418 protein-coding genes, 2 tRNA genes, 2 pseudogenes and 2 riboswitches (2 of these 424 only partly in view) are annotated in these 455,476 nt (G+C 61.3%); of the genes and pseudogenes, 217 read left to right on the top strand and 205 right to left on the bottom strand.

Annotated features, from left to right (window positions below; genetic code table 11):
* The 3 genes in view from J2Z75_RS09100 to J2Z75_RS09110 are tightly spaced (at most 22 nt apart) and all read left to right on the top strand, a layout consistent with a single transcriptional unit that may run on beyond the window.
* A protein-coding gene (locus J2Z75_RS09100; RefSeq protein ID WP_209850859.1) for an ABC transporter permease crosses the window boundary here: on the top strand, positions 1-680 show its 3' portion. It extends 349 nt beyond the left edge of the window; 680 of the gene's 1,029 nt are visible here — the last part of the coding sequence; its start codon lies beyond the left edge, outside the window; it ends in the stop codon at positions 678-680.
* A gap of 2 nt (positions 681-682) precedes the next feature.
* The gene (locus J2Z75_RS09105) at positions 683-1,681 is read left to right on the top strand and encodes an ABC transporter permease (RefSeq protein ID WP_209850862.1); all 999 of its coding nucleotides are present in this window, start codon (positions 683-685) and stop codon (positions 1,679-1,681) included.
* A 22-nt stretch (positions 1,682-1,703) separates the two neighbouring features.
* Positions 1,704-3,101, top strand: a complete 1,398-nt coding sequence (locus J2Z75_RS09110) for an LLM class flavin-dependent oxidoreductase (RefSeq protein ID WP_209850865.1) — start codon at positions 1,704-1,706, stop codon at positions 3,099-3,101.
* A 4-nt stretch (positions 3,102-3,105) separates the two neighbouring features.
* Here the strand turns inward: J2Z75_RS09110 and J2Z75_RS09115 are convergent, their stop codons facing one another.
* A complete protein-coding gene (locus J2Z75_RS09115) occupies positions 3,106-3,528 on the bottom strand; it encodes an META domain-containing protein (protein ID WP_209850868.1) in 423 nt (140 codons plus the stop codon).
* Positions 3,529-3,699: 171 nt separating this feature from the next.
* Here J2Z75_RS09115 and dxr point away from each other — a divergent pair, with 171 nt between their 5' ends.
* Positions 3,700-4,890: a 1-deoxy-D-xylulose-5-phosphate reductoisomerase gene (dxr, locus tag J2Z75_RS09120; RefSeq protein WP_209850871.1), complete on the top strand. Its 1,191-nt coding sequence runs from the start codon at positions 3,700-3,702 to the stop codon at positions 4,888-4,890.
* Positions 4,891-4,900: 10 nt separating this feature from the next.
* Here the strand turns inward: dxr and J2Z75_RS09125 are convergent, their stop codons facing one another.
* The 5 genes from J2Z75_RS09125 to J2Z75_RS09145 form a co-directional block, all read right to left on the bottom strand.
* On the bottom strand, positions 4,901-6,019 hold the full coding sequence (locus tag J2Z75_RS09125) for a serine hydrolase domain-containing protein (protein WP_209850874.1): 1,119 nt from the start codon (positions 6,017-6,019) through the stop codon (positions 4,901-4,903).
* Positions 6,020-6,110: 91 nt separating this feature from the next.
* On the bottom strand, positions 6,111-7,328 hold the full coding sequence (hemA, locus tag J2Z75_RS09130) for a 5-aminolevulinate synthase (protein ID WP_209850878.1): 1,218 nt from the start codon (positions 7,326-7,328) through the stop codon (positions 6,111-6,113).
* Positions 7,329-7,553: 225 nt separating this feature from the next.
* Entirely contained in the window at positions 7,554-8,351 is a 798-nt protein-coding gene (locus J2Z75_RS09135; protein ID WP_209850881.1) for an FAD binding domain-containing protein, read from the bottom strand.
* Positions 8,352-8,364: 13 nt separating this feature from the next.
* Positions 8,365-10,713 (bottom strand): xanthine dehydrogenase family protein molybdopterin-binding subunit, encoded by a 2,349-nt coding sequence (locus J2Z75_RS09140; protein WP_209850884.1) that lies wholly within the window; start codon positions 10,711-10,713, stop codon positions 8,365-8,367.
* A gap of 112 nt (positions 10,714-10,825) precedes the next feature.
* A complete protein-coding gene (locus tag J2Z75_RS09145) occupies positions 10,826-11,314 on the bottom strand; it encodes a (2Fe-2S)-binding protein (protein ID WP_209850887.1) in 489 nt (162 codons plus the stop codon).
* Positions 11,315-11,743: 429 nt separating this feature from the next.
* Between J2Z75_RS09145 and J2Z75_RS09150 the strand changes: the two genes are divergently transcribed.
* From J2Z75_RS09150 to J2Z75_RS09160, 3 genes are all read left to right on the top strand, one after another.
* On the top strand, positions 11,744-12,001 hold the full coding sequence (locus J2Z75_RS09150; protein ID WP_209850890.1) for a YMGG-like glycine zipper-containing protein: 258 nt from the start codon (positions 11,744-11,746) through the stop codon (positions 11,999-12,001).
* A gap of 259 nt (positions 12,002-12,260) precedes the next feature.
* On the top strand, positions 12,261-14,183 hold the full coding sequence (locus J2Z75_RS09155; RefSeq protein WP_456115035.1) for an autotransporter assembly complex protein TamA: 1,923 nt from the start codon (positions 12,261-12,263) through the stop codon (positions 14,181-14,183).
* 91 nt (positions 14,184-14,274) lie between these two features.
* Positions 14,275-19,986 carry a translocation/assembly module TamB domain-containing protein gene (locus J2Z75_RS09160; protein ID WP_209850896.1) on the top strand — a complete coding sequence of 1,904 codons (5,712 nt, stop codon included), beginning with the start codon at positions 14,275-14,277 and terminating at the stop codon, positions 19,984-19,986.
* Here J2Z75_RS09160 and J2Z75_RS09165 read toward each other — a convergent pair.
* Positions 19,983-20,288: a hypothetical protein gene (locus tag J2Z75_RS09165; RefSeq protein WP_209850899.1), complete on the bottom strand. Its 306-nt coding sequence runs from the start codon at positions 20,286-20,288 to the stop codon at positions 19,983-19,985. The two genes, J2Z75_RS09160 and J2Z75_RS09165, sit on opposite strands and share 4 nt — an antisense overlap.
* An 81-nt stretch (positions 20,289-20,369) precedes the next feature.
* The gene (locus J2Z75_RS09170) at positions 20,370-20,813 is read right to left on the bottom strand and encodes an Lrp/AsnC family transcriptional regulator (RefSeq protein WP_209850901.1); all 444 of its coding nucleotides are present in this window, start codon (positions 20,811-20,813) and stop codon (positions 20,370-20,372) included.
* A gap of 138 nt (positions 20,814-20,951) precedes the next feature.
* Here J2Z75_RS09170 and rocF point away from each other — a divergent pair, with 138 nt between their 5' ends.
* The 4 genes from rocF to J2Z75_RS09190 all read left to right on the top strand — a co-directional run bounded on the left by rocF (position 20,952) and on the right by J2Z75_RS09190 (position 24,484).
* Positions 20,952-21,887: an arginase gene (rocF, locus tag J2Z75_RS09175; RefSeq protein WP_209850904.1), complete on the top strand. Its 936-nt coding sequence runs from the start codon at positions 20,952-20,954 to the stop codon at positions 21,885-21,887.
* Between the two features lie 24 nt (positions 21,888-21,911).
* Positions 21,912-23,117 (top strand): ornithine--oxo-acid transaminase, encoded by a 1,206-nt coding sequence (rocD, locus tag J2Z75_RS09180; protein ID WP_209850906.1) that lies wholly within the window; start codon positions 21,912-21,914, stop codon positions 23,115-23,117.
* A gap of 278 nt (positions 23,118-23,395) precedes the next feature.
* Positions 23,396-23,875, top strand: coding sequence for a chemotaxis protein CheW (locus J2Z75_RS09185; protein WP_209850909.1), 480 nt, complete (start codon positions 23,396-23,398; stop codon positions 23,873-23,875).
* Positions 23,876-24,067: 192 nt separating this feature from the next.
* Positions 24,068-24,484 carry a hypothetical protein gene (locus J2Z75_RS09190; protein ID WP_209850911.1) on the top strand — a complete coding sequence of 139 codons (417 nt, stop codon included), beginning with the start codon at positions 24,068-24,070 and terminating at the stop codon, positions 24,482-24,484.
* Between the two features lie 54 nt (positions 24,485-24,538).
* Here J2Z75_RS09190 and J2Z75_RS09195 read toward each other — a convergent pair whose 3' ends face one another.
* Positions 24,539-25,918 (bottom strand): virulence factor family protein, encoded by a 1,380-nt coding sequence (locus J2Z75_RS09195; RefSeq protein WP_209850913.1) that lies wholly within the window; start codon positions 25,916-25,918, stop codon positions 24,539-24,541.
* Positions 25,915-28,515 carry a bifunctional lysylphosphatidylglycerol flippase/synthetase MprF gene (mprF, locus tag J2Z75_RS09200; RefSeq protein ID WP_209850915.1) on the bottom strand — a complete coding sequence of 867 codons (2,601 nt, stop codon included), beginning with the start codon at positions 28,513-28,515 and terminating at the stop codon, positions 25,915-25,917. The genes J2Z75_RS09195 and mprF overlap by 4 nt, the downstream gene beginning before the upstream one ends.
* A gap of 216 nt (positions 28,516-28,731) precedes the next feature.
* Here mprF and J2Z75_RS09205 point away from each other — a divergent pair, with 216 nt between their 5' ends.
* Complete coding sequence (locus tag J2Z75_RS09205) at positions 28,732-29,535, top strand: potassium channel family protein (RefSeq protein ID WP_209852186.1); 804 nt, start codon at positions 28,732-28,734, stop codon at positions 29,533-29,535.
* A gap of 123 nt (positions 29,536-29,658) precedes the next feature.
* A complete protein-coding gene (locus tag J2Z75_RS09210; RefSeq protein ID WP_209850916.1) occupies positions 29,659-30,060 on the top strand; it encodes a hypothetical protein in 402 nt (133 codons plus the stop codon).
* Positions 30,061-30,176: 116 nt separating this feature from the next.
* Here the strand turns inward: J2Z75_RS09210 and J2Z75_RS09215 are convergent, their stop codons facing one another.
* From J2Z75_RS09215 to J2Z75_RS09225, 3 genes are read right to left on the bottom strand one after another with little or no spacing between them, the layout of a single operon-like run.
* Positions 30,177-31,298, bottom strand: a complete 1,122-nt coding sequence (locus J2Z75_RS09215) for a mandelate racemase/muconate lactonizing enzyme family protein (RefSeq protein WP_209850917.1) — start codon at positions 31,296-31,298, stop codon at positions 30,177-30,179.
* A 14-nt stretch (positions 31,299-31,312) separates the two neighbouring features.
* Positions 31,313-32,812 (bottom strand): aldehyde dehydrogenase, encoded by a 1,500-nt coding sequence (locus J2Z75_RS09220; protein WP_209850918.1) that lies wholly within the window; start codon positions 32,810-32,812, stop codon positions 31,313-31,315.
* 2 nt (positions 32,813-32,814) lie between these two features.
* Positions 32,815-33,957 carry an iron-containing alcohol dehydrogenase gene (locus tag J2Z75_RS09225; protein ID WP_209850920.1) on the bottom strand — a complete coding sequence of 381 codons (1,143 nt, stop codon included), beginning with the start codon at positions 33,955-33,957 and terminating at the stop codon, positions 32,815-32,817.
* A gap of 113 nt (positions 33,958-34,070) precedes the next feature.
* Here J2Z75_RS09225 and J2Z75_RS09230 point away from each other — a divergent pair, with 113 nt between their 5' ends.
* The 4 genes from J2Z75_RS09230 (at position 34,071) to J2Z75_RS09245 (ending at position 37,453) form a co-directional block, all read left to right on the top strand.
* On the top strand, positions 34,071-34,979 hold the full coding sequence (locus tag J2Z75_RS09230; protein WP_209850922.1) for a LysR substrate-binding domain-containing protein: 909 nt from the start codon (positions 34,071-34,073) through the stop codon (positions 34,977-34,979).
* A 138-nt stretch (positions 34,980-35,117) separates the two neighbouring features.
* Positions 35,118-35,306 (top strand): hypothetical protein, encoded by a 189-nt coding sequence (locus J2Z75_RS09235; protein WP_209850925.1) that lies wholly within the window; start codon positions 35,118-35,120, stop codon positions 35,304-35,306.
* Between the two features lie 76 nt (positions 35,307-35,382).
* Positions 35,383-36,261: a DUF6030 family protein gene (locus tag J2Z75_RS09240; protein ID WP_209850928.1), complete on the top strand. Its 879-nt coding sequence runs from the start codon at positions 35,383-35,385 to the stop codon at positions 36,259-36,261.
* Positions 36,262-36,745: 484 nt separating this feature from the next.
* Positions 36,746-37,453 (top strand): sugar transferase, encoded by a 708-nt coding sequence (locus J2Z75_RS09245; protein WP_234937259.1) that lies wholly within the window; start codon positions 36,746-36,748, stop codon positions 37,451-37,453.
* 192 nt (positions 37,454-37,645) lie between these two features.
* On the opposite strand, the gene J2Z75_RS09250 is transcribed toward J2Z75_RS09245, so the two are convergent.
* From J2Z75_RS09250 to J2Z75_RS09290, 9 genes are all read right to left on the bottom strand, one after another.
* A complete protein-coding gene (locus J2Z75_RS09250) occupies positions 37,646-39,364 on the bottom strand; it encodes an ABC transporter substrate-binding protein (protein ID WP_209850931.1) in 1,719 nt (572 codons plus the stop codon).
* A gap of 74 nt (positions 39,365-39,438) precedes the next feature.
* Positions 39,439-39,858, bottom strand: a complete 420-nt coding sequence (locus J2Z75_RS09255) for a DUF2160 domain-containing protein (RefSeq protein WP_209850934.1) — start codon at positions 39,856-39,858, stop codon at positions 39,439-39,441.
* A complete protein-coding gene (locus J2Z75_RS09260) occupies positions 39,858-40,682 on the bottom strand; it encodes a carbohydrate ABC transporter permease (RefSeq protein ID WP_209850937.1) in 825 nt (274 codons plus the stop codon). Before J2Z75_RS09260 ends, J2Z75_RS09255 begins: the two co-directional genes overlap by 1 nt.
* 21 nt (positions 40,683-40,703) lie before the next feature.
* Positions 40,704-41,570: a carbohydrate ABC transporter permease gene (locus J2Z75_RS09265; RefSeq protein ID WP_209850939.1), complete on the bottom strand. Its 867-nt coding sequence runs from the start codon at positions 41,568-41,570 to the stop codon at positions 40,704-40,706.
* Positions 41,571-41,572: 2 nt separating this feature from the next.
* The gene (locus J2Z75_RS09270; RefSeq protein ID WP_209850941.1) at positions 41,573-42,661 is read right to left on the bottom strand and encodes an ABC transporter ATP-binding protein; all 1,089 of its coding nucleotides are present in this window, start codon (positions 42,659-42,661) and stop codon (positions 41,573-41,575) included.
* Positions 42,662-42,671: 10 nt separating this feature from the next.
* A complete protein-coding gene (locus J2Z75_RS09275; RefSeq protein WP_209850943.1) occupies positions 42,672-43,754 on the bottom strand; it encodes an ABC transporter ATP-binding protein in 1,083 nt (360 codons plus the stop codon).
* Positions 43,755-43,805: 51 nt separating this feature from the next.
* Positions 43,806-45,347 carry a glycerol-3-phosphate dehydrogenase gene (gene glpD, locus J2Z75_RS09280; protein WP_209850945.1) on the bottom strand — a complete coding sequence of 514 codons (1,542 nt, stop codon included), beginning with the start codon at positions 45,345-45,347 and terminating at the stop codon, positions 43,806-43,808.
* A gap of 105 nt (positions 45,348-45,452) precedes the next feature.
* Positions 45,453-46,217, bottom strand: a complete 765-nt coding sequence (locus tag J2Z75_RS09285; RefSeq protein ID WP_209850948.1) for a DeoR/GlpR family DNA-binding transcription regulator — start codon at positions 46,215-46,217, stop codon at positions 45,453-45,455.
* Entirely contained in the window at positions 46,183-46,347 is a 165-nt protein-coding gene (locus tag J2Z75_RS09290) for a hypothetical protein (protein ID WP_209850952.1), read from the bottom strand. The genes J2Z75_RS09285 and J2Z75_RS09290 overlap by 35 nt, the downstream gene beginning before the upstream one ends.
* Positions 46,348-46,383: 36 nt before the next feature.
* Between J2Z75_RS09290 and J2Z75_RS09295 the strand changes: the two genes are divergently transcribed.
* The 8 genes from J2Z75_RS09295 to J2Z75_RS09330 all read left to right on the top strand — a co-directional run bounded on the left by J2Z75_RS09295 (position 46,384) and on the right by J2Z75_RS09330 (position 55,744).
* Entirely contained in the window at positions 46,384-47,154 is a 771-nt protein-coding gene (locus J2Z75_RS09295) for an SDR family NAD(P)-dependent oxidoreductase (RefSeq protein WP_209850954.1), read from the top strand.
* A 34-nt stretch (positions 47,155-47,188) separates the two neighbouring features.
* A complete protein-coding gene (locus tag J2Z75_RS09300) occupies positions 47,189-48,082 on the top strand; it encodes a LysR family transcriptional regulator (protein ID WP_209850957.1) in 894 nt (297 codons plus the stop codon).
* Positions 48,083-48,349: 267 nt separating this feature from the next.
* Positions 48,350-48,769, top strand: coding sequence for a formate dehydrogenase subunit gamma (locus J2Z75_RS09305; protein WP_407692757.1), 420 nt, complete (start codon positions 48,350-48,352; stop codon positions 48,767-48,769).
* A complete protein-coding gene (locus J2Z75_RS09310) occupies positions 48,766-50,322 on the top strand; it encodes a formate dehydrogenase beta subunit (RefSeq protein WP_209850962.1) in 1,557 nt (518 codons plus the stop codon). The genes J2Z75_RS09305 and J2Z75_RS09310 overlap by 4 nt, the downstream gene beginning before the upstream one ends.
* Before the next feature lie 222 nt (positions 50,323-50,544).
* Positions 50,545-53,424 (top strand): formate dehydrogenase subunit alpha, encoded by a 2,880-nt coding sequence (gene fdhF / locus J2Z75_RS09315; protein WP_209850965.1) that lies wholly within the window; start codon positions 50,545-50,547, stop codon positions 53,422-53,424.
* A 294-nt stretch (positions 53,425-53,718) separates the two neighbouring features.
* A complete protein-coding gene (gene fdhD / locus J2Z75_RS09320; protein WP_209850968.1) occupies positions 53,719-54,546 on the top strand; it encodes a formate dehydrogenase accessory sulfurtransferase FdhD in 828 nt (275 codons plus the stop codon).
* Positions 54,536-54,832, top strand: a complete 297-nt coding sequence (locus tag J2Z75_RS09325; RefSeq protein WP_209850971.1) for a formate dehydrogenase subunit delta — start codon at positions 54,536-54,538, stop codon at positions 54,830-54,832. The genes fdhD and J2Z75_RS09325 overlap by 11 nt, the downstream gene beginning before the upstream one ends.
* 201 nt (positions 54,833-55,033) lie before the next feature.
* A complete protein-coding gene (locus J2Z75_RS09330; RefSeq protein WP_209850974.1) occupies positions 55,034-55,744 on the top strand; it encodes a pentapeptide repeat-containing protein in 711 nt (236 codons plus the stop codon).
* A gap of 35 nt (positions 55,745-55,779) precedes the next feature.
* On the opposite strand, the gene J2Z75_RS09335 is transcribed toward J2Z75_RS09330, so the two are convergent.
* Complete coding sequence (locus tag J2Z75_RS09335; protein WP_209850977.1) at positions 55,780-56,352, bottom strand: cupin domain-containing protein; 573 nt, start codon at positions 56,350-56,352, stop codon at positions 55,780-55,782.
* Between the two features lie 215 nt (positions 56,353-56,567).
* Between J2Z75_RS09335 and J2Z75_RS09340 the strand changes: the two genes are divergently transcribed.
* The 3 genes from J2Z75_RS09340 (at position 56,568) to J2Z75_RS09350 (ending at position 61,896) form a co-directional block, all read left to right on the top strand.
* Entirely contained in the window at positions 56,568-57,992 is a 1,425-nt protein-coding gene (locus J2Z75_RS09340; RefSeq protein WP_209850980.1) for a sigma-54-dependent transcriptional regulator, read from the top strand.
* Complete coding sequence (locus tag J2Z75_RS09345) at positions 57,985-59,994, top strand: sensor histidine kinase (protein ID WP_209850983.1); 2,010 nt, start codon at positions 57,985-57,987, stop codon at positions 59,992-59,994. Before J2Z75_RS09340 ends, J2Z75_RS09345 begins: the two co-directional genes overlap by 8 nt.
* A 249-nt stretch (positions 59,995-60,243) precedes the next feature.
* Complete coding sequence (locus J2Z75_RS09350; protein WP_209850986.1) at positions 60,244-61,896, top strand: OFA family MFS transporter; 1,653 nt, start codon at positions 60,244-60,246, stop codon at positions 61,894-61,896.
* Between the two features lie 64 nt (positions 61,897-61,960).
* Here the strand turns inward: J2Z75_RS09350 and J2Z75_RS09355 are convergent, their stop codons facing one another.
* Entirely contained in the window at positions 61,961-62,392 is a 432-nt protein-coding gene (locus J2Z75_RS09355; protein ID WP_209850989.1) for an Lrp/AsnC family transcriptional regulator, read from the bottom strand.
* Positions 62,393-62,515: 123 nt separating this feature from the next.
* On the opposite strand from J2Z75_RS09355, the gene J2Z75_RS09360 reads away from it, so the two are divergent.
* On the top strand, positions 62,516-63,619 hold the full coding sequence (locus J2Z75_RS09360) for a saccharopine dehydrogenase family protein (protein WP_209850991.1): 1,104 nt from the start codon (positions 62,516-62,518) through the stop codon (positions 63,617-63,619).
* A 280-nt stretch (positions 63,620-63,899) separates the two neighbouring features.
* On the opposite strand, the gene J2Z75_RS09365 is transcribed toward J2Z75_RS09360, so the two are convergent.
* The 10 genes from J2Z75_RS09365 to J2Z75_RS09410 all read right to left on the bottom strand — a co-directional run bounded on the left by J2Z75_RS09365 (position 63,900) and on the right by J2Z75_RS09410 (position 76,923).
* Positions 63,900-65,327, bottom strand: coding sequence for a mannose-1-phosphate guanylyltransferase/mannose-6-phosphate isomerase (locus J2Z75_RS09365; RefSeq protein ID WP_209850993.1), 1,428 nt, complete (start codon positions 65,325-65,327; stop codon positions 63,900-63,902).
* Positions 65,328-65,567: 240 nt separating this feature from the next.
* On the bottom strand, positions 65,568-65,975 hold the full coding sequence (locus tag J2Z75_RS09370; RefSeq protein WP_209850995.1) for a F0F1 ATP synthase subunit epsilon: 408 nt from the start codon (positions 65,973-65,975) through the stop codon (positions 65,568-65,570).
* 131 nt (positions 65,976-66,106) lie between these two features.
* A complete protein-coding gene (gene atpD / locus J2Z75_RS09375; protein WP_209850997.1) occupies positions 66,107-67,669 on the bottom strand; it encodes a F0F1 ATP synthase subunit beta in 1,563 nt (520 codons plus the stop codon).
* A gap of 24 nt (positions 67,670-67,693) precedes the next feature.
* Entirely contained in the window at positions 67,694-68,578 is an 885-nt protein-coding gene (locus tag J2Z75_RS09380; RefSeq protein WP_209851000.1) for a F0F1 ATP synthase subunit gamma, read from the bottom strand.
* Between the two features lie 26 nt (positions 68,579-68,604).
* Complete coding sequence (gene atpA / locus J2Z75_RS09385) at positions 68,605-70,134, bottom strand: F0F1 ATP synthase subunit alpha (RefSeq protein ID WP_209851002.1); 1,530 nt, start codon at positions 70,132-70,134, stop codon at positions 68,605-68,607.
* On the bottom strand, positions 70,134-70,700 hold the full coding sequence (locus J2Z75_RS09390; protein ID WP_209851005.1) for a F0F1 ATP synthase subunit delta: 567 nt from the start codon (positions 70,698-70,700) through the stop codon (positions 70,134-70,136). Before J2Z75_RS09390 ends, atpA begins: the two co-directional genes overlap by 1 nt.
* Before the next feature lie 265 nt (positions 70,701-70,965).
* The gene (locus J2Z75_RS09395; RefSeq protein ID WP_209851007.1) at positions 70,966-71,352 is read right to left on the bottom strand and encodes an AGROH133_08824 family phage infection protein; all 387 of its coding nucleotides are present in this window, start codon (positions 71,350-71,352) and stop codon (positions 70,966-70,968) included.
* A gap of 236 nt (positions 71,353-71,588) precedes the next feature.
* Entirely contained in the window at positions 71,589-73,526 is a 1,938-nt protein-coding gene (locus J2Z75_RS09400; RefSeq protein ID WP_209851010.1) for a calcium-binding protein, read from the bottom strand.
* Positions 73,527-73,758: 232 nt separating this feature from the next.
* Positions 73,759-74,481, bottom strand: a complete 723-nt coding sequence (locus J2Z75_RS09405) for a helix-turn-helix transcriptional regulator (RefSeq protein ID WP_209851013.1) — start codon at positions 74,479-74,481, stop codon at positions 73,759-73,761.
* Between the two features lie 237 nt (positions 74,482-74,718).
* A complete protein-coding gene (locus J2Z75_RS09410; RefSeq protein WP_209851017.1) occupies positions 74,719-76,923 on the bottom strand; it encodes a primosomal protein N' in 2,205 nt (734 codons plus the stop codon).
* Positions 76,924-77,018: 95 nt separating this feature from the next.
* Here J2Z75_RS09410 and fsa point away from each other — a divergent pair, with 95 nt between their 5' ends.
* A complete protein-coding gene (gene fsa / locus J2Z75_RS09415) occupies positions 77,019-77,672 on the top strand; it encodes a fructose-6-phosphate aldolase (RefSeq protein ID WP_209851020.1) in 654 nt (217 codons plus the stop codon).
* A 76-nt stretch (positions 77,673-77,748) separates the two neighbouring features.
* On the opposite strand, the gene J2Z75_RS09420 is transcribed toward fsa, so the two are convergent.
* The 4 genes from J2Z75_RS09420 to J2Z75_RS09435 all read right to left on the bottom strand — a co-directional run bounded on the left by J2Z75_RS09420 (position 77,749) and on the right by J2Z75_RS09435 (position 80,751).
* Entirely contained in the window at positions 77,749-78,168 is a 420-nt protein-coding gene (locus J2Z75_RS09420; RefSeq protein ID WP_209851022.1) for a hypothetical protein, read from the bottom strand.
* Between the two features lie 145 nt (positions 78,169-78,313).
* Positions 78,314-78,646 carry a ribonuclease E inhibitor RraB gene (locus tag J2Z75_RS09425; RefSeq protein ID WP_209851025.1) on the bottom strand — a complete coding sequence of 111 codons (333 nt, stop codon included), beginning with the start codon at positions 78,644-78,646 and terminating at the stop codon, positions 78,314-78,316.
* A gap of 38 nt (positions 78,647-78,684) precedes the next feature.
* Positions 78,685-79,815 (bottom strand): AAA family ATPase, encoded by a 1,131-nt coding sequence (locus tag J2Z75_RS09430; protein WP_209851029.1) that lies wholly within the window; start codon positions 79,813-79,815, stop codon positions 78,685-78,687.
* Between the two features lie 9 nt (positions 79,816-79,824).
* A complete protein-coding gene (locus J2Z75_RS09435; RefSeq protein ID WP_209851031.1) occupies positions 79,825-80,751 on the bottom strand; it encodes a GNAT family N-acetyltransferase in 927 nt (308 codons plus the stop codon).
* 128 nt (positions 80,752-80,879) lie between these two features.
* Here J2Z75_RS09435 and J2Z75_RS09440 point away from each other — a divergent pair, with 128 nt between their 5' ends.
* The 3 genes from J2Z75_RS09440 (at position 80,880) to J2Z75_RS09450 (ending at position 84,134) form a co-directional block, all read left to right on the top strand.
* Positions 80,880-81,821, top strand: coding sequence for a tyrosine recombinase XerC (locus J2Z75_RS09440; protein ID WP_209851034.1), 942 nt, complete (start codon positions 80,880-80,882; stop codon positions 81,819-81,821).
* 24 nt (positions 81,822-81,845) lie between these two features.
* On the top strand, positions 81,846-82,943 hold the full coding sequence (locus J2Z75_RS09445; RefSeq protein WP_209851037.1) for a TraB/GumN family protein: 1,098 nt from the start codon (positions 81,846-81,848) through the stop codon (positions 82,941-82,943).
* Positions 82,944-83,042: 99 nt separating this feature from the next.
* Entirely contained in the window at positions 83,043-84,134 is a 1,092-nt protein-coding gene (locus tag J2Z75_RS09450) for a TraB/GumN family protein (protein WP_209851040.1), read from the top strand.
* Positions 84,135-84,256: 122 nt separating this feature from the next.
* Here the strand turns inward: J2Z75_RS09450 and J2Z75_RS09455 are convergent, their stop codons facing one another.
* The gene (locus J2Z75_RS09455) at positions 84,257-85,270 is read right to left on the bottom strand and encodes an MBL fold metallo-hydrolase (protein ID WP_209851043.1); all 1,014 of its coding nucleotides are present in this window, start codon (positions 85,268-85,270) and stop codon (positions 84,257-84,259) included.
* A 731-nt stretch (positions 85,271-86,001) separates the two neighbouring features.
* On the opposite strand from J2Z75_RS09455, the gene J2Z75_RS09460 reads away from it, so the two are divergent.
* The 6 genes from J2Z75_RS09460 to trmD all read left to right on the top strand — a co-directional run bounded on the left by J2Z75_RS09460 (position 86,002) and on the right by trmD (position 90,386).
* Positions 86,002-86,424 carry a hypothetical protein gene (locus J2Z75_RS09460; protein ID WP_209851046.1) on the top strand — a complete coding sequence of 141 codons (423 nt, stop codon included), beginning with the start codon at positions 86,002-86,004 and terminating at the stop codon, positions 86,422-86,424.
* 253 nt (positions 86,425-86,677) lie between these two features.
* On the top strand, positions 86,678-88,252 hold the full coding sequence (ffh, locus tag J2Z75_RS09465; protein ID WP_209851049.1) for a signal recognition particle protein: 1,575 nt from the start codon (positions 86,678-86,680) through the stop codon (positions 88,250-88,252).
* A 13-nt stretch (positions 88,253-88,265) separates the two neighbouring features.
* Positions 88,266-88,568 carry a chorismate mutase gene (locus tag J2Z75_RS09470; RefSeq protein ID WP_209851052.1) on the top strand — a complete coding sequence of 101 codons (303 nt, stop codon included), beginning with the start codon at positions 88,266-88,268 and terminating at the stop codon, positions 88,566-88,568.
* A gap of 63 nt (positions 88,569-88,631) precedes the next feature.
* Positions 88,632-88,994 carry a 30S ribosomal protein S16 gene (rpsP, locus tag J2Z75_RS09475; protein ID WP_209851055.1) on the top strand — a complete coding sequence of 121 codons (363 nt, stop codon included), beginning with the start codon at positions 88,632-88,634 and terminating at the stop codon, positions 88,992-88,994.
* A 144-nt stretch (positions 88,995-89,138) separates the two neighbouring features.
* Positions 89,139-89,702 (top strand): ribosome maturation factor RimM, encoded by a 564-nt coding sequence (gene rimM / locus J2Z75_RS09480; RefSeq protein WP_209851058.1) that lies wholly within the window; start codon positions 89,139-89,141, stop codon positions 89,700-89,702.
* Positions 89,703-89,705: 3 nt separating this feature from the next.
* A complete protein-coding gene (gene trmD, locus J2Z75_RS09485) occupies positions 89,706-90,386 on the top strand; it encodes a tRNA (guanosine(37)-N1)-methyltransferase TrmD (protein ID WP_209851061.1) in 681 nt (226 codons plus the stop codon).
* Between the two features lie 64 nt (positions 90,387-90,450).
* Here the strand turns inward: trmD and J2Z75_RS09490 are convergent, their stop codons facing one another.
* Positions 90,451-91,674, bottom strand: coding sequence for an MFS transporter (locus J2Z75_RS09490; protein ID WP_209851064.1), 1,224 nt, complete (start codon positions 91,672-91,674; stop codon positions 90,451-90,453).
* Between the two features lie 141 nt (positions 91,675-91,815).
* Here J2Z75_RS09490 and J2Z75_RS09495 point away from each other — a divergent pair, with 141 nt between their 5' ends.
* Positions 91,816-92,409, top strand: coding sequence for a TetR/AcrR family transcriptional regulator (locus J2Z75_RS09495; protein ID WP_209851067.1), 594 nt, complete (start codon positions 91,816-91,818; stop codon positions 92,407-92,409).
* A 25-nt stretch (positions 92,410-92,434) separates the two neighbouring features.
* Here the strand turns inward: J2Z75_RS09495 and J2Z75_RS09500 are convergent, their stop codons facing one another.
* Positions 92,435-93,181, bottom strand: coding sequence for a sulfite exporter TauE/SafE family protein (locus J2Z75_RS09500; RefSeq protein ID WP_209851070.1), 747 nt, complete (start codon positions 93,179-93,181; stop codon positions 92,435-92,437).
* Between the two features lie 307 nt (positions 93,182-93,488).
* On the opposite strand from J2Z75_RS09500, the gene rplS reads away from it, so the two are divergent.
* Both rplS and J2Z75_RS09510 read left to right on the top strand, forming a co-directional pair.
* Positions 93,489-94,049: a 50S ribosomal protein L19 gene (rplS, locus tag J2Z75_RS09505; protein WP_209851073.1), complete on the top strand. Its 561-nt coding sequence runs from the start codon at positions 93,489-93,491 to the stop codon at positions 94,047-94,049.
* 80 nt (positions 94,050-94,129) lie between these two features.
* Complete coding sequence (locus tag J2Z75_RS09510; RefSeq protein WP_209851076.1) at positions 94,130-94,960, top strand: class I SAM-dependent methyltransferase; 831 nt, start codon at positions 94,130-94,132, stop codon at positions 94,958-94,960.
* Positions 94,961-95,011: 51 nt separating this feature from the next.
* Here J2Z75_RS09510 and J2Z75_RS09515 read toward each other — a convergent pair whose 3' ends face one another.
* Both J2Z75_RS09515 and J2Z75_RS09520 read right to left on the bottom strand, forming a co-directional pair.
* Positions 95,012-95,518, bottom strand: coding sequence for a nuclear transport factor 2 family protein (locus J2Z75_RS09515; protein ID WP_209851078.1), 507 nt, complete (start codon positions 95,516-95,518; stop codon positions 95,012-95,014).
* On the bottom strand, positions 95,515-95,799 hold the full coding sequence (locus J2Z75_RS09520) for a hypothetical protein (protein WP_209851080.1): 285 nt from the start codon (positions 95,797-95,799) through the stop codon (positions 95,515-95,517). The genes J2Z75_RS09515 and J2Z75_RS09520 overlap by 4 nt, the downstream gene beginning before the upstream one ends.
* Between J2Z75_RS09520 and J2Z75_RS09525 the strand changes: the two genes are divergently transcribed.
* The 3 genes from J2Z75_RS09525 to leuC all read left to right on the top strand — a co-directional run bounded on the left by J2Z75_RS09525 (position 95,798) and on the right by leuC (position 99,246).
* The gene (locus tag J2Z75_RS09525) at positions 95,798-96,595 is read left to right on the top strand and encodes a basic amino acid ABC transporter substrate-binding protein (RefSeq protein ID WP_209851082.1); all 798 of its coding nucleotides are present in this window, start codon (positions 95,798-95,800) and stop codon (positions 96,593-96,595) included. The genes J2Z75_RS09520 and J2Z75_RS09525 overlap by 2 nt on opposite strands.
* Before the next feature lie 10 nt (positions 96,596-96,605).
* A complete protein-coding gene (locus tag J2Z75_RS09530; protein WP_209851084.1) occupies positions 96,606-97,421 on the top strand; it encodes an amino acid ABC transporter permease in 816 nt (271 codons plus the stop codon).
* Between the two features lie 415 nt (positions 97,422-97,836).
* On the top strand, positions 97,837-99,246 hold the full coding sequence (gene leuC, locus J2Z75_RS09535) for a 3-isopropylmalate dehydratase large subunit (RefSeq protein WP_209851086.1): 1,410 nt from the start codon (positions 97,837-97,839) through the stop codon (positions 99,244-99,246).
* 306 nt (positions 99,247-99,552) lie between these two features.
* Here the strand turns inward: leuC and J2Z75_RS09540 are convergent, their stop codons facing one another.
* The gene (locus J2Z75_RS09540; protein ID WP_209851089.1) at positions 99,553-99,942 is read right to left on the bottom strand and encodes a hypothetical protein; all 390 of its coding nucleotides are present in this window, start codon (positions 99,940-99,942) and stop codon (positions 99,553-99,555) included.
* 139 nt (positions 99,943-100,081) lie between these two features.
* On the opposite strand from J2Z75_RS09540, the gene J2Z75_RS09545 reads away from it, so the two are divergent.
* Positions 100,082-100,618 (top strand): SixA phosphatase family protein, encoded by a 537-nt coding sequence (locus tag J2Z75_RS09545; protein WP_209851092.1) that lies wholly within the window; start codon positions 100,082-100,084, stop codon positions 100,616-100,618.
* A 41-nt stretch (positions 100,619-100,659) separates the two neighbouring features.
* Here the strand turns inward: J2Z75_RS09545 and J2Z75_RS09550 are convergent, their stop codons facing one another.
* Both J2Z75_RS09550 and J2Z75_RS09555 read right to left on the bottom strand, forming a co-directional pair.
* Positions 100,660-101,235 (bottom strand): hypothetical protein, encoded by a 576-nt coding sequence (locus tag J2Z75_RS09550; RefSeq protein WP_234937261.1) that lies wholly within the window; start codon positions 101,233-101,235, stop codon positions 100,660-100,662.
* Positions 101,232-101,783, bottom strand: coding sequence for a L,D-transpeptidase family protein (locus J2Z75_RS09555; protein ID WP_209851095.1), 552 nt, complete (start codon positions 101,781-101,783; stop codon positions 101,232-101,234). Before J2Z75_RS09555 ends, J2Z75_RS09550 begins: the two co-directional genes overlap by 4 nt.
* A gap of 145 nt (positions 101,784-101,928) precedes the next feature.
* Between J2Z75_RS09555 and J2Z75_RS09560 the strand changes: the two genes are divergently transcribed.
* A complete protein-coding gene (locus tag J2Z75_RS09560) occupies positions 101,929-102,612 on the top strand; it encodes a response regulator transcription factor (protein ID WP_209851098.1) in 684 nt (227 codons plus the stop codon).
* Between the two features lie 51 nt (positions 102,613-102,663).
* Complete coding sequence (locus J2Z75_RS09565; protein WP_209851101.1) at positions 102,664-103,119, top strand: cyclic nucleotide-binding domain-containing protein; 456 nt, start codon at positions 102,664-102,666, stop codon at positions 103,117-103,119.
* 30 nt (positions 103,120-103,149) lie between these two features.
* Here J2Z75_RS09565 and J2Z75_RS09570 read toward each other — a convergent pair whose 3' ends face one another.
* Both J2Z75_RS09570 and J2Z75_RS09575 read right to left on the bottom strand, forming a co-directional pair.
* Positions 103,150-105,294 carry a TonB-dependent siderophore receptor gene (locus J2Z75_RS09570; protein WP_209851104.1) on the bottom strand — a complete coding sequence of 715 codons (2,145 nt, stop codon included), beginning with the start codon at positions 105,292-105,294 and terminating at the stop codon, positions 103,150-103,152.
* A gap of 219 nt (positions 105,295-105,513) precedes the next feature.
* Positions 105,514-106,320: an exodeoxyribonuclease III gene (locus J2Z75_RS09575; RefSeq protein WP_209851107.1), complete on the bottom strand. Its 807-nt coding sequence runs from the start codon at positions 106,318-106,320 to the stop codon at positions 105,514-105,516.
* Between the two features lie 177 nt (positions 106,321-106,497).
* On the opposite strand from J2Z75_RS09575, the gene J2Z75_RS09580 reads away from it, so the two are divergent.
* Positions 106,498-107,004: a GNAT family N-acetyltransferase gene (locus tag J2Z75_RS09580; RefSeq protein ID WP_209851110.1), complete on the top strand. Its 507-nt coding sequence runs from the start codon at positions 106,498-106,500 to the stop codon at positions 107,002-107,004.
* A 51-nt stretch (positions 107,005-107,055) separates the two neighbouring features.
* On the opposite strand, the gene J2Z75_RS09585 is transcribed toward J2Z75_RS09580, so the two are convergent.
* From J2Z75_RS09585 to tesB, 5 genes are all read right to left on the bottom strand, one after another.
* Entirely contained in the window at positions 107,056-107,724 is a 669-nt protein-coding gene (locus tag J2Z75_RS09585) for an outer membrane lipoprotein carrier protein LolA (RefSeq protein ID WP_209851116.1), read from the bottom strand.
* Between the two features lie 139 nt (positions 107,725-107,863).
* Positions 107,864-110,539, bottom strand: coding sequence for a DNA translocase FtsK (locus J2Z75_RS09590; protein WP_209851120.1), 2,676 nt, complete (start codon positions 110,537-110,539; stop codon positions 107,864-107,866).
* A 278-nt stretch (positions 110,540-110,817) separates the two neighbouring features.
* Positions 110,818-112,248 carry an ammonium transporter gene (locus tag J2Z75_RS09595; RefSeq protein ID WP_209851124.1) on the bottom strand — a complete coding sequence of 477 codons (1,431 nt, stop codon included), beginning with the start codon at positions 112,246-112,248 and terminating at the stop codon, positions 110,818-110,820.
* Positions 112,249-112,277: 29 nt separating this feature from the next.
* Positions 112,278-112,628: a P-II family nitrogen regulator gene (locus J2Z75_RS09600; RefSeq protein ID WP_037162680.1), complete on the bottom strand. Its 351-nt coding sequence runs from the start codon at positions 112,626-112,628 to the stop codon at positions 112,278-112,280.
* A 223-nt stretch (positions 112,629-112,851) separates the two neighbouring features.
* On the bottom strand, positions 112,852-113,730 hold the full coding sequence (tesB, locus tag J2Z75_RS09605; RefSeq protein WP_209851127.1) for an acyl-CoA thioesterase II: 879 nt from the start codon (positions 113,728-113,730) through the stop codon (positions 112,852-112,854).
* A gap of 102 nt (positions 113,731-113,832) precedes the next feature.
* Here tesB and J2Z75_RS09610 point away from each other — a divergent pair, with 102 nt between their 5' ends.
* Positions 113,833-115,047: a ubiquinone biosynthesis hydroxylase gene (locus J2Z75_RS09610; RefSeq protein WP_234937262.1), complete on the top strand. Its 1,215-nt coding sequence runs from the start codon at positions 113,833-113,835 to the stop codon at positions 115,045-115,047.
* 217 nt (positions 115,048-115,264) lie between these two features.
* On the opposite strand, the gene J2Z75_RS09615 is transcribed toward J2Z75_RS09610, so the two are convergent.
* The 4 genes from J2Z75_RS09615 to J2Z75_RS09630 form a co-directional block, all read right to left on the bottom strand.
* Complete coding sequence (locus J2Z75_RS09615; protein ID WP_113247138.1) at positions 115,265-115,453, bottom strand: Trm112 family protein; 189 nt, start codon at positions 115,451-115,453, stop codon at positions 115,265-115,267.
* A 10-nt stretch (positions 115,454-115,463) separates the two neighbouring features.
* Complete coding sequence (locus J2Z75_RS09620; protein WP_209851132.1) at positions 115,464-116,147, bottom strand: LON peptidase substrate-binding domain-containing protein; 684 nt, start codon at positions 116,145-116,147, stop codon at positions 115,464-115,466.
* 135 nt (positions 116,148-116,282) lie between these two features.
* Positions 116,283-117,278, bottom strand: a complete 996-nt coding sequence (gene trxA / locus J2Z75_RS09625) for a thioredoxin (protein WP_209851136.1) — start codon at positions 117,276-117,278, stop codon at positions 116,283-116,285.
* 58 nt (positions 117,279-117,336) lie between these two features.
* On the bottom strand, positions 117,337-117,846 hold the full coding sequence (locus tag J2Z75_RS09630; protein ID WP_209851139.1) for a prolyl-tRNA synthetase associated domain-containing protein: 510 nt from the start codon (positions 117,844-117,846) through the stop codon (positions 117,337-117,339).
* Positions 117,847-118,099: 253 nt separating this feature from the next.
* Between J2Z75_RS09630 and J2Z75_RS09635 the strand changes: the two genes are divergently transcribed.
* Positions 118,100-118,174: transfer RNA gene (locus J2Z75_RS09635), tRNA-Gly, on the top strand.
* 501 nt (positions 118,175-118,675) lie between these two features.
* On the top strand, positions 118,676-119,860 hold the full coding sequence (locus tag J2Z75_RS09640) for a calcium-binding protein (RefSeq protein WP_209851141.1): 1,185 nt from the start codon (positions 118,676-118,678) through the stop codon (positions 119,858-119,860).
* Positions 119,861-120,102: 242 nt separating this feature from the next.
* Here the strand turns inward: J2Z75_RS09640 and J2Z75_RS09645 are convergent, their stop codons facing one another.
* The 6 genes from J2Z75_RS09645 to metA form a co-directional block, all read right to left on the bottom strand.
* Complete coding sequence (locus J2Z75_RS09645; RefSeq protein WP_209851143.1) at positions 120,103-120,870, bottom strand: SDR family oxidoreductase; 768 nt, start codon at positions 120,868-120,870, stop codon at positions 120,103-120,105.
* A 3-nt stretch (positions 120,871-120,873) separates the two neighbouring features.
* A complete protein-coding gene (gene denD / locus J2Z75_RS09650; RefSeq protein WP_209851145.1) occupies positions 120,874-121,857 on the bottom strand; it encodes a D-erythronate dehydrogenase in 984 nt (327 codons plus the stop codon).
* Between the two features lie 49 nt (positions 121,858-121,906).
* Positions 121,907-122,929 (bottom strand): aldose epimerase family protein, encoded by a 1,023-nt coding sequence (locus J2Z75_RS09655; RefSeq protein ID WP_234937289.1) that lies wholly within the window; start codon positions 122,927-122,929, stop codon positions 121,907-121,909.
* A gap of 98 nt (positions 122,930-123,027) precedes the next feature.
* Positions 123,028-123,483, bottom strand: coding sequence for a GNAT family N-acetyltransferase (locus J2Z75_RS09660; RefSeq protein ID WP_209851149.1), 456 nt, complete (start codon positions 123,481-123,483; stop codon positions 123,028-123,030).
* Positions 123,480-124,232 carry a hypothetical protein gene (locus J2Z75_RS09665; protein ID WP_209851151.1) on the bottom strand — a complete coding sequence of 251 codons (753 nt, stop codon included), beginning with the start codon at positions 124,230-124,232 and terminating at the stop codon, positions 123,480-123,482. Before J2Z75_RS09665 ends, J2Z75_RS09660 begins: the two co-directional genes overlap by 4 nt.
* Before the next feature lie 64 nt (positions 124,233-124,296).
* Entirely contained in the window at positions 124,297-125,220 is a 924-nt protein-coding gene (metA, locus tag J2Z75_RS09670; protein WP_209851153.1) for a homoserine O-acetyltransferase MetA, read from the bottom strand.
* Positions 125,221-125,312: 92 nt separating this feature from the next.
* A riboswitch (SAM riboswitch) is annotated at positions 125,313-125,390 on the bottom strand.
* A gap of 142 nt (positions 125,391-125,532) precedes the next feature.
* Here metA and J2Z75_RS09675 point away from each other — a divergent pair.
* Positions 125,533-125,964 carry a DUF4345 domain-containing protein gene (locus tag J2Z75_RS09675; RefSeq protein ID WP_209851157.1) on the top strand — a complete coding sequence of 144 codons (432 nt, stop codon included), beginning with the start codon at positions 125,533-125,535 and terminating at the stop codon, positions 125,962-125,964.
* A gap of 1,044 nt (positions 125,965-127,008) precedes the next feature.
* On the opposite strand, the gene J2Z75_RS09680 is transcribed toward J2Z75_RS09675, so the two are convergent.
* The 5 genes from J2Z75_RS09680 to J2Z75_RS09700 all read right to left on the bottom strand — a co-directional run bounded on the left by J2Z75_RS09680 (position 127,009) and on the right by J2Z75_RS09700 (position 134,106).
* On the bottom strand, positions 127,009-127,659 hold the full coding sequence (locus J2Z75_RS09680) for a hypothetical protein (protein ID WP_209851160.1): 651 nt from the start codon (positions 127,657-127,659) through the stop codon (positions 127,009-127,011).
* A complete protein-coding gene (locus J2Z75_RS09685; RefSeq protein ID WP_209851163.1) occupies positions 127,656-130,688 on the bottom strand; it encodes an N-6 DNA methylase in 3,033 nt (1,010 codons plus the stop codon). The genes J2Z75_RS09680 and J2Z75_RS09685 overlap by 4 nt, the downstream gene beginning before the upstream one ends.
* Positions 130,689-130,856: 168 nt before the next feature.
* A complete protein-coding gene (locus J2Z75_RS09690; RefSeq protein WP_209851166.1) occupies positions 130,857-132,677 on the bottom strand; it encodes an ABC-F family ATP-binding cassette domain-containing protein in 1,821 nt (606 codons plus the stop codon).
* A gap of 2 nt (positions 132,678-132,679) precedes the next feature.
* Positions 132,680-133,330, bottom strand: coding sequence for a thiamine diphosphokinase (locus J2Z75_RS09695; protein ID WP_209851170.1), 651 nt, complete (start codon positions 133,328-133,330; stop codon positions 132,680-132,682).
* 224 nt (positions 133,331-133,554) lie between these two features.
* Positions 133,555-134,106, bottom strand: coding sequence for a MarR family winged helix-turn-helix transcriptional regulator (locus J2Z75_RS09700; RefSeq protein ID WP_407692752.1), 552 nt, complete (start codon positions 134,104-134,106; stop codon positions 133,555-133,557).
* Positions 134,107-134,228: 122 nt separating this feature from the next.
* Here J2Z75_RS09700 and J2Z75_RS09705 point away from each other — a divergent pair, with 122 nt between their 5' ends.
* Complete coding sequence (locus J2Z75_RS09705) at positions 134,229-135,728, top strand: MDR family MFS transporter (protein WP_209851176.1); 1,500 nt, start codon at positions 134,229-134,231, stop codon at positions 135,726-135,728.
* Between the two features lie 313 nt (positions 135,729-136,041).
* Here J2Z75_RS09705 and J2Z75_RS09710 read toward each other — a convergent pair whose 3' ends face one another.
* Both J2Z75_RS09710 and J2Z75_RS09715 read right to left on the bottom strand, forming a co-directional pair.
* Positions 136,042-136,437 (bottom strand): VOC family protein, encoded by a 396-nt coding sequence (locus tag J2Z75_RS09710; RefSeq protein WP_209851179.1) that lies wholly within the window; start codon positions 136,435-136,437, stop codon positions 136,042-136,044.
* Between the two features lie 77 nt (positions 136,438-136,514).
* A complete protein-coding gene (locus J2Z75_RS09715) occupies positions 136,515-136,940 on the bottom strand; it encodes a tautomerase family protein (protein WP_209851183.1) in 426 nt (141 codons plus the stop codon).
* 120 nt (positions 136,941-137,060) lie between these two features.
* Between J2Z75_RS09715 and J2Z75_RS09720 the strand changes: the two genes are divergently transcribed.
* From J2Z75_RS09720 to J2Z75_RS09740, 5 genes are all read left to right on the top strand, one after another.
* On the top strand, positions 137,061-137,651 hold the full coding sequence (locus tag J2Z75_RS09720; RefSeq protein WP_209851187.1) for a TetR/AcrR family transcriptional regulator: 591 nt from the start codon (positions 137,061-137,063) through the stop codon (positions 137,649-137,651).
* A 242-nt stretch (positions 137,652-137,893) separates the two neighbouring features.
* Positions 137,894-138,010, top strand: a riboswitch (TPP riboswitch).
* A gap of 40 nt (positions 138,011-138,050) precedes the next feature.
* Positions 138,051-139,073 carry a thiamine ABC transporter substrate binding subunit gene (gene thiB, locus J2Z75_RS09725; RefSeq protein WP_209851190.1) on the top strand — a complete coding sequence of 341 codons (1,023 nt, stop codon included), beginning with the start codon at positions 138,051-138,053 and terminating at the stop codon, positions 139,071-139,073.
* Between the two features lie 218 nt (positions 139,074-139,291).
* A complete protein-coding gene (gene thiP, locus J2Z75_RS09730; protein WP_209851193.1) occupies positions 139,292-140,935 on the top strand; it encodes a thiamine/thiamine pyrophosphate ABC transporter permease ThiP in 1,644 nt (547 codons plus the stop codon).
* On the top strand, positions 140,922-141,644 hold the full coding sequence (locus J2Z75_RS09735) for a thiamine ABC transporter ATP-binding protein (RefSeq protein WP_209851196.1): 723 nt from the start codon (positions 140,922-140,924) through the stop codon (positions 141,642-141,644). The genes thiP and J2Z75_RS09735 overlap by 14 nt, the downstream gene beginning before the upstream one ends.
* 287 nt (positions 141,645-141,931) lie before the next feature.
* Positions 141,932-143,443: a M48 family metalloprotease gene (locus tag J2Z75_RS09740; RefSeq protein ID WP_209851199.1), complete on the top strand. Its 1,512-nt coding sequence runs from the start codon at positions 141,932-141,934 to the stop codon at positions 143,441-143,443.
* A gap of 66 nt (positions 143,444-143,509) precedes the next feature.
* On the opposite strand, the gene J2Z75_RS09745 is transcribed toward J2Z75_RS09740, so the two are convergent.
* Positions 143,510-143,695, bottom strand: coding sequence for a hypothetical protein (locus J2Z75_RS09745; protein WP_209851202.1), 186 nt, complete (start codon positions 143,693-143,695; stop codon positions 143,510-143,512).
* Between the two features lie 152 nt (positions 143,696-143,847).
* Here J2Z75_RS09745 and J2Z75_RS09750 point away from each other — a divergent pair, with 152 nt between their 5' ends.
* Positions 143,848-144,909 (top strand): LacI family DNA-binding transcriptional regulator, encoded by a 1,062-nt coding sequence (locus J2Z75_RS09750; RefSeq protein WP_209851205.1) that lies wholly within the window; start codon positions 143,848-143,850, stop codon positions 144,907-144,909.
* Between the two features lie 49 nt (positions 144,910-144,958).
* Here the strand turns inward: J2Z75_RS09750 and J2Z75_RS09755 are convergent, their stop codons facing one another.
* A complete protein-coding gene (locus J2Z75_RS09755; protein ID WP_209851208.1) occupies positions 144,959-145,822 on the bottom strand; it encodes an RNA polymerase factor sigma-32 in 864 nt (287 codons plus the stop codon).
* A 515-nt stretch (positions 145,823-146,337) separates the two neighbouring features.
* Between J2Z75_RS09755 and J2Z75_RS09760 the strand changes: the two genes are divergently transcribed.
* A complete protein-coding gene (locus J2Z75_RS09760) occupies positions 146,338-146,844 on the top strand; it encodes a GNAT family N-acetyltransferase (RefSeq protein ID WP_209851211.1) in 507 nt (168 codons plus the stop codon).
* Positions 146,845-146,850: 6 nt separating this feature from the next.
* Here J2Z75_RS09760 and J2Z75_RS09765 read toward each other — a convergent pair whose 3' ends face one another.
* A complete protein-coding gene (locus J2Z75_RS09765; protein WP_234937263.1) occupies positions 146,851-147,465 on the bottom strand; it encodes a hypothetical protein in 615 nt (204 codons plus the stop codon).
* Positions 147,466-147,617: 152 nt separating this feature from the next.
* On the opposite strand from J2Z75_RS09765, the gene ppa reads away from it, so the two are divergent.
* Positions 147,618-148,151: an inorganic diphosphatase gene (gene ppa, locus J2Z75_RS09770; protein WP_037162596.1), complete on the top strand. Its 534-nt coding sequence runs from the start codon at positions 147,618-147,620 to the stop codon at positions 148,149-148,151.
* Between the two features lie 347 nt (positions 148,152-148,498).
* Here the strand turns inward: ppa and J2Z75_RS09775 are convergent, their stop codons facing one another.
* On the bottom strand, positions 148,499-148,792 hold the full coding sequence (locus tag J2Z75_RS09775; RefSeq protein WP_209851214.1) for a YggT family protein: 294 nt from the start codon (positions 148,790-148,792) through the stop codon (positions 148,499-148,501).
* A 129-nt stretch (positions 148,793-148,921) separates the two neighbouring features.
* Between J2Z75_RS09775 and J2Z75_RS09780 the strand changes: the two genes are divergently transcribed.
* Positions 148,922-150,163, top strand: coding sequence for an MFS transporter (locus tag J2Z75_RS09780; protein ID WP_209851216.1), 1,242 nt, complete (start codon positions 148,922-148,924; stop codon positions 150,161-150,163).
* 3 nt (positions 150,164-150,166) lie between these two features.
* Here the strand turns inward: J2Z75_RS09780 and J2Z75_RS09785 are convergent, their stop codons facing one another.
* The 6 genes from J2Z75_RS09785 to hemC all read right to left on the bottom strand — a co-directional run bounded on the left by J2Z75_RS09785 (position 150,167) and on the right by hemC (position 156,160).
* Positions 150,167-150,910 (bottom strand): glutamine amidotransferase, encoded by a 744-nt coding sequence (locus J2Z75_RS09785; protein WP_209851219.1) that lies wholly within the window; start codon positions 150,908-150,910, stop codon positions 150,167-150,169.
* A 1-nt stretch (position 150,911) separates the two neighbouring features.
* Positions 150,912-151,394: a tellurite resistance TerB family protein gene (locus J2Z75_RS09790; protein WP_209851221.1), complete on the bottom strand. Its 483-nt coding sequence runs from the start codon at positions 151,392-151,394 to the stop codon at positions 150,912-150,914.
* 28 nt (positions 151,395-151,422) lie between these two features.
* Positions 151,423-153,072 (bottom strand): heme biosynthesis protein HemY, encoded by a 1,650-nt coding sequence (locus J2Z75_RS09795; protein WP_209851223.1) that lies wholly within the window; start codon positions 153,070-153,072, stop codon positions 151,423-151,425.
* 10 nt (positions 153,073-153,082) lie between these two features.
* Positions 153,083-154,369 carry a COG4223 family protein gene (locus J2Z75_RS09800; RefSeq protein WP_209851225.1) on the bottom strand — a complete coding sequence of 429 codons (1,287 nt, stop codon included), beginning with the start codon at positions 154,367-154,369 and terminating at the stop codon, positions 153,083-153,085.
* A gap of 134 nt (positions 154,370-154,503) precedes the next feature.
* Positions 154,504-155,226 carry a uroporphyrinogen-III synthase gene (locus J2Z75_RS09805; RefSeq protein ID WP_209851227.1) on the bottom strand — a complete coding sequence of 241 codons (723 nt, stop codon included), beginning with the start codon at positions 155,224-155,226 and terminating at the stop codon, positions 154,504-154,506.
* A gap of 4 nt (positions 155,227-155,230) precedes the next feature.
* Entirely contained in the window at positions 155,231-156,160 is a 930-nt protein-coding gene (gene hemC, locus J2Z75_RS09810; protein ID WP_209851229.1) for a hydroxymethylbilane synthase, read from the bottom strand.
* Between the two features lie 76 nt (positions 156,161-156,236).
* Here hemC and tsaD point away from each other — a divergent pair, with 76 nt between their 5' ends.
* The 5 genes from tsaD to J2Z75_RS09835 all read left to right on the top strand — a co-directional run bounded on the left by tsaD (position 156,237) and on the right by J2Z75_RS09835 (position 159,944).
* Positions 156,237-157,334, top strand: coding sequence for a tRNA (adenosine(37)-N6)-threonylcarbamoyltransferase complex transferase subunit TsaD (gene tsaD, locus J2Z75_RS09815; RefSeq protein WP_209851232.1), 1,098 nt, complete (start codon positions 156,237-156,239; stop codon positions 157,332-157,334).
* Complete coding sequence (locus J2Z75_RS09820; RefSeq protein ID WP_209851235.1) at positions 157,335-158,333, top strand: NAD(P)H-dependent glycerol-3-phosphate dehydrogenase; 999 nt, start codon at positions 157,335-157,337, stop codon at positions 158,331-158,333.
* 18 nt (positions 158,334-158,351) lie between these two features.
* Complete coding sequence (locus tag J2Z75_RS09825) at positions 158,352-158,645, top strand: YciI-like protein (protein WP_209851238.1); 294 nt, start codon at positions 158,352-158,354, stop codon at positions 158,643-158,645.
* 2 nt (positions 158,646-158,647) lie between these two features.
* Positions 158,648-159,079 carry an EVE domain-containing protein gene (locus J2Z75_RS09830; protein ID WP_209851241.1) on the top strand — a complete coding sequence of 144 codons (432 nt, stop codon included), beginning with the start codon at positions 158,648-158,650 and terminating at the stop codon, positions 159,077-159,079.
* A 199-nt stretch (positions 159,080-159,278) separates the two neighbouring features.
* Positions 159,279-159,944: a class I SAM-dependent methyltransferase gene (locus J2Z75_RS09835; RefSeq protein WP_209851244.1), complete on the top strand. Its 666-nt coding sequence runs from the start codon at positions 159,279-159,281 to the stop codon at positions 159,942-159,944.
* Here the strand turns inward: J2Z75_RS09835 and J2Z75_RS09840 are convergent.
* On the bottom strand, positions 159,931-160,503 hold the full coding sequence (locus J2Z75_RS09840) for a hypothetical protein (protein WP_209851247.1): 573 nt from the start codon (positions 160,501-160,503) through the stop codon (positions 159,931-159,933). The two genes, J2Z75_RS09835 and J2Z75_RS09840, sit on opposite strands and share 14 nt — an antisense overlap.
* Positions 160,504-160,806: 303 nt before the next feature.
* Here J2Z75_RS09840 and sdhC point away from each other — a divergent pair, with 303 nt between their 5' ends.
* From sdhC to J2Z75_RS09950, 22 genes are all read left to right on the top strand, one after another.
* The gene (sdhC, locus tag J2Z75_RS09845) at positions 160,807-161,199 is read left to right on the top strand and encodes a succinate dehydrogenase, cytochrome b556 subunit (RefSeq protein WP_209851250.1); all 393 of its coding nucleotides are present in this window, start codon (positions 160,807-160,809) and stop codon (positions 161,197-161,199) included.
* Positions 161,200-161,214: 15 nt separating this feature from the next.
* Positions 161,215-161,595, top strand: coding sequence for a succinate dehydrogenase, hydrophobic membrane anchor protein (sdhD, locus tag J2Z75_RS09850; protein ID WP_209851253.1), 381 nt, complete (start codon positions 161,215-161,217; stop codon positions 161,593-161,595).
* A gap of 6 nt (positions 161,596-161,601) precedes the next feature.
* Positions 161,602-163,446: a succinate dehydrogenase flavoprotein subunit gene (sdhA, locus tag J2Z75_RS09855; protein ID WP_209851256.1), complete on the top strand. Its 1,845-nt coding sequence runs from the start codon at positions 161,602-161,604 to the stop codon at positions 163,444-163,446.
* Positions 163,447-163,450: 4 nt separating this feature from the next.
* On the top strand, positions 163,451-163,738 hold the full coding sequence (locus J2Z75_RS29675) for a CPCC family cysteine-rich protein (RefSeq protein ID WP_209851259.1): 288 nt from the start codon (positions 163,451-163,453) through the stop codon (positions 163,736-163,738).
* Positions 163,739-164,215: a DUF3052 domain-containing protein gene (locus J2Z75_RS09865; protein WP_209851261.1), complete on the top strand. Its 477-nt coding sequence runs from the start codon at positions 163,739-163,741 to the stop codon at positions 164,213-164,215.
* The gene (locus J2Z75_RS09870) at positions 164,208-164,987 is read left to right on the top strand and encodes a succinate dehydrogenase iron-sulfur subunit (protein ID WP_060502745.1); all 780 of its coding nucleotides are present in this window, start codon (positions 164,208-164,210) and stop codon (positions 164,985-164,987) included. Before J2Z75_RS09865 ends, J2Z75_RS09870 begins: the two co-directional genes overlap by 8 nt.
* Positions 164,988-165,003: 16 nt before the next feature.
* Entirely contained in the window at positions 165,004-165,804 is an 801-nt protein-coding gene (locus J2Z75_RS09875) for a nucleotidyltransferase domain-containing protein (protein ID WP_209851264.1), read from the top strand.
* A gap of 187 nt (positions 165,805-165,991) precedes the next feature.
* A complete protein-coding gene (locus tag J2Z75_RS09880) occupies positions 165,992-166,534 on the top strand; it encodes a protease inhibitor Inh/omp19 family protein (RefSeq protein WP_209851267.1) in 543 nt (180 codons plus the stop codon).
* A 108-nt stretch (positions 166,535-166,642) separates the two neighbouring features.
* Complete coding sequence (zapE, locus tag J2Z75_RS09885) at positions 166,643-167,755, top strand: cell division protein ZapE (RefSeq protein ID WP_234937264.1); 1,113 nt, start codon at positions 166,643-166,645, stop codon at positions 167,753-167,755.
* A gap of 195 nt (positions 167,756-167,950) precedes the next feature.
* Positions 167,951-168,913 carry a malate dehydrogenase gene (gene mdh / locus J2Z75_RS09890; RefSeq protein WP_113550956.1) on the top strand — a complete coding sequence of 321 codons (963 nt, stop codon included), beginning with the start codon at positions 167,951-167,953 and terminating at the stop codon, positions 168,911-168,913.
* A gap of 45 nt (positions 168,914-168,958) precedes the next feature.
* Entirely contained in the window at positions 168,959-170,152 is a 1,194-nt protein-coding gene (sucC, locus tag J2Z75_RS09895) for an ADP-forming succinate--CoA ligase subunit beta (RefSeq protein ID WP_209851273.1), read from the top strand.
* A 5-nt stretch (positions 170,153-170,157) separates the two neighbouring features.
* Positions 170,158-170,649 (top strand): DUF1579 family protein, encoded by a 492-nt coding sequence (locus J2Z75_RS09900; RefSeq protein WP_209851278.1) that lies wholly within the window; start codon positions 170,158-170,160, stop codon positions 170,647-170,649.
* Between the two features lie 10 nt (positions 170,650-170,659).
* Entirely contained in the window at positions 170,660-171,562 is a 903-nt protein-coding gene (gene sucD, locus J2Z75_RS09905) for a succinate--CoA ligase subunit alpha (protein ID WP_209851280.1), read from the top strand.
* A 186-nt stretch (positions 171,563-171,748) separates the two neighbouring features.
* Positions 171,749-174,745, top strand: coding sequence for a 2-oxoglutarate dehydrogenase E1 component (locus J2Z75_RS09910; protein WP_209851283.1), 2,997 nt, complete (start codon positions 171,749-171,751; stop codon positions 174,743-174,745).
* A 76-nt stretch (positions 174,746-174,821) separates the two neighbouring features.
* The gene (gene odhB / locus J2Z75_RS09915) at positions 174,822-176,063 is read left to right on the top strand and encodes a 2-oxoglutarate dehydrogenase complex dihydrolipoyllysine-residue succinyltransferase (protein WP_209851286.1); all 1,242 of its coding nucleotides are present in this window, start codon (positions 174,822-174,824) and stop codon (positions 176,061-176,063) included.
* 212 nt (positions 176,064-176,275) lie between these two features.
* Entirely contained in the window at positions 176,276-176,689 is a 414-nt protein-coding gene (locus J2Z75_RS09920; RefSeq protein WP_209851290.1) for an MAPEG family protein, read from the top strand.
* Positions 176,690-176,726: 37 nt separating this feature from the next.
* Complete coding sequence (locus tag J2Z75_RS09925) at positions 176,727-177,368, top strand: LysE family translocator (RefSeq protein WP_209851293.1); 642 nt, start codon at positions 176,727-176,729, stop codon at positions 177,366-177,368.
* A 2-nt stretch (positions 177,369-177,370) separates the two neighbouring features.
* Complete coding sequence (locus tag J2Z75_RS09930; RefSeq protein WP_209851296.1) at positions 177,371-177,865, top strand: hypothetical protein; 495 nt, start codon at positions 177,371-177,373, stop codon at positions 177,863-177,865.
* Positions 177,862-178,620: an SDR family oxidoreductase gene (locus J2Z75_RS09935; RefSeq protein WP_407692753.1), complete on the top strand. Its 759-nt coding sequence runs from the start codon at positions 177,862-177,864 to the stop codon at positions 178,618-178,620. The genes J2Z75_RS09930 and J2Z75_RS09935 overlap by 4 nt, the downstream gene beginning before the upstream one ends.
* Before the next feature lie 23 nt (positions 178,621-178,643).
* Complete coding sequence (lpdA, locus tag J2Z75_RS09940) at positions 178,644-180,050, top strand: dihydrolipoyl dehydrogenase (protein ID WP_209851302.1); 1,407 nt, start codon at positions 178,644-178,646, stop codon at positions 180,048-180,050.
* Positions 180,051-180,138: 88 nt separating this feature from the next.
* A complete protein-coding gene (locus J2Z75_RS09945) occupies positions 180,139-180,636 on the top strand; it encodes a DUF2867 domain-containing protein (protein WP_209851305.1) in 498 nt (165 codons plus the stop codon).
* A 136-nt stretch (positions 180,637-180,772) separates the two neighbouring features.
* Complete coding sequence (locus J2Z75_RS09950; RefSeq protein WP_209851308.1) at positions 180,773-182,041, top strand: CHASE3 domain-containing protein; 1,269 nt, start codon at positions 180,773-180,775, stop codon at positions 182,039-182,041.
* A gap of 159 nt (positions 182,042-182,200) precedes the next feature.
* Here J2Z75_RS09950 and ftsZ read toward each other — a convergent pair whose 3' ends face one another.
* Positions 182,201-183,232: a cell division protein FtsZ gene (gene ftsZ / locus J2Z75_RS09955; RefSeq protein ID WP_209851311.1), complete on the bottom strand. Its 1,032-nt coding sequence runs from the start codon at positions 183,230-183,232 to the stop codon at positions 182,201-182,203.
* Between the two features lie 386 nt (positions 183,233-183,618).
* On the opposite strand from ftsZ, the gene speB reads away from it, so the two are divergent.
* From speB to J2Z75_RS09990, 7 genes are all read left to right on the top strand, one after another.
* The gene (gene speB / locus J2Z75_RS09960) at positions 183,619-184,584 is read left to right on the top strand and encodes an agmatinase (RefSeq protein WP_209851314.1); all 966 of its coding nucleotides are present in this window, start codon (positions 183,619-183,621) and stop codon (positions 184,582-184,584) included.
* Positions 184,539-184,823 carry a hypothetical protein gene (locus J2Z75_RS09965; RefSeq protein WP_209851317.1) on the top strand — a complete coding sequence of 95 codons (285 nt, stop codon included), beginning with the start codon at positions 184,539-184,541 and terminating at the stop codon, positions 184,821-184,823. The genes speB and J2Z75_RS09965 overlap by 46 nt, the downstream gene beginning before the upstream one ends.
* A 728-nt stretch (positions 184,824-185,551) precedes the next feature.
* Entirely contained in the window at positions 185,552-186,472 is a 921-nt protein-coding gene (gene dapF / locus J2Z75_RS09970) for a diaminopimelate epimerase (protein ID WP_209851321.1), read from the top strand.
* On the top strand, positions 186,469-187,743 hold the full coding sequence (mtaB, locus tag J2Z75_RS09975; protein ID WP_209851324.1) for a tRNA (N(6)-L-threonylcarbamoyladenosine(37)-C(2))-methylthiotransferase MtaB: 1,275 nt from the start codon (positions 186,469-186,471) through the stop codon (positions 187,741-187,743). Before dapF ends, mtaB begins: the two co-directional genes overlap by 4 nt.
* A 16-nt stretch (positions 187,744-187,759) precedes the next feature.
* Positions 187,760-189,430: a signal recognition particle-docking protein FtsY gene (ftsY, locus tag J2Z75_RS09980; protein WP_209851327.1), complete on the top strand. Its 1,671-nt coding sequence runs from the start codon at positions 187,760-187,762 to the stop codon at positions 189,428-189,430.
* A 263-nt stretch (positions 189,431-189,693) separates the two neighbouring features.
* Positions 189,694-190,326 carry a septation protein A gene (locus J2Z75_RS09985; protein WP_209851330.1) on the top strand — a complete coding sequence of 211 codons (633 nt, stop codon included), beginning with the start codon at positions 189,694-189,696 and terminating at the stop codon, positions 190,324-190,326.
* Positions 190,327-190,328: 2 nt separating this feature from the next.
* Complete coding sequence (locus J2Z75_RS09990; RefSeq protein WP_209852197.1) at positions 190,329-190,913, top strand: DUF2585 domain-containing protein; 585 nt, start codon at positions 190,329-190,331, stop codon at positions 190,911-190,913.
* 159 nt (positions 190,914-191,072) lie between these two features.
* Here the strand turns inward: J2Z75_RS09990 and J2Z75_RS09995 are convergent, their stop codons facing one another.
* From J2Z75_RS09995 to ccmA, 6 genes are all read right to left on the bottom strand, one after another.
* The gene (locus J2Z75_RS09995; RefSeq protein ID WP_209851333.1) at positions 191,073-191,678 is read right to left on the bottom strand and encodes a DsbE family thiol:disulfide interchange protein; all 606 of its coding nucleotides are present in this window, start codon (positions 191,676-191,678) and stop codon (positions 191,073-191,075) included.
* Complete coding sequence (gene ccmD, locus J2Z75_RS10000) at positions 191,675-191,845, bottom strand: heme exporter protein CcmD (protein ID WP_209851336.1); 171 nt, start codon at positions 191,843-191,845, stop codon at positions 191,675-191,677. The genes J2Z75_RS09995 and ccmD overlap by 4 nt, the downstream gene beginning before the upstream one ends.
* A gap of 4 nt (positions 191,846-191,849) precedes the next feature.
* The gene (locus J2Z75_RS10005; RefSeq protein ID WP_209851339.1) at positions 191,850-192,611 is read right to left on the bottom strand and encodes a heme ABC transporter permease; all 762 of its coding nucleotides are present in this window, start codon (positions 192,609-192,611) and stop codon (positions 191,850-191,852) included.
* A gap of 60 nt (positions 192,612-192,671) precedes the next feature.
* On the bottom strand, positions 192,672-193,331 hold the full coding sequence (gene ccmB / locus J2Z75_RS10010) for a heme exporter protein CcmB (RefSeq protein ID WP_209851342.1): 660 nt from the start codon (positions 193,329-193,331) through the stop codon (positions 192,672-192,674).
* 165 nt (positions 193,332-193,496) lie between these two features.
* The gene (locus tag J2Z75_RS10015; RefSeq protein ID WP_209851345.1) at positions 193,497-193,922 is read right to left on the bottom strand and encodes a hypothetical protein; all 426 of its coding nucleotides are present in this window, start codon (positions 193,920-193,922) and stop codon (positions 193,497-193,499) included.
* A gap of 34 nt (positions 193,923-193,956) precedes the next feature.
* Positions 193,957-194,598: a heme ABC exporter ATP-binding protein CcmA gene (gene ccmA, locus J2Z75_RS10020; protein WP_234937265.1), complete on the bottom strand. Its 642-nt coding sequence runs from the start codon at positions 194,596-194,598 to the stop codon at positions 193,957-193,959.
* Between the two features lie 262 nt (positions 194,599-194,860).
* On the opposite strand from ccmA, the gene acnA reads away from it, so the two are divergent.
* The 3 genes from acnA to J2Z75_RS10035 all read left to right on the top strand — a co-directional run bounded on the left by acnA (position 194,861) and on the right by J2Z75_RS10035 (position 199,278).
* Positions 194,861-197,551 carry an aconitate hydratase AcnA gene (acnA, locus tag J2Z75_RS10025; RefSeq protein ID WP_209851348.1) on the top strand — a complete coding sequence of 897 codons (2,691 nt, stop codon included), beginning with the start codon at positions 194,861-194,863 and terminating at the stop codon, positions 197,549-197,551.
* A gap of 173 nt (positions 197,552-197,724) precedes the next feature.
* The gene (locus tag J2Z75_RS10030) at positions 197,725-198,474 is read left to right on the top strand and encodes a DUF1223 domain-containing protein (protein WP_209851349.1); all 750 of its coding nucleotides are present in this window, start codon (positions 197,725-197,727) and stop codon (positions 198,472-198,474) included.
* 396 nt (positions 198,475-198,870) lie between these two features.
* The gene (locus J2Z75_RS10035) at positions 198,871-199,278 is read left to right on the top strand and encodes a DUF2794 domain-containing protein (protein WP_209851352.1); all 408 of its coding nucleotides are present in this window, start codon (positions 198,871-198,873) and stop codon (positions 199,276-199,278) included.
* A gap of 1 nt (position 199,279) precedes the next feature.
* Here the strand turns inward: J2Z75_RS10035 and J2Z75_RS10040 are convergent, their stop codons facing one another.
* From J2Z75_RS10040 to J2Z75_RS10055, 4 genes are all read right to left on the bottom strand, one after another.
* Positions 199,280-199,837, bottom strand: coding sequence for a GNAT family N-acetyltransferase (locus tag J2Z75_RS10040; protein ID WP_209851355.1), 558 nt, complete (start codon positions 199,835-199,837; stop codon positions 199,280-199,282).
* A 139-nt stretch (positions 199,838-199,976) separates the two neighbouring features.
* Positions 199,977-200,720, bottom strand: a complete 744-nt coding sequence (locus J2Z75_RS10045; RefSeq protein WP_209851358.1) for a Bax inhibitor-1/YccA family protein — start codon at positions 200,718-200,720, stop codon at positions 199,977-199,979.
* A 225-nt stretch (positions 200,721-200,945) separates the two neighbouring features.
* Complete coding sequence (locus J2Z75_RS10050; protein ID WP_209851361.1) at positions 200,946-203,498, bottom strand: ABC transporter permease; 2,553 nt, start codon at positions 203,496-203,498, stop codon at positions 200,946-200,948.
* The gene (locus J2Z75_RS10055) at positions 203,495-204,220 is read right to left on the bottom strand and encodes an ABC transporter ATP-binding protein (RefSeq protein ID WP_209851364.1); all 726 of its coding nucleotides are present in this window, start codon (positions 204,218-204,220) and stop codon (positions 203,495-203,497) included. The genes J2Z75_RS10050 and J2Z75_RS10055 overlap by 4 nt, the downstream gene beginning before the upstream one ends.
* A gap of 73 nt (positions 204,221-204,293) precedes the next feature.
* Between J2Z75_RS10055 and J2Z75_RS10060 the strand changes: the two genes are divergently transcribed.
* Positions 204,294-204,935 (top strand): arylesterase, encoded by a 642-nt coding sequence (locus tag J2Z75_RS10060; RefSeq protein WP_209851367.1) that lies wholly within the window; start codon positions 204,294-204,296, stop codon positions 204,933-204,935.
* A 142-nt stretch (positions 204,936-205,077) separates the two neighbouring features.
* Positions 205,078-205,665 carry an RNA 2',3'-cyclic phosphodiesterase gene (thpR, locus tag J2Z75_RS10065; protein ID WP_209851370.1) on the top strand — a complete coding sequence of 196 codons (588 nt, stop codon included), beginning with the start codon at positions 205,078-205,080 and terminating at the stop codon, positions 205,663-205,665.
* Here the strand turns inward: thpR and J2Z75_RS10070 are convergent.
* The gene (locus J2Z75_RS10070) at positions 205,605-206,066 is read right to left on the bottom strand and encodes a low molecular weight protein-tyrosine-phosphatase (protein WP_209851373.1); all 462 of its coding nucleotides are present in this window, start codon (positions 206,064-206,066) and stop codon (positions 205,605-205,607) included. The genes thpR and J2Z75_RS10070 overlap by 61 nt on opposite strands.
* 93 nt (positions 206,067-206,159) lie before the next feature.
* On the opposite strand from J2Z75_RS10070, the gene J2Z75_RS10075 reads away from it, so the two are divergent.
* Positions 206,160-206,486, top strand: a complete 327-nt coding sequence (locus tag J2Z75_RS10075) for a 4a-hydroxytetrahydrobiopterin dehydratase (protein WP_209851377.1) — start codon at positions 206,160-206,162, stop codon at positions 206,484-206,486.
* A 52-nt stretch (positions 206,487-206,538) separates the two neighbouring features.
* The gene (locus J2Z75_RS10080; protein ID WP_209851380.1) at positions 206,539-206,925 is read left to right on the top strand and encodes a YkvA family protein; all 387 of its coding nucleotides are present in this window, start codon (positions 206,539-206,541) and stop codon (positions 206,923-206,925) included.
* A gap of 11 nt (positions 206,926-206,936) precedes the next feature.
* Here the strand turns inward: J2Z75_RS10080 and J2Z75_RS10085 are convergent, their stop codons facing one another.
* Positions 206,937-207,509 (bottom strand): sigma-70 family RNA polymerase sigma factor, encoded by a 573-nt coding sequence (locus J2Z75_RS10085; RefSeq protein WP_209851383.1) that lies wholly within the window; start codon positions 207,507-207,509, stop codon positions 206,937-206,939.
* A gap of 442 nt (positions 207,510-207,951) precedes the next feature.
* On the opposite strand from J2Z75_RS10085, the gene J2Z75_RS10090 reads away from it, so the two are divergent.
* From J2Z75_RS10090 to J2Z75_RS10115, 6 genes are all read left to right on the top strand, one after another.
* The gene (locus J2Z75_RS10090; protein WP_209851387.1) at positions 207,952-208,455 is read left to right on the top strand and encodes an invasion associated locus B family protein; all 504 of its coding nucleotides are present in this window, start codon (positions 207,952-207,954) and stop codon (positions 208,453-208,455) included.
* A 345-nt stretch (positions 208,456-208,800) separates the two neighbouring features.
* Positions 208,801-209,973 carry a 23S rRNA (adenine(2503)-C(2))-methyltransferase RlmN gene (gene rlmN, locus J2Z75_RS10095; protein WP_407692758.1) on the top strand — a complete coding sequence of 391 codons (1,173 nt, stop codon included), beginning with the start codon at positions 208,801-208,803 and terminating at the stop codon, positions 209,971-209,973.
* Between the two features lie 94 nt (positions 209,974-210,067).
* Positions 210,068-211,021 carry an ABC transporter substrate-binding protein gene (locus J2Z75_RS10100; protein WP_209851393.1) on the top strand — a complete coding sequence of 318 codons (954 nt, stop codon included), beginning with the start codon at positions 210,068-210,070 and terminating at the stop codon, positions 211,019-211,021.
* Between the two features lie 145 nt (positions 211,022-211,166).
* Positions 211,167-212,045, top strand: a complete 879-nt coding sequence (locus J2Z75_RS10105; RefSeq protein ID WP_209851396.1) for an ABC transporter permease — start codon at positions 211,167-211,169, stop codon at positions 212,043-212,045.
* Positions 212,042-212,836: an ABC transporter ATP-binding protein gene (locus J2Z75_RS10110; protein WP_209851398.1), complete on the top strand. Its 795-nt coding sequence runs from the start codon at positions 212,042-212,044 to the stop codon at positions 212,834-212,836. The genes J2Z75_RS10105 and J2Z75_RS10110 overlap by 4 nt, the downstream gene beginning before the upstream one ends.
* A 66-nt stretch (positions 212,837-212,902) precedes the next feature.
* Complete coding sequence (locus J2Z75_RS10115; RefSeq protein WP_209851401.1) at positions 212,903-213,538, top strand: DUF1287 domain-containing protein; 636 nt, start codon at positions 212,903-212,905, stop codon at positions 213,536-213,538.
* Here the strand turns inward: J2Z75_RS10115 and J2Z75_RS10120 are convergent.
* On the bottom strand, positions 213,535-214,176 hold the full coding sequence (locus tag J2Z75_RS10120; RefSeq protein ID WP_209851404.1) for a LysE family translocator: 642 nt from the start codon (positions 214,174-214,176) through the stop codon (positions 213,535-213,537). The two genes, J2Z75_RS10115 and J2Z75_RS10120, sit on opposite strands and share 4 nt — an antisense overlap.
* 86 nt (positions 214,177-214,262) lie before the next feature.
* Between J2Z75_RS10120 and J2Z75_RS10125 the strand changes: the two genes are divergently transcribed.
* The 3 genes from J2Z75_RS10125 to J2Z75_RS10135 all read left to right on the top strand — a co-directional run bounded on the left by J2Z75_RS10125 (position 214,263) and on the right by J2Z75_RS10135 (position 216,139).
* A complete protein-coding gene (locus tag J2Z75_RS10125) occupies positions 214,263-214,511 on the top strand; it encodes a type II toxin-antitoxin system ParD family antitoxin (protein WP_209851407.1) in 249 nt (82 codons plus the stop codon).
* Positions 214,489-214,797, top strand: coding sequence for a type II toxin-antitoxin system RelE/ParE family toxin (locus tag J2Z75_RS10130; RefSeq protein ID WP_234937266.1), 309 nt, complete (start codon positions 214,489-214,491; stop codon positions 214,795-214,797). Before J2Z75_RS10125 ends, J2Z75_RS10130 begins: the two co-directional genes overlap by 23 nt.
* 124 nt (positions 214,798-214,921) lie before the next feature.
* Positions 214,922-216,139: an argininosuccinate synthase gene (locus J2Z75_RS10135; RefSeq protein ID WP_209851410.1), complete on the top strand. Its 1,218-nt coding sequence runs from the start codon at positions 214,922-214,924 to the stop codon at positions 216,137-216,139.
* Between the two features lie 57 nt (positions 216,140-216,196).
* Here the strand turns inward: J2Z75_RS10135 and J2Z75_RS10140 are convergent, their stop codons facing one another.
* Both J2Z75_RS10140 and J2Z75_RS10145 read right to left on the bottom strand, forming a co-directional pair.
* A complete protein-coding gene (locus tag J2Z75_RS10140) occupies positions 216,197-217,402 on the bottom strand; it encodes a multidrug effflux MFS transporter (RefSeq protein WP_234937267.1) in 1,206 nt (401 codons plus the stop codon).
* An 8-nt stretch (positions 217,403-217,410) separates the two neighbouring features.
* Positions 217,411-217,890, bottom strand: a complete 480-nt coding sequence (locus J2Z75_RS10145) for a MarR family winged helix-turn-helix transcriptional regulator (RefSeq protein WP_209851412.1) — start codon at positions 217,888-217,890, stop codon at positions 217,411-217,413.
* A gap of 237 nt (positions 217,891-218,127) precedes the next feature.
* On the opposite strand from J2Z75_RS10145, the gene J2Z75_RS10150 reads away from it, so the two are divergent.
* From J2Z75_RS10150 to J2Z75_RS10160, 3 genes are all read left to right on the top strand, one after another.
* On the top strand, positions 218,128-218,391 hold the full coding sequence (locus J2Z75_RS10150) for a hypothetical protein (protein WP_209851414.1): 264 nt from the start codon (positions 218,128-218,130) through the stop codon (positions 218,389-218,391).
* 100 nt (positions 218,392-218,491) lie between these two features.
* Positions 218,492-219,133 (top strand): LysE family translocator, encoded by a 642-nt coding sequence (locus J2Z75_RS10155; RefSeq protein ID WP_209851416.1) that lies wholly within the window; start codon positions 218,492-218,494, stop codon positions 219,131-219,133.
* Positions 219,134-219,247: 114 nt separating this feature from the next.
* Positions 219,248-221,338 (top strand): M3 family metallopeptidase, encoded by a 2,091-nt coding sequence (locus J2Z75_RS10160; RefSeq protein WP_209851418.1) that lies wholly within the window; start codon positions 219,248-219,250, stop codon positions 221,336-221,338.
* Position 221,339: 1 nt separating this feature from the next.
* Here the strand turns inward: J2Z75_RS10160 and J2Z75_RS10165 are convergent, their stop codons facing one another.
* Positions 221,340-221,696, bottom strand: coding sequence for a type II toxin-antitoxin system RelE/ParE family toxin (locus J2Z75_RS10165; protein ID WP_209851420.1), 357 nt, complete (start codon positions 221,694-221,696; stop codon positions 221,340-221,342).
* Between the two features lies 1 nt (position 221,697).
* Complete coding sequence (locus J2Z75_RS10170; RefSeq protein ID WP_209851422.1) at positions 221,698-221,949, bottom strand: ribbon-helix-helix domain-containing protein; 252 nt, start codon at positions 221,947-221,949, stop codon at positions 221,698-221,700.
* A gap of 197 nt (positions 221,950-222,146) precedes the next feature.
* Here J2Z75_RS10170 and J2Z75_RS10175 point away from each other — a divergent pair, with 197 nt between their 5' ends.
* Together J2Z75_RS10175 and typA are read left to right on the top strand one after the other, a co-directional pair.
* Positions 222,147-223,709, top strand: a complete 1,563-nt coding sequence (locus tag J2Z75_RS10175; RefSeq protein ID WP_209851425.1) for an alkaline phosphatase D family protein — start codon at positions 222,147-222,149, stop codon at positions 223,707-223,709.
* Between the two features lie 137 nt (positions 223,710-223,846).
* Positions 223,847-225,676 (top strand): translational GTPase TypA, encoded by a 1,830-nt coding sequence (gene typA, locus J2Z75_RS10180; protein WP_037162836.1) that lies wholly within the window; start codon positions 223,847-223,849, stop codon positions 225,674-225,676.
* Between the two features lie 70 nt (positions 225,677-225,746).
* On the opposite strand, the gene gfa is transcribed toward typA, so the two are convergent.
* The 8 genes from gfa to J2Z75_RS10220 form a co-directional block, all read right to left on the bottom strand.
* Complete coding sequence (gfa, locus tag J2Z75_RS10185) at positions 225,747-226,322, bottom strand: S-(hydroxymethyl)glutathione synthase (protein WP_209851427.1); 576 nt, start codon at positions 226,320-226,322, stop codon at positions 225,747-225,749.
* A gap of 168 nt (positions 226,323-226,490) precedes the next feature.
* Positions 226,491-227,126: a metallophosphoesterase family protein gene (locus J2Z75_RS10190; protein ID WP_209851429.1), complete on the bottom strand. Its 636-nt coding sequence runs from the start codon at positions 227,124-227,126 to the stop codon at positions 226,491-226,493.
* Positions 227,127-227,284: 158 nt separating this feature from the next.
* Positions 227,285-227,854 (bottom strand): CarD family transcriptional regulator, encoded by a 570-nt coding sequence (locus tag J2Z75_RS10195; RefSeq protein WP_209851432.1) that lies wholly within the window; start codon positions 227,852-227,854, stop codon positions 227,285-227,287.
* A 414-nt stretch (positions 227,855-228,268) separates the two neighbouring features.
* The gene (fdxA, locus tag J2Z75_RS10200) at positions 228,269-228,607 is read right to left on the bottom strand and encodes a ferredoxin FdxA (RefSeq protein ID WP_209852206.1); all 339 of its coding nucleotides are present in this window, start codon (positions 228,605-228,607) and stop codon (positions 228,269-228,271) included.
* 201 nt (positions 228,608-228,808) lie between these two features.
* Positions 228,809-229,222: an RNA-binding S4 domain-containing protein gene (locus J2Z75_RS10205; RefSeq protein ID WP_209851435.1), complete on the bottom strand. Its 414-nt coding sequence runs from the start codon at positions 229,220-229,222 to the stop codon at positions 228,809-228,811.
* A gap of 4 nt (positions 229,223-229,226) precedes the next feature.
* A complete protein-coding gene (locus J2Z75_RS10210) occupies positions 229,227-232,325 on the bottom strand; it encodes a helicase-related protein (RefSeq protein WP_209852208.1) in 3,099 nt (1,032 codons plus the stop codon).
* Positions 232,326-233,277: 952 nt separating this feature from the next.
* Entirely contained in the window at positions 233,278-234,003 is a 726-nt protein-coding gene (gene phbB, locus J2Z75_RS10215; RefSeq protein ID WP_209851438.1) for an acetoacetyl-CoA reductase, read from the bottom strand.
* Between the two features lie 127 nt (positions 234,004-234,130).
* Positions 234,131-235,312 carry an acetyl-CoA C-acetyltransferase gene (locus J2Z75_RS10220; RefSeq protein ID WP_209851442.1) on the bottom strand — a complete coding sequence of 394 codons (1,182 nt, stop codon included), beginning with the start codon at positions 235,310-235,312 and terminating at the stop codon, positions 234,131-234,133.
* Positions 235,313-235,540: 228 nt separating this feature from the next.
* Between J2Z75_RS10220 and phaR the strand changes: the two genes are divergently transcribed.
* Positions 235,541-236,122: a polyhydroxyalkanoate synthesis repressor PhaR gene (phaR, locus tag J2Z75_RS10225; RefSeq protein ID WP_209851447.1), complete on the top strand. Its 582-nt coding sequence runs from the start codon at positions 235,541-235,543 to the stop codon at positions 236,120-236,122.
* Between the two features lie 61 nt (positions 236,123-236,183).
* Here the strand turns inward: phaR and J2Z75_RS10230 are convergent, their stop codons facing one another.
* From J2Z75_RS10230 to mtgA, 4 genes are all read right to left on the bottom strand, one after another.
* Complete coding sequence (locus tag J2Z75_RS10230) at positions 236,184-236,591, bottom strand: hypothetical protein (protein WP_209851450.1); 408 nt, start codon at positions 236,589-236,591, stop codon at positions 236,184-236,186.
* Positions 236,592-236,827: 236 nt separating this feature from the next.
* Entirely contained in the window at positions 236,828-237,013 is a 186-nt protein-coding gene (gene rpmF, locus J2Z75_RS10235) for a 50S ribosomal protein L32 (RefSeq protein WP_037097119.1), read from the bottom strand.
* 160 nt (positions 237,014-237,173) lie between these two features.
* On the bottom strand, positions 237,174-237,821 hold the full coding sequence (locus J2Z75_RS10240) for a glutathione S-transferase family protein (protein WP_209851453.1): 648 nt from the start codon (positions 237,819-237,821) through the stop codon (positions 237,174-237,176).
* A gap of 78 nt (positions 237,822-237,899) precedes the next feature.
* Positions 237,900-238,661 carry a monofunctional biosynthetic peptidoglycan transglycosylase gene (gene mtgA, locus J2Z75_RS10245; RefSeq protein ID WP_407692754.1) on the bottom strand — a complete coding sequence of 254 codons (762 nt, stop codon included), beginning with the start codon at positions 238,659-238,661 and terminating at the stop codon, positions 237,900-237,902.
* 181 nt (positions 238,662-238,842) lie between these two features.
* Here mtgA and J2Z75_RS10250 point away from each other — a divergent pair, with 181 nt between their 5' ends.
* Entirely contained in the window at positions 238,843-239,751 is a 909-nt protein-coding gene (locus J2Z75_RS10250; protein ID WP_209851456.1) for a polyprenyl synthetase family protein, read from the top strand.
* A gap of 468 nt (positions 239,752-240,219) precedes the next feature.
* Positions 240,220-240,861: a LysE family translocator gene (locus tag J2Z75_RS10255; protein WP_209851460.1), complete on the top strand. Its 642-nt coding sequence runs from the start codon at positions 240,220-240,222 to the stop codon at positions 240,859-240,861.
* 1 nt (position 240,862) lies between these two features.
* Here the strand turns inward: J2Z75_RS10255 and ispG are convergent, their stop codons facing one another.
* From ispG to J2Z75_RS10275, 4 genes are all read right to left on the bottom strand, one after another.
* Complete coding sequence (gene ispG, locus J2Z75_RS10260; protein ID WP_209851463.1) at positions 240,863-242,116, bottom strand: flavodoxin-dependent (E)-4-hydroxy-3-methylbut-2-enyl-diphosphate synthase; 1,254 nt, start codon at positions 242,114-242,116, stop codon at positions 240,863-240,865.
* A 122-nt stretch (positions 242,117-242,238) separates the two neighbouring features.
* Positions 242,239-243,429 (bottom strand): MFS transporter, encoded by a 1,191-nt coding sequence (locus J2Z75_RS10265; protein WP_209851466.1) that lies wholly within the window; start codon positions 243,427-243,429, stop codon positions 242,239-242,241.
* A gap of 30 nt (positions 243,430-243,459) precedes the next feature.
* Positions 243,460-243,843 carry a VOC family protein gene (locus J2Z75_RS10270; protein ID WP_209851469.1) on the bottom strand — a complete coding sequence of 128 codons (384 nt, stop codon included), beginning with the start codon at positions 243,841-243,843 and terminating at the stop codon, positions 243,460-243,462.
* A complete protein-coding gene (locus J2Z75_RS10275; protein ID WP_209851473.1) occupies positions 243,840-244,622 on the bottom strand; it encodes a DeoR/GlpR family DNA-binding transcription regulator in 783 nt (260 codons plus the stop codon). The genes J2Z75_RS10270 and J2Z75_RS10275 overlap by 4 nt, the downstream gene beginning before the upstream one ends.
* 294 nt (positions 244,623-244,916) lie before the next feature.
* On the opposite strand from J2Z75_RS10275, the gene J2Z75_RS10280 reads away from it, so the two are divergent.
* The 3 genes from J2Z75_RS10280 to J2Z75_RS10290 all read left to right on the top strand — a co-directional run bounded on the left by J2Z75_RS10280 (position 244,917) and on the right by J2Z75_RS10290 (position 247,242).
* Complete coding sequence (locus J2Z75_RS10280; protein ID WP_209851475.1) at positions 244,917-245,693, top strand: amino acid ABC transporter substrate-binding protein; 777 nt, start codon at positions 244,917-244,919, stop codon at positions 245,691-245,693.
* A gap of 110 nt (positions 245,694-245,803) precedes the next feature.
* The gene (locus J2Z75_RS10285; protein ID WP_209851478.1) at positions 245,804-246,484 is read left to right on the top strand and encodes an amino acid ABC transporter permease; all 681 of its coding nucleotides are present in this window, start codon (positions 245,804-245,806) and stop codon (positions 246,482-246,484) included.
* Positions 246,481-247,242 (top strand): amino acid ABC transporter ATP-binding protein, encoded by a 762-nt coding sequence (locus tag J2Z75_RS10290; RefSeq protein ID WP_209851481.1) that lies wholly within the window; start codon positions 246,481-246,483, stop codon positions 247,240-247,242. The genes J2Z75_RS10285 and J2Z75_RS10290 overlap by 4 nt, the downstream gene beginning before the upstream one ends.
* A 42-nt stretch (positions 247,243-247,284) precedes the next feature.
* On the opposite strand, the gene J2Z75_RS10295 is transcribed toward J2Z75_RS10290, so the two are convergent.
* Positions 247,285-248,145 carry an NmrA family NAD(P)-binding protein gene (locus tag J2Z75_RS10295; RefSeq protein ID WP_209851484.1) on the bottom strand — a complete coding sequence of 287 codons (861 nt, stop codon included), beginning with the start codon at positions 248,143-248,145 and terminating at the stop codon, positions 247,285-247,287.
* A gap of 155 nt (positions 248,146-248,300) precedes the next feature.
* On the opposite strand from J2Z75_RS10295, the gene J2Z75_RS10300 reads away from it, so the two are divergent.
* Positions 248,301-249,236 carry a LysR family transcriptional regulator gene (locus tag J2Z75_RS10300; protein ID WP_209851487.1) on the top strand — a complete coding sequence of 312 codons (936 nt, stop codon included), beginning with the start codon at positions 248,301-248,303 and terminating at the stop codon, positions 249,234-249,236.
* Positions 249,237-249,296: 60 nt separating this feature from the next.
* Here J2Z75_RS10300 and pyc read toward each other — a convergent pair whose 3' ends face one another.
* Both pyc and J2Z75_RS10310 read right to left on the bottom strand, forming a co-directional pair.
* A complete protein-coding gene (pyc, locus tag J2Z75_RS10305; protein ID WP_209851489.1) occupies positions 249,297-252,755 on the bottom strand; it encodes a pyruvate carboxylase in 3,459 nt (1,152 codons plus the stop codon).
* Positions 252,756-252,869: 114 nt separating this feature from the next.
* The gene (locus tag J2Z75_RS10310; RefSeq protein WP_209851491.1) at positions 252,870-253,610 is read right to left on the bottom strand and encodes a LuxR family transcriptional regulator; all 741 of its coding nucleotides are present in this window, start codon (positions 253,608-253,610) and stop codon (positions 252,870-252,872) included.
* Positions 253,611-254,073: 463 nt separating this feature from the next.
* On the opposite strand from J2Z75_RS10310, the gene J2Z75_RS10315 reads away from it, so the two are divergent.
* Entirely contained in the window at positions 254,074-255,831 is a 1,758-nt protein-coding gene (locus J2Z75_RS10315; protein WP_209851494.1) for a glucan ABC transporter ATP-binding protein/ permease, read from the top strand.
* Between the two features lie 49 nt (positions 255,832-255,880).
* Here the strand turns inward: J2Z75_RS10315 and J2Z75_RS10320 are convergent, their stop codons facing one another.
* Together J2Z75_RS10320 and J2Z75_RS10325 are read right to left on the bottom strand one after the other, a co-directional pair.
* Entirely contained in the window at positions 255,881-257,044 is a 1,164-nt protein-coding gene (locus J2Z75_RS10320; protein ID WP_209851497.1) for an OpgC family protein, read from the bottom strand.
* A gap of 130 nt (positions 257,045-257,174) precedes the next feature.
* Positions 257,175-265,676, bottom strand: coding sequence for a GH36-type glycosyl hydrolase domain-containing protein (locus J2Z75_RS10325; protein ID WP_234937269.1), 8,502 nt, complete (start codon positions 265,674-265,676; stop codon positions 257,175-257,177).
* 167 nt (positions 265,677-265,843) lie between these two features.
* Here J2Z75_RS10325 and J2Z75_RS10330 point away from each other — a divergent pair, with 167 nt between their 5' ends.
* Entirely contained in the window at positions 265,844-266,152 is a 309-nt protein-coding gene (locus J2Z75_RS10330; RefSeq protein WP_209851500.1) for a hypothetical protein, read from the top strand.
* Here the strand turns inward: J2Z75_RS10330 and J2Z75_RS10335 are convergent.
* On the bottom strand, positions 266,149-267,042 hold the full coding sequence (locus J2Z75_RS10335) for a LysR family transcriptional regulator (RefSeq protein WP_209851503.1): 894 nt from the start codon (positions 267,040-267,042) through the stop codon (positions 266,149-266,151). The two genes, J2Z75_RS10330 and J2Z75_RS10335, sit on opposite strands and share 4 nt — an antisense overlap.
* Before the next feature lie 115 nt (positions 267,043-267,157).
* On the opposite strand from J2Z75_RS10335, the gene hglS reads away from it, so the two are divergent.
* The 6 genes from hglS (at position 267,158) to J2Z75_RS10365 (ending at position 275,389) form a co-directional block, all read left to right on the top strand.
* Complete coding sequence (gene hglS / locus J2Z75_RS10340; protein WP_209851505.1) at positions 267,158-268,558, top strand: 2-oxoadipate dioxygenase/decarboxylase HglS; 1,401 nt, start codon at positions 267,158-267,160, stop codon at positions 268,556-268,558.
* Positions 268,559-268,568: 10 nt separating this feature from the next.
* On the top strand, positions 268,569-269,990 hold the full coding sequence (locus tag J2Z75_RS10345; RefSeq protein WP_209851508.1) for an FAD-binding oxidoreductase: 1,422 nt from the start codon (positions 268,569-268,571) through the stop codon (positions 269,988-269,990).
* Between the two features lie 31 nt (positions 269,991-270,021).
* Positions 270,022-271,554, top strand: coding sequence for an L-piperidine-6-carboxylate dehydrogenase (gene amaB / locus J2Z75_RS10350; RefSeq protein WP_209851511.1), 1,533 nt, complete (start codon positions 270,022-270,024; stop codon positions 271,552-271,554).
* A 16-nt stretch (positions 271,555-271,570) separates the two neighbouring features.
* Entirely contained in the window at positions 271,571-272,803 is a 1,233-nt protein-coding gene (locus J2Z75_RS10355) for a pyridoxal phosphate-dependent aminotransferase (RefSeq protein WP_209851514.1), read from the top strand.
* A gap of 171 nt (positions 272,804-272,974) precedes the next feature.
* A complete protein-coding gene (locus J2Z75_RS10360) occupies positions 272,975-274,393 on the top strand; it encodes a cytochrome P450 (RefSeq protein WP_209851517.1) in 1,419 nt (472 codons plus the stop codon).
* Positions 274,394-274,396: 3 nt separating this feature from the next.
* Positions 274,397-275,389 carry a lysophospholipid acyltransferase family protein gene (locus tag J2Z75_RS10365; protein WP_209851520.1) on the top strand — a complete coding sequence of 331 codons (993 nt, stop codon included), beginning with the start codon at positions 274,397-274,399 and terminating at the stop codon, positions 275,387-275,389.
* A gap of 123 nt (positions 275,390-275,512) precedes the next feature.
* Here the strand turns inward: J2Z75_RS10365 and J2Z75_RS10370 are convergent, their stop codons facing one another.
* Together J2Z75_RS10370 and J2Z75_RS10375 are read right to left on the bottom strand one after the other, a co-directional pair.
* Positions 275,513-277,111, bottom strand: a complete 1,599-nt coding sequence (locus J2Z75_RS10370; RefSeq protein WP_209851523.1) for a M10 family metallopeptidase C-terminal domain-containing protein — start codon at positions 277,109-277,111, stop codon at positions 275,513-275,515.
* Between the two features lie 452 nt (positions 277,112-277,563).
* Complete coding sequence (locus tag J2Z75_RS10375) at positions 277,564-278,655, bottom strand: LacI family DNA-binding transcriptional regulator (RefSeq protein WP_209852214.1); 1,092 nt, start codon at positions 278,653-278,655, stop codon at positions 277,564-277,566.
* Between the two features lie 222 nt (positions 278,656-278,877).
* Here J2Z75_RS10375 and J2Z75_RS10380 point away from each other — a divergent pair, with 222 nt between their 5' ends.
* The 6 genes from J2Z75_RS10380 (at position 278,878) to J2Z75_RS10405 (ending at position 285,780) form a co-directional block, all read left to right on the top strand.
* The gene (locus J2Z75_RS10380) at positions 278,878-279,831 is read left to right on the top strand and encodes a sugar phosphate isomerase/epimerase family protein (RefSeq protein ID WP_209852217.1); all 954 of its coding nucleotides are present in this window, start codon (positions 278,878-278,880) and stop codon (positions 279,829-279,831) included.
* Positions 279,832-279,889: 58 nt separating this feature from the next.
* Positions 279,890-281,122: an ABC transporter substrate-binding protein gene (locus tag J2Z75_RS10385; RefSeq protein WP_209851526.1), complete on the top strand. Its 1,233-nt coding sequence runs from the start codon at positions 279,890-279,892 to the stop codon at positions 281,120-281,122.
* 112 nt (positions 281,123-281,234) lie between these two features.
* Positions 281,235-282,122, top strand: a complete 888-nt coding sequence (locus J2Z75_RS10390; protein WP_209851529.1) for a carbohydrate ABC transporter permease — start codon at positions 281,235-281,237, stop codon at positions 282,120-282,122.
* Complete coding sequence (locus J2Z75_RS10395; RefSeq protein WP_209851532.1) at positions 282,122-283,006, top strand: carbohydrate ABC transporter permease; 885 nt, start codon at positions 282,122-282,124, stop codon at positions 283,004-283,006. Before J2Z75_RS10390 ends, J2Z75_RS10395 begins: the two co-directional genes overlap by 1 nt.
* A gap of 6 nt (positions 283,007-283,012) precedes the next feature.
* Complete coding sequence (locus tag J2Z75_RS10400; RefSeq protein WP_209851534.1) at positions 283,013-284,095, top strand: ABC transporter ATP-binding protein; 1,083 nt, start codon at positions 283,013-283,015, stop codon at positions 284,093-284,095.
* A gap of 26 nt (positions 284,096-284,121) precedes the next feature.
* Positions 284,122-285,780, top strand: coding sequence for a GMC oxidoreductase (locus J2Z75_RS10405; protein ID WP_209851538.1), 1,659 nt, complete (start codon positions 284,122-284,124; stop codon positions 285,778-285,780).
* 111 nt (positions 285,781-285,891) lie between these two features.
* On the opposite strand, the gene phnN is transcribed toward J2Z75_RS10405, so the two are convergent.
* From phnN to phnG, 15 genes are all read right to left on the bottom strand, one after another.
* A complete protein-coding gene (gene phnN, locus J2Z75_RS10410) occupies positions 285,892-286,488 on the bottom strand; it encodes a phosphonate metabolism protein/1,5-bisphosphokinase (PRPP-forming) PhnN (RefSeq protein WP_209851541.1) in 597 nt (198 codons plus the stop codon).
* The gene (locus J2Z75_RS10415; protein ID WP_209851544.1) at positions 286,488-287,627 is read right to left on the bottom strand and encodes an alpha-D-ribose 1-methylphosphonate 5-triphosphate diphosphatase; all 1,140 of its coding nucleotides are present in this window, start codon (positions 287,625-287,627) and stop codon (positions 286,488-286,490) included. The genes phnN and J2Z75_RS10415 overlap by 1 nt, the downstream gene beginning before the upstream one ends.
* A 1-nt stretch (position 287,628) precedes the next feature.
* Positions 287,629-288,336, bottom strand: coding sequence for a DUF1045 domain-containing protein (locus J2Z75_RS10420; protein ID WP_209851547.1), 708 nt, complete (start codon positions 288,334-288,336; stop codon positions 287,629-287,631).
* Between the two features lie 116 nt (positions 288,337-288,452).
* Complete coding sequence (gene phnE, locus J2Z75_RS10425) at positions 288,453-289,961, bottom strand: phosphonate ABC transporter, permease protein PhnE (RefSeq protein WP_209851550.1); 1,509 nt, start codon at positions 289,959-289,961, stop codon at positions 288,453-288,455.
* Between the two features lie 9 nt (positions 289,962-289,970).
* Positions 289,971-290,933, bottom strand: coding sequence for a phosphonate ABC transporter, permease protein PhnE (gene phnE, locus J2Z75_RS10430; protein ID WP_209851553.1), 963 nt, complete (start codon positions 290,931-290,933; stop codon positions 289,971-289,973).
* Between the two features lie 110 nt (positions 290,934-291,043).
* Positions 291,044-291,949, bottom strand: a complete 906-nt coding sequence (phnD, locus tag J2Z75_RS10435) for a phosphonate ABC transporter substrate-binding protein (protein ID WP_209851556.1) — start codon at positions 291,947-291,949, stop codon at positions 291,044-291,046.
* A gap of 91 nt (positions 291,950-292,040) precedes the next feature.
* On the bottom strand, positions 292,041-292,877 hold the full coding sequence (gene phnC, locus J2Z75_RS10440; protein WP_209851559.1) for a phosphonate ABC transporter ATP-binding protein: 837 nt from the start codon (positions 292,875-292,877) through the stop codon (positions 292,041-292,043).
* Between the two features lie 141 nt (positions 292,878-293,018).
* The gene (locus J2Z75_RS10445; RefSeq protein ID WP_209851561.1) at positions 293,019-293,636 is read right to left on the bottom strand and encodes a DapH/DapD/GlmU-related protein; all 618 of its coding nucleotides are present in this window, start codon (positions 293,634-293,636) and stop codon (positions 293,019-293,021) included.
* Positions 293,633-294,340, bottom strand: coding sequence for a phosphonate C-P lyase system protein PhnL (phnL, locus tag J2Z75_RS10450; protein WP_209851564.1), 708 nt, complete (start codon positions 294,338-294,340; stop codon positions 293,633-293,635). Before phnL ends, J2Z75_RS10445 begins: the two co-directional genes overlap by 4 nt.
* Before the next feature lie 2 nt (positions 294,341-294,342).
* Positions 294,343-295,119: a phosphonate C-P lyase system protein PhnK gene (gene phnK / locus J2Z75_RS10455; RefSeq protein WP_209851567.1), complete on the bottom strand. Its 777-nt coding sequence runs from the start codon at positions 295,117-295,119 to the stop codon at positions 294,343-294,345.
* Positions 295,116-295,994: an alpha-D-ribose 1-methylphosphonate 5-phosphate C-P-lyase PhnJ gene (locus J2Z75_RS10460; RefSeq protein ID WP_209851572.1), complete on the bottom strand. Its 879-nt coding sequence runs from the start codon at positions 295,992-295,994 to the stop codon at positions 295,116-295,118. The genes phnK and J2Z75_RS10460 overlap by 4 nt, the downstream gene beginning before the upstream one ends.
* Positions 295,991-296,410 (bottom strand): FosX/FosE/FosI family fosfomycin resistance hydrolase, encoded by a 420-nt coding sequence (fosX, locus tag J2Z75_RS10465; RefSeq protein ID WP_209851574.1) that lies wholly within the window; start codon positions 296,408-296,410, stop codon positions 295,991-295,993. The genes J2Z75_RS10460 and fosX overlap by 4 nt, the downstream gene beginning before the upstream one ends.
* On the bottom strand, positions 296,407-297,534 hold the full coding sequence (locus tag J2Z75_RS10470; RefSeq protein ID WP_209851578.1) for a carbon-phosphorus lyase complex subunit PhnI: 1,128 nt from the start codon (positions 297,532-297,534) through the stop codon (positions 296,407-296,409). Before J2Z75_RS10470 ends, fosX begins: the two co-directional genes overlap by 4 nt.
* Positions 297,535-297,537: 3 nt before the next feature.
* Entirely contained in the window at positions 297,538-298,158 is a 621-nt protein-coding gene (gene phnH, locus J2Z75_RS10475) for a phosphonate C-P lyase system protein PhnH (protein ID WP_209851580.1), read from the bottom strand.
* Entirely contained in the window at positions 298,158-298,625 is a 468-nt protein-coding gene (gene phnG, locus J2Z75_RS10480) for a phosphonate C-P lyase system protein PhnG (RefSeq protein WP_209851583.1), read from the bottom strand. Before phnG ends, phnH begins: the two co-directional genes overlap by 1 nt.
* An 84-nt stretch (positions 298,626-298,709) precedes the next feature.
* Here phnG and phnF point away from each other — a divergent pair, with 84 nt between their 5' ends.
* Positions 298,710-299,447: a phosphonate metabolism transcriptional regulator PhnF gene (phnF, locus tag J2Z75_RS10485; protein WP_209851586.1), complete on the top strand. Its 738-nt coding sequence runs from the start codon at positions 298,710-298,712 to the stop codon at positions 299,445-299,447.
* A gap of 58 nt (positions 299,448-299,505) precedes the next feature.
* Here the strand turns inward: phnF and J2Z75_RS10490 are convergent, their stop codons facing one another.
* Complete coding sequence (locus J2Z75_RS10490; protein WP_209851589.1) at positions 299,506-300,345, bottom strand: fumarylacetoacetate hydrolase family protein; 840 nt, start codon at positions 300,343-300,345, stop codon at positions 299,506-299,508.
* A 235-nt stretch (positions 300,346-300,580) separates the two neighbouring features.
* Complete coding sequence (gene fba, locus J2Z75_RS10495) at positions 300,581-301,627, bottom strand: class II fructose-bisphosphate aldolase (RefSeq protein ID WP_209851593.1); 1,047 nt, start codon at positions 301,625-301,627, stop codon at positions 300,581-300,583.
* 646 nt (positions 301,628-302,273) lie between these two features.
* Between fba and J2Z75_RS10500 the strand changes: the two genes are divergently transcribed.
* The 5 genes and pseudogenes from J2Z75_RS10500 to J2Z75_RS29195 form a co-directional block, all read left to right on the top strand.
* A complete protein-coding gene (locus J2Z75_RS10500) occupies positions 302,274-303,872 on the top strand; it encodes a peptide ABC transporter substrate-binding protein (protein WP_209851596.1) in 1,599 nt (532 codons plus the stop codon).
* 59 nt (positions 303,873-303,931) lie between these two features.
* Positions 303,932-304,855 carry an oligopeptide ABC transporter permease OppB gene (gene oppB, locus J2Z75_RS10505; RefSeq protein ID WP_209851598.1) on the top strand — a complete coding sequence of 308 codons (924 nt, stop codon included), beginning with the start codon at positions 303,932-303,934 and terminating at the stop codon, positions 304,853-304,855.
* Complete coding sequence (locus J2Z75_RS10510; protein ID WP_209851601.1) at positions 304,848-305,975, top strand: ABC transporter permease; 1,128 nt, start codon at positions 304,848-304,850, stop codon at positions 305,973-305,975. The genes oppB and J2Z75_RS10510 overlap by 8 nt, the downstream gene beginning before the upstream one ends.
* A gap of 1 nt (position 305,976) precedes the next feature.
* Positions 305,977-307,578, top strand: a complete 1,602-nt coding sequence (locus J2Z75_RS10515) for an ABC transporter ATP-binding protein (RefSeq protein ID WP_209851604.1) — start codon at positions 305,977-305,979, stop codon at positions 307,576-307,578.
* A 117-nt stretch (positions 307,579-307,695) separates the two neighbouring features.
* A pseudogene (locus J2Z75_RS29195) lies at positions 307,696-307,827 on the top strand (SMP-30/gluconolactonase/LRE family protein); the annotation flags it as partial.
* A gap of 5 nt (positions 307,828-307,832) precedes the next feature.
* Here the strand turns inward: J2Z75_RS29195 and J2Z75_RS10520 are convergent.
* Positions 307,833-308,747, bottom strand: a complete 915-nt coding sequence (locus J2Z75_RS10520) for a DMT family transporter (RefSeq protein ID WP_234937272.1) — start codon at positions 308,745-308,747, stop codon at positions 307,833-307,835.
* Between the two features lie 270 nt (positions 308,748-309,017).
* Here J2Z75_RS10520 and J2Z75_RS10525 point away from each other — a divergent pair, with 270 nt between their 5' ends.
* The 3 genes from J2Z75_RS10525 to J2Z75_RS10535 all read left to right on the top strand — a co-directional run bounded on the left by J2Z75_RS10525 (position 309,018) and on the right by J2Z75_RS10535 (position 312,972).
* Positions 309,018-311,327, top strand: a complete 2,310-nt coding sequence (locus J2Z75_RS10525; RefSeq protein WP_209851610.1) for an FdhF/YdeP family oxidoreductase — start codon at positions 309,018-309,020, stop codon at positions 311,325-311,327.
* Positions 311,327-311,626 carry a hypothetical protein gene (locus J2Z75_RS10530; RefSeq protein WP_209851613.1) on the top strand — a complete coding sequence of 100 codons (300 nt, stop codon included), beginning with the start codon at positions 311,327-311,329 and terminating at the stop codon, positions 311,624-311,626. The genes J2Z75_RS10525 and J2Z75_RS10530 overlap by 1 nt, the downstream gene beginning before the upstream one ends.
* 263 nt (positions 311,627-311,889) lie before the next feature.
* Complete coding sequence (locus J2Z75_RS10535) at positions 311,890-312,972, top strand: DUF475 domain-containing protein (protein WP_209851616.1); 1,083 nt, start codon at positions 311,890-311,892, stop codon at positions 312,970-312,972.
* A 125-nt stretch (positions 312,973-313,097) separates the two neighbouring features.
* Here J2Z75_RS10535 and J2Z75_RS10540 read toward each other — a convergent pair whose 3' ends face one another.
* From J2Z75_RS10540 to J2Z75_RS10560, 5 genes are all read right to left on the bottom strand, one after another.
* A complete protein-coding gene (locus tag J2Z75_RS10540) occupies positions 313,098-313,265 on the bottom strand; it encodes a hypothetical protein (RefSeq protein ID WP_209851619.1) in 168 nt (55 codons plus the stop codon).
* A 223-nt stretch (positions 313,266-313,488) separates the two neighbouring features.
* Complete coding sequence (locus J2Z75_RS10545) at positions 313,489-315,006, bottom strand: tripartite tricarboxylate transporter permease (protein ID WP_209851622.1); 1,518 nt, start codon at positions 315,004-315,006, stop codon at positions 313,489-313,491.
* Positions 315,007-315,015: 9 nt separating this feature from the next.
* Positions 315,016-315,507: a tripartite tricarboxylate transporter TctB family protein gene (locus J2Z75_RS10550; RefSeq protein WP_209851623.1), complete on the bottom strand. Its 492-nt coding sequence runs from the start codon at positions 315,505-315,507 to the stop codon at positions 315,016-315,018.
* The gene (locus J2Z75_RS10555; protein ID WP_209851625.1) at positions 315,504-316,448 is read right to left on the bottom strand and encodes a Bug family tripartite tricarboxylate transporter substrate binding protein; all 945 of its coding nucleotides are present in this window, start codon (positions 316,446-316,448) and stop codon (positions 315,504-315,506) included. Before J2Z75_RS10555 ends, J2Z75_RS10550 begins: the two co-directional genes overlap by 4 nt.
* Positions 316,449-316,727: 279 nt before the next feature.
* Positions 316,728-317,795 carry an ABC transporter substrate-binding protein gene (locus J2Z75_RS10560; RefSeq protein ID WP_209851627.1) on the bottom strand — a complete coding sequence of 356 codons (1,068 nt, stop codon included), beginning with the start codon at positions 317,793-317,795 and terminating at the stop codon, positions 316,728-316,730.
* A 78-nt stretch (positions 317,796-317,873) separates the two neighbouring features.
* Here J2Z75_RS10560 and J2Z75_RS10565 point away from each other — a divergent pair, with 78 nt between their 5' ends.
* Together J2Z75_RS10565 and J2Z75_RS10570 are read left to right on the top strand one after the other, a co-directional pair.
* Entirely contained in the window at positions 317,874-318,548 is a 675-nt protein-coding gene (locus J2Z75_RS10565; RefSeq protein ID WP_209851629.1) for a response regulator, read from the top strand.
* Positions 318,548-319,939, top strand: coding sequence for a sensor histidine kinase (locus J2Z75_RS10570; RefSeq protein ID WP_209851631.1), 1,392 nt, complete (start codon positions 318,548-318,550; stop codon positions 319,937-319,939). The genes J2Z75_RS10565 and J2Z75_RS10570 overlap by 1 nt, the downstream gene beginning before the upstream one ends.
* On the opposite strand, the gene J2Z75_RS29510 is transcribed toward J2Z75_RS10570, so the two are convergent.
* Positions 319,936-320,058, bottom strand: a complete 123-nt coding sequence (locus J2Z75_RS29510) for a hypothetical protein (protein ID WP_268842072.1) — start codon at positions 320,056-320,058, stop codon at positions 319,936-319,938. The genes J2Z75_RS10570 and J2Z75_RS29510 overlap by 4 nt on opposite strands.
* A 367-nt stretch (positions 320,059-320,425) precedes the next feature.
* Here J2Z75_RS29510 and J2Z75_RS10575 point away from each other — a divergent pair, with 367 nt between their 5' ends.
* Entirely contained in the window at positions 320,426-321,421 is a 996-nt protein-coding gene (locus J2Z75_RS10575) for an MDR family oxidoreductase (protein ID WP_209851632.1), read from the top strand.
* 52 nt (positions 321,422-321,473) lie between these two features.
* Here J2Z75_RS10575 and J2Z75_RS10580 read toward each other — a convergent pair whose 3' ends face one another.
* From J2Z75_RS10580 to J2Z75_RS10590, 3 genes are all read right to left on the bottom strand, one after another.
* A complete protein-coding gene (locus tag J2Z75_RS10580) occupies positions 321,474-322,253 on the bottom strand; it encodes an ABC transporter substrate-binding protein (protein ID WP_209851635.1) in 780 nt (259 codons plus the stop codon).
* A 134-nt stretch (positions 322,254-322,387) separates the two neighbouring features.
* Positions 322,388-323,215, bottom strand: a complete 828-nt coding sequence (locus tag J2Z75_RS10585; RefSeq protein WP_209851638.1) for a MerR family transcriptional regulator — start codon at positions 323,213-323,215, stop codon at positions 322,388-322,390.
* Positions 323,216-323,242: 27 nt separating this feature from the next.
* Positions 323,243-323,488, bottom strand: coding sequence for a type II toxin-antitoxin system RelB/DinJ family antitoxin (locus J2Z75_RS10590; RefSeq protein ID WP_209851641.1), 246 nt, complete (start codon positions 323,486-323,488; stop codon positions 323,243-323,245).
* A 273-nt stretch (positions 323,489-323,761) separates the two neighbouring features.
* Here J2Z75_RS10590 and J2Z75_RS10595 point away from each other — a divergent pair, with 273 nt between their 5' ends.
* Positions 323,762-325,039, top strand: coding sequence for a 4-aminobutyrate--2-oxoglutarate transaminase (locus J2Z75_RS10595; RefSeq protein ID WP_209851644.1), 1,278 nt, complete (start codon positions 323,762-323,764; stop codon positions 325,037-325,039).
* Positions 325,040-325,189: 150 nt separating this feature from the next.
* A complete protein-coding gene (locus J2Z75_RS10600; RefSeq protein WP_209851647.1) occupies positions 325,190-326,647 on the top strand; it encodes an NAD-dependent succinate-semialdehyde dehydrogenase in 1,458 nt (485 codons plus the stop codon).
* Between the two features lie 7 nt (positions 326,648-326,654).
* On the opposite strand, the gene J2Z75_RS10605 is transcribed toward J2Z75_RS10600, so the two are convergent.
* From J2Z75_RS10605 to J2Z75_RS10620, 4 genes are read right to left on the bottom strand one after another with little or no spacing between them, the layout of a single operon-like run.
* Positions 326,655-327,029, bottom strand: coding sequence for a type II toxin-antitoxin system VapC family toxin (locus J2Z75_RS10605; RefSeq protein WP_209851650.1), 375 nt, complete (start codon positions 327,027-327,029; stop codon positions 326,655-326,657).
* Between the two features lie 3 nt (positions 327,030-327,032).
* Positions 327,033-327,230 carry a type II toxin-antitoxin system VapB family antitoxin gene (locus J2Z75_RS10610; RefSeq protein WP_209851653.1) on the bottom strand — a complete coding sequence of 66 codons (198 nt, stop codon included), beginning with the start codon at positions 327,228-327,230 and terminating at the stop codon, positions 327,033-327,035.
* A gap of 46 nt (positions 327,231-327,276) precedes the next feature.
* Positions 327,277-328,461 (bottom strand): CaiB/BaiF CoA transferase family protein, encoded by a 1,185-nt coding sequence (locus tag J2Z75_RS10615; protein ID WP_209851656.1) that lies wholly within the window; start codon positions 328,459-328,461, stop codon positions 327,277-327,279.
* Positions 328,462-328,469: 8 nt separating this feature from the next.
* The gene (locus J2Z75_RS10620) at positions 328,470-329,657 is read right to left on the bottom strand and encodes an acyl-CoA dehydrogenase (protein ID WP_209851659.1); all 1,188 of its coding nucleotides are present in this window, start codon (positions 329,655-329,657) and stop codon (positions 328,470-328,472) included.
* Positions 329,658-329,798: 141 nt separating this feature from the next.
* Between J2Z75_RS10620 and J2Z75_RS10625 the strand changes: the two genes are divergently transcribed.
* The 3 genes from J2Z75_RS10625 (at position 329,799) to J2Z75_RS10635 (ending at position 333,239) form a co-directional block, all read left to right on the top strand.
* Entirely contained in the window at positions 329,799-331,046 is a 1,248-nt protein-coding gene (locus J2Z75_RS10625) for a M24 family metallopeptidase (protein ID WP_209851662.1), read from the top strand.
* 12 nt (positions 331,047-331,058) lie between these two features.
* Positions 331,059-332,015, top strand: coding sequence for a LysR family transcriptional regulator (locus J2Z75_RS10630; protein WP_209851665.1), 957 nt, complete (start codon positions 331,059-331,061; stop codon positions 332,013-332,015).
* 96 nt (positions 332,016-332,111) lie between these two features.
* Positions 332,112-333,239: an NAD(P)/FAD-dependent oxidoreductase gene (locus J2Z75_RS10635; RefSeq protein ID WP_209851668.1), complete on the top strand. Its 1,128-nt coding sequence runs from the start codon at positions 332,112-332,114 to the stop codon at positions 333,237-333,239.
* On the opposite strand, the gene J2Z75_RS10640 is transcribed toward J2Z75_RS10635, so the two are convergent.
* Positions 333,236-333,784 carry a flavin reductase family protein gene (locus J2Z75_RS10640; RefSeq protein WP_209852219.1) on the bottom strand — a complete coding sequence of 183 codons (549 nt, stop codon included), beginning with the start codon at positions 333,782-333,784 and terminating at the stop codon, positions 333,236-333,238. The two genes, J2Z75_RS10635 and J2Z75_RS10640, sit on opposite strands and share 4 nt — an antisense overlap.
* Positions 333,785-334,083: 299 nt before the next feature.
* On the opposite strand from J2Z75_RS10640, the gene J2Z75_RS10645 reads away from it, so the two are divergent.
* Complete coding sequence (locus tag J2Z75_RS10645; protein WP_209851671.1) at positions 334,084-334,260, top strand: hypothetical protein; 177 nt, start codon at positions 334,084-334,086, stop codon at positions 334,258-334,260.
* Between the two features lie 18 nt (positions 334,261-334,278).
* On the opposite strand, the gene J2Z75_RS10650 is transcribed toward J2Z75_RS10645, so the two are convergent.
* Entirely contained in the window at positions 334,279-335,202 is a 924-nt protein-coding gene (locus J2Z75_RS10650) for an AraC family transcriptional regulator (RefSeq protein ID WP_209851674.1), read from the bottom strand.
* A 191-nt stretch (positions 335,203-335,393) separates the two neighbouring features.
* On the opposite strand from J2Z75_RS10650, the gene melA (J2Z75_RS10655) reads away from it, so the two are divergent.
* From melA (J2Z75_RS10655) to J2Z75_RS10685, 7 genes are all read left to right on the top strand, one after another.
* On the top strand, positions 335,394-336,866 hold the full coding sequence (gene melA / locus J2Z75_RS10655; protein ID WP_209851678.1) for an alpha-glucosidase/alpha-galactosidase: 1,473 nt from the start codon (positions 335,394-335,396) through the stop codon (positions 336,864-336,866).
* A gap of 178 nt (positions 336,867-337,044) precedes the next feature.
* The gene (locus tag J2Z75_RS10660; RefSeq protein ID WP_209851681.1) at positions 337,045-339,132 is read left to right on the top strand and encodes an ABC transporter substrate-binding protein; all 2,088 of its coding nucleotides are present in this window, start codon (positions 337,045-337,047) and stop codon (positions 339,130-339,132) included.
* A 72-nt stretch (positions 339,133-339,204) separates the two neighbouring features.
* A complete protein-coding gene (locus J2Z75_RS10665) occupies positions 339,205-340,218 on the top strand; it encodes an ABC transporter permease (protein ID WP_209851684.1) in 1,014 nt (337 codons plus the stop codon).
* The gene (locus J2Z75_RS10670; RefSeq protein ID WP_209851687.1) at positions 340,215-341,336 is read left to right on the top strand and encodes an ABC transporter permease; all 1,122 of its coding nucleotides are present in this window, start codon (positions 340,215-340,217) and stop codon (positions 341,334-341,336) included. The genes J2Z75_RS10665 and J2Z75_RS10670 overlap by 4 nt, the downstream gene beginning before the upstream one ends.
* Before the next feature lie 10 nt (positions 341,337-341,346).
* The gene (locus J2Z75_RS10675; protein WP_209851690.1) at positions 341,347-343,017 is read left to right on the top strand and encodes an ABC transporter ATP-binding protein; all 1,671 of its coding nucleotides are present in this window, start codon (positions 341,347-341,349) and stop codon (positions 343,015-343,017) included.
* 21 nt (positions 343,018-343,038) lie between these two features.
* Positions 343,039-344,409, top strand: a complete 1,371-nt coding sequence (gene melA, locus J2Z75_RS10680) for an alpha-glucosidase/alpha-galactosidase (protein WP_209851693.1) — start codon at positions 343,039-343,041, stop codon at positions 344,407-344,409.
* Positions 344,410-344,525: 116 nt separating this feature from the next.
* Complete coding sequence (locus J2Z75_RS10685; protein WP_209851696.1) at positions 344,526-345,287, top strand: hypothetical protein; 762 nt, start codon at positions 344,526-344,528, stop codon at positions 345,285-345,287.
* A gap of 27 nt (positions 345,288-345,314) precedes the next feature.
* Here J2Z75_RS10685 and J2Z75_RS10690 read toward each other — a convergent pair whose 3' ends face one another.
* From J2Z75_RS10690 to J2Z75_RS10705, 4 genes are all read right to left on the bottom strand, one after another.
* The gene (locus J2Z75_RS10690; protein WP_209851699.1) at positions 345,315-345,788 is read right to left on the bottom strand and encodes a VOC family protein; all 474 of its coding nucleotides are present in this window, start codon (positions 345,786-345,788) and stop codon (positions 345,315-345,317) included.
* Positions 345,789-346,756: 968 nt separating this feature from the next.
* A complete protein-coding gene (locus J2Z75_RS10695) occupies positions 346,757-347,443 on the bottom strand; it encodes a D-lyxose/D-mannose family sugar isomerase (protein ID WP_209852222.1) in 687 nt (228 codons plus the stop codon).
* Positions 347,444-347,465: 22 nt separating this feature from the next.
* On the bottom strand, positions 347,466-348,251 hold the full coding sequence (locus J2Z75_RS10700; protein WP_209851702.1) for an SDR family NAD(P)-dependent oxidoreductase: 786 nt from the start codon (positions 348,249-348,251) through the stop codon (positions 347,466-347,468).
* Positions 348,248-349,000, bottom strand: a complete 753-nt coding sequence (locus J2Z75_RS10705) for a FadR/GntR family transcriptional regulator (RefSeq protein ID WP_234937274.1) — start codon at positions 348,998-349,000, stop codon at positions 348,248-348,250. Before J2Z75_RS10705 ends, J2Z75_RS10700 begins: the two co-directional genes overlap by 4 nt.
* A 121-nt stretch (positions 349,001-349,121) precedes the next feature.
* Here J2Z75_RS10705 and uxuA point away from each other — a divergent pair, with 121 nt between their 5' ends.
* Complete coding sequence (uxuA, locus tag J2Z75_RS10710; RefSeq protein WP_209851705.1) at positions 349,122-350,297, top strand: mannonate dehydratase; 1,176 nt, start codon at positions 349,122-349,124, stop codon at positions 350,295-350,297.
* Here the strand turns inward: uxuA and J2Z75_RS10715 are convergent, their stop codons facing one another.
* The 6 genes from J2Z75_RS10715 to osmF form a co-directional block, all read right to left on the bottom strand.
* The gene (locus tag J2Z75_RS10715; RefSeq protein WP_209851708.1) at positions 350,298-351,389 is read right to left on the bottom strand and encodes a ligand-gated ion channel; all 1,092 of its coding nucleotides are present in this window, start codon (positions 351,387-351,389) and stop codon (positions 350,298-350,300) included.
* Positions 351,386-352,549, bottom strand: a complete 1,164-nt coding sequence (locus tag J2Z75_RS10720; RefSeq protein ID WP_209851711.1) for a cache domain-containing protein — start codon at positions 352,547-352,549, stop codon at positions 351,386-351,388. The genes J2Z75_RS10715 and J2Z75_RS10720 overlap by 4 nt, the downstream gene beginning before the upstream one ends.
* Before the next feature lie 137 nt (positions 352,550-352,686).
* Positions 352,687-353,433, bottom strand: a complete 747-nt coding sequence (locus J2Z75_RS10725) for an ABC transporter permease (protein WP_209851714.1) — start codon at positions 353,431-353,433, stop codon at positions 352,687-352,689.
* Complete coding sequence (locus J2Z75_RS10730) at positions 353,430-354,368, bottom strand: ABC transporter ATP-binding protein (protein ID WP_209851717.1); 939 nt, start codon at positions 354,366-354,368, stop codon at positions 353,430-353,432. Before J2Z75_RS10730 ends, J2Z75_RS10725 begins: the two co-directional genes overlap by 4 nt.
* Positions 354,365-355,531 carry an ABC transporter permease gene (locus tag J2Z75_RS10735; protein WP_209851720.1) on the bottom strand — a complete coding sequence of 389 codons (1,167 nt, stop codon included), beginning with the start codon at positions 355,529-355,531 and terminating at the stop codon, positions 354,365-354,367. Before J2Z75_RS10735 ends, J2Z75_RS10730 begins: the two co-directional genes overlap by 4 nt.
* A gap of 65 nt (positions 355,532-355,596) precedes the next feature.
* Positions 355,597-356,508 (bottom strand): glycine betaine ABC transporter substrate-binding protein OsmF, encoded by a 912-nt coding sequence (osmF, locus tag J2Z75_RS10740; RefSeq protein ID WP_209851723.1) that lies wholly within the window; start codon positions 356,506-356,508, stop codon positions 355,597-355,599.
* Between the two features lie 534 nt (positions 356,509-357,042).
* Here osmF and J2Z75_RS10745 point away from each other — a divergent pair.
* The 6 genes from J2Z75_RS10745 (at position 357,043) to J2Z75_RS10770 (ending at position 363,554) form a co-directional block, all read left to right on the top strand.
* Positions 357,043-357,324, top strand: a complete 282-nt coding sequence (locus J2Z75_RS10745) for a helix-turn-helix transcriptional regulator (RefSeq protein WP_209851725.1) — start codon at positions 357,043-357,045, stop codon at positions 357,322-357,324.
* Between the two features lie 201 nt (positions 357,325-357,525).
* Positions 357,526-360,816, top strand: a complete 3,291-nt coding sequence (locus J2Z75_RS10750; RefSeq protein ID WP_209851728.1) for a helicase-related protein — start codon at positions 357,526-357,528, stop codon at positions 360,814-360,816.
* Positions 360,813-361,565, top strand: coding sequence for a DUF4391 domain-containing protein (locus J2Z75_RS10755; RefSeq protein WP_209851733.1), 753 nt, complete (start codon positions 360,813-360,815; stop codon positions 361,563-361,565). The genes J2Z75_RS10750 and J2Z75_RS10755 overlap by 4 nt, the downstream gene beginning before the upstream one ends.
* Positions 361,549-361,827 (top strand): hypothetical protein, encoded by a 279-nt coding sequence (locus J2Z75_RS10760; protein WP_209851736.1) that lies wholly within the window; start codon positions 361,549-361,551, stop codon positions 361,825-361,827. The genes J2Z75_RS10755 and J2Z75_RS10760 overlap by 17 nt, the downstream gene beginning before the upstream one ends.
* A 3-nt stretch (positions 361,828-361,830) precedes the next feature.
* Positions 361,831-362,934, top strand: coding sequence for a hypothetical protein (locus J2Z75_RS29200; RefSeq protein WP_234937276.1), 1,104 nt, complete (start codon positions 361,831-361,833; stop codon positions 362,932-362,934).
* Complete coding sequence (locus tag J2Z75_RS10770; RefSeq protein WP_209851740.1) at positions 362,931-363,554, top strand: GTP pyrophosphokinase; 624 nt, start codon at positions 362,931-362,933, stop codon at positions 363,552-363,554. Before J2Z75_RS29200 ends, J2Z75_RS10770 begins: the two co-directional genes overlap by 4 nt.
* 228 nt (positions 363,555-363,782) lie before the next feature.
* On the opposite strand, the gene J2Z75_RS10775 is transcribed toward J2Z75_RS10770, so the two are convergent.
* Entirely contained in the window at positions 363,783-365,381 is a 1,599-nt protein-coding gene (locus J2Z75_RS10775) for a site-specific integrase (protein WP_209851743.1), read from the bottom strand.
* A 385-nt stretch (positions 365,382-365,766) separates the two neighbouring features.
* Positions 365,767-365,856, bottom strand: a tRNA-Ser gene (locus tag J2Z75_RS10780).
* Positions 365,857-366,142: 286 nt separating this feature from the next.
* On the opposite strand from J2Z75_RS10780, the pseudogene rplU reads away from it, so the two are divergent.
* The 4 genes and pseudogenes from rplU to J2Z75_RS10800 form a co-directional block, all read left to right on the top strand.
* Positions 366,143-366,451 (top strand): annotated as a pseudogene (gene rplU / locus J2Z75_RS10785) (50S ribosomal protein L21); the annotation flags it as partial.
* Positions 366,452-366,553: 102 nt separating this feature from the next.
* A complete protein-coding gene (gene rpmA / locus J2Z75_RS10790) occupies positions 366,554-366,823 on the top strand; it encodes a 50S ribosomal protein L27 (protein ID WP_037096930.1) in 270 nt (89 codons plus the stop codon).
* A gap of 127 nt (positions 366,824-366,950) precedes the next feature.
* Positions 366,951-367,607 carry a GNAT family N-acetyltransferase gene (locus tag J2Z75_RS10795; RefSeq protein ID WP_209851746.1) on the top strand — a complete coding sequence of 219 codons (657 nt, stop codon included), beginning with the start codon at positions 366,951-366,953 and terminating at the stop codon, positions 367,605-367,607.
* Positions 367,604-368,185 (top strand): GNAT family N-acetyltransferase, encoded by a 582-nt coding sequence (locus J2Z75_RS10800; RefSeq protein WP_209851749.1) that lies wholly within the window; start codon positions 367,604-367,606, stop codon positions 368,183-368,185. Before J2Z75_RS10795 ends, J2Z75_RS10800 begins: the two co-directional genes overlap by 4 nt.
* Positions 368,186-368,254: 69 nt before the next feature.
* Here the strand turns inward: J2Z75_RS10800 and J2Z75_RS10805 are convergent, their stop codons facing one another.
* The 5 genes from J2Z75_RS10805 to J2Z75_RS10825 form a co-directional block, all read right to left on the bottom strand.
* Positions 368,255-368,980, bottom strand: a complete 726-nt coding sequence (locus J2Z75_RS10805) for an amino acid ABC transporter ATP-binding protein (protein WP_209851752.1) — start codon at positions 368,978-368,980, stop codon at positions 368,255-368,257.
* On the bottom strand, positions 368,958-369,617 hold the full coding sequence (locus tag J2Z75_RS10810; protein ID WP_209851755.1) for an amino acid ABC transporter permease: 660 nt from the start codon (positions 369,615-369,617) through the stop codon (positions 368,958-368,960). Before J2Z75_RS10810 ends, J2Z75_RS10805 begins: the two co-directional genes overlap by 23 nt.
* Positions 369,614-370,285, bottom strand: coding sequence for an amino acid ABC transporter permease (locus tag J2Z75_RS10815; protein WP_209851759.1), 672 nt, complete (start codon positions 370,283-370,285; stop codon positions 369,614-369,616). The genes J2Z75_RS10810 and J2Z75_RS10815 overlap by 4 nt, the downstream gene beginning before the upstream one ends.
* An 82-nt stretch (positions 370,286-370,367) precedes the next feature.
* Entirely contained in the window at positions 370,368-371,153 is a 786-nt protein-coding gene (locus J2Z75_RS10820; RefSeq protein WP_209851762.1) for a transporter substrate-binding domain-containing protein, read from the bottom strand.
* A 5-nt stretch (positions 371,154-371,158) separates the two neighbouring features.
* Complete coding sequence (locus J2Z75_RS10825) at positions 371,159-371,908, bottom strand: GntR family transcriptional regulator (protein WP_209851765.1); 750 nt, start codon at positions 371,906-371,908, stop codon at positions 371,159-371,161.
* 409 nt (positions 371,909-372,317) lie between these two features.
* On the opposite strand from J2Z75_RS10825, the gene obgE reads away from it, so the two are divergent.
* The 10 genes from obgE to J2Z75_RS10875 all read left to right on the top strand — a co-directional run bounded on the left by obgE (position 372,318) and on the right by J2Z75_RS10875 (position 382,429).
* A complete protein-coding gene (obgE, locus tag J2Z75_RS10830) occupies positions 372,318-373,331 on the top strand; it encodes a GTPase ObgE (RefSeq protein ID WP_209851767.1) in 1,014 nt (337 codons plus the stop codon).
* A gap of 1 nt (position 373,332) precedes the next feature.
* The gene (proB, locus tag J2Z75_RS10835) at positions 373,333-374,502 is read left to right on the top strand and encodes a glutamate 5-kinase (RefSeq protein ID WP_209851770.1); all 1,170 of its coding nucleotides are present in this window, start codon (positions 373,333-373,335) and stop codon (positions 374,500-374,502) included.
* On the top strand, positions 374,495-375,775 hold the full coding sequence (locus J2Z75_RS10840) for a glutamate-5-semialdehyde dehydrogenase (protein ID WP_209851773.1): 1,281 nt from the start codon (positions 374,495-374,497) through the stop codon (positions 375,773-375,775). Before proB ends, J2Z75_RS10840 begins: the two co-directional genes overlap by 8 nt.
* Positions 375,776-375,812: 37 nt before the next feature.
* Positions 375,813-376,394, top strand: a complete 582-nt coding sequence (locus J2Z75_RS10845; protein ID WP_209852229.1) for a nicotinate-nucleotide adenylyltransferase — start codon at positions 375,813-375,815, stop codon at positions 376,392-376,394.
* Between the two features lie 106 nt (positions 376,395-376,500).
* Complete coding sequence (gene rsfS / locus J2Z75_RS10850) at positions 376,501-376,947, top strand: ribosome silencing factor (protein ID WP_407692755.1); 447 nt, start codon at positions 376,501-376,503, stop codon at positions 376,945-376,947.
* 202 nt (positions 376,948-377,149) lie between these two features.
* Positions 377,150-377,632 carry a 23S rRNA (pseudouridine(1915)-N(3))-methyltransferase RlmH gene (rlmH, locus tag J2Z75_RS10855; RefSeq protein WP_209851790.1) on the top strand — a complete coding sequence of 161 codons (483 nt, stop codon included), beginning with the start codon at positions 377,150-377,152 and terminating at the stop codon, positions 377,630-377,632.
* A gap of 116 nt (positions 377,633-377,748) precedes the next feature.
* Positions 377,749-379,188 carry a murein hydrolase activator EnvC family protein gene (locus J2Z75_RS10860; protein WP_209851803.1) on the top strand — a complete coding sequence of 480 codons (1,440 nt, stop codon included), beginning with the start codon at positions 377,749-377,751 and terminating at the stop codon, positions 379,186-379,188.
* Entirely contained in the window at positions 379,178-380,500 is a 1,323-nt protein-coding gene (locus tag J2Z75_RS10865) for a S41 family peptidase (RefSeq protein ID WP_209851805.1), read from the top strand. The genes J2Z75_RS10860 and J2Z75_RS10865 overlap by 11 nt, the downstream gene beginning before the upstream one ends.
* A 129-nt stretch (positions 380,501-380,629) precedes the next feature.
* Positions 380,630-381,826: a divergent polysaccharide deacetylase family protein gene (locus tag J2Z75_RS10870; protein WP_209851808.1), complete on the top strand. Its 1,197-nt coding sequence runs from the start codon at positions 380,630-380,632 to the stop codon at positions 381,824-381,826.
* 75 nt (positions 381,827-381,901) lie between these two features.
* The gene (locus J2Z75_RS10875; protein WP_209851811.1) at positions 381,902-382,429 is read left to right on the top strand and encodes an RNA pyrophosphohydrolase; all 528 of its coding nucleotides are present in this window, start codon (positions 381,902-381,904) and stop codon (positions 382,427-382,429) included.
* A 425-nt stretch (positions 382,430-382,854) separates the two neighbouring features.
* On the opposite strand, the gene J2Z75_RS10880 is transcribed toward J2Z75_RS10875, so the two are convergent.
* The 7 genes from J2Z75_RS10880 to J2Z75_RS10910 all read right to left on the bottom strand — a co-directional run bounded on the left by J2Z75_RS10880 (position 382,855) and on the right by J2Z75_RS10910 (position 393,937).
* Positions 382,855-383,127, bottom strand: coding sequence for a hypothetical protein (locus J2Z75_RS10880; protein ID WP_209851813.1), 273 nt, complete (start codon positions 383,125-383,127; stop codon positions 382,855-382,857).
* 210 nt (positions 383,128-383,337) lie between these two features.
* Positions 383,338-386,364: a calcium-binding protein gene (locus J2Z75_RS10885; protein WP_209851817.1), complete on the bottom strand. Its 3,027-nt coding sequence runs from the start codon at positions 386,362-386,364 to the stop codon at positions 383,338-383,340.
* Between the two features lie 645 nt (positions 386,365-387,009).
* Positions 387,010-387,495 (bottom strand): bacterioferritin, encoded by a 486-nt coding sequence (gene bfr, locus J2Z75_RS10890; protein WP_209851821.1) that lies wholly within the window; start codon positions 387,493-387,495, stop codon positions 387,010-387,012.
* Positions 387,461-387,772 carry a (2Fe-2S)-binding protein gene (locus J2Z75_RS10895; protein WP_209851824.1) on the bottom strand — a complete coding sequence of 104 codons (312 nt, stop codon included), beginning with the start codon at positions 387,770-387,772 and terminating at the stop codon, positions 387,461-387,463. Before J2Z75_RS10895 ends, bfr begins: the two co-directional genes overlap by 35 nt.
* Positions 387,773-388,090: 318 nt before the next feature.
* Positions 388,091-391,552, bottom strand: a complete 3,462-nt coding sequence (locus J2Z75_RS10900) for an error-prone DNA polymerase (protein ID WP_209851827.1) — start codon at positions 391,550-391,552, stop codon at positions 388,091-388,093.
* A complete protein-coding gene (locus J2Z75_RS10905; protein ID WP_209852232.1) occupies positions 391,549-393,126 on the bottom strand; it encodes a Y-family DNA polymerase in 1,578 nt (525 codons plus the stop codon). The genes J2Z75_RS10900 and J2Z75_RS10905 overlap by 4 nt, the downstream gene beginning before the upstream one ends.
* Positions 393,008-393,937 (bottom strand): ImuA family protein, encoded by a 930-nt coding sequence (locus tag J2Z75_RS10910; protein ID WP_209851830.1) that lies wholly within the window; start codon positions 393,935-393,937, stop codon positions 393,008-393,010. The genes J2Z75_RS10905 and J2Z75_RS10910 overlap by 119 nt, the downstream gene beginning before the upstream one ends.
* A gap of 170 nt (positions 393,938-394,107) precedes the next feature.
* On the opposite strand from J2Z75_RS10910, the gene J2Z75_RS10915 reads away from it, so the two are divergent.
* On the top strand, positions 394,108-394,542 hold the full coding sequence (locus J2Z75_RS10915) for a metallopeptidase family protein (RefSeq protein WP_209851832.1): 435 nt from the start codon (positions 394,108-394,110) through the stop codon (positions 394,540-394,542).
* 35 nt (positions 394,543-394,577) lie between these two features.
* Here J2Z75_RS10915 and J2Z75_RS10920 read toward each other — a convergent pair whose 3' ends face one another.
* Positions 394,578-394,784 (bottom strand): DUF1737 domain-containing protein, encoded by a 207-nt coding sequence (locus tag J2Z75_RS10920; protein WP_209851835.1) that lies wholly within the window; start codon positions 394,782-394,784, stop codon positions 394,578-394,580.
* Entirely contained in the window at positions 394,781-395,689 is a 909-nt protein-coding gene (locus tag J2Z75_RS10925; protein WP_209851838.1) for an HpcH/HpaI aldolase/citrate lyase family protein, read from the bottom strand. The genes J2Z75_RS10920 and J2Z75_RS10925 overlap by 4 nt, the downstream gene beginning before the upstream one ends.
* 114 nt (positions 395,690-395,803) lie before the next feature.
* Here J2Z75_RS10925 and J2Z75_RS10930 point away from each other — a divergent pair, with 114 nt between their 5' ends.
* The 3 genes from J2Z75_RS10930 to J2Z75_RS10940 all read left to right on the top strand — a co-directional run bounded on the left by J2Z75_RS10930 (position 395,804) and on the right by J2Z75_RS10940 (position 397,181).
* The gene (locus J2Z75_RS10930; RefSeq protein ID WP_209851841.1) at positions 395,804-396,064 is read left to right on the top strand and encodes a hypothetical protein; all 261 of its coding nucleotides are present in this window, start codon (positions 395,804-395,806) and stop codon (positions 396,062-396,064) included.
* 118 nt (positions 396,065-396,182) lie between these two features.
* Positions 396,183-396,788, top strand: a complete 606-nt coding sequence (gene leuD, locus J2Z75_RS10935; protein WP_209851844.1) for a 3-isopropylmalate dehydratase small subunit — start codon at positions 396,183-396,185, stop codon at positions 396,786-396,788.
* Positions 396,789-396,794: 6 nt separating this feature from the next.
* Positions 396,795-397,181 (top strand): RidA family protein, encoded by a 387-nt coding sequence (locus J2Z75_RS10940; protein ID WP_209851847.1) that lies wholly within the window; start codon positions 396,795-396,797, stop codon positions 397,179-397,181.
* 5 nt (positions 397,182-397,186) lie between these two features.
* Here the strand turns inward: J2Z75_RS10940 and J2Z75_RS10945 are convergent, their stop codons facing one another.
* A complete protein-coding gene (locus J2Z75_RS10945) occupies positions 397,187-397,378 on the bottom strand; it encodes a hypothetical protein (protein WP_209851850.1) in 192 nt (63 codons plus the stop codon).
* A 772-nt stretch (positions 397,379-398,150) separates the two neighbouring features.
* Here J2Z75_RS10945 and J2Z75_RS10950 point away from each other — a divergent pair.
* Entirely contained in the window at positions 398,151-398,603 is a 453-nt protein-coding gene (locus tag J2Z75_RS10950) for a DoxX family protein (RefSeq protein WP_209851853.1), read from the top strand.
* Positions 398,604-398,730: 127 nt separating this feature from the next.
* On the top strand, positions 398,731-399,561 hold the full coding sequence (locus J2Z75_RS10955) for an alpha/beta fold hydrolase (protein WP_209851856.1): 831 nt from the start codon (positions 398,731-398,733) through the stop codon (positions 399,559-399,561).
* A 456-nt stretch (positions 399,562-400,017) separates the two neighbouring features.
* Here the strand turns inward: J2Z75_RS10955 and J2Z75_RS10960 are convergent, their stop codons facing one another.
* Entirely contained in the window at positions 400,018-400,194 is a 177-nt protein-coding gene (locus tag J2Z75_RS10960) for a hypothetical protein (RefSeq protein WP_209851859.1), read from the bottom strand.
* A gap of 289 nt (positions 400,195-400,483) precedes the next feature.
* Here J2Z75_RS10960 and leuB point away from each other — a divergent pair, with 289 nt between their 5' ends.
* The 4 genes from leuB (at position 400,484) to J2Z75_RS10980 (ending at position 403,893) form a co-directional block, all read left to right on the top strand.
* Positions 400,484-401,596 (top strand): 3-isopropylmalate dehydrogenase, encoded by a 1,113-nt coding sequence (leuB, locus tag J2Z75_RS10965; RefSeq protein WP_209851862.1) that lies wholly within the window; start codon positions 400,484-400,486, stop codon positions 401,594-401,596.
* A gap of 281 nt (positions 401,597-401,877) precedes the next feature.
* Positions 401,878-402,552 (top strand): phosphatase PAP2 family protein, encoded by a 675-nt coding sequence (locus J2Z75_RS10970; RefSeq protein ID WP_209851865.1) that lies wholly within the window; start codon positions 401,878-401,880, stop codon positions 402,550-402,552.
* Positions 402,553-402,668: 116 nt separating this feature from the next.
* Positions 402,669-403,448, top strand: a complete 780-nt coding sequence (locus J2Z75_RS10975) for a phosphatase PAP2 family protein (protein WP_209851868.1) — start codon at positions 402,669-402,671, stop codon at positions 403,446-403,448.
* A 160-nt stretch (positions 403,449-403,608) separates the two neighbouring features.
* Positions 403,609-403,893, top strand: a complete 285-nt coding sequence (locus tag J2Z75_RS10980) for a hypothetical protein (protein ID WP_209851870.1) — start codon at positions 403,609-403,611, stop codon at positions 403,891-403,893.
* Positions 403,894-404,095: 202 nt separating this feature from the next.
* On the opposite strand, the gene J2Z75_RS10985 is transcribed toward J2Z75_RS10980, so the two are convergent.
* Positions 404,096-405,976, bottom strand: a complete 1,881-nt coding sequence (locus tag J2Z75_RS10985; RefSeq protein WP_234937304.1) for an MFS transporter — start codon at positions 405,974-405,976, stop codon at positions 404,096-404,098.
* A gap of 632 nt (positions 405,977-406,608) precedes the next feature.
* Here J2Z75_RS10985 and J2Z75_RS10990 point away from each other — a divergent pair.
* Both J2Z75_RS10990 and J2Z75_RS10995 read left to right on the top strand, forming a co-directional pair.
* Positions 406,609-407,643 carry an aspartate-semialdehyde dehydrogenase gene (locus J2Z75_RS10990; protein ID WP_209851876.1) on the top strand — a complete coding sequence of 345 codons (1,035 nt, stop codon included), beginning with the start codon at positions 406,609-406,611 and terminating at the stop codon, positions 407,641-407,643.
* 221 nt (positions 407,644-407,864) lie between these two features.
* Entirely contained in the window at positions 407,865-408,686 is an 822-nt protein-coding gene (locus J2Z75_RS10995) for a lytic murein transglycosylase (protein ID WP_209851879.1), read from the top strand.
* A 352-nt stretch (positions 408,687-409,038) separates the two neighbouring features.
* Here the strand turns inward: J2Z75_RS10995 and J2Z75_RS11000 are convergent, their stop codons facing one another.
* Both J2Z75_RS11000 and pdxY read right to left on the bottom strand, forming a co-directional pair.
* Positions 409,039-409,680 carry a carbonic anhydrase gene (locus tag J2Z75_RS11000; protein ID WP_209851882.1) on the bottom strand — a complete coding sequence of 214 codons (642 nt, stop codon included), beginning with the start codon at positions 409,678-409,680 and terminating at the stop codon, positions 409,039-409,041.
* A 218-nt stretch (positions 409,681-409,898) separates the two neighbouring features.
* Positions 409,899-410,774 carry a pyridoxal kinase PdxY gene (gene pdxY, locus J2Z75_RS11005; RefSeq protein ID WP_209851885.1) on the bottom strand — a complete coding sequence of 292 codons (876 nt, stop codon included), beginning with the start codon at positions 410,772-410,774 and terminating at the stop codon, positions 409,899-409,901.
* Positions 410,775-411,061: 287 nt separating this feature from the next.
* Between pdxY and J2Z75_RS11010 the strand changes: the two genes are divergently transcribed.
* Together J2Z75_RS11010 and J2Z75_RS11015 are read left to right on the top strand one after the other, a co-directional pair.
* Positions 411,062-415,849 (top strand): NAD-glutamate dehydrogenase, encoded by a 4,788-nt coding sequence (locus J2Z75_RS11010; protein ID WP_209851888.1) that lies wholly within the window; start codon positions 411,062-411,064, stop codon positions 415,847-415,849.
* Positions 415,850-415,892: 43 nt separating this feature from the next.
* Positions 415,893-417,284 carry an MFS transporter gene (locus J2Z75_RS11015; RefSeq protein ID WP_327791252.1) on the top strand — a complete coding sequence of 464 codons (1,392 nt, stop codon included), beginning with the start codon at positions 415,893-415,895 and terminating at the stop codon, positions 417,282-417,284.
* Between the two features lie 98 nt (positions 417,285-417,382).
* Here J2Z75_RS11015 and purH read toward each other — a convergent pair whose 3' ends face one another.
* The 4 genes from purH to htpX all read right to left on the bottom strand — a co-directional run bounded on the left by purH (position 417,383) and on the right by htpX (position 423,414).
* A complete protein-coding gene (gene purH, locus J2Z75_RS11020; RefSeq protein ID WP_209851891.1) occupies positions 417,383-418,996 on the bottom strand; it encodes a bifunctional phosphoribosylaminoimidazolecarboxamide formyltransferase/IMP cyclohydrolase in 1,614 nt (537 codons plus the stop codon).
* 126 nt (positions 418,997-419,122) lie between these two features.
* Complete coding sequence (locus J2Z75_RS11025; protein WP_209851894.1) at positions 419,123-420,808, bottom strand: heparinase II/III family protein; 1,686 nt, start codon at positions 420,806-420,808, stop codon at positions 419,123-419,125.
* 231 nt (positions 420,809-421,039) lie between these two features.
* The gene (locus J2Z75_RS11030) at positions 421,040-422,455 is read right to left on the bottom strand and encodes an RsmB/NOP family class I SAM-dependent RNA methyltransferase (RefSeq protein WP_209851897.1); all 1,416 of its coding nucleotides are present in this window, start codon (positions 422,453-422,455) and stop codon (positions 421,040-421,042) included.
* Positions 422,455-423,414, bottom strand: coding sequence for a zinc metalloprotease HtpX (gene htpX, locus J2Z75_RS11035; RefSeq protein ID WP_209851900.1), 960 nt, complete (start codon positions 423,412-423,414; stop codon positions 422,455-422,457). Before htpX ends, J2Z75_RS11030 begins: the two co-directional genes overlap by 1 nt.
* Before the next feature lie 68 nt (positions 423,415-423,482).
* On the opposite strand from htpX, the gene J2Z75_RS11040 reads away from it, so the two are divergent.
* The 3 genes from J2Z75_RS11040 (at position 423,483) to J2Z75_RS11050 (ending at position 424,887) form a co-directional block, all read left to right on the top strand.
* Positions 423,483-423,731, top strand: coding sequence for a DUF1674 domain-containing protein (locus J2Z75_RS11040; RefSeq protein WP_209852239.1), 249 nt, complete (start codon positions 423,483-423,485; stop codon positions 423,729-423,731).
* A gap of 213 nt (positions 423,732-423,944) precedes the next feature.
* On the top strand, positions 423,945-424,220 hold the full coding sequence (locus J2Z75_RS29205; protein ID WP_234937278.1) for a thermonuclease family protein: 276 nt from the start codon (positions 423,945-423,947) through the stop codon (positions 424,218-424,220).
* A 457-nt stretch (positions 424,221-424,677) separates the two neighbouring features.
* Complete coding sequence (locus J2Z75_RS11050; RefSeq protein WP_209851903.1) at positions 424,678-424,887, top strand: YegP family protein; 210 nt, start codon at positions 424,678-424,680, stop codon at positions 424,885-424,887.
* Positions 424,888-424,943: 56 nt separating this feature from the next.
* Here J2Z75_RS11050 and acs read toward each other — a convergent pair whose 3' ends face one another.
* Positions 424,944-426,899, bottom strand: coding sequence for an acetate--CoA ligase (gene acs / locus J2Z75_RS11055; protein ID WP_209851905.1), 1,956 nt, complete (start codon positions 426,897-426,899; stop codon positions 424,944-424,946).
* A gap of 234 nt (positions 426,900-427,133) precedes the next feature.
* Here acs and J2Z75_RS11060 point away from each other — a divergent pair, with 234 nt between their 5' ends.
* Positions 427,134-427,832 (top strand): DUF1013 domain-containing protein, encoded by a 699-nt coding sequence (locus J2Z75_RS11060; RefSeq protein WP_209851908.1) that lies wholly within the window; start codon positions 427,134-427,136, stop codon positions 427,830-427,832.
* Positions 427,833-427,907: 75 nt separating this feature from the next.
* On the opposite strand, the gene J2Z75_RS11065 is transcribed toward J2Z75_RS11060, so the two are convergent.
* Complete coding sequence (locus tag J2Z75_RS11065) at positions 427,908-428,294, bottom strand: ectoine synthase (protein WP_209851911.1); 387 nt, start codon at positions 428,292-428,294, stop codon at positions 427,908-427,910.
* 139 nt (positions 428,295-428,433) lie between these two features.
* Between J2Z75_RS11065 and J2Z75_RS11070 the strand changes: the two genes are divergently transcribed.
* Positions 428,434-429,315, top strand: coding sequence for a LysR substrate-binding domain-containing protein (locus J2Z75_RS11070; protein ID WP_209851913.1), 882 nt, complete (start codon positions 428,434-428,436; stop codon positions 429,313-429,315).
* Between the two features lie 17 nt (positions 429,316-429,332).
* Here J2Z75_RS11070 and J2Z75_RS11075 read toward each other — a convergent pair whose 3' ends face one another.
* Together J2Z75_RS11075 and J2Z75_RS11080 are read right to left on the bottom strand one after the other, a co-directional pair.
* Positions 429,333-431,240 carry a propionyl-CoA synthetase gene (locus tag J2Z75_RS11075; protein WP_209851916.1) on the bottom strand — a complete coding sequence of 636 codons (1,908 nt, stop codon included), beginning with the start codon at positions 431,238-431,240 and terminating at the stop codon, positions 429,333-429,335.
* Between the two features lie 98 nt (positions 431,241-431,338).
* The gene (locus J2Z75_RS11080; RefSeq protein ID WP_209851919.1) at positions 431,339-431,998 is read right to left on the bottom strand and encodes a YggS family pyridoxal phosphate-dependent enzyme; all 660 of its coding nucleotides are present in this window, start codon (positions 431,996-431,998) and stop codon (positions 431,339-431,341) included.
* A gap of 214 nt (positions 431,999-432,212) precedes the next feature.
* Between J2Z75_RS11080 and leuS the strand changes: the two genes are divergently transcribed.
* The 3 genes from leuS to holA are packed head-to-tail and all read left to right on the top strand — an operon-like array spanning position 432,213 to position 436,433.
* Positions 432,213-434,843, top strand: coding sequence for a leucine--tRNA ligase (gene leuS / locus J2Z75_RS11085; RefSeq protein ID WP_209851922.1), 2,631 nt, complete (start codon positions 432,213-432,215; stop codon positions 434,841-434,843).
* Positions 434,830-435,363, top strand: a complete 534-nt coding sequence (locus J2Z75_RS11090) for a hypothetical protein (protein WP_209851925.1) — start codon at positions 434,830-434,832, stop codon at positions 435,361-435,363. Before leuS ends, J2Z75_RS11090 begins: the two co-directional genes overlap by 14 nt.
* 35 nt (positions 435,364-435,398) lie before the next feature.
* The gene (gene holA / locus J2Z75_RS11095; RefSeq protein WP_209851928.1) at positions 435,399-436,433 is read left to right on the top strand and encodes a DNA polymerase III subunit delta; all 1,035 of its coding nucleotides are present in this window, start codon (positions 435,399-435,401) and stop codon (positions 436,431-436,433) included.
* A gap of 58 nt (positions 436,434-436,491) precedes the next feature.
* Here holA and J2Z75_RS11100 read toward each other — a convergent pair whose 3' ends face one another.
* From J2Z75_RS11100 to hemE, 8 genes are all read right to left on the bottom strand, one after another.
* Positions 436,492-437,379: a ParB/RepB/Spo0J family partition protein gene (locus J2Z75_RS11100; RefSeq protein WP_209851931.1), complete on the bottom strand. Its 888-nt coding sequence runs from the start codon at positions 437,377-437,379 to the stop codon at positions 436,492-436,494.
* A 45-nt stretch (positions 437,380-437,424) separates the two neighbouring features.
* The gene (locus tag J2Z75_RS11105; RefSeq protein WP_209851934.1) at positions 437,425-438,219 is read right to left on the bottom strand and encodes a ParA family protein; all 795 of its coding nucleotides are present in this window, start codon (positions 438,217-438,219) and stop codon (positions 437,425-437,427) included.
* Between the two features lie 14 nt (positions 438,220-438,233).
* Positions 438,234-438,872: a 16S rRNA (guanine(527)-N(7))-methyltransferase RsmG gene (gene rsmG, locus J2Z75_RS11110; protein WP_209851937.1), complete on the bottom strand. Its 639-nt coding sequence runs from the start codon at positions 438,870-438,872 to the stop codon at positions 438,234-438,236.
* Positions 438,869-440,752 carry a tRNA uridine-5-carboxymethylaminomethyl(34) synthesis enzyme MnmG gene (gene mnmG, locus J2Z75_RS11115; RefSeq protein WP_209851940.1) on the bottom strand — a complete coding sequence of 628 codons (1,884 nt, stop codon included), beginning with the start codon at positions 440,750-440,752 and terminating at the stop codon, positions 438,869-438,871. The genes rsmG and mnmG overlap by 4 nt, the downstream gene beginning before the upstream one ends.
* A 90-nt stretch (positions 440,753-440,842) precedes the next feature.
* Positions 440,843-442,168, bottom strand: coding sequence for a tRNA uridine-5-carboxymethylaminomethyl(34) synthesis GTPase MnmE (gene mnmE, locus J2Z75_RS11120; RefSeq protein ID WP_209852241.1), 1,326 nt, complete (start codon positions 442,166-442,168; stop codon positions 440,843-440,845).
* 168 nt (positions 442,169-442,336) lie between these two features.
* Positions 442,337-443,602: a transcription termination factor Rho gene (rho, locus tag J2Z75_RS11125; RefSeq protein ID WP_112408863.1), complete on the bottom strand. Its 1,266-nt coding sequence runs from the start codon at positions 443,600-443,602 to the stop codon at positions 442,337-442,339.
* A 193-nt stretch (positions 443,603-443,795) separates the two neighbouring features.
* Positions 443,796-444,335, bottom strand: coding sequence for a protoporphyrinogen oxidase HemJ (gene hemJ / locus J2Z75_RS11130; protein WP_209851944.1), 540 nt, complete (start codon positions 444,333-444,335; stop codon positions 443,796-443,798).
* Positions 444,332-445,366 (bottom strand): uroporphyrinogen decarboxylase, encoded by a 1,035-nt coding sequence (hemE, locus tag J2Z75_RS11135; protein ID WP_209851947.1) that lies wholly within the window; start codon positions 445,364-445,366, stop codon positions 444,332-444,334. The genes hemJ and hemE overlap by 4 nt, the downstream gene beginning before the upstream one ends.
* 404 nt (positions 445,367-445,770) lie before the next feature.
* Here hemE and J2Z75_RS11140 point away from each other — a divergent pair, with 404 nt between their 5' ends.
* The 5 genes from J2Z75_RS11140 to dnaQ are packed head-to-tail and all read left to right on the top strand — an operon-like array spanning position 445,771 to position 449,373.
* Positions 445,771-446,595 (top strand): pyruvate, water dikinase regulatory protein, encoded by an 825-nt coding sequence (locus J2Z75_RS11140; RefSeq protein ID WP_209851949.1) that lies wholly within the window; start codon positions 445,771-445,773, stop codon positions 446,593-446,595.
* Between the two features lie 31 nt (positions 446,596-446,626).
* Positions 446,627-447,226 (top strand): Maf-like protein, encoded by a 600-nt coding sequence (locus tag J2Z75_RS11145; protein WP_209851952.1) that lies wholly within the window; start codon positions 446,627-446,629, stop codon positions 447,224-447,226.
* Positions 447,219-448,079, top strand: a complete 861-nt coding sequence (locus J2Z75_RS11150; protein WP_209851955.1) for a shikimate dehydrogenase — start codon at positions 447,219-447,221, stop codon at positions 448,077-448,079. Before J2Z75_RS11145 ends, J2Z75_RS11150 begins: the two co-directional genes overlap by 8 nt.
* Positions 448,076-448,669, top strand: coding sequence for a dephospho-CoA kinase (gene coaE, locus J2Z75_RS11155; RefSeq protein ID WP_209851958.1), 594 nt, complete (start codon positions 448,076-448,078; stop codon positions 448,667-448,669). The genes J2Z75_RS11150 and coaE overlap by 4 nt, the downstream gene beginning before the upstream one ends.
* Entirely contained in the window at positions 448,669-449,373 is a 705-nt protein-coding gene (gene dnaQ, locus J2Z75_RS11160) for a DNA polymerase III subunit epsilon (protein ID WP_209852243.1), read from the top strand. The genes coaE and dnaQ overlap by 1 nt, the downstream gene beginning before the upstream one ends.
* Before the next feature lie 56 nt (positions 449,374-449,429).
* On the opposite strand, the gene secB is transcribed toward dnaQ, so the two are convergent.
* Both secB and J2Z75_RS11170 read right to left on the bottom strand, forming a co-directional pair.
* Positions 449,430-449,966 carry a protein-export chaperone SecB gene (gene secB / locus J2Z75_RS11165; protein WP_209852246.1) on the bottom strand — a complete coding sequence of 179 codons (537 nt, stop codon included), beginning with the start codon at positions 449,964-449,966 and terminating at the stop codon, positions 449,430-449,432.
* Between the two features lie 34 nt (positions 449,967-450,000).
* Positions 450,001-450,528, bottom strand: a complete 528-nt coding sequence (locus J2Z75_RS11170) for an FxsA family protein (RefSeq protein WP_209851960.1) — start codon at positions 450,526-450,528, stop codon at positions 450,001-450,003.
* Positions 450,529-450,666: 138 nt separating this feature from the next.
* Between J2Z75_RS11170 and J2Z75_RS11175 the strand changes: the two genes are divergently transcribed.
* The 5 genes from J2Z75_RS11175 to gyrB all read left to right on the top strand — a co-directional run.
* Entirely contained in the window at positions 450,667-451,365 is a 699-nt protein-coding gene (locus tag J2Z75_RS11175) for a Tim44/TimA family putative adaptor protein (RefSeq protein ID WP_209851963.1), read from the top strand.
* Positions 451,366-451,393: 28 nt separating this feature from the next.
* Positions 451,394-452,509: a murein transglycosylase A gene (gene mltA, locus J2Z75_RS11180; RefSeq protein WP_209851966.1), complete on the top strand. Its 1,116-nt coding sequence runs from the start codon at positions 451,394-451,396 to the stop codon at positions 452,507-452,509.
* Complete coding sequence (locus J2Z75_RS11185) at positions 452,496-453,059, top strand: Smr/MutS family protein (RefSeq protein ID WP_209851969.1); 564 nt, start codon at positions 452,496-452,498, stop codon at positions 453,057-453,059. The genes mltA and J2Z75_RS11185 overlap by 14 nt, the downstream gene beginning before the upstream one ends.
* Positions 453,056-453,430 carry a helix-turn-helix domain-containing protein gene (locus tag J2Z75_RS11190; RefSeq protein WP_209851972.1) on the top strand — a complete coding sequence of 125 codons (375 nt, stop codon included), beginning with the start codon at positions 453,056-453,058 and terminating at the stop codon, positions 453,428-453,430. Before J2Z75_RS11185 ends, J2Z75_RS11190 begins: the two co-directional genes overlap by 4 nt.
* A gap of 150 nt (positions 453,431-453,580) precedes the next feature.
* Positions 453,581-455,476, top strand: partial view of a DNA topoisomerase (ATP-hydrolyzing) subunit B gene (gene gyrB / locus J2Z75_RS11195; protein ID WP_209851975.1) — the 5' portion only. Its footprint extends 540 nt past the window's final position; only the first 1,896 of its 2,436 coding nucleotides appear in the window; its start codon is at positions 453,581-453,583; the stop codon falls past the right edge of the window.

Genomic DNA, 455,476 nt, shown 5'->3' on the forward strand with positions numbered 1-455,476 from the left:
ATGGCGACGCAACCGCCGTCGCGGCGGCCCTGCTCACCGGCGGGCTGATCGGCGCGGTCAACGCCTTCGCCGTCGTCGGCGCGGGCATCGTGCCGCTGCTGGCAACGCTTGCCGTGATGAACATCGTTGCCGGTCTCGAGCTGGTGCTGACGCAGAATACGGTCATCCCGGCCTCGACCCCGCTCCTGACGGCTCTTTCGTCGTCCGGCCCCTTCGGCATTCCGGCGCTCGCCTATGTGCTGCTTGCCTTCACGCTGATCGCCGCTGCGATCGTACAATATACCCCGACCGGGCTTCGGCTTTATGCGGTCGGCGAATTCCCCGATGCGGCGCGCGCCGCCGGCCTTCCCGTCCGCCGGCTCCTCGCCGGTGCTTTCGTCGCCAGCGGTCTCTGCGGTGGGTTTGCCGGCATTCTGTCGGTCTCCAATCTCAGCGGCAGCACCACCGGCTCCGGCGAAATGCTGCTGCCAGTGGTCGTCACCGCCCTGCTCGGCTCGGTCTTCTCGCGACGACTGGTGCCCACCGTGATCGGCACGCTGCTTTCCACCCTGTTCGTCGGCTTCCTCGTCAACGGCTTCCAGCTTCTCAACATTTCCAGCGTGCTGGTCAGCGGCGTTCAGGGTCTTCTCATCCTGCTGGTCGTCTCCGCCACGACGCTGCTGCGCAGGCAGGAGGCCTGATCATGAGCCTGCAGACCTCCCCGATCGAGGCGTCCGGCCTGCCGCGTGCCATCATCGGCGCGATCGTCAACAACGCGCTGGTGCTGGCGCTCATCGCGGTCTTTGCCGTCTTTTCCTTCGCGACACCGACATTCCTTACGATCGCCAACCTGCAGAGCATCCTCGTCAACAACTTCACGCTGCTGGCCATCGTCGCTATCGCCATGACCTTCGCCGTCTCCGTTGGCGGCATCGATCTGTCGGTCGGCACGGCCGTCGACTTTGCCAGCTTCGCCTTCGTGTCGCTGGTGCTTGCCGGACAGCCCGTCTTCATCGCGGCATTGGCAGGGTTGGGCGCGGGAGCAGCCGTCGGCGCGTTCAACGCCATCCTGATTTCCGGCATCGGCATTTCGCCTTTCCTCGGAACACTCGGCACGCTGTTCATCGGCCGCAGCATCCAGCAGCTTCTGACCAATGGCGGTAATCCCGTCTATCTGCCGCCAACCGGCGTGCCGGAGGCCTTCCGTTTCCTCGGCCGCGGCGCAATTGCCGGCATTCCCGTTCCACTCGTCATCGCCGCCGGCATCATCGTCGCCGCGACGATCATCCTCACCCGCGCCCGCTTCGGCCGCGTTGCACTCGCAATCGGCATCCAGCCGAGCGTCGTGCGTTACTCCGGCATCACGGCGCGCGCCCATGTCGCGGTCGCCTTCATTCTCGTCGGCCTGATTGCCGCCGTCGCGGGGCTGATCCTGTCGGCGACCGTTACCGTTTACATCCCCTCCTCCGGCAATGCCTTCCTGCTCAACGCCATCGGGGCCACCTTCATCGGCACGACCCTCTCCCGGCTCGGCCGTCCGAATGTTGCCGGCACCGTTCTCGGCGTGCTGCTGCTCAGCATCGTCGCCAACGGCCTGCTTTTGACCGGGCTGAACTTCTACTGGCAGCAGGTCGGCACCGGACTGCTGATCTTTGCCGTGCTTGCGCTGAGCTTCATCAACAGGCGCAAGGCCACTGCCTGACATCAAGACAAGGAAATAAGATATGAGCCGCGAAATCAGGCTGAACGCCTTCGACATGAACTGCGTCGGCCACCAGTCGCCGGGCCTATGGCGGCATCCGCGCGACCAATCGTGGAAATACAAGGATCTCGACTACTGGGTGCATCTGGCAAAGACGCTGGAGCGCGGCAAGTTCGACGGCCTGTTCATCGCCGACGTGCTCGGCGTCTACGACGTCTTGAACGGCAATGTCGATGCGGCGCTGCGCCATTCCACCCAGGTGCCGGTCAACGACCCCCTACAGCTGGTGCCGACCATGGCCTATGTGACCGAACATCTCGGCTTCGGGCTCACCGCATCGCTCTCCTTTGAGCATCCCTATACCTTCGCCCGCCGCATCTCGACGCTCGACCATCTGACCAAGGGCCGTGTCGGCTGGAACATCGTCACCTCGTACCTCAACAGCGGCGCGCAGAATATCGGTCAGGCAAGCCAGACCAAGCATGACGACCGCTACGATCTCGCCGAGGAATATCTGGACGTCTGCTACAAGCTCTGGGAGGGCAGCTGGGAGGAGGACGCGGTTGTGCGCGACCGCGACAGCGGCATCTTCACCCATCCGGAAAAGGTTCACCCGATCAACCACGCCGGCAAGCATTTCACCGTGCCAGGCATTCACCTGAGCGAACCCTCGCCGCAGCGCACGCCGGTTCTCTATCAGGCCGGCGCATCGAGCAGGGGCAAGGATTTCGCCGGCGCCCATGCCGAATGCATCTTCGTCGCAGCACCATCCAAGCCCGTGCTGAAGCGCTACGTCGCCAATGTCCGCGAAGCAGCCGAGAAAGCCGGCCGAAATCCGCGCAATATTCTCGCCTTCAACCTGCAGACCGTCATTCTCGGCGAGACCGATGCGGAGGCGAAGAAGAAGTTCGACGACTACCGCAAATATGTCTCCTACGAGGGCGCGCAGGCGCTGATCTCCGGCTGGACCGGCATCGACTTCGGCCAGTTCTCGCCCGACGAACCGCTGCGTCATCGCTACACCAACGCAGTGCAATCCGCCGTCGAAACCTTCACCACCATCGATCCCGACAAGGTCTGGACCGTGCGGGAAATGGCCGACTGGGTCGGCATCGGCGGCTTCGGCCCGGTCTTCGTCGGCTCACCGCAGACGGTCGCCGATCTCCTGCAGGAATGGGTTGAGGATACCGATGTCGACGGCTTCAACCTCGCTTACGCAGTGACGCCGGAAAGCTTCGAGGATGCGGTCGACCTGCTGGTACCGGAACTACAGAAACGCGGCGTCTACAAGAAGGACTACCGACAGGGCACACTGCGGGAAAAGCTGTTCGGCGAAGGCCCGCGTCTCATTGCTCCGCATCCGGGCGCCGGTTATCGCCACCTGACGGGAACGCCGGCAAAGCTGGTGGCACACGGCTAGACGGTCAACCGCCCTGCGCAGCAAGCCGCAGGGCGAGGCTCGAATCGGGCTTTGCCAGAACCAGCTTGGTGTCTTCGATCCTCCATAACAGCCCCGTCTTCAGGGCATCGAAGAACTTCGTCTCCTGGTCCATCACCGCCGGCACGCACATCTTGCGCGTGGCGCCGGCCGGACCGAAGGTGATGACATCGCCCTTCAGATTGAAAATACCGGTGTAGCTGTTGCAGCCCGCAAAACCCGAATAGGTGCCGTCGTCGTTGATTTCGATCGTCGTCTGCAGATCGTCGATGACGCCCCGGCCGCCAATATCCTCCGCCAGCCATGTGCCCACCAGCTCGGCCGGCACGGTGTCTGCCGCAACCATCGAGACCGAAGTCGCATCGATCAGCACGCAGGAGCATGAAAGAAACAGCACAAGCTTCAGCATCGGGAACATCCTTTCCGGCCAACGGCAGGCCCGGCCACTGGGCCGACCATTGGCAATGATTCGCCGTTCCTGCGACCCTATCGCCACAAGCTTGGCGGAGACTACCCTTGTTGACATCCGCTTTCACCTGTAGAGCCTTGCGTGAAACACGAAAAACAACGGGACTTGGCCATGACCTCCGGCGCAGCTGAAAAACGCCGCTTGACCATTCTGGGCTCGACGGGCTCGATCGGCACCAACACGCTCGACGTCATCCGCCAGCTGGGTGGCCGTGAGACATTCGAGGTCGCCGCCTTGACCGGCAATGGCAACATAGAGCTGCTCGCCGAACAGGCCAGGAGCGTCGGCGCCGGGCTCGCCGTGACTGCCAACGACGATCAGTACGAAAACCTGAAGTCCGCATTGGCGGGCACCGGCATCGAAGTCGCCGCCGGCCGCAGCGGCCTGATCGAAGCGGCCGAGCGCGATGCCGGCTGGGTCATGGCCGCCATCGTCGGCACGGCCGGGCTCGCCCCGACACTCGCCGCCGCAAAGCGCGGCGCCGATATCGCTCTTGCCAACAAGGAATGCCTCGTGTCGGCGGGCGATCTCTTCGTGCGTGCCGTCCAGGCGGGCGGCGGCAAGCTGCTGCCGGTCGATAGCGAACACAATGCCATCTATCAGGTGCTGGAAGAACACCAGCGCCATGCGGTCGAGCGCATCATCCTGACAGCCTCCGGCGGCCCTTTCCGTAATTCGAGTCTTACGGAAATGCGCGATGTCACCGCGGCGACGGCCCGCGCCCATCCCAACTGGTCGATGGGCCTGAAAATCTCGATCGACAGCGCCTCGATGTTCAACAAGGCGCTCGAGATGATCGAGGCGAAGCATCTTTTCGGCATGCGGCCGGACCAGATCGAGGTGATCGTCCATCCGCAATCGGTCATCCATTCGATGGTGGGCTACTCGGACGGCTCGGTGCTGGCCCAGCTCGGCTGCCCGGATATGCGCACTGCCATCGGCTATGCGCTGTCGCATCCGCTGCGGCCGTCGCTCGATGTCGAACGGCTGGATTTCGCCAAGCTGTCGCGGCTGGATTTCGAAGCGCCGGACGAAGAGCGGTTCCCGGCCCTGCGGCTGGCGCGTCTGGCAATGGAGCGTGGCGGCGTGCAGGGAGCGATCCTCAACGCAGCCAAGGAAGTGGCGCTCGAAGCCTTTATCGCAGGACGGACCGGATTCCTTCAGATGGCCGAGATCACCGAGACTGTTATGGACGCCATGTTCTCGATGCCGCCGGCATCCACCATGGACGACGTTTTTGCCGTGGACGAGGAAGCCCGGCGCATGGCGAGAGCCATCGTCGAACGGGCCGCCGCCGCTTGAGAACGGCGGATCATACCCCGTAGACTGCCTCTACGATCCTGTTCGGGAATTCGCCCATACAGCCTTCCACCGCATTGTTGGTCATGTTCAGCACCGTCAGTCCCCTGGCGGGATCGATGAACCAGTTGTGGCCATAGACGCCACCCCAGCGGATGGTTCCCGGCGATTGTGGCGTCATCGCCGCATGGGAATCCTCAACCACCGCGCCGAAATAGCCGAATTTGCAGCCGGGATCAGTGACGAGTTCGCCGATCCGATTGGAAAAGCCCGCCTGGATTGTCTCCGGCGTCAGCACGCCTTTGCCGCCGACGCGCAAAGCCTCCAGAAAGATCAGGATATCGTCCGCCGTTCCGGCCATGCCGGCGCCACCGGACTGGAAAGCCTTCGGATTGAAGATCCGCGATGGCGAAAAGCCCATCGTCCAGCCCGTGTCTTCCGCCGCGAAATAGGGATCCGTCATTCGGACGGGAACGGGGTGCGAATCGGCGTAGGGCACCGCAAGCCGCGCGACATCGGTGACATGAAAGCGGCTGTCGGCCATGCCAAGCGGACCGGCGATGTACGTCACGACCGCCTCTTCCAGAGACGCGCCTTGAACATTGGCGATCACCGCGCCCAGAATGTCGGTTGCGAAGGAATAGGCCCATTGCGTACCCGGCGCAAACGCCAGCTGCACGGCATTGTGGCGGCTGAAATTACCCGCGTAGTCGAGATCGGTATTCAGCAGACCGCAAGTGATGGCCCGGTCAGCGGGCAAAAGCTCCAGCGCCAGATCGTAGACCAGCCCCGATGTATGCGTCAGCAACTGATGGATCGTGATATCGGCAACCTTGCCGTCTTTCGTCTTCGGCCGGAACCACGGCAGATGATCGGCGACGCGGTCTGACAGAGCCATCAAGCCGCGATCGATCATGGCCAGGGCAGTGGCCGCGACGATGGGTTTTGTCACCGAGGCCAGCCGAAAGATCGTGTCGAATTTGACCGGCATACCGGCTTCCCGATCAGCAAAGCCGGCGGCGCGGCGGAAAATCGGCTCACCATGCTGATAGGCAAGCACGACGGCTCCGGTAACCCTCCCGGAATCGAGGAACCGGTCGATGACCCTATCAAGCCTGCGTTCGACGCTCATGACCTAAACTCCTGAAAACCTGCCGAGAATCAAAAATGCGGATCATCTTTCGACAATCCGCATTTCAATTTCAAGCCGTAGTAAAAAACGATCAGGCGACAGCCCTTGCCAGTGCACAGCGCGACCAGAGCTGATGCAGCGCGCCGACCAGATGATCGATATCCGCATCCGAATGCAGCGGCGTCGGCGTGATGCGCAGGCGTTCGGTCTTCTTCGGCACCGTCGGATAGTTGATCGGCTGGACGTAGATGCCGCAATTGTCGAGAAGCAGGTCGGAGATCCATTTGCACTTGGCCGCATCGCCGACGATCACCGGCACGATATGGCTTGGATTGTTCAGATGCGGAATGCCGTTCTTGTCGAGCAGGTTGCGCAGCCGGCGAACCCGCTCCTGATGGGCGAAGCGTTCGACCTGGCTTTCCTTGAGGTGGCGGATAGAGGCGACGGCACCGGCAGCAAGCGCCGGCGGCAGCGCTGTCGTGAAGATGAAACCCGAGGCAAACGAGCGAATGAAGTCGCAGAGCGCGGTGGAGGCTGCAATATAGCCGCCCATGACACCGAAAGCCTTGCCGAGCGTGCCTTCGATCACCGTCAGCCGGTGCATCAGGCCTTCGCGCTCGGCAATGCCGCCGCCGCGCGGACCGTACATGCCGACGGCGTGCACTTCATCGAGATAGGTCATCGCGCCGTACTTGTCGGCGAGGTCGCAGATTTCCCTGACCGGCGAGATATCGCCGTCCATCGAGTAGACCGATTCGAAAGCAATGATTTTTGGCGCACGCGGGTCCGCAGCCTTCAGCTTGGCTTCGAGGTCGGTCACGGAATTGTGCTTGAAGATCACCCGCTCGCACTTCGAATGGCGGATGCCTTCGATCATCGAGGCATGGTTGCCGGCGTCCGAAAAGACGATCACGCCGGGGATCTTCGAACAGAGCGTACCGAGCGCCGCCCAGTTGGACACATAGCCGGATGTAAACAGCAGCGCCGATTCCTTGCCGTGCAGATCGGCAAGCTCGCGCTCGAGAAGAACGTGGTAATGGTTGGTGCCCGAGATATTCCGGGTGCCTCCCGCACCCGCGCCACACTGGTCGATGGCGAGTTTCATCGCCTCGGTGACCTTGGGATGCTGGCCCATGCCGAGATAGTCGTTGGAACACCAGACAGTGACGTCCTGCTTTTCGCCGGCCGCATTGTAACGGGTCGCCTTGGGGAATTGTCCGCGCTGGCGCTCCAGATCGGCGAACACGCGGTAGCGGCCTTCCTGATGCAGGCCGTCCAGCTCGCCTTTGAAGAAACTCTCGAAATCCATCATCGTCTCCAGAACCTTGCCGTCTTTTTGAGCGAAAGTGGTCCTGCGTCAACCCTGGAGAGGATCGCTGCGGCCAAGTGCGGCAAAAGGCCCCTAATTTTGAACAGTTCCAAACTATCCATAATGGATTTCATTCCACTTAACCTTGATCTGAGTCAAGACCATGCGAAAAGGACGGGGCACCCCGTCCTTATATTCTGTTTCAAGAAAATCAGCGGCAATCCCTCACGCGGCGGCAACCGCGCGCTTGGCCATGACCTTCACGAGATTGGCGCGATACTCCGCGCCGGCATGGATATCCGACAGCAGACCTGACGGATCGACCGAGACGCCGGACAAGGCATCCGCTGACCAGTTGGCCGCAAGTGCCGCCTCCATGCCGGAGTGACGGAAGACCCCGTCGCCCCCCGCACCCGTCACCGCCACCCGCACATCGCCATTGTCGCGGCGGGCGACGAAGACGCCCGTCATCGCATAACGCGACGCCGGATTACGGAACTTGGCATAGGCAGCCCTTGCCGGTGCATCGAAGGTGATGGCGACGATCATCTCTCCGTCCTCCAGCGCCGTTTCGAACAGGCCGGTGAAGAAGGCCCCTGCCTTGATCTCGCGGACATTGGTGACGATGACAGCATCGAGCCCCAGAAGGGCGGCCGGATAGTCCGCTGCCGGATCGTTGTTGGCGACAGAACCGCCGATCGTGCCCATATGCCGGACATGCGGATCGCCGATCCCGTGCGCGAGAGCGCAGATCGCCGGACAGACGGCTTTCAGCTCCGCCGACGAGGCGACATCGTAATGCGTCGTCGCCGCCCCGATCCGGACGGATTTTCCGTTGACGGAAACGCCGTTGAGGTCCGGGATGTGCCGGAGATCGACGAGATCGCTGGGCGAGGCAAGCCGCTGCTTCATCGTCGCGATCAGCGTCATGCCGCCCGACAGGTACTTGCCTTCGTCGGCAGCGGATCTCATCTTGACGGCATCCTGAACCGAGGATGCGCGATGGTAGTTGGTCGCGTACATGGTTGCTCCTCTCTCAGTTGACGGCGTTGATCGCGGACCAGACCTTTTGCGGGGTCGCCGGCATCGTCAGGTTGTTGTTGCCGATTGCATCGGTGATGGCGTTGATCAGCGCCGGCGGCGAACCGATGGCACCCGCCTCGCCGCAGCCCTTGATGCCCAGCGGATTGGACGGGCAAGGCGTGTTCTGGTGCGACAGCTTGAACGACGGCAGATCGTCGGCGCGCGGCATGGCATAGTCCATGTAGCTCGCGGTGATCAGCTGGCCGTTCTGCGGGTCGTAGTGGACGTTTTCGAGCAGCGCCTGGCCGATCCCCTGCGCGATGCCGCCATGCACCTGCCCCTCGACGATCATCGGATTGATGATATTGCCGAAATCGTCGGCGGCGACGAACTGGACGATCTCGGTCGTGCCCGTTTCCGGGTCGATCTCGACTTCGCAGATGTAGCAACCGGCCGGGAAGGTGAAGTTGGACGGATCGTAGAATGCCCCCTCCTTCAATCCCGGCTCCATGCCCGGCGGCAGATTGTGAGCGGTGTAGGCGGCGAGCGCCACCTGGAACCAGGGCAGCACCTTGTCGGTACCCGCCACTTTCAGCTCACCGTTCTCGATGACGATGTCGCTCTCGTCCGCCTCCATCAGATGGGCAGCGATCTTCTTCGCCTTGGCCTCCACCTTGTCGAGCGCCTTGACCACCGCCGACATGCCGACGGCGCCGGAGCGCGAGCCATAGGTGCCCATGCCCATCTGCACCTTGTCGGTATCGCCATGGACGATGTTGACATTGTCGATCGGGATGCCGAAGCGGTCGGCGATCAGCTGGGCGAAGGTGGTCTCGTGCCCCTGGCCATGGCTGTGCGAGCCGGTCATCACCTCGATCGTGCCGACGGCATTGACGCGAACCTCGGCCGATTCCCACAGGCCGACACCGGCCCCGAGCGAGCCGACCGCCGCCGACGGCGCGATGCCGCAGGCCTCGATATAGCAGCTCATGCCGATGCCGCGCTTCATGCCGCGCCGGGCGGCTTCCGCCTTGCGGGCGGCAAAGCCGTTCCAGTCGGACGCTGCCATGGCAGCTTCGAGCGAAGCCTCGTAGTCTCCGGCATCGTAGGTCATGATGACAGGCGTCTGATAAGGAAAGGTCCGGATGAAGTTCTTCCGCCGGAGTTCGGCCGGGGAAACCCCAAGCTCGCGCGCCGCCGTTTCGATGGTCCGTTCAAGCAGATAGGTCGCCTCCGGACGTCCAGCACCCCGATAGGCGTCGACCGGCACGGTGTTGGTATAGACCGTGCGAACGTTAGCGTGGATCGCCGGAATGGCGTACTGGCCGGAGAGCAGCGTCGCATAAAGGTAAGTCGGCACCGCCGAGGAGAACAGCGACATATAGGCACCGAGATTGGCGATCGTATCGACCTTCAGCCCGGTGATGCGGTTGTCCTTGTCGAACGCCATCTTCACCGTCGAGACGTGGTCTCGGCCATGGGCGTCGGTCAGGAACGCCTCGGTGCGGTCGCACGTCCACTTGACCGGGACGCCGGTCTTCTTCGACGCCCAGAGACAGACGATCTCTTCCGGATAGATGTAGATCTTCGAGCCGAAGCCGCCGCCGACATCGGGCGCGATTACCCGCAGCTTGTTTTCCGGCGCGACATTGTAGAAGGCGCTCATCACCAGCCGCGCCACATGCGGGTTCTGGCTGGTCGTGTAGCAGGTATAGTGATCCTCGGCGCTGTCGTAGATGCCGAGCGTGGCGCGCGGCTCCATCGGGTTTGGCGCCAACCTGTTGTTGCGGATGGTCATCTCGGTCACATGCGCCGCTTCCGCGATCGCCTTGTCGGCCGCGTCGCCGTCGCCGAGCTGCCAGTCGAAGATGAGGTTGTTCGGGGCCTCCGGATGCAGCTGCGGCTGGCCCGCCTCCAGCGCCTTGACGGCCTCCGTCACGGCCGGCAGCACGTCATACTCGACGACCACCGCTTCGGCTGCGTCACGCGCCTCGCCCAGGCTGTCGGCGACGACAATGGCGACGGCATCGCCGACATAACGAACGGTTTCATGCGCCAAAGGCCGCCAGGCGCCCATCTTCATCGGCGAGCCATCCCTGGAATGGATCATCCAGCCGCAGATGATATTGCCGATGGCATCGGCCTGTAGCTGCTTGCCCTCGAGAATGCCGATGACGCCGGGCATGTCCTTGGCCGCCGACATGTCGATGCTCTTGATTTTCGCGTGGGCATAGGGGCTGCGCACGAAAAACGCATATTTCATGCCCGGGACGCTCATGTCGTCCGTGTACCGGCCCTTGCCGGTCAGGAAACGCTTGTCTTCCTTTCGCGCAACGCTTGCGCCAATGCCTTCAACACCCATGCGTCATCTCCTCCCGAGATCACATCTTTTTAGCGAATAGTTATTGGCCGGTAGGCAGTAGGCAGTAGCGAAATACGGATTTTCTATTTGCTAGTACCTATTGCCTATCGGCTCATTCCGCCGCCTGCTGGACGCCGCCCATCTCGGCGGCAGCGGCAAGGATCGATTTGACGATATTGTGATAGCCGGTGCATCGACAGATATTGCCGTCGAGTTCCGCGCGTACCGTCGCTTCGTCCAGATTGGCGCCATGCCGCCGGATCATGTCGACCGCCGTCATCACCATGCCGGGCGTGCAGAAGCCGCACTGAAGACCATGATTGGCCTTGAAGGCCGCCTGCACCGGATGCATTTCGCCGCCGCTTGCCAAACCTTCGATCGTCAGGATCGTCGATCCTGCCGCCTGGGCTGCAAGGATGGTACAGCTTTTCACCGATCGGCCGTCCATATGGACAACGCAGGCACCACATTGCGTGGTGTCGCAGCCGACATGGGTTCCGGTCAACGCCAGATTTTCGCGCAGGAAATGCACCAGAAGCGTGCGATCCTCGCACTCAGCACCGACCTGCCGGCCATTGACCGTCATTTTCACTTTTGCCATCTCGCTCCTCCGCGGTTGGGCTTGCCAACACGAGCGGCTGTCGGGCAGGTAAATTCGTTCCCGCGACAGAACCGCGTCAACTCTTTAGCCTTGGCCGCTGGCTTTCTCCTCAAAGCGCTACGGCATTTGCATCATTTGACTTTTTTCGGGCCGCCGCAACCGCTACTTTCAATTCGACAGAAAATTGTGGCTTTCAGGAAATTTTACCGGAACTGTCACGCGGGGAACAGCCTTCAGCTTCCGTTCAGGTTGAATGGCATTTCTTGCGCGGAGGGGATTTTGCAGGATATCTGTAGACTTTCACAGGCAGGCATTTATCTTTCGAAGGTGCAAGTTCGACCGGAGGGGGACCTTACCGTCCGTCTTCCATCCCTGGGGAGAAACGGACGGCCGAGAACGCGGTTCTCGCGTCCAGATTTGGAGAAAAAAATGAAGAAGGCCATCGTGCTTGTCCTGCTCGCTCTATCCGTCGCGAGTTGCACGCAGACTGAAAAGGGCGCCAGCATCGGCGCAGTTTCCGGCGCCATCATCGGCGGCGCGATCACCGGCAACGTTCGCGGCGCGGCCGTCGGCGCAGCCATCGGCGGCGTTTCGGGTGCCGTCATCGGCCACGTGTCCGAACAGCCCGGCCAGTGCTACTATCGCGACCGCTACGGCCGCCGCTATATCGACGATTGCCCGCGCTGATCGACGACCGGCGCAGCGAAAAACCGCGCAGGACGTCGTTTTCCGATTTGGAAAATACGCTCAGACCCCGGAGAAAATCCGGGGTCTTTTGTTTCCAATGCGTCACACAGCCGGCAGTTTTTCTTTAAATTTCGCCTCCGCGCCTTCATCAACCGGGTCTAGCTGTGTAGGGTCATCGTTAATGAAGGGGAAAACCCTGTCATGTAATGGTGCCTTGCCGTGACGGCGGGCGGATGTTGAGAGTGGCCTGAACAGCGGAATGCGGAAACGAATGCGTCTGCCGAACAAGAGTATCGCGTATCGGAAGGCTTGCACTGCAATGGCGGTCGCGGCTTTGGCTGCCTATGGGCCGCTTTCGACAACGGATGCTTACGCTTTCAAGATCTTCGGCATGCGTTTCTTCGAAAGCGACGCGGAAGCCACGGACGTCGTCGATCCCGTCAGCTACAGCCTGACTCTGAATGAAGGCTCGGGCGACGCGGACCTCAAGCAAGCGCTGGAAAGCAGCTCCCGCCTGTTTCAGGACAAGGAAAAGCCGGTCTCCGGCGATCTCGGCCTTGCAATCAAGGCGCGTGATGACCGTGACCGCCTTTTGGCCGCACTCTACGAACAGGCCCGATATGGCGGCGTCGTCAATGTGACCATCAACGGCCAGGATATCGACACGCTGCCGCCCGATCCCGTTTTTCCGGATGGAGCCCCGGTTCCCGTCGAAGTCACGGTAACCCCCGGCCCAGTCTTTACCCTGGGCGATGTCGTCCTCAAGGGGGACGCCATCGGTCGCAAACCGGACGAATACCTGAAACCCGGCGCAAGGGCGGATTCCACGCTGATCATCAAGGCCGGTGAAAAGGTCGTCGACGATCTCAAGGAAGAAGGACGGCCGCTTGCCAAATTGACCGAACGCAGCGTCGTTGCCGATCATGCGACCAACACGGTCGATGTCACCATCGCGGCCGAAGGCGGCCCTGTTGCACCTGTTGGCGCGGTCACCGTGACCGGCACCAAGACTGTCGATCCCACCTTCGTCGCCGACTATTCCCGGCTGAACGGCGGCAAGCCCTATTCGCCCGAAGCGTTGCGCAAGGCATCCGACCGGCTGCGGCAACTGGGGGTCTTTTCCAGCATCACCATCAAGCAGGCCAATGAGCTGGCACCGGATGGCACGATCCCGATGAGCATCGAGGTCTCGGAAGGCAAGCACCGCTATTTCGGCGCCGGCGCGCAATATTCGACAACCGACGGCTTCGGCATCCAGGGCTATTGGGGCCACCGCAATCTCTTCGGCCGGGCGGAATCGCTGCGTCTCGAAGGTTCGGTCAGCCGTATCGGCGAGACGACGGATGTGGGCAACCTCGATTATTCCGCGGGTCTGCTCTTTGCCAAGCCCGGCGCTTTCGGCCCGACCACGACCTTCAATGCCAGCCTCAAGGCGCAGCTGCTGGATCCGGATGCCTACAAGGCGACGATCTTCACCGGCGCCGCCGGTGTCACCGTCGAGCTCTCCGATACCGACACGATTTCCGCCGGCGGCGAATTGGCCTGGGCCGATGTCGAGGATGCCTTCGGCACCAACGAATATCTGACCGCGACGATCCCGATCGAATATGTCCGCGACACGCGCGACAACAAGCTGAACCCGACGGAAGGCTACCGCGCCTCGATCAACGCCAAGCCGAGCTACGAGATCGACGGCGCAACCTTCTTCAGCTCCTTCGAGGGTTCGGCTTCCGCCTATCTCGGCTTCGGCGAGGAAAACCGCTTCGTGCTCGCGGGCAGGCTTGGCGCGGGCGTGCTGGCAGGTGGCGACGGCCTGGCCTCCATTCCGGCCAACCGGCGGTTTTATCTCGGCGGCGGCGGCACGGTGCGCGGCTATTCCTACCAGGAGATCAGCCCGCGCAACGGCGACGACGAGATCCTCGGCGGCCGCTCCTATGTCAACGCCACGCTGGAAGCCCGCATCGGCATCACCGACAAGATCGGCCTTGTTCCCTTCATCGATGCCGGGACGGTATCGGCCAAGACCGCGCCGGACTTTTCCGATATCCGGGCCGGCGCCGGCATCGGACTGCGGTACAACACGCCGTTCGGGCCGATCCGGCTCGACGTCGCCGTGCCGCTGAATGCCTATCCGGGTGGCACCAAATACGGAATCTACGCCGGGATCGGCCAATCCTTCTGATTGCCGATGGCAGTCACCACGGCCTGAAGCCGAGCCCCGGTTTCAGGGAGAAGCAATTTCACCGCGACGCAACTTGCGCTATGGATGACCGATGAATCGTTTGCTCCGCTTTCTGAAGATCGCTTCGCGTTGGCTGGTTTACGGCCTCGGCTTTGGCCTTGTCGCCGTCGTGCTGCTTGCTCTCTTTGCCGGATTCACCGCACCTGGCGCGCGCTTTGTTGCAGCAATGATCGAGAAATACGCCTCGACACCGGACCAGATCGTCCGCATCAACGATCCGAGCGCATTGCTGACCGGTGATTTCACCGCCTCCAGCGTCACCCTGTTCGACAGCAAGGGCATCTACGCCGAAATCCGCGAAGTGGCGATCAACTGGTCGCCGACGGCGCTTTTCTCCAAGCGTTTCGATGCGGCAAAACTGTCCGCAGGGTCCGTGCGTCTCGAACGGTTGCCGATCCCCTCGCAGGAAACCCGCGAGGTCCGCCAGACCTTTGCTTTGCCGCTTGATGTGAAGATCGATGCCTTCGACCTGAAGGAAATTATCATCGGCAAGGATATTGCCGGGGTAGACCAGTTCCTCAGCGCGCAGGGCAAGCTGAACGCCACCAATGCCAGCATCGCCGCGGCCCTTGCCATCGCCCAGCGCGACCGGCCTGATGCCAAGGCCATTGCCGACATCGTCTTCAACCCCGCCGGTAACGAGCTGAAGCTGGAAACCACCATCACCGAGCCGAAGGGCGGTCTTCTCGCCAAGGCCATGCGCCTGCCCGGCGAACCCGCGGTCAGCATTTCCGTAACCGGCGACGGTCCGCTGACGAAATGGACCGGTGCGGCAACCGCGGCACTCGATGGCAATGAGGTGCTGAAGGTCGCTGGCGAGCACACGCTTGCCCCTGACGGTTTCCGCACCCTGTCGCTCAAGGGCGGCGGAACCTTCAGCAATCTCCTGCCGGCCGTTTTCAGGCCGCTTTTCGAAGGCACGACCGACATCGACCTGTCCGCAGCGCTCGACGGCACGACCATGCGTATTAATAGGGGTAATGTCTCGACCGGTGCTTTGACGTTCGCCGCCTCCGGCACCTACAGCACCGCGGGTCAAAACGACCTGCAGGCAAGCCTCACCGGCACGAATGGTCCGATTGACTTTCGTCTGCCGCTGGCAAAGGGCGAGGCGCAGCTTTCCATCAACAACGCCAGCGTTTCGCTGATCGGCGAGGCCCAGACGGCCGTCCTCGACATCGGCGCCGATATCGGCAAGGCGACGCTTCCACAGGGCGAAATCGACGCCATCAAGCTGCACGCCTATAGCGACGCCTTCAACCTCTCGACAAAAACGGGGCCGCTGAAAACCACGATCGAGACCGGCGCCACACGTTTCGTCAGCGCCGATATCGACCGGCTGATCAAGGGGCCGGTGAAGATCGACGGCACCGTTTCCGTCACCCCGGAAACGGTATCCTTCGATCCGGTCACGCTGGAAAGCGCCAGCGTCGGCGGCACATTGACCGGTTCCTATACGATTGCCGAAAACACGATTGCCACCGCCTTCAAGCTCTTTGCCGTTCCCGCCGTCCTGCCGCCGGCGCTGGCTGAAAAATTCGACACGACCATCTCCATGACCGGCAATCTGGGCACCGGCGCGAACGGCAACCTCACTGTCAGCGACCTGGTGCTAAAGTCCGGAACCATCGAGGCCACCGGATCGGCAGCACTCGAAACCGGAAACCTGACGGCGGCCATCAGCGGCACGGTTCCGGAAATCGGCAAATTCCTCGCCAACGCCAAGGGCGCCGCCAATTTCAAGGCGGATGTCAACGGACCGCTCGATGCCCTGGCCGTCAAGGCCGAGGTGACAGCGAACGGCGCAACGCTTGCCGGTCGCACCCTCAACGATCTTGCCGTCAACGCCGATGCGACAGTCGGCCAGAACGGGCCGAACGCAACGATCACCGCAACAGGTACGCTCGACGGGCAGGCAATCAACGCCAAGGCCGATATCGCCTCCGCCAAGGGCAGCACCAGTCTTCCGTCGATCGAAGCGGCGATCGGTGAGAATACGCTGAAGGGCTCGCTGGACCTGACGCAGGATTTCCAGCCGAACGGTTCCATTGCCTTCAATTTCCCGGACCTCGGCCTGCTGGCCGCAATGGCCGGCCAAACGGCCTCCGGCGACCTTGCGGGCAGCGCCAGCATCAAATCGGAAAATGGCATCACTTCCGTTGCCGTCAAGGCCAGCGGCGCCGGCATCACCCGTGGCGATCTGGTGATCAGCAAGCCGGCCGCGGACATCACCATAGCCGACCTGAAGGCTCTGGCGATCAAGGGCGCCGTAACGGTGGAAGAGGTCAGGCAGGGCGACAATCGCCTCGCCGGCCTCAAGCTTGGCTTCGAGCAGCAAGGCCCGAAAACCAATTTCGCGCTCGACGGCACCTATGACGCCGCCCCGCTCACGGCACGCGGCGACCTGCAAAGCGCTGGCGGCAAGACGACGATCAACCTCCAGTCCTTTGCCGCTGCGCCAAAGAAAATCCCGCTGCAACTCGCGAGCCCGACAACGATCACGATCGAGAACGGCACGGTCAATCTCCAGGAATTAGCGATCGCCGCTTCCGGCGGCACGGTAACGCTGAACGGCAGCGCCGGCGAGAAGCTCGACGTAACCGCCAAGTTCGCGGGAATCGACGCCCGCCTGCCGCTGAAAGACGGCGAGGTCCATGTGGTGCTCGATACGGGCACGGCGTCGATCAAAGGGGACATGCAATCCGCCGCCCTCGACGTGCAAGCCATCGTCGGCCAACTCGCCTTGCCGCAGGGCCGACTTGAGGCGATCAAGCTCACCGCACACAGCGACACCTTCAACCTGTCCACCCGCAGCGGCCTCGTGAAAACCAGGATCGAGACGGGAACTACGCAGCTCGCCAACGCCGATCTCGACAGGCTGGCCAAGGGACCGCTCAAGGTCGAAACCACGCTGGACGTGTCGCCGGAACGGATCGGTTTCGATCCCGTCACCGTCAAAAGCACCAATCTCGGCGGCACGCTTCAAGGCTCGTTCGACGTTGCCGCGAATGCCCTGAATGCCGGGTTCAACCTCTCCGTCCTTCCCGCCGGCCTGCCGACATCGCTTTCGCCCAAATTCGATACGCCGTTGACGCTTTCCGGCATGGTGACCACCGGCGCGGACGGCGCCGTCGATGTCACCAGGCTGGCCGTCGCCTCCGGAACCATTCAGGCGGCCGGTTCGGTCGGCCTCAAGGCTGGAAACCTGACGGCTGCGGTGACCGGGACATTGCCGGACCTCGGCAAGGTACTGGCCGACGCCAGCGGCATTGCGGACTTCAAGGTCGATGCTTCCGGTCCGCTCGACAATCTCGGCATCAAGGCCGAGGTCACCTCCAGCGGCGCGACGCTGGCCGGCCGCACGCTCAGCGACCTCCAGCTGACCGCCGATGCCACCGCCAATCCGAAAAACCCGCAGGCAAAAATCAAGGCCACCGGCGCCCTCGGTGGCCAGGCAATCAATGTCAACGCGGAACTCGTCTCGGAAGAAGGCCGCACCAGTGTCCCGGTTCTTCAGGTTCAGGTCGGCGACAACAAACTGAACGGCAAGATCCAGTTCACCACAGATTTCCTGCCGCAAGGGACGATCGATTTCACGTTCCCGGATGTCGGCCTGCTCGCCGCCATGGCCGGCGAAAAGGCCTCCGGCGACATGGCAGGCTCCGCATCGATCAACAGCGACGGCGGCACGACCTCGATTGCGCTGAAGGCCAGCGGCTCGGGCATCAAGCGCGGCGATCTCGTCATCACCAGACCGGTCGCCGACATTACCATCGCCGACCTGAAATCGCTGGCGGTCAAGGGCAATCTCTCCGTCGAGACCTTCGCGCAGGGGCAGAACCGCGTCAGTGGCCTGAAGCTCGATTTCGTCCAGCAGGCGGGCAAGACCAATGTCACGCTCGACGGCCGATATGACGGGGCACCGCTCAGCCTGCGCGCCGACATCCAGACGGCGGCCGGCAAGACCGTTGTCAACCTGGCGTCCTTCGCGGCAGCACCGAAAAAGATCCCGGTGAAGCTGTCGGCACCGACGGTGATTACCATCGAAAACGGCATTGTCAGCCTGCAGAAGCTGACGATCGCCGCCTCCGGCGGCACGATCGCGGTCACCGGCTCGGCCGGTGAAAAGCTGGACCTCGACGTCAATCTCAACGCTTTGCCAGCCAGCCTTGCCAATACCTTCGTCCCATCTCTGGGTGCGGACGGCGCCATCAGCGGCACTGTCGGCGTCAAGGGAACCTCCGCGGCACCGGTCGTGGCCTATGACCTGCGCTGGGCCAATGCAGCCATTGCACAAGCAAAGTCCGCCGGCGTCGGAGCGCTCGACATTGCCGCCAAGGGCCAGTTTGCCGACAACAGCGTGACGCTCGACACCACGATCAACGGCGCCGGTGGCCTCACCTTCAAGGGCGGCGGCAAGGTCGGTATTGCCGGCAACAGGCCGATCGATATGAAACTCTCCGGCAACCTGCCCTTCAGCCTCGCAGCCGGGCTTCTTGCGCAGCAGGGCTTTACGCTGACCGGCGCCGCCAATGTCGATGTGTCCATCAAGGGCGCAGCCACGGCACCGCAAATTAACGGCACGATCTCGACTTCCGGCGCGCGCCTTGTCGATGTCCGCCGCAATCTCGCAATCACCGACCTCACCGCCAACGTGTCCCTCGACGGCAAGCAGGCGGCTATCCAGAAGCTCTCCGGAAAGCTTGCCAGCGGCGGCTCGCTCGATGTCAGCGGTACGATCGGCATCACGCCCGGCTCCGGGTTTCCGGCTGATCTTTCCATCCGCCTCGACAACGCCACCTATGTCGATGGCAGCCTGTTCACGGCCAATGTCGATGGCGCCATGACCCTGAAGGGTTCGTTGACGGCAACGCCGGTGCTGGGTGGAAAGGTCACCATCCAGAAGGCCGCCATTACCATCCCGGAAAAACTGCCGGCATCGCTGTCGGAAATCAACATCAAGCACAAGAATGCCCCGGCCAAGGTCCGGCAGATGCAGGCGGACGTCCGCAACGACACGGTGAGCGGCGGCGGGCCCAAGAGCGGCGGCGTTGCCTTCGATCTTGCCGTCAGCGCGCCCGGAAAGCTCTTCGTTCGCGGACGCGGCATCGACGCGGAGCTGGGCGGCGACCTGACCATCCGGGGAACCGCAGCCGAACCGGCGGTTTCCGGCGCCTTCCAGATGCGGCGCGGCCGGCTGGAAATCCTCGGCAAGCGGCTGAATTTCGCCGACGGCACGATCAGCTTCGGTGGAAACCTGATCCCGACGCTCGACCTCGACGCCACGTCGACGGCCGGCTCGACGACGATCACCGTCAACGTCGCGGGCCTTGCCAACAATCCGACCATCACCTTCTCGTCGTCGCCCGCCCTGCCGCAGGACGAAATCCTGGCGCAGCTGATCTTCAACCGGTCGCTGTCCAACCTGTCGGCCCTGCAGATCGCGCAGCTTGCCAGCGCCGTCAGCGAACTGGCCGGCGGCGGTTCCAACTCGCTTCTGAGCGGCCTGCGCAACAAGCTCGGCGTCGACGATCTCGACGTTTCCACCGATGCCACTGGCGGCGCCACCGTGACCGCCGGCAAATATCTCAACGATCGCACCTATCTCGAACTTCAATCCGGTGCCGAGGCCGGCGGCGGCAAGGCGATCATCAACCTCGACGTCGGCCGCGGCGTCAAGCTGCGCGGCGAAGCAGGCAGTAGCGGCGCGGGTGGGGGGATTTTCTATGAGAAGGAATATTAAGGCGGAGTGGATCGAACCGGTGCGTCAGTCAATTCTTTCAGCCAATCGACAAAATCCTCTTCCCCATAGAGATAGGGTCTGTCCCCACCGTGCGCATCAGCGCCAGCCAACAGCGTAATCGCGTCCCACACAGGCCAGTCATGAATCCGGACGTCAACGCCGGGGGTCTGGTCCGCGAGTAGCCAATACAGCGCCCAGTTTGCGGTATCATCGGGCACAGATCTTCCTTCTGCGAGAGCTGTCAACTTCTCGATCACTTCAACTCGGCTCGGCAAGTCGACGTAAGTTACGGTGTCCTTCATTAAAAACTCCAACTCCATTTGATCACCAGTAAACGTTATCAGAAGGCCGAATTGTCTATTCCACTGCTCGTCTAATCTGGCCTAAAACGCCGCCGAGATCTTGCTCGTCTTCAGCAGGATATTCGTTTCCGTCAGATTGATCCCGTCGATCAGCCGTATCAGGCGCAGCGTCTCGTCGAAGGTGCCAAGGTCCTTGTCTTCCAGCTCGGCGATGAAGTCCCAGCGGCCGTTGGTGGAATGAAGGGCGCGCACCTGCGGCAGGCCGCGCAGCTGCGTCGCCACACGGTCGGCCATCTTTCCGTGGATCTCGATCATCACGATTGCCCGCACGCCGCTGCCGGAAAGTTCGGCCCCTGTGCGGATCGTGAAGGCGGCGATCGTACCGGATGCCACCAGCCTTTCGATACGCGCAGCGACCGTGGCCCGCGAGGCGCCGGTGGTGGCGGCAAGCGACGACACAGGCGTGCGGGCGTTGTGACGCAAGGCGCTGATCAGGGAATGGTCGAGATCGTCGAGGCTTATCATTTTGCCTATCCGTACTTATCATAGTGTCGATTATTGCCTTCTATTTGCCAGTTTTCCATCTATTTGCCAACGCTTAAACCCGTATACTCCGCACACAAGCCGGGCAAACCGGCATCACGCAAACCTGCGGGGAAAATCATGGCTGACCCTAAGAAGAAGATCACGCTGATCGGCGCACCGATCGAAGAAGGCTCCGGCCGCCGCGGTTGCGCCATGGGCCCGGCCGCCCTGCGCATTGCCTGCCTCGACACGACGCTGGCCGACCTTGGCCATACGGTCACCGACGACGGCGACCTGAAGCCGCTGCCGGCCCGCGATCTTCCCAACCACAAGGGCGCCAACAACCTGCAGATCGTTGCCGCCTTCACCCGTGCGCTCGATACCGCAGTCCACGATGTTGCCCGCGCCGGCGGCGTTCCGATCATCCTTGGCGGCGACCATGCTCTAGCCATGGGCTCCGTCTCCGGCATGGCCCGTCACGCCGCCGATGTCGGCCGGCCGCTCTTCGTTCTCTGGCTCGATGCCCATGCCGATTTCAATTCGCCGGCAACGACGCCCTCGGGCAACATGCACGGCATGCCGGTCGCCTTCTTTTGCGGCGAGGCCGAATTCGCGCCGATCCTCGACAAGGACCGCCCCTTCGTCGATCCGAAGAAGGTCTTCCAGGTCGGCATTCGCTCCGTCGACGAGCGCGAGCGCGAGGAAATCGCCAAGCATGGCGTCAACGTCTTCGACATGCGCGCCATCGACGAGACCGGCATGGCCCATATCATGCACGAGATCATCGCCACGGTGAAAGCCGCCAACGGCCTGCTGCATGTCAGCCTCGACGTCGATTTCCTCGATCCGGAATTCGCCCCCGGCGTTGGTACGACCGTTCCGGGCGGCGCGACGTTCCGCGAAGCGCACCTGATCATGGAGATGCTCTGTGACACGGGCCTCGTCTCCTCGCTCGATCTGGTCGAACTCAACCCCTTCCTCGACGATCGCGGCAAGAGCGCCCGCATCCTTGTCGAGCTGACGGCAAGCCTGTTCGGGCGCCGCATCCTCGATCGCCCCACCCGCAGCGCCTGAGCCCCAAAGCCTATGGAGAACCGCATGAACACGACCAATGCACTGATCGAAACCGAATACCGGCTGGGCGCACACAACTACAAGCCGATCGACGTGGTTCTGTCGCGCGGTGAAGGCGTCTATGTCTGGGACCTCGACGGCAACCGCTATCTCGATTGCCTGTCGGCCTATTCCGCCGTCAACCAGGGCCATTGCCACCCGAAGATCCTCGCCGCGATGGTGGAACAGGCAAGCAAGCTGACGCTGACCTCGCGCGCTTTCCGCAACGACCAGCTGGCGCATTTCTACGAGGAACTGGCAGCGCTCACCGGCAGCCACAAGATCCTGCCGATGAACTCCGGCGCCGAAGCCGTCGAAACCGCCGTCAAGGCGGTGCGCAAATGGGGCTACGAGGTCAAGGGTGTCGCGGAAAACAAGGCCGAGATCGTCGTCTGCTCCAACAATTTCCATGGCCGCACCATGGGCATCGTCGGCTTCTCGACCGACCCGGATGCCCGCAGCGGCTTCGGCCCCTTCGCGCCCGGCTTCAAGACCGTGCCATTCGGCGATATCGAAGCGTTTCGCGCGGCGATCAACGAGAACACCGTCGCCTTTCTGATCGAGCCGATCCAGGGCGAGGCCGGCGTGATGATCCCGCCGCAGGGCTATTTCCCCGAGGTCCGCGCTCTTTGCTCCAGGCACGGCATCACGCTGATCCTCGACGAGATCCAGACCGGTCTCGGCCGCACCGGCAAGCTGCTCGCCGAGGAGCATGAAGGCATCGAAGCCGACATGACGCTGATCGGCAAGGCGCTCTCCGGTGGCTTCTATCCGGTTTCCGCAGTGCTTTCAAACTCCGAGGTGCTTGGTGTGCTCAAGCCCGGCCAGCACGGCTCGACCTTCGGCGGCAATCCGCTGGCCTGCGCCATTGCCCGCGCGGCCTTGAAAGCGCTGACCGAGGAAGACATGATCGGCAACTCCGCCCGCATGGGCGACCGCTTCCAGAACGGCCTGAAGGACATCCGCTCCAACATCATCAAGGAAGTTCGCGGCCGCGGCCTGATGCTGGCTGTCGAGCTCGTGCCGGAAGCCGGAGGCGCCCGCAAATATTGCGAAGCGCTGAAGGAACGCGGCATCCTCGCCAAGGACACGCACGGCGACACCATCCGCATCGCCCCGCCACTGGTCATTACGCAAGACCAGGTCGACTGGGCGGTCGAGCAGTTCGCCGGTGTTCTGACGTCAAACTGAGGATGAGGAATGTGCATCGGCCGACGCCGATGCACATTCCTCTGGCACCAAAAAGCATCTCTTAACGATTTTTGATATAAGGTTCTTTTCAAGGCGCGAACGGCTATCAGGCCGTGCATGACGCATCGCCCCCGACCGGATGTAACCGGCATTCCAGACAATTTATCTGACGCAGCAAGCGCCAAGCGGAGGAATCCGCGAGCAACATGCAGCCGCAGACTGTCTTGAAGCTAGGCGCCAGAACGCCAGCCGAAAGCCGCAACGGGAAGGAACCGCAGATGACGAATGCATTGAAAATGGCAGGTTTCGACGGCGAAACGCTGGAGATCATCGCCTTCCGCCTTCACGATCAGGAATTCTGCGTGAAGACGACGACGATCCGCGAAATCCGCGGCTGGGCCCCCTCGACGCCGATCCCGCATTCGCCGGCCGACGTTCTCGGCGTCATGAACCTGCGCGGCACGGTCATTCCGATCATCGACCTTGCCCACAAGCTCGGCATGAAGAGCACCGTTGCCAACGAGCGCAGCGCCATCGTCGTCGCCGAAGTCCACAACATGGTCATCGGCCTTGTCGTCGACCGCGTTTCCGACATCCTGACCGTCCGCGGCGACCAGGTGCAGCCCGTCCCGGAAATCACCACGTCCTTCGACAAGAGCTATGCGGAAGGCATCATCGCCAACGAAACCGGCATGATCTGCTTCCTCAATCTCGCCCGCATGTTCAAGGAACGCGAACTGGACGACGTGGCGGCCTGATCGCTGCCTCTCCATTCTCCTGATGAAGAGCGGCTCCGGCCGCTCTTTTTCGTTTCAGGCGGTTGTGTCGCCCCCTCGCGTTCTTACCGCCACCGGAGACCCCGCCGCCATACTTGCGGATATGCCTGCCACGCGGAACAAAACCCATCCGGGACTGTTATCAACCGCAACTCATTCACGGAGGCAATTGCCATGCAAGTAATCGGCACGCAGGTCCACCCGCAAGTTTCATCCGGGTTCATGACCGTTGAATTCGTCGGCGAAGGCGGCGATGTCATCTCCGTTCAGATGCACAACGGCGAAAATGACGGTCTTAACCGCCTTAACGCGATCGAAAAAGCCAAGGCGATGATGCTGCAGGTGGCGACTTTCCATCAGCCGGACGATGAGGCGGCAGAAGACGACACCAAGCACCATGGCGCATCCGAAGGGGAATCCCCGGCAGTCATATCGCTGCGCAGCGCCAGGACCGCAAATGACACCGGCATGCTGGAAGAGCAGCTCGACGAGGGTCTGGAAGCATCCTTTCCGGCGAGCGACCCGGTTTCGGCAACCGTCAGCACCATATCGGGCGGCCGCACGGCTTCCGAAGAACCCAAGAAGCAATAACCCGCTTTCAGCTTCTCGTTCTGGAACCTAGGTACAATTGTCAGGTTCAATATTTCAAGGTTTGGCCTTTGCAGCCAGCCTGCGATCGTACCCATCAAGAAGGCGCTTGGCCAAGGCCGGATAGTCCTCATCGAAATGATGGCCGCCTTCGATGGGAATAACCTCTATGCCGGTTCCCTTCAGGGTCGGGCAGACATCGTCGTCGTCCTCTGTCCCGTAGATACATTGCACGAGAGCGGGGTTAATCTTGGCGATGTCATCCGCCGGATCACCGGCGCCGTCCGATCCGGTAGCGCCAAGCCAGCCAAGTACGGAGATCTTGTAATCCACCTGGTGGGACACCGCCATCAGGGATACCTGCGCAATCCTGTCGCGATCTGCCTGCGGCAGGAGATTGTAGGTCCGGGGCAGGATATCCGCGCCGAAGGAATAACCGATCAGCAGGATATGCTTCACATTCCAGCGCTTGCTGTAGAGCGCGATGATGCGATGCAGGTCGTCGGCGGTTTCCTGGGGCTGGCGCTCGGACCAGAAGTAGCGCAGCGAATCGACGCCGACCACCGGCATTCCCTGCTGCTGCAGGATATCGCCAACCTCCTTGTCGATATCGCGCCAGCCGCCGTCGCCGGAATAGACGATCGCCATCGTATCCCGCGTCGGCTTGGCATCGAGCACGGTCAATGGCAGGCCGAGCGGATTGTCGTCGCCTGCGGACGCAGAGACGAGAGCCGACAGTGCGTCGGAAAAAGCCTTCCACATGTCGTCATCCGTTTCCGTGATTTCGATATCGCTGTGTTTGGCGGTCAACTCGGCAACATGCGCGCGGCCGTCGGCTGGCGCCGCACCAGTGAAGAGCACCGTAATTGGATCGGGCAGCGCGCCGTCGGTGAGGCCATAGATCATATGGTCGCCCACCGTTTTCTTGTCGGCCGGCGTGCACAGCTCTTTGGTGAGGGCGATGCCGGCTTCGGGGTCTACTGCCAATGTCTGGCCGATTGTCGCCGCAGGCGTCTGCGCGGCAATTGCAAGGGCAAGCGCGCCGCCGGCACCGGCGCCCGCCACGATCGGCAGGTGATAGTCGGTGTTCTTCGCCGCACGCTGGACCTCCTGGCTCAGCGCCTCGATATCCGACACCATATAGACGCACTCACCGTCATCCTTTGCCAGAGAAGCCAGATAGCTCGGCAGATCGATGCCGATAACCAGCGCCCCGCCGCCGGTGAGGCTCTTGGCAAGTGCATCCTCCTTGTCCGACCAGCCGGTTTTATCCGAGATCAGGACGACGGCAGCGGCGACATCGCCGTCAGGCATCAGAATATGCGGCGACGGAATCATGCCCGTATCGAACGCGGCCGCGTCCTCGCAGCGGGCTCCGGATGCGGAGAAAAGCAGACCAGCGGCAAAAACGGCATGACGACAGGTTTTCCAGATCATTTCTTCACAATCCCCTTTACACCGCCGCCGATGAGAAATGTCGCATCCATGAGTGCCAGCACAGGATTGATACCACCACCCGCCGCCATATAGCGAGGCTGCCATTGCGGATGAAACTTGGACTTGAAAGCCTTCAATCCCTTGAAATTATAGAAGCGTTCGCCGTGTTCGAAAACCGTGCGACCGACCTTGTCCCAGACCGGCGACGAACGGCGCTCCGAGAGGCCGGCCAGAGGCGCCATGCCGAGATTGAAACGCTTGAAGCCCTTGCCGCGCAAATATTCCATCAGGGAGACGAAGAGAAAATCCATCGATCCCTTCGGCGCCTCCGGCAGGAAGCGCATGAGGTCGATCGTGCCTTCCTCGCAGACATCCGTCACCAGGATATTGGCAAACGCCACGATCCGGCCGTCAAGCCGCAGAATTCCGACCGGCTGGGCGACAATATAGTCCTTGTTGAACGCTCCCAGCGAAAAGCCCTTTTCCTTGGCGCGGTGATGCGCAAGCCATGCATCCGATACGGAGACCAGTTCGTCCATGATCGCCGGAATATCTTCGGGTTCGACGACCGAAAACTGCAGCCCGTCCCGTTGCGCCCGGCTGACGGTCTGCCGCAGGGTGGCCCACTTGCCGCCCTTCAGCTCGAAGGTGGTGAGGTCCGCTGTGGCCAGTTCGCCGAGGCGGAATGCACGCAACCCCGCATCCGCGTAATAGGAGAGCCCGGCGGGCGATACCTGATAGAATACCGGCCGGCAGCCGCAGGACCGCGCTTCCTCGATGAACCGCCAGATCAGATCCGGCCATGCATCACGCGGGCCGACCGGATCGAACAGAGCGATCCAGGAGCGGGCCTGCCGCCCATACATGATGAAAGCCCGGCCATCGGCCGAAAACATCAGGCTCTTGTCGCCCATCCGCACCAGATTGGCATCCGACATATCCTGCGCGCGGACAATGGCGATCGCTTTTTCCATCTCCTCTGCCGATGAAGCCTTGAAAGAGCCTTTTGCGGGCCGTAACAGGCTCCACAGCGCCGCCGCGCCGGAAAAGATCGTCAATCCCAGCACCGCACGAAGGCCGCGCGGCGCTTCCTCCGACAGTTCGAACTGCCACCAGAGCGTATTGCTGTATTCCACGTCGCGATAGACGAACAGCAGAACGATCACCGCGAAAGCACAGAGCGCCAGCATCGCCGTCAGCCACGGCACCGTCAGCCGTTCGTTCGACAGGTTCGCCGGCCTGTCGAACATGCGGTGCGTGGCAAGCAGGCTGACGATGAAAAATGCCAGCAGGCTCGCCTCGATCAGGGCAACGGCCTTGAGGAGAGAAAACAGCAGCGCGACGACGGCAACGACGAGCGCCGCCCACCAGGCGCTGTCCAGCTGCCGGGCAAGACCGCGGGCGATGATGACGAGGACGAGGCCGAGAAGGCTCGCCAGAAAATGTGCGCCTTCGATCACCGGCAGCGGCACATAGTCGGCAAGGAATGCCAGATTGTCGTCCGGTGTCGGGGTGACGCTCGAAAACACCAGCATGGCTGCCAGAATGAGAGCGAGTGTCGCCAGCAGAAGCGGCGTCAGCCTGGCCCCAACCCGGCGCAGGCTCGAAGCGACCGGCTTGTGATAGAGGCTGCGCAACTCGGCGCCGATGACGAAAATGACCGCCAGCAGAAGCGGCAGGACGTGGTAGATGAGGCGATAGAGGACCAGCGCGCCGAGGACCGTGTCGACATCGGCTGCCTGGCCGAGCGCAGCGACTATCACGGCCTCGAAGACGCCGAGCCCTGCCGGCACATGGCTGAGAACGCCCAGCCCGACGGCCACCGCATAAATGGCAAGGAATGCCGGCCAGCCGATGACCCCGTCGGGCAGGAGTACGTAGAGGACGGAGGCCGAGGCCGCGATGTCGAGCACGGTGATGAGGAACTGGCGCGACGCCGTGCGCGAATCGGGAATGCGCAGCGAAAAACGCCCCAGCTGCAAGGCCCGATTGTCACGCCCCGCCACCATCAGAGCTGCAAGAGCGGTCAGTATCAGCACGGCAATGGCGCGCAAGGCAGGCGAACTCACGCCGACGAGCGGCGCGACTTCCGGGGCGATCATCAAAAGGCTGAGGGAGGCGACGCTTGCAAGTCCGAGCCCGAAGGCAAGGGTGACGAACGCGATGACGCCGGCGATTTCCTCCGGCCTCAAGCCCAGACGGGAATAGGCGCGATAGCGGATGGCGCCGCCGCTCAACGGGCCGAAGCCTGCCGTATTGCCGACGGCATAGGCGGCAGAGGCTGTCAGCGCGACGTCGGCATAGGGCAGCTTGCGTTTGAGGTAGATCAACGCCCCGACATCGTAAAAGGTCAAGGCGAAGAAGCTCAAGGCGGTAAAGCCGATGGCAAGCGCGACCGACGCCGCGCTGGTCTCCCCGAGCGCGGACATCACGTCCTCGTAGCGGACTTCGCTCGTGAGGTGGAAGATCGCGTAGCCGGCGAGCGCCAGAATGAGAATCGTGGCTGCCGCCGCCAGCAGCCGGCCTTGCAGAAACACCCGCTGAATCACGGTTTGAGCCCCGTTGGACTCATCGTTTTTATCGATCGTATTGGACATGCGGCACCTGGCAAAGCATTTTAAACGGCAACATCGGCGACGATATACATCCCGGCCGGCCGCAAAATAAAGTGAACTTCCTGTAACATTCAGGTTCCGATTTTCAACCCTTGAGAACCCGCAAGAAAGGGGCATGGCGATATCTGGAAAAGAACTATGGCGGAACTGTGCGTGCTTGGCATTGACCGTTGCATCTCGCCGGCCTATCCCGTTTTCATGACAGAGCAGATCGATACAGAAATACCGGAAGGACCGATATTGAGCACTCTGCGCGCCCGCCTGCGCATGCTTTATCTCGGAACCAGCGCACGGGCGATCCAGTTCCAGATCACCATGGCGGTGGTCGATCTTGCCATCATCATTTTCTTTCTCCTCGGACCCTATTTCAGCGCCGGAAGAACTTACCTCATCATCGACTACGCGATCGCCGCCCTGATCGCCTTCGAACTCGGCGCGCGGGCGCTGATCGCCTCGAATCTCAAACGCTGGCTGACGCGGCCGATGACCTGGGTCGATATCGCTATCCTGGCGACGCTGCTGTTTCCGACCCAGTTTTCCAACTTCGCCTTCCTGCGCGCCTTCCGCATCTGGTCGCTCGGCCAAAGCAAGGTATTCACGCTTTTGATCAAGCGGGCGGGCTATGCCGAATGGGAAGACATCATCCGCGCCTGCATCAACTTCCTGACTTTCCTGTTCCTCGTCACCGGCTTCGTCTACACGGCATTTTTCTATCACGTGGCGGGCGCCGAAGGTTTCGTCGATGCGCTCTATTTCACCGTCGCCACCATAACGACGACCGGGTTCGGCGATATCACCCTGCCCGGCACGCTTGGCAAGCTCACCTCGATCGTCACGATGATCTTCGGCATCTCATTGTTCGTGCGGCTGGCACAGGCAATCGTACGACCCCACAAGGTGGTTTTCCCCTGCCCGCAATGCGGCCTGCAGCGCCATGACGCCAACGCCGTGCATTGCAAGGCCTGCGGGCACGTATTGAATATTCCGGATGAGGGGAATTGAAGTCTACCTGACTTGAACGAGGTATCGCTCGGCCTCAGCAAAGGAAACACCCAAATTTGTCCCTCTCTATACCTTGGCTTGAATGCTAATATTCACTCCGGGGCAACACTTGGGGGAATACAAATGCCGCGCGTCGCACAGCTCTACTTTCGCACCGCCATCATTTTCCTGATCGTCGGAATTTCGATGGGTCTCAACATGGTCATCTCGCAGGATCATAGCGCCATCGGCGCGCATGCCCACGCCAATCTGCTCGGCTGGGTGACGATGGCAATCTTCGGCGGATACCACGCTCTGAACCCGGCCAAGGCAGAACGGCGGATCGCCATGATCCAGTATTTTGTCTACACCACCGGCGTGGCGTTGATGGTCCCCGCGCTCTACCTCATGCTCACGGGCAATCCTTCCATGGAGCCCGTGGTCGCGGTCGCATCGCTGATCACGTTCGCCGGGGTGCTGTTGTTCGCGGTGATCATCTTCAGTAGCGGAACTGTCGAGACCCGCCCGACCGCCGTTGCGCGCTAAGAGACATCCGACTTTCAACCCCCGCTCTTCGTCTGCCACGTTCTGGAACACGTGGAGAACGGTCATCTGTTTGGCAATTGCGATCCGTCGATGTGTGACGCTGTGGACAATGACGCTTAAACCCGCGTCGCCTTCAGCCGCTCCTCGTCCAGCACAATACCCAGCCCCGGCGCCTCGCCCAGTTCCAGCCAACCGTCCTTGTGCTTCAGCGGCGAGACCATCGGATAGTCGCGGCGCTCCTCGCTCCATTCCGGATTGTCGTAGGGATATTCGAGGAACGGCGCATCGCCGGCACCGGCCGTCAGATGCGCGTTGGCCAGAACGCCGATGCCGTTGGTCCAGGAATGGGGCGTGAACATCACACCGGCTTCGCGGGCCTGATAGGCAAGACGCCGGCAACCGGTGATGCCGCCGACCAGCGCCACGTCGGGCTGGATGACGTCGAAGGCGCGCTCCTCGATGATATCGCGGAACTCATAGAGTTCGCGGGTCATCTCGCCGCCGGCGATGCGGACCGAAGTCGCATCCGAGAGCCGCCGCATGCCTTCGCGGTCTGAACGGAACAGCGGCTCTTCCATCCAGTAGATATCGAGCTTTTCCAGTTCCTTCGCAACAGTCAACGCATCCTTGAACGTCCAGGACAGCGTCGTGTCCCACGGCATGCGCCAGCCCTGATTACAATCGACCATCAGCTCGAGCTTGTCGCCGACGCGCGCGCGCACGGCCTCAAGCGCCTTGATATCCGCCTTCCAGCTGCCGCGACCGCCGGTCGAGGAGGAAAAGCGCACTTTCATGGCCGGGAAGCCTTCCTCGATATAGCGCTCGGCCTGATCGGCCATCGCCGACGGGTCGCGCAGCACACCGGAGGAGGCATAGAGTCTGACCTTGTCGGCGCGGCCGCCGAGCATGCGCCAGACGGGCTCGCCGGTAATCTTGCCCGATAGGTCCCACAGAGCGAGATCCATCGGCCAGCAGCGGCCATAGTGGAAGCTGATATGCGACAGCACCTCGTAATGCCGCTCCAGATGGCGCGGGTCCTGCCCGATAAACAGGTCCTCATGCCCCTCGAAGCCCTTCATCAGGTCGCCGGAGCCGATGCCCTCGCGGCCCTCGTCGTCCCGAACGCGAACGATGGTCGCATCGAAATGCTGGCGCGGACGGCCGTCCCAGCTTGCCTTGAAGGCCGGATCCAGCGGCAGGCGGTGATGGGTGATCTCGATGGAAACGATCTTGCTCATGGCTCTTGCTCCCCTCAGCCGAAATGCTGCCAGATGGTCTTGTAGTCGCAATATTTGTCGATCGCATGCACCGAGCGGTCGCGGCCGAAGCCGGACTGCTTGAAGCCGCCGAAGGGTGTCGCGAAATTCGCCATGTCGTAGGTGTTGATCCAGACCGTGCCGGCATGCAGGCTTTCGGAGAAGCGATGTGCACGGTTCATGTCCGTGGTGAAGACGGCGCCGGCGAGGCCGTAGATCGTGTCGTTGGCGATCCTCAGCGCTTCCTCCTCGGTTTCGAAGGGGATGGCGGCAAGCACGGGACCAAAGATTTCCTGACGCGCCAGGCTCATGTCGTTGGTCATGTCGACGAAGACGCCGGGGGAGACATAATAGCCGCCGGTTTCCGACAGCACCCGCTCGGCGCCGAAGGCCCGGCGCCCGCCTTCCTTCTCGCCGGCCGCGATCATGGAAAGCACCTTGTTCATATGCTCCTCCTCGATCAGCGCCCCGATCTGGGCGGACGGCTCAAAGGGATGGGCAAGCGCGATGTCGCTCCTGGTGACGGCTTCGATCTTGGCAATTAAAGCGTCCTGTACAGAACGCTGAACGATCAGCCGCGTCGAGGCATGGCAGGTCTCGCCGGAATTGTAGAAGCAGCCCCAGGCGACAGCCGACGCTGCCGCATCGAGATCGGCATCGGCAAAGACCACCAGCGGCGACTTGCCGCCGAGTTCGAGCGCCACGCGCTTGACGTTGGACTGCGCCGCATAGCCCATGATCAGCTTGCCGACCTCGGTGGAGCCGGTAAAGGCGATCATGTCGACATCCATGTGCAGCGCCAGCGGTTTGCCGGTCTCCTCGCCAAAGCCGGTGACGACATTGAGCACGCCGGCCGGAAGACCGGCCTCGAAGCCGAGTTGGGCAAGGCGGATCGCCGACAGCGAAGACTGTTCGGCGGGCTTCAGCACGACGGAATTTCCGGCAGCAATCGCCGGTCCGAGCTTCCAGGCGTCGATGATCATCGGATAGTTCCACGGCGTGATGGCGCCGATGACCCCGATCGGCACTTTGCGCACGATGGCGCGCTCCGAGGGCGGCGTCGGGGCAACCTCGTCATAGAGTTTGTCTATCATCTCACCGTAAAACTGGATGCCATCGGCGCAAAGGCGCACATCGACGGTGAGCGATGCCATCACCGGCTTGCCGACATCGAGCGTTTCCAGCATCGCCAGTTCGTCGCCATGGTCGCGGATCAATTGCGCCCATTTCAGCATGATCTTCTTCTTTTCCGCCGGATCCTTGTGGCGCCAGACGCCGCTGGCAAAGGCCGCCCGTCCCGCTGTCACCGCCCGGTCGATATCGGCAGCGTTGCCGCGGGCAAGAACGCCACCCGGCTTTCCATCCATCGGACGGATGCGCGTGAAGGTCTGGCCGGAGGAGGACGCAGACAGTTCGCCATCGATGAAATGACGGCCTTCCGGCTTCAGCGCAGAGAGGACGTTTTCCCAGTAGTCGCGGGTATATGGCTTGGTCATGATCAGGCTGCCTTCGGAAGGGACATGATGGAGGCGGCGAAACGGGCAATGTCCGCGTCGCTGATGTCGCGGATGGTCGAGCGGCGCATCGGCTGATTTTCCGGCGCCTTCATCTCAGTGGCGAGCATTTGTGCATCGATAGCCGCAAAGGCCTTCGGCAGGGCTCGAACGATACCGCAGCGATCCATCAGGCCGGAGACGAACGCCGGAAGTTCAGCCGCATCGACGAGACCGCAGGCTTTCGCGGCGGCATGGAGATCGGCGGTATCGGCCTCGACCAGCCAGGCAAGCGTCGCCTCGAAACCGAGCGCGGTGGCAAGCCCGTGATGCACGGGCGCAAGACCCGCCATGGCATGGCTGATATTGTGGGCGACGGCGGTGCCGCAATTGTCGATGGCGATGCCGGCGTAGCAGGAGCCGAGCAGCACCTTGCCGCGTGCCGCCATATTATCCGGTTCCTTGACCGCCGTTTCCAGCGCGCCGGTCAGGAGGCGCAAGGCTTCATGGGCATAGAACTTGCCGCCGGCATGGGCGTTGCGATTGGTGGCGGCCTCGAACGCATGGATGAAAGCATCCATACCGCACCAGGCGGTCAGGTTCGCCGGCAGCGTCGCCGTCAGCACCGGATCGAGCAGGACGAGATCGGCCTTGGTTTCCGCACCCCAGATCCACAGTTTCTTGCCCTCGGGACCGGCGAAAATGTTGGTGGCCGATGTCTCTGACCCGGTTCCCGCCGTCGTCGGCACCATGATCTTCTTCAACGGGTTCTTCGGCAGTGGATTGGCGGCCAGAGCATAATGCATGGCATCCTCGCCGGAGGCGGCGCAGCAGGCAGCGATCTTGGCGATATCCAGCGCCGACCCGCCGCCGATGCCGATGACCACCTCCGCACCCGTGACGACTTCGGTCGCGTGCCGCACATGGGCGATCTTCGGCTCGCCGGCGAAATCGGAGAACACACGCGCTTCGATGCCTTCGGCCTGCATCTGGGCGACAATTCTGCCAGCCAGCCCCGATTGCGCCAGGAAACCGTCGATGACGATGGCTGCCGTGTGAGCGCCAAATGCCTTGGCGGCGGAACCGATGGTTTCATGGAGGTTTTCGCCGAAACGGATTTCAGGAACGAAGGAGATGGAGAACGGCACGGGTTAATCCTGCGATGCGGGTTTGATGCTGCTTCCACCGTGCATCACAATCTGATATTTTCAAAGACGGGCATTTTTCAGCCATTTTGATAATCTGAAGTCATGGAGATGGCATGCTGGACCATATTCCGCTGGAGGCGTTCCGGGTGTTCGACGCCGCCTGCCGGCAGATGAACTTTTCACGGGCCGGGCGGGAATTGAATATTACCCAGGCCGCCGTCAGCCGCCGCATCAAGGGGCTGGAGGATCATCTGGGTGCTGCTCTGTTCATCCGGCGCGGCAAGAACCTGGAATTGACGCCGCAGGGCGAGCGGCTGTTCCAGCGGGTGCGCGCCACGCTGGAATATCTGGAGGAAAGCCTGGAGCCGTTCCGTCCCGGCACCGGCGGAACGATCGCAATTGCGGCCAGCGGCTCCGTATCGCATCTCTGGCTCGGAAGGCGTTTAAGGGATTTCGGCAAGGAGAACCCGGCCATCTCGCTACGGCTCTTGACCTCCGACACGCCGTCGGACCTCGCCTCGGAGAACAACGATCTGGTCATTCTCTATTCCACCGGCGAGCATCCGCGCTGGAACCTCACCCTGTTGATGCCGGAGCTGCTGGCACCGGTCGCCTCGCCGGACTATCTCGCAAGCCGCGGGCTCGACGGCGGCCAGCTGTCGGCCGACGATATCGCCGGTCTCGACCTGATCGACTATGAGCGCTTCAACGCCCACTGGATCTCGTTCCGCCAATGGTTCGGCCGGCTCTCAAGCCCGCCGCGAATGAGGTTGCAGAACCCGCGGTTTTCCTTCTCCACCTACATCATGGCGATCGACGCGGCACTGCGCGGCGACGGTATCGCGCTCGGCAGCCTGGGGCTGATCGACGAGCAGATTGCCGATGGGCGGCTGGTGCGGGTGGGAGCGGAATGCCTGGCGACCGGCTACGGCTACTATCTCGGCCTGCCGAAATACAAGACGGTGTCACCGGAGGCGATGCAGCTGCATATGCGTTTGCTTGAACCAAGAGCTGTATCCTGACATCTCCCGGACCGATTGTGCGTCACAATCGAATCATGCGAGGCTGCTGCCAGTCTTTGCCGTGGTGCTTCGTCAGCCACATAAAAGTTGCGTGTATCCCGAGTCTGTCTTCCTCCCGCACATTTCGGGTCCTGCACAATGGCATTCTTTCTTTCATTTTATACCTTGATATCTCTGTTTTTTCTCGACAATACCTATCGCGAGGGTGAGGCTGCGGGCAGCAGCTGGGATGGAATGCGCGTTCTCGGACTGGTTTTGTGCCTGATATGGCCGCTGCTCCTCGTTTACGTGATCGTCTCGGCCTACAGGAGCCGGCAGACCGGTTGACAGACGTCCACAATCCCGCCCGGAAAATGCGCCAGGATGGGCTTGGCACAGACGGGAAGCGCCGGATGGCCAAAGCATGAAAGAGGAGCGGAAAAGCCGGTCTGGAAAGGTTTTCTTTCTCGTCGCTGTCGGCTTGGTCTTTGCCGGCATCCTGGCGACCGTGCTGTTTGCCAACAACCACCGCAACCTTGATCTTCTGTTCGCTTATCTCGGTTATCCCGACCTGCTGGCAAAGTTTGAGCCCGCGCCGAAACAGGTCAAGATCACCCAAAGCAGGGGCGTTCGCCTGCCGCCGGCGCGCATGGTGCTGCCGGTCTATGCCTTCACCGATTTCAAGGCGCCGCAGCAGCATTTCATCCGGCTGATCCAGAGCGACCCGCGAACCTTGTGCGAACAGCTGAAAAGCGGCGGCTTCGGTGATCTCGACTGGACGGTCAGCAGCGCCACCAAGGACAATTGGGAATGTTCTTCCTCCGTCGATCTCCCGGCCAGAAGTTCCGAGGAGCCGGCTCAATCCTCTCTTTTCATCTTCATCAAAGGCGACGGTGAAAACCGCGTCACCTCCTTTCGCGTCAAGCTGAACATCGAAAACGCGGCCGATGCCATCAAGATCGCCGACCTTGCCGGGAGTGCCGCGAATATCTTCCTGCGCCAGGTTCGCTGGGGAAACCCGGACGAGATCATCGGCAAGATCCATGCGCTGGAGGCTTTCGACATCCGCAATTTCGGCAGCCGGATCCAGTTCAAGAGAGAGTTCGGCGAGACGCCGCGCTACAACTTCCTTGCCAACCAAATCGACAAGCCTGGCAATAAAACGCCGGGGGACCTGTTCTTCGACCGCGGAAAATGGTTTCCGCTGACAGGCAGCGACGGCCTGCCGATGATTGACGGGATGATGGCAGGCGAAAGTTCCGAAGGATTGACGCTGACTGCTCCGGAAAATACGGCGCAGTGAGCGAATTCATCCAGTCATAAAAATTTCAAACAGGCACAGCGCGCGCCGTGGCATTGCAACGGCAATGCAGCAAAACAATGCCGCTTTGCGGCAAGAGCTTGAACGGAAACCGTAATCAACCCAAAAATGATCCATTTCGGAGCGCCGCAAATTAACCACACATGCGAAGATTGCATCTGGGATGACTTGTCAAAGTCGATCATATTTAATAAATGATTAAAAAATGCAAATTGCTTTTGCAGACAAATAATTTTTAGGGTCGACAACATTCCACGGGCATACCGGACATAAGAACCTTGTCGAACTGGCAAGGAACCAATTTATTTTGAGAATAGAAAATCGACCGGCTTCTTCGGACAAATACAATTTGCAGCAAAGGCCAACCCGAGGCTCGTGCTGTCTGTCAAGAGTGCCAGGAGTATTTAAAGCCATGACAGAAAAAATGATGTTGCAACAATCGGCGGCTATCGGAGTGGAGGATAGCATGTTGAGCAGGACTATTTCTGGAGGGTATACCGTTCAGGGCAAGGAACGGCGCGCAGACGAAAGCAATTTCTACATCAATCCGGCCAGTGCACCGAACCTGCCCGTTCAACTGGCGCTCAAACGCGCGATCGATATCGTCGGCTCATTTTTCGGCCTTCTCGTTCTCTCGCCAGTCATTCTTTTCATTGCCCTACTCATCAAACTGGAAAGCAAAGGCCCGGTTTTCTTCAGGCAATTGCGGACAGGTCTCAATGAGGCTCCGTTCGAGATCCTGAAATTCCGTTCCATGTATACCGACCTCTGCGACTTGAGCGGCGTGCGCCAGACGGTCGACAATGACCCGCGCATTACGCCGCTCGGACGTGTTCTGCGCAAGACCAATCTCGACGAACTGCCGCAACTGTGGAACGTTCTTATCGGCGACATGTCGCTGGTTGGACCGCGTCCGCATGTTCCCGACATGCTGGCTGCCGGACGCAGCTATTCCGAACTGGTGCAGGGTTACGAGTATCGGCACCTGATGCGGCCAGGTCTCACCGGTCTCGCCCAGGCCCGCGGCCTGCGCGGCCCAACGGGACATCGCTGGATGGCAATCCGCCGGATCGTCTGCGACGTGGAATATGTCCGGAATTTCTCGCTGTTTCTGGACATGAAGATCATGATCCGGACGGTGATCAACGAGTTGAAGGGCGGCACCGGTCTCTAAGAGGCTTCAAACCGGACCCGGCGGGTGATCCCAAGCGCCCGCTGTCCAAGGCATTGACCCAATGAAAAGCCACCCGGAGATCGTCTCTCCGGGTGGCTTTTTCGTTTCCGAGCTTAACGGGACCGAGGCCAGTGCCGGACTTGGTCCAGGCATATCCGGCGCCGCGATGTCATGCGGCGCCGGGGTGTTTTCTTACTGCCAGCTCTTGACCAGTTCGTCGTAGTTGACGGTCTGCGGCTTTTCTTTTTCGTTCTCGATCTTCAACTGCGGCGCAAGATTGCCCTTCGAGACGGCATCCTTGTTCCAGAAGTCGAGATCATGCTCTTCGGCGAGCTTCGGGCCGATATCGCCCTGGATGCCGGAGCGCTCGATGCGTCCCATCACCTTTTCCTGCTCGGCGCACAGCGAGTCCATGGCTTCCTGAGCGGTTTTCGCGCCCGAGGATGCGTCGCCGATCGCCTGCCACCAGAGCTGTGCCAGCTTCGGATAGTCCGGAACGTTGGTACCGGTCGGCGACCACTGGATACGGGCCGGCGAACGATAGAACTCGACGAGACCGCCAAGATCCTTGGCGCGGTCCGTGAAGCTCTTGTCCTGGATCGTCGATTCGCGGGCGAAGGTCAGGCCAACCTGGCTCTTCTTCACGTCCACTGTCTTCGATGTCACGAACTGCGCATAGAGCCATGCGGCCTTGGCGCGGTCTTCAGGGGTAGATTTCATCAGCGTCCAGGAACCCACGTCCTGGTAACCGAGCTTCATGCCGTCCTTCCAGTAGACGCCGTGCGGGGACGGGGCCATGCGCCATTTCGGCGTACCGTCCTCGTTGACAACAGGCAGGCCAGGCTTGACCGAGTCGGCTGTAAACGCGGTGTACCAGAAGATCTGCTGGGCGACGTTGCCTTGTGCCGGAACCGGACCAGCTTCACCGAAGGTCATGCCCTGCGCTTCCGGCGGTGCATAGGCCTTCAACCAGTCGAGATACTTCTGGATCGAGTAAACAGCAGCCGGGCCGTTGGTGTCACCACCGCGGGCAACGCAGGAGCCGACCGGACGCGAATTCTCGTCGACCTTGATACCCCATTCGTCAACCGGAAGACCGTTCGGGATGCCCTTGTCGCCGTTGCCGGCCATCGAAAGCCAGGCGTCGGTGAAGCGCCAGCCGAGCGACGGATCCTTCTTGCCGTAGTCCATGTGACCATAGACCTTCTTGCCGTCGATTTCGCGACCGGTGAAGAATTCGGCAATGTCCTCATAAGCCGACCAGTTGACGGGAACGCCGAGGTCGTAGCCGTACTTCGCCTTGAAGTCGGCCTTGTTCTTCTCGTCGTTGAACCAGTCATACCGGAACCAGTAGAGGTTGGCGAACTGCTGGTCGGGAAGCTGGTAGAGCTTCTTGTCCGGCGCGGTGGTGAACGACGTGCCGATGAAGTCGGCAATGTCGAGGCCGGGGTTGGTGACGTCCTTGCCTTCGTTGGCCATCCAGTCGGTCAGGTTGCGAACCTGCTGGTAGCGCCAATGGGTGCCGATGAGGTCAGAGTCATTGACATAGGCGTCGTAGATGTTCTCGCCGGTCTGCATCTGGGTCTGCAGCTTTTCAACCACGTCGCCTTCGCCGATCAGGTCGTGGGTGACCTTGATGCCCGTGATCGCGGCAAATGCCGCGGCAAGCGTCTTGGACTCGTATTCATGCGTCGTCAGCGTTTCGGAAGCGACCTTGATTTCCATGCCGGCAAAGGGTTTTGCCGCATCGATGAACCATTGCATTTCGGCTTCCTGAGCGGCGCGATCCAGCGTCGATACGGTGCCGATTTCCTTATCCAGGAACGTCTTGGCCTCGTCCATGCCCGCGAATGCGGACCCGGTAAAGGCCAGCAGCATAACTGCTGTCGATGTCAATAAGTGCCGTCGCATAGTAGTCCTCCCTTAAAGGTTTGCGATTGCAGTTTCGGACTGCCTCCCCGGCAATCCGTTTCAGTAATCTTGCCTCAGACCAGCTTGAAGACGCCGACGGCGTACACGATGGAAAGCGCAAGAGCCCACCACACGTTGGGACCGACAAGTCCCAGCCATGCGAGATGAATGAAGGCGCTGCCGAGCAGCGAGACGAAGAGACGGTCGCCGCGCGTCGTCTCGAAGCGCAGGATGCCGACACGCGGGCTGCCGCCGGGCCGCGCGTATTCCCAGACCGCCATCAGCGACAGAAGCGCGAAAATGGTGAGGAAGAACATCGCGCCCGGGAAAGACCAGGCCATCCACCCGCCGCGTACCAGCGGAGCGAACCAGTCGCGCTGGCCATCCTTGATCGGCAGCGCCATGACGAGCAGCCCTGCGACGACGGCATAGACGACGAGAACGGCGGCCAGCGCCAGTGGCCAGCGGTTGGTTCGTTGAGACAAAGTGGCCATTAGACCCTCCCCAGGGCGAAGCCCTTGGCGATATAGTTGCGGACGAAATAGATGACGATCGCGCCCGGAATGATGGTGAGCACACCTGCGGCGGCAAGAACGCCCCAGTCCATGCCCGATGCCGAGACCGTGCGCGTCATGATGGCGGCGATCGGCTTGGCATCGGTCGTCGTCAGCGTCCGGGCGATCAGGAGTTCGACCCAGGAGAACATGAAGTTGAAGAACGCGGCGACCCCGATGCCCGATGCGATCAGCGGAATGTAGATGCGCAGGAAGAAGCGCGGGAAGGAATAACCGTCGATATAGGCGGTTTCATCGATCTCCTTGGGTACGCCGGACATAAAGCCTTCGAGGATCCAGACCGCCAGCGGCACGTTGAACAGGCAGTGCGCCAGGGCAACGGCGATATGCGTATCGATCAGGCCGAAAGCCGAATAGAGCTGGAAGAACGGCAGCGCGAAAACGGCCGGCGGCGCCATGCGGTTGGTGAGCAGCCAGAAGAACAGGTGCTTGTCGCCGAGGAACCGGTAGCGCGAAAAGGCATAGGCCGCCGGCAGCGCCACCGAGACGGAGATAACCGTATTCATCACCACATAGATGATCGAGTTGATATAGCCCTTGTACCAGGACGGATCTGTGAAGATCACGGCATAGTTCCTGAGCGTCGGCGAATGCGGATAGAGCGAGAAGGCGCCGGTGATCTCGGTGTTGGTCTTGAAGCTCATGTTGACGAGCCAGTAGATCGGCAAGAGCAGGAAGATGATGTAGATCGTGGGCACGAGCCATGAAAGGCTGCGGCCGGAAGTCTGTGTCGCGGTGGTCATTGTTTTTCCTCCCTCCGGCCGTCAGCTCTGCGCATCGCTGTTGGTCATCACGGTGTAGAAGATCCATGAGAGCAACAGAATGATCAGGAAGTAGATGAGCGAAAGTGCTGCTGCCGGACCGAGGTCGAACTGGCCGATGGCCGTCTTGACGAGATCGATCGACAGGAATGTGGTGGCGTTTCCGGGACCGCCGCCGGTGACGACGAAGGGCTCGGTATAGATCATGAAACTGTCCATGAAGCGCAGCAGGAAGGCGATCAGGAGCACGCGCTTCATCTTCGGCAGCTGGATGTAGCGGAACACGGCCCAGCGCGAGGCGCCGTCGATCTTGGCTGCCTGATAATAGGCATCCGGGATCGACACGAGGCCGGCATAGCAGAGCAGAACGACGAGGCTCGTCCAGTGCCAGATGTCCATGACGATCAGGGTGACCCAGGCATCGAAGACATTGTTGACGTAGTTATAGGGCACGCCGATCGCATCGAGCGTATAGCCGAGCAACCCGATATCGACGCGACCGAACACCTGCCAGATCGTACCGACCACGTTCCACGGGATGAGCAGCGGCAGCGACATCAGGACGAGGCAGACGGGAACGCCCAGCCCCTTCTTCGGCATGTTGAGCGCGATCAGGATGCCGAGCGGGATCTCGATCGCCAGGATGATGCCGGAGAAGATCAGGTTGCGGGTGAGCGCGTCCCAGAAACGGTCGGACTGCAGCACCTGGATGAACCAGTCGGTGCCCGCCCAGAAGAACTCGTTGTTGCCGAAGGTGTCCTGAACCGAATAGTTGACCACCGTCATCAGTGGGATGACCGCCGAGAAGGCGACCAGCACCAGCACCGGCAGGACCATGAACCAGGCCTTGTTGTTCCAGGTCTTTTCCATGATCAGGCCTCCCCCCCTACCAGCGAAGTATCTGGCACGCGCCAGGAATCGGCGTAGATATTGATGGCGGCCGGATCGAAGGTGACCTTCGGTTCCGCCGGAATCTCGCCGTCCTCATGCACGACGATGGCGATCGGCCGGTTGGCGAAGGACGCGCGAACGATCTTCTGGCGGCCGATATCCTCGACCTTGGAGATCGTCACCGGCATGCCCTCGCGGCCAAGCCGGATGAATTCCGGGCGGATGCCGAGTTCGGTCTTGGCCCCGGCGGAAAATTTCGGCGCAAAGGACAGCGCGATCTTCTGGCCATCGAGATCGACGGACGATCCATCGATCTTTGCCGGCAGCACGTTCATGCCCGGCGAGCCGATGAAATAACCGACGAACGTATGCTTCGGCTTTTCGAAAAGCTCGGCCGGCGTGCCGATCTGGACGATCTCGCCGTCATACATGACGACGACCTTGTCGGCGAAGGTCAGCGCCTCGGTCTGGTCATGGGTGACGTAGACCATGGTGAAGCCGAACTGCTTGTGCAGCCGCTTCAGCTGCGAGCGCAGGACCCATTTCATATGCGGGTCGATGACTGTCAGCGGCTCGTCGAACAGGATGGCGCTGACATCGGAGCGGACAAGACCGCGGCCGAGCGAGATCTTCTGCTTCTGGTCGGCGGTCAGCCCCTGTGCCTTTTTCCTGGCGCGGTCGGAAAGGCCGATCATTTCAAGGATTTCGGTGACGCGGCGATCGACTTCCGTTTCCGGAACATGACGGTTGCGCAACGGGAAGGCCAGATTGTCGTAGACGGTCATGGTGTCGTAGATGACCGGAAACTGGAACACCTGGGCGATGTTGCGGTCCTGCGTCGACAGGTTGGTGACGTCCTTGCCGTCGAACAGGATCTTGCCTTCGGACGGCTGCAGCAGGCCGGAAATGATATTGAGCAGCGTGGTCTTGCCGCAGCCGGATGGACCGAGCAGCGCATAGGCGCCGCCGTCGTTCCATTCGTGATGCACTTCCTTCAGCGAATAGTCCGAAGGCTTCTTCGGGTTCGGGCCGTAGGCGTGGCGGATATGATCGAGATTGATGCGTGCCATGGTTTTCTCCTCACGCTCCCCGAACGGCAGAGCCGCCGATCGCACGTCCATCCGGCCCGAAGGCCATCAGGTGGCGCGTATCGACGAAAAGCTCGATCGCCGTATCCGGCTCGATGTCGTGGATGCCATGCTCGAGCATGACCCAGCGCGATCCGGCGCAATCGACATGCATGAAGCTCTCTGAGCCGGCAATTTCGGAAATGATGATCCGCGCCTTCAGCGTCGCCGCCGTTTCATGTGGGCGGGTCAGCGACAGATGGTGCGGATGGAAGGCGATCGTGTAGGAGCCATCGGCAATAGCGGAAAGATGCGAAGGCACCGGCAGAACGGTGATGCCGTCGCGCTCGAAACCATTGCCCGACTTCACCAGATCGATGGTGTTGAGCGGCGGATCGGCGAAGGTCTTCGCCGTGACGATATCGGACGGCTTGCGGTAGACTGCAATCGTCGAACCGAACTGGCTGATGCGCCCCTGATGCATTGTCGCGGTATTGCCGCCAAGCAACAAGGCTTCGCCCGGCTCCGTCGTCGCATAGACGAAGATCGAGCCTGCGGCTGCAAACAACTTCGGCAACTCTTCGCGCAACTCTTCGCGCAGCTTGTAATCGAGGTTGGCGAGGGGCTCGTCGAGCAGCACCAGGCTGGCATTCTTGACGATGGCGCGGGCAAGCGCGGTGCGCTGCTGCTGGCCGCCGGACAGGTTGAGCGGCGTGCGCTCCAGATAGGGCGTCAGCTTCATCAACTCGGCCGCCTTGCGGACCTCGCGATCGATCGTCGCCGTATCCTTGCCGGAAATGCGCATCGGCGAGGCAATGTTCTCGTAGACGGTCATCGCCGGATAGTTGATGAACTGCTGGTAGACCATGGCGACGGAGCGATCCTGCACGCGCACACCGGTCACGTCCTTGCCGTCAAAGGTGATGGTGCCGGTCGTCGGCTTGTCGAGGCCTGCCATCAGCCGCATCAGCGATGTCTTGCCGGACAGCGTCGGCCCCAGCAGCACATTGAGCGAACCCCGCTCCAGCACAAGATCGGTCGGGTGGATATGCGTATCCGCCCCCACGACCTTGGTTATGTTTTTCAGTTCGAGCATTCGGTCGTCTTCCTCCCAGACACCGGCAGACTTAAAGGATCGGCATTGCCATCAGGCAGCGCTGCGAACCGTCTCCCGCATGTATTCCTCCAACCCGGCGGCTTCCGCCTGGGTCAATTTCAATCCCAGCTTGGTCCGGCGCCAGAGAACATCCTCGGCATGCCGCGCCCATTCCTGGCTAATCAGCCACTGCACCTCGACCGCATAGAGATCGGCGCCGAAATGCCGCCCCAGATCTTCCGCCTTGCTGGCGTTTCCAAGCAGGCTTGCTGCCAGCGTGCCATAAAGCCGGACCAGGCGGCGCGCGTGGCGCTCGGCCAGGAACGGATAGCGGCTCTTGAGCTTCAATACTTCGGCGTCATAGCCGGTCGCCGGAAAATCACCGCCCGGCAGCACGCTCTTCGCCGTCCACGGATTGCCCTTGGCACCGATCGCACCAGCGATCTTTTCGAGCGCATGCTCGCCAAGCCGGCGATAGGTCGTCAGCTTGCCGCCAAAGACATTGAGCAGCGGCGCCTCGCCGTTATCGCCGTCAATCTTCAAAACATAATCGCGCGTCGCTTCCTGCGCCTTCGAGGCGCCGTCATCGAACAGCGGCCGTACGCCGGAATAGGTCCAGACGACATCGGCCGGCTTGACAGCCTCAGAAAAATACTCGCTCGCCGCATTGCAGAGATAGTCGATCTCGCCCTCGGTGATCTGGATGGTCTTCGGATCGCCGGTGAAATCGTTGTCGGTCGTGCCGATCAGGGTGAAATCAGTCTCGTAGGGGATCGCGAAGATGATGCGGTTGTCCGGATTCTGGAAGAAATAGGCGCGCTGATCGTCGAACTTCTTCTTCACGACGATGTGGCTGCCCTGGACCAGCCGGACATTGTGGACATTGTTCTTGCGGACGGCATTCGACAGCACGACATCGACCCACGGGCCGGCGGCATTGACCAGCATGCGCGCCCGGAATGTGCTGACGGCACCGGTCGCGCCATCCTCGACATTGATGACCCACAGATTGCCGTCGCGCTGCGCCGAGATGACCCGGCTGCGGGTCATGATGCGCGCACCCTTGAGGGCGGCGTCCTTCGCGTTGAGAACGACGAGACGGGCGTCATCGACCCAGCCGTCGGAATATTCGAAAGCCTTGGTGAACAGCGCCTTCAGCGGCTTGGCAGCAGGATCGCGGCGCATGTCGAGCGTGCGGGTCGCCGGCAGCAGTTTGCGGCCACCGATATGATCGTAGAGAAAGAGACCGAGGCGGATGAGCCAGGCCGGGCGGATGCCGCCTTTATGGAACGGCAGGACGAACCGCATCGGCCAGATGATATGCGGGGCCATGGCCCAGAGCACTTCGCGCTCCATCAGTGATTCACGCACCAGCCTGAACTCGTAATGTTCAAGATAGCGCAGTCCGCCATGAATGAGCTTGGTGGCGCGCGAGGAAGTGCCGGAAGCGAAATCGTCCATTTCGGCCAGCGCAACCGAGTATCCACGGCCAACGGCATCCCTTGCGATGCCGCATCCATTGATGCCGCCACCGATCACGAAAATGTCGAGTACGTCCTGCGCAGGCACTGCTTCCCCTCCCACATTTCGCATTGCACAATTTTGAGCGCATGCGAAAGCAAAATCAGTTAAAGCGAAAATCTTACGAATGTCAAACGAATGTTCGTGGAAAATCCATTGCCGATAAAATCAGCGATTTCAGCGCGAGGTTTCGATCAAACGAACATCCTGTTCCTGGCAGATGTTCCGCACGTTTTCGACGGGACAGGTATCGGTGATGAAGGTGTGGACCTGGGTTATATGGCCGATCCGGACCGGCGCCGTGCGTTCGAACTTGGTCGAATCGGACACGAGGATAACGTGGCGGGCATTGGCGATGATCGCCTGCGCCACTTTCACTTCGCGATAATCGAAATCAAGCAGCGCGCCGTCATGATCGATCGCCGACGCGCCGATCACGGCATAATCCACCTTGAACTGGCGAATGAAATCGACCGCCGCCTCGCCGACGATGCCGCCATCGGCACCGCGCACGACGCCACCGGCAATCACCACTTCGATCGAGGGAAAAACCCGCAAGCGATTGGCAACGTTGATATTATTGGTGATGACCATCAGTTCCGTATGATCAAGCAGCGCCTCGCCGACGGCTTCGGTGGTGGTGCCTATATTGATGAAAAGCGAGGAATTGTTGGGGATCATCGCGGCGGCCGCCTGGCCGATCGCCTGCTTCTCGAGGGCCGCGATCGAGCGCCGTGCCTCGTATTTCACGTTCTCGTTGCCGCGCGGAAAAATCGCACCGCCATGAATGCGCGTCAGCACACGGCCGTCGCAGAGGTCGTTCAGGTCCTTGCGGATGGTTTGCGGGGTGACTGAAAAGCGCGCGGCGAGTTCATCGACGAGAACCCTGCCTTCCGTCTTGGCAAGCTCAAGGATTTCCGACTGGCGTCCCGTCAGATACATGGATATTCCCCTCCCCGTCGTTTTCGTTTTCTTTCATAATATGCAAAAACGAAAGCAGCGCAATTTCATAAACGCGGCGGGCGCTCGAAAATGAACCTGCACCGACCTGCTGCGTTGCAATTCCGGTCATGATGCGACAGCCTGTCCGTCGCGGGAGGTATTCAAGATGTTTCATCCATCGCTGTTCAAGGGCATGAACGTCGTCGTCACCGGCGCCGGGCGCGGCATCGGGCTGGAAGTGGCACGACAGTTTCTCGATTGCGGCGCCATCGTCTATCTGCACGGCGGCCGCATGGCGCGCGAACCGCTGCCGGATTTTCTCGACGCAGCGCTGACGGACGGCCGCGCCTTTCTCTCCTATGCCGATTTTTCGACAGGCGGCGGGATCGAATTGTTGGCCACCGGCATTGCGTCCCGCTTTCAGGCGATCGACGTACTGGTCAACAATGCCGGTACGATGGTCGGCCGGTTTCTCGCCGGCGAACTGACGGACCAGCAATATGAGACGGTCGTACAATTGAACCAGACCGCCGTGGTGCAGACCACCCGCGCTTTGCTGCCGCTTCTGCGGCGCGGCACGCATCCGGCCATCGTCAACACCGTGTCGATCTCGGCGCTGACCGGCGGCAGTGCCGGATCGGCGATCTATTCGGCGACCAAGGCCTTCGTCTCCACCTATTCCAAGGCGCTTGCCCGCGAACTGGCGCCCGAGGGCATCCGGGTCAATTGCGTCTCGCCGGGCACGATCACCACCGATTTCCACGAGCGCTATTCCTCGGCCGAGAAGCTGGAGGCCACCCGCAAGACGATCCCCTTGCAGCGGCTCGGTACCGCGGAGGATTGCGCGCCGGCCTATTTGTTCCTCGCCGCCAACGCACTGTCGGGTTACATCACCGGTCAGGTGTTGGAAGTGAACGGCGGACAGTTGATCTGCTGATGGCGGGCAACATGGCATTCGGGAGGGGCGGCGGTTGATCGACAAGCTGGAATTCTTCATCGCGCTCGCCCAGGAGCGGCATTTCGGCCGCGCCGCAGATCTCTGCGGCATCACCCAGCCGACGCTGTCGGCCGCGATCAAGCAGCTGGAAGAGCAACTCGGCGTCATGCTGGTCAATCGTGGCTCGCGCTATCAGAGCCTGACGCCGGAAGGCCAGCGGGTGCTGGAATGGGCCCGCCGGATCGTCGGTGATTCCCGCACCATGCACGAGGAGATGCGCGCAGCCCGGCGCGGGCTTGTCGGCCATATCCGGCTGGCGGCGGTACCCACCACCCTTGCCATGGTGCCGCGCATCACCGGCCCCTTTCAGGAAAAGCATCCGGAGGTGACCTTTTCCGTCCTTTCCACCACATCGCTGAAAATCCTCGGTCTTCTGGAAAATCTCGAGATCGACGCGGGGCTCACCTATCTGGAGAACGAACCGCTTGGACGGGTCACCAGCGTGCCGTTGCAGGTAGAACGCTATCACCTGGTGACGGCGGCAGGCACGGAGCTGGCGGATCGCGAAACCGTGACATGGAAGGAGGTTGGCGGCATTCGGCTTTGTCTATTGACCGCCGATATGCAGAACCGGCGCATCATCAACCAGCATTTCACGGAGGCCGGCGTGACGGTGTCGCCGACGCTCGAATCCAACTCGATGATCGTCCTGTTTTCCCATGTGCGCACCGGCCACTGGGCCAGCATCATGCCTTACAACGTCGCGAAATCGTTCGGGTTTCACGACGAAATCCGGCTCATACCGATCGTCGAACCGGACGCCCGGCATACGGTCGGGCTGGTCGCGACGCATCGCGAACCGTTCACCCCGCTTGTCTCTGCCCTGTTGCATGAAGCGCGCATTCTGGCCGACGCTCAAGCGCTTTGATAGAAAACATCTATCGCTTAACGGAACAGGCCTATTGACCGGCTAGCTGGCTGCTGACACCCTGCCTGTGCGTGGACTGCGAAAGCCGCGATCTCTTGCCTTTCAAGGCAGGGATCTGAATAAAACGATGTTCTGGAGGGCTTCGTTTTATTCAATGGGATCGCAGACCGCGACCGATTGTTCGTTTCAGTTCGGGAGGTCTGAACGTTGAACCTGCATCTATCAAGCCGCGATATCGATAGCCGGACGCTGAATATCGTCAGCGAGATGAAGTCGCTCGAAGGGCCGCTTCTGCCGATCCTGCATGAGATCCAGGCAGAGTTCGGCTATGTGCCGCAGGAAGCCCTGCCGATCATCGCCCGCGAACTCAACCTGTCGCGCGCCGAAGTCCACGGTGTCGTCACCTTCTATCACGATTATCGCGACCATCCGGCAGGCCGCCACGTGCTGAAGCTCTGTCGCGCCGAGGCCTGCCAGTCGATGGGCGGCGACGCGCTGGCCGAGCGTGTGAAGCTCCTGCTCGGTATAGATTTCCACCAGACGACGCTCGATGGGGCGGTGACGCTGGAACCCGTCTATTGTCTCGGGCTCTGTTCCACCGCACCCGCCGCGATGCTTGACGGCGAGGTGCACGGGCGGCTCGATGCGGATGCGGTGCGTGATCTCGTTGCGGAGGTGCGCGCATGACCGTCAAGATTTTCGTTCCCAGGGATGCAGCGGCATTGGCGCTCGGTGCCGAACGGGTCGCCAAGGCACTCGCCCGTGAAGTCGAGACGCGCGGGCTGGATGTCACGCTCGTGCGCAACGGCTCGCGCGGCCTGCACTGGCTGGAGCCGATGATCGAGGTCGAGACGGCACAGGGCCGGATCGCCTATGGCCCGGTGAAAGCCTCCGATATAGCGTCCCTGCTCGACGCCGGCCTCGCCACCGGCGGCAATCACGCCCTCTGTCTCGGGAAGACCGAGGAACTGCCGTTCCTGAAAAACCAGACGCGCCTGACCTTTGCCCGCTGCGGCATCGTCGATCCTTTGTCGCTTGCCGACTACCGGGCGCATGACGGGCTGAAGGGCCTGGAAAGAGCCGTGACCCTGTCACCGGCCGATATCGTCACCCACGTGACCGACAGCGGTCTTCGCGGCCGCGGCGGCGCGGGCTTCCCGACCGGCATCAAGTGGAAGACGGTTCTCGACACTCCCGGCGACCGCAAATACATCGTCTGCAATGCCGACGAAGGCGATTCAGGCACCTTCGCCGACCGCATGATCATGGAAGGCGACCCCTTCGTGCTGATCGAGGGCATGGCGATATCAGGCATCGCGACCGGCGCGACCAAGGGCTTCGTCTATATCCGCTCGGAATATCCCCACGCCATCGCAACGATGACGCAAGCTGTCGAGATCGCCCACAAGGCTGGCGTGCTGGGCAGCTCGGTGCTCGGCTCGGGCAAGGCTTTCGACATCGAAATCCGCACCGGCGCCGGCGCCTATGTCTGCGGCGAGGAAACAGCGCTGCTCAACAGCCTTGAAGGCAAGCGCGGCATCGTCCGCGCCAAGCCGCCGCTGCCCGCCCACAAGGGCCTGTTCGGCTGTCCGACCGTGATCAACAACGTCATCTCGCTCGCCTCGGTGCCCATCATCATGGACAAGGGGCCGGTGTTCTACAAGGATTTCGGCATGGGCCGCTCGCGCGGCACCATCCCGATCCAGATCGCCGGCAACGTCAAATATGGCGGACTCTACGAAGCAGCCTTCGGCCTGACGCTCGGCCAGATCGTCGACGAGATCGGCGGCGGCACCGCAACCGGACGGCCGGTCAAGGCCGTGCAGGTCGGCGGGCCGCTCGGCGCCTATTTCCCGCGCGCCCTATTCGATACGCCGTTCGACTACGAAGCCTTCGCAGCGAAAGACGGCCTGATCGGCCATGCCGGCATCACCGTCTTCGATGACACCGCCGACATGCTGAAGCAGGCCCGCTTCGCCATGGAATTCTGCGCCATTGAAAGCTGCGGCAAATGCACCCCCTGCCGCATCGGCTCCACCCGCGGCGTCGAAACCGCCGACAAGATCGCGCAAGGCATCGAGCCGGAAAAGAACCTCGCTTTGCTCGCCGACCTCTGCAACACGATGAAATTCGGCTCGCTCTGCGCACTCGGCGGTTTCACGCCCTATCCCGTCACCAGTGCGATGAACCATTTTCCGGACGATTTTCGGCCGGTGCCTTTGGTGGAGGCGGCGGAATGAGAGTTCGTCGCTTTACCCCCCTCTGTCACTTCGTGACATCTCCCCCTCAAGGGGGGAGATCGATCCTTTCCCATTCTTCTTTTCGTGGAAGCAGGCTTGGCTTTGAAATTCGAAGCTTGCCGCTTGTGATCTCCCCCCTTGAGGGGGAGATGCCCGACAGGGCAGAGGGGGGTAAAGCCTCCGCGAACTCATATCTGACGACATCCTCACAGGAGGCCCTCCATGCCCCTCGTCTCTGAAATCGACTTCGGCACCCCCGCCTCCCGCGCGGAAAAGATGGTGACGCTGACCATCGACGGCAACGAGATCACCGTGCCCGAGGGCACATCGATCATGCGGGCCTCGATGGAGGCCGGCATCAAGGTGCCGAAACTCTGCGCCACCGACATGGTCGATGCGTTCGGCTCCTGCCGCCTCTGTCTCGTGGAGATCGAGGGACGCAACGGCACGCCGGCCTCCTGCACCACGCCTGTCGCGCCTGGCATCACGGTGCATACCCAGACGAGCCGGCTGAAGGATATCCGCAAGGGCGTGATGGAGCTCTACATCTCCGACCACCCGCTCGACTGCCTGACCTGCGCGGCCAATGGCGATTGCGAATTGCAGGACATGGCGGGCGCCGTCGGCCTGCGCGACGTGCGCTACGGCTATGAAGGCGACAACCACGTCAAGTCCCGCAACAATGGCGACATCAACGCCAAGTGGATGCCGAAGGACGAATCCAATCCCTATTTCACCTATGACCCATCGAAATGCATCGTCTGTTCGCGCTGCGTGCGGGCCTGCGAGGAGGTTCAGGGCACGTTTGCGCTGACCATCGAAGGCCGTGGTTTCGGCAGCCGCGTTTCGCCCGGCATGCACGAGAATTTCCTGGAATCGGAATGCGTTTCCTGCGGCGCCTGCGTGCAGGCCTGCCCGACCGCGACGCTGACCGAAAAATCCGTCATTGCCATCGGCCAGCCGGAACATTCCGTCGTCACCACCTGCGCCTATTGCGGCGTTGGCTGCTCGTTCAAGGCCGAAATGCGCGGCGAGGAGCTGGTGCGCATGGTGCCCTGGAAGGACGGTCAGGCCAATCGCGGCCATTCCTGCGTCAAGGGGCGTTTTGCCTACGGCTATTCGACCCACAAGGAACGCATCCTCAACCCGATGATCCGCGAAAAGATCACCGATCCCTGGCGCGAAGTCAGCTGGGAAGAGGCGTTGGCTCATACGGCGGCCGAATTCCGCCGTATCCAGTATCAGTACGGCCGTGAATCGGTCGGCGGCATCACCTCGTCGCGCTGCACCAACGAGGAAACCTATCTCGTCCAGAAGCTGATCCGCGCCGGCTTCGGCAACAACAATGTCGATACCTGCGCCCGCGTCTGCCACTCGCCGACCGGCTACGGCCTCGGTGCCACCTTCGGCACATCGGCCGGTACGCAGAATTTCGATTCGGTCGAGCAGACCGACGTCGTCATCATCATCGGCGCCAACCCGACCGACGGCCATCCGGTCTTTGCCTCACGCCTGAAGAAGCGCCTGCGCCAGGGCGCCAAGCTGATCGTCGTCGATCCGCGCCGCACAGATATCGTCTCATCGCCGCACATCAAGGCATCGCATCACCTGCCGCTGCGTCCCGGCACCAATGTCGCCGTGGTCACGTCGCTGGCCCATGTCATCGTCACGGAAGGTCTCTACGACGAAAAATTCATCCGCGAGCGCTGCGACTGGTCGGAGTTCGAGGACTGGGCGGCTTTCGTCTCAGAGGAGCATCACAGCCCCGAGGCCGTCGAAAAGCTCTCCGGCGTTCCGGCCGAGGAAATCCGCGGTGCCGCCCGCCTGTTTGCCACCGGCGGCAACGGCTCGATCTATTACGGCCTCGGCGTTACCGAACACAGCCAGGGCTCGACGACGGTCATCGCCATCGCCAACCTCGCCATGGTCACCGGCAATATCGGCCGACCCGGCGTCGGCGTGAACCCGTTGCGCGGCCAGAACAACGTCCAGGGCGCTTGCGACATGGGCTCCTTCCCGCACGAGCTACCCGGTTATCGCCACGTCTCCGACGATGCGACGCGCGAGACCTTCGAGAAGCTCTGGGGTGTGACGATCTCCAACGAACCAGGCCTGCGCATCCCCAACATGCTGGACGCCGCCGTCGATGGCTCGTTCAAGGGCATCTACATCCAGGGCGAGGACATCCTCCAGTCCGATCCGGACACCAAGCATGTGCAGGCCGGCCTTGCCGCGATGGAATGCGTCGTCGTGCAGGACCTGTTCCTCAACGAGACCGCCAACTACGCCCATGTCTTCCTGCCGGGCTCGACCTTCCTCGAAAAGGACGGCACCTTCACCAATGCCGAACGCCGTATCAACCGCGTCCGCAAGGTGATGACGCCGCGCAACGGCTATGCCGACTGGGAAGTGACGCAGAAGCTGGCGCAAGCCATGGGGCTCGACTGGAACTACAGCCATCCGTCTGAGATCATGGACGAGATCGCCGCGACGACGCCGAGCTTTGCCATGGTGTCCTACGACTATCTGGAAAAGATAGGCTCAGTGCAGTGGCCCTGCAACGAGAAGGCCCCGCTTGGCTCGCCGATCATGCATATCGACGGCTTCGTGCGCGGCAAGGGCAAGTTCATCCGCACCGAATATGTGGCGACCGACGAAAAGACCGGTCCTCGCTTCCCGCTGCTGCTGACCACAGGCCGCATTCTCAGCCAGTACAATGTCGGCGCCCAGACGCGACGCACCGACAATGTCGTCTGGCACGAGGAAGACCGGCTGGAAATCCACCCGAACGACGCCGAGATGCGCGGCGTGCGCGACGGCGATTGGGTGAAGCTGCAAAGCCGCTCCGGCGATACGACGCTGCGGGCGCTGATTACCGAACGTGTGGCACCCGGCGTCGTCTACACCACCTTCCACCATCCGACGACGCAGGCCAACGTCATCACCACCGATTTCTCCGACTGGGCAACCAACTGTCCGGAATATAAGGTGACGGCCGTGCAGATATCGCCGTCGAACGGCCCGTCGCAGTGGCAGGTGGACTACGACGAACAGGCCCGCCACTCGCGCCGCATCGCCGGCAAGCTGGAGGCCGCGGAGTAAGGTTGGAATGATGCGTTTGTGGCAAATACCCCCCTCTGTCCCGTCGGGACATCTCCCCCGCAAGGGGGGAGATCGGTTGGGGCGTGCGCTGCGAGTTCCCTCTTCTCCCCTGCGGGGAGAAGGTGCCCGAAGGGCGGATGAGGGGGGAGCGCGGCACATTCCGTATGCACGGTTGACCGCAGTATTGCTTCCAAGACATCTTTCCGCCGGGGCCCGCCACAAAATGGCTTTGCCCCTCTCATCCGGCGCTGCGCGCCACCTTCTCCCCGGTGGGGAGAAGAGGGAGCCCGTGGCATGACCCCATTCAAACTCACCCAAACCGTCCCAGAGACCGCCCACCGCAACGGCACACTCTCCATCGGCTCCCGCGTGGTCCCCGAAGAAACGCCGATCGCCTTTTCCTATGGCGGCTCCACCCATGCGGTGATGATGGCGACGCCCGGCGATTTCGAGGATTTTGCTGTCGGCTTCAGCCTGACGGAAGGGATCATCACCAAATCGTCCGAGATTGAATCGATCGAGGCGGTCGCCGACGAAAAGGGCATTGACCTGCAGATCGTCCTCAAGGACGCGCAGAACGACGCGCTCACCGCCCGCCGTCGCCATATGGCAGGTCCGGTCGGCTGCGGCCTCTGCGGCATCGAATCGATCGAGCAGGCCGTGCGCAGGACGCCCTCGGTCACCACTTCGCCGCTGCGGCTGACACAACAGCAGATCGTCGAGGCCGTCGCCCTGCTCAACGGCCAGCAGCCGCTGCATTTCGAAACACGCGCTGTGCATGGCGCCGGCTTCTATGTCCCCGGCAAGGGGCTGATTGCCGTGCGCGAGGATGTCGGCCGGCACAATGCGCTGGACAAGCTTGTCGGCGCGGCAGCGCGGGCCGGATATGCCGGATCAACCGGCGCCGTCGTCGTCACCAGCCGCGTTTCCGTCGAGATGGTACAGAAAACCGCCATCATCGGCAGCCCCTTCATCATTGCCATATCGGCGCCGACGGCGCTGGCCATCCGCACGGCGGACGAGGCCGGCATGACGCTGATTGCGCTGGTGCGCGGCGCCGATTTCGAGATTTTCACCCATTCCGACCGCATTCAATCCGGAGCCATCGCCGATGTCGCTTGATAACACCAATGGTAAACTCGTGCGGATGGCCAACCAGATCGCCACCTTCTTCAAGTCGCAGCCCGAAGCCGAGCGCGTCCAGGGCGTGGCAACCCATATCAACAAGTTCTGGGAGCCGCGCATGCGCAAGGCGTTCTTCGAACTCATCGAGCAAGGCGACGCCGGCTTCGACCCGATCGTGATATCAGCCGCCGATATCATCAAGCGTCCCGGCAGCCCGTCGCAACCTTCCGGCGCATCCGAACACGTCGATCCGGCCATGCTGGAGGCCGGCTTCAGCGATTGATCCGCGTCGATAGTCACGTCTGCGTTGAAGCAGATCAGCATGTACGATATGCAGCGATACCGAAAAAGATGGGCCGGTTCCGGTCCCTGCGCTCAGCAGCTTATGGCCTTTGGGCTTCCACGGTACCAGTGTGATCGGCAGTGGTCAGCGAGGTACGTGGTCTTTCGACTGTTCCCTCGATGACGAAGAAGGAACATCGACATGGCGACTTCCCCGGACATATCCCCGATTTCACCGGCCAATACAATTGAGAACCGCGAGCTTGATCGCACAAGCATCCAAGCCCTCTCGAAAAGCGGGTTCGCGCACAAGCTCATAGGCTGCGTCCTCGAGGACGTCGATCTTTCGCGCCTCGTGCTGGACGGCTGGGTCTTCGAGGCCTGCAACGTCAAGCAAGCCAATTTCACCGGCGCAAAACTGAGCTCCAGCGTCTGGTCCGGCTGCAAGGGCGGACTTGCCGACTTTACCGGCTGTGATCTTTCCGAGAGCAGGCTTGAGGACTGCGACTTCAACAACAGCAGCTTCAGGGGCACGACGCTCACCGGCGCGCTGTTCGAGCGGTGCAAGCTGACGGGCGCAAATCTTTCGGAGGCGAAGACGTTGAACCTGTCTTTCAACGAAACGCGACTGGCCGACGCCCGGTTGCCCGGTCTGTCGTTTCGGAAATCACGGCTGAACGGCCTCGACTTTCAGATGGCGGACCTGAAAAAATGCGATTTCCGCGACGCCGTGTTTCAGGACTGCAGTCTGCGCGACGCCAATCTGGTCGATTGCCGGTTCGAAGGCGCCGATCTGCGCGGCGCCGACCTCGGCGGCATCCGCCTGTTGAATGCCAAGCAATTCAAGGGCGCAACCATTTCACGGGATCAGGCGGGGCAGTTGCTTGCAGAGCTGGGGCTGAAGGTTCGGTAGATACCAAGCTACGGTTTTCGACCCGACCGTGCCACTTAGTGCCGCTTTCGTGGTTTCACGGAAAGTCTGTAGCCTCTCAAGAATGCGACAGGCGCCAGGCAGGCGAAGAGCAGTTTCTGAAACCAGACAGGAATGCCATCCCCGTAAGCATGACCATAGAATGCATGCAGAGCCTGCGCCCGCAGGACCAATGAAGGCTCCCCGTTGTCGTCGTACCAGTCAGGATGGTTGGCCGTACCGAGCGACATGTTCAGGAATAGCCGCATGAAATTGTGAGCCGGCGAAAAGCGGGCTGTAAACAGCGTCTCCCCGTCATGACCGTTGCGAAACAGATGGGGGATGCCGCGCGGGACCAGCAGCCTGTCACCTGGTTCGAGAACATGCCATTGTCCATCCATCATGACCCTGAGAATGCCGCTCCGGACGTGAAACTCCTCGTCGGAATTGGGATGGAAGTGCTGTCGGCCAGTTCCTCTCAGCATGCCCCCGCGCTCCAGAAGGACGTCGAGCTCAAACGTCTCGGCATCCTCGTCAAGATGGGTGAAGATGAACGTCTCACCGTTGAAGGCGTTGCGAATGCGTGTTCCCGGAGGCGGAAGTTTCTCCATGACATGCCCTCCCCATGCCAATACCGCAGCAGGCCACGGCAAGGTGGGCTACGGATCGATTGTGCCTTAGTCAGCCGACGATGGGTAGCAATTTCGATTTTTGCACCATTGCCTGCCTCGACAATGGTTGTCGCCGCATCCTCAACTGCAAACGATTCCAGTCCTTTCACAGACACAAGCGGAAACTCTCTTTGTACCCACCCTCGAGCCTTGCTATGGTCGCAACGCCAAAGGCGAGGGAGAGACTTTTGCAGGGAGAAGCAGCGCGAAGAACGTCCGTGCCGGAGCGCGATCCGGAATTCGGTCCGTGGCTGGCGCAGGCCTCGATTCTCATCGTCGATGACGAGCCGGGCATGCGCAATTTTCTTGTCCGCACGCTCGGGCCGCGCTGCAGCCACATCGAGGAGGCGGCCGATACCGACGAGGCCTCGCGCAAGCTCGATGCCCATCACTTCGACGTCGTCATCCTCGACAATATCATGCCCGGCAAGAACGGCGTCGACTGGCTGGCCGAACAGCGCGCCATCGGCTTCTTCGCCGAGGCGATCCTGATCACCGCCTTTGCCGATCTCGAAACCGCCATCCAGGCGCTGCGCGCCGGCGCCGTCGATTTCGTGCTGAAACCCTTCCGCTCCAACCAGATCCTCAATTCCGTCGCCCGCTGCCTCGACCGCATGCGGCTGCAGCGCGAGAATTTCGTGCTGCGCTACGAGTTGAAGGCAACCTCCGATCATATTCTCCTGCGCGACAAGCTGATCGGGGCATCAAGGGTCATCGGCGAAGTCCGCGATACGATCGCGCGGGTTGCCCCGTTGCCGACCTCCGTTCTGCTGACCGGTGAATCGGGGACCGGCAAGGAGGTGGCTGCCCGCTCGCTGCACACGCTGTCCGACCGGGCGGAAAAACCCTTCGTGCCGGTCAATTGCGCCGCCATCCCCGCGGACATGATCGAGACGGAACTGTTCGGCCATATCAAGGGCGCGTTTACTGGCGCCGAAAACGGCCGCGAAGGCCTGTTCACCCATGCCCAGGGCGGCACGCTGTTTCTCGACGAAATCGGCGAGATGCCGCTGGCCACGCAAAGCAAGCTGCTTCGGGTGATCGAGGATCGCCGCGTCCGGCCGGTCGGCTCCGAGCGCGAGGTTCCCGTGGATCTGCGATTCGTCTTCGCCACCAATGCCGACCTGCAGAAGGAAGTGGGGAGTGGGCGTTTCCGAGCCGATCTGTTCTACCGCATCAACGTCATGCAAATCCATCTGCCGCCACTGCGCGACCGGGGCAACGACGTGCAGGAGCTGGCCGATCTGTTCATGCAGAAGCTGTCGCAGCAGCTCGGCATGCCAAAGGTACCGATCGATGCACCTGTGCGGGCGTCACTCGCCCGTTACCCCTGGCCGGGCAATGTCCGCGAGTTGCGCAATCTGATCGAACGATCGCTGATCCTCGGCAAGTTCCCGGACGATTTCCGCGGGCAGCGCGCCCCCCAGGCCAGTCTCGCCGGAGAGACGCTGGATGATGTCGAGCGGCGGCATATCCTGGCGGTGCTGGAGGAAACCGGCGGCAACCGCGACGAAGCGGCAAGACGTCTCGGTATTTCGCGCAAGACCATCGACCGCAAGTGCGCCGTCTGGAATGACTGAGGCAGGCCACTCAGGCGCGCCGGCGCGCCCTGCCCGCTCCATCCGCTTCCGGCTGCTGGCCATCGCGCTTCTGCCGACGCTGGTCATCCTGCCGCTTTTGCTCGGCATTACCATTGCCCGCTGGAACACGAAATTCGACGCGCTGCTGATCACCAAGGTCAATGGCGACCTGACGATCGCGCATCAATACCTCTCCCGCATTCTGGAAAACACCGGCGAGCATATCCAGGCGCTGGCGGTATCCGCCGCGTTTCGCGATGCCGCAGGCTCTTCAGACGCGATCAAGCTGCCGGCGCTGCTGGAAAAAAGCCGCCAAACGCTCGGGCTCGATTTTCTCATGCTTGTCGATGGCGCGGGCCAACCCGTTGACGCGACCGGACAAGCGCAGAGCGCCTGGCCGGTCGTCGCTTCAGCGCTTGGCGGCAAGTCCTCGACGGCGATCGACATCTTCTCCAACGAACAGTTGACGGCAGTTTCGCAGGCACTGGCAAAGCGTGCCCGCATCGATCTGGTCGAGACGGCCAATGCCGTACCGACGGACCGCAAAAGCGAGACGCGCGGCATGGTCGTGCATTCGGCAAGCCCTGTGACACTGGCAGATGGCCGGAAAGCAGCGCTGGTCGGCGGCATCCTGCTCAATCAGAACCTCATCTTCATCGACACGATCAACGATCTCGTCTACCGCGACGCCAGCCTGCCGGAGGGCAGCAAGGGGACGGCGACGCTGTTTCTCGACGATGTGCGCATCAGTACCAATGTGCGCCTCTTCGAGGATCGCCGAGCGCTGGGCACGCGCGTGTCGGGCGCGGTGCGGGCGGCAGTACTGGATGAAGGCCAGACCTGGCTCGACAGCGCCTTCGTCGTCAACGATTGGTACATCTCCGCTTACGAACCGATCGTCGACAGTTTCGGCAAGCGGGTCGGAATGCTCTATGTCGGCTTCCTGGAAACACCCTTCCGGCAGGCGAAATACACGACGCTGCTGACGATCGTACTCGCCTTTCTCATCGTGACAGCCATCAGTGTGCCGATCTTCCTGCGCTGGGCGCGGGCGATCTTCAAGCCGCTGGAACGCATGAGCGACACCATCGCCAAAGTCGAGAGCGGCAACATGGGCGCACGCACGGAGCTGAAAGCCGCGAGCGACGAAATCGGCCGCGTGGCGCTGCATCTCGATGGATTGCTGGACCAGTTGCAGCAGCGCGACCGGGAGCTCAGGCAATGGAACGAGGAGCTGAACGATCGCGTTGCCGCGCGGACGAGCGAACTGGAGCTTGCCAACCGCCAGATCGAGGCGACGACGAAGCAGCTGATCATGTCCGAAAAACTGGCCGCGATCGGCGAAATCACCGCCGGCGTCGCACACGAGATCAACAATCCGATCGCCGTCATCCAGGGCAATCTCGATGTGGTGCGCAGCGTGCTGGGGGCGCAGGCTGACGAGGCGAAGGTCGAGTTCCGGCTGATCGACGAGCAGATCCACCGCATCAGCCAGATCGTCACCAAGCTCTTGCAATTCGCCAAGCCGGAGGAATATGCCGGTTATGTCGAACGGCACGCGCCGGCCGAGGTGATCTCCGACTGCCTGCCGCTGGTGCAGCACCTGATGCACAAGGCCGAAATCAGGCTTGTCCGTGACGACCGTGCCACGCGACTGGTGCTGATGAACCGGACGGAGTTGCAGCAGGTGGCAGTCAACCTGATCGTCAATGCCCTTCATGCCATGCCGCGCGGCGGAACGCTGACAATCCGCACGCTGGATCAGGACTTTGAAGGAAAGCCCGGTGTTACGCTGGAAATCGCCGACACGGGCGTCGGGATGACGCCGGAATTGCTCGGCAAGATTTTCGACCCGTTCTTCACCACCAAGCGGCAGGAGGGAACCGGCCTCGGCCTGTCGATCAGCCAGCGGCTCATCGCCCGCCAGGGCGGCGGTATCTCCGTACAAAGCGCGCCCGGCAAGGGCACCCGCTTTTCGATCTGGCTGCCGGAAGCCAACTGACGCCGCCGCCGGACAAAATGTCCGTTCCTTGATAGACATTTTGTCTGAATATTCCTGATTGCCCCGCCTAACCTATTGAAAAATAGGTTCCCGCCATATGGCACACCGATTGCAACTCTAGCGCTATGGAGCGGCAAGGCGGGAAACATGCTTGAGGAGCGGGTAATCCGGATATTCCTTCGTCAATCCAGAAAAGACAGCAACGGATAGCGACTCGGTGGGACGTCGGGCGTACGGAGGACATATTTCATGGCAGCAACAACGGACACCTATGTCGGCGGAGGCTCGGTCGGGCTTCTCGACCGCGAACGCATCATCGCCAGGCCGGGCTTCAACCGCTGGCTCGTGCCGCCGGCAGCGCTGGCCATCCATCTCTGCATCGGCATGGCCTATGGCTTCAGCGTATTCTGGCTGCCGCTCTCCAAATCGATCGGCATCACCGCCGCCACCACCTGCGCCGACCTGACGCTCGGTTCCGCGCTCTTTACCACCAGCTGCGACTGGCGCGTCAGCGACCTCGGCTGGATCTATACCCTGTTCTTCGTGCTGCTCGGCTCGTCGGCTGCCATCTGGGGCGGCTGGCTGGAGCGCTCCGGCCCGCGCAAGGCCGGCTTCGTCTCGGCCTGCTGCTGGTGTGGCGGCATCCTCGTCGCCGCGCTCGGTGTCTTTACCCATCAGCTCTGGTTGATGTGGCTGGGCGCCGGCGTCATCGGCGGTATTGGCCTGGGTCTCGGTTATATCTCGCCGGTCTCGACGCTGATCAAATGGTTCCCCGACCGGCGCGGCATGGCCACCGGCATGGCCATCATGGGCTTTGGCGGCGGTGCCATGATCGGCGCACCGCTGGCAAACCTGCTGATGACCCACTTCCGCAGCGATACATCGATCGGCGTCTGGCAGACCTTCGTGGTCATGGCGCTCGTCTATTTCGTCTTCATGATGGGCGGCGCCTTCGGCTACCGCATCCCGCCCGCCGGCTGGCGTCCGGAGGGCTGGACAGCACCTGCCGCCAAGAGCGCGATGATCACCACCAAGCACGTGCATCTGCGCGATGCCCATAAGACCAAGCAGTTCTGGCTGATCTGGGCCGTACTCTGCCTCAACGTCTCGGCCGGCATCGGTGTCCTCGGCATGGCCTCGCCGATGCTGCAGGAAATCTTTGCGGGCACGTTGATCGGCCAGCCCGGCGTCGCCTTCGTCGACATGAACCCGCAACAGCTCGCAGCCATTGCCGCCATCGCCGCCGGTTTCGCCGGTCTTTTGTCACTGTTCAACATTGGCGGCCGTTTCTTCTGGGCCTCGCTGTCTGACAAGATCGGCCGCAAGAACACCTACTTCTGCTTCTTCACGCTCGGCATCGTGCTTTATTCGCTGGCCCCCTGGGCTGCGGGCATCCAGAGCAAGATCCTGTTCGTCGGCATGTTCTGCATCATCCTGTCGATGTATGGCGGCGGCTTTGCCACCATTCCCGCCTATCTCGCCGATATCTTCGGCACGCAGTTCGTCGGCGCCATCCATGGCCGTCTGCTGACGGCCTGGGCGACGGCCGGTATCATCGGCCCGGTGGTGGTGAATTATATCCGCGAAGCGCAGATCGCCGCCGGCGTGCCGCGCGACCAGGTCTATAACTTCACCATGTACATCCTCGCCGGCATGCTGGTACTGGGTCTCCTGGCCAACGCCCTCGTCAGGCCGCTCGCCGACAAGTGGTTCATGAAGGACGAAGAAGTCGCGGCCCTACAGGCGAAGACCGCGGCGGCGAATGCCGGCCCAAGCGGCTCCTTCGGCATCGGCAGGGGCGGCTTCGACGGCAAGGCGATGATCGCCTGGGCGCTGGTCGGCATACCGCTGCTCTGGGGCGTCTGGAATACGCTGAAGGCGACCTTCGCCCTGTTCGGGTGAACATAACTCCCAAGACGAAGAAGCCGCGTCGTGTGCATCACGACGCGGCTTTTTTTCTGTGGCGTCAGCGATTGATCCGCGTCGACAGGATGATCGACGACAGCGTCTTTTCCACCCCGTCGATCTCGCCGATCCGGTCGATCACCAGATCCAGCTCGCTGATCGAACTGGCGGCGACGATGGCGATCAGGTCGAAACTGCCGCTGACCGAATGCAGGGTCCGCACATCCTCGATATCATGCAGATCCTGCGTCACCCGCCCGAGCGCCTTGGCGGCCAGCGTGATCAGCACATGCGCCTTGACCAGCCCCTTCTCGAAATCATCAGACAATCGCACGCCATAGCCGGCGATAATGCCATCGCGCTCCAGTCGTTCAATCTTCGCCTGCACCGTCGTGCGGGAAAGGCCAAGCTTGCGCGCGAGCAGCGCGGTGGGCATGCGCGCGTTCTCGCTGAGGATGGACAGAAGCTGCCGGTCTTTCTCTGCCAACGTCATTGTGATCATCCTTATCGGCATTATGCCGAATATCGAACGGCAAATTTATCATATCAGCGCTTCATATCAACCGTCAAAAGGCGGACAATCGCCCTACAACAGATTCATTCCGGGGGACCCAACATGAAAAACATCGTCGTTATCGGAGCCGGCAAGATCGGCTCGACCATTGCCCGGCTTCTCGCCCATTCCGGCGATTACCAGGTGACCCTTGCCGATCGCAGCGCCGAACAGCTTGCCCTGGTCGAGAAGCACGAGGCCATCTCGGTCGCGGAGATCGACATTTCCGACGCAGCCGCCATGGTCGGCCTGCTCACCGGCAAGTTCGCCGTTCTCAGCGCCGCCCCCTATCATCTGACGATCGCCATCGCCGAAGCCGCCTCCAGGGCCGGCGTCCACTATCTCGACCTCACCGAAGACGTCGAATCCACCCGCCGGGTCAAGGCCATCGCCGAAACCGCCAACACCGCATTCATCCCGCAGTGCGGTCTCGCACCCGGCTTCATCTCGATCGTCGCCAACGACCTCGCCAGCCGCTTCGACACGCTCGACAGCGTCCGCATGCGCGTTGGCGCCCTGCCGCAGTATCCGTCCAATGCGCTGAACTATAACCTGACCTGGAGCACCGACGGCGTCATCAACGAATACATCGAGCCCTGCGAGGCCATCGTCGAAGGCCATCTGATCGAAGTGCCGGCGCTGGAAGAACGCGAGGAATTCTCGCTCGACGGCGTCACCTATGAAGCCTTCAATACGTCGGGCGGTCTCGGCACGCTGTGCGAAACGCTGAAGGGCAAGGTTCGCACGCTGAACTACCGCACCATCCGCTATCCCGGCCATGCCGCGATCATGAAGGCTTTGCTCAACGATCTCGGCCTGCGCCATCGCCGCGAAGTGCTGAAGGATATTTTTGAGAACGCCCTGCCCTCGACCCTGCAGGACGTCGTCATCATCTTCGTCACGGTAGCGGGCCGCAAGGAAGGCCGTCTGGTGCAGGAAACCTATGCCAACAAGGTCTACAGCGCCGTCGTCGCCGGCCGCATGATGAGCGCCATCCAGATCACCACGGCGTCCAGCATCTGCGCCGTGCTCGACATGCTGGCCAAGGGCGAACTGCCCTCGAAGGGCTTCATCCGCCAGGAAGAAATCGGCCTCGACGCCTTCCTCAAGAGCCGCTTCGGCCACCACTACGAACAGCGCGCATACGCGGACAAAATGGCAAGCTGACCTGCGGGGATAAGAAGACCATGGACCGCGACGCCCGGGATTGAAAAATCCCGGGCGTTTTTGTGTCAGCTTCTCTCCCGCATAATAGCCCGCCCCTCATCCGCCCTTCGGGCACCTTCTCCCCGTAAACGGGGAGAAGGAAGGCAAACAACCAGCCTCGGCCGGCTATCGCTGATTAGGAAAGAAGTATGAAGAGAATACGGAGGTACGGCATGGTCCTTCTCCTCCGCCTGCGGGGAGAAGGTGGCCGACAGGCCGGATGAGGGGCAATCCGAGCCCGTTACGTCCGCCCGAACTCATCATCCAGCCGAATAATATCGTCATCCTCGAGATACGACCCCGTCTGCACCTCGATCAGTTCCAGCGCGATCTTGCCGGGATTGGTCAGCCGGTGCACGACGCCCTGCGGGATATAAACGGACTCGTTTTCATGCAGCAGCCGCGTCTCGCCATCGATGGTGATCTCCGCCGTGCCGCGCACGACGATCCAGTGTTCGGAGCGATGGTGATGCTTCTGCAGCGAAATCTTGCGGCCCGGCGTGACATGCAGGCGCTTGACCTCGAACCGCTCGCCGCTGAGCACCGACGCTACGGCACCCCACGGGCGGTAGGAGGTCGGGTGATTTTCCGTCAGCCCCTTCGTCTTGGCCGAAAGCGCCAACTGCTTGACAATCTGGCCGACATTCTGGCTGTCTTCCAAGCGCCCGACATAAACGGCATCCTCGCTGGCGATGACGGCGACATCGTCCAGTCCCTGCACGGCGATATGGATATCGCGCGACAGCACCAGCGAATTGCGCGTGTCGTTGACGGTCGCCTTCTGGCCGACGACATTGCCGGCCTCGTCCTTCTCGCCGATCGCCCAGACACTGTCCCAGCTGCCGAGATCCGACCAGCTGAAGGAGGACGGGACGACCGCGGCATGCGGCGTATTCTCGAACACGGCATAGTCGACCGAGATATTCGGCGCCTGAGAAAACGTCGCCTCGTCCAGCCGGTCGAAATCGAGGTCGCGCTTGGCGCCTTGGATGGCCCGCTGCGCCGCGTCGTAGACGGCCGGCGCGTAGCGCAGGATTTCCGCCAGGAACTGGCCGACCGGCAGCATGAACATGCCGGAATTCCACAGATAGCGCCCGCTCGCCAGCAGTTCCTCGGCGCGCTCGCGGTCCGGTTTCTCAACGAAACGAGCAACGGTTTTTGCTCCCGTTGGGAGATCGTCACCCATTTCGATATAGCCGTAACCCGTCGCCGGTTCCGTCGGTTTGATGCCGAAGGTTACCAGTTTTCCGGCTTTGGCGGTCTCGCGTGCGATGCGGATGCAGTCGAAATAATGCGCGCCGGCATCGATCTCGTGGTCGGAGGCCAGCACCTGCATGATCGCCTCGTCGCCATGCTCGCGCAGCACCACGAAGGCGGCCGCGGCAAGCGCCGGCGCCGTGTTGCGGGCAATCGGCTCCAGAAGGATGCTCGACAGCGGCGCCTCCAGCGCCCGGGCCTGCTCGGCGACGATGAAGCGGAATTCGGCATTGGTGACGACGACAGCCGGCGTGTACCGCTCCTGATCGGAAACGCGCTCCAGCGTCTTCTGGAACAGCGAATGATCGCCGAGAAACTGGAGAAACTGCTTGGGCGCCGCCGAGCGCGACAGCGGCCACAGCCGCGTTCCCTTGCCGCCGGCCATGATGACCGGCACGATCCTGGAAGACATGCGCATCCTCTTATCTCTTGTCGGACCAGCGGTCCTAAAATCTCAAAACGTCTGCGACGAGCGCAGCCTAACGAAAAACGAGGGTATGTAAAATCATTTCGCAGATGCGAGAATTTATAAAATCAAAGCGTTAACGAGAGTATGAACGACGTCAACGTTGTGCATAGCCGCGCGGAATCAAAGTTCCGGACAATAAAAAACCCGCCGAAGCGGGTTTTGAAAATGATCTGGAAAGCCGGATCAGAACGCGACGACGATGCCGTTCAACTGCGTCAGTTCCGCGAGAAACTGCTCCAGCCGGGTCTTGTGTTCGTCGCTATGCGACCCGTCGTCGAGTTCCGACTTCGTCGCATCGATGCGCTTTTCAATCAGCTTTGCATCCATTTCACTGACCGGAACGGCGGATTCGGCAAGCAGCGTGCAACCGGTCGGCAGGATGTCGGCGAAACCGCCGAACACGACGTAGCGCGTGACCTTGCCGTCGACGGCCTTGACGGTGACGACACCCGGCTTGATCGTCGTCATCGTCGGCGCATGATTGGCCATGACGGTCATCTCGCCTTCCGTTGCCGGAATGACGACTTCGCTGACGCGCTCGGACAGCAGCAGGCGTTCCGGAGAGACGAGTTCGAAATTGAAATCAGCCATGATCATTCGCTTCTTTTGGAGCTACCGGCGAAACACCCCGGCAGAAAATCCCGTTCGGCGCGACCGGACTTTGCCAGCCGCAGCGATTGACGATCGGGGCGCGCGCCTTCACGCACCCCGATCGAAATTCATCAAGCGGCTTCGGCAGCCAGGCGCTTTGCCTTCTCGACAGCTTCCTCAATAGAGCCGACCATGTAGAAGGCGGCTTCCGGAAGATGATCGTACTCGCCGTTGACCAGGCCCTTGAAGCCCTTGATCGTGTCTTCGAGTGCAACGAGCTTGCCCGGCGCGCCGGTGAAGACTTCGGCCACGAAGAACGGCTGAGACAGGAAGCGCTCGATCTTGCGGGCGCGGGCAACGGCCACCTTGTCTTCTTCCGACAGTTCGTCCATGCCCAGGATGGCGATGATGTCCTGGAGCGACTTGTAGCGCTGCAGGGTCGTCTGGACGCGGCGCGACACTTCGTAGTGTTCTTCGCCGACAACCATCGGGTCGAGCATGCGCGACGTCGAGTCGAGCGGGTCAACGGCCGGGTAGATACCCTTTTCGGCGATCGAGCGCGACAGAACCGTCGTTGCGTCCAGGTGGGCGAACGAGGTTGCCGGCGCCGGGTCGGTCAAGTCGTCGGCCGGAACGTAAATGGCCTGAACCGAGGTGATCGAGCCCTTGGTCGTCGTGGTGATGCGTTCCTGCATCTGGCCCATGTCGGTGGCAAGCGTCGGCTGATAACCAACGGCCGAAGGAATACGGCCGAGAAGAGCCGACACTTCGGAACCTGCCTGGGTGAAGCGGAAGATGTTGTCCACGAAGAACAGAACGTCCTGACCTTCGTCGCGGAACTGTTCGGCGATCGTCAGACCCGTCAGAGCGACGCGGGCACGGGCACCCGGCGGTTCGTTCATCTGGCCGTAAACGAGCGCAGCCTTGGAGCCTTCGCCGCCACCGTGCTTGTTCACGCCGGATTCGATCATTTCGTGGTAAAGGTCGTTGCCTTCGCGGGTACGTTCACCCACGCCGGCGAATACCGAGTAACCACCGTGCGCCTTGGCGACGTTGTTGATCAGTTCCATGATGAGAACCGTCTTGCCGACGCCGGCGCCGCCGAACAGGCCGATCTTGCCGCCCTTGGCGTAAGGCGCGAGCAGGTCGACGACCTTGATGCCGGTGACGAGGATCTGTGCTTCCGTCGACTGCTCGACGTAGCTTGGGGCTTCCTGGTGGATCGAGCGCTTGCCCGAGGTGATCAGCGGACCGGCTTCATCAACCGGCTCGCCGATGACGTTCATGATGCGGCCGAGCGTTTCCAGACCGACCGGAACGGTGATCGGAGCGCCGGTGTCGGTCACGGGCTGACCGCGGACCAGACCTTCGGTCGAGTCCATGGCGATCGTGCGAACCGCGTTTTCGCCGAGATGCTGGGCAACTTCGAGAACCAGGCGGTTGCCGTTGTTGTCCGTTTCCAGAGCGTTGAGGATCAGCGGCAGCTGGCCTTCTTCGAACGTCACGTCGACGACGGCGCCGATGACCTGCGTCACGCGGCCGACTGCGCCGGTAGCCGTCACGGCCACCTTGGCTGCCGGTGCCTTCTTCGCTGCAACGGTCTTCGCTGCTGCTGCCGGCTTTTCCGCTGCTGCCTTCACTGCTGTCGGCTTCTTCGCCGCTGCTGTTGTACTGGGGGTAGCTGCCTTAGCCATAATCCTTACCCTCTTTCCGTAACCTTAGAGCGCTTCCGCGCCCGAAATGATTTCAATGAGTTCCTTGGTGATCTGAGCCTGACGCTGACGGTTGTAGGACAGCGTCAGCTTGTTGATCATTTCACCGGCATTGCGCGTGGCGTTGTCCATCGCGCTCATCTTGGCACCCATTTCACCCGCAACATTTTCGAGCAGAGCCCGGAAAACCTGCACCGAAATGTTGCGCGGAATGAGATCGCTGAGGATCTCGCCCGCATCTGGCTCGTATTCGTAGATTGCAGCGGCGGATGCTTCGTCCGTCTTGGCAACTGCGGGAGCAGCGGCCGGGATCAGCTGAAGCGCCGTCGGAACCTGGGAAATGACCGACTTGAACTCCGAATAGAACAGAGTGCAGACGTCGAATTCGCCCCTTTCGAACAGGCCGATGACCTTTTTGCCAATCTGATCGGCGTTTTCGAAACCGATCCGCTTGACTTCGCGCAGGTCGACACGATCGATGATCAGCGACGAGAACTCGCGACGAAGGATATCGAAGCCCTTCTTGCCGACGCAGATGATCTTCACCGTCTTGCCGTCGGCAAGCAGCTTGCGCACGTGATCGCGGGCAAAGCGGGCGATCTGGCTGTTGAAGCCGCCGCAAAGGCCGCGTTCCGCCGTGCAGACCACGAGCAGATGCGTCTGGTCGCGACCATTGCCTGTCATCAGGCGCGGCGCGCTGTCGTCCGTGCCCACAGCTTCGGCAATGTTCGCAAGAACGATCGCCATCCGCTGCGAATAGGGCCGGGCAGCCTCGGCCGCCTCCTGCGCACGCCGAAGCTTCGCCGCGGCGACCATTTTCATCGCCTTGGTGATCTTCTGCGTCGCCTTGACGGAGGCGATCCTGTTTTTCAGATCCTTAAGTGAAGGCATCCGTTATCGTCCTAACTGGTACCCGATCAGGCGAAGGATTTCGCAAACGTGTCGATGGCGGCCTTGAGCTTGCCCTTGACGTCGTCGCTGATTGCCTTGTCCTTGCGGATAGCCTCGAGAATGTCCTTGCCTTCGGAACGCATGTACGACAGCAGACCCTGCTCGAACGCGCCAACCTTGTTGACGGCGATCTTGTCGAGATAACCGTTCACGCCGGCGAAGATCACGGCGACCTGTTCTTCCGTCTTCAGCGGCGAGAACTGCGGCTGCTTCAGGAGTTCGGTCAGGCGTGCACCGCGGTTCAGCAGGCGCTGCGTCGCAGCGTCAAGGTCCGAACCGAACTGGGCGAACGCTGCCATTTCGCGATACTGGGCGAGTTCGCCCTTGATCGAGCCGGCAACCTGCTTCATCGCCTTGACCTGAGCGGCGGAACCGACGCGGGAAACCGACAGACCGACGTTCACCGCCGGGCGGATGCCCTGGTAGAACAGGTCCGTTTCAAGGAAGATCTGGCCGTCGGTGATCGAGATCACGTTGGTCGGGATGAACGCCGAAACGTCGTTGCCCTGGGTTTCGATAACCGGCAGAGCCGTCAGCGAGCCGGCGCCATTGGCGTCGGAAAGCTTTGCGGCGCGCTCGAGGAGACGCGAATGCAGGTAGAAAACGTCGCCCGGGTAGGCTTCGCGGCCTGGTGGGCGGCGCAGCAGCAGCGACATCTGGCGGTAGGACACAGCCTGCTTCGAAAGGTCGTCGTAACCGATCAGAGCATGCATGCCGTTGTCGCGGAAGTATTCGCCCATGGCGCAACCGGCGAACGGCGCGAGATACTGCATCGGAGCCGGATCGGATGCCGTCGCAGCCACGATGATCGAGTACTTCAGTGCGCCACGCTCTTCGAGAACCTTGACGAACTGGGCAACCGTCGAACGCTTCTGGCCGATAGCGACATAGACGCAATACAGCTTTTCGGCATCCGGACCATTGTCGTGAATGGCCTTCTGGTTGAGGATCGTGTCGAGAATGATGGCGGTCTTGCCGGTCTGGCGGTCGCCGATGACCAGCTCGCGCTGGCCGCGGCCGACCGGGATCAGAGCGTCGATGGCCTTGAGGCCAGTCGACATCGGCTCATGAACCGACTTGCGCGGGATGATGCCCGGAGCCTTGACGTCAACGCGCGAGCGCTGCTTGGCATTGATCGGGCCCTTGCCGTCGATCGGGTTGCCGAGCGCGTCAACGACGCGGCCGAGCAGTTCCGGACCAACCGGAACGTCGACGATGGCGCCGGTCCGCTTGACGGTGTCGCCTTCCTTGATGCCACGGTCGGCACCGAAGATAACCACACCGACATTGTCGGCTTCCAGGTTCAGTGCCATGCCGCGAATTCCACCCGGGAATTCAACCATCTCGCCGGCCTGGACGTTGTCCAGACCGTAGACGCGGGCAATACCGTCACCGACGGACAGCACCTGGCCGACTTCGGAGACTTCTGCCTCCTGGCCGAAGTTTTTGATTTGATCTTTGAGAATTGCGGAAATTTCCGCGGCGCGGATATCCATCAGCCGACCTCTTTCAGTGCAAGCTTAAGGCTAGAAAGCTTTGTGCGAAGGGAAGTGTCAATCTGGCGGGACCCGACCTTGACGATCAGACCACCGAGAAGAGAGGGTTCAACCGTGACGTTGAGCGTCACGTCTTTGCCGGTGACGCTCTTCAGCGCCGCCTTCAATTCAGTTTGCTGCGCTACGGAGAGCGCATGAGCCGAAGTCACTTCGGCGGAAACTTCGCCACGATGACGGGCGGCGGTTTCGCGATAGGATTTGACGATGCCGGGAACGGCAAAGAGGCGGCGATTGCGCGCAACGACCTTCAGGAAATTGCCGACCAGACCCGAGATACCAGCCTTTTCAATGATCGCGGAAATGGCCTTGAACTGGTCGTCGGCAGAAAAGATCGGGCTGACGATGAGGCGCTTCAAATCGGCGCTTTCGTTGATCAGCGACTGGAACGCATCCAGATCAGACCCAACGCTCTCCACCGATCCTGCTTCCCGCGCGAGATCGAAAAGCGAAGACGCGTATCTTTCTGCAACACCGGAAATAAGCTGGGATGTGTCTGCCACGGGCACAAGCTTCTCTCATTTTAATCCAAGGGCGATGTCTGCGGAGAACCGTAAACCCAACATCTTGAATTTGTTGCTATATTTTAAAGGTCACACAAGCCGGGCGGCCTGTTTCCCCCACAAGTCGCGGTTCGTCTAGCATAGGATATCTGGACTCGCAACACGCGAACAGCACGAATGCGCTTAAGATCGCCCGGTTTGGCCAAATTTTGACAAAAATGGGGTATGAACTGGTGAGGTCCACACTGTATGGGCCCTCCCTGGGTCAAATTCAGATGAAGCCGAAGACGTAGGCCAAGGGTAAGGCTGAAAGCACGATCTGGACGGCCAGATACAGCCAGTTCACCACCGTATTGCCGCTGTCCGACAGCATCGACAGGATGCGGCCGAAAGCAGCCAGCGCAAAGGCGGCACCGAGCGCCAGGAAATACGGTTTATCGATCAGAAGCGTCGCCGCGATCCCTAATCCAAGCGGAAGACCACCCATAGCCGAACGTGCTTCCGCATAACCGCCCTGCCGGCCTTCGCGAATGTCGAGTCCGAGAACACGGAAGGCTATGCGGGGAGCAAAGAAGAAGAAAAGACCCAAAAAACAGGCAGCAATGGCTGAGCAGAACGCCAGGAACTCTCCTGTCTCCGTCGGAATATATAACTCCATGGCATTTCCCCGCTTTGGCCTGATCGCATTGATCTAACGCAAGTGCGGCTGAAAGGGAATCGGCCCGGAAACGGAATTCGACGCAGCTTCACATGCTTGTCGCGCCGTCGCGAACGACCGGGCATCCTCTCCCTGCAGTCGCCACGAAAAAACACCCACGCGACTTTACCGTCGCGTGGGTGTCGAGAACTCACTCAGTGCCCCCCCAACGACTTCGCCGGAGCAGCGCCGCGCTGTCAGATGATATCGAAGTCCCGATAGGTCAGCGACAGGTTCGGATCCAGTCTGGCGATGAGTACCGAACCGCCCGCCTCGTTGCCGTTCGAATCGTAATAGAGTTCCCCGGTGTCCCGCTCATAGATGAGACGGTGCTTCGCGTCGGTCGCAAGGCCGGTACTGTTGCTGGCAAAGGCGGACGAGAGCAGAATACCGGCGGCGCCGACCGTCTTGAAGATCGCATTTTCGAGGATGATGCGGTCGTCGGTGACATTGAAATCTGCGATCGTGTCGACATTGGTGGAAGCACTCGGTGTCGTATTGAAGACGAAGTTGTCCTTGCCCGTGCCGCCCGTCAGCAAGTCGCTCCCCGCACCACCAGTAAGGGTATCATTGCCGGAACCACCGATCAGCTTGTCGTTGCCGCTGCCACCGCTGAGCTTGTCGTTGCCGGCACCACCGTCGAGCGTGTTGTTGCCGCTATTGCCGGTGATGGTATTGCCGCCGCCATTGCCCGTACCGTTGATGTTGCCGGAGCCCAGCAGCTTCAGATTTTCGATGCCGGTATAGCTGCCGAGCGACCGGGAGATCGTGGACGTGATTGTGTCCATGCCCGCGCTGTCGGTAACGCCGTCCGCGCCCGAGCCCAGCACATAGGTGTCGTTTCCGGAGCCGCCGATCAGCTTGTCCGTATTGGCCCCGCCGTCCAGGATATTGTTGCCGGCATTGCCGGTGATCGTGTTCTTGAGCCCGTTGCCGGTGGCGTTGATGTTGCCCGACCCCAGCAGCGTCAGGTTTTCGAAAGCGCCCCGGACATAGGAGGTCTCGGCAAGATTGAAACTCACCGAGGAGCGCACGGTGTCGACACCGCTGCCGCTGCGCTCGTCAATGACATCCGTCACCCGGTCGACCACATAGATATCATTGCCCGAGCCGCCGAGAAGCGTGTCGATGCCGGAACCGCCGTCCAGAATGTCGTTGCCCGCTCCCGTTTCGATGCGGTCATTGCCGCTGCCGCCGCCGACATTGTCGGCCCCGACATGGCCGCGATAAATGTCAGCACCGCCCTCCAGATCGATCCGTGGCGCACCAGTCTTGAAACGGCCAAGTCCCGTCAGGTCAAAGACATCCTTGCCCGTGGTGCCGGTCAGCAGAAAACCATTGGTATCGAGGACCTCGATACTCGCCGCCGCGGTGATCGTGAAGGTCTGGCGGTCGGTATCGTCGGTCAGCCGGATCGTGTCGCTGCCCTGGCCTCCCAGAAACGTGTCGGTGCCGATATCGCCGATCCAGAACGTATCGTCGCCGGCGCCGCCATCGAACAGGTCGCGGCCGGCATCGCCATAGAGCTGGTCGTTTCCGGCGCCACCGTACAATTTGTCATTGCCCGCGCCGCCGCGCACGATATCGATACCGGCGTGGCCGACATAGGTATCCTCGCCGCCGTGCAGATCGATTGCCGGACCGGTGTTGACGAGCTTGGTCAGGCCACTGAAATCATAGGTATCGCCGCCTTGCGTGCCCTGCATCGAAAACCCGCCGGTATTGAGCGCCTCGACGCCCGATGCGGCGTCAAGAATGATCTTCTGGCGAACCAGATTGCCGGAAAGGCGAACGGTATCGGTGCCTGAGCCGCCGACGAACGTGTCGATGCCGGCAATGTTGCCCTCGATCCAGAAAGTGTCGTTACCGGCGCCGCCGTCGAGCAGATCGTCGCCCGGTCCACCATAGAGTTGATCGTCGCCATCCTGGCCATAAAGGTAGTCGTTCCCCTCTTCGCCACGCAGCTGGTCATTGCCGCCGCCGCCAAAAATCCGGTCCCGGCCGTCGCCGCCGCGCAGGTCGTCGTTGCCGGTTTCAAGCGCGGGATCCGTCCCCTCGGCATAACCGTAGATATAGTCGGAGCTGATACCGCCCTGGCGAAAATCATTGCCTTTCGTGCCGAAAATACTGGCCATGCCAATCCTCCTTCAAACGCCGTCTGCCTCTGGCTTAGGGCCACACCGCAGCGAGCGACGGAGCAACCAACAGCTGAGTGCCACAATCAAGAGGGGGAAACAGGTATCGGAATTGAGTATTTTTCGACGCTAATGCATGTCGCCCGAAAGGGGACAGCAGTTTCGTGAAGACGATAAGCATCAAAACAAAGACCTCGAGCGCGTCGCGCGAATCCTTTTCACGTGACACGCTTCACGGAGCGATATGAGCCCGGTGCATCGCCACGGCGACGGCGCCGAGCGTACTCGACACGCCGTAAGTGCGGCGAATGTTCTGCAGATGCTTGCGCACTGTCGCCGTCGATATCCTCAGAATATCGGCGATCTCGTCGGCGGTTTTGTCCATGGCGGCCCAGGTAAGGATTTCCTGCTCGCGCGGGGTGAGTACGATCTCCAGCACATCGGGATGCCGCAGGTTCTCGACACACCGGACCGTCATCATGCTCATCAGGTTGACGGCCGTCAGCTCGCGCCGCGATAGGCGGAGTTGCCTGGCGGGAGACGCGAAAGAAACAAGCGCCTGCCAATGGCGGCGCGAATAGCTGGGAACGACATAGCCACTCATAAGCCCGAAATCCGTCGCCTCGTTCGCCACCAGTCTTGAACTTGCCGAGGCGCTCAAACGCTCAGGCACATCCTGCCAGTAGAAAGGCTGGATGGCGGTGCGACTATGGCGGCAGACACCGTCAACATCCGCATAGCGCCGTTCCACATAGCGCTGGAACCAGCCGTCCGGCCAGCCGTTGAGTTCCACCAGCGGTTCGAGCTCTTCGCTGCCCGCAGGCACACCGCTGACGATCAGATGTTCGAAACCCACTTTACGGACGGCATGAAGAAGATCAGCAAGCAAGGCGTCGGTCGTACGATGGGTTCGGCATCGCTCCACAAATTCAAAGGTTTCAACCTCGATGGTCATGCGCGTCCTGCCTCCCAAGCCTCAAGCAAGACTGTAATCAAACTTTGTAGAGAGGCAAGTATCTCCGCACCTGTCCTTGGCGTTCCCCATTCCGGACCTTCGCGCCGGACTATTTCCGAGCATGCCTGCTTGTGACTTCCTGGAAGCGGGTGAGGAATTCACGCGCGGTGCGAGAAAATTCTTGTCAGCATCGCAATGTGGCGCCCCGCATTGTTTCACCTGAGCGAGAACTCCAATTCAAAGAAAACTCTGCGGATCGATATCCAGCTGGACGCTGACCGAGCCGCGCATCTTCGGGCCGCTGGCCAGCATGGTCTTCACAAAGGCCTGCATGTCGCTGTTGCGGCGGCCGTGGACCAGCAGCCGGAAACGGTGGCGGCCGCGGATCAGCGCCAGCGGCGCCTCGGCCGGCCCCAGAATGCTGATGCCGCTGACCCGCGGTGCTGCCTGCCGCAGGCCGCGTGCATGGCCTTCGGCATCGGCGCGGGTATCCGCCGACACGATAATGGAGGCGAGACGTCCGAACGGCGGCAGCAGCGCTTTCTCCCGTTCGCCGATCTCGCGCTCATAGAACGCCTCCGAATCTCCTGAAACGATGGCCTGCATCACCGGATGCTGCGGCTGGTAGGTCTGGAGCAGACCCAGGCTCTTCAGACCCGTCCGCCCCGCCCGGCCCGTCACCTGGCTGAGCAGCTGGAATGTTCGCTCGGCAGCGCGTGGATCGCCATTGGCAAGGCCGATATCGGCATCGACGATACCGACAAAGGTCATCATCGGAAAGTTGTGTCCCTTGGCGACCAGCTGTGTGCCGACAACGATATCGGCTTCGCCCTTGGCGATCGCCTCCAGCTCCAGCCGCAGCCGCTTGACGCCCATCAGGTCGGAGGACAGCACGATGGTGCGCGCGTCGGGAAAATGCCGATCGACTTCCTCGGCGATCCGCTCGACGCCGGGCCCGCAGGCGACCAGATGGTCGAACGTGCCGCATTCGGGGCAGCTCTCCGGTGTGCGTTCGGCATAGCCGCAATGATGACACTGGATCTGGCCGCGAAACCGGTGCTCGACCAGCCAGGTCGAGCAATCCGGGCACTGGAAACGGTGGCCGCAGACCCGGCAGAGCGTCAGCGGCGCATAGCCCCGCCGGTTGAGGAACAGCAAGGCCTGCTCGCCGCGCTCCAAAGCCTTGCCGATATGGCGCAGCAGCACCGGCGACAGGAAACCACCGCGTTCGGGCGGATGCCGGCGCATGTCGACGAGACCGAGATCCGGGAGCGCGGCGTCGCCAAACCGCGTCGGCAGGTGGATCGGCTTGTAGCGGCCGAGATCGCCGTTCACCCGGCTTTCCACCGATGGCGTCGCCGAGACCAGCACGACCGGAAAATCGCCGATGCGGGCGCGCACCACCGCCATGTCGCGGGCGTTGTAGAAGACGCGGTCTTCCTGCTTGTAGGCGGGATCATGCTCTTCATCCACCACGATGAGACCGAGATTTTCGAACGGCAGGAACAGCGCCGAACGGGCGCCGGCGACGACACGGACACCACCCTCCGTCACCTGCCGCCAGACCTTTTCGCGGGTTCGCGGCGCAAGGTCGGAATGCCATTCGGCGGGTTTGGAGCCGAACCGATCCTGGAAACGCTCCATGAAGCTCGCCGTCAGGGCGATTTCCGGCAAAAGGATCAGCACCTGCTTGCCGGCCTTCAAGGTCGCGGCGATGGCCTCGAAATAGACCTCGGTCTTGCCCGAGCCGGTAATGCCGTCGATCAGCGAAACGGAAAACCCGCCGGCATCGACGCTTTCGAGCAGATCCAATGCTGCCTGCTTCTGCGGTCCTTCCAGCCGATGCTCGGCATAATCCGGATCGGGCGCGGCCACCACCGGCGGCGGCGGCATGAAGACGGTCTCGAACACGCCCTGCGCCGTCAGCCCGTCGATCACGCTTGAGGATGTGCCGGCCGCATGCGCAAGCCCCGACCGCGTCCAGGTGAATCCATTGTCGGCGGTTGCGATCACCCGTTCGCGCGCCGGCGTCATCCGTTCCGGCCGCGTATCGGTCAGCCGCAACCCCTCGATCATCGGCTCGGGATCGAAGGCGGCGGGCGCCCGCAGCGCCATGCGGGCGACAAGACCGGGCGGCGAGACGGTATAGGCGGCGACCCAATCGAGAAAAGTGCGCATGTCCCGCGACAACGGCGGACAATCGAAGACCTGGGTGATGGCCTTCAGCTTTTTCGGATCGACAGCGTCGTCCTGCACACCATCCCAGACGACACCCACCACCTGACGCGGCCCGAGCGGCACCTGCACGATCGAGCCTGGCGTAACAGCCATTCCCTCCGGCACGGCATAGGAGTATGCTTTCGGCGCGGGCATCGGCACCAGAACGGGCACGACGCGGCGGGCGAACAGGTCGTCAAACAAATCGGTCGAATCTTCGGTCATCGGCCGTGACCTTGCCTTCGGATTGCGTTAAAGAAAACCCCGAAACATCAAAAGCAGCCCGCGCAACGCCGCCGCGCGCCGAAAGGGAGAATTCCATGAAGTTTTTTGTCGATACAGCCGATGTCAATGAAATCCGTGAGTTGAACGACCTCGGTCTCGTTGACGGCGTGACGACCAATCCGTCGCTGATCCTCAAGTCGGGCCGCAACATCGTCGAAGTCACCAAGGAAATCTGCGGCATCGTCGACGGCCCGGTTTCGGCCGAAGTGGCTGCCACCGACTACGAGACGATCATGAAGGAAGCGGCCGTCATTTCGAAGATCGCCGACAATATCTGCATCAAGCTGCCGCTGACACTCGACGGCCTCAAGGCCTGCAAGAACCTGTCGTCCGACGGTCACCTGACCAATGTGACGCTGTGCTTCTCGGCCAACCAGGCGCTGCTCGCCGCCAAGGCCGGCGCGACCTTCGTCTCGCCCTTCGTCGGCCGCCTCGACGACATCGCCTTCGACGGCATGGAACTGATCCGCGAAATCCGCCAGATCTTCGACAATTACGGCTACGAGACCGAAATCCTCGCCGCCTCGATCCGCACGGTCAACCACGTCAAGGAAGCCGCCCTGATCGGCGCCGACGTCATCACCGCCCCGCCGGCAACCCTGAAGGCGCTGGTCAAGCACCCGCTGACCGATGCCGGCCTCGCAACCTTCCTCGCCGACTGGGCCAAGACCGGCCAGAAGATCGCCTGATTTTTTTCAGGAATGGAATGAACAAGGAGCCCCGCGAGACGATCGCGGGGCTTTTTTATGGGGAACAACTCTTCGATCACAAATTGAGGCGTGACCCCATAAACCGGCAGGATGCGTGACAATAAAAGCCACCCAATGGCGGATCAATCTCCACCAACCAACCTTTCGCAAGGCGTTTTCCCGATGATCCGCAGTTTCGTATGGAGATGGGGGGCACGTAACCCCATTGCTTTCGAGTGCCATCTGCGCACCGGACCTCAATCACGCCGTCCATCTGCGGAATTGTGTAGAAGAAGCCGTTCCAAAGCCGATGCAATTTTTGTTCGGCTCCACCGCTATTGGTGATAACGGCCGTTTGCACGCCCTGAGTTTCATCGACGACGATCGCCCATCCGGAAACCCAGAAGAAGCCCCAGACCGATACGAGAAGGATTGCGCCGATCAGCCACGGCAAAAGAGCAGAAAATGACTTGTACATCGAGACAACATCGAACATTCGCTGAATGTCTGCAACTGGGCGTTCAGCGAATTTGGGCTTTCAGTACATGAAGTAAAACCCGCGATCTAAGATTTAAGAATAGAAACTCATCTTTTGGCCTGAGTTGGGATCCACGATGCCAATCAGCAGTAGGGGGCAGCTTTCACGCCGAAAAACAACCCCAGCCATCGATATACCCGCCCCACGGATCCGCCTCTCGCTGCAGCAGGGTTTCCATCTCAACGATCTCGCCATAGCTCGGCAGCATCAGTCGCGTTGCCGTCACATCCCATTTCGTTTTTCCCGGCTCGCCGGTTTCATGGTACTCCACCGTGTGGAAATGCTGTTCTATCCGAGCGGCAAACGCCTTCGCTGAGACCTCATCGGGAAACATGATCGAGAAATCGATATCGCGCGGCATGGTCAAACTGTCGCCCCGCCCGTGCATTCTACGCAGGGCATCGCCGGTGGCGTCATCAGGAAAATCTTGCTTCATATCATCTCCACCAAACAGGGCTGCAAACTGCAGACTTCCTAATCATCCTCATCCATCATACCCGTCAGCCGCATCCCCTCGATCCATGTTGCCCCGTCATTGCGAATCACCCGTTTTGGACGCGTGCCGCAGCGCTTCTGGATTTCCGCTGCCAGGATTTCGGAATGGGTGACGATCCAGATCTGGCTGTCGCGGGAGGCACTGGCAATCATCGCCGCAAGGGCCGGTAGCATGTCGGGATGCAGGCTGGTTTCCGGCTCGTTGAGGGCGATGAAACGCGGCGTGCGGTAGGAGAGCAGCGCCCCGGCAAGGGCCAGGAACCGCATCTGGCCGTCGGAGAGTTCGCGCGGCGAAAACCGGCGTTGCGGGAAATCCGGAAAGACCAGCGAGAATTCGGCAAACTCTTCCGGCTCGGGAACCACCAGCCGGGCGCCGCCGAAGGCATCGGCAATGGCGCGGTCGAGATCGACCGTATCCTGCCGGGTGTGAAAGAGCGTTGCAAAGACGGCCGCAAGATTGGAGCCGTCCTCGTCCAGCAGCGGCGCGGTGACGGCAAGGCAGGGCGAGCGCAGCGGCGAATCGCGGTCGGTTCGAAACCCGTGAAAAAAGCGCCAGCCATCGACAGCCCGGCGAAACGTTCCGATTTCCGGATAGTGGCCTGCATCCCCCAGAAGCGCGATGGCCGTTTCCGATGTCAGCGCCTGCTCTGGATATTCCTCCATCCGGCCGGCACCGTTTCTGACAAAGACCCCCGGCCCGGCCCGCTTCATCACCGTGACTGGCCGGACGGCATCAACCTTGAGCTCCTCTTCCTTCACCTGCGGTTCGAAGACGAACCCGGCTGCGTCGATCGGCGGGCGCAGTCCGGCTTCGACCCTGTAATGGAAGCTCAATGCCCGCTCCTCGTCCAGCAACTCGACCTCAAGCTTGATGCGTACCGGGTCGCCGCTTCGGCGCTTGCCGCTCCACAGCGCCGACGCCATGCCGCCTTCGCGGGCGATCTCATGGGCAAGCCTGCCCCGGACTGCGGCCTGGACCAGTTGCAGGGCGCGATAGAGATTGGATTTTCCGACGCCGTTTTCGCCGATGAACAGGTTCACGCCGGCCATATCCATGCGGATGGATTTCAGCGAACGGTAATTGGCGGCGAACATCGAGCGAATCTGCATCACACAGATTTAGCCGATCGCCTCCGGCGACGAAACCACGGACCGGAACGCCGCGTCGCCGTCACGCGCAAGATCATGCACGGTGTGCCGCTCCAGCGCCCGCGTCACCTCCGTCGGATCGCCGTCCAGCGCGTCCGGCTGGATCAGATTGCCGATGGTGAAGTCGAACATGTCGCCCTTCTTGTTCAGAAGCTCGTGGAACACCGTCATGTCGCGCAGTTCGGTCGACCATTTGGCCAGCCAGTAGAACAGACCGGAATTGCGCGCCGACATGTGAACGGGAAGGATAGGCAGGTTGTATTTGCGGGCGAAGCTGACGGCGGAGGTCTTCCAGGGACGCTCGTTGAGCTTCCCGTTTGCCCAATAGGCGATGCGACCCGATGGAAAAAGCACGGTCGCCTTGCCTTCCGAGATCGACCGGTTGGTGATCTGCAGCGTCTCGCGCGCCTTCAGCTTGCTCTTGTGCTCGTCGCGCCATTCCACCGGGATGACCATCTCGACAAAACGCGGATTGACCCGGATGGCATCGCGATTGGCAAAGAACATCATGTCGGGACGGCAGTGTTTCAAAAGATCGAAGACCGCGATGCCATCGGCAATGCCCGTCGGGTGGTTGCTCACAAGCAGAAAGCCGCCTTCAGCCGGAATCCGCTGCGGCTGGCGCACACGGATATCCAGCGACAGGGTTTCGCTCAGATGCTCGAAGGCCTGGAACCCCGGCGCATTGGCAACGGCATCGGCAAATTCGATGGCCTTGCGATAATTCAGCAATGTATAGAGGAACGGCCGCATCACCGGCCAGAGCGGATGCTTGACGATGCGCTGGCCGCGCTCGGCAATCAATGTATCGACGATATGGCCGGGCTGGCCGTGCGATACCAGCGCGACCGTCTCTGCGAAGTACGTGAAACCGCTTGCCGAATCCCGCCGTGCCATGGTTTTTTCCGCTGTGCTTTCGCTGAGCTATCGCAGGTGAATATGATCCGAACATGACAAATTCCAAGAGCCGTTAGGAAAAACATAACGGCCTGACGCGCAGAGTCGTCGCTTGATTGTCGCGGAGTATGCCTGTGAACGAACTGCTGATCATTGGTCATCCCGAGCTGATGGCGGAGCGCCAGCGCTGGCTTTCGGGGCTCGGCGAAGAACGGCGCCTGTCGGACAAGACCGTCGAGGCCTACGAGCGCGACACGCGGCAATTCCTGCATTTCCTTACCGGGCATCTGAGCGGGCCGGCGCGGCTCAGCGACATCAGCGCGCTCCGGCCCGGCGACCTGCGCGGTTTTCTGGCTTCCCGCAGACGCGACGGTGCCGGCGCCCGCACGCTCGGCCGTGGCCTGGCCGGTCTGCGCTCGTTCCTGCGCCATCTGGAAAAGAAGGGCCTTGCCAACGCCGCCGGCGCCTCTGCGGTACGCTCGCCGAAACAGCCGAAATCGCTGCCGAAACCGCTGACATCAGTCGATGCCCTGATGGTCGTCACCAGCGAGGCGCAGCTTGCCGAAGAGCCCTGGATCGCCACCCGCAACGCCGCCGTGCTGACCCTGCTCTACGGCTGCGGCCTGCGCATCTCCGAGGCGCTGGACCTCACGCCCGATGATTTTGCCGGCACTCCGACGGCGCTGCGCATCCACGGCAAGGGCGGCAAGACCCGCGTCGTACCGCTGATCGCAGCCGCCGTCGATGCCGTGCGCGCCTACGAAAAACTCTGCCCCTATCATCTGGCGCAGGACGGTCCGCTGTTTCGCGGCGCCAAGGGCGGCAAACTACAGGCGGCGATCATCCAGCGCGAAATGCAGAAATTGCGCGGCGCGTTGGGCCTGCCGGACACTGCGACGCCGCATGCGCTGCGCCATTCCTTCGCCACCCATCTTCTGGCCGGCGGCGGCGACTTGCGAACCATCCAGGAACTGCTCGGCCATGCCAGCCTGTCGACCACGCAGGTCTACACCGGCGTCGATTCGGCACGGCTTCTGGAGATTTACGACCGGGCGCATCCGCGCGCTTGATGCCGGGGCCAAAACAACCCATAAGTGCAGCCGCTGTTTCAGATCGATTGCTTGCGAGTTGTGATGTATCCTTGTCTTTCCCATTTCCATGTCCGCGAATTCTCCAGAACCGCCCGCGGGCTTCTCGCCAACGTCGCCTGCATCCTCCTCATTCCGCTGGCATTCGTCCTTCCGGCACATGCCGACGAACCGCCAGTCTGCGCCGGTAAGAATCTGCTTGCCGAAATGGAACGCAGCGATCCGCAGGCTTTGGCCGACTTGCGCAAGCAGGCTGCTGAGACACCGAATGGAAAGGGCATATTCTGGAAGATCGAGCGCACAGGCGTTGAGCCCTCATATCTGCTTGGCACAATGCATATCACCGATCCTCGCGTCGTCCTCACACCGGAGGAAGCATGGGCTCCGTTTGACCATGCCGATACCATTGCTCTTGAACTGGAAAACCTGGAACCGATGGATATCGCACGGGCACTGCTTTCCCGTCCCGAACTGACGATGCTCACCGATGGCACTTCGGTGAAGACCTTGCTTAATTCCGAGGAGGTCAGCCGGCTGGAAATCGCACTGAAACAGCGCGGAATTCCTCTTTTTGCGGTTGCCAAGATGAAACCATGGATGCTGCTCATGCATATCAGCCTGCCCGCCTGCGAGAAGAGACGGGCAGCAGCCGGGTTGGCGCCTCTCGATCTTGCACTGATCCGCATCGCACAGGACTTGGACAAAACCGTCGTCGGCCTTGAAACAGCAGTTGAGCAGATGGAGGCAATGAATGCGGTTGATTCGGCGCCGCTGCTCCGCACCGTTCTTCAGCAGTTGGAGGCAGACGATAAGCTGGACGACATGTTCGCGACCATGACCGATATGTACCTTGATGGCGACACGGGGATGTTCATTCCACTGAGCTACCATGTCCTCGGCACGACAGCCTCGGAGGACGCCGGCTATGCTGATTTTATGAAATACATGATCACCGACCGCAACATCCGCATGGCGGAGCGCGCGGCCCCTCTCCTCGATGACGGCAATGCGTTCATCGCCGTCGGTGCGATGCACCTGATCGGAGAGCAGGGACTGGTCGAACTGTTCCGGAAGCAGGGTTATACCCTCACCCGTCTTCATTGATGCAAGTGGAGGTTTGCGAACAAGATTAGGCGGTTCATTAACCGATTGGGAAATCGGCCCCGTTATGGTTGCGGCAACGTCCGTGGAGAGCATGCCGATATGAACCGCCTTATCCGATCGATCCGTCTTTCCGTCGCCGATCGCCTCGGCGACAATATCCTCGCGCTGATCGCCACCCTGCATGTTCTGTTCGCGCTCAGCCTGATCGTCACCCTCTTCGCGGTGTCCCAGGCCCGCGCCGAAGATGCCTCCTGCGGCGGCAAGAATCTGATCGCCGACATGCGGACCTCCGATCCGGCCAGGCTTGCAGCGCTGGAAAAGGAAGCGGCGGCCGTTCCCAACGGCAAGGGCACGTTCTGGAAGATCGAAAAGGCCGGTATCGCGCCGTCCTACCTGCTCGGCACCATGCATGTCACCGATCCGCGCGTGCTGGCCATGCCGAAAGGCGCCGACGCAGCCTATCAGACGGCAAAAACCGTCATCGTCGAATCCGACGAGATCGTCGACGACCGCAAGGCGGCGGCGGCGATCATGATGCAGCCGGGACTGACCATGTTTGCCGACGGCAAGTCGATCAAGGATTTTCTCAAGCCCGAGGAAACGGAAAAACTGGCGGCCGGTCTGAAAGCCCGTGGCATACCGCTGACGCTGGTTGCCCGGATGAAACCCTGGATGATCGCCAGCTTCGTCGCCCTGCCCGCCTGCGAAATGAGCCGCAAGGCGGCCGGCGCCTCCTTCCTCGACAAGAAGCTGGCCGAAGACGCATTGAAGCAGGGCAAGACCCTGAAGGGGCTGGAAACGCTGGTCGAACAGCTGAAGGCGATGGATGCGCTGCCGGTCGAATTTCACCTGCAGGCGCTGATCGAGACGCTCGATCTCGGCGACACGGTTGCCGATGTCATGGAAACGACGACCGACTTGTATCTCACCGGCGATACCGGCCTGATCATGCCGATGATGAAGGCCGTCTCGGAGGAAAAATCCGCCGATAGCGATGCAGGCTATGCCGATTTCGAGCAGCGCATCATTACCGATCGCAACAGGACCATGGCGGCCCGCGCCAGGCCGATCCTCGACGGCGGCGCCGTGTTCATGGCCGTCGGTGCCCTGCACCTGCCGGGCAAAGACGGCGTGATCGAGCTGCTGCGCAGGCAAGGCTTCACGATATCGAACATGTCGGTGGCCAACTGACACGGTTTCTGTTGATCGGCTTGGCCGGATAAGCTCCCGTTGTGTCTGTGATCATTGGCGGCGCGTTCCTCTGACGGGCACAGGAACGGACGGATGAGAAAGCGCTTCTGAATGAGCTCTTTCTACACTCCGGGCACGTCGAACACCTCGCCCGCCCGCAACGCCCGAAACCGCTCCCGCGCGACGTCCTGTTCCTTCAGCGCCACCTCCAGTGCCCGGACCGGCTCCTCGATCCCCTCGTTGGTCAGCTGCACCGTCCCGAAATGATGCCCGGCGGCATGGGCGGCGTTGCAGAGTTGCATGCCCGTCACCGCCTCCTCCGGGTTCTGGTGCTGCGCCTTCATGAACCAGCGCGGCTCGTAGGCGCCAATCGGCAGGTTGGCGAGGCGGAAGGGGCCGTGCTTTTCCGCAGCGGCGCGGTAGTTGATACCGTCGTGGAAGCCGGTATCGCCGATATGGTAGATTCTTCCGGCCGGCGTCGAAATGACGAAGGCGGCCCAGAGCGCCATGCGACGATCGCGCGCGCCGCGGGCCGACCAGTGGTGGCAGGGTTCGCAGTCGATGGTGACGCCGTCCCAGAAGGAGATCTGCTCGCCCCAGTCCATATCGGACATCTTGGCGTCGGGGATGGCGCGGTGGATGATCGTGTCGTTGCCGAGCGGGGTGACGATGTGCGGGCCATGCTCCGCCTGCAGCCGCTTCAGGGTAGCAAGGTCGAGATGGTCGTAGTGATTGTGGGTGACCAGCACGATGTCGATCGGCGGCAGGTCGTCGAAGCGGATGCCCGGTTCGACCACGCGTCGCGGCCCGGCGAAGGAAAACGGGCTTGTGCGCGGCGACCAGACGGGATCGGTCAGGATATTGAGCCCGGCGACCTGGATCAGCAGCGTGGCATGGCCGACCATGGTGACACGCAGGCCATCGCCGTCGACGCGATCATCGGGCTTCGCCGGCGGAAAAGGGCTCGGCACCCGTTTCGGCCACGCGCTCCGGCCGCCACCGAACTGCCACCGCATCAGCTCGCGAAACCCGAGCGGTGCTTCACCTTCGGGGTTGAAGAAATAGGTGCCGTCGAAATGATCGGAGACGGGGCCGGTGTAATAGAGATTGCGTTTGCGGCCTGCGGTCGTTTCCATGGGGCCTTTCAATTCTGGCAGTTTCGGTGTTGACTGTAGTTGGTGAGCAAAGGTGTATTCCGGAAGATGTCGCCGAAAAATAACGCGGTGTCGGACCGCATGCATACCGCATGGAGGGCTTTGGCGATATTTGCCCTGCTGTCCCTCTATCCCGGATTCGCCTTTTCGACCGATCGCGAAAATCCGAATATTGTTCGATTTGAGGGTAAGCCCAGGAACCTTTAGTCTCTTCTGGGCGACGATTTCAAATCCTATATCGAATCCGTCGAGAAGAGGCACGGGAAAGACAGGCTTGGATTTATCGGAGGACTTCAGTCGAAACGATTCACGTGCAGATATTCTCCATCTGGGTCTGATTTCGAATGTGTCCGTTTTGGATGCAGGCGGGGTGTTTTGTTTTCGAGGTATCTGATGCAATGGAGCGTTTCTTCGCATCCCCTCAAGCCTGAAACATATATTGCCAACACCATCGGCTATCGGTTTGCCATGAGGTGCTACCCACCCGCGGATATCGAAAAAGCTCAGGAAGATTTTGTTTTTCGACAGAGGCCGTTGAAATAATAGCTCCTTGCCGGGCTCGACAGTGTGTTGCAACCACGGGTACTTTTGATTTTGCGTCTTGTTTTCCTCGTGGAAATGCACAACGTTTGGACATCGCGCGCATCCCTTACTCCCCTTATTCCACGCGAAGCCGGGAGAGTTGCGTCAATCCAGTTCGGTTCGAAGACGTCATGCTGCAGAAATTTGTTTATGATCAAATTGCCCGTATCACTTTGAACGGCATGGCACCTGCAGCCTTTTGCATCGTCGTCGTCTGGCAGATCCTGATGGTCGTACTGTATTTGAGAGGGGCCGTCGCCGCACCGGTTCTAGCGGTCGGTAGCGCAGTCGGCTTCAGCTATTGGGATTGGGCGCATACGGATTACGTCGCCTCGCTCACGCCTGGCAAGAGCAGATTCACGTCGCGCGATCGAGCGCAACTCTACATATCCAGCGCCGTGTTTGGCCTGCCCCTTCTGTGGATAGCTCTGCCGCGCAGTTCTGCCTTGTTGGGCGAACTCGATTTCGGCTGGGAGTGGAGTTTCAACCTGGCCGCAATGATCGCGATCTGTGTGTTATGCGTCGGAAGTTTCTTCAAGCACTTTCGCATATGATAAGATGGAGGGCTTTGTTCAATCGAGCAAAGCCTTGACTTTCCCGCCCATATCGTGTTTACCGCCCGCAATCTGCGACAAGAACAAGACTTGTAGCCGCCGACCCGGACCCATTGCGGAGATCCCGGAGGTCAACACCCGACAGCGCGTTGCGCCCTCGGGTGCTTTTTGGCTTTGCGTCTTGTTTTCGTCAAGGAAAAGCACAACGTTTCGGGCATCCGACCAGATGCCCTGAAACGACAAGGATGAAGCGATGTTTGAAAGTCTCCAGGACCGCCTTGGGTCAATCCTGAATGGATTGACCGGCCGTGGCGCGCTGTCGGAAGCCGATGTTTCGGCTGCCCTGCGCGAGGTTCGCCGTGCGCTCCTGGAAGCAGACGTCGCGCTCGAAGTCGTGCGCTCGTTCACCGACAAGGTGCGGGAAAAGGCCGTCGGCGCGGAAATCCTGAAGTCGATCAAGCCCGGCCAGATGGTCGTCAAGATCGTCCATGACGAGCTGATTGCCATGCTCGGCTCCGAAGGCGTGCCGATCGATCTCAACGCGCCGGCCCCGGTCGTCATCATGATGGTCGGTCTGCAGGGCTCCGGTAAAACCACGACGACGGGCAAGATCGCCCTTCGCATGAAGACGCGGGACAAGAAGAAGGTCCTGATGGCGTCGCTCGACACGCGCCGTCCGGCAGCCCAGGAGCAGCTTCGGCAGTTGGGCGTCCAGACCGGCGTCGATACGCTGGCGATCATTGCCGGCCAGTCGCCGACCGATATCGCCGCGCGCGCAGTCCAAGCCGCCAAGCTCGGCGGCCATGACATCGTCATTCTCGACACCGCCGGCCGCACGCATATCGACGAGCCGCTGATGCTCGAGATGGCCGAGATCAAGCGCCGCTCGAACCCGCATGAAATCCTGCTCGTCGCCGATGCGCTGACCGGCCAGGACGCCGTCAACCTTGCCCGCAATTTCGACGAGCGAGTCGGCATTACCGGCCTCGTGCTCACCCGCATGGATGGCGACGGACGCGGCGGTGCGGCTTTGTCGATGCGCGCCGTCACCGGCAAGCCGATCAAGCTGATCGGTGTCGGCGAAAAGATGTCGGAGCTGGAAGAGTTCCATCCGCGCCGCGTCGCCGACCGTATCCTCGGCATGGGCGACATCGTCTCGCTGGTCGAGAAGGCCGCCGAAAACATCGATGCCGAGAAGGCGGCGGCCATGGCCGCCAAGATGAAGACCGGCAAGTTCGACTTGAACGATCTCGCCGACCAACTCGGCCAGATGCAGAAGATGGGCGGCATGGGCGGCATCATGGGCATGATGCCCGGCATGGCCGGCATGAAAGACAAGATGGCCTCGGCCGGCCTCGACGACCGCATGTTCGGCCGCCAGCTCGCCATCATCTCCTCGATGACCAAGGCCGAGCGCGCCAATCCCGATATCCTCAAGCACTCCCGCAAGAAGCGCATCGCCGCCGGTTCCGGCACCGATGCGGCCGAAATCAACAAGCTGCTGAAAATGCACCGTTCCATGGCCGACATGATGAAAATGATGGGCGGCAAGGGCAAGGGCGGCATGATGAAGCAGATGATGGGCGGCCTTGCCGGCAAGATGGGTCTTGGCGGAATGGGCGGCGGCATGGGCGGCATGCCCGATCTGTCGAAGATGGACCCCAAGCAGCTGGAAGCCCTGCAGAAGCAGGCGGAAGCCGCCGGTCTCGGCAAGGGCGGCATGCCCGGCATGGGCGGTGGCGGTTTGCCGGGGTTGGGCGGCGGCATGAAGCTGCCCGGTCTCGGTGGCGGATTCCCGGGCCTGCCCGGTTTGCCGAAGAAGAAGTGAGGACTGGACCCGAATGATTGATCCGGCAGTCAAACAGGAACTCTCGGGCTACCGCCAGTCGATCGACAATATCGACGCGGCGCTCGTGCACATGCTGGCCGAACGCTTCCGCTGCACCAAGGCGGTGGGCGTGCTGAAAGCCAAGTACAATTTGCCGCCGGCGGACCCGGCGCGCGAGGAATACCAGATCGACCGCCTTCGGCGCCTCGCCAAGGAAGCCGATCTGGACCCGGATTTCGCGGAGAAGTTCCTGAACTTCATCATCCACGAAGTCATCCGGCATCATGAAGCCATCGCTGCCGATCTCAAGGATTGATCAGCTTTAACAATACACAAAAAGGCCGTCTCAGACGGTTTGATATCTCAAGGAGTACATGACATGGCACTGAAAATTCGTCTCGCCCGCGGTGGTTCCAAGAAGCGCCCGTTCTACCAGATCGTTATCGCCGACGTGCGTTCGCCGCGCGACGGCCGTTTCCTGGAAAAGGTCGGTTCCTGGAACCCGATGCTGAAGAAGGACGACGCAAAGCGCGTTGAACTGAACGTCGAGCGCATCCAGCATTGGATGTCGAACGGCGCGCTGCCGACCGACCGCGTCCTGCGCTTCCTCAACGAAGCCGGCGTTGCAACGCGCGAAACCCGCGTCAACCCGACCAAGGGCCTGCCGGGCAAGAAGGCGCTGGAACGTATCGCCGAAGCCAAGCAGAAGGCTGAAGACGCAGCCGCCGCTGCTGCTGAATAATACCAAGGATCGCCGGTAGGAACCCATAGGATCGGCTCGATCTTTGTTCCCGGCCAGGCGATAGCCTATTTTTGAAGCGGGCGGCGTTTTCATGCCGCCCGTTTTCGTTTATGCGAGTGGCACAATCTGGAGAGTGACCCGGCAATGAGCAAACTCAACAACCCTGTGCTGATGGGAACGATCGGCGGCGCTCAAGGGCTGCGCGGCGAAGTGCGCGTCAAATCCTTTGCCGAGGATCCGACGGCGATCGGCGACTACGGCCATCTCCATGCCGAGGACGGACGCACATTCGAGGTTCTGGAAGTGCGCGAGGCGAAGAACGTCGTCATCGTGCGGTTTCGCGGCGTCAACGACCGCAATGCCGCCGAGGCGCTGAACGGCCTGGAACTTTATGTCGAGCGCGACAACCTGCCCGACGACGATCTCGACGAGGACGAATTCTTCTATGCCGATCTCGAGGGTCTCGAAGCGCTCGATGCCGATGGCAAGAGCTACGGCACGGTCACCGGCGTGTTCGATTTCGGCGCGGGCGATCTTCTGGAGCTGAAAGGCCCCGGCAAGCGGCCGGTGCTGATCCCCTTTACCGAATGGTCGGTGCTGGAAATCGATCTGGAAGCCGGCACCATGCTGGTCGATCCGCTGGCGGCCGGCCTGACCGACGACAAGGACGAGGATCCGACCAGCCAGTTCAAGCCCAAGGCGAAGTGAGCCTTGTCCTTCCGCGCCACCATCCTGACGCTCTACCCGGACATGTTTCCGGGACATCTCGGCCAGTCTCTGTCCGGCAAGGCGCTGGAGCGCGGCCAGTGGTCGCTGGACACCGTCCAGATCCGCGATTTCGCCGAGGACAAGCACCGCACCGTCGATGACACGCCGGCCGGCGGCGGCGCCGGCATGGTGCTGCGGGCCGATATTCTGGCCAAGGCGATCGATCATGCGTCTGATGGCGGCGACCGCCCCCGGCTTTTGATGAGCCCGCGCGGCAAACCGCTGACGCAGGAGCGCGTGCGGGAATTGGCGGCAGGGCCCGGCGCCATCATCGTCTGCGGCCGTTTCGAGGGCGTCGATCAGCGGGTGATCGATAGCCGCCAGCTCGAAGAGGTTTCGATCGGCGACTACATTCTCTCCGGCGGCGAGCCGGCTGCGCTGATCCTGCTCGACGCCATCGTCCGCATCCTGCCCGGCGTGATGGGCAACGATCTTTCCGGCGTGCATGAAAGCTTCGAAGGCGGGCTCTTGGAGCATCCGCACTATACCCGGCCGCAGGTGTTCGAGGGGCAGGAAATTCCCGCCGTTCTCACGTCGGGCCATCACGGCGATATCGCCAAATGGCGCGAGGCAGAAGCGCGGCGGCTGACGGCGGAGCGGCGGCCGGACCTGCTGCGGAAGTAGGCTCAGTCGCTGCGTCACAGTCGGCATGGCACGCCACATCGGCATGCCATGCCCGTTTCGGGTTTTACTCCGCTGCTTGCGGCAGTGCGCTGGTGGCCAATTCCGGTCTGCCTCCGGAGAGCGTTCGCTGCCCCAGTGAAATGGTGAGCACAGCCGCCACGCCGGCCGCCACGGAGAGCCAGAAGCCATTCTGCGCACCAAAATTGTCCACGACCCAGCCCGCCAGAAACGCTCCGAGCGCCATGCCGATGCCGATGCCGGTCATGACCCAGGTGACGCCTTCCGTCAGCATCGATTCCGGGACCCGGCGCTCGATCAGCCCAAACGCGGTTATGAATGTCGGCGAGATGGCGATGCCGCTCAGAAAGACGGCCAAGGCCAAAAGGGGCACGGTGTCGGCAATCAGCAGAGGCAGGGCCGTGACGGCAAGAACGCTGACGGCGATCAGCAGCTGCTTGTGCAATGGCGTGCGCAGGTTCAGGGCGCCAAGCACCAGCCCGAGAACGAAGGATCCGACCGCGTAGACGCCGATCACAAGACTGGCAGCGCCCGGCTGTCCGAGTTCCTTGGTGATGGCAACGGTGGTGACCTCAGCCGTCGCGAACATGGAGCCGACAAACACCAGCGCCAGCGTTATGATCTGCACCGACCGCAAGCGAATGGCCGACGTCCGCGCTGTTCCGGCCTCTGCCGGACGCACTGCCGGCTCGGTCGATCGCTGCAGGGTGAAGGCCGCGGTTCCAACAGCCAGGAAAATCGTTGAGATCAGCATGCCGGCTTCCGGAAACAGAGAGACCGCCAAACCGACCGAGAGCGACGCCCCGGCGATGTAAACCAGCTCGTCGGCTGCGGATTCAAAGGCGAAGGCGGTGTTCAGCTCCGGGCGGTCCCGGAAGATTTCGCTCCAGCGTGCCCGCAGCATCGCAGGAATGCTGGGCATGGCAGCGGCCAGAAAGGCGGAGACGAACAATGTCCATTCCGGCCAGTCCCGGCTGGCTGACAGAATGAGGAAAACAAAGGCCATCACCGAGACAATCGTTGTCGGCACGATGACGGCACTTTGTCCGAACCGGTCGACCATGCGCGATATCTGCGGCGCGGCGAGCGCGTTGGTCAGCGCGAAGGTGGCCGAAACAGCGCCGGCAATCCAATATTCGCCGCGCGTCTGCGACAGCATGGCGACAATGCCGATCGGGGCCATGGCAATCGGCAGGCGGGCAAAAAACCCGGCGGCGGAAAAGCCCTTCGCCCCCGGCACACTGAATATTTCCTTGTAGGGATTGGACATCGGATGCTCCTGAAATCGTCTGGATGCACCACTTACATACGTGGCGTATGCCACAAGGTGATTGCATACGTCCCGTATGTCAATTAAAATACGCGACGTATGTAAAAATAAATACGCGACGTATGTGAATCAGGAGACCTCATGATCAAGCCGCGCCCCGAAATGATCGCCGAAACACGCGCCAAACTGGTCGCGGCTGCCCGGCATGCCTTCGGGACCGTTGGATACGCGCAATCCTCGATGGATGATTTCACCGCGACGGCGGGCCTGACCCGCGGTGCCCTCTACCACCATTTCGGCGACAAGAAGGGCTTGCTGCAGGCGGTCATCCAGCAGATCGACGCCGAGATGACGGCGCGATTGAACAGGGTTTCGGCCGGGGCCGCAACACGCTGGCAGGGGTTTGTGGATGAGTGTGCGACCTATATCGAGATGGCATTGGAGCCGGAAATCCAGAGGATCATGTTTCGCGATGGTCCCGCCGTCCTTGGCGATATATCGCAATGGCCAACCACCAGCGGCTGCATCGTCGCCCTCAAGAAAAGCCTCGGCCAGCTCAAGCAGGACGGTATGATTATCGACATCGACGAGGAAGTGACGGCACGCATGATCAATGGCGCCAGCAGCAATGCCGCCCTGTGGGTTGCCAATTCCGACAACCCGGAGGAAACCTCAAAAAGGGCAGTGCAGGGTTTTCGCACGCTGCTCGAAGGGCTGCGATCGAAACAGGTCTGATGGGGTTGCCGCGGCCGCTTCAGTCTCACCCCGTGACAAAGTAATAAACCGCCAGCAACAATCCAACCACGACCACCAGCCCCCTGATCAGCGCCTGCGGCACGCGGCGGGCGAGCCAGACGCCGGCATAGCCGCCGAGCGCGCCGCCGGGGATCATGACGGCGGCATGCAGCCAGCCGACGACATTGCCGCCGGCAAAGACGACGATGGCGACGGCGGCAATCACCATGGCGAGGAAATTCTTCAGCGCATTGACGCGGTGATAGTCGCCGCCGGTCGACAGCCCCAGCACGGCCAGCATCATGATGCCCATGCCGGCGCCGAAGAAACCGCCATAGATGGCGGTGACGAACTGGCCGGCCATGCCCAGCGGCCCGACCGGCGCGCCGTCCTCGGACGCCCTCGGGCGCAAGAGCGGGCCAAGCGCGAAGATCGCGGTGGCGGCGAGCAGCAGCCAGGGAACCATCGCCCGGAAGGACGGATTGGACAGCGACAGCAGGATCAGCGCGCCGGCAAGACCTCCGATCAGCGAGAGAATGCCAAGGACGATCACTTCGCGGCGATCGGCCCAGATCTCCTTGCGATACGCAAGCGCCGAGGTGACGTAGCCCGGAAACTGCACGATCGAGGAGGTGGCATTGGCGACGATCGGCGGCAGGCCGGCGAGCGTCATCGCACCGAAGGTCAGAAACGTGCCGCCGCCGGCAACGGCATTGACGGCACTCGACAGGAAGCCAGCGACAAACAGCATGATGGCAGTGGATATGGACATGACGCTCCTCCAGCGGTACAAAAGGACATAGCCCGCAGGTTGACCGGCGGCAAGACGCGGAAATCGTCCTCCGCCGGCTAGCGGCAGGGAGAATTTTTGTTGCCTGGGGATGACAAGCGCCGCGCTTTGGTGTATTCGCCCGACCGGTTCGGGAAAAATCCCGTCGCCTGAAAAACAAAGAATGGTGAATTCGCTCCTGTTCCTCACTTGGGAACAAAACCTGGCGGCGCCTCGTAAAGAGGATTGGTCCAAGAGGTACGGTCGAGCGCTCTGGCTGTTTCAGAAGAACTTGAGAAGGTTGAGACCCATGAACATCATCCAGCAGCTGGAAGCCGAACAGGCCGCCAAGATTGCCGCCAAGCGCACGCTTCCGGAATTTTCGGCAGGCGACACCGTCCGCGTCAACGTTCGCGTGACGGAAGGTACCCGTACCCGCATCCAGGCCTATGAAGGCGTTTGCATTGCCCGTTCCGGCGGCGGCATCAACGAAAGCTTCACGGTCCGCAAGATTTCCTACGGCGAAGGCGTCGAGCGCGTCTTCCCGGTTTACTCGCCGATGGTCGAAGGCGTCGAGATCGTTCGCCGCGGCAAGGTCCGTCGCGCCAAGCTCTATTACCTGCGCGATCGTCGCGGCAAGTCGGCGCGTATCGTTGAAGACACCGGCGTTCGCGCCCGCAAGCTGAACGACGCCGAGCGTCAGGCCGTTGCCGAAGAAAAGGCACGCCTGGAAGCTGAAAAGGTCGCAGCAGCACAGGCTCTGGCCGCCGAAAAGGCAGCAGCCGAAGCCGCCGCAGCAGAGGCAGCCGCAGCCAAGGCCGCTGAAGAAGCCGCCGCTGCCGCAGCAGCAGCCGAACCGGCAGCAGAATAAGTTTCAATCCATCGGGATTGTTGGACATTTTTGAGCAAGGCGGCCTTCGGGTCGCCTTTTTCTTTGGGGGCAAGAAAACAATGGACGACTATCTCAAGACCAATCTTCTGAACTGGGACGACCGGGCGGCGCTGCACGCGACCGATACCACCGGCAGCTACCGGATCGACCGGGTGCTATCAGGCGGCTCGTCGCTGCATGCGCTGGAGGCAGGCGAGATCGGCGAGATCGCCGGCAAGGACATCGTCCATCTGCAATGCCATATCGGGCTCGACACGCTGAGCCTCAAGCATCTGGGCGCACGCTCGGTCACCGGGCTCGATTTCTCGCCGGTCGCGATTGCCGCCGCGCGGGATTTTGCCGTGAAGGCCGGGACGCAGGCAACCTTCGTCGAGGCCTCGGTCTATGACGCGGCGACGGCGCTTGAGGGCCAGACCTATGACATGGTCTTCGTCACCTGGGGCGCCATCCACTGGCTGCCGGACATTTTTCGCTGGGCCGAGGTCGTCGCCAGCCTGCTGCGTCCCGGCGGCCGGCTCTACCTGCTCGATGGGCATCCGCAGATGTATCAATACGAAGGCGCTGAGAATGGCCGTCTGTCGCTCGCTTATGGCTGGCGCACGCCGGCCGATGCGCCGCTTCTGTTTGAGGAAACCCACACCTATACCGGCGACGAACGGCCGCTGACCCACCAGCGCATGTACGAATGGCTGCATCCGATCAGCCATACCGTCAACGCGCTCCTGAAGGCCGGGCTGACGCTCGATTTTCTCAACGAGCACGAGATCCTGGCCTGGCGGCATTATCCCGACATGATCGAGACCGGCGAGGACCAGTTCGAGCAGGCGCCGGGACAGCCGCGCATTCCGCTGTCGTTTTCGATCGGGGCGAGCAAGCCATTGTCACGATAGCGGCCTGCCTGCCATGTCACCCGAGGTGTCGGCGGACTTGCCGCCGGCCGATCATGGCTTGGTCGCGGGGTCCCAATGCTCGTCGGCCTTTCCGTCCTTGATCCGCCAGGTGTCGTACCAGGTCGTCGTATAGGTCTTGGCGGGATCCTTCTCGTCCTTGATCTCGCGGACATAGCCGACGGTGACGAGATCGCCTTCCGCCGTGACGAAGGCGACCGGTGTCTTGATCTTTTCCGGAATGGGCGACGGCTTCCTGTCGAGCACCTTGGTAAAGTATTGCACCACGCCGGCGCTGCCCGATGCGGCGTTGGGATTGTGCTGGAGGTAACGCTCGGTCAGATACTGGTCCGCCTTGTCCCAACGATTGGCTTCGAGCAGATCGCGGATGATGCCGTAGACCACCTGTTTGTTGGCGTTGAGCTTTGGGTCCGGGCTGGTGAACAGCGCTTCCGCATCGGATGCCGCGACCACCGCTTCCTGCGCTGATACAGGCGTGCCTGCCGCCATCAGTCCGGTCAGCGAAAGCGCAAAAGCGATAGGGGCCAGGGTTCGTTTCATCGGATGATTTTCCTTTTCAGTGATGCATGAGCGGCATCTGACAAGATATGGGGCGGCAAACGCGCCGCATCGGAACCTATGGACAAGCAGGCCTGCGCGAAAGGAGGCAGTTTTTCCGCTGAAGGTTCCAAAAAGATAACCAGGTTCCATGCGCCGTCGCCGATCTCTCTGCTATTTTCAGGATGTTGCCCGTGAAACCGACCGGCAAAGCCTCTCGTCTCTTGCCAGCCTGTCGGCTTCTGTGACAGGTTCCATTCGCCACAATTCAGGAGCCCATCCATGTTTTCCCGCCGCACCATTCTCGCCGGCCTGACCGCCCTTGTTCTTGCACCTTTGAGCGTTGCCGCCGCCGATCTGCCGGATCTGGCCGGGCGCACTGTCGTGGTCGTCACCGAGAATGCCTATCCGCCGCTGCAGTTCGTCGATCCGAAGAGCGGCAAGGCGATCGGCTGGGAATATGACGCGATGGAAGAGATCGCCAAGCGGCTGAACTTCAAGCTGGAAATCCAGAACACCTCCTGGGATGCGATGATCCAGGCCGTCTCCGACGGCCAGTACGACATCGGCATGACCGGCATCACCATCAAGGACGAACGCAAGACGCAGGTGGACTTCTCCGATCCCTATATGCGCTCGCAGCAGTTCATGCTGGTGCGCGGCGACGAGGCTCGTTTCACCGATGCAAAGACGTTCGGCGCATTCACGGATGGGCTTGTCGGCGCGCAGCCGGGAACCTCGCCCTTCTACACGGCGGTCTACGAGATCCTCGACGGCAACGAGCAGAACCCGCGGGTAAAACTGTTTGAAACCTTTGGTGCCACCGTGCAGGCCCTGAAGGCCGGCGACGTCGATGTCGTCTTGACCGACAGCGTCGCGGCCAAGGGCTACGTCGATTCCTCGGCCGGCGGGCTCAAGGTGATCGGCGGGCCGCTCGGCACCGAGGATTTCGGTTTCATCTTCAAGAAGGGCTCTGATCTTGTCGCGCCCGTCAACGCCGCGATCGCCGCGCTGAAAGCCGACGGCACGCTCGACAAGCTGAACCAGAAATGGTTCGTCGACTACAAGATGGGCGAATGATCGCCGCCCGATGACGCCTGCTTCTCCGCAATCTTCGAAGGGCGACTATCCCTGGTGGCTGGTCGCCCTTGCCGTGATCGCCGTGGCGCTGGCCGTGGTGATCGCGGCCAACGGCATCTACCGCCAGGTTTTCGGCATCGTCTCCGCCGGCATCGGCATCACCGTTCTCGTCACCCTGCTCGGCTTCTTCTTCGCCACGGCACTGGGGCTGGGTATCGCGCTGATGGCGCTGTCGGAGCGCAACGTGCTGCGCCAGATCGCCCGGTTCTATACCGAGGTCATCCGCGGCATCCCCATCCTCGTGCTTCTATTCTACATCGCCTTCGTCGGCGCCCCGGCGCTGGTGACGCTGATCAACGTCATCCTGTCGCCGCTGATTTCGGCCGGCTCGATGGAGCCGATGCTGGTGCGTGACCTGTCGCTGATGTGGCGCGCGGTCATTGCGCTCTCCATCGGCTATTCCGCCTTCATCGCCGAGGTGTTTCGCGCCGGTATTCTCTCGGTCGACAAGGGGCAGATCGAGGCGGCCAAGGCTCTGGGCCTGTCGCGTTATCAGCGCTTCCGCCTGGTGGTCTTCCCGCAGGCAATCCGCGTCATCCTGCCGCCGCTCGGCAATGATTTCGTGGCGATGGTAAAGGACAGTTCGCTCGTCTCGGTACTCGGCGTCGCCGACATCACCCAGATGGGCAAGATCTACGCATCCGGCTCGTTCCGGTTCTTCGAGACCTATTCGATCGTGGCGTATATCTATCTGATCCTGACGATCGGGCTGTCGCTCGGGTTGAGGCGGCTGGAGCAGAGATTGAGGCAGGGGCAGAGAGGGTAGGTTGATTGGGGCTTCCCTCTTCTCCCCAGCGGGGAGAAGGTGGCCCGAAGGGCCGGATGAGGGGGCGGCTCGACGGAGCTTGCCGCAAGTCCCCCTCATCGCCTCACTCCGTTCGGCACTTCTCCCCGCTGGGGAGAAGAGGGAGACCGCGGAGTCACGATCACTCCCATCACGGCAATTGCCGAACATTGAAAAAATTGCTATATCCCCGCCCATGGAATCCAAATTCGGATGTTTCGAGCAGAAAATCGTCGTGCTGCAGGACCACAAGCGTCTGCCGGCACGGTTTTTCGCGTGCGTTTCCGGCGCCCTCAGCAGCCGACTTATCTGACTGTCGGGGCCTGACCCCGACCGGCCGCCGGCGCCCTTTGCCGGAACTTTTCCTGACCTTCTTCTTCACAATGGATGCACAGCCATGAGCGCACCGCGTACTCTCTACGACAAGATCTGGGACGACCACCTGGTCGATCAACAGGATGACGGAACCTGTCTTCTCTATATCGATCGCCATCTCGTTCACGAAGTGACGAGCCCGCAGGCGTTCGAAGGCCTGCGCCTGACGAACCGTCAGGTGCGCGCTCCGCAGAAGACGCTTGCCGTCGTCGACCATAACGTTCCGACCTCGCCGGATCGCCATCTCGGCATCAAGAACGAGGAAAGCCGCATCCAGGTCGAGGCGCTCGCCCAGAACGCCGCCGATTTCGGCGTCGAGTATTATTCCGCCAGCGATATCCGCCAGGGCATCGTCCATATCGTCGGGCCGGAACAGGGCTTTACCCTGCCGGGCATGACCATCGTCTGCGGCGATAGCCACACCTCGACCCATGGTGCGTTCGGGGCCTTAGCGCATGGCATCGGCACCTCCGAGGTCGAGCATGTGCTTGCCACCCAGACGCTGATCCAGAAGAAGGCCAAGAACATGCTGGTGCGTGTCGATGGCATCCTGCCCGAACACGTCACCGCCAAGGATATCATCCTGGCCATCATCGGCGAGATCGGCACGGCCGGCGGCACCGGCCATGTCATCGAGTTTGCCGGCGAAGCCATCCGCGCCCTGTCGATGGAAGGCCGCATGACCGTCTGCAACATGACGATCGAAGGCGGCGCCCGCGCCGGCCTGATCGCGCCGGATGAAAAGACCTTCGAATATATCAAGGGCAAGCCGCGCGCGCCGAAGGGCGAAGACCTGGAAAAGGCGATCGCCTACTGGAAGACGCTGCAGACCGACGAAGGCGCGCATTATGACCGCGTCGTCGTGCTGAATGCCGCCGACCTGCCGCCAATCGTCTCCTGGGGTTCCTCGCCGGAAGATGTCATCTCCGTTCAGGGCATCGTGCCCAACCCGGATGAAATCGCCGACGAGAACAAGCGCACCTCCAAGTGGCGTGCGCTTGACTATATGGGCCTGAAGCCGGGCACGAAGATCACCGATATCAATATCGACCGCGTCTTCATCGGCTCCTGCACCAATGGCCGCATCGAGGACCTGCGCGAAGTCGCCAAGGTCGTTGAAGGCCGCACTGTCGCTTCGACCGTCTCGGCGATGATCGTGCCGGGCTCCGGCCTCGTCAAGGAACAGGCGGAAGCCGAAGGCCTCGACAAGATCTTCAAGGCGGCTGGCTTCGACTGGCGCGAGCCGGGTTGCTCGATGTGCCTTGCCATGAACGACGACCGCCTGAAGCCGGGCGAGCGCTGCGCCTCGACCTCCAACCGCAACTTCGAAGGCCGCCAGGGCTTCAAGGGCCGCACCCATCTGGTATCGCCGGCGATGGCCGCAGCCGCCGCCGTGTCTGGACACTTCGTCGATATCCGCGAGTGGAAGTAGGACCTCTACCCTCCCCTTGAGGGGGAGGGTCGGACCCCAGGTCCGGGGTGGGGTGATCCGCGCCATACACAATTGACTCTGGTTTTCACGGCTGTCACCCGCGACTGCGTCGCGACCTCCCCCCTCGAGGGGGAGGTGGGGCTCTCGATGCAGTGAGCCTGTTCTGCGCCGTCCGATGGTCTACGCTATCGGGCATTCCGGCATGACGTCGCACCGGTCAAAAACCGGGATTTGATCCAGCCGCTTTAGCTCGAAAATCTTCAAGGACAGCAACAAAACAGCCGTGCGGTGATGTACCGCAGGTTATTAAGTCCGGGCAGCACCCACCGTGCGGCCCGCGCTGTAGCGCCATGCTGCCAATACGCTCAAGGCATTCCAGATCATTGGAATTGCAAATTCCGTCATGATGGGTTCATAGCTCATGGTGGGTGCGTATTTCCCGAACCAATAGACGAGCCGCAAGACAAAAAAAGCGTCCGCAGCCAGTAGGATGGAAAGGCTGATAGCGATCAACCGCCGAAGCGGTTTTGAAAGCAGGTTCCCATCGAATGCGTAGAGGCAAACAACGCCTGTGGCGACAAATGACAAGAGATAGCTGACGATCAGCAGGAAATTGATTTCATCCAGCGTAGCGGCATTGTAGATTGTCAGGGGCGTAGCGAGCAGTCGCAGAATCGCAAACAGTTTCCAACCCACGAATGCCCCCGAAAAGTGCGCGCCCCATTGTTCATGCCATAGCGCAAGAGCACTCGTCCAGTAGCGGATTGGGACGGAGGCAGCCGATACGCGCCCAACGCGGTGGGCGCTTCGGGTGGGCGGAGGTGGGAGCGACAAAATGACAGGGAAACCCATGATGCCGAAACGCCGCCTCATCCTTCTGCGCCACGCCAAATCCGCCTGGCCTGAAGGCGTCGCCGACGAGGAGCGGCCGCTGGCGGAACGCGGCCGCAAGTCGGCACCCGTCATCGGCACCTATATGGCGCGTGAAAAACTGATCCCCGATCTCGCCATCATCTCGCCTGCCCGCCGGGCGCGGGAGACTTGGGAATTCGTGCGCGACGCCCTGTCGGAAAAGGTGCCGGAGCATGAGGCACCGGATATCTACGAGGTCGAGGCGGGGCGCATTCTGGAGGTGATCCGGACGGTCAAGCCCGGCATCCGCACCTTGCTGATGATCGGCCACAATCCCGGCATGGAGGAACTGGCGTCGCTGCTCATGCAAGACGGCGACCAGGATGCAATCGACCGGATGAAGGAAAAGTTCCCGACAGCCGGCCTTGCCGTCATCGATTTCGATGTCGAAGGGTGGGATGAAGTTGCTGCGGGCGCCGGCACTCTGGAGCGGTTTGTGACGCCGCGCTTGCTTGGGTAGGCGCCGGCAACTGACGACACGCCTTCCCTCAAAGGAGCGTTTTACGTGGAGTTCATTCGAAAAATAGCCCAGACATTGCAGTCCGCGTGACGCTCTTCCGGATGCAGCCTGCGGAGATCGTGCTGAATCTCCCTTGCCCTGCTATGATCTGTCAGCAGGCCCTTGGTTGAAAGTTCCGCATTATCGAAAACGTCCGGGAAGCCGCCGCAGTTGGTGAGCGCGCTGATGCTGTGATCTTGATCCAGCAGGTCATAGCCGACAAAATGAAAGCGATTGCCCAAACCCCGCTGCACCGCCTCCAGCGTGGGATTGCGCAAAACACCGAGGACATTGGCATGTTGAACAGCGCCGAGTTCATTCAGAAGGAAATCAAAGTCCGTGAAGAAATTCAGCATGTTGTCTTCGTTAACGATGTGATCCCAATAGCTGTCCTTTATTTCCTCAAGAACAAACGGGCAGATCATACCATCGAGCGAGACGACTTCGTCGAGTTGCGTCAATCCCGACCAGGCAACGTAGTCGTTCCATCCCTGTCCATCAGATGGGCTAAACTTTTCGACTGCAAGGTAGAGGGGCATCATCAAGGGTGCATCGGTTGTTTGGACGCTGCCAGTCATCCTGTCACCCTCACCACCGTCCCCCGCCGCATGAACCGCAACAGCCGCTTCATCGCCGGCAGGCTGACCGCCACGCAGCCCTCCGTCGGCTGATAACCGGGCTTGGCGAGATGGAAGAAAATGGCCGATCCACCGTTGCGTTTGCGGCTGCGCAGATTCCAGTCCATCACCAGGCAGATATCGTAGAGCCCGTCGTCGCGGCGCATCTTTTCGTGGCTGGGTTTGAAGGGTGCGCTGACCGGGCGATTGTAGAGGGCGTGGCGCGGCTCGTCGCACCAGAGCAGGTTCCTGGGCGTGAAGCGCAGCGGCAATGCGGTGGGCGGCAGCGTCACGCGGTCGTGGCGGATATAGCCGCCGACGAGGCGCATCGAAGCGATCGGCGTCGCGCCGTCGCCTTCGCGCTTGCGCGAGGTCGTGCCGCTCCGGCCGATGGCAGCCTCCTCGGTGCGTCCGGCGAAGGTCACCAGCGCCCTCGTACGGCGTCCGGGTTTGGGCCGGACAGTGATGGTGCTGGCGGAGTTTGCCGCCTTGCGGGGTTTCAGTCGCATTTTACTCACAGTTTTTTGCGTTGTCCGTGATCTGAAACATAACCATAGCACTACACAATATGTAACAAACGGGTGAAGGCTTCCGCTGCTTGCCAAAAGCACCGATTGAGCTAGTTTCAAACCGGAAGCAAGGAGGGATTTCAGCATGTCGGCCCGCACCATTCTTCTCGTCGATGATGACAACGACCTGCGCGAAACGTTGACCGAGCAGCTCTCCCTCTATGAGGAATTCACCATTCTTCAAGAGCCCACCGCAGCCAAGGGCATCCAGACTGCGCGCACGCAGCAGATCGCGCTTCTGGTGATGGATGTCGGCCTGCCCGACATGGATGGCCGCGAGGCCGTCAAGCTCCTGCGCAAGGGCGGCTTCAAGCCGCCGATCATCATGCTGACCGGCCACGACACGGACTCCGACACGATCCTCGGGCTCGAAGCCGGCGCCAACGACTATGTGACCAAGCCTTTCCGGTTTGCCGTGCTGCTTGCCCGCATCCGGGCGCAGCTGCGCCAGCACGAGCAGAGCGAGGACGCCACGTTCACGGTCGGCCCCTATACGTTCAAGCCGGGGCAGAAGCTTTTGACGCTGGAAAACGGCCAGAAGATCCGGCTCACCGAAAAGGAAGCGGCGATCATCCGCTATCTCTACCGCGCCGACCAGAAAGTGGTGACGCGCGACGTGCTGCTTGAGGAGGTCTGGGGCTACAATTCCGGCGTCACCACCCACACGCTCGAAACCCACGTCTACCGCCTGCGCCAGAAAATCGAGCGCGACCCTTCCAATGCGGAGATTTTGGTGACAGAGAATGGCGGCTACAAGATAGTTCCCTAACGACAAGGGGCGCGATGCCAGCCGATATCGCGCCCGCCCCGAGGTATCCCTTTGTCGCTGAATGACGATATCGCCCTTCTGTCCCTCGTGCCGCTGTTTGCGGATATCGATGACGACAAGCTGCGGCTGATCGCCTTCGGGGCAGAGCGCCGCCGGCTCGCCAGGGGCCAGCAGCTGTTTCGCGAGGGTGCGCCCGCCGATTGCGCCTTTGCCGTCGCCAGCGGCTCGTTCACTCTGACGCGCAACCTTGTCGATGGCAGCGTCGAGATGGTCGATACCGTCGGCCGCGGCACGCTGCTCTCGGAACTTGCGATGATCTCCTTCGTCGAACGCAAATTCACAGCAACGGCCGAGGAAGACAGCGAAGTGATCCGCATCAACCGGCCGCTGTTTCGCCGGATGCTGGAGGAATACCCGGAAGTGGCCGTTGTCGTCGAAGCCCGGATCAAGGACAATCTGCAGACGATGATCCGCAACATGCAGAAGCTGGCGCCGCGGTTCGGGTGAACGCGGAGCGCCAGCTTTTCAATTAAAGTATCACCACTTGTACTTCAGCGATCCCAGCACCGTGCGGCCCTGGCCGTAGTAGCAATACCCTTCCGTGCAGACGCGTTCGCGGCGGTCGGCAAGGTTGGTGGCGCTGATCGCGAGGCTCAAGCCGTCGAGTTGCGGCGTGCGCTTGCCGAAATCATAGGACAGGGACGCGTCGAGATAGGCGGCACCCGGATTGCGATCGGTGTTTTCGTCCGAAGTGTAGGATCCGCTGGTGACGCGGATGCCGGCGCCGAGGGCAAGACCCGCAAATTGGGTGTCTTCCTCGATGGCGTAGTTCACCCACAGCGATGTCGTGTGGCGCGGCGTGGTCGAAGGCGTGTTGCCGATCAGCGCCGGGTTCACATTGCCGGTGATTTCGGCGTCGCTGTAGGTGTAGGCGGCGATCAGGCTGATGCCGTTGTCGAACTCCGTCCGGCCTTCCAGCTCGAAGCCCTTATAGGTGTTTTCACCGGACGATTTGTAATAGTAGCCGGCCGGCAGTGAGTCATCGAACACATATTGCGGCTTGCCGGATTCCACGAGCCGGTAGACAGCGGCCGTCAGCGAATAGTGTTCGCCCTCCGGCTGGTATTTGACGCCGGCTTCGATCTGTTCGCCCTCCGTCGGATCGAGCACGGTGCCATCGGCTGATTGCTGCGTCGAGGGGACGAAAGACGTGCCGTAGCTGACATAGGGCGCAATGCCGCTGTCGAAGAGATAGAGAAGGCCGGCCTGGCCGGACAGCGCTCCATCGTCCTTCCGGTTCTCCGTACCGGCGTCCTTGTCCGTGGCCGTCTGGTCGACCCAGTCGTAGCGCAGCCCGCCGACCGCCCGCCAGTTGCCGAATTCGGCCTGCTCCTGGGCATAGACGCCGGTCTGGCGCAGGTCGCGGCCGCTGAAATCCGTCCGATCCGGCGTCGGCGCGCTGGAGAGGTCGGCGGGCGCCACGCTGCCGAAGCCGAGGCCGAAATCGGAGGTGATCCAGGTGTAGTCGAGGCCTGCAAGCAACGTATGGGAAACCGCGCCAGTGTCGAATTTCGCCTCGAGCTGATTGTCGATCTGGTAGGCACGCTGCGCTTCCGTGACAGCCGTGGTTGGATACGAGGTGGCCGCTGGAACGGCGAACCTGCCCGAGGTGTTTACATAACGGGCCTCAAGATCGACATCGCTGACGCGGGCGTTCTGACGGAAGGTCAGGCCGTTGTCGAATTCGTGGCTGAACTGATAGCCGATCTGATATTGGGTCACCTTCTGGTGGTCGTAGTCGGGATCGCTGTAGCGCAGCAGCTTGCCGTCATATTCGAACATGCGCGGGCTGGCATCGGTCTCGCCCTTCTGGGCAAGGCCGTAGATCGTCAGCGAGGTTGCCTCGTCCGGCTTCCAGGTGAACGAGGGCTGCAGCAGATAGCGGTCGTCGGCGATATCGTAATTGGTCTCGGCATCGCGGGCGAGGCCGACGACGCGGTAGAACATGCCGTCACTGACCGGGCCGCCGAAATCGAAGGCCGCCTGCGCCCGGCCGATCGTGCCGTATTGCAGCTCCACTTCGCGGTGGGTTTCTTCAAGCGGCATCTTCGAGATACGGTTGACGATGCCGGCAGCACTTGCTGCGCCGTACATCACCGAGACAGGCCCCTTGAGAATTTCGATGCGATCGAGCGTGTAGACCTCGGTCGAAAAGGTGCTGTAGTTCATGTAGGGCTGGCGCAGGCCATCGCGGAAATCGCTGTCGGTGGTGGTCGAGAGGCCGCGGATGTAGATCTGGTCGAAGCGTGGATCGTAGCCGAAGGCGCCGGTCGTGACACCCGCCGTGTAGCGCGTTGCCTGGATCATGTCCTGGACGCCGCGGTCTTCCAGCTCCTTGCGCGTGACGACAGAGACCGCGCGCGGCGTCTCGATCAGCGGCGTGTCGGTCTTCAGCGCCGAGATGTTGCGTGTCGGGACAACGGTGTCGTTGTCTTCGGCAATCGACGTGGCAGTGCCTTCGCTGCCGTTCACGACAAGCTTTTCGAGGCGCGTCGTCTTCTCGGCCGCTTCCTGTGCCTGCGCGGTGATCGGCAGCAGCGCTGCCGCCATGAGGCCGAAGAGGACTGTCGAGCTTCTCAGGACGTTTCGGTTGCGAATGGATGAAAGGTTTGGTGCGAGCATGGTTTGGCCCCTCTTGCAGGGCGCACGAAAACCCTCCGGCAAGAGCCGAAGCAAAGCGCCCGATCGACAATGGAAACAGCGGCCGCCGCCGCCGGAGACGGTATCCCCGCCGTCGGCGCAAGGAATATTCGGTTTGGATTCGGGCTTCAAGTTAAATATGACTAAAAGAGTCATATTATTATTTCGAAATGAACCGCCCGGAAAATGACGGTGTTTTGCCTACAGATCGAAATGGGCGATGACCGGCACGTGGTCCGACGGACGCTCCCAGCCGCGTGCTTCCTTCAGGATGTCGATGCGGGTCAGATGCGGGGAAAGGTCGGCGGAGGACCAGACATGATCGAGCCGGCGGCCCTTGTTGGCCCCTTCCCAGTCCTTTGCGCGGTAGCTCCACCACGTATAGAGCTTTTCCGGCGAGGGCGTGTGCTGGCGCATCAGATCGACCCAGGCGCCGCCGTTAAGCACCGCCGTCAGGCCTTCGGTTTCGATCGGCGTGTGGCTGACGATCTTCAGGAGCTGCTTGTGCGACCAGACATCGTGTTCCAGCGGCGCGATGTTGAGGTCGCCGACGAGGATCGACGAGATACCGGCTTCGCTTTCGGCATGCAGCAGCTTCATCTCCTCGATGAAATCGAGCTTGTGGCCGAATTTCGGGTTGATCGTCCGGTCCGGCTCGTCGCCGCCGGCCGGCACATAGAAATTGTGCAGGCGGATTTTCTTGGCCGACTTTTCGAACACGACCGAGAGATGGCGGGAATCGCCGACGCCGCAATAGTCGCGCCGGTCGGTGAGTTCATGCAGCGGCAGGCGGGAGATGGTGGCGACGCCGTGATAGCCCTTCTGGCCGTGGATGGCGATGTGCTCGTAGCCGAGCGCTTTCAGCGGCGCAAACGGGAAGAGATCGTTCGTCACCTTGGTTTCCTGCAGGCAGAGGATATCCGGCGACCAGGTTTTCAAAAGATGCTCGACCAGCGGCATGCGCAGCCGCACCGAGTTGATGTTCCAGGTGGCGATCGACAATGCCATGCGGGGTTTTTCCTTGGACGGTTGAGGCGGACGCCGCCCGTCCGCGCGTCATGTCATAGGGATTTTTTGCAGGCTTGGCCATTGGCTTTGCTGCTTGGAATGACAGTGATATTGCTCGCTATTCGAGTTTCCCGGCCGCGAAAGACGCGGTTTGGATTTTCCTGGAAAGGTCTCCATATGATCCGGCATCTCGGTCCAGAGGATATCGACATCTTCCGCCGGATCCGGCTTGAAGCCCTGCGCAGCGAACCCGCGGCCTTTGCCAGCAGCAGCGAGGACTGGGAAGGTTTGCCGGATGCCGAATGGCGCCGCCGCCTGACCGTCAATGCCGTCTTCGTCGATTTTCACGAAGGAGAGCCGGTCGCCATCATGGGGCTGATGCGGCAGAGCGCCAGCAAGATGGCGCACCGCGCAACCGTCATCATGGTCTATGTCCGCCGGGACCGGCGCGGTGGCGGTCACGCAAAAGCACTTCTCGATGTGCTTGTCCGCCATGCCCGCGTGGCCGGTATCCGGCAGCTGGAACTTGCCGTCAGCGCCGAAAACCCGACGGCCATCCGGTTTTACCGGCGTGAGGGATTTGCAGAGGTGGGCCGCATCCCCGGCGGTACGATCCACGAGGGTAGAGAGATCGACGAGATTTTGATGACGCGCCGGATAGATGGCGAGGCGTCATCGGCCTGATGCTGCTACCCTCCTCTGAAATGCGGGGGAAGAGCCGTCTCGGCTACCGCATCATTTGCCGCGATTGTTGATATCGTCATAGGGGATCTGGAAGACCTTGTCGTCCATGGCGACGCCGTTCTTGACGTTGAAGATCATCACCGAGGTGTCCTTCTTCTGCGCGTCGGTGATGGTCCACTGGCGCAGGTCGTAGGTCTTCGGGTCGAACATCAGCGTGATCGTCGCATCGCCGAAGACGCTGCGGTCGCCAAGCACGATGGTGATCAGATCGGCCTCTTCCTTGACGTCGCGCACCATCTTGCCGGTCAGGTCGATATCGTCGGAGAGCAGCAGCTTCAGCGGCGTCTTCGACAGCGGATAGATATCCCAGGTTTTCATTTTCTGGTTGCCGATGACGACCGACTTGCCGTCGGCAATCACCCGCATCGGCGATGGCGCTTCATAGTTGAAGCGGATCTTGCCGGGGCGGCTGATGAAGAACTTGCCGCCGGTCTGCTCGCCGCGCGGGCCGAACTGCACGAACTCGCCGCTCATGGTTTTGACGGACGCGAAATGATCGGCGATTTTCTGGGCAACGGCCGTCTGCGCCTGGGCGGGCTCGATGGGAAGGCCGATCAAGGACAGGGCAGCGAAAACGGCAAGACCGCCAACGAAAGCGCGGCGTGACAGCTGCGAAAACGCGCTTTTTTGATCTTTACCGCCGGTTTCGATGTCCGTCATCGCAATTCTCCTTCAATTACAGTCTCATGTGGAGCGCAAGTACGGCACCTTCAAGGCGTTTCGCGCGCATCTCCGTGCAATTGCCCGTGAGCCGCCGTGTCGGGCAGGCCCTTGAGCGTTCGGCGGGTCTATCGGCCGGTCAGTCGTTTTCCGTGGGCACCAGGATCTCGCGCTTGCCGGCGTGGTTGGCGGCGCCGATGATACCTTCCTGCTCCATGCGCTCGATCAGCGATGCGGCGCGGTTGTAACCGATGCCGAGCCGGCGCTGGACGTAGGAGGTCGAGGCCTTGCCGTCGCGCAGAACGATGGCGACAGCCTGGTCGTAGGGATCGTCCGATTCGGAAAGATTGGAGGTGCCGGCCGGGCCGCCGCCTTCGCCGTCCTCATCGTCGTCCTCGGTGATGGCATCGAGATATTGCGGCGAGCCTTGCGTCTTCAGAAATTTGACGACGTCCTCGACTTCGGTGTCGGAGACGAACGGCCCGTGAACGCGCTGGATGCGCCCGCCGCCCGCCATGTAGAGCATGTCGCCCATGCCGAGGAGCTGTTCGGCGCCCTGTTCGCCAAGGATGGTACGGCTGTCGATCTTCGAGGTCACCTGGAAGGAAATGCGGGTCGGGAAGTTGGCCTTGATCGTACCGGTAATGACATCGACGGACGGGCGCTGTGTCGCCATGATGACGTGGATACCGGCGGCACGCGCCATCTGGGCCAGCCGCTGGACGGCGCCTTCGATGTCCTTGCCGGCGACCATCATCAGGTCGGCCATTTCGTCGATGATGACGACGATATAGGGCATCGGCTGCAGATCGAATTCTTCCGTCTCGTAGACGGCCTCGCCGGTCTGGCGGTCGAAACCTGTCTGGACGGTGCGACTGATCTGTTCGCCCTTGGCCATGGCCTGCTCGACGCGCGAATTGAAGCCGTCGATGTTGCGCACGCCGATCTTCGACATCTTCTTGTAGCGCTCTTCCATCTCGCGCACGGTCCATTTCAGCGCGACGACGGCCTTCTTCGGATCGGTGACGACAGGCGAGAGCAGATGCGGAATGCCGTCATAGACGGAGAGTTCGAGCATCTTCGGGTCGATCATGATCAGGCGGCACTGTTCCGGCTTCAGCCGGTAGAGGATCGACAGGATCATCGTGTTGATGGCGACCGATTTACCCGAGCCGGTGGTGCCGGCGACCAGCAGGTGCGGCATCTTGGCGATATCGACGATGACAGGCTCGCCGCCGATCGTCTTGCCGAGCGCCATGGCAAGACGGGTCTTGCTGGTCTCGAAGTCGCGGGAGCCGATCAGTTCGCGCAGATAGACGGTCTCGCGGCGGTTGTTCGGCAGCTCGATGCCGATGGCGTTACGGCCGGGCACGACGGCGACGCGGGCGGCGATCGCCGACATCGAGCGGGCGATATCGTCGGCAAGACCGATGACGCGCGACGACTTGATGCCGGGCGCAGGCTCCAGCTCGTACATGGTGACGACCGGGCCGGGCCGGACATGGATGATCTCGCCCTTGACGCCGAAATCCTCCAGCACGCCTTCCAGCATACGGGCATTCTGTTCCAGCGCATCGGCAGACAGCGTCGCGTCGCGGGCAATGTTCTTCGGCTCGGCGAGGAAGTGCAGCGGCGGCAGGGTGAAGTCGTCATCGTCGGTGACCAGCGATGCCTGTGCCTCGCGCTCGATGCGCTGTCCGGTCTTTGGGCGGGGAGCTGGCGGAACGACGCGTGCGGCCACCGTTGACGGCGCCGGCGGCTGTTTGCGCGGTGCCGGAACCGGCGCCCAGTCGGCGGCGATGTCGATATCGTCGTCCTCGTCATCCTCGGGCATGATGCCGGCCGGCCGCTGGCCTGCGTCCAGAGCCGGGAAGTCGTCGTCCTTATCGTCGCCGACCGATATCGGCGGCGCCGAAACGACGCGGCGCTCACTGCGGTCGAGCGAGGGCTCGACCCGTTCCGAACGGGCGACGGCCTTCGGGCGAACCGGTTCGTTCAGCGTGCCGAATTCGTCGGTGTTGAAGTCGTAGGGCTCGTCGTAGTGGCGCGAAGCCGGCTTGCGCCGGCCGCTGAGACCGAAGAGACGCCGCAAACGGGCCTGCGCGGTAAAGCGCATATGGGTGAGCGCGCCGGCCATCACCATGATGATGCCTTCGGAATCGTCGTCTTCCGCCTCGTCGCTGACGGTGCGGGCCTTGCTGGGCGACGGCACCGGTATCGCGATATCGTCCTCCGGATCATCGACGCCGATCAGGCCGGCGCTGTAGATCAGGAAATAGGCGGCAGGCAGGGCAAACAGGACGGCAAGCACCGTGCCGAAGGTGCCGGTCGGATAGGCGCCGGTGAACAGTGCGGGAAATCGCAGGATCATGTCGCCGAAGACACCGCCGAGGCCGTTGGGCAGCGGCCAGGTGACGGGAGCCGGGATGCAGCTCAGGGCCGCCGAGGCCAGCACCGAACCGATGAACCAGGCGCCGGCGCGCTTGACGATGTGATCGAAAGGTTTGCCGGTGATCAGCACCAGACCCCAGGCGACCACTGGAAGCAGCGCCACGACACTGGCAATGCCGAAGAACTGCATGAAGATGTCGGAAAATGCAGCGCCGGTATAGCCGAGGATGTTGGTGGGCGCGTCCGCGGTCGCGTAGGAGAAGCTCGGGTCGGAGACGTTCCATGTCGACAATGCCGCCACCGCGAAGCCGAGGCCGACGAACAGCGCGAAGCCCGTCAGTGCGGCGATCTGCTTCCAGACGAAGGTGGAAAGCACAAACCGGTTGGAACGGTTGTCGAATACCGCCTGATTGTTTCTGCTCATGGTGACCTGCTTGCCCGTGATTCTCAAAAGCGCAATGCGCACAGGATCAGAAGGTAAGCAGAGGAGGGTTAAAGCCCTATTAACCTTGACGCTTCGTTTACGCGAAACGATGCCATCTCGTCCCGTTTTCCCCGACGGAGGTTTTTTGGCAACGGTGCACGACGCACGGGCACAAAAAAAGCCCGGACGAAATGTCCGGGCCAAATGCGGTCACGCGCAAACCACGAAACCGCGACGGGACTGAATACGGAGCCGGTTTGCCCGGCTCCGTAAATTGCTTAGGAGTGGTAAGCAGCTTCGCCGTGCGAGGAGAGGTCGAGACCTTCGCGTTCGGCTTCGACCGGGACGCGCAGGCCGACGATCATATCGACGATCTTGTAAAGGATCGCCGAGCCGATGCCCGACCACAGGAGCGTGACGATGACGCCCTTGAACTGTGCCCAGACCTGGGTTGCGGTGCCGGCGTAGCCAGCGGCGAAGTCGGCCGTCGAGTAATCGACGATGCCTGCGCCGCCGAGAGCCGGGTTGACGAACACGCCGGTGAGCAGTGCGCCCAGGATACCGCCGACGCAGTGAACGCCGAAGACATCAGCCGTGTCGTCGTAGCCGAACTTGTTCTTCACGGTGGAGACGAAGAAGTAGCAGATCGGGGAGACGACGAGACCCATGACGATCGCGCCCATCGGGCCGACGAAACCGGCGGCAGGGGTGATGACGACGAGACCGGCGACGGCACCCGAAGCAGCACCCAGCATGGAAGCCTTGCCGCGTGTAAAGGTTTCAACGAGCGACCAGGAGACGACCGCCGCTGCCGTGGCAACGAAGGTGTTGATCATGGCAAGCACTGCGTAGGCATTGGCTTCAAGGTTGGAACCGGCGTTGAAGCCGAACCAGCCGACCCACAGAAGCGAGGCGCCGATCATCGTCATGGTCATCGAATGCGGAGCCATCATGTCCTTGCCGAAGCCAGTGCGCTTGCCGACCATGATCGCGCCGACGAGGCCAGCGATACCGGCATTGATGTGAACGACCGTACCGCCTGCGAAGTCAATCGCGCCGAAGCCGAAGATCAGGCCGCTTGCGGCGGCATAGGCGCTCGGACCACCCCAGAACCAGACCATGTGGGCGATCGGGAAGTAGATGAAGGTCAGCCACAGGATGGTGAACAGGATCACGGCGGAGAACTTGATGCGTTCTGCAAAGGCACCGATGATCAGGCCGGGAGTAATGGCCGCAAAGGTCATCTGGAAGATGACGAAAACCAGCTCCGGAATGGCAACGCCCTTGGAGAAGCTTTCCGCCAAGGTCGAGACGTCGACACCGGACAGGAAAATCTTCGAGAAGCCGCCGACATAGCTGTTCAGCGAACCGCCGTCGGTGAAAGCAAGCGAGTAGCCGTAGGTGACCCAGACGATCATCGCGACCGCGGCAATCATCAGCACCTGCATCAGAACGGACAGCATGTTCTTGGTACGCACGAGGCCGCCGTAGAACAAAGCAAGGCCGGGTACGGTCATGAGCAGAACCAGGATGGAGGACACCATCATCCAGGTGGTGTCGCCTTTGTCGACCGTCATGGCCGGCGCCGCGGCAACAGCTTCAACGGCCGCGGGCGCCGTTTCCTGCGCAAACGCAATGGCCGGGGCGAGGAAGGCTGCGGCTGCAGCGCCCACGCGTCCGAGAGAGGTGGAAAGTTTGAATGAGGACATTGACATATAGCTCCCTGAACGGCCGTGACTTACAGCGCTTCTGTGTCGGTTTCGCCGGTACGAATGCGCACGGCATGGTCAATCGAATAGACGAAGATCTTGCCGTCGCCGATCTGGCCGGTCTTGGCCGACGATGCGATCGCCTCCACGGCCTTGTCGACGATCTCGGTGGCAACGGCGATTTCGATCTTCAGTTTCGGCAGGAAGCTCACGGCGTATTCCGTGCCGCGGTAGATTTCCGTATGTCCCTTCTGGCGCCCGTAACCCTTCACTTCGGTCACGGTCAGGCCTTGGATGCCAACGGCAGTGAGGGCTTCGCGAACCTCATCGAGCTTGAACGGCTTGATAATGGCCATCACAATTTTCATCTGGTTTCCCATCCTTGTTCATCTGCGGCTCGGGGCCGTCTCTCCTTGCCGCCGAGCATAATTCCCCAACGACCGCCCAATGCTATTCAAGGGGCGTGCCAGTTCGGGAGCGGCCGGTTAAGCCTATGAAAAGTCACGGAAATGCCACATTCCGCCGGTGGCATCCGCCGGAATGTCAAAAAATCGTCAATTTAAACGATGAAAAAATAAGCAAAAATAAAAAAATGGCGCTTTTTTATTCAGATGCCTTTTTCCGGATCAGGCCTTCCTGGGCGACGGACGCAATCAGGACACCGGAGCGGTCAAAAAGGCTGCCGCGCGTCATGCCGCGCGCTCCAAAAGCGCTTGGACTGTCTTGGGTATAGAGCAGCCAGTCGTCCATGCGGCAGGGCCGGTGGAACCACATGGCGTGATCGAGGCTCGCCACCTGCAGATCGCGGTCGAAGACCGAGGTGCCATGGGCGTAGAGCGCCGTGTCGAGCAGGGTCATGTCGGAGATATAGGCAAGCACGGCCGCCTGGATATGGCGCTCGTCGGGCACGGTACCGACCGCCTTGACCCAGACGTCCTGAACCGGTTCGAGCTTGTCGCGCGAGAAATAATGCTTGAGCGAGACGGGGCGGATCTCGATCGGCCGGGGACGCTCCCAGTAGCGCCGGATCGCCTCGGGCGCATTCACCAGGAACTTCTCCTTGATGTCCTGTTCGCCCATCAGCGTTTCCGGCGGCGCCACGTCCGGCATGGCGATCTGGTGGTCGAAGCCGTCCTCGTCGAACTGGAACGACGCCGACAGCGAAAAGATCGCCTTGCCGTGCTGGATGGCGACGACACGGCGGGTGGCGAAACTCGATCCGTCGCGGATGCGGTCGACGTCGTAGATGATCGGGACAGCGGGATCGCCCGGCCGCATGAAATAGGCATGCAGCGAATGCACGTAGCGGCCTTCGCTGACGGTGCGCTGCGCTGCCACCAGTGCCTGGCCGATCACCTGTCCGCCAAAGACCCGCTGCCAGCCGACCTGCGGCGAGCGCCCGCGAAACAGGTTCTCCTCCAGCTTCTCCAGATCCAGCGTCTGCAGCAGGACGTCCATCGGGGCGGGGTTGGGGCGCGACATTTCGGCAATCTCCTGAGGTCGAGCGCTCCAGCGGTAGGAAGGAGCGCATCAATGATCTATATAGGAGGCAGGCAATGCTCAAGAGCGACGGGAGAATGTGCGATGATCGATGTGCTGATTGCGGGCGGCGGTTATGTCGGCCTGTCGCTGGCCGTATCCATCAAGAAGGCTGCCCCTCACCTCGCCGTGAGCCTGATCGACGGCGCTCCGGGCGATGCCTGGAAGAAGGACGAACGCGCCTCGGCGATCATTGCGGCCGCCTCGCAGATGCTCGACGTGCTGGGAATATGGAGCGAGATCGAGCCGGAGGCCGAGCCGATCAGGCGCATGGTGATCACCGATTCGAAAACCGCCGATCCGGTCCGCCCGGTGTTCCTGACATTCGAGGACGAGGCCGTCGAGGGCCGGCCGTTCGCCCATATGGTGCCGAACGTCGCGCTGGTCGGCGCGCTGCGCAAGGCAGCGGACAATCTGGGCGTCGAGATCCGGCAATCGACCGCAGCTGCCGGTTTCAAGAGCGGCGCTCATTCTGTTTCCGTGGCTTTGGCCAATGGCGAGACGATCGAGGCGCGGCTGCTGGTCGCCTGCGACGGCGTGCGCTCGAAACTGCGCGATGCCGCCGGCATCAAGACGGTGGATTTCGACTACGGCCAGTCGGGCATCGTCACCACCGTCGAGCACGAGCGCCCGCATGACGGCACGGCGGAGGAGCACTTCCTGCCGGCCGGCCCGTTTGCGACGCTGCCGCTGAAAAACAATCGCTCCTCGCTGGTCTGGACGGAGCGCACGCGCGATGCCGACCGGCTGATCGCCAGCGACGACCTGGTGTTCGAGGAAGAACTGGAGCGCCGTTTCGGCCACAAGCTCGGCACGCTGAAGGTTGTCGGCGGCCGTCGGGCCTTTCCGCTCGGGCTGACGCTGGCCCGCGATTTCATCGCCCCACGCTTTGCCCTTGCCGGCGACGCCGCCCACGGCATCCATCCGATATCAGGCCAGGGACTCAACCTCGGCTTCAAGGATGTGGCGGCGCTGGCCGAAACCATCGTCGATGCCGACAGGCTGGGGCTGGATATCGGCTCGCTGGCGGTGCTGGAGCGCTACCAGAGCTGGCGGCGCTTCGATACGTTCCGCATGGGGCTGACGACAGACGTGCTGAACCGGCTGTTTTCCAACGACATCACCCCCGTCCGGGCGCTGCGCGATTTCGGCCTGGGGATCGTCGACCGCCTGCCGTCGGTCAAGTCGTTCTTTATCCGCCAGGCGTCAGGGCTCGGCGGGCAGAGTGAGCCGAAATTGCTGGGCGGCCAGCCGATCTGATTTAAGGGACTACCGCACGCATCGCGAACGACGTGCCTCCGTCATCCCTGTGCTCGTCACAGGGATCCAGCCGCCGCGCGTCTGCGCGGCGAGGGGACCGGCCACTCAAGCTTAGATGAAGAGGCTTCCACGCGACGGACGTCGCGTGACTGGATTCCTGTGACAAGCACAGGAATGACGGAGAGTTTGGGCGAGCCACCACCGATACTCGCCGCTCTCAATCCTCGATCTTCCTCGCCTCGGAAATCAGCATGATCGGAATTCCGTCGCGGATCGGATAGGCGAGCCTTGCCTTTTCCGAGATCAGCTCGTTGTCGGCAGCGCGGTAGCTCAGCCGCCCCTTGGTCAGCGGGCAGACGAGAAGTTCGAGCAGTTTGGGATCGACCCGGCTGGTCCTGTCTTCCATCGTTTCAGCCCTATTGCAGCATGGTTTCGATATCGCCGAAATTGCGGGCGAGTACGATCTCGGTGATGGCGATCAGCGTTTCGGCGCGGGTCTTGAGATCCGGCGCCTCCAGCAACGCCTGCTTTTCCGCAGGACCATAGGGTGACATCATCGCCATGGAATTGACCAGCGTCACATTGCTTGCCCGCTCGACGCTTTCCCAGTCCGCTTCCAGCTTGTTGGCGTCGAGATAGGCCTTGAAGGCGGCCAGCAGCGCTTCGCGGTCGACCTGGGCTTCATCGTCCGGCCCGGTCAGGTCGGTGGCGAAAGGCGCAATCTTGAAGGAGCGGTAGCCCTTTTTCCCCAGATGCACTTCCTCGAACAGCCGGAACCGGCAGATGCCGGTGAGCGACACCAGATATCGGCCGTCCTCCATTTCCGCAAACGAGGTGATCCGGCCGACACAGCCGACCTGGCAGAGCGCCTGCACATGCGCCTGGCCCGCCTCTTCGCGAATTTCGCCGAACGAGGGCTGGATCATGCCGATCAGGCGGTTTCCCGCCAGTGCGTCGTCGAACATCGACAGATAGCGCGGCTCGAAAATATTGAGCGGCAGCTGCGAGCCGGGAAGCAGGAGCACGCCCGTCAGCGGGAACACCGGAAGCGTCTCCGGCAAGTCCTGAGGCTTCAGATAACGTGCATTTCCAACTTGCATGGTCCACCACACCCCGTCGCCGTCAGGCGTTCCTCTTGGCAATCGCGGCGGCGCCGCGTCGCTTATCGACAAGAAATGGTGCGCTGTCCCGAAATCTCAAGGGAGACTGTCACAAAGCCGCAGGCAACGAGGGCGTTACGAGAACAGGATCGACGAAAGTTTCCGCCGCGCCGACAGCGTCGCCGGATCCATCGGGCCCCAGACATCGAAGAACTGCAAGAGCTCGCGCCGTGCGCCGTCGTCCTCGAACGTCCGGTCGCGCTTCATCACCTTCAGGAGGTGATCGGCCGCCGCCTCGCGGTCGCCTTCGACATTGCGGATCTTGGCCAGCTTGATGCGGGCGGCATGATCGTCGGGATCGGCGGCCAGTGCCTGCTCCAGGGCGTCGGGGTCGCCGAGCTTGCGGGCTTCCTCGATCTGGTCGAGCTTCTTCAGCACGGCAACGATGCCGGCGTCTTTCGCCAGTTCCTCCGAAAGCTCCGTCAAAAGTTCGCGGGCCTGTTGCGCGTCGCCGGCGGCGATCATGCAATTGGCAAGACCGGCCAGGGCCACGGCATTTTCAGGGTCGGCCTGCATGACGGCACCGAAGAGACCGGCCGCGCTCTGCACGTCGCCCCCATCGAAAAATGTCTTTGCCTCGGCCAGCGCCGCGTCGATCTCGGCCTGCTGGTCGTCGATCATCGGGCCGGCGATCTTGTCGATGAACTGGCGGATCTGGCTTTCGGGCACCGCGCCCATGAAACCGTCGACCGGCCGGCCGCCGACAAAGGCGATGACGGCCGGGATCGACTGGATGCCGAGCTGGCCGGCGACCGACGGATGATCGTCGATGTTCATCTTGACCAGCCGGACACGCCCCTGCGCTTCGGTGACGACCTTTTCGATCACCGGGGTCAGCTGCTTGCAGGGACCGCACCAGGGTGCCCAGAAATCGACGAGAACCGGCTGCTGGCGGGAGGCTTCCAGGACGTCGCGGGTGAAATTGGCTGTGGTGGTTTCCTTGATCAGATCGCCCGCCGGCGCTGCTGCCAGAGTTGCCGTTGTCGCCGGCGCGGGCGCCCCGCCATAGCTGGCTGTCGCCGTCATCTGGTTGCCGTAGGATGCCGCATAGGGATTGTCGTTGCCGCTCATCGTGTCTCCTCGCGGACATCCTCGTCCGTCTGACTGTCTTCCCGTCAAAGATCGTATGTCAGGACGTCACTTTCAAGACAAGCGCTTCGTGTCCCGTCGCCTCGATAAAGCGCAAAAGGTCCCTGGAAGCGATCGATGTCGTCGCGTCGTTGGCGAGCGGATGGCAGTTGACGATCTCGTCCTTCATCAGCTCCTCGTCGACGATGATCTTGACGTTCTGGCCGACGTCGTTGATCACGCCGAAGGCGGTGACGGCGCCGGGAATGACGCCGAGATATTCCATCAGCTTCTCCGGCCGGCCGAAGGAGACCTTGCTGGCGCCGCCGATCAGCGTGTGCACGGTCTTCAGGTCCACGGTGGCGTTTTCCTCGACGGTCAGGAGGAAATAATTGTCCTTCTTGTCCTTCACGAACAGGTTCTTCGTATGCCCGCCGGGAATCTCGTCGCGCAGCGCCACCGATTCGGCGACGGTGAAAACCGGTGCGTGCCGCTTGGTCTTGTGCGCGATGCCAAGGCTGTCCAGAAACTGGAACAGGTCGTCCTGCGTCTTCGGCTGCATTTCACTCATCACGGCTTCCTTCGGCTGAAAAATAACGGTCTTCCCTTACGGCGAAGGCCAAACAAGCGCAATCATTCACAGGATGCAGGCCGCAAAACGCCTTGTTTTCAGGGCCTTGCGACATTTCTTCCAAAATTTCTTGGATTGAGCGTCATTTCCCTGTTGCATTTGCAAAACGGCTGGGCCATATAGCGCCCGTCGCCGCAAACAACAACGCGGCGGCGCCACGGTCCACCGACTACCCCCGGACCTTGGATGATGAGCGGGTGTAGCTCAGGGGTAGAGCACAACCTTGCCAAGGTTGGGGTCGAGCGTTCGAATCGCTTCACCCGCTCCATTTCTTCCCAGCTTCAAAGCCTCGGTTTTCCGGGGCTTTTGTGTTTTTATCGTCCCGAAAATTGTCGAATGAAGACTTGGCAGTGTTGTGACGGTTCTGTCGCGTCAATGTGGTTCTCTTCAAGTCAAATGGTCGTTTCGGCATGTTCGGCGCGAGTCTTGCACAATACCCGAGGTGAGCCGGCTTTAGCGCATTACGGCGCAAAGGCCTGCCTGCAGACGATATTGACGGCTCCTTGCATATGCTCGGGAGCAACGTGCTATCGGGGCATAAGTATTGTTTGCGATGCAAAAACACCTCAGTTCCATTGCCAAAAAACAACAGTAATGCAAAGCATCTGACACCAGATTGGAAGGATTGATTTCCGATTTCCAGGGTGTAACATGACGTCAGCAAGGCATGTGGGCTGTGGAACATGTTTAATACTTAACAGAGCCATTTATCTCTATAAGACGGCATATTTTTACAACCTTTAATGAATCGATCGAGGGGAAACACCAAATGAGCACCATTACCAAAAACACGAGCGTCACGCTGAATGGCTCGACCAGCTTCAAGCTGGGCAGCGATACTTATACTTGGGACAATCACTTCCTCTTTGTGGTCGACTCCTGGGTTCCGGACGCCGATCCGATCCGGACGGTGACATACACGTTAAGTGGGAACAGTTGGGGCGCGGCGTTCGTGCACTTCGGCGGCAATACCAAGGCCATCATCAACGACACGACGACCGGCACGGAAGCCAACGGGAAGACGGTTTACATCGATTTCATCGCGTTCGCCAACGCCGGGCCAAATACCGTTACGCTGAAGAACGCCGAGGTTGGCGTCATAAACGGCTACAATAGTGTGGATACAGTCAGTATTGGCTATTATGCCAATGCCGTGCTTCTGGGTCGGGGCGACGACATCCTGACGCTCTCTGGGGCCGGCGAAGTGGGCAACGCCAATATGGGGCGCGGCGATGATACCCTGACGATCGGCAGCGGCTATCTGGGTTCGGCTGCTATGGGCCGGGGCAATGATACGGTAAAGGTCGGATCCGGTGGGTTCGACTTTATCAACCTCAGCCGGGACGCCGATATCATCAAGTTTTCCGCTAGTTCAAATGGCGGGATCGTTAACGCCGGCGAAGGCGTATCGGACGACCTGCCAGGGGCAAAGGATTTCGACACAGCCGATTTTTCTGCTTTCTCGGAGGCACTGACGATTGACCTGGGCGCCGGAACCGCGTCGTCGGGAGATAACGTCTTTTTCGAAATCCGTGCCTTCGAGAAGGCCATCGGCGGCAAGGGCAACGATACGCTTCGTGGCAGTGCCAGCGCCGACGTGCTAGACGGCGGGGCAGGCCTGGACAAGCTCTATGGCCTCGGGGGGGCCGATATCTTCGTTTTCGAAAAGGGCGATACCGGCAAGACACAGGCGACGGCGGATACGATCTACGACTTCACCAGTGCCGACAGCATCGACCTGAGCAACTGGGACGCCGATTCGAGCAAGACCGGCACGCAGGATTTCGCATTCGTCGGCACCAAGGCTTTTTCGGGAGACGCCGGCGAACTGCGCTATACCAAGACTGCTTCCGATACATGGATTGAGGGCGACACCAACGGCGACAAAGTGGCGGACTTTATCATCCATCTCGATGATGCTGTCGCACTGAAGGCAACCTATTTCGATTTCTAGGGCTGGGCCTGATAACAAGGCTCTTTAACCTGAAAATTGAACCACTCATGGCAGGCGTTCTGCCATGAGTGGTTTACATCTGCGGCGGCACCGGTTCCTCGATTAAAGGCACTTTTGTAGTTCGGCGGGAGGCTGTCGGTGCTCAAGGGCATCGTCGAGTTTCGAATGCGGTAGCGACCGTCAAATACAGAGTAATCTATTGCATATGCGTGCTCTATTTTCGGACTGGCGGGATCTTCCGGTTACCCCCGTCCCACATACGGCATCTGCGTCGCCATCACCGTCATCGTCAGCACGTTGGCGCTGAGCGGCAGGCCGGCCATGTAGATGACGGCGTCGGCGACGAGGTTGGCGGGGATGGTCGGTTCGCTCGCCACCTCTCCGTTGGCCTGCAGCACGCCGCCGCTCATCTTCGATGTCATTTCGGTGGAGGCGTTGCCGATGTCGATCTGGCCGCAGGCGATGTCGAAGGGGCGGCCGTCGAGCGCGGTGGATTTGGTCAGGCCGGCGATGGCGTGCTTGGTCGCCGTATAGGGGGCTGAGAGCGGCCGGGGCGTCGAGGCGGAGATCGAGCCGTTGTTGATGATGCGGCCGCCACGCGGCACCTGCGCCTTCATCAGCTTCATCGCCTGCTGGGTGCAGAGAAACGCACCGGTGAGGTTGGCGCTAACGATGGCGTTCCATTGCTCGAAGGTGATGTCTTCCATCGGTATGGCGGGCAAGCCCATGCCGGCATTGTTGACCAGAAGGTCGAGACGGCCGAAATCATGGGCGATGGTGGAAAACAGGGTGGCGACCGATTGCGGGTCGCCGACATCGGCGGCAAACGCCCGCGCCGTGCCGCCGGTCTGCGCGGCAAGCTCATGTGCCGCCGTCTGGAGAACGTCGAAGCGCCGGCCCGAGATGACGACGGTAAAGCCGCTTTTGAGCAGCGCTTCGGCGATGGCCCGGCCGATGCCGGTGCCGCCGCCGGTCACCAGAGCGATCTTTCGGTTTCCCTCTACTGTCATGGCTCAAATCCTCCCGTCCAGTTCATCGTCGATATGCGCTCTGATGAGTTCATCAAAACCGGTTTCGGCGCGAAAGCCCAGACTATTTGCCCGCCGCGTGTCGAAATCGGCCGGCCAGCCGGCGACGATTTTCGCGATGGCCGGATCGGGTTCGCGCCGGATGAGCCGGACGGCCTTTGCGCCGGCGATTCTGCCGAGCGCGGCGATTTCCTCGCCAACGGTGGCCGACAGGCCTGGCATCGACAGCGTGCGGCGGGGGCCAAGGCGCGCCAGGTCGAGCCGGGCTGCATGGATGAAGAAGCCGATGGCGGCGCGCGGGCTGGCAAACCAGTGGCGCACGCTGTCCTCGACCGGAAGGACCGCCTCTTCGCCGATCAGCGGTTCGCGCAGGATGTTGGAGAAGAAGCCGGAGGCGGCCTTGTTCGGCTTGCCGGGGCGAATGCAGATCGTCGGCAGCCGCAGGCCGATGCCGTCGAACAGGCCGCGACGGGAATAATCGGCGAGAAGCAGCTCGCCGATCGCCTTCTGCGTACCGTAGCTGGTCAGCGGCGCGGCGAGGAAGTCATCGCCGATCCTGTCCGGGAACGGCGCGCCGAACACGGCGATCGACGAGGTGAAGACGAGGCGTGGGCGATAGGGCTGCCGCAGGCCTTCCGCGCGGATGGCCTCGAACAGCAGCCGGGTGCCATCGAGATTGACGCGGTAGCCCTTGTCGAAATCCGCTTCCGCCTCGCCCGAGACGATCGCCGCCAGATGAAAGATCAGGTCCGGGCGGAGCGCAATCACCGTGTCGGCCGCTCCGTCCTCGCTGAGGTCCAGCGTCATCGTCCGGGCAACCGCGGAGAGCTCTGCCGGGACCGGCGGCTCGATCACGTCGACGAGGGTGACGCGGTCGATATCATCGCCGAACAGGCCGCTGTCGGAGGCGATCCGCTCGGTCAGCTTGCGGCCGAGCATGCCCGCCGCGCCGATCACAAGAACATGCATGTGCCATCAACCTCCCCATTGAACGGCAATCTCGTCCATGACCGGGGCGTCAGCTCCGGGTGAAGACGTAGTCGGTTTCCTGCCGCAGCGTCTCTCCCGGCCGCAGCACGGCTTGCGGGAAATTGGCATGGTTGACGGCGTCCGGCCAGATCTGGGTTTCGAGGCAGAAGCCGGCGAACGGGCCGTAGCGGCGGCCTTCAAGGCCCGGAACGGGCACGTTCATCTTGAAGCCGGTGTAGAACTGCACGCCGGGCTCGGTGGTGCGGACTTCCAGCGAGACGCCGGAATTGATGCTGCGCACCAGTGCGACCGACTGCTTGGGACCACGGGCATCCGACAGGCAGAAATTATGGTCGTAGCCGATCCTGTCGCCCTCCTGCTGGCGGCGCAGCGGCGTCATGGCGCGCAGGTCGAAAACGCTGCCCTCGACGGAGCGGATTTCGCCGGTCGGCACCTGCAACGGGTCTGTCGGCAGATAGGTATTGGCGGCGATCATCGCGTCATGGCCGAGCGCATCGGCGGTGCCGTCGAGATTGAAATAGCTGTGCTGGCAGATATTGCAGATCGTGGCGCGGTCGGTGGTGCTTTCGTAGAGAACATTGAGGACGCCGCCGTCGCTGACCGTATAGGTGCAGGTGACCGTGCAATTGCCGGGGTAACCGGCGCGGCCGTCGGGATCGACGATCTGAAGCACGACGCGGTTTTCCGTCGTCTCAAGGATCGTCCAGAGGCGCTTGGCAATGCCGTCGATGCCGCCGTGCAGGTGGGTGACGCCCTTTTCGTTGTTTTCCAGCTGGTAGGCCGTGCCGTCGATTTCAAAGCGGCCGCCGCCGATGCGGTTGGCGTTGCGGCCGGGCGTGGCGCCGAAATAGGGCGAATGCGCCAGATAATCGGGGAGATTTTCGAAGCCGAGCACCAGCGGGGCCGCATGGCCGTCGAGGCGCAGGTCCTGGATCACCGCGCCCCAGGTGAGGACATGCGCCGTCAGCCCGCCGCCCCTGATGACAACGCGGTGCACCGGTTCGCCGGATGGCATATGGCCGAACACTTCAATCTCTGTCTGCACGGCCATTCTTCCTCTGTTGTTCCCGGCGGCAAACTGCGTCATTTCGCCGATGGCGGCAACCGGAAAGTCATACAATTCACGCCCCCTTATGGGCCGCCGATATCTCAGAACGTCTTCTGGTAGACGATGAACGGCGTCTTGGCGGCGATCCGGTCGTAGAGCCTGCGGGCCGTAGTGTTGAATTCCTGGGTCATCCAGTAGACCTCCTCGGCCCGCTCCGCGTTGGCCCGCACATAAACCGCTTCGATCAGCGCCCGGCCGATCCCCTGCCCGCGTATATCCGGATCGGCGTAGAGGTCCTGCAGGTAGCAGATGGAATTTGCGTGCCAGCAGGACCGGTGGAAGAGGAAATGGGCAAGGCCGACCGGCTTGCCGTCGAGAACCGCGAGAAATCCCGCGTATTCGTTCGTTGCGCCGCTCAAGAGACGCGAGAAGGTCAACGCATAAATGTCTTCCGGCAGGCTGGTTTCGTAGAACGCGAGATAGGCTTTCCACAGGCGGCGCCATTCGGCCTCATCGGCGCGTTCGACCGGCCGGATTTCGAGTTGTTTGTGGGTCATTGACGCAGTTTCCTGATCAGTGGCGGAAGTTCCTTGAACCAGCTTTGTGCCTCATAGATCGGGAAGCCGATCAGATCCTGGCGCCCAATCGTCACTAGATGCGACCGGAAGTCGGGACTGTTCTTCCCGAACACATTGAACTTGTTCGCGAACTCCGCTGCCGTTTCATAGGTCAACTTACCAAGATCCGTGAGATTTTCACCCATTTCTCGAACCACAAACTCAATGCTTTTCACAGTTTCCTCAAATTGCTTCGATGCTTCAAGGACCATGCCAAAAGACGGGAATTCATGAAGGGCGTAGTCGAGATACCCTATCAAGCCGTTGAGGTGCGCGTATTGGTAGACGACATTCTTTTTGTCGAGAAGAAAGGCAGTTTCAAGACCGCCGAGCAATCCAAATCCGTAAAGCCAAGCCTCCGGGTCTCGCGGATGGCGCTCACGAAACTCCTGCCATATGGGTACAAGCAATCTGGCGGCGATGTTGCCGGGTATCAGCCAACTGTCACCGTAAGGCCAGTGTTCCCAATAAGGTTCGGTAACCCGAACGAGATGGAGCCCGATTGCAAAGCGGGCCTCGAACGGGTCGTTAGCGAAAGCATTGATGAACTTGTTTGCCGACGCCATGGCTTCTTTTCGCCGGCCAACGGCTCTCAATTTGAGATAGTTGATGTAGTCGCGATAAAGCTCTCCGTACCCGCTTTCTTCCAGTTGTCTGGAAATCACTTCCGCCCTGTCCGTCTCGCTCATTCGAAAATTGCCTGCCATAGCCGTTTGTCGGAATCTTTAAAGCTGTTTCAGGCCACGGCAAGGATCATCGATCCCTGCCGATATCCGCGACGTCATAGGGCGTCGTCTGGTAGATTTCGTTGATCCAGTTGCCGAACAAAAGGTGGGCGTGGCTGCGCCAGCGGTTCTGCGGCGTCAGCTCCGGGTCGTTGTGGGGGAAATGGTTGTGCGGCATCTTGATCGGCACGCCGGCATTCACGTCGCGGAAATATTCGTCCGACAGCGAGGTCGAATCATATTCGACATGGTTGAAGACATAGAGCCGGTTGCCGGCCTTCTCGTGCACGAAGCAGACGCCCATCTCGTCGGATTCCATCAGGATTTCCAGCTCCGGCACCTTTTCGATATCGGCGCGGCGCACCTCGGTCCAGCGCGAGACGGGAATCTGGAAATCGTCGGAGAAGCCGGACAGATAGGGCGAGGCGGGATTGAGATTGTGGTGGCGGTAGACGCCAAAGGCCTTTTCCTTCAGCGTGTGCTTCGGCACGCAGTGGAAATGGTAGATCGCCGCCATCGCGCCCCAGCAGATGTTGAGCGTCGAATGGACATTCGTATGCGTCCAGTCGAGGATCTCGCGCATCTCGTTCCAGTAGGTGACATCCTCGTAGTCGAGCGTCTCGACCGGGGCGCCGGTGATGATCAGGCCGTCGAACGTGCGGTGCTTCACCTCTTCGAAAGTCTCGTAGAAGGCGAGCAGATGCTCCTCCGGCGTGTTCTTGGCCTTGTGGCCGCCGAGCCGGATGAGGGTGAACTCGACCTGCAGCGGCGAGGCGCCGACGAGGCGCGCCATCTGCACCTCGGTCTTGATCTTGTTCGGCATGAGATTGAGCAGCCCGATCTGCAGCGGGCGGATGTCCTGCCGGATCGCCGCGGTTTCGGTCATCACCCGCACGCCCTCTTTGACGAGGGCCTCATAGGCGGGCAGCGTATCGGGTATCTTGATGGGCATGGGCAACACTCGGGGTCTGACGGACAGGTTGGCAACGAACCGGCCGGAAAAACAAAAACCGGCAACGACATGAATCGCTACCGGCCCCGCTTGCTTGCGCATGCACGGCCCTTTAGCGACTTATTTAACGTGGCTGCAAGCCGGCCGGCCAAATCACCACGAGAAGCTAAATAGCGCCACCGGCCGAGAAAATCAATGTCGTTGCGGCAGGACCTGTTCCGGTTTTCCGGGGCGTTCACGCCGATGTGTCCTCCCGCGCTGAAACTCGACAGCCGCGCCCGCCGTACACCTCATGTCTCTGGAGGAAAAGCGATGCCGAGTCTTGCCTATCAGATCAGCCCGACGGACTTTCGGCAGCGCCGCATGCTGCAGGTGGCCATCGCCGTCCTCGCCCTGCTTCCGGTCTTTGCCGGCGTCTGCGGCGTCGTCACCGGCGCCGGCTTTCTCGGTGTCGCGGCGGGGCCTGCCGATCTCGATAGCCATGTGCGGTTTCTCTCGGGCCTGTTCCTCGCCCTCGGCATCGGCTGGTACAGCTGCATCCCGGCGATCGAGACCAAGACGGAGCGCATCCGGCTCTTGGCCATCCTCACCTTCTGCGGCGGGCTGGCGCGGCTCCTGTCGCTGCTGATCGCCGGCACGCCATCCGCCGGCCATCTGCTGGGGCTGGGCATGGAGCTGCTGGTCGTGCCGTGCCTCGTCGTCTGGCATGGGCGGGTGGCTGCGCTCAGCCGGAGGCGGGTTTGAAGGCGGGTGGGGAAGGTTGTTCGGTGCCGGGACAAAAGGGGGTTATTTGCTTGAGCTTCGGCTCGGTACCCTCTTCTCCCCATCGGGGAGAAGGTGGCGCGCAGCGCCGGATGAGGGGGGCCGAAGGCCACCTCTTTCTGGCTCCGGCTTCGCCGAAGCCCCCCTCATCGCCTCGCTTCACTCGGCACTTCTCCCCGCTGGGGAGAAGAGGGAGATCGTCGCACGCCCTCGCAATCCAAATACGTTGCCCTGCCCTCAAGGGGAAGGAATGGGCGTCTCCATCAGGCATTCCAGTCTGAGGCGAGATTTGCCCCCTCAACGCCTTCCATCCACGCGCGAACAATTCGCCGTGGGTTTCAAAGAGCAAGTGGCCGGGGCACAACGTATGCCTCAATAGATAGTAGTAGGTGACACACGCCGTGCCCCGTTTCAGTGTCTTTTGCCGCGCTTCTCAGGTTCTTCTACGCTTTTGCCTCCTGTGAAGGAAAAAGCCTCCAATGCCCCGGCCCGGCCGCTTATCCGCCGAGCCTTTCAATAAGGCGGGGTTTAGCCCTGGACCCTTGGACGGCAAAGCCGTCCGGCGGGGTGAACCGCCCGTGGTGTGGCTACCCGGCACGCCCGGCCCGCTTTCACGAACCGGAGGAGAACCGCCTTTCACGCAGCCCCGGGGATTTGACGCGCGTTTCGCCAAACCGTCCGGGCACTGGCCCCGCCTCGCCGGTAACGCAATCCGGTGTATCCTCGGCGGAACGAAGTCATGATGGCATGGAACCAAAGGGCGGGGATGAACGGGGATGTGGTTTTTGGGTGGTAGTGCAATGAAAGATGGCTTCTGTCGAATAGTTTCCGTGGCATATTTGATGCCGATTCAGGATTTTCCTCGCCCCAAGTGTAAGCACCGCATAGCTTACAGGTAGGTTATCTGACATCTGCGCCGCAACTCGGGGACTACATGTATTGACCAAACCCTAGTCGTTTCAGCGGACTTGGGGTTCTGGATGGGTTAAGGGTTATCATTGGCGCTGTGGAAATCGAAAAATCAGATCAGCGTTCAAGTAACACATGACCGACTCGGATCATCCGAGCTAGACAAGCGGGCGGTCGACTGTGGCTCGTGTCGAAATCGAATCCACCATTGATCGCGGGATCATCACATCGTTGAAGCGACAGTGCCGCGACCGTTGCGGCGCGCCCGAGGTACCGGATGATCGAAGTCTTTTCGCGCGCCACTGCTCCGGTGACCATACCGACCATAATGCCGAAATCTGATTCCGGTGAGTATTGACCGCTAGAGAACCGCTTCACGCCGCTGTGGACGTACTCTCGTCGTAGGTGGCTGCTGTTGTCGAGCCGTTTGAACTCGAGGACCAGTTCCGGCCCGAAGTCGATCGCGTAAATGAATCGGATATCGGTCCGGCCGCTTTGCTTGGGCATGCCTTTGGCGTCCATGTAAATCTCAATGCCCTCAAGCACGAGATGGCCATAGCCGACCCCTGCCTGCATCAGTCGCTCGTCGTTCTTGAGTTCGCGGTAGAATGCGTTGACGAGGGTGGTTTCGCGCTTGTCGGCCCACCAGACCGGAGTCAATGCCTTTAGGTCTGCCCAGACAGCGCGGAGATATTCGATGAACTTTGTTATATGCTGGTCAGGGAAAAGGACGGGAGCGGCGTCCGGTATGTCCAGGATACGGATCAATGTTGAGACACTCCTGACGACTTCAGTTTCTTCGGGGAAAGGCACGTGACCATCTCGTCAGCGTCGCGAAGCGCGGCCGATTGCGTCCAAAAACGCATGCGTCGGGGCTTGATGATGTAGATGTCGTTACCGAGTACGAAAATTGAGTTCGGCATCGCAAAGAAGTCGATTGGCGACCCGGAGGATATGCGGTTCGATATTTCAATCAGAATGTTCCTCGCGTCTTGATCTCTGCGCATCCCAGTGGTCATGCCATGCCCTTCCGCGACAAGGGCAACATGTACAACGTCAAGTGGAGCACGGTCGCCTCTTGCAAGGATTTTGGCGCTGATCGTCCCCGCACCACTCATATTCTTCACGAACTGGTTCAGAGAGGCTGCCAGACGGTGCGCATAGGCCGCGACATCCGCAGGCCTGGGCGCCTTCTGGAGTGGCGTGAGCAGTTCTCCGTAGCTTGTAGGCTGGAGGCTTTCTCCACTTAGCTGGACCATATCGAGCACGATGGCACGCTCGTTTTCCGACAGCCCGAAAATGTCGAAGACGAGACCGTCAATCAATTCGCGCGTGCCCGTCACGGCCTTCCGATCCTCTCGCTCCACGGCACGTGCCAGCTCCGACAGGAGCGAGTCCAGCTCCGTCTCGGAGACATCCAGACGAGACAACGGCAGGGGCAATGCCTTGATGTCGCCCAATGTCACCCGCGCCCGCTCCGTCTGTGCCGTATACCCTGTCAGGATGAGCCAGTATTGCGCAAGGCTGGAACGAAGATAGCAGGTAAGGAACTTTGCAAGAGCTGCGTCTCCATCGTTCACCCTTATGCCTCCGACACCCGAGGGAAAGCAAAATCGGTCGGACGTATAGGCTGCCCGAATTCCCATCTGGACCGACGTTCCGTCCGACCAGAGAACCCTGTGCCCTTCGTAGAGAGCCAAGTTGCCGTGGCTTGCGACACCGCGGTTGACGGGCAGGTCTTGCAAAGCTCCGGTGTTGACTAGCGGGCTGTCGGAATTCAAGGCATCTGTCGCGAGATAACGATACTCTTGCAATACCGTCGGATCGGCTTTCTTGAGGCCATCTTTCATGTGATAGCCCTTCGCGATTAGCCAACCTCGCTCCTTGACGGTGTCGCCGAGAGACCGCAGATTGAGGAGTCGGTAGTACAGGCTGTTATCCCGGCGATTTCCCCAGAACCGACGCCGCAATTCGCCGTTTCCAGCAACCAAAGATTCTCGGCTCAACACCACACGGTCGTAGTCATGAAGGGTTAAGCGGTTGAAAGCGAAACTGATATCGGCTTTCGGCGTCCAGTATTCGAACGTTCCCTCGATCCTTTTGTCCCTGAGGCCAGGCTCGTTGCGGGCGCGCATGATCGTGCACGCGTGTTCTGCCTGGGCGAAGAGTATGCGTCTGAAATCCGAAAGGTTGACCAGTCTCTCCAACGACAGATGCACTGTAGCCTGCTTGAGAAAGACGTCATTGCTTGGAGCGGTGATTAACGATGTCGGCAGGATTACGACAATTCTCCCTCCGGGCTTGGCCGCCTCTGCGCATTTCATCGCATATGCTGCGGCGATCTGGCGATGCGGGAGGTGAACGCGCCTTGTCACAGACCAATCGATTGCGGCCGTCCCTTCGCCTTGCTTGAGTTCGCGCCAAGGGGGATTCGATATGATGATATCAAAGCTACGGCTGCTTGAGAACTTGTTTGCGGAAGCAAAGAAGTCACCTCCTTCTCGCCCGTGGACAATATTTGCTCCTATCAGCTGGGGCAGCTTGCAGTTCTCATCCTTCTGCAAGACCGCGAGGTCGGCGGGCGCTAACTTTTCCAACAAGCAGAGGTAGAGGCTGAAGGCGGTTACTCTGCAGGCAATCGGGTTTATGTCGCCCCCGAAGATGGTGGCTTGGAGGAGTGAAATACGCTCCTGGATAGTCAGGGTTCTCCGGCGGTCAGCCTCCTCGTAACTGACAACACGTCGGAAAGCCGTAGTCAGTAATATACCTGAACCACACGCTCCATCGAAGATGCGGAGGTGCTTTACGGATTCGTAGCCGTCGAATGCTTGCTGGATGGCGAGTTCTGCCAGAACCCTCGGCGTATAGAACGCTCCATCGGCATCACGGTCGCTCTCCAAGAATATCTCGTAAATGCCGGACAAGAGCTCGACCGGAATCTGGCTGAAATCGTAGTTCCAAAAATCTTGCTGGCCGGTTCTGAGATCAACCCGTGACAGGAACTTGTCGACGATGTCCAGCACCCCGAGGTTCAGCTCCGACCAGCGAACGTCGGCAGGCTCTAAGAAATCGCCGTTGAAGTCGTACTTCAGTTGCCTGATCAGGGCGTCGATCCCCGCTCCGTCCGATGAACGGATCAACTCGTGCAGGCTTCCCACGGAATGTACCTTGCGATAATCGTCGCCCACGACCCCCCGGTGCTCAAGATACGAGATGAACATCACCTGTGCCAGAAGCATCTTGGCCCCCATGTCTGAAGCCATAAGAGGTTTCTTGCCTCCTGAAAGCTTCAATACCGCGTCGGCCAACTGACGGAGCAAGCGTCTATCCACCCGGAGGTTAGGGTCGAACCATTCGCTGAGGCGTTGCTGGACCTGTGATGAACGAACATCGGGGACAGACCAAGGCCCATCGTCACGAACATCTGAAAATGCCAACGCATCTTGTTCAGGCACATCGCTCTGCTTGGGGATGGCGAAAGCAGTCAGCTTTTCCTCTGAGCAGACAAGAAGCGCGGAAACGAGGTTCTGGTTCCACAAGCGCTGGCGCACAGCGTCCACGTCGCGGCGAGCGGGCATTTGTTCGACGTCGGAAAAGCAGATTGTCGGTGTGTCCTCCACGACGAATACGGCAGCGCAGCGATACTCCCCTGTCGGATCGAGGAGGTCTCTCAGTTCCGTCGCATATGGCCTTCGTCCGATCTGATCCATCGACGTCAGCAACGCGTCGCCCGTGCCGCTATAGCCCAAGGCCGCCAGCCAAGTTCCGAGGAAGGGTTGTTGTGCGCCGATCGTCATTCAAAGCCTAAACTGATTTGGTGCCATAGAGGACCATTTTGTACCGCACAAGGCAACGGGTGTCAGTCAACTGTCGCCGGCGACGCTGGAGGTATACAGGCTAGATGGCGGATAGATTGCCTAAGGCTCCGGCGATTAATCTAGATATGAGGGGAGGCATTGCCCCCCCTACCCCTCAATCTCCTCCCGCAACATCTCCAGCTCCAGCCATTCCTCCTCCATCTTCGCAATCGCCCCCCGCAGCTTTTCCAGCTCCGCCGCCAGCGCCGAAAACCTTGCCGGGTTCTTGGCAAACAGCTTCGGGTCGGCCATTTCCATCTCGCGCTTGGCGATCTCGCCTTCTGCCTTTTCCATCTCCTTCGGCAGGTTTTCCAGCGCGAATTTCTGTTTGAAGGAGAGTTTGCCTTTGCCGGTTTTGGGGGCGGAGCCGCCGTTGTCGGCGGAGCGGGCTTTTTCGGCCTTGTCCGCCCGCTTCTTCTCGTCGGCCATGCCCTTGCGCTGGGCCATCATGTCGGAATAGCCGCCGGCATATTCGATCCAGCGGCCGTCGGGCGCGTCGGGGTTGGCGGGGGCGATGGTGGAGGTGACGGTGCGGTCGAGGAAGTCGCGATCGTGGGAGACGAGGATGACGGTGCCGGGGAAGCCGGCGACGATTTCCTGGAGCAGGTCCAGCGTCTCGATATCGAGATCGTTGGTCGGCTCATCGAGGATCAACAGGTTGGTCGGGCGCGACAGGATGCGCGCCAGCATCAGGCGGGCGCGCTCGCCGCCCGACAGGTTCTTGATCGGGGTGCGCGCCTGTTCGGGCTGGAACAGGAATTCCTTCATATAGCCGGTGACATGGCGCTGTTCGCCGTTGACGAGCAGGTTGTCGCCGCGGCCGTCGGTGAGGTAATGGGCCAGCGTATCCTCGAGGTTGAGGTCCTCGCGGCGCTGGTCGAGCGTGGCGATCTCAAGGTTTGTGCCGAGCTTGACCCAGCCGCTGTCGGGCTTGATCTGGCCGGTCAGCATCTTCAGGAGCGTCGTCTTGCCGGCGCCGTTGGGGCCGACGAGACCGATGCAATCGCTGCGATGGACGCGGATCGAGAAGGGGGCGACGATCAAGCGCTCGCCATAGGTCTTGGTGATCTGATCGGCCTCGATCACCAGCTTGCCGGATTCCCGCGCATCGGAAATCGTCGCCTGCACGGAGCCTTGCGGGCCGTTATGGCCGCGATGCTTGGCGCGCAGGTCCTGCAGCGCGCCCAGCCGGCGCATGTTGCGCTTGCGCCGCGCCGTCACGCCATAGCGCAGCCAGTGTTCCTCGCGCTCGATTTCCTTGCCGAGCTTGTGCTGCTCGATTTCTTCCTCTTCCAGCACCTTGTCGCGCCAGGCCTCGAAGAACGCAAAACCCTGGGACAGGCGGCGGGACTGGCCGCGATCGAGCCAGACGGTGGCGGTCGAGACCTTTTCGAGGAAGCGGCGGTCATGCGAGATGACGACGAGGGCCGAGCGACTTTTGATCAGCTCGCCTTCCAGCCATTCGATTGTGGGAAGGTCGAGATGGTTGGTCGGCTCGTCGAGCAGCAGGATATCCGGCTCCGGCGCCATGACGCGGGCGAGCGCCGCGCGGCGGGATTCGCCGCCGGACAGCTGCGTCGGGTCCTCGTCGCCCGTGAGACCCAGATGTTCGAGCAGGTAGGCGACGCGGTAGGGGTCGTCGCTGGGGCCAAGGCCGGCTTCGGCATAGGCGCGCACGGTGTCGAAACCCTCGAAGTCGGGGGCCTGGTTGAGATAGCGGATGGTGACGGACGGGTGGCGGAAGATTTCGCCGGTCTGCGGCTCGGCAAGGCCCGCCGCCATCTTCATCAGCGTCGACTTGCCCGAGCCGTTGCGGCCGACGAGGCAGATGCGGTCGCCGGGCTCGACCTGCAGGTTGGCGCCGGCCAAGAGCGGCGTGCCGCCGAAGGAGAGGAAGATATCGTCGAGTTTCAGAATGGGCGGCGCCATGGTCAGGCTCCCGAAAGGTCTTGCGGACGGGCAAGGATGAGCGCCCGGCCGGAGGAAAGGGTAAAGCGGACGGTGCCTTCGGCGACGTTGGAGACGGTGCGCGAGGAGCCGAACGGCAGATGGAAATCGTCGAGCGGATAGCGGGCGTTGGCGATCGAAAGCCCGGTCAGCGTATCGAGCCCGAGGATGGAAAACAGGCTGCCCTGCGGCAGGTCGATGTCTCGGCTGCCGGGGAGCAGCGGATACGCTTCCTCCTCGCCGGAGGTGAGCAGCACGTCGATGCCGTCTTCGGCAAGCTTTGCGGCATAGAGCAGGTGCATGAAGGCATGGTCGCTGCGTGTCCCACCCAGCGCGCCGGCCAGGATGAGTTTTGTCGCGCCGCGTTCAAGGGCTGCGGCCACGGCGATCTCGCCGTCGGTTTCGTTCTTGGCGGGCGGATAGGGTTCGCGGATGACATCCGGCCATTCGGCGATCAGCGTGTCGGGCGTGGAATCGAAATCGCCGACCCAGAGTTCGGGTTTGAGACCCAATGCCTGCGCATGGCGCATGCCGCCATCGGCCGCAATCACGCGGGCGCCGGCAAGGTGCGCACGCAGCCGCTCCGTCGGCACCAGCGCGCCGCCCATCAGGATAACAAAAGCCAGTTGTCTCATGGCGCAAGGCCATAGCGTAAACAGGGGGATCAGGGGAAGGGGCAGCGAAGCATTTGCGTCGGGGCCTGTCTGAAAGGTGCGGCAGACACCCTCTTCTCCCCCGCGGGGAGAAGTGTCGGGCAAAGCGAGACGATGAGGGGGTGCGTCCGCGACTTCCGAACCCGCCGCCCCCTCATCCGCCCTTCGGGCACCTTCTCCCCGCTGGGGAGAAGAGGAGGCGCGCCTTATGGCGCAGGCTGCGCGGCCCGGCGCTCGGCATTTTCCCGTTCGCGCGATTGATGCACCTGCTCGAAGGAGGTGACGAAGCGGTCGAACAGGCCGGCAAAGGCGGCGACGTCGTCTTCCGGCCAGTCGGCAAGGATGCTCTCGATCACCCCGCGCTTGACGGCCTTGACCTCGCGCATCAGCCTGTTGCCCAGATCGGTCATCACGACGATGATGCGGCGGGCGTCGGCCTGCGAGGCTTCGCGCCGCAGCGCGCCGCGCGCCACCATGTCGGCGACGATGCGGCTGGCCCGCGACGGATCGATCCGCATCATTTCGGCGATCGTGCCGACCGTCACCTCGCCTTCGGGCTCGGCACGCCAGACCGCGTCGAGCACGTCGAGATGGGTGATTTCGAGACCCGGGGCGACATTTTCGATGGCGAGGCGGGCCAGCACCCGCCGGCCGACCAGCAGCCGCCAGCGGCCCATCGAGCGGCCGATGGAGGCGCGGTTCGCCTCCATCTCGCTGCCATCGGTTTCGTCTTCGATCGGTGACATTGCATGTTCCATGGCCGGACAATAGCAAAGCGCGCGGCGTTCATAAAGCGGAAATATGCGATAGGCATAAATATGCCGTTGACAATTACATGCTAACAGCACATAAATTCCCGAAAGCAATTGGAATCCTCCCCATGGACATGCAGATCACGCCGGCGCCGCTCGTTTCGAGCCCCGCGCTTCGCCTCACGCTTTTCTTCTTCCTGATGACGGCGCTGTTCATGGCGACACTGGACAACCAGATCGTCGCCACCGCGCTGCCGACCATCGTCGGCGAGTTCGGGCAGATGGAGCGCTTCGGCTGGATCGGCTCGGCCTATCTGCTGGCCACCTGCGCGGTGATGCCGCTCTACGGCAAGCTCGGCGACCTGTTCGGCCGCAAATATGTGATGCTGACGGCGGTGACGATCTTCACGCTGGGCTCGATCGCCTGCGGCCTGGCGGTGTCGATGAACACGCTGATCGCCGCCCGCGTGCTGCAGGGGCTCGGCGGCGGCGGCATCATGGTGTCGATCTTCTCCATTACCGCCGATCTGTTCGAGCCGCGCGAGCGGGCCAAGTACCAGAGCTATTCCAGCCTGGTGCTGATGGCGTCGGGCGCCGTCGGCCCGGTGCTGGGCGGGGCGATGAGCGATCACTTCGGCTGGCGCTCGATCTTTCTGATCAACATCCCGATCGGCATCGCCGTGCTTGCCGGCCTGTTCTTCTTCCTGCCCTACCGCCGCCCGACGCGCCGGCCGACGATCGATTATGCCGGCGCGCTGCTCCTGGCCGGTGCCGTCACCATGATCGTGCTTCTCGGCGACAGCGCCGAACTGTTCGGCTCGCTGCTGTCGCTCGGAACGCTGGCGGTCATGGCCATCGGCGTGCTGTGCGCCGTGACCTGGGTGTTTGTCGAACGGCGGGCGCCGGAGCCGGTCGTGCCGCTGGCGCTGTTTGCCAATCCGACCTTCAGCCTGATGCTGGTGATTTCCGTTGCCAGCGGCGCCGTCGGCATCGGCATGGTCAATTATTTCGCGCTGTTCCTGCAGACCACGACGGGGCTCAGCCCCTCGCTCGCCGGGCTGCTGTTCATCATGCTGACCGGCGGCATCGTCTGCGGCTCGCTGACGGCGGGACGGCTGATTTCGCGGAGCGGCCGCTACAAGCCGTTTGCCATCGTCAGCGCCAGCCTGACGATGCTGTCGCTGCTGATCTTCTCGCAGATCCACCCCGGCACGCCGCTCTATGTGATCTGCGCCGTCATGGCCCTGCACGGCATCGGCATCGGCTTCGGCCAGCAGGTGCCGATCGTCGCCGTGCAGAACATCGCCGCGCGCGGCGATGTCGGGGCCGCCACCGGCGCCGTCACCCTGTCGCGCATGGGCGGCGCCTCGATCGCCATCTCCATCTACGGCGCCATCATCGCCAGCGGCCTGGCGCGCGGCACAAACGCGATCCCGGGCATCGAAGACATCGAAAAGCTGACGCCGCTGGTGCTATCGACCCTGCCGCAGGCAACGCGCCAGCTGGTCGCCGAAAGCTACACGGCCGCGTTTACGCCGCTGTTTTTGACGGCGGTCGGGATATCGCTGATCGCGCTGGTTTCGGCGGTGAGTTTGAAGGCGGTAAGGTTGCCGCAGAAGGTGGCGTGAGGGGGGGCCATCAGCTTTGGAGCAGGTGATGGTGGTCTGCTTTGCACCAATAGCAAATGTGCGGAACGGTGACCAATTTGGGGCCGGGAAGGGACTGTCGGCTTTCAGAGGCTAAGTGACGTAAACTGACGTTCAAAGACCTGTGGGGTCTATGGGTAATTTTCGGGTTACCTTGCCCCATTTTTCACGCTGTCCTTTACGTATTGCTGCGACTTTCGCCTTTCAGACCCGATGAGGCCACGCAACGTCCGCCCGATTCCCTTGCCCTTTTGGCGCAGTGCCGGACATGGATACGGGCGACTGCGGCTTTGTCTTATTCCAAACAGTCGAGCATCCATTGAACGCCGAATTTGTCGGTCAGCTTGCCGTAATATGTGCCCCATGGCTGAATCGCCAGAGGCGTGGTCACGCTGCCAGCCCGAGACAACTTCCCAAACAGGCTTTTAGTTTTGCGACGATCGTCCATAATGAGAATGTGAGACGAGCCGCGCATGGGTTCCGCGTCATGATTGTCCGACGCGAAGAACAGGACGCCCGGACCTTCAAAGCGTGCGTGCATCACCTTCCCAATCATGGTTTCGTTCACGGCTGGAATGCCATGGTCTCCGTGGCGCATCAACGTTGTTACCCGGCCAAGGCCACAGTCGGTATAGAAGGAAAGTGCGGCCTCGCATTCGGTGGTGAAGAATAGATAATTGGCAAGTTGCATGGAGTAGCCCTCTTCTCAGGACCAGGCAGTTCCGTGCCCGGCCCCGGATTTTCCGCGTTTATGCTAGCACGTCTGCCTTATGCGGCGGCGCTGGCTGCAATCGCTTGACCAAGATCTGCATTGCTATAGCTCTCACCTGCAATGCCCCAGCCTCCCTCTGGCGCATAGATGATGTTCGACCAGATATGCTCTCGCTTGAGCCGTCCGCCGGCAGCTTTTTCGACGATGTCGGTTGCCTTTCCCAAGAAGGCGCGCTTTGCCTCTGGTGTCGTTAAGGCGACCATTGGTAATTTCAGCTCGACGAATGCGGCATCGACCGGCTTACCGGCAGCAAGCACGTGTCCTTTCGGCAAATTGTGTATCGAGCCGACCACATTGGCGGTCATAAACGGATTTCCGCTCAGTTCCGAAACCTCAAGAAGTGCGTCAGTCAGTCCGGCAAACGCGTCTGCCTGGGCTTCGTCCGACAGCAGGCCTTCCGTGATAGTAAGTGTGATGGGCATGGTTCTCTCCTTGTTTGATGATCGGTGCAAATCATATATACTGATCGCTCTCTATCGATACACATCGATTGCTCTCTATGCAAGACATAAAGAGCACTCACTCTCAATAAGGATTCCAGCATGCGCTATAGCACCGAGCACAAAGAGCAGACGCGAGCAAAGGTCGTTCTGGCCGCCGGACAGGCATTTCGAAAAGAAGGCTATGGCGGAGCTGGTATCGATGCGCTGACGAAAGCGGCAGGCGTTACCAACGGCGCATTCTACGGCCACTTCAAATCCAAAGGAGAAGCTTTCCGTGCCGCGGTTGTTGCGGGAATGGAAGAACTCCGTCAGGGAATTGCAGCATTGAAGCTGGAACAACCGCGTGGCTGGCTCAAAGCCTTCGCTGGCTACTATCTCGGATACAAGCGCACTTGCGAACTTGGAGAGAGTTGCGCCTTGCCAACCCTCTCCCCCGATGTCATGCGAGCGGATGACGAGACGCGGCGTTGCTACACCGAAGAACTAAAGCGTCTGGCGACTGAAATCGCCTCCGGCTTGGAGGATGACGGCTCGCAGTACTCAACGGAAGACCGGGCATTGCTGTTGCTTGCACTGTTTGCCGGTGGTGCGACGCTGGCGCGCGCAGTGTCCGATCAGACTCTATCTGAAAAAATAGCCGGACTTGTAACCGCTGAGGCGCTGCGCAATGGATCGCCTTCGCAGAGTTAGCCGCGGACATATATTTGGCAAAACATTCCGCCTCACCTATTCGCCGAATGTCCGCTGTCGCGGCGGCGCTAGGCTGAGGTCTATGACCGAAACGAGAGCGCAAAGCCGCCATCTCGCAATTCAACTCCCGACTTCCGCAATGGGCCGAAAGCAGCCCATTGCCCTCGATAGGAGAAAGGCCCCGACCGAGCACGACTCCCCCCTCCCCCTTGCCAAGCCTATCCCTCACGTCTAAATCTCCTCCTGCTCTAACGGGGTGCCGTTCGTCGTTCTCGACGTCCGGCTGAGAGGCTTTCACCGGCCAACCCGAAGAACCTGATCCGGTTTGTACCGGCGGAGGGATTAGACGGCACGGTTCAGCGCCCTCTTCCCATTTTTTGGATTTATAAGGAGGCGCTGATGCGCAAGGCAATCATTCCATTTTTCGGGCCATTTCTGGTAGCAATCGCGGCACTGACGACCGCGTTTTCGGCATCGGCCGAAGACAAGGTGCTGACGGTCTATACCTATGAAAGCTTCACCAGCGAATGGGGTCCCGGCGCCAAGGTCGCCGAAGCGTTCGAGAAGACCTGCGGCTGCAAGGTTTCCTATGTCAGCGTCGCCGATGGCGTCGAGCTTCTGACCCGGCTGAAGCTGGAGGGGGCATCCTCCAAGGCCGATATCGTGCTTGGGCTCGACACCAATCTCGTCTCCGAGGCCAAGGCGACCGGGTTCTTTGCGCCGCATGGCATCGATACGGCGGCGGTCAAGGTGCCCGGCGGGTTTTCCGACGATACGTTCGTGCCCTATGACTACGGCCATTTCGCCGTGATCTACGACACGCAGGTGATGAAGGAACCGCCGAAGAGCCTGAAGGAGCTGGTGGAAGGCGATCCTGCCCAGAAGATCGTCATCGAGGACCCGCGCACCTCGACGCCGGGCCTCGGGCTCTTGCTCTGGGTGAAATCGGTCTATGGCGATCAGGCCGGTGCCGCCTGGGCCAAGCTTAGGGATCGTGTGCTGACCGTCACCCCCGGCTGGTCGGAAGCCTACGGCCTGTTCACCAAGGGCGAGGCGCCGATGGTGCTGTCCTACACGACCTCGCCGGCCTACCACATGATCGCCGAAAGCACCGACCGCTATCAGGCGGCGGCGTTCTCCGAGGGCCATTATATCCAGATCGAAGTGGCTGGCATGACCAAGGCCGCCAGGGACCCGGCGCTGGCGAGGGACTTCCTCGCCTTCGTCACCGGTCCCGAGTTCCAGTCGATCATCCCGACGACCAACTGGATGATGCCGGTTGCCGCCACCAAGGAGCCGCTGCCGGAGGCGTTCGGCAAGCTGGTCCATCCGGCAAAGACGTATCTGATGTCGTCCGACGAGGTTGCGGCGAACCGCAAGGCCTGGATCGACGAGTGGCTGGCTGCGATGAGCAAGAACTGATGGGGGACTGAATGACGGCTTTCAGAGATTGCCGGAGCCTACCCCCCTCTGTCGGCGACGCCGACATCTCCCCCACAAGGGGGGAGATCACCAGGGCCCCCTGAATTCGCCAGGGAAAAGAATACTCTCCCCCCTTGTGGGGGAGATGTCACGAAGTGACAGAGGGGGGTAAGTTTCGGCAATCTCCGAACTATAACCGCAAACAATACAAAGCCATCATGATCAACCGCACGGAACGACATTTCACGCTTGCCGCCGGCGCCCTCTGCCTTGGCGGCATCGTGCTGTTCGTCTGCATGGCCGCCTATGCGCTGCTGGCCTTCGACGCGCCGGGTACGCCCGGGGACGGCGCGGTGTTTGACGCCTATGTCTGGCGCGTGGCCCGTTTCACGCTGCTGCAGGCTTCGCTCTCGACGCTTCTTTCCATCCTCTTTGCCATCCCGGTCGCACGCGCCCTGGCGCGGCAGACGGGTTTTTTCGGCCGCGTCTGGATCATCCGGCTGATGACGCTGCCGCTCGGGCTGCCGGCGCTGGTCGCAGCGCTTGGCCTGATCGGCATCTGGGGGCGCCAGGGCGCGCTGAACACGGCGTTCGCCGCGCTGGGGCTGGATCAACCGATCAGCATCTACGGTCTTTCGGGCATCCTTCTCGCCCATGTGTTCTTCAACATGCCGCTGGCAGCAAGGCTGATGCTCGGCGGGCTGGAGCGGATTCCCGGCGAATACTGGCTGGTCGGCGCCAATCTCGGCATGCGGCCGCTGTCGATCTTCCGCTTCATCGAATGGCCAGCGATCCGGGGGCTAGTGCCGGGGATCGCGGGGCTGATCTTCATGCTCTGCGCCACCAGCTTCACGCTGGTGCTGATCCTCGGCGGCGGGCCGGCGGCCAGCACCATCGAGGTGGCGATCTACCAGGCGCTGCGCTTCGACTTCGATCCGCCGCGCGCCATCGCCCTGTCGCTGCTGCAGATTGCCGTGACATCGGCGCTGCTGGTTGCCATCCGCCTGCTGACGCCGAAGGCCGATGACGGTCATGGCGGCGGGCGCAAGGTGCGCCGGTTCGATGGCCGTCATGGGTTTGGCCGGATCGGCGACTGGCTGGTGATCGCGTTGGCGGTTCTGTTCATCGCCCTGCCGCTTGCCTCCGTCATATCCTCCGGCCTGCGCTCCGATCTCATCCGTTTGGCAGGCGACACGATGGTCCAGCGGGCGCTGGTGACGAGTATCGTCATCGCGGTGGTGTCGAGCCTGCTTTGTGTGGTGGCGACGGCGGTGATGATCCGCGCGCGACAGGCAGCAATGGCGCCACGGCATCCGCTGGCGCTCCATCGCGGCCTTGCTGCCGCCATTTCGGCCAGTTCGTCGCTGGTTCTGCTGGTGCCGCCGGTCGTTCTCGGCGCCGGCTGGTTCCTCCTGCTGCGGCCGCTCGGCGACGTCGCGGTGTTTACGCCGCTGCTGGTCGTCCTGATCAACATGCTGATGGCGCTACCCTTCGTCTACCGCGTGCTGGAGCCGGCGATGACGACCCATTCCGCCCGCACGGCAAGGCTTGCCGCCAGCCTCGGTCTTGGCGGCTGGAACCGGTTTCGCTTTATCGACTGGCCGGCTTTGAGAAAACCTGTGCTGATGGCGCTGTCCTTTGCCTGCGCGCTGTCGCTCGGCGATCTCGGGGCGGTGGCGCTGTTCGGCTCGCAGGACATGGTGACGCTGCCCTGGCTGCTGTACAGCCGCATGGCGAGCTACCGCTCCACCGATGCGGCCGGGCTGGCGCTGTTCCTCGGCCTCGTCTGCCTTGTGCTGACCATCGCCGGCACGCCATCGGCAACCAACAATGACAAGGGAAGACACGATGCCGCCGCTTGAAACGGATATCGCCATTCGCCTCAGCGACGTGCTGGTGCGGTTCGGCAAGACCGAGCTGCGGTTCGACGGCGCCATCGGCAAGGGCCAGATCGTGGCGGTCACCGGCGCGTCCGGCTCCGGCAAGTCCACCCTGCTCAACGTGATCGCCGGGTTCGAGACGCCGGATGCGGGAAGCGTCGAGATTCTCGGCGAAGATGTTGCCGGCCGCGATCCGGCGGAGCGGCCGGTCTCGGTGATCTTTCAGGAACACAACCTGTTCTCGCATCTGGATATCGGCACCAATATCGGCCTTGGCATCGATCCGTCGCTCCGGCTCGGCGTCAAGGAGCGGGCGCGGATTGCGGCGGCGCTCGGGCGGGTCGGGCTCGACGGGTTCGGCAAGCGCATGCCGCCGACGCTGTCGGGCGGCGAGCGCCAGCGGGTGGCGCTCGCCCGCGCGCTGGTGCGGCGCAAGCCCGTGCTGCTTCTCGACGAACCCTTCGCGGCGCTCGATCCCGGCCTGCGCGCCGGCATGAGCAGCCTGTTGCTCGATCTTCACCGGCAGGAGGGCAATACGATGCTGATCATCACGCATCACCCCGACGACGTGCGGGCGCTGGCCGACAGCGTGCTTTTCCTCGACGAGGGCCGCATCCTGCTGCACGAACCCACCGCGCAATTTCTCGACCGCGGCGATATTCCGGCCGTTACGCGCTTTCTCGGAAAGTGAGCATCGCCTGCGATGCTTTTGCCACAATTTGAACGACAGCCCGTGCGACGGCGCTTTCGATGCACCATTTTGATCACGTTGGCGTGTGCGTTGCCGGGATACCACGGAGCAAGTATTTCTGTGGGTGTATGCTAGGCACGCACGGCGCGAATGGGTTACAGCAGGTCCATTGCCGTCGCAGCCGCCCGACCTATTTATACGGCTGGAAAGAATACTGAATTTTACGTGCGTGCGGGCCAGGGAACTGTTTCAAGGGCTGGCCCGAAGACTGGAAACGAGCTGAGGCGATGAACAGAACGACGGCCACGGATCCGCAGGTTTCGGAAAAAAGCTCCGGCGTTTCCTTGCGCGCGCTAACGATGCTGCTTGGCGGCCTGCTTTTGTCCGGCTGCCAGTCGGTGATCGAGCAGACCTACGAGCCCAAGGTCTCGCCGTCCTCGAACCCGCAGATCGTCCAGGAAGTCCAGAAGAACGACCCGCGCGCCCAGGTCGGTGCCCGCGAGCATCCGCGCATCGTCGCAAGCTACGGCGGCGAGTATCAGGATGAAAAGACCGAACGCCTGGTGGCGCGGATCGCCGGCGCCTTGACGGTGGTGTCTGAAAATCCCAACCAGTCCTACCGCATCACCATTCTCAATTCCCCGGCGATCAACGCCTTTGCCCTGCCGGGCGGTTATCTCTATGTCACCCGCGGCCTGCTGGCGCTTGCCAACGATGCGTCCGAGGTGGCAGCCGTGCTTTCCCACGAGATGGGCCATGTCACCGCCAATCACGGCATCGAACGGCAGCAGCGCGAAGAGGCGGAAGTCATCGCCAGCCGCGTCGTCTCCGAGGTTCTGTCCAGCGATCTCGCCGGCAAGCAGGCGCTTGCGCGCGGCAAGCTGCGGCTGGCGGCCTTCTCGCGCAATCAGGAATTGCAGGCCGACGTGATTGGCGTGCGCATGCTCGGCGAAGCGGGTTACGACCCCTATGCGGCGGCGCGCTTCCTCGATTCGATGGCTGCCTACAGCCGTTTCTCCTCGGTCGATCCCGACAGCGACCAGAGCCTGGACTTCCTGTCGAGCCATCCAAGCGCCCCGCAGCGCGTCGATCTGGCCCGCCGCCACGCCCGCGCCTTCGGCGTCGAGGGGGAGGTCGGCGACCGCGGACGCGACTATTATCTGGCCGGGATCGACGGCCTGCTCTATGGCGACAGCCCGCAGGAGGGCTATGTCCGCGGCCAGACATTCCTGCATGGCAAGCTCGGCATCCGCTTCGACGTGCCCGAAGGCTTCCAGATCGACAACAAGGCGGAAGCGGTGCTGGCGACGGGACCGGGCGAGATCGCCATCCGTTTCGACGGCGTGGCCGATGCGCAGAAGCGCAGCCTGACAGACTATATCGCCAGCGGCTGGGTCACCGGCCTGCAGCCCGACACCATCCACGCCATCACCGTCAACGGCCTGGAGGCCGCGACCGCGCGTGCATCCGCCGAGCGCTGGGACTTCGACGTCACGGTCATCCGCATCGACACCCAGATCTACCGTTTCCTGACGGCCGTGCCTAAGGGCGCGCCGAGCCTGGAGCCGACGGCCGACGTCCTGCGCGCCTCCTTCCGCCGCATGACGCCGCAGGAAGCCGCGGCCCTGAAGCCGCTGCGCATCCGCGTCGTGGTCGCCAAGCCCGGCGATACGCTGGCGACGCTGTCGGCGCGGATGATGGGCACCGACCGCAAGCTCGATCTCTTCCGCCTGATCAACGCCATGCAGGTCACCTCGACGGTGAAGCCCGGCGACAAGGTGAAGATCATTTCGGAGTGAGGCGCGGCAAAAGTCGTAACCGGCCCGGCCGCGCCGAAATTTTGACCGTATCCTCGCATCGGTCGTCTACCGGAAGCGGCGGTCGATCGGGATGGTGAAGGACCAGGCGTTCGGGCGCTGCGCGCGATGGCGAAGCAATGTATCCGAAAAGATGGCCTGCCTCTCCGGCCGCGAATTTCCCTGTGCCGGATTGGCCGGAGCGCCCCAGCGGTCGTTATACAGGTCCTTGAAAAGATAGCGGGTCGGGATCATTGTTTCATCCTTTCTTGAATCGATTCAACCTAGCGTCGAAAGACCAGATTGAACCGATTCAATATTACTCCATCATGGAAGAACGTCAAGAGATTTGAATCGATACAATATTCTGCTAGGCTGACACTGGCTAACCCGCTGAAGGAGCAATCTTGATCAAGGGAAATGTAAAGCTTGCCGACGTTGCCAAGGCGGCCGGCGTGTCGCAGGGGACGGCGTCCAATGTCTTCAGCCGGCCGGAGGTGGTTCGGCAAGAGGTGCGCGAGCGTGTGTTGGGGATAGCCAGGGAGCTTGGCTACAACGGCCCAGATATCAAGGGGCGCTTGCTGCGGGCGGGGCGCGTCAACGCTATCGGCGTGGCGGCCATCGAACCGCTGGCCTATTTCTTCGAGGACCCCTGGGCGCGGGCGCTGATGACGGAGATCGCGGCAGTCTGCGACGCCACCGGCACGGGCATCGCGCTGGTCTCGGCGCAAAACCAGCAAAAACTGGCCTGGAACATCAACAGCGCACTTGTCGACGGCTTTATCCTGCTATGCGTCGAGGGTGGCGAAAAGCTGGTCGAGCTGACACGGCGGCGGCAGTTGCCGTTCATCGCCCTGGCGCTGGGCAGCGGAAACGCTTCGATCCCGGCGATCGGCATTGATAACATCGCCGGTGCCGCGACGGCGGCGCGGCATCTGGCGGACCTCGGACATCGGCGGTTTGCCATTCTGGCCATAGGACTGAACGACGACCGAGTGGGGGTGGTTACGCCCGAACAGGCCGTTCGATCGCTGAAATTTACGTCGCGCGACCGGGCGCTCGGCTATTGGCAGGCTTTGGCAGATTTCGGCATCGGTCGTGAAGATGTGCCGATGTATGGTACGCAAAACGACAGGCCGAGCGTCAATGCGGCGCTTGAAGCACTGTTTTCCACGGCCAAGCCGCCGAGGGCCATTCTGGCCATGTCCGACCGCATCGCTCTCCTTGCGATGCAATGGCTCGCCGGACGCGGCCTTGCGGTACCGGGCGATGTGTCGGTCATCGGCTTCGACGGAGTGCCGGAAGCGGCGACGGCCGCACCGGGGCTCACGACCATGGCGCAACCGCTTGAAGAGATCGCCCGCAGGGCAGTGGCGGCCATCCTCGATGAGGCGGTGCCTCCCCTGCAGGAAGCGCTTGAGGTAATGCTGGTCGTCCGGGGCAGTACGGCACCGCCACGGTCGGATTAGCTTTCGCGGGCGCGACCTCCGCCAAACCGGAATGTCGATTGCATGTCGCTCAATGCCGCATCGCCAGCACCGGTGCCTCGGCCACCAGCGCGATCTTCAGCTTTTCCAGAGCCCTCGTTTCGATCTGGCGGACGCGTTCCTTGGAGATGCCGAGAGCAGCGCCGAGTTCTTCGAGCGTGGCGCTGTCTTCCGACAGGCGGCGGGCACTGATGATCTTCATTTCCCGCTCGTTCAGCTGGCACAGCGCATGGCTCAGCCAGACGCGGCGGCGTTCGCTGTCGATCATCTCGGAGACCTGTTCGTCGGGAAGCGGCGCGTCGCAGGCGAGAAGATCGAGCCGTTCGCCGCTGTCGGCGTCGCCGGACGAAATCGGCGCCTGCAGCGAGGCGTCGTTGCCGGAGAGGCGCGCATCCATGGTCTGCACGTCGGCAAGGCTGACGCCCAGCGCCACGGCGATTTCCTCATGCACGGCACGGGCCGTCAGCTGGCGGTCGCCCTGGGCCAGCTTGGCGCGCAGGCGGCGCAGGTTGAAGAACAGGGCCTTCTGCGCCGAAGAGGTGCCGCCGCGCACGATCGACCAGTTGCGCAGCACGTAATCCTGCATCGAGGCGCGGATCCACCAGCTGGCATAGGTCGAAAAGCGAACCTCGCGGCTCGGCTCGAAACGGGCAGCGGCTTCCAGAAGGCCGATATGCCCCTCCTGCACCAGATCGCTCATCGGCAGGCCGAAATTGCGGAACTTGGAGGCCATGGAGATCACCAGCCGCATATGGGCCATGGCGATCTTGTTGCGGGCGTCCTGATCCTGGTGGTCCTTCCACGCCAGCGCCAGGGCCTGCTCCTCGTGTCTTTCGAGATAGGGGGCCGCCATGGCGATCTTGATCATGCGCCTGTCTGCTGAGAGATTTTTCATCGGCTACTCCATGACGGGCACACGGGCGTGCCGCTGAACGTTGAGTCGATCGGTGTTTCGGGATTTCCGCTGCCTGAAGCTTGACCGGCAGTCGAAGCGCCCTACTTCCTGAATGAGAGCCGAGGCCTGAAACAGAAGGCCACGGTGGCTGTCCCGACCTGCAAGAACATGTGCGCAGGTCCAGACGTGTTCAAACGCGCGACCTGCAAAAAGGTTCCATGCTGCGCTGCCGTATTTTGCGGCGGCGGGCGTTTTTTCGCGTTGGATATTTTCCGTGAAACTCCGGGGATAGCCGCTCTCGAGCCGAACGTCGCGTGGGCGCGCGAAGTGGGTCGCTCAAGCGCCCGAAGCCGCACGAAGCGCCATTTATTGTGCGCCGCGATTTTTGCCGCTTGCCGGAAAAGTTAAAAAAGCGTTAACTTTTGACGGTTGTCCCCATAAGTTGCCTGTGAGTTAGTTAAAGACAGGGCTTTGACGGGATTCCTGTTTGCAAGGCACCGGGCTAGAGTCGCGTTATGAAAACATTATCCATCGAGGTCAGGCCGGGCGAGCCGAGGGACGCCGCGTCCATATCGGACGTGCACCGCGTTTCCTGGCTTCAGGCCTATGGCGGGCTCATCCCGCACAAGCCGCTGATCCAGATGGTCAACCGGCGCGATCACGCCTGGTGGCGCAAGGCGACGCGCGGGCCGTCCACGCTGCTCATCGTCGAAGTGGCCGGCGTGATTGCCGGGTACGCGACGCTCGGCCTCAACCGCGCCCGCGCCCTGCCGCAGGAAGGCGAGGTCTATGAAATCTACCTGCGCCCGGAATACCAGGGTATCGGGCTCGGCCGCATCCTCTTCGGCGAAGCCAAAAGCCTTTTGAAATCGCTCGGCTGTCAGGGTCTCGTCGTCTGGTGCCTGGAAGACAGCCATCACGCCGACAGCTTCTTCCGCACGGCGGGCGGCCGCGACATCTGCGAAGGCATGGAAGATTTCGGCGAAAAGAACCTGAAGAAGATCGGCTATATCTGGGATTGAGCTGCCCTATTCGGGAAATGAATGGGTGTGGTCAGCCGCTCTCGGCCCACGCACCCCGGTAAAATCCGCCGTGTCCGTGCCGCAGACGAAGCCCTCGGCCTGCGTATCGGCGATCTGGCGGGCCATCGCATTGGGATCCGGGTTGGCGAGCGCGTCGACATAGCCGACGACACAGCCCTTTCCATCCTCGCCGGCAACCTTTGAAACGACCAGGACCTGGCCTTTGAGCGCCGGTGCCGGCTCGCCCGTCTCCGGATCGACATTGGAGATGAACCAGCGAAGGATTGTCGCCACCGGCTTTCCGCCGGCGCCAAGCCGCCATTCGATTTTCGGACCGGTATAGTTGAACGGCCCGAAGCTCTCGAAGGCGCCGTCGATATAGGCCGTGTTCAGGTGACCATAGAAAAGGCTTTGGCGCAGGTCACCTTCCTTGAAATAGACATCGTAGTCCTTGAACCCCTTGCATCGCAGCGAAATGCCGCCGCCTTCTTCGTCTTCCGGCGAAAGGGTCTTGCAATGATCCGTGTCGAGATCGGTATAGACGCTGTCGTTGGCGAGAACGACGGTGGGCGTCATCGACAGAAGGACGAGGAAGGCAATGGAGTATGCAAACGGCTTCATGAGCGCTCCTTGTCCCGGAAACGTCCCGGCGCCCGCGATTATTCACCTATATCTCGCATTTTTCCGGCTGCGACGAAAGCGGATGTTGCGCCGCGTCATGTTTCCCGTTATCGGACTGGCCATCCAAACATCTGGCCCTTGGGAGAAAACTCATGCGTATTGATGCTATTTCGATCGGGAAGAACCCACCGGAAGATATCAACGTGATCGTCGAGGTTCCGGTTGGCGGACACCCGATCAAGTATGAAATGGACAAGGAAGCCGGCACGCTGGTGGTCGATCGCTTCCTCTACACGCCGATGACCTATCCCGGCAATTACGGTTTCGTGCCGCACACCCTGTCGGATGACGGCGACCCGATCGACGTCCTGATCGCCTCGACCCGTCCGCTGGTTCCCGGCTGCGTCATCAATGTCCGCCCGATCGGCGTGATGATGATGGAAGACAATTCCGGCAAGGACGAAAAGATCATTGCCGTTCCGAGCTATCACCTCACCAAGCGTTACGACAAGGTGAAGGACTATACCGACCTGCCGGAGATCACGCTGCAGCAGATCGAACACTTCTTCGAGCACTACAAGGATCTGGAGCCCGGCAAATGGGTAAAGATCTTCGGCTGGAAGGACGTCACGGTCGCACAGCAGCTGATCGTCGAAGCCATCGAGCGCGCCAAGGCAGCCAAGTAACGCGGTTCCGCGTTTATCGCGGCAATATCCGAATATGTGGACGCTTTACCCCCCTCTGTCGGCGACGCCGACATCTCCCCCTCAAGGGGGGAGATTGGCCGCAGACTTTGTGCCCTGCTAGATGAAGGATCACAGGGGGAAATGAATGATCTCCCCCCTTGAGGGGGAGATGTCACGAGAGTGACAGAGGGGGTAAGCATCCACGATGTCTGCCCTCTCCGAAACGTTCATCGGGTGACGACCCGTCCCAAAAACATTGCCACTGCTTTATCAAATGAAAACCTCCGGATCATGCCGATCCGGAGGTTTTTTTATGCCCGCAGGGAACCGTTTGGTTTCAGCCGGCTTTAGCCGAGCAGGGCAGCGGCGATCGTCGTGTTGAGCAGGTACCAGATGAAATACAGGATCACCAGGACCACCAGCGGCGACAGGTCGACGCCGCCCATGTCCGGCAGGACGCGGCGGATCGGCCGGTAGAGCGGCTCGGTCAGCTGGTAGAGCGAGCGGCCGATCATGTTGATCGCGTTGTTGTTCACGTTGATGACGTTGAAAGCGTAGAGCCAGGAAAAAATCGCCGAAGCGATGACCAGGAACCACGCAATGTTGATGATGAAATTCAGGGTCGCAATGACAGCAAGCATGCCGGTCTCCAATTCGTTGTTGACAGACATGTAGACATTGACGACTAAACCGGCAAGTCCACGCTTCGCGATGGACTAAACATGTTTAATACGGCGGGCTGGCCTGCCGTTGTTCGGAAAGAATACCGCATGTCCGTCCTTCAGGGTGCAGACCGGTTCGCCGCGTTCCGGCATGTCTCCTACGCCCGTTTCTTCTTCGCCCGCTTCCTCGCTTCCTTCGCCATCCAGATCATCAGCGTCTCGGTGGGCTGGCAGATGTACGCGCAGACCCAGAACACGCTCTATCTCGGCCTCATCGGCCTCTTCCAGTTCCTGCCGTCGCTGCTGCTCATCCTGGTGACGGGATCGGTCGCCGACCGGCACTCGCGGCGGATGATCGTCTCGGTCTGCATGATCGTCAGCGCCTTTTGCGCGGCGGCGCTGCTCGGGCTGACGGTCGCCGATGCCTTTTCGCCGTGGCCCGTCTTCGCCATCCTGATCGTCTTCGGCATCGAGCGCGCCTTCATGGCGCCGGCGGTGCAATCGCTGGCGCCCAACCTCGTTCCGGCCCACGATCTGTCGAACGCGATCGCCTGGAATTCGTCCTCCTGGCAGACGGCCGCCATCCTCGGACCGGTCGCCGGCGGTCTGCTCTATGGCGTCAGCGCCATCGTCGCCTATTCCGTCGCGCTTGCCTTCCTCGTCCTGTCGGCCATTCTGGTCTTCATGATCGAGAAGCCGGCGCAGCACAGCCTCAGCGAGCCGCGCGACTGGACGTCCATTCTGGCCGGGTTCAAGTTCATCCGCACCGAAAAGGTGGTGCTGGGCGCCATTTCGCTCGATCTGTTCGCCGTGCTGCTCGGCGGCGCCGTTGCGCTGATGCCGGTCTTTGCCAGCGAAATCCTGGTGCTCGGCCCGCTCGGCCTCGGGCTGCTGCGGGCTGCCCCCGGCATCGGCGCCATCCTCGTCGCGGTGACGCTGGCCGCCTATCCGATCCGCCACAATGCCGGCACGCTGATGTTTGCCGGCGTGGCGCTGTTCGGCATCGGCACGGTGATCTTCGGCCTGTCGCAGGTCGCGTGGCTGTCGATCGCGGCATTGATGCTGATGGGCGCGTCGGACATGATCTCGGTCTATGTGCGCGAAACGCTGATTGCGCTCTGGACGCCGGATGCCGTGCGCGGCCGCGTCAATGCCGTCAACATGGTCTTCGTCGGTGCTTCCAACGAGCTTGGCGAATTCCGCGCCGGCACGATGGCGCATATCATCGGCGCCGTTCCGGCCGTCGTCATCGGCGGCGTCGGCACGCTCGCGGTCGCCGTCATCTGGGCGCTCGGCTTCCCGCAACTGCGCAAGATCGATTCGCTGGATGCACCGGAGCGCAAGGCCTGAAACTCAGGCAGTCACCTTCTCGCCCTGCCGCTGGAAGATGTGGGTGAGGAAGCGATCCATCCAGGCGCGCAGCGGCGCGTCGTGGTCCATGCGACCCTCAAGATGGGCCCGCCCCATCTGCGCGCCCGGCAGGTCGAACCGGTGGGCGCCGTGCACGACCCAGCGATGCATCATCACCCGTGTCAGTTCACCGTGGAACTGGATGCCCCAGGCGTTCTCGCCGTAGCGGAAGGCCTGATTGGGATAGGTGCTGCCGGAAGCGAGCAGTTCCGCGCCTGCCGGCAGATCGAAACCTTCGCGGTGGAACTGGTAGACCATCGACGGCCATTCCATCAGCGCCCGGCCTTTTTCCGTCGCCTCAAGCGGATACCAGCCGATTTCCGTCATGCCTTCGTGATGCGGCCCCACCACGCCGCCGAGATGGCGCACCAGCATTTGCGCGCCAAGACAGATACCGAGGAAGGGTTTGTTTTCAGACAACGGCACAGCCAGCCAGTCGATCTCGCGGCGGACATAGTCCTCGTCGTCATTGGCGCTCATCGGCCCGCCGAAGACGACGGCGCCGGCATGCTGTTCCAGCGTCGCAGGCAGGGGATCGCCGAGCACCGGACGACGGATGTCGAGGCTCAGCCCCTTTTCCAGCAGCAGATGTCCGACGCGGCCGGGGCTGGAATGTTCCTGATGCAGGATGATCAGGACCGGCTTGTCGGTATTGCGCCGGTAGAACGTGCGGTCGTCGAAAAGCATTTCACTTTTCCTGTTGCGCGGTGGTCTCCTCCACGACGTCCAGTTTGGCGGCCACCTCCTGCCGCTTGATGATCCTGTCCCTGCCGGAAATGCCCAGGAGATCGGCGATACGCCAGATCACATGGTCTTCCATTTCGCTGCGTTTGCCGTCGGCATAGACAATCTCCCACAGCATGCCGATCAGGTCTATCCGTTGCTCCTCGGAAAAATGCCGTTTGATATCGGAGGTGAAGCGGAAGAAATCGATGGCCTGGCTTTCGGCCGTTTCACCGGCGGCAATCAGCGCGTCGAGCGCGCCGTCGTCCAGCTGGTAGTGATCCTTGATCATGGAGCGAACCTTCCTGCGCTCCTTCTCGTGGATCTCGCCATCGGCCTCCATCACCTGGATGCAGAGCGCCATGATGGCGATGCGCGGGTCGCCGGCCTCGATCGAAGGCCCGTGGCCGGTCAGGCTGTCGAGGAAAGTCCGAAATCGGTCAAACATGATTTTCCGTTACGCTATGGGTTGCCGCTCAAAACAGGCGGAATGTGGTCTTTTCCAATGGCTTGTTGCTGTCGCGCACGCCCGGATCATCCGGCGGGCGCCCGAAGAAGGGCTCGACGGTGGTTTCATCGGTCTTTATCGGAGCCGGCTTCGGCTCGACCTTGACCGTTTGCGGCACGATCACCGATTCGCTCGGCGCGGGTACGGCAATGGTCTTGACCGCCACTTCCTCGGATTTCTCGGCGGCGTCGATGACGGGGCCTGGCTTGGCCGGCGTCGCGGCCCGCTCCGGCTGCGGTTCCGGGCGCTGATGGGCGATGGCCACCGGCGGTAGGCTGCGGATCGCCTCGTCGGCGACATCGACCGTGCCTTCCTCGACCGGGCCGGCAATCTGGGCGACCGGCTGCTTCCATTCGAAGGCATCGAGCCGGCCGCTGACCGGCGAGACCGGCAGCCATTCCGGCGCCGTGACGCCGTCCGCCGTCCAGGCCGGATCGCGCGGGCTTTTCAACGCCTGGTTCATCCAGTGGCGGATGCGGCCGTCGTCGCCCGTATCGGCTTCCTCGATATCGGCCAGAAGCAGGAAGATGCCCTCGCTCGGCTGCATGCGGGCAGCGGCTTCGGCCTTGGCGCGGGCAAGCGGCAGTTCGCGCGCTTCCAAAGCACTTTCGGCAACGGTGGCGAGCGCGACAGGATTGTTCGGGCGGAGCGCTTCCAGCTTGTTTGCCCGCTTCAGGCGATCGGAGGCCGAATCGCCGCTGCGCGCCCGGACGTAGAGCCTGGCGACTTCGGGATGCGGATCCTGCTTCCAGAGCTTTTCGAGGATGGAGGCGGCCTTGCGCAGATTGTCCTCGCGAAACAGCGCCTTGGCGGCGATCAGGCCGGCCGGCACCAGATCCTCGGCAAGCTTCAGCGCGGCCTGCGCGTCGTCGCGCGCGCCCTTCGGGTCGGCTTCGAGCTTTTCGGAAGCGCGGGCGGTCAGAAGCACCGCCTTCTTGCGGTCGGCCTCCTTGCGGTCGATGACGTGGGACGCGCGGCTCTGGTCGAGAAGGCGGATGGCCTCGTCCCACTGGCCGGTCTGGCTGCGATAGTCCAGTGCCGCCAGCGTCGCCCAGGGCAGATGCGGCGCCTTGTCGGCGGCGCGCTCGGCATATTGCCGCGCCGCCTCGTTGGCGCCCAGCCGCTTGGCTTCGAGATAGAGGCCGCGCAGGCCGAGTTCGCGGGTTTCCGGGTCGTCGGCCATCAGCTCGAATTTCTTGCGGGCGTCGTCGTACTTGCCCTCGATCAGCGCCGTCTGCGCTTCGAGCAGATGGATCAGCGGCTCCTGATCGGAACTGATCAGCCCGCGCGTGCGGGCCGTCATCTTGCGGGCCAGCGCCGAATCGCCGGCACCGGCGGCGATCAGGCCGGTCGACAGCGCCTGATAGCCGCGGTCGCGCTTGCGGGCGCGGAAATAGCGGGAGATCGAATGCGGCGAGAGCCAGACGACGCGAATGAACCAGACGACGATCAGGATCGCCGCAATCAGCGAGGCGAGCAGCGTTGCCGCCACCATCAGGCTCATTTCGATGCGTTGGCCCTGCCAGATCAGCGACAGTTCGCCGGGACGGTCGGCCAGCCAGGCGAAGCCTGCGCCGAGCGCCAGGACGATGAGGACATAGAACAGGATGCGGATCATGAATTCTTCCTTAGCCCTGGTTGGCCGTCATGGCGCCGGCAACGGCCGCGTCGATCAGTCCTTCGACACGGATGCGCTGGTCGAGCTTCGTCTTGAAATCGGCACCGGCCGTTTTCGCGGGCTCCGGCAAGGCAGCCCATTCCAGGCTTGCGCCCTTGAGATCGCCATTGGTGAGCTTGTCCTCGATGCGGGCAACGACCGCTTCCGGGCCTTCGCCCTCGACGCTGCCGACAGGGCGAACGCGGATGGCCGAGGACGCACTGTCCATCAGGCGGGAGAAGATGCCCTGGTCGGGATCGGTATGTTCGGCCGCCTCGAGCATGGCGTCGGCCACGGCCGGAAAGTCGCGCACCAGATCGGCGCGCGGGGCGACGCCCGTTGCCGCATCGCCCGAAAGGCCGGCGACGGCCGGATCGGCGGCGGCGATGCTTTTCAGCGCGTCGAGTTCGGCCAGGAACGGACCGCCGCGATCGATCGCCGTCTTCAGTGCCGTGACGGCGATGGCGCGGGCCAGCTGCACGTCGCTGGCCGGTTCGTCGATCTTCTTCTCGGCGGCGTCGATGCGGGTCGAAAGCTCGGTCTTTGCCGCCTCAGTGGATTGCTTGGCGTCGGCCAGCGCCGATTTCAGCGTGGCGATCTCGCCGGTCAGGTTGGCGATCTGGGCGTCAAGACCGGAAACGTCGACTGCCGCGCCGTTTCCGGCTCCAGTGGTCTTCTTCTCCAGCTCGGCAATGCGGGTTTCAAGCGGGGCGAGATCGGCGGTCGCCGATGGCGCTGGTGCTGCGGCAAGCTGCGCCTTGATCGCCTCGACGTCGCTGGCAAGGCCTTGCTCGACTGTCGTATCGCCACCCGGGCCGAGCGCCGGCAGGACACCCGCATATTGCAGGCCGCCCGCGCCGAGAAGCGCGATCAGGCCGCCGAGAATGCCGGCAGCGAGGGCACCGGAACTGGAGGCGCGGCGCGGTTGGGCATGGATTGGCTGTTCCGCCGCGGTGGCAGCCGAGGTCGGCTCTTCGGCGAAGGCCGCCGCAGCGGCGTCTGCACGGGCGTCTTCTTCATCCGATTCTCGCGGATCAGGGGTCCGTTCCGCAATGTCGGCCGGTTCGGCAATGTCGGCGCGCACGGTTTCATCGGCTTCGCCGGCGCGGATCTCCGCCGCCTCGTCGATAACTGCCTCGCGTTCAGCGGCGGCATCGCTTCCATTCGCGTCTTCCTGTGGCGCCGCGGTGGCTTCCAGGTCGATCGTCAACGGCTCCTGATCGGATTTCGAGCGGCGCGGAGGATTTTCCGGTCCCATGATGATCTCTTTCCGTTATCGCGTAAGGCACTGTCTTAAACCTAGACATGCGGCAGGCATAGGGAAAGCCCCCAAGCGACAATTCGTTGACCGGTTGCGGATCAAGGTGAGGCTGGCACACCGCAAATGCGGGGTCAAAGCAGCGCGAAGAGGCTGGCTTCATTGGGCGCGGCGGCAACGGAGACTTTTCCGATGCCGTACGGCACCGCCGCTGCCACGTGATCGCTGAGGCAAAGCAGGCGAATGTTCTGAAATTCCGCGATTTTCTTCGGGGCGACGAGATCGAAGAAATGCCTCGCGGTTTCATGGGAATAGAACAGAACCGTATCGGGCCTGCGCGATTCGAAAAGGTCTTCGATGGCCTCCGGCGCATGAGCGATCGGAGACATTCGATAGACGTCGGCGACGCGGCAGGCGATGCCGGCGTCCCGCAAGGCTGCCTCGAAAGCCGGAGTTCGCGGCAGGCCAGCCAGATAGGCAAGGCCTTGTCCAAGGCCGGTCGAGGTTTCCGCAATGAGATGAGCAAGGCCGCTGCCTGTCCCGGGGCCGGTGATCACCGATTGAAATCCCACTTGCCTTGCCGCGTCCGCCGTCGCGCGCCCAACGCAGAAGACCCGTGTCTGTAGATGCGGGGTCAGCCGATCCCCGATCATCGCCAGAGCGCGGATAGCCTCCGCGCTCGTAACTGCAATGTCCGAATGGGGAGAAGCCAGCGCTTCAATCGCTGCCTGCGGCTGGTGCACCGCCTCCATCATCGGCAGGACGATGGCTTCATGCCCGAGCGCTTCAAGCCTTGCCGCCGTTGCCGCTGCTGAAGGCTGTGGCCGGGTGACAAGGATGCGCAAGGGAACAGGCATGGACTCAGGTCCAGCTCGAGAAGAAGTCCGGCCCCGCATCGATGCGGATATCGTCGCCGGCCTTGGCGCCGAGCTGTTCGGCGTCGGTTGCCTTGCCCTCGGTGGCAACACGGAAATACTGGCTGCCGTCCGGGGTCAGGACCATGCCGGAAAAGCGGATCGTGTCGCCGTCCGACACGGCATAACCGGCAATCGGCGTGCGGCAGGAGCCGTCGAGCGTGGACAGGAAAGCCCGTTCGCAGGTCACGGCCTCGTGCGTCCGCGCGTCGTTGACCGCTTCCAGAAGGCTGTTGACGCGGTCGTCGCCGATGCGGCTTTCGATGCAGATGGCGCCTTGCGCCGGTGCCGGCGGGAAGGTTTCCGGATCGAGAAGTTCGGTCGGCACGTCGTCCTTGCCGAGCCGCTTCAGGCCGGCGAAGGCAAGCAGCGTCGCATCAACCTGACCTTCCGCCAGTTTCCTGAGCCGGGTATCGACCAGGCCGCGATAGGTGATGACGTTGATGTCCGGCCGCAGCCGCTTGATCAGCGCCTGGCGGCGCAGCGAGGAGGAACCGATGGTGGCGCCCTGCGGCAGGTCCATGAGTTTTTCGGCCGTGCGTCCGACGAAAGCGTCGCGGGCGTCTTCGCGCGGCAGGTAGGCGGACAGGAACAGGCCGTTCGGCAGCCTGGTCGGCATGTCCTTGGAGGAATGCACGGCGAAATCCAGTCCGCCGGAGATCAGCATATCCTCCAGTTCCTGGGTGAAAAGGCCCTTGCCGCCGATCTCGGACAGCGAGCGGTCGGTGATGCGGTCGCCCATGGTCGACAGCACGACGATCTCGAACATTTCGGACGGCAGGCCATGCGCTGCCATCAGGCGGTCGCGCGTTTCATGGGCCTGCGCCAGCGCCAGGGGACTGCCGCGCGTGCCGATCCGGAAAGGTTTTGTTTGCATCCACTGCGATCCGTTGTTACCGGAGTTCCGTGTATCCGCCTTTCCCTGCGACCGCAATATTCGAGTAAAACGGCCCATGTCCCCGCCCCTGCGCATCCTCGGTATCGAAACAAGCTGCGACGAAACCGCCGCTTCCGTCGTGCTGCGCGATGAAAGCGGCCGTGGCGAGATCCTCGGCGACGTGGTTCTGAGCCAACTCGAAGAGCACAGCCTCTACGGCGGCGTTGTGCCGGAGATCGCCGCGCGCGCCCATGTCGAGGCGCTGGATACGCTGATCGAGGAAGCCTTGATGCGGGCCGGCGTGACGCTCTCCGACATCGACGCGATTGCCGCCACCAGCGGCCCGGGCCTGATCGGCGGCCTGCTGGTTGGCCTGATGACCGGCAAGGCGATTGCGCGCGCTTCGGCCAAGCCGCTCTATGCCATCAACCATCTCGAAGGCCATGCGCTGACGGCGCGGCTGACGGACGGGCTGCCCTTTCCCTATCTGATGCTGCTGGTTTCCGGCGGCCATACGCAGCTTATTCTGGTGAAGGATGTCGGCGTCTACGAACGCTGGGGCACGACCATTGACGATGCGCTGGGCGAAGCCTTCGACAAGACGGCGAAGCTGCTCGGCCTGCCCTATCCGGGCGGTCCGGCGGTCGAACGTGCGGCAAAAAGCGGCAACCCGGATCGCTTTTCCTTTCCGCGCCCGCTGGTCGGCGAAGCGCGCCTCGATTTCTCGTTCTCGGGATTGAAGACCGCCGTGCGCCAGGCGGCGCAGTCGATCGCGCCGGTAACGGAGCAGGACATCGCCGATATCTGCGCCTCCTTCCAGAACGCGATTTCGCGCACGCTGAAGGACCGGATCGGCCGGGGGCTGGCGCGCTTCAAGGAACAGTTCGCGGGCACTGTCGAACATCCTGCGCTGGTCGTGGCCGGCGGCGTGGCGGCAAACCAGACGCTGCGGGCGACGCTGCAGGAACTCTGCGACAGGAACGGCTTCCGTTTCATCGCTCCGCCGTTGCAGCTTTGCACCGACAATGCGGCGATGATCGCCTGGGCCGGAGCCGAGCGCATGGCGGCGGGATTGCCGGCCGACGATCTCGATGTCGCGCCGCGCTCGCGCTGGCCGCTGGATGCGGATGCGAAGGCGCTGATCGGCTTCGGCAAACGGGGAGCGAAGGCTTAAATGGCAGAACCTGTACAGAAGGATCGCATCGTCGTCGTCGGCTCCGGCGCATTCGGAACGGCGCTGGCTGCCGTCGCCGCCGCATCGGGCAAGGTTCCGGTGACTCTGCTCACCCGCCGTGAAAGCATCGTCGAGGATTTCAGGGAAACCGGCCGCAACGACAGCGCCCTGCCCGGCATCGACCTGCCCGAAGCACTTGTTGTCTCTGACGATCCGACGGTGCTCGAGGGCGCCACCATCGTGCTTTTCGCCATGCCGTCGCAGGCGCAGCGGGAGGCGGGGCGATCATTACACGGCTTCATCGGCAAGGGCGCCGACGTCGTCATCTGCGCCAAGGGCATGGAGCGCGCCAGCGGCCGGTTGCTGACCGATGTCGTCGAGGAAGAATTGCATCTGCAGAATGTCGCCGTACTTTCGGGCCCGGGCTTTGCCACCGATATCGCCAGGGGCCTGCCGACGGCAATGGTGATTGCGGCAAACAGCATCGAGCGCGCGGGAACTCTCGCCGAGGCTTTATCCGGTGCGACCTTCCGCCTCTATCCCTCCGCGGACCGGATCGGCGTGCAGCTTGGCGGCGCGTTGAAGAATGTGCTGGCGATCGCCTGCGGCATCGTCGAAGGCGCGGGGCTCGGCGATTCGGCGCGCGCGGCACTGATTTCGCGCGGGCTTGCGGAAATGTCGCGCTTTGTTGCGGCGCGCGGCGGCGAGGCCGATACCGTGCGGGGACTCTCGGGTCTCGGCGACTTGGTGCTGACGGCGACCAGCCATCAGTCGCGCAATCTGCGCTACGGCATCGCGCTGGGTCAAAGCGGCAGCGCCATGGGGCATTCGGACGAGCTTGTCGAGGGCGCGTTCGCAGCCTCCGTCGCGGCCGATGTCGCCCGCAAGCTTGGCGTCGATATGCCGGTGACCGAGGCAGTGGCCGATATCATCGACGGAAAGATGGATGTGAAGACGGCGCTGGAGCAGCTGATGTCCCGCCCGATCACGCAGGAATAATCAATCAAGGAGAAGACCATGCTGTTTGCGGTTCTGTGCACGGACAAGCCGAATGCCCTGCAGGTGCGGATGGACACCCGTCCCGAGCACATCGAATTTCTGAACGATCTCAATGCCAAGGGCGGGCTGGCCTTCGCCGGTCCGTTCCTGGACGATGCCGGCAAGCCGAATGGCAGCCTGGTGGTCATCAAGGCGGAGACGATCGAGGACGCACGCGCCATCGCGGCCGCCGATCCCTATGCCAAGGCCGGTCTCTTTGCGACTGTCGATATCAAGCCCTGGAACTGGGTCTTCAACAAGCCGGAGGCCTGAGCGTGGGATACTGGCTTTACAAGTCCGAACCGTTCAAATGGTCCTGGGCCATGCAGAAAGATGCGGGCGCCAAGGGGACTGAGTGGACCGGCGTGCGCAACTATCTGGCGCGCAACAACATGCGGGCGATGCAGATCGGCGACAAGGGCTTCTTCTACCACTCGAACGAGGGGCTTGAGATCGTCGGCATTACCGAGGTCTGCGCGCTGTCGCATCCGGATTCGACCGCCGAGGGCGATCCCAAATGGGATTGCGTCGATATCCGGGCCGTCTGCGACCTGCCGAAACCGGTGTCGCTGAAGGACATCAAGGCCAATCCCAAATTCGAAAAGATGGCGCTGGTGACGTCGATGCGGCTGTCGGTGCAGCCGGTGACGGAGGAGGAATATCTGGAGATCTGCCGGCTGGGCGGGCTGGACAATCCGCCGCGGTGATTTTTTGTGTTGGCACGCGTGCGGCGGTCTCCCTCTTCTCCCCAGCGGGGAGAAGTGTCGAGCGTATGCGAGACGATGAGGGGATGGTGCCGCACATTTTTCAGGGTGTGGTTCCCCCTCATCCGGCCCTTCGGGCCACCTTCTCCCCGCAGGGGAGAAGAGGGAGCAAGCCGAAACTCAACCGGAACCCCCGTCACCCGTGAAAACCGATCCTGAAACCTTCATCCGCGCCAACACCGACATCATGTCGCCGCCGCATGTGCCGGAGATCGGGCTCTATCTGGCCAGCGAAGCGCATGATCTCTGGCTGAAGACGGAGGAGGAGCTGGAGGAAATCGGCCTGCCGCCGCCGTTCTGGGCTTTCGCCTGGGCGGGCGGCCAGGGGTTGGCGCGCCACATTCTCGATCATCCCGGACTGGTCGCGGGCAAGCGGGTCATCGATTTCGCCTCCGGTTCGGGTCTGGTGGCGATCGCGGCGATGAAGGCGGGCGCGGCTGCGGTGCTTGCCGTCGATATCGATCCATGGACGCAAACCGCAATCCGGCTGAACGCGGCGCTCAACGGCGTGGACGTCTCCTTCGCGGCTTCCGACATGATCGGCACCGAGCGTAGCGCCGAAATCTATCTCGCCGGCGATGTGTTCTACGACAAGACCTTTGCCGAGCGGCTCGTTCCGTGGTTCACTGCGCTTGCGCAACAGGGGGCCGACGTTCTGGTCGGCGACCCCGGCCGGGCCTATTGCCCGCGCGACCGGATGGAGATGCTGTCGACCTACCAGGTGCCGGTGACGCGCGCGCTGGAAGACAGCGAGGTCAAGAAGACCACGGTCTGGCGCTTCAGAAAGCCGGGCGTCAGCGGCGGATGACGCAGACGCCGGATTCCCACGAGCAGGCGCGGCCGACGGTCGACGGGTTTACGCGGATGATCTTTGCGCGCGGGCTGCGATAATCTTTGTCGGTGTCGCCGGGATAATAGCCGTAATCGTCGCGCTCGGAGCGGAAATAGGTGCCGTTGCCGGGATCGGTCCAGGCAGACAAGCCGCCGAAATAGGTGCCGCCCGTGGTCTTCGACGGAAAGCCGTCGCCGCCATAGGCGGGTTCCCAATAGTTGCCGTCGTTGCCGCGATGGTCGCGCACGACGATCCGGCGGTTCGGCCGCCGGTCATGGACATATCGCCGCTCCACGTGCCACCGCTCGGCATTGCGGCCGGACAGGCGCACATTCCGGTTGCGGCGGTGATGGCTATCCGCGTTGATGCCGGAGATGGCTTCCTGGCGGTCGTGTTGCGGGCGTTCGTGGTGACGGCGGATGAAATGGCCTTCGCCATTCCGGTCGCGCGCCTCAGCGAAACTGGCGAACGAGAGGATCAGGGCGAAGACCGCGACCAAGACTTTCGTCGCATTCGGCATGATATTTGGACGCATGTCGTGCGGCCCTCCGGATGACTCTTAACAAATCCTTAACGGGCAATGTGGGGCAGATGCCGGCAAAAGTCACGGATTGCGTTGAATTTTCACGCCTTATCGTTAACGCGGCGGCGATTCCGGTTCGACGTGCCGCCACATTTTCGTCTAATCGATTAAAATCATTTTGCAGTGCAAACACACTTGTCGTTAATCAATATGGTGATTAAACGTCGGCTGACTGAATTGTGCACAATCATGTGCAATACCGGATGAAAAGAGTCCAGTTTTTGGGCACGCATCCGGTTCTTCCGTGAGGTTCAGATGACGAATGTCACCAAAAGCCGGCCGCTCTCGCCGCACTTGCAAATCTACAAGCTCATTCCAACGATGGCGATGTCGATTGTGCACCGCATCACCGGCGGCGCACTCTACTTCGGCACGATCCTCGTCGCCTGGTGGCTGATCGCCGCTGCCAGCGGTCCGGAATATTATGACTGGGCCATGTGGGCCTTCGGCACGATCATCGGTCAGCTGATCCTGTTCGGCTATACCTGGGCGCTGGTGCATCACCTGTTCGGGGGCTTGCGCCATTTCGTCTGGGATCTGGGCTACGGTTACGAGAAGCATTTTGCGACCAAGCTTGCCATCGCCAATCTGATCGGTTCGGTTGCGGTCACGCTGCTGATCTGGATCGTCGGCTACGTGGTTCGCTGAGAGGACAAGAATTCCATGGATATGCGCACTCCCCTCGGCAAGGTTCGCGGCCTCGGTTCGGCCAAGGAAGGCACCGATCATTTCTGGCGCCAGCGGCTGACGGCGGTCGCCAACGTGCCGCTGATCATCTTCTTCGTGATCTTCCTGATCAAATATGCCGGCGCGCCCTATGCGGAGGTGATCGCCGCGCTGTCGAACCCCTTCGTCGCGGTTATCATGGGACTGGTGCTGATCTCCGGCATTATCCACATGAAGCTCGGCATGCAGGTCATCATCGAGGATTATGTCCATGGTGAAGGCGCCAAGATCGTCTTCGTCATGCTCAATACGTTTTTTGCGATCGCAGTTGGCGGGCTCTGTCTTTTCGCCATCCTGAAGATCGCGTTTGCAGGGTAATTCAAAATGGCACCCAATTCGTCGCTGAACATCAACGGCCGAGCCTACGAGTTCGTGGATCATTCCTATGACGTGATCGTCGTGGGCGCGGGAGGTGCCGGCCTGCGCGCCACGCTTGGCATGGCCGAGCAGGGCTTCAAGACCGCCTGCATCACCAAGGTCTTCCCGACGCGCTCCCACACGGTCGCAGCGCAGGGCGGTATCGCGGCATCTTTGCAGAACATGACGCCCGACTCGTGGCAGTGGCACCTCTACGATACCGTCAAGGGTTCCGACTGGCTCGGCGATGTCGATGCCATGCAGTATCTCGCCATGGAAGCGCCGAAGGCGGTCTATGAGCTGGAACATTACGGCGTACCCTTCTCGCGCAATGCCGAAGGCAAGATCTATCAGCGGCCGTTCGGCGGCCACATGCAGAATTACGGCGAAGGCCCGCCGGTGCAGCGCACCTGTGCCGCCGCCGACCGCACCGGCCACGCCATCCTGCACACGCTCTATGGCCAGTCGCTGAAGCACAATGCCGAATTCTTCATCGAGTATTTCGCGCTCGACCTCATCATGTCGGATGACGGCAGCCGCTGCACCGGCGTGGTTGCCTGGAACCTCGACGACGGCACGATCCACCGTTTCGCCGCCAAGATGGTGGTGCTGGCGACCGGCGGCTACGGCCGCGCCTATTTCTCGGCGACCTCGGCCCATACCTGCACCGGCGACGGCGGCGGCATGATCGCCCGTGCCGGGCTTCCCTTGCAGGACATGGAATTCGTCCAGTTCCACCCGACCGGCATCTACGGCGCCGGCTGTCTGATCACCGAAGGTGCGCGCGGCGAAGGCGGCTATCTCGTCAATTCCGAGGGCGAGCGCTTCATGGAGCGCTATGCGCCGTCGGCCAAGGACCTTGCCTCGCGCGACGTGGTGTCGCGCTGCATGACGCTGGAAATCCGCGAGGGCCGCGGCGTCGGCAAGAACAAGGACCATATCTTCCTGCATCTCGACCATCTCGATCCAGCCGTGCTGCACGAGCGCCTGCCCGGTATTTCCGAGAGCGCCAAGATCTTTGCCGGCGTCGACGTGACCCGCGAGCCGATCCCGGTCCTGCCGACCGTCCACTACAACATGGGCGGCATTCCGACCAACTACTGGGGCGAAGTGCTTGATGCCGACAGCGCCAATCCCGAGCGGATCATTCCCGGCCTGATGGCTGTGGGCGAAGCCGGCTGCGCCTCGGTGCACGGCGCCAACCGTCTCGGCTCCAACTCGCTGATCGACCTCGTGGTCTTCGGCCGCGCCGCCGCCATCCGCGCCGGCGAGGTGATCGACCGCAACTCTGCGATCCCGGCGATCAACGAGAAGGCGTCCGAAAAGATCATGACGCGCTTCGACAAGCTGCGTCATGCCAATGGCGGCACCCCGACGGCGATCCTGCGTGAAAAGATGCAGCGCACCATGCAGGACGACGCCGCCGTCTTCCGCACCCAGGAATCGCTGGAGAGCGGCTGCAAGCGCATGAGCGCGATCTGGTCGGAACTCGGCGATCTCAAGGTCACCGACCGCTCGATGATCTGGAATTCCGATCTGGTGGAAACGCTGGAACTGGAAAACCTGATGGCCAACGCCATCACCACGGTCGTCGGCGCCGAAGCCCGCAAGGAAAGCCGCGGCAGCCACGCCCGCGAAGACTATACCAGCGGTCCGTTCGGCGGCCGCGATGACGTCAACTGGCGCAAGCACACATTGTCCTGGGTCAACGAGGCGGGCGAGGTCAAGCTCGACTATCGTCCGGTGCATACCGAACTGCTGCAGCCGGGCATCGATCCGTACAAGATCGAGCCGAAGGCGCGGGTGTATTGATCAAATGACGAGCAGGGGCGAACAATATTTCGAACTCGCCGCGTCGGTGGAATCTCCACGTGTCGCAAAAGACGAGTTTTTTGCCTGCCCTTGCTGCAACGAATACACAATTGGCGAGGCCAGATGCTGGGAAATTTGCGACTGTGGCTGGGAAGATGATCCCGTTCAGGAAGCGAATCCAGATTTGGCCGGTGGCGCCAACAAAATAAGCTTGCTTCAGGCTCAAGAGAATTATCGTCTCACGGGCCGTGTTGAACCGATGGGGTCCAAACTCCTCGGGAAGCTGCCATAAATGGCGGCGGCGGACGCGGGATATTCCGGCACGCCGCTTCCAAGGAAGCTGGGTTTCAAACCTGGAATGACGGCGGCGTTCATCGCGTTGCCGGACAGTCTGGCGGAACTGGCTTCTTCAGTTGAATTTGCTGCCTGCGACCGGTTGCCCTCATGGGAGGCGATGCGGGCAGCGACCAAGGATTACGATGCGATCCATGCCTTCACGATCATGAGGGCGGAGATCGAAGACGAGCTTTCCGGCCTGCAGGACCGGATCGTGCCGGATGGCATGATCTGGGTCTCATGGCCGAAGAAAGCTTCGAAGGTTAAAACGGACGTGACCGAGGATGTCGTGCGCGCAGCGGCCCTCGATCTCGATCTGGTGGATGTCAAGGTGGCCGCGATCGACGCGATTTGGTCGGGGCTGAAGCTGGTCATTCGCCAAAATCGGCGCAAGGATCGGCGCAAGGAAAGAACGGACAGGTCGCATGGTTGAACTCGCTCTCCCCAAGAACTCGACGATGACCGAAGGCAAGGTCTGGCCGAAGCCGGCCGGGGCCACCAATACCCGCGAGTTCCGCATCTATCGCTGGAGCCCGGACGACGGCAAGAACCCGTCGATCGACACGTTCTATATCGATGTCGACGACTGCGGCCCGATGGTTCTCGACGCGCTGCTCTACATCAAGAACAAGATCGACCCGACGCTGACGCTCCGCCGCTCCTGCCGCGAGGGCATCTGCGGCTCCTGCGCCATGAACATCGACGGCACCAACACGCTGGCCTGCACCAAGGGCATGGACGAGGTAAAGGGCGCGGTGAAGGTCTATCCGCTGCCGCATATGCCCGTCGTCAAGGACCTGGTGCCGGATCTCACCAATTTCTACGCCCAGCACCGCTCGATCGAGCCCTGGCTGAAGACGGTTTCTCCGACGCCGGCCAAGGAATGGAAGCAGAGCCACGAGGACCGCCAGAAGCTCGACGGCCTCTACGAGTGCATTCTCTGCGCCTGCTGTTCCGCCTCCTGCCCGAGCTACTGGTGGAACGGCGACCGCTATCTCGGCCCGGCCGTGCTCTTGCAGGCCTATCGCTGGCTGATCGATAGCAGAGACGAAGCCAAGGGCGAGCGCCTCGACAACCTCGAAGACCCCTTCCGCCTCTATCGCTGCCACACGATCATGAACTGCGCCCAGACCTGTCCGAAGGGTCTGAACCCAGCCAAGGCGATCGGCGAGATCAAGAAGATGATGGTCGAGCGCCGCGTCTGATCCAAACGGAAAGTCGATGATGCTCGAAGGCTTCGCAGATGAGGCGGTGCGCGAGATTGCCGCACGCCTCGACACCGTGCGCGAAAGCGGCGTTCGCATCGGTTTTGCCATCGAAAGCGGCAGCCGCGCGTGGGGTTTTCCGTCTCCCGACAGCGATTATGACTGCCGTTTCGTCTATATCCGGCCTGTCCGCGATCATCTTGGACTGGTGCCGGTCCGTGATGTCATCGAATTCCCGATTGTCGGCGATATCGATACCGGGGGATGGGATCTGAAGAAGGCGCTGCTTCTCGCGCTCAAGGGCAATGCCGTCATCGTCGAATGGGTGAAGTCGCCCTTCGTCTACGAGGAAGAACCGGGCTTTCGCCAGAGGCTGGACACGGTTCTGGCGGCGATCATGGTTCCGGCAAAGGTTTGCGCCCATTATCACGGTCTGCTGCAGCGCTTTGGCCTGCGTGCGGCGGACGAGCCTGTCATCCTCAAGAAGCTGCTTTACGGCGTCCGGCCAGCCGTCGCCCTGGAATGGATGCGACAGCGGAACTACGCGTCGCTACCGCCAATGAACTTGCTTGAGGTTCTGGATCAGACGGATGTTCCAGGCGATGCGCGGGCAGCCATTCTGGAGCTTGTCGAGACCAAGAAGATCACCCGGGAGATGGGCGAAGGGATGCCGCCGCCGCCGCTTTTCGATTTCATGGCGCGTGTCGATGCGCGTTACCGGGATGCAGCCCCGGGAGATCACGGCCCTGTCTCCAGGCAGGCCGAGGAGATTGCCGCAGCCTATTACCGGGACGAAGTTGAACGGCAGGCGGAATAGGACGTTCGAAACGGTCGAAGAACACTCCGCTGCCGAGTGCAACCGGCATTGTCGGCCACTCAACCGTTCCAATCATGCCACAGGTCTCAAAGATTCCGCCGCATCTTGATTTTAAAGTTAGTTTTAAGCTAATTCCGCCTATATTCCCCTGGACAACGCGGTAGCAGACAAGATCGGGAGCTAAGACATGCGGACAATTCATGCGGCGGCAGGACTGGCAGTGATGCTGGCGCTGGCTGGATGTCAGAGGACGGCCATGACCGATTTCGGTGGAAACACCGTATCGCCGGCTCCGTTGCAGGCACAGCCCGTGCCGACCGTGTCGTCCGGCCAGCTTGCTGCTCCCGGCGATACCTCGCAGTTTCCGGCAGCGCCCGTCAGCGGCACGGCTGCGGTCGGCGGCGTGCAGACGCCGGCTGGCACCGACGTTGCAGCGGCCACCAATGCGCTCGATGTCACCAAGGAATCGATGGTGGGCAACTGGCGCGTCTCGAACGCCGGCAGTTCCTGCGACATGTTCCTGACGCTCACCAATCTCGGCAGCGGCTCGCGCGGCGGCACGCGTGGTTGCGCCGGCGAACTGACGGCCATGGGCTCCTGGGAAGTGGCCGGCAAGCAGGTCGTGCTGAAGGATCGCAACGGCAATCCGCTCGCCCGCCTGTTCAAGACTGCCGATGCGCGCTTTGATGGTTCGACCAATGGCGGCCAGCCGGTCAGCCTCAGCCGCTAATCATCAGCCCGGCATCAGCCGGGCTTTTTTCTTGCCGTCGTTCCCGACACCAGACCGGTCCAGCGCGTGCCAAATCCCGAAGATAGCATTTCGCGAAAACTCGAGGCCATGATTGCCGACGGCGCGCTTCGGCGCGATCCGGCCCAGCTCGGCATCGCCCGGCGCCTCGACCATCTTTCGACCGAGCTTGCCGGCAGCCGCGCCCAGCGCAAGTCGAATGCGCTCGGCTGGCTGTTTGCCTCGCGCAAGCAGGATCATCCGCCGCTGAAGGGGCTTTATCTCTACGGCGGCGTCGGCCGCGGCAAGACCATGCTGATGGACCTGTTTTTCGAAACGGTGCCGATCCAGCGCAAGCGACGGGCGCATTTCCATGAATTCATGGCCGACGTGCATGAGCGCATCTTCAAGCACCGGCAGAAGCTGAAGAACGGCGAGACGCGCCAGGCCGATCCGATGCCGCCGGTCGCCTCGGAGATCTTTGCCGAAGCGAGGCTTCTGTGCTTCGATGAGTTCTCCGTCACCGACATCGCCGATGCGATGATCCTGTCGCGGCTGTTTTCCGAGCTGTTCGCCAAGGGCTGCGTGCTGGTCGCCACCTCCAATGTCGAGCCGGTCAATCTCTATCGCGATGGTCTCAACCGCGAGCTGTTCCTGCCGTTTGTCGGCCTTTTGAAGACCTATGCCGATATCGTGCCGCTGGATGCCGGGACGGATTACCGGCTTGCCAAGATGGAGGGCCTGCCGGTCTGGCTGTCGCCGCCAGGGCCTGATGCCGATGCAGCACTCGACAATGCATGGGCGCTGGCGACATCGGGTCTGCATGCCGTGCATGCCGAAGTCGCCTTCAAGGGCCGCAAGATTCCGGTGCCGCTGGCAGCGGGAGATTGCGCCCGGTTTTCCTTTGCCGACCTGTGCCAGCGTCCGCTGGGGGCCGCCGATTATCTCGCCATTCTCTCGCATTACCGGACGATTTTCGTCGAGCATATCCCGCATCTCGGCCCCGAACGCCGCAACGAAACCAAGCGGTTCATCATGCTGGTGGATACGATCTACGATCACGGCGCCCGGCTGTTCGCCTCGGCGGCATCCGCGCCGATCGACCTTCTGACGGCGAAAAAAGGCACCGAAGGCTTCGAGTTCGATCGCACGGTTTCGCGCCTGATCGAGATGCAGAGCGCGGAATATGCTGCAAAGCATCATGCCGAATCTGCGGTTTTGTGACGGATTGACGACGCATTTTCTTACGTTTACGTAAGAATTTTATGATCTAACCGATTGAAATCGTTCCACCCAAAACTAGGTGTTGATATTTTAGATTTTGGCGTTTAATCCGTTGCGCCGAAAGGTTTGCCACAGCTCGCGTCTCAGGCGCCACGACAGGCCTTGTCAGATTTGGATCGCAAAGGAAGCACTTTCATGGCGCGCAACAAGATCGCACTTATTGGTTCTGGAATGATTGGTGGCACGCTGGCGCATCTTGCCGGCCTGAAGGAACTTGGCGACATCGTCCTGTTCGACATCGCAGACGGCATCCCGCAGGGCAAGGGCCTCGACATCGCCCAGTCCTCCCCCGTCGAAGGCTTCAACGCCAATCTGACCGGCGCCAGCGACTACTCGGCCATCGAAGGCGCCGATGTCTGCATCGTCACCGCCGGCGTTGCCCGCAAGCCCGGCATGAGCCGCGACGACCTGCTCGGCATCAACCTCAAGGTCATGGAACAGGTCGGCGCCGGCATCAAGAAATATGCCCCGAACGCCTTCGTCATCTGCATCACCAACCCGCTCGACGCGATGGTCTGGGCGCTGCAGAAGTTCTCCGGCCTGCCGAAGAACATGGTCGTCGGCATGGCCGGCGTACTCGACTCGTCGCGTTTCCGCCTGTTCCTGTCCCAGGAATTCAACGTCTCCGTCCAGGACGTGACCGCCTTCGTTCTCGGCGGTCATGGCGACACGATGGTGCCGCTCGCCCGTTACTCGACCGTCGGCGGCATTCCGCTGACCGATCTGGTCAAGATGGGCTGGGTCACCAAGGAGCGCCTCGAAGAAATCATCCAGCGCACCCGTGACGGCGGCGCCGAAATCGTCGGCCTGCTCAAGACCGGTTCGGCCTATTACGCACCGGCTGCCTCGGCGATCGAAATGGCCGAGAGCTTCCTCAAGGACAAGAAGCGCGTGCTGCCGGCCGCCGCCCATCTCTCCGGCCAGTATGGCGTGAAAGACATGTATGTGGGAGTTCCCACCATCATCGGTGCCGGCGGCATCGAGCGCATCATCGAGGTCGAGTTCAACAAGGCCGAGCAGGAAGCCTTCGAAAAGTCGGTCGCTTCGGTTGCCAGCCTTTGCGAAGCCTGCATCGCCATCGCCCCAAGCCTGAAGTAACGGGCCTGAAGTCATTCGCCCACCGGCTAAACAGGAAATCTCCCCATGAACATTCATGAATATCAGGCCAAGGCTCTGCTGAAGACCTTTGGCGCTCCGGTCGCGGAAGGTGTCGCCATCTTCTCGGCCGATGAAGCCGAAGCCGCTGCAAAGTCGCTTCCGGGTCCGCTCTACGTCGTCAAGAGCCAGATCCATGCCGGCGGCCGCGGCAAGGGCAAGTTCAAGGAACTCGGCCCGGATGCCAAGGGCGGCGTTCGCCTGGCCTTCTCGATCGACGAAGCCAAGGCGCATGCCAAGGAAATGATGGGCAACACGCTGGTCACCGCGCAGACCGGCGAAGCCGGCAAGCAGGTCAACCGCCTCTACATCGAAGACGGCGCCGACATCGCCCGCGAACTCTATTGCTCGCTGCTTGTCGACCGCTCGGTCGGCCGCGTTGCCTTCGTGGTTTCCACCGAAGGCGGCATGGACATCGAGGCTGTCGCCCATGACACGCCCGAGAAGATCCACACCATTGCCATCGATCCGGAAGCCGGCGTGACCGCTGCCGACGTTGCCGCGATCTCCAAGGCGCTGGAACTCTCCGGCGCTGCTGCCGAAGACGCCAAGTCGCTCTTCCCGCTGCTCTACAAGGCCTTCAACGAGAAGGACATGGCGCTGCTTGAGGTCAACCCGCTGATCGTCATGAAAAACGATCACCTGCGCGTTCTCGACGCCAAGATGTCGTTCGACGGCAACGCAATCTTCCGTCACGACGACGTCAAGGCGCTGCGCGACGAGACCGAGGAAGACGCCAAGGAAATCGAGGCCTCCAAGTGGGACCTCGCCTACGTGGCTCTCGACGGCAACATCGGCTGCATGGTCAACGGTGCCGGTCTCGCCATGGCGACGATGGACATCATCAAGCTCTATGGCAAGGAGCCGGCCAACTTCTGCGACGTCGGCGGCGGCGCCGGCAAGGAGAAGGTGGCCGCGGCCTTCAAGATCATCACCGCCGACCCCAAGGTCGAAGGCATCCTCGTCAACATCTTCGGCGGCATCATGAAATGTGACGTCATCGCCGAAGGCGTCGTCGCTGCCGTGCAGGAAGTCGGCCTCAAGGTTCCGCTCGTCGTCCGCCTCGAAGGCACCAATGTCGAGCTCGGCAAGAAGATCCTCAACGAATCGGGTCTCGCGATCACGGCGGCCGACGACTTGGACGACGCGGCCAAGAAGATCGTCGCGGCGATCAAGGGCTGACCGTCATGCCGCAGCTGCAGGTTCCATCATCCGCTCATCGTCGTCTCACGGCTTTTGCAGGCCGCTGGGAAGGGCAGGAGCGTGTGATGGCATCGGCCTGGGCGGCGGAAGGCACTGCGATCGCAAGCGTCGATGCCGAGAGCCTGTTCGACGGTTTCTTCGTCGAGCAGCGCTACTGCCAGACGCGTGACGGTGCGGTCAGCTTTCAGGCCCGCAACGTGTTCGGCTTCGATCCGGCCGATGAGAGCTACAAGCTCTACCAGTTCGATTCCGTCGGCTTCGCGCCGGCGGCGCCGGCATCCGGCCAGTGGCGGGGCGAGGAGCTTGCGCTCGTCAGAACCTCGCCCCGCGGCCGCCAGCGCACTGTTTATCAATTCGAGAATGAAGAGTGCTACCGCATGCGCGTCTCCTTCGCGCCCGCCGGCAGCGACATTTGGCAAGATGTGGTCAGCGGCCTCTATCGCCGCGCGCATTCCCTTTCACCCAATCACTCCTAAAGGCGTCCGCATGTCCATCCTGATCAACAAAGACACCAAGATCCTGGTTCAGGGTCTGACCGGCAAGACCGGCACCTTCCACACCGAGCAGGCGCTTGCCTATTACGGCACCCAGATGGTCGGCGGCATCCACCCGAAGAAGGGCGGAGAAACCTGGACCGGTTCGAAGGGCGAAAGCCTGCCGATCTTCGCAACTGTCGCCGAAGCCAAGGAACGCACCGGCGCCGACGCATCGGTGATCTACGTTCCGCCGGCGGGTGCTGCGGACGCGATCATCGAGGCGATCGAAGCCGAGATCCCGTTCATCACCTGCATCACCGAAGGCATTCCGGTCATGGACATGGTCCGCGTCAAGGCTCGCCTCGACCGCTCCAAGTCGCGCCTGCTTGGGCCGAACTGCCCGGGTATCCTGACGCCGGAAGAATGCAAGATCGGCATCATGCCGGGCTCGATCTTCCGCAAGGGTTCGGTCGGCATCGTGTCGCGCTCCGGCACGCTGACCTACGAAGCCGTGTTCCAGACGTCCAACGAGGGCCTCGGCCAGACGACGGCTGTCGGCATCGGCGGCGACCCGGTCAAGGGCACCGAGTTCATCGACGTCTTGGAAATGTTCCTCGCCGACGACGCCACGACGTCGATCATCATGATCGGCGAAATCGGCGGCGCGGCGGAAGAAGACGCAGCCCAGTTCCTGATCGACGAAGCTAGGAAGGGCCGCAAGAAGCCGATGGCCGGCTTCATCGCCGGTCGTACCGCGCCGAAGGGCCGTACCATGGGCCATGCGGGCGCCGTGGTTTCCGGTGGCAAGGGCGACGCGGAATCCAAGATCGCGGCCATGGAAGCGGCCGGTATCAGGGTGTCGCCGTCGCCGGCACGCCTTGGCACGACGCTGGTCGAAGTCCTCAAGGGCTGAAGCACCGATAAGTGACCGGGCCGGCCATTGCGGCCGGCCTTGTCCGCACCATTTGAAGGTTGGCCGAACATCCGGCCGATTTGATTGTTTGAAATGGCGCATTCGGCGCCGATGCACTGAACACCCGGCCGGGGCCAGCCCGGCACCCAACGAGTAGGAGGCGGACGGACAGGTCCGCGGAACACCATGGCAAGGCAAGAAGCCAACGAGCAATTCCAGCTGACATCGTTCCTGGATGGAGCGAATGCCGGTTATATCGATCAGCTCTATGCGCGATACGAAAGCGATCCGTCGTCGGTCTCCGGCGAATGGCAATCGTTCTTCAAGGCGCTGCAGGATTCCCCGGAAGACGTGATCAGGGCGGCCAAGGGCGCGTCCTGGAAGAAGCCGAACTGGCCGATCGCCGCCGGCGGCGACCTCGTCTCGGCGCTGGACGGCGACTGGGGCACGGTCGAGAAGGTCATCGAAAAGAAGGTGCAGGCCAAGGCCGAAGCTCAGGCCGCCGTTGCCGGTGTTGCCGCCAGCCCCGCCGACGTGCATCGGGCAACGCGCGACAGCGTTCGCGCCATCATGCTGATCCGCGCCTATCGCGCCCGTGGCCACCTGCATGCCAAGCTCGATCCGCTGGGTATCGCCGCGCCGGTCGAGGACTATCACGAGCTTTCCCCCTCCAACTACGGCTTCGGCCCCGAGGATCTGGATCGCAAGATCTTCCTCGACAATGTTCTCGGCCTTGAATACGCAACCCTGCGCGAGATCGTCGATCTCCTCGAGCGCACCTATTGCTCGACGCTGGGCGTCGAGTTCATGCATATCTCCGATCCGGAGATCAAGGGCTGGATCCAGGAGCGGATCGAAGGTCCCGACAAGGGCGTCGAATTCACCCCGGAAGGCAAGAAGGCCATCCTGCAGAAGCTGATCGAGGCGGAAGGCTTCGAGCAGTTCATCGACGTGCGCTACAAGGGCACCAAACGCTTCGGCCTCGATGGCGGCGAATCGCTGATCCCGGCGCTGGAGCAGATCATCAAGCGCGGCGGCCAGGAAGGCCTGAAGGAAATCATCCTCGGCATGGCCCATCGCGGCCGTCTGAACGTCCTGACCAACGTCATGGGCAAGCCGCACCGCGCCGTGTTCCACGAGTTCAAGGGCGGCTCGGCCGCTCCGGACGATGTCGAAGGTTCCGGCGACGTGAAGTACCATCTCGGTGCTTCGTCCGACCGCGAGTTCGATGGCAACAAGGTGCATCTGTCGCTGACGGCCAACCCGTCGCATCTTGAAATCGTCAACCCTGTCGTCATGGGCAAGGCCCGCGCCAAGCAGGACCAGATGGCCAAGGTTTTCGAAGGCGACGTCATTCCATTGTCCGAACGCGCCCAGGTGATGCCGCTCTTGCTGCATGGCGATGCCGCCTTTGCCGGCCAGGGCGTCACGGCTGAAATTCTCGGCCTGTCGGGCCTGCGCGGCCATCGCGTCGCCGGCACCGTGCATTTCATCATCAACAACCAGATCGGTTTCACCACCAATCCGGCCTTCTCGCGTTCGTCGCCCTATCCGTCCGACGTCGCCAAGATGATCGAGGCGCCGATCTTCCACGTCAACGGCGACGATCCGGAGGCGGTTGTCTACGCTGCCAAGATCGCCACCGAATTCCGCATGAAGTTCCACAAGCCCGTCGTCGTCGACATGTTCTGCTATCGCCGCTTCGGCCATAACGAAGGCGACGAGCCGTCGTTCACGCAGCCGAAGATGTACAAGGTCATCCGCGCCCACAAGACGGTCGTGCAGATCTATGGCGAACGACTGATCGGCGAAGGCTTGATCTCCGAAGGCGAACTGGAAAAGATGCGGGCCGACTGGCGCGCGCGTCTCGAGCAGGAGTTCGAGGCCGGGCAGTCCTACAAGCCGAACAAGGCCGACTGGCTGGACGGCGTCTGGTCGGGGCTCAGGGCTGCCGACAATCAGGACGAGCAGCGCCGCGGCAAGACCTCGGTGCCGATGAAGACGCTGAAGGACGTCGGCCGCAAGCTGTCGGAAGTGCCTGCAAGCTTCAACGCCCACAAGACCATCCAGCGCTTCATGGACGGCCGCGCCAACATGATCCAGACCGGCGAGGGCATCGACTGGGCGATGGCGGAAGCGCTCGCTTTCGGCACGCTCGCCGTCGAAGGCACCAAGATCCGCCTGTCGGGCCAGGATTGCGAACGCGGCACGTTCTCGCAGCGCCACACGGTTCTCTACGATCAGGAGACCGAGGAACGCTACATCCCGCTTGCCAACCTGTCGCCGACCCAGGCCCGTTACGAGGTCATCAACTCGATGCTCTCGGAAGAGGCCGTACTCGGCTTCGAATACGGCTATTCGCTGGCCCGCCCGAATGCGCTGACGCTCTGGGAAGCCCAGTTCGGCGATTTCGCCAACGGTGCGCAGGTCGTCTTCGACCAGTTCATCTCGTCGGGCGAACGCAAGTGGCTGCGCATGTCCGGCCTCGTCTGCCTGCTGCCGCATGGGTATGAAGGCCAGGGTCCGGAACATTCCTCGGCCCGCCTCGAGCGCTGGCTGCAGATGTGCGCCGAAGACAACATGCAGGTCGCCAACGTCACGACGCCGGCCAACTACTTCCACATCCTGCGCCGCCAGGTGAAGCGCGACTTCCGCAAGCCGCTGATCATCATGACGCCGAAGTCGCTGCTGCGCCACAAGCGCGCGGTGTCCTCGCTGTCGGAAATGGCTGGCGAGACCTCCTTCCACCGCCTGCTCTGGGACGATGCGGAGGTCATCAAGGACGGCCCGATCAAGCTGCAGAAGGACGCCAAGATCCGTCGCGTCGTGCTCTGCTCCGGCAAGGTCTATTACGATCTTCTGGAAGAGCGCGAGAAGCGCGGCATCGACGACATCTATCTGCTGCGCGTCGAGCAGCTCTATCCGTTCCCGGCCAAGGCGCTGATCAACGAGCTTTCGCGCTTCCGCCATGCGGAGATGGTCTGGTGCCAGGAAGAGCCAAAGAACATGGGCGCCTGGTCGTTCATCGACCCGTATCTCGAATGGGTGCTGGCCCATATCGACGCCAAGTACCAGCGCGTGCGCTACACCGGCCGTCCGGCCGCCGCCTCGCCGGCGACGGGCCTGATGTCCAAGCACCTCGCCCAGCTTGCCGCCTTCCTCGAAGACGCGCTCGGCGGTTGAAAATCGGGGGCTGATCCAGCCCCCGAACCTTTCCATTCATAGAAACAGACACCCGATCAACGGACGATAAAATATCATGGCCACAGAAATCCGCGTTCCCACTCTCGGCGAATCCGTCAGCGAAGCCACCGTCGGTACCTGGTTCAAGAAGGTCGGCGATACCATCAAAGCCGATGAACCCCTGCTCGAGCTCGAAACCGACAAGGTGACCATCGAAGTTCCGGCGCCCGCCGCCGGCGTTCTCTCCGAAATCGTCGCCGCCGCCGGCGAAACGGTCGGTCTCGGCGCATTGCTCGGCAACATCACCGCAGGTGCCGCCGGCGCTGCGGCTCCTGCCGCTGCCGAAAAGAAGGTCGCCGAGCCCGCCGCCGCCGCTCCGGCTGCTGCCGCCGCAACCCCCGCCGCCCCGCCGGTTGCCTCCGCCATGCCGGCAGCGCCTGCCGCCGCCAAGATGCTGGCTGAAAACAACCTGTCGGCCGAACAGGTCGATGGTTCCGGCAAGCGCGGCCAGGTGCTGAAGGGCGATGTCATCGCTGCTGTCGCCAAGGGCATTTCGACGCCTGCCGCTTCCGAGCCGGTCAAGGCCGTGTCGCGCGGTCCGTCGTCGGCCGAGGATGCGCCGCGCGAAGAGCGCGTCAAGATGACCCGCCTGCGCCAGACCATCGCCAAGCGCCTGAAGGACGCGCAGAACACGGCTGCCATGCTGACCACCTACAACGAGGTGGACATGAGCGCGGTGATGAGCCTGCGTACCAAGTACAAGGACATTTTCGAAAAGAAGCACGGCGTCAAGCTCGGCTTCATGGGCTTCTTCACCAAGGCGGTGACGCACGCGCTGAAGGAAATTCCCTCGGTCAATGCGGAGATTGACGGCACCGACATCATCTACAAGAACTTCTGCCATATCGGCATGGCCGTCGGCACCGACAAGGGTCTCGTCGTTCCGGTCATCCGCGATGCCGACCAGATGTCGATCGCCGAAGTCGAGAAGGACCTCGGCCGCCTCGCCAAGCTCGCCCGCGATGGCGCGCTCTCCATGGGCGACATGCAGGGCGGCACGTTCACGATCACCAATGGCGGCGTCTACGGTTCGCTGATGTCCTCGCCGATCCTGAACGCGCCGCAGTCGGGCATTCTCGGCATGCACAAGATCCAGGACCGTCCGGTTGTCGTCGGCGGCCAGATCGTCATCCGCCCGATGATGTATCTCGCGCTGTCCTACGACCACCGCATCGTCGACGGCAAGGAAGCGGTCACCTTCCTCGTCCGCGTCAAGGAAAGCCTCGAAGATCCGGAACGCCTGGTTCTCGATCTGTAGTCATCTCTGACGACTGGGATGGTGCGAGCCCCTCATCCGCCCTATCGGGCACCTTCTCCCCGTAAAAACGGGGAGAAGGACGAAGCGGCAAACTCCGTCATCCCCTCTCCCCGCCTGCGGGGAGAGGGCTAGGGTGAGGGGCAGTCTCCCAATGGGAGAGTGCCTTTTGGTCCGAGCCATTCGACCGGAAACCTCATGGGGAATAGTCTTCAATGGACACAGCAGTTCTGGCCGTATCGCCTTTCATCACGCTTCTCGCTTGGAGCGTGGTGCTGCTTGTCGTTCATATCGGGTTGCAGAGCATTCCCGCCACGCTGGAGCTGGGATCGGCATGGAACGCCGGCGCGCGCGACGATGGACAAAAGCCGGCTGGCGTCTTTGCCGGACGTGCGGAACGGGCGTTTGCCAATTTCCGGGAAACCTACCCGGCTTTCGTCGGGCTGGCTGTTTCGCTTGCCGTCACGGGGGATCTGAGCGGCTGGGGCCTGGTTGGTGCCTGGTTGTGGCTTGTCTGCCGGATCGTCTATATCCCGCTCTATCTGGCGGGCATTGCCTATGTCCGATCGCTCGTCTGGTGCGGCTCGCTGGCCGGCTTGCTCGTCATGGCGGCCGTGCTTATCTTCTGACGTATATCGGAACCCGTAAACGACCGGAGACACCGCCGTGCAGCCCTATCTGTTCGAACTTGCCTCGCTGATGGCGATCTTTGCCTTCGCCATCGTCTCCCCCGGTGCCGATCTCGCCATGGTCATGCGCCAGTCGCTGATGAACGGCCGCCGCTCCGCCATCATCACCTCGTTCGGCGTCGGCACCTCGCTGATGTTCCATGTCACCTACACGATCCTGGGGCTGGGCCTGATCATCTCGCAGTCGATCACCCTGTTCAACATCGTCAAATGGTGCGGCGTCGCCTACCTGCTCTATATCGGCATCAGGTCGCTGCGCGCCGGCAAGACGGATATGACGGTAGAGGCTGGGGGCGCCGATGCCGCCGGCAAGAAGCAGTCGGCGCTGAAGGCCTTCGGCCTCGGCTTCGCCGCCAATGCGCTCAACCCCAAGCCTGTGTTCTTCTTCCTGTCGATCTTCTCGACAGTGGTCGGCGCCCATACGCCGATCGCGGTGAAATTCGGCTATGGCCTTGTCATGGCCAGCTGCCTGATCCTGTGGTTTGTCGGCGTCAGCCTGTTCATGACGACGCCGAAGATGCGCGCCGCCTTCTCGCGCGCCAGCCTGTGGATCGACCGGGCCAGCGGCCTCGTCTTCATCGCGCTCGGCCTGAAGCTCGCCACCGAAAAGGCGGCCTGAGCATGCGTCTTTCCGTTCCCGCATCGATCCTGAGCGCTTTGCTGGCGGCCACGCCGGCATGGGCGGCGGATTGCCTGCAGGAACAGGCTGTCTACAGCGATACGGACGGCGCTTACGAGCTGCGTTTCGAGCCGGTGGGCTCGGCCAGCGCCGCCACCAGCAACCATTTCAAGGTCAAGGTCGCCAAGACGGATCTCGTGCTTGACGGCATCGTCATGCAGTCCGGCGACCCCGTGCGCGCCAATGGCATGATCATGAACAAATGCCCGGAAGGCGATGTGACCGGCGACGACATTGCCGCCTGCACCATCTGGGAAGGCGTGATCTATTCCGTCAGCGCCGACGGCAAGGTCGCCTCGCTGCCGGGGGAAGGCATGGAGGCGGCTCCGCAATTGCTGCTGCCGGATTTCGGCCCCGCCATCCGCAATTCGTCGATCTGGGGCAAGGCGACGGTCGCGCCATGGGATGTCCTGACCTTCAAGGAATGCGCCCAATGACATCAAGCGAAACCCCCGTTCTGCTGGTGACCGGCGGCAGCCGCGGCATCGGCGCGGCCATCTGCCTGTCGGCCGCCGCGCAAGGCTGGGCGGTTGCCGTCAACTATGCCTCGAACCGGCCGGCTGCCGATGCGGTCGTCGCCGTGATCGAGGCGGCCGGCGGCACGGCCATCGCGGTGGAAGGCGATGTCGGCAGCGAGACGGGCATCGCCGCGATCTTCGCCGCGGTGGACAAGGCCTTCGGCCGCCTCGACGGGCTGGTCAACAATGCCGGCATCGTCGGGCTTCCGGCGCGGATCGACGAGATCACGCCGGACCGGCTCGACCGCATGCTGCGCGTCAATGTCTCCGGATCGATCCTCTGCGCGGCAGCCGCCGTCCGGCGCATGTCGGTCCGACATGGCGGCAAGGGCGGGGTCATCGTCAATATCTCCTCGATGGCCGCCGTTCTCGGCTCGGCCGGGCAATATGTCGATTATGCCGCCTCCAAGGGCGCCATCGATACCTTCACCGTCGGCCTGTCGCGCGAGGTGGTCTCGGACGGCATCCGCGTCAACGCGGTGCGGCCGGGCGTCATCGATACCGACATCCACGCCTCGGGCGGTCTGCCGGATCGCGCCCGCGATCTCGGACCAACCATTCCGATGAAACGGCCGGGCACCGCCCAGGAGGTCGCCGATGCCGTTCTCTACCTGCTTTCCCCTTCGTCGTCCTATGTAACGGGCGCCATTCTCAACGTCAGCGGCGGACGCTAGCCGCTCTCAGGAAGGACTTTTTCATGGCTTATGATCTCATCGTTATCGGCACCGGCCCCGGCGGCTATGTCTGCGCCATCAAGGCGGCCCAGCTCGGCCTCAAGGTCGGCGTCATCGAGAAGCGTGCCACCTATGGCGGCACCTGCCTCAACATCGGCTGCATCCCCTCCAAGGCGCTGCTGCATGCCTCGGAAGTCTTCCACCAGACCGGCCACGGCATCGATGCGCTCGGCGTCGAGGTGTCCGCACCGAAGCTCAACCTCTCCAAGATGCTCGCCCACAAGGACGCGACGGTAAAGTCGAACGTCGATGGCGTCGCCTTCCTGTTCAAGAAGAACAAGATCGATGCCTTCCAGGGCACCGGCAAGGTTCTCGGCGAAGGCAAGGTCTCCGTCACCAATGACAAGGGCGAAGAGCAGGTCATCGAGACGAAGAATGTCGTCATCGCCACCGGTTCCGATGTCGCCGGCATCCCGGGCGTCGAGGTCGAGATTGACGAGACGGTCATCATCTCCTCCACCGGCGGCCTCGCACTTGAAAAGGTACCCGCCACCATGGTCGTCGTCGGCGGCGGCGTCATCGGGCTCGAGCTCGGCTCGGTCTGGTCGCGCCTCGGCGCCAAGGTCACGGTGGTCGAATATCTCGACACCATCCTCGGCGGCATGGACGGCGAGGTTTCCAAGCAGTTCCAGCGCATGCTGGCCAAGCAAGGCATCGACTTCAAGCTCGGCGCCAAGGTGACTGGCGTCGTCAAGTCGGGCAAGGGCGCCAAGGTAACCTATGAACCGGTCAAGGGCGGCGATGCCGCGACGATCGATGCCGACGTCGTGCTGATCGCCACCGGCCGCAAGCCGTTCACCGACGGTCTCGGCCTTGCCGAAGCCGGCGTCGTCATGGACAAGCGCGGCCGCGTCGAGATCGACGGTCACTTCCAGACCAGCGTTACCGGCATCTATGCGCTGGGTGACGTCGTGCGCGGCCCGATGCTGGCGCACAAGGCGGAAGACGAGGGTGTCGCCGTCGCCGAGATCATCGCCGGCCAGGCCGGCCACGTGAACTATGACGTCATTCCGAGCGTCGTCTATACCCAGCCGGAAGTCGCCTCCGTCGGCAAGACCGAGGAAGAGCTGAAGGCCGCTGGTATCGCCTACAAGGTCGGCAAGTTCCCGTTCACCGCCAACGGCCGTGCGCGGGCGATGCTGCAGACGGACGGTTTCGTCAAGATCCTTGCCGACAAGGACACCGACCGGGTTCTCGGCGGCCATATCGTCGGCTTCGGCGCCGGCGAAATGATCCACGAGATCACCGTGCTGATGGAATTCGGCGGCTCGTCGGAAGACCTCGGCCGCACCTGCCACGCCCATCCGACCATGTCGGAAGCGGTCAAGGAAGCGGCGCTCGCCACCTTCTTCAAGCCGATCCATATGTAAGACAACGCGCAAAGGGGCCGTGACAATCGGCCCCTTTGCGGCTCTCCGCCGGGCGGCCTATTCTTGCCGCATCGAGGGAGAACATGCCATGGCACAGCGCACGCACACAGTTCCGGTCACCCTGCCGCATCCGGCATTGCCCCTGGCCGACTGGGCGGATTGTTACGAACGTGTGATCCCGGGCCAACCGACGACCGCGATCTCCGCCGCCAGGCGTGCACTGGGTGATTTTGCGGCCTGGGTCCGGGCTCTGATGTGGCTGCGAAACGCCGCCGTCAGCCCGTTCGGCCTGAAGGGCTCGGGGCATGATCGCGACAGCAAGGCGGAAATGATCGGCTTTTTTCCCGTGATTTCCCGGTCGGGTGAACAGGCCGTGCTCGGCTTCGACGACACTCATCTCGATTTTCGCATCGTCATCGATGTCCGCCCGGCCGGCGAGCTGGCCCAGAGGATCAGCGTGACGACGCTGGTTCATCGCAAGATTTTGCTCGGCAAGGTCTACATCGCCGTCATCACGCCGTTTCATCGGCTGATCGTCAAAACCATGCTGCTGCGGCTTGCCCGTCCTGTTACGGCTATAAGCTGAGGCTTTCTCCGGTAGCCTGAAAGAGGCCGTGGGATATTTGACGGCCGTCGCTCGGCTCCGCCCTTGTAAAACCACGTTTCCGCACCAGTTTTTCCTATCGGCGCAACAGGTGCCGATCGCCCAATGGCAGGTACCCGTGGCATCCGATTACACTGCGCCCAAAATCACCACACCGATGGCATCGACGGTCATCCGGCGTATCGGCTACGAGGCGGGACAGAACCTGCGGCTGATCACGGCCGGCACGGTTATCTTCATCGTCCTGCTCCTGCTCGCATCCTTCTGGGTTTCCAAGAAGGGGCAGGAGGCCGACGAGGCGGTGGCGCATACCGTTCACAACGAGCGCCTCATTTCCGTCGTTCAATCCCAGCTTCAGGATGCGGAGATCGGGCAGCGCGGCTATCTGCTGACAGGCGATTCCTTCTACCTCGAGCCCTACGACAAGGCCATCAGCGCGATCAATGCCAGTGTAGAAGCGCTCGGCAACGGCGTTGCCGACAATCGCCGCCAGGACGGCAACATCGCGGTGCTGCGGTCGCTGACCACCCAGAAACTCTCCGAACTGCGCCAGACCGTCGAGCGGCGCCGTTCCGGCGACGAAGCGGCGGCGGTCTCGGTCCTGCGCGGCGGTCAGGGCAAGGTGCTGATGGACGGCGTGCGCGACGTTCTCGAGCGCATGCGCACCGAGGAGGAAAGCCTGATGACGGTGCGAGCCAATCAGGCACGCCGTGCCGGGTTCGTGCTGGAGATGATGGTCATCGGACTGGCGCTGCTGACCGCCCTGATGGGGGTGATCGCCGTGCGTGCGACGCTGCGCCGCGCCCGATCGGCGGAGGCGTCGCGCGATGAATTGCTACAGCATCTCGACCGCAAGCTTCTGGCCATCATGGCGGCCGATATCGTCGGCTACAGCCGGATGATGGAGGGGAACGAGGCCCGGACATTGTCGCGGCTCAAGGATGTTCGGGACCGCATCGATCCGATCATTGCCAGCCATGGCGGCAGCATCGTCACCACGGCCGGCGACAGCGTGCTCGTCGCCTTTGCCAGCGCCCTGTCGGCGATCGATTGCGCCGTGGAGATTCAAGGGTCGATGGCAACCGACAATGCCGAACTGCCGGAGGACCAGCACCTGATGTTCCGCATCGGCATCAATGTCGGCGATGTCATCGTCCAGGATGGCGACGTCTTTGGCGATACCGTGAATGTGGCGGCGCGGCTGGAGCCGATGGCGGACCCCGGCGGCATCTGCATCTCCCGCGCGGTGCGCGATCACATCCGCAAGCAGAGGCACCTGAGCTTCGACGACCTAGGTTTTCTGACAGTCAAGAACATCGCCCACCCCGTCAGCGCCTTCCGGGTACGCTTCGAGCCAGCGGTCCAGGTCGTGGAAGCATTGAGCTGACACATAGGATTTTTCCTGCAGTGTCTTATGCGGTTTCCGGCCGCTCGACCGGAGATCGAGGAGACCTACCCCCCTCTGTCACTTCGTGACATCTCCCCCTCAAGGGGGAGATTTCGGCGTCGCCGACAGAGGGGGGTCTGCCAACCCCGATCTCGAAATTTACTGCAGCGTCCGCGGCTGAATTTGTCCCGGCAGGTCGGCCGTAACATTTGCGCTGGCGCCGGGTGCCTGCGCATCAAGCCCCGTGGCCACGACCGAAACCCGGAAAACGCCGTCGAGGCTCTTGTCGAAGATCGCGCCGACGACGATGTCGGCATCCTCGTAGACTTCCTCGCGGATGCGGGTCGCGGCCTCGTCCACCTCGAACAGGGTCATGTCGGAGCCGCCGGAAATCGAGATCAGCACGCCCTTGGCACCCTTCATCGACACTTCGCTGAGCAGCGGATTGGCGATCGCCGCTTCGGCAGCCTTCGAGGCCCGGCCGTCGCCGCTCGCTTCGCCGGTGCCCATCATCGCCCGGCCCATGCCCTTCATCACCGATTTGACGTCGGCGAAGTCGAGATTGATCAGGCCTTCCTTGACGATCAGGTCGGTGATGCAGCCGACGCCGGAGTAAAGAACCCGGTCGGCGATGACGAAGGCATCGGCAAAGGTGGTCTTGGCATCGGCGATGCGGAAGAGGTTCTGGTTGGGGATGACGATGACGGTATCGGCGGCCTCGCGCAGCCGCTCGATGCCCTCTTCGGCCGACTGCATGCGGCGCTTGCCCTCGAAGCTGAACGGCTTGGTGACGACGGCGACCGTCAGGATGCCGGCATTGCGGGCGGCCTGCGCGATGACGGGGGCCGCCCCGGTGCCGGTGCCGCCGCCCATGCCGGCGGTGACGAAGCACATATGCGTGCCGCCGAGATGATCCATGATCTCGTCGATCGATTCTTCCGCCGCCGCGCGGCCGACTTCCGGCAGCGAACCGGCGCCGAGCCCTTCGGTCACCTGCGCACCGAGCTGGATCAGCCGTGTCGCCTTCGACATGGTCAGCGCCTGCGCATCCGTATTGGCGGCGACGAATTCGGCGCCCTGCAGGCCCTCGGTGATCATGTTGTTGATGGCATTGCCGCCGCCGCCGCCGACGCCGATGACGGTGATCTTCGGTCTCATTTCCGAAATCACCGGTTTCTTGATCTCTGTCATCTCGTCTCTCCTTGGACGTGCTGCGGCCCCGGCATGTGGAAGCGCGTTCCGGGAGCCGCAATCGAATGCGAAGCGGAGCGGGCGCGAATCAGGCCGCCGCAGGTTAGGTTGGCAAAAAGGCAGAGAGACGGCACGGGTGCAAGAGTCACAGCTGAATTTGGTTCGTCGGCGAACGTCCTGGCGGGTCGCCTTGGCTGGCTGGGTCGTCATTGGAGGAGGCAAAACCACTCTGCCGGACGAATTCGCCCCGGTTCCGGGCATCCCCCAAAAGCGGGAGACGTCTCGGGGTTTTTTCTCGATCATGGACAAAGCGACCCCCATCCGCATTGCCTCTCCTGCCCGCCTCCCCATAGGATGCACTTCCCCACCTCGCCCGGAGCCCTCCCGTGACCACGAATTTCCACCAGCCCGTCGATGCCGCCGAAGTGCCGCGTTTTGCCGGACACTCCACCTTCATGCGGCTGCCCGCCGTCACATCGGCCGCCGGTCTCGACATCGCGCTGGTCGGCATTCCGTGGGATGGCGGCACGACCAACCGGGCCGGCGCCCGCCATGGCCCGCGCGAAATGCGCAACCAGTCGAGCCTGATGCGCCGCGTCCATCATGTCTCCGGCACCGAACCGTTCAGCATCGCCAACGTCGCCGATGTCGGCGACCTCTCCGTCAATCCGATCGATCTCATGGACGGCCTGAAACGCATCGAGGACGGCATGCGGACGATCGTCGAGGCCCGCGCCATCCCGCTGTCGGCCGGCGGCGATCACCTGACGACGCTGCCGGTCCTCAGAGCAGTCGCTGCGGGGCGCCCCGTCGGCCTCATCCATTTCGATGCCCATTCCGACACCAACGACACCTATTTCGGCGGCAATCCCTATACCCACGGCACCCCCTTCCGCCGCGCCATCGAGGAAGGCCTTATCGATCCGAAGCGCATGGTGCAGATCGGCATCCGCGGCTCGATCTACGAGCCCGGCGAGCATGACTGGGCCCGTGCGCAGGGAATCCGCGTGATCTACATGGAGGAATTCATCCGTCGCGGGGCCGAAGACGTGATGGCGGAGGCCCGCGCCATTGCCGGCAGCGGCCCCACCTATGTCAGCTTCGACATCGACAGCATCGACCCTTCCATGGCGCCCGGAACCGGCACGCCCGAGATCGGCGGGTTTACCACGCGCGAGGCACAGGCGCTGGTGCGCCTGCTTGACGGCGTCGATATTGTCGGCGCCGACGTGGTCGAAGTCTCGCCGCCCTTCGATCTCGCCGGCATGACGGCGCTGGCCGGCGCCACCATGATGTTCGAGCTTTTGTGCGTGATGGCGACATCGGTGGCAAAACGGCGCGCCGGGAGCTGAGGCCCATCATCGACCGCGTATTCCACGCCGCCGCGCACGCAACGGCCGGTCAGCACAGCGGCGTTGCAGGAGAGGACACCGGACATTTTTTCGGTTTCGAGCGTTTGGGACACCATCCCGAATCCTGGATGCGCGGCACCTTTTCTGACAAATTTTCATCCCCGTTTTTCCCCGCCTCGAAAAACCGTGTCATCCTGACGTCGTTCCGCCAATGGATACGCTGCCAGGCGTGGCAGTGAGGCGGAGCCGGTGCCGGATGGGGGACAGACGTAAGCCTTCATCCGGTGGATTGGCAGAAAATGGTTTCCCTCTCGTCTGCAAAATGGCGGGGCGTGCCTGTGAGGCACACATGAGGACCGGTGACTGATAGCGCGAAAGCGATATCTTTCGTGGCGCGGCGATGACAATCGTGAGCGCCACCCTGGCAAAGGCCGCCGATCATCCGCGCAGAGAAACCGGAGTTGCCCGTCGACCAACACTGAACGGGGCGCTGGAAGGCGTCATATACATTACTTAGTCATCGGCACTTTCCAGCGCCCCGGCCAAGTAAACGAAGAGCAAACCCACGGCGGATTTTCCGGGCGTGGCTGAAAGTGTTTGAGGCCACCGCGCGCTCCCTCTTCTCCCCAGCGGGGAGAAGGTGGCCCGCAGGGCCGGATGAGGGGGCCACACGCTCCGAACGTACCGAACCACCCCCTCATCGCCTCGCCGTCGCTCGGCACTTCTCCCCGCCGGGGAGAAGAGGGAGTTCCACCTCCCCCTTGAGGGGGGAGGTCGCCGCAACGCGGCGGGTGGGGGTGACCACCGCGAACACGAGAGACAATCGAATATGCCGCGGATCACCCCACCCCGGCACGGCGTGCCGACCCTCCCCCTCGAGGGGAGGGTGAAGATGCACGGCCGCCCCACTGGTAATTTCCACGCATTTCCGCCATATACACGCCAACAAACACTGGAAATGGACGTCATGAACACTACGGTCGAATTCGCAAGGATGAACGGGCTTGGCAACAAGATCCTGGTCGTCGACATGCGCGGCCGCAAGGACAAGGTGACGCCGGAAGCGGCCATAGCGCTGAATGCGCATCCGGATACCCAGTTCGACCAGATCATGGCGATCCACGATCCAAAGGCCGAGGGCACCGACGCCTGGATCGACATCCTCAATTCCGATGGCTCCAAGGCACAGGCCTGCGGCAACGGCACGCGCTGCGTCGTCCAGGCGCTGGCGGCCGAAACGGGCCGCAAGGTCTTCACCTTCCAGACCGTGGCCGGCATCCTCAATGCGCAGGAACATGCGGATGGAACCATCTCCGTCGACATGGGCAAGCCGGTTTTCGAATGGGACAAGATCCCGCTGTCGGAAGAATTCTACGACACCAGCCGCATCGAGCTGCAGATCGGCCCGATCGACGATCCGATCCTGCATTCCCCCTCGGTGATGTCGATGGGCAATCCGCATGCGATCTTCTGGGTCGACCGCGACGTCATGTCGTTCGATCTCGAACGCTTCGGCCCGCTGCTCGAAAACCACCCGATGTTTCCCGAGCGCGCCAATATCACCCTGGCCCAGGTCACCTCGCCCTCCTCGGTCACGACGCGGACCTGGGAGCGCGGTGCCGGGCTGACGCTTGCCTGCGGTTCCGCCGCCTGTTCCGCCGCCGTCTCGGCCGCCCGCACCGGCAAGACCGGCCGCACCGTGGCAATCAGGGTTGCCAGCGCCACGCCACCCGGCATTCTCACCATCGAATGGCGGACAAGCGACGATCACGTCGTCATGACCGGCCCTGCCGAATGGGAATGGTCCGGCAGCGTCGATCCCGCAACCGGTCTCTGGTCGCGCGAACAGGAACCGGAAGCCCAGCACACGGGAAGCGCCGCGCTTTGAGCGGCGTCGACGTCATAACCTTCGGCTGTCGCCTCAACACCTACGAATCCGAAGTGATGCGCGCGCAGGCCGAGAAGGCGGGGCTGAACAACGCCATCCTCGTCAACACCTGCGCCGTCACGGCTGAGGCCGTGCGCCAGGCCCGCCAGGCGATCCGCCGCGCCCGCCGCGAAAACCCGCATGCCCGCATCATCGTCACCGGCTGCGCGGCCCAGACCGAAAAGCAGACCTTCGCCGACATGCCCGAGGTCGATGCCGTGCTGGGCAACGAGGAGAAGCTGAAAAGCGCCTCCTACCGGTCGCTGCCCGATTTCGGCATCTCGGCGGAAGAAAAGCTGCGCGTCAACGACATCATGAGCGTCCGCGAGACCGCACCGCAGATGGTCCGGCTGATCGAGGGCCATGTGCGCGCCTTCATCCAGGTGCAGAACGGCTGCGACCACCGCTGCACCTTCTGCATCATCCCCTATGGCCGCGGCAATTCGCGCTCGGTGCCGATGGGCGCCGTCGTCGATCAGGCGCGAAAACTGACTGAGGGCGGCTACCGCGAGATCGTGCTCACCGGCGTCGATGCGACGAGCTATGGCGCCGACCTGCCGGGAACGCCGAGCCTCGGCCTTCTGGCGAAAACACTGCTCAAGCAGGTGCCCGATATCCTGCGCCTGCGCCTCTCCTCGATCGACAGCATCGAGGCCGACAACCATCTGATGGACCTGATTGCCGGTGAGCCGCGCTTCATGCCGCACCTGCACCTGTCGCTGCAGCATGGCGACGACATGATCCTCAAGCGAATGAAGCGCCGGCATTCCCGCGCCGACGCGCTGCGTTTCATCGAAGACGTGCGCCGCCTGCGGCCGGAAACGAGCTTCGGCGCCGACATGATCGCCGGTTTCCCGACCGAGACCGAAGAGATGTTCGGCAATGCAATGAGCCTTGCCGAAGAGGCCGGCATTGCCCACCTGCACGTCTTCCCCTATTCGCCGCGCGAGGGAACGCCCGCCGCCCGCATGCCGCAGATCGACCGTGCCCTGGTGAAGGAACGCGCCGCCCGGCTGCGCGCCACTGGACATCAGCTGCATCAGGCCCATCTTGACAGCATGATCGGAACGCAGCAAAGCCTGCTCGTCGAGAACAACGGCCTGGCGCATACCGAAAATTTCACGCTTGCCGCTGTCCCCGGCCTCAAAGCCCGCGATATGGTTCAGGTAACGATCACCGGCCACAACGGCAAGCATCTCGACATGCAATTGATGGCCGCCGACGCGGCCTGAGTTTTACGGATACCCAATGGCGCTCAGCTTTCTGAAAAAGGTCTTCACGTTCGGCAAAGACAAGCCGGTGGAAGGCGAGCCTGCCGCAGCGCCCGCGGTCGACGCGGTCATGGACCAGGCGGAAGCGACGTTCAGCCCCGAGGAAACCCGGGCGATCGAAGCCGAGCTGGAGCCGCATTCGCGCACCGAAGACCTGCCTGTCGCGCCCGACCCGGTTCTGCCGCAGGAAATGGACACCGCCGGCGGTCCGTCCGCAGATGAGGTTGATGCGCCCGCGTTGGAGGCTGAGGAGGATGCCGCGCTTCTCCCGCCAACCGAACAGATCGGCGATCTCGGCCTGATCCCGTTGTCCCTGCTGGAGGCGGAAGCTGAAGCGTCCGAGGGTGAGGAAAGTGCGACACCCCCCTCTGTCCTTTCAGGACATCTCCCCCACAAGGGGGGAGATCATAAGGAGGCTGACGTCCCTTCAACGCAAACTGACGCGATTGACGAATCGCAGGCGCTTTCCGCAAGCCCAATCTCCCCCCCTGTGGGGGAGATGTCGGCGCAGCCGACAGAGGGGGGTAAACTTTCCGCGCTCTCGGAAACCGATGACCTCAACGAAAGCGCGACGCCAGCGATCTCCCCCCTTGAGGGGGAGATGCCCGACAGGGCAGAGGGGGGTGAAGCCTCCCCGACCGCTGAGCCACCGGCAGCAGCACCCATCCTCCCCAAGGGCTTCGCCACCGGCCGCACCCCCGAGCCCGAACCGGAAGCCCCGAAGCAGAAGCTCACCTGGTTCCAGCGGCTGCGCCAGGGCCTTGCCCGCACGTCGTCGCAACTCACCGGCCAGATCACCGCGCTGTTCACCAAGCGCAAGCTGGACGACGAGACGCTTCAGGACCTGGAAGACCTCTTGATCCAGGCCGATCTCGGCGTCGAGACGGCGCTGCGCGTCACCGACACGCTGGCCTCCGAGCGCTACGGCAAGGACGTCACCGGTGAGGACGTCAGCCGCATCATGGCAGCCGAGATCACCAGGGTGCTGGCCCCCGTCGCCAGACCGCTGCAGCTCGACCTCTCCCACAAGCCGCATGTCATCCTCGTCGTCGGCGTCAACGGCACCGGCAAGACCACCACCATCGGCAAGCTCGCGGCCAAGCTTTCCGGCGCCGGCCTCAAGGTCATGCTCGCCGCCGGCGACACGTTCCGGGCCGCCGCCATCGAACAGCTGAAGATCTGGGCCGAGCGCACCAAGTCCGACATCGTCTCCTCGAAACTCGGGGCGGATGCTGCGGGCCTTGCCTATGAGGCTTTCGAGCAAGCGAAACTGAAGAAGAGCGACGTGCTGATCATCGACACCGCCGGCCGCCTGCAGAACAAGGCCGAGCTGATGGCGGAACTCGAAAAGATCGTCCGCGTGCTGGGCAAGCTCGATCCCGACGCGCCGCACACGGTTCTCCAGACGCTCGACGCCACCACCGGCCAGAATGCGCTGAACCAGGTCGAGATTTTCCGCAATGTCGCCGGCGTCAACGGCCTGATCATGACCAAGCTCGACGGCACGGCGCGCGGCGGCATCCTCGTCGCCATCTCCGCCAAGCACAAGCTGCCGGTCTATTTCATCGGCGTCGGCGAAGGCGTCGACGATCTCGAACCCTTCGAGGCCAAGGATTTTGCCGAGGCAATTGCGGGAATTCCCCATTGACCCGGATATCATTTTGCCTTTTTGCTGATGTTATAGGGTTGCAAATGAACGGCTTCGACGCGGCCTTCCATTTTCTCCGTCATCCTCGCCCTTGTGGCGGGGATCCAGCAGCGGCGCGTCCGCGCCGCTGAAGAGCTCTTTCACGCGGCAGACGCCGCGTGACTGGATTCCTGTGACAAGCACAGGAATGACGGCGTGGGAACTGTCCACGCCCGCCGGACGTGTAATATTATCGCTCCATCGAGCACTTTAAGGACGCCACCATGTCATCGATCGAGGCGGTCAAGCCGCGCAAGGAAATCAGCCCGCTCCTGAAAATGGTGCTGGAGCTCGGACCGCTGGTGGTCTTCTTCTTCGCCAATTCGCGCGGCGAGTGGCTGGCGCGGGAATTTCCGGCGCTGACCGAGCTGGGTGGCCCGATCTTCATCGCCACCGGCCTGTTCATGGCGGCAACCGCCATCGCACTGACGGCGTCCTGGCTGCTCACGCGGACGCTGCCGATGATGCCGCTGATCTCCGGCGTCGTCGTCTTCGTCATGGGCGCATTTACGCTCTATCTGCAGAACGACACGTTCATCAAGATCAAGCCGACCATCATCAATTCGCTGTTCGGTCTCATCCTGCTCGGCGGCCTGCTGTTCGGAAAGTCGCTGCTCGGCTACGTCTTCCACACCGCCTTCAAGCTCGACGAGACCGGCTGGCGCAAGCTGACCATCCGCTGGGGCATCTTCTTCCTGTTCCTCGCAGTGCTGAACGAGATCGTCTGGCGCAATTTCTCGACTGATTTCTGGGTCGCCTTCAAGGTCTGGGGCACCATGCCGATCACCGTGCTGTTCACCCTGTCGCAGATGCCCGTCATCATGAAGCATTCGCTGGAACAGGATACGCCCGCGTGACCATGCTGGTTCCGGCGGAAAGCCGCACACCCCGCGCCGCCATCTGGCTTCTCGCCTGCGCCGCCGTCCTCATCCTGCAGGTCGTCGTCGAATACTGGGCCGGCCGCACGCCGATCTGCACCTGCGGCTACATCAAGCTGTTCGAGCCCGTTGCCAACGGTCCGGGCAATTCGCAGCACCTGGCCGACTGGTACACGCCGTCGCACATCATCCACGGCTTCCTGTTCTATGGCCTCGCCCATCTGACATTGCGCCGCAAGCCGCTGGCGGCAAAATTGCTTTTGGCGCTCGTCATCGAATCCGGTTGGGAAATCCTCGAGAATTCTCCGATCATCATCGACCGCTACCGCACGGCGACGATCTCGCTCGACTATTACGGCGACAGCATCCTGAACTCGGCGATGGACACGATCTTCATGGCGCTCGGCTTCTTTTTCGCCTGGCGCGCGCCTGTTGCCGTCACCGTCGCCATTGCGATCTTCTTCGAGATTTTCACCGGCTGGCTGATCCGTGATAATCTGACCTTGAACGTGCTGATGCTGGTCTATCCGCTGGAGGCGGTGAAGGCTTGGCAGGGTGGTCTTTGACAAGGAAGCGGTTCCCTCTTCTCCCCGGCGGGGAGAAGTGCCGAGCGACTGCGAGGCGATGAGGGGGTCTTTCCGCGAGTTCAAAATTTGCCGCCCCCTCATCCGGCGCTTCGCGCCACCTTCTCCCCGATGGGGAGAAGAGGGAGTAGGTCGAAACGCCTACTTCGCCACAGCCTTTTCGATCGCCGGAAAGAGCCCGTCCTTCAGGCTGCGCTCGTCGAACGGCCCGACGCGCTTGTAGACGATCGTCCCCGACGCATCGACCAGATAGGACTCCGGAATCCCATACACGCCCCAGTCGATCGCCGACTTGCCACGCGGATCGACGCCAATGGCTGAAAACGGGTTGCCGAGTTCACCGAGGAACCGCAGCGCGTTGTCGGTCTGGTCCTTGTAGTTGATGCCGACCACTGTGAGCCGCGGGTCCTTGGCAAGTTCGAGGATGATCGGGTTTTCCTCGCGGCAGGGCACGCACCAGGATGCCCAGACATTGACCAGCGTCAGCTTGCCCTTGATGACAGCGTCGGTCAGCGCCGGCATGGCGGCGCCCTTGAACGTCGCGCCTTCGAGCGGCGGCATGGCAAGCGCCGGCGCCTCGGTGCCGATCAGCGCGGAGGGAATTTCGCTGATATCACGGCCGGAATCGAGCTGGCTCCAGAAGATTGCCGCAAGCCCGGCGAAGATCACCAGGGGCAAGGCGGCAAAGACGATGCGCATCTTGCCCGGCCGGCTGCTGCCGGGCTCGACGGGGATCTCGGCGTTCATTGTGTCTCTCCTGCCTGCGCCGAGCGGCGGCGGATGCCGGCCGCGTCCAGCGCCTGCAGTTCGCGACGGCGGGCGCGTCCGTCCGTCCAGACCCAGAGAATGAGGGCGACCACGGTCAGCGCGGCGATACCATAGCTTGCGACGACATAGGCAGTGTGGCTCATCATCGTCTCACACCTCCCGGCCGGCGCTGCGGGCCGCCTGGCGGCGCATCGATGTCACCCGGCGGCGCCAGATCTCGTTGCGCATCGCAGCGATATGCAGGGTGAAGAACAGAAGCGTGAAGGCAACCGCCATCACCAGCAGCGGCCGCAGGAACTCCGGATCGATCGCCGAACCGCCGAGCCTGAGCACGCTTGCCGGCTGGTGCAGCGTGTTCCACCATTCGACCGAGAACTTGATGATCGGGATATTGACGAAGCCGACGAGGATCAGAACGGCGGAAACCTTGGCTGCCTTGCCGGGCTCGTCCATCGCCCGGTTGAGCGCGATCAGCCCGAGATACATCAGGAACAGCACGAAGACCGAGGTCAGCCGCGCATCCCAGACCCACCAGGTGCCCCACATCGGCTTGCCCCAGAGCGAACCGGTGACCAGCGCCAGAAAGGTGAAGCCGGCGCCGATCGGCGCCGCGGCCCGGGCGGCCACATCGGCCAGCGGATGCCGCCAGACCAGCGTGCCCAGCGCCGAAAGCGCCATGACCGTGTAGCACATCATCGACAGCCAGGCCGATGGCACGTGCACATACATGATGCGCACCGTCTCGCCCTGCTGGTAATCGCCTTCGGTGGTGAAACAGAGATAGAGCCCGATGGCAAACAGCACCGCCGTCAGGCCGGCGAGCCACGGCAGCACAAGCGCCGCCAGGCCCAGGAACCGGGTGGGATTGGCAAGGTCGCTGAATTTGCGGATGGCCAGGCTGTTTTCGCTCATGATGGTTCTTTAACGCCGAAGGGCTCTCTCTTCAATGTGTGTCGTCCGATCACATTTGCGTCAGTCCGACGCGGACCTGAGCGCCAAAGCCGCCGCCAGCGGCCCGATGACCGCGAAGAACAGCGTGATGGCGATCAATATCAGCAAAGGCGGCAAGAACGGGGCGGGATCCTCGACCGCCGCATAGGCGGCGCTGACCCCGAAGATCAGCACCGGGATCGCCAGCGGCAAGACCAGGATCGACACCAGCAGCCCGCCGCGCGGCAAGGTCACCGCGACGGCCGCCCCGACCGCTCCGATGAAGGTAATCGCCGGCGTCCCCACCAGCAGTGTCAGCATGGTCGCGCCGATGGCGACCTCGCTCATGTTCATGAACAGCCCGAGCAGCGGTGCGGCGATCACCAGCGGCAAGCCGGACGCCGTCCAGTGTGCCAGGCATTTCACCAGCACCGTCAGCACCAGCGGCGCCTCCTGCATCAGCATCAGATCCAGCGACCCGTCCTCGCGCTCGGCCTGGAACAGCCGATCGAGGCCCAGAAGCGATGCGAGAAGCGCGCCGATCCACAGGATGGCCGGACCGATGCGGGAGAGAAGATTGAGATCGGGCCCAACGGCAAAGGGCACGACGGCGACGACGGTCATGAAGAACAGCACGCCGATCAGCGCGCCGCCCCCGGCGCGGACGGAGAGTTTAATATCTCGGAGGAAGAGGGAGGTCATAATGCGGCTTCTTCCATAACAACTATTGACAAGATCAAAGAATTAAATCCCGCCCTCACCCGAGAACTTTTCAAGCACGAGGACAACCGTCCATATCGACCTGAAGCGCGCGTATCAGACTCGAGAAACTTTGATCCACACCGAGTTGGAATTTGGCCAGCAATCCTAGTCATAGTAGCCGCGAACAAAAACAATGACACTTTCGCAGGGTACCGTAGGTTCTTCCTCCGCGCTTGGGGCCCATCCCCCAACTCCCAAACTAAGTGAAGTGAACCCATCACTCTCAACAATAACCTCTGGATCAAGCTCCTTTATCTGACGGAGAAGATCTGCAAATCCCAAGCGCAGCATGTTGATGCCAATCAGTGTCGGCTCAGCGGGTTCCGCGAATTCCACAGCCTCAACGCGACCATTCGTGTCGTCATAGTAGACAAAACATTGAAGCCCGGTGAAATAGTCGCAGGGGTGGGTCTCCTCGGTGGTTCGCCTGAAACTCTTGAACTCTACGCCGAGCGTTGTACGAACTTCGTTTGGAGTCATACCAAACCGAATCGGCCCAACACCATCGTAAATGCGGATTTCAAAGTTCATTTGCTTTGTTCGCCTTCGATCCGAAGAAGCATAATCAAACCATTTCCCCCACACCCGCAAACCCCGTCATCCGCAACTCCCGCGCCTCCACCCCCAGCGGCTGATGCGTCGCCGCAACCACGATGCCGCCCGCGCCGAGGTGGCGCGACACCAGAGCGGCAAACAACCGGTCGGCACTCGCATCGAGCGCCGCCGTCGGTTCGTCGAGGATCCAGATCGGCCGATAGGCGACAAGCAGCTTGGCCATCGCCATCCGGCGCTGTTGACCGGCCGAGAGATAGCCGAACGGAAGGTGCGAAATTCCGCCGAGGCCGAGCGCCTCCGTCGCCTCTTCGAGGCCGATCCCGGAACCACCGTCCGAATCACCCATGAAGGATTTCCAGAAGGACAGATTTTCCGCGACGGTCAGCTCGCGCTTCATCGCGTTGCGGTGGCCGAGATAGTGGCAGAGCTCGCGCGGGTGACCGATTTCGAAGGAAATTCCGTCCAGCCGGACGCTGCCGTATTCGGCCGCCAGGAGACCCGCCAGAACACGCAGAAGCGTCGACTTGCCCGAACCGTTCGGACCCGTGACGACAAGGGCTTCGCCTGCGCTGACAACGAAGGAAATATCGTGGAAAATCAGGTCCTCGCCGCGTTTCGCACTGAGGTCCTCGACAACGAGGCTGATCGGCATTCACATTCCTTTTACGACGTTCGTCGCAGTGCAAAAAAATTGTCTCAAATTGAGGACGGATGGTCTGGCACGTTCCGGAGAAATTATCTATAACCGCCCCAACACGCCAGCGGTCGGCGTGAATTTCATCCTAGCGCCGAACTTGGAATGATTTCCACGTACGGACAGCGGAAATGGCCGTACCCGCATCCCAATTCGCGCATAAAATGCGCTCGGGCGTTCGTACGTCAGTTTTTGGCGATCAAACGGAACGGGGTAACCAGTGTCCAAGTCCCTTGACAGTTTTAATTGTCGTTCGACGCTTTCGGTGAATGGCGTAGACTATGTCTACTACAGCCTGCCGAAGGCCGAAGAAAACGGCCTCACCGGCGTTTCCAAGCTGCCCTATTCGATGAAGGTGCTCTTGGAAAACCTCCTGCGCAATGAAGACGACCGCTCGGTCAAGAAGCAGGACATCCTCAATATCGCTGCCTGGCTCACCGACAAGGGTACGGCTGAAAACGAAATCGCCTATCGCCCGGCCCGCGTGCTGATGCAGGACTTCACCGGCGTCCCCGCCGTGGTCGACCTTGCCGCCATGCGCGACGCCATGGTCAATCTCGGCGGCGATCCGGAAAAGATCAATCCGCTGGTCCCTGTCGACCTCGTCATCGACCACTCGGTCATTGTCGACGAATTCGGCACGCCGACCGCCTTTGCCCGCAATGTCGAACTCGAATACGAGCGCAACGGCGAGCGCTACCGCTTCCTGAAATGGGGCCAGCAGGCCTTCAAGAATTTCCGCGTCGTTCCTCCCGGCACAGGCATCTGTCATCAGGTCAACCTCGAATATCTCGGCCAGACCGTCTGGACCAAGGAAGAGAACGGCGAGATCACTGCCTATCCGGACACCTGCGTCGGCACCGACAGCCACACGACCATGATCAACGGTCTCGGCGTTCTCGGCTGGGGCGTCGGCGGCATCGAGGCGGAAGCGGCCATGCTCGGCCAGCCGGTCTCCATGCTCCTGCCTGAAGTCATCGGCTTCAAGCTGACCGGCAAGCTCAAGGAAGGCGTCACCGCGACCGACCTCGTGCTGATGGTCGTGCAGATGCTGCGCAAGAAGGGCGTGGTTTCCAAGTTCGTCGAGTTCTTCGGCTCCGGCCTCGACAACATGACGCTCGCCGACCGCGCGACGATCGGCAACATGGGCCCGGAATACGGCGCCACATGCGGCTTCTTCCCGGTCGATTCGGAAACCATCAACTACCTCACCATGTCCGGCCGCGAAGAGCAGCGCATCGCGCTGGTCGAAGCCTATTCGAAGGCTCAAGGCATGTGGCGCGACAATGACGGTGCCGACCTCGTCTTCACCGACACGCTGGAACTCGACCTCGGCCAGGTTGTCCCGGCCATGGCCGGCCCGAAGCGTCCGGAAGGCCGCATCCCGCTGGAAAACATCGCGTCCGGTTTCGCTGGCTCGCTTGAAAACGACTACAAGAAGCCGGGCCAGATCGACCTGCGCTATCCGGTCGAAGGCACGGACTACGATATCGGCCATGGCGATGTGGCGATTGCCGCCATCACGTCCTGCACCAACACGTCGAACCCGTCTGTGCTGATCGCCGCCGGCCTTCTCGCCCGCAACGCGGTTGCCAAGGGCCTGAAGTCGGCACCTTGGGTCAAGACCTCGCTGGCGCCGGGATCGCAGGTTGTCGGCGAATATCTCGCCAAGTCCGGCCTGCAGGATTCGCTCGACGCGCTCGGCTTCAACCTCGTCGGCTTCGGCTGCACCACCTGCATCGGCAATTCCGGTCCGCTGCCGGCGCCGATCTCGAAGACCATCAACGAGAAGGGCCTGATCATGTCCGGCGTTCTCTCGGGCAACCGCAACTTCGAAGGCCGCATCTCGCCGGACGTCCAGGCGAACTACCTCGCCTCGCCGCCTCTGGTCGTCGCTTACGCGCTGGCCGGCACCGTCCAGAAGGACCTGACCACCGAACCTCTCGGCATTGGCAGCGACGGACAGCCGGTGTTCCTCAAGGACATCTGGCCGACATCGCAGGAAATCCAGGAATTCATCCTGAAATACGTCACCCGCGCACTCTACGCATCGAAATATGCCGACGTGTTCAAGGGCGACGCCAACTGGCAGGCCGTCCAGATTCCGGCAGGCCAGACCTATGCCTGGGATGACAACTCGACCTATGTCCAGAACCCGCCCTACTTCGTCGGCATGGGCAAGACCGGTTCGGGCATCTCCGACATCAAGGGCGCCCGCGTGCTCGGCCTGTTCGGCGACAAGATCACCACCGACCACATCTCGCCGGCCGGTTCGATCAAGGCGGCGTCGCCGGCCGGTGCCTACCTTATCGGCCATGGCGTCGGCGTTGCCGACTTCAACCAGTACGGCACGCGCCGCGGCAACCATGAAGTGATGATGCGCGGCACATTTGCCAACATCCGCATCCGCAACCACATGATGGGACCGAACGGCAAGGAAGGCGGCTACACGATCCACTATCCTTCCAAGGAAGAGATGTCGATCTACGACGCCGCCATGCAGTACAAGGCCGAGGGCGTTCCGCTGGTCATCTTCGCCGGTGTCGAATACGGCAACGGTTCGTCGCGCGACTGGGCGGCCAAGGGCACCAACCTGCTTGGCGTCAAGGCCGTCATCGCCCAGTCCTTCGAGCGTATCCACCGCTCCAACCTCGTCGGCATGGGTATCGTGCCCTTCGTCTTTGAGGAAGGCACGACCTGGGAATCGCTTGGCCTGAAGGGCGACGAGAGCGTCACGATCGACAATCTCGGCAACGTCCAGCCGCGTGAAAAGCGCGTGGCCAAGATCACCTATGCCGACGGCACGGTGAAGGACGTTCCGCTCGTCTGCCGCATCGATACGCTCGATGAAGTCACCTACATGAACAATGGCGGCATCCTGCAGACGGTCTTACGTGATCTCGCCGCCTGATGCATCGTCGATACTGACATGACCGAAGCCGGGGCTTTCACGAGCCCCGGCTTTTTCGTGATCGCCAAAGCCGAAAGCCTCACTCCAACGTGACTTTCTGTTGAAAGGCGAGCGGCGTATGTAAGGTCATCGAATGACCGAACCCGCCCATGCCTATCGAAATGGAAATCCCGATGTCTGGATCAAGCACCGTTCGCCGCATCATGCTCGCCTGTGGCTTTGGCCTGATGGCGCTGCCGGTTGCTGCCGGTGAGCCGCAAGGGGTCGTGGAACTGTTTACCAGCCAGGGCTGTTCGTCCTGTCCGCCGGCCGATGCAGCGCTGAAAAGACTGATCGACGACGGCAAGGTCGTGGCGCTCTCCTACCATGTCGACTATTGGAACTACCTCGGCTGGGCCGATACGCTCGCCTCCAAGGACAATACCGCCCGGCAATATGCCTATGCCAAGATGCTCGGCCGTAACGGCGTCTACACGCCGCAGGCCGTCCTCAACGGCCGCGATCACATCAACGGCGCCGATCTCGACGGCATCAACCGGCGGCTCACAGAAATGAGCGACATGGGCAAGGGATTGGCCGTCCCGGTGAATGCGACCGTGCGGAAAGACGAGATCGACATCAAGGTCGGTGCAGGCGACGGCAAGGCGAATGTCGTCGTCGTCTATTTCAATCGCGAGCAGCAGGTCGACGTCAAGAAGGGCGAAAACAGCGGCAAGAAAATTTCCTACTGGCATGCCGTCCGCGATATCCAGACGATCGGCATGTGGGATGGCAAGCCGGCCAGTTTCGTGCTGCCCGCCTCGGTCCTCAACGAAGGCGACAATGGCGGCTGTGCCGTGCTGCTGCAAAAGATGAAGGACAACGAAACGCCCGGCGCGATCCTCGGCGCCACGACCGTGATGGCGGACAAGACCGCCAACTGACGGCTTTCCAGGTTTCTGGTTCGGCCCGGCAGCATCGAGGGGCTGGGGCTGAGGGTTCGAAGATGCCGGACCGAACCGGCCATACCCCACGACAGCAGTCGCTGCCGTGAAACATGGCGTTTGGAGTGACCGCGCCAGAACAGGCGCATTGGCAGACACTCCAACAGCACTCCGTTCGAAAACAAATCACACTGCTCGAACAAAGTTGCATGCCGGCGCAGGAAGGACACCCTGTGCCAGCGGGCGCGAGTGTCCTTTCGAAATGGGGCGCGGTTTGGGCTGAAATGCGGCACGCCGAAAAAAGTCTCCGGCCATCGGCTTCGGCTTGTGGCTTGCATTTCGGCGAAGGTCAGGCAAACTGTAACCGTCCTGTCACAATATAAGGTCGGAGTACCGATGACCGATCAGCCGGATTTGCCGCAAGGCGAGACCCGTTCCGAAAGGCAGCAAACGTCCAATGTGGTTGTCCACCTGCACGAATACCGCAGCAGCAGTCAGGACCCACTCCCCATCACCTTCCACCGCCGGGAACTCGACATGATCCTCAGGGTCTACGGCCGCATGGTCGGCGAGGGTGAGTGGCGCGACTATGCGATGGACCATCTGCGCGACAAGGCGGTCTTCTCGGTCTTCAAGCGCTCCGGCGAAATGCCGCTCTTTCGGATCGAGAAAAACCCGAAGCTGGCAGCCAAACAGGGCGCCTATAGCGTCGTCAACACGCATGGCACGATCCTCAAGCGCGGCCATGACCTGCAGCAGGTGCTGAAGGTTTTCGACAAGATGCTGAAGCTGATCGACACCTGAATCAGCCGCGGTAAAGCGTATCGGGATAGGCGCCCGGCTCCGGATCGCTCGTCAGGCCGTCGCCGAGCGGCAGCTGCATGATGATCGTATCGAGCCAGCGGCCGTGCTTGAAGCCGGTGCCCTTCATCAGTCCGCCATGCTCGAAGCCGGCAGCGCGATGCACCGCCACCGAAGCCGGATGCGCCCCGCCGATGACGGCGACCATCTGGCGGAAGCCGAGTTCCGTGCAGCGCCGGATGAGTTCGGCAAGCAGAGCCTTGCCGACACCCTGTCCCCGCGCCTCGGGCGCCAGATAGATCGAATCCTCGACCAGAAAACGATAGGCGGTGCGGGTGCGGAATGCCGACGCATAGGCGTAACCAAGCAGGACGCCATCCGCATCGACCGCGGCGATATAAGGATAGCCGTTACCGGTGATCGCCGAAAACCGCGATGACATTTCGGCCTCGCCGGGCGGCGTCATCTCGTAGGAGGCAACGCCGTTCAGAACGGATTCCCGATAGATGGCGGTGATGGCAGAAATGTCGGAGCGGGTCGCGTCGCGGAGGGTAAAGGACATCGAGAAAGCCTGAAAAGAAATAAACGTCGCTTGTCCTCTGTCACATCGGAGCGGCACGATCAAGCAGACATCAGCTCAGGAATCCAGACAACAAAAAAGGCGGCCGGAGCCGCCTTTTTCAGATGTATTCCGGTTCGGACTATTCGCGGTTTCCAAGGAAACGCAGCATGAACAGGAACAGGTTGATGAAGTCGAGGTAGAGCGTCAGCGCGCCCATGATGGCCTTGCGGCCGGCGACTTCGGCACCGTCTGCTTCGAAGTACATTTCCTTGATCTTCTGGGTATCGTAGGCGGTGAGGCCTGCGAAGATCAGAACGCCGATGGCCGAGATCGCAAAATCAAGCGCCGACGAGGCAAGGAAGATGTTGACGATCGAGGCGATGATCAGCCCGAACAGACCCATCATCAGGAACGAACCCATGCCGGACAGGCTACGCTTGGTGGTGTAGCCGTAGAGCGACAGAGCGCCGAACGAGGCCGCCGTGACGAAGAACGTCTGGGTGATGCTCTGACCGGTATAGATCAGGAAGATCGACGACAGGGAGAGACCCATCAGGCCGGCATAGACCCAGAAGGTCGTCTGCGCGGCGGACACGCTCATCGAGTTGATGCGGAAGCTCATGTAGAACACGAGAGCCAGCGGCGCGAGCATGACCACCCACTTCAGCGGGCTCACATAGATCGCCTGACCGAAGGCAGTCAGCTGTCCGTCTGCGAAGGCGAATTGAAATGCAGCATAGGCGGCAATACCGGTGATCGCCAGACCGAGGGCCATCAGGTTGTACACCTTGAGCATATAGGTGCGCAGACCTTCATCGATTACGGCCCCCGCCTGTGCGCCGGCAGGCGACATTCGGGTTTGGTAGTTTCTAAGATCAGCCATTGTTTCCTCTATATAAGCCCCGGTTGAGTTTACGGTGTCGGGCTGAAAGGGCGCATCCTTGTATGATGCCAGCCACTTTACCCAGGCGCCGCTGCGGGGCTCCAGCATGCCTGAAAAGAATATGATGTCGAAATATGACTTACACAAGACCGGCAGCCCTGCGAATCGCACGAAAACCCGCTGCAGGAGGCTTTCGCGCCGTAACGTTAACGGTTAACTGCCGGATCAAAGTTCCCGCAGGACGGGTGCGGCCTTCTGTCCGAGTACCCGCCAGGTGCCGGCAAGGCCGAAACCGACGGTGACAACAAGCGCGACCGCCATCGTAATCAAGGCGACATCCGGCAGGAAGGACGAGGGCAAGGTCATGATCCTGCTGACCACGAACCAGGCTGCGACCCCGCCGGCAAACAGGGCGAAGATGGCGGTCGAAAGACCCAGGATCGCATACTCGTAGCAGAAGGCGCGGATCAACGTCGATCGCGTCGCGCCGAGCGTTTTCAAGACGACGGCATCGTGCGTGCGCGCCCGGTTACCGGCGGCAAGCGCGCCGGCCAGGACCAGAACCGAGGCGACAAGCGCCACAGCAGCGGCCGCGCGAATGGCGGTCGCCAGCTGGCCGACAAGCACGTTGATGATGTCGAGCGCATCCTTGACCCGCACGCTGGTGATCGTCGGGTAGCTGTTGGTAACCGCTTTCAACACCGCGGCTTCCTCGACCGCCGTCGCCTGCGGATCGATGACCGTGGCGATCCAGGCGTGCGGAGCACCGGCGAAGGTATTGGGCGAGAACACCATGACGAAATTGATCGATAGCGATTCCCACTCCACCTTGCGGAAATTGGCGATACGGGCGGTGATGTTGCGGCCAAGGACGTTGACGGTGACGGTATCGCCGATCTTCAACCCGAGTTCGCCTGCCTCCTCGGACGAAAACGACACCAGCGGCTCGCCGGTATAGTCCGGGGCCCACCAGCTTCCCTCCGTCAGCGACGAATTTTCAGGCCGATTCCTGGCATAGGTGATGCCCCGGTCGCCGCGCAGAACCCATTGTCCGCCCGGCGGCACGTTCATTTTGGTGACGTCTTCGCCGTTGAAGGCAAGGATGCGGCCGCGCAGCATCGGCACTTCGATGATCTTGCCACCCGGCAGGCTCTTCTGCAGCAGTGCGCGGAAGCCCTCGACCTCGGCGCTTTGAATGTCGACAAAGAAGAAATTCGGCGCGCGCTCCGGCAGGTTGCCGGTGAGCTCGCGGCGCAGATTGCCGTCGATCAGCGCCAGTGTGACCAGAAGCGCAAGACCGAGGCCGAGCGACAGGACCACCGACGGCGTCAGCGCACCCGGGCGATGGATATTGCCGATCGCAAGACGCAATGCCGGCGAACTGACGCGCGGCGCCCGGCGGGCAAGCACCGCCACAAGGACGGCGACGCCGCGCAGCACGACGAAGGAAAAGGCGATGGCGCCAAGGAACGTCAGCGAAATCGTCCGGTCATAGGCCGTGAAGATTGCAAGGCCGGCAAGGCCGCCGAGGCAGAGTGCGGCGGCAATGAGGTAGGGCCAGGACGGCAGGCGTGAACGTTCAAAACTCTGTTCGCGGAAGAGCGCGGTCGCAGGCACTTCGCGGGCGTGGCCAAGCGGCAGGATGGCAAAGGCGAGCGAGGTCAACAAACCGAACACGGCAGCAAGGCCGAGCGCTGCGGGATAGAGCTGGAAGGCGGTGGAGACCGGCAGCATGCCTGCCAGGAACTGCGCCGCGACAAAGGGGATGAGCGCCCCGAGCACCAGCCCGATGGCAATGCCGATCAGCGCGATCAGCAGGATCTGGATGAGGTAGATGGTTGTCACCATCGAGGCGGGTGCGCCGACGCATTTGAACGTCGCGATGACGCCGCGCTTGGAATCAAGATAGGATCGGACAGCATTGGCAACGCCGACGCCGCCGACGATCAGCGCAGTCAGGCCCACGAGAGTGAGGAACTGCGAAAAGCGGGTAATATTGGCCGTCAGCGCCGGCGCCGCGTTCTGGCTGGTGCGGATCGACCATCCCGCCTGCGGAAATTTCTCCTCGGCCTGTCGGCGCAAGGCCGGCACGCTCGTCGGATCGGCGACCTTTACCTTGTAGACATGCTCGACCAGACTTCCCGTCTGCACCAGGCCGGACGCGGCAAGCGCATCCGCGGACATCAGAAGACGGGGTGCGAAGCCGAAACCGTCGGACAGGGCATCCGGCTCGCGCACGATAAGACCGGATATGCGAATGCGGGCATTGCCCAAAAGGATCTCGTCGCCGGTCTTGATGCCAAGCCGCTCCAGCAGCAGCGGCGCGGCAAGCGCGTGATAGGCGCCATTGGTTTCGGTCAGCATCTCGCCGAGCGGGACAACCGGCTCGCTTTCGAGTTTTCCATAGAGCGGATACGCACCATCGACGGCTTTCAGTTCGACCAGCGCCTGATTGGAGCCATCCGGCCGCCGGGCCATCGAGCGCAGGCCGGAGGATACCGCGACCACGCCCAAACTATCGATGAACGCCTTTTCCTCATCCGTCGCGACGCGATTGTTGAGCTCGAAGCGGATATCGCCGGCAAGCAGCTCCCGGCCCTGGCTGGCGATGGAGCCGGTGATCGACTGCGACAACGAATTGACACCGGCAATCGCCGCTGTTCCGAGCGCAACGCAGGCGAGGAAGATATAAAATCCTTTCAGGCCGCCCCGCATTTCGCGCAGCGCCAGACGGAAGGCAAGCCCGAGACGAAAGCCCTTGGCAGCATCCGCCCTCATGCGGAGAGAGCCTTGGACAGTGCCGCGGAAACCGCTGGCTCGTGACCGGAGCCCGAGACGATCTCGCCGGAGCGGACCCTGACCTGACGCGAGCAGCGGGCGGCAAGCGACGCATCGTGGGTCACAAGCACCAGCGTCATGTTGCGCTCGGCCTGCTTGGAAAAGATCAAGTCAGCGACCTGGCGGCCGGTTTCGGCATCGAGATTGCCGGTCGGCTCGTCGGCGATCAAGAGCTTTGGCGACGGGGCAAGCGCGCGGGCGATGGCCACGCGCTGCTGCTCGCCGCCGGAGAGCTGGCCGGGATAATGCGACAGGCGTTCGCCGAGGCCGACGGAGACGAGCTCCTGCCGGGCGATCTCGAAAGCGTCGCGGACATTGGCAAGTTCGAGCGGCACGGCGACGTTTTCCAGCGCCGTCATATTGGGGATCAGATGGAACGACTGGAAGACGATGCCGATGTTGCGGCCGCGAAATTCCGCCACGCGGTCTTCGCTGAGGCCATGCAGCGCCGTGCCGTCAATGGAGATTTCGCCGCTGTCGAGGCGCTCCAGACCGGCCAGAACCATCAGCAGCGTCGACTTGCCCGAGCCGGACGGACCGACGATGCCGACCGATTCCCCGGCATCGATGGTGAGATCCATGCCCTTCAGCACATGAACGGACGCAGCGGCCTGGCCGAGGGTCAGGTCCGCATTTTTCAGGTCGATCATGGTTTTTGCCAAAGGAAATTGCCCTATATGTATGAATATGAAAGTTGCCGGAGCGGCTGACGTTCACCGATTTAAGGGTGCAGGCATGCAAATAAAAGCTTTTCGTGCGTTTTTGTTCGCGATCACGGCAATTGTGATCATGCCGTTACCGGGGCTGGCGGCGACGCTGAGCCTCGTCGGCTTCGGCGACAGCCTGATGGCCGGCTACCAATTGCCGCCGGGGGATGCCTTTCCCGCCCGTCTGGAAAAGGCCCTGCGCGACAAGGGTTTCGACGTGACGATCAGCAATGCGGGCGTCTCCGGCGACACGACGTCCGGCGGCCTGGCGCGGATCGACTGGTCGGTGCCGGATGGCACAAAAGGCGTCATCCTCGAGCTTGGCGCCAATGACGCCCTGCGCGGCATTGCCCCCGAGGAAAGCCGCAAGAACCTCGTCGCCATGATCGAGAAGCTGAAATCGCGCGGCATCGCCGTCCTGCTGGTCGGCATGATGGCGCCGCCGAACATGGGCGGCGACTATGCCGGGCGGTTCAATCCGATCTATCCGGAGCTTGCCAAGACCTATGGCACAGAGCTCTATCCGTTCTTCCTCGACGGCGTGGTGGAGGATCCAAAACTGAAGATCGAGGACGGTATGCATCCGAACGGCGATGGCGTCGGCGTGATGGTCGAGCGGTTCCTGCCGGTCGCCGAGCGCTTCATCAATTCACTCTCGACCGGCGGCTGAAAATAGGAGAGAACAGAAAATGGGGCTCGTTCAGTCCCTGTTAATGCCATTGGACAAATATTGCAGGTGCGAAATTATAGTTGCTTACGGATGTCAGTCATGATTCGCTGACATAATCTGCAAGAGATTCGGGGAGCTCGTCATGCCGAGACTTTTCACCGCCCTCGAGATTCCGCGTAATGCCGCGATGAGCCTTTCATTGTTGCGTGGTGGACTTCCCGGTGCCCGTTGGATCGATGTGGAGAACTACCACATCACTCTTCGCTTCATCGGCGACGTCGACAACCGCACCGCCGACGAGATCGTCGACCGGCTCGACCGCATCGAACGGCCGGAATTCCAGCTGCAACTGACCGGCACCGGCGCCTTTGGCTCGAAGAAGCCGCATTCCGTCTGGGCCGGCGTCAGCAACCCGCCCGAGCTCTACGCCCTCCAGGCCGAAATCGAGCGCATCTGCCAGCGGCTCGGCCTGCCCGCAGACCCGCGCAAGTTCACACCGCATGTGACGCTCGGCCGGCTGCGCTCATCGCGGGTCGAGGATGTCGTCGGCTATCTTTCCGGACGCGGCGGCTTCTACACCAATCCCTTCACCGTCTCACGCTTCGTGCTTCTGTCGTCGCGCGATTCGATCGGCGGCGGTCCTTATGTCACCGAAGAGGTCTTTCCGCTCTACGAACGCTCCTCGAGCCTGCCGATGAGCGACGAGCAGCCCTCGAAGAGCATGCTGTAGACGGTTTCGAAGCCTTCCGGTCCCTCATAGTAGGGGTCGGGGACATCGCGCTCGACACCCAGCGCATAGTCCAGAAAGAGATGCGGCTTGTGCCGTGCCGCTGGCGGTGCCAGCGCGCGCAGGCTAGCGAGATTGCTCCGGTCCATCGCCAGTATCAGGTCGAAGGCCTCGAAATCGCGGCGATCGACCTTGCGTCCGCGCTGGCCGGCAATATCGATCCCGTGCCGCCTGGCAACGGCGATGGAACGGTGATCCGGCGGATCGCCGACATGCCAGCCGCCCGTACCCGCCGAATCGACATCCACCGGAAAATCACCTGAAACGTGGCGTAAAATGCCCTCGGCCAATGGCGAGCGGCAGATATTGCCGAGACAGACGAAGAGAATTCTGACAGGTTTCATGCTATCCAACAGGCCGGAGAAAAGATTGAACCTATCCCCGGTTGCCGCGTTGTGAAACCGGAATGTCGCCGCCATCGAAAGGGAGGGATCGTCATGAAACAGGAAAAACTCACAGCCGAAGCCGTTGCCGAGAACCTGCACAAGATGGAGGGCTGGGTGCTTTCGGAGGATCATGCGTCGATCTGGAAGGCGTTTCGCTTCAAGAGCTTCGTCGAGGCCTTCGGCTTCATGAGCGAAAGTGCGCTGGCGGCCGAAAAGCTCGGTCACCACCCCGAATGGTTCAATGTCTACAACAAGGTGGACGTGACGCTCACCACCCATGATTCGCAAGGGTTGACCGAACTGGACTTCAAGCTTGCCGCGAAAATGGACCGGGCCGCCGCCGGGCGGATGCCCGATCACATGAAGCAAGCCATTTGAAATAGCTGCGGCGCTCACCATATGATTTTCCATGACGGACGGGACAGACAAGATGGATGACATCAAGATCGGCGAGATTTTGCTGCCTGGCGAGGAAAGCGAGCAGGAGGCAAAGGCCCGCAAGGTGCAGCGCCGCTTCTGGCCGACCCTGAAGCGGGCGATGCGGCAGGTGCCGTTCAGCCGCGACGTCGTTGCCGCCTATTATTGTGCGATGGACCCGACGACACCGATGCGCACGCGCGGCATCCTGCTCGGCGCGCTCGCCTATTTCGTCATGCCGTTCGATTTCATTCCCGACGTTCTGGCGATGGTCGGCTTTTCCGACGATATCGCCGTGCTGACCGCGGCCTTTGCGGCCATCAGCGGCCAGATCAAGGAAAAGCACTACATCAAGGCGGACGAGACGCTGCGCGGCGAAATCCCGGATGGCGCAAACTAAAACCTTGTACCCTAAATGGAGCTATCGACGCCGCCTTCTTCCAGCAGCGTCCGCAGCTTGCCGAAGGCAAGGCGGATACGCGACTTGACCGTTCCAAGCGGCAGGCCGGTGGCCGCCGAAATTTCCGAATGCGACTGGCCGAAGAAAAACGCCATCTTGATCAGCGTTACCTGTTCCACCGGTAATTTCGCCAGCGCAGTCCGCACGATCTGCTCGCGATCCTCGCTTTCAACCAGATCATCAGGCGCCGGCGGCGCTGCCGGCAAAAGCAGCGGCTCGTATGCGTCGAGCGCACCAGCGCGCTGCCGCCGTGCCACATCGATACGGCGGTTACGGGCAATGCGGAAAAGCCACGTCGAAAGCGAGGATTTTTCCGCATTGTAGAGATGGGCTTTCTGCCAGAGGATGACCATCACCTCCTGCACGACCTCTTCGGCCTCCGCCACGCCGGCGTTCTGTCTCATCAGGAAGGATTTGAGCCGCGGCGCGAAAAAGTCGAAGAGTTCCGCAAAAGCGGTCTGGTCACGATTTTGTGCGACGGCCAGAGCAAGCGCGGCGAAATGCTGTCTTGAATCAACATTCATTCCGCTTTTGATGGCCTCCCTGCCCGGTTTTCGCACTATTTCACAACAGGTACAGCGCTTTTGTCAAAGGTCAAACTCTTGCCTGATTCTTTGTGACATAAAACGGATGCCGGGCACGCGTCGGCTGATGGGGCAGTTTCTCAGCAAGCGAAACGTGCAGGGCAGGCGGAATTTGGCATTTTCCAGCCGGTGCCGTTCTCTGGGTTTTCGCACACCACGGTTCAGACAAAGCTTGCAGAAGTTCGGGCGCGTAGCCGCCAGCCTGAAACTTCAGCGGGGTTTGCTTCGCAATCTGTTCCGTATTAAAGCGGGTGGGCATTAAATTCAGGGAATGTTGACGGTTTGGTAACCTGAATTAAGTCAAAATAAATGAAATCGTGACCATGCGTTGCCCGGCTGATGCTGATCGGGCTTTGGGCGCTCAAGAAACCGGCAGGACAAGATGTTTGTAAGAAAGCTCAACCTCGCAATCGCACTCGTGCTGGCATTTGCCGGCGTTGCTTCGGCCCAGTCGCCGACCCGCATTCAGCAGTTCAATGCCTGGGGCGCCTATTCCTATCAGGCCGGCGCCGGCAAGGTCTGCTATGTCCTGTCTGTGCCGAAGGAAAAGAGCCCGGCAAACGTCGATCACGGCGATATCTTCTTCCTGGTGTCGCAGCGCCCCGGCCAGAACATCTCCTACGAGCCGCAGGCGATGATGGGCTATCCGCTGCAGGAAAACTCCAAGGTCACCGTCACCATCGACGCCAAGAACTTCGTGATGTTTACCAAGGGCAATTCCGCATGGGTGGAGAACGCCGCCGAAGAACCGGCGCTCGTCGCCGCGATGAAGACCGGCAAGGCGATGTCTGTGGCCGCCAAGTCGCGCAAGGGCACGCCGACGGCCTATTCCTACTCGCTCTCGGGCATTTCGGCAGCGCTGAAGCAGATCGAGACCTGCAAGTAAGCCGCGGCCCACTCTACAGTTTTTCAAAAGGCCGGTTTGTCCGGCCTTTTGGCGTTAAGGTCTTCGTCTTTTTGCAGATCTGCCCTGACGCGCCGGAGGGTGACGGCGAGTGAAAACCGTGCTAAAGGCCGCGCAACGATGGCTGCGCGGATCGTTCAACGGTCCCGGGATCGCTGGCGATCCCGATGCGCGGCAGACGAACTCTGATCTCAGCATTATACGCATCGGCGGCAAGCAAAAGCGCTTGAACGGACCTTGCGTATCGCACAATGGGAAATGGCGAGCATGGCCGCGACTGAAGCACTCAATCTGGACCGCCCGGTCAAGGCACCCGTCCGCCCGGCGATGTCAGCGGAAAAGCCGACGCTGATCGGTCTTTCGCGCGAGGACATGGGCAAGGCACTGGCTGAGATCGGTGTGCCGGTCAAGCAGGTGAAGATGCGGTCGAGCCAGCTCTGGCACTGGCTCTATGTGCGCGGCGTTTCCGATTTCGATCACATGACCAATGTGTCGAAGGATATGCGCGAGATGCTGAAGCAGCATTTCACCATTGCGCGGCCTGAAATCGTCGAGGAGCAGATCTCGACCGACGGCACCCGCAAATGGCTGCTGCGCTTTCCGCCGCGGGGTGCCGGTCGCCCCGTCGAGATCGAGACCGTCTATATCCCCGAGGAAGGCCGCGGCACGCTCTGCGTTTCCAGCCAGGTCGGATGCACGCTCACCTGTTCCTTCTGTCATACCGGCACCCAGAAGCTGGTGCGCAACCTGACGGCCGAGGAAATCCTGTCGCAGCTGCTGCTGGCCCGCGACCGTCTGGGCGATTTCCCGGACCGCGACACGCCGGCCGGCGCCATCGTGCCGAACGAAGGCCGCAAGGTCACCAACATGGTGATGATGGGCATGGGGGAGCCGCTCTACAATTTCGAGAACGTCAAGACGGCGCTGCTGATCGCCACCGACGGCGATGGCCTGTCGCTGTCGAAGCGCCGCGTCACGCTGTCGACCTCGGGCATCGTTCCGGAAATCTTCCGCACCGGCGAGGAAATCGGCGTCATGCTGGCGATCTCGCTGCATGCGGTGAAGGACGACCTGCGCGACATGCTGGTGCCGATCAACAAGAAATATCCGCTGAAGGACCTGCTCGACGCCTGCCGCAACTATCCCGGCCTTTCGAATGCCCGCCGCATCACCTTCGAATATGTGATGCTCGAAGGCGTCAACGATACGCTGGAAGACGCCAAGGAACTGGTGCGCCTGCTGAAGGGCATTCCGGCCAAGATCAACCTGATCCCGTTCAACCCCTGGCCGGGCACGAACTATCAGTGTTCGAAATGGGAAGAGATCGAGAAATTCGCCGATTTCATCAACGCGGCCGGTTACGCATCGCCGATCCGCACGCCGCGCGGCCGCGACATTCTCGCCGCCTGCGGCCAGCTGAAATCGGATTCCGAGCGCATGCGCAAGGTCGATCGCATGGCATTCGAGGCGATGATGATCGCCAATCATGGCGAGGATTGATCAGCAAATTTGATGAATGCTGGTCTCCAATTCGATTGATTTAAGCTTCCGCCCTTCCTAAGACTGCCCAAAAATCAGTCTTTGGAGGACACCCATGCGCTCACTTCTCGTTGCTCTCGCGGCAACCGTCGCCCTCACGCTGCCCGCGCGGGCGGAAGACGTCACGGTTGCGGTCACAGCCATCGTCGAACATCCGGCGCTCGATGCCGTGCGCGACGGCGTCAAGGAAGCGCTGGCCGCCGCAGGCTACAAGGAAGGCGAGAACCTCACGTTCCTCTACGAATCCGCGCAGGGCAACCCGGCAACCGCAGGCCAGATCGCCCGCCAGTTCGCCGGCGAAGCTCCGAATGTGATCGTTCCGATCTCGACGCCGTCGGCACAGGCCGTGGTCTCCTCGACACGCGACATCCCGGTTGTCTTCACCGCCGTTTCCGATCCGCTCGGCGCGCAGCTGATCAAGGACATGGACAAGCCGGGCGGCAACGTCACCGGCCTTTCCGACCTGTCGCCGGTCGCCGAACATGTGGCGCTGATCAAGGAAATCCTGCCGAACGTGAAGTCGGTCGGCTATCTCTACAATTCCGGCGAGGCAAACTCCGTATCGCTGCTCGCCGTCTTGAAGACGGAAGCCGAGAAGGCCGGCCTGACGGTGGTCGAATCCGCCGCGACGAAGTCCGCTGAAGTACAGGGCGCGGCTCGCGCCCTCGTCGGCCGCGCCGACGTCATCTATATCCCGACCGACAACACGATCATCTCGGCGCTCGAAGGTGCTGTCGCCGTCGCCGAGGAGGCCAAGCTGCCGCTCTTCACGGCCGACACGGACTCCGTTTCGCGCGGCGCGGTCGCTGCTCTCGGCTTCAACTACCATGATGTCGGCAAGCAGACCGGCGACATCGTCGTGCGTGTGCTGAAGGGTGAAAATCCCGGCGATATCGCCGTGAAAATCGCAGCCGGCACCGATCTGGTCATCAACAAGTCGGCCGCGACAAAGATGGGCGTCACCTTTCCGGAAAGCGTTCTTGGCCGCGCCACCCGCGTCATCGAATAATCACGAAGCGTTTTCGACTGGGCAATCCGATTGATTTTGAACCGTCACCGCACCATACGGGGGCGGTTCATCTGTAAAACAGGCCCGTTTCACCTGCCGATATGGCCGGAACGAGCTTGAAGACCAAGGAAGAGGACCGACAGCGGTGAGCCAAATTGCCTTCTGGGGAGCGGTGGAACTGGGGCTCGTCTATGCCTTCGTCGCCATCGGCGTGTTCCTTGCCTTCCGCGTGCTCGATTTTCCCGATCTGACCGTCGACGGCTCGTTTCCGCTCGGCGCTGCCGTTGCCGCGGTGCTGATCATCGCCGGTATCAATCCGTGGCTTGCTTCGGGCGTCGCCATGATCGCCGGGGCTGCCGCCGGCATCGTCACCGCCATCCTCAATGTCCGCTTCCGCATCCTTAACCTGCTCGCATCCATTTTGACGATGATCGCGCTGTTCTCCGTCAATCTGCGCGTCATGGGCAAACCGAATGTGGCGTTGATCAATGCCGACACGATGCTGTCGCCGTTCTATGGCCTGGGCCTGCGGGATTTTTACGTTCGCCCACTGTTCGTCGGGCTTCTGGTCCTCGTCGCCGTTCTCGCCGTCTGGCGCTTTCTTGAAAGTGACGCCGGTCTTGCGATGCGGGCAACCGGCGCCAATGCGCGCATGGCAAGGGCGCAAGGGGTTGAAACCAGCCGCCAGATCTATCTCGGCATGGCGTTGTCCAACGCGCTGGTCGCGCTTGGCGGCGCGCTGTTTGCCCAGACCAACGGCTTTGCCGACGTCACCTCCGGCGTCGGCACCATCGTCGTCGGTCTCGCCGCCGTCATCATCGGCGAAACCCTGCTCGGCAGCCGCGGCATCCTGATCGCGCTGCTCGGCTGCGTGCTCGGCTCGATCCTCTACCGCATCGCCATCCAGCTGGCGCTCTCGACCGATATCCTCGGGCTGCAGGCGTCCGACCTCAATTTCGTCACGGCAGCGCTCGTCACCGTCGCCCTCGTTCTTCCCCGCCTGCGCCGCGGAGGTGCCGCATGATCAAGCTCGACACTATCCAGGTCATTTTCGGCAAGGGAACGCCGCTGCAGAAGCAGGCGCTGAACGGCGTCAGCCTGACCATCGAACAAGGCACCTTCGTCACCGTCATCGGTTCGAACGGCGCCGGCAAATCGACGGTGCTCGGCGTGCTCGCCGGCGACGTCATCCCGACGGCAGGCACGGTGACGATCGGCAGGACCGACGTCACCCGCAAGGGTACCGCAGCCCGCGCCGGTCTTGTCGCCCGCGTCTTCCAGGATCCGCTGGCAGGCAGCTGCGGGGCCTTGTCGATCGAGGAAAACCTGGCGCTTGCTGCACGGCGCGGCGAAAGCCGGGGACTGACGCCCGCACTCGGCCCGAAGCGCCGCGAACATTTTCGCCAACGCATCGCCGAACTCAACCTTGGCCTTGAAAACCGCATGAAGGACCGGATGGACCTCCTCTCGGGCGGCCAACGGCAGGCGGTTTCTCTGGTCATGGCGACGCTCGCTGGCTCAGAGGTGCTGCTGCTCGACGAGCATACGGCCGCACTCGACCCAGGCATGGCCGAATTCATCATGAACCTCACCCAGAAGATCGTTTCCGAGCGCAAGCTGACGGCGCTGATGGTCACGCACTCGATGCGCCAGGCGCTCGATTTCGGTCACCGCACCATCATGTTGCATGCCGGCGAAGTTGTCCTCGACGTCTCCGGCGACAGCCGCAAGACGCTGCAGGTCGAGGACCTCATCGCCATGTTCCGCAAGATTCGCGGCCAGACGCTGGATGACGATGCGCTGCTGATCGGGTAATAACGGCCGCCGTCAATTTGCTCCGATCGACCGTCAAGCATGTCGTGTCATTGATGGAGGTATATGATGTTCTCACGCCGCGTTCTGATCGCCGGTGGACTGTGCGCCGGCGCCGCTGGCCTGATGTTTCCCGTCTTGCGCCCTCGCGCCGAAAGCGGGACTTCTGCTGAAGAATGGGCGGAAAATCTGGTGACGGCGGCCCGGTCCCAGATCGGCGTCACGCTGGTCTACGATCCCTCCTATTCGAAGATCGCTTTCCCGGGCGGCGACGTGCCTCGTTTCAAAGGGGTTTGCACGGATGTTATCGTTCGGGCCTATCGGGACGGCTTGAACCTCGATCTCCAGGCCCTGGTGCACGCCGACATGCGCAGCGCTTTCGGCGCATATCCCAAGAACTGGGGCTTGAAGACCACCGACAGCAACATTGACCACCGGCGCGTGCCGAACCTGCAGACGTTTCTCAAGCGGCAGAATGCAGAACAGCCCATCGGCACGGACGGGCTTTCCTATCTGGCAGGTGACGTGATCACGCAGATGCTGCCTGGCAACAAGCCGCATATCGCCATCGTCAGCGACATGCTGAACGACGACGGGTCGCGGCCGCTGCTGATCCACAATATCGGATGGGGAACGAGGATGGAGGATATCCTCTTTACCTTTTCAATTACCGGGCACTACCGCTATAGCGGCCAGACCGCCTAGCGCGTCTGCGTGAACAGGATCTTTACCGCAAAGATCGAGAACACGCCGGCGAACGTATAGTCGATGCCGCGCATGACGCTTTTGTGGCGCTGCAGCCAGGCAGACAGCCAGTCGGCCGTCAGGATGACCAGCACATTGACCGGCATCGCCGCGACGATGAAGAAGAAGCCGAGGAACAAAAGCTTCTGGGTCACGGCCGGATCGTTGGCGGTGACGAACTGCGGCAGGAAGGTCATGAAGAAGATGATGACCTTGGGGTTGAGCAGATTGACCCAGAGCCCGGTCGAGATATTGGCCAGCGCCGAAGCGCCAGTGTCGTCGACATTCTTGACCGTCAGGGTCGATCCATAACGGATCGCCTGCACCGCCAGCCAGAACAGATAGGCGGCGCCACCGGTTTTCAGGATCATGAAGGCGGTCGGCGAAGCGGTGATCAGCGCCGAGATGCCGAAGGCGACCAGAAGCGTGTGCACGACGCAGCCAAGGCTCGTTCCGACCACTATGAAAAACGCAGCGGCCTTGCCCTGCGACAGCGCCCGGCTGATCGACAGCGTCATGTCAGGGCCTGGCGTCGCCGCCAGAAGCAGCGTCGCGGCGGTGAAAGCCAGGAGGGTCGGCAGGCTGGGCAGGAAATCCATGGTCGGGTCTTTCAGGCAGAATGGAATTCTTGTCTCGATATCACAGCCCATGCTAGATTGCAGCCACGCAATCGGCAGGAATTCCCATGGCATGGAACGCACAGATTGTTTTGGACGACGAACTCGGCGCTTTTATTGACCGTCAGGTTCGCGAGGGGAACTATGCCTCCGCGAATGAAGTCGTGCAGGCCGGGCTACGCCTTCTTCGTGACGATGACGCCAAGCTCGAAGCACTCAGGGCCGCGCTGATCGAGGGCGAGGAATCGGGCGAGCCCGAGGAATTCGATTTCGACGACTTCCTGAAACAGATGCATGGAAAGTATGCCGCCAGATAAGGGCTACAGACTTCTGCCCGCCGCCCGGCTGGATCTGGAAAATATCTGGCGCTACAGTTTCGAAACCTGGTCCTTGCAGCAGGCGGACGATTACCAGCGCCAGTTGGTGGATGCTTTCTCCGCCTTGGCCAACGGCCGGAAAAGAGGCCGAGACTTGCAGGCGATCAGGCCCGGTTATTTCTCAGCAGTCTGTAACTCCCACTGCATTTTCTATCGCAAGACCGAAACCGGAATCCTCGTCGTTCGCATCCTGCATCCGCGAATGGATCCAATGCGACACCTTTGAAACGATCGAAGCGCCATTTCCTGACGCTGCGAGGCTTGCACGCCCCGGCAATCTCGCTAAAAGTGCCGCAGAATTTTTCCTGGGCGCGACCCCGCGTCTTCTTAGACAAGACGGACAGACAAACATGGCAAAGCAAGTGAAAAAGGTCGTTCTCGCCTATTCCGGCGGTCTCGACACATCGATCATTCTCAAGTGGCTGCAGACCGAACTCGGTGCCGAAGTCGTCACCTTCACCGCCGATCTCGGCCAGGGCGAAGAACTTGAGCCGGCCCGCAAGAAGGCCGAGTTGATGGGCATCAAGGATATCTATATCCGCGATGTGCGCGAAGAGTTCGTCAAGGACTTCGTCTTCCCGATGTTCCGCGCCAACGCCGTCTATGAGGGCGTCTACCTGCTCGGGACCTCGATCGCCCGTCCGCTGATTTCCAAGCACCTGATCGACATCGCCCGCGAAACCGGCGCCGATGCGATTGCGCATGGCGCCACCGGCAAGGGCAACGACCAGGTCCGTTTCGAGCTTTCGGCTTACGCGCTGAACCCCGACATCAAGATCATCGCCCCCTGGCGCGACTGGTCGTTCAAGAGCCGTACCGACCTGCTCGCCTTCGCCGAGCAGCACCAGATTCCGGTTGCCAAGGACAAGATGGGCGAAGCGCCGTTCTCGGTCGACGCCAACCTTCTGCACTCGTCGTCCGAGGGCAAGGTTCTCGAAGATCCGGCTGTCGAAGCCCCGAACTACGTCTACATGCGCACCATCTCGCCGGAAGAAGCTCCGGATGTGGCGACCACTGTCAAGATCGGCTTCCGCAAGGGTGACGCCGTTTCGATCGACGGCAAGGAGATGAGCCCGGCCTCGATCCTGACGGCGCTGAACGCACTCGGCCGGGACAACGGCATCGGCCGTCTTGATCTCGTCGAGAACCGCTTCGTCGGCATGAAGTCGCGCGGCGTCTACGAGACCCCCGGCGGCACGATTCTGTTGACCGCCCACCGCGCCATCGAATCGATCACGCTCGACCGGGGTGCGGCCCACCTCAAGGACGACATCATGCCGCGCTACGCGGAGCTGATCTATTACGGCTTCTGGTTCTCGCCGGAGCGCGAAATGCTGCAGGCATTGATCGACAAGAGCCAGGAGCATGTCGAAGGCGAAGTGACGCTGAAGCTCTATAAGGGCAATGTCATGGTCACCGGACGCGAAAGCGAAAAGTCGCTCTACTCCGACAAGCTGGTGACCTTCGAGGACGACCAGGGCGCCTACGACCAGAAGGACGCCGCCGGCTTCATCAAGCTCAACGCACTGCGCCTGCGCACGCTGGCCGCCCGCAACCGCGACAAGTAAAAGCTGCCTGAGCCTCGCTTCGAAAGCCCGTTTCCGCAAGGAGGCGGGCTTTTTCGTCTATTCGCCTGGAGCTTTGGCGACATCCAGCACCAGACGGCGCGTCAGGGAAGCAAACCGGATGTAGCTCAAGACTGAGATGAACAGCATCGTCGGGATGATCAGGCCGAAGGCGATGAAGGGCGTGCCGAGAAGCGCTGCCGCCAGACCGCCGAGAAAGCCGCCGGCCATCTGGATGAAGCCCATCATCGCCGATGCGGAACCGGCGATGTGCGGGAAGGATTGCAGCGCCGCCGTCGTCATATGCGGTGTCAGGACGGCGATGCCGAAGCTGGAAAAGGCGACCGGCAGCATCACCGAAAGATAGGTCGGCTCGACGAAAAGGACGGACAGCGCAATCAGCACCCCACCGATGGCGCAAAGGGCAAGCCCGACGCGAACGGAGCCTTCGCCGCCGAGTTTTGCCGCCGTCAGCCTGAGACAGACCGAGCCCGAAAAATAGGAACCGCTCTGCATCAGCATGCCGAGCCCGAAGGCGGTTGGTGTCATGCCGACCTTGTCGATCAGGATGAAGGACAGCATGGTGGATTGTGCATAGAGAGCGCCGACGGAACCACCGAGAACGATGGCGGCGGCAACGAACCGCGGATCGCAGATGAGTTCGCCATAGGCGGCAAGAAGCGGACCCGGCCGGGCGCGGCGGCGGTCCGGCGTCGCGGTCTCACGCATGAAAACGAGAACGGCGAAGATGGCGATTAGTCCGAACCCGACCAGCAGGAAAAAGATCGCCTGCCATCCGAAGGCCGCGAGCGCCAGCCCGCCGAGCGTCGGCGCCATGGCCGGGCCGATGGCCAGCATGATGCCGATCAGGTTCATGATGCGCGACGCTTCGGCACCGGTGAACTGATCGCGAACGATGGCGCGCGCGACGGTAATGCCGACGGACGCGCCGATCCCCTGGATCAGCCGTCCGGCGAGCAGCCATTCGACCGATGGCGCAAGGGCGCAGATAAGACTGCCGAGGAGATTGATGCCGACGAAGGCGAGCGTCGCCTTCTTGCGGCCGAATGCATCGGACATCGGCCCTGCGATGAGCTGTGCAATGGAAAAGCCACCGAAATAGACCGACAGCGTCAGCTTGATCATCGATTCGGTGGTGGCAAATGCCTGTACCAGTTCCGGCATGGCCGGCGTATAAATCGACATCGAGATCGGCCCGAGGGTCGCCAGCAGTGCACCGAGCATGCTGGTGCGGCGTTCGCTCATGCGCAAGCTCATTCGGCGACACTCTTCCTGTCGGGGGAAACGCAGCGATCCAGCTGATGAAGATTTTCGCGCAAACCCTTGAGGCTCGCCCGCAACGCCTCGCGGCCGTCGGCATCGAGGCCGAGCGTCACCTGGTCCATCAGTTCGCGCACCTGTTTCCGAAGATCGAGAAGGAGCGGATCGGCCTTGTCGGTCACGACCACATTCTTTGCCCGGCGGTCGCAGGGATCGGGAACCCGTTCCACAAGCCCAAGTCCCTCGAGACGATCGAGATAGGTGGACAGCGTCATCGGCTCGATGCCCATTTTCACGGCGATGTCCGCTTGCTTGATTCCTTCGGTGGCAGCGACCTGGATCAGCGCCCGGGCTTCGCCCGGGGTCACTCCCAGGCCGGAAGCGCTGATGCGGCGGTCGAAAGCGCCTCGCAGCAGCCGCGACACATCGGTCAGCAGCATGCCGATCGTATCGGTTTCAAGTCTGATGGGCATGAGAACTCACGGCGCCGTTTATCGTAAGCTTTACTTAGCACCCTGCGTCTAACGCGACAAGTTTGGCTGACCGTCAACCAAAAGAACATCTAATAAACTGATCACGAAAATATCACATGCAAGCACACGCGATGACAACGCCGTGCATCGCGGACGCGTGAATTGAACGTGTTCGCGCGGCAGGTGCAGAGTTCGTCCCGGGGGCAATCACGCTCCCTGTTCACTGGGAGACAGAAAATGTTCAAGACAATTCTTGCCGCCACGGCTCTGGTTTCCGTTCTGTCGGCTCCGGCCTTTGCCGCCGGCATGATGGCCTGCGACGACGCTTCGATCATGAAGACCGAGGCAATGGCAAAAGGCATGACCGATCCGATGAAGAAGGACGCCATGATGATGGCGATGCAGGAAGTCGACAGCGCCAAGATGGCGATGAAGGACGGCAAGACCGACGACTGCGCCATGCATCTCGACAATGCCATAAAGGCGACCGAAGCGAAGTAACCTCGACACCCCGCGCGACAGGGCTTTAACTGGCCCTGTCCGCATCTTGACGGAATCACCTGCGCAAGGTCGAATGGCTCTTTACGCGCAAGGAGTTCCCATGACGCAGACCCTGCTTTTTGGCGCCTTTCTGGCTGCCCTCCTCTACGTCCTCATTCCGGGGCCTGCCTTTCTTGCCCTTCTCGGTATCGGCGCCGGCCAGGGTCGCAAGGCAGGCGCGCTGTTCATGGGCGGGCATCTGGCCGGCGACCTGCTCTGGTCAACTTTGGCTCTGGTCGCGATCGTCGGGGCAAAGACGATCGGCAGCACGGTCTTCGATATTCTCGGCCTTCTCTGCGGCTTCTATCTCGCCTGGATCGGCTGGACGGCGCTGCGGGCAAAGCCGCGCGGCGAAAACCAGCCCCTGTTGAGCGTCGAGCGGCCGTATCGCCGTGGCCTGATCTTCGGCCTGACCAATCCAAAGGGCTACCCGGTGGCGCTGGCAACGTTCACTGCGCTTCTCGCCGGCTCGTCGAATGCGCTGGATTTCCATGCCCTGCCGGCATTGCTGGCCGTCTCCTTCCTCGGGTTCCTCGCCGCAGACGTCATTCTCATCGGCATCATCGGCGCCTCCGTGGTGCGGCGTTTCTACCGCAAGCACGAACTCGCTATCGTCCGGCTTTCCGGCGTGCTGTTCATGGGTTTTGCCGTTCAGGCGATCTGGCATGCTGCGCCGGGCTTGCTGGGTATGAGAAAGCCTTGACGCAAGGTCCGCAAACGCCCACCTGACAATCTTGATATCTCCACAATCGCTGCCGACAACGGGAGGCAGCACCCGCGCTCTGCGGGACTGATCGGAATGCGAAAGGACTGCCTCATGACGTCGAGCCCCGCTCTGAACCCAGCCGTTACAAACTGGAACGGCCCGGATGGGTTGCCCCGCTTCGAGGCGGTCAGCGACGGCGACTTTGCGGCGTCCTTCGAGGCCGCCCTTGCCGAGCACGAGGCGGAGATCGAGACGATCGCCAACAATCCTGCGGCACCGACCTTCCAGAATACCGTCGTCGCACTGGAGATCGCCGGCGATACACTGTCGCGCGTCTCCTCGCTGTTCTGGAACCGTGCCGGCGCCCATACCAACGACGTCATCCAGGCCCTGGAACGCGACATCGCCCCAAAGATGTCGCGGCACTATTCGAAGATCGGCATGAACGCGGAACTGTTCGCCCGCATTGACGCCCTGTGGGAAGGACGCGAAAAGCTCGGGCTTGATCTGGAGCAAACCCGCGTGCTGGAGCGGCACTGGAAGGGCTTCGTCAAATCCGGGGCGAAGCTGCCAAAGGCCGAGCAGGAGCGACTGGCTGCGATCAACGAAACGCTCGCAAGCCTCGGTGCCCAGTTCGGCCAGAACGTGCTGGCCGACGAAAAGAGCTGGGCGCTTATCCTCGACAAGGAAGACGATCTTGCAGGCCTGCCGCAGTTCCTGAAGGATTCCATGGCGTCCGCCGCCCGCGACCGCGGCGAGGCCGGCAAATATGCCGTCACCCTGTCGCGTTCGATCATCGAGCCGTTTCTGACCTTCTCCGAAAATCGCGACCTGCGCGAACAGGCCTTCAAGGCCTGGGTTGCCCGTGGTGCAAACGGCGGCGAAACGGACAACCGCGACACGATCCGCCAGACGCTGGCACTGCGCGCCGAAAAGGCAAAGCTGCTCGGCTACGAAAACTACGCCGCGCTGAAGCTTGACAATACCATGGCGAAGACGCCGGAAGCGGTGAACGGGCTCTTGACCCAGGTCTGGGAAAAAGCCGTCGTTCGGGCGCGGGAGGAAGAGGCCGATCTCGCCAGGCTGATTGCCGCCGAGGGCCGAAACCATCCGGTCATGCCCTGGGACTGGCGCCACTACGCCGAAAAGCTGCGCGCGCAGAAATTCAATTTTTCCGAAAGCGAGCTGAAACCCTACCTGCAACTCGAAAAGATCATCGACGCCTGCTTCGATGTCGCGCATCGCCTGTTCGGCATCACGGCGACCGAAAAGAAGGGTGTTGCCGGCTATCATCCGGACGTGCGCGTCTTCGATATCCGCGATAGCAACGGAAAGCTGGTTGCGCTTTTCCTCGGTGACTATTTCGCCCGCGCCTCAAAGCGCTCCGGCGCCTGGATGAGCGCGTTCCAGTCGCAGCACCGGCTGCCGCTGAAGAACGGCACGGTCGGCGAATTGCCGATCATCTACAATGTCTGCAATTTCGCCAAGCAGGCAGAGGGGAAACCGGCTCTGCTCTCGCTCGACGACGCCCGCACCCTGTTCCACGAATTCGGCCACGCGCTGCATGGCATGCTGTCCGATGTCACCTATCCATCGGTCTCCGGCACCAGTGTCTCGCGCGACTTCGTCGAACTGCCGTCGCAGCTCTACGAACATTGGCTGACGGTGCCTGCGATCCTGAAGAAATACGCCGTACACGAGGCAACCGGCGAGCCGATGCCGCAGGCGCTGCTCGACAAGGTGCTGGCCGCCCGCACGTTCAATTCCGGTTTCAATACCGTCGAATTCACATCCTCCGCGCTGGTGGACATGGCATTCCACACACGCGGCGCAGTGAACGACCCGATGGCGGTGCAGGCTGAGGTCCTGACGAAAATCGGCATGCCGGCCTCGATCGTCATGCGCCACGCGACCCCGCACTTCCAGCACGTGTTCTCGGGTGATGGCTATTCGGCCGGATACTATTCCTACATGTGGTCGGAAGTGCTTGATGCCGACGCCTTCGCCGCCTTCGAGGAAACCGGTGACGCCTTCAATCCGACGACGGCGAAAAAGCTGAAGGACAATATCTATTCCGTCGGCGGCTCGATCGATCCGGAAGACGCCTACAAGGCCTTCCGCGGCAAGCTGCCAAGCCCCAATGCAATGCTGGCCAAGAAGGGGCTGGCGATCACGGAGGAACTGGCTGGATCGGACGCCTGATTTACGCGTCGTTGAGCTTGTCAGCGAGACCGATGAGATCCTCGTGTAGCCGCACGGGGATATCCATCCGGTCATGCAAGATGGCCATGACGCCGATCTTGCCGCTCGGGAGTTCCCGAAAGAACAGATAGTGGCGTTCGCAGCGGCTGAAGAAGGCCTGGACTTTCAGATCGGCTGGAACCGCAAGATTGCCCGGCAACCTGCGCCAGAGAGCTTTGGTAGCCGACAGCTTTTGCAGATGCGCGTGAAGGCCGGTGATATAGGTGACAGCCTGCGCTTCGCCCCACTGATCGACAGTCTCTTTCCAGATGCGATCCTGCGCGGCATCTGCCGGCGGATAGAACAGATAGCCGGTCATCCTATCGGCTTGTGTTACGGCGAATGACGTCTTCGGCGGAGAGAGCGACAAACTCGCTCTCGTCAGCCCTCAGGCCAGGTTCCAGTTTCTTCTGAAGCCATTCCCAGGCTTCCGTCCGGCTGTGAAGGTCACGGCGGATCAGAGCGCGGATATATTCGCTGGCATTCTCATAGAGGCCGTCCCGGCCGATCTGTTGCTGGACATGGTCCTGCAACGGGCCTGTGACCCGGACATGAATGCTTTCCGACGCCATGCTGATCTCCTCATCACAGCTACAAAATGAGCCGTGTGATGAATATTGTCAATAAACAGCACAAAGGAGTAGCGAGTCACGGAACTGTCGCCAAACCGTTGGAATAGATTCATCCAACTGTAAACGAACTGACATCCGCTTCGCCAAAGGTCCGCCTCGGGAATCACATCGTTCCCGAGATGGTACCGGAGGCAGATTTGGCCGATATTCAGGATACGTTGACCCGCCGCTCCTTTCTGCTGTCGGCAGGTGCCGCCGGCTTTGCGGCCACATCCGTTCTTGCCACGCCGTTTTACGCCCGAAGCTTCGGCCGCCCCTCCTTCACGCATGGCGTCCAATCCGGTGACGTCGACACCAAATCCGGGATGATCTGGACCCGCGCCGACCGCCCGTCGCGCATCGCGATCGAATATTCGACGACCGAGAGCTTTTCGTCGCCTGTCCGGCTACCCTCGATCGATGCCCTGCCCGGCAGCGATTTCACGGTGAAATGCGCGCTGGATCACCTGCTGCCCGACCAGGACATCTTCTATCGCTTCACCGCCACCGATCTCTACGACAGCAACAGCGTCTCCGAACCCATCATTGGCCGGTTCCGTACAGCACCTTTGCGCCGGCGCTCGGTGCGCTTCGTCTGGTCGGGGGATACCGCCGGTCAAGGTTGGGGCATCGACGATGTCGGCATGAAGACATATTCAACCATGCAACTGCACGAGCCGGACTTCTTCATCCACTCCGGCGATACGATCTATGCCGACAACCCGATCCCCGACGAGATCACGCTCAGGGATGGAACGATCTGGAAGAACCGCATCGTTACGCCGGAAAAGCGCGAGGTGGCGCGAACGCTCGACGAATATCGCGGTCAGTGGAAATACAATCTGCTGGACGATCATGTCCGTGCGCTGAACGCCACGTGTCCGACCTTCTACCAGTGGGACGACCATGAGGTCCTGAACAACTGGTCGGCCTCCACCGACCTCAGCGACGATCCGCGCTATCCGGAGAAGGACGTCTCGGTCTATGCGGCGCGCGCCATGCGGGCCTTTCAGGAGATGACGCCGATCCGCGCCATTGCCGCCCAGCCCGGCCGTATTTTCCGCAAGATACCCTATGGCCGGCTGCTCGATGTCTTCTTCGTCGATCTGCGATCCTATCGCGATGCCAACCAGGGTGGCGGCGACGAACTGTTCGGATGGCGGCAGGCGGACTGGCTGAAACGCGAACTGGCAGCCTCCAAGGCCACCTGGAAAGTGATCGCCTGCGACATGCCGATCGGCCTCGTGGTCTGGGATGATTTTGCGCATAAACGCGGCTCCGATGCGATCGCCAACGGTGACAACGGCCAGCCGACCGGCCGCGAAAAGGAATTCGCCGATCTCCTGCGCTTCATCCGCGACAATGCCATTGAAAACATCGTCTGGCTGACGGCCGACGTGCACTATACCGCTGCCCACCACTACGACCCGGCCCGCGCCGCCTTCAAGGACTTCCTGCCGTTCTGGGAGTTCGTCTCCGGCCCCTTGCATTCCGGAACCTATGGCCCGAAGGAGCTGGACATGACCTTCGGCCCGGACGTGCGCTTCATCAAGGCATCCGGCGGTGGCATCGACCAGAACCTGCCGCCGTCGGCCGGCCTGCAGTTCTTCGGCCTCGTCGATATCAACGGCCAGACCGAGCAGATGACCGTTCGCCTGATGGATCGGGACGACCGCGAACTCTGGCAGATCACGCTCGATCCCGCCGGAAATTCGGTATGAGGCGATCAGTGGATTCACCGTCTTGCAAGACTTTGCGGCCTGCCCCCCTTTCGCAAATGCAAAAAAACCTGTATGAGCCGCGCAATTGAAGATGCGGCGTTCATCACATACGCCCCGAAACCTCCGAGTATTCACACATGAAAATGCGCAACATCGCGATCATCGCACACGTTGACCATGGGAAAACCACGCTTGTCGACGAACTTCTGAAGCAGTCGGGTTCTTTCCGCGACAACCAGCGCACGACCGAGCGCATGATGGACAGCAACGACCTCGAAAAAGAGCGCGGCATCACCATTCTGGCCAAGGCCACCTCGATCGAGTGGAAGGGCGTGCGCATCAACATCGTCGATACCCCCGGCCACGCCGACTTCGGCGGTGAAGTCGAGCGTATTCTGTCGATGGTGGATGGCGCGATCGTTCTGGTCGACTCTTCCGAAGGTCCGATGCCGCAGACCAAGTTCGTGGTTTCCAAGGCGCTGAAGGTCGGCCTTCGCCCGATCGTCGCGATCAACAAGATCGACCGTCCGGACGGCCGCCATGAAGAAGTCATCAACGAAGTCTTCGACCTCTTCGCCAATCTCGACGCGACCGACGAACAGCTCGACTTCCCGATCCTCTACGGTTCGGGCCGTAACGGCTGGATGAACGTCAATCCGGAAGGTCCGAAGGAAGAGGGCCTCGCGCCGCTTCTCGACCTCGTTCTCAAGCACGTTCCGGAGCCGAGCGTCGGCGACGAGGACGGCGCGTTCCGCATGATCGGCACGATCCTGGAAGCCAACCCCTTCCTCGGCCGCATCATTACCGGCCGCATCCATTCCGGCTCCATCAAGCCGAACCAGGCCGTCAAGGTTATCGGCCAGGACGGCAAGCTGATCGAAAATGGCCGTATCTCGAAGATTCTCGCCTTCCGCGGCATCGAGCGTACGCCGATCGAAGAAGCCCATGCGGGCGACATCGTCGCCATCGCCGGCCTGTCCAAGGGCACGGTCGCCGATACCTTCTGCGATCCTTCGGTCACCGAGGCGCTGCATGCCCAGCCGATCGACCCGCCGACCGTCACCATGTCCTTCATCGTCAACGACAGCCCGCTTGCCGGCACCGAAGGCGACAAGGTCACCAGCCGTGTCATTCGTGACCGCCTGCTCAAGGAAGCCGAAGGCAACGTCGCGCTGAAGATTGAAGAAGCCGAAGGCAAGGATTCGTTCTACGTCTCCGGCCGTGGCGAATTGCAGCTGGCCGTTCTGATCGAAACCATGCGCCGCGAAGGCTTCGAGCTTGCCGTATCGCGTCCGCGCGTCGTCATGCACAAGGATGAGGCAACCGGCCAGATGCTGGAGCCGGTCGAAGAAGTCGTCATCGACGTCGATGAGGAATATTCCGGCGTCGTCGTCCAGAAGATGTCCGAGCGCAAGGCTGAAATGGCCGAGCTGCGTCCGTCCGGCGGCAACCGCGTTCGCCTGAAGTTCTTCGCACCGACCCGCGGCCTGATCGGCTACCAGTCGGAACTGATGACCGACACGCGCGGCACGGCGATCATGAACCGCCTGTTCCACGAATATCAGCCTTACAAGGGCGATATCGGCGGCCGTGTTCAGGGCGTTCTGCTCTCCAACGATGCCGGCGAATCCGTTGCCTACGCCATGTTCAACCTGGAAGACCGCGGCCCGATGATCATCGATGTCGGCGAGAAGGTCTATGCCGGCATGATCATCGGCATCCACACGCGCGACAACGATCTGGAAGTGAACGTTCTGAAGGGCAAGAAGCTCACCAACATGCGCGCCTCCGGCAAGGACGAAGCCGTCAAGCTGACCCCGCCGATCCGCATGACGCTCGACCGCGCGCTCTCCTGGATCCAGGACGACGAACTGGTCGAAGTGACGCCGAAGAACATCCGCCTGCGCAAGATGTACCTCGACAGCAACGACCGCAAGCGTTTCGAAAAGTCGCGCGGCGCCGCATAAGCGGCCGCTTCGGACGGAATGAAGACAAGGGCGCAGCGGTATCGATCGCTGCGCCTTTTTCGTTTGCGGATCAGGATTTGAGCACACCGCTCTTCTTCGCCGTCCACGTGGCGATATAATCCATCAAGGCGTTGTTCAGGCAATCGGAGGGGGTAAGACCCAGTTCGGCCAGCCGCCCGCGGATGGCGGGCATATCCGCGGGATCGGTGCCGGACTCGATGATGGACGAGACGAAGGCAGCAAAACCGGGCGGCGTCCAGCCGTCCTTGTCGAAGCGTTCCGGATGAATGAAGTCCAGCCCCTGGAAGGGATGCTCCCGCTCCACCGGGCCGTACATGTGCACCCCACAGCCCTTGCAGGCATGGCGCTGGATCAGCGCCGCCTCGTCGACGACCGCGAGCTTGTCGCCGTTTTCAAGCACCGTAATCTTGTCATGCGGGACGACCGCGACGATCGAAAACGTCGCTCCGGCGGGTTTCCAGCATTTTGTGCAGCCGCAGGCATGGTTATGGGCGACGTCGCCATCGACCTTGACCCTCACAGGCCTGTCGGCGCATTCGCAGACCAGGACGCCGCCGGTGAAGCCCGGCGCAGCCTTGGGCATGCCCTTGTCGAGGAATGGATGTAGAGAAACGGAAGCTGGCATTTTCTCCTCCCAGTGCCGGTTATAATATCGCCCTGCCGCGCCGGCAGACCGCGGCAAGACACCTCGGTCGGCAGCATATCACGATGGGGCGAAGAGTCTTCCGGCGTCATGAAAGCGATGGGTGTCGAAACAAAGGCTCGTCAGTCGAGCCTGCGAGAATGTCGCTGCTTATTCCGCCTGCATGAACTCAAGCGGGCCGCCGGCAATATCGTCATCGAACACCGCGCACGACAGCTTGCCGCCGAAGACGCAGGCGCTGTCGACATTCGTTCTGTTGCCGGTGGTGAGAGGATTAGACTTCGAGGCCGTATGCCCGTGGCAGAGGTGCTTGCCCCAATAGTCCGCCGAATGGTGGGTACGCAGCCACAGCAGGTCATGAGGCGTCTGCTTGTCGAGCGGAAACTCCGGAACGACGCCAGCATGGACATAGATGCGATGCCTGTCGACATGCATCAAAGGCAGCCGGTCCGCCCATTCCAGATCCTCCGTCGGCACCCTTCCATCATAGGAGAACTCGGTTTCAAGCCCGCCATTGTCGATCCACCAATTGCGCTCACAGCGCCCGGCATAGGCTCCGGCCATCATGTCCTCATGGTTGCCCTTGAGCGTGATCCAGTGCCAATCCGGTTTCGCCGGCCCGGCGCGCACCAGATCGATCACGCCCTTGCTATCAGGCCCGCGATCGATGTAGTCGCCGAGGAAGACGATCGTGCCCGCACTTCGGCTCGCTTCGATCATCGCCAGAAGCTTTCGCAAAGGCTCCAGGCACCCATGGATGTCGCCAATGGCGAACGTATAACTCATGAGATTCATAGCTCCGGGATGCAGCCTGGCTGCCTAGGCTGCCTTTCGCGCACGCCAGACAACATACGTAACCATAGCTTTGCAAACGAGTACATGACGAAAAAAGCCCCGTCATCGCTGACGGGGCTTTTGGTATGCAAGCGCCGTTTGACCGGTGCTTACGCAGCTTCTTCCTGCGCTTCGTCTTCTTCGACGGCCTTGCCGCGCTTCGGACCCTTGTTCAGGTTGGCTTCGACGAGACGGACAGCTTCCGTTTCCGACATCTTGTTGACGGCTGCGATCTCGCGCGCCATGCGGTCAAGCGCAGCTTCGTAAAGCTGACGTTCGGAATAGGACTGTTCCGGCTGGTTTTCAGCGCGGTAAAGGTCGCGAACGACCTCGGCGATCGAGATCAGGTCACCGGAATTGATCTTGGCATCATATTCCTGCGCACGGCGGGACCACATGGTCCGCTTGACGCGTGCCCTGCCCTGGACGACCTTCAATGCACGTTCGACGAAATCGGTCTCGGACAGCTTGCGCATACCGATGGAGACGGCCTTTGCTACCGGCACCTTGAGACGCATCTTGTCCTTTTCGAAATCGATCACAAACAGTTCGAGCGACATGCCCGCAACCACCTGATCTTCGATTGCAACGATTTGTCCAACGCCATGTGCCGGATAAACGATCGATTCACCGGTCTTGAATCCATGGCGTGTTGAAGATTTTTTCTGCTGGGTCGTCATTCGTTTCAAAAACTCCCTGTTACGCTCCCGGCAGAAAGCCGGGGCCGGGTCAGTCAGGCCCGGGATGGACGGGGGCACCGTCGGGTGACTCCATGCTGATCCGTTCCAACGGTCATCAAATCAATCTTCTGCGGAGCGATCACACACAAGCAACAGACGTTGCGTATTTGGGGTCAGCCGCGCCGTGGGACTCTTTTGCTTTCGTGATGGTTTTCGGGCACACGCAAGTGCCACTATGTGGATCAGTATTTTGACCCTATCATAAAAAACTGCGGAAATCAATAATTTGCTTTACAACGGCCATCAAGGCCAACCAGTCCGTCACGAACATGGTAAAGCCACAATTCCCCAAATTTCGCCATTTTTCGCAGCCGGGAAAACAAACTCGTAACCGGCCGCCCGAAGCCCTGTGGCTCAGTCGCCCTGACCCGGCTTCGGCGAAAAGTATTTCTCGAACTTGCCTTCCTCGCCGTCCATTTCCTTGGCTTCGGGCATCTCGTCACGCTTGACGGTGATGTTGGGCCATTGTGTGGCGAATTCGGCATTGACCTTCAGCCACTTGTCCAGGCCCGGCTCGGTATCCGGGCTGATGGCGCCTGCCGGACATTCCGGCTCGCAGACACCGCAGTCGATACATTCGTCGGGATGGATGACCAGAAAATTTTCACCTTCGTAGAAGCAGTCCACCGGGCACACTTCCACGCAATCGGTATATTTGCAGCGTATGCAATTGTCGGTCACGACATACGTCATGAGGTACTCCAGCAATTTCTTGCGTTTGAAAGCAGACAGTAACCAGAGCGAGGCCCACTTGTCCGCATCCGTTCGGTATGTCAGCCTGCCATCGCCTTCGCGGCGCAACCTGGCTGCTCATTTAACCCGTGAGGTAAAGGCTTTGCAGGGCCTTTGCAAGAGTAATCCATGCGCCAAACCAGCGGTTGGCGGGACAGTTTTCTAATCCTCCTGCCAGCCCGGCCTGAGCCTGTCCACCTCGCGGCGCTCCTTCTTGGTCGGCCGGCCGCTGCCGCGCTCGCGCGTTGCCTGCTCGAAACTGTTTGGCTTTTCTCCGGGAACAACCGCTGGCGTCAGATCTTCGTAGAGAAGGCGCGCTTCCTCGTAAGGGCCACGCCGGACGCCGGGGAGCAGAACCCGCACGGTCACATCGCGGCGATCGAGGGAAACAACAAGGATGTCGCCGGCTTTCAATGCATGCGACGGCTGGGTGATACGGGTATCATTGACCCGGACATCGCCGGACTCGACCGCCTTCTGGGCGATCGAGCGGGATTTTTGCAGCCGCGCGAAGAACAGCCATTTGTCGAGACGCTGGCGGAGAACCGGCAGGGACTGAGGCTGCTTTTGACCCATGGCGCTATTTCTTCATCTGCTCCTTAAGCGCAGCGAGCTTGGCGAAGGGCGAATCCGGATCCAGCGGCTTTTCCTTGCGCGGCGGACGCGCCTCGAACTTGACAGCCTGCGGCTTTCCGCCGCGGTCGTTGCGATCCGGACGATCCTGGCGGTCACCCTTTTCAGGACGCTGGCCACCCTGCGGCTTTCCACCGTCGCGGCCACGATTGCGGTCCGGCCTGCCGCCACCGCCCGGCTTGCGATTATCATCGCGACCTTCGCGACGGCCTTCGCCCTCGCGGCGCGGTTCGCCGCCTTCACGGCGGGCCTCACCCTGCGGTGGACGATTGTTGGCACCGCGGCGGTCGCCCTGCGGACGGCCACCTGCGCGCTGGTTGTCGTTGCGGCTGCCGGGGCGCCAGAGAAGAACCGGCTTGGTTTCGACCGGCTCCGCAGGCTCTGCCGCAGCCTGTTCGGAAACAGTCACCTCGGCGTCTGCAACAGCGGCAACAGCATCTGCTGCCTGTTCCGGCGCCTGCTCGGCAGCCGGAGATGCCTGCTCTGTCGCCTGTTCTTCGCCGGATGCATCCGCATCGTCGTGATCGGCTGTCTCGGCCGATGTGTCGGAAACCGTGGTCTCCGCTGCCGGTGCGGCAGATCCGGCCTGCGTGGCCAGGAACGCAGCAGCCTCTTCAGGCTTCACGGCGTCGGCGCGATAGCCGAGACCCTTGAGGATCTCTTCCATATCGTCCGGCGTCGCGCCAAGGATGGAAAGCATGGCCGTCGTCGCGGTGAAGCGGCGGCCGTCATAGGCGCCGTCCGGACGCGCCGTCGTGCCCGGCTTCCACTGCAGGAGCGGACGGATCAGGTCGGCGAGGCGCTCGAGGATATCGATACGGACGGCACGCTTGCCGAGAAAGCGAAAGCCGGCCAGCTTGTAGAAGGTGCGCTCGAACGTCGGATCGGTGACGACCGAGGTGCGGCCCGCTGCCAGCACCGGGATCAGATCGCCGTAGCCGGGCTTTTCCAGCCCGTCGTTCTTCAGCGCCCAGAGCAACGTGATCAGTTCCGCCGGAGCGGGCTTCAACAGCGCCGGCATGAAGATGTGATAGGCGCCGAAGCGGATGCCGTGGCGGCGGATGGAGGCGCGCGCCTCCTGATCCAGCGACTTGACGTCGTCGGCGACATCGCGGCGAAACATCACGCCGAGATTTTCGACAAGCTGGAAAGCCAGACCCTTGGCAAGACCTTCGAGGTCTTCCGCGCGCGACAGATCGTCGAGCGGCTTGAGCACCGTCGAGATGTGATGATTGACGAAGCGCTCGATACGGGCGAGCACATGCTCGCGGGCATTGCTCTGAAGCTGTTCGTCGGCGAGCAGCAGTACGCGCGGACGCATGACGTGGTCGCTGGCCGACAGCCGCGCCACGGGATCGCCGAGCCAGCGCACCAGGCCGTCGGACGCCAATGCGAGATCCGCATTCCCCGCCGCATGCAGCCTTGCAGCCCGCGCTTCGAATTCGAGTGCCAGCGCCTTTTGCGCAGCACCCTGAGCTGCGCGCGCGTCAAGACCATCGCCCACTGTCGCCAGCGTGAAACGGAACCCGGCCAATTGTCCCACATGATGACCTTCAACGAAGACATCGCCATTTACACTGATTTCAGCTTCCAACATCGCATTCTCTCTCAGGCGCTTCATGAGCACAGATGTCCTGCGATCAACAAAGCGTTTCGTCAACCTTTCATGTAACGCGTCAGACAATCGATCTTCGATTTCCCGCGTCTTTTCTTGCCAGTGTGTCGGATCGGCAAGCCATCCCGGACGGTTGGACACGTAGGTCCATGTCCTGATTTGTGCAATTCTCGCGGACAATGTGTCGATTTCACCATCCGTATGATCCGCGCGGCGAACCTGTTCGGCCATGAAATCTTCGTTCACTGTGCCACGCCGGACGAGATCGGCATAGATCGTCGAAATCAGATCGGCGTGTTGCGCCGGCGTTATACGACGATAGTCGGGAAGCGCACAGGCCTCCCAGAGTTTTTCTACACGCTCCGGTGTGGTCGCGACACTGGTAACTTCCGGATAGCGTGAAAGATAGTCCAAAGCCTGCTGATCGACGGCCGGCAATGCCCGTGTCAGCCCGTTGACGGCAGGGGCTGCATCCAGGCTTTTCTTCAGCGCCTGCAGGGAAGCATAGTTGAGCGACTTCGATCGCCACTGCAGGACGCGGACCGGATCGAACTGATGTGATTCGATGCGGTGAACCAGTTCGTTGTCGAACGGCTCGACCCGCGAGGTGACGCCGAAGGTGCCGTCGCGCAGGTGACGCCCGGCACGTCCGGCGATCTGCGCCAGCTCGCCGGGATTGAGATTGCGGAACTGGTAGCCGTCATATTTCCGGTCCTGCGCGAAGGCGACATGATCGACGTCGAGGTTGAGCCCCATGCCGATCGCGTCCGTCGCCACCAGATATTCGACATCGCCGGCCTGATAAAGCGCGACCTGCGCATTGCGCGTGCGGGGCGACAGGGCGCCAAGGACGACGGCAGCACCGCCCCGCTGGCGGCGGATCAGTTCGGCGATCGCATAGACCTCTTCGGCCGAGAAAGCGACGATCGCGGTTCGCTGCGGCAGGCGGGTGATCTTCTTGGAGCCGGCATAGAGAAGCTGCGACAGGCGAGGACGCTCGACGACGGTAATGCCGGGTAAAAGATGTTCGAGGATCGGCCGCATGGTCGCGGCACCGAGCAGCAGCGTCTCGACGCGGCCGCGCAGGTGCATCAGGCGATCGGTGAAGATATGGCCGCGCTCCAGGTCGCCGGCAAGCTGGACCTCGTCGATCGCCACGAAGGCGGCCTTGGTCTCGCGCGGCATGGCCTCGACGGTGCAGACGGAGAAGCGCGCCATATGTGGCGTGATCTTTTCCTCGCCAGTGATCAGCGCGACATTATGGGCGCCGACCTTTTCGACGACACGGGTATAGACCTCGCGCGCCAAAAGCCGCAGCGGCAGTCCGATGACGCCACTTTCGTGCGCGACCATGCGCTCGATCGCATAATGCGTCTTGCCGGTGTTGGTGGGGCCGAGGACCGCGATCACGCCGCGGCCACTCAAGATCATCGGTTGGTCAGGCACTGTATCGATCCTGCGCACTTTCGGTCTGCGAAGGCCATTCGCGGCGTTTCAAGCCGTTCAACCGGCAGAGCCACACATGCCCACGCGAAAGGGGAAACGCAAGGGCGGGCGAACATGAAACGTACAATTGGCACATCCGACCTGCATATCCACCCCTCCCGGCGGAATCGGAACAGCGGCGGAACGAATCAGCGACGAATCGCTGACTCCTGTGATTCAGGTTTTGTTCACCGCTAGATGTTGATTTCCTGAGCCGGATTCGCACCAGATGCTGAATCTGGTATTCTTGCTCGAAATCTCGTCGAACAATCCTGCAACCCGTTGCATCGGGAATACGAGATTCAGAATCCAAATACCTGATTATTCAGAAAAAATTAACCATTCCCCTTAAGTCGACGGGCTCGTCAGGAATATGAGGGACAGCGTAGGTCAAAGGCAGAACGAATCGGCGACGAATCGCGATGTCGCCGCTTTCCCTGTTTGTTCTCCACTATATATGGTAGGAAAAACGGAAATCGCCCCATAGGAATGAGCGGCCTTTCGCCAGATTCGGATCTGGGTCGATGCGGAAAATTTACCCTTGCAAAGCCGCTGCAAAACCTTCCGGGACGAACGACCCGAACCTTGGGAAGGTCAAGCCGCAGACGAGGGCGTGGGCAGACACGACGAGTGTGCAGCCAACAGCGGTTTTAAACCAATTTTTTGCACCCCCATTAACATTTCAATCAAAGCGGGAACGAATCGGAGACGAATCGCAGACATAGTGAGTTTCACTGTTTGTTCACCGCGACATATTGTGTAAAATCAAATTGTTAACCATAGGAAACAGTGGATAAACCCGAATCGGACGCGACAGGAAGACCGGCGCGTTAACCTTCTCCGAAATGCAAAACGGCGCCCGCAAAGGCGCCGCTGGCAATGCGGATGATCGGACTGATCAGACGAAGAACTGACCGCCATTCGCCGAGATCGTCGATCCCGTGATGAAGCCGGCGTCGTCGGACGCCAGGAACACCGCGATACGGGCGATTTCGTCGGGTTCGCCGAGACGGCCGACCGGGATCTGCGGAATGATGCGTTCGGTCAGCACCTTCTCCGGGATCGCCCGAACCATCTCCGTACCGATATAACCGGGGCAGATGGCGTTGACGGTGATGCCCTTGGCGGCCCCTTCCTGGGCGAGTGCCTTGGTAAAGCCGAGGTCCCCCGCCTTGGAGGCAGAATAGTTGACCTGGCCCATCTGGCCCTTCTGACCGTTGATCGAGGAAATATTGATCACCCGGCCGAAGTTGCGGTCGCGCATGCCGGTCCAGATGGGATGGGTCATGTTGAACAGGCCGGAAAGGTTGGTGTCGATGACGGCCTTCCAATTCTCCGGCGTCATCTTGTGGAACATGGCGTCGCGGGTGATGCCAGCATTGTTGACCAGCACTTCCACCGGGCCCAGATCATCCACGACCCGGGAAATCCCCTTGGTGCATTCGGCGTAATCCGAAACATCCCATTTGTAGGTCGGAATGCCGGTGGCTTCGGTGAAGGCCTGCGCCTTCTCGTCATTACCGGCATAATTTGCCGCGACCTTGTATCCCGCCGCTTTCAACGCGATAGATATCGCCGCGCCGATGCCGCGTGACCCGCCGGTGACCAATGCTACCCTGCTCATCCGTCTCTCCCCTGTTTACCATTCTTGTTTCGATGCCTGCGCCGGAAGCGCAACGCCGTTCTTCCGGCTCTTGCCGTGAAGTCTGCTCCGGCCGACCGGGCCGGAGCGATTGACTAGCGGGTGGTTGTCACAACCGTTCGACACACATGGCGACACCCATGCCGCCGCCGATGCAAAGGGTCGCAAGGCCCTTGGAAACGCCGCGGCGCTTCATTTCGAACAGCAGCGTATTCAGCACACGGGCGCCGGAGGCACCGATCGGATGGCCGATGGCGATGGCGCCGCCATTGACGTTGACGATTGAGGTATCCCAGCCGAGATCCTTGTTGACGGCGCACGCCTGCGCCGCGAAGGCCTCATTGGCTTCAACGAGCTCGACATCGCCGACAGACCAGCCGGCCTTTTCCAGCGCCTTGCGCGAGGCAGGAATAGGTCCTGTGCCCATGATCTGCGGATCGACGCCGGCCGTCGCCCAGGAGACGATACGCGCCAGCGGCTGGATGCCACGGCGCCCGGCTTCAGCTTCTGTCATCAGCAGCGTTGCGGCGGCGCCGTCATTGAGCCCGGAAGCGTTGGCGGCGGTGACCGTGCCTTCCTTGTCGAAGGCAGGACGCAGCTTCGTCATCGATTCCAGTGTCGCGCCATGGCGGATATACTCGTCCTGATCGACAGTGACGTCGCCCTTGCGGCCCTTGACGATGAAGGGGATGATTTCGTCGGCGAAGCGGCCTGCCTTCTGGGCGGCCTCCGCCTTGTTCTGCGAACCGAGTGCGAACACGTCCTGGTCCTCGCGCGTCAGCTGCCACTTCTTGGCGACGTTTTCCGCCGTCGTACCCATGTGATAGCCGTAGAAGGCGTCGGTCAGGCCGTCCTTGATCATGGTATCGACCATCTTCAAGTCGCCCATCTTCACGCCGCCGCGCAGATGCGCGCAGTGCGGCGCCATCGACATCGATTCCATGCCGCCGGCAACGATGATCTTCGCATCACCGGTTGCAATCTGCTGCATGCCGAGCGCGACCGCACGCAGGCCGGAGCCGCAAAGCTGATTCATGCCCCAGGCGGTGGCTTCCTGCGGAATGCCGGCCTTCATTGCCGCCTGGCGAGCCGGGTTCTGGCCTTCGCCTGCAGACAGCACCTGGCCGAGGATCACCTCATCGACTTCGGCGGCGTCGACACCGGCGCGCTCCAGCACGCCTTTGATGACGGCCGCACCAAGTTCATGGGCAAGGGTATTGGCGAAGGAGCCGTTGAACGACCCAACTGCGGTACGGCCCGCGCTGGCGATGACGATGGAGGGAGTGCTCATCAGATGTTTCCTCGTTCTTCTTTTTCGCAATTACTAAAGACTGGCAAAGCTGATCGCGCAAGTCAAACGCCATGATGCGAACACTCTCGCCGTTTCGCTCCACAATCCCGGCGCGAGACGAAATTTCGCACCTGCGTCGCCGCATTGCACAAAGAGATTGTCAGAACACGTTTTTTACGGGTAATCTAAAAAACTCAATAAAGACGGGAGCATGGGGAGGAGACCCAGATGGCTAAACACGACGGTCAGATCGTTATAAAGAAATACGCCAACCGGAGGCTCTATAATACCGGGACGAGCACATATGTCACACTCGACGATCTCGCGGTAATGGTGAAAAAGGGAGAGGAATTCACCGTCCAGGACGCGAAATCAGGCGAGGACATTACCCATTCGGTGCTGACGCAGATCATTTTCGAGCAGGAATCCAAGACCGGCAACACGCTTTTGCCGATTTCCTTCCTGCGCCAGCTGATCTCGTTCTACGGCGACCAGATGCAGCTGGTAGTGCCGAGCTATCTCGAGCATTCGATGCAGGCCTTTACCGACCAGCAGGTGCAGATGCGCGAGCAGATCAACAAGGCGTTCGGCGACACGCCGCTCGGCAAGAATCTTTCTGTCCCGCTGCAACTGGTGGAAGAACAGGTCAAACGCAACACCGACCTCTTCCATCAGGCCATGCAGATGTTTTCGCCCTTCATGGCGGCAACGCCAGCGGCCAAGGAACCGCGCAAGGCCGAGGCCAAGGACATCGATGAACTGAAGGAACAGCTTCGCGCGTTGCAGACGAAGCTGGAAAATCTGGGGTGACAAGCCGCGTGCCGCGCTGCCGTTTCACACGGCCCGCGGCACTCTCGCCTGAGGGGCTCCATCAAAGCCCGATGGAAACATCCCGTCCGGCCGTGCGCATCGACACGGAGAAGCCCGCGATCACGTCGATGAAGCTGATCGTCATCAAAATGAAGAAGACGTGCGTCGCGGCGTTGGCGACCAGCAGGAATTCCACCAGGAAAACGATGAACAGCACCATCGACAAAAGGTGATCCATCAGCGCCTTGGAACTGACGCGCGTCGCCTTGAGAATTTCAACGAAAAGCAGGGCGAGCGCGATGACGATCAGCAGATCGCCGACGCTCATGGTCCAGACAGCGCCGGACAGCATCGTGAGTGACGTGACGGTGTTTTCGAAAACCGCGACACCGCCGCTTCCCAGCACGCCCATCATTCCGAGATTGTAGAGAATGAACGGCAGGATCAGTAACGGAATGGCGGCAATCATCGGCAGGAGCTCCCAGTTTCGCGTCCCGGCCTCCCCGGCCGGGCATATATCGATCTTTGCTTACCGCAGCGATGCGGTCAAGAAAATGACCGCGCAGCGCACATAGAGCGCAGATTGGCGGAAACCATTGAAAAGATTCGATCGGGCAAGATTATTTCGCCGGTGAAACACCGACAACAGAAAAAGGGCCGGCGCAAGCCAGCCCTTTTAAATATAAAGCCTGACGGCTCCGCTGATTAAGCGGATGCCTTCGGGGTCAGAACCTGACGGCCGCGGTACATGCCTGTCTTCAGGTCGATGTGGTGCGGGCGGCGCAGTTCGCCGGAGTTCTTGTCTTCGATGTAGGTCGGGGTCTTCAGCGCATCAGCGGAGCGGCGCATGCCACGCTTGGACGGGCTTGTTTTTCTTTTCGGTACAGCCATTTCATACTCCACTTATCGGGCAAAACTCTGTTTCGCGGCCAGACCGTTGGCCGGGAAAAACAGATGTCAATCTTTCGAATTTGCCGGGCTTATACATGCCCCACAGGCGTTTGACCAGTCCCTTCAGCCATTTTTTCGCGATGGCCGGCGGAGAATTGGGTCAGGCTTCGTCTTCCACCACGATCCAGGTTTCCTTGAGCGCAGCCTCCTGCCATTTCTGAAAGGCCGGATGCGTCTTGACCGCGTCCATATAGGCGAGCGAACCGGGATTACGGGTGAGGTCGTAGACCTCGAACCGATTGACCACCGGCGCGAACATGGCGTCGGCTGCGGTAAAGCGGCCAAACAGGAAAGGACCGCCGGAGCGGGCCACCGCCTCGCGCCAGATCGTCTCGATCCGCTCGACGTTGGCCATCACCCCTTCAGGCAGATCGATCGCGCGCTTTTCCCGGCGGATGTTCATCGGGCAGGCGCCACGCAAGGCCCCGAAGCCGGAGAGCATTTCCATCGAGTAGCTGCGGGCGACGGCCCGATCAGCGGGATCTTCCGGCCAGAGCCCTGCCTGCGGAAAAAGCTCCGCGGCATATTCGATGATGGCCAGCGATTCCCAGACGCGGATATCGCCATGATGCAGGACGGGGACGCGGCCGGTCGGCGAAATTTCCTTGAATTTCGGGTGTCCGTTGGCAAAATCGAATGGGATAACGACATCCTCGAACGGAATGCCGCAGGCTTCGAGAGCCAGCCACGGCCGCAGCGACCAGGAAGAATAGTTCTTGTTGCCGACATAGAGCGTAAGCTTGGTCACCGGTCTTCTCCGATCCTCGTGAATGAGGCTCTGCTATAAGGCGAAAACTGCCATCGGGGCCAATGAAAAGGCCTGATCTCACTCATAAAGGCATTTGATGTATTCGCCCGACCGGCCGGCGCGGCGCTCGATCAGCGAGGCGAGCCGCTTGAGGCCGCGACCGGGTTTGCCGGCGTTGCGGTCGATGGGATTGGGCAGCGATACGGCCAGAAGGGCCGCCTGCCGGCGCGACAGTTTCGCGGCTGAAACGCCGAAATGGTGCTTCGCCGCGGCTTCGGCGCCGTAGATACCCGGCCCCCATTCGGCAACGTTGAGATAAAGCTCCATCATCCGCCGCTTGCTCCAGACAAAATCGGAAGCCAGCGCCAGAGGCAGCTCCATGCCCTTGCGCAGGAAAGAACGGCCGTTCCAGAGAAACAGGTTCTTGGCTGTTTGCATCGGGATCGTCGAGGCGCCGCGTGTGGATTCGCCTTCCAGCGCATCATTGACGACGCCGCGCATCTGCACCCAGTCGACACCGTCATGGATGCAGAACTGGCCGTCTTCCGACATCATCACCGATTGCACGAGATTGGGCGAAATATCGTCGAAGGAAACCCATTGGCGATCATAACCGCGCAAAAGCACGAGATCGCGCAGCATCAGCGTCGAAACCGGGTGAATGAAGCTCGGCGCATAAAGGATGATCAGAACATAGGGCAGGACAACAACGGCGATTGCCGCCATGACCAACGTTCGCCAGCGCTTTTTCAACGCCTGCATCCATTCCCGTGAACGGCTGCCACGCGAGCCGATAGATGGCACGTCGTCCTCCCCACGAGTTTCCGGTACGATGTCCACCCTTTAAAAACGCCCGCCTGATGATCCCAGATTTCTCTTAGAGCAAGAGCGGGAAAAATTGAACGCTTTTCTCGAATTGCCCCCACCCGGACGGGCCATGATCCCCGGGCAGCCGATCGGTCTCTCTTTCCGGCAAAAATCCAATTGCCAGCGGCAGCGCAGTCATGCCAAAGAGCGCCGCATGAGCGAGACATCCTTCGAAACCCGCCTGAAGGCCAGCGCCGCGGCCGTCGAGAGCTGCCTTGGCAGTATTCTTGGCGAACAGGCGCAAGCCGATGAAATCGCCCGGCCGGCCCCTCTGCTTGCCGCCATGCGCCACGGCGTTTTGAACGGCGGCAAGCGCCTGCGGCCGTTCCTGGTGATGGAGAGCGCCGCTTTTCTCGGCGGCGACCACCAAGCCGCCCTGCGCATCGGCGCAGCGCTCGAATGTGTTCACAGCTATTCGCTGGTTCATGACGATCTTCCGGCCATGGACGACGATGACGTCAGGCGCGGCCAGCCGACGGTGCACATCGCCTATGGCGAGGCGAACGCCATCCTTGCCGGCGACAGCCTGCTGACTTTGGCCTTCGACATCATTGCAGCACCCGAAACGAACCTGCCCGACCGGCAGAAGACCGAGCTGGTGCTGGCGCTGGCACGCGCCTCCGGTATCGGCGGCATGGCCGGCGGGCAGGCGCTGGATCTGGCGGCGGAGACTTCGGCACCGGATGAGGAGGCCATCGTCACACTGCAGGCGATGAAGACCGGCGCGCTGATCCGCTTTGCCTGCGAGGCGGGCGCGATCATCGCCGGCAGCGGCGCGGACGAACGACGCCTGATGCGAACCTATGGCGAGACGATCGGCCTGGCTTTCCAGCTTGCCGACGATCTGCTCGACCTGACGGCCGATGCCGAGACGATGGGCAAGGCGACCGGCAAGGATGCGGCCCGAGGCAAGGGCACGCTGGTTTCGCTGCGCGGACAGGATTGGGCGGAAGCGGAGTTGGCACGCCTTGTTGCCGAGGCAGAGGCGCTGCTTGAGCCGTTCGGCGCGCGCGCGGATATTCTCAACGAAACGGCTCGTTTCGTGGCCCATCGAAGCCATTGAAACTGCCCGGCAACCTATTCCCTGCCCTCGTTCCGGGTTCTACCGTCGAAATGCAGAGAAGAGCCGTTAAATCTGGGTTATTCGATTGGGCCGAAGAAAAAGCTCACCGCGGCTAGAATGCCGAGTATTAGGAGGAGCGCAGTGAAAAATATCACAAACCGCCTTTTCCAGCTTAGGTTCTTTCGCCGCCTCGTTGGCAATCGGCTGCCAACACTCCTATCATCGCCTCCGGGCGAACCCCGGCAGTTCTCAAAACGCCCGGCACGAGAAGCTCGCAGGAACTTGAAGAACAATCAAGGAATTCCGGCAACGCAACACCAGGCTCGGCTGCAGCCGCATCTGGCAACATACGGCCGGCTCCTAAAGCCAAAATTGTCACCGCAACAAGATTGCGCATTCTCTTTCAGCGCTCTCTTGTCATGATGACGCCCTGGCGCACGTAACGACGCGCGCATCGGAGATTTGCGCATGTCCTCGCTACTGCCCTACCTTCCCCAGCTACTGGTCGCCTGGGGTGCCTATCTGATCGCCACCGCCTCGCCCGGACCGGCAGTACTCGCCATCATCGGCACGTCCATCAGCCGCGGGCGCAGCTCCGGCATGGCGCTGGCGCTGGGCGTGCTGACAGGTTCCTACATCTGGGCGATGCTGACGGCAGCGGGGCTTTCCGCGCTGATCGGCTCCTACGGCCAGGCGTTGGTCATCCTGAAGATCGCCGGCGGCCTCTATCTGCTGTGGCTGGCGTTCAACGCGCTGCGGGCGGCACTTCGAAAAGAGCCACCGAAAGACATCGCGGAGAATGAGGTTGCGCCCTCCCTGCACCGGCTCTACCTCAAGGGATTGGGTATCCACCTGACGAACCCGAAGGCCATTTTCAACTGGATCATGCTTGTCTCGCTGGGCATGCCGAAGGACGCGCCGGTCGGTGTCACCGCAGCATTCATCGCCGGCTGTATGGTGCTCGGCGTCGCAGTGTTCACCGGCTTCGCGCTTCTGTTTTCACTCGGCGCGGTGAACCGGGTCTACCGCAAGGCGCGCCGCGGGATCGAAGGCGCGATGGCCGGTTTCTTCGCCTTTGCCGGATTGCGGTTGCTGACGGCCAAACTGTAGCCTATTCGGCGGCCGCCTGCCCCCGGCCGAAGCGCTTTTCGATATAGTCGGAAACCAACGCCTCGAAATCGCCCGCAATGTTGGTGCCGCGGATCGTCATCGCCTTCTTGCCGTCGATATAGACGGGGGCTGCCGGAAGCTCGCCGGTGCCGGGCAGCGAGATGCCGATGTCGGCATGCTTGCTTTCGCCGGGGCCGTTGACGATGCAGCCCATGACCGCGACCTTGAGGCCCTCGACGCCCGGATATTTCTCACGCCAGACCGGCATGTTGCGGCGGATATCGCCCTCGATCTTCTGGGCCAGTTCCTGGAACACCGTCGAGGTGGTGCGGCCGCAGCCCGGACAGGCGGCAACGACCGGAATGAACTGGCGGAAGCCCATGACCTGCAACAATTCCTGCGCGACCTGCACCTCGCGTGTGCGGTCGCCGCCGGGCTCGGGTGTCAGCGAAATGCGGATCGTATCGCCGATGCCCTGCTGCATCAGAATGCCGAGCGAGGCGGCGGACGAGACGATGCCCTTCGAGCCCATGCCGGCTTCGGTCAGGCCCAGATGCAGGGCATGGTTGGAGCGGGAAGACAGCATCGAATAGCAGGCGATCAGATCCTGCACGTTGGAAACCTTGGCCGAGAGGATGATCCGGTTGCGCGGCAGGCCGGCTTCTTCGGCAAGCTCGGCCGAAATCAGCGCCGACTGGACGATGGTTTCGCGCATCACCTGCTGCGCGGTCAGCGGAAAGCCCTTGGCCTGGTTGTCATCCATCAGGCGGGTCAAAAGTTCCTGATCGAGCGAGCCCCAGTTGACGCCGATGCGCACCGGCTTGTCGAACTGGATGGCCCGTTCGATGATCTCGACGAACTGCTTGTCCTTCTTGGCCTTGAAGCCGACATTGCCGGGGTTGATGCGGTATTTCGCCAGGGCCTCGGCGCAGGCCGGGTGATCGGCGAGCAGCTTGTGGCCGATATAGTGGAAATCGCCGATCAGCGGCACGTCGAGGCCGAGCCGCTCGAGGCGCTCACGGATCTTCGGCACGGCGGCAGCGCTCTCGTCGCGATCGACGGTGATGCGCACCAGTTCGGAGCCCGCCCGATGAAGGGCGGCAACCTGTGCGACCGTCGCATCGACATCGGCCGTATCGGTATTGGTCATCGACTGGACGACCACGGGCGCCGATCCTCCGACGATCACCCCACCAACATCGACGGCAACGGAGGCCCTGCGGGGTTGCGGTTCGTAATCGAAGGCGGAAGACATGAAAGCCCCTTGCACGTGCTGTTGCGGCGACTTTCCCTGAGGTGGATGAGGAAAGCCGCCTTGTCAACGGCAACATTCATGGATTGACGGCGAATTGATGTCGCCACCGCCCAGTCGTGAGCTCAGTCATGCCCCTTTGGGTCGGCATGCACGGCATGGTGCGACAGAGCGAGAACGACGAGGAACAGGATCGGCACGCAGGTGAAGATGATGGCAAAGCCGGTATGTTCGCCGATGAAGCCGATCAGCGACGGTGCAAACAGCATGCCGGAATAACCCATGAAGGTGGCGACCGACAGCCCGATGCCCGGCGCCAGCCCCGGCATGTTGCCGGCGGCCGAAAAGGCGATCGGCACCATGTTGGCGATGCCGATGCCCGCGAGAGCAAAACCAAGCATCGCCAGGACCGCGTTGGGCGCCAGACCAGCAAGGATCATGCCGACAAGCGCGATCAGGGTGGAGCCGCGCAGGGTTCTGACGCCCCCGAACCGGTCGCGCACGTGATCGCCGGCAAAACGCATGATCGCCATGGTCGCAGAGAAGGCGGCAAAGCCGAAGCCGGACATGGCGACGGACGCACCCAGTTCGTTGCGCAGGTAGAGCGCGCCCCAATCGAGAACCGTCCCTTCCGGCACCATCGAGAACAGGGCGATGATGCCAATCAGCCAGGGCAGCGGCGTCATCGGCAGGCTGAGTTTTTCCTTGACCGCGTCCGGATGCGGCTGATCGGCAAGGATCATCGGCCAGGCGACGGCCAGCACCGCAAGGCAGAACAGGGTAACCAGAATGGCATGCACGTAGACGCCGAAATGCGCCATGATCAGGCCGCCGCTGGCAGCACCGATCAGGCCGCCGAGGCTCCAATAGGCGTGGCAGGACGACATGATCGCCCGGCGCATCGATTTTTCGACCTCGACCGCATTGGCATTCATCGCCACGTCCATGGCGCCGACGAACCCGCCGAGCAGGAACATGCCGATGACGGCCGTCCAGACATTCGGCAGCAGTGTCAGGAGCAGAAGCAGCGGCGACAGCAGGACAGCCGTCACCTTCACAACCTTCTGCGATCCCATCCGGGCGATGAAGCCACCGGCGATCGGCATCAGCACCAGCGAGCCGATGCCGAAGCAGAGGATCAGCAGGCCGAGCACGCTTTCGCCGATGCCGAGCCTGTCCTTGAACTCCGGGATCTTCGGCGCCCAACTGCCGGTGACGAAGCCGTTCATCAGGAACAGCAGCGAGACGGCAAGCCGGATCTTCGGCATATAGCCCGAGCGAGCGGCCGGCGGCTGGATGATTGTGTGCTGGTCCATGGTCTTTTCCTGTGCGATCCGGTGACGGATTCAAACCGTGATTTCGATAGGGTTACCGTCGGGGTCCTTGAGAACAGCTTCATAGAAGCCGTCGCCTGTCATGCGCGCCGGCGAAACGAGAGTGCCCGCCTCCGCCGCCTGCGCGGCCATCGCATCGACGGCTTCGCGACTGCCGAGCGACAGTGCGAGATGGGCATAACCCTGGCGCTCTCCCTGCTCGCCCTGCGGCGCGATCCAGGAGCCTTGCATCACTTCGATCGAGGGGCCGTCCTTCAGGTATAGAAATCGCGAGGAAAAGCCCGGGCGGCGGGCGCTTTCATAGAGGTCGCCGACGATCGCGCCGAATGTTTCGGCCCAGAAGCGGCAGAGGCGATCAAGGTCCGTGGTCCAGAGCGCAATATGGGTTACTCTCATGTCCTGGCCTCCCTCGCATGCACAACCGCAATGCCCGCCTCGACAAAGATTCGAGTGGCACTTGCAGCCGCGTCATGTTCGACGACAAGCGTCGCGCATTCCCGCGCAGCAATGACCTTGTGCGGCGCGGATGTGCCGAGCTTGTCGTTGGTCGCGGCCGCCAGAACGGAGGCGCTGTTGCGCACGACGAGTCGCTTGAACTCGGCATCCTCGTACTCGAAGGCTGTCAGCCCGGCATCGATATCGACACCGCAGGCCCCGAGGATGCACAGATCGGGCCTCAGCACCTCGACATCGCGCTGCGCCTTGGCGCCGATCGCGGCACCGACCTGCCGGTCGATCTTGCCGCCGATCAGGATGAGATTGACGTCAGGCTTTTCCATCAGCGCGGCTGCGATTAGCGGCGTGTTCGTCACCGCCGTCAGCTCGTGTTCGGCTGGAAGTGCCCGCGCGATCGCAAGATTGGTCGAGCCGGCATCGAAGAAGACGGTCATGCCCGGCTTGATGAAGGAAAGAGCCGCCGCGGCCAGCGCGGCCTTGCGTTCGGGCGCTTCCGTGATGCGGCGGGTAAGCGTCGTGCCGCCCGGCGCAACGGGGAGGGCACCGCCATAGACCCGCTCGCAGAGCCCTGCGGCGGCAAGCTCGCGAAGATCCCTGCGGATCGTATCCTCGGAGACATTGAACTCCTGCGCCAGATCGATTGCCAGCACGCGGCCGGACAGCCGGAGGCGGTCCTGAATGAGCGCTTGTCTCTGTCGTAAAAGGAGGTCGGCTTGCATGGTATACTCAATCGTGCACAAATAAGCTTAATTCGGCATAAACATGCATAGCGATTCTTTTGCAGAATTCAATCGATTTATCCGGGATGAGGGAAAAATATGCCGCAAAAATCGGCACCTCGCCTCGATTTTAGACGGAGCGGGCCAAATTTGCGTCGAAACGGCCCGAAATTGAGAAAAACCTTCGCCCATGCGCCGCACAATTGTAGTTTTGTGCGCTGCCACGCATCGGGCCGTATGCGATTGTCCCTTCACACCGGCAGACGGGCCGGACCAAAAAGATGGAAAAAGACAATGAAATGGGTTCCCACACTTCTCGCCGCTGCCGCCTTTGCGCAGCTGGTTTCGTTCAGCGCGGCTTTTGCCGGTGACAACCTTGCGGCCGTCAAATCGGCCGGCGCGCTGAAGATCGGCACGGAGGGCACTTACGCACCGTTCACCTATCATGACGAAACCGGCAAGCTCGTCGGCTTCGACGTGGAGATCGGCGAGGCCGTTGCCAACAAGCTGGGCGTCAAGGCCGAGTTTCTCGAAGGCAAGTGGGATGGCCTGATCGCCGGCCTCGACGCCAACCGCTACGACACGGTGATCAACCAGGTCGGCATCACCGAAGAGCGCAAGAAGAAGTATGATTTCTCCGAGCCCTATATCGCCTCGAAGGCCGTGCTGATCGTCAAGACGGACAATGCCGACATCAAGGATTTCCCCGACCTCAAGGGCAAGAAATCGGCACAGTCGCTGACGAGCAACTTCGGCAAGCTGGCAGAGGCTTCGGGCGCCGAACTGGTAGGCACCGACGGCTTCGACCAGTCGATCCAGCTCGTGCTCACCGGCCGCGCCGACGCGACGATCAATGACAGCCTGTCCTTCCTCGACTTCAAGAAGAAGAAGCCGGACGCGCCGGTCAAGATCGCTGCCGAACAGGCCAATGCCGACTATTCCGGCATCATCGTGCGCAAGGGCGAGCCGGAGCTTCTCGAAGCCATCAACAAAGCGCTGACCGAGATCAAGGCCGACGGCACCTATGATGCGATCTCGCAGAAATATTTTGGTGCCGACGTTTCGAAGTAATCTTTCGATGGCGCGCTGCCGGACCGGTTTCGTCGCGTCCTCGTCTGAACTATAAGTCATGATCCGTTCCGGGCGTCTGGAGCGGATCATGCCGTTTGAAAGGCCCGCCCGTGCCCCCTTGGCTTCAACTCATGCTCGATTCGCTTCTGCCGCTCCTGCGGGCCGGGCTGATCTTCACCATTCCGCTGACGCTGCTCTCCTTCGCGCTGGGATTGGCGCTTGGCCTCTTGACCGCCGTCACGCGGCTGTTCGGTCCGAAGCCGCTGGTGGCCGTGGCGCGGTTCTATGTCTGGGTCATTCGCGGTACACCGCTCCTGGTGCAGCTCTTCGTCATCTTCTACGGCCTGCCGAGCCTCGGCATCCTGCTCGATGCCTTCCCGGCCGCCCTGATCGGCTTCACATTGAACATCGGCGCCTATACCTCCGAGATCATCCGAGCCGTCATCTCTTCTGTACCGCGCGGCCAGTGGGAAGCCGCCTATTCGATCGGCATGAGCTGGGGTCAGGCGATGCGCCGCACCATCCTGCCGCAGGCAGCGCGCGTTGCCGTGCCGCCGTTGTCGAATACGTTCATTTCGCTGGTGAAGGACACGTCGCTTGCGGCCGCCATCACCGTGCCGGAGCTGTTCCAGACGGCACAACGCATCGTTGCCACCACCTACGAGCCGCTGATCCTCTATATCGAGGCGGCGCTGCTCTATCTGGCGCTGAGTTCGGTTCTTTCGTCGCTGCAGGTGCGGCTGGAGAAACGCTTCGCCCGCTATGGCGGCTTCCTGGAGGCCCGCACGTGATCGAGCTTACCCATATCGAAAAACGCTTCGGCGACAATGTCGTCCTGAAGGACATCAGCGTCACCATCGCCGAAGGCACGGTGACCGCGCTGGTCGGCCCCTCCGGCGGCGGCAAGAGCACGCTCTTGCGCTGCGTCAACCTGCTCGAAATTCCCACAGCCGGCACGATCAGGCTTGGCGAGGAGCAGATCGTCTTTGCGCCCGGCAAGAAGACCGGCTGGGACGCCATCCAGCGCCTGCGCCGCCAGACCGGCATGGTCTTCCAGAACTTTCAGCTGTTTCCGCACCAGACGGCGATCGAGAACGTCATGGAAGGACTGGTGACGGTCCTGAAATGGCCGAAGGCGAAAGCGAAGGAACGGGCACTCGAACTGCTCGAAAAAGTCGGCATGTCGCACAAGGCGGATGCCTGGCCGGCCACCCTCTCCGGTGGCCAGCAGCAGCGCGTCGCCATCGCCCGCGCGTTGGCACCATCGCCCCGCGTCCTTCTCTGCGACGAACCGACCTCGGCGCTGGACCCGGAGCTGGCGGAGGAAGTTGTCGAAGTGCTGAACCGGCTTGCTGCCGAAGGTACGACGATGATCATGGCGACGCATGACCTGCGGCTTGCCTCGAAAGTCGCTGATCAGGTCCTGTTCCTCGACGGCGGCCTGATCGTCGAAAGCGGTGCGCCGAAAAACATTTTCCAGACGCCGGAGCGGGAGCGGACGAAGAAGTTCATTTCGTCGCTGAGTGCGGGGAATAATTACGATATCTGAGAAAGAGGAGGGGAGGGCGTTCCCATCCTTCGCCATTCCGCTTCAGCCGCGGACGATTTCGTCGATCGCCTGCTGAAGGCCAATGCTGCCTTTCAGCGCATGGGCTCCCGCATCGGCAAACTCGATCCAGCCTTCGTTGAAACCATCGAGCATCCTGATCCGCGGCCCGGGGTTTTCAGAACCCTGGGCGCGGAACAAGGCTTCCCATTGCTCCCGCGCAATTGCCTCGGCATGCACATCCCGACCCAGAGCTCGTGCAAAGGCCGTAGCAAGGTCGTTCGGCGAAACCCGGCTCGGGCCTTCCAATTCGACGATGCGCGTTCCCGACCATTCTTCCTGCATCAGGCGGGCGGCGGCCCGGCCGACATCCTGTGTCGCCACCATCGGAAACCGTTTGTCGAGCGGGAAAAGCAAGCTGCGGATCACACCTTCGTCGCGGGCGGAGACAAGGTCCCACTGGGCATTCTCGATGAACCAGCCGGGGCGAAGAAACGTCACCGGCATGAAAAGCACAGAAAACGCAGCCTCCATCAGCGTACGCTGGGTGAGAAGATTGTCGTGGGGGGCATCGGCGCCGATCGTCGACAGGCACACCACCTTTGCCGGCCGGGATGCGGCGAGGGCCGCTACCACCGCGTCGATCACCCGGCGCGCCTCAGGATAGCCGGGTTTCGGGTCGAACTCGGATGGCGGCAGAATGAAGACTGCTTCTGCGCCGGCAAAGGCCGAAGCAAGCGACCCGGCATCTTCCATATTCGCCACGGCGACTTCGCAACCGCGCTCGACCCAGATGGCTGCCTTGCTCCTGTCGCGCACAACCGCCCGCACGGCTTTGCCCGCCGCCAGCAGTTCCTCGGCCAGAGCGCCGCCGACTTTGCCGGTAATCCCTGTGATTGCGTACATTCTTCTCTCCTTGTCTTGAACACTTCGATCCGTGCGGTGCCGCCGCGACAAATCGATTGTTTCGTCCAGGGACTTTCTAAATGCCTGACATCAATGATTGGAGCGCATAAAGATCATTGCTAAGATGATTACAAATCACCGATCGGAGAAACCGCATGACTTTTGATGCGCGTCTGCTGACTGGCGTCGGCGTGCTTGCCGCCGTCTGCGAGGCGGGAAACTTTGCTCGGGCGTCCGAGGCGCTCGGCCTCACACCATCCGGTGTCAGCCGGGCGGTGGCGCGGCTTGAGACGCGGGTTGGAGTTCGCCTGTTCGACCGCACGCCCCGAACGGTGACGCTGACCGAAGAGGGCCAGCGGTTTTATGCGCAAGTGATGCCCCTGCTTTCGGGCATCGAGGAAGCCGTGACGGAGGCCGCGGGCGCGGCGGCCATAGTCGGCGGACGCTTGCGCGTGAACGTGGACCCGTGGTTTGCGCGCATGGTGCTGGCCCCGCACCTGCCGGACCTGCTTTCAGCCTATCCCGCCATGTCGGTCGAACTGATCGTCAGCAACCATCGGGAAGACATGATGAAGGGCGTCGACATCGCCGTGCGGTTCGGACCAGCGGCCGGAGATGCGCTCGTGGTGCGCAAACTCCTGGAGACGCGTGTTTTGACCTGCGCCTCACCCGCCTATCTTGAGCAACACGGCATCCCGACAAAGCCGGACGACCTGTCCAGCCACGATGCCATATTCTTTCGCGATCCCCTGACGGGGCGGCCATTTCCTTGGGAATTTTTCCGCGGCGCCGAACGGTACGAGGCCCATGTCCGCGGCCGCATCACCACCGACGACCCCTCGACTGCCATTGAGGCATGCGTGGCGGGCTACGGGCTGTTCCAGAGCCTTGAACTCGGGCTCGGTCCTTGGCTCTCTCGCGGAGATCTGGTCCAGGTCCTGCCGGACTGGTCGGACGAGATGTTTCCGCTTTACGCCTATTACCCTTCGCGCCACCTGCCACCTGCGAAAGTGCGCGCCTTCATGGATTTCGTGGCAAGCATTGCCAACCCGCCTTCTCTTTGGAAGGCTGGCGAAAAGCCGGATATTTGAGGAGTTTATTCTGGGAAACATGCAAGGACGCTGAAACCAGCACCCTTGCATCATCGATATTTACCCGCCGTAGACGATCAACAGGTCCTTGGTGTCGATCTGGTCGCCGGTCTTGACGAGGACTTCGGCGATCGTGCCATCCTTTTCCGCGTGCAGCGCCGTTTCCATCTTCATCGCTTCGATGGAGAGCAGCACGTCGCCGGACTTCACCGTCTGGCCGGCGGTGACCGTGACCGTCGAGATGACACCCGGCATCGGTGCACCGAGATGGGCGGCATTGGTGAGATCGGCCTTGCGGCGGGCCGTACTGGAGGCTGCGCGGTTGCGATCCGGAACCTTGATCAGGCGCGGCTGACCATTGATCTCGAAGAATACCTTGACCATCGCCTGCTCGTCCGGCTCGCTCATGGCCTGATGCTGGACCACCAGCGAGACGCCCTTTTCAAGCTCCGGCAACAGTTCCTCACCGGCCGAAAGCCCATAGAAATAGGCCGGCGTCGGCAGCACACTGACCGGGCCATAGGTATCGGCGGCCAGTGCGTAGTCGGTGAACACCTTCGGATACATCAGGTACGAAGCAAACTCGAAATCGCTGACCGGGCGCTCAAGCTTGGTCTCGATCGCCTTGCGCTCGGCATCAAGGTCGGCATCGGCGAGCAGTGAACCCGGGCGCTCCGTATAGGGCTTTTCGCCCTTGAGCGCCTTTTCCTGAAGCGCCTTCGGCCATCCGCCCGGAGGCTGGCCGAGATCGCCCTTCAGCATGGACACGACCGATTCCGGAAAGGAGACATCCTTGGCCGGGTTTTTGACATCGGCAACCGTCAGGTCCTGCGACACCATCATCAGTGCCATGTCACCGACAACCTTGGAGGACGGTGTTACCTTGACGATATCGCCGAACATCTGGTTGGCATCGGCATAGGCCTGCGCCACCTGGTGCCAACGGGTTTCGAGACCAAGCGAGCGGGCCTGTTCCTTGAGGTTGGTAAACTGGCCGCCCGGCATTTCATGCAGGTAAACTTCGGAGGCCGGCCCCTTGAGGTCACTTTCGAAGGCGGCGTACTGATTGCGCACCGCCTCCCAGTAGAACGAGATGCGGCGGATCCATTCCGGATCGAGGCCCGGATCGCGCTCGGAACCGCGCAGCGCCTCGACGATCGAGCCGAGGCAAGGCTGCGAGGTGTTGCCGGAGAATGCGTCCATTGCCGCATCGACGACATCGACACCGGCATCCACGGCAGCAAGGACGGTCGCGGCGGAAATGCCGGACGTGTCATGCGTGTGGAAATGGATCGGCAGGTCGGTTGCCTCGCGCAGCGCCTTGAACAGAACCGTCGCGGCGGCCGGCTTCAGGAGGCCGGCCATATCCTTCAGCGCGATCATGTGCGCGCCCGCCTTTTCAAGCTCCGCGGCAAGGGCGGTGTAGTATTTCAGGTCGTATTTCGGGCGGGCGGAGTTAAGGATATCGCCGGTGTAGCAGATCGCCGCCTCGCAGATCTTGTTCTCTTCCGCCACCGCGTCCATCGAGACGCGCATGTTTTCGACCCAGTTCAGGCAGTCGAACACGCGGAAAACGTCGATGCCGCCCTTTGCCGCCTGGCGGACGAAGTATTTGACGACATTGTCGGGGTAGTTCTTGTAGCCGACGCCGTTGGCACCGCGCAGAAGCATCTGCAAGAGCAGGTTCGGCGCATCCTCGCGCACCTTGGCGAGGCGCTCCCACGGGTCTTCCGTCAGAAAGCGCATCGAAACGTCGAAGGTGGCACCGCCCCAGCATTCGAGCGAGAACAGGTTCGGCAGCGCGCGGGCATAGGTTCCGGCGATGCGGGCGATATCATAGGTTCGCACGCGGGTGGCGAGCAGCGACTGGTGACCGTCGCGCATGGTCGTATCGGTCAGAAGCACCCGCTTTTCGGCGCGGACCCATTCGGCGAATTTCTTCGGTCCGAGCGTATCGAGCTTCTGCTTGGTGCCATCGACGATCTCTCCCTGAATGCGGGGAATGACCGGCTTTGCGGCATCGGCGCTCGGCTTCGGCCGGCCCTTGGCTTCCGGATGGCCGTTGACGGTGACGTCGGCGAGATAGGTGAGCAGCTTGGTGGCGCGATCCTGGCGCTTGACCTGCTGGAACAGTTCCGGCGTCGTGTCGATGAACCGGGTCGTATAGGTATTATCCTTGAATTTCGGATGGGTGATGATCGCTTCGAGGAAAGTCAGGTTGGTGGCGACGCCGCGGATACGGAACTCGCGCAGCGCGCGGTCCATGCGCGCAATCGTCTCCTGCGGGCTCGGCGACCAGGCCGTAACCTTCACCAGCAGCGGATCGTAATAGCGGGTGATGACGGCGCCCGGATAGGCGGTTCCCCCGTCCAGACGGATGCCGAAGCCCGACGCGGAACGATAGCCGGTGATGCGGCCGTAGTCCGGAATGAAGTTCTGTTCCGGGTCTTCCGTGGTGATGCGGCATTGCAGCGCGTGGCCGTTGAGGCGAATGTCTTCCTGCTTGGGCACGCCCGATTCCGGCGTGCCGATGGCAAAGCCGTCGAGGATGTGGATCTGCGCCTTGACGATATCGATACCGGTGACAACCTCGGTGACCGTGTGCTCGACCTGGATGCGCGGATTGACCTCGATGAAGTAGAATTTGCCACTGTCCATATCCATCAGATATTCGACAGTGCCGGCGCCGATATAGTTTGTCGCCTTGGCAATGCGGGTGGAATAGCTGGCCAACTCCTGGCGCTGGTCTTCCGTCAGATACGGTGCCGGCGCGCGTTCGACGACCTTCTGGTTGCGGCGCTGAACCGAACAGTCGCGCTCGAACAGGTGAACGACATTGCCATGCGTATCGCCGAGAACCTGGCTTTCGACGTGACGGGCGCGCTCGACCAGTTTTTCCAGATAGACCTCGTCCTTGCCGAAGGCAGCCATCGCCTCGCGCTTGGCTTCCGTCACTTCGCGCGCCAGATCCTTCGGATCGCGGATCGCCCGCATGCCGCGGCCACCGCCGCCCCACGAAGCCTTGAGCATGATCGGATAGCCGATCTCCTCGGCCATCTTTGCCACCACGGCCATGTCGTCCGGTAGCGGATCGGTCGCCGGAACGACGGGTACGCCGATTTCGATGGCGAGATTGCGGGCGGCGACCTTGTTGCCGAGGCGCCGCATCGTATCGCCGGTCGGGCCGATGAAGATGATCCCCGCAGCCTTGCAGGCATCGACGAACTCGGGGCTTTCAGACAGAAGGCCGTAGCCGGGATGGATGGCATCGGCTCCTGACAGCTTGGCGACCCGGATTATTTCCTCGATCGACAGATAACTCTCGATCGGCCCCATGTCGCGGGCAAGATGCGGCCCGCGACCGACCTGGTAACTCTCGTCCGCCTTGAACCGGTGCAGCGCCAGCTTGTCCTCCTCCGCCCATATCGCAACCGTTTTTATTCCCAGTTCGTTTGCGGCGCGAAAAACGCGGATTGCAATTTCGGAACGGTTGGCGACAAGGATTTTTGAGATGGGCAAGTCGGACTCCTCAAGACTTGAAACGCGGTAATGCTGCACCGCGAAAAGAATTATTAGCGTTTCATGACTTGAAGTTCAATTTCAGAGTCACGCTTGAGCGAAATTCATTTCCAATCAGGAAATCAGCCCAAGACGGAACGACAGCGCCACGGCATGATGACGGTTTTTCGCCTTCAGCTTGTCCTGGATTCCGTTCATGTACCAATCGACAGTGTGGGTCGAGATATCGAGAATCTTGCTGATCTCGTTCGACGTCATCCCGTCGGCCAGGTAGTTCAAGGCTTCCATCTCGCGCCGCGTCATCTGGACATCGACGCTGGACACCATCTCGGCAAGCACCTTTGGATCGGTCAGCTCCAGCAAACGCCAGAATATCTTCTTGGCGATGCCGTCGAACAGGCTCATTTCCACCGGGCTGAGATCGACGACACGGCCGCCGAGCGTCATGTTGCCAAGCAATCCACGGCGCCCGTGGACGGGGAAAATATAGCCGTCATAGAGGCCGTGGCCCCGCGCATCGACCATCATGCGCTCCATGCGCTTGCGATGCGGGTCAGAACGGAAGGCAACCAGGGTATCGCGCCAGCGGAAGCCGCGCTGCGCATGGCCGAGATAGCGGATCGTCGGATCGATAACGACATATTTTTTCTTGATGTAGATCTGCGGCCAACCGTTCGGCCAGCGTCCGGCAAGCAGCAGGCTCAATGGATTTTCATCGGGCTTCGGCTGGCGAACGAGCCCATAGTAGTCGAAGCCATAACGGTCCAGAAGGCGTTCGAATTCCCGAACGATCTCGTCCCTGCTCCTCATCTCGTCTATGAGCGCCAAAAATTGCACCAGCAATGTGATATTCATAAATGCCCCTTCAAGAAATCGGTTTCAGTCTCTGACTGCATTTATCGCACCGCAGCATGAATGCGCTGTTCAGCACCCATTCATGTTGCAATCGCAATAATCCCCAACATCAGTCATGGAGCCACCTAACACCGCATCACCGTCGAACCGCAAGGCGCGAAAAATAGCAAGCTATGAATGATCAACTTAGGGGCGTCAGGAATCTCCAATCGCCTTGAAGGTCTATCATAACCAAGTTTGCTCGGCGAAGCCAAAAGATGATTTTCTGTGACAGTGCTTCAAAAAGAATATGACGGAAGGATAAGGAAGATCAGTTTTGGAATTTTCGTTCCATCAACTCCAGATGACAGAACGAATACTTTTTCCGAGCAAGTCTTTCCTTTTTCAACCGTTTCTCCGCGATGCAAATGCCCTGTTGCTTTTTCATTGCACCGCAAACCAACTGCCCAAGAGGGATAAGACAGTGTCATTGTTCCAGGTCTATGCAAGAGCGCTTCAGTATCTTGCCGTACACAAGCTCCGCGTTTCCGCGATCGTTATCGCCAATGTCGTCCTGGCGGTCATCACGATTGCGGAGCCCATTCTGTTCGGCCGCATCATCGACGCCATCTCCTCCAAGCAAACCGTCACGCCCATGCTTTTGATGTGGGCAGGTCTCGGCGTATTTAATACGGTCGCCTTCGTGCTTGTCGCCCGTGAGGCAGACCGGTTGGCGCATACGCGCCGTTCGACGCTCATCACCGAAGCCTTCGGCCGGATCATTTCCATGCCCTTGTCGTGGCACACCCAGCGGGGCACCTCCAACGCTCTGCACACGCTGCTGCGTGCCTGCGAAACGCTGTTCGGCCTCTGGCTCGAATTCATGCGCCAGCATCTTGCGACCGCTGTTGCGCTGACGCTCCTGGTTCCCACGGCCTTTGCCATGGATGTCCGCCTGTCGCTAGTTCTCGTCGTACTCGGCGTACTCTATGTCGTCGTCGGCAAGTTCGTCATGACGCGGACAAAGGAAGGTCAGGCCTCCGTCGAGGACCACTATCACACGGTTTTCTCGCACGTCTCCGACTCGATCAGCAACGTTTCGGTCGTACACAGCTACAACCGCATCGAGGCCGAAACCCGCGAACTGAAGAATTTCACCCAGAAGCTGATCTCCGCCCAGCTGCCGGTCCTCGACTGGTGGGCGCTTGCCAGCGCGCTGAACCGCATGGCCTCGACCATCTCGATGATGGCCATCCTCGTCATCGGCACCTTCCTGGTCCAGAAGGGCGAACTCGGTATCGGCGACGTCATCGCCTTCATCGGCTTTGCCGGCCTTCTCATCGGCCGCCTCGACCAGATGAAAGCCTTCGTGACGCAGATTTTCGAAGCCCGTGCCAAGCTTGAGGACTTCTTCGTCCTGGAAGATTCGGTCCGTGAACGCGAGGAACCTGCCGATGCAGGCGAGTTGAACAATGTCCGCGGCGAAGTCGAATTCCGGGACGTGTCCTTCAACTTCGCCAATTCGAGCGAAGGCCTGCGCGATGTCTCCTTCACCGCCAAGGCCGGCCAGACGATCGCTATCGTCGGCCCGACCGGTGCTGGCAAGACGACGCTGGTCAACCTGTTGCAGCGTGTCCACGAACCTGCCGGCGGCAAGATCCTGATCGATGGCGTCGACATTTCGACGGTGACCCGCAAGTCGCTGCGCCGCTCGATCGCCACCGTTTTCCAGGATGCAGGCCTGCTCAACCGGTCGATTTGTGAGAACATCCGCCTTGGCCGCGAAGACGCCTCCCTCATCGAAGTGATGAAGGCAGCCGAAGCCGCTGCGGCCGCTGACTTCATCGAAGGCCGCCAGGGCGGTTACGACACCCGCGTCGGCGAACGTGGCAACAGGCTTTCCGGCGGCGAGCGCCAGCGTATCGCCATTGCCCGGGCAATCCTGAAGAACGCCCCGATCCTCGTGCTCGACGAAGCGACCAGCGCGCTCGACGTCGAGACCGAGAACCGCGTAAAGGCTGCGATCGACAACCTGCGCAAGGATCGCACCACCTTCATCATCGCCCATCGCCTGTCGACGGTGCGTGAGGCCGATCTGGTGATCTTCATGGATCATGGCCGGATCGTCGAGATGGGCGGCTTCAACGAGCTGAGCCAAAGCAACGGCCGATTTGCATCCCTGCTCCGGGCCAGCGGCATCCTCACGGACGAAGACGTCCGCAAGAGCCACGCGGCGGCCTGACACAGGGCTTACCGTCCAAATATAAAAAGGCCCCGCACCGGGGCCTTTTTCATGTCTTGGCGACTTGAGGCCGGGACAGATCGCTGATCCAGTCGAGATAGCGGGCATAGGCAAAATGTAGACCTATGCCGCCAAGCACGAACAGCGAGCCCCAGAGCGGATCACGTCCGGTCACAAACAGCAGCACCTGACCGACCATGGCGAGGATCGTCCCGAAGATGAACACCGGCAGCGAATGCCGGCCGATCAGGACGAGTGGATGATCGATGCGCAGCCGCGCCATCCGGCTGAAGACCGGAAAGACGGCCAGCAGATAGGCAAGAGCCAGAACGTGCAGCAGGCGCGTGAGCGACAGGAAGGTCTTGTCAAAGCCCGTCAGGACGGCAGGCAGGCCGTAGGAAAAATCAAGGTTCCACCAGGACAAAGACACCCAGAAGCACGACAGCATCACGTAGCCTGCGGAGAGTGCTATCAGCAGCGGATGGCGCGGCAGCTGTTTGCCTGAGCGCGATCGCATCATACAGATCACTCCAATGACGAACAGGAACTGCCAGGACCATGGATTGAGGAACCAATAGCCTTCGTCGAGGAAATTGATGGGCACGATCGTGAAGATGCCGGCCGCGAGCCAAAGCGCGGCGGACGCCATGAACAGCAGGAACGGACTGCGCCCGTGGAGCCAGAGCATGCCGGGCAAAAGCAGGAAGACAACGGCATACATCGACAGGATGTTGTTATAGCCCAGCTGATGCCCCAGCAGCACCATGGCGACGAAACCCTGCTCGGTATGATCGACGAGAGGACGGATGTTGATCTCGCTGATCAGGTCCTGCCGGCCGAAATAGAGCGCACCGCCGGCAAAGATCGCCAGCGTGATGATGCTGGTCATGATATGCGCGACATAGAGCGTAAACGCCCGGCGCCAGATTTTCAGGCTGAGCGCGAGGCGATTGCCGACATCGAACTTCCGGCCATAGGCAAGCCCGGCCGAAAGCCCCGAGATCAGCACAAAGGCTTCGGCGGAGTCCGAGAAGCCGAAATTCTTCGTGGTCAGGTATTCGAGATATTGTCCCGGTACGTGATTGATGAAGATGGTGATGAGGCAAAGCGCCCGATACACGTCGAGGCGCGTGTCGCGCTGGGGAGATATGGAAGGGCTCTCCGCCGTCTGCCTACTATCGGCAGGCGGTTCGAATTGCAGTTTTTGAAGCATCCAGAATGTTCTCGTCCGAGTTCAGTGCCCCTGCCCCCTTGACGTGATGTGACTGCTGGCGATCAGAACGAAACCGGCTTTGCGCCTTCTGGTGCAAAGCCGGTTACCACTCTTGAGCAAGCGCCGGCAGCTACAACAAAACGCCTTCATGCGCGTTTTTTGTGACAGTATTATTGACGCTGACGATCGGCTCGCCGCTTTCCCCATTTTTGGTCACGGAAATCGTATGCGCCTTGCCGTTGATCGTCAGCGTTGCCGAGAACCCGTCCCAATCCTTCGGCAGGACCGGCCGGATGATCAGCATCTCTCCCTGTCTGCGAATGCCCAGGATACCTTCGACCGCGGCGCGATAGAGCCAGGCCGCCGAACCCGTGTACCAGGTCCAGCCTCCGCGTCCCGTCAGGTCACCGTCGCCGTAGATATCGGCGGCGACCACGTAAGGTTCGACCCGATAGTGATCGGCACCGTCGCGGTCCCTCGAATGATTGATCGGATTGAGCATCTCGAAGGCGCGCCATGCGTCTTCCGTTCGGTTCTGCGCCGCAAGTGCCAGCACCACCCATGTCGCCGCATGGGTGTACTGCCCACCATTTTCGCGCACACCCGGTGGATAGGCCTTGATGTAGCCCGGGTCTTGCGCGGTTCCGGAGAGCGGCGGCGTGAACAGGCGGATGATCTGATGATCAGCATCCGCCAACTCCGAAAGGACGGCGTCCATGGCCTGCGCTGACCGGGCGGCATCGCCCTCGCCGGACAGAACGCTCCAGGACTGGGCGATGGAATCGATCCGGCATTCGCTGCTATTGGCAGAGCCGAGCGGCGTTCCATCGTCGTAGTAGCCACGGCGGTAGTGGCCGCCATCCCAGCCGGCCGTTTCAAGCGCCTGCTTGAGGCCGGCAAGATGCGCTTCCCAGGCGGAAATCCGCTTGGCATCGCCGCGCTCGCGCGCGATGACGAGGAAGGAGCGCAAGGTGGCGGCGAGGAACCAGCCGAGCCAGACGCTGGTACCGCGCCCCTCGATGCCGACACGATTCATGCCGTCGTTCCAGTCGCCGCCAAGGATCAGCGGCAGGCCGTTCTCGCCCTTGCGGGCAATGGCCAGATCAAGCGCCAGCGCGCAATGCTCGTAGAGGCTCGCGCGCCGCTCGGACACGGCAGGCTGGAAGAAGCTGTCATGCTGGCCGGGCTCAAGGGCCGCACCCTCGATGAAGGCGATCTGCTCGTCGAGAATATCCTTGGTTCCCGTCACAGCGCAGTAATGCTGGACGGCATGGCCGAGCCAGACGACGTCGTCGGAGATCAGGGTACGCACGCCCGAGCCGTTGCCCGGCAGCCACCAGTGAAGGACGTCACCCTCGACAAACTGGCGCGCGGCGGCGTTGAGGATCTGTGCCCTTGCCAGTTCCGGCCGGTGCACGATGAAGGCGAGCGTATCCTGCAGCTGGTCGCGGAAGCCGAAGGCGCCGCTGGCCTGATAGAAGGCCGAGCGCGCCAGAATACGGCAACCAAGGCTCTGATAGGGCAGCCAGGCATTGACCATGTTGTTGAACGCCTTGTCCGGCGTTTCGACCTGAAGAACTCCCGTAAAATCCTGCCAATAGCTGTTGGATGTTTCAAGAACCGCTTCGAACGTGCTCTGCCGCGCCTCTGCGAGATGCTCGAGCGCTTGTTGGGCATTGTCCGAATCGCCGATATAGAACGTCAGGTCCCGGCTCTCGCCGGCCTTCAGCGTCACATCGACAACGATCGCGGCACAGGGATCGCCATCAGCTTCGACGGCCCCCGACAGCACGCCGCCATCAAGCACGGCCTGCGGCGCATAGATGCTGCCGGCGCGCCCGAGGAACTCGCGCCGGCTGCTCGTAAAGCCGGCAGGCTTCTCGCTGGCCGCAAGGAAGGCGGTGCGGCCCGAATAGTCGATGCTGTACGGATTGGTCGCCAGTACCGCGCCGCTTGCCTCGTCGTGATGCGAGAGAATGAACGGCGCTGTCTTTGCCCGGTTGTTGCCGAGCACCCATTCGGCATAGCCATAGACCTTGAGGCTTCGCGCTTCACCGGACGTGTTGTTCAGCCGCAACCGCAGATATTTCACCGGTGCCGTGCGGTGAACGGTCTGGCTGACCTCGATCTCCAGCTCGTCCTGCACGCTTTTGAACACCGAATATCCGAGCCCATGCCGGGTCTCGAACAGGACGGACTTGCGGCGCGACAGGGCGGCATGGGGCGACAGGACGGTGCCGTTATCCATGTCCCTGATGAAGATCGCTTCGCCCGGGCGGTTGATCACCGGATCGTTGGTCCAGGGCGTCAGCTGATAGTCGCGCGAATTGCGGCCCCAGGTAAACGCAGCGCCCTCGGCTGCCACGTGGAAACCGAAGGCTTCATTGGAAATCACGTTGATCCACGGCTGCGGCGTGGCTTCGCCACCGCGCAGTCGCGTCACGTATTCGCGGCCATCCGGGGAAAAGCCGCCATAACCGTTCCAGAACTCGAGGCCATCGCCGTTGACGTCGATGCTTTCAACACCGCTGTCTTCAGCCACGACCGCCAGCAGCGGACCAGCTGCGGCTTCCTTCTTCGCGGAAGGTTTCGAGAGCAGGTTTTCCGCCCGCGAAATCTGGTCCGAGATCTTGCCGTTGCGGGCGTGGAAGACGGCCCGGGACGCAGACAGGAGCGCCGACCAGGTCTGCGGCTCCATGATGTCGCGGCGAACCGCAAAGATATGCTGGCGCGGACCGTCTGACAGGCCGCGCAGGCGCAGGTTTTCGGCCATGGCATCCAGAGTGTGCTGCATGTCCTGTGCATAGGATGCGGCACGCTCGTTGATGATCACCAGATCCGCGGTGACGCCGCGTGAGCGCAGATATTCCTGCGCCTTCAAGGCTTCGCGCGCGATACCAAGATCGATATCATCGTTGATGCGGACGGCAAAGATGGGGAAATCACCCGAAATCGACAGCGGCCAGAGCGCCGACTGCGGTGCGAGGCCAGCCTGAACCGTCGCGGTATCTGCCCGCAACTGCATGTCCGGATAGACGAGGTAGCGGCCGAGCATCTGGAAGCTCGCCGCTTCCTGCGAGGTGACGCCGACATGGCGCATCTGCACCTGGGATCGGGTCCAGGCATGGATGAGTTCATGATTGAAGCTGTCGGGGTGACGATAGCGATCAACCGCCTTGTCGATCGCTTCGCGGTCGGGAGCGGCGATGGTCCAGAAGATCACGCTGACCTTCTTGCCGGCCGGCACCCGCACGACGCGGCGCAACGAGACGATCGGATCGAGCGTATAGCCGTCGGTGCCCGAAAGCTTGGCATCGGTATCGAAAGCCTGCGCCTCGGCCAGCGTGCGGCCCGTGCCGATGAACCGGCGCCTGTCCGTTTCTGCTTCGGTATGGCGGGTGCTGGCGGCGTTGTCGACAATCAGGTGCGCCACCTGCATATCCGGCTCGCCGGGACTGCGCTTGTTGCGCGTGACACGGATGACATCGCCCTTGGGATCGACTTCCGTGCGCAGGAACATCTTGGCAAAGAGCGGATGGGCACTGTCGGTATCGTCGGTCGTCAGAACCGGCTCGGCATAGGATGTCACCTCGATGAAGCGGTCCTCCGTTCCGGTATTGAGCAGGATCACCCGGCGGCCTTCGGCGTCGTGTTCCGTCGCGACGATGCATTCAACTTCGCTGGTGAGGTCGCCGACGGTCTTGATGAACTCGGCCTTGTCGTCGCCAAAGCGGGCCGTCGTTTTCTCGCCTTCGGCGCGGCGCGGTTCGGCCGTCGCCGACCACCAGTCTCCGGTGGTCGTGTCGCGCAGGAAGATGAAGGTGCCCGAACGGTCCTCGGTCGGATCGGCCTTCCAGCGGGCAACGGTCTGGCCGTTCCAGCGGGAATAGCCGGCACCGGTCGCGGTCAGCATCACGGCATAGTGGCCGTTCGACAGGAAAACCGTCTCGCGGTCCTTGGTCAGCGGATTGGTGATCACGCGCACTTCGGGGCGCAGCAGATCTTCCTGCCCCTTGCCGAGCGATTCCGGCTCTTTCTTGGTATTGATGATCGGAATATCGCGCGGGGCCTTTTCCTGCAGCAGCAGTTCGGCGGCTTCGATGACCGGATCGGCGTGGAACCACTCGCGCAGGCGCCCGTTGAAGACGACGTTGGCAACCGCGGCGATCGACATGCCGTGATGGTGCGCATAGTAGTTGCGCACCACGGCGCAGGTCTTGCCTTCCGGCACGCGTGTCGGCGTGTAATCGACGGAATCGTGGAAACCGTAGACGCCGAGCGCGCCAACGGCGCGCAACCGCTCGAGATTGGCAAGCGCCGCCTTTGGAAAATACATGCTGGCGAGAATCGAGGCATAAGGCGCGATGACGGCATTCTGGCCGAGACCACGCTTCAGGCCGAGCGTCGGCACGCCGAAGTTGGTGTATTGATAGGTCAGTTCGTGGTCGCGGGCATTGAAGGCCGCTTCCGAAATGCCCCACGGCGTGCCGAGACGGCGGCCGTGGTTCATCTGCTCCTGGACGATCAGGTTGTTGGTCTGGTTGAGAATACCGCCCTGACGCTCCTGCATGACCAGCGGCGGCATGAGATATTCGAACATCGAACCGGACCAGGACACCAGCGCACCGCGCGCGCCGATCGGCACGATCGGACGGCCGAGCTTGTACCAGTGTTCCGTCGGCAAATCGCCCTTGGCGATGGCAAACAGGCTGGTCAGTCGTGCTTCGGAGGCGAGCAGGTCGTAGCAGGCTTCGTCGAGTTCGTTCGCATTGACGCGGTAGCCGATCGACAGCAGCCGCCTTTCCGGCCGGAAGAGGAAACTGAAATCCATCGTAAACGCGATATCGCGGGCACGGTCGCGCACGACGATCAGACGCTGGCGCAGCGCTTCGATGGCGCCGAGATCGAAGACACCGTCGGCGATGTGGGCTTCGCAGGTGTTGACGAGCATGGTCGCCCACTTCGTCACTTCACCGCTCTGGGCGTTTTTGACCTCATGGTCGAGGTTGACGGTGAGCTTGTGGATGTCGCGCGCCAGTACCGCAAGGTTGATGACGCGGATGGAGGCGAATTCGTGCTCGCGCTTGACCGCGGCCAAGGCATTCTGGAAGCCGGTGATCCTCTCTTCCATCAGGCGGCGCAGCGGCCGCACGGTCTTGCGGTCATCCGGCAGATCGGCCAGCACCTCGGACAGGATGGAGGCAACATCGCCGATGCCGTCGAGATTGCCCTGGACATGGGCGGAAGGCGCCTCGGCCCAATCGCGGCACATCGAAGACACCGCGATCAGGTGGCCGGCAAGATTGCCGCTATCGACGGCGGAGACATATTTCGGCTCCATCGTTTCCAGCGTATCGGTCTTGTACCAGTTGTAGAGATGGCCGCGGAATTTCGGCATGCGGTCGATCGTGGCAACCGTTTCCTCGAGGCGACGGACGGTTTCCTCGAAACCGATCCAGCCGAAATCGCGCGCCGACATCACCGACAACAGATAAACGCCGATATTCGTCGGCGAGGTCCGCTCGGCGAGGATAGGATGCGGGATTTCCTGGAAATTGTCCGGCGGCAGGAAATGCTGCTCGGCGGTAACGAACTGCTCGAAATAGAGCCATGTGCGCCGCGCGATCTTGCGCAGTTCCTCGACCACGTTTTCCGGCACGACCAGCTGATCTTCCGTCTCGGCCGACTGGCTGACGAACCAGGCAATGGCGGGAGATAGCGCCCAGACCACGGCAAACGGAATGCCGATGAAGGGCAGACCCGTGTCGGAGACCGCCGCCAGCGCCAGCGAAAGCACCGACAGGAGCGGTACGATCCACATCGAACGGTAGTAGTCCCAGACGGCGCCACCGGCGGAACTCTGGACCTGTGCGGCCGTACGCCATTCGAGCATGAGCTTGCCGCTGACGAACGTACGGTAGATCGAGCGGACGATGGCGTCGGCCATCATGGCCGCCGAATGCGCGATGAAGACGATGCGAAGCACGACCTGCGCATTCGCGGCCTGAATTTCGGATAGAACCGCATGAAGATGCGCCCGCGCGACGATATCGTTGCGGCGCGGCATCAGGCCCGAAATCAGAGACATGGTCGGAGCGACGAACAGGCTGAAGATCAGTACGAACTGCCAGATCAGCGCCTGTGTCGGTTCCATATAGTACCAGCCCATCACCGAGGCGATCAGCCAGGCAACGGGGATCAGTGAGCGTCGCAGGTTGTCGTACATCTTCCAGCGGCCGAGCATGCTAACGCCGTTGGAAAGGTTGAACATATAGGGCAGGAGCTGCCAGTCGCCGCGTGCCCAGCGATGCTGGCGCGACATTTCGACTTCGTAACGGATCGGGAAATCCTCGACCAGCTCGACGTCGCTGACAAGAGCGCAATGCGCCAGTGAGCCTTCGAGCAGATCGTGGCTGAGAACCGCGTTCTCCTCGACCTTGCCTTTCAGGGCCGCTTCGAAGGCGTCGACGTGATAGAGGCCCTTGCCGGTGAACGTCCCTTCGCCGGCAATGTCCTGATAGACGTCAGAAACGGTGAAGACATAGGGATCGATGCCGCGATTGACGGAAAAGATGCGCTGGAACATCGAGGCATCGCTGCCCGTCGTCAACGACGGTGTGACGCGCGGCTGAAGGATGCCGTAGCCGGCCGTCACCTTCTGGGTGACCGGATCGACCACCGGGCGGTTGATCGGATGGTAGAGCTTGCCGACCAGCTTGGTTACCGCGTCGCGCATCAGGCGCGTGTCGGAATCGAGCGTCATCACGTACTGGACATTTTCCGGCACTGTGTTGGCGCCGGCAAGAAAGCTCGTATCGCTGTCGCCGCGAAGCAGAAGGTTCAGCTCGTGCAGCTTGCCGCGCTTGCGCTCCCAGCCCATCCAGACGCCTTCGGCCTCGTTGTAGAGCCTGCGGCGATGCAGCAGATAAAAGCGCGTACGGTCGTCATGAGCATAACGGGCACTGAGCGTTTCGATCTCGTGCTTGGCATAGTCGAGCACGTCGAGATCGGCGGCGGTTTCTTCGGTCTTGCTGTCGATCCAGTCGCTCACGAGCGCGAAGTAGATTTCGCCCTTCGGGTTGGCGAGGTAGTGGACTTCGAGGTTGCGCACGAGTTCATCGACATGATCGCGCTTGGAGATCAGACAGGGGACGACGACAAGGGTCCGCGCATCCTCCGGAATCCCGTCAAGGAACTCGTATCCGACAAGGCGCGACGGCGTGACGAACAGCGTCACCAGCGTATTGAAGAGGCCGGCGGCACCTTCCGAGGCCGGAAGCGCAAACAGCAGCAGCATGATCAGCTTGGCGCCCGTCGGGATTTCCATCGGGCTGACGAAAAAGTAGACCGCGATCATCGCAAGGATCGTCAGCAGGATGTTCGGGCCGGCGATCGCAAGCCAATCCAGTTTCCGGCCAAGCCGGATGATGGTCTGGAGGACGGAAGGGCGATACCCGATCTTTGCTTCCAGCAACCGGCGCTGCTTGCCGACCAGAAACCCGCCGACATTCGGCTCGTGGAGCACGCCGGTCGCGCTGGCGTCAACGCGCGCCTGGTCCTTGACCATGTCGAGCGCGATTTGCGTGACTTCGAGTTCGCTATAGCCCGAGCGCCGCGCCAGTTTCTCGATCGTGTTGCGGTATTTGTTGCGCGACCCAAAATCGAGCGCGGAATAATCCGATCCTTCGCGCAGCGCGTCATCCAGCTTGCTCACGCTTTCGAACCAGACGGCCCAGTCGTTGTCGTCGATCTCGCGCAGGCTGCGGATGATGTTGCTCATCGTCGCATTGCCGGAGGACAGCCGGTTCTGCTCGGCGACCAGAGCCTCCTCGACGTCGCTGCCGCGCTTCTCGAGCTGTTCTTCCAGCCAGGTGATGACGTATCCCGAGGTCTGCGATCCGTCCCTCAGCCGGTAGAGGAGCTGCGCGACAAATGTGTTGTCCGCGCAAAGCGCCTCGGCTTCCGACAGGATCGTCTTGAACTTCCCGGGCTCGCCAAGGCGGACGATCTGATCGGCGACGTCATTTGCCTTGTTGCGCATGTTGCGCGAACGATCGACGCGAATCGCGATACGCCGCAGGTTTTCGATCAACACGAAACGAAGAATGGACGGAAGCGCCCACAATTCGCCGATCTTGAAGGTTTCGTGGTCCTGGAAGCCGGCGACCATCGCGGTCAGGCTTTCGCGCGATACCGTGCTGTGCGTGTGGGCGACATAAAGCCATGCGAGCGCCATGGTGCGCGGGATCGTCGTCCCGGCAACCGAAAGGGTTGGCAGCTGGCGATAGAATTTGCGCGGAAAGTCGCGGCGAACCTCCTGAATGGACTCTTCGACCAGATAGTGGTTGTCGAGCAGCCATTCGGCGGCAGGCGTGATCGAAGCCCCGGCTTCGACATCCGTGGCCGTGACCTTGTAGACCCTGAAGATCTCGTTTTCGTTTTCACGATGGCGCGGACGGAACTCGAACGGAAAGAAGCCCGGAAGGCTCGAAACGCCATCGCGGGCGAGCGCTGCACCGCATTCATGAAGCTCATCGATGGTGAAATAGGTCGAGCGGATCGAATCGTTATAGTCGATCGGCTTGATCTCAGCTTCGCGCGGAGGCGTGGACGGCGTGTTATGAAGGGGCATGGGTACGGGTTCTGGATCCAAGCGGTGTTGAAGGGTCCGGCTGGCGTGGTCGTGCCGGATGGGCTGTTGCCCTGATTTTTTAGCTCTGTGCCGCCACGCCCCCTTAAGTGTCCGTCTGCATTCTGCCCAGAGCCGTCAGGTCGCGCGCGGGCGGGAAACCGTATGGCTTGGCACTGCCCGGACGGGCTTTTGAAGGTGTGAAGACGGCAATCGCTTCGCTATCAGAGCTGCGTGGTGCAAGAAATTGGCATTTTTTAGCCGTAGAGCCAATATGTTGCAAGAAGCGGGACCTGCGTTCAGAGAGAATTCGGCTCCGCCGCGAAAAAGAAAGCCGGAGATTACCGTTTTCCTTGCCTGCGAATGCCGGGAAACTGTTCGAAGCTGTGTTTTTGATGCTGCTCATCCGGACCGGAACGCGCCTGGATTGGAAAGGTTCCGCTTTCGATGCTGCATTGCAGAAGAATACGTCCTCCTAGCCGACCTGCTTGACGATCCAGGCCCGGAAAGCCTGGCTGACCGGATTTTCCAGCTTTCCCTCCGGCACCACCAGATAGTAATTGTTCTCCGTCTGCATCGGCCGATCGAAGACGACGCGCAGCCGGTCGGCGACAAGCTCCTGCTCGATCAGGTACCGCGGCACCAGTGCAAAGCCAAGCCCGGCAACCGCCGCCTCTATGACCATGGAAAACTGGTCGAAGCGATTGCCGCGATAGGCGGACTTCATCTCGCCGCCATTGCTTTCGAACCACTGCGCCCACATTTTCGGGCGGGTGGCGAGATGCAAGAGCGGCTTGTGCTCCAGCTCTCCCGGTTCCTGCATCGGATTGAGCGCAAGAAGTGCCGGGCTCGCCACGGGCACGATGATCTCGCTGCAGAGATAGCTGCAGGTGGCATGCGCCCAGACCGGCTGGCCGTAGTGAATGGCGAGATCGAAATTCTGCTCCTCGAAATCGAAAGGTTGGGAGCGGGAAGCGATATTGATCACGGTGCCCGGATGTTCTTTCAGGAAATCCGGCAGACGCGGCGTCAGCCAGCGGCTGCCGAAGGTCGGCAGCGACGCAATGGAGAGTGTCGATTCCGAACGGGCGGAGGCCATGGCGCGAACCATCAGCTCTTCGGATTGCGTCAGTAGCCGGCGCACTTCGGGCAGGAATTTTTGACCTGCATCGGAAAGAATGACCCGCTGGCGGACGCGCTCGAACAACAGCACGCCGATCTGGCTTTCGAGATCCTTGATCTGGCGGCTGACGGCACTCTGGGTGAGGTTCAGTTCGGCCGCCGCCTGCGTGAAGCTGCCGTGACGCGCAGCACACTCGAACGCCTGCAGCGTGGTGACGTCGGGGACCAGTCTTCTGCTCAACTTCATTCCAGCCTCGCATGATCATAGTCGGAACTGTCGCAATCAATGCCCGTTCGACCCACATATGATACGAAATGAGAATGATCACCGTTATCCCTTCCATACTGCGAGGCGCGCTGCCGTGAAAGAGAATAGTTTCGTATCCACCGACGATATCCGTATCGCCTTTTCCGGCGCGATGTCGGCCATGTACCGCGCGGAAGTGCCTGCCTACGGCACGCTGATGGAGCTGGTGGGCAAGGTGAACGCAGAAACGCTCGCCGCCGATCCGGATCTGCAGGCTCGCCTTGAAGACACGGATTCTTTGGAGCGCATCTCCGAGGAACGCCATGGTGCGATTCGGCTCGGCACGCCTGCCGAACTGTCGATGATGCGCCGGGTCTTTGCGGTCATGGGCATGCTGCCGGTCGGCTACTACGACCTGTCGACCGCCGGCGTTCCGGTTCATTCAACCGCGTTTCGCCCGGTCGGCGATGCCAGCCTGAAGAAGAACCCCTTTCGCGTCTTTACCTCGCTGCTGCGGCTCGACCTGATCGCCGACGAGACCCTGCGCACCGAGGCCGAGCAGATCCTGTCGAAGCGCCAGATCTTTACCGATGGCGCCATCGCGCTGACGGAAAAGGCGGAAAGGCAGGGCGGCCTCGACAAGGCCGATGCCGAGCGCTTCGTTGCCGAGGCGCTGGAAACCTTCCGCTGGCACGACAAGGCCAATGTCAGCCCGGACATGTACCATCGCCTGCATGAGGCCCATCGGCTGATCGCCGATGTCGTCTCGTTCAAAGGCCCGCACATCAACCACCTGACGCCGCGCACGCTGGATATCGATGCCGTCCAGGCCCGCATGCCCGATTACGGCATCTCCCCGAAGGCAACCATCGAGGGCCCGCCGACCCGCAGATGCGCCATCCTCCTGCGCCAGACCTCGTTCAAGGCGCTCGAAGAGCCTGTCTCCTTCCAGTCTGAAGATGGCGGTTGGCATGAGGGCTCCCACACCGCCCGCTTCGGCGAGATCGAACAGCGCGGCATCGCCCTGACCCCGAAGGGACGCGCGCTTTACGACGAATTGCTGAATGCATCCCGCAAGGTGGTTCGTCCGGCAGCTGACGGCTCGAACACCGCCGAGTATGAAAAGGCACTTTCCGACGCCTTTATCCCCTTCCCCGACACCTGGGCCGGCATTCGCGCCGAAGGCCTTGGCTATTTCGCCTATTCGCTGACCGCCGAAGGCCGCAAGACAACGGCCGATGGGTCCAGGAGCCTCGACAGCCTGATCGCTGAGGGTCTCGTGCAGTTCGACCCGATCGTCTACGAGGACTTCCTGCCGGTCAGCGCCGCCGGCATCTTCCAGTCCAACCTCGGTGACGAGGCCGCCCAGGATTTTGTCGCAAGCCCGAACCAGCAGCGCTTCGAGCTCGATCTCGGTGCCAGGGTACTGAACGAGTTCGATCACTATGCCGGTATCGAACAGGTATCGATCGCCGATATCAGACAGATGCTTTCGTCTGCGCAAGCGGCGGAGTAAAGCTGAAGCGATGATCGAGCAGAACCACGTCGCAGCACTCACCACACTCCTCGGTGACAAGGGTATTGTCACCGAAGGCAATGACGTGGCCGCCTACCAGACCGGCGCACGCTACGACCAGGGCCGCGCCGCAATCGTCCTGCGCCCGCAGACGACCGAAGAGGTTTCGGCAGCTGTTGCCTACTGCGTGAAAAACGGCATCGTTCTCATCCCGCAATCCGGCAATACCGGTCTTGTTTCAGGCTCCACGCCGGATTCCACCGGCGCGCAGGCTGTGCTCAGCCTCGATCGCATGACCCAGCGTTTCGATCTCGACCTCGACAACCGCTCGCTGCGCGCCGATGCCGGTCTCCGCCTTTCGGACATCAATCAAAAGCTCGAAAAACACGGCCTGTTCTTCCCGATCGACCTGGGCGCCGATCCACGTCTCGGCGGCATGCTCGCCACCAATACCGGTGGTTCGCGCTTCCTGAAATATGGCGACGTGCGTCGCAACACGCTGGGTATCAAGGTCGTTCTGGCCGATGAAGAGGGCACGGTCCTCGACCTGACCTCGGAGCTGCGCAAGAACAATACCGGCATCGACTGGAAACAGGTTTTCATCGGCACCTCCGGTTCCTTCGGCATCATCACCGAATGCGTTGTGAACCTCGAGCCCCTGCCGAAACAGGTGGCGACCGCCTATCTGGTCCCGGCCAGCGGCGCCCATGTCATGCCGCTATTGCGGGCTATGGAAGACAGGCTCGGGGCTTATCTCTCGGCTTTCGAGGGCATCTCGAAGAACTCGGTCACGGCGGCGCTCGATCATGTGCCATCGCTGAAGAATCCGTTTCAGGGCGGCAACGTGCCCGATTATGTGATCCTTGCCGAAATCTCCCGTACCTGGGAACCGCGCGAGGGAGAGCAATCGCTGGATGCGGTGCTGGAAGCGGTCCTTGCCGAGATCTGGGAAACGGATGAAGCGCCGCTCGCCGATGCCTTCGTCGGTCCCGCCCATGAAATGTGGGCGTTGCGGCATGCCCTGTCGGAAGGCGTAAAGCATTCCGGAAAGTTGATCGCCTTCGATCTTTCCTTTCGCAGAGGTGATATCATGGCCTTCTGCGACCGCATGAAGGCCGATATGCCGCAAGCCTTTCCGGAGGTGACGATCTGCGACTTCGGCCATATCGGCGACGGCGGCGTGCATTTCAATCTGGTGGTGCCGAAGGACAGCGCTTCGGCGTCGGACACGGATTTCGAACGGCGGCTGCGCGACTGGGTGTTTGCCATCGCCGTCCAGGATTTCAACGGCAGCTTCAGTGCCGAACATGCCATCGGCCGCAAGAACCAAGCCTATTACGACCTCTATACGCAACAGAAGATCAAGGACATGGCCCAGGGCCTCAAAGCCATCACCTCGCCGGGAGATCTCGGTGCGGTGCGCTTTGGATAATCCACCAGCCAAAAACGGGAGTTTGCTCATCATGAACATTGCAACGAAGACGGTGAATGTCGTTCAGGAAACGGCAGCACTTCTGGAGAAGCTCGGCGTCTCCAGGGATCTCTACACGGGCGGCGACATGGCCTCCTTCTCGCCGGTCACGGGCGAACAGATTGCCAGCCTGAAGACGGTAACGGCCGCTGAAGCCGCCGCCAGGATCGAAAAGGCCGATGCAGCATTTCGCGCCTGGCGTCTGGTCCCGGCACCCAAGCGCGGCGAACTGATCCGCCTGCTCGGCGAGGAACTGCGCGCCAGCAAGGCCGATCTCGGCCGTTTGGTTTCGATCGAAGCCGGCAAGATCACCTCGGAGGGCCTCGGCGAAGTTCAGGAAATGATCGACATCTGCGATTTCGCCGTCGGTCTTTCCCGCCAGCTCTATGGTCTGACCATTGCTACCGAGCGCCCCGGCCACCGCATGATGGAAACGTGGCATCCGCTCGGCGTCATCGGCGTCATCTCCGCCTTCAACTTCCCGGTCGCCGTCTGGGCCTGGAACTCGGCGCTTGCTCTGGTCTGCGGCAATGCCGTCGTCTGGAAGCCATCGGAAAAGACCCCGCTCACGGCACTTGCATCGCAGGCTATCCTTGATCGTGCCATTGCCCGCTTCGGCGATGCGCCGGAAGGCCTGACCCAGGTTCTGATCGGCGACCGCACCATCGGCGAAGTGATGGTCGATCATCCGAAGGTGCCGCTGGTTTCGGCCACGGGTTCCACCCGCATGGGCCGCGATGTCGGTCCCCGCCTTGCCAAGCGTTTTGCCCGCGCCATTCTCGAACTCGGCGGCAACAATGGCGGTATCGTCTGCCCGTCGGCCGATCTCGACATGGCGCTGCGCGCAATTGCTTTTGGTGCGATGGGCACGGCCGGCCAGCGCTGCACGACGCTGCGCCGCCTGTTCGTCCATGAAAGCGTCTACGACCAGCTCGTTCCGCGCCTGAAAAAGGCCTATTCGAGCGTTTCGGTCGGCAACCCGCTGGAATCCACCGCCCTCGTCGGCCCCTTGGTCGACAAGCCGGCTTACGACAACATGCAGAAGGCGCTTGCCGAAGCCAAAGCCCACGGCGGCTCCATCACCGGCGGCGAACGCGTCGATCTCGGCCATGCCAACAGCTATTATGTCAAGCCGGCCCTGGTCGAAATGCCGAAGCAAGACGGCCCGGTCACCGAAGAAACCTTCGCGCCGATCCTCTACGTCATGAAGTACAGCGACTTTGACGCTGCCGTTGCCGATCACAACGCGGTCGGCGCCGGCCTCTCTTCGTCGATCTTCACGCTCGACCTGCAGGAAGCCGAGCGCTTCCTCTCGCCTGACGGTTCCGACTGCGGCATCGCCAATGTCAATATCGGTACATCCGGTGCTGAAATCGGCGGCGCGTTCGGCGGCGAAAAGGAAACCGGCGGCGGCCGCGAATCAGGCTCCGACGCATGGCGCGCCTACATGCGCCGCGCCACCAACACGATCAACTATTCGAAGGCCCTGCCGCTGGCACAGGGCGTCTCGTTCGACATCGAATAATCGAGCAGGATCGGTCATGACCATCAACACCAAGGTTGAGGAGGCGGGCTTTGCGCCCGCCTCGCGGATTTCCACGATCGGCGTCTCGCAGATCCTGAAGATCGGCGCGCGGGCGCAAGCCATGAAGCGTGACGGCAAGCCGGTGATCATTCTCGGTGCCGGCGAGCCCGATTTCGACACGCCGGATCACGTCAAGCAGGCGGCCTGCGATGCCATCCAGAGCGGCAAGACCAAATATACCGCGCTCGACGGCACGCCTGAGCTGAAGCAGGCGATCCGGGACAAGTTCGCCCGCGAAAACGGCGTTTCCTACGCGCTTGACGAAATCACGGTCGCCACCGGCGCCAAGCAGATCCTCTTCAACGCCATGATGGCGACGCTGAACCCCGGCGACGAAGTGATTATCCCGACGCCCTACTGGACCTCCTATTCCGACATCGTCGAGATCGCCGAGGGCAAGCCTGTGCTGATCGCCTGTGATGCCGAAGCGGGTTTCCGGCTGAAGGCCCAGCAACTCGAAAAGGCGATCACCCCCAAGACCCGCTGGGTCATGCTGAACTCGCCGTCGAACCCGTCGGGTGCCGCCTACAGCGCGGAAGACTATCGCCCGCTGCTCGACGTGCTGTTGAAGCATCCGCATGTCTGGCTGCTGGTCGACGACATGTACGAGCATATTGTCTATGACGGTTTCAAGTTCGTCACCCCCGCAGCGCTTGAGCCGGCCCTCAAGAGCCGGACGCTGACCGTTAACGGCGTCTCCAAGGCCTATGCCATGACCGGCTGGCGCATCGGCTATGCCGGCGGCCCGCGCGACCTGATCAAGGCGATGGCCGTGGTGCAGAGCCAGGCGACCTCGTGCCCATCCTCGATCAGCCAGGCCGCCTCGGTCGCCGCGCTGAATGGCCCGCAGGATTTCCTGAAAGAACGCACCGCCAGCTTCCAGCGCCGCCGCGATCTGGTCGTCTCGGCGCTCAATGCCATCGACGGTCTCGATTGCCGCACGCCGGAAGGTGCCTTCTACACCTTCTCCGGATGCGCCGGCATGCTCGGCAAGACCACACCCGGCGGCAAGCGGATCGAGACGGATACCGATTTCTGCGCCTACCTGCTCGATGACGCCCATGTCGCCGTCGTGCCGGGCTCGGCCTTCGGCCTGTCGCCGTTCTTCCGCATCTCCTATGCAACCTCGGAAGCGGAACTGCGCGAGGCGCTGGAGCGGATTGCCAAGGCCTGCGCCGCTTTGCGGTAAGACCCTCGACCCCTCCGCTACAATCAGAAAGAAGTTCAACCCTGCAGTTCCCAACGGCAGGGTTTTGTCTGCCGAAAGAATTTTGCGCCGCTCGAAATTGCTGCTATCCGGTAATTGCAACCATCAGGACTCACAGTGCCGTCACCGGACACAGACAGGGGCAGCCGGAGCATGTTCTCCAGTTTACGGCAATCGACCGATATCATTGAAAATATCCGGAAGAATTCGTTCGAGCCCGCCCATGCCGACTATTACAAGGGCAAGCCGGGCCGCCCGCTCAATCTCATTCTCAAGGCGCGCCACGATTTTCTATCGGTCTGGCGCAAAGCCGACTATGCCGACCGTGTCAACGTCACGAAAATCTTCGGCCGGCAGATCGTCGTCGTCAATTCCCCCGACGCGATCCGCTATGTCGTCGCCAAGCGCCACGAAAATTTTGAACGCAAGACGCCGCAGATGCGGCGCGCACTGGAATTCCTGCTCGGCGACGGATTGTTTATTTCCGATGGCGAGACCTGGAAGCAGCGCCGCCCGCTGGTCAACGATATCGTTCACAAGAACCGCCTGCCGACCTTCGGCAAGATCATGGAAAAAACCGCGAGCGAACTCGTGGAACGCTGGAGTGCCATGCCCGACGGCGCGCCGGTCAACGCGCTTTTTGAGATGGCCGGATTGACCGCGGAGATCATCGCCCGCAGCGTCTTCGGCAATGACCTTGGCGAGGAGGCGGCCAACGCTGTCACCGAAGGTTTTGAAAGCTATCAGTCGCTGATCGACTCCATCAATATCGGCTACTTCCTTGGCTTCGACGAGGGCCTGCCGGTGCTGCGGACGCCGAAGCTGCGCCGCTCCGTCTCGCGCATCCACCAGATCATCGACAAGGTGGTCGAGGATCATCTGGCGGGCCATGGAGACGACAATTCCATGGTCGAGCTTCTGGTGCGGCGACAGAAGCGCAATCCGGAACTGAAGCTAGACGTGGTGGCGCTGCGCAACGAGGCGGCAACAATCTTCATGGCCGGCCACGAGACGACGGCGGCGACGCTGACCTGGGCCTGGTACCTGCTGTCGCGGGCGCACTGGGTCGAGAAATCTCTGCACGAGGAAATCGCCCGCGTCTGCGGCAACCGCGTGCCGGCGCTCGACGACATCCCGCAGCTGGAATGGTGCCGCGCCATTATCGAGGAAACGCTCAGGCTCTATCCGCCCGTACCCATCCTCGCCCGCCAGGCAAAGGAAGCCGACCGAATCGGCGATATCGACATCAAGCCGGCCTCGCTGGTCCTCATCGTGCCGTGGACGCTGCACAGGACGGAAGCCTTCTTCAAGGATGCGAACCTCTTCAAGCCGGAGCGTTTCCTGAACGGGCAGAAGCCCATCCCGTACAGCTACATCCCCTTCGCCAGCGGACCCCGCGTCTGCCCGGGCCTGCAATTTGGCCTCAACGAGGCGATCCTGTGCCTGGCGATCCTGGCCCAGCGTTTCAAGGTACGGGTGGCGGAGAATGCCAAGGTCGAGCCGCAATGCCGCCTGACGCTGCGGCCGCGCGGCGGCCTGCCGGTGACGCTGCATCGGCGCGAAGGAATATAAGCCATGGCCGAATCACAGAAGAAAACTGGACCGACAAAACGGCAGGCCTGGGTTTATGAGCGGCCTCCATCCCCGCCGATCCTCGATCTTTTTGCCGGGGCGGAACGCAGAAAGGCAGCCTTTCGCTATCACATCCGCGGCAACATCCAGAATACCCTCGATCTTGCCGTCCATTTCGGATTGAAGGCGTTGCCGACCGATATGTGTTCGGGGATTGGTGCCTGGCTTGGCACGTTCGCCATTCCGCGCTGGCATCAGGGTGCCGTCAAGAAGGCGAGAAAAAACCTGACGCGCCTGCTGCCCGACGCGACAGAAGAGGAACGAGAGGCCATTCTCAGGCGCAACTGGCAGAACCAGGGCCGCGTGATGACCGAGTTCTCGATCATCGGGCGATTGGCCAAACCTTCCAGGCGGGTTGTCTGGCACAATCTCGAGAGAATCATCGAGGCGAAGAAAAAGGGCCCGGTCATCATGGTCGGGCTGCATCTTGGAAACTGGGAGATTCTCGGTCCGAAACTCGTGGAACTGGGATTCGAGCCATCCGCCAACTACACGCCGCCGACCGGACGCGCCCGCGCCTGGATCGCAGACCGCCTACGCGTGAAGCTCGGATATCGCCTGATGCCGCCAGGCAAGGACGGGATTCGGCCGGCGATCAAAATCCTCAAGAACGGTGGCGTCATTTCGATCTTCTGCGACGAGGGATTTGCCGGCAAGATTCGCGGTCCCTTGCTGGGTCGCGCACCGCATCTGGAAGGCAATCTCGCCATCGTCGTCCGGCTCGCCAGGATGACCGGGGCGACGATCTGCCCGGGATATATCCTGCGCAAAGAGGGGGCGAATTTCGAGGCTTTCGCGCTGCCATCAATCGTTCTTCCGACCGAAGGGGCCTCCGGTGACCGTCTGATTGATGATATCGTTCTTCTGAACTCGGTCATCGAGCCGGTCATTCGCAAGCATCTGGACCAATGGTATTTTCTCGACAACGCCCTTTGACGCAGATTGCTGGAACACATCGGAAAATCGTCGTCTCTCTCCAATGCACGCATTCGGGAATGGCGCGATGCGGGGCCGCGGGAAAGCCGGCTGCATCGCGTATTAAACTGACAGGCCGTCGGCTCAAAGGATGAAATACTCTTTCGACAGCGAGATGGCATCATCCAGATGAATGGCAAAGTCGACCTTCTTGTCGCCGTTCGTGTCACCATAGACGTAGGTGTCGGAGGCCCGCTCGATGTAGCGCAGTTCGCCCGCGTTGCCCGTGAAGACTGCCGTGCCGAGATAGGTGAAAGCCTGATTGCCTGATGTCATCGCATTGGCGTCGATGGCCGACAGGTCTATGTGGTCACCACCCATGCCCGAGAAATCGTAGATCGTGTCACGCCCGGCCATGGCGACGGTGCTGTCGGCCAGCGTCCTGAAGACGAAGGTATCGCCACCCGCGCCGCCGGTCAGATCATCAGCGCCAAGGCCGCCGAGGAGAGTATCGCTGCCATTGCCGCCATTGAGGAGATCGTCGTCGGAGCCACCGGTGAGCAGATTGGTGCCGGTATTGCCATAGAGCTTGTCCGCATGGCTCGAACCCGTCAGCCTCTCGATCGAGACGTAGGTATCACCCTTGGCCTCGCCGGTGTTGGCGGCCGCATTGGCAAGGTTGGCCGTGACGCCAGCCGTGGCGTTGGAATAGGAGGCGGTATCGGTCCCTGCCCCGCCGTCGAGTTTGTCCGCCCCCGCACCGCCGTTCAGCGTGTCGTTGCCGTTGCGTCCCGACAGGACATTGGCCGCGGCGTTGCCGATCAGGATGTCGGTGGCGTTGCCGCCCGCCGCGTTCTCGATCACCACGCCGTTGGCGATGGTGTATCCCCCCGTCAGCGTTTCGGATGTCGAAATCCAGCCGCCGCCGCCGATCTCTGCCTTGAGGCTGGCGGCACGCAGGTCGATCTTCGCCCGGCTTTCGCCGACATAGTCGATGGTATCCACGCCGCCGGTATCCCAGATGGTCGTATAGCCGTGATTGAAGTCCACATCATCGCTGAACGTGTAGGAATCGTTTCCGGTGTTGTGGGCGCGCGCTCCGTACATGTGCTGCAGCGCGGCGATGTCGATCGCGCCATACGAGCCGGGCTGTGCGTTCACTTCGGTGCCGATGTCCACGGCCGTCGTGAACGGATTATCCTCTCCGAGGAAGGGAGAGGTATATCCCATGACGGTGTAGAGCTGAGAATTGAGATAACCGGTGCCTTTGTCCGCCGGGCCATCGACGCCGGGCAGTTTGGGACCGAGTGAAACGTCATGCGGGTGCTTCAGTCCGAGAGCATGTCCCGTCTCATGGAACCATGTCAGGGAAAACGTCCCGAGCTTGACGGCATCGGCCGAACCGGCGACGTCGCTATTGATGCCGACAATGGAGTCGATCGTGGTCGCGCCCGGTCCCGGAACGCCGGATTCGCCGCCGCCGCCCTCCGCGAGCTTGAAGTTGATGTTACCCGCCGTGGCGACTTCCTTGAAGTTCAGCTGGGTGAAGGCCTCGATATTGTCGATGATCTCCCGGTAGAAATCCTTCCAGTCGCCTTCGTTGAAATCGGCAATGCCGTTGCTGTTGATGTCGCCGGCAGCAAAACTGTAGGTGACGCTCGGCCCCTTCCAGGATCCTCCGTCGATCAAGCCGTTGAGGACGGCATTGTTGGAGAGAATGACGGGCTTGTATGCATCTGCCATGAGGTTTCGCTTCTATTTGGCTCTGAGTGCGACATACGGGATCACTGGAATTTTGAGGACGTGATCAATCCAGGGCCTCATCCCCGATTTGATGGCTATTGCGCCGGGCCGAAGAACCAAGCCTCGATCCAGCGTCTCGCCGGGATACTGCGAACGCATCAGCACGGGATCAAGCCGCAACAATTCCGATCGCCCCAATAGGGTGGAATGCTTCGAGAAAACAGCGCCTTGCGGGGGCGTTTTTGTTAAACTCACGCACTGTTTCCACTATTGTGCGCGTCGCGGATACTCGTCGCGCTGAACGGACACCACGCTTCCCCCTCGCATGGGTGATGGATGTCCTGCGGTGTCAAGCCACATGGCAGCCTCCCGGAAGCCATTTGATCCCGGGCAATCAGAGCAGGATCAAAGCAAAGGTCACAGCGAGAGCCTGGCCGCCTTGCGCTGACTGTTCATGATCGAAGGATGTTCAGGCCCGGCTTTGCGGCGGCCATGCTCTCTCGACGGATCAGCCGGCTCGGCACGACGATGCGCGTGGCGGTTCTGATATGTGCCTGCTCGATCCGTTCAATCAAAAGGGCCACCGCCGCCTGCCCCATTTCCTCCACGGGCTGCTCGATGGTCGAAAGTGGCGGGGTGCTGAACTCGCACACCGGTGAGCCGTCGAACGAGACCAGGGACAGGTCGGTCGGAATGTTCCAGCCCATGCGCTGTACGCGGCTCATGAACGAGATTGCCATGTCGTCGCTGGTCGCGATCACCGCCGTCGGTTTCACCTCAAGGCGTGCGAAGTCATCCGCCGCCTCGACACCGGTCCGGAAGCCGAGTTGGTAGCTGTGCGCGCCTCCCGATCTCACCACATGCTGTTCGGAAAGCCCGGCTTCGCGCAATGCTTCAAGCGCGCCGCCGTAACGCTCCACGTCATGGTAGTTTCCGGTCGGGCCGGCAATATAGAGAAAGCGGGTGTGGCCCAGCTCTATCAGTTCCTGTGTCGCCTGCCGCACCGCCTGCCGATCATTGGTCACGACACTGGGAAGCGAGGATTCACTCATGTCGAGCAACAACGAGACGATCGGCAGGGCTGTGTCGGCGAGCGAGCGGTTGCCGTCGACGGGAAGTTGCGACGAGAAAATGATCACGCCCCGGACGGTGCCACCGAACGCGAGGTCCAGGATGTGCTGCTCCGAGGTCTCGTCGCGGTCGAGGTTGGCGATCATCAGGTGGTAGCCGTGCTGGCTCAATGAACGATTGATGCCCTGCAAGATCTGCGGGATGATCTGCGATGCTCCATAATGCAGAGAGCCCGGCAGAATGATCATGATGATGTTCGATTTGCCGACCCTCAGCCCCCGCGCCATGGCATTCGGTGTGTAGCCGAGCTGCTTGGCCGCGGCACTGATCTTGGCACGCGTCTTCTCGTTCACGCGGCCCGGATTGGCGAGTGCGCGGCTGACGGTCGAGATCGCCACGCCTGCAAGCCGCGCCACATCGGCCATCAACGGGCCAGAGTGCTCCTCCGCGGGCACGTCTTTGTTTTTTTTCACGTTTCTGTCTTTCGTCTGAATGCCTGCCGCTTCGAATCCTAAGGCAATCGACGCCATTTAGCAAACGTTTGCCAAAAACCACTTGCATAAAAAAGCGACTTGGCTATTATCTAGCCACGGCAAACGATTGCCACTTTCTAATGCATTGAAAAATTTACGGATTATCCGATGTGGAATGACACTTCCGCAAACGATTTTCCATGCACAGGAACTGGATTGACCATGACTTCCAGCGACAAGCTCCGCTTCGGCGTCGACCTCGTGACCTTCTTCCATCCCGGCTTCTGGGGCGTGGACGGCTATGACGGAATCATCGCGCATTCCCGCGCCCAGCCACGGGCCTTCTGGGACAAGATCCTCGACAGCGTCCAGGCCTCGGGCGTTACCGGTGTCGAACTCACCTTCTCACCGTTCAACTGGCAGGACGCGATCAAGACCTATGGCTCCGTCGAGGCCTTCGCAGCACAATTGTCCAGTCGCGGTCTGCAGCTTGCCAGCGGTTTCTTCGCCGAACTGGAGGCGGCAGGCGATTTCACCAAACCGAGCGCGCAGACTGCCATCATCGACAAGGCGGAACGATACGCCGACTTTCTGACGGCCTGCGGCAGCGATGTGATGGTCATCGGGGCGCCGCTGCGCCAGACGCTCGGCGCCCGGCCGGTCCGCTTCCACGATTTCGAGCAGGCCCGCAAGATCGCCGATTTCCTCAACCGTCTCGGTGCCGTTCTTCATGCGAAAGGCGTCAGGCTTGCCCTGCACACCGAGGCCCACTCGATTTTCGCCGCGGCGCGCGACGTCGATCTGATGATGCTGCTCACCGATCCGGCCTACGTGCACATGTGCCCGGATACGGCGCACATCATCGTTGCCGGTTCCGATCCGATCCAGCTCGTCGATCGCCATCATGAGAGGATGATCATCGCCCACTGGAAGGACGCCCTTGGGCCGATGCCGGCCGATACCCCGATCGACGAGCATATCCACGACCGTCATCGCCCCTATTTCTGCGGCTTCGGCCTCGGCCGGGTCGATTGGCCGGCCTGGATCCGCCTACTGCGGGATCGGGGTTATCAAGGCTGGGCCATTCTCGAACTCGACGCCGCTGCCGACCCGGTCCACGACATTGCAAACGGGCTGACGCTCGTCAGGCAGGCACTGCTGCCGATCTATCGCTGAATTTCGAAGCCAACGACCAACGGCCCCGCCAAGAGGGCCATTTTGAAGAGGTGGAACAATGAAGACTATGATGAAACTGTTTCTGGCCGGTGTGGCGCTCGTCGCCGTCCTCGGCCCGGCCCGCGCCGAGGACAAACCGACGATCGAGATCATGTCGTCCTGGACCTCGGGTGGCGAAGCTGCCGCCCTGAATGTCATCAGGACGGAGTTTGAAAAGCGGGGCGGCGTGTGGAAGGACTCCTCCATCGCCGGCTTCGGTGCAGCCGACGCGGCCTTCCAGAACCGCATCGTGGCCGGCGATGCACCGGGGGCCAAGCAGGGCGTCATCGGCCTTGCGGCAGCCGATTTCGTCAATCAGGGCCTCATGAACCCCATCGACGACGTGGCGACGGCCGGCAAATGGGCGGACACCCTGCCGAAATCGATCCACGCTCTCATTTCCTACAACGGCCAGGTCTATCTCTCGCCGACCGGCGCGCATGGCGAAAGCTGGGTCTTCTATTCGAAGGAAGCCTTTGCCAAGGTCGGCATCACCGAGGAACCGAAAAGCTGGGACGCGTTCTTCTCAGCGCTCGACAAGCTGAAGGCTGCCGGAATCGTGCCGGTCGCCTGGGGCGGCCAGGCCTGGCAGCAGACCAAGGTCTTCAACATGGTCCTGCTCTCCCAGGTCGGGATCGACGGCTTTCTGAAGATCTATGTCGACAAGGACAAGAGCGAGGCTTCCGTCGAAGGGGTGAAGAAAACCCTCGACATCCTCGGCAAGCTACGCGCCTATGTCGACGAAGGTTCGCCGGGCCGCAACTGGAACGACGCGACCGCCATGGTCATCACCGGCAAGGCCGGCGTGCAGTTCATGGGCGACTGGGCCAAGGGCGAATTTACCGTCGCCGGCAAGCAACCCGGCAAGGATTACGGCTGCATGATCGCGCCGGAATCCGAGGGCATGGTCTACGTCGCCGACGCCCTGTGGTTCCCGAAGACCGGCAATGCCGAGACCGACAAAGCCCAGAAGCTGCTCGCCGAAGTCGTCATGGATCCGGCGGTGCAGGTGGAGTTCTCCCTGAAGAAGGGGTCTATTCCCATGCGCGGCGACGTCGACAAGTCCAGGCTGGACGCCTGCGCGCAAAAAGGTCTCGAACTGATGAGCGCCGGCAAGATCGTGCCCGATCAGGCTATCGTCCTGACGCCGCAGCAGGTCGGCGCACTCGATGACTTCGTCGACGAATTCTGGAGCGATGCGTCCGCAGACGCGGCCACCAGCGCCAAGGCGTTCTTCGAGATCTTCGAATAGGATATTGTGCACGGCGCCGGCCTTGAACCGGCGCCGCAGCGCTGAGCCTGCCTGCGTGCTGCCCTTCGCGGCCGCGTGCTTTGTTGCCGCCCGCCCACAAAAGAGTTCGCCGATGCACCCAAAACGCAAGCGCAACCTTGCTGCGACCGTAGCGCTTCTGCCGACATGGTTTGCGGCCATCGTCGTCTACATCGGCACCATGGTCTGGTCCATTCGTCTGTCCTTTACGGATTCGACGCTTTTTCCTTCATCGAACTACGTCGGCTTCGCCCAGTATGCAAAACTCTTTTCCTCTTCCAAGTGGATCGCCTCGCTTCAGAACGTGCTGGTCTTCGGCGTGCTCTACGTGGCCGGCTGCCTCGCGCTCGGTTTCCTGCTGGCGGCCGCGCTCGACCGGAAGGTCCGCTTCGAAAGCGCCTTCAGGACGATCTTCCTCTATCCCTACGCCATGTCCTTCGTCGTCACCGGTCTGATCTGGCAATGGATGCTCAATCCCACATTCGGCATTCAGGCGAGCATTCGCTCGCTCGGCTGGGAGAGCTTCGTCTTCGACTGGGTCGTAAACCGCGACATGGCGATCTACGCGCTGGTGCTCGCGGGTGTCTGGCAGGGCGCGGGGCTGGTGATGGTCATTGCGCTCGCCGGCATGCGCGGCATCGAAGGCGAGCAATGGAAAGCAGCCCAGATCGACGGCATCCCGGTCTGGCGCATCTATGTCTCGATCATCCTGCCCCAACTCGGCCCGGCGCTTGCCGCCGCCGGCATGCTGCTCGCCATGGGTGTGATCAAGACCTATGACATCGTCGTGGCCATGACCAATGGCGGCCCCGGCTCTTCGACCGAAGTTCCAGCCAAGTTCATCATGGACAATCTGTTCGGGCGCCAGAACCTGGGGCTTGCGACGGCCGGCGCCACGGTCCTCGTGCTGGGCGTCATCGCCGCGGTCGCCCCGTTCCGCTACGCAATGCACATGCGCAACAGACCGAGAGGAGCAGCGTGATGGCAAGTCCGCATCCGAACGGCCCCAGGCCGGCCCGCCTGACGGCGGGGAGCATCGGGCTTTACGCCTTCCTCGTCGTTGCGGCGCTGTTTTTCCTGCTGCCGCTCTACACCATGGTCGTCACGTCGCTGAAGACCATGGATGAGATACGGCTGGGGCAGATCTTCGCCCTGCCCGCGACGCTCGATTTCTCGGCCTGGGCAACCGCATGGTCCGGCGCCTGCATGGGCACTGTCTGTGTCGGCATACGCGCCGGCTTCTGGAATTCGGTAGCGATCACGGTGCCATCCGTTGCCCTTTCCGTGTTCATCGGCGCGATCAACGGCTATGCCCTTTCCCTCTGGCGGCCACGAGGCTCCAGCCTGCTGTTCGGCCTTCTCATGGCCGGCGGCCTGATCCCCTACCAGATTTTTCTCTATCCGATGGTCCGGGCGATGGCGAACATCAACCTCTACAATTCGGTGCCGGGCATCGTGCTTGTCCATGTCATCTTCGGCCTGCCATTGGTGACGCTGCTGTTCCGGAATTACTTCGTCAGCGTGCCGGAGGAGCTCTGCAAGGCGGCACGCGTCGATGGCGCCGGCTTCTGGCGGATCTTCTTCGAGATCATGCTGCCCATGGCCGTGCCGATGGTCGTCGTGGTCTCGATGCTACAGTTCACCGGCATCTGGAACGACTTCCTGCTCGGCCTGGTCTTTGCCGGACGCGACAACCTGCCGATGACGGTTCAGCTGAACAACATCGTCAACACCACGATGGGCGAGCGCACCTACAATGTGAACATGGCGGCAACCATTCTGACCGCCCTCGTCCCGCTCGCCATCTATTTCCTGTCCGGCCGCTGGTTCGTGCGCGGCATCGCCGCCGGCGCAGTCAAGGGGTAACGCTTCATGCAATCCGCCGTTTCCGTCAAGGACCTCAAGATCGCCTATGGCGACCACACCGTGATCGAAAAACTGTCGATCGACATCGCTCCCCGCGAGTTCCTGGTCCTGCTCGGCCCATCCGGCTGCGGCAAGTCCACGCTTCTGAATGCCATTGCCGGTCTTCAGGACATCACGTCAGGCGAGGTCTGGATTTCCGGCAAGAACGTCACCTGGGAGGAGCCGAAGGATCGCGGCATCGGCATGGTCTTCCAGTCCTATGCGCTTTATCCGCGCATGACGGTACGGAAAAACCTGTCCTTCGGCCTGCGCGTCGCCGGCCTGCCAAAGGCCGAGATCGAGGCCCGTATCGGGCGTACTGCGGCCCTTCTTCAGCTCGACAAGCTCTTGGACCGGCGCCCCGCCGAGCTGTCGGGCGGCCAGCGCCAGCGTGTGGCCATCGGCCGGGCGCTCGTCCGCCAGGTGGATGTCTTCCTGTTCGACGAGCCCCTCTCCAATCTCGACGCCAAGCTGCGCAACGAGTTGCGCGTCGAGATCAAGAAACTGCACCAGAGCCTCGGCAACACCATGATCTACGTAACCCACGACCAGGTCGAGGCGCTGACGCTGGCCGACCGCATCGCGATCATGAAGGACGGCGTGATCCAGCAATTGGCCTCGCCATCGGAGATCTATCACCGCCCGGCCAGTCTCTTCGTCGCCGGCTTCATCGGCGCACCGGCGATGAATTTTATCGAGGGAAGCATCGAACTGAAGGATGACGGCCCCGCTTTCGTCAGCAAGGGGCTGAACGTCGATCTCGCCGGCTATGCCTTTCAGGCTCCACCGCGGGGCGGGCCGGCGACCCTTGGCTTTCGACCCGAACACATCGCCCTCGATGGCGCGGCCAAGGGGTTACCGACTCTGATCGGGCGGGTGTCGGTCGTCGAACCCATGGGAGCGGATGCCGTCGTCTGGTTCGATTGGGCGGACAGGAGCCTGTCGCTCAGGGTGATGGGGGACGTTGCCTTGCAGCCGAACGAAGACATCGCGCCGGGGCTCGATATCGCGAAGGCGTCGCTGTTTGGCGCCGATGGATTGCGTCTGTGACGCGCTAAGACAGGATTCAGAAATACATGTCTCACATTCTTTATGACGCGCTGGTGATCGGCTCCGGCGCCGCGGGATCTTTTGCGGTCAAGGAGCTGACCGCGCAAGGATTGTCCGTCCTGCTTCTGGAGGCCGGCCCCGAGATCGGGCCGAAGGATTTCGATCCCTCGCGCAAGAAGGAACCGGCAAGCAGTATCAACATCTGGGAACGGGCGCGGGCGACGCTTAAAGGCCAGCCAATCCAGGCGCGCGCCGCATTCTTTACGGAGCGCTTCAGCCGCTTCTTCGTCAACGATCGCAAGAACCCCTACACCACGCCGGCCGACGCGCCGTTTCTCTGGATCAGGGGGCGTCAGGGCGGCGGCCGCCTGCACAGTTTCGGCCGGGTGCTGCTGCGCTGGACCGATGACGACTTCAAGATCAGGTCGCTGACCGGCAAGGGCGAGGACTGGCCGGTCTCCTATGACGAACTGGCTCCTTTCTACGCCGAAGTGGAATCCTATCTCGGGCTGCACGGCAACGAGGACCATGTCTCCACCCTGCCGGATGGTGTCTATGCCAAGCCGGCGAACCTCTCGCCGGCCGAAGAGGTCTTCAAGCAAACGGTCGAGAGCCGCTGGCCGGAGAGACACGTCGTCTCCTGGCGCTATATCGCCCCGGATGCGGAGCGGGTCCCGCGTCCGCTGCGGGATGCGCAAGCAACCGGACGGCTGACCATTCGATATAATGCGGTCGTGCGCCGCATCACGGTGGACGAGCACACGGGCCGCGCCACCGGCGCGGAATTCGTCGATCGTGCGACGGGCATGGTGGAAACGGTCCTGGCCGCAACGGTGGTGCTTTGCGCATCGCCGATCGAGAGTGTTCGCCTGCTATTGAACTCGGCATCGGCAGCCCATACCGGGGGTCTTGGAAACAGCTCCGGCACGCTCGGGCGCTACTTCATGGACCAGCTTCCCTGCCTGGCTTTCGGTTCCTTTGCGAAGGTCAAAGGCTGGGCCCCGGACAAGTCCGCGCCCGAGGATCCGTTCTACAATCCCTCCGGCGGCATTTTCATCCCCCGTTTCGAGCAGGTCGCGGGCGCTGCGCCGCGCGGCGACTTCAACTACCAGGGCAGCGTCGGCCGCGCGCCGGTATCCGACGACACCCCGGCCCGGCTCGCCTTCTTCGGCTTCGGCCGGATGCTGCCCTATGCCGACAACCGCATCACGCTTGACCCCAGGCGAAAGGATGCCTGGAACATACCGGTTCCGCACATCCGCTGCGCCATGCACCAGGAAGAGCATGAACTCTTGCATCGACAGGAACAGACGCTGGTCGACATGGTGCGGGATGCAGGAGGCGACCTGGAATTCATCGGCTCGCCCCATGGGCTCAAGGAAATGGGACAAGGGGCCTTCCCCGACGCCGATATCTTCAGCCGCTTCCTGTTCCGCAAATGGTTCAAAAAGACGATGTGCATGGGCGCTGCGATCCACGAAAGCGGCGGGGCCAGAATGGGCGTGTCGAGCCAAACCTCCGTTCTCAACCCCTGGAACCGGAGCTGGGACGTGCCCAATCTTATCGTCACCGACGCCAGCGCCTTCCCCGGCAGCGGTATTGCGGGCACCACTCTGACCGTCATGGCGCTCACCATCCGCGCTTGCCGCAAACTGGCTCGGGATTATCGCGGCGGCCTGATTTAGAGTTCAAGGCGAGCGCCACTCCGACACCCTCGACCTTCACCAGTCTGATTTTCATGGGATGTTCGGAGATCATGGCCTGCCACGGGATGAACACCGATAGCCCTGTCCGATTCATTTGGACGGGAAATTGGCCGAACTTCCGGGGCCGTGCAGTTGCGCGACGAGGGCAGCAAATTGCGAGCCGGCGATATCGAGAGGGCCGCTATTGTCGATTGTGGTTACATCCGGCTCGTCGAAAATATCCGGCACCTGCCGTTGCAGCCGGCTCAGGATATCCTGCTCACTCTCCCGGCCGCGTGCAACGAGACGGCTTGCGAGAACCTGTGGCGATGCGGTGATGTTGACGACCGCAACCCGTGGAAAGGCCTGCCGGAACTGGCCGAGCGCCGCACGGCTGCCATTGGCGATCAGGATTCTTCCAGCACGCACCCGCTCAAGCGCCTGCTTGGGGATGCCGTATTTCAATCCGTGCGCCTGCCAGGCGACGGCGAATTCGCCGGCCGATAGCCGGCTGTCGAAGACCTCGCCGGAAATGCTCTCGTGATCCTCGCCGCCGGCATCGGACGGCCGGGTGATGACGCGACGGACGAAATCGATATCCTCGCGGCCGGCAAAATGCTGCGCCACGAAACCGATGACGCTGTCCTTGCCGGCACCGCTGGGGCCGACCACGACGACGATCGCACCGGTCTGAACGTGCCCGTGCATCAGGCGACCCGCTTGCCTTCGCGCCAGACCGAGCGGACGACCGGGATACCGTCATGGCGCTGGACCCGGACGATATCGGCGCGCAGGCCGGTGGCGATCCGGCCGCGATCGGTGAGGCCGACCGTGCGGGCGGGCGTGGCCGTAACCATGGCGAGCGCCTGCGGCAGGCTGACGCTTTCCACCTCATCCGACAGGACGAAGGGCGCATGGATCAGGCTGAATGGCACGTAATCGGAGGACAGCACGTCAAGCACGCCGCGTTCGGCAAGGTCGCGGGCGGCGATATTGCCGGAATGCGATTTGCCGCGCACGATGTTCGGCGCCCCCATGAGCACGCTCAAACCGGCCGCATGCGACGCTTCCGCCGCCTCGAAGCTGGTCGGGAATTCGGCAAGGCGAATACCGAAGCCGACAGATTCCTCGACATGGGCGATGGTAGCATCGTCGTGGCTGGCGATGGCGATGCCGCGCTCGGCGCAAGCCTTGGCGATCTCGGTGCGATGCGGGCCGGCATACTTGGCCGAAAGCGCCTGCTGGCGGGCGCAGAACGCGGCGAAGGCCTCGTCGGATAGACCGCGCTTGTTCTTGTAGTAGAGCGTGTACTGATCCATCGTCTGGAACTGGCGCTGACCCGGCGCATGGTCCATCAGCGATACGAGGCCGACCTGCGGATCGTTTTCGAATTCCAGGAAGTGATCGAGCACGTTGTCGGTCGAGACCTCGCAGCGCAGGTGGATGCGGTGGTCAGCGCGAAGGCGGTTTTCCTTTGCGGCCTGCGCCAGGGCATCCGCCATGTCGCGCATCTCGCCCTGTTCGAAGCCGCCGTCCTCGTCGGAGCCCATGCGCAGGCAGTCGAACACCGTGGTGATGCCGGATGTGACGACCTGCGCGTCATGCGCCTGGATCGCCGCCATCTTCAGCCAGCGCACGCCGGGACGCGGCGAATAATGGGCTTCCAGGTGATCGGTGTGCAGCTCGACCAGGCCGGCGATCAGGTAATCGCCCTCGAAATCCTCACCGGTGCGGCTGGCACCTTCCGAGATGTCGGCGATCTTGCCGTCACGGATCAGGACGGAGCCATCGAGGATCCGGTCTTCGAGGACGATGCGGGCATTGGAGAGAACGATTTCAGCTGTCATGTCAGGCCATCTTTCGTTTGGACGTGCCGCCCAGCGGCAAAAGCGAGTGAACGGTAAACGGAGCGCCGCGCTCGGGCTCGATAAACAGGGCAAGCGAGGCCACGGTCAGCGGCTTGCCGATGAAGGGCGCGAAGCTCTGCTCCAGCAGGCGTTTCATTGAGGCCTGCCGCTCCGCCGGCACCGGACCGGTCAGCGTCATGTGGAAACGGAAGCTCTCGAAGACGTAGGGGTATCCCCATTCGAGGAGGTTTCTCCGCATCACGTCACTGAGCTGTTCCGGTTTGCGGCGCGCCATATCGGCCTCCGACAACGATGCCCGGAATGGAGAGAATCGCCGGACAGTTTCATTCGCGAGGCCCTGCAATTCGGGACAATTTCCGGCGGGCACCAGTGCAAAGAACGGCCCCAGTTGACCGAGAACCATCTTCGGAATCTCGAAGGGAACACACTCGCCGGCAAATGCATCGAACACGTCAAGAAGCTGCGATTCGCTGGTGCCTGGAGCCAGTTCAAAAGGCGCCTTCAGCGTTCCGTGAAAACCGTAGCGGCGCGGGTCGGCAGTCAACGCAGTCAGCTCGGCCGCATCGAAATCGCCGGCAGCCTGAAGTGCGTGGGTTTCGCCGGTAAACGGATTGCCACCCAGCCACCGCTCCGCGGCAGCGCTCAGCGGGTCGTCTTCATCGGGCGAGATATAGAATGCGTAGCGCACTGGTCATTCCCTGCAAAGATGTCACGGAAGCAGTGATCGGACGGGCCGATTTGACCCCGTCGCTACGCGCTATTCGTGACATTATCGTGATGAGTGGCAATGATCCGCCACTCTATTCAGTGTGTTTTCTGGCCCATGAGACGCGAGCGCAGCAGATTGGAGACGCTGTCGAAGATGAAAACGACGATGAGAATCAGGATAACCATGTAGCAGACGTTTTCCCAGTCGGAATTCGTTCGCATCGCTTCCCAGAGTTTCAGGCCGATGCCCCCCGCACCGACAGCACCGATGATCGTTGCCGAGCGTGTATTGGATTCCCAGAAATACAGCGCCTGGCTGGCAAAGACCGGCAGCACCTGCGGCAGGACGCCGAAACGCTGCACGGCGAGCGGTGCGGCACCGACCGATTTCACGCCTTCACGCTGCTTGTCGTCGATATTTTCCAACGCTTCCGAATAGAGTTTTCCGAGCGTGCCGGTATCGGTAAAAAAGATCGCCGACATGCCGGCGAGTGGTCCGGGGCCGAAGGCGCGGGTGAAGAACAGCGCCCAGATCAGCATGTCCACCGAGCGCAGGAAATCGAAGAAGCGCTTGGTCACCTGATTCAGCACGCCATTGCGGGTGATGTTGCGCGCAGCAAGGAAACAGAGCGGGAAGGCGATGATCGAGGCAAACAGCGTGCCGACGAAAGCCATGACGATGGTCTGGAGCAGCTTGGTCCAGACATCGAGATGCTGCCATTCGGAATTGTAGAGAATGTTGTTCCAGGCCAGTGACAGGTTCGATCGGCTCGGATCGAGACGCTCGCCGCTGACGATCAGGTTCGTCACTTCGCCGAAGGACTTGTTGAAGAACGGCGAGTTGGTGTCGAAGATGAAGTTGGCCCAGCCGGGAAACCGATTGTGGATGCTGATCTTTTCCACGTCGACATCGGCCCACCCGGTCATCCCGAAAGCGACCGTGATCTTTTCGCCCGGCCGTTTCTGCGTCGCCCATTCGGGCAACGCGCCTTCCGGCTTGACGCCGGTGGCCCGGTCGAGATCGATCAGCAACGTTTCGCCGTTATGTGTCGCGGCAACCTTGCCGTCAGCCACGTCGATGCTCGTCGTGCTGTTGAAATTGATCGTCGCGCGGCTGACGACCTCCTCAGTTCTGGTTTCCGTGCGGGCACCAGCCTCGGCATTGCTGCCGACAGCCGAGTTCGGCGCCATGAAGCTGAAGCTCGAGCCCTTCTTCGGCACGTCCTGCTGCGTTACGGCAGGGACATCGATAGTCCGGTCCACCCTCTTCGTCTCGATCCTGACCCATTCCGGCTTGGCATTCGGCCCGAGCGGCGAATAACGCGGATAAACCACCTGCATCGTTCCATCGGTGGCGATCTTGATATCGGGGCGAACCTCGTAGGAAACCCAGTCGGCCAGATAGGTGCCGGCAATGCCCCAGTTGGCGTTGACGAGAACCTGGCCGATCGAAAAGAACCACCAGCTGTAGATCATGTAGAGCGCGATACCGGCAAAGATCAGAGCGGTGCGGATACTCTTGCTCGACGAGCCCTTGAGGAGATGCGGGTGGCGCGCGGCGATCGCTTCCATCTGCGCGGCATTCATCATGGTGCTGGCGGTCATGGTCCGCTCCTATTGCGCAAGCTGGAAGGCCTGGTCGCCGACAAGACGGCGGCGCAGCCACGCGGAAAACTGATCGACGGCGATGATCGTGGAAAACAGCAGGATAACGATGGCCAGCGTCTTGGCCTCATGGCCCTGGCTGATGGAAAGCCGCAGCGGCTCGCCGATACCGCCGCCGCCGACCGCACCGATGATCGTCGAGGCGCGCACGTTGATTTCAAGGCGCAGCAGGAAATAGCTCATGAAATTCGGCAGCACCTGCGGCACGATGCCGAACCAGACCCGCTCGAACCAGTTGCCGCCGGCGGCCCTCAGCCCCTCGTCCGGCTTCATATCGGCATTCTCGACAACCTCGAAGAACAACTTGCCCAGCGCCCCGACCGTATGGATCGACACCGCGATCATCGCCGGGATGGGCCCAAGCGACAGGATGGCCAGGAAAAAGCCGGCGATCACCACTTCCGGAAAGGCACGCAGGATTTCCATGAAGCGCCGCGCCAGACCGCGAACCCACGGGTTCGGCATCAGGTTGCGCGCCGCGAAGAAGCAGAGAATGAAACCGAAGAACATGCCGAATATGGTGGAGAAAATGGCGATGTTCACCGTTTCCAGCATCTTGTAGAAATATTCGGGCACATAGAACGTATCCGTCAGGTACATGCGGCCTTCGGGATAATTGTATTTCAGGCTGCCATCGTCATAGGGCGAGGGCAGATCGAACATGGCGCGGCCGATCTCGGCGCCGTCGCGCGGCACGAGATCGCCGACGAAATCGAAGAAATAGGGCAGCCGGTCGAAGAATTTGCCGGCATTGGTCGCGTTGGCAAACCACAGCGAACCGGACAGGGCCATGGCAAGCAGCGCGAGACCGAGAAAAGTATAGGTCCGGCGGCGGAGATTGAGCTCCTGCCAATGGCGTTCGACCAGAGCGCCATTGTCGCTCAAGGTTGCTGAAAGCGCTGACGTGGCCATGAAGTCTCCGGCAAAACGATAGACCTCGCCGGACATCATGTCCGTGAAGCCTGGTCAGACAAGGAAACGCTGGCCGGAAGGACCGGCCAGCGCTTTGGTTTCAAGGAATATCAGCCGCCGATGGTCGACTTGCGGGCGTCGATGATCGGCTTGTAGAAGTCGGAATTGACTTCGACGAAGCCCTTGAAGTCGCCGCCTTCGATGGCAGCGAAGCATGCTGCATCGGTCTTCGGCAGATCGAGCATGAACTGCTTGAACTTGGCCTTCATGTCGTCGTTGAGCGACGAGCGAACGACGATCGGGCCGTTCGGGATCAGCGGCGAGCGCCACAGTTCGACCAGGTCGTTCATGTCGAGAACGCCCTTTTCGACCATCTTGCGCAGATTGCCGGAGGTGTAGCCGTCCTTGAATTCGCCGATGCCCGAACCGAAGGTCGTGCCGGCATCGAAGGTGCCCTTGAGCACTTCGAGAACGAGGTTTTCATGGCCGCCGCCGAAACCGGTGGAACCGAAGAATTCCTTGACGGGCATGCCGATCGTTTCCGGCAGCGTGACGCTCGGGATGAGATAGCCCGAGGTCGAGTCCGGATCGGCAAAGCCGAGCTTCTTGCCCTTCAGGTCGGTGACCTTGGTGAAACCGCTGTCCTTGCGGGCAACCATGATCGAGTAGTAACCGGTCGAACCGTCGGTCTGTTCGGTCGTCAGGATCGGCTCGACGGCGTCAGCCTTGGCAAGGAAGATCTTGGCATAGCCGGAAGCGCCGAGCTCTGCATAATCGAGCGTACCGCCGAGCAGGCCCTGGATAACGCCGTCATAATCGGCAGCCGGGAAGAACGAGACCTTCTCGACGCCAATTGCCTTCGGCAGCGATTCCGACAGGCACTGGAAGTTGCGCAGGCGGTCGGCTTCGTTCTCGCCGCCGAGGATGCCGACGCGGAATTCCTTGAGGTCTTCAGCCTGAACGTGGCCGACGAGGGCAAAGAGCGCAACGGCGCTAAAGAGTGCTTTCTTCAACATAAGGGTCTTCTCCTGTTTTCCCGGCGGCGCCGGTTCACATTCGGTTGCAAAGGTCGTGCCCTTGACGCGGGCTTTCGATCCTGTCGGACGGCTATAGTCCGGCCAGTGCCAGCGGCTTGACGCCGGCGGATTTCGTATTGTCCTGCGCGGCAGGAAAATTGATGCTCGTGGAGGTCATCGATTCCTCGATCTCGCCGCCGCTTCCGTAGATTTCCGCGACGGCTGCCGCCGTCAGATCCTGCGGCTGGCCGTCGAAAACGACTCTGCCATGTGCCATGCCGATGATGCGCTCGCAGTAATTGCGCGCCGTATCCAGCGTGTGCAGATTGGTGACGACGGTGATGCCGTCGCGCTCGTTGATATCGCGCAGCGCATCCATGACGATCTTGGCGTTCAGCGGATCGAGCGAGGCGATCGGTTCGTCGGCAAGCAGCATCTTCGGCTGCTGCATCAGGGCACGGGCGATGGCGACGCGCTGCTGCTGGCCGCCGGACAACGTGCCGGCCGGCTGCAAAGCAGTCTGCTCGATTCCAAGCCTCTCCAATGCGCCGATCGCCATGATCCGCTCTTCGCGGGTGAACATGTTGAGGATGCTGAGAACGGTGGAACGATGATTGAGGCGGCCGAGCAGCACATTGGTCAGAACGTCGAGACGCGGCACAAGGTTGAACTGCTGGAAGATCATGGCGCAATCGCGCTGCCAGTTTCGAAGGGCGCTACCCCGCAGCGACGACACTTCCAGATCACCGAAATGGATGGAGCCGGACGAAACGTCGTTCAGGCGGTTGATCATCCTGAGCAGCGTCGACTTGCCCGCGCCGGACCGGCCGATAATGCCGACCATCTGGCCCTGCGGGATGTCGAACGTAACCGAGTTGACGGCGATTTTCTTGCCGAACTGACGGGTTACATTCTTCAGCTGAAACATGGGCACTCATCCTTTGGCAGTGGTACCGGTCGTCGGTATCCCCTTGCCATAGCGGCGCTTGATGAAGGGGGAATGTCAGATTGATGTAGCTTTTGTTACAGTCCACAATCCCCGCGCAGACGGGGGTTGCAGCGTAAAAAATCAGGCATTGTGACGGGCGAGGAACGCGTCCGCGTCGAGCATCCGGAAGTCGTTCAGGGCATCGCGCAACTTCGCGTGATCCCAGTCCCACCAGGCAAGTTTCTCGAAACGCCCGGCGATGTCCTCGCCGAAACGTTCGCGGATCAATTTTGCCGGAACACCGCCGACGATGGTGTAGGGCGCGACGTCCTTGGAGACCACGGCCCCCGCGCCGATCACCGCGCCATTGCCGACCTTGACGCCGGGCAACACAGTCGCGCCGTGGCCGATCCAGACGTCATGGCCGATGACGACGCGGTTTTCGCGACGCCAGGCGAAGAAATCCTGGTCCATGTCCGCATCCGGCCAATAATCCTTAGCCCGGTAAGTAAAATGATGCAGCGTCGCCCGCCAGACCGGATGATTGGTGGCGTTGATGCGCACGGAGGAGGCGATATTGGCGAACTTGCCGATTACAGCGCACCAGACCGAGCCGTCCTCCATGATGTAGGAATAATCGCCGATTTCCGTTTCAGAAATGCGGCAGCGCTCGGCGATTTCGGTATAACGGCCTATCGTGCAGTCAGTAACCCGCGCCGTCTCATGGATGAGCGGCGTTTCCGAAAGCTTGATCGTCATGCGGCGGCCTTTCGCGGCGAAAAGGCGGAGACGTCGAGGATACGATCAGCGACGGCGTCGCGCACTTCCTCGTCATGGAAGATACCAAGGAGAGCAACGCCCTCAGCCTTCTTGGCGGCAATCATCTCGACGACGACACGCCTGTTTTTCGCATCCAGAGAGGCCGTTGGCTCGTCGAGCAGGAGGATGACATGATCGGTGATGAAGCCGCGGGCGATGTTGACGCGCTGCTGCTCGCCGCCGGAAAAGGTGGCAGGCGGCAATTGCCAGAGTTCGCGCGGCAGATTGAGTTTTGCCAGCAGCTCGGACGCCTTTGCTCGCGCCTCGTCCTGCGCCACGCCACGCGCCAGAAGCGGCTCGGCGACGACGTCGAGTGCTGATACGCGCGGAACGACACGCAGGAACTGGCTGACGTAGCCGAGCGTATCGCGCCGAACTTCCAGGACAGCGCGGGGAACCGCGGTGGCGAGGTCCACGAGGTGTCCCTGATGTTCGATCAGGATCTGCCCGGCATCGACGGCATAATTGCCGTAGAGCATCTTCAGGATCGAGCTTTTGCCGACACCCGACGGACCGCCGAGCACGACGCATTCGCCCTTCTTCACCGAAAAGGAAACGCCGGAGACGACCGGCAGGGTGATGCCGTCACGCAGATGCATAGTGAAGCTCTTGGCGACTTCGGAAACAACGAGGGGAGTGGCCATGGTCACACCTGCAGAATGGAGGAAACGAGAAGCTGGGTGTAGGGCTCGCGCGGATCGTCAAGCACCCGGTCGGTGAGGCCCTGCTCGATCACCAGCCCGTCCTTCATCACCATCATGCGGTGCGAGAGAAGCCGCGCAACGGCGAGGTCATGGGTGACGATGATCGCCGACAGGCCCAGGTCATGGACCAGGCCGCGCACCAGGTCGAGCAGGCGCGCCTGCACCGAGACATCGAGACCGCCGGTCGGCTCGTCCATGAAGACGAGGCGCGGCGACGTGACCAGATTGCGGGCAATCTGCAGACGCTGGCGCATGCCGCCGGAAAAGGCGCGCGGCTGGTCGTCGATCCGGTCCTCTTCGATCTCGACACGCCGCAGCCAGTCGGCCGCGGTTGCGCGGATATTGCCGTAATGCCGGTCGCCGACCGCCATCAGCCGCTCGCCGACATTGGCGCCGGCCGAAACCGTCATCCGCAATCCGTCGGCCGGATTCTGGTGCACGAAGCCCCAGTCCGTGCGCATCAGGAAGCGCCGCTCGGCCTCACCCATGCGGGCGAGATCGCGATACTGGCCATCGCGCATATGGTATTCGACGACGCCGGAGGTCGGCATCAGCCGCGTGGAAAGACAGGAAAGCAGCGTCGTCTTGCCCGAACCGGATTCGCCGACGATCGCCAGGACCTCGCCCGGCCATAGCTCGAAGGAGACGTTGCGGCACCCGATGCGGCTGCCGTAGAATTTCGAGACGTCGTTGACTTTGAGAAGCGGGACGGCACTCATTCGGCGGCCTCCTGTTGAGCAAGAAGATGACCGGCGTGACCATGCGCGCGGCGGTCCTCGCAATGGTCGGTATCCGAGCAGACGAACATCCGCCCGCCCTTGTCGTCGAGAATGACTTCATCGAGATAGACCTGCTCGGCGCCGCACAGCGCGCAGGGCTTGTCGAAATGCTGGATCTCGAACGGATGATCCTCGAAATCGAGGCTGACGACCTCCGTATAGGGCGGCACCGCGTAGATGCGCTTTTCGCGACCTGCACCGAACAGCTGCAGCGCTTCCGACATGTGCATTTTCGGATTGTCGAACTTCGGCGTCGGCGAGGGGTCCATGACGTAGCGGCCTTCGACCTTGACCGGATAGGCATAGGTCGTGGCAATATGGCCGTTGCGGGCAATGTCCTCGTAGAGCTTCACATGCATGAGGCCGTATTCCTCCAGTGCATGCATCTTGCGGGTCTCGGTCTCGCGCGGCTCGAGAAAGCGCAGTGGTTCGGGGATCGGCACCTGATAGACCAGCGTCTGGCCGGCGGTCAGCGTCTCCTCCGGAATGCGGTGGCGCGTCTGGATGATCGTCGCCTCGCGGGTCTTTGTCGTCACCGCGACATTGGCGACCTTCTGGAAGAAGGCGCGGATGGACACCGCGTTCGTCGTGTCGTCGGCCCCCTGGTCGATGACCTTCAGCACGTCATCCGGCCCGAGGATCGCCGCCGTCACCTGCACGCCGCCGGTACCCCAGCCGTAGGGCATGGGCATTTCGCGCGACGCGAAGGGAACCTGATAGCCGGGTATCGAAATCGCCTTGAGGATCGCCCGGCGGATCATCCGCTTGGTCTGTTCGTCGAGATAGGCGAAGTTGTATGTGGCAAGATCAGTCATTCGGCTGCCTCCTTCAAACGGGAATAGGTCTCCAGCCGCCCGGCAAGCGTACCGGTGTGAAGCTCGAACAGATGGTTGTCGGCATCGTGGAAATAGATCGAACGGCCCTCGCCTTCGACACGCGGGCGCGGCGGCATGACGTCGAGGCCGAGCGAGCGGATGCGCTCCAGATAGATGTCGATGTCCTCGTCCCGGATCTTGAAGGCGACGTGGTTGTAGGTCCGCTCGCTCAAGCTTTTGCCCTGCATGATCGCGATCCAGAGGTCGCCGATGGTGAAGAACTTTTCCGGTGCAAGCGAAAATGGCTTCTCGCCACCCGCATAGACTTCCCTGGCACCGAAGACCGTTTCGAGAATTTCACTCATCCGGTCGAGATCGCTGACGATGAAGGTGATGTGGGAAATATCCTCGATCATTCTGCTGCTTCCCGAACGCCGTTGTCCTTCCCCGCGCCGTCCTCCCCGGCGCCGGACTTTGCGTCGTATTCGGCGCGCATGCGGCGGACGAGATCGAGTTCGGCCTGGAAATCGACGTAATGCGGCAGTTTCAGGTGCTCGACGAAACCGGTCGCCTGGACATTGTCGGAATGCGAGATGACGAATTCCTCGTCCTGCGCCGGCGCCACGACATCCTCGCCAAACTCCTGCGCACGCAGCGCCCGATCGACCAGCGACATGGCCATGGCCTTGCGCTCGCTCTGGCCAAATACCAGGCCGTAGCCGCGGGTGAACTGCGGCGGGTTTTTCGCCGAGCCCTGGAACTGGTTGACCATCTGGCATTCGGTCACCTGGATCGGGCCGAGCGAGACGGCAAAGCCAAGCTCGGGAATATCCAGATCGACCTCGACCTCGCCGATACGGACCTCGCCGACGAAGGGATGGGTGCGGGCATAGCCGCGCTGGGTGGAATAGGCGAGTGCCAAAAGGAAGCCCTCGTCGCCGCGCGCCAACGCTTGCAGGCGCAGATCGCGGTTGAGCGGAAATTCCAGCGGTTCACGCGTCAGGTCGCCCGGCACATGATCTTCCGGCATCTTTCCATCGCCTTCGATCAGGCCTTCGCCGGCAAGAATGTCGGAGACCCGCATCATCGCGCTTTCGTCCGCCGTCCTGCGCGTGGGTTCGGCAACCGGCCCGTCGGTCAAAAGCGATGGGTCGAGCAGGCGGTGGGTATAGTCGAAGGTCGGCCCCAGAAGCTGACCACCGGGCAGGTCCTTGTAGGTGGCCGAGACACGGCGCTCGATCTTCATTTTCGCAGTATCGACCGGCACCGACATGCCGAAGCGCGGCAGTGTCGTGCGGTAGGCGCGCAGGATGAAGATCGCCTCGATCATGTCGCCGCGCGCCTGCCGGACGGCAAGGGCTGCGAGTTCACGATCATAGAGCGAGGCTTCCGCCATGACCCGGTCGACGGCAAGGCCAAGCTGGGCGACGATCTGCTCAATCGAGATGGCCGGCAGAGACCGATCGCCGCGGCGGCGGTCGGCCAGAAGCTGGTGCGCATTGGCGATGGCGGCTTCGCCACCTTTGACGGCAACATACATGGATCAGACCTCCCGACGACGAAGTTTGGTGGTGCGCGGCAAACACAGGACATCCGTGCCGGCAACGAGGATCAGATCGACGCCCCTCGGAAACAGCGCCCGGTTTTCCGCCCAGAGGGTGAGGAAAATCTCCGGAAGCCCGAGGGGTGCAATGATGGTCTCGCTCTTTATGCCGGGGCCGGCGGCGACGAATTCGGGGCCGCCATGGAGCGAGGCGAGTTCGAGTACCAGCGTTGCCGAGCGGTCGGGATATTCCTGCGTGCCCAGCGCGAACTGGTCGAAACCGGGCACAAGCCCGCCGGCTTCGATAAAGACGAAACGGGCCTCCGGCTTGAGGTTCGTCAAAGGCGCACTTGTGTGGAAGGACAGCCAGGCGGGAACGGAGGATTGGACGAGGGCATTCGTCAGCCAGACGGGCGTGCCGTCGTCGCACAGGGTAAGCGCAATCGCCCCGGCTCCGGCACCGAGCGGCGCGGGCGGCATTGCCGCAGCGCCCAGCGGCACGATCGTGCCCGGACGCGCCATGGCGTCCATCAATGCCCGGAACACCGATTGCGACTGAAAAACCGGATCGGTGAAGGCACCGGCATAGGCGCTGGCGTGGATTTCGGTTTGAACGCCCATCAATTGTCTCCCCGGACCATGGTGAAGAAGTCGACCCGTGTCGCGGCGGTCTCTTCCGCCTGCCTGCGGTCTTCCGCATCGATGCGGCTTTCCACCGCATCGATCAGCTGCCCGACCACCTGCGAATATTCGGACCGCTGATGGAGCGCGTCGAAAATGGCGGCGAGACGTGCCTTTTCCCGGTCGTTGCCAAGCAGCTGGCCATGACCGATCTCGCCGGAACCGAGCCGCACTGTGGCGCGGCTCACCGTCGCTTCGCCGAGATTGAACGGGTCGCCGCCACCGCCGATACGGCCGCGCACCATGACGAGGCCGCTTTCCGGGCCGCGCACGGGGTGAACCTCCGGCTTCGGCTCGATGGCCTGCCAGGCCGTCTGCAATTCCACAGCCGAAGCGCGCGCCAGGAGACCCATCGCTCGTTTGCGGCCGTCGGCCGCAGCGCCGATATTTTGTTTGATCGCGTCCATTGCTTCCGTCCAAAATGTCTATTAACCTAGACAACCGTACATCTGATGATTTTTTGTAGAACCGGAACATGACGGGCTTGTGACATGAATGCGAAAAAGGCGGTGGAACGGCAAACCGGCGTCGCCCTCTGGCGACAGATCGCCGACCTGATCCGGTTATCGATCAGCAATGGCGATTACGACCAGATGGGCATGGTACCGCCGGAAACCGTGCTGGCAGGGCAGTTCGGCGTCAACCGCCACACCGTTCGCAGTGCCTTGGCCGCTCTTGCCGACGAGGGTCTGGTTCACGCTATCCAAGGCCGCGGCACGATGATCCAGCGAAAGGAGCGGCTGAGTTTTCCGATTTCGAGACGCACCCGCTTTTCGCAAGGTCTTGGCGATCAGGCGCGTGAAACGGAAGCCCGGCTGCTGGCCCATGCCACATTGCCGGCGGCCGGAGAGGTCGCGACGGGATTGAAGATTGCGCCTGGACGCACCTGCATCCGAATGGAACTGGTCAGCAGCGCCGATGGACGGCCGGTGTCCTGTTCCACCAGCTATTTCCCAATGGATCGCTTTCCGCATATGGCCGAGCAGTTCGAAGGGCTGGGCTCGATCACCAAGGCCTTTGCGGCGCAAGGCCTGGCGGATTATGTGCGGGTTTCGACGGAGCTTGTCGCACGCCACGCCAATGCCGACGAACTGATGTTGCTCCGGCTATCGCCCGGCGCCATCGTCATCGAAGCGACTGCCATCAATGCCGATCCGGGCGGGGTCCCCGTTCAATTCTCCCGCACCCGCTTTGCCGCCGATCGCGTCAAGCTGAAGATCGAAACCTGACGCATAAAAAAGGGCGCGATACCGAAGCATCGCGCCCTCTTCCAATCTATCGAAGCAGTCAAACGTCGGCGATGAAAGTCTGCTTCTGCGTGCCCAGACCCTCGATGCCGAGCTCGACGACATCGCCGGCCTTGAGATACTGCGGCGGCTTGAAACCCATGCCGACACCGGGCGGCGTGCCGGTCGAAATGATGTCGCCGGGATGCAGCGTCATGAACTGGCTCAGGTAGCTGACGACATGCGCAACGCCGTAGACCATGGTCTTCGACGATCCGTTCTGCTTGCTTTCGCCATTGACCGTCAGCCACATCTTCAGCTTCTGCGGATCGGCAACTTCGTCCTTTGTGACAAGCCAGGGGCCGGTCGGGCCGAACGTGTCGCAGGATTTGCCCTTGGTCCATTGTCCGGAACGTTTGGTCTGGAAGTCACGCTCCGAGACGTCGTTGATGACGCAGTAACCCGCGACATGCTCCAGCGCATCGGCCTCGGACACATATTTCGCCTTTTTGCCGATCACGACGCCGAGCTCGACTTCCCAGTCGGTGGCTTCCGATCCGCGCGGGATGATGACGTCGTCGTTCGGACCGACGATCGCCGAAGTCGCCTTCATGAAGATCACGGGTTCAGGCGGCACGGTGGCGCCGGTTTCGGCGGCATGATCGGCGTAGTTGAGGCCGATACAAATGAATTTTCCGGTTCCGGAGACGCAGGCGCCAAGGCGCGGACTGCCCCCGACAACCGGCAGGCCGTCGATATCGAGGCTCTTCGCCCAGCCCATATCGCTGATCGCATCGCCGCCGACGTCGGCGATGATGCCGCTCAGGTCCCTGATCTGGCCGTCCTTGTCGAGAACGCCCGGCTTTTCCGAACCCAGGGGGCCGTACCGCAAAAGTTTCATCTTTCCTCTTCCCTTAAAACACAGATTATCGTGCCGCATGACAAATCAAAGGCGGGCAGCGTTGTAAAGCGCTTTTGCCGGTGAGATCGTATCGGTCGTCGGATAAATCTTGCGGTCCGGCAGAGGTTCTATTGCGGATTGCCTCTGCCGGCTGAGCACACCCTCTGAACGGAAAGATCGGGCTGAACGGGGAGATCGGGGCCGTGGCGGGATCGGCTCCCGCCACAATGCGTCTTTACGCAGCCCTGGAATAGGCCTTTGCCATATCGGGCAGGCGCATGACACGGATTTTCGAGGCCTGGCCGGCCGCGTTGAAAGCGATGAAGCGCTCCTTGCAGACCTCGACCATCCGCGCTGTCGCCGGCTTCAGATAGTTGCGCGGGTCGAAATTGTCCGGATGCTGCAGATGATGCTTGCGGATCTCGCCGGTAAACGCCAGGCGAAGGTCGGTGTCGATATTGACCTTGCGGACGCCGAGCGGAATCGCCTTCTGGATTTCATGGACGGGAACACCCCAGGTCTGCTTCATCTTGCCGCCGAATTCATTGAACAGATCCTGCAGGTCCTGCGGCACCGACGATGACCCGTGCATGACCATATGGGTGTTGGGCAGGCGCTTGTGGATCTTGGCGATCGTGTCGATCGAGAGGATTTCACCGTCCGGCGCACGGGTGAACTTGTAGGCACCATGGCTGGTGCCGATCGCAACGGCAAGCGCATCGACGCCGGTCTTTTCGACAAAATCAAACGCCTGTTCCGGATCGGTCAGCAGTTCCTCGCGCGACAGCTTGCCTTCGAAGCCATGGCCGTCTTCCTTCTCGCCGGCACCCGTTTCCAGGTTGCCGAGACAGCCAAGTTCGCCTTCGACCGAAACACCGGCCGCGTGGGCGATCTTCACCACTTCGGCCGTAACGCCGACATTGTATTCATAGGTCGCGATCGACTTGCCGTCGGCGAGCAGCGATCCGTCCATCATGACCGATGTAAAGCCGTTGGTGATCGCCGAAATGCAGGTCGACGGCTGGTCGCCGTGATCGAGATGCAGGCAGACCGGAATATGCGGATATTCTTCGGTGGCCCCAAGGATCAGATGACGCAGGAAGGCGTCGCCCGCATAGGCGCGGGCACCGCGGCTTGCCTGCAGAATGACCGGAGAATCCGTGGCATCGGCGGCGCGCATGACGGCCTGGATATATTCCAGATTGTTCACGTTGAAGGCCGGCAGCGCGTAATTATGTTCAGCGGCGTGGTCCAGCAACTGCCGCAAGGTGATCAATGCCATTCAAAAAGTCTCCCGTTATCTCCGCGCCATCATGTCTGATCACGATGACGCTCATCTTATTCTCCGCCTGAGCAGAAGTGCTCCCCACAAAGCCAACTGGTATCGCGACCAGGCCTCCTGGCGAATTTGGGGCGGATTTGCCTGGCACCATAATTGATGATCCGGGTTTGGCAACCGCCGCCACGCCGGAAATAAAGACCATCCCTGAACGGAAACGTTGCAGATGAGGCTCTGTGGACAAAATATCCCGCATTTTTTGTCGGATTGACCGAAGCAATCTATGATTGAGTCTTGATCGATATGCGCGGGACACTCCCCGGCACGGCTCGACGACCGGCTTTTGATGTCAATCGAGGCGAACGTATGATCCTTTCGGAGAAAGACCATCCTGCGAATGCATATTACGTAAACTGCCGGGAATAATACTCAAACTTGCGCGGAGCGCGCCGGGCAATTCACGCGATCGTATTTCAGCTGGCGCAAATATGCAGGAAAACGGCGCGATTGAAATGCAACCGAAGCGCTATAGATACCTGTCCGTCAGCGACATTGCGGCGTCTGAACTACGACAAATGGCCTTGCCTTTGCGAAAAAATTGGCATTCTCTCGCCGCTTCGAAAACCAAAAAAGGGGAAGGATAACAAAAATGACATTGGCAAAAATCAACCTCCGTACAGCGATGCTGCTGGGATCGATTCTCATCGGCGCGAGCCCTGCGCTCGCGGAAACGGTCCTGCACCGGGGCAATGCCGGCGAGCCGCAGACGCTCGACCAGGCGCACACCTCGATCAATATCGAAGAATTCATTCTGAAGGACCTCTATGAAGGCCTGACGATCTATGACGCAGCCGGCAAGGTCGTTCCGGGTGCTGCCGAAACATGGGACCTCTCCGACGATGGCCTGGTCTATACCTTCAAGCTGCGCGCCGACGCCAAATGGTCGGACGGCTCTCCGGTCACCGCCGAGGACTTCGTCTTCTCGCTCCAGCGCGTCGAAGACCCGAAGACCGCGGCCGGCTACGCCAACATCCTTTTCCCGATCAAGAACGCCGAAAAGGTCAACAAGGGCGAAGTGCCCGTCGATCAGCTTGGCGTGAAGGCCGTTGACGACAAGACTTTGGAAATCACCCTCGAGCGTCCGACGCCCTTCTTCCTGGAACTGCTGGCGCACCAGACCGCTCTGCCGGTCTCCAAGGCCAGCGTCGAAAAGAACGGCGCCGATTTCGTCAAGCCGGGCGTGATGGTGTCGAACGGCGCCTACAAGCTCGTCGCCCACACGCCGAACGACAGCCTGACCACCGAGAAGAACCCGTCCTACTGGGACGCGGCCAACGTCAAGATCGACAAGGTGATCTTCTACCCGATCGACGACCAGGCAGCCTCCGTCCGCCGGTTCGAGGCCAAGGAAATGGACCTTGCCTACAACTTCTCGGCCGACCAGCTGGACCGGCTGCGCAAGTCCTATGGCGAGCAGGTCCATGTTTCTCCGACGCTCGCGACCTATTATTACGCCTTCGACACCCGCCAGGAGCCCTATAGCGACGTCCGCGTTCGCCGTGCACTCTCCATGGCCGTCGACCGCGACTTCCTCGCCAAGGAAATCTACTCCGGCTCGCAGCTGCCGTCCTACTCGATGGTGCCTCCAGGCATGGCAAGTTACGGCGATCCGGCAAAGGCCGATTTCGCTGACAAGTCGCAACTCGACCGCGAAGATGAGGCGCTCAAGCTGATGAAGGAAGCCGGTTACGGCGAAGGTGGCAAGCCGCTGGATATCGAGATCCGCTACAACACCAACCCGAACCACGAGCGTGTGGCGACCGCAGTCGCCGACATGTGGAAGAACACGTTCGGCGCCAAGGTGTCGCTGGTCAATCTCGACGTTTCCTCGCATTACGCCTACCTGCAGGAAGGCGGCAAGTTCAACGTCGCCCGCGCCGGCTGGGTGGCCGACTATGCCGACGCCGAGAACTTCCTGGCGCTCAGCCTCTCTTCGAACAAGACCTTCAACTATGGCCACTTCGAGAACCCCGAGTTCGACGCCCTGATGAAGAAGTCCTACGAGGAGATCGATCCGACCGTCCGCTCCAAGACGCTTCACGAAGCCGAAGCGTTGCTGATGAAGGAGCAGCCAATCGCGCCGTTCCTGACCCAGGCCGATCTCTGGCTGGTGTCCGACAAGGTGAAGGGTTGGCAGGATAACGCTGTTAACGCGCATCTGAGCCGCTTCCTGAGCGTTTCCGAATAACGGATTTTTGACGCACGGCAGTCGTTGGCTGCCGTGCGTCACGGTCAGAGAGCAAAACCATGATCTCCTTTGTCCTGCGCCGCCTCGCGAGCGCCGTGCCGACGCTGTTCATCGTCGTCACGATTTCCTTCTTCCTGATGCGGTTCGCTCCCGGCGGCCCCTTCAACCTTGAGCGTCCGCTGCCGCCGCAGACCATGGCAAACCTGATGGCGACCTACCATCTCGACCAGCCGCTCTGGAACCAGTACCTCACCTATATCGGCAATGCGGTCACCGGCGATTTCGGACCCAGCTATATCTACAAGGACAACACCGTCGCCGAGCTGATCGGCAAGGGCCTGCCCTATTCGATGGAACTCGGTTTCTACGCCCTCCTTCTGGCCCTGGTCGGCGGCGTGCTGGCCGGCACCATCGCAGCGCTCCGGCAAAATAGCGCTCTCGATTTCCTGATCATGTCGGTCTCGACCGTCGGCGTCACGGTGCCGAACTTCGTCGTCGGCCCGGTATTGACCCTTGTCTTCGCCATCACGCTCGCTTGGCTTCCGGCCGGCAGCTGGGGCGACGGCTCGTTGCGCTTCCTGATCCTGCCGATGATCGCGCTTGCCTTGCCGCAGTTGGCGGTGTTCGCCCGGCTGACGCGCGGCTCGATGATCGAGGCGCTGCACACCGACCATATCCGCACGGCCCGCGCCTACGGCCTGCCGTCGCGCACGGTGGTCATCACCCATGCGATGCGCGCCGCCATGCTGCCGGTCGTTTCCTATCTTGCGCCCGCCGCAGCAGCGCTGCTTACCGGCTCGGCGGTCGTCGAGACGATCTTCACCATTCCCGGCGTCGGCCGCTATTTCGTGCTCGGCGCCATCAACCGCGATTACACGCTGGTGATGGGAACCGTGGTGCTGATCGCCATCTTCGTCATCGTCTTCAATCTTCTGGTCGATATTCTCTACGGCCTTCTCGATCCGAGGGTTCGCCATGACTGATATCCTCACCACCCCGCTGCCGCCTGAAACAACCAGCAGGAGCCTTTTCCAGCTTGCCACCATGCGCTTCCGCCGCAACCGCGCCGCCATGGCCGGCTGCGTCACGCTGGTGCTGATCACGCTGTTTTCCTTCCTCGGCCCCTATTTCATCAGCCACACCTACGACCAGGTCTTTCCGTCCTACGTCTCGATCCCGCCGAGCTTCGAGCCTCGACCGGACGCGTCGAGCCTGCAGGAAGTCATGGAAGGCGTCGCAGGACGGGCACGCGTCGACCTGAAGGAGTTCGCCGTCGAAGGCCAGACCTTCACGGCCACCGTGACCTCCGACGCGCCGATCGATCCGCGCACGACCCGCTATTTCGACCGCGCCAACGAATTCGACAGCACCCAGGTCGTGGCAACCGAGGACGACGGCAAAACGCTGAAGCTCACCGGCAGCGTCTCGCGGGAATATTTCCTGTTCGGCACGGATTCGAACGGCCGCGACCTGATGGCCCGCGTCATGCTCGGCGGCCAGATCTCGATCGCCGTCGGCCTGCTGGCGAGCCTCGTCTCGCTTTCGATCGGCGTTCTCTACGGCGCCACGTCAGGCTATATCGGCGGCCGCATCGACAATGTCATGATGCGCTTCGTCGAAATCCTTTATTCCCTGCCTTTCGTCTTTCTCGTTGTCGTGCTCGTCGTCTTCTTCGGGCGTTCGTTCATCCTGATCTTCCTCGTCATCGGCGCGGTGGAATGGCTGGACATGGCCCGTATCGTCCGCGGCCAGACCCTGGCTCTGAAGCGGCGTGAATTCATCGGTGCGGCGCAGGCGCTGGGGCTCACCGACTGGCAGATCATCCGTCGCCACATCATTCCCAATACCATCGGGCCTGTGGTGGTCTTCGTGACCGTCGTGGTGCCGAAGGTGATTCTGCTCGAAAGCTTCCTCTCCTTCCTCGGGCTCGGCGTCCAGGCGCCATTGACGAGCTGGGGCGCGCTGATCGCCGAAGGCGCCAACAACATCCAGTCGGCGCCGTGGCTGCTGATCTTCCCGGCGATCTTCTTCGTCCTCACCCTGTTCTCGTTGAACTTCGCCGGCGACGGCCTGCGCGATGCGCTCGACCCGAAGGACCGCTGACATGACTGATAAACGGGAAACAATTCTCACCGTGCGCAACCTCAAGGTCACGTTCACGACGCCGGACGGCAACGTGGAAGCGGTCAAGGGCATCGATCTCGACGTCAAGGCCGGCGAAACGATTGCGGTGGTCGGCGAATCCGGCTCCGGCAAGAGCCAGACCATGATGGGCATCATGGGGCTGCTTGCCGGCAACGGCCAAGTCACCGGCTCGGCAAAATACCGTGGCCAGGAGCTGGTGGGCCTTCCGCTCAAGGCGCTGAACACGGTGCGTGGCGCCAAGATCACCATGATCTTCCAGGAGCCGATGACCTCGCTCGATCCGCTCTACACCATCGGCCGGCAGATCGCCGAACCGATCGTCCACCATCGCGGCGGCAGCTTCAAGCAGGCACGCACCCGCGTGCTCGAACTGCTCGAACTGGTCGGCATCCCCGACGCGAAAAGGCGGATCGACAGCTATCCGCACGAGATGTCCGGCGGCCAGCGCCAGCGCGTGATGATCGCCATGGCGCTGGCCAACGATCCGGACATCCTGATCGCCGACGAACCGACGACGGCGCTCGACGTCACCATCCAGGCGCAGATCCTCGATCTGCTCAATAAGCTGCAGGCCAAGTTCGGCATGGCGGTCGTGCTGATCACCCACGATCTTGGCATCGTCCGCCATTTCGCCAACCGCGTCGCGGTCATGCGTCGCGGCGAAGTGGTCGAGACGGGAACCACGGCTGACATCTTCGAGCGGCCACAGGCCGACTATACCAAGATGCTGCTGGCCGCCGAGCCGCATGGTCGAAAGCTTTCTCCCGGCGACAAGGCGCCCATCATTCTCGAAGGCGCGAATGTCGCCGTCGACTATGCCACCGGCGGCGGCCTGTTCGGCAGTTCGGCAGGTGTCTTCCGCGCCGTCGATGGCGTCAGCATCCGGCTGAAGGAAGGTCAGACCATCGGCATCGTCGGCGAATCCGGATCGGGCAAATCGACGCTCGGCCGCGCTCTCCTGCGACTGGTACCGAGCAGCGGCCGCTACCAGTTCGGTGCAACCAACATTTCCGACTTCGGCCGCTCCGCCATGCGGCCGCTGCGCCGGCAGCTGCAACTCGTCTTCCAGGACCCCTACGGATCGCTATCACCACGCCAGACGGTCGGCGAGATCATCACCGAGGGCCTTTATGTCCACGAGCCGCAGCTCAGCCGTGCCGAGCGCGACAAACGGGCCATCGAAGCCCTCAAGGAAGTCCGTCTCGACCCGGCGGCCCGCAACCGCTATCCGCACGAATTCTCCGGCGGCCAGCGCCAGCGTATCGCCATTGCCCGCGCCATCATCCTGAAACCCAAGGTCGTCATTCTCGACGAGCCGACCTCGGCGCTCGATCGTTCGGTGCAGGGACAGGTGATCGACCTCCTGCGCGATCTGCAGAAGGCGCACGGGCTTTCCTATATCTTCATCAGCCACGATCTATCGGTGATCAAGGCGATGTCGGATTATGTGGTTGTCATGAAGAACGGGAAGATCGTCGAGGAGGGCGATACCGACGCAATCTTCGAGTCGCCGCGTGAAAGCTACACGCAAACCCTGATGAGCGCCGCCTTCACGGCCTGACCAAAGATATGTCGGGGATCGACAGCCCCGGCATCGCAATCGCCCTTGCCTATTCTTGTCGTCTCAATCCAGGCTCCCTAATCTTGTTCCGGGAGCCATCGGCGTTGGAGCGAACATATCGGCAAGATCCGGATACCGCTGGGCGTCTCCAACCTCACCTTCGGCGGGCCGCGCAGCAACCGGCTGTTCATCACTGCGACCCAATCGGTCTATTCGATCTATGTGACCGCGACCGGTGTCCAGCAGCCGTTAGATTATTCCTTGGTATCGCCCCGGTGCTTCAACTGCTGCTCGCGGAAGAAGATGAACAGGCCGGAGGCGACGATCAATCCAGCGCCAATGATCACGGTCCAGCGCGGCGTATCGTCGAAGAAGATCCAGCCAAAGACAACAGCCCAGAACAGCAGCGTATATTGCAGCGGCACGACGGTGGCCGCATCCGCCAGCTTGAGCGATCGGCTGACCAGCAGATGGGCCATCATCGCGACGATACCGAGCAGGCACAGCGCAAACAGCGCCTGCATATCCATCGGTGCCCAGCCGGCGGTATTGGCACCGACGCCCACCAGCGAAAAGATCAGTGCGCCGCTCAACTGCCAGAAGATCAGCGTCGTATCCGGCGTCGAGCGCAAGGTCCGCCCGAGAAGCAGCGCGAAGGCAAAGGCAGCGCTGCCGACCAGGGCAATCAGTGCCGGCAGCGAAAAGCTGTCGCGCGACGGCTCCAGCGCAATCAGCACGCCGGCAAAGCCGATCAGGATCGCCGTCCACCGCCGCCAGCCCACATGCTCTCCCAAAAGGAACGGCGAGGCCGCGGCAACGTAGATTGGCGCCGCCAGCCAATAGGTCATCGTGTCTGCAAGAGGCATATAGGCAACGGCGAAATAAAAGGCTGACGCATCGACCGCGAACAGCAACGATCGCAACGCATGCAGCCAGGGCCGATCAACCTGGATCAGGCTGCGCCAGCCGCGCTTGATGAAAAACGGCGTGAGCACGATCAGCGCCGCGACGCTGCGGATCGTCATCAACTGGCTGACGGAATAGGTCGAGACCAGCCATTTTCCCATGACGTCGTTGAGCGAAAACATCAGCATGCCGAGCAGCATGATCAGCACGCCGTTGCGGGCGGCGTTCGGTGTGTGGATGATGGACGCTGTTTCGGCAGTCATGGCGCGGATTCCGGGAAAGATGTCCGCCACTCGCATATTCCCACGCCTCAATCCATCCCCGAAAAAGGATGGTTCGATCAACAATCGGAATGCAAGCCGCGTCCGGCGCGCCTATCCCTTTGATTTTGCAGTGCAGCATGATAGAAATTCCCTATCGACACATGCAAAGGAGGCCATTGAAAGAACAACGAAATTCGGTCAAAAGCCAGTGCAAGGCAATATTTTGATCATGTTTCTTCTATCGGCTAGACGCCAAGGGTTGCTGCGTTCATGGGCAAGACTGTTTTCATCGGCAAACGCTCCAATGCGGCGGGCGGCTGGGGCGCGCTGAAGAGCTGCGGCAAGCGGCTTCTGGAAAGCGGCTCCCCGATTTCGGGCGCTCGCGCCCTCATGAAGGCCAACCAGCCGGATGGCTTCGACTGCCCGGGTTGCGCCTGGGGCGATCCGGAACATGGATCCTCGTTCGAATTCTGCGAAAACGGTGTCAAGGCCGTTGCCTGGGAAGCGACCGACAAGCGCACGCCACCTGATTTCTTCGCCGCCCATACCGTGACGTCCCTCCAATCGTGGAGCGATTACGAACTGGAGCAGCAGGGCCGGCTCACCCATCCCATGCGCTACGACCCAGCGACCGACACCTATGTCCGTACCAGCTGGGACGCAGCCTTTGCCGAGATCGGCGAAATCCTCAACGGCTTCGACACGCCGGACCGGGCGGAATTCTACACCTCCGGCCGCGCCTCCAACGAAGCCGCCTTCCTCTACCAGCTGTTCGTCCGCCTCTACGGCACCAATAATTTTCCTGACTGCTCCAACATGTGCCATGAGGCCAGCGGTGTCGCCATGAAACAGGCGATAGGCGTCGGCAAGGGCACGGTGCTGCTGGAGGATTTCGAAAAGGCCGACGCGATCTTCGTCATCGGCCAGAACCCCGGCACCAACCATCCGCGCATGCTCGGCGACCTGCGCCGCGCCGCCCAACGCGGCGCGAAGATCGTGGTCTTTAATCCGGTGCGCGAGCGTGGGCTTGAACGCTTCGCCGACCCGCAGGACAAGCTGGAAATGCTGCGCGGCGGCTCCACCGAGATCGCCAGCGACTATCTCCAGCCACGTCTCGGTGGCGACATGGCGGCCGTGCGCGGCATGGCCAAGGCCGTTTTCGCAGCCGACGACGCGGCCCTTGCGGTCGGACAGCCCTCCGTTCTCGATCGCGCATTCCTGGCCCGGCATACGGCGGATTTCCAAGCCTATCGCGCCGCCGTCGATGCCACGACCTGGGCCGAGATCGAGGACCAATCCGGCCTGACGCGGCTCGAAATCGAGCGGGCGGCCGACACCTATCTCAGCGCCGAACGGGTAATCTGCACCTGGGCGATGGGCGTGACACAGCACCGGCATTCGGTGATCACCATCCGCGAGATCGCCAACTTCATGATGCTGCGCGGCAATATCGGCAAACCGGGCGCCGGCCTCTGCCCGGTGCGTGGCCATTCCAACGTGCAGGGCGACCGCACGGTTGGTATCAACGAGAAAGCGCCGGCAGCCTTCCTTGATGCGCTGGAAAAGGAATTCGATTTCAAGGCACCGCGCAAGGAGGGCCACAATGTGCTCGCCGCGATCGGTGCCATGCTGGACGGCTCGGCCCGAGCTTTTATCGGCCTTGGCGGCAATTTCGCACGCGCGACGCCCGACAGCCCGATCATCGCCAAGGCGCTCGCCCGGCAGAAGCTGACGGTCAATATCGCCACCAAGCTCAATCATTCGCATCTGATGCCCGGCGAAGTCAGCTTCATCCTGCCCTGCCTCGGCCGTACCGAAATCGACCGGAATTCAAAAGGCGTCAGCCAGATCGTCACCGTCGAGGATTCGATGAGCATGGTCCACGGCTCCGGCGGCATCAACAAGCCGGCATCGCCCGAACTGCGCTCCGAAGTCGCCATCGTCGCCGGCATCGCGGCTGCGACCGTCGGCTCGGCAAAGGTCGACTGGCAAGCACTTGCCGACGACTACGACCGGATCCGCGATCATATCGCCAATGTCATTCCGGGCTTCGAGAACTATAACGAGCGCGTCCGCAAGCCGCGCGGCTTCCACCTTCGCAATTCTGCTGCCAACCGCGAATGGGAAACACCGAAAGGCCGTGCCACATTCTGGACCGGACCGCTGCCTGCCGCCGTGGAACATCAGGTCGCCCGCGGCCAGGACGGCGTCTTCGTGCTGCAGACCTTCCGCTCGCACGATCAGTACAACACCACCATCTACGGCATGGACGACCGCTATCGCGGCGTCTATGGCGGACGCAACGTCGTCTTCATCAACCCGGCCGATCTTGCCGAACTCGGCGCCGAGGCGGGTGATCGCTCCGATGTGATTGGCCGGAGCAGCGACGGCATCTCCCGTATTGCCAGCGACTTCCGCTTCGTCCCCTATGACATTCCGCGCGGCTGCGTCGCCGGCTATTATCCGGAGCTCAACGTGCTGGTGCCGCTGTCGAGCGCCGGGGACGAAAGCGACACGCCGACCTCGAAATCGGTGCTCGTGTCGTTCCGCACGAAAGCCGCGACGGCAGCCGCGGCCTGATGGCGGACGATGTTTGGCAAGCCGATTTCCTTGCTTTCGTCGAGGCGATCCGCGCGCGGGACACGACGCTTTCACCGCTCGCAGCAGGGATCGTCGCTGCCGTTTTCCAAGGCATCTCCGCCGACAGCCGCTCCTTTGCCAAACTGTTCGGTATCGCCCATGCGCTCGTCCTGCGCGAGATCAACATGCTTTCCGGGCCGGATGCACCCCTCGAAATCATCCGCCGCGAGACCCGCACACAGAGAACGCACATCAAACTTACGGTAAAAGGCGAGGCTCTTTGTCGCCTCATCCCTTGACCTCAGCCAAAGGATCGCTAAATAAACACCAACTTCGCGGTGCAGGGCATTCTAATACGCCTGCGGAGTGAACCTGATACCGGGCCCCTCTGGCGAGAATTTACGGCGCTCTCGTGATGTCGGTATCACCCCGCAAATAAGCCGGCGGACTATAAGCAAATGACACTCAACCTCATGCGTTCCTCGCATGCCGTCCATGGCATGCGGGATTTTTCCATCCATTCGGCCCGTTTCTCCAGCCTTACCGGATCGGAGGTGCGGCCATGACAACCGCTCCCCAGACATCGACGCTTGGCTATTTCAAATGGTCCTTCATCCTCACCGCCGTGGGCCTTGCGCTCGGCGCATGGCTCGGCTGGACCACCACCGGCACACTGGGCGGCATGGCCACCGTCTTCTTCGTCTGCACGGTGCTTGCCGTACTGGAAATCTCCCTCTCCTTCGACAACGCCATCGTCAACGCCAACAAGCTCAAGGAAATGACGCCGGTCTGGCAACAGCGGTTCCTGACCTGGGGCATTCTCATCGCCGTTTTCGGCATGCGTATCGTTTTCCCGCTGCTCATCGTCGTCATCGCCGCCAATATCGGGCCGATCGACGCGCTTGTGCTGGCCGCCTCGCGCCCGGAAGAATATGCCCGCATCATGAACGAGGCACATCTGCCGATCGCCGCGTTCGGCGGAACCTTCCTGATGATGGTCGGCCTGAAATTCTTCTTCGACCATGAGAAGGACGTCCACTGGATCAAGGCGCTGGAACGCGGCATGTCGCGGTTTGCGACGATCAAGGGCGTGGAAATCGCTTTTGTACTTGCGCTGATCCTGGTGTTCTCGTCCTTTCTTGAAGGCGAGGAAGCCACGACCTTTGTCTACTGCTCGATCTACGGCCTCCTGACCTTCCTTGCGGTCGAGATGATCGGCGGGTTGCTGGACGCATCGCAGCAGACGATGAGTGCCGCGGCAAAGGGCGGCGTCGGCGCATTCATCTACCTGGAAGTGCTGGATGCCAGCTTCTCCTTCGACGGCGTGATCGGCGCCTTCGCCTTGACGCAGAATCTCTTCGTCATCGCCATCGGCCTCGGCATCGGCGCCATGTATGTGCGCTCGATGACCATCATGCTGGTGGAAAAGGGAACGCTTGCCGAATACCGCTACCTGGAACACGGCGCCTTCTACGCGATCCTGATCCTCTCGGTGATCATGTATTGCCAGACGCTGGTGCATATTCCGGAAGTGATCACCGGTCTTGGCGGCGCTGCCCTGATCGGCATCTCGCTCTGGTCGTCGATCCGCTACAACAGGCGCGAAGACACTGCACACAGCGAACAGACCCGCGCCGAAGCATAGTAGCACTTCGGATCTGACCAAAAAAAGCCCGCCAATCATGCGATTGGCGGGCTTTTTACATGGATTAAACCAATGTCGGCCAACGGAAGCCCGTGGCGCGCAACAGAGCGCGCCGGGGTCCGGAATTAGCCGCGCTTGACGGAATTGAAGTTCTTCGGATCGATACCGAGCGTGTAGAGGTCGCGGTCCAGCGGACGGCGGTGACCCTCGACTGCTGCGGCAGCGGCCGTGGCCGCGCCAAAGATGGCGATGGCATTACCGAAAAAGCCTCGGGCAGATTTACGGGCACTCATCTCTTTACTCACTTTCCTAAGTTGTTCATCGTGTTGTTCGATGACAGGAATATGAGACTTGGCACCCTTCTTTACAACGCACAGGAATTCATCCCAGCCATGCAAATAGAAAGGGCCCGGTTAACCCGTGAACTGATCTCCGATCGTTGGCGTCCAACTTTTGGAGATCAGTTCACTTGAGCCAACCAGGCCCTTTCCGTGCGACGTCTTGGGAGGAGCGTCGTTAGTCTTCGCTTGCCGCAAGCTGCGAAAGCACTTCACCACGTCCTCGCGCCCGCAGGATCAGCGGCACGATGAGAGCTGCGGCGGCAATCACCAGCAGCACGGCTGCGACGGGCGATGTAAACAGTACCGTGACATCGCCCTGGCTGATAGCCAGTGCGCGGCGAAGCTGCTGCTCGGCCAGCGGCCCGAGAATCAGGCCGACGACGACAGGCGCGATCGGATAGCCGAAAATGCGCATGACGTAGCCGAGCAGACCGAAGGCGAGCAGCATGCCGAGCTCGAACACCGACGGATTGGCACCGATGGTGCCAAGCGTCGCAAACAGCAGGATGCCGGCATAGAGCCAAGGCTTCGGGATGGTCAGGAGCTTCACCCAGAGGCCAACCAGCGGCAGGTTCAGCACCAGCAGCATGAAGTTGGCAATGAGCAGGCTGGCGATCAGGCCCCAGACCAGCTGCGGATTGGTCGCAAACAGCAGCGGACCGGGCTGAAGACCATATTGCTGGAAGCCGGCCAGCATGATGGCCGCGGTCGCCGTGGTCGGCAGGCCGAGCGTCAGCAACGGCACCAGCGTGCCGGCAGCCGAGGCATTGTTGGCGGCTTCCGGGCCGGCGACGCCTTCGATGGCGCCATTGCCGAACTCTTCCGGATATTTGGTCAGCCGCTTTTCCGTGGCGTAGGAGAGGAACGTGCCGATTTCGGCGCCGCCCGCCGGCATCGCGCCGATCGGGAAACCGATCGCCGTTCCGCGCAGCCACGCCTTCCACGAACGCGCCCAATCCTGCCTGTTCATCCAGACGGATCCCTTGACCGCTTCGACCTTGTCCGGGCCGAGGTCGCCTTGTGCCGCGATATAGAGCGATTCGCCGATGGCGAACATCGCGACCGCCAGTGTCGTCACCTCGATTCCGTCGAGCAGATCCGGAATGCCGAAGCTCATCCGCGCCTGGCCGGTCAGCTGGTCGATGCCGATGATGGCCAGCGCAAAGCCGATGAACAGCGAGGTCAATCCGCGCAGCGTTGAATCGCCGAAAGCCGACGAGACGGTGACGAAGGCAAGCACCATCAGCGCGAAATATTCGCGCGGGCCGAAAACCAGCGCCAGCTTGACGACGAAGGGCGCGATGAAGGCGAGCGCCAGCGTCGCGATCAGGCCTGCCACGAACGAACCGATGGCAGCGGTGGCAAGCGCTGGCCCGCCCCGTCCGGCCCGAGCCATCTTGTTGCCCTCGAGCGCCGTGACAATGGACGAGCTTTCCCCGGGCGTGTTCAGAAGGATGGACGTGGTCGAGCCGCCGTACATGCCGCCATAGTAAATCCCGGCGAACATGATCAGAGAACCGCCCGGATCGAGCTTGTATGTCACCGGCAGCAGCAGCGCCACGGTCAGCGCCGGGCCGATGCCCGGCAGAACGCCGACGGCAGTGCCGAGCGTCACGCCGATCAGCGCGTACAGAAGGTTCATCGGCTGGGCTGCAATAACGATGCCCTGCAGCAGAAATTCGAATGTACTCATGTCAGGGCCCTACCAAAACAGATGTTCGAGCGGACCGGCGGGCAGCGAAAGCTGCAACAGGCCAGCAAAGATCAGCCAGACCCCGAGACAGATCGCGATGCCGATCGGGATCGTGAACCACAGCTTGCGCTTGCCGAAGCCGGCGGCGGTGGCTGCGAAGAGCAGGCCCGTCGCGATCGAGAAGCCCAACGGCTTCAGCAGCAGCATCTGCGCGGCGAGACCGCCGATGATCCAGATGACCGGACCGACCTCCTGGCGTTCACGCACCGGAAAATCGCCCCGAAGCGCCTCGAAGACGGTCCATGCGGCAAGCAGCAGCAGACCGCTGGCGATCACGAAGGGAATGGTGGCCGGCCCGACGCCGGAATAGCCGCCCGCGCCCGCCAGCCGGGACGTATCCCAGAAGATCAGACCGCCAAGCGCGGCGAGGAATACGGCGATGAAAAGCGCCGCCCGATCGGGGCGGCGTTTCTCCGTCGAAGGGGCGTGACCCTTGCTCATTGAACCAGACCAATGTCCTTGAGGACGGTTTCGGTTGCCGATACGTCCTTGGCCAGCTGTTCCTTGAAGGCGTCACCGGCGAGATAGGTATCCTGCCAGCCCTTGGTCTTCAGGGTTTCCTGCCAGCCGGCGGACTTTGCCAGCTTTTCGATATCAGCCGAAACGGCAGCCTTCTGCTCGTCGGTCAGGCCCGGAGCAGCGGCAACCATGCGCCAGTTCTGGACGACGACGTCAAGACCGCTTTCCTTGATGGTCGGCGCATCGACGCCGGCGATACGTTCGGCGCTGGAAACGGCCAGCAAACGAAGCGTGCCCGATTTCACCTGGCTTTCGAACTCGCCGTAACCCGAGATACCGGCCGTCACCTGGCTACCGAGAATGGCGGCCAGTGCTTCGCCTCCGCCGGAGAACGCGATGTAGTTGATCTTGGTCGGATCGACGCCGGCCGCCTTGGCAATCAGGCCAACCGCGATATGGTCGGTGCCGCCGGCAGAGCCGCCGCCCCAGGAGACTGCGCCCGGATCCTTCTTCAGGGCCTCGACGAGGTCGCCCATGGTCTTCAGCGGCGAATCCGCCGGAACGACGATCGCTTCGTATTCGCCGGTCAGGCGGGCGATCGGGGTGACGTCATTGAGCGTCACCGGCGATTTGTTGGTGAGGATTGCACCGACCATGACGTAGCCGCCGACGATCAGGGCGTTGGCATTGCCGGCCGACTGGCTGGCGAACTGCGCAAGGCCGATCGTGCCGCCGGCGCCGGGCACGTTCTGTACCTGAACGTTACCGGAAATGCCTTCGGACTGCATCACCGACTGGATCGAGCGGGCCGTCTGGTCCCAGCCGCCGCCCGGATTGGCCGGCGCGATGATGGTGTAGTCGGCAGCAACGGCCGGCAGGGCGAGAGCGCCGGCGAGAATGGATGCCAGAAAAAACTGTTTCAAGATTAGTCCTCCGTCAGGCGCGCTCGTGTTTGGCGCGCAGTGTTCATCTTTGCGGACGGGAATGGCTCACCAACAAAATCAGGCGCGGCTAACCTCAAAGGCTCGCCATTGCGCCGGGTCTGATGAAACTCCTCCCATACGCCTCGATCATCCGCCTCCACGGACGATGAAGAACTGCAAGGCACCACACCAAGCTGTCATTTACCTGACATCGCGCGGAACCCTGCCCGAATAATCTCCGCTAATTTTTGCGCCCCGTCCAGCGGAGCGTTAAAACTTCTACTGGAGCCGCAAAACTTCATTCCAGCGGGCAATCAGCCGCGCCCGCTTGACCTGATCGAGATAGACCATCAGTCCGGGACTGACGGGAACCGGCCGCAACTGCGCGCCGAGCATCTCGCGCATGGTGTTGGCGGTGTTTGCGCCCGCCACGTCCGGGCTGACGGCAGGGATCTGCAACTCGCGCGCCATGATCGTCTGGCCTTCCTTCGACATGAAGAACTCCAAGTAACGCCGGCCGAGATCTGGCGAGGCGGCGGCCTGCGGCACCAGCCCGATGCGCGACATGACGACGGTATAATCCCGCGGCAGCACGATGCCGACATCCGGATGGCGCGAGGCCCAGTCGGCGGCATAGGAGCCGAGAATATTGTAGCCGAGCACGAAGCGACCGTCGGAGACCCGCTCGAGGATGGCCGAACTGGTCGAATAGAGCTTCACCCCGGCCGCACCCATCGTCTGGATCACCGACCAGATATCGCCGAACTGCTCCTGGTCGCGCGCCATGAACAGGAAACCGACACCGGACCGCTCGATATCGTAGGTGCCGATCTTGCCGAAGACGGCGCTGCCCTGGCGTTTCAGATAATCGACGAACTCGGCTCGCGTCGAGGGCGGCTTTTCCTTGATGAAACTCGGCTTGTGGTAGACGAAGACCGCCGGCTCGAAGGTCAGCGCATAGGCGGTGTTGCGCCAGTTGGCCCAGGCCGGCCAACGGCCGCTCATCGGTAGGTCGCTGCGCTGCGCGTAGCCATCATTGCTAAGCTTGACCTGCAGGTCCATCGCCGAGGAAAAGGCGAAATCCGCAGTCTTTTCACCGGCATCGGTCTCCTTGACGATCCGGTCGTAGATTTCGCCGGTCAGCATGTCCTCGTAGCGCACGGCGACATCCGGATTGGCCGCCTGGAAGCCGACGATCATCGGCCTCGCCAGAGGCTCGTCGAGCGAGGAATAGACGATGACGGTCGGCGCCGCCGCATCGCCCGAAAGCGCCGGAAACAGAACCGGCTGGGCGGCGGCGGACGACGCGAACAGTGAGAGAAGACAGAGACCGGCAAGGAAACGCATAAAACGATATTGCCGCAGCCTCCGCCCGTTCACAAGCGCAAGCACGCCCGATAGAGTGGCATCAGGGAGACAGCGGATTTGCGGATACTACTGGTCGAGGACAATAAGGCGCTTTCGGAAGGGCTTTTCGCCATCCTTCGCGGCAGCGGCTATGCGGTCGATGTCGTTCACGACGGTGCTTCGGCCGATGCGGTGACATCAACCGAAACCTTCGATCTCGTCATCCTCGATCTCAACCTGCCGGAAATGGACGGTCTCGACGTGCTGCGCTCGATGCGGGCGCGGCAGAACAAGGCGGCGGTGCTGATCCTGACGGCACGGGGAACGCAGGAAGAAAAGATCAAGGGGCTCGATCTCGGCGCCGATGACTACATGATCAAACCCTTCGACATCAGCGAATTCGAGGCGCGTGTCCGGGTTCTTCTGCGTCGGCAGGCCGGACTTCGCTCGTCGCTGGTCAGCTACGGCAAAATTTCGTTCGACCTCAATTCCCGAACGTTTTCCGCCGATGGGATCACCGTCGATATTCCCGCCCGCGAACTCGGCCTGCTCGAAATCCTGTTCATGCGTGCCGGAAAGGTGGTTGGCAAGGAGGCCATCATCCAGTCGCTGACGGCCTTTGACGACGATCTCAGCGCCAACGCCATCGAGCAATATGTCAGCCGATTGCGCAAGCGCCTGGCGCCGCATGGGCTGACGGTTCGCACGGCGCGCGGTATCGGCTACTATCTCGACAAGATGGCGGACGCGTGATGGCGCGGGCCACCTATTCGCTCCGTCGTCGGCTGCTTGCCTGGCTGCTGATCTCGACCGCCGTCATCGGCGCGCTTGCCCTAACCGACACCTATCGGGAAGCCGTCAACACGGCGAATGTCGTCTCCGACCGCGTGCTCGCCGGCTCGGCTCTGGCGATCGCCGAACGGGTCGTGGTCGCCGAAGACGGTTCGCTTGAGGTCGACATCCCCTATGTCGCGCTGGAGATGCTGACCTCGGCGGCGCAGGACCGGGTCTTCTACCGCGTCGACGGCCCGCCCGGACACTTCATCACCGGCTATCAGAACCTTCCCTCGGTCGCCGACATGAACGGCCAATCGGCGGTATACGCCGATGCGCAGTTCCGCGGCGAACCGATCCGGGTCGCCGCCCTTGAGCGCTCCGCCTCCACGGGCATCAACTCGGTGCCTTTCGTCGTCACCGTTGCCGAAACGACGATCGCCCGGCGTCAACTGACGCAGGCCATTCTCTTGCGTTCGGCGCTGCGCCTGATGATGATGATCCTCGGCGCCGCGGCCATCGTCTGGATTGCGGTGACCTTTTCGCTGCGGCCGCTCTACCGCCTCGGCGACGCGATTGCCGAACGCAGCCCCGACGACCTGCATCCGATCGATCAATCGGTGCCGAGTGAAGTCGAGGGGCTGGTTGAGACGGTCAACTCCTTCATGGTGCGGCTGCAATCGGCGCTCGATGCGCTCCGGCATTTCTCCGGCAATGCCAGCCACCAGCTGCGCACGCCGCTGGCGATCATCCGCACCCAGTTGGCGCTGTCCACCCGCGCCACGACTTTGGAGGAAGCGCAGGCCGCCGCCCGCAAGGGAGATGAGGCCGTTGCCCACGCCGAGCGTATTTTGGCGCAACTGCTGCTGATGGCAAAGATCGACGCAGCCGGATCGACACAGCCGCAGCCTGTCGAGATCATCGACCTGATGCCGCTCGCCCAGCAGATCACCGGCGATCGCGTCCCCGGCGCCAGCGTAGCCGGTATAGACCTCGGTTTCGAGGGTGATGGCAGCGCACCGATCCGGGCGGAACCTCTCCTGATCGGAGAGCTTCTGCGAAACCTGATCGAAAACGCCATCGCCTATGCCGGTAAGGGGGCGGAGGTGACGGTTCGTGTTGGCGCGCAGGACGGCACGATCCGGCTCGACGTCGAAGACAACGGCCCCGGCATCCCGCCGGAAAGCCGGCAGGTCGCGCGCCAGCGTTTCGCGCGCGGCGGACGCGGCGAAGCACCGGGGATGGGATTGGGTCTGCCGATCGTCGAAGAAATCGCCGGTCTGTTCGGCGGACATCTCACGCTTGGGGAAGGGCCGGATGGCAGAGGGCTGAAAGCCTCGGTGACATTTCCGGCCGCAGATTGCCCCTAGCGGTGGCGACCTGTCATAAGCGAGGTCGTTTCACGGGTCTGAACGAGAAGGATCGCGTTCCAGATCATCTGGACAAAACCGCGATCAGACGGGCTCGACAGCTTGCGCTGCGAAAACATGATATGCTCCATTGGCTTGTTGCGAGGGTGAGATAGCACTCCGCCATGTATTTCTCCAGAGGGAGAAAAGCAAATCTGCCCTGCGCGGCAAGCATGGCAGATAAATCTAAAAATCGTTCATGCGAAATACGCAACTCTACAAGTAAATCCGCACGATATATAATTATGCTTTCATCGATAATTGCCTGATGAATCAATGTCTTGCTTCCGAACGGCAAAACGGCGCCATCGACAGGTTTCTTGACACTTTTTTGGGGCTCGAAAGACCGGTTTCGCGTGCCGCCCGTGGATGGCAGCGTACCTTTCGTCGAAATGGCTTTTGGTTTTTTCCCGTGCCATGCTGCGGCAAAGCAGACGGGAGAAAACCATGACGGAACATTTCAGGGCACTCGTGATCGACGACAGCGACGGCAAACCGGTGGCCGGTTTCCGGGACCTGACGCTTGCTGATCTTCCGAATCACGACGTGCTGGTCGAGGTTCTGTTTTCGACGCTCAACTACAAGGATGGTCTTGCTGTCTCCGGCAAGGGCCGCATCGCCCGCCGCCTGCCGATGGTGGCCGGGGTCGATCTCGCCGGCATCGTCGTCGAATCGCGTAACCCGGACTGGAAACCGGATGACAAGGTGGTGGTCAACGGCTGGGGCATGTCGGAAACCGAATGGGGCGGCTATACCCGTTTCCAGCGACTGAAGCCCGAATGGCTGACACGCCTGCCGGAGACTTTCACCCTGGAAGAAAGCATGGCGATCGGCACCGCCGGATACACGGCCGCCCTTGCGATCGAAGCGCTCGAAGCGTGGGGCAAGATCAAGTCGGATAAGCGCGAGATTCTGGTCACCGGCGCCGCGGGCGGCGTCGGCTCGGTGGCGATCAGCCTGCTCGCGGCGCGCGGCTACAAGGTCACCGCATCGACGGGACGCCCGGAAACGCTCACCTATCTTTCAGGCCTTGGCGCCACAGGCTTTGTCGATCGCGCCGAACTGGCGGCAAAAGGCGGTGCACTGCAGAAGGAGCGCTGGGTTGGAGCCATTGATTCCGTCGGCTCGACCACTCTTGCCAACGTATTGGCGCAGACTTTCCAGAGCGGCGCGGTCGCCGCCTGCGGTCTCGCCGGCGGCGCCGACCTGCCGGCGACCGTCATGCCGCATATCCTGCGCGGTGTGGCTCTTCTCGGCATCAATTCGGTAACCGCGCCGCATGCCGAGCGCGACAGGGCCTGGGCCATCCTTGCAGAAAGCCTCGATCGCCAGCGCCTGGCGGCGATGACGACGATCGAGCCGCTATCCAACCTGCCGCAACTGGCGGAAGATATCGTCGCCGGAAAGATCCGCGGCCGCGTCGTCGTCGACGTGACGAAATAGACCGACGGTTTCCATGCGACGGCCGCGCTCAGGGTGAACGCGGCCGCGTCGCTTACCTCATCGTATAGACGTCAACCGTGAAATACTTGTCGTTGATCGCCTTGTAGGTTCCGTCGGCGCGGATATCGACAAGCGCCTTGTTCAGCTTTTCGCGAAGATCGTTATCCTCCTGGCGCACCGCGATGCCGACGCCGTCGCCGACGAATTTCTTGTCGGTGATCGGCTCGCCGATCAGTTCGCAGCACTTGCCGTCATTGTTCTTGGTGACCCAGTCGAGCATAGGAAGCATGTCGCCGACTTCCATGTCGAGGCGGCCATTGGCCATGTCGAGATTGGCTTCGTCCTGCGTCGGATAGAGCTTGATCTCGGCATCCGGATAGACGGCAGCGATATACTCGGCCTGCGTCGTGCCCGACTGCGCGCCGATCACCTTGCCCTTCAGCGCCTCGTTGGTGAACGACGTAATGCCGGCACCCTTTGCGGCAACATGGGTCATGGCGGCGAGATAATAGGGATCGGTAAAGGCGACCTGCTTCTTGCGCTCCTCGGTGATGAACATCGAGGCAATGATGAGATCGTATTTCTTGGCGATCAGGCCGGGAATGATACCGTCCCAATCCTGCGCCACGACCTCGCATTCAACCTGCATCTTGGCGCAGAGCGCCAGGCCTATATCGACGTCGAAGCCGCCGATCTTGCCGGCGGAATCGATGAAATTGAAGGGAGGATAGGCGCCTTCCGTGCCGATCCTCAGCTTTTCGGCGGCACCGGCCGATGTCGTGGCGAAGATGCCGGCACAGGCCAGGGCCAGTGCGATGATCTGTTTTCTCATGCGTTCAATTCCCCTTGTTGCGCATCGTTTGCCGATGCTTCAGGGAAACTTTAGGCCCGAAACCCACATAAACGAAATAGATAGGGACAATAGCGGGTATAAACCAGGTTGATCACGAGACCATCAAGGCAGCGCTAGAATGTCGGCGGCGTGTTGATCCACAACAGCACGGTCTGGCCATCGTGCCGGTTCGACCAGGCATGATGACGGCGGCTTTCGAAATAGAGGGAATCACCGGGGTTCAGATCGTGGAACTGATCGGAATCAAGCACGAATTCCACCCGGCCGGACAGCACATAGACGAACTCCTCGCCTTCGTGCTTGTAGGCGCCCTCGCTGGAGGCGCCCGGCTCCAGCACGAAGCGATGGCAATCCATCTGGTTTCGGCCCTCGGCCAGCAGCTGCACGGTGACGCCCGGCGTCGTACGCGGCCAGGCACGCCACTCGCCGGAACGGACCAGAGCCCGCACCTCCGGTTCGTCTTCGCCGGAAAGACTGGACACCGTCGTTCCGAAATATTCCGCGAGGTTATGCAGCACCGCGACGGAGACGCCCTGCGAGGTGCGCTCCAGCGTCGAGAGAACCGAAGCCGCGATGCCGATATCACCGGCCACCTGCTCCAGTGTCTTGCCGGCCGCATGCCGCAGGCTCCTCAGTTTACGGCCGACCTGCGATTGCGGTATTGCATCGCCAGCAGCGGGCAGACCGGTATCGTCGAGTTCGTTCGCTTCGGCCTCGAGCGCTTCGCGAATGGCAGCCGGGTTGAGACCGCGCTCGGCGCGGAACCAGGAGATGCGCTTCAGCTGGGCGACATCGCCTTCGCTATATTGGCGGTGACCGGTGACCGAGCGCCCCGGCACCACAAGACCTTGCGTCTCCCAGAGCCGCAGTGTCGAGGCGGAAACGCCGGCAAGCCTTGCCGCCTCCGCAACCTTGTATCGAACTGTCATGGCATCGCTCATAGGCCGCCACACGAAAAGGTCATGCGATCAATGTTCCAGATCGCGAAACAGATCTTCGCCGCTGTCGACACGACGCGAACCTCGATCGGTAGCCGGCACATCTTCACGGTCTGGCACCTTCAGCTCGAAGGGCAGGCGCTTTTCTTCGGCGATGCGCAGCATCAGCAGGCGAATGGCGTCGGAAACCGAAAGCCCCATGGCGTCCAGCGCCGCAATGGCCTTTTGTTTTGTTGCGGAATCGATGCGGGCACGGATAATGGCATCTGCTGTCATGGCATCATTCTCCTGATTGCTACACGCTACAATAATGCGCCCTGAAAACCTTTGCCGGGCATTGGCCGCGAAATTTCTACGTGTTTCCAAATTTTTACGTGTTTGAAGTGTCAGAAAATATCCATTCAATGCTTAATGCATCAATGTAGCCACACATGAACGCGAGTGACAAGAAAAAGCATCACAAATGCTGCATTTCCGATCACTATAATTAATTTGCAAACCTACAGAAAAAATATAGGATTTACGAAATCCCTTCCCTCGCTCATCAGGATGATAGCCGTGACCAGTTTGACCGATCGCAAGAATGCAGCCATTTCCCGCGGTGTGGGCATGACCACGCAGATCTATGCGGACCGGGCGGAAAATTCCGAAATCTGGGACAAGGAAGGCAATCGCTACATCGATTTCGCCGCAGGCATCGCCGTGGTCAACACCGGTCACCGCCATCCGCGCGTCATCGAGGCCGTCAAGGCGCAGCTCGATCGCTTTACCCACACCTGCGCGCAGGTCGTTCCCTACGAAAGCTACGTGCATCTGGCCGAGCGCCTGAACGCGATCACGCCCGGAGACTTCGCCAAGAAGACGGTCTTCGTGACCACCGGCGCCGAAGCCGTTGAAAATGCCGTCAAGATCGCCCGCGCCGCCACCGGCCGCTCTGCCGTCATCGCCTTCAGCGGCGGCTTCCACGGCCGCACCTTCATGGGCATGGCGCTGACCGGCAAGGTCGTTCCCTACAAGGTCGGCTTCGGCGCCATGCCGGGCGACGTCTTCCACGTGCCCTTCCCGATCGAGCTTCACGGCGTCAATGTCGAGCAGTCGCTCGCCGCGCTGAAGAAACTCTTTGCCGCCGATGTCGATCCGGCGCGCGTCGCCGCGATCATCCTCGAGCCGGTGCAGGGCGAAGGTGGCTTCTATCCCGCCCCGGCAGCTCTGATGCGGGCGCTGCGCGACATCTGCGACCAGCACGGCATCCTGTTGATCGCCGACGAGGTACAGACGGGCTTTGCCCGTACCGGCAAGATGTTTGCGATGGAACATTACGACGTGGTGCCGGACCTGATGACCATGGCGAAGAGCCTCGCCGGCGGCTTCCCGCTCGCAGCGGTCACCGGCCGCGCCGAGATCATGGATGGACCCGGCCCCGGCGGCCTTGGCGGCACCTATGGCGGCAGCCCGATGGGTATTGCCGCGGCCCATGCCGTGCTCGATGTCATCAAGGACGAAAACCTCTGCGAACGGGCCGAGCAACTGGGCGGTCGGCTGAAGCAACGCCTTGCCGCCATTGCCGAACAGGCTCCGGAAATCGTCGATATCCGCGGTCCGGGCTTCATGAACGCGGTCGAATTCAACGATGTGAAGACCAATCTGCCGAGCGCCGATTTCGCCAACCGCGTCCGCCTGATCGCGCTTGAGAAGGGCCTGATCCTGCTCACCTGCGGCGTGCATGGCAACGTCATCCGCTTCCTCGCGCCGATCACCATCCAGGACGAAGTCTTCGCCGAGGCGATGGACATTCTGGAAGCCTCGATCCTGGAAGCCCGCGCCTAACGGCGGCACCAGCTTCATGACATCTGCCATCGGGCAGCAGCGTCCTGCTGCCCGATGGACCAGGCTGTGTTTATCGGCTATCGGCATTGTCCCCGCGACCGGATATTGCCGCCCTGCGCTGCCTGCGCGGACCGCCAGAAAGGATCTCCGATGATCTTTACCGACACATTGATCGCCCATGTCAGAGATCCGCATCTGCTCGGACTGGTGAATGCGCCGGCCGCGCCTTCGGCAAAGACCTTCGACGTCCATAACCCATCGAACGGCGTCCTGCTCGCCACCCTGCCCGATATGGGCGTCGTGGAAACCCGCACCGCGATCGATGACGCCTACGCCGCGCAATTTCCCTGGGCCGAGCGTCCGGCCGGCGAGCGCAGCACGATCCTGCGCCGCTGGCATGACCTCGTCATCGCCCATATCGATGATCTCGCAGCAATCCTGACGGCCGAAATGGGCAAGCCGCTCAGCGAAGCCCGGTCCGAAGTACAGCACGCGGCCGCCTATATCGAATGGTATGCGGAAGAGGCCAAGCGCGTCTACGGCGAAACCATTCCCGCGCCCTCGACGGACCGCCGCATGATGGTGATCAAGCAGCCGGTCGGCGTCGTCGGCACGATCACACCCTGGAACTTCCCGGCATCGATGGTCGCACGAAAAATTTCGCCGGCGCTGGCGGTCGGCTGCACGGTCATCCTGAAGCCCGCCGAACAGACGCCGCTGGTGGCGCTGGCCATGCATGCGCTGGCCCTCCGTGCCGGCTTTCCAAAGGGCGTCTTCAATCTCATCCTCGCCTCGGAAGGCGACGCGATCGGCCGCGAACTCTGCACCAATTCCAGAGTACGCAAGATCAGCTTCACCGGCTCGACCGAAGTCGGCCGCATCCTGATGCGGCAATGTTCCGAGCAGATCAAGAAAGTCAGCCTCGAACTCGGCGGCAGCGCGCCCTTCATCGTCTTCGACGACGCCGATATCGACGCAGCCGTCGATGGCGCCATCCAGGCGAAGTTCCGCAATGCCGGCCAGACCTGCACCTCGGCCAACCGAATCTATGTCCAAAGCCGCGTTCACGACGAATTCGCCCGCAAACTGGCGGCCGAAGTGGCAAAGCTGAAGGTCGGCGACGGCTTTTCCAAAGGCGTCACCATCGGCCCGCTGATCGATGCTCGGGCGATCGAAAAGGTCGAAACGCATGTCAATGACGCGATCGACAAGGGCGCGACGCTTCTCTGCGGCGGCAAACGCGTCTCCGGCGCCTTCTTCGAGCCGACCGTGCTTGCCAATGTCGGCAAGGGCATGCTGGTCGCCTGCGACGAAACCTTCGGGCCTGTCGCCCCGATCATCCGTTTCGAGACGATGGAAGACGTCATCCTGCAGGCCAACGACACGATCTACGGTCTCGCCGCCTATTTCTACGCGACGGAGCTGAAAAAGGTCTGGCGCGTGGCGGAGGCGCTGGAATACGGCATGATCGGCATCAATACCGGCCGCATGTCCTCCGAAGCCGCCCCTTTCGGTGGCCTCAAGCAATCCGGCATCGGCCGCGAAGGCTCCCGCCACGGCGCCGAGGACTATCTGGAGATGAAATATCTCTGCATGGGGAATATATGAGGCGAAGTCAGTGCATTGCAATCGTAACGGCCACACCTGCGGCAACTGCCGCAGCATGAAGTCGCCGATCGCGTGTCCACAGCTGACCACCCGCAGTCAGGCGAAGCGATGTTAAAAGATGCGCATCAACATATCCGATGCCCGATCCAACGAGCTTTTGCCGCTCGATCAACTCCAGCACTTCTGCATCGCGTGCTGGCACGACATGCGGAAGCCTTTGCAGCCTGCGGAGAATGACATGTCGATCTTTAACCCCGCCCACCGCCAATTCCCCGACGATGAATGGATGACAAAGAACCTTGTTTTGCATTAGCAGATCGACAAGCATCTCGGTGCCATGCCGAAAATGCTCAATCCAAACTGACGTATCGACGAGAACCATTATTTAATCCAGCCACGGTCGGCGCCGTGGGATATCCTCGAGATCCGGCTGGCTTCCGCCGAGCAATGCCAAGCGCCGCGCACTTTCCCGCTGGATAAGTGCCGTCAACGCCTCCCGCATCAAAGCGCTCTTTTCCTTTATTTCCGTCAGTTCCTGCGCTTCTTCAAGCAACTCATCGTCCAGAACGATCGTGGTGCGCATCACATGGCTCCCCTATATGCGCATCAAATATGTCATCGATTGATGCTTATTTCAATGCCTCCGGACGCATCCCTATCTCGGCCAGCACCTCATGCGTATGCTCCCCAAGCCTTGGCGCACCGCGATCCAGCGCAAGTTCAGAGTCGGAAAACTGAATGGGCGTGCGCACCCCCGGTGCCGTTCCCGATGCAGAACCGGTATGCGGCGTGTCAATCCGCATGCCCCGATGGAGAATCTGCGGATCGGCGAAGACGTCGGCCACCGTATTGATCGGCCCGCCGGGCACGCCGGCCGCTTCCAGCATGCCGAGCAGGGTATCGCGATCAAAAGTCTGCGTTCGCGCCGCCAGTTGCGGCGTCAGCGTGTCGCGATGTTTGACCCGCTCGGCATTGGTCAGATAACGCGGATCCGTCGCAAGGTGGTCGAGATCGAGCAGCGTGCAGAACTTGACGAACTGCCGGTCGTTGCCGACGGCGACGATCAGATGGCCGTCAGAGACCGGAAAGACCTGATACGGCGCGATGTTGGGATGCGCATTGCCGAGGCGGCGCGGTGATTGTCCGGAGACGAGGAAATTCAGCGCCTGATTGGCCAAAACCCCGGTCATGCTGTCGAACAGCGCCATGTCGACCTGCTGGCCGACGCCGGTGCGCTCGCGCATGTGAAGTGCTGCCTGAATGGCGATGACGCCGTAAAGACCGGTGAAAATATCGGCGAAGGCAACGCCGATCTTCTGCGGTTCGCCTTCCGGATCGCCGGTCAGGTCCATGATGCCGCTCATGCCCTGGATGATATAGTCGTAGCCGGCGCGATGGGCATAAGGCCCGTCCTGGCCGAAGCCGGTGACCGAACAATAGATCAGACGCGGATTGATCTTTTTCAGGCTTTCATAGTCGAGCCCGTATTTTGCCAGTCCGCCGACCTTGAAGTTTTCCAGCAGAACGTCCGACTGTGCCGCCAGCCGCCGCACCGCCTCCTGCCCGTCTTCCGTGGTGAAATCGAGCACTACCGAGCGCTTGCCGCGATTGCAGGCATGAAAATAGGCGGCATCCAGATGCCCGCCACCTTCGCCCTCGATGAAGGGCGGCCCCCAGGTGCGCGTATCGTCGCCGGCCGGACTTTCCACCTTGATGACGTCGGCGCCGAGATCGGCCAGCGTCTGGCCGATCCAGGGGCCGGCAAGAATCCGGGCGAGCTCGAGAACCTTCAGGCCCTTCAACGGCGTTTCCATGCCCGCGCTCAGAAAAAGGCCTGCAGCCCGGTCTGGGCGCGGCCGAGGATCAGGGCATGCACATCATGGGTGCCTTCATAGGTGTTGACCGTTTCGAGGTTCACCATATGGCGCATCACCTGATAATCCTCGGAAATGCCGTTGCCGCCATGCATGTCGCGGGCGGCACGGGCGATATCCAGTGCCTTGCCGCAATTGTTGCGCTTGACGATCGAGATCATTTCCGGGGCCATGCGGCCCGCATCCATCAGCTGGCCGACCCTAAGCGAGGCTTGCAGCCCGAGTGTGATTTCCGTCTGCATGTCGGCGAGCTTCTTCTGGAAAAGCTGCGTCTGCGCCAGTGGCCTTCCGAACTGCTTGCGGTCGAGCCCGTATTGCCGGGCCGCATGCCAGCAGAATTCCGCCGAGCCGAGCACGCCCCAGGAAATGCCGTAGCGGGCACGGTTGAGGCAGCCGAACGGCCCCTTGAGCCCCTCGACATTCGGCAGCAACGCGTCTTCGCCAACCTCGACATTATCGAGTACGATTTCGCCGGTGATCGAGGCGCGCAAGGACAGCTTGCCGCCGATCTTGGGAGCCGAAAGGCCCTTCATGCCCTTTTCCAGCACGAAGCCGCGGATGGCATTGCCATGCGCCTCGGATTTCGCCCAGACGACGAAGACGTCGGCGATCGGCGCATTGGAAATCCACATCTTCGAGCCGGTGAGCCTATAGCCGCCTTCGGTCTTCACCGCCCGCGTCTTCATGCCGCCGGGGTCGGAGCCTGCATCCGGCTCGGTCAGGCCGAAACAGCCGATAAACTCACCGCTGATCAGTTTTGGCAGATACTTCTGGCGCTGCTCTTCCGAGCCATAGGCATGGATCGGGTAGATGACGAGGGAAGACTGGACGCTCATCATCGAACGATAGCCGCTGTCAACACGCTCGACTTCACGGGCAACCAGACCATAAGCCACGTAGGATGCCCCGACGCCGCCGTAGGTATCCGGCACAGTGACGCCGAGCAGGCCGAGGTCGCCCATTTCGCGGAAGATCGAGGGATCGGTCGTTTCGTTGCGATAGGCGTCGATCACGCGCGGCTGCAACTTGTCCTGCGCATAGGCGCGGGCGGTATCGCGGATCATCCGCTCGTCCTCGGAAAGCTGATCGTCCAGCAGAAACGGATCGTCCCACTGGAATTCCTGTCTTGCAGCCATGTCGTCCTCCCGTCACTTTCCTTCTTCTATCCGTTATGGCAAGCCGGGCAGGGCGATACAAACGAAAATGCGGCACTGGCTCATGCGCTGCGGGAATGGCGGCCTGCGAAGACGTGCAAGCGATTTTGACGGGAAAAGAACATGGCTCACCTCGATAGAACGCGCGCGACGCGATTGATGGAGATTGCAGGACTCGATGCCCTGCTCCTGCTGTCGCCCGAAAGCTTCACTTATGCGACGGGCGCACCGGCCGGCGTCGCAACGATGTGGCGGCGCGCGGGTGCCGTGGCTGCGATCATTCCTGCCAATCCGGCTTTGACCGAGAGTGCCGTCGTTACAGACCTTTTCGAGGCCGCCTTCCGCGCCTCCAGTGCCATCACCGATATCCGCACCAATCCGATCTGGGTCGAGACCGGTGATATCAGGGGCATGGATGCGGGAGCGCTTTCGCCGGAAGAGCTGATAGAATCCGCCTGGGCAAAACAGGGGCGACCCGCCGGCTTTCAGCGCCCGGAGACATTTGACGCCGCCCGTGGTTTCGGCTTGGCCCGTGCGCTTCTCGCAGAGAAGCGACTGGACAAAGGCCGGATCGGCGTCGAGTTCGACGGGCTGTCTGTAATCGATTTCCACCTGCTTTCGGAGGCGTTGCCCGGTGCCGAGCTCGTCGATGCTTCGGACCTCGTCCGCCGATTGAAGATGATCAAGTCTCCCATCGAGATCGGCCATCTGCGCACGGCCGTCGAACTTGCCGAAGCCGGTATCGCCACCCTGCGCGAGACAATCGACGTCGGCGTCAGCCGCGATGCGCTTGCCGCAGCGTGGGAAAAAGGCGTTCGGGCAGAAGCGGCGCGGCGCAATGTCCAGAACCTGACCGGGCTTTGGGAATATGTCTCCGTCGGCGAGAACCCGTGGACCAGGGGCGGCGTGATCCAGCGCGGAGATCTCGTAAAGGTCGATGTCGGCTGTTTGATCGCCGGCTATACATCCGATACCGGCCGCACCTTCGTCTGCGGAATGCCTTCGCCCCTTCAGGCCCGGCTGTTCGACGCCCTGCAGACCGCCTACGATGCAGGTCTCCCGCTTCTGAGGCCCGGTATCGCCATGAGCGAGGTGCACGGGATCACGACCGAGGCGATGGCGAAGGCTGGTTTTCCAAGTTATACACGCGGCCATTTCGGCCATGGGCTGGGCGCCGGCCTCGGCAGCGAGGAATGGCCGTTCCTGTCGCGGCAATCGGATGTGATCATCGAGCCGGGCATGGTGCTCGCCTTCGAGACCCCGTGGTACGTGGATTGTGTCGGCGGCATGATCATCGAAAACCAGTTGCTGATCACCGCGGATGGTCACGAGATCATGAACCGGCTACCCTCCGGCCTCGTCTCCCTCTGATCGCGGTTTCCCATGCCCGACAATCGCCTTGAACGCTTCGCGCACAATCTCGACTGGAACCTGCTGCGTACCTTCGTCGTCCTGGTCGAGGAAGGGAGCATCACGGCGGCGGCCAACCGGCTGCTGTTGCAGCAGCCTGCCGTCAGCATGGCGCTGAAGCGGCTGGAACTGACTGTCGGCCAGAAACTGATCGACCGCCGGCCGGGCCGCTTCGACCTGACGGAAGCCGGCGAAAAGCTGCACCGCCAGTGCCGCGACATCTTCGCCGCGGTCGTGCGGCTGCCGAATGCGCTGGAGACCGCCGGCGAAGACGTCACCGGCCATGTCAGTATTCATTCGGTCAGCCACGCGCACAATCCCGCCTGGGACCGCAAGCTCGAAAGCTTCTTCCGCCTGCATCCGAAGGTGACGATCAGCATCACGGTCGAAACCACCGTCAGCGTCATCAGCGCGGTCGAACGCAACATCGCCACCATGGGGCTTTGCGACGGCAATATCCCCGATACCCTGACCAGGGTGCTTCATATCCGCGAACGGTACGGGCTCTATTGCGGCCGCGGCCACCGGCTGTTCGGTGTCAGGGGCGCCGCGCTGAACGACCTGCGCGGCGATCCCTATATCGCCTTCATCGCCGATGTTCTGGGCGGCCAGCATATGAACGCCATCACCGCGGTGCGCGCCATGGGCTCCTTCGGCCAGCAGGTGCGCGCCGTCTCCTGCAATGTCGAGGAAGTGCTTCGGCTGATCGCTGCGAATATCGGCATCGGCATGGTGCCCGATCATCTGGCGGCACCGGGCCTTGCGGCAGGCGACCTCTGGCAGTTGCCGCCCTATGATCTCCTGCCGACGACGGATGTCTTTCGCATTGCCAACCCGAACGCGATCCTCAACCCTGCGGAAGCCGCCTTCCTCAAGCATATCAAGGATACCGAACCGCTGGACCACAGCATGGAGCATCAATTTGCCTGATAGCCACCTTCGAGACTATAAATTTGAACATTGAGGCGTCGGCCTCTAGGGTCCGGCTGCGCGAAGGGAGATCGCGCCTACCGTGAAGGGCTGGACATGCAGACATTCGACGTGGCGATCATTGGCGGCGGCATCGCCGGCCTGTCGCTCGCCTATTTTCTCAGCCCCCATCGCTCGATCGTCGTGCTGGAACGGGAAACGGCGCTCGGCTACCACAGCACCGGCCGCTCCGCCGCCGAATTCGTGCTGCGCTACAATGCGCCAGAGGTCTGCCGGCTCGCAGCCGTCGCCAAGGATTTCTTCGACAGCCCGCCCGGCGGATTTTCGGATATCCCGCTTCTGAAGCAGCGCGGCGGCGTGATGATCGCCAGCACGGAAAAGGCTGCGCGGCTGGACGCGGTGTTCCGGTCAGAACTTGCTTTCACGCCGGAACTTGAACCGCTCGACGAGGAAGAATTGCTGGCCCGCGTGCCGATCCTGAAACCGGGCTATGCCGCCGCCGCCTTTTACGATCCCAACTTCTGGGACATCGAGGTCGAAAGCCTGTTGCAGGGTTACGTGAAGGGAGCGCGTCGCAACGGTGCGGAGATCCGCGAGCGCCATGGGGTCCTGTCCGCAACCCATGACGGCGAGGCCTGGACCATCGAAACATCCGCCGGAACGGTTCGCGCCAAAACAGTGGTCAACGCCTCCGGCGGCTGGGCCGATCCAACCGCAGTTCTCTTCGGTGTTAAGCCGCTCGGTATCGTTCCACATCGCCGCACGGCTATCACCGTTGATTTGCCCGAAGGAATCGACGTATCGGCGATGCCGGAGATCAATGAGATCGACGAGGATTTCTACATGAAGCCCGATGCCGGGCGGCTCTTGGCCTGCCCGGCCGACGCAACCCCTTGCGAACCGGGCGACGTGCAGCCGGAGGAGCTCGATATCGCCTGGGCAGCGCACTACGTCGAGGAGGCGACCACTGTTCCCGTCCGCCGCGTCGCCAAAAGCTGGGCCGGCATGCGCAGCTTTTCACCAGACAGGCTGCCAGTGATCGGTGCAGCACCCGACCATCCGGATGTCTTCTGGCTGGCGGGCCAGGGCGGTTACGGCATCCTGACCTCGCCGTCACTTGGCGCGTTGGCGGCAAGCCTTTTGACAAACGCTCCTCAGCCGGAGGGCTTCGAGGCCCAGGCGCTCGATCCGCAAAAGTTCAGCCCCTTGCGCTTCCAGGCCTAAAGCGAAAAACGACCGTATCGACCGTTGCTGTAGACGAGCGAGTGGCCGTCGCCGGCAACGATGGAAACCACGCGGCCGAGAATGATCGCATGGCTGTGCCGCTCGATCACTTCATCCACTTCGCAATCGATACCGGCCAGCGCCCCGCGCAGCACCGAAGCGCCGCTCGCCAGCGTGAACCATTCGGCGCCGTCATAACGCTCGACGCCCTTCAATCCGCCCTTTCCGGCAAACCGGTCGGCGACATCCTGCTGGTCGGCGCTGAGGATATTGACGCAGAAATGCCCGTAGCGGCTGATCACCGGCCAGCTGGACGAACTGCGATTGATATTGACGATCATCGTCGGCGGATCGACGGAGAGCGCGGTGGCCGAGGTCACCGTCGCGCCGGTGCGCTCGTCGCCGACACCGGCGGTAATGACCGACACGCCGCCCGACATCCGCCGCATGGCCGATTTCAAGGCGTCCTCGTCGGCCACATGCGGAAAGGAATGCTCCCGTTGCGGGGCAAGCCGGTCGATCGAATTTCTCAAAGCGACATTCATGCGGGTCCACTCTTTTGCCGTGTCATTCATGGTGCCGGATTTACGCATGGAAGACATACCTGTCTCAAGCAAAGAACACCCGCCAGCACGGGCGAAGCTGGATCGATTTTTCAATCATCATAAAATTTATAGATTATATTATTTTCCTTAAAACGGCGGGGTTTGCGACAGTTAAACGCTACCGAACGGCGGCGGATCGCAATAAGTCATAATTTTCGTGGACTATTGACAGCCTCATCAATTGTGTCAGGATTGTGTTAACGACCGTTAATAAATCCAAGGGAACAGCGGAGAACTGAATGTTTTATCACGGTGGAATGACCCTCGGTTACCTGACGCCTCCGGCGAAGAAGGAAAAAGCCATCCGAGTTGAAATGCCCGTGAAACAGGCCCGCGAGGAACAGACCGAAACCGAACAGGAACGCAATCAGGAACTGAGCCGCGCCTTCCTGACCCCTTGGCATCTGTTTTATTAGGTCCTGATCGTAACGGGTCTACCCGGCATCCGGCGATGGCGTTGCAGACCGGCCGTTGCTGGCGATGCTGGAATACATGCCCGTCGTGCGGAACTCCGTCGGGCTGGCGCCGAAATAGCGGCGAAACACCTTGGCGAAATAGTTCGGATCCTCGAAGCCGGACATGATCGCCACTTCCTTTACCGACAGATGCGCCGCCTTGGTGAGCAACTTGGTCGCTCTTTGCAGCCTCTTGCGCAGCACGAATTCGGCTGGCGGCATGCCTTCGCTGGCCGCAAAGACCCGCGAAAAATGCGCCCGGCTGAGACCGGAAACCTCGGCAAGCGCCTCGACCGAAAGCGAATGCTCCAGATTGGCGGCGATATGATCGATGACGTGCTGCATCGTCCGGTATTCCTGGCTAAGCACAGGATGCGAGCCGAAAACATCGTCGTAGAGCACCATGGCCGACTCGTACGCGATGGCAGAGGCGCTGCCCGGCGCATCGGCACCGCCTGAAATAAGCCGCAGACTGCAATCGGCGAGACGCTCTATGGTCTCCGGCTTGAGGGTGAGGATCGGCCCGGTCGTTGCGAGAATGGCCTTGTGGATGCGCAGCGCCTCCTCGCCGTTCATCGATATCCAGAAAAACTCCCAGCGGCCGTTCTGCTCCAGCCAGTAGCGATGATTGTGCGGCACCAGCACCAGCAGCGTCTCGCCCTCGCGAACCCGGTAGGTGCGGTTTTCGTAACGGAGGTTGCCGGCACCCGCGATCGTGTGCTGCAGCACCGTGAACGGCGTCTGACCGCGCTTGCGGCCGTCCCAGTCGTAACTCATATCCGTGCGGATTTCGTAGCCCGTGCTGGTCGGCATGGTGTGCAGGCTGTGACGCCCACGCGGCAGTGAAACTGTCCGCATGACAGGCCCATTCTCGATCAGTCGTTTCAGCATAGAATTACCCATGAAAGCACAATACCTCTCTGGCGGTGCCAAACATTATACGCATAATGCCCCTCGACAAAGCAAGATGACCGGGTTGGAGCGGCATCGGCAGGGAGGACTGGGAGGTTAAAAGCGCCAAGGCGCTTCATTTCCCGCGCATTGATTTTACCCTGTCCGTTTTTCCCGGCACAATGATCAGCGACGAGGACAGCATGAGTAGCTTCAAGATAGCCATTATCGGCGCCGGCAGTGTCGGCTTCACCAAGAAACTCTTCACCGACATTCTCAGCGTGCCGGAGTTCCGTAACGTCGAGTTCGCGATCACCGATCTGAGCGAGCACAATCTCGGCATGATCAAGTCGATCCTCGACAAGATCGTCGAATCCAACAACCTTCCCGCCAGGGTGACGGCATCGACCGACCGCCGCGAAGCGATCGCCGGTGCGCGCTACATCATCTCCTGCGTGCGCGTCGGCGGCCTCGCGGCCTATGCCGACGACATCCGCATCCCCTTGAAATATGGCGTCGACCAGTGCGTCGGCGATACGATCTGCGCCGGCGGCATTCTCTATGGCCAGCGCAATATCCCGGTCATCCTCGATTTCTGCAAGGATATCCGCGAACTGGCCGAGCCCGGCGCGAAATTCCTGAATTACGCGAACCCGATGGCAATGAACACGTGGGCCGCGATCGAATATGGCAAGGTCGATACGATCGGCCTTTGCCACGGCGTCCAGCACGGCGCCGAACAGATCGCCGAAATCCTCGGCGCCAAGGATGGCGAACTGGATTACGTCTGCTCCGGCATCAATCACCAGACCTGGTTTACCGATGTCCGCGTCAAGGGCCGCAGAATAGGCAAGGACGAACTGGTCGCAGCCTTCGAGGCGCACCCTGTCTTCTCGCAGCAGGAAAAGCTGCGCATCGACGTCCTGAAGCGCTTCGGTGTCTATTCCACCGAGAGCAACGGCCACCTGTCGGAATACCTGCCGTGGTACCGCAAGCGGCCGGAGGAAATTACCCGCTGGATCGATATGTCCGACTGGATCCATGGCGAGACCGGCGGTTACCTGCGCTATTCGACCGAGACCCGCAACTGGTTCGAAACCGAGTTCCCGCAGTTCCTCAAGGACGCCGAAAAGCCGATCGATCCGGCCCGCCGCTCCAACGAGCATGCCAGCCATATCCTGGAAGCGCTGGAAACCGGACGGGTCTATCGCGGCCACTTCAACGTCAAGAACAATGGCGTCATCACCAATCTTCCATCGGACGCGATCATAGAATCGCCCGGCTTCGTCGATCGCTTCGGCATCAACATGGTCGCCGGCATCACGCTGCCGGAAGCCTGCGCCGCCACCTGCATCTCCTCGATCAACGTCCAGCGCATGTCGGTTCACGCAGCAATTTCGGGCGATATCGATCTCCTGAAGCTCGCCGTCCTGCACGATCCGCTGGTCGGCGCCATCTGCACGCCGGAGGAGGTCTGGCAGATGGTCGACGAGATGGTCGTCGCCCAGGCCGAGTGGCTGCCGCAATACGCCCATGCCATTCCCGCCGCCAAGGAACGTTTGAGCAAGGGCACCGTCAAGACCCGCGACTGGAAGGGCGTTGCCCGCCGCGAGGTTCGCTCGATCGACGAACTGCGCGCCGAGAAGGAAGCGACGAAACTGAAGGCAGCCAGCTAGACGCCTGGTCTGCGGACTATGCGAGGCCTGTTTTCCGGAGGAGGAGGCAGGTCTGGGAGTGGGCGATCCGTCGCCCGCTCTGTTCCGGCAGACGGCATGATGCCGTCCCGCCGGGTGCTTTTAGGAGGAGAGCCGCCCATACCGGGCCGGCCTGAAGCATGAGGGAGAACCAACGACAATGAACAGCTTTTTCCACCCCAAGAAAACCGCCGCCCTGCTTTTGGGCGTTTCGGCGTTCGCGGTAACGGCCTGGGCCTCCGAGCCCACAGTCGTGCCGGAGGCGCAGCCATTTCCGGGCCAGGGCAAGATCACCTATGTGCCGCGCAATTCGATCGAGGAATTCAAGGCGCTGCCCCAGTATAGCGAACCGGAATGGGTCACGAAGAATTTCGTGGACACCGGCAAGCTGCCGCCTCTCGCCGAGCGTCTTCCGAAGGAGCCCCTGGTCTTCAAAACCGGAAATATGCCCGACGGCATCGGTGTCTATGGCGATACGCTGCGCCATGTCATCGGCGGACGGCCGGAAGGCTGGAATTATTCCGCCGGCCAGACGCAAGGCTGGGGCGGCATCGATATCGCGATGTCCGAATGCCTGACGCGGACCGCACCGCTCTATCAGGTGGAAGCGACCGACGTCGAGCCGCTGCCCAACCTTGCCAAGAGCTGGGACTGGTCGGCAGATGGCCACAAGCTCACCATGCATTTGGTCGAAGGCGCAAAGTGGTCGGACGGGGTCGACTTCACCTCCGATGACCTGATGTTCTACTGGAACGACAATGTCGTCGATCCCAATGTGTCGCCGCTCAACGGCGCGACGCCGGAAACCTTCGGTGAAGGCACGACGCTGAAGGCCATCGACAAGTACACGGTCGAATGGACCTTCAAGGAAGCATTTCCCCGCCAGTACCTGTTCGCCATGTCCTATGGGACATTCTGCCCCGGCCCCGCGCATATCCTGAAGACCAAGCATCCGAAATACAACAAGGACTTCACCTACGACCAGTACAAGAACGGCTTCCCTGCCGAGTACATGAACATTCCGGTGATGGGTGCTTGGACGCCGGTTTCCTACCGGCCGGACGACATCATCGTACTGCGTCGCAATCCCTACTACTGGAAGGTCGACGAGAACGGTCAGCAGCTGCCCTATCTCAACGAGATGCACTACAAGCTCTCGACATGGGCAGACCGCGATGTTCAGGCGATCGCCGGTTCGGGTGACTTTTCCAACCTCGAGCAACCGGAAAACTTCGTTGAATCGCTGAAGCGCGCAGCACAGGAAACGGCACCGGCCCGGCTCGCCTTTGGCGCCCGCCTGATCGGTTACAATCTGCGCATGAACCTTTCCGCCAACGGTTGGGGCGAACCTGACCAGCGCGGCCAGGCGGTCCGGGAATTGAACCGCAACGCAGACTTCCGCAAGGCCGTCACAATGGCGCTCGATCGCAAGAAAATCGGCGAATCGCTGGTCAAGGGTCCGTTCACGACAATCTATCCGGGCGGTCTATCCTCCGGCACGAGCTTCTACGACCGTCAGTCGACGGTCTATTATCCCTTCGATCTCGAAGGCGCAAAGGCGCTTCTCGAAAAGGTCGGCCTGAAGGACACGGACGGCAACGGTTTCGTGAACTTCCCAGCAGGAACGGAAGGCGGTCAGGATGTTCAGATCGTGCTGCTGGGCACCTCCGACTACAACACCGACAAGAACCTCGCCGAAGGCGTGATCGGCCAGATGGAACAGCTCGGCCTGAAGGTAACGCTCAACACGCTCGACGGCGTCAAGAAGGATAATGCGCATTATGCCGGCAAGTTCGACTGGACGATCCGCCGCAACGATCCGGAGCTGACATCCGTGGTGCAGAACACCACCCAGCTTGCTCCGACAGGCCCCCGCACCAGCTGGCATCATCGTGCCGGCACGGACGGCACGGTCGATCTTCTGCCCTATGAGAAAGACCTTGTGGGCATCGTCAACAAGTTCATCGCCACGAACGACAATGGCGAGCGCTCGGAGCTGATGAAGCAGTACCAGAAGATCGCAACGGAGAATGTCGATACGGTCGGCCTCACCGAATATCCGGGCGCGCTGATCATCAACAAGCGCTTCTCGAACGTTCCGGTCGGCGCACCGATCTTCATGTTCAACTGGGCGGAAGACACGGTGATCCGCGAGCGGATGTTCGTCGCAGCAGACAAGCAGGGGGACTACGAACTCTTCCCGCAGCAACTGCCGGGCAAGCCGGGCGAAAACGGCCCGATCAACTGATCCTTCGTTGAGCCTGCTCCGGCCGCTCGCGGCCGGAGGAGATCCCTGACCACACAAGAGAACCTAACAGCCATGTTCCGATTTCTGCTTGTGCGTATCGCATCCGCAATCCCCGTGCTCTTCGTGCTGAGCGTCGTCACCTTCGCGATCATCCAGGCGCCACCGGGCGACTACAGCGACTATATCCGCTCGCAAATGATCAACCAGGGCGGCGCATCCTTCGAGGAAGCCGACGCCCAGGCACAGGCCTACAAGGTCGCCAACGGTCTCGATAAGCCCTTGGTCGTCCAGTACGTCAACTGGATCACCGGCATCGTCACGCGCGGCGATTTCGGCCACAGCCTGTTCTACAACAAGCCCGTTTCCGAAGTCGTCGGCGAGCGCCTGCCGCGCACGCTGGCCCTGGCGCTGGTCTGCCATATCCTCGCGTCCATCATCGGCATCACCTTCGGCATTCTCGCCGCCACAAGGCAGTATTCCTGGGTGGACAGCCTGCTATCCGGCATTTCCTTCCTCGGCATGACGGTGCCGCGCTTCCTGATGGCGCTGATCATCGTCTATATCCTGGTGTTCCATTTCAACGTCACCGAGATAAACAGCTTCCACTCTGCCAAATACGGCGGCGCGCCCTGGTCCTGGGACAAGTTCGTCGATCTTTTGAAACATGTCTGGCCGGTCATCGCCATCGCCACCTTCGGCGGGCTGGCCTACAACATGCGGGTCATGCGCGGCAATCTGCTCGATACGCTGAACGCGCAATATGTCGAAACCGCGCGGGCCAAGGGCCTGAGCGAAAGCGCGGTCATCCTGCGCCATGCGGTGCCGAACGCCCTGCATCCGCTGATCATGTATCAGGGCGTCGTCCTGCCCTACATGCTGACCGGCGAGATCGAGACCGCGATCATCTTCGCCCTGCCGACCGTCGGGCCTGCCATCGTCGGCTCCATGTGGGTGGGTGACGTCTATGTCACCGCCACCTTCATGCTCGTCCTGTCGGCAACGCTGATCGTCGGCAACATCATCGCCGACATGCTTCTGGCGATGCTCGACCCCCGCGTCCGTCTTGGCGGAGGAGCTCACGCATGAAAGCCGACGTACAAACAGCCGTCATCGTACCGGTACCGCCGGCAAGCCACGGCAACGAGACTTATCTGGCGCTCGTCTGGCGCCGCCTGAAACATTCCTGGACCGGCATGGCGGGTCTCATCCTCGTCTGCCTACTGATGCTCATGACGATCTTTGCGGAGTTCTTTTCCCCCGTCGATCCGAAGCTGACCGGCGTCGGCTTCGCCCCGCCGCAGACGATCAGCATCACCGACCAGGAGGGCAGCCTCGTCTGGCCGCGCACCTACCAGGTCGGCGAGGGCACCGAACTCGACCCGATCACCTTCCAGCCGATCGTCGGCCCGGATTACGCTAATCCGCTCGACCTCGGCTTCTTCGTCAAGGGCTTCAAGTACCGGCTTTTCGGCCTGATCCCGACCGACCGCCATTTCTTCGGCGCCACCAACGGCACGCCGGTCAACTTCCTCGGCACCGACAAGTTCGGCCGCGATGTGCTGTCGCGCATCTTCTACGGCTCGCGCGTCTCGCTGATGATCGCGCTGACGGTGGTGTTCATCATCACCGTCGTCGGCACCACGGTCGGCATGGTGTCCGGCTATTTCGGCGGCCGCTTCGACGCCTGGATGCAGCGCTTCGTCGAACTGGTTCTCGCCTTCCCGCAACTGCCGCTCTATCTGGCGCTGACATCGCTGATCCCGGTAACGGCGCCGACCAACGTCTTTCTCGCCTTCGTCATCTTCGTGATGTCGGCGCTCGGCTGGGCGCAGATGTCGCGCGAAGTGCGCGGCAAGACGCTGGCGCTCGCCCGCATCGACTATGTCCGCGCGGCGATGGCGATCGGCGCCACCGACCGGCGCATCATCTTCCAGCATATCTTTCCCAACGTCATGAGCCATGTCATCGTCGCCGTGACGCTGGCGATCCCGAATGTCGTGCTGCTCGAATCCTTCCTCGGCTTCCTCGGTTTCGCGGTGAAGCCGCCGCTGATGTCCTGGGGATTGATGCTGCAGGATACCTCGACCTATTCCGTCATCGGGTCCTATCCGTGGATCCTTTCCCCCGTGGCCTTCGTGCTGATCACCGTCTTTGCGTTCAATGCGCTCGGCGATGGCCTGCGCGACGCCGTCGACCCATACTGAGGAGACGACCATGGCACTCGTGGACATCAGCACACTCGCTCCCGAACAACGGCACGACCATGCAGCCGCCGTCGGCTCACCGATCATCGACGCCCGCCATGTGGCGGTGAAATTCAAGGTCGAGAGCGGAACGGTCGATGCCGTCAAGGACGTCTCCTTCCAGCTCTATCGCGGCGAGACCATCGCGGTGGTGGGCGAATCCGGCTCAGGAAAGTCGGTCACGGCCCGCACCGTCATGGGCCTGCTCACCAAGCGCGCCACCGTCTCGGACCGTTCCAGCATCGCCTATGACGGCAAGAACGTCCTGAAGTTCTCCGACCGGCAGCGCCGGGCGCTGCGCGGCAACCGCATCTCGATGATCTTCCAGGAACCGATGAGTTCGCTCAACCCGGTCTATACGATCGGCGCCCAGATCATCGAGGCGATCCGAGTCCACCAGAAGATGAGCCGCAGCCAAGCGATGGAGCGGACGCTCGAGCTTCTGCGCCAGGTGCAGATCCCCGATCCGGAAGCCCGCATCAACCAGTATCCGCACCAGCTGTCCGGCGGCCAGCGGCAGCGCATCATGATTGCAATGGCGCTCGCCAACAGCCCGGACGTACTGATCGCCGACGAGCCGACGACGGCGCTCGACGTCACCGTGCAGGCACAGATCCTCAACCTCATCCGCGACCTGCAGAAGACGCTCGGCATGGCGGTGATCCTCATCACCCACGACCTTACCGTCGTGCGCCAGTTTTCCGACTATGTCTACGTCATGCAGAACGGCGAGGTGAAGGAACACAACACCACCACGACGCTGTTCCAGAACCCGCAGCACCCCTATACGCGCCACCTGCTCAATTCCGAGCCGAAGGGAATGGCCAACCCGATGCCGGTCGATTCCGCGTCCATCCTCGAAGGTCGCAACGTCCGCGTTTCCTTCATGCTCAAGGCGGGCGGCTTCTTCAAGCCGCAGCTGAAGGAGCTGGTCGCGGTCGACAGCCTCTCGATCAAGCTCCACCGTCACGAGACACTGGGTCTCGTCGGCGAATCCGGCTCGGGCAAGACCACCTTCGGCCAGGCGCTCGTCAAGCTGCTGCGGGCGGACGGCGGCGAAATCCTGTTCGACGGCCAGTCGATCGAAAACAAGACCCGTGACGAGATGCGGCCCCTGCGCTCGCGTATGCAGGTCGTTTTCCAGGACCCCTTCTCCTCGCTCAACCCGCGCATGTCGGTCGGCCAGATCATCGAGGAAGGGCTTGTTGTCAACAAGCTCGGCGCGACGCGCAACGAGCGGCTGGAGCGGGTGCGCGAAGCGCTGAACAGCGCCGGCCTGCCCAACAACATCCTGTCGCGCTTCCCGCACGAGTTTTCCGGCGGCCAGCGCCAGCGCATCGCCATTGCCCGCGCCGTGGCCCTCGAGCCCGAATTCATCCTGCTCGACGAGCCGACCTCTGCGCTCGATCTGTCGGTGCAGGCGCAAATCATCGAACTGCTGCGCAAGCTGCAGGACGAGAAAGGACTGAGCTACCTCTTCATCTCCCACGATCTGAAAGTCGTGCGCGCGCTCTGCCACCGGGTGGTGGTGATGCAGCACGGCAAGATCGTTGAAGAGGGCCCGGTCGAAGACGTTCTTACCCATCCCAAGACCGCCTACACCGAGCGGCTCGTCAGAGCCGCGTTCGAAGTAGCCGCGTAACCGTAGAAAGAGGCATATTTCATGACCAGACAACCCAAGATCACCTTCATCGGCGCCGGCTCGACCGTCTTCATGAAGAATATCATCGGCGACGTTCTGCAGCGCCCGGCGCTGTCGGGCGCCAAGATCGCGCTGATGGACATCAACCCGCAGCGGCTGGAGGAAAGCGAAGTCGTCGTCAGCAAGCTGATCTCGACGCTTGGCGCCAAGGCCACCATCGAGCTGCATTCCAACCAGAAAAAGGCACTCGAAGGTGCCAATTTTGTCGTCGTCGCCTTCCAGATCGGCGGCTACGAGCCCTGCACGGTCACCGATTTCGAAGTGCCGAAGAAATACGGCCTGCGGCAGACCATCGCCGATACGCTCGGCGTTGGCGGCATCATGCGCGGCCTGCGCACCGTGCCGCATCTCTGGTCGATCTGCGAGGACATGATGCAGGTCTGCCCGGAGGCGATCCTGCTGCAATACGTCAACCCGATGGCGATCAATACCTGGGCGATCGCCGAGAAATATCCTGACATCAAGCAGGTCGGCCTCTGCCACTCGGTTCAGGGCACGGCGATGGAGCTGGCCGAAGATCTGGAGATTCCGTACGAGGAAATCCGTTATCGCTCCGCCGGTATCAACCACATGGCCTTCTTCCTCAAGTTCGAGCATCGCCAGCCGGACGGTTCCTACCGCGATCTTTATCCGGATCTCCTGCGCGGCTACCGTGAAGGACGCGCGCCCAAGCCCACCTGGAACCCGCGCTGCCCCAACAAGGTGCGCTACGAAATGCTGACCCGTCTCGGCTATTTCGTCACCGAAAGCTCGGAGCACTTCGCCGAATACACGCCCTATTTCATCAAGGACGGCCGGCCCGACCTGATCGAGAAATTCGGCATTCCGCTGGATGAATATCCCAAGCGCTGCATCGAACAGGTCGAGAAATGGAAGGGTCAGGCCGCAGCCTATCGCTCGGCCGATAAGATCGAAGTCGCACAGTCGAAGGAATATGCCTCCTCGATCATGAACTCGGTCTGGACCGGCGAGCCCTCGGTCATCTACGGCAACCTGCGCAACAATGGCTGCATCACCTCGCTGCCGGACAATTGCGCCGCCGAAGTGCCCTGCCTGGTCGATGAAAACGGCATCCAGCCGACCTTCATCGGCGCCCTGCCGCCACAGCTGACCGCGCTGATCCGCACCAATATCAACGTGCAGGAACTGACGGTCGCGGCGATGATGACGCAGAACCGCGAGCATCTCTACCATGCCGCAATGATGGACCCGCATACGGCCGCAGAACTCGATCTCGACCAGATCTGGTCGCTCACCGACGACCTGCTCGCCGCCCACGGTACCTGGATCCCGGAATGGGCCCGCGTGTCCAAGAAAGTTCAGGCCGCGTAACGTCCCTCCCCGTTACGTGACAAGGAAACCCCGGAACCACAATTCCGGGGTTTTCCTTTTGGGCCGAGTGTGATCGAAAGGAACGGCGCACCGCCGATTTATGCGAGGAGACAGACATGCCCGCCAGTTCCGCCACGACCACGCTCGCCCGCCAGCTGTCGGAGGCCGACAATACGGGCATTCGCCTGGCCTCGGCCAGCCTTGCAGAACCGGGAATCCCGGCGGAAGCGTTCGCGGTCCAGAAAGAAACCCTTGCCTTGAACGGCTGGCTGACAGCCGGCTACAAGGTGGCGATCCGCCCGGACGGCAGCTCCGTTTCAGCGCCGATGGCCCATATCACCCATGCCAGCGAATCCGGCACCGCCGGCTTCCAGCGCCCCGCCGTCGATGCGCTGGAGGTGGAAATCTGCTTCGTGCTCGGCAAGGACCTGCCCGCCCCCGGCAGCACGCCCTACACCCGCGAAACGCTGCTCGACCATGTCGCCGCCATCTCGTCCGGCGTCGAATTCCTGGGTCATCGCCTGGACGATGGCAGCAAGTCACCGGCCTTGCTGTTCCTCGCCGACCGGCTCGGCAATGCCGGCTACATATTGGGCGAAGAACTGCCGGCCACGATGATCGAGCCCGGCCAGGCCTATCCGCTGACCGTCACCATCAACGGCGACACCGTCTTTGCCGGCCCGGGAAAGCACCCCAACGACGACCCCGTCGCCGCCTTCCTGCTCTTTGCCAACACCCTGACCGAGCCCGTCGCCCAAGGCCGTATCATCACCACCGGCAGCCTCTGCGGCGCCATCCCGATGCCCGCCCGCGCGGCCATCGCCATCAGCGGGTTCACGACGTTGACGGTTACGGCGGCATCGACGCGCGAGGTTTGACGGGCATTTACCCGGCGTGATCGTTTTTCAACCGCGCCGGGCCGCTTCGATCACGCCGACGTCGATCTTCTTCATGGTCATCATCGCGTCAAAGGCACGCTTTGCTTCGGCACCACCGGCCGCCATCGCCTCCATCAGGACGCGCGGCGTTATCTGCCACGATATGCCCCACTTGTCCTTGCACCAGCCGCACTCACTTTCCTGGCCGCCATTGCCGACAATGGCGTTCCAGTATCGATCGGTTTCCTCCTGATCGTCGGTTGCGATCTGAAATGAGAAAGCTTCGTTGTGCTTGAAGGCGGGGCCGCCGTTCAGGCCGATGCAGGAAACACCCGCAACCGTGAACTCGACAACCAGCACATCTCCCTGCTGACCGTCCGGATAGTCGCCAGGCGCAAGAAGAATGTCGCCCACGGCACTGTCGGGAAATGTCTCGGCGTAGAAGCGGGCGGCGGCCTCAGCGTCCTTGTCGTACCAAAGGCAGATCGTGTTCTTTGCCATTGCACTGTCCTTTCGCTCTTCATTTTTTCGTCTCTCCTTTGAAATAGGAGTCGAACCGAACTTCTCCAGCCCGGGTGCGCCATTTCACGCGGGCCAGATAGCCAGGCGCCGCCCAACAGCCGATGCACTGGACTGCAAGGGTACCATCGCAAGCCCACTTATGGGGAGGTAGAGAAGGGGCTTTGCGGCAAGCACAGGAGAAACCATTCCCCGCCTCAAAAAAATCATCCCCGCTCATCCCCGCCTAGAAAACGCGGCGCATACTGCTTCTGTTTCCACCGCCGGAGTGTTTCGCGAGACGGTCGCGGGCAGGTGGGAGCCGGCGCCCTGCGCGTTTGGCCGTAACGTGCGGCCGATGTCAGGGTGATGCGTGCCGGGTGGTTCGTGAATGAACCTCCTCAGATGTCTCCCCCGGGCTGCCAGGTCCGGTTTGGTCGAGCCATGCAAGCAGGAGAATTCTCTTCTGTGCAGCGAGACAGTGCATGCATTTCAAGGGGCCGGAAGCCCCGAAAAACGCCGAAGGCCACGCAAATGCGGAGCCACTTATTATAAACTAACCGAGGTTCCGCATTTGCGTGCGCCCTCCAACTGATGATTTCAACCGTGCCGGGGTTCTCCTGTGCGGGCGCGACCGCGTGTTCTTTGATATTTTGGTGACGAACCAATCAGCGGCTTGTGACGACGCCCCTCCAAGGGGCCAGTTCTATTTGCCCGCAAGGCCTTTGCCTGGCTCCATCCTTCAGAGAATCTAAAGCCCGTTGTTTGACCCCAGCGCTTCCCCCACCTCCGTCTTCCTCGCCCTTGTGGCGGGGATCCAGCCACCGCGCGTCCGCGCGGTGAGAAAACTGGCCAACCCCAAAGAAAGGCCCCCCTAGCGCCGCAGACGCGGCGCGCTGGATCCCGGAACAAGTCCGGAATGACGGGGAAACTGGGAGCGTCATCCCAAACAAAAACGTCCGCCCCCGTGCCTACCGCAACCACACCGCATAATCCGGCACCAGCAGATGCAGCGGCGCCTCGTCCTCCTCGATGCCGGAAAACCGCGTCACCGCCGGGTCTTCGAAGATATTGTCGGTATTGTCGTCATTGACGGTCGAGACCTCGGCGACGAAGACATCGGCACCCTCGCCCCAGAAGGCATGCCAGTCGCCCGGCATCAGCGTCACGCTTTCTCCGGGCGAAAGCTTGAGCTTGTGGCCGGGTGCGAAATCACGCTGGATACCGTCGGTCGCCACCCGTGTCCCCTTGCCCCGATCGCATCGCCCATCGGTATCGCCGAACAACTCGACCACCAGCGTGCCGCCGCCGCGATTGATGATGTCCTCGGCCTTCAGCAGATGCCGGTGCATCGGCGTCACCTGGTCCTTGCGCGCGATCATCGCCTTTTCCGCATAGAGCATGCCCCGGCCACGCTGCAGATCGGCAAAACGACCGTTGCGGACGGTGAAGAGAAACAGCCCGGTCTTGTCGAAATCGCCAAGGCCGAAATCGGTGATATCCCAGCCGAGCGCAGCTCCGGTGATCCCGTCGATCTCGCCCTTGTGCGCCCGCATCTCGTCCGGTGACCAGCGCGAAAACGGCGGCAGGATGAAGCCGAACGAGCGCATGAAGGCCTCACTCTCCCGCATGATGGCATTGATGGCGCTGCGTTTCATCGGAATGGTCATGCTCTCCCCCTCAGCGAACGCCGATGCCGGCCGTCAGGCCGCCGTCGATCCGGTGATCCGACCCCGTGATGAAGGCCGCCCTGTCGGAGGCAAGGAAGGCCGCAAGCGCTGCCACCTCCTCCGGCTCGCCGATCCGCCCCAGCGGATGCGCCGCGCCGAACCGTTCGAAAACCGATTCGATATCGGCATCGTCGCCCTCGAATTCCCGCGCAGCAAGCGCCAGGATCGGCGTCCGCACCGAGCCGGGGCTGATCGACACGACGCGGATACGGTCGGGCGCGAAGTCGAGCGCCATCGCCCGCGTCAGCGCATGGATCGCCCCCTTGGAGGCGACATAGGCCGAGACGCCGCTTTGGCAGGCATGCCCCTGCACGCTGGAGAGATTGACGATGACACCGCCGCCGCGCTTGCGCATTTCCGGCACGCCGAATTCCGCCGTCAGGTGGATCGACCCGACATTGACGGCCATGCAGCGCATGAAGGTCTCGAACGGCGTCGTCTCCGCCGTGCCATAGGGATGGACGGCAGCGGAATTGACGATGATGTCGATACCGCCCAGGTGTGCGACAGCCGCCGTCATGGCAAAGTGAACGTCGTCGGGTACCGACACGTCGGCATGAAAGACGGAGAGAAACAGGTTCTCTGCCGCTGCCATTTCCTCCAGCTCGGCATTCGCCGCCAGATCGATCCCGATCGACGCCACGGCCGCACCTTCCCGCGCCAGATGCAATGCCACCGCCCGGCCGATCCCCGTCGTTCCGGTCACCACCGCGGCCTTTCCAGCAAACTCATTCATGAATTGTCTCCCTCCCCGCCGTTCTTTTTTGTCGCTGCCTCGATGCTGCCTGGCGTACCGGCAGCCGGAATGAACTCCAGCCCGGCATCCAGATGCCGGTTCATGTGATAGGCAAACGCAATCCGGTCCCGTTCGCGCAGCGCCTGAATGATATCGGCATGTTCGGCGGCAACGGTCTCAAGCACGGGGCGCTGGGACTTGCCCGCCAGCATCAGCCGCCGGATCACCGGTTTCAGCATGCCGTAGGTTTCCGACAGCGTCCGGTTTCCCGCCGCGTCCACCATCAGCTTGTGGAATTGATAGTCGAGGTCCGACGCCTCCTCGGGCGTGATGGATTCGCGAATGCGCCGGTTGAGCGCTTCCATCTCCTCAAGGGTCTCGGGGCTTATCCGGCCGGCGAGCAGATCGAACAGGTTCATCTCGGTCAGCCGCCGGTAGCCCTGGATATCGCGAAATGCGTCGACGGAAATGTCCATGGCGAAGGAAAAGAGGTCGCGCATGGCCAATTGATGCTGATCGGTCAGCACCGCGCCGACCTTCTGGCGCGATTCGGCCACGCCATAGGCCTTCAGCGTCCGGAAAGCCTCGCGCACCGTGTTGCGGCTGGCGTCGAACATGACTGCGAGTTCGCCTTCGCTCGGCAGCACGTCGCCGACAGTCAGCCCGCGTTCGCGGATAAGGCCGCGAATATGCTGGACCATGCCATCAACGGCGGAAGCCCGCGCACCGTCCTCCATGCCATTCCTCATTGTCAGCTCCACCGTCCGATCGACACTATATGTCCGACATAATATCGCAATCAACTCTCATATCTTGCATTTTCAGCGTTCATCCTTTTAATTGTCCAACATTATAACGGGAGGCACTGACATGCTCGAAAGCTGGCGCTGGTTCGGACCGCAGGATCCGGTCACCCTGTCGGATGCGCGCCAGGCCGGCGCCCATGGCGTCGTCACGGCCCTCCACCACATCTATGACGGCCGCATCTGGACGCCGGACGACATTGCCGAGCGCATGGCCCTGATCAGGAAGGCCGGCATGACATGGGCCGTCTGCGAATCCATTCCTGTCAACTCGGCGATCAAGCGTCGCGACGGCGAATGGCGTCGCTATCTCGATGCCTGGAAACAATGCCTTGCCAACCTGGGCAAGGCCGGCGTTCCCGTCGTCTGCTACAATTTCATGCCGGTGGTCGATTGGACACGCACCAATTTGATGTATCCCACCGAGGCTGGCGGCTATGCGCTGCGCTTCGACATGATCGACTTCGTCGCCTACGACGTCTTCGTCCTGAAGCGGCGCGCAGCCGAAGAGAGTTACGACGCGTCGGTGGTCGAGGCAGCGCGGAAGCGGCTGGCGACAAAAAGCGAAGACGAGATCCTGACGCTCGAGAAGAACATCATCGCCGGTCTTCCCGGCGGCGAAGACAGCCACACGCGCGAAACCATCCGCGGCCACATCGCCGCCTTCGACGGCACCTCGTCGGACGACATGCGCGCCAGCCTGATCGAGTTCCTGAAGGAAGTCGTGCCGGTCGCGGCGGAAAACGGCGTACGGCTCGCCATCCATCCCGACGACCCGCCTTTTTCGCTGTTCGGCCTGCCACGCGTCGTCTCGACGGCCGACGACGTGCAAACGATCCTCAGCGCCATCGATGCGCCGGAAAACGGCATAACACTCTGCGCCGGATCCTATGGCTCGCGCTCCGGCAACGACGTGGTCGAGATGGCCGGGCGCTTCGCCGACCGCATCCACTTCGCCCATCTGCGCAACGTCGCCAGGGAACCGGACGGTTCATTCATCGAATCCGAACATCTGGCCGGCGACGTCAACATGGTGTCGCTGATCTCGGTGCTGCGCGCCGAGGAGCGCCGGCGTAAGAGGGATGGCCGCGGCGACTGTATCATCCCGATGCGACCGGATCACGGACACCTCTTGATCGACGACCAGAAGAAGAAGGTCAATCCCGGCTATTCCTGCATCGGCCGCCTCAAGGGCCTCGCCGAGCTGCGCGGCGTCATCGCTGCCGTCGATCAGCTGACCTAATCAAACATAGGCTACCAGCATGAAGGCCGTGGCGAGGGCGAGGATCAGGCACGGTACCGTCCACATGATCGTCACATAGGCCTGCTCCTGCACATAGGGGCCGAACAGCCGGCCGACGACGTTGAAGCGGGCAAACAGGATATTGACGAACAGCGCAGAGGCAAGCGTCAGATAATTGAGCGCGAACAGCCGGTTGACCGTATTGTCGCCGCTCGAGAGCACGGCATAGCTGCTATAGACGGTGAAGTTCAGCGCGATGACCGCAAACAGCCCGCCGATGATGATGTTGACCATCTCGTAGGTATCGACCTGGAAGACGCCATCCTCCATGCGGTTCAGCCAGATCGCCAGGAGCGGAATGAGCAGCGAGGCAAACAACGGAATGAAGATGGACGCAACCACGACGCCGGGCTGGCGGGCAATGTCGAGCGAGGCGGAGACCCGCGCATGCGTGCCGTTGTACCAGCCGGGTTGCGGCGCATTCTTCAGATCGACAAGACCGACGCTCCAGCCGGGAAGGATGGCATTTGCGGAAGGACGGCTGAAGTCGATATCCGACTGGTCGAACCGCAGCGCCACCTCGGCGATCGTCAGCCCGCTGACGGCCATGTCGACGACAAGGTTCTGCCGGTCGAAGGGAAACCGCGCCACATCGACACCGACGCTGAAATCGGCTGTGACGCGTCGCAGCAGTTCGACGCGTCCGGTCGGATAGATGCGCAACCCATAATCCGACAGCGCCGTCTCGTCGTTCTGGTTCGAAAGAACAACCGGCGGCACCCAGATCTCGCGCATCCGCGCTGCCGCCGCGCTGTCTCGCAGCGTCTCGGGTGGCGCTCCCATGTCGGGGCCTGGCCTTGCCAGACGCGAATCCGTCCAGCGCAGGCGCACATCGACGGTCGCGCGGAAGGTGCCGGCATTTTCGTCGAAACTTTCGAGCGTCAGGAAGGAGGCGGCGGCCTGGACGATCACCGGCAGGCCATTGCCCCGGGGCAGGTCAGTCGCGGCGAAAGCAGGATTGGCAAGCGCCGCCAGAATGACGGTTGCCAGCAGGCGGAGCGCAGCGCGAATACCCGTTGGAATGGCTCTCATGGTGCCTTGTCCGCCTCGCTGCGACGGGACCGGATCTTGTCATAAAGCGCCACGAAGGGCTGCATTTCGCGCGGAAAGGTTTCGGAGCCGACGATCGGCGCCAAAGGTTCGCCGGCACTGACTGTATCGAAGCGCTGCCCCAGAACCTGCAGCGGCCGCAGCACGAAGCCGCGCAGCACGATCAGCACGAAACCGGACAGAAAGACGATGGCGATCAGCGTGATCACCGCCTGCCAGATCAGCGATCGATTGACGGCAGCGCGCGAGGCACTGAAATCCGATGTGGCGGCGATGACGCCGAGCGGCGTTCCGGAGCTGCTGTTGACCGGCAGCAGCAGAACGCCGCGCACCAGCCCCTGCGCATCGCGGACATAGCGCACCGGCTCATTGACCACGGCGACATCTTCCGCGCCGGCAAGCTCGGCCATCAACTGGGCATTGGTGGATTCGAAGCGAATGTAGCGGCCGACCCTGTTCTGCTCGCCCATACGCTCCGGATCGACGCCCTGGGCATATTGCTTGAGCGATGCCTCCTCGATGAACAAGGCCAGATCGATGCCGTAGGCGGTCTTCAGGCCCGCCAGCAGCGGCCCGTAATCGATACCGATCTCGACGCTGCCCAGATGCTTTCCGCCCTGATCGAAGACCGGAGCAACACCGAAGATCGCCGGGCCGCTGCGCGCCACCGCCGCCCCTTTCAGCGGCACGCGGTCGCGATTGACCGCGACGACCATCGGCCGGAAGGCGGAAAGATCGTCGCCGAAGGTCTTCGGATCATGTAGCCTCAGAAAAGACGTCGCCGGCGGTATATGGAATTGCGCCTGATCGACGCCATGCCGGGCCTTTTGGTTGGCGAACATCCTGGCGAGTTCCGCTTCAAGCCCCGTCCGGTCCCCGGCCGCCAGAAGCTTCTGCACCGACGGCAGATCGGCCAGCAGTTCGGCGCGGGCGAGCGCCTTGTTTTCCGCGTCCCGTATCGCCGTCTCGACGATCGCGCCCATCAGACGGAACTGATCCGCCTCGACCGCATCGGTCATACCGGAAAACAGCCGGCTCGAAATGAAAGCGGAACCAGCAATGATGATGACGATCGCGAGAATGATTGCGATGGGTGCATTGCGCCGGAATTTCATCGACAACCTGTAAATTGGGAAAACCACTGAAATGTTCTACAATGCTTGATTTCCAGTCGACAGAGGCAGGACAGGGAATATTTTTGGGGCAATCATCACGCCGCCAAGGGCCGTGCGCGGGACGCGCGTGTCCACCAGCGGAACCTGCTCTTGATCGCACAAAACTAGGAGAACAGTCCCGCACGCCGGGCAAGAACCCGCTCGATCGCCGACAATCCGTCATAGATCAGCACGGCCAGCGCCCCGACGATCAGACCGCCCTGCAGCACGAAGGCGATGTTGTTGGATTGCAGGCCGGCGATAATGACTTCGCCCAGCGTCTTTGCAGCGACCGTCGAGCCGATCGTCGCGGTCGCAAGACTGATGACCACCGACAGCCGGATGCCGGCAAGGATCACCGGCATGGCCAGCGGCAATTCTACCTTGAAGAGACGCTGGCGCTCCGTCATGCCGGAACCGCGCGCCGCCTCCATCACGGAGACAGGCAAGGTCGTCAGGCCGGTCAACGTATTTTCGAAGATCGGCAGCAACCCATAGAGAAACAACGCGACCAGCGTCGGCTTCTCGCCGAAGCCGAGCGCGGGCACTGCGAGCGCCAGCACCGCCACGGGCGGAAACGTCTGGCCGACATTGACGAGACTGCGCGACAGCGGCAGGAATTCCGCACCAAAGGGCCGTGTGACCAGAATGGCCAGCGTTACGGCGACGACAATGGCGCCCGCGGTGGCAATGGCAACGATGCGCAGATGCAAAAGCGTCAGCGTCAGCAGGCTGCCCTGATTGTAGATCGCCGGCGCATTGTCCTGCACCAGAGGTTTCAAAAGCGGAGAAAACCAGCCGGGCGAAACCAGAAAGGCAATGAGGACCGCCAGCAGCACCGCCCGCAGGATAGGGGGGACCCACGCCCTCATTGCGGCTTTGCCGCCCGTCGGGTCAGCCCCTCCAGCGTCACCCTGCCAAGGATCCTGCCATCGGCGGCGGCCACCGGCAGCGCATGGCGTCCGGTCCAGAGCATTTCGGACAGCGCATCCCGCTGGCTTGTTGCCTCCGGCAGGGGCTTGCCGTCTGCCGTGCCCGGCTCGACCGCTTCTCCGGCCGTCTCGATCGACAGCAGCCGGAATGGCCTCTCGCTGGCCCCGATGAGCGTCTCAACGAACTCCGTCGCCGGATTTTTGACCAGCTCGGCAGGCGCGCCGTACTGAACAAGTTCACCCTTGTCCATGACCGCGATCTTGTCGGCGAGATGAAACGCCTCGTCCATATCGTGCGTCACCAACACGATCGTCGTTTTCAAGAGCCTCTGGATGTCGAGAAGATCGGCCTGCGCCTTGGCGCGGATGATCGGATCGAGCGCGCCGAACGGCTCGTCCATCAACAGCACGTTCGGCTCCGCCGCCAGCGCCCGCGCAACCCCGACACGCTGCTGCTGGCCGCCGGAAAGCTCGTGTGGAAAGCGTGCGGCAAACAGGGTGGGATCGAGCTGGAACAGCGCCAGAAGCTCCGCCACCTTGGCATCGATCCGCGCCCTGTCCCAGCCGAGCAGCACCGGCACCGTGGCGATGTTCTGCGCGACGGTGCGATGCGGGAAAAGACCATGGCCCTGGATGGCATAGCCGATGCGACGGCGCAGTTCGTAGCCAGGCATGGTGTGATTGTCCTCGCCGTCGAGGCGGATCGTCCCCGAGGTCGGCTCGACCAGCCGGTTGATCATCCGCAGAAGCGTCGTCTTGCCGGACCCCGACGTTCCGACGATGACCGTCACCGTGCGCGGCTCGATCGTCATCGTCACGTTGTTGACGACCGTATTGTCGTCATAGCGCTTGGTGATCCCGTCGATTTCGATCATGCGGTCCTGCCTCGTTCTCGCCGGGGTACGTTCATTTCAATCAGGGAGTCGAGTACGATGGCTGCGGCAAAGGCCAGCACCACCGTCGGCACAGCACCGAGAAGCACCAGATCCATCGCCGTCTGGCCGATGCCCTGGAAGACGAAGACGCCGAAACCGCCGCCGCCGATCAGCGCCGCGATCGTCGCAAGGCCGATGTTCTGGACGAGCACGATGCGGATGCCGGTCAAAATGACCGGCATGGCAAGCGGCAGCTCGATGCCGAAAAGCCTCTGCCGATCCGTCATGCCGATGCCGCGCGCCGCCTCATTCGCCTCGCGCGGCACGCCTGCGAGCCCCACCACGGTATTCGCCACCACCGGCAGCAGCGAGTAGAGAAACAGCGCCACGAAGGCGGGCGCGGCGCCGATGCCGCGAATGCCGATGGCGGCCGCCCCCGGCACGTTGACGGCTATCCAGCCGAGCGGCGCAATGAGAATGCCGAACAAGGCAATGGATGGAATCGTCTGGATCAGATTCAGCGTGTTCAACACGCCGTCGCGCAAGGGCTCGACGCGGTGGCAGAGAATGCCGAGCGGCAGGCCGACGATGACGGATGCGGCCAATGACCCGAGCGCCAGCGTCACGTGCCTGCCCGCCTCGAGCCAGAACACGTCGGCGCGACCGGCATATTCCTTGAGGATCGACAGGCCATCCCAAAGCCCCGACATCAGGATTACCGCCGCGCCGCCAAGCGTCACCAGCAGCAGCAGGACGCGGACGACCGGTCGCGGTTTCAGCCGCGTGATCGAATCGGCCGCCAGCAGCGCAAAGGCAAACAGCAATATCCAGAAACCGGACGCCGGCGAGACGCGGGCATAGGCGTTCTCCGGCGGCGCCAGATGGGTCGCGGCCATGCCGATGAAAAGAGCGATGGCAACCAGAGAGGCCGCAGCGGCGGCAAGCCGGAGGAAAGTCGGTGTTTTCAGGAGAATGACGACCGTAGCGGCAACCATCACCCCCAGCAAAGCCGCGCCCGCGCCTGCGGGCAGGGCCTCGAGGATCGTTTTCGCGTCACCCGGAACGATCCGATTGGCGCGAAAGGTCGCAAACGGCGCGGCAAGCGCGCCATAGGCAACCAGAAGAGCGATCACCACGCCCAGCTTATCGAAGCGAATGCTCAAGCCGCCATCCCCGTCGTCGCGCTTGGGCCGGCTTCCTTTCGGCGGAGCCGGCCGTTCGCGGCCGCTTATTTCAGAAAGCCGTTCTTCTTCAAAAAGTCTTCGGCAACCGCCTTGGCGGGTTCGCCGCCGACCTGGACGCGCCCGTTCAGGTCCTGCAGCGTTACGAGGTCGAGCTTTTCGAACACCGGCTTCAGCAGCGTTTCGATTTCCGGATGCTCCTTGAGCACCGCCTCGCGGATGATCGGCGCCGGCTGGTAGACGGGCTGCACCGACTTGTCGTCTTCCAGGACGACGAGACCGGACGGCGCAATGCCGCCATCCGTGCCGTAGACCATGGCGGCATTGGCGCCGTTCGTCTGGTTGGCCGCCGCCGCGATCGTCGCCGCGGTGTCGCCGCCCGACAGCGTGATCAGCTGGTCGGATTTCAGCGTGAACCCATAGGTCGTCTGGAACGCCGGCAGTGCCGCCGCCGAATTGACGAATTCCGAAGAGGCCGCCAGCACGATCGTGCCGCCGCCGGAGACGTATTTGCCGAAGTCGCTGAATGTCTTGATGCTGTTGGCATCGGCCAGATCCTTGCGGACGGCGACGGCCCAGGTGTTGTTGGCCGGTGACGGCGTCAGCCAGACGATCTTGTTGGCATCGTAGTCGAGCTTTTTTGCCTCTTCATAGCCCTTGGCCGCATCCTTCCAGACCGGATCGTCGGCCTTCTCGAAGAAGAAGCCGGCATTGCCGGTATATTCAGGATAGATATCGATTTCGCCGGCCGCGATCGCCTTGCGCACGACGGGCGTCGCCCCGAGTTGGACGCGATCGGTCGCCTCGATATTGTTGGCCTTGAGCACCGCCAGGATGATATTGCCGAGCACCCCGCCCTCGGTGTCGATCTTCGAAGACACCACGACCTGGGCATTGGCAGCGGCAGCGGAAACGAGCACTGCGAAAGCAGCCCCGATGAGTTTTGTGTTAAGTCCCACGATACTTCTCCCTTGAAACCGTTCGCAATTTCTCCCACGGTCGCCCGCATTCGTCGGGGCATAAACTGCCATATGTGGCGAGGTTCGGAGAAAAATAGAGCGCTTGGGAGAGATTTCGCGCAGACGGCACCCGGCAGAATATTGAGCCCGCGTGATTGTCGCCGGGAACCTGAGCCCAACAGACCACCGCTTGATGCCGCCCATCAATCGAAAGCTGTTGGGATTGCCGAATCCAAGAGGGATTAAAGTAAATTGGCGGAGAGGGTGGGACTCTCCGCCAATTAGGCCCGCGACACCTGAGAAACCTAGGATTTCCGTAAACCCCTGCCCGCATTCGGGAAATTGCGATACCCGTAAGTGTACCACGAGCGATACCAGGATCTCAAGGACCAGTTTCTCGATCAAACTCAGAGGCGAAAAAACTTCCCGATCAGGTGGTTTTCATGATCACAGGCCCGGACTTCCCGTACGGTAAGGATCGCATTGATTTTGGAGAAATCTTCCTGTACGGCAAGCCACTTCGGGAGATACTAAATGTTCAGGTCAGCACGGGATTTCGGTGCCGCCATCCGCGAGAAGCGCAAGGCCATCGGCTGGACCCAGACACAGCTTGCCGCACGTTCTGGCACAGGAGAGCGATTCATTGTCGATCTCGAATCCGGTAAGCCGAGTTGCCAGCTTGATAAGTCCTTGATCGTTGCCCGCACTGTCGGCATCGAGACCGGCGATCTCAGGGCAGTCCAACCTGCTCCGTTATCTCCGGATGATGATGACCTCGGCTTCCTGCCAACCTTCGGTGACGGCCGGTCATCCTGAGATCTCTCGTCTCACTTTGCTGACAAGGCGTTTATTGACACGGAAATAATTTCCGCGTGTGAACGAACGACAAGCCGGATCTATGCCGCAATGCAGCGTTGCACTGCGCTTGTCTCACGATCGTACTCAAGGCATACATCTCACATCTGTTTCGTTTTCATGGAGGATGATTCATCCCCATCCAAGGTATGTCGCAACCGCATGAAGATCATCGACAACACCTCTCAACTGCTTGGCGATGATCTTAAGGAAGCGCTTGTCCGTGGCTCGCGGGTGAAAATCGCGGCGTCGTGCTTCTCAATCTACGCTTTCGAAGCCCTGAAAGCCGAGTTGTCCAAGATCGATAGCCTGCAGTTCATCTTCACTACCCCGACCTTTGTACCGACCGAAGCGACTGACCGGCTCAGCAAGGAGCGACGGGAGTTCTTCATTCCCAAGGCCGGCCGGGAGGGCAGTCTTTACGGCACCGAGTTTGAGATCAAGCTCCGCAACAAGCTGACGCAGCGTGCCATCGCCCGAGAATGCGCGGAATGGATCCGGAAGAAGGCGCGGTTCAGGTCGAATGCGACGCAAGCTGCCATGCAGCCTTTCGCTCATGTGGATACTGGCGCGGCAGCCGTTGCCTATATGCCCATCAGCGGGTTCACAGCCGTCGATCTCGGCTATCAGAAGGGCAACGCGGTCTCAAATTTTGTGACGCGGATGGATGAGCCGGCCCATTCCGGGATCTATCTCCAACTCTTCAATCAAATCTGGAACGACGCCGACAAGCTGCGGGATGTGACAGACGCCGTCTGCGACCACATCGAATCCGTCTACCAGGAGAATGCTCCCGAACGGGTCTACTTCCTGATGCTCTACAACATATTCCGCGAGTTCCTGGAGGACATCAGTGAGGACGTGCTCCCGAACGACCTCACGGGCTATCAGGAGAGCATCGTCTGGAACAAATTGTTCAACTATCAGCGGGACGCGGCGACCGGGATCATCAACAAGCTCGAGACCTATAACGGCTGCATCCTCGCGGATTCGGTCGGCCTGGGCAAAACCTTCACCGCCCTTGCAGTCGTCAAATATTACGAGCTTCGCAACAAGTCGGTGCTGGTGCTTTGCCCGAAGAAGCTCGCCGACAACTGGCGGAACTATAACAGCAACCTCACCACCAATATTTTCTCAAAGGATCGCTTCAATTATGACGTGCTCTGCCACACCGATCTGTCGCGCACGTCGGGTGAGTCGTTCGGCATTCCGCTGAACCGGGTGAACTGGGGCAATTACGATCTCGTGGTGATCGATGAATCCCACAATTTCCGCAACAACGACGTCTTCAAGGATCGTGAGACCCGTTATCAAAAGCTGATGAACAAGGTCATCCGCGCGGGCGTGAAGACGAAGGTTCTGATGTTGTCGGCGACCCCGGTAAACAACCGCTTCAACGACCTGCGCAATCAGCTTGCCCTCGCCTATGAAGGGCAATCTGAAGCACTCAGCAAGAGCTTGAAATCGCAGACCAGCATCGAGGAGATTTTCCGGCGCGCCCAGAAGGCCTTTAACGAATGGTCGGCGCTGCCGCCGGACGAGCGGACGGCTGCAACCATCCTGAAGACGCTGGACTTCGACTTTTTCGAGCTGCTGGACGCCGTTACCATTGCTCGGTCACGAAAACACATTGAAACCTTCTATGACACGAAGGACATCGGCAAATTCCCCCAACGCCGCAAGCCGCTGTCGTACCACTGCCCGATCACCCAGCGACCTGACGTGATGGGCCTGAACGAGATCTTCGGCCAGTTGTCGGTGCTGAAGCTCGCGGTCTATGCCCCGATCAGCTACATCCTGCCTAGCCGGCTCAGGAAGTACGAGGAGATCTACGATACCCAGGTCGAAGGCGGCCGCGGAAAACTTCGGCAAGCCGACCGCGAGCGCAGCCTTCAGGCGCTGATGACCACGAACCTGCTCAAGCGCCTCGAAAGCTCGGTTGCAGCCTTCCGCCTGACCTTGCGCGCTCTGGGCGGCAACATCACGCGGGCGCTCGATGCCATTGCCGAGTATGAGAGAACCGGGCGTGGTCAAAGCATTAGCGACCATCTGGAGGACATGAGCGATTTCGACCCGGAAGACGATGACCTCTCCGGGCTCGACGAGTTTACCGTCGGCAAGAAGATGCAGATCAGCCTCAGCGACATGGACCTGCCGTCGTGGAAGCACGATCTCGCAGGGGATCTTGCCCTGATTGATGCCTTGATCGCGTCGATGGACAATGTGGCACCGGCAGACGATGCCAAGCTTCAGCACCTGCTTTCATTGCTCAAGCAAAAAATCGAGAACCCGCTCAACCCAGGCAACCGGAAGGTCATTGTTTTCACGGCCTTTGCCGACACCGCGAACTACCTCTATGAAAATCTGGCGCCATTTGCCCATGGCCTGGGCCTTCATGTAGGCCAGGTTACTGGCTCGAGCTCCCCGAAAACGACACTTAAAAAGTCCTACGACTTCCAGAGCGTGCTGACGCTATTCTCACCCCGCTCGAAGGAAAAGTCGGTCGTGCTGCCTCATGAAACAGCCGAACTGGATATCCTGATCGGCACGGATTGTATCTCGGAAGGCCAGAACCTGCAGGACTGCGATTTCCTGGTCAATTACGACATCCACTGGAACCCTGTCCGGATCATCCAGCGCTTCGGTCGTATCGACCGTATAGGCTCACCCAATGATCAGATCCAGCTTGTGAACTATTGGCCGGATATCACGCTGGACGAATATATCAATCTCAAGGAGCGCGTTGAAAACCGCATGGTGATCGCCGACGTGACGGCGACCGGCGATGACAATGTGCTGACCGCCAAGTCCAGCGACATCGCCTACCGCAAGGAACAGCTCAAACGGATGCAGGAAGAGGTGATCGAGCTGGAAGACGTAAAGGCCGGGATTTCGATTACCGACCTTGGCCTCAACGACTTTCGCATGGACCTGCTCAATTATGTCAAGGAACATGGCGATCTGGAGAACGCGCCGTTCGGCATGCACGCCGTCGTGCCGGCGGCCGAAGAGGTGGGGCTGCGGCCCGGCGTGATCTTTGCGCTAAAGAACGTGCATCACAGCGTCAACATCAACCAGCAGAACAGGCTCCATCCCTTCTACCTGGTTTATATCGACGACGATGGCGAGATCGTTGCAGACCATACCGAGGTAAAACGGCTGCTTGACCTGATCCGCAGCAGTTGCAAGGGGCGCGCGGAGCCGATCCCGGATGTCTGCCGCCTGTTCAACGAGCGGACGGAGGACGGCCGCCAGATGGGGCGCTATTCCGATCTGCTGAACCAGGCGATCCGCTCGATGATCGAGGTGAAGGAAGAGAAGGACATCGACAGCCTATTCAGCGGTGGCCGCACGACCGCGCTGACTCACACGATCAAGGGCCTGGATGATTTCGAGCTGATCGCTTTCCTTCGCGTCGAAGGAGGCCCGCGCATCGAAGGGAGCGTGTCGTGACGCTTTACGACTGGCCCCGCGCCAGTGCCTTCGGACGGGTCATCCCCAAGAACAAGATCTATGATCATGCGGGCGCCAACACCGCGCTCAAGGATCTGTTCGTTCGGGAGGTCGATCAGATTACCTGGTCGCACAAGCTGGCGCCGGAGACGATCAATCTGCCCGCGACGAAGTCTGTGGCTGAAATCCAGGTGTTTCGGATCACGCAACGGGAAAAAGCCCTCAGCACTGACGTGCTGCGTGCCATTGATCGTGCTATCCCGTTTCCATTGCTGTTTGAGCTGGTGCATAGCGGCAGGGTCAAGCTAGCCGCAGCCTATAAGCGGCCAAGCGAAGCCGACAGCACAAAATGGGTGCTGGGCGACTATTTCGAGAGCGCGTTTTTGTCAGAGGACGGGCACCGGTCGGCGCTGCCCGTGGCGTTGACCATGGGCGCGCTTTACGAGCAGCTCCTCACCCCGTTGGTCGAGGCGCAGAACACCCGGTTGATTCCGGGCGCGCCAACCGGCTTTGCGGAGGCCCCGCAGTCGTCTTTTATGGCGGCACCTGATATGCAGCCGCTTTCGCTGGAGGCCAGGATTGCCGTCGCCGAGGCGATCAAGGCCACGACCCGCGAGGTCGAACGGATCAAGGCGCGACTCGGCCGCGAGAGACAGTTCAACAAACGCGTGGCGATCAATGCCGAGCTGCGCGCTGCCAGGGAAGAGTTGAAAAGATTGAGCGGAGACAGGGATGGCGAAGCCGAATGAATCGTATCAGTTGGTTTTGGTCGAGAGTTATCGCCCAAACAGCACATCTGGTCTGCACGGAGGCGTCCATGTTCGTCCTCGCCATGGACAGGGTTTTCCGAGCACGATGCATGTCGAATGTTCGAAGAGCCTAAGCCGCAATTATCCTGTAGGCACTGTATTCAGAATCCGAGCGAAGCTGACCGACCGGGAAGGATCAGGCGATTTTCTCTACAGCTATTTTGGTTGGAAATACGACGTCGTAGAATTGGGAAAGAAGTGATTGATGGACAAGCTGAAGATGCATAGCCCTGATCTGAACCAGGAGAACATCGCCAAGATCCGCGACCTGTTTCCTGGCTGCGTAACCGAGGCGCGCGACGAGGCTACCGGACAGTTGCGTCTGGCTGTGGATTTCGACCAGCTTCGGCAGGAGCTCAGCGATAGCATCATTGAAGGACCGCAGGAACGGTTCCGGTTGGATTGGCCAGGCAAGAGGGAAGCGCTCGCGACGGCAAACGCACCAATTGCAAAAACACTCCGTCCTGCGCAGGCGGAAAGTCTGAACTTCGCGAACACCCGAAATCTGTTCTTGGAAGGTGATAATCTCGACGCACTTAAATTGCTGCAATCTTCATGTCTTGGCAGTGTGAAATTCATCTACATCGATCCGCCCTACAACACGGGCGGGGACTTTGTTTACAGTGACGATTTCTCGGTAGACACAAAGACGTTCTTCGAAAGGTCGATGCAAGCGGATACCGAAGGCAATCGGCTAGTCGCTAATCTGGAGTCTAATGTCTTCCTTAGGAGCGTTGGATCCTATAAGGCTGTGCTCTATCAAGACTCGGTCACGGAGCACGGGTTCTGGACGGCTAAGGCTGTTGATCGGCAGATAAACAGCAGCGAGACGGAAGTTTCGCGGTACTGGATTACAGACTTCTTGGACTCCGACTTCAAAACCACATCAGCAACGGGCACTCGTGTCCTTGCCGTCGCCATGCGCAATGCAGCGAAAGCAACCGAAAATCTGGAAATTAAAAAAGAGATCACTGCCGCAGCTACTCTTAGCCCCGGCCTCAATGATCAGGTGATGACTGCGAACGACTTTATCGCCCGTCTCGGCCTCTCCCAACCTTCACGCGAGGCTATCACAGGACAGATGCGGCACCAGGGGCTTCTAAACGAGCAGTTCCGGTTCAGCGCCGAAGAGTTTAATCGTCAGCTTCCGTACAAGTCCGTCGAGCTTCACAACGGTGCGATCCTGACCGCTGCCGCAACCGAGTTCGACAAGGTGTTTGTCCGTAGTGAGCCGGACGACAAGGGGCAAGTCACCTACGAAGCAACAGGAAAAGTCATTAGCGAGAAGCTCGAAAAGGTGCCGCGATGACGGTAGAGGAGGAATATCGGGCGCGCTACGACGAGGTTCTGGTGCCGCTTTCTGCTTCACTTTCGGAACTACTCGCGGAGCATCTATGTGGCTGCGAGCGGGTCGACCGGATCAGCTCGCGGCCCAAAAGCGTCAATCGCTTTGTGGCTAAGGCTGGGAAAATTACGGATCGGGGTGTTCCTAAGTACGAGCATCCGCTCGCCCAAATCCAAGACCAAATCGGCGCCCGTGTTACCGTCTTCTACAAGTCTGACGTCGAGAGCGTTCGTGAAGTGTTAATGCGTTATTTGCGACCAGTTGAGTCAAAGGATCTTGTTCCGGCCTCGGAATGGGAGTTTGGTTATTTCGGCTGGCACTCGGTGTGCCTCTTTCCCGCAGAACTGATCATGCCCGATTGGCCCTCTGAGCACGTCCCAAACTTCTTCGAACTCCAGGTTAAGACATTGTTTCAGCACGCGTGGTCGGAGGCAAACCACGACCTCGGCTATAAGAACGAAAAAGCCGAGTTAACGGCTGACCAAACCCGTATGCTGGCCTTTGCCTCCGCGCAAGCATGGGGCGCCGACCGCGCATTCGAGGAGTTATTCTGTGAGTTACAGGATCCAGCCAAGGGCCGTTGAATTGGAGACGGCGGGCAGGTTTATTAGGCATCGGCGCTATTGATCAATACCTTGGCCGGAATTGATGAAAAGTCGCGTCGACGCCGCTTATATTACGCGTCCGGATATGACCATTACGAAACGCAGACCGACCGCTTCCAAGGGACTACAGGGGCCACACGAACGATCGGAATAAGGGCGCAAAGCTGCCAGCCGGCAAGACAAGGCCATGGCTGCCTGTAGCGGAAATCATTTCCGCTTCGGCGGTCCGGCTACACGCCTGCGGTTGGCAATCGCTTCGAAATCCAGTCCCCGGAAGATTGAGTAGTCGATCTCCGGATCGAGCGGCAGGACTTTCAGCTTGCGCGCCTCCTTCTCTGTCGCGACGTCGAAACCATAGAGGTCATGCTCGTCGATGCCTGCGCTGTGTCCGGCCTGAACGCGGCGTTCGCGCGGATCGACGCCCGACTCGCGCATATCCTGGATATTACCGCTTCGAAGCGAGTGGAAGACCTCGCGCCGGCCGCCGCTTTCCTCGCGAGCCTTGGGCTTGATTCCTGCCCTCTTGAACAGCCGCTGCATGTAAGACGAGCCACTCTTGCTGGGGTCCTTCAGGTTCATGATGTTCGGGAACAGGAAATTCGATCCCTGGCGGGTCGCCCAGTCGATGAAGCCGATCTCCTTCAGGAAGTCATGAAGCACAAAGTAGCGCTCGCTGTCTTCAGTCTTCACCGGAACGGTGGTCCAGATGCCGTTGATATGCGTTAGGCGCGTCACCTGCCCGACCCAGATATTGGAGAACTGTTCGCGGATGTCGTTTCCGCGCAGATGGATTAGTAACCCCAGGCGTCGTGAAGTGAGATGGCCAAGGAGCGGCAGCATGATGTCTTCGATCAGCCCGGACTCAATGCCAGTCTTGAACAGGTTGTTCATCTTCGATGCGCCAATGGGGGTCGCCCGGCGCGGGCTCTCGGCCGTCTTCGGAATTCTGATCTTTGCCCCACCGAACGGATCGGTAAAGCCACCTCCGGCAATCGCCGAGCGGATCGCTGCTTTGATGACAGCAAGGTATCCGTCCTTGAACGTAGTCTTGGCCAGCGGTTTCAGGTGAAGATCCCTGTTGTTCTCGATGACCTGCCAGGGCGTGAGATCCGGATCGCGCTGATTGTTGTCTCCCGGCCAGTACTGCATGAGGTTGACGAAAGCCTGCAGGTCCGCCGGGACGTAGGTGTCGACGCGGTGATCGCCGATCAGCTCGATGAACAGCGCGAGGCGGCTTTCTGCGGTCGCGAGGTCTCGGGCGATGTTGGCCCCGCCCGAAAGACGGCGCCCGGCGATGTAGGTCGGGATCACGTCGCTCAGTTTCGGCTGCACCGATTTCGACCGCCTGACGGTTCGTCGATCCAACTCGAAGGCCGGGATCAGTTTACCCTGGGCATCGCGCGGCATATCCCACTCGTCCGAGAGTTCTTGCGCTTCCGTATTCCGATGAAGGATGTCGGCTCGTGACACCACCGATTTCTGGGCAGGAGACTGCGGTGGTGCGCTCGCGGCCTGTATCGGCGCGAGATCCGAGAGCGCTGATGACGCAGACAGTTTTGCGATTGCAGACTGCTTTAGCATGTCCGCATGGCCGACAATGAGTTCGTTGAACGGTTCGCCCTGGGCCTGCCGCTCCAGTTCACGGCTGAGGCCGACGAGATCGCGGATACCTGCGGCCTTCTGCAACTCCTCGGTGGGGATGGGTGCATCCGAGCGGTCGATCATCCGGAGGTAGGCCTTCAATTCGCCCTTCATCTCGATGACGGCTTCAAGGGCCCGCATTTCGCTGTCGTCGTCGTCCTGCATGCCTCTGCCGTGCCTCATCTCATCGAACATCAATCTTGCCCTTGCCGCAAGAAGGTCGGCCATGAGCCTGGCGCGCCTGTGGGAGCAAGCACCGAGGCTGAGCCGCAAGGGAGGGATGGCACGCGTGCCGCCGCTCGTCTTCGGCATCTTAATCTGGAAAATGTAAACGGACCCTGTTTTGGCGAGATAAGGTCCGGGTCCCCTGCTCTTGGGCCTTGCTGACGGCGTCTGATTCGACGGCTCGGGCGATACCCCGACGTGTACCGGAAGGTGTACCGGGCGCGATACCTGCATGATGTTCACTCCTCAAAGGCCGCTGGCGAGCAGAGGTTTTACGAGGAAATCCAAGGCTTTGCAGGTAACTGGCGGAGAGTGGATTAGCCAGTGGCGGAGAGGGTGGGATTTGAACCCACGATACCCTTGCAGGTATGCCGCATTTCGAGTGCGGTGCGTTCGACCACTCTGCCACCTCTCCGGATATGCTGGTCGGCGCGTTCAGCGCGAGGCGGTTCATAGCGGCAGTTTTTGGCGATGGCAAGGGGTCATATCAAGGAATATCAAGCCTATGCGCGTCTTTCGTCTTGACAGTTTCGGTGGCTTCCAGTAATTCGCGCAATCGAAGTGGTGTGGCATGCCCTCACCGCGCCGGGTCGCTATTGGCCCGTTTCACCGGCAAGGCTAACGCCTTGTCATGTCCGACTGAAGAAAAAGACGGCCTCGCCTTCAAGCGAAGAGCCGGAACGAACATGAAAGGATATAAAATGTTCGCAGTCATCAAGACCGGCGGTAAACAGTACCGCGTGGCAGCCAACGACGTTCTGACGATTGAAAAATTGGAAGGCGCCGCGGGCGACAAGATTGAATTCACCGAGATCCTGATGGTCGGCGTCGGCGCCGATGCAACCATCGGTGCTCCGTTTGTCGAAGGTGCCGTTGTCAGCGCCGAAGTTGTGGAACACGGCCGCGCCAAGAAGGTCATCGCCTTCAAGAAGCGCCGCCGCCAGAACTCCAAGCGCACCCGCGGTCACCGCCAGCACAACACGACCGTCCGCATCCTGGACATCGCTGCTGTTGCCGGCGCGAAGGCGAAGAAGGCTTCCAAGAAGTCTGAAGACGCTGCCGCTGAAGCTGCAAACTGAGACAACGGATCCAAGGTTTAAAGGAGAACACCCATGGCACATAAAAAAGCTGGCGGTTCCTCGCGCAACGGTCGCGATTCACAGTCCAAGCGCCTCGGCGTGAAGAAGTTCGGTGGCGAAGTCGTCATTCCGGGCAACATCATTCTGCGCCAGCGCGGAACGCAGTGGCATCCGGGCGCCAATGTCGGCCTCGGCAAGGACCACACCATTTTTGCACTGACGGCCGGCAATGTGAACTACCGTACGAAGGCCAATGGCCGCGTGTACGTGTCTGTAATGCCGAAAGCCGAAGCAGCGGAATAAGCCGGTAGCGCTCTTAAAACAGCCGGCGTCTCATCGACCCGGCTGACGCTTACCGTTCAGGCCAAGATCAAAAGGGGAGATGGGGCAATGCCCGATCTCCCCTTTTTCACGTCTTGGAGGACTGAACATGCAGAGCGAATTGTTGAGGGAGAGCCAATCACGGTCTCCCCGGGAAGATTCCCTGGAATCTTCTCAGGAACGGCTGCGGCCCCAACGGTCAAGGACCGATTGCCCGATATTGTTATCGCCCAGGCTCGTTTTGCGCGCCCCCCACGAAGACGATATCGACGCCCTTGCCCATCTTGCCAACAACGCCAATATCGCCACCATGGTTTCGCGCATGCCGCATCCCTACACGGTGGCCGATGCCGCGGATTTCGTACGCCGTACGAAGACGGGCGCGATTGGCAAGTGCGTCTATGCGATTACCAAAGCGGATAATGGCGCATTCTTGGGTTGCTGCGGTATCGAGCCGCATCCCGACGGCAGGACGGCGGAACTTGGCTACTGGCTGGGCGAACCGCACTGGAACAAGGGCTACGCCACCGAGGCAGCGCAGGCGCTGACCGACATGGCCTTCCGCACCCGCGACATCGACCAGATCGATGCGCGCTGCCGGGTGATGAACGTCGCCTCGCGGCGGGTCATCCAGAAATGCGGCTTCCAGTTCCAGGGCTCGGGCATGGTCGACAGCCTGGCGCTCGGCGGCATGATGTCGGTCGAATGGTACCGGCTCGACCGCAAGACCTGGATGTCGCTGCGCAGCTGGGGAGGCCTGAGATGACCGCTCACCTGCGTGAACGGCCGGCGATCGCGGTCCGTCCCGATCCCGGCCCTTGCCCCGTCATCGAAACCGGGCGGCTGACCTTGCGTCCGCACAAGCTGTCCGATGCGGACGCCATTGCGCAGTCGCTGGGCGATTACCAGGTCTCGCGCATGCTGGCGCGCGTTCCCATGCCGTATCATCGGCAGGATGCGCTCGACTGGCTCACCCGGTGGGGCTCCGGCGTGATCGCCGGCTGGACGCTGGCGATCACCACCGGCGACGACGTCCATATCGGCTGCGTCGGCATCGAGCTCATGCATGGCCAATGGCATCTCGGCTACTGGCTGAACCGCTACTACTGGAACCGCGGTTATGCCAGCGAAGCTGCGCATGCGGCGATGGAGCGCTTCTTCCGGCGCATGCCCGGCACCGTCCTGCATTCCGGCGTCTTTGCCGACAATGCGGGATCGTTGAAGCTGCAGAAGAAGCTCGGCTTCGAGATCACCGGCTGCAGTCAGGTCTATGCTCTGGCGCGCAACGGCATGGTCAGCCATATCGAAACCAGGGTCACGGCGGCCGACCTGCGCAAGCCCTGATCTTCATCAAAACCAACCCCGCGGACGCTGTTGCATCCGCGGGGTTGGTCTCCATTCCCATTGCGGCCTTCAGTGAACGCCGAGAAACTGTTTCAGCTCCGGCGTCTGCGGGTTGGAAAACACCTCGCCCGGCGGCCCGATCTCGTGAACGCGGCCCTGGTGCATGAAGACAACGCGCGAGCAGACGTCGCGGGCAAACTTCATCTCATGCGTCACCATCAGCAGCGTCATGCCTTCGGCGGCCAGCTCGCGCACGACGGCCAGCACCTCCGCCACCAGTTCCGGATCGAGCGCCGAAGTGATCTCGTCGCAAAGCAGTGCGATCGGCTCCATGGCCAGCGCCCGGGCGATCGCCACGCGCTGCTGCTGGCCGCCGGACAGTTCGTCCGGATAGGCATCGAACTTGTGGCCAAGGCCGACACGGTCGAGCATCTTGCGTGCCATGGCTTCCGCGGTCTTGGCCGCGGTTTTCTTGACCACCGTCTGCGACAGGATGACGTTGCCGCCGACCGTCAGGTGCGGGAAGAGATTGAACTGCTGGAAGATCATGCCCACCTTCAGCCGTAGCGTCTTCAGATGCAGCTGATCGTCGAGCAGCTGGGCGCCGGCAACCGAAATCGACCCGCCACTGATCATTTCCAACCCGTTGATGCAGCGCAGCAGCGTCGATTTTCCCGATCCGCTCTTGCCGATGATGGCAATCACTTCGCCGGGCTCGACGTCGAGATTGATGCCTTTCAGCACCTCGTTGGGTCCGAAGCTCTTGCGGACTTCAGTGATTTCGATGAGCGACATTGAGCTTCCTTTCAAGAATCTGGCTGCTCTTCGACAGGGGCCAGCAGAGCGCGAAATAGATGAGGGCGACGAGGCCGTAGACCGTGAACGGCTGGAACGTGGCATTGGTGACGACGGTGCCGGCTTTCGACAGTTCGACGAAACCGATGATCGAGGTCAGGGCCGTGCCCTTGATGACCTGCACCGAGAACCCGACCGTTGGCGGAATGGCGATCCTCATCGCCTGTGGCAGGATGACGTAGCGCATCTGCTGGAGCCGGCCCATGCCGAGACTTGCGGAGGCTTCCCATTGTCCCTTGGCGATCGCTTCGACACATCCGCGCCAGATTTCGGCCAGAAAGGACGCTGCCCAGAGAATGAGCGCCACGCCCGCCGCAAGCCAGGCCGGCACAGCGATGCCGAAGAGACCGAGGCCGAAGAAGGCGATGAAAAGCTGCATCAGGAGCGGTGTCCCCTGGAACAGTTCGATGTAGCACCGCGCAAAGACGCGCACCGCCTTGCGGGCGCTGATCCGCGCGAACAGCAGCAGCAGGCCGACGGCACCGCCGCCGACGAAGGACACCAGCGAAAGGACGATCGTCCAGCGCGTCGCCAAAAGCAGGTTTCGAAGGATATCCCACAGGGTGAATTCGGTCATCGTGCCGCCCTCCTTGGGAATATGAAGCTGCCGATCACGGCGAGTGCCTGCCGGAGCAGGATTGCCAGGATGAGATAGATCGCTGTGGAGACCATGTAGGCTTCGAAGGCGCGGAAAGTGCGCGACTGGATGAAATTGGCCGCAAATGTCAGGTCTTCGGCGGCGATCTGCGAAACGACCGAGGAACCGAGCATGACGATGACCACCTGGGAGGACAGGGCCGGCCAGATCCGCTGCAGCGATGGCACCAAAACGACGTGGCGGAAGGTTTCGAACGGCGTCATCGCAAGACTGGCTCCGGCTTCGAACTGGCCCTTCGCTGTCGACTGGATCCCCGCCCGGATGATCTCGCAGCTATAGGCGCCGAGATTGACGACCATGGCAATGTTAGCCGCCTGCAATTCACCGAGCTGCAGACCCAGCGACGGCAGGCCGAAGAAGATGAAGAACAACTGGATCAGGAACGGCGTGTTGCGGATCAGCTCGACATAGGTCGCGACGATCGGCTTCAGCCAGGCTGGCCCCAGCGCCCGGGCCCAGGCGCAGGCAATGCCAAGCGCGATGCCAAGCACGGCACCGATCAGGATCAGCTGCAGCGTGATCCCGATGCCCTTGACGATCTCCGGATAATACTGAGCCAGCCAGTTGAATTCGAAATGGTAACTCAAGACGGTTTTCCCTCTCTTCAGACCAATGATGACTGTGTCGTCCCGCCTTGGTTGCGGGACGACAGGTCGCGAAGGCCGATGATCAGAGATCGGCGGGGAGGTCTGTGCCCAGCCATTTCTGCGCGATACCGTTCAATGTGCCGTCCGTCTTGGCGGCAGTGATGACCGCGTTGACTTTTTCCAGCAATGCCGGCTCGTTCTTGTTGAGGCCGATGTAGCAGGGAGAGTTCTTGATCAGGAATTTCAGTTCCGGGCGCTTCGGCGGGTTCTTGGCGAGGATAGCCGCCGCGACGACGTTGCCGGTGGCGACAAGCTCCACCTGGCCGGACAGGAAGGCGGAGATCGTGCCGTTGTTGTCCTCATAGCGCTTGATGGTCAGGTCGGCTGGCGCGATCTTTGTCAGTTCCAGATCCTCGACGGCGCCGCGGGTCACGCCGACGATCTTGCCGGAGAGGTCCTCGACCTTGGCAACCGCCACGTCGGCCGGTGCGAAAACGCCGTTGAAGAACGGCGCATAGGCGGCGGTGAAATCGATCACCGCTTCCCGCTCGGCATTCTTGCCAAGGCTGGAGATGACCAGATCGACCTTGTTGGTCTGCAGATAGGGGATGCGGTTGGCGCTGGTGACGGGAACGAGTTCCGTCTTCACGCCGAGCTTTTCGGCAATGAGATTGGCCATGTCGATGTCATAGCCCATCGGCGCCATGTCGGTGCCAACGCTGCCGAACGGCGGGAAATCCTGCGGCACCGCCACGCGCAGCGTGCCACGCGCAGTGATGTCGCTCAAGGCGTCGGCATGCGATACCGAGGCAAGGCCAAGCGTGCCGACAAAGAGCGCGGCGGCGACAAGTAGCTTGTTTGCAAACATTCTGGTCATTCTCCTTTTGTGGTGGTGGACTTGGTTTTCGTGCCGCCATCGGAGGACGGGACGCTCCTGGGAGGAAGGGAAAGGGAGCTGCGAAGCTCCGAAAGCGGATCGGGGCGCTGCGTCAGATCCAGCCCCGTTTCCACCTCGTCGAGATGCTCGATCGACAGTTCGGCCGCTTTTGCAAAATCGCCGTCTTCCATCGCTTCCGCGATCCGGCAATGGCCGAGATGCGACTGGAGGGCGTGAAAGTCGGATTGATACAGCATCGAGATGAGGATGGTCCGTGCGGTCAGATCGCGCAGGATTTCGATGAGGACCGGATTGCCGGCCAGCTCGGCGATGCGGATATGAAAATCGCCCATCAGGCAGGTCAGGCGCTGGCGGTCACCGGCATCCATGGCTGCCTTTTCTTCTGCCAGATGCCCGCGGATCGCCGCTCGACCCTCATCACTCAAGGCCCGCATGCTGCGCAGAAGACCGGCTTCGATAACACGCCGCGCGCCATAGACCATCATAGCCTCTTCCGCCGAGGGCTCGACGACGAACCAGCCGCGGCGCGGGCTGACATGGACGATGCAGCGCGTCTCCAGGCGCATCATCGCTTCGCGAACACGGGTGCGGGAAACGCCGAAAAGGCCGGCAAGCTGGTTTTCGCTGAGCCGGGTACCGGGCCTGATCCGGGCGTTGAGTATCCCGGAAACGATGGCATCTTCGATGGTGTCCCGCGGGGTGATCGTGGTTGGGCTATCTTGCATACAAGCAAGGACAGCAAGACTTGTGCCAACTTTAAAAAATCAGGTTTTCAGGATACTTGCATTTTCATCTGCACGATATTTGACCGAATACACACGGCAGGATGGTTTTTTAGGCATGATTCTTTCGCCCGGGTTTTCGGTCCCTACCGCGCAAGCGACGGGCTGGCTGATGGAAAATTCTCATATGGTCGCAATTGCCCCACAGGTCGGCAATGCCGTGATATTGTCTTTCCAAAGAGAAGAAACCATCTCCCAGGCAGTGAACATTCTTGAAAACCGGCGCTTTAGAAGGCTTTGCGGCACAAACTTGACGATATTCTTTGACCTGCGTGGCAGGCGCCTATATCGATGGCGCAAATCCCGAGGGTGCAATTCCCACAGGCAAAGACACAGAACAGATGGCAGTGCGATGAAATTTCTCGACGAAACAAAAGTCTATATCCGGTCCGGCGACGGCGGTGCTGGCGCTGTGTCGTTCCGGCGCGAGAAATTCATCGAGTTCGGCGGTCCGGACGGCGGCGACGGCGGCCGTGGCGGCGATGTCTGGGTGGAAGCCGTCAATGGTCTCAACACGCTGATCGACTTCCGTTTCCAGCAGCATTTCAAGGGCGGCACCGGCGTCCATGGCATGGGCCGCAACCGCACCGGCGCCGGCGGCGCCGATGTGACGCTGAAAGTCCCTGTCGGCACCCAGATCTTCGAGGAAGATTCAGAAACGCTGATCGTCGACATGATCACCGAGGGCCAGCGCTTCCGTTTGGCCGCCGGCGGCAATGGCGGCTTCGGCAACACGCATTTCAAGTCCTCCACCAACCAGGCGCCGAACTGGGCCAATCCCGGCCTTGAAGGCGAGGAAAAGACCATCTGGCTGCGGCTGAAGCTGATCGCCGATGCCGGCCTCGTCGGCCTGCCCAATGCCGGCAAGTCGACTTTCCTGGCAACGGTCACGCGCGCACGCCCGAAGATCGCCAACTATCCCTTCACGACACTGCACCCGAACCTCGGCGTCGCCACGATCGACGGCCGCGAGTTCATCCTTGCCGATATTCCCGGCCTGATCGAGGGCGCCCATGATGGCGTTGGCCTCGGAGACCGGTTCCTTGGCCATGTCGAGCGCACCCGTGTGCTGCTGCACCTCGTTTCCGCGCAGGAAGAGGACGTGGGGAAAGCCTACAAGACCGTGAAGCACGAGCTTGAAGCCTATGGCGGCGAATTGCTCGGCAAGCCGGAAATCGTCGCGCTGTCGCAGATCGACGTTCTCGATCCGACGGAGCTGAAGAAGAAGCAGAAGGCACTGGCGAAAGCCAGCGGCCAGACGCCGCTGCTGCTGTCGGCAATCGTCGGTACCGGCATGACCGAGACGCTGCGTGGCCTGCGCGACATCATCGTCGCTGCCCAGACCTACACGGGCGAAGAAGACTGACATGACGGCCACACGCAAACCGCTGGAAAAATACCGCCGGATTGTGATCAAGATCGGCTCTGCCCTGCTTGTGGATCGCAAGACCGGCCTGAAGAAGCAGTGGCTGAACGCCATGTGCGCCGATATCGCAGCCCTTCGGGCAAAGGGCGTCGACGTTCTCGTCGTGTCCTCCGGCGCCATTGCGCTTGGCCGCTCGGTGCTTGATCTGGCTCCCGGCGCGCTGAAGCTCGAGGAAAGCCAGGCGGCCGCGGCCGTCGGCCAGATCGCCCTGGCCCGCGCCTGGTCGGAGAGCCTGTCGACCGGCGAGATCGTCGCCGGCCAGATCCTTTTGACGCTGGGGGACACCGAAGAGCGCCGCCGCTACCTCAACGCCCGCGCCACGATCAGCCAGCTTCTGAAAATGGGCGCCGTGCCGATCATCAACGAAAACGACACGGTCGCCACCACCGAAATCCGCTATGGCGACAACGACCGTCTGGCCGCCCGCGTCGCTACCATGACCGGCGCCGATCTTCTCGTCCTGCTTTCCGATATCGACGGACTTTACACAGCTCCGCCGCATCTCGATCCCGATGCCCGTTTTCTCGAAAGCATCGCGGAAATTACCCCGGAGATCGAGGCAATGGCTGGCGGTGCCGCGTCCGAACTGTCGCGCGGCGGCATGCGCACCAAGATCGATGCCGGCAAGATCGCCACCGGCGCCGGTTGCGCCATGATTATCGCGTCGGGAAAAGTCGATCATCCGCTGGCGGCCATCGCAGAAGGTGCGCGCTCCTCGTGGTTTGCACCGTCGGGTTCACCGGTCACAGCGCGAAAAACATGGATTGCCGGGCAATTGTTGCCAGCCGGAAACTTGGCCATTGATGCCGGTGCCGAAAGTGCCCTTCGCTCAGGCAAGAGCCTTCTTCCGGCCGGTGTGCGTCAGGTGACCGGCTCCTTCAGCCGTGGCGATACGATTGCCATCATTGGCGCCGAAGGTCGCGAAATTGCCCGTGGACTTGCCGGTTACGACGCCGACGAAGCCCGCCAGATCGCCGGCAAGAAATCGGCGGAAATCGCTGTTATTCTCGGTTATGCCGGACGCGCCGCCATGGTGCATCGGGATGACATGGTCATGACGGCGCCCGCAAAACGGGATACGGATGCGGTGAGGAGCGATGCCCATGCTTGACGACGTGAGAAAGAAAGAGATCCAGGAACTGATGGCGGTGATCGGCAAGCAGGCCCGCGCCGCCAGCCGGCCGCTTGCCACCGCGTCTGCCGAGCGCAAGCATGCAGCCCTTGTCAGCATGGCAAGCGCCATCGTGGCGCGCAAGGACGAGATCCTTGCCGCCAATGCGCTCGATCTTGAAAACGCCAGCGAAACAGGCGTCGCCGCGTCCTTCCTCGACCGGCTGACCCTGTCGGAAAACCGCGTCCTCGATATGGCCAACGCCATCCGTGCGATTGCCGAACTGCCGGATCCCGTCGGCGATATCATCGCCGAATGGGATCGCCCCAACGGCCTGCACATCGAACGCGTCCGCACGCCGCTCGGCGTCATCGGCGTCATCTATGAAAGCCGGCCGAATGTGACGGCGGATGCCGGCGCGCTCTGCCTCAAGGCGGGCAACGCCGTGATCCTGCGCGGCGGCTCGGACAGCCTGCATTCATCGCAGGCTATCCATGACTGCCTTGTGCAGGGGCTGAAGGATGCCGGACTTCCAGAGCATGCGATCCAGATGGTTCCGGTTGCCGACCGCTCCGCCGTCGGCGCCATGCTGACAGGCCTTGGCGGCTCGATCGACGTCATCGTTCCGCGCGGCGGCAAGAGCCTGGTCGCCCGCGTCCAGAACGAGGCACGCGTACCGGTCTTTGCCCATCTCGAAGGCCTTTGCCACGTCTATGTCGATGCGTCGGCCGATCTGGACATGGCAAAGAAGATTATCGTCAACGCCAAGATGCGGCGCACCGGCGTCTGCGGTTCGGCCGAGACGCTGTTGATAGATCGCAAGGTCGCCAATACATTTGTAGTGCCGTTGATTTCGGCTTTGCATGATGCGGGCTGCGAGGTCCGCGCCAGCGAGGATATCCGCGCCATTGTGCCGGGACTGATCGCGGCGACGGAGGAGGACTGGGCGACGGAGTATCTCGACGCGATCATATCGGTGACGCTGGTCGACGGCATTGCCGGTGCCATCGACCATATCGATACCTGGTCATCGTCCCATACCGAAGCAGTCATTGCCGAAGATCCCGCTGTCGTCGAACGCTTCTTCGCCGAAGTCGATTCCGCCATCCTGCTGCACAACGCCTCGACACAGTTTGCCGATGGCGGCGAATTCGGCATGGGCGGCGAGATCGGCATTGCGACCGGCAAGATGCATGCGCGCGGCCCTGTCGGCGTCGAGCAGCTGACCTCGTTCAAATACAGGGTGCGCGGCACCGGTCAGGTCCGGCCGTAAGGTGCATCCGGGCGACGTCGATCCGTTCTACCTGAAAATGCCCCATGTCGAAAGCGGCATGACGGTCGGATTGTTCGGCGGCTCGTTCAATCCGCCACATGACGGTCATGTGCTGGTTGCCGATATCGCCCTGCGGCGGCTCGGCCTCGATCAGCTCTGGTGGATGGTCACCCCCGGCAATCCGCTGAAGAGCCGCAATCACCTTGCTCCGCTTGCTGAACGAATTGCGCTTAGCGAGGCGATCGCCGGCGATCCGCGCATCAAGGTGACGGCCTTCGAGCAATCGCTCGGACAAAGCTATACGGCGCGCACGCTGGAAAAAATCCGGAAGAGGAATCGTGACATCCGCTTCGTCTGGATCATGGGCGCCGACAACCTGCAGAACTTTCATCAATGGCAGGACTGGCAGAAGATCGCCGGCACCTTCCCGATCGCCGTCATCGACCGCCCGGGCGCCACGCTCTCCTATCTCTCCTCGAAGATGGCAAAGACCTTCGACTACGCGCGGATCGACGAGGACCGCGCCGCGGCACTCGCCTTCCGCAAGGCGCCTGCCTGGACCTTCATTCACGGGCCGCGTTCGCCGCTGAGCTCGACGGCGCTGCGGGCAAAATCATGAGTGCACACAGGCACTGATTAACCGTCATTTACTTCTGGTGTCTTGAAACGTTAAGGCATTGATGACTACATTTAGGGTGCGGCTCGACCGACATTCGAATCGCACCATGCCTGTTCTGTTCACCTGGAAAGGAAAAACCCTGACAACAGTACAAGCCAAGGGAAATGTCACACGCATCTTCCCTAAAAGCCCGGAACGCAGCGACGAAGCCGCTGCCCGCGCTCTTCAACTGGTTCTCGGCAGTCTCGAGGACTCGAAGGCAGAAGATATTGTCACCATCAACATTGCCGGCAAATCGGCGCTGGGAGACTACATGGTCGTTGTCTCCGGGCGGTCGAACAGGCATGTCATGGCGATCGCCGATCACCTGATCACCGACCTCAAGGATGGTGGCCAGGGCAATGCCCGCGTCGAAGGTCTGGAGACCGGCGACTGGGTGCTGATCGACGGCGGCGATATCATCGTCCACGTGTTCCGCCCGGAAATCCGCGAGTTCTATAACATCGAAAAGATGTGGGCCGCGCCGGACATGGAAGACGGCACCTTGCACTGAGCGTCCGGCGTCCTTTATCGGACGTGTGAACGGCGGTGACACATTTGGATCCTGCAATGGTCGTGCAGATGACCTTGTTCGGTTGCGGCCCGTTGCAGAATGAAGTCCGGCACCAGCGCTCCGCTGGACGGGAAGGAATGTGCCTCTCGCCCGCTGACGGGGCAACGCCGTCACGGACGTGACAAAAAACCGAGGAAATGACATGCGGGTTGGCCTCTTTGCCGTCGGGCGCCTCAAGGCCGGCCCGGAAAAGGATCTTGCGGCCCGCTATCTCGACCGCTTTTCCAAGGCAGGTCCCGCGATCGGCCTCGAACTGTCGCGCGTGACCGAAGTCCCCGAAAGCCGCGCCTCGAGCGCCGATACGCGCAAACGCGAAGAAGCGGGCCAACTCGAAAAATCCCTGCCCGACGCCAGCCTGCTCGTCCTGCTCGACGAACGCGGCAAGGCGCTTGATTCCGAAGGTTTTGCCGCCCTCATCGGTTCCTTCCGCGACAGCGGCAAGCGCGACCTGATGATTGCCATCGGCGGCGCCGACGGGCTCGACCCCGCCCTTCACGGCAAGGCGGATGCCGTCATCTGCCTGGGCAAGATGACCTGGCCGCATCAGCTGGTGCGCATCCTGATCGCCGAACAGCTTTACCGCGCCGTCACCATCCTTTCCGGCCACCCCTATCATCGGGTTTGAAAGGACGCCGATGCGCCGCCATCCCGATGCCGCAATTGCCGGAGATGGCTGTTGGCGACAGTGGCCAAATCAGCGTAGGGTTTTGATTAAACACACGGCTGACAGCGAATGGCGGAATGACAACAGGCGCAGCAAAGCGGAAAAGCGGAGAGAAGCCGGCAAACACCGGGCGGCTCTTCTTCCGTGCGGGCCTGTTGGCCGCCGCGCTTGTTCTTGCCACAGACGTCGCAGCGCAGACTGTGGAGACGGAAGATCAAAATCCGCAGGGCGCCGCTGAACAGGTGCCGGCCCAGGCGGATCCCGCTGCCGATCTCGCCTTGAAGCGTGACAGCACCCGCAGCGAACTGGAAGCTCTGTCGAAGACCATCACCCTGTCGAACGACCGCGCGGCGCAATTGCAGGCCAGCATCGACGACCTCGAAAAGACCAGTGAATCACTGCGGACGGCGATCGTCGGTTCGGCCGACAAGCGCAAGGCGCTGGAACAGCAGATCCTCGACGGCGAAGACAAGCTGACGACGCTGCGGACCAAGGAAGACGCCGTTCATCAATCGCTGCGGGCGCGGCGCGGCGTGCTCGCCGAAGTGCTGGCAGCCTTGCAGCGGATGGGACGCAACCCGCCGCCGGCACTGCTTGTAACGCCGGAGGATGCGCTGGCTTCCGTGCGCAGTGCCATTCTTCTCGGCGCAGTCGTCCCCGGCATCCGCCACGAGACCGAAAACCTGGCCGCGGACCTCAAGGCGCTTGCCGGCGTTCGCAGGGACATCACCGCCCAGAAACAGGCGCTTGGCGACGACATGACGGCGCGGCTTGAGGAAGAGCGGCGCATGAACATGCTGATCGCCGAAAAACAGAAACTGAAACAGCGCAGCGCCACCGAACTCGCATCCGAGCGCCGCAAGGCAGAACAGCTTGCCGCGCAGGCGACCAGCCTCGAGGGCCTGATCGGTTCGATCGAGACGCAGATCGCCTCGGCCCGCGATGCGGCCGCGGCCGCCAGGGCCGAAGAGGAAAACCGCAGGCTGATGTCGGAGGCGCAACGCGCCGAAGCCCGAGAACTGGCAAACAGCGCGACGCCCGACAAAAACCGTATTGCGCCTGCATATGCGTTTTCGGACCTGCAGAAAAAGCTGGCGTTTCCGGTTGCCGGATCGATCCTGCGCCGGTACGGCGATGCCGATGGCACGGGGCATTCGCTTCAGGGCATGATGCTTGAAACCAGCGCGGGCGCGCTGGTGACGGCGCCATCGGATGGCTGGATCGTCTTTGCCGGAACATTTCGCAGTTACGGCCAGATGATCATCCTCAATCCGGGCGATGGCTATCACGTCGTGATGTCCGGATTGGAAGGCGTTACGGTGCAGCAGGGGCAGTTCGTCGTCGCGGGCGAGCCGCTGGGCACCATGGGTCACAAAAGAGTGGCCAGCGCGACAGCATTGGCGCTGGAAACAGAGCGTCCAACGCTTTACATTGAATTCAGGAAAGACGGAAAACCGGTTGATTCCCGACCATGGTGGACCGCAGCAGACACCGGAAAGGCACGCAATGATTCGTAGGGCTTCACTTGTTCTGGTCGGGGCACTCATGGGTGCGACCGCCATGGGCATCGTTTATTCGTCCGTCGTCCCGGCCGTCGCGGCCAACCCGTCGACATATCGCGAACTGTCGATCTTCGGAGACGTTTTCGAACGCGTGCGGGCGCAATATGTGACGCCGCCGCAGGATGACAAGCTGATCGAGAACGCCATCAACGGCATGCTCTCCTCGCTCGATCCGCATTCGAGCTACATGAATTCGACCGATGCCGAAGACATGCGCACCCAGACCAAGGGTGAATTCGGCGGCCTCGGCATTGAAGTCACCATGGAAGACGATCTGGTCAAGGTGACAAGCCCGATCGACGATACGCCGGCTGCAAAGGCAGGCGTTCTTGCCGGCGACTTCATTTCCAAGATCGACGGCCAGGACGTGCGTGGCCTCAAGCTTGAAGAAGCCGTCGACAAGATGCGCGGCGCCGTCGGCAAGCCGATCAAGCTGACCATCCTGCGCAAGGGCGCCGAAAAGCCGATCGAACTGACGATCGTCCGTGACATCATCGCCGTTCGCGCCGTCAAGTTCCACACCGAAGGCGACGTCGGCTATGTCCGGGTGATTTCCTTCACGGAAAAGACCTATGACGATCTGAAAAACGCGATCGAAAAGATCCAGGCCCAGATTCCGGCCGACAAGCTGAAGGGCTATGTGCTCGACCTTCGCCTCAACCCGGGCGGTCTGCTCGACCAGGCGATCAACGTCTCCGACGCCTTCCTGGAGCGTGGCGAAGTGGTTTCGACCCGCGGCCGCAATCCCGACGAAACACGCCGCTTCAACGCCACTCCGGGCGACCTGACCGGCGGCAAGCCGGTGATCGTGCTCGTCAACGGCGGCTCGGCTTCGGCCTCCGAAATCGTCGCCGGCGCATTGCAGGACCTGAAGCGCGCAACCGTCCTCGGCACGCGCTCCTTCGGTAAGGGCTCGGTACAGACCATCATCCCGCTCGGCGAAGCCGGCGCGCTGCGTCTGACCACCGCGCTCTATTACACACCATCCGGCAAGTCGATCCAGGGTACCGGCATCTCGCCGGATATCAAGGTCGAACAGCCGCTACCGCCGGAACTGCTCGGCAAGGTCGAAACGACGAGCGAATCCAGCCTGCGTGGTCATATCAAGGGCCAGAACGAAAATGACGAAGGTTCCGGCTCCGTTGCCTACGTGCCGCCGGAAGCCAAGGACGACCTGCAGCTGAACTACGCGCTTGATCTGCTGCGCGGCAAGAAGACCGATCCGGCCTTCCCCGCCAACCCGGAAAAAGCCGAGTTGAAGCCGTAAACATCCGCTCAAAAGGCGGATCGCATGACGACACTCGCCGCCTGGCTCCGGCCGGGCGGCGGTTTCGATTCTTGAAGGGATGCCTTAGCCAGGCTTCCACCCTCGCAACTCAGATCGACAGAGGCCCTCTTGGGAACAGATCTCAACGCTCCTCTTGGTCAGAACCGCAAGACGCACTCCTCCAACACTTGGAAATCGGGTCTGACGTTCGGCCGCCTGTCGCTCGGCATCGGCGTGTTCGCCCTGATCGGCATTTCCGTCTGGACCGTTCTGAAGCCGACAGGCCTGATCGGCGAGCCGAAGCCGGAAACCCAAGTGGCGGCGGAAACTTCGAAACCCGATGAAAAGACGGCGGACGGCGGCAAGCTCAAGCAGCAGCAGGCAAGCGGCGCCCTCTCCGGTGCCCATGTCGAGGAAACGCTGACGAATGACGGCTCCGTCGTTACCAAATTCTCCCCCAAGCAGCGCGACGGCGATGGCCCCGCCTTCATCCAGGTCGGCCGGACGAAGGGCCAGGACCCGCGTCTGGCGGCGTTCCCCAACGATGCCCTTTTGGAGGATAGCCCCGAGGGACGCCTGCCGATCACCGGCCCGGATGGCCTGCGGCCGATGGATCAATATGCGCGGCCCTGGTCCGGCGCCCGCGGCATCCGCATCGCGCTGGTGGTCGGCGGTCTCGGCCTCAGCCAGACGGGAACGCAGAACGCGCTGCGCCAGCTGTCCCCCGATGTGACGATGGCCTTTGCCGCGACCGGCAACAGCCTGCAGCGGTGGATGCAGGAAGCCCGCCGCACTGGCCACGAAATCCTGCTGCAGGTACCCTTCGAGCCGTTCGATTACCCGGATAACGATCCTGGTCCGCACACGCTGCGCGTCGGGCTGGACGCCAAGAAGAACCTGTCGGAGCTGCATTATTCACTCGCGCAGATCACCAACTATACCGGCATCATGAATTTCCTCGGCGGCCGTTTTCTCTCCGATGCCGACGCACTGGAGCCGGTGATGCGCGATGTCGGCCGGCGCGGGCTGCTGTTCCTCGACGATGCGACATCGGCGCAATCGCTGACAGGCACGCTCGCCGACACGATCGGCGTGCCGCACGGGTTTGCCGATATGGTCGTCGACAGCCAGATCGACCGTACGGCGATCCTGAAGAAACTCGACGAACTCGAGCGCATCGCCCGGCGCAACGGCAGCGCCATCGGCGTCGCCTCGGCTTTTGACGAAAGCGTCGGCGCCATCTCCCAATGGATGGACGAGGCCGGCTCCCGCGGCATCGAATTCGTCGGCGTCTCCGCCCTCGTCAAGGATCCGCAACAGCAATAGCGTAGCAATATATTCGGATGACGCGGGCAACCTTATCGTTCCGGCGTCAAGACACGATCAGCAGGGGGCAGGCGCATGAGCAAGAACAAGTCGAAACCGGTAAAGGCGGACGATCTTCCCTATCGCCCCTGTGTCGGCATCATGGTGCTGAACAGGCAAGGCCTCGTCTGGGCCGGACGGCGCATTCCGATCGGCAATTCCGAATATGACGGCTCCGCCCAGCTCTGGCAGATGCCGCAGGGCGGCGTCGACAAGGGCGAGGACCCGCTGAAGGCTGCCTATCGCGAGCTTTATGAAGAAACCGGCATGACCACCGTCTCGCTGCTGGCCGAAGCCCCCGACTGGATCAACTACGACCTGCCCGCCCATCTGATCGGCATCGGGCTGAAGGGCAAGTATCGCGGCCAGACGCAACGTTGGTTCGCCTTCCGCTTCGAAGGCGACGAATCCGAAATCGCCATCAACCCGCCGCCCGGCGCCCATGAGCCGGAATTCGACGAATGGGCCTGGAAGCCGATGCGGGAACTGCCGGAATTGATCGTGGCGTTCAAGCGCGGGGTGTATGAAGAGGTCGTGGCGGCATTCGGGCATCTGGCGGGGTAGGGGGACTGGATCATCTTACGTTTCGGGGCCTGGCCCTTTTCCACTGTTGCTGCAGGCCTATCAAATCAACCTTGTGGGCGAGAATTCAATTGGCAGAGAAATGCCGCGATGTTTGTGTATCGGCGCTGATCAGCTTCTGTGCCGTGGTCGCATTGAGCGACTTGCGGCAAGGGTCACTGAGGACATGCTAAAAAGTTCATGAACGATCATTGAACGAACATTGTACGATTGCTGAATTGGTGCAGCGCATTACGTCTTTTGGCGGATGGCAGCGGCTGTGGTGACGCATGCCCCAAATTGAATCGGGTGTCTCGTGGCTATAGGCGGCGCTTCTTGTCGTTTGCCAGGCCGCGTCATCGTGAGCCAAGCATCAACATCAAACGACACTAGGACGGCTCGCTGGATTGACCACCTATCGTACCGTCTTACAATCCGCCGTTGGCGTTTAGTCTGAAATCTTCGGCCCTGCGCCTCGAAATAATCTTGAGCGAACGATCGGGCTGTATTTGGTAAGTCTCGCTCCAATAATTTCCGCGCTGATCGTGGAATGTGTGACTGAACGTGCTGCCGGCAGGCGACTTCGTCAGCTTGGTGCGCGGCTGGCCGCCATAGGTAATGCTGCCGGGGATCGGGTCGAGCTGCACTGTTGTGCACGAGACAAGTACAAGCGCTACCGCTACGAAAACTGCAGATTTCATCGCAAGTCTCCTTTGATCATATGTGGTTATTTTATACTCCACGAATAAAAGAACATCATCATGAAAACGATTCTGAACTTCCAGATGCGGTTACTTTCGATTGCTATTCTGTCGTGCCTTCGGGCGCAGCCTGGATGCCCACGGTCGCACACGCAAAAACGCCCACCCCGAACCCCGGAGCGGGCATCTTCTCAATCCATCAGCTCACCCTCAGATGAAGCTGAAATCGCCCGTCGATAGCGACTTGACGTTCTGCAGGATGGCAACGAGTTCGAGGTCGGCATCCGTCCCCTTGCCGTCGGCATCGAACCAGAGGCGGCCGTTGTCGCTTTCGAACAGGAAGGTTCCCTTGCTGCCGGTCGCCACCGGATCGGCCCCGACGACGAGCGTCACGGTGGTATCGCCTGCGGCAATGCCGTAGTCGCTCCTGTCGATCACCAGCTTGTCCTGACCGCGGGTGAAGTCGGTGATGACGTCGCCCTCGCCGTCGCGGCCACCGAGGTCGAAGACGAACTTGTCGTTGCCCTTGCCGCCCGTCAGCCAGTCGTCGCCGGCCCCGCCGACAAGCGTGTCGTTGCCGTCGCGGCCATCAAGGACGTCGTCGGAGCCATTGCCGTAGAAGGTGTTGGCATTGGCATCGCCGCGGATGTCGTCGTCATTGTAGCTGCCCTGGACAATCTCGACATTCTTGACCGTCAGGCCGAGCGCAAGCCCCTTGTTGTTGCTCTGGGTCATCAGATCGAGCACGACCGAGGTGGCGCCTTCGCTGAAGGACAGGGTATCGGTGCCGGAGCCGCCGTCAAAGACATCCTTGCCGACCGCATCCGTGCGGGTGAGCGTGTCGTTGCCGGCATCGCCGGAGAGCCGGTCGCTTCCGGCGCCGTCCTTCAGCGTGTCGTTGCCGCTGCCGCCCTTCAGCACATCATTGCCGGCCCGTCCGTCGAGATTGTCGTCGAGGCCGCCGCCGGTGACCGTATCCTTGCCCTTGCCGCCGATATAGTCGAGCGCCTCGAACGCCTTGAACGACGTCGCCGCGTCGACATCAACCGTGCCGTTGGAGAAGGTGAAGGCGATATCCTTCGTCTGCTCCGAGACGTTGAGGCTGACCCGGTCCGTGCCCCCGCCGCCGTCCGAGCGGTCGCCGATCCCCGTATAGACCAGATCGTTGCCGTCCTCGGCATAGATCACATCCTTGCCGCCGGTGAGCGTGAGGCCGTCGCCGTAGATCGTATCGTTGCCGGTGCCGCCCCTCAGCGTGTCGTTGCCGAGATCGCCGGAAATATAGTCGTTACCGGCACCGCCGGTGAGCGTGTCATTGCCGGTGCCGCCACGCAGGTCGTCACTGAGGCCGCCGCCGGTGAAGACGTCGTTGCCGCTGCCGCCGACAAGCGCCACCCGCTCGACATTCTTGACCGTTACCGGCGCATTGGTGGCCGTCACGTTTGCCGACAGCTTGAAGGTGATGCCTGCCGTATACTTGCTGAAGTCGATGGAGGCGAAGTCCGTTCCCGTGCCACCGTCAAGCGTGAGTTTGCCGGTCGAGGCGGTGCGGTAGAAGCTGTCGTCTCCGGTGCCGAGATCGACGGTGTTGTGGCCGACGGCACCGCCGCTATAGGCATCGCCAACCCTGACGGTATCGGCGCCATCGCCGGACTTGATGACATTGGTGCCGCCATTGTCAGTGATCCAGTCCGCGCCGGCGCCGGATGTCAGCGTATCATTGCCGTTGCCGCCATCCAGCTCGTCGGAACCATTGGTGCCGATCAGCGTGTCGTTGCCGTCATAACCGTAGAAGGTGACGCTTTCAGCCGATCCCACCGATTTGACGATATCGTTGCCCTTTCCGAAGGACACGGAGTAGTGCTCGAAGTTCTTCAGGCTGGTGCCGTCCGTCAGCGTCGCGGTGGTGCCGCTGACGGAGAATGTCTGGCTTGCCGTCAGCGAGCGCCGGTCGACGGAGACACTGTCGGTGCCGGCGCCGCCATCACCGGTGTCCGCGCCGCCGTCGCCGAACTTGACGGTGTCGTTGCCAGTGCCGCCATAGATCGTGTCCTTGCCGAGGCCGCCATCGAGCTTGTCGTCGCCGCCAGCGCCATTGACCCAGTCGTTGCCTTCTCCCGATTCGACCTCGTCGTTACCGGTGCCGGTGGTGATCTTGTTGGCGCCGGTGCCGGTGGCGTAGATCGTGTAGTGATCCATGCCGGTGAAGGTCGTGCCGCCCGTCAGCGTATTGACCTCCGTCGCGGCCTTGGCGGTGAAATTTCCGGAGAAATTGCGCAGGATCAGGCGATCGCTGCCGCTGGCGTCGGTGATGGTGTCTTTGCCCTCGCCGTAATAATAGCTGATGGTGTCGTTGCCGCTGCCAGCCTCGATGATGTCGTCGCCGGCACCGCCGTCGATCGTATCATTGCCCGAATCGCCCTTGAGCGTGTCGTTGCCGGCATCGCCCGCAAGGGAATCATCGCCGGTACCGCCGGAAAGATAGTCTGCACCATCGCCGCCGGAGAGCGTATCGGTGTCGGTGCCACCATAGAGCTTGTCATTGCCGGCGCCGCCGTAGAGAAGGTCAAACCCCTGATCGCCATAGAGGACGTCGTTGCCAGCGTCCCCTGTCAGATAGTCGATGCCATAACCGCCCCGCAAGACATCGTTGCCGGCCCCTCCCATCAGCATGTCGAAACCACGGCCGCCCGAAAGCGTGTCATTGCCCGCACCGCCGGTCAGGAAGTCGGAATAGTTGCCGCCAGTGATGGTATCGTCAAATGTGCTGCCGGTGATCGAGAACGATTCGACATTGGTCGCCTGGATGCCGCCTGTCAGCGTCTGCGGCGCGATCCAGTCCTTGATCGTGATATTGAGCTTGGCAGCCGAGGCCGAATAATCGACCGTGAGCCGGTCCGTGCCGGAACCGCCATTGGCGACATCGCCGGCGGCCGTTGCCAGCGTTCCGGCCATGATGTTGTCCCGGCCGCTGCCGCCGTTGAGCTTGTCCTTGCCCACATCGCCGTCAAGCGTGTCATCCCCGCTATTGCCGTTCAGGGTGTCGTCGCCGGCCTCGCCGAGGATATAGTCGCCCTGGAACGATCCATTTACGATATCATTGCCGTCGCCGGCAAAGATGAAGTCCCGGCCCATGCCGCCATTGACCTTGTCAAGGCCGGCCAACGCGGTGATGTAGTCGTCGAGATCGCTGCCCGCCAATGTGTCATTGCCGGTCGTTCCTATAATATCTGCCATTCTGGTCTCCTGATTGATATCTGAAAGGCGCACTTATCCCGTCGTCGCACCGCACGCGGTCGATCCCGAAATATTATTCAGTCGGCTGGATTGAGAATCCCCCCGGAAGGGTGCGTATTATATTCTAATATTCTATAATACTAATTCTGACGTTGCTTCATGTCTCTCTCCCAATAGACAACACCTCCGAACGTTTGCTTCAGCAGATCTATCGCTGCTTCGTATCTTCGTCCAGACACCGGAAGATATATCCAGTGGCACATGGCCTGTTGTGTTCCCACAGGAACAGACAATGCTCCGGGTGCGGCGGCCGACAGAGCCTGCCGAATCCTGACGGAAATTCGCAATGAGGCACACGGAAAGGCTTGGCTGGGCAGTCGAAGCGACGGATCGGGCTGATCTGAGCCACCCCACCGGCAGTCTTCATGGACTGGCTGAGACGCCGTCAGTCCATTAAACACGGGGGGCATACGGGCCGGAAGTTGTCATTTGTCCACCGGACTGGCCGTTTGGAAGTGCCGCCCGGACAGCATGGCGGCGCACGCTCAACGTTCCGCCACATCTTTTGCCGTTGCACAATGTGGTTTCCACCGCACAAAAATGCCCGCCTCGGAAACCGGGGCGGGCATTTTTGAAGAGACAGCGTTATTCGGCTTCGTTTGCCGGGGCTGCGTTGAGCTGGCCGTATTTCTCGGCGCCGATCTTGTTGAACAGATCGAGCTGGGTCTCGAGGAAGTCGATATGGCTTTCCTCGTCTGCCAGAAGCTCTTCGAACAGCTTCATCGAGACGTAATCACCCAGATCGTGACAGATTTCGCGGGATTTCTTGTAGGCCGCGCGGGCATCGTATTCACCGGCCAGGTCGGCTTCCAGGACTTCCTTGACATTCTGACCGATGCGAAGCGGCGCGAGCGTCTGGAGGTTCGGATGGCCTTCGAGGAAGATGATGCGCTCGATCAGCCGATCGGCATGGTGCATCTCCTCGATCGATTCGGCACGCTCCTTCTTGGCGAGAAGCGTATACCCCCAATCGTCGAGAAGGCGATAATGAACCCAATACTGGTTGACTGCACCGAGTTCGAGGAAAAGGGCTTCGTTAAGCCGCTCGATGACTTTTATGTCGCCTTTCAAGATCCGCTCTCCTGTTTTCTTCATGGAATTGTTTGAGGCGGGTCATGAAATCAAATATCTGGTCATCCGTCGAGTGGCGACCGGCATGATACTGCTCGGTCGTGCGGATGATGATATCGACGACATTGGGGAAACAGCCGCAGCAACGGCCGCGCTTTTCCATCGCATGATAGACTTTCGCGGGCACGATCAGCTGCCAACAGTCCTCATCGAGCATCTCGATGATGGTGTCCTGTATGTCCTTATCGGTGATGAAATTGCAGCTACAAACCAGCATTTCTTCTGTCCGTGATACGCAATGCACTGAATTCTATTCATAAAGCAAAAGCGGACATTTAGTGTCAACAAAAAAAGTCGCGGCAAGATTTCCGGGTAAATTTTAGATCGATTCTAAACTTGATAAAATCCGTCGTATTTTCATTGGCTTATTGTCACTGGACGTTTCCCGATTGAGCCATTTCGCGCCCATCAATATTTTTTGAATTTTCGCAAAATCATACAATTATTATTACAGATCCGATAAAGCCTGAAAGCTGGCGTTGGTAAACGCAAAAACGGAGAAGCAGCGAAGCGCGCCGTGTCTGCCTAGATTTGCCTAGTGGAAATTCCTCCCCTTCGGCATGACGCTGGCCGTTTCGACACCCTGGATCCGGCTGCTCTCGCCCAATCCGCCGTTTACCGGCGCGGGGCGTTCCGGCGCAAGGGTGCGCTTCTTCTGCCGGTGATCGGCTGTTGGACGCAGGGCTTCATCGGCCCGCTCAGACACCCCAAAGCGGCGGGTTTCGCGTTGAAGCAGGCCAAGCATCGGCGTCATATCCTCGATATGATCGACGACGACATGGATCACGCCGCTCTCGCTCTGCAGCCTGCCCCTGATCTTCACCAGCCGGGCGCCCATGACGACGGATCGATACCGATCGAATATCCTGTTCCAGACGATGGCATTGGCGACACCCGTCTCGTCCTCCAGAGTCATGAAGATCACCCCCCTGGCGGAACCCGGCCTCTGGCGCACCAGCACAAGCCCGGCAATGGTGACCATCTGCCCGTTCGGCACGCTCAAAAGATCCCCGTTCTTGAGGATGCCCATTGTCGCGAATTCATCGCGCAGGAAGGAGACCGGGTGCGCCTTCAGGGACAGGGAAAGATAACGGTAATCCTCGATCACCTGCTCGCCCGGCAGCATGTCCGGCAGGCGGGTTTCCGGCTCCAGCTGAAGATCGGCCCGGTCGGCGCGATCGAACAAGGGCAGCTTTTCCGCGGCACTCCTGGCGTCCAGCGCCCGCACGGCCCAGAGCGCTTCGCGCCGCGAAAGGCCGATGGAGCCGAAGGCATCGGCATCCGCCAGCCGCTCGATATCGGACTTTTGCAGCCCCGACCGCAGCCAGAGGTCGCGCACGGAGATGTAACCCCGGCCCCTGTTTTCAACGAGCGCGATCATATCCGCCTGCGAAAGCCCCTTGACCTGCCGGAAGCCGAGCCGGACCGCCCTCTTCGTCCGGATGATGTCCCGCATCGAGACATGCCGCCGGTCGACCGTTTCCTTGTCGAATTCGCTTGCCTCAAGCAGGCAATCCCAATCCGAGAGATTGACATCGACGGGCCTGATCTCGACCCCATGCTCGCGCGCGTCGCGAACCAGTTGCGACGGTGCGTAAAAACCCATCGGCTGTGAATTCAAAAGTGCCGCACAGAAGACATCGGGATAATAGGCCTTGACCCAGGATGAGGCATAGACGAGCAGGGCAAAGGAGGCCGCGTGGCTTTCCGGAAAACCGTATTCGCCAAAGCCCTCGATCTGCTTGAAACAACGCTCCGCGAAGTCAAGCGTGTAGCCATTTGCCATCATCCCGTTGACCATATCGTCCCTGAATGTGTTGACCTGCCCGGAGCGCTTGAAGGTTGCCATGGATCGCCGCAAGCGATCCGCCTTTGCCGGCGAAAATTTCGCGGCCGTAATGGCAATCTGCATGGCCTGTTCCTGAAAGAGCGGAACGCCAAACGTCCGTTCCAGGATAGGTTTCATCTCATCCTTGGGATAATCGATCTTGAACCCGGGAAGACGGGATTGCCCGCGCCGCTTGAGATAGGGATGGACCATATCTCCCTGAATTGGGCCTGGCCGGACGATCGCCACCTCGATGACCAGATCATAAAATATGCGAGGCCGAAGGCGAGGCAGCATGCTCATCTGCGCCCGGCTTTCGATTTGAAAGACCCCGATCGTATCGGCCCGGCACATCATGCCGTAGACAGGCTCGCCATCCTCGTGATCCTTGTTGCCGAGATCGGCGAGCGTCTTTTTCACATCATAGTGAAGCTCAAGAAATTCAAAGGCTTTGCGCAGGCAGGTGAGCATTCCCAGAGCCAGGATATCAACCTTGAGAATGCGGACATTGTCCAGATCGTCCTTGTCCCATTCGATCATGTAACGATCCGGCATGGCCGTGTTCATGATCGGCACAACCTCATCGAGCCGGTCCCTGGTAATGACAAAACCACCCACATGCTGGGTGAGATGCCGGGGGAAGCTCAGGAGTTCGGTGGCGTACCGCAGAACATTCCTGGTGACTGGATCGGAAAGATCGAGCCCGGCGGCCTTTGCCTCGCGTTCGGACAAGTCCTCCGCCGACCAACCCCAGACCGTGCTTGCAAGAGCCGATTGCACATCTTCCGACAGACCAAAAGCCTTGGCCACCTCGCGACCGGCGGATCGGGCACGATAACTCGTCACCGCCGCTGTCAGGCCTGCGTGCTCCCGACCATAGGTCCTGTAGATATGCTGGATGACCTCTTCGCGTCTGCCATGCTCAAAATCGACATCGATATCCGGCGGCTCATCCCGGTCCATGGAAATGAACCGGTCAAAGAGAAGCGTACTTTTCTCCGGATTGACCTCGGTTATTTCAAGACAATAGCAGATGACGGAATTTGCCGCTGAACCGCGTCCCTGGCACAAGATCTTCAGTTCATAACGGGCATGCTGGATGATCTTGTAGACCGTCAGGAAATAGGGGGCATATTCCTTGTCCCGGATCAGCTTCAGTTCGTAGTCAATCTGCTTTTTGACGTTCTCCGGAACGCCTTCCGGATAACGTTTCCGGGCACCCTCCCAGGTCAACCGCTCAAGCGTCTGCGAAGGAGTTTCGCCCTCGACGCCTTCGTCCGGATAATTATGCTTCAACTCATCCAGCGAGAATGACAGCCTCTTGAAGAACTTTTCCGTATTGGCGACCGCCCGTGGATAGGCCCGGAACAGGCGCGTCATCTCGCGCCCATCCTTGAGATAACGTTCCGCATTGGGGGCGAGCCGGAAACCGGCCTCGGCAATCGTCACATGTTCGCGGATGGCGGTGACGATATCGGCAAGCGGGCGGCGGGCGGGGTGATGATAGAGAGGCTGGTTGCTGGCGATCAGGGGGATGCGATTGCGGACGGCGAGGAGGGAGAGCGTGGCGAAAACCTGAGCATCCCGGCCATCATAAGATGGCGACAGGACCATATGGAATGCCGCGCGGAAGCGTTTTCTCAGGCGCTCCAGACAGTTCTCCAGCTTTTCCTGTTTACCGGCATCGTCCAGCAAAGACGGGTCGGGAACAAGGGCGAGCATCATCTCGTCTCCCCATTCGACAAGGTCCGCTTCGCTCAGAATGCACGAACCCTTTTGCGCTCTGAGATTACCGGCGCTCAGCAGGCGGCAGAGATGTGCCCATCCCTTTCTGTTTTTCGGGTAGGCAAGAATATCCGGCGTACCGTCGGAAAAGACCAGCCGCGCGCCCGGCTGAAAGGAAGCGGCTTCCAGAAGCTGCTTTTGCCTTTCTCCCTTTTCGAAAAGCGTCTGATTTTCCTGAACCGTCTTTACGTACTCCTCCCTCATCGCCCTGATCTGCGCATGAGCCCGGACCACGCCGGCGACCGAATTCCGGTCGGCGATGCCGAGGCCGGGGAGCTTCAGGATCGCTGCCTGGATCATCATTTCCTCCGGCGTCGATGCGCCTTCGAGGAAGGAGAAGTTCGACCGGGCGCCGATCTCGAAAAAGGCGGGTGCGGTGTTCATGCGAAGACCCCATGCATGAACCAGCGCGGCGGCGGCATCTGGCCATAAAGGCCCTCGCGGTAGATCCAGAACCGGTGGCCGGTATCGTCCTCGATGCGGAAATAGTCCCGCGCCCGGACGTCGGTGCCGTCGATCCACCATTCCATGGCGAGACGCTCCGGCCCCTGGCTGCGGCAGACACGATGCAGTATGCGCCGCCAGCGGAAGCTTTCGGGCGGCCCCTCTGGCACTTCGGCCGCAGAGACCTCCACAGATTCCGGCTGCCGGAAAAGCCTGAGTGGCCGCTCGCTACGGGACCAGGAGAAGCCGCTTGCCGCCGGCCGCTTACCTGACGACAAACCATCAATGGCCGGAACCGCAGTCACCGCCCGCTCCGGCACGTGGCTCTCGCGCATATGGAAGCTCTGCAGGCAATCGGCGCCGAGACGGGCCGAAACGCGATCGACAAAGGTTGAAAGCGAGACATCCTTTTGCCGGTCGCCGTCGAAATCCTCCTGCGCGGCATCGAAAGCTTCATGCCGCATGACGTTCAGCCGCAGGATTTCAAAACCGTAGCCGGCGTCGAGGTCGTCATGAACCGCCTGAAGACGCTCGGAAAACAGCGCGGCGATCCGCTTGGGATCCCTGAGCGGCTGCGAAGCCCCGGCGGCAATGCGAAAGACCCGGCCATCGACCCGAAACAGCATCAGTTCGAACGCCCGCCCACCGGCGCCGCGCTCCTCCAGACTGGCTTTCAGCGACAGGGCGATCTGCCCGGTCAGAGAAAGGATATCCTCCTCCGTCTGCACGGGTTCGGCAAGCCGCCGCTCGGCGGAAAGGCTGGCAACGGGCCGGCGCGGCGACACGGGCTCCTCGTCACGGCCGAGCGCCTGATCGAGCCGCAGCAGCAGATGCGCTCCGAAACGGCGCGCCAGGGGCGCCCGGGGTGCGGCGATGATGTCGCCCACCCGCTTCAATCCGAGCTTCTGCAGCGCGGCAACGGTGTTTTCCGCCAGCCGCAGAGAGGCAACCGGCAAGGGCGCCAGCACCTGCTCCATCTCCTCATCTGCGATGACCCCGCCGCTGCCGAAGCGGGAGGCGGCCCAGGAGAGGCCCGGCGCGGAGGATATGGCGCCACGCGCGTCGAGCCCCATCTGGAAGAGCCGCAACAGGATATCCTTGAGCAGGGCGTTTTCGCCACCGAACAGATGGGAACTACCGGTGATGTCGAGAAACAGCCCATCTGGGCCGTCAAGCGCCACCAGCGGCGTGTAGCGATCACACCAGTCGGCGATGCCATCGAGCAGGCGGCGATCGGCGCCCAGGTCTTCCTCGGCGATATCGAGCTTCGGATAGATCGCCCGCGCTTCCGCCACACCCTGGTTTTTTTTCAGGCCGATCGCCTCCGCCGCCTCGTCAAGCGCCGTCAGCCGCATGGCATTGTCACGCCGCCCGCAACAGACGAGGGGAGCGGCATCAGGACGCCTGGTCGAACGCCAGGACAGGCCCCATGTCTTGCGGGCTATCCGGTCGGTCGGCAGATGCGGAAAGGTGAGGGCCAGAATGCGCTGCGCGCTTGAGCGGAACCCGAGCATGTTCTGGCTTGTTGACGGAGAAAAACTGACGGTCATGGGGATTCCACTCCAGAAACAGGGAGAGAGGTGCCGGATTTCGGCTTTTCTCCAGGGTTAGACGGAAAACCGGATTGCCGATGCTGCCGCCAAGTATCGACCGGTCCGGCAGAAACCGGATTGCCGCCGGCGCGGGTTCAACCAAAAAACGAAAAGCCGCGCTGCTCGCCTCTTCTTCCGCGGACTGACGCAACAGCAGGAGAGGGCGCCCCGCCGCCCTTGCCCGCAGGCTCAAGCGCCGGCTTTCGGTCAGACCGAAATGCGCCGGATTGCCCTTCACTTCCAGGATGCTGACCAGGAAGGCGCCGCTTTCGACCGCCGTTTCAGCAAGCCAGAGCGCCTCCTCCAGCCGGCGCGGGGCCGCATGCAGGAAACGCTCCGGCCTGAGACCGAAGTCCGCGAGACCCAGTGCATAGGGAATGCCCGTTTCCATCGCCGTAACCGTGTCGCTGATCCAGAGGACCGGCGAACGGTCCTGCCCCGCCTTTCGCTGAAGCAGGGCGGCAAGCGCCAGCGCAAAGCCGGTCACGGCCGGCGCATCGCGCATGAGCTGCGACCGGATTTCACAGAGACCGTCGAGCGGCAGACCGCCTTCCAGAGCACCATCGAGCGCCGGCACGTCCAGAGACAGACGATGACTGTCCTTTCGCTTTGCATGACCGCTCTCGCCGGCCAAAGCTTCCTGCCTGGCGGCAGCCACGGAGCTGCCTTCCAGCCTTGCTATCTCTTCGCGGAGCGCAAAAAGACGCTCGCGCGTCATGGGCGTCTGCACCATGACGTCACTCCAATTCAAAATGTTCCTGTTATGTTCTTATAGATTCCAGAGCTGCCCGGAAGAGTCAACGGGATTCTCTAAGAATTTATTCCTTGACAGGGTCCATACAAATTCAACCCTCGAAAAACGCTCATGAAATGGCTATATCAGAGGGCAAGCAAGGAGTGCCCATGGCCCGCATAGACCAGAGCGACGATTGGCGGGAACGCCATGCGCCGACAATCAGCACATTCGAATCCCTGGCTCTGGAGGCCTACAGCCATCTGCCGGACGAATTCCGGGCGCTTGCCACCAATCTGACCATCGAGATCGACGATTTTCCGACCGAGGACGTTTTCGAGGACATGGCGCTGGAAACGCCGTTCGACCTGCTCGGCCTGTTCGAGGGGCGCGGCATCGGCGAGCGCTTCACCATGGAAACCGGCGAGATGCCGAACCGGATCATCCTCTATCGCCGGCCGATCCTCGACTATTGGGCCGAGAACGAGGAGACGCTGGGTGACATCATCACCCATGTGCTCATCCACGAGATCGGCCATCATTTCGGCCTGTCGGACGACGACATGGAGCGGATCGAGGCCGGCGTCGAGCATGTCGGCGGCTGAGACGGGTGTAAGCCTTCCCAGCCAGCCTTGAAGCGTCAGTGTTCGGACAGCTTGGTGTCGGGGGTATATTCCTTGCCCTCGACATCCTTGACGACGGCCTGGCCGCACATCAGCATCCGGGTTTCCTGATTCCAGGTATAGGCCGGCGAGCCATGCAGCTCCCAGCCCTTGTTGAGCGCGGCCGTCACCTTGTGGCAGAAGGTGGCGTCGTCGACGGCGGTCAGGAAGCGATAAAGTTTCAAGGGGCTTTTCCTTTTGTATGGATGGCATCGGCCCTGGCGGCGAGCCGCAGGGCCTGATCGAGGTGAAGACGCTCGACCATCAGGCCGTTGAGATGGATGACGGCTTTATCCGCATTTTCGGACAGCGCAAAGGCATCAATGATGGACCGGGCTTCGGCAAGCGCGGCTTCGTCGACGCCGAAGCAATCGTTGGCCGGATCGATCTGGGCCGGATGGATCAGCATCTTGCCGTCAAAGCCCATGTCGCGGCCCTGCCGGCATTCGGCCTCGAACCCAGCACCATCACGAAAATCGTTGAAGACGGCATCGATGACATCGAGGCCGCAACTGCGCGCGGCGAGCAGGACCTGCATCAGCCAGGGCACGAGATAGGTGCGGCCGGGCAGGGCGGCAACGCCGGTCTCCTTGCGCAGGTCGTTCAGCCCCGGCACGAAACAATCGAGCCTGCCGCCGCGGGTACGGCCGGTCTCGGCGATCGCAGCCGCATTGAGCACGCCGCGCGGGGTCTCGATCATCGCCCAGAGACGCAAAGTATCCGGCGCGTCGTTTTCCGACAGGACATCGACCACCGTCTGGATATCCTGCGGGCTTTCGACCTTGGGCAGCAGGATGGCATCGGGCGCCAAGGCAAGCACCGCCGCCAGATCCTGTTCACTGAGACCGGAGGCAAGGCTGTTGATGCGGATGACGATTTCGATATCGGACCGGCGATCCTGCCTCAGATGCGCCGCCAGCGTATCGCGTGCCAAAATCTTGTTGTCCGGGAGAACCGCGTCCTCGAGATCGTAGATCACTGCGTCGCAGGCAAGCGCGGCGACCTTGGCAAGGGCGCGGGCATTGTCGGCGGGCACGCAGAGCACGGAACGGCGCAGGCGGGCGGGGTGGCGATCGCTGGGTGACGTCATGCGGCTTTTGTGCCCGCGTTTCGCCGTTTTCGCAAGGCAGAGATGCAATCGAACCATGCCCCTTGCAACAGGGGTCATGCGGGGCCACATTCTGGGTAACGAAAGGTGACGACAATGCAAAGCATACGCTCTCTCCTCCTGACAATCGCAGGCATCGCATTCACGCTGATGGCCTTCGTGTTTACCGCCTCCCTTGGCCTCGCCCTCGTCGGCATCGTCTCGGTGGTGATGATCGGCACGACGATTGCCGCACGGCTTGCGCCCAAGCCGGTTCGCGCCACCGTAAACCGCAATTCTGCGAACCGGAATTCTGGCCGTCAGCCGCGCGAACCGCGCATCTGGAACGACGGTCGCGGCACGATCATCGACCTCTGAAGGGCGCAAAGCCGCCTTTCAGGCTCCGGGCGTGCAGATTCTCCTTCATTTCGGCGTGAAATTGCTCTAAACGCTGGGCGGAAATTTTTCCGTTCCGTTGAAATCGAAGGCCATTCTCATGGACAAGTTCGTCAAGCTCACCGGCGTTGCCGCCCCGTTGCCCGTCGTCAACATCGACACGGACATGATCATTCCGAAGGATTACCTGAAGACGATCAAGCGCACCGGCCTTGGCACCGGGCTTTTCGCCGAAGCCCGGTATCATGAAGACGGCTCGGTCAACGAGGATTTCGTCCTCAACAAGCCCGCCTACCAGAACGCCAAGATCCTGGTGGCCGGCGACAATTTCGGCTGCGGCTCGTCGCGCGAACATGCCCCGTGGGCGCTGCTCGACTTCGGCATCCGCTGCGTCATCTCGACGTCCTTTGCCGATATCTTCTACAACAACTGTTTCAAGAACGGCATTCTGCCGGTCGTGGTCTCTCCGGAAGACCTGGAAAAGCTGATGGATGATGCCAGCCGCGGCTCCAACGCCATCCTGACGGTCGACCTGGAAGCCTGCGAAATCACCGGTCCGGACGGCGGCAAGATTACCTTCGAACTGGATGAATTCAAGCGCCACTGCATGCTGAACGGCCTCGACGATATCGGCCTGACGCTGGAAAAGGCCGCTGCCATCGACACGTTCGAAAAGGCCAACGCCGCTTCGCATCCCTGGGCATAAGGCCCGATGTCCAGCCCGCGCAAACTGATCTCTTCCGGCTCGCCGTTTGAAAAGACGGCGGGTTATTCGCGGGCCGTCGTGCAGGGCGACTGGTGTTTCGTCTCCGGCACCACCGGCTACGACTACCGGACGATGAGCATGCCCGAGACGGTGGAAGAGCAGACCCGCAACTGCCTGAAGACCATCGCGGCGGCGCTGTCGGATGCCGGGTTTTCGCTGAAGGATGCGGTACGCAATCACTACTACGTGACCGATGCGGCCTTCGCCGAAACCGTCTTCCCGATACTCGGCGAGGCCTTCGGCGATATCCGCCCGGCGGCGACGATGGTGGTCTGCGACCTGATCCGCCCGGAAATGCTCATCGAGATCGAAGTCACCGCCTTCAGGGGGTGATGAAATCAGCCGTCGATGAAGGGCGGCCCCAAAGGCTTGGCCAGCCCTGCCTTTGCCAGTTCCGCATGATAATAAAGAAAGATTTGCCGGCGGAATGCGATCATCTCGCGTTCGTCGTCGGTCTTTGCCTCGGCAAGCCGCGCAGCGAACAGGTCCGGAGTCGCAAGCGCGCTGGTATCTCCCAAAAAATCGAACATGTCATGGCGTTCGCGGATCGGCATATGGTGGACGCACAGAAGCATTCCGAATCTGTTCATTCTGCCGAGACAACGGCAATCACGGCGACAGCGGCGTACCCGGCAGCGAAGATGATTGAGCCAGGCCGTTGCAGCCACACGGAACGTCACTTCCGCCGACGGCGATCTTTCGGGTTTGACATCGGGCATGATTGCTCCTTTCCGGGCTGGCGAGCAGGACGGCAGGAAACGTCCCCGCGCGGTGTTCGCCGTGGTTTTCAAAAATCGGATCATTCGGACGGGGCACTGGAAACCGTCTCTAATGAATAAGTTTATGTGACGCTTTCCAGCGCCCCGTTTGGCGTTCTCTCGGGAGCTTTCCTCCCTACAGACCCCGACTGCGGATCCTCTGACCCGGGACAATCGTCGCGCCATAGGTCTCCGGTTCCGCCGCGCAGCAACGGTTCCGGTATGTCACGCCTTTCATCCCGGCATGTGTGCCCCACAGGCACGCCCGCCCCAGAAGGACAGGGGGGATCCATTTTCCGGGGGCTCTCCTTCCGGTCCGCCTGACGTTCGCAGTCTCCTCATTGAGACCACGAGGCTTTGCGTGGAGCGCCAGCCCTGCCTCGCCGCAAACGTCTTGCGGTGTATCCGTGACAGAACGATGGGATCATGACACGGGATTGCAAGGCGGGGATTCTGGGAGAAGACAATTCCAATAAAACTGTTCGATTTCAACGCAGAGACATGTAGCATCCGCCACGAACATGCACGTCGGAAGGGGAAAACGATGCTTTTGAGAATGGAAGCCAAACTCGCCGGCGTCTGCACGCCGGTTTTCACCAGTCATCCGGTTCGCTGGCTGGGGCTCCTGGCACTCTGCTCTGTATATATCCTGAGCAGCGTGACCAAGTTCCTGGATTTCGGCAGCGCCGTCGCCGAGATGGAGCGATACGGGCTTTTGCCGGCAAGGCCGATCGCCGCCGTGGTCATCCTTTTCCAGCTGAGCGCTTCGGTCATGGTCATCAGTGGTTTCTTGCGCTGGATCGGCGCGCTTTCTCTTTCCGTGTTTACAGTGCTTGCAACATTCATTGCCCTGCGTTTCTGGGAAATTCCGCTGGGGCAGGACCGTTTCATGACGATGAATATGTTCTTCGAGCATCTCGGGCTGGCCGGAGCCTTTCTCCTCATTGCCTGGTACGATCTGCACAGATGGCGCCGGGGCGACAAGGACTGGAGCTGAGCCACAATGCACGAAGTGATTGCATTTTTGTGCCGGAATCGAATTCCAGCGTGTTGCGGCTGACACAGAGGAGAGGCATTCTTTGATCTTGCCTTTCACCCCGCCAGCTTGAAAAGGAACCGCACAGATGAGCACGATCACCACTACGGACGGCACCGAAATCTTCTACAAGGACTGGGGTCCGCGCGACGCGCAGCCGATCGTCTTCCATCACGGCTGGCCGCTGAGCGCCGATGACTGGGACAACCAGATGCTTTACTTCCTGGCCCAGGGATTCCGTGTCATCGCGCACGACCGCCGCGGCCATGGACGCTCGACACAGACCTCGACCGGCCACGAAATGGATACCTATGCCGCCGACGTCGCGGCACTCGCGGAAGCGCTCGACCTCAAGAACGCCTTCCATGTCGGCCACTCCACCGGCGGCGGCGAAGTCGTTCATTATGTGGCGCGTGCGAAACCCGGGCGCGTCGGCAAAGCCGTCATCGTCGGCGCCGTTCCTCCGGTCATGGTGAAATCGGACAAGAACCCCGGCGGCCTGCCGATCGATGTCTTCGACGGCTTGCGCAGCGCGCTGGTCGCAAACCGCGCCCAGTTCTTTATCGATGTTCCGGCCGGCCCCTTCTACGGCTTCAATCGCCCGGGTGCCAAGATTTCCCAAGGCCTCATCGACAATTGGTGGCGGCAGGGAATGATGGGCGCGGCAAACGCGCACTACGAATGCATCAAGGCTTTTTCCGAGACCGACTTCACCGAGGACCTCAAGACGATCGAAGTTCCGGTGCTGGTCCTGCACGGAACCGACGACCAGATCGTGCCTTACGACGACTCGGCGCCACTCTCCGCGAAGCTCCTCAAGAACGGAACGCTGAAGAGCTATGACGGGCTTCCCCACGGCATGCTCTCGACGCATCCCGACATCCTCAATCCCGATATGCTCGCCTTCTTCAAGGCATAGGCTGGCGGCGGCGTGATCTGCCCCTCATCCGCCCTGTCGGGCACCTTCCCCCCGTTTTGACGGGGAGAAGGACCAAGCGGCAACCTCTGTCGCCCCCTGTTGTCAAGCAGGGAGGGCGGATGAGGGGCGGCGGGAACATCGTCACGGGGACGGCCAGATTCAGACTGTTGAAAGCATGAATACGATTACCTGACGAGAGCGGCATTCCATTCTCCGTCTTCCTCGCCCTTGTGGCGGGGATCCAGTAACCCGACGTCCGTCGGGTCAAAAGACTCTTCCAGCTCAAAGACTTAAGCTGACTGGATTCCTGTGACAAGCACAGGAATGACGGAGGTTCTGGCTGTCGGTTATTTTCCCCAATGATCTGCCGCTAATGAGAAAGTGACTTTATCAGCAGAGTAAAACCCGGCCGCAGGGACAGCCGGGTTCTGGCGGAGGAAGTCAGAAAAGGAGTGCTTATTCGCAGACGCGGATCTTCTTGATGATGACGTTGCCGTAGGCATCGTAGGCTTTGACCTTCTTGATGAAGCAATAGGGCTGGCAGTCGTCGCTATAGTAGCCGGCCTGCGACGGGGCGGCGAAGGAAACGGCGGTGATGGCAGCAACAATGGCGGTCAAAACGAACTTGCGCATGCGGGTCTCTCCTTGAGATCTCGTGTGGATGAGCCTCCCTCATCCAGTGACCCGACTATCCCACAGCTCAGGCGCCCGCGCTGTTCCGGATGGAACAGGGTTTGCTAATTTTCGGAGTGTCTGTTTTCCGGAGAAAGAATCTCACGCCGTTGCGGAGCTTGCCTGTTCCGGCAGGAACTGACAATCCGCGCACAATTCTTTCCAGAAACGCATTTTCCTTGAACGGAAGTTGCGTTAAGAACGCGCCAACATCTGAAAAGCCCACCCTTCGACTTAAAAGGAATGCCCCATGACAGCGCGCAATCTTTTCCTTCTGCCCGGCGACGGCATCGGCCCGGAAGCCATGGCGGAAGTCCGCAAAATCATCGCCTATATGAACGCCGAGATGGCGGGCGGCTTCACGACAGATGAAGGTCTTGTCGGCGGATCGGCCTATGATGCGCATGGCGCGGCGATTTCGGACGCGGACATGGCAAAGGCGATGGCAGCGGACGCCGTTCTGTTCGGCGCCGTCGGCGGCCCGAAATGGGATGACGTTCCCTATGAAGTGCGCCCCGAAGCCGGCCTTTTGCGCCTGCGCAAGGACATGGAGCTGTTTGCCAACCTGCGCCCGGCGATCTGCTATCCGGCGCTTGCCAACGCATCATCGCTCAAGGCTGAGCTGGTCGAAGGTCTCGACATCCTGATCGTGCGCGAACTGACTGGCGGCGTCTATTTCGGCGAGCCGAAGGAAATCATCGATCTCGGCAACGGCCAGAAGCGCGGCATCGACACGCAGGTCTACGACACCTACGAGATCGAGCGTATCGCCGGCGTCGCCTTCGAACTGGCCCGCACGCGCGGCAACCGCGTCTGCTCGATGGAAAAGCGCAACGTCATGAAGTCGGGCGTACTCTGGAACCAGGTGGTGACCGCGACGCACAAGGCCAAATATTCCGACGTACAGCTTGACCACATGCTGGCCGATGCCGGCGGCATGCAGCTGGTGCGGGCGCCAAAGCAGTTCGACGTGATCGTCACCGACAACCTGTTCGGCGACATGCTTTCGGACGTCGCCGCCATGCTGACCGGTTCGCTCGGCATGCTGCCGTCGGCGTCGCTCGGCGCACCCGATGCCAAGACCGGCAAGCGCAAGGCGCTCTACGAGCCCGTCCACGGCTCGGCACCGGACATTGCCGGCAAAGGCATCGCCAACCCGATCGCCATGATCGCCTCCTTTGCCATGTGCCTGCGCTATTCGTTCAACCTCGTGACCGAAGCCGACAACCTGGAAAAGGCCGTCGCCAACGTACTCGACAAGGGCATCCGCACCGGCGACATCATGGCGGATGGCGCGCGCCAGGTCGGCACCGTCGAAATGGGCGATGCGATTTTGGCGGAATTCAAGGCGCTGTCGGCGTAAAGTCTTGCACATTCAGTGATTGGACGGCACGCGGAGTCGCTTCCGGGTGCCGTTTTGTTTGATGGACTTGATTATTCGCCCCGGGAACCACAGCTTCCAAGAGACGCTGCTCCATCCTCCGTCATTCCTGTGTTCGTCACAGGAATCCAGCCACGCGACGTCCGTCGCGTGAGAGAGCTTTCGCTTACGGACGTGAGCGGGCTGGATCCCCGCCACAAGGGCGAGGATGAGGGAGGAAAGGGGCGAATGTCATAGCGGGAGCAGCGACAAAAGGGCCTTTCATGAACCGACCGTTTTCCTCATCCCTCTGGCTGTTGCTGGCGGCGATCATTCTGGTCGCAGCCCTGCTTCCCTTCGACGGCGCTATTTCGCAGCGAGCGCAGGCGCTGCCGGACGGTATCGTCGCCTTCAACCGGCGGATCACCGATTTCGGGACGTTCTCCTGGATGATCTATGGCTCCGGCTCGATCGTCATCGTCGCCTATATCCTCAATCGGGTGGCCCGCAGTGACGGCTTTTCCTCGCGAACCAAGACCGCCTGGCGACTGGCGCTCTATTTCCTCGTGACGATCGGCAGCGCCAGCGCGCTGGTTCACCTGTTCAAATTTGTGATCGGGCGGGCGCGGCCGGAGCTTTTCCTCGACTATGGCGCCCATAGCCTGACGCCCTTTGCCAATGAATGGCTGTTCGAGAGCTTTCCCTCCGGCCATTCCGCCGCGGTCGGCTCCTTTTTCGGCGCCTTTGCCATGCTGGCGCCACGGCTGCGCATTCTCTTTGCGCTCGGAGCACTGATCATCGGCATTACCCGTGTCGTTGTCGGTGCCCATTATCCCAGCGACGTCGCGGCGGGGTTGTTGCTTGGTCTCTGGATCGCGCTGATGACCGCCTTCATCTTCGCCCGCCAAAACTGGCTGTTCCGGCTGGATGAGAAGGGTTGGCCACGGCCGAAAATGTAACAACCGCGCAACACCGGCCCCTGTCGTTTATCTGTCAAACGGGCGTGATCTGGCTGTAACACGGCCGGGATAGATCACGATGACAGCAAGGCATGGTGCGGGGGCGTATCGGGGTCATGGACACATTGCTCGCGGTCTGCGGGATCGCGCCGAAATTACCGGAGACCCGGTGCCTGGCCGTGATCAATCCGCTTTATCTTTTCTGCTGCGTGAACCTCGTCTTCATCGCGCTCGTGCTTTTCGATACCTGCGTTGCCGCGGCGGCCGGGCGTTTTCCGTTGCTGGCGATCGAATTCGGGCGAACCTTCACCCATGTCGGTAAATCCGGCTGGATCCTGCTTATTGCGGGCTACATATTCCTCGCGGGTCTGGCGAAGCTGAGGGAAAACGCATCGGGCAAAGGCCCTCCGGCAGCCCAGCTGCTGACGGCGGCGGCGGCCTATATCTTCGTCACGGTCGCCTTGTCCGGTCTTGCCGCCAATCTCCTGAAGCGGGCGATCGGCCGTGCCCGGCCGCAATTCTTCGACCATGAAGGAATTTTCAGCTTTTCGCCGTTTTCAAACAACGCCGCCTACGAAAGCTTTCCTTCCGGCCATGCAACAACCGCAGCAGCACTTTTCGTCGGCCTGGCTTTGCTGCTGCCGTCGCTGCGCGCGCCGTTGCTGGTTGCCGGCATCTGGATCGGTCTGGCGCGCGTGATCGTTGGCGCGCACTATCCGAGCGATGTCATCGCCGGGCTGGCGCTCGGCGCCTGGTTCGCGCTGGCTGTCGCCGCGCAGTTCGCCCGCTACGGCATTCTCTTCACCATCAATGCCGCCGGCTGGCCGGAAACGCGATATCCGCCCGCCCCGCGAGAACCGCAAGCAGACGGAACCCTATCCACCGACCGCGCATGAAAAAACGGCCTGGCGCTGGTTCTCCTGGTGATAGCACCATTTTATTTCAGGGCACTGTGAACCGGGTGTATCGAAGAAGGCGCCTCATGAACCCTTCGGCCGCTTGCTCACGCCCATTCTTTGTGGAACCATGGATCCGACTGCAAACAGAGGATCTAAAATGTTGGAAACACTTGTCTCTCAGCTCACAGATCCGTTCCGCATAGGATTGATTTTGTTCCTGTTCCTGACCGCTTTGCGGACACGCGCAGCGATGGGCCTTGCAATGCCGCTGGGTCTTGGTGTTGTCTTCGTGGCGATCCTGTTGCCGCTGACAACGGGGGCAAATGTCACGACTGACAACGAAGCCCGGCTCACCGCGATTGCCTATGGGGTCGTCTCGAATGCCATTATCCTTGGCTGCCTTGTCTCTGGCTGGGCGATATGGACGAAGGTGCGTCAGTAGAAAAGACTGCCCTTGACCATGCGTCGCAAGAAAGCATGCCATTCCCCTGGATCGGGATGCGCAAAGAAGTGCGGCCACTCTTTCGTACGACACGGATACGAAACCTAAAAAACACGCCGCGGCGGCGTGTTTTTAAAATTGCTCTCGGTTTGGGAAACAATCGAAAAATAGCAGGCTGGCCCGAAGGCCAGCCTGCGCGACACTACTTCGCGTCATCCGCGAAGATGTCTTTTTTGTGCGTATCGCCCGGTACAAACAGGATACCAATAACAACCGTCGCCGCCGCGATGATGATCGGGTACCAGAGGCCGCCATAGACGTTGCCGGTCTGCGCCGAGATGGCGAAGGCTGTTGCCGGCATCAGGCCGCCGAACCAGCCGTTGCCGATGTGGTAAGGCAGCGACAGGCCGGAGTAGCGAATGCGGGTCGGGAACAGTTCGACCAGCATGGCGGCGATCGGGCCGTAGACCATCGTCACGAGCAAGATCAGATAGGTCAGGATCAAAACGATCGTGATCTTCTGGCCGGTGAAGATATCGAAGAAGTTCTGCGCACGGGCCACGGTGGTGTTGGCGTCTGCCGACAGCGGATAGCCCGCTGCGGTCAGCGCGTCGTTGACCCCCTTGTTGAAGGCGGCGGTGGTTGTCTTGAGATCGTCGCCGGTCAGTGTTGCGGAGTCATAGGATGCGATGACCGTTTCGCCGACCTTGACCTGTGCGACGGTCGCCGCCGGGTCTTCAACCGTGGTATAGTTCACCGACGTGCGGGCAAGCGTCGCTTTTGCGATATCGCAGGACGAGGTGAACTTTTGGGTTCCTGTCGGGTTGAACTGGAACGAGCAGTCTTCCGGCGATGCGGTGACCGTAACCGGGGTCTGGTGTGCCACATAGAGTGCCGGATTTGCCGTGCGGGTAAGCAGCGGGAAGACGAAGTTGTAGGTCAGTGCTGCGATCAGGCACCCTGCGAGAATGATCGGCTTGCGACCGATACGGTCCGACAGCGCTCCGAAGAACAGGAAGCCGCCGGTGCCGAGGATCAGCGACCACGCCACCAGAACGTTGGCGGTGAAGCTGTCGACCTTGATGACGTTCTGCATGAAGAACAGCGCGTAGAACTGGCCGGAATACCAGACCACGGCCTGGCCGGCGACGAGGCCGAGCAGGGCGATGGTTGCGATCTTGGCGTTGCGCCAGCCCCAGATGACGGCAATGACGGCAAAAGCGATACCGAGGATCATTGCGATCGAAGAGTTCAGCGTGCCGGTCATGATAGCCCCGACGAACAGGATCGGGACGATGAGCAGCACAAGAGCATTGCGGCCAGGACCAAAAGCTTCGCGCAGCGGCGCCTTGGAAGCGGCACCCTCTTCCTTCATCTTCTTGAAGGCCGGGGATTCGTTCATCTGCAGGCGGATGTATAGCGAAATGAGCAACAGGCCGATTGAAGCGAGGAATGGAATACGCCAGCCCCACAGGTCGAAGGCCTTGATCATCTTTTCCGTACCGTCGGGGTTCATCACAATGGCACCGGCCGCATCGAGCACCGCTGTAGGAGCCCAGTTGCCGTTGACATAGCCTTGCACCGACAGAATGACGATCAGGGACAAGAGAAGGCCAAGGGTTGCCGTCGTCTGGATGAAGGCAGTGAAATAGCCGCGCTGGTTGGCGGGGGCGTGTTCCGCCACATAGACCGCCGCACCACCGTATTCGCCGCCGAGTGCCAGACCCTGCAACATGCGCAGGATGATCAGGATGATCGGCGCCGCAGCACCCCAGCTAGCGTAACCCGGCAGAAGACCAACGAGAAAGGTCGAAAGACCCATGATCATGATGGTCATCAGGAAGGTGTATTTGCGGCCGATCAGATCGCCCAGCGCACCGAAGACCAGCGCGCCGAAAGGACGGACGAGGAAGCCCGCCGCGAAAGCCAGAAGCGCGAAGACGTTGCGGGTGGCTTCCGGAAAGGCGGTGAAAAACTGCGCGCCGATGATAGCGGCGAGCGAACCGTATAGATAAAAGTCGTACCACTCGAAGATGGTTCCGGCGGACGAGGCCATGATGACCTTCCGCTCCTCTCCCGTCATGGGGCGCGAGCGATCCCCAACGTTCACTTCTGCTATTGCCATTTATGCCTCCTCCTTGTTCGCCGACCTTGCGGGCGGCCCCATACGTGCCAATGACGGGGCAACCGCTCCACAAAGGCGCATTTTCCTCCACGTAGACGGGGCAGAGTAGTTTACGTGCGCGACGTGCCAAGCCCACGATTGGTCGTAAGACAAAAGTCTCATGCGGCAAGCATTATTCTGATCCACCGTGGCCAGAGCCATTTGCTCTTGCCGCGATGGTGATAACGCCCTCAGCAAACCTTCGCGTTGTGACCTCTCCGCAAACATCCGCGTATGGCGCAAGACGGCTCCCGCAATCCATCCCTGTTGACTTCGCGCCAAAACCGCGTATGAGCAGCAGCGGAAAAGGAACCGCGCCATGCACCGTTTTGGTTATTCCATCGCTGCGCTGATCGCCCCGGCATTTAATGCCGGGCGGGTTCGTTCTTTCTCGATTTTTTCCAAAACAACGGCCAAAACGACGACGAAAACCGTCTGACGTCTCTGGCCACCGCTCTCTCCCCGGTTAGGCCGGGGACCTGAAGCCCGCGCCTTTGGCCGGCGGGTTTCTCCCCAAAGCCCCGCGGAGAGACAGAAAGAGAGCAAAGACAATGGGTTTCAAGATTGCTATCGCAGGCGCGACCGGAAATGTCGGACGCGAAATGCTCAACATCCTTTCCGAGCGCGGCTTCCCGGCCGACGAGGTCGTGGCACTCGCCTCCGCCCGCTCGCAGGGCACCGAAGTCTCCTTCGGCGACAAGACGCTGAAGGTAAAGAACCTCGAGAATTACGATTTCTCCGATACCGATATCTGCCTGATGTCGGCCGGCGGCGCCGTATCGCTGAAGTGGTCGCCGAAGATCGGCGCGCAAGGCTGCGTCGTCATCGATAACTCGTCCGCCTGGCGCTACGATCAGGATGTGCCGCTGATCGTTCCGGAAGTGAACCCGGATGCGATCTCGATGTTCACACGCCGCAACATCATCGCCAACCCGAATTGCTCGACCGCCCAGCTCGTCGTTGCGCTGAAGCCGCTGCATGACTTCGCCAAGATCAAGCGCGTCGTCGTCGCCACCTACCAGTCGGTGTCCGGCGCCGGCAAGGACGGCATGGACGAGCTGTTCAACCAGACCCGCGCCGTCTTCGTCGCCGATCCGATGGAGAGCAAGAAGTTCACCAAGCGCATCGCCTTCAACGTCATCCCGCACATCGATGTGTTCATGGAAGACGGCTACACGAAGGAAGAGTGGAAGGTGATGGCCGAAACCAAGAAGATCCTCGATCCGAAGATCAAGCTGACCTGCACGGCCGTGCGCGTTCCGGTCTTCATCGGCCATTCGGAAGCGATCAACATCGAATTCGAAAACGAGATTTCCGCCGATCAGGCCCGCGATATCCTGCGTGAAGCTCCGGGTTGCCTCGTCATCGACAAGCATGAGAACGGCGGCTACATCACGCCTTACGAAAGTGCCGGCGAAGACGCGACCTACATCTCGCGCATCCGCGAGGACGCGACCGTCGAGAACGGCCTCAACATCTGGGTCGTTTCCGACAACCTGCGCAAGGGCGCGGCGCTCAACGCCATCCAGATTGCCGAGCTTCTCGTCAATCGCGGACTGATCAAGGCGAAGAAGCAGGCCGCCTGATCAGGAAATATAAAGTTTTAAGCAATAAAAGCCCCGCATGATCCGTTGAACGGTATGCGGGGCTTCTTCATAAGAGCGATCTGCGACGATACTGCACTTCATTTGGGAGGATTCACGTGAAACACGTCTCCCGAATGCTGTGGTAACATCGTGACAGAACCCGCAAAGACTGGCATTTTGCGGACAGTTATTTTGGATTCGGGCGATCACGGGGTTTTTTCATGCACAAGGCGAAGTGCGTACTGGCAGGTTTCACGGCAATCATGGCGGCGGCTATTTTGCCTTCCGTCGCATCGGCAGCACAATGTGGCAACACCTCCGCGGGCTTCGAAGCCTGGGTCGAGGATTTCAAGGGCGAAGCCGCGGGCCGCGGCATCAGCCCGTCCGTGCTCAACAAGGCCTTCGCCAATGTCGGCTATAACAAGGCGACGATCCGCGCCGATCGCGGCCAGAAGAGCTTCAAGCTTTCGCTGAACCAGTTCATGCAGAAGCGCGGCGGCCAGGCGATCATTTCGCGCGGCAAGAAGATGAAGGCGCAGAACGCCGCTCTCTTCAACTCGATCGAAAGCCGCTACGGCGTTCCGGCCGGCCCGATCATCGCAATCTGGGGCATGGAAACCGGCTTCGGCGGCTTCATGGGCAAGGAACACACGTTGTCCGCCGTTTCGACGCTGGCCTTTGACTGCCGCCGTTCCGCCTATTTCACCGATCAGCTCTATGCCGCGCTCAACCTCGTCCAGCGCGGCGACCTGAGCCCCGATGCGCGCGGTGCGGCCCATGGCGAAATCGGCCAGACGCAGTTCCTGCCAGCCAACGTGCTGAAATTCGGCGTCGATGGCGACGGCAACGGCCATATCGACATGGTCCGCTCCAAGGCCGATGCGCTTGCCTCGACCGCCAACTTCCTGCGCGGCCACGGCTGGAGTGCCGGCGGCGGTTATCAGCCTGGCTCGGGCAATTTCGGTGCGATCCAGGGCTGGAATGCAGCCAGCGTCTACCAGCAGGCGATCGCCATCATCGGCGCCGAGATCGACGGCGGCTGATACGGCCGTATTGTCGGGGTGCATTCATCCGCAGTCCGGAAACGGGCTGCGGATTTTTTGCGCTTTGATGAGGCGAATCTTGGAACAATGCGCCGACCTCTTGCTCCCGTCATCCTCGGGCTTGACCCGAGGATCCATCAGCGGCGCGACAATAGCTCAAAGGCCCCAGAGGTCGATGCGCTCACCGTGGTTTCCACCTCGACGTGATCGGATCCTCGGGTCAAGCCCGAGGATGACGGAGTGTGGGGAGACGCCGGGGCAAAAGGGCACTTGAGGTATTGGGTGGCTTTAACCGCCGATCACATTCCACCGGCCAATCGCCAATGAGCCCCAAAATCACTCCCGGGAAAAATTACATCCCCGGACGGACGAAATCGCCGGTCTTGGCGTCCATCACCCAAAGCTCGCCGGTCGAGATGTCGAACCAGGCGCCGTGCAGCTGCAGTTTGCCGCGCTGCTCGAGGATCTGGACGCAGGGGAACGTGCGCAGGTTGGCGATGGAATTGCGGATCGACACGCGCTCCAGCGCCCGCTGGCGTTCCGCGGCCGTCATGATGTCGTTGCTCTGGATCTGCTCGGCGGCGGGCTTCAGCAGATGCATCCAGCGGCCGATGAAATCGCCTGGCGACAGCGGTTCGGCATCGAGATCGAGCGCCGCCTTGATGCCACCGCAGCGGCCGTGCCCCATGACGACGATATCGCGCACCTTCAGCACCTGGACCGCGAATTCGAGCGCGGCCGATGTCGAATGATACTGCCCGTCCGGCTCGTAGGGCGGTACCATGTTGGCGACGTTGCGGACGACGAAAAGCTCTCCAGGACCGCTGTCGAAGATGGTTTCCGGGGCGGCACGGCTGTCACAACAGGCAACGACAAGGGTTTGAGGCTGTTGCCCGGTCTCCGCCAGGGCCTTGTAACGCTGCTGCTGTTCGTTGAAGCGGCCGCTCATGAAGTTGTTGTAGCCGTTCAGCAGATGGTTCGGGAAACGCTGCATGGTGCTGGATCACTCCGACTATTTAAGACAATGAAGATGTACATTGCATGGCCGCCGCTCACGGCATACAGCCTTTGTGCGCCGCGCACATGCAAATTTCCGGCAGCCCGCGCCGCCGGTGACATCCGTGAAATCTCCGTATCATTTCGTGTAGGCCAGACCGGTTTATTCGCTCAGGGCAGGGGGTGGCAAGAGGGATGTGCGTTGCAGCACGAGGATCAGGACCGTCGCTTCTGGCTTGGATGCATCAATCGGCGCATCTGAACCAGCGCCATCGGCGTCGCAAGGCTGGAAGCGTCGCGTTCCAACGTCAGTTCGTCGGCGCCGCGCTTGCCCGTGCGGGCGATGATCTCAAAGACGCTGGCCGTTGCCAGTTGCAAAGCCCGCTCCTCGTTCAGCCCTTCCAGAAGCCGCGCGACAAACAGCGCCGCCAGAAGATCGCCGGTGCCGTTGGGCGGGTTGTCGATCAGACGATGTTCGGCGAGCAGCGCGTGGTTGCCGGACAGATAGAGATTGCCGGTGCTGCCGTGCATCATCGGGATTGCCGATGTGACGAGCATGCGCGCCGGACCGAGCGACAGGGCGGCCTCGAGAATGGCGGCGTTGGTGTCGAGCTCGGCGCCGCAGAGCCAGGAGAGCTCGAACCGGTTCGGCGTGGCGAGCGAGGCAAGCGGCAGAAGCCTGTCGCGCATCGCGATCGCCGTCGCCTCCGGCACATAGAGGCCGCCGACATCGCCCATCACCGGATCGCAGGCATAGAAGAGGTCCGGGTTCTTCTCCCGCAACGCCTCGACCAGCCGCGCAACACCTTCCGCCTGATAAGCCGCGCCGAGATAGCCGGAGAGAACCGCGCGGACCTCGCCCGTCCACGGCGCGCGGATGAGATCGTCGATGAGGCTGTTGAAATCGTCTTCGCCGATCGTGACACGCGTCGATGGACCGTGGCCCGGATGCCAGGGGAGGATGACCGTGGGCACGGCCCAGACCGGATAACCCAGCGTCTCAAGCGCAAAGACCGCGGCACGATTGCCGACGGAACCGCGAATCACATGGCTTGAAATGACGATGACGGCGCCGGGTGCAGGCTCGGACATGGATGATTTTCCGCTGTTTCGACATGCCCAGATCGCCCTACAGTCATGCCGCTGTCAACTGTGGCTGCCAAAACAGGAAAAAGTGCGTTTTATCGCCCGATCGATAAGCAGGGCCGAATATGCACATACAACCGATTTAATTCCAAAATCGGACGATTTTCGCCGAAAATTTCATGAATCCATTCCGAATTTGATCGAACCAAACGAAAAACAGCCACAAAAACAATCGCCAACAACCATTCTTCTGCTAGGTTCGGCCAAATTGGTGATTGCGGGGAGAGACAGTCATGGGCACCAAATACAATCCGAAAAAGGACCGGCATTTCGAAGCGGTGAGCGAAGCCGCCAAGGCGCTTGGGTTGAAAACGCTCTTGCCGGAAATCCTCTTCCGCCGTGCCAGCCATGACGATCTCGACGAATATACGCCGGAAATGCTGGCACTGACCGCCGCCCACGCGCTGAAGGAAATCAGCCGCAGCGAAAGCGACCGGCCGGTGATCACGGTTGAAACCGTCGACGGCATCGCGCCGAATGATAACGACGTGTCTATCCTGTCCGTGACCGACCGCAACATGCCGTTTCTGTACGATTCGATCATGGGCGAGGTCACCAGCACGCATCGCGACATCCATCTCGCCGTGCATCCCATTCTGGTTCTCGAGCGCGGCAAGCCCGCCAAGATTTTCGACCCGGAAGAAAAAAGCGACCCCGCGACACGGATCAGCCATATCCAGATTCATCTGGCCAGGCTCACCAGCGCGGAAGCAGAAGACCTGAAGCAACGGGTCGGCAACGTGCTTTCCCAGGTTCACCAGGCCGTCGGCGACTGGAGCCAGATGACGGTGCTGCTCGACCAGGCGATGAGCGAGCTGGAAAACCACGCACCCAGCCGCAAGAAGGGCGACCGCGACGAGGCGCTGGCCTTCCTGCGCTGGCTGCGCGCCAACAATTTCACCTTCCTCGGCATGCGCGAATACACCTATTCCGGCAAGGGTGAGGACGCCGTGGTCGAACGCGGCGAGGGCCGCGGTCTCGGCATTCTCTCCAATCCCGACGTGCGTGTGCTGCGCCAGGGCAAGGATGCGGTGCTGACGACGCCGGAGATCCTCGCCTTCCTCAACGGGCCCGACCTCCTCATCGTCACCAAGGCGAACGTCAAATCCGTCGTGCATCGCCGCGCCTATATGGATTATATCGGCATCAAGCGGTTCGATGAGGCAGGCAGCGTCACCGGCGAGCTGCGCATCGTCGGGCTGTTCACATCGAGCGCCTATACCCGGCCGGCAGCGGAAATTCCGCTGCTGCGCTTCAAGGTGGAGAAGATCGTCGATCATTTCGGTTTCGATCCGCAGAGCCATTCCGGCAAGATGCTGACCAACACGCTGGAATCCTATCCGCGCGACGACCTGTTCCAGATCGATGTGAGCCTTCTGGCGAGCTTCTGCGAACAGATCAACGAGCTGGCCGACCGGCCGCGAATCCGGGTCTTGCCGCGCATCGATCATTTCGATCGTTTCGTCTCCGCCATCGTCTATGTGCCACGCGAGCAATATGATTCCGATGTACGCGAGAAGATCGGCACCTACCTGAAAACCATCTATGACGGCCGCGTCTCGGCCTATTACCCGGCTTTTCCGGAAGGCGGCCTGGCGCGCGTACATTTCATCATCGGCCGCTCCGGCGGCAAGACGCCACGCGTGCCACAAGCGAAACTGGAAGACGCCGTTCGCGATATCGTCACCCGCTGGATCGACCGGTTCAACCTGCTCGCCCGCCACGATGGTGTCGGGATCACCGTCAATGAAGCCTATCAGGCGGCGTTCACGCCGGCCGAGGCCTATGCCGATCTGGCCGACATTGCCGCCTGCTCTCCCGGCGATCCGATCCGCATTGCCTTCTACCAGAAGCGCGGCAAGGGTCCGCAATCGCTGGAGCTGAAGATTTTCCACGCTGGCGAGCCGGTTTCGTTGTCGCACCGCGTGCCGCTGCTTGAAAACCTCGGCTTCCGGGTGATCAGCGAGCAGACGCATGATATCGCTGTGACGGATGCCGCGGGCGGACAGCGCCTTGTCGTCCTGCACGACATGGAACTCATCCACCGCGACGGGCATGTGCTCAATCTCGACAAGACCGGGCCGATGCTCGAGGAAGCCTATCTCGCCGCCTGGAACGGCCTGATCGAGGACGACAGCTTCAACCGCCTGATCCTGCTTGCCGGCCTGACTGCCCGCGAGGTGACGGTGCTGCGCGCCTATGCGCGCTACCTGCGCCAGACCGGCATCACCTATTCGCAAGGCTATCTCGCCGAGACGCTGAACAAGTATCCGGCGATCGCTGCCGATATCTTCAAGCTTTTCGTTACCCGGATGGACCCGACGCTTGAGGACAAGCCGAAAACGAAGCGCACGACGGCGATCGGGGCGGCGATCGAGCAGGCTTTGAACGATGTTCCAAGCCTCGACGAGGACCAGATCCTGCGCCGCTACGTCAACGCCGTACAGGCGACGCTGCGCACCAACTATTTCCAGCGCGATGCCAGCGGCAATCCGAAACCCATGCTGGCTTTCAAGCTCGATCCGAAAATCCTCGACGGACTGCCAGAACCGCGGCCCTTCCGCGAAATCTTCGTCTATGGCACACAGGTCGAGGGCGTGCACCTGCGCTTCGGCAAGGTGGCGCGCGGCGGACTTCGCTGGTCGGACCGGTCGCAGGACTATCGCACCGAGGTACTCGGCCTCGTCAAGGCGCAGCAGGTCAAGAACGCCGTCATCGTGCCGGTCGGCGCCAAGGGCGGCTTCTTTCCGAAGCAGCTGCCAGTGGGCGGCACACGCGACGAGATCTTCAAGGCCGGCACCGAGGCCTACAAGACCTATATCCGCACGCTTTTGTCGATCACCGACAATATCGTCGGCCAGGACGTGGTGCCGCCGGCCGACACGCTGAGGCTCGATGGCGACGATCCCTATTTCGTCGTCGCCGCCGACAAGGGCACCGCGACCTTCTCCGACACTGCCAACGGCCTGGCACAGGAAGCCGGCTTCTGGCTGGACGATGCCTTTGCCTCCGGCGGCTCGGCCGGCTACGACCACAAGAAGATGGGCATCACCGCGCGTGGCGCCTGGGAAACCGTCAAGCGGCATTTCCGCGAGATGGACATCGACATCCAGACGACACCGTTCAGCGTCGCCGGTGTCGGCGACATGTCAGGCGACGTCTTCGGCAACGGCATGCTGCTGTCGGAAAAAATCCGGCTGATCGCCGCCTTCGACCATCGCGACATCATCATCGATCCTGACCCGGATATCGAAAAATCCTTCGCCGAGCGCAAGCGCATGTTCAACCTGCCGCGTTCCAGCTGGCAGGACTACGATCGCACCACATTGTCCAAGGGCGGCATGATCATTCCGCGCACGGAGAAATCCGTGACGCTGACGCGGCAGGCAATGGCGGCGATCGGGCTTGAGAAAAGCCAGGCGACGCCGTTCGAGATCATGACCGCGATCCTGAAAAGCCCGGTCGACCTGCTCTGGTTCGGTGGCATCGGCACCTATGTGCGCGGCCCGAACGAAACGGACGCTGAGGTCGGCGACCGCGCCAACGACCCGATCCGCATCACCGCCGACGAGGTCGGCGCCAAGGTGATCGGCGAGGGCGCCAATCTCGGCGTCACCCAGCGCGGCCGTATCGGCTTCGGGCTGAAGGGCGGGCGCTGCAATTCGGATGCCATCGACAACTCGGCGGGCGTCAACTCGTCCGACTTCGAGGTCAATATCAAGATCGCGCTTGCCTCCGCCATGCGCGACAACCGCCTGACACGGGCCAAGCGCAACACGCTGCTCGCTTCGATGACAGATGAAGTCGCAGCGCTGGTTCTCAGGAACAATTACGAACAGTCTCTCTCCATCTCGCTCACCGAAATGCTGGGCGCCGGCAACCGGACGCCCCTTGCCCGGCTCATGACCCGGCTGGAAGCGGACGGGCATCTCAACCGCAAGGTGGAGGTGCTGCCGAACGACGTGACGCTCAGCGAACGCTACCAGAGCGGCAAGGCGCTGACGCGCGCCGAGATCGGCGTGCTGCTCTCCTATGCCAAGATCGTGCTGTTCGACGAGATCATCGCCAGCGACCTGCCGGATGATCCCTATCTGCTGACCACATTGCGGGATTATTTCCCGGCGAAGATGCACAAGGCGCACGCCAGCGACATCAACGAACACCGGCTGCGACGCGAAATCATCGCGACGGTGCTGGCCAACGACGTCATCAATCGCGGCGGACCTCCCTTTGTCAGCTCGCTGATCGACCAGACGGGCTTCATGCCCGCTGACGTGGTGAAAGCCGCGGTGCTGACCCGCGACGGCTACGACCTGAAGCGTATCTATGGCGAGATCGATGCGCTCGACAACGTTATCAGCGGCGCGGTACAGAACGAACTCTATCATGAGGCGTCGCGCATCTTCGCCATCGTCACCGAACGGACACTCAGGACAAAGGCGATGCAAGCGCCGCTCGGCGAGGCGATCGAACGGCTGCGTGAAGCATTGCAGAAACTGAAATCCACCCTCCAGAGCTCGATTCCGGAGGACGCCACGGCGGAAGTGAAGCAAAGGGCTGCCTATTTCATCGAGCGCGGCGTACCGCCGGCGCTTGCCGAGGAGATCGCCGCTCTCGCCGTGATGACCTTCGTGCCGGAAATCATCCAGATCGCCGCCGATACCGGCGTGACGCTGGCACGCACGGCGCAGAGCTATTTCGGCGTGACGCAGAACCTGCGGATCGCCCGGCTGCTGGCGGCGGCCGAGCGCGTTTCGGCAACCGAGCAATACGAGGCGATGGCCCTCTCGCGTAGCATCAACGACATCGCGACCGCGCGCAAGGACATCACCATCGCGGTACTCACCGACAACAAGGACGAGCGCAATCCGGTCGGTGCCTGGCAGGACAGCGACCGCAGCCGGATTTCCCGCGTCACCGACCAGCTGACCCAGTTGACCGAGAAGGGCGAGACGACGCTCGCCAAGATCACCGTCGCCGCGGGCCTCCTGAGCGATCTTGCGCAGAACAGGGCGAGGTGACACTGTTTGCCCCGAACGGGGCGGACAGGCAGTGGAGAATCAGGTGAGCAGCATCACGGCAGGGGCTGGCGACGAGCCAAAGGTATCGCGCGCCGGTCTTGGCGGCTGGATGCTGTTCGACTGGGCGGCCCAGCCTTTCTTCACGGTGATCATCACCTTTATCTTCGGCCCGTATTTCGTTTCCCGGCTCACCGACGACCCGGCGCACGGGCAGGCGATGTGGGGCTATACGCTGACCATCTCCGGCATCGTCATCGCGGTTCTGTCGCCGGTGCTCGGCTCGATCGCCGACCAGACCGGGGCGCGCAAGCCGTGGATCGCCTTCTTTGCCGTCATCAAGATTATCTCGCTGGCGCTTCTGTGGTTTGCAGTGCCCGGTTCGTCGCTAATCTACCCGTTCATCTTCATCATCCTGGCGTCGATCGCGGCGGAATTTTCCATCGTTTTCAACGATTCGATGATGCCGCGGCTGGTCAGTGAAAGCCAGATCGGCCGGATCTCCAACATGGCCTGGGGGCTCGGCTATCTCGGCGGCATGATCGTCCTGATCGCCGTCGTGGCACTTTTGGCCGGCAATCCGGAATCCGGCAAAACAATTCTCGGGATGGCGCCGCTGTTCGGTCTCGATCCGGCAACCGGTGCCGACGCCCGCATCACCGGGCCGATCTCGGCCGTCTGGTATCTGGTCTTCATCCTGCCGATGTTCCTGTTCACGCCGGACGCGCACAAGGCGGCCATGCCGGCCGCGACCGCCGTGCGCGCCGGAATTACCGAGCTGCGGCACACGATCGGAGAATTGCGGCACCGCTCGGGCATCCTGCGATTTCTGGTGGCGCGGATGATCTTTCAGGACGGCGTCAACGGCCTGCTGGCGCTTGGCGGCACGTTCGCAGCCAGCATGTTCGCCTGGCAGACGGTCGAGCTTGGCGTCTACGGCATCATTCTCAATGTCGTGGCCATCGGCGGCTGCCTCTATGCCAGCCGGCTCGACGCAAAACTCGGCTCGAAGGTGATCGTCACCGCCAGCCTGATCTGCCTGACCATCGCAACGCTCGGCATCGTCTCGACAGGACCGGGCTATACGCTGTTCGGATTGCTGCAGCTCCCGACCACCAATGCCGGAGGCCTTTTCGGCACAGCGGCGGAAAAGGCCTATATCGTTTTCGGTTTGCTCGTCGGCATCGCCTTCGGCCCCGTCCAGGCGTCGTCGCGTTCCTATCTGGCCCGCAGCGTCAGTGCCGATGAAGCGGGGCGCTATTTCGGCATCTACGCGCTGTCCGGACGGGCGACAACGTTTCTGGCACCCGCATCCGTTGCCACCGTCACCTTGATGACGGGCTCGGCCCGCATCGGCATGATGGCACTGGTCGTGTTCCTGGCGGTGGGACTACTGATCCTGCTTAGGACTCCTTATCCGGCGAACAGGGTTTCCTGAGCAGCGTTGGCACCAGCCACTTTGTCATTCTCGGTCTGGACCCGAGGATCCATCTTCCGGTGACTGATGGATGGTCGGGTCAATCCCGACCATCCAAATCAGTGCCGGAAATGCCGCATCCCCGTAAACACCATGGCAACGCCTGCCGCATCGGCAGCGGCGATGACTTCCGGGTCGCGCATCGAGCCGCCCGGCTGGATGACGGCGGTGGCGCCGGCTGATATCATCGACAGCAGGCCGTCGGCAAACGGCAGGAAGGCCTCGGAAGCAACCGCGGAGCCCTGCGTCAGCGGCGCGGGCAGGCCAAGGGCTCTGGCAGCCTCTTCAGCCTTCAGGCCGGCGATACGGGCGGAATCGACGCGGCTCATCTGGCCGGCGCCGATGCCGACGGTCTGGCCGTCCTTGGCATAGACGACGGCATTGGACTTGACGTGTTTCGCCACCTTGAAGGCGAACTTCATGTCTTCCAGCTCCTGGGGCGTCGGCGCGCGCTTGGTGACGACCTTCAGTTCCAGATCCTCGACCATGCCATTGTCGCGGGTCTGCACCAGCAGGCCGCCGGCGACCGTCTTGGCGGTCAGGCCCGGCACGCGCGGATCGGGCAGGGCGCCGGTGACCAGCAGGCGCAGATTGGGCTTGCCGGCGATGACGACCTTGGCGACGTCGCTGACCGACGGGGCGATGATGACCTCGGTGAACAGCTTGACGATCTCTTCCGCCGTTGCGCCGTCAAGCTCCTGGTTGAGGGCGATAATGCCGCCGAAGGCCGACGTGGAATCGCAGGCGAGCGCCCGCTCATAGGCCTCGAGCAGGGTAGAACCGGTGGCCACACCGCAAGGGTTGGCGTGCTTGATGATGGCGACAGCCGGTGATTTTTCGGCCGGGAACTCGGCAACGAGCTCGAAGGCGGCATCGGTATCGTTGATATTGTTGTAGGAGAGCTGCTTGCCCTGCAAAAGGGTTGCAGTCGCCACGCCCGGGCGATTTTCGCCGGTGATATAGAATCCGGCTTTCTGATGCGGATTTTCGCCGTAGCGCATCTCTTCCTTCAGCACGCCGCCGATGGTGCGGTGGAGCGGCATCGGCGTATCCAGGACTTCGGCGAACCAGCCGGAAATGGCCGTGTCATAGGCAGCGGTGCGGGCATAGGCCTTGGCGGCCATCTTCTGGCGGAAGGCAAAGGAGGTCGCAGCTCCCGTGCCAAGCTCGGCCAGCAGTGCCGTATAGTCGGATGCGTCGGTGATGACGGTGACATAGGCGTGGTTCTTGGCCGAGGCGCGGATCATCGCCGGGCCGCCGATATCGATGTTTTCGACCGTTGTCGGATAATCGCCGCCCTTGGCCCGGACATCCTCGAACGGATAGAGATTGATGACGGCCAGATCGATACCGGTGATGCCATGCGTCGTCATCGCCTGGACATGGTCCTCATCGTCGCGGATCGCCAGAAGGCCCCCATGGACGCCCGGATGCAGGGTCTTGACCCGGCCGTCCATGACTTCCGGAAAGCCGGTGATCTCCGAAACATCGGTGACGGGCAGGCCGGCATCCGCGAGCGCCTTGTGGGTGCCGCCGGTCGACACCAGGTGAACGCCCTTCTGATGCAGCGCGCGCGCCAGATCGACGATGCCGGTCTTGTCGGAAACCGAGAGCAGGGCGGTGCGGACAGCGACCTGATCCGGGGCGGGAATTTTCTTGGAGGCGACAGCCATCATCAAGCTCCTTGGTAGGCGCCGGATATCGGGAGGGTCTTCCGGCAAATGTCCGCCTGCCGTTAACACAGCTTTCCGCGTGAAGAAACCGGAGTCATGGCGAAGAGCGTTTTACCCGGCCGATTGTCATGCTTCGCGTGAAAAAATCCACTGGATTTCAGGCTGCGAGGCCGCAGCAAAGGTCACGGTCAGCTGGGAGGTCTTGCGCACGCCCGAAGGGTCGGCAAAAAAGATGTCCTCCTCGACCACCACTTCGCTGTCGCGGCAGGTGAACAGCCAGGTTTCGCTGTCCGGCGCGGTCAGGTAAACCTCGTGCGGGCTGTGCTGGCGGATGTTGATCGACGGATGGATATGAAACCGCGCCACGGCAACGGCGGTATTGGTTTCCGGCGGCTCAGTACCATCAGCTTGGAACAGCCGGTCACGGCCACGCACAGCATTGCCCTGGCCGTTGATGCCGATATCGCGCTCATGGATCAGGCCGGCGGACTGGATATAACCGTCGTGACTGGCGATCACGGCGTCCGGCTGGCCGTCCCGTTCTTCCCGGCGCACCGTGACCTTCGAGACACCGCCAGTGACGATAGGGCCGAGGAATCGCGACTGCGACAGGCGCGAGGACGAACGATCGTTGATCGTCACGGTCGAATGCGCCGCCGTCAGACGTGCCAGCTGGCGGAATCGTTCGCCGGCAAACTTTGGCGATCCGGAATTGATGACGAACCGGTGCCGGCCGGACGACATCTCGAACGACAGGCAGCCGGCATGCGCCGTTCGCGACAATTCCGGCGAAAGCGGTTTGCCTGTGTCGATGATGACAACGACATTGTTGTGCGCCAGCCGTTCGTACTGAAGATGCGGCAGAGCCTTGAAGGGTGCGCCCGCGGTCTCGTCGTAGCGCAGCACGGCCATCAGCTCGTTTGCAAGCGTCGAGGTGGCGCCATTGAACAGCGCGAGTTCGCCGCCCTGATGGCGAAAGAACCGCAACGCGGGATACATCCGGTCGATGCAGGGTATGAGCCTGGCCGGCACGTCATGGCCGAGGTTGACATAGGTCTGGCGCAGCGGCAGCAGATCGATCAGCAGTTCCAGGCCGGTGCGCGGATTGCGCGAGCTGTGGCCGCCATCGGGCAGGATTTGCCGGTCGAGTTCCCGATCGAGATTGCGGGCGGCCTTGCGGATCGTCGATTCGGAAGCCGGCATGGCGACCGACGCCATGGCAAGCGCAATGCGCGCCCGCAACCGGGCTTCACCGTCGCAGGTCGTATCCGCGACATGGCGGAGATAGCGGACCTGAAAGGCCAGGCTTTTGAGGAACCGGCGATAAAAAGCGTGTTCGGCATTGCGCAGGATGATCGGCGAATGCGACAGCCAGGCAATCAGGCGCTGGGAGATGATGTCCGCTTCCCAGGCAATACCGCCGATATGGCGGCCATGCGTGACAATCCAGTCGTTGACGATATGGCGCAGCTGCCCGAAGGCTTCTTCCTCCTTGACCGACCGCATGTGGCGGACCCAGCCGAAGGAATGCAGCCGCACACCGAATTCCTGCGACGGTAGATCCATCTCGAAGGGCGATTCGCCCTCCGTTTCCAGCACACGGCCGGCGAGCGGAAAGCGGCCCTGAAGAATTTCCTGTGCGACGAAGGGATCGACGGCACGCAAATCCGTCGGTGCGACGATCAGGCGATCGGGCGTGGTGCCGGTGAAACGGAACGCCGTATTGCGGCCCAAGGCAAGGCGGCGCGAGAACCGGCGCCAACCCTCGCGCAGATACAGATAGAGAAGCCTTTGGCGGTCTGAAATCTGCATCGTCGACGCCCGTGTCTCTCCCCACTCCCGGACCGGGCTTCATACCGCATCGAAAAACCGGAATGACTGCAGTCCGTACCAGATACCACCAGGACCACGATCATGCCTGAAAAGTCGTTAAACTTTTATCGATCGTGTCTCTATTGTTTAGGCAAACGCCCTCAATGCGTCAATTGTTACGCGAAATCTGCCTGTTGACGACCGAATATGCTGTGGGAACATTGTTGCGCATCACGCCTTGCGGCGCAGGGTAACGGCATAGAAACCGTCAAGACCGCCGGAAAAGCCATCCTGCGGCGGGATCATCGCCGGCGTGGTGCGGAACTCGCCAAGTGGAGTGATGGCATCCTCAAGCCCCGGCCAATCGGCCGGATCGATTGCCACGCGTTCGCAAGTGCCTTCGGCAAGAATGCGTTCGGTAACGACTTCACCCTCCCGCTTGTCGAGCGAGCAATTGGAAAAGACGACGAGACCACCCGGCTTGACCAGGGTCAGCGCATGGCGCAGCAGCTTTTCCTGCAGCACGGCCAGTTTCTCGATATCCTCCGGCCCCTTGGTCCACAGGACATCCGGATGGCGGCGGATCGTGCCGGTCGAGGAGCAGGGTGCGTCGAGCAGGGCGGCATCGAACAGCGCGTCGGTGCGGAAATCGGCCATGTTGATTTCCTGCGTGGCCGCTTCTAGCCCCAGGCGGGCGAGATTGCCCTGAAGGCGCTTCAGGCGGCTGGCCGACTGGTCCAGCGCGGTAACATTGGCACCGGCCAGAATGAGTTGCGCCGTTTTCCCGCCCGGTGCGGCGCAGAGATCGACCACGCGCTTGCCTGTAAGGGAGCCGAAAAGCTTTGCGGGAAGGGCGGCGGCGGCATCCTGCACCCACCATTCGCCGTCCTCGAAACCTTCAAGCGTTGGAACCGCACCGGAAAACGCGGCGAGCCGGATGGAACCGGTCGGCAGCAGACGACCATTCAGGCGCTCCGCCCAGCCGTCGGCATCCGATTTTACGGTCAGGTCAATGGCCGCAGGCGTCAAAAGGGCATCGGCGATGCGCGCCGCCTCCTCCGCACCGTAATAACTGACCAATCGCTTATGGAACCAGGCGGGGATCGCCGGAATTTTTTTGCCGACAGTTTCGAGCAGATCCTGCTTTTCGCGGGAGAGGCGGCGAAGGACGGCATTGACGAGGCTGGCGAAGCGCTTGTTGCGCGGATCGATCTGCGCCTGCTCGACGGCGAGATCGACGGCGGAATGATCGGGAATATCGAGGTAGAGGATCTGCGCCGCGGCAACCGTCAGAACGTGATCAAGCGCGCGGGCGCCTTCCGGCAGCGGATTTTGCAGCAGGGACCCGATCATTGCCTCGATGCGCGGCAATTGCCGCAATGCCGAGTTCAATATCGCGCGAACGAGAGCGCGATCCGCTTCATTCAGCTCGCGATAGACGGGATTGCCATTGCCGGCATCCAGCATGCCGTCAAGCGACGTCTTGCGATCGACCACGGCCGCCAGCATCTTGGCCGCCGCCTGCCGGGCACGGATGCCGGGCTTGTCGCTGCGCTCGAAGGCCGGATTGTCCTGGCCTTGACCACGCGAACGGGCAGGGCGGCTATTTCGTTTCGGATGCGAAGCGGTTTCGTTTTCGTCAGACATTACGACCAGGGACCTTTCGGTGGTTGCGAACCACCGCGACCCCAGCCTGTCGGCGGCACGGAGCGCGATTTGCGCACCGGATTATCAGCCCTGACCGGCGGCGTCGAGACCGCCTGCATCTCGCGGGCCATCTGCTCCAACGCGGCGATGCGGTTTTCCGTGGCCGGATGGGTGGAAAACAGGTTATCCATGCGCTCGCCGGACAGCGGATTGATGATGAACATATGGGCGGTGGCCGGATTGCGCTCCGCCTCGGCATTCGGCACCTGATGGGCGAAATTCGATATCTTGGCGAGAGCCGAGGCCAGCGCCAGCGGCTTTCCACAGATCTCGGCGCCGCGCCGGTCGGCGGAATATTCCCGCGTCCGGCTGATCGCCATCTGCACGATGGCGGCTGCGAGCGGCGCGACAATCATCGCCACGATCACGCCGACGAAGCCGAGCGGATTGTTGTTTTCACGGTTGCCGCCGAAGAAGAAGGCGAAGTTGCCAAGCATCGAGATGGCGCCGGCCAGCGTCGCCGTCAGGGTCATGGTCAGCGTGTCGCGGTTTTGCACATGCGCCAGTTCATGCGCCATGACGCCGGCGACCTCGTCATAGGAAAGAGCCTGCAGCAGCCCGGTGGAAGCGGCAACGGCGGCATTTTCAGGATTGCGGCCCGTCGCAAAGGCATTCGGCTGCGGATTGTCGATGACATAGACCTTCGGCATCGGCAGTCCGGCATTCCTGGCCATATCGCGGACAATGCCGTAATACTCAGGAGCGCTGCGCTCATCGACCTCCTGGGCGCGGTACATGCGCAGCACCATGCTGTCGGAATTCCAGTAGGAAAAGAAATTCATCCCGGCAGCGATGACCAGCGCGATCATCATGCCGCCCTTGCCGCCGATCAGGAATCCGACCGCCATGAACAATGCGGTCATGAAGGCCAGAAGCATGGCGGTGCGCATCAGGTTCATTGGTCAATCTCCATAATTTGCCAACGTTTCACGTGAATCACGGTTTCGTTTGCACGCAGGTTTCCTATATGATGGGGAGATCAGGCGCTTTCTTCAACTTTTTCGCGGAAATTTGCATGCAGAACGACAACGACAATCTGCCGGTTGAGCCGCGCAAGCCCCTCTCCCCGGCGGCGCAGCGCGCATTGGCGGAAGCCGAAGAGCGGCGGAAAGCGCAGCCGCCTCTCAACCTACCGGAAGAACTGGGCGGCCGCGGCGGCGCGGAACCGGCGAGGTTCGGCGATTGGGAGATTAACGGCCGGGCAATTGATTTCTAAGGAAATAATTCCTGTTTTTTTGCGCGAGCGGTTTATTCTTTTATACGTGATGTTTCGCACTTTCCAGTTTCTCATTTCGGTGTTGACGACGCCATTCCTGGCTGTTGATGCCCAGGCGTCGGAATCCGGCAAGCGATTGGAAATCGCCGGGCCGGTGAGCGCCGAAATCATCCGTGTCATCGATGGAGATATGATCCTGGTCGCAGCCAGGCCATGGAAGTCTATGTGCGGCTGCGCGGGATCGATGTGCCGGAGCTGAAATCTTCTTGCGCAGCAAAGCGGAATGCCGGCCAGCAGGCACGCGCGGCGCTTACCAGCCTGACCAGCGATCAACGCGAAATCGAGCTGATGCACATTTCCGGCGACAAGTATTTCGGCAGGCCGATATCAGCCTTTCCGATGGACGGAATCCGGCTCAGGAAATGCTGTCGGCGGGGGTTATGTCAGCCCTATGACGGCGGTCGCAAGAGCTGCGTGGCTTCTTGGTAGTTTTTTCTCCGAGAGGTTTTGATTGATCTGCAATCGTCAACGAATCGCCAACTTTGCCTCAGCTACATCTTTTAAGCAGCGACTCAGTCACCGAATCAAAAACACATCCGCAAATCTCTATTTAGTTACTTCATACTACATATTGTGGTTTGTGCGCCAAACCATCAACAGGCGCATTATTCATTTAAGTATCTGAAAATAAACATTTATTATGAGGATGTTCACGTTTGTTCCGAGATGGTTAAGACATAGGTGTTGACTCTTTTGGGGAGTCCTCACAGTAATTGAAGGGCAAACAAAGAAACCGCCACCCCCGGCGAAGGAAAGTGACGGTTTCGAAGTTTGTATCCCGCCTTACTTGCGTCAGGCGCGGGACACGGAGTCTGTTACGTTTGTATTGAGTCAGAAATTTCTGCCGTGGTCAAGCCTGACGTTTCTTGTGACAAAGGAACATAGCATGGCATCTCGCACTTTTCCCTCGTACTGGATGTACAAGGATGGCCGCAATGAATGGCGTTGGACGTACGAAGCGTCGAACGGCGAAACAATCGCGGTTAGCAGCGAGGGATATATCAAACGCGCTGATTGCCAGCGCGGTATTGATATTATGAAAGCATCAAAGGATAGTCCTGTTTGGCTTCCTGAGAGCCTCGTTAATGCTGCATAAAATGGTAGGGCCGGAGCTATGCTTCGGCCCTACTTTTTAGCTAGCTTCGAGCGAAGTTAGCTACTTTTCCTGTTCTGCCTATTCGCGATCAGGTCGTCGACGACAGCCGGATCGGCAAGCGTCGAGGTGTCGCCGAGCGAGCCGAAATCGTCCTCGGCGATCTTGCGCAGGATACGGCGCATGATCTTGCCGGATCGGGTTTTCGGCAGGCCCGGAGCGAACTGGATCTTGTCGGGGGAGGCGATGGCGCCGATTTCCTTGCGGACATGGGCGATCAGTTCCTTGCGAAGCTCATCCGAGCCGGTCTGTCCGACCATCAGCGTCACGTAGCTGTAGATACCCTGCCCCTTGATATCGTGAGGATAACCGACGACGGCGGCTTCGGAGACCGAATCATGGCTGACCAGCGCCGATTCGACTTCCGCTGTGCCCATGCGGTGGCCGGAGACGTTCAACACGTCATCGACGCGGCCGGTGATCCAGTAATAGCCGTCTTCGTCGCGGCGGCAGCCGTCGCCGGTGAAATATTTGCCCTTGTAGGTGGCGAAATAGGTCTGGATGAACCGCTCGTGGTCGCCATAGACCGTGCGCATCTGGCCCGGCCAGCTGTCAACGATGCAGAGATTGCCGTCGGCGGCACCCTCCAGAAGCTTGCCTTCCGCATCGACCAATTGCGGCTGCACGCCGAAGAACGGACGGGTGGCCGAGCCCGGCTTCAGGGCGGTGGCGCCGGGCAGGGGGGTGATCAGGATGCCGCCGGTTTCCGTCTGCCACCAGGTGTCGACAACCGGGCAGCGGTCTTCGCCGACGATGTGATAGTACCATTCCCAGGCTTCCGGGTTGATCGGTTCGCCAACGGAACCGAGCGTGCGCAGCGATTTGCGCGACGAGCGGGTGACGAAGGCATCGCCCTGTCCCATCAGCGCGCGGATCGCCGTCGGCGCCGTGTAGAAGATGTTGACCTTGTGCTTGTCGACGACATCCCAGAGACGGCCGGCATCCGGATAGGTCGGCACGCCCTCGAACATCAGCGTCGTCGCGCCATTGGCGAGTGGTCCGTAGACGATATAGGAATGGCCCGTGACCCAGCCGACATCGGCGGTGCACCAGTAGATATCACCGTCATGATAGTCGAAGACATATTGATGCGTCATCGAGGCATAAACGAGGTATCCGCCCGTCGTGTGCAGCACACCTTTCGGCTTGCCGGTCGAGCCGGACGTATAGAGGATGAACAGCGGATCCTCCGCCTTCATCTTGGCCGGCGGACAATCCGCTTTCACCTCGGCGACAGCCTGATGGTACCAGATGTCGCGCTCGGCAAACCAGGCGATCTTGCCGCCGGTGCGGCGGACGACGACAACGGACTTGACCTCGACACCGCCGCGCTTGGCGATTTCGATTGCCTGGTCTGTATTGGCTTTCAGCGGGATCGGCTTGCCGCCGCGCAGGCCTTCATCCGACGTGATAACGAAGGTCGATTCACAATCGACGATACGGCCGGCGAGTGCGTCCGGCGAAAAGCCGCCGAAAACGATGGAATGGACGGCGCCAATGCGAGAGCAGGCGAGCATCGCATAGGCCGCTTCCGGGATCATCGGCATATAGATGGTGACGCGGTCACCCTTCTTGACGCCGTTTGCCTTCAGCACATTGGCGAGGCGGCAGACATGCTCGTGGAGCTCGCGATAGGTGATCTTCTTGTCGTCATAGGGATTGTCGCCTTCCCAGATGATCGCCACCTGATCGGCGCGCTTTTCCAGATGCCGGTCAATGCAATTGTAGGAGACGTTGGTGACACCATCCTCGAACCATTTGATCGATACCTTGCCTTCGAAGGAGGTGTTCTTGACCTTGGTATAGGGTGTGAACCAGTCGATGCGCTTGCCATGTTCGCCCCAGAAGGCCTCCGGATCCGCGACGCTCTGCTTGTACCATTTCTGATAGGTCGCGTTGTCGATCAGCGCGCGTTGCTTGGCCGGTTTCAGCACCGGATAGGTTTTCACGGACATTCGAATTTCCTCCCTGCAAAGGCAGTTTCAGGCGACACAACTCCCCGTGTGCACCCGCTTCGGCCGCATACATATCAGGTCAAGACACGGCGTCCATTAGACAAAAGGTCATTTCTCGAAGAAGAATTGCATTTCTGAGACGACGAGGGTATAGAGGCGCTAATTTCCCGGAAATTGAGTGGTTACACCCCACGGCCCGCGACACCGGCGCGGACGGACAGAAGGACTATATCCATGGCTCAACAACTGCTTATGCCCAAAGCGACGGCCGTATGGCTTGTTGACAACACCGCCCTGTCGTTCGAACAGATCGCCACGTTCTGCAAGCTGCATCCGCTCGAAGTCAAGGCGATCGCCGACGGTGAATCGGCGCAGGGCATCAAGGGCCTCGACCCGATCGCCACCGGCCAGCTGTCGCGCGACGAAATCGCCCGCGCCGAAGGCAATCCGAACCATAAGCTGAAACTTTCCGAACCGAAGGTGCGCGTGCCGGACAGCAAGCGCAAAGGCCCACGCTATACCCCGGTTTCCAAACGGCAGGACCGCCCGAACGCCATCCTCTGGCTGGTGCGCAACCATGCGGAACTGAAGGATGCCCAGATCTCGCGTCTCGTCGGCACCACCAAGTCGACGATCGAGCAGATCCGCGAGCGCACCCACTGGAATTCGACCAACTTGACGGCGATGGACCCAGTCACGCTCGGTCTCTGCACGCAGATCGATCTCGACCTTGAAGTCGAACGCGCTTCCAAGGGCCGGCCGCTGCCGACCGCCGCCGAACTCGGCGCGACGCTTGAAGCATCCAAGGAAACCGAAAAGCTGCCATTCTCCTACGAGCGGGAAGAAGAGAAGGAAATGGACGCCGACGCCGTTTTCGCCAAGCTCAAGTCGCTCAAGTCCGACCGCAAGGACGAGGACGACGACCAGTATTGATTGGAACGCAATGTTCCGAACGGAGAAACCCGGATCGATCGATCCGGGTTTTTTTGTGCCCTGCTTTTTGAGAAATCAGTAGGCTGACCCCTCGCTGCCATCCAGCCGGTGTCGTTCCGTGCCCTTGAGCGGCGGGTTGAAGATGCTGACCAGGATCAGATCCTCGTCACGCCCACCGCGCAGATAGTGCTTGTCGTTCTTGTCGAGCACGTAAATATCGCCCGGCGCGATCGGAAAGACATTGCCGGCCATGTCCTCGACCTCTCCGGTGCCGGCGATGCAATAGCACGCCTCGAGATGGTTGCGGTATTCGAGCAGCGATGTGGTGTTGGCCCGCACGATGGTGTGGCAGACCGTGAAACCCATGCCGTCGCGCTCGGTCAGCAAGCGGTGGCTGGTGCCGCTTCCCCATTCGACGTAATGGCTGGTTTCCTCAACCTGCTTCAGATTGCGGACGAACATCGGCGGCACCTTTCCTCAAGAAAAATTTGACATTGAAATCTGACAGGGAAGGAATTTCCCTTCTGATAGCCTGTATCTCTTGCTTTTATGCTCGCGACAAATGATGCTTTCTCGTCGTTTTAATGAGGAAAACTTGCCTATGCTGCCCTCGCTCAGCGCGCTGCGGGTCTTCGAGGCCGCCGCGCGCCTCAACAGCTTTTCACGCGCGGCCGACGAACTGCATGTCACGCATGCCGCAGTCAGCCATCAGATCCGGCTGCTGGAAGAGTGGTTCGGACGGCCGCTGTTTCTGCGGGAGAAGCGCAGCGTGCGCCTGGTGCCCGACGCTCTAGCGCTGGCGCAGACGCTTTCGGTGTCGCTGACGCGCATCGAAGCCGAGACGCGCGCCTTTCGCATGGCGGCGACCGGCGAACTCACCGTCGCCTGCATCGCCTCGATCGCGACGCGATGGCTCATTCCGGCACTTCCGGATTTTCTCAAGGCCAATCCGGACCTTAATGTCCGGGTCGTCTATGCGATGGCCGAGCAGCGTTTTCGCGAAGCGGATTGCGATGTGCTGGTCACGCTCGGGGAAGATCGGGGCGAGGGAAGGGAATGCACGAGGCTGTTTTCCCGCGCCAACCGCCCCGTTGCCAGCCCGAGTTATCTGGGACGGCAAGGCAGGCCGCAGACGCCGCACGAAATCGCGACCGCCGATCTGCTGCACGACGAAACACCGGACCGATGGCTGAACTGGTGCCGGAAGGCGGGCCTGCAGCCGGACGGACCTTTGCGCGGACCGGTTTTCCAGGACTTCAACCTGCTGGCGACCGCGGTTATCGCAGGCCACGGGATAGCCCTTTGTCCCACCGAGGTTTTCCGCCGCGAAATTGATAGCGGCGACCTGATCATTCTCTCCGAGATCGAAACGCTTGTTGATGAAGGCTATTTCCTGGTCACGGCCAAACCGGCAACTTTGCCTGTGCTTACATTCCGCGACTGGTTTTCAGCCGTCGCGCAATCTCCAAAGGACTCCGGCTAAAGACAGTTCCCGTCCGGCTATATCCCGATACCGCGTGCTTGCAGCGCCGCGGCAATCTCCTCCAGCACCGCCGGATCGTCGATCGTCGCCGGCATCTTCCAGGTCTCGCGATCGGCGATCTTCTGCATGGTGCCACGCAGGATTTTCCCCGAACGCGTCTTTGGCAGGCGTTTGACGCAGATCGCCGTCTTGAACGCCGCGACGGGTCCGATCCGATCGCGAACGAGACCAATGACTTCTCTCTCGATATCCGCTGTTTCACGGGAAACATTGGCATTGATGACCAGGAAACCGGCGGGAATCTGACCCTTGATGGGGTCAGCGATGCCAATCACCGCGCATTCGGCCACGTCGGCATGACTGGCGCAGATTTCCTCCATCGAGCCGGTGGAAAGGCGATGCCCTGCAACATTGATGATATCGTCGGTACGCGACATGATGAAGATGTAGCCATCCTCGTCGATATAGCCGGCGTCCGCAGTGCGATAGTAGCCGGGAAATTCGGCAAGGCAGGCCTCGCGAAACCGCTCATCCGCATCCCAGAACGTCGGTAGGCACCCCGGGGGCATCGGAAGCTTGATGACGACGTTGCCCAGCGTTCCGGATTCGACGGGGTGGCCGGCGTCATCAAGAACCTGGACGTCATATCCGGGCAGCGGCACTGCCGCCGAGCCGTATTTTACGGGCAGAAGGCCAAGCCCGATCGGATTGCCGGCAACCGGCCAGCCCGTTTCCGTCTGCCACCAGTTGTCAATCACCGGAACCGCGAGCTTTGCTTCCGCCCAGGCAACCGTATCCGGATCGGCGCGCTCGCCGGCCAGGAAAAGAGCCCTGAACGCCGAGAGATCATGGCGGCGGATCAACTCACCCTGCGGATCCTCCTTGCGGATGGCGCGAAAGGCTGTCGGTGCCGTAAACAGCGTGGTCACGCCATGCTGCTCGATCACGCGCCAGTAGGCTCCGGCATCCGGCGTCCCGACCGGCTTTCCCTCGTAGAGGATCGCCGTGCTGCCGTTCAGGAGCGGTCCGTAGACGATATAACAGTGACCGACAACCCAGCCGATATCGGAAGCCGCCCAGAAGACCTCACCTGGCTTGATGCCGAAAAAATGCTGCATCGACCATTGAAGCGCGACCATGTGACCGCCATTGTCGCGCACGACCCCCTTCGGCTGGCCGGTCGTTCCGGAGGTGTAGAGGATATAGAGCGGATCGGTGGCCAGAACCGGCGTGCAGGAGACGTCAACGCCTCGTTCTTTAGCCGAGGAGACGGCGACAGCGAAATCGATGTCCCGGCCGGCCTGCAGATCCGCCTTCAGCATCTCCCGCTGGAAAACGAGGCAATGAGCCGGCTTGTGCTGGCTCATCTCGATGGCCGCATCAAGCAACGGTTTATAGGCAATGGTCCGGCCGGGCTCGATGCCGCAGCTTGCCGACACCACCAGCTTTGCCGCGCTGTCCGTTATCCGCGTTGCAAGCTCGCTTGCCGCGAAGCCGCCGAAGACGACGGAGTGCACGGCCCCGAGCCGCGCAGCCGCCAGCATGGCAAAGACAGCCTGCGGGATCATCGGCATATAGATGATGATCCGGTCGCCCTTGCCGATACCCAGATCGCGATAGACGGCCGCGAGCGCCCCGACTTCATCGAGCATGGCGCCATATGTCCAATGTTCGACCGTGCCGGTGACCGGGCTGTCATAGATCAGGGCATTCTGATCGGCGCGGCCTGCGGCAACCTGACGATCGAGGCAGTTGAAGCAGGTATTGGTGACGCCACCCGGAAACCAGCGGCCATAGACACCCATCTGCGGATCGAAAACCCGATCGAATGGCTGAAACCAGTCAATCTCGCTTGCCGCTTCGGCCCAGAAGGCCTCCGGGGCCTGTTTCCACGCGCCATAGACTTCGGAATAGCTGCTCGCCATAACCGTCTCCTCCACTCCCATACCGGACGAACCGGCCTCCGAATGGAACCATAGGAGATTGCAGCAGCGCGGAGAAGCCAGACCAAAGCGCTAGACGGTCAGCGGGTTCCGAAGATCGCCGAACCAACGCGCACGCTCGTTGCGCCGAACTGCACAGCGGTCTCGAAATCGCCGGACATGCCCATCGAGAGTTTTGTCAGTCCGCACCGTTCAGCGAGCTTGGCAAGCAGGGCGAAATGCGGGCCGGGATTTTCGTCCGCCGGCGGAATGCACATCAGGCCTTCGACGGGAATGCCGATCGTTTCGCGGCAAAGGTTGACGAACGCGATCGTGTCATCCGGCGCGATGCCCGCCTTTTGCGGCTCGAGACCGGTGTTGACCTGCACATAGAGACGAACCGGCTTGGCCTGCCGGGTTATTTCAGCAGCGACGGCTCGCGCGATCTTTTCACGGTCGATCGTCTCGATAACGTCGAACAGCGCCACGGCATCGGCCGCCTTGTTGGATTGAAGGGGACCGATCAGGTGAAGCTCGATACCGGCGGTTTCCGCCTTCAGCTCGGGCCACTTGCCCAGAGCCTCCTGCACCCGGTTTTCCCCGAATATCCGCTGCCCGGCAGCGATGGCAGGACGGATCGCCTCGGCGTCGAATGTCTTGGAGACAGCCACCAGCGAAACGGAACCGTCATGGCGACCCGCCGCAGCCTCACCCTCACGAATCCGGCTCAGGACATCGCCCAACTGTTCTTCAACGCTCATCGCCGTCATCTCCATCAATTTCCTGCCTTTTTCGCGCAATAGTCAAACAGGGAGTGACTGCCAAGCGGAAAATGGCAAAAGCATTGCGAATGCTCCAAACTTTGTGCCGCAAAGCCTTCGAAAACTTGACGCTACGCTTGTTTCATGGTGAAGGTCACGCCAAATATTGCAGGGGCTGATTTCCCCCAGCCCAAACTTCCGGAACATCGATCATATGGCTACCGAACGTTACAATCCGCGCGATGCTGAACCCCGCTGGCAACAGGAATGGGACCAGAAGAACGTCTTCACCACAGACAATGACGATCCGCGCGAAAAATACTACGTGCTCGAAATGTTCCCCTACCCATCGGGCCGCATCCACATGGGCCATGTTCGCAACTATGCCATGGGCGACGTGGTTGCCCGCTACAAGCGGGCGCGTGGCTACAACGTGCTGCATCCAATGGGCTGGGACGCCTTCGGCATGCCGGCAGAAAACGCCGCCATGGAGCGCGGCGTGCACCCGGCCGCCTGGACCTATCAGAACATCGCCTCGATGAAGGCGCAGCTGAAGGTCATGGGCCTGTCGCTCGACTGGTCGCGCGAATTCGCCACCTGCGATGTCGAGTACTACCAGCACCAGCAGCACCTGTTCGTTGATTTCCTGGAAAAGGGGCTGGTCTACCGCAAGCAGTCGAAGGTCAATTGGGATCCGGTCGATAACACGGTTCTGGCCAACGAACAGGTGATCGATGGGCGCGGCTGGCGTTCGGGCGCGCTGGTCGAACAGCGCGAACTGACGCAGTGGTTCTTCCGCATCACCGATTTCAACCAGGATCTGCTTGATTCGCTCGACACGCTGGACCAGTGGCCGGAAAAGGTCCGGCTGATGCAGAAGAACTGGATCGGACGCTCCGAAGGGCTGACCATCCGCTGGGAAATCGTCCCGGGCACGGGTGCAACCGACACCAGCGAGGTCGCCGTCTATACGACCCGGCCGGACACGCTGTTTGGCGCGTCGTTCCTGGCGATTGCCGCCGATCACCCATTGGCCCGGCAGGCCGCCGCCGGCAATCCGGACATCGAAACCTTCTGCGAGGAAACCCGCCGCGCCGGTACGTCTCTGGCAGCGTTGGAAACCGCAGAGAAGAAGGGCATAGATACCGGTATCCGGGTCAAGCATCCGCTTGATCCGAGCTGGGAACTGCCTGTTTACGTCGCCAATTTCGTCCTGATGGACTACGGCACGGGCGCGATCTTCGGCTGCCCGTCCGGCGACCAGCGCGACCTCGATTTCGCCCGCAAGTATGACCTGCCGGTCGTTGCCGTCGTCATGCCGAAAGACGGCGACGCCGCCAGCTTTGCGATTGGCGATGAAGCCTATGTCGGCGACGGCGTGATGATCAATTCACGTTTCCTCAACGGTCTTTCGATCGAAGAAGCCTTCGAAAAGGTGGCTTCAACGCTGGAGCAGGCCTCGATCGGCAATGCGCCGCAGGCCGAGCGCAAGGTCAATTTCCGCCTACGCGACTGGGGTATTTCCCGCCAGCGCTACTGGGGCTGCCCGATCCCGGTCATCCATTGCGATGATTGCGGCGTCGTTCCGGTACCGAAGGCCGATCTGCCAGTCAAGCTGCCGGATGACGTGACCTTCGACAAGCCGGGCAATCCGTTGGATCGTCATCCGACCTGGCGCCACGTTTCCTGCCCGCAATGCGGCAAGGACGCCCGGCGTGAAACCGACACCATGGACACCTTTGTCGATTCCTCCTGGTATTTCGCCCGCTTCACCGCGCCCTGGGAGAAAACGCCGACAAATCCGGCTGCCGTCAATCACTGGCTGCCGGTCGACCAATATATCGGCGGCATCGAGCATGCGATCCTGCACCTGCTCTATTCGCGGTTCTTTACCCGGGCAATGAAAGCCACCGGCCATGCCGGCCTCGACGAACCCTTCAAGGGGCTGTTCACGCAGGGCATGGTCGTGCACGAGACCTATAGCCGCGGCGAAGGCGCCCAGCGCGAATGGGTGACGCCGGCCGAGATCATCATCGTCGAGACAGACGGCAAGCGGCAGGCAAGCCTGATCGAAACCGGTGAGCCGATTGCCATCGGTTCGATCGAGAAAATGTCGAAGTCGAAGAAGAACGTCGTCGATCCCGACGACATCATCGCGTCCTACGGTGCCGATACCGCCCGCTTCTTCGTTCTCTCCGATTCGCCGCCGGATCGTGACGTGATCTGGTCGGAAGCCGGCGTCGAAGGCGCGCACCGGTTCGTCCAGCGCCTGTGGCGGCTGATTTCCGAAGCCTCCGATGCGCTGAAGGCAATCGAAGCACGGCCTGCTTCCGGCGGCTCGGCACTGGCGATCTCGCAGCTCGCCCACAAGACGCTGAAAGCCGTACAGGCGGATTACGACAAGCTGGCCTTCAACAAGGCCGTGGCGCGGCTCTATGAGCTCGTCAATGCGCTTGCCGGCCCGCTGACGCAGGTTGCTTCCGGAACCGCCGATCAGGCGACCACCGCGGCCGTCAAGGATGCCGTGTCGATCCTGATCAGCCTGGTTGCGCCGATGATGCCGCACCTGGCCGAACAATGCTGGCAGGAGATCGGCGGCACCGCGCTGGTCGCACAGACGCCATGGCCGGTTTACAGCGAGGCGCTCGTCGCCGAGAACGAAGTAACCATGCCGGTGCAGATCAACGGCAAGAAGCGCGCCGATTTGACAATTGCGCGCGATGCGGATCAGACTACGATCGAGAGCGCCGTCCTGGCGCTCGAGCCCGTCAAGACCGCATTGAACGGACAAAGCCCGAAGAAGATCATCGTCGTGCCGCAGAGGATCGTGAATGTCGTTGTCTGAAAAAGCCCAAAGATACGCGCAGCTTTTGGCTCTCGGCGCGCTCGCCGTCCTCGCGGGTTGCCAGGTCAAGCCGCTCTATTCAGAGGGTCCGCAGGGAAAAACCGCCACGGCTCTCGCGTCGATCGAGATTTCGGAAGCCGACGACCGCGTGGAGCAGGAAGTCCGCAATGCCCTCATCTTCCTGACATCCGGCGGCGCCGGGGAGCCGGCCAATGCGCAGTACAAACTGGCGCTGAACGTGACGAGCCAGGTCAAGGGCGTCCTCTACGATCAGAATTCCAGCGACGACAATACCGATACAGCCGGAGCCGGCCGGATCGTCGTCATGGCGGACTACAATCTGACGCGCGTCGGCACGGGTGAAACGGTTCGCTCCGGCAATCGCACCGCCGTCGCGCTGGTCGATTTTCCGGAACAGGAATTCGCCAAGGTTCGCGCCATCAAGGACGGCGAAAAGCGCGCCGCCAAGGAACTGGCCGAAATCATCCGCGCCGATATCGCAGCGGCGCTCGGCCGCTGATCAATCCCTGGATCGGGTGGGCATGAGGTTGCGGAATGACCGAAATCAAATCGCATGAATTCGAGTCGTTCCTTCAGCGTCCGCTGAGGGATCACCGCATCTTTCTGATCTACGGACCGGATCGCGGCCTTGTTTCCGAGCGCGCCGTCCAGATCGCCGAAAAAAGCGGCGTCGCTCTGGACGATCCCTTTTCGCTGATCAAGCTCGATGGATCCGACCTGCAGCAAAGCCCAGGCCGTCTTCTGGATGAAGTCAACACGATCGGCCTCTTCGGCGGCGAAAAACTGGTCTGGATACGCGCATCCGGGACCGAGAAAACGCTTGTCGACAGCCTTAACGTCCTTTCCCAAGCACCTCCGGAAGCCAGCTACGTTATCATCGAAGCCGGCGATCTGAAAAAGGGAACCGGTATCCGCAAGATCGGCGAAACCAGCCGGTCGGTGACCTCCATCGCCTGCTACGGCGACGACGCGCGGGCACTGAACGGTCTCATCGATCAGGAGCTCGGCCAGGCAGGCCTGCGCATTTCGCCCGCCGCGCGGGAGCGGCTGAACGAGGCTTTGGGCGGCGACAGGATCGCGTCCCGCAACGAGATCCGCAAGCTGGCACTTTATTGCCGGGGCATGGCCTTGATCGAGGAGGAACATGTGCTGGAAATCGTCGGCGACGCCAGCGCGGTTTCGGTGGATGATGCGATCGATGCCGTGCTCAAGGGCGACGCCGACGGTTTGCAGCATGCCATCCGCAAGATAACAGCCTCGAAGACCGCGATCTTTCTCGTGCTTCAGGCCTGCCTGAAGCAGTTCCAGCTGCTGGACGTGATGCGGGCTGAAATGGACGACAAGCGGCAGCAACCGACCCAGGTCGTGGCCACGCTGGGCCGCCACCTGCACTTCCGCCGCAAGCCGCTGATCGAAGCTGCGTTGAAAACCTGGACGCTTCCGGCAATCCGGCGCGAACTCGGACGCCTGCAGACGGCAATCTTCCAGAGCCGGTCGCGGCAAAGCCTGGAAGACAGCATCGCCATGCAGACCCTGTTGGCGATCACCCTTCAATCGGCGCGTCGATAGATATTTATCTATCTGATATCGTTATATTTTCTAGATTTGTTTCGAGTCCGAATCGGTATCAGCGACGCTCGAGCAGACGGCAGATCTCTTCCAGCTGATCGAGAGTCTTGTAGGAAATCCGCAGCTGCCCGCCGGATACCTTGTGATTGACCGTCACATCGAGCCCCAGGCTATCGGAAAGCGTGCGCTCAAGCGCCAGCGTGTCGGCATCCTTTTCCTCCTTGGGGGAGGGCTTGCCGTAGTTCGGGTCATTCTGGGCACGAATATCGTTCTGGGCCAGGCGCTCCGTATCGCGCACCGACAGGCCCTTGGCGATGATCGAACGGGCCAGCGACACGGGATCGGACGTCGGGATCAAGGCGCGTGCATGGCCGGCCGACAGGGTGCCGGACGAAAGCATGTCACGGACCGGCTCCGGCAGCTTCAGCAAGCGCAGACTGTTGGCGACGTGACTGCGGCTCTTGCCAATGATCTCGCCGAGATCGTTCTGTGTGTAGCCATGTTCGGCGATCAACTGATCATAACCCATCGCTTCCTCGAGCGGATTGAGATCCGATCGTTGAACGTTTTCAACGATCGCGATCTCCAGCGCCGTGCGATCGTCCACATCGCGAACGATGACCGGGATATCGGTAAATCCCGCCAGCTGGGCCGCGCGCCAGCGGCGCTCACCTGCAATAATCTCGTAACGTTCGTCTGCGATGGTGCGAACGACAACCGGTTGTACGATGCCGTGCTGGCGAATGGAACTTGCCAGGTCCTGGAGTTCGGCCTCGTCGAATGTCCGTCGCGGGTTGCGCGGGTTGCGGGCGACGAACTCGATCGGAATACGTCGGTCGGCGTTGACAGGAGCAACGGGACCGCTCGACTGCAGAGGCTGGTCCATCTCACCAATCAGCGCCGCGAGGCCGCGGCCGAGTCTTCGTCTCGAATTGTCGTCATTCATCGCCTGTACTCACACTTATCGTTACGATGTCGAATCGATTGCCGCTCAGGCTGCCTTCCGCAGCCTTTCGCGCTGGATCACCTCGGATGCCAATTGAAGATAGGCCTGGCTGCCGGCACACTTCAGGTCATACAGAATTGCCGGTTTTCCATAGGACGGCGCTTCCGATACCCGCACATTACGCGGTATCAGCGTATGATACACTTTTTCCCCAAGATGGGTCCGAACGTCGTTGACTACCTGCTGCGCCAGATTGTTCCGGGAATCGAACATTGTCAGCACGATGCCTTGAATATCCAATGTCGGATTAACGGTCCGCCGGACCTGATCGACGGTCTCCAGCAACTGGCTGAGACCTTCAAGTGCAAAAAACTCGCACTGCAGCGGGACCAGCACCGAATGTGCGGCGGCCATGGCGTTCATCGTCAGGAGATTGAATGAAGGCGGGCAGTCGACGAGGACGTAGGAATAGGCCAGTGCCTCGGGGGAGGCGAGAGCCTTGCGAAGCCGGAACACTCGGTCACTATCGCGAGAGATCTCCATCTCCAGGCCCAGCAGGTCCATTGTCGACGGGATGATCGACAGGTTGGGAACAACGGTATTCTGGACAATATCAGCGATATTGTGCGAGCCGATCATCAAGTCGTAGGAAGACAGCTTGCGATCGCGCCTCTGGATGCCGAGACCCGTGCTGGCATTGCCCTGCGGATCCAGGTCAATGATCAAAACCTTCTCGCCGATGGCGGCCAAAGCGGTTGCAAGATTTATAGCCGTCGTGGTCTTTCCCACTCCGCCTTTTTGGTTTGCAATCGTGATGATCCGGTTTTTTTCGCCTGTCATGCCGCATTCCGCCGTTATTGAATTTTCCGCGAAAGATTTGCGATTTCGAGAACCACGGAGTCCGGCTCGACGACGCTCCGATGTTTTACCAGATCAAATTGAAAGCGGCCAACGGCTTTGTCGACTTCCTGCTGATAATCCCGGCCTTTATGGAAAAAAGCCCGCGGTTTGTTGGCTGCCGTCATCCAGGACGCGCAATAGTCGAGAAGTAACGGCAGATCCGCCAGCGCCCGGGCCGAAATTGCATCGCATTCAGGTACAACGGTGACTGATTCCTCGATGCGAATCGGATGTACAGACCCGCGCGCACCGGTTTCATTCAGGGCCACGCGCAGGAAGGCAGCTTTCTTGTTGTTGCTTTCCACGAGGTGCACCCAACCATCCCCCAGTTCGGCCAGAAAAATCGCTGTAATAATACCGGGAAATCCACCGCCGCTGCCAAGATCCACCCATCGTTTCGGGCCCGGAAACAGTTGAAAAATCTGCGCGCTATCAGCGATATGGCGCTGCCATAGATCGGAGAGCGTCGAGGGCGCAACAAGATTGATTGACTTGGCCCATTTTTGGAAAAGAGCGGCGAAGAGTTCAAGCCTCTCGGACGTTTCACGTGAAACACGCACTCCGTTCAGTGCATTGGAAGGACTCGCAATCATTGAATCGCCTGTTTCGAATACTCTACCGAAGTGTGGTCGGCCTTACGAATGTGCGCAAGAATAAGGGATATGGCTGAGGGCGTGATCCCATCCACTTTCATAGCTTGAGCCAGATTGCGTGGTCTCGCAGCGTTCAGCTTCAGCTTCAGTTCATTCGAAAGGCCGGACAACGAATCAAAATCCAATCCATCTGGAATAACACGACTTTCCTCGCGCTGAACACCGGCGATATCCGCCGCCTGCCGATCCATATAGACCGCATATGTCGCGTCGATCTCCAGCGCTTCGGCCAGTTTGCTATCCATCGCTGCCAGTTCTGGCCATACGGAACTTAGCGACTGTATGGTATGTTCGGCATAAGACAGCAGTTCAAATGCCGATCGACGTTGACCATCCAGGTTCAACTTCAGACCATGCGTACGTCCTTCGGTCGGCGTCACGGTCAAGGACTTCAACATCTCCCGGTTTGAATTGATGTCACTGACCCATCTGGTAAACCTGGACGCGCGATCCCCGGATACGCATCCGAGCGAGATCGCTTCAGGCGTCAATCGAACATCTGCATTGTCGGCGCGCAGGGATAGACGATATTCCGCGCGGGACGTAAACATCCGATAGGGCTCCGCTACGCCGCGAGATGTCAGATCATCGATCATCACGCCGATGTAGGAGTTTGTGCGGCTGAATTCATGCGAGGCGCTGCCAGCGCAAAGGAGGGCGGCGTTCAAGCCCGCAACAAGACCCTGAGCGCCCGCTTCTTCGTAACCGGTCGTACCGTTGATTTGACCGGCAAGAAACAATCCCGGAATCTTCCGTGCTTCGAGCGAGGCCGAGAGCTCGCGTGGATCAACATGGTCATACTCGATGGCATAGCCTGGCTGCAGGATGGAAACATTTTCCAGGCCCGGGATGGTTCTGATGAAAGCCTGCTGGACATCCTCCGGTAGCGACGTGGAAATCCCGTTCGGGTAAACCGTATCGTCATCCAGTCCTTCCGGCTCCAGAAATATCTGATGACCGTCCCGCTCGCCGAACTTGACAATCTTGTCTTCGATGGACGGGCAATAGCGCGGGCCAACACCCTCGATCTGCCCCGAATACATCGCCGACTTGTTCAAATTGTCGGAGATGATCTTATGCGTCGCATCCGTGGTTCGTGTAACACCGCATTCGATCTGCCTGTTGACGATGCGGTCCGTCATGAAGGAAAACGGCACGGGATCTTCATCCGCACCCTGCCGGCCGACAGATTGCCAGTCGATGGTCTTCCCATCCAGGCGAGCCGGCGTTCCCGTCTTCAGACGGCCAAGACGTAGCCCGAAACGCTCCAGTGTCCCCGACAATCCAAGCGACGGGTCTTCCCCGACACGCCCGGCTGGAATCTTTCGATTGCCGATATGAATGAGCCCGCGCAGAAAGGTTCCAGTCGTCAGAACGACTGCGCCACAGGATATAACTCGTCCATCGGCAAGAATAATTCCGCTCAAACGGCCGCCTTGCAGCTGTAAATCGAATGCATCGCCTTCAATCACATCAAGGCCCTTGATGGCCTGAATTTCGGCTTGCATGGCCTGTCGGTAAAGTTTTCGATCGGCCTGGGTCCGGGGGCCACGGACAGCGGGGCCTTTGCGCCGGTTCAGGAGGCGGAACTGGATGCCCGCCGCATCAGCAACCCGCCCCATCAATCCGTCCATCGCATCGATTTCGCGAACGAGATGGCCCTTTCCGAGGCCGCCGATCGCAGGATTGCAGGACATGACCCCAATCGTATCCCGCTTGTGCGTCACCAGTGCGGTTTTCGCGCCCAAACGCGCTGCTGCACCCGCAGCCTCGCATCCAGCGTGTCCACCGCCAATGACAATGACATCATAGTCGAACATATGAAGCCGTCTCCATTACGGCATTTCAAGGCGAATCGTTTCACGTGAAACATCCAACAAGACTCGCCAACGTTGTACAACGGCTACATCTCATTTGCCGATACAGAATTCTGAAAAGATGACGTCAAGCAAATCCTCGACATCGACACGCCCGGTTATGCGACCGAGCGCATCTCCGGCCTGCCGAAGATACTCAGCCTGAATATCAAGTCCACAATTAGATTGCGCCAAACTCATATCGACCGCCGCGCTTGCCTGCTGCAAACAGCTCACATGTCTCTTCCGCGTCGGCAAAGACAATGCGGTCTGCCCGGACAGATCGGGCAGAAACCGCGTCAGGTCTTCCACAAGTCGGTCAATGCCCACGCCGGTGACCGTCGAGATCAGTACGTCAACAGCGGCCTTATCCCACAAAAGAGGGTTTTGATCAATCTTGGTGCCGATACGAATGACCGGCTTTGATCGCCCATATTGCTGCATGGCTGCAAAGCCGTCCGGCCTATCCGCGAGAAGAAGAATCACATCTGCTTGATCGATCGTCATATGGGCGCGACGTATGCCCTCCAGTTCGACCCGGTCCTCGGTTTCACGGAGACCGGCAGTGTCGAACAGTCGAACGCTGAATCCGGCTAATGATAGGTCAACTGACAGAACATCTCTCGTCGTCCCCGCGATATCGGTGACGATCGCAACGTCACGGCGTGCGAGATAGTTCAACAGGCTTGATTTACCGGCATTCGGTTCGCCAGCGATGACGATCTTCAAGCCGTCCCGGATAATCTCCGCCACCCCGGCGCCGGCCAGGTGATCGTCAATCTCCGCTCTCAGCAACCGCATGTCAGCCCAGATGCGCTGCGCGACGGAGCCTGGAACATCGTCCTCATCGGCGAAGTCGAGTTCGGCCTCGATCATCGCTCTTGCGTGCGTCAGCCTGCGTGCCCAGCCTTGATAGAGCGCCGAAAGCGTGCCGCTGGAATGCTCCTGTGCAAGCCGTCGCTGCATTTCGGTCTCGGCGGAAATCAAATCGGCAAGACCCTCGATCTCCACGAGATCGAGTTTGCCATTGTGGAAGGCACGGCGTGAAAATTCGCCGGCCTCGGCATGCCGGAGACCCGGCAAAGCGGCCAGTTCCGCCAGAATGGCATCGACGACGGCGCGGCCACCATGAACCTGCAACTCCGCGCAATCTTCACCCGTGAACGACGCTGGCCCTGAAAAGTAGAGAACGAGCCCCTGGTCCAGTACATCACCGTTTCGACTGCGAATCGATCGCAGAGTAGCGTGACGTGGTCCCGGTACCAGGCCACACAGCTTCGTGAGAACATCAGACGTGTGGGGACCACTGACGCGAATGACCGCAACGCCTGCCGGCAAAGCGCCAGATGACAGGGCATAGATGGTATCGGTCGTGGCCAACGGTTGATGGATCAATGTCGGGATGCCCCTGTTCTAATATCGCGAAATACGCTTCCCACCTTCTTCACGTCGGGGATTCCGACGACAGAATCCGGCTAAAGGATGATCGGGTCAAAACACAAAAGCCCAGGCTGAACCTGGGCTTTTGTGCGAAAACATCGTCTTCGATCAGGTGTTCATCGAATCGAAGAAGTCGCCGTTTGTCTTTGTCTGCTTCAGCTTGTCGATCAGGAACTCGATCGCATCCGTCGTTCCCATCGGCGCTAGGATACGGCGCAGAACGAAGATCTTCTGCAGATCCTGGCGCGGCACCAGAAGGTCTTCCTTGCGCGTGCCGGACTTGAGGATATCCATCGACGGGAAGATGCGTTTGTCGGCGACCTTCCGGTCGAGCACGATTTCAGAGTTGCCGGTACCCTTGAACTCTTCGAAAATGACTTCGTCCATGCGGCTGCCGGTATCGATCAGCGCCGTGGCGATAATCGTCAGCGAGCCGCCTTCCTCGATGTTACGGGCAGCACCGAAGAAACGCTTCGGGCGCTGCAGGGCGTTGGCGTCCACACCGCCGGTCAGGACCTTGCCCGACGACGGCACGACCGTGTTGTAGGCGCGGCCGAGACGAGTGATCGAATCGAGTAGGATGACAACGTCGCGGCCGTGTTCGACCAGGCGCTTGGCCTTTTCGATGACCATTTCGGCGACCTGAACGTGGCGTGTTGCAGGCTCGTCGAAGGTCGAGGAAACAACCTCGCCCTTGACGGAGCGCTGCATGTCGGTGACTTCCTCCGGCCGCTCGTCGATCAGTAGAACGATCAGGTAGCATTCCGGATGATTGGCGGTGATAGAATGGGCAATGTTCTGCAGGAGAACGGTCTTACCCGTGCGCGGCGGCGCGACGATCAGGCCGCGCTGGCCCTTGCCGAGCGGGGCGATTAGGTCGATGACGCGGGCCGACAGGTCCTTCGAGGTCGGAACTTCGAGTTCCATCTTGAAGCGTTCGTTCGGATAGAGCGGCGTCAGATTGTCGAAATGGACCTTGTGTCGGATCTTTTCCGGATCTTCAAAATTGATCGTATTGACCTTGAGAAGCGCGAAATAACGTTCGCCTTCCTTCGGTCCGCGGATCGGGCCTTCGACGGTATCGCCTGTCTTCAGCGAGAAACGGCGGATCTGCGAGGGCGAGATGTAGATGTCGTCGGGCCCCGGCAGATAGTTGGCATTGGCCGAGCGCAGGAAGCCGAAGCCGTCCTGCAGCACTTCGACGACACCTTCGCCGATGATCTCGACATCCTGGCTTGCCAGCATTTTCAGGATCGCGAACATCAGTTCCTGCTTGCGCATCACACTGGCGTTCTCGACCTCGACCGATTCGGCAAAAGCCAGCAGATCGGTCGCGGATTTATTTTTCAGTTCTTGTAGCTTCATTTCAGCCATGAAGGGGACCACACTTGGAATCGGAATGGAAGGTCGGCGTGCTTGATGTAAGGGGAGCTGCGGCGGAAGGGGCAGGCTCGTAACGTTTACACATGCCACGAAAGAGGAGATGGCGGGAAAATAGCGATTCACTCGGTGCGCCGCAAGGGGTTTACGGTAATTACCGAAAGTTTCCTTATTGAACGCGCCGCAATCAAAAAGGTTTCACCACCGCCATGATGACGATGAGGATCATCAGCAGTGTCGGCGCCTCGTTCATCAGCCGCCAATAGCGGGCGCTGCGGGTGTTTTCATCCCGCGCAAACGTCCGCACCGCACGGCTGAACAGCACATGGACGCCGGTCAAGAGAACGACCAGCAGCAGCTTGGCATGCAGCCATCCGCCCTGAAAGCCGTAAACGCTCCAGGCGAGATAGAGCCCCAGAACCCAGGTGATCATCATCGCCGGGTTCATGATAACCTTCAAAAGCCGCTGCTCCATCATCTTGAAGGTTTCCGACTGTTCCGATCCCGGCGCCGCATCGGTGTGGTAAATGAAAAGCCGTGGCATGTAGAGCAGCGCTGCCATCCAGGACATCACGGCAATGATGTGCAGCGCCTTGATCCAGAGGTACAGATTGTCCGGCTGCCAGATGAACAGCCCGGCAAGCAGGGCCACGAACAGGCCGATCGCGATGAAAGCGCGGGCACGGGCTTTTTTCCCGGGCCGGACGTCGGTCTGACGCTCGTTCATTGTTTGGCTCCGCGGACCCGTGCGACGAGCCGGGATACATTTTCCGGATCGGCCTGGGGCGTAATCCCATGCCCGAGATTGAAGATCAGCGGCCCATTGCCAAGCTTCTGCAGGACCGCGTCGATCCCCTCGTCAAGCGCTTGCCCGCCAGCCACGACCCGCATCGGATCGAGATTGCCCTGCACCGGGCCGTCCTTTTGAAGCTCGGCAGCAAAGGAAAGCGGCACCGACCAGTCGAGGCCGATTGCATCCGCATCGGTTTTCTGCCGGTAGTCTTTCAGGAGAATTCCAGCGCCCTTGGCAAAAGCAATGATCTTCGCATCCGGCCGCCGGGCACGAACGCTGTCAATCATCCGCCGAACCGGTTTGACGGCATAACGAAGGAACTCCTCCTCGCCGAGAACGCCGGCCCAGGAATCGAAAATCTGTACCGCATCGGCGCCGGCATCGATCTGCTCGACAAGATAGTCCGCCGAGACCTCGGCAAGCACCGCCAGCAGCCGATCGAAAGCTTCGGGGTGACGGTACGCAAAAAGCCGTGCCGGCGCCTGGTCGGGCGTTCCGTGCCCGGCAATCATGTACGTCGCCACCGTCCACGGCGCACCGCAGAAACCGAGCAGTGTCGTTTCATCCGGCAATTCCCGGCGCAACCGGCGAACCGTTTCCATAACAGGTTTCAGATGGTGCGATACCGGCCCGCTGTCGAGCTTGACGATATCGTCGACATCGATCGGATCCATCTTCGGTCCATGCCCTTCCTCGAAGCGGACATTGCGCTTCAGGGCATCAGGGATGACCAGGATATCCGAAAACAGGATGGCCGCATCGAAGGCGTAGCGCCGTATCGGCTGCAGCGTTACCTCGACAGCCATTTCCGGCGAATAACAGAGATCGAGAAAGCTGCCCGCCTTGGCGCGTGTCTGTCGATATTCGGGGAGATACCGGCCCGCCTGCCGCATCAGCCAGACCGGGGGAGGCGAGAGCGTTTCTCCGTTCAACACCTGTAGCACCTTACGGCTTTGCGCAGTCACCGGATACGTTCTCCCACTATAAAAGATATCTATATCTAAGGTTTCTATTTCTTAGAGTCTGTGACTATCAAGGATTAAAATCCGTCCGACCCTTATCCACATCCGAGGCCATTCAATAGAATCCCGCGCGCATTTTTGCCATGCGACAGATAGGAGCGGGGACAACGATGGAAAGGTGTGATGAGTCAGGGGCTTCGCAAGATGGCTGAACCGGTGCCTCGTTGTGGACAGCTTGTGGATAAGTTCAGGCCTTCGCTCTGTCATGAGTCTTCTCCACATGGCCCCGGAATCCGCATCCCCGGAATCCCGATTGTGAATAACTCGCAGGTTTTCCCCTTGCCTTTGAAACCCGCCGGTCCTTAGCTGTGGCTGTCCCTGTTTATCAACAGCCCCCGGAGAATAGCGTGGAGAACCAGAAAAACTATTTCCACCTGCACCTGATCTCCGATTCGACCGGCGAAACGCTGATCGCCGCGGGCAGGGCCGCAGCGGCACAGTTCCAATCATCGCATGCGCTGGAGCATGTCTATCCATTGATACGCAATCGCAAGCAGCTGATGCAGGTGATGGAAGCGGTCGATGGCGCGCCGGGGATCGTGCTCTATACGATCGTCGATCGGGAGCTTGCCGATATCATCGACGTCACCTGCAAGGAGATGGGCTTGCCTTGTGTCTCCGTGCTGGAACCGATCATCGATCTCTTCCAGTCTTATCTCGGCGCCACATCCCGCAGGCGGTCCGGCGCGCAGCATGTGATGGATGCCGATTATTTCGCACGGATCGATGCGCTGAATTTCACGATGGATCATGACGACGGGCAATTGCCGGCCGATTTCAATGACGCCGATGTCGTGCTGATCGGAATCAGCCGGACGTCGAAGACACCGACCAGCATCTATCTTGCCAATCGCGGCATCAAGACCGCCAATATCCCAATCGTGCCCGGCGTTCCCCTGCCGGACCGGTTGATGGAAGCGACAAAACCGCTGGTCGTCGGACTGATTGCCACGGCTGACCGGATCTCGCAGGTGCGCCAGAACCGGGTGCTTGGAACCGCGTCCCACAGTTTTCGCGCCGAGGATTATGTCGACCGCGCCTCGATCGCCGAGGAACTGAAATATGCGCGGTCGCTTTGTGCGCGCAACAACTGGCCGACCATCGATGTGACACGCCGCTCGATCGAGGAAACCGCCGCCGCGATCGTTGCCCTCAGGCCCCGGCTGCGCTAAGGCGATTCCAGTCAATCAGGATATGAAGACAATGGCAGGCTCTCTTGTCCTCGCTTCGGCGAGCCCGTTCCGGCGTATGCTTCTGGAAAATGCCGGCATCCGCTTTCAGGCGAGGGCGGCCAATATCGATGAGCGGGCGATCGAACGCCGGATGGAAAGCCGAGGTTCTTCACCGGAAGAGGTGGCGCTTGTTCTTGCGGAGGCCAAGGCGCGAGATGTCGGAGCGGCTTTTCCCGGTGATATCATCATCGGCTCCGATCAGACCATGTCGCTGGGCGCGCGCGTCTATCACAAGCCGAAGGACATGGATGAGGCACGAGATCATCTGTTCTCTCTGTCCGGCCAGACGCACCAGCTGAACAGCGCCGTTGTTTTGACGCTGGGGAACGATGTGCTGTGGAAACATGTGTCTTCCGCCCGGATGTCGGTGCGGGTTCTGAGCGCCAAGTTCATCGAAGGACATCTCGGTCGGGTCGGGGACAAGGCTCTGTCAAGTGTCGGCGCCTATCAGCTGGAGGGCGAGGGGATACAGCTGTTCGAGAAAATTGAGGGCGACTATTTCACGATCCTTGGCCTTCCCATGCTGTCGCTTCTTGCCAAATTGCGAGACTTGCGGGTGATCGATGCGTGATTCACGTGAAACATTTGTTAACCATGCCTTCGTTACCGGCTATCCGATCAAGCATTCGCGCTCGCCGCTGATCCATGGATACTGGCTCAAACAGCTTGGCCTGGAGGGAAGTTACCGTGCGCACGAGGTGTCTCCCGAGGCGTTTCCCGATTTTATCGCTTCGCTGAAAAATGGGAAATCCGGCTATGCCGGTGGCAACGTCACCATTCCGCACAAGGAACTGGCCTTTGCTCTTTCAGATCGCCCGGACGATTTGAGCGACGAACTCGGTGCTTCCAACACCTTGTGGGTCGAGGATGGTCTGGTGCATGCGACCAACACTGACGGACATGGTTTTACCGCCAATCTCGATGAACGTGCACCCGGATGGGATCACTGTCAAACCGCGGTCATCCTCGGTGCCGGCGGTGCCAGCCGGGCGGTGATCCAGGCGGTGCGCGATCGCGGCGTGAAGACGATCCACGTCGTCAACCGCACGGCCGCCAGGGCGCAGGAACTGGCGGACCGCTTCGGCCCGGCGGTGCACGCGCAGCCGACGGAAGCGTTGTCCGAGGTGATGAAAGACGCCGGTCTCTTCATCAACACCACATCGCTCGGAATGGATGGGGCGGTGGTGCCTGAGATCGACTTCACGACCATGAAGGCCGACAGCATCGTCACGGACATTGTCTATGTGCCGCTGAAGACGCCGATCCTTGCGCAAGCCGAAGCGCAGGGTTTCGCCATCGTCGATGGCCTCGGCATGCTCCTGCATCAGGCGGCGCCCGGTTTTGAAAAATGGTTTGGCAAAAGGCCGGTGGTCGATGCGACATTGCGCCAGATCATTATCGACGACATGGCGCGCCACGCATGATCATTCTTGGCCTCACCGGATCGATCGGAATGGGTAAATCGACGACCGCGAAGATGTTCGCGGATCTGGGTGTGCCGGTGAATGACGCCGACGCCGTCGTGCATTCACTCTACCAGGGAGAGGCGGTGGCGCCGATCGAAGCGGCATTCCCCGGGGCGACGAAGAACGGCGCTGTCGATCGTTCGGAACTGTCCCGACAGCTGAGCGAAAACCCAACCTTGTTTCCGACACTCGAAGCCATCGTTCATCCTCTGGTGCGGGAGAGGGAGCGCGTGTTTCTCGACCTCCATCGGGTCGCCGGCGCGCCGCTCGTCGTTCTCGATATCCCATTGCTGTTCGAAACGAAGGCGCAGAACAGGGTCGATGCGGTTGCCGTCGTTACCTGCGATCCGGAGATACAGAGAGAGCGCGTCATGAAAAGGCCGGGGATGACGGCGGAAAAATTCGCGCTCATCCTGTCGCGGCAGACGCCGGACGCAGAAAAACGTGCCAAAGCTGATTACATCATCGACACGGGTCACGGACTTGATTCGGCCCGTGAACAGGTATCGGCGATCGTCCAGAGGCTCACCAGCCAGAAGAGGCCATGATGCGCGAAATCATCTTCGATACGGAAACGACGGGTCTCGACAACAAGCTGGACCGGGTCATCGAGATCGGCGGCATCGAACTCGACAATCATTTTCCGACCGGGCGGAGTTTCCATGTCTATATCAATCCCGGTGACCGCAAGGTGCATCCCGACGCGCTGGCGGTCCACGGCATCTCGGACGAGTCGCTGAAGGACAAGCCGAGCTTTGCCGGCATAGTCGACGAGCTGCTTGCATTCTTCGGCGACGCCAGGTGGGTGGCACACAACGCGACCTTCGACATGGGGTTCATGAATGCCGAATTTGCGCGGCTGGGCCTTCCGATGATCACCAATGATCTGGTCACCGACACGCTGGCGCTCGCCCGCCGCAAACATCCGATGGGTCCGAACTCGCTCGATGCGCTCTGCCGGCGCTATGGTGTCGACAACTCGCACCGCACCAAGCACGGCGCGCTGCTCGACTCCGAACTGCTGGCGGAAGTCTATATCGAACTGATCGGCGGCCGGCAGACGGCGTTCGGCCTGCATAGCAGCGACAATCGCGGCGAGACGGCGGAGACGGACGATATCATCGTGGTCGCCGGGCAAAGGCCGCGCCCGCTTGTTCCGCGCCTGAGCACCGAGGAAATCGATGCCCATGCAGCGCTCGTTGCGAAAATGGGCGCGAAGGCGATCTGGGCGAAATACGAACCCGCCAAATGAAAATGCCCGGTCGAAGACCGGGCATTTGAGGCAATCAAATTCAGGCCGAAGCCGGTTCAGTTCGCAGTCGTCGAAACCTGCGAGCGAACCTTTTCCTCAGCCATGCGCTGGGTGAACATCTGCGCGAAATCGATCGGATCGATCATCAGCGGCGGGAAGCCGCCGTTGCGCGTTGCGTCGGAAACGATCTGGCGGGCAAACGGGAAGAGCAGACGCGGGCACTCGATGAAGAGCAGCGGCAGCATGTGTTCCTGCGGGAAACCGGTGACGCGGAAGACGCCGCCATAAGCGAGCTCGACGTTGAACAGCATCTTGTCGCCGTCCTTGGCTTCGGCATTCAGCGTCAGTACCACGTCGAATTCCGCGTCAGACAGCGGATTGGCGTTGACGTTGACATTGATATTGATGGCCGGAGCCTTGTCGCGTGCCTGGAGCGAACGCGGTGCACCCGGATTCTCAAACGAAAGGTCCTTGATGTACTGGGCCAGGATATTCAGGGACGGGCTCTCGGCAGCGCCGCCGTTGGTCGGGGATGCGGTATCGGTCATAAGGCCTTTTCCTTCGGACATGAATTTGGTGAGGCCATCTAGCATTTCGCACCAGGGCTTACAACCCGGTGCCGCCTGCTCACTTGAGGCGATCACGCTCATTCGGGTCGCTGCGGCCTCGGTCGTCGGTGCGGGAAAACTCGTCGTCGTCGAGGTCGATGACCTGGGGACCGCCACGGCGCGAAGCATCGTGGTCCGGTTTCGGACCACGGGAAAATCCGCGCCCGCCCGCCGCCATGCCGGTCGTCATGATTGTCAGGCGGCTCTTGACGAGCGACCAGCCCAGATCCCTGACGGCCGGGATGAAGAGAAGCAGTCCGATGATGTCGCTGATGAAGCCGGGGATGATCAGCAGGAAGGCGGCGATCACGATCATCACCCCGTGCACCAGCTGCCGACCCGGATCGGTGCCGGTCTGTGATGCCTGCTGAATCCTTCTCAGCACACCCAGCCCCTGGATGCGCAGCAGGACTGCGCCGGCAATGGCGCTGCCAAGAACCAGCAGCAGGGTCATGCCGACACCGACTTCGCGGCCGACGAAAATGAAGGCCGCGATCTCCGCAAGCGGCATCGCCAGGAAAAGGAGCGGGATGATCAGGGAACGCATGGTGTCTACTCGAAGTGAAATGCGCCTGTCCCAACCGGACCGGCAATTGCAAAGAAGTGATATAGCCATTTGAATGATCGTGCCATGCAGACTATATGGGATGATCGCACGGTATATTAACAGCGGTTCTGGGTGGAAATGGGCTCTTTCGACTTCATCACATTGTTTTTCCTGGTCGCCGCGGTGATCATATTCCTCCAACTGCGCAGCGTCCTGGGCAAAAGGACGGGCAACGAACGTCCGCCGGTCGATCCCTATTCGCCCCGCGAAGCGGCCGAGGGGCCGGAAACTTCCGGCAAGGTGGTGCAACTGCCCCGTCGCGACGGCGCCGGCGAGGAGATTTCGCGCTATGCCGAAATAGACGCCTTCACCAAGGCCGGCACGCCGCTGAACGACGCGCTTCGCCGCATGGCCGATGCCGATCCGGGCTTCGACCCGAAGGAATTCGTCAATGGCGCCAAGATGGCCTATGAGATGATTGTCATGGCTTTCGCCGATGGCGACCGAAAGACCCTCAAGGGTCTCCTTTCCCGCGACGTCTATGACGGCTTCGATGCCGCCATCTCCGAGCGCGAAAACAAGGGCGAAGTGGTCAAGTCTACCTTCGTCGGCATCGAGAAGGCCGACATGGTGCATGCCGAAATCAAGGACAGCGAAGCCAACATCACGCTGCGCATCATCAGCCAGCTGATATCCGCGACCTATGACAAGGCCGGCGCGATCGTCGATGGCGACGGCGAAGCCGTGTCGGAGGTCAACGATCTCTGGACTTTCTCCCGCGATATCCGTTCGCGCGATCCGAACTGGAAGCTGATCGCCACGGAATCGGAAAACTGATCGGGATATAAGCACGGGACTGGCGGCGATGGATTTCGATTTGCAACGGGTCGGATTTTCCGACCTCCCCGGTTGGCATGACGACAATCCGCTGCCGCTTCTTTCCGCTCTTGAGCGCTGTCATCGCCAGGTCACAACGGTCAAGCCGCACAAGACGGCATCACTCGGCATTTCCACTGCCGACCTGATGCCCGCCTACACAGCAGCAGTAGGCTCGGAAGTGCACGATGAAAGCGCTGCGCGGGCCTTTTTTGAAGATCATTTCGTTCCGTTCAAGATTGTCCGTCATGATGGCAAATCCGGCTTCGTCACGGCCTTTTTCGAGCCTGAAGTTTTTGTCAGCGCCACGCCGGACGAAACGTTCCGTTTTCCATTCTATCGCCGCCCCGACGATCTCATCGACATCGACGAGAGCAATCGCCCCGAGGGCATGGACCCGTATTTCGCCTTCGGCCGGCAAGGAGATGGCGTGATAGGTGAATATCCGGACCGCAAGGCGATCGAAAAAGGCTATCTTGCCGGGCGCGGGCTGGAGATCGCCTATGCGAAATCGAAGACCGATGTCTTCTTCGCCCATGTTCAGGGCGCCGCCCGGCTGGTCTTTCCCGACGGCTCGATGACGCGGGTGACCTATGCGGCCAAGACGGGTCACTATTTCTCGGCAACCGGCAAGCTCCTGATTGAGCGCGGCAAGATCGATGCCGCTGATGTCTCGATGCAGACGATCAAGCAATGGCTGGACGATCATCAGGACGAGGCGGACGAGGTGCTGTGGCACAATCGTTCCTTCATTTTCTTCCGCGAAGCAGAGGTCGATGATGCCGGTCTTGGACCGGTGGCGGCCGCGAAAGTGGCGCTGGAACCCGGCCGTTCGCTCGCTGTCGACCGGCTCATTCATACCTTTGGCGTCCCCTTTTTCATCTCCAGCGACAGCTTGACCTCGATCGATGGCGGCCGGCCCTTTCGCCGGTTGATGCTGGCGCTCGATACCGGCTCGGCAATCGTCGGCCCTGCGCGCGGCGATATTTTCACCGGCTCTGGCGACGGGGCCGGGCGTCTGGCCGGCGCCGTGCGCAACGAGGCCGATTTTTTCATTTTCATTCCGAAGGCCGCGGCGGCAAGATACGGCCATGGCCAGGGATAAGAAGCTCTCCACCGAAGACCGGATACTCTGGGGCAAGGTTGCCCGGACGGCCCGTCCTTTGCCGGGGCGCATGGACGAGCTTGCCGAATTCGAAGAGCCTAGACCCGAGCCGGAAAAATTGCCGCCACCGGTGATCAAGGAAGGCAAGTCGCTGGCGGGGGCCTTCGGCAGCGCACCGCCCGAAGCGTCGAAGCGTGCCGCCCGCGTGCATCATCCTCTCGAAAAGCCGGTCAAACGCAAGCTGGCGAAAGGTCATCTCGCAATCGAGGCGCGGATCGACCTGCACGGGATGATCCAGAGCGAGGCGCATGGCCTCCTCCTGCATTTCCTGATGCGGGCCTATGATCGCGGTTTGCGGCATGTACTCGTCATTACCGGCAAGGGAACGTCGCTTGGCAGCGACGGCGCGCTGAAACGGGCGGTGCCGCTTTGGTTCTCGCTGCCGGAGTTCCGCATGCTGATTTCGTCCTACGAGCCGGCGGCGCGCAATCATGGCGGCGATGGTGCGCTCTATGTGCGGCTGTCGCGGCCGAGGGGCATGGTGCCATGACGCCGTTCGGCGATGCGATGCACCGGCTGCGGCGGCGGAAGGGCGTCTCGCAGAAACAGATGGCGGCGGCCATCGGCGTCTCGCCTGCCTATCTCTCGGCGCTGGAGCATGGCAAACGCGGTGCCCCGAGCTTCGAATTCCTGCAAAGGGTCGCCGGTTATTTCAACGTCATCTGGGACGATGCTGACGAATTGTTCGGCCTGGCCGCCCTTTCCGATCCGAAAGTGGTGCTCGATACGTCCGGCCTGCCATCGGGGCATACGGCGTTCGCCAACCGGCTGGCGGGCCGCATCCGCACCTTATCCGGCGAAACTATCCGGATACTGGAAGATGTTTTGGAAAAAGCCCGCTTTCCTGATAAGGAACTCTGATGATCCCCTGATTTCTGCCGCTTTCAGGCTGCACGGGATTTGGAACTCTGGACAAAATCCCTATATTCGGGGAGCGCCATCGGGGGGTGATTCGCACGGAATCAGACCTCCCGGGACATGGCATCAAAACCTGGAAAGACTTAAAGCCGAATGACCGATTTGCCTGAAACCGAAGCCGGCGCAAATGCCGAATATGGTGCTGATTCCATCAAGGTTCTGAAAGGCCTCGATGCTGTGCGCAAACGGCCCGGCATGTATATCGGCGACACCGACGATGGTTCGGGCTTGCATCATATGGTCTACGAAGTTGTGGACAACGCGATCGATGAAGCGCTGGCCGGGCATGCCGACCTCGTCACGGTGACGATGAACGCCGATGGTTCCGTGACTGTCACCGACAACGGCCGCGGCATCCCGACCGACATTCATACGGGGGAAGGTATTTCTGCCGCCGAAGTGATCATGACGCAGCTGCATGCCGGCGGTAAGTTCGACCAGAATTCCTACAAGGTTTCCGGCGGTCTGCATGGCGTCGGCGTTTCGGTCGTCAATGCGCTCTCGGTCAAACTGCAGCTGAGGATCAAGCGCCAGGGCAAGATCCACGAAATCAACTTCACCCACGGCGTTGCCGACGCCCCCTTGAAGGTGATTGGCGACAGCAATGGCGAGACCGGCACGGAAGTCACTTTCCTGCCGAGCACCGAAACCTTCACGATGATCGACTTCGACTATGGAACGCTGGAGCATCGCCTGCGCGAGCTCGCCTTCCTCAATTCCGGCGTCCGCATCATTCTGACCGACAAGCGCCATTCCGACATCCGCCAGGAAGAGATGATGTATGACGGTGGCCTTGAAGCCTTCGTCACCTATCTCGACCGGGCCAAGAAGCCGCTGGTCACCAAACCCGTTTCAATTCGCGGCGAAAAGGACGGCATCACCGTCGAAGTCGCGATGTGGTGGAACGACAGCTACCACGAGAATGTTCTCTGCTTCACCAACAACATTCCTCAGCGCGATGGCGGCACCCATATGGCTGGCTTCCGCGGTGGCCTGACGCGCCAGATCATCTCGTACGGCGACAGTTCCGGTATCATGAAGAAGGAAAAGGTGACGCTGACCGGCGAGGATTGCCGCGAAGGCCTGACGGCCGTTCTTTCCGTCAAGGTGCCGGATCCGAAGTTCTCGTCGCAGACGAAGGACAAGCTGGTTTCCTCGGAAGTCCGCCCGGTCGTTGAAAGCCTGGTCAATGAAGCGCTCAGCACCTGGCTTGAAGAACATCCCGGCGACGCCAAGATCCTCGTCGGTAAGGTGATCGAAGCCGCTGCCGCCCGCGAAGCAGCCCGCAAGGCCCGTGAATTGACACGCCGCAAGGGCGCACTCGATATCTCGTCGCTGCCCGGCAAGCTTGCCGATTGCTCGGAGCGCGATCCGGCCAAGTCCGAACTCTTCCTGGTGGAAGGCGATTCTGCCGGCGGTTCGGCCAAGCAGGGCCGCTCGCGCGAAAACCAGGCGATCCTGCCGCTGCGCGGCAAGATCCTCAATGTCGAGCGCGCCCGTTTCGACAAGATGCTGTCGAGCCAGGAAATCGGCACATTGATTACCGCACTCGGCACGTCGATCGGCAAGGACGAGTTCAATCTCGCCAAGCTGCGCTACCACAAGATCATCATCATGACGGATGCCGACGTCGACGGCGCCCATATTCGCACGCTGCTTCTGACCTTCTTCTTCCGCCAGATGCCGTCACTGATCGAGATGGGCCATCTCTACATCGCCCAGCCGCCGCTCTACAAAGTGGCGCGCGGCAAGTCGGCGCAGTATCTGAAGGATGAAAAGGCGCTGGAGGAATATCTGATCTCCATGGGCCTGGAAGATGCGGCGCTGGAGCTTGGTTCCGGCGAAGTCCGTGCCGGTCAGGATTTGCGCGAAGTCATCGTCGATGCGTTGCGGCTGCGCTCGCTGGTCGAAGGCCTGCATTCGCGCTACAGCCGCTCCGTCGTCGAGCAGGCCGCGATTGCCGGCGCGCTCAATCCGGAGCTGAACAAC

This window comes from Rhizobium herbae, assembly GCF_017873135.1.
GTDB lineage: Bacteria > Pseudomonadota > Alphaproteobacteria > Rhizobiales > Rhizobiaceae > Pararhizobium > Pararhizobium herbae.

What these genes read in the sequence shown, in the direction of transcription:
- J2Z75_RS09105 (WP_209850862.1), top strand. Translation starts at nt 683, where the DNA reads ATGAGCCTGCAGACCTCCCCGATCGAGGCGTCCGGCCTGCCGCGTGCC.
- J2Z75_RS09110 (WP_209850865.1), top strand. Translation starts at nt 1,704, where the DNA reads ATGAGCCGCGAAATCAGGCTGAACGCCTTCGACATGAACTGCGTCGGC.
- J2Z75_RS09115 (WP_209850868.1), bottom strand. Translation starts at nt 3,528, where the DNA reads ATGCTGAAGCTTGTGCTGTTTCTTTCATGCTCCTGCGTGCTGATCGAT.
- dxr (WP_209850871.1), top strand. Translation starts at nt 3,700, where the DNA reads ATGACCTCCGGCGCAGCTGAAAAACGCCGCTTGACCATTCTGGGCTCG.
- J2Z75_RS09125 (WP_209850874.1), bottom strand. Translation starts at nt 6,019, where the DNA reads ATGAGCGTCGAACGCAGGCTTGATAGGGTCATCGACCGGTTCCTCGAT.
- hemA (WP_209850878.1), bottom strand. Translation starts at nt 7,328, where the DNA reads ATGGATTTCGAGAGTTTCTTCAAAGGCGAGCTGGACGGCCTGCATCAG.
- J2Z75_RS09135 (WP_209850881.1), bottom strand. Translation starts at nt 8,351, where the DNA reads ATGTACGCGACCAACTACCATCGCGCATCCTCGGTTCAGGATGCCGTC.
- J2Z75_RS09140 (WP_209850884.1), bottom strand. Translation starts at nt 10,713, where the DNA reads ATGGGTGTTGAAGGCATTGGCGCAAGCGTTGCGCGAAAGGAAGACAAG.
- J2Z75_RS09145 (WP_209850887.1), bottom strand. Translation starts at nt 11,314, where the DNA reads ATGGCAAAAGTGAAAATGACGGTCAATGGCCGGCAGGTCGGTGCTGAG.
- J2Z75_RS09150 (WP_209850890.1), top strand. Translation starts at nt 11,744, where the DNA reads ATGAAGAAGGCCATCGTGCTTGTCCTGCTCGCTCTATCCGTCGCGAGT.
- J2Z75_RS09155 (WP_456115035.1), top strand. Translation starts at nt 12,261, where the DNA reads ATGCGGAAACGAATGCGTCTGCCGAACAAGAGTATCGCGTATCGGAAG.
- J2Z75_RS09160 (WP_209850896.1), top strand. Translation starts at nt 14,275, where the DNA reads ATGAATCGTTTGCTCCGCTTTCTGAAGATCGCTTCGCGTTGGCTGGTT.
- J2Z75_RS09165 (WP_209850899.1), bottom strand. Translation starts at nt 20,288, where the DNA reads ATGAAGGACACCGTAACTTACGTCGACTTGCCGAGCCGAGTTGAAGTG.
- J2Z75_RS09170 (WP_209850901.1), bottom strand. Translation starts at nt 20,813, where the DNA reads ATGATAAGCCTCGACGATCTCGACCATTCCCTGATCAGCGCCTTGCGT.
- rocF (WP_209850904.1), top strand. Translation starts at nt 20,952, where the DNA reads ATGGCTGACCCTAAGAAGAAGATCACGCTGATCGGCGCACCGATCGAA.
- rocD (WP_209850906.1), top strand. Translation starts at nt 21,912, where the DNA reads ATGAACACGACCAATGCACTGATCGAAACCGAATACCGGCTGGGCGCA.
- J2Z75_RS09185 (WP_209850909.1), top strand. Translation starts at nt 23,396, where the DNA reads ATGACGAATGCATTGAAAATGGCAGGTTTCGACGGCGAAACGCTGGAG.
- J2Z75_RS09190 (WP_209850911.1), top strand. Translation starts at nt 24,068, where the DNA reads ATGCAAGTAATCGGCACGCAGGTCCACCCGCAAGTTTCATCCGGGTTC.
- J2Z75_RS09195 (WP_209850913.1), bottom strand. Translation starts at nt 25,918, where the DNA reads ATGATCTGGAAAACCTGTCGTCATGCCGTTTTTGCCGCTGGTCTGCTT.
- mprF (WP_209850915.1), bottom strand. Translation starts at nt 28,515, where the DNA reads ATGTCCAATACGATCGATAAAAACGATGAGTCCAACGGGGCTCAAACC.
- J2Z75_RS09205 (WP_209852186.1), top strand. Translation starts at nt 28,732, where the DNA reads ATGACAGAGCAGATCGATACAGAAATACCGGAAGGACCGATATTGAGC.
- J2Z75_RS09210 (WP_209850916.1), top strand. Translation starts at nt 29,659, where the DNA reads ATGCCGCGCGTCGCACAGCTCTACTTTCGCACCGCCATCATTTTCCTG.
- J2Z75_RS09215 (WP_209850917.1), bottom strand. Translation starts at nt 31,298, where the DNA reads ATGAGCAAGATCGTTTCCATCGAGATCACCCATCACCGCCTGCCGCTG.
- J2Z75_RS09220 (WP_209850918.1), bottom strand. Translation starts at nt 32,812, where the DNA reads ATGACCAAGCCATATACCCGCGACTACTGGGAAAACGTCCTCTCTGCG.
- J2Z75_RS09230 (WP_209850922.1), top strand. Translation starts at nt 34,071, where the DNA reads ATGCTGGACCATATTCCGCTGGAGGCGTTCCGGGTGTTCGACGCCGCC.
- J2Z75_RS09235 (WP_209850925.1), top strand. Translation starts at nt 35,118, where the DNA reads ATGGCATTCTTTCTTTCATTTTATACCTTGATATCTCTGTTTTTTCTC.
- J2Z75_RS09240 (WP_209850928.1), top strand. Translation starts at nt 35,383, where the DNA reads ATGAAAGAGGAGCGGAAAAGCCGGTCTGGAAAGGTTTTCTTTCTCGTC.
- J2Z75_RS09245 (WP_234937259.1), top strand. Translation starts at nt 36,746, where the DNA reads ATGTTGAGCAGGACTATTTCTGGAGGGTATACCGTTCAGGGCAAGGAA.
- J2Z75_RS09250 (WP_209850931.1), bottom strand. Translation starts at nt 39,364, where the DNA reads ATGCGACGGCACTTATTGACATCGACAGCAGTTATGCTGCTGGCCTTT.
- J2Z75_RS09255 (WP_209850934.1), bottom strand. Translation starts at nt 39,858, where the DNA reads ATGGCCACTTTGTCTCAACGAACCAACCGCTGGCCACTGGCGCTGGCC.
- J2Z75_RS09260 (WP_209850937.1), bottom strand. Translation starts at nt 40,682, where the DNA reads ATGACCACCGCGACACAGACTTCCGGCCGCAGCCTTTCATGGCTCGTG.
- J2Z75_RS09265 (WP_209850939.1), bottom strand. Translation starts at nt 41,570, where the DNA reads ATGGAAAAGACCTGGAACAACAAGGCCTGGTTCATGGTCCTGCCGGTG.
- J2Z75_RS09270 (WP_209850941.1), bottom strand. Translation starts at nt 42,661, where the DNA reads ATGGCACGCATCAATCTCGATCATATCCGCCACGCCTACGGCCCGAAC.
- J2Z75_RS09275 (WP_209850943.1), bottom strand. Translation starts at nt 43,754, where the DNA reads ATGCTCGAACTGAAAAACATAACCAAGGTCGTGGGGGCGGATACGCAT.
- glpD (WP_209850945.1), bottom strand. Translation starts at nt 45,347, where the DNA reads ATGCGAAATGTGGGAGGGGAAGCAGTGCCTGCGCAGGACGTACTCGAC.
- J2Z75_RS09285 (WP_209850948.1), bottom strand. Translation starts at nt 46,217, where the DNA reads ATGTATCTGACGGGACGCCAGTCGGAAATCCTTGAGCTTGCCAAGACG.
- J2Z75_RS09290 (WP_209850952.1), bottom strand. Translation starts at nt 46,347, where the DNA reads ATGACCGGAATTGCAACGCAGCAGGTCGGTGCAGGTTCATTTTCGAGC.
- J2Z75_RS09295 (WP_209850954.1), top strand. Translation starts at nt 46,384, where the DNA reads ATGTTTCATCCATCGCTGTTCAAGGGCATGAACGTCGTCGTCACCGGC.
- J2Z75_RS09305 (WP_407692757.1), top strand. Translation starts at nt 48,350, where the DNA reads ATGAAGTCGCTCGAAGGGCCGCTTCTGCCGATCCTGCATGAGATCCAG.
- J2Z75_RS09310 (WP_209850962.1), top strand. Translation starts at nt 48,766, where the DNA reads ATGACCGTCAAGATTTTCGTTCCCAGGGATGCAGCGGCATTGGCGCTC.
- fdhF (WP_209850965.1), top strand. Translation starts at nt 50,545, where the DNA reads ATGCCCCTCGTCTCTGAAATCGACTTCGGCACCCCCGCCTCCCGCGCG.
- fdhD (WP_209850968.1), top strand. Translation starts at nt 53,719, where the DNA reads ATGACCCCATTCAAACTCACCCAAACCGTCCCAGAGACCGCCCACCGC.
- J2Z75_RS09325 (WP_209850971.1), top strand. Translation starts at nt 54,536, where the DNA reads ATGTCGCTTGATAACACCAATGGTAAACTCGTGCGGATGGCCAACCAG.
- J2Z75_RS09330 (WP_209850974.1), top strand. Translation starts at nt 55,034, where the DNA reads ATGGCGACTTCCCCGGACATATCCCCGATTTCACCGGCCAATACAATT.
- J2Z75_RS09335 (WP_209850977.1), bottom strand. Translation starts at nt 56,352, where the DNA reads ATGGAGAAACTTCCGCCTCCGGGAACACGCATTCGCAACGCCTTCAAC.
- J2Z75_RS09340 (WP_209850980.1), top strand. Translation starts at nt 56,568, where the DNA reads ATGGTCGCAACGCCAAAGGCGAGGGAGAGACTTTTGCAGGGAGAAGCA.
- J2Z75_RS09345 (WP_209850983.1), top strand. Translation starts at nt 57,985, where the DNA reads ATGACTGAGGCAGGCCACTCAGGCGCGCCGGCGCGCCCTGCCCGCTCC.
- J2Z75_RS09350 (WP_209850986.1), top strand. Translation starts at nt 60,244, where the DNA reads ATGGCAGCAACAACGGACACCTATGTCGGCGGAGGCTCGGTCGGGCTT.
- J2Z75_RS09355 (WP_209850989.1), bottom strand. Translation starts at nt 62,392, where the DNA reads ATGACGTTGGCAGAGAAAGACCGGCAGCTTCTGTCCATCCTCAGCGAG.
- J2Z75_RS09360 (WP_209850991.1), top strand. Translation starts at nt 62,516, where the DNA reads ATGAAAAACATCGTCGTTATCGGAGCCGGCAAGATCGGCTCGACCATT.
- J2Z75_RS09365 (WP_209850993.1), bottom strand. Translation starts at nt 65,327, where the DNA reads ATGTCTTCCAGGATCGTGCCGGTCATCATGGCCGGCGGCAAGGGAACG.
- J2Z75_RS09370 (WP_209850995.1), bottom strand. Translation starts at nt 65,975, where the DNA reads ATGGCTGATTTCAATTTCGAACTCGTCTCTCCGGAACGCCTGCTGCTG.
- atpD (WP_209850997.1), bottom strand. Translation starts at nt 67,669, where the DNA reads ATGGCTAAGGCAGCTACCCCCAGTACAACAGCAGCGGCGAAGAAGCCG.
- J2Z75_RS09380 (WP_209851000.1), bottom strand. Translation starts at nt 68,578, where the DNA reads ATGCCTTCACTTAAGGATCTGAAAAACAGGATCGCCTCCGTCAAGGCG.
- atpA (WP_209851002.1), bottom strand. Translation starts at nt 70,134, where the DNA reads ATGGATATCCGCGCCGCGGAAATTTCCGCAATTCTCAAAGATCAAATC.
- J2Z75_RS09395 (WP_209851007.1), bottom strand. Translation starts at nt 71,352, where the DNA reads ATGGAGTTATATATTCCGACGGAGACAGGAGAGTTCCTGGCGTTCTGC.
- J2Z75_RS09400 (WP_209851010.1), bottom strand. Translation starts at nt 73,526, where the DNA reads ATGGCCAGTATTTTCGGCACGAAAGGCAATGATTTTCGCCAGGGCGGT.
- J2Z75_RS09405 (WP_209851013.1), bottom strand. Translation starts at nt 74,481, where the DNA reads ATGACCATCGAGGTTGAAACCTTTGAATTTGTGGAGCGATGCCGAACC.
- J2Z75_RS09410 (WP_209851017.1), bottom strand. Translation starts at nt 76,923, where the DNA reads ATGACCGAAGATTCGACCGATTTGTTTGACGACCTGTTCGCCCGCCGC.
- fsa (WP_209851020.1), top strand. Translation starts at nt 77,019, where the DNA reads ATGAAGTTTTTTGTCGATACAGCCGATGTCAATGAAATCCGTGAGTTG.
- J2Z75_RS09420 (WP_209851022.1), bottom strand. Translation starts at nt 78,168, where the DNA reads ATGTTCGATGTTGTCTCGATGTACAAGTCATTTTCTGCTCTTTTGCCG.
- J2Z75_RS09425 (WP_209851025.1), bottom strand. Translation starts at nt 78,646, where the DNA reads ATGAAGCAAGATTTTCCTGATGACGCCACCGGCGATGCCCTGCGTAGA.
- J2Z75_RS09430 (WP_209851029.1), bottom strand. Translation starts at nt 79,815, where the DNA reads ATGCAGATTCGCTCGATGTTCGCCGCCAATTACCGTTCGCTGAAATCC.
- J2Z75_RS09435 (WP_209851031.1), bottom strand. Translation starts at nt 80,751, where the DNA reads ATGGCACGGCGGGATTCGGCAAGCGGTTTCACGTACTTCGCAGAGACG.
- J2Z75_RS09440 (WP_209851034.1), top strand. Translation starts at nt 80,880, where the DNA reads ATGCCTGTGAACGAACTGCTGATCATTGGTCATCCCGAGCTGATGGCG.
- J2Z75_RS09450 (WP_209851040.1), top strand. Translation starts at nt 83,043, where the DNA reads ATGAACCGCCTTATCCGATCGATCCGTCTTTCCGTCGCCGATCGCCTC.
- J2Z75_RS09455 (WP_209851043.1), bottom strand. Translation starts at nt 85,270, where the DNA reads ATGGAAACGACCGCAGGCCGCAAACGCAATCTCTATTACACCGGCCCC.
- J2Z75_RS09460 (WP_209851046.1), top strand. Translation starts at nt 86,002, where the DNA reads ATGCTGCAGAAATTTGTTTATGATCAAATTGCCCGTATCACTTTGAAC.
- ffh (WP_209851049.1), top strand. Translation starts at nt 86,678, where the DNA reads ATGTTTGAAAGTCTCCAGGACCGCCTTGGGTCAATCCTGAATGGATTG.
- J2Z75_RS09470 (WP_209851052.1), top strand. Translation starts at nt 88,266, where the DNA reads ATGATTGATCCGGCAGTCAAACAGGAACTCTCGGGCTACCGCCAGTCG.
- rpsP (WP_209851055.1), top strand. Translation starts at nt 88,632, where the DNA reads ATGGCACTGAAAATTCGTCTCGCCCGCGGTGGTTCCAAGAAGCGCCCG.
- rimM (WP_209851058.1), top strand. Translation starts at nt 89,139, where the DNA reads ATGAGCAAACTCAACAACCCTGTGCTGATGGGAACGATCGGCGGCGCT.
- J2Z75_RS09490 (WP_209851064.1), bottom strand. Translation starts at nt 91,674, where the DNA reads ATGTCCAATCCCTACAAGGAAATATTCAGTGTGCCGGGGGCGAAGGGC.
- J2Z75_RS09495 (WP_209851067.1), top strand. Translation starts at nt 91,816, where the DNA reads ATGATCAAGCCGCGCCCCGAAATGATCGCCGAAACACGCGCCAAACTG.
- J2Z75_RS09500 (WP_209851070.1), bottom strand. Translation starts at nt 93,181, where the DNA reads ATGTCCATATCCACTGCCATCATGCTGTTTGTCGCTGGCTTCCTGTCG.
- rplS (WP_209851073.1), top strand. Translation starts at nt 93,489, where the DNA reads ATGAACATCATCCAGCAGCTGGAAGCCGAACAGGCCGCCAAGATTGCC.
- J2Z75_RS09510 (WP_209851076.1), top strand. Translation starts at nt 94,130, where the DNA reads ATGGACGACTATCTCAAGACCAATCTTCTGAACTGGGACGACCGGGCG.
- J2Z75_RS09515 (WP_209851078.1), bottom strand. Translation starts at nt 95,518, where the DNA reads ATGAAACGAACCCTGGCCCCTATCGCTTTTGCGCTTTCGCTGACCGGA.
- J2Z75_RS09525 (WP_209851082.1), top strand. Translation starts at nt 95,798, where the DNA reads ATGTTTTCCCGCCGCACCATTCTCGCCGGCCTGACCGCCCTTGTTCTT.
- J2Z75_RS09520 (WP_209851080.1), bottom strand. Translation starts at nt 95,799, where the DNA reads ATGGATGGGCTCCTGAATTGTGGCGAATGGAACCTGTCACAGAAGCCG.
- J2Z75_RS09530 (WP_209851084.1), top strand. Translation starts at nt 96,606, where the DNA reads ATGACGCCTGCTTCTCCGCAATCTTCGAAGGGCGACTATCCCTGGTGG.
- leuC (WP_209851086.1), top strand. Translation starts at nt 97,837, where the DNA reads ATGAGCGCACCGCGTACTCTCTACGACAAGATCTGGGACGACCACCTG.
- J2Z75_RS09545 (WP_209851092.1), top strand. Translation starts at nt 100,082, where the DNA reads ATGACAGGGAAACCCATGATGCCGAAACGCCGCCTCATCCTTCTGCGC.
- J2Z75_RS09550 (WP_234937261.1), bottom strand. Translation starts at nt 101,235, where the DNA reads ATGACTGGCAGCGTCCAAACAACCGATGCACCCTTGATGATGCCCCTC.
- J2Z75_RS09555 (WP_209851095.1), bottom strand. Translation starts at nt 101,783, where the DNA reads ATGCGACTGAAACCCCGCAAGGCGGCAAACTCCGCCAGCACCATCACT.
- J2Z75_RS09560 (WP_209851098.1), top strand. Translation starts at nt 101,929, where the DNA reads ATGTCGGCCCGCACCATTCTTCTCGTCGATGATGACAACGACCTGCGC.
- J2Z75_RS09570 (WP_209851104.1), bottom strand. Translation starts at nt 105,294, where the DNA reads ATGCTCGCACCAAACCTTTCATCCATTCGCAACCGAAACGTCCTGAGA.
- J2Z75_RS09575 (WP_209851107.1), bottom strand. Translation starts at nt 106,320, where the DNA reads ATGGCATTGTCGATCGCCACCTGGAACATCAACTCGGTGCGGCTGCGC.
- J2Z75_RS09580 (WP_209851110.1), top strand. Translation starts at nt 106,498, where the DNA reads ATGATCCGGCATCTCGGTCCAGAGGATATCGACATCTTCCGCCGGATC.
- J2Z75_RS09585 (WP_209851116.1), bottom strand. Translation starts at nt 107,724, where the DNA reads ATGACGGACATCGAAACCGGCGGTAAAGATCAAAAAAGCGCGTTTTCG.
- J2Z75_RS09590 (WP_209851120.1), bottom strand. Translation starts at nt 110,539, where the DNA reads ATGAGCAGAAACAATCAGGCGGTATTCGACAACCGTTCCAACCGGTTT.
- J2Z75_RS09595 (WP_209851124.1), bottom strand. Translation starts at nt 112,248, where the DNA reads ATGTCCTCATTCAAACTTTCCACCTCTCTCGGACGCGTGGGCGCTGCA.
- J2Z75_RS09600 (WP_037162680.1), bottom strand. Translation starts at nt 112,628, where the DNA reads ATGGGAAACCAGATGAAAATTGTGATGGCCATTATCAAGCCGTTCAAG.
- tesB (WP_209851127.1), bottom strand. Translation starts at nt 113,730, where the DNA reads ATGTCGCGCCCCAACCCCGCCCCGATGGACGTCCTGCTGCAGACGCTG.
- J2Z75_RS09610 (WP_234937262.1), top strand. Translation starts at nt 113,833, where the DNA reads ATGATCGATGTGCTGATTGCGGGCGGCGGTTATGTCGGCCTGTCGCTG.
- J2Z75_RS09615 (WP_113247138.1), bottom strand. Translation starts at nt 115,453, where the DNA reads ATGGAAGACAGGACCAGCCGGGTCGATCCCAAACTGCTCGAACTTCTC.
- J2Z75_RS09620 (WP_209851132.1), bottom strand. Translation starts at nt 116,147, where the DNA reads ATGCAAGTTGGAAATGCACGTTATCTGAAGCCTCAGGACTTGCCGGAG.
- trxA (WP_209851136.1), bottom strand. Translation starts at nt 117,278, where the DNA reads ATGAGCGGCAACGACAATCCCTATGCGGCATCCTACGGCAACCAGATG.
- J2Z75_RS09630 (WP_209851139.1), bottom strand. Translation starts at nt 117,846, where the DNA reads ATGAGTGAAATGCAGCCGAAGACGCAGGACGACCTGTTCCAGTTTCTG.
- J2Z75_RS09640 (WP_209851141.1), top strand. Translation starts at nt 118,676, where the DNA reads ATGAGCACCATTACCAAAAACACGAGCGTCACGCTGAATGGCTCGACC.
- J2Z75_RS09645 (WP_209851143.1), bottom strand. Translation starts at nt 120,870, where the DNA reads ATGACAGTAGAGGGAAACCGAAAGATCGCTCTGGTGACCGGCGGCGGC.
- denD (WP_209851145.1), bottom strand. Translation starts at nt 121,857, where the DNA reads ATGCATGTTCTTGTGATCGGCGCGGCGGGCATGCTCGGCCGCAAGCTG.
- J2Z75_RS09655 (WP_234937289.1), bottom strand. Translation starts at nt 122,929, where the DNA reads ATGGCCGTGCAGACAGAGATTGAAGTGTTCGGCCATATGCCATCCGGC.
- J2Z75_RS09660 (WP_209851149.1), bottom strand. Translation starts at nt 123,483, where the DNA reads ATGACCCACAAACAACTCGAAATCCGGCCGGTCGAACGCGCCGATGAG.
- J2Z75_RS09665 (WP_209851151.1), bottom strand. Translation starts at nt 124,232, where the DNA reads ATGAGCGAGACGGACAGGGCGGAAGTGATTTCCAGACAACTGGAAGAA.
- metA (WP_209851153.1), bottom strand. Translation starts at nt 125,220, where the DNA reads ATGCCCATCAAGATACCCGATACGCTGCCCGCCTATGAGGCCCTCGTC.
- J2Z75_RS09675 (WP_209851157.1), top strand. Translation starts at nt 125,533, where the DNA reads ATGCCGAGTCTTGCCTATCAGATCAGCCCGACGGACTTTCGGCAGCGC.
- J2Z75_RS09685 (WP_209851163.1), bottom strand. Translation starts at nt 130,688, where the DNA reads ATGACGATCGGCGCACAACAACCCTTCCTCGGAACTTGGCTGGCGGCC.
- J2Z75_RS09690 (WP_209851166.1), bottom strand. Translation starts at nt 132,677, where the DNA reads ATGGCGCCGCCCATTCTGAAACTCGACGATATCTTCCTCTCCTTCGGC.
- J2Z75_RS09695 (WP_209851170.1), bottom strand. Translation starts at nt 133,330, where the DNA reads ATGAGACAACTGGCTTTTGTTATCCTGATGGGCGGCGCGCTGGTGCCG.
- J2Z75_RS09700 (WP_407692752.1), bottom strand. Translation starts at nt 134,106, where the DNA reads ATGGAACATGCAATGTCACCGATCGAAGACGAAACCGATGGCAGCGAG.
- J2Z75_RS09705 (WP_209851176.1), top strand. Translation starts at nt 134,229, where the DNA reads ATGGACATGCAGATCACGCCGGCGCCGCTCGTTTCGAGCCCCGCGCTT.
- J2Z75_RS09710 (WP_209851179.1), bottom strand. Translation starts at nt 136,437, where the DNA reads ATGCAACTTGCCAATTATCTATTCTTCACCACCGAATGCGAGGCCGCA.
- J2Z75_RS09715 (WP_209851183.1), bottom strand. Translation starts at nt 136,940, where the DNA reads ATGCCCATCACACTTACTATCACGGAAGGCCTGCTGTCGGACGAAGCC.
- J2Z75_RS09720 (WP_209851187.1), top strand. Translation starts at nt 137,061, where the DNA reads ATGCGCTATAGCACCGAGCACAAAGAGCAGACGCGAGCAAAGGTCGTT.
- thiB (WP_209851190.1), top strand. Translation starts at nt 138,051, where the DNA reads ATGCGCAAGGCAATCATTCCATTTTTCGGGCCATTTCTGGTAGCAATC.
- thiP (WP_209851193.1), top strand. Translation starts at nt 139,292, where the DNA reads ATGATCAACCGCACGGAACGACATTTCACGCTTGCCGCCGGCGCCCTC.
- J2Z75_RS09735 (WP_209851196.1), top strand. Translation starts at nt 140,922, where the DNA reads ATGCCGCCGCTTGAAACGGATATCGCCATTCGCCTCAGCGACGTGCTG.
- J2Z75_RS09740 (WP_209851199.1), top strand. Translation starts at nt 141,932, where the DNA reads ATGAACAGAACGACGGCCACGGATCCGCAGGTTTCGGAAAAAAGCTCC.
- J2Z75_RS09745 (WP_209851202.1), bottom strand. Translation starts at nt 143,695, where the DNA reads ATGATCCCGACCCGCTATCTTTTCAAGGACCTGTATAACGACCGCTGG.
- J2Z75_RS09755 (WP_209851208.1), bottom strand. Translation starts at nt 145,822, where the DNA reads ATGAAAAATCTCTCAGCAGACAGGCGCATGATCAAGATCGCCATGGCG.
- J2Z75_RS09760 (WP_209851211.1), top strand. Translation starts at nt 146,338, where the DNA reads ATGAAAACATTATCCATCGAGGTCAGGCCGGGCGAGCCGAGGGACGCC.
- J2Z75_RS09765 (WP_234937263.1), bottom strand. Translation starts at nt 147,465, where the DNA reads ATGAAGCCGTTTGCATACTCCATTGCCTTCCTCGTCCTTCTGTCGATG.
- ppa (WP_037162596.1), top strand. Translation starts at nt 147,618, where the DNA reads ATGCGTATTGATGCTATTTCGATCGGGAAGAACCCACCGGAAGATATC.
- J2Z75_RS09775 (WP_209851214.1), bottom strand. Translation starts at nt 148,792, where the DNA reads ATGCTTGCTGTCATTGCGACCCTGAATTTCATCATCAACATTGCGTGG.
- J2Z75_RS09780 (WP_209851216.1), top strand. Translation starts at nt 148,922, where the DNA reads ATGTCCGTCCTTCAGGGTGCAGACCGGTTCGCCGCGTTCCGGCATGTC.
- J2Z75_RS09785 (WP_209851219.1), bottom strand. Translation starts at nt 150,910, where the DNA reads ATGCTTTTCGACGACCGCACGTTCTACCGGCGCAATACCGACAAGCCG.
- J2Z75_RS09790 (WP_209851221.1), bottom strand. Translation starts at nt 151,394, where the DNA reads ATGTTTGACCGATTTCGGACTTTCCTCGACAGCCTGACCGGCCACGGG.
- J2Z75_RS09795 (WP_209851223.1), bottom strand. Translation starts at nt 153,072, where the DNA reads ATGATCCGCATCCTGTTCTATGTCCTCATCGTCCTGGCGCTCGGCGCA.
- J2Z75_RS09800 (WP_209851225.1), bottom strand. Translation starts at nt 154,369, where the DNA reads ATGGGACCGGAAAATCCTCCGCGCCGCTCGAAATCCGATCAGGAGCCG.
- J2Z75_RS09805 (WP_209851227.1), bottom strand. Translation starts at nt 155,226, where the DNA reads ATGCCTGTTCCCTTGCGCATCCTTGTCACCCGGCCACAGCCTTCAGCA.
- hemC (WP_209851229.1), bottom strand. Translation starts at nt 156,160, where the DNA reads ATGCAAACAAAACCTTTCCGGATCGGCACGCGCGGCAGTCCCCTGGCG.
- tsaD (WP_209851232.1), top strand. Translation starts at nt 156,237, where the DNA reads ATGTCCCCGCCCCTGCGCATCCTCGGTATCGAAACAAGCTGCGACGAA.
- J2Z75_RS09820 (WP_209851235.1), top strand. Translation starts at nt 157,335, where the DNA reads ATGGCAGAACCTGTACAGAAGGATCGCATCGTCGTCGTCGGCTCCGGC.
- J2Z75_RS09825 (WP_209851238.1), top strand. Translation starts at nt 158,352, where the DNA reads ATGCTGTTTGCGGTTCTGTGCACGGACAAGCCGAATGCCCTGCAGGTG.
- J2Z75_RS09840 (WP_209851247.1), bottom strand. Translation starts at nt 160,503, where the DNA reads ATGCGTCCAAATATCATGCCGAATGCGACGAAAGTCTTGGTCGCGGTC.
- sdhC (WP_209851250.1), top strand. Translation starts at nt 160,807, where the DNA reads ATGACGAATGTCACCAAAAGCCGGCCGCTCTCGCCGCACTTGCAAATC.
- sdhD (WP_209851253.1), top strand. Translation starts at nt 161,215, where the DNA reads ATGGATATGCGCACTCCCCTCGGCAAGGTTCGCGGCCTCGGTTCGGCC.
- sdhA (WP_209851256.1), top strand. Translation starts at nt 161,602, where the DNA reads ATGGCACCCAATTCGTCGCTGAACATCAACGGCCGAGCCTACGAGTTC.
- J2Z75_RS29675 (WP_209851259.1), top strand. Translation starts at nt 163,451, where the DNA reads ATGACGAGCAGGGGCGAACAATATTTCGAACTCGCCGCGTCGGTGGAA.
- J2Z75_RS09865 (WP_209851261.1), top strand. Translation starts at nt 163,739, where the DNA reads ATGGCGGCGGCGGACGCGGGATATTCCGGCACGCCGCTTCCAAGGAAG.
- J2Z75_RS09870 (WP_060502745.1), top strand. Translation starts at nt 164,208, where the DNA reads ATGGTTGAACTCGCTCTCCCCAAGAACTCGACGATGACCGAAGGCAAG.
- J2Z75_RS09875 (WP_209851264.1), top strand. Translation starts at nt 165,004, where the DNA reads ATGATGCTCGAAGGCTTCGCAGATGAGGCGGTGCGCGAGATTGCCGCA.
- J2Z75_RS09880 (WP_209851267.1), top strand. Translation starts at nt 165,992, where the DNA reads ATGCGGACAATTCATGCGGCGGCAGGACTGGCAGTGATGCTGGCGCTG.
- zapE (WP_234937264.1), top strand. Translation starts at nt 166,643, where the DNA reads ATGATTGCCGACGGCGCGCTTCGGCGCGATCCGGCCCAGCTCGGCATC.
- mdh (WP_113550956.1), top strand. Translation starts at nt 167,951, where the DNA reads ATGGCGCGCAACAAGATCGCACTTATTGGTTCTGGAATGATTGGTGGC.
- sucC (WP_209851273.1), top strand. Translation starts at nt 168,959, where the DNA reads ATGAACATTCATGAATATCAGGCCAAGGCTCTGCTGAAGACCTTTGGC.
- J2Z75_RS09900 (WP_209851278.1), top strand. Translation starts at nt 170,158, where the DNA reads ATGCCGCAGCTGCAGGTTCCATCATCCGCTCATCGTCGTCTCACGGCT.
- sucD (WP_209851280.1), top strand. Translation starts at nt 170,660, where the DNA reads ATGTCCATCCTGATCAACAAAGACACCAAGATCCTGGTTCAGGGTCTG.
- J2Z75_RS09910 (WP_209851283.1), top strand. Translation starts at nt 171,749, where the DNA reads ATGGCAAGGCAAGAAGCCAACGAGCAATTCCAGCTGACATCGTTCCTG.
- odhB (WP_209851286.1), top strand. Translation starts at nt 174,822, where the DNA reads ATGGCCACAGAAATCCGCGTTCCCACTCTCGGCGAATCCGTCAGCGAA.
- J2Z75_RS09920 (WP_209851290.1), top strand. Translation starts at nt 176,276, where the DNA reads ATGGACACAGCAGTTCTGGCCGTATCGCCTTTCATCACGCTTCTCGCT.
- J2Z75_RS09930 (WP_209851296.1), top strand. Translation starts at nt 177,371, where the DNA reads ATGCGTCTTTCCGTTCCCGCATCGATCCTGAGCGCTTTGCTGGCGGCC.
- J2Z75_RS09935 (WP_407692753.1), top strand. Translation starts at nt 177,862, where the DNA reads ATGACATCAAGCGAAACCCCCGTTCTGCTGGTGACCGGCGGCAGCCGC.
- lpdA (WP_209851302.1), top strand. Translation starts at nt 178,644, where the DNA reads ATGGCTTATGATCTCATCGTTATCGGCACCGGCCCCGGCGGCTATGTC.
- J2Z75_RS09945 (WP_209851305.1), top strand. Translation starts at nt 180,139, where the DNA reads ATGGCACAGCGCACGCACACAGTTCCGGTCACCCTGCCGCATCCGGCA.
- ftsZ (WP_209851311.1), bottom strand. Translation starts at nt 183,232, where the DNA reads ATGACAGAGATCAAGAAACCGGTGATTTCGGAAATGAGACCGAAGATC.
- dapF (WP_209851321.1), top strand. Translation starts at nt 185,552, where the DNA reads ATGAACACTACGGTCGAATTCGCAAGGATGAACGGGCTTGGCAACAAG.
- ftsY (WP_209851327.1), top strand. Translation starts at nt 187,760, where the DNA reads ATGGCGCTCAGCTTTCTGAAAAAGGTCTTCACGTTCGGCAAAGACAAG.
- J2Z75_RS09985 (WP_209851330.1), top strand. Translation starts at nt 189,694, where the DNA reads ATGTCATCGATCGAGGCGGTCAAGCCGCGCAAGGAAATCAGCCCGCTC.
- J2Z75_RS09990 (WP_209852197.1), top strand. Translation starts at nt 190,329, where the DNA reads ATGCTGGTTCCGGCGGAAAGCCGCACACCCCGCGCCGCCATCTGGCTT.
- J2Z75_RS09995 (WP_209851333.1), bottom strand. Translation starts at nt 191,678, where the DNA reads ATGAACGCCGAGATCCCCGTCGAGCCCGGCAGCAGCCGGCCGGGCAAG.
- ccmD (WP_209851336.1), bottom strand. Translation starts at nt 191,845, where the DNA reads ATGATGAGCCACACTGCCTATGTCGTCGCAAGCTATGGTATCGCCGCG.
- J2Z75_RS10005 (WP_209851339.1), bottom strand. Translation starts at nt 192,611, where the DNA reads ATGAGCGAAAACAGCCTGGCCATCCGCAAATTCAGCGACCTTGCCAAT.
- ccmB (WP_209851342.1), bottom strand. Translation starts at nt 193,331, where the DNA reads ATGACCTCCCTCTTCCTCCGAGATATTAAACTCTCCGTCCGCGCCGGG.
- J2Z75_RS10015 (WP_209851345.1), bottom strand. Translation starts at nt 193,922, where the DNA reads ATGAACTTTGAAATCCGCATTTACGATGGTGTTGGGCCGATTCGGTTT.
- ccmA (WP_234937265.1), bottom strand. Translation starts at nt 194,598, where the DNA reads ATGCCGATCAGCCTCGTTGTCGAGGACCTCAGTGCGAAACGCGGCGAG.
- J2Z75_RS10030 (WP_209851349.1), top strand. Translation starts at nt 197,725, where the DNA reads ATGTCTGGATCAAGCACCGTTCGCCGCATCATGCTCGCCTGTGGCTTT.
- J2Z75_RS10035 (WP_209851352.1), top strand. Translation starts at nt 198,871, where the DNA reads ATGACCGATCAGCCGGATTTGCCGCAAGGCGAGACCCGTTCCGAAAGG.
- J2Z75_RS10040 (WP_209851355.1), bottom strand. Translation starts at nt 199,837, where the DNA reads ATGTCCTTTACCCTCCGCGACGCGACCCGCTCCGACATTTCTGCCATC.
- J2Z75_RS10045 (WP_209851358.1), bottom strand. Translation starts at nt 200,720, where the DNA reads ATGGCTGATCTTAGAAACTACCAAACCCGAATGTCGCCTGCCGGCGCA.
- J2Z75_RS10050 (WP_209851361.1), bottom strand. Translation starts at nt 203,498, where the DNA reads ATGAGGGCGGATGCTGCCAAGGGCTTTCGTCTCGGGCTTGCCTTCCGT.
- J2Z75_RS10060 (WP_209851367.1), top strand. Translation starts at nt 204,294, where the DNA reads ATGCAAATAAAAGCTTTTCGTGCGTTTTTGTTCGCGATCACGGCAATT.
- thpR (WP_209851370.1), top strand. Translation starts at nt 205,078, where the DNA reads ATGCCGAGACTTTTCACCGCCCTCGAGATTCCGCGTAATGCCGCGATG.
- J2Z75_RS10070 (WP_209851373.1), bottom strand. Translation starts at nt 206,066, where the DNA reads ATGAAACCTGTCAGAATTCTCTTCGTCTGTCTCGGCAATATCTGCCGC.
- J2Z75_RS10075 (WP_209851377.1), top strand. Translation starts at nt 206,160, where the DNA reads ATGAAACAGGAAAAACTCACAGCCGAAGCCGTTGCCGAGAACCTGCAC.
- J2Z75_RS10080 (WP_209851380.1), top strand. Translation starts at nt 206,539, where the DNA reads ATGGATGACATCAAGATCGGCGAGATTTTGCTGCCTGGCGAGGAAAGC.
- J2Z75_RS10085 (WP_209851383.1), bottom strand. Translation starts at nt 207,509, where the DNA reads ATGAATGTTGATTCAAGACAGCATTTCGCCGCGCTTGCTCTGGCCGTC.
- J2Z75_RS10090 (WP_209851387.1), top strand. Translation starts at nt 207,952, where the DNA reads ATGTTTGTAAGAAAGCTCAACCTCGCAATCGCACTCGTGCTGGCATTT.
- rlmN (WP_407692758.1), top strand. Translation starts at nt 208,801, where the DNA reads ATGTCAGCGGAAAAGCCGACGCTGATCGGTCTTTCGCGCGAGGACATG.
- J2Z75_RS10100 (WP_209851393.1), top strand. Translation starts at nt 210,068, where the DNA reads ATGCGCTCACTTCTCGTTGCTCTCGCGGCAACCGTCGCCCTCACGCTG.
- J2Z75_RS10110 (WP_209851398.1), top strand. Translation starts at nt 212,042, where the DNA reads ATGATCAAGCTCGACACTATCCAGGTCATTTTCGGCAAGGGAACGCCG.
- J2Z75_RS10115 (WP_209851401.1), top strand. Translation starts at nt 212,903, where the DNA reads ATGTTCTCACGCCGCGTTCTGATCGCCGGTGGACTGTGCGCCGGCGCC.
- J2Z75_RS10120 (WP_209851404.1), bottom strand. Translation starts at nt 214,176, where the DNA reads ATGGATTTCCTGCCCAGCCTGCCGACCCTCCTGGCTTTCACCGCCGCG.
- J2Z75_RS10125 (WP_209851407.1), top strand. Translation starts at nt 214,263, where the DNA reads ATGGCATGGAACGCACAGATTGTTTTGGACGACGAACTCGGCGCTTTT.
- J2Z75_RS10130 (WP_234937266.1), top strand. Translation starts at nt 214,489, where the DNA reads ATGGAAAGTATGCCGCCAGATAAGGGCTACAGACTTCTGCCCGCCGCC.
- J2Z75_RS10135 (WP_209851410.1), top strand. Translation starts at nt 214,922, where the DNA reads ATGGCAAAGCAAGTGAAAAAGGTCGTTCTCGCCTATTCCGGCGGTCTC.
- J2Z75_RS10140 (WP_234937267.1), bottom strand. Translation starts at nt 217,402, where the DNA reads ATGAGCGAACGCCGCACCAGCATGCTCGGTGCACTGCTGGCGACCCTC.
- J2Z75_RS10145 (WP_209851412.1), bottom strand. Translation starts at nt 217,890, where the DNA reads ATGCCCATCAGACTTGAAACCGATACGATCGGCATGCTGCTGACCGAT.
- J2Z75_RS10150 (WP_209851414.1), top strand. Translation starts at nt 218,128, where the DNA reads ATGTTCAAGACAATTCTTGCCGCCACGGCTCTGGTTTCCGTTCTGTCG.
- J2Z75_RS10155 (WP_209851416.1), top strand. Translation starts at nt 218,492, where the DNA reads ATGACGCAGACCCTGCTTTTTGGCGCCTTTCTGGCTGCCCTCCTCTAC.
- J2Z75_RS10160 (WP_209851418.1), top strand. Translation starts at nt 219,248, where the DNA reads ATGACGTCGAGCCCCGCTCTGAACCCAGCCGTTACAAACTGGAACGGC.
- J2Z75_RS10165 (WP_209851420.1), bottom strand. Translation starts at nt 221,696, where the DNA reads ATGACCGGCTATCTGTTCTATCCGCCGGCAGATGCCGCGCAGGATCGC.
- J2Z75_RS10170 (WP_209851422.1), bottom strand. Translation starts at nt 221,949, where the DNA reads ATGGCGTCGGAAAGCATTCATGTCCGGGTCACAGGCCCGTTGCAGGAC.
- typA (WP_037162836.1), top strand. Translation starts at nt 223,847, where the DNA reads ATGAAAATGCGCAACATCGCGATCATCGCACACGTTGACCATGGGAAA.
- gfa (WP_209851427.1), bottom strand. Translation starts at nt 226,322, where the DNA reads ATGCCAGCTTCCGTTTCTCTACATCCATTCCTCGACAAGGGCATGCCC.
- J2Z75_RS10190 (WP_209851429.1), bottom strand. Translation starts at nt 227,126, where the DNA reads ATGAGTTATACGTTCGCCATTGGCGACATCCATGGGTGCCTGGAGCCT.
- J2Z75_RS10195 (WP_209851432.1), bottom strand. Translation starts at nt 227,854, where the DNA reads ATGACGACCCAGCAGAAAAAATCTTCAACACGCCATGGATTCAAGACC.
- fdxA (WP_209852206.1), bottom strand. Translation starts at nt 228,607, where the DNA reads ATGACGTATGTCGTGACCGACAATTGCATACGCTGCAAATATACCGAT.
- J2Z75_RS10205 (WP_209851435.1), bottom strand. Translation starts at nt 229,222, where the DNA reads ATGGGTCAAAAGCAGCCTCAGTCCCTGCCGGTTCTCCGCCAGCGTCTC.
- J2Z75_RS10210 (WP_209852208.1), bottom strand. Translation starts at nt 232,325, where the DNA reads ATGATCTTGAGTGGCCGCGGCGTGATCGCGGTCCTCGGCCCCACCAAC.
- phbB (WP_209851438.1), bottom strand. Translation starts at nt 234,003, where the DNA reads ATGAGCAGGGTAGCATTGGTCACCGGCGGGTCACGCGGCATCGGCGCG.
- J2Z75_RS10220 (WP_209851442.1), bottom strand. Translation starts at nt 235,312, where the DNA reads ATGAGCACTCCCTCCATCGTCATCGCCAGCGCGGGCCGTACCGCAGTT.
- phaR (WP_209851447.1), top strand. Translation starts at nt 235,541, where the DNA reads ATGGCTAAACACGACGGTCAGATCGTTATAAAGAAATACGCCAACCGG.
- J2Z75_RS10230 (WP_209851450.1), bottom strand. Translation starts at nt 236,591, where the DNA reads ATGATTGCCGCCATTCCGTTACTGATCCTGCCGTTCATTCTCTACAAT.
- rpmF (WP_037097119.1), bottom strand. Translation starts at nt 237,013, where the DNA reads ATGGCTGTACCGAAAAGAAAAACAAGCCCGTCCAAGCGTGGCATGCGC.
- J2Z75_RS10250 (WP_209851456.1), top strand. Translation starts at nt 238,843, where the DNA reads ATGAGCGAGACATCCTTCGAAACCCGCCTGAAGGCCAGCGCCGCGGCC.
- J2Z75_RS10255 (WP_209851460.1), top strand. Translation starts at nt 240,220, where the DNA reads ATGTCCTCGCTACTGCCCTACCTTCCCCAGCTACTGGTCGCCTGGGGT.
- ispG (WP_209851463.1), bottom strand. Translation starts at nt 242,116, where the DNA reads ATGTCTTCCGCCTTCGATTACGAACCGCAACCCCGCAGGGCCTCCGTT.
- J2Z75_RS10265 (WP_209851466.1), bottom strand. Translation starts at nt 243,429, where the DNA reads ATGGACCAGCACACAATCATCCAGCCGCCGGCCGCTCGCTCGGGCTAT.
- J2Z75_RS10270 (WP_209851469.1), bottom strand. Translation starts at nt 243,843, where the DNA reads ATGAGAGTAACCCATATTGCGCTCTGGACCACGGACCTTGATCGCCTC.
- J2Z75_RS10275 (WP_209851473.1), bottom strand. Translation starts at nt 244,622, where the DNA reads ATGCAAGCCGACCTCCTTTTACGACAGAGACAAGCGCTCATTCAGGAC.
- J2Z75_RS10280 (WP_209851475.1), top strand. Translation starts at nt 244,917, where the DNA reads ATGAAATGGGTTCCCACACTTCTCGCCGCTGCCGCCTTTGCGCAGCTG.
- J2Z75_RS10295 (WP_209851484.1), bottom strand. Translation starts at nt 248,145, where the DNA reads ATGTACGCAATCACAGGGATTACCGGCAAAGTCGGCGGCGCTCTGGCC.
- J2Z75_RS10300 (WP_209851487.1), top strand. Translation starts at nt 248,301, where the DNA reads ATGACTTTTGATGCGCGTCTGCTGACTGGCGTCGGCGTGCTTGCCGCC.
- J2Z75_RS10310 (WP_209851491.1), bottom strand. Translation starts at nt 253,610, where the DNA reads ATGAATATCACATTGCTGGTGCAATTTTTGGCGCTCATAGACGAGATG.
- J2Z75_RS10320 (WP_209851497.1), bottom strand. Translation starts at nt 257,044, where the DNA reads ATGCTTCAAAAACTGCAATTCGAACCGCCTGCCGATAGTAGGCAGACG.
- J2Z75_RS10325 (WP_234937269.1), bottom strand. Translation starts at nt 265,676, where the DNA reads ATGCCCCTTCATAACACGCCGTCCACGCCTCCGCGCGAAGCTGAGATC.
- J2Z75_RS10335 (WP_209851503.1), bottom strand. Translation starts at nt 267,042, where the DNA reads ATGAAGTTGAGCAGAAGACTGGTCCCCGACGTCACCACGCTGCAGGCG.
- J2Z75_RS10345 (WP_209851508.1), top strand. Translation starts at nt 268,569, where the DNA reads ATGATCGAGCAGAACCACGTCGCAGCACTCACCACACTCCTCGGTGAC.
- amaB (WP_209851511.1), top strand. Translation starts at nt 270,022, where the DNA reads ATGAACATTGCAACGAAGACGGTGAATGTCGTTCAGGAAACGGCAGCA.
- J2Z75_RS10355 (WP_209851514.1), top strand. Translation starts at nt 271,571, where the DNA reads ATGACCATCAACACCAAGGTTGAGGAGGCGGGCTTTGCGCCCGCCTCG.
- J2Z75_RS10360 (WP_209851517.1), top strand. Translation starts at nt 272,975, where the DNA reads ATGTTCTCCAGTTTACGGCAATCGACCGATATCATTGAAAATATCCGG.
- J2Z75_RS10365 (WP_209851520.1), top strand. Translation starts at nt 274,397, where the DNA reads ATGGCCGAATCACAGAAGAAAACTGGACCGACAAAACGGCAGGCCTGG.
- J2Z75_RS10370 (WP_209851523.1), bottom strand. Translation starts at nt 277,111, where the DNA reads ATGGCAGATGCATACAAGCCCGTCATTCTCTCCAACAATGCCGTCCTC.
- J2Z75_RS10380 (WP_209852217.1), top strand. Translation starts at nt 278,878, where the DNA reads ATGACTTCCAGCGACAAGCTCCGCTTCGGCGTCGACCTCGTGACCTTC.
- J2Z75_RS10385 (WP_209851526.1), top strand. Translation starts at nt 279,890, where the DNA reads ATGAAGACTATGATGAAACTGTTTCTGGCCGGTGTGGCGCTCGTCGCC.
- J2Z75_RS10390 (WP_209851529.1), top strand. Translation starts at nt 281,235, where the DNA reads ATGCACCCAAAACGCAAGCGCAACCTTGCTGCGACCGTAGCGCTTCTG.
- J2Z75_RS10395 (WP_209851532.1), top strand. Translation starts at nt 282,122, where the DNA reads ATGGCAAGTCCGCATCCGAACGGCCCCAGGCCGGCCCGCCTGACGGCG.
- J2Z75_RS10400 (WP_209851534.1), top strand. Translation starts at nt 283,013, where the DNA reads ATGCAATCCGCCGTTTCCGTCAAGGACCTCAAGATCGCCTATGGCGAC.
- J2Z75_RS10405 (WP_209851538.1), top strand. Translation starts at nt 284,122, where the DNA reads ATGTCTCACATTCTTTATGACGCGCTGGTGATCGGCTCCGGCGCCGCG.
- phnN (WP_209851541.1), bottom strand. Translation starts at nt 286,488, where the DNA reads ATGCACGGGCACGTTCAGACCGGTGCGATCGTCGTCGTGGTCGGCCCC.
- J2Z75_RS10415 (WP_209851544.1), bottom strand. Translation starts at nt 287,627, where the DNA reads ATGACAGCTGAAATCGTTCTCTCCAATGCCCGCATCGTCCTCGAAGAC.
- phnE (WP_209851550.1), bottom strand. Translation starts at nt 289,961, where the DNA reads ATGACCGCCAGCACCATGATGAATGCCGCGCAGATGGAAGCGATCGCC.
- phnE (WP_209851553.1), bottom strand. Translation starts at nt 290,933, where the DNA reads ATGGCCACGTCAGCGCTTTCAGCAACCTTGAGCGACAATGGCGCTCTG.
- phnD (WP_209851556.1), bottom strand. Translation starts at nt 291,949, where the DNA reads ATGTTGAAGAAAGCACTCTTTAGCGCCGTTGCGCTCTTTGCCCTCGTC.
- phnC (WP_209851559.1), bottom strand. Translation starts at nt 292,877, where the DNA reads ATGTTTCAGCTGAAGAATGTAACCCGTCAGTTCGGCAAGAAAATCGCC.
- J2Z75_RS10445 (WP_209851561.1), bottom strand. Translation starts at nt 293,636, where the DNA reads ATGACGATCAAGCTTTCGGAAACGCCGCTCATCCATGAGACGGCGCGG.
- phnL (WP_209851564.1), bottom strand. Translation starts at nt 294,340, where the DNA reads ATGGCCACTCCCCTCGTTGTTTCCGAAGTCGCCAAGAGCTTCACTATG.
- phnK (WP_209851567.1), bottom strand. Translation starts at nt 295,119, where the DNA reads ATGAGTGCCGTCCCGCTTCTCAAAGTCAACGACGTCTCGAAATTCTAC.
- J2Z75_RS10460 (WP_209851572.1), bottom strand. Translation starts at nt 295,994, where the DNA reads ATGACTGATCTTGCCACATACAACTTCGCCTATCTCGACGAACAGACC.
- fosX (WP_209851574.1), bottom strand. Translation starts at nt 296,410, where the DNA reads ATGATCGAGGATATTTCCCACATCACCTTCATCGTCAGCGATCTCGAC.
- J2Z75_RS10470 (WP_209851578.1), bottom strand. Translation starts at nt 297,534, where the DNA reads ATGTATGTTGCCGTCAAAGGTGGCGAAGCCGCCATCGCCAATGCGCAC.
- phnH (WP_209851580.1), bottom strand. Translation starts at nt 298,158, where the DNA reads ATGGGCGTTCAAACCGAAATCCACGCCAGCGCCTATGCCGGTGCCTTC.
- phnG (WP_209851583.1), bottom strand. Translation starts at nt 298,625, where the DNA reads ATGGACGCGATCAAACAAAATATCGGCGCTGCGGCCGACGGCCGCAAA.
- phnF (WP_209851586.1), top strand. Translation starts at nt 298,710, where the DNA reads ATGAATGCGAAAAAGGCGGTGGAACGGCAAACCGGCGTCGCCCTCTGG.
- J2Z75_RS10490 (WP_209851589.1), bottom strand. Translation starts at nt 300,345, where the DNA reads ATGAAACTTTTGCGGTACGGCCCCCTGGGTTCGGAAAAGCCGGGCGTT.
- fba (WP_209851593.1), bottom strand. Translation starts at nt 301,627, where the DNA reads ATGGCATTGATCACCTTGCGGCAGTTGCTGGACCACGCCGCTGAACAT.
- J2Z75_RS10500 (WP_209851596.1), top strand. Translation starts at nt 302,274, where the DNA reads ATGACATTGGCAAAAATCAACCTCCGTACAGCGATGCTGCTGGGATCG.
- oppB (WP_209851598.1), top strand. Translation starts at nt 303,932, where the DNA reads ATGATCTCCTTTGTCCTGCGCCGCCTCGCGAGCGCCGTGCCGACGCTG.
- J2Z75_RS10510 (WP_209851601.1), top strand. Translation starts at nt 304,848, where the DNA reads ATGACTGATATCCTCACCACCCCGCTGCCGCCTGAAACAACCAGCAGG.
- J2Z75_RS10515 (WP_209851604.1), top strand. Translation starts at nt 305,977, where the DNA reads ATGACTGATAAACGGGAAACAATTCTCACCGTGCGCAACCTCAAGGTC.
- J2Z75_RS10520 (WP_234937272.1), bottom strand. Translation starts at nt 308,747, where the DNA reads ATGACTGCCGAAACAGCGTCCATCATCCACACACCGAACGCCGCCCGC.
- J2Z75_RS10525 (WP_209851610.1), top strand. Translation starts at nt 309,018, where the DNA reads ATGGGCAAGACTGTTTTCATCGGCAAACGCTCCAATGCGGCGGGCGGC.
- J2Z75_RS10530 (WP_209851613.1), top strand. Translation starts at nt 311,327, where the DNA reads ATGGCGGACGATGTTTGGCAAGCCGATTTCCTTGCTTTCGTCGAGGCG.
- J2Z75_RS10535 (WP_209851616.1), top strand. Translation starts at nt 311,890, where the DNA reads ATGACAACCGCTCCCCAGACATCGACGCTTGGCTATTTCAAATGGTCC.
- J2Z75_RS10540 (WP_209851619.1), bottom strand. Translation starts at nt 313,265, where the DNA reads ATGAGTGCCCGTAAATCTGCCCGAGGCTTTTTCGGTAATGCCATCGCC.
- J2Z75_RS10545 (WP_209851622.1), bottom strand. Translation starts at nt 315,006, where the DNA reads ATGAGTACATTCGAATTTCTGCTGCAGGGCATCGTTATTGCAGCCCAG.
- J2Z75_RS10550 (WP_209851623.1), bottom strand. Translation starts at nt 315,507, where the DNA reads ATGAGCAAGGGTCACGCCCCTTCGACGGAGAAACGCCGCCCCGATCGG.
- J2Z75_RS10560 (WP_209851627.1), bottom strand. Translation starts at nt 317,795, where the DNA reads ATGCGTTTCCTTGCCGGTCTCTGTCTTCTCTCACTGTTCGCGTCGTCC.
- J2Z75_RS10570 (WP_209851631.1), top strand. Translation starts at nt 318,548, where the DNA reads ATGGCGCGGGCCACCTATTCGCTCCGTCGTCGGCTGCTTGCCTGGCTG.
- J2Z75_RS29510 (WP_268842072.1), bottom strand. Translation starts at nt 320,058, where the DNA reads ATGTTTTCGCAGCGCAAGCTGTCGAGCCCGTCTGATCGCGGTTTTGTC.
- J2Z75_RS10575 (WP_209851632.1), top strand. Translation starts at nt 320,426, where the DNA reads ATGACGGAACATTTCAGGGCACTCGTGATCGACGACAGCGACGGCAAA.
- J2Z75_RS10580 (WP_209851635.1), bottom strand. Translation starts at nt 322,253, where the DNA reads ATGAGAAAACAGATCATCGCACTGGCCCTGGCCTGTGCCGGCATCTTC.
- J2Z75_RS10585 (WP_209851638.1), bottom strand. Translation starts at nt 323,215, where the DNA reads ATGAGCGATGCCATGACAGTTCGATACAAGGTTGCGGAGGCGGCAAGG.
- J2Z75_RS10590 (WP_209851641.1), bottom strand. Translation starts at nt 323,488, where the DNA reads ATGACAGCAGATGCCATTATCCGTGCCCGCATCGATTCCGCAACAAAA.
- J2Z75_RS10595 (WP_209851644.1), top strand. Translation starts at nt 323,762, where the DNA reads ATGATAGCCGTGACCAGTTTGACCGATCGCAAGAATGCAGCCATTTCC.
- J2Z75_RS10600 (WP_209851647.1), top strand. Translation starts at nt 325,190, where the DNA reads ATGATCTTTACCGACACATTGATCGCCCATGTCAGAGATCCGCATCTG.
- J2Z75_RS10605 (WP_209851650.1), bottom strand. Translation starts at nt 327,029, where the DNA reads ATGGTTCTCGTCGATACGTCAGTTTGGATTGAGCATTTTCGGCATGGC.
- J2Z75_RS10610 (WP_209851653.1), bottom strand. Translation starts at nt 327,230, where the DNA reads ATGCGCACCACGATCGTTCTGGACGATGAGTTGCTTGAAGAAGCGCAG.
- J2Z75_RS10615 (WP_209851656.1), bottom strand. Translation starts at nt 328,461, where the DNA reads ATGGAAACGCCGTTGAAGGGCCTGAAGGTTCTCGAGCTCGCCCGGATT.
- J2Z75_RS10620 (WP_209851659.1), bottom strand. Translation starts at nt 329,657, where the DNA reads ATGGCTGCAAGACAGGAATTCCAGTGGGACGATCCGTTTCTGCTGGAC.
- J2Z75_RS10625 (WP_209851662.1), top strand. Translation starts at nt 329,799, where the DNA reads ATGGCTCACCTCGATAGAACGCGCGCGACGCGATTGATGGAGATTGCA.
- J2Z75_RS10630 (WP_209851665.1), top strand. Translation starts at nt 331,059, where the DNA reads ATGCCCGACAATCGCCTTGAACGCTTCGCGCACAATCTCGACTGGAAC.
- J2Z75_RS10635 (WP_209851668.1), top strand. Translation starts at nt 332,112, where the DNA reads ATGCAGACATTCGACGTGGCGATCATTGGCGGCGGCATCGCCGGCCTG.
- J2Z75_RS10640 (WP_209852219.1), bottom strand. Translation starts at nt 333,784, where the DNA reads ATGAATGTCGCTTTGAGAAATTCGATCGACCGGCTTGCCCCGCAACGG.
- J2Z75_RS10645 (WP_209851671.1), top strand. Translation starts at nt 334,084, where the DNA reads ATGTTTTATCACGGTGGAATGACCCTCGGTTACCTGACGCCTCCGGCG.
- J2Z75_RS10650 (WP_209851674.1), bottom strand. Translation starts at nt 335,202, where the DNA reads ATGGGTAATTCTATGCTGAAACGACTGATCGAGAATGGGCCTGTCATG.
- melA (WP_209851678.1), top strand. Translation starts at nt 335,394, where the DNA reads ATGAGTAGCTTCAAGATAGCCATTATCGGCGCCGGCAGTGTCGGCTTC.
- J2Z75_RS10660 (WP_209851681.1), top strand. Translation starts at nt 337,045, where the DNA reads ATGAACAGCTTTTTCCACCCCAAGAAAACCGCCGCCCTGCTTTTGGGC.
- J2Z75_RS10665 (WP_209851684.1), top strand. Translation starts at nt 339,205, where the DNA reads ATGTTCCGATTTCTGCTTGTGCGTATCGCATCCGCAATCCCCGTGCTC.
- J2Z75_RS10670 (WP_209851687.1), top strand. Translation starts at nt 340,215, where the DNA reads ATGAAAGCCGACGTACAAACAGCCGTCATCGTACCGGTACCGCCGGCA.
- J2Z75_RS10675 (WP_209851690.1), top strand. Translation starts at nt 341,347, where the DNA reads ATGGCACTCGTGGACATCAGCACACTCGCTCCCGAACAACGGCACGAC.
- melA (WP_209851693.1), top strand. Translation starts at nt 343,039, where the DNA reads ATGACCAGACAACCCAAGATCACCTTCATCGGCGCCGGCTCGACCGTC.
- J2Z75_RS10685 (WP_209851696.1), top strand. Translation starts at nt 344,526, where the DNA reads ATGCCCGCCAGTTCCGCCACGACCACGCTCGCCCGCCAGCTGTCGGAG.
- J2Z75_RS10690 (WP_209851699.1), bottom strand. Translation starts at nt 345,788, where the DNA reads ATGGCAAAGAACACGATCTGCCTTTGGTACGACAAGGACGCTGAGGCC.
- J2Z75_RS10695 (WP_209852222.1), bottom strand. Translation starts at nt 347,443, where the DNA reads ATGAAACGCAGCGCCATCAATGCCATCATGCGGGAGAGTGAGGCCTTC.
- J2Z75_RS10700 (WP_209851702.1), bottom strand. Translation starts at nt 348,251, where the DNA reads ATGAATGAGTTTGCTGGAAAGGCCGCGGTGGTGACCGGAACGACGGGG.
- J2Z75_RS10705 (WP_234937274.1), bottom strand. Translation starts at nt 349,000, where the DNA reads ATGAGGAATGGCATGGAGGACGGTGCGCGGGCTTCCGCCGTTGATGGC.
- uxuA (WP_209851705.1), top strand. Translation starts at nt 349,122, where the DNA reads ATGCTCGAAAGCTGGCGCTGGTTCGGACCGCAGGATCCGGTCACCCTG.
- J2Z75_RS10715 (WP_209851708.1), bottom strand. Translation starts at nt 351,389, where the DNA reads ATGAGAGCCATTCCAACGGGTATTCGCGCTGCGCTCCGCCTGCTGGCA.
- J2Z75_RS10725 (WP_209851714.1), bottom strand. Translation starts at nt 353,433, where the DNA reads ATGAGGGCGTGGGTCCCCCCTATCCTGCGGGCGGTGCTGCTGGCGGTC.
- J2Z75_RS10730 (WP_209851717.1), bottom strand. Translation starts at nt 354,368, where the DNA reads ATGATCGAAATCGACGGGATCACCAAGCGCTATGACGACAATACGGTC.
- J2Z75_RS10745 (WP_209851725.1), top strand. Translation starts at nt 357,043, where the DNA reads ATGTTCAGGTCAGCACGGGATTTCGGTGCCGCCATCCGCGAGAAGCGC.
- J2Z75_RS10750 (WP_209851728.1), top strand. Translation starts at nt 357,526, where the DNA reads ATGAAGATCATCGACAACACCTCTCAACTGCTTGGCGATGATCTTAAG.
- J2Z75_RS10760 (WP_209851736.1), top strand. Translation starts at nt 361,549, where the DNA reads ATGGCGAAGCCGAATGAATCGTATCAGTTGGTTTTGGTCGAGAGTTAT.
- J2Z75_RS29200 (WP_234937276.1), top strand. Translation starts at nt 361,831, where the DNA reads ATGGACAAGCTGAAGATGCATAGCCCTGATCTGAACCAGGAGAACATC.
- J2Z75_RS10770 (WP_209851740.1), top strand. Translation starts at nt 362,931, where the DNA reads ATGACGGTAGAGGAGGAATATCGGGCGCGCTACGACGAGGTTCTGGTG.
- J2Z75_RS10775 (WP_209851743.1), bottom strand. Translation starts at nt 365,381, where the DNA reads ATGCAGGACGACGACGACAGCGAAATGCGGGCCCTTGAAGCCGTCATC.
- rpmA (WP_037096930.1), top strand. Translation starts at nt 366,554, where the DNA reads ATGGCACATAAAAAAGCTGGCGGTTCCTCGCGCAACGGTCGCGATTCA.
- J2Z75_RS10795 (WP_209851746.1), top strand. Translation starts at nt 366,951, where the DNA reads ATGCAGAGCGAATTGTTGAGGGAGAGCCAATCACGGTCTCCCCGGGAA.
- J2Z75_RS10800 (WP_209851749.1), top strand. Translation starts at nt 367,604, where the DNA reads ATGACCGCTCACCTGCGTGAACGGCCGGCGATCGCGGTCCGTCCCGAT.
- J2Z75_RS10805 (WP_209851752.1), bottom strand. Translation starts at nt 368,980, where the DNA reads ATGTCGCTCATCGAAATCACTGAAGTCCGCAAGAGCTTCGGACCCAAC.
- J2Z75_RS10810 (WP_209851755.1), bottom strand. Translation starts at nt 369,617, where the DNA reads ATGACCGAATTCACCCTGTGGGATATCCTTCGAAACCTGCTTTTGGCG.
- J2Z75_RS10820 (WP_209851762.1), bottom strand. Translation starts at nt 371,153, where the DNA reads ATGTTTGCAAACAAGCTACTTGTCGCCGCCGCGCTCTTTGTCGGCACG.
- J2Z75_RS10825 (WP_209851765.1), bottom strand. Translation starts at nt 371,908, where the DNA reads ATGCAAGATAGCCCAACCACGATCACCCCGCGGGACACCATCGAAGAT.
- obgE (WP_209851767.1), top strand. Translation starts at nt 372,318, where the DNA reads ATGAAATTTCTCGACGAAACAAAAGTCTATATCCGGTCCGGCGACGGC.
- proB (WP_209851770.1), top strand. Translation starts at nt 373,333, where the DNA reads ATGACGGCCACACGCAAACCGCTGGAAAAATACCGCCGGATTGTGATC.
- J2Z75_RS10840 (WP_209851773.1), top strand. Translation starts at nt 374,495, where the DNA reads ATGCTTGACGACGTGAGAAAGAAAGAGATCCAGGAACTGATGGCGGTG.
- J2Z75_RS10845 (WP_209852229.1), top strand. Translation starts at nt 375,813, where the DNA reads ATGCCCCATGTCGAAAGCGGCATGACGGTCGGATTGTTCGGCGGCTCG.
- rsfS (WP_407692755.1), top strand. Translation starts at nt 376,501, where the DNA reads ATGCCTGTTCTGTTCACCTGGAAAGGAAAAACCCTGACAACAGTACAA.
- rlmH (WP_209851790.1), top strand. Translation starts at nt 377,150, where the DNA reads ATGCGGGTTGGCCTCTTTGCCGTCGGGCGCCTCAAGGCCGGCCCGGAA.
- J2Z75_RS10860 (WP_209851803.1), top strand. Translation starts at nt 377,749, where the DNA reads ATGACAACAGGCGCAGCAAAGCGGAAAAGCGGAGAGAAGCCGGCAAAC.
- J2Z75_RS10865 (WP_209851805.1), top strand. Translation starts at nt 379,178, where the DNA reads ATGATTCGTAGGGCTTCACTTGTTCTGGTCGGGGCACTCATGGGTGCG.
- J2Z75_RS10875 (WP_209851811.1), top strand. Translation starts at nt 381,902, where the DNA reads ATGAGCAAGAACAAGTCGAAACCGGTAAAGGCGGACGATCTTCCCTAT.
- J2Z75_RS10880 (WP_209851813.1), bottom strand. Translation starts at nt 383,127, where the DNA reads ATGAAATCTGCAGTTTTCGTAGCGGTAGCGCTTGTACTTGTCTCGTGC.
- J2Z75_RS10885 (WP_209851817.1), bottom strand. Translation starts at nt 386,364, where the DNA reads ATGGCAGATATTATAGGAACGACCGGCAATGACACATTGGCGGGCAGC.
- J2Z75_RS10895 (WP_209851824.1), bottom strand. Translation starts at nt 387,772, where the DNA reads ATGCTGGTTTGTAGCTGCAATTTCATCACCGATAAGGACATACAGGAC.
- J2Z75_RS10900 (WP_209851827.1), bottom strand. Translation starts at nt 391,552, where the DNA reads ATGAACACCGCACCCGCCTTTTTCGAGATCGGCGCCCGGTCGAACTTC.
- J2Z75_RS10905 (WP_209852232.1), bottom strand. Translation starts at nt 393,126, where the DNA reads ATGCTCGGGTTCCGCTCAAGCGCGCAGCGCATTCTGGCCCTCACCTTT.
- J2Z75_RS10910 (WP_209851830.1), bottom strand. Translation starts at nt 393,937, where the DNA reads ATGGTGCAGACGCCCATGACGCGCGAGCGTCTTTTTGCGCTCCGCGAA.
- J2Z75_RS10915 (WP_209851832.1), top strand. Translation starts at nt 394,108, where the DNA reads ATGGCCCGCATAGACCAGAGCGACGATTGGCGGGAACGCCATGCGCCG.
- J2Z75_RS10925 (WP_209851838.1), bottom strand. Translation starts at nt 395,689, where the DNA reads ATGACGTCACCCAGCGATCGCCACCCCGCCCGCCTGCGCCGTTCCGTG.
- J2Z75_RS10930 (WP_209851841.1), top strand. Translation starts at nt 395,804, where the DNA reads ATGCAAAGCATACGCTCTCTCCTCCTGACAATCGCAGGCATCGCATTC.
- leuD (WP_209851844.1), top strand. Translation starts at nt 396,183, where the DNA reads ATGGACAAGTTCGTCAAGCTCACCGGCGTTGCCGCCCCGTTGCCCGTC.
- J2Z75_RS10940 (WP_209851847.1), top strand. Translation starts at nt 396,795, where the DNA reads ATGTCCAGCCCGCGCAAACTGATCTCTTCCGGCTCGCCGTTTGAAAAG.
- J2Z75_RS10945 (WP_209851850.1), bottom strand. Translation starts at nt 397,378, where the DNA reads ATGTTCGATTTTTTGGGAGATACCAGCGCGCTTGCGACTCCGGACCTG.
- J2Z75_RS10950 (WP_209851853.1), top strand. Translation starts at nt 398,151, where the DNA reads ATGCTTTTGAGAATGGAAGCCAAACTCGCCGGCGTCTGCACGCCGGTT.
- J2Z75_RS10955 (WP_209851856.1), top strand. Translation starts at nt 398,731, where the DNA reads ATGAGCACGATCACCACTACGGACGGCACCGAAATCTTCTACAAGGAC.
- J2Z75_RS10960 (WP_209851859.1), bottom strand. Translation starts at nt 400,194, where the DNA reads ATGCGCAAGTTCGTTTTGACCGCCATTGTTGCTGCCATCACCGCCGTT.
- leuB (WP_209851862.1), top strand. Translation starts at nt 400,484, where the DNA reads ATGACAGCGCGCAATCTTTTCCTTCTGCCCGGCGACGGCATCGGCCCG.
- J2Z75_RS10970 (WP_209851865.1), top strand. Translation starts at nt 401,878, where the DNA reads ATGAACCGACCGTTTTCCTCATCCCTCTGGCTGTTGCTGGCGGCGATC.
- J2Z75_RS10975 (WP_209851868.1), top strand. Translation starts at nt 402,669, where the DNA reads ATGGACACATTGCTCGCGGTCTGCGGGATCGCGCCGAAATTACCGGAG.
- J2Z75_RS10980 (WP_209851870.1), top strand. Translation starts at nt 403,609, where the DNA reads ATGTTGGAAACACTTGTCTCTCAGCTCACAGATCCGTTCCGCATAGGA.
- J2Z75_RS10985 (WP_234937304.1), bottom strand. Translation starts at nt 405,976, where the DNA reads ATGACGGGAGAGGAGCGGAAGGTCATCATGGCCTCGTCCGCCGGAACC.
- J2Z75_RS10990 (WP_209851876.1), top strand. Translation starts at nt 406,609, where the DNA reads ATGGGTTTCAAGATTGCTATCGCAGGCGCGACCGGAAATGTCGGACGC.
- J2Z75_RS10995 (WP_209851879.1), top strand. Translation starts at nt 407,865, where the DNA reads ATGCACAAGGCGAAGTGCGTACTGGCAGGTTTCACGGCAATCATGGCG.
- J2Z75_RS11000 (WP_209851882.1), bottom strand. Translation starts at nt 409,680, where the DNA reads ATGCAGCGTTTCCCGAACCATCTGCTGAACGGCTACAACAACTTCATG.
- pdxY (WP_209851885.1), bottom strand. Translation starts at nt 410,774, where the DNA reads ATGTCCGAGCCTGCACCCGGCGCCGTCATCGTCATTTCAAGCCATGTG.
- J2Z75_RS11010 (WP_209851888.1), top strand. Translation starts at nt 411,062, where the DNA reads ATGGGCACCAAATACAATCCGAAAAAGGACCGGCATTTCGAAGCGGTG.
- purH (WP_209851891.1), bottom strand. Translation starts at nt 418,996, where the DNA reads ATGGCTGTCGCCTCCAAGAAAATTCCCGCCCCGGATCAGGTCGCTGTC.
- J2Z75_RS11025 (WP_209851894.1), bottom strand. Translation starts at nt 420,808, where the DNA reads ATGCAGATTTCAGACCGCCAAAGGCTTCTCTATCTGTATCTGCGCGAG.
- J2Z75_RS11030 (WP_209851897.1), bottom strand. Translation starts at nt 422,455, where the DNA reads ATGTCTGACGAAAACGAAACCGCTTCGCATCCGAAACGAAATAGCCGC.
- htpX (WP_209851900.1), bottom strand. Translation starts at nt 423,414, where the DNA reads ATGAACCTGATGCGCACCGCCATGCTTCTGGCCTTCATGACCGCATTG.
- J2Z75_RS11040 (WP_209852239.1), top strand. Translation starts at nt 423,483, where the DNA reads ATGATGGGGAGATCAGGCGCTTTCTTCAACTTTTTCGCGGAAATTTGC.
- J2Z75_RS29205 (WP_234937278.1), top strand. Translation starts at nt 423,945, where the DNA reads ATGGAAGTCTATGTGCGGCTGCGCGGGATCGATGTGCCGGAGCTGAAA.
- J2Z75_RS11050 (WP_209851903.1), top strand. Translation starts at nt 424,678, where the DNA reads ATGGCATCTCGCACTTTTCCCTCGTACTGGATGTACAAGGATGGCCGC.
- acs (WP_209851905.1), bottom strand. Translation starts at nt 426,899, where the DNA reads ATGTCCGTGAAAACCTATCCGGTGCTGAAACCGGCCAAGCAACGCGCG.
- J2Z75_RS11060 (WP_209851908.1), top strand. Translation starts at nt 427,134, where the DNA reads ATGGCTCAACAACTGCTTATGCCCAAAGCGACGGCCGTATGGCTTGTT.
- J2Z75_RS11065 (WP_209851911.1), bottom strand. Translation starts at nt 428,294, where the DNA reads ATGTTCGTCCGCAATCTGAAGCAGGTTGAGGAAACCAGCCATTACGTC.
- J2Z75_RS11070 (WP_209851913.1), top strand. Translation starts at nt 428,434, where the DNA reads ATGCTGCCCTCGCTCAGCGCGCTGCGGGTCTTCGAGGCCGCCGCGCGC.
- J2Z75_RS11075 (WP_209851916.1), bottom strand. Translation starts at nt 431,240, where the DNA reads ATGGCGAGCAGCTATTCCGAAGTCTATGGCGCGTGGAAACAGGCCCCG.
- J2Z75_RS11080 (WP_209851919.1), bottom strand. Translation starts at nt 431,998, where the DNA reads ATGAGCGTTGAAGAACAGTTGGGCGATGTCCTGAGCCGGATTCGTGAG.
- leuS (WP_209851922.1), top strand. Translation starts at nt 432,213, where the DNA reads ATGGCTACCGAACGTTACAATCCGCGCGATGCTGAACCCCGCTGGCAA.
- J2Z75_RS11090 (WP_209851925.1), top strand. Translation starts at nt 434,830, where the DNA reads ATGTCGTTGTCTGAAAAAGCCCAAAGATACGCGCAGCTTTTGGCTCTC.
- holA (WP_209851928.1), top strand. Translation starts at nt 435,399, where the DNA reads ATGACCGAAATCAAATCGCATGAATTCGAGTCGTTCCTTCAGCGTCCG.
- J2Z75_RS11100 (WP_209851931.1), bottom strand. Translation starts at nt 437,379, where the DNA reads ATGAATGACGACAATTCGAGACGAAGACTCGGCCGCGGCCTCGCGGCG.
- J2Z75_RS11105 (WP_209851934.1), bottom strand. Translation starts at nt 438,219, where the DNA reads ATGACAGGCGAAAAAAACCGGATCATCACGATTGCAAACCAAAAAGGC.
- rsmG (WP_209851937.1), bottom strand. Translation starts at nt 438,872, where the DNA reads ATGATTGCGAGTCCTTCCAATGCACTGAACGGAGTGCGTGTTTCACGT.
- mnmG (WP_209851940.1), bottom strand. Translation starts at nt 440,752, where the DNA reads ATGTTCGACTATGATGTCATTGTCATTGGCGGTGGACACGCTGGATGC.
- rho (WP_112408863.1), bottom strand. Translation starts at nt 443,602, where the DNA reads ATGGCTGAAATGAAGCTACAAGAACTGAAAAATAAATCCGCGACCGAT.
- hemJ (WP_209851944.1), bottom strand. Translation starts at nt 444,335, where the DNA reads ATGAACGAGCGTCAGACCGACGTCCGGCCCGGGAAAAAAGCCCGTGCC.
- J2Z75_RS11145 (WP_209851952.1), top strand. Translation starts at nt 446,627, where the DNA reads ATGGCAGGCTCTCTTGTCCTCGCTTCGGCGAGCCCGTTCCGGCGTATG.
- J2Z75_RS11150 (WP_209851955.1), top strand. Translation starts at nt 447,219, where the DNA reads ATGCGTGATTCACGTGAAACATTTGTTAACCATGCCTTCGTTACCGGC.
- coaE (WP_209851958.1), top strand. Translation starts at nt 448,076, where the DNA reads ATGATCATTCTTGGCCTCACCGGATCGATCGGAATGGGTAAATCGACG.
- dnaQ (WP_209852243.1), top strand. Translation starts at nt 448,669, where the DNA reads ATGCGCGAAATCATCTTCGATACGGAAACGACGGGTCTCGACAACAAG.
- secB (WP_209852246.1), bottom strand. Translation starts at nt 449,966, where the DNA reads ATGCTAGATGGCCTCACCAAATTCATGTCCGAAGGAAAAGGCCTTATG.
- J2Z75_RS11170 (WP_209851960.1), bottom strand. Translation starts at nt 450,528, where the DNA reads ATGCGTTCCCTGATCATCCCGCTCCTTTTCCTGGCGATGCCGCTTGCG.
- J2Z75_RS11175 (WP_209851963.1), top strand. Translation starts at nt 450,667, where the DNA reads ATGGGCTCTTTCGACTTCATCACATTGTTTTTCCTGGTCGCCGCGGTG.
- mltA (WP_209851966.1), top strand. Translation starts at nt 451,394, where the DNA reads ATGGATTTCGATTTGCAACGGGTCGGATTTTCCGACCTCCCCGGTTGG.
- J2Z75_RS11185 (WP_209851969.1), top strand. Translation starts at nt 452,496, where the DNA reads ATGGCCAGGGATAAGAAGCTCTCCACCGAAGACCGGATACTCTGGGGC.
- J2Z75_RS11190 (WP_209851972.1), top strand. Translation starts at nt 453,056, where the DNA reads ATGACGCCGTTCGGCGATGCGATGCACCGGCTGCGGCGGCGGAAGGGC.